This is a genomic window from Enterobacter sp. MGH 38 (assembly GCF_000492855.1).
GTDB classification, from domain to species: domain Bacteria; phylum Pseudomonadota; class Gammaproteobacteria; order Enterobacterales; family Enterobacteriaceae; genus Enterobacter; species Enterobacter hormaechei_C.
In genome coordinates this window covers 225,161-686,533 of record NZ_KI535607.1, presented here as the reverse complement: position 1 = coordinate 686,533, position 461,373 = coordinate 225,161, and the positions used below count along the sequence as shown (strand labels likewise).

Sequence of the window (461,373 nt, the reverse complement as noted above, 5' to 3'; positions counted from 1 at the left end):
GTAAAAAAAACGGAGCGCTAAGCTCCGTTTTTTTATGCCCGTCAGTTAGTGGCCGGGTATTCCTGGATGGTGACCTGGATCGTCAGCTTCTTGTCATTACGCATGACTTCAACAGGGATGATGGAGCCCGGGCGAATCTCAGCCACCTGGTCCATGGTTTCCAGCGCAGAGACCGCTGGCGTACCGTTGACGGAAAGGATAACGTCGTTCACCTGGATACCTGCATTGGCCGCCGGGCCGCCAGGCGCCACTTCGTTGACCACAATCCCCTGGATCTGATCGATACCACCGCCCTGCGTATGCATCGGTGCGATTTCACGCCCACCAATACCGATGTAGCCACGGATCACGCGGCCATCGCGGATCAGCTTGTCCATGATCTTGGTCGCCAGCTGGAATGGAATGGCAAAGCCAATCCCTTCCGGCGTTTCGCCGTCGTTGCTCTTGTCGAAGGAGAGGGTGTTAATGCCCATCAGTTCGCCCAGAGAGTTCACCAGCGCACCGCCGGAGTTACCGTGGTTGATAGAGGCATCGGTTTGCAGGAAGTTCTGCCGCCCTGACGGGTTCAGGCCGATTCGACCGGTCGCGCTGATGATCCCCTGAGTGATGGTCTGGCCCAGGTTGTACGGGTTACCGATCGCCAGTACCACATCGCCGATATGCGGCGTTCGTTTGCGATTAATCGGGATAGTCGGCAGACCGCCGGTGGCGTTGATCTTCAGCACCGCCAGATCGGTCAGGCTGTCCGACCCCACCAGCAGGGCTTCAAACACGCGGCCATCCTGCAAGGCGACGATAATCTGGTCGGCATCGTTAATGACGTGTTTATTGGTGATGATGTAGCCCCGGTCATCCATGATCACACCGGAACCGAGCGTGCGGATCTCCAGCTGGTTATGAGCAGAACTGTTAAGCCCGCGGTTATAGACGTTAACCACGGCGGGGGCGGCACGGCGTACCGCCTGATTGTACGTCGCAGGCGTTTCATCCGTGCTGTCGAACTGAGGAGCCGACAGTTTGTTGAACTGGCGTAAAGATGGCATAGCCACCAGCAGCAGACCGGCAACGATCAAACCAATGACAATTGAACGAAAGAGCTTTAAAAGCATGATGCGTGTGTCGTTAAAAAAGGAACGGTTTGCAGCATAACATGAGTTATCCGGACATCACACGCAGCGGCGATGCCCGGAGTCGCAAATGGTTAACGCAGTAAAATGTAGAGGGTATCGTTGCCACGGATAATTTGCAGGGCAATGACCGCCGGTTTACTCTCCAGCACCTTACGCATTTCGGCAATAGACTGCACGCGAGTACGGTTCACGCCCACGATCACGTCGTCCTGATGCAAACCTGCCTGCGCGGCCGGGCTGCTCTTCTCAACGGTAGTGACAGAAATGCCTTTCGTGCCGTTTTTAAGCTGACCATCGCTCAGCGTAGCGCCCTGTAGAGCCGGGGAGATCTGTTCTGCGCTGGCGGAAGAGGAGGTGCTCTTGTCCAGCGTCACTTCCACGGTCAGCGGTTTGCCCTCGCGGATCAGGCCCAGCTTCACTTTAGCGCCAGGCTCCGTGGTGGCAATACGCGAACGTAATTCAGCGAAGCTGCTCAGCGGTTTATCGTTCAGGCTGACAATAACGTCACCGGATTTCACGCCCGCTTTCGCAGAGCCTGAGTTGGGCAACACTTCGCTGACAAACGCCCCGCGCTGGACGTTGAGCTTAAAGGCTTTGGCGATATCGGCGCTCATCTCCATGCCTTTGATGCCCAGCAGACCGCGCTTAACCTCGCCAAACTGAATCAGCTGTTGAGACAGAGTTTTCGCCATGTTGCTCGGAATGGCAAAACCAATCCCGATGCTGCCGCCGCCTGGCGCGAGGATAGCGGTGTTGATGCCGATCAGCTCACCGTTCAGATTAAGCAGCGCACCGCCGGAGTTGCCCCGGTTGATGGAGGCATCGGTCTGGATGAAATTTTCCAGGCCTTCGAGATTCAGGCCGCTGCGCCCCAGGGCGGAGACAATTCCGGAGGTGGCGGTCTGGCCTAAGCCGAACGGGTTACCGACCGCGACAGCAAAATCACCGACGCGCAGCTTATCGGAATCAGCAATGGCGATCTGGGTCAGGTTGCTGGGGTTTTGTACCTGTAGCAGGGCGATATCACTCTGATCGTCACCGCCGATCAGTTTGGCGTCAAACTCCCGGCCATCGTTCAGCTGAACGCTGATTTTATCGGCCTGGCTGATCACGTGGTTATTGGTCAGGATATAGCCCTTAGCCGCGTCGATAATCACCCCTGAGCCCAGACCTTCAAACGGCTGAGCCTGCTGATCCGGCGCGTCTTCGCCAAAATATTTCTTCAGCTCTTCGGGAATACGCTGGCTTTGGCGTGCCGTCCCTTCCACCTGAACGCTGACTACCGCAGGCAGGACTTTTTCAAGCATCGGCGCAAGGCTGGGAATGGCTTCTTGTCCAGGCACCTGCGAAGGCAGTGCCGCACTGGCGGGGAAGGACGCCGAGAGAGATAACCCGACACTTAACGCTAAGGCGCTCAACAGCTGGTTTTTTTTCTTCATCGATGCTGACTCTCGTATCCTGGAATGAAAAAGAACGGCCCCAAAAACATCTTGATGTTATTGAATTTTCAACCGCTGAACAATGAGGTGTTTGACTAAATAATAGCTGGGGACGGGAAGAAAGGACGGGCGCATAAGGTGCGCCCGTAAAATTTATTCAGGTTGTGCGATTAATCGCGTTTTACGCCACCGCGCAGCAGGCCGGACGCGCCGTCTGAATAGTCGCGTGGCATCTGAACCGGTGCCTGATCGTTACCGGCTTCAGAATCAGCCAGACGATTGCGGAAGGGGTTGGTCTCCGCGGTCATTTCCGGCAGCAGGCTGCTGGAGCTTTTCGCCATGTGCTGGTAGAGCTGGCGATAATCTGTCGCCATGTTGTCCAGCAGCTCAGCGCTACGGGCAAAGTGGCTGACCAGCTCTTCGCGATATTCTTCCAGTTCGGCTTTGTTCTTTTCCAGTTCGTATTGCAGTGACTGCTGCTGACGCAATTTGCGGTTACCGAAACGCATGGCCACAGCACCAATGATGATGCCGACGACTAAACCGATTAGCGCATATTCCCAGGTCATGAACTTCTCCCGTTGTCTTGTTGTTCCGTAGGGTGTTGGCTCGGCTCCTGCCTGTGCCTGATTATGCCACTATAACCGCTATTTCCGCAGAAGTGGAATCCTGACGTATCATCGCGTAGTGTAGAACGGCCTTTTTTTCATCAGCCACGCGCGCTGGTGAGGTTTAACTAAAGGAATAACAACAACATCATGCAAAACCTGTCCCCTTCATCGCGTTACCAACTGGCCCTGAGCGAGGGCACACACCAGCCGGATGATGTCCAGCGTGAAGCGGTTAACCGCCTGGACACGATTTATCAGGAAATTCTGGCGAAACCCGCCGATGCGGTGCAGAGCAGTGGGCTGAAGGCGGCATTCGGCCGTTTACTGGGCAAAAAAGAGCCCACGGTAAACGCACCGGTTCGTGGATTATATATGTGGGGTGGCGTTGGGCGGGGTAAGACCTGGCTGATGGACATGTTCTACCAGAGCCTGCCCGGCACGCGTAAGCAGCGTCTGCACTTTCACCGTTTTATGCTGCGGGTCCATGAAGAGCTGACGGCGCTCCAGGGCGAAACCGACCCGCTGGAGATTGTGGCCGATCGTTTCAAGGCGGAAACGGACGTGCTCTGCTTCGACGAGTTCTTTGTTTCCGATATTACGGATGCCATGCTGCTGGGGGGCCTCATGAAAGCGCTGTTTGCGCGTGGGATCACCCTGGTGGCGACCTCAAATATCCCGCCGGATGAGCTTTATCGCAATGGTCTTCAGCGGGCGCGTTTCCTGCCAGCCATAGATGCCATTAAGCAGCACTGCGACATCATGAATGTCGATGCCGGCGTCGATTATCGTCTGCGCACATTAACGCAGGCGCACCTGTGGCTTTCACCGCTGAACGCCGACACAGCCAGCGAGATGGATAAACTGTGGCTGGCGCTGGCAGGGGCGCCGCGGGATAAGGCGCCAGCGCTGGAGATTAATCATCGCCCGTTGTCGACGCTTGGCGTAGAGAACCAGACGCTGGCCGTCTCGTTTGCAACGCTCTGCGTGGACGCCCGCAGCCAGCATGACTACATTGCGCTTTCACGTCTGTTCCATACCGTTATGTTGTGGGATGTACCCGTTATGACCCCACTCATGGAGAGCGAAGCGCGCCGCTTCATCGCGCTGGTAGATGAGTTTTACGAGCGCCACGTTAAGCTGGTGGTCAGCGCCGAGGTGCCTTTATATGAGATCTATCAGGGCGAGCGCCTGAAGTTTGAGTTCCAGCGCTGCCTGTCGCGCCTGCAAGAGATGCAGAGCGAAGAGTACCTCAAGCGTGAGCATATGCCGTAATAAATGCTCCCCTCTCCCCGTGGGAGAGGGGCTGGGGGTGAGGGCACCAGACCGCACAGTACGCAACCCCGAAAAACCCATTCCAAATCACATTTAAGGGTCGATCTTTGACCTCAACTTCTCTATAATCTTGCGACCCCACGTTACGAGAAGGTTTTTTTCCCGAAACTTTCTATGTGTCGGCATGTGCTATTCGAAGGGGTAGGTTTGCCGGACTTTGTCGTGTGAACCTCAACTGACTAAACGTTTGGGTGTTCACCAACGTGTAACTTATTATTTGGGTAAGCTTTTAATGAAAACTTTTACAGCTAAACCAGAAACCGTACAGCGCGACTGGTATGTTGTTGACGCGACCGGTAAAACTCTGGGCCGTCTGGCTACTGAACTGGCTCGTCGCCTGCGCGGTAAGCATAAAGCGGAATACACTCCGCACGTTGATACCGGTGATTACATCATCGTTCTGAACGCTGACAAAGTTGCTGTTACCGGCAACAAGCGTACTGACAAAATGTACTACCACCACACCGGCCACATCGGTGGTATCAAAGAAGCGACCTTTGAAGAGATGATTGCCCGCCGTCCTGAGCGTGTGATTGAAATCGCGGTTAAAGGCATGCTGCCAAAAGGCCCGCTGGGTCGTGCTATGTTCCGTAAACTGAAAGTTTACGCAGGCAACGAGCACAACCACGCGGCACAGCAACCGCAAGTTCTTGACATCTAATCGGGATTATAGGCAATGGCTGAAAATCAATACTACGGCACTGGTCGCCGCAAAAGTTCCGCAGCTCGCGTTTTCATCAAACCGGGCAGTGGTAAAATCGTAATCAACCAGCGTTCTCTGGAACAGTACTTCGGTCGCGAAACTGCCCGCATGGTAGTTCGCCAGCCGCTGGAACTGGTTGATATGGTAGAAAAACTGGATCTGTACATCACCGTTAAAGGTGGTGGTATCTCCGGTCAGGCAGGTGCGATCCGTCACGGTATCACCCGCGCTCTGATGGAGTACGACGAATCCCTGCGTTCTGAACTGCGTAAAGCTGGCTTCGTTACTCGTGACGCGCGTCAGGTTGAACGTAAGAAAGTGGGTCTGCGTAAAGCACGTCGTCGTCCACAGTTCTCCAAACGTTAATCCATTCTGCTTACGCAGAACGATTGGCGAAAAACCCGCTTCGGCGGGTTTTTTTATGGATAATACGCAGGTTATCCACAGTAACATTTCATATATCTTCTCTTTTTCCACATTTCCGGAATCCCCTCACCACAAAGCCATCAAAATCTGGTAAACTATCATCCAATTTTCTGCCCAAATATCGGTGAATACTCGATTTTTGTTCGATTCTTGAACAATGTGTCTTCTCTGGGATGGGCGATACATCATCTGGCTGGCCCCGTTGGGCTGGTAGCAGTAAAAATTCTGAATATACCTGGAGGTTTTCATGGCTGTCGCTGCCAACAAACGTTCGGTAATGACGCTGTTTTCTGGTCCTACTGACATTTATAGCCATCAGGTTCGTATCGTGCTGGCCGAGAAGGGTGTCAGTTTTGAGATCGAGCATGTGGAAAAGGATAACCCGCCTCAGGATCTGATCGATCTCAACCCGAGCCAAAGCGTACCGACGCTGGTGGATCGCGAGCTGACCCTGTGGGAATCCCGTATCATTATGGAATACCTGGATGAGCGTTTCCCGCATCCGCCGCTGATGCCTGTTTATCCTGTTGCGCGTGGTGAAAGCCGCCTGTACATGCAGCGTATCGAGAAAGACTGGTACTCGCTGATGAACGTTATTGTCAACGGTTCCTCTTCTGAAGCGGATGCTGCACGTAAACAGCTGCGTGAAGAGCTGCTGGCGATTGCGCCGGTATTTGGTCAAAAGCCTTTCTTCCTGAGCGACGAGTTCAGCCTGGTAGATTGCTACCTGGCTCCGCTGCTGTGGCGTCTGCCAACCCTGGGCGTAGAGTTCAGCGGTCCTGGCGCGAAAGAGCTGAAAGGCTACATGACTCGCGTCTTTGAACGCGACTCTTTCCTGGCATCCTTAACTGAACCGGAACGTGAAATGCGTCTCGGCCGAGGCTAATGACTGTGGAAATGTCACAACTTTCACCACGCCGTCCGTATCTGCTGCGCGCCTTCTATGAATGGCTGCTGGATAACCAGCTCACGCCGCACCTGGTTGTGGATGTGACGTTGCCGGGCGTGCTGGTTCCAATGGAATACGCGCGCGACGGACAGATTGTACTGAATATTGCGCCACGCGCAGTGGGTAACCTGGAGCTGGCGAACGACGAAGTGCGCTTTAATGCGCGCTTCGGCGGCGTGCCGCGTCAGGTTTCCGTGCCGCTGGCAGCTGTGCTGGCTATCTACGCCCGTGAAAACGGTGCGGGCACAATGTTTGAGCCGGAAGCAGCTTATGATGAAGAGGTTGCGAGCCTGAACGATGAAGAGGGCGGCGTTGGGACCGAGAGCGAAACGGTGATGTCTGTGATTGATGGTGATAAGCCCGATCGCGAAGATGATAACGATCCTGATGACGATCCGCCGCCGCGCGGAGGACGTCCGGCATTACGCGTTGTAAAATAACGCTAACTCAATTTTAATCTTAACGGTCAGGTTTATGCCTGGCCGTTTTTTTTTGGAGAAAATTATATATTTTTTAAATTGATCGAAAAATAAGAATATGAGACTGCATTTTTCGTTTTTTTTTATCTCGAGAAGAATGGTTACAATAATAAACGCAATGAATAATTTAAGCGGGTAGCCTTGCGTAATACCCGATTTAATAATTCATGATTATTATATCAGAGAAACTAAAAGTATAAATTAAATTTGCTAAATTGCATATATTTATAAAAATAATATTATAAAGTTCCCCAGTGACAGCTCATATTGCAAAAATAGTTTTGTACCTGATGGAAACCTATTTTTAATTATCATATGTTAAGGATTAACGAATGAAAAAAGTTCTTATTGCCACCGCACTGTCTCTTTGCGTCGCTTCCGCATTTGCTGCTGATACCGCAGTATTGCAGGTAAAAGGTAAGCTGACAAATGCTGCCTGTACTCCAGAATTAAGTAAAGGTGGCGTAGTAGATTACGGTACTATTCACCTTGGTTCATTGTCTGCCAGCGCAGTAAACCAGTTAGGTCAGAATAATATCGATCTAACCATCACTTGTTCTGCTGCGACGAAAGTTTCGTGGACTATGGTTGACGATCGTGCAGAGACGAATGCGGGTTTAACCGTTAATAACGCAATGTTTACCGGTGCAAGCCTATCCAATTCTAGTCAGACCTACGGTGTAGGTAAAACAACGGGCGGCGTGAACATCGGCAGCTATGCAATGTTTGTTAAGGTTGATAGCGTAACCGCTGACGGGGCGACAGTTGATCCTATTTACACTCAGAATGGGGATACCTCCAAGTGGACCACGAGCACGAATGGTTCTAGTCAGGCTCAAAACATCCGTGAGTTTACTGTTGCAAAATCTGGCGAAAAAGTTCCATTGGCATTCCTGAGTGCAACATTCCCGCTGGTGACATCACTGGCTATTCAGGATACTACCACGCTGGCCATTACCGACGATACCACACTTGATGGTCAGCTGACTATCAGCCTGAAATATTTATAATATTTTAAAAGTTATAATATTTTAAAATCGGTATATTAATTAAAAAGGGAATAAACATATCTTGTTTATTCCTTTCTAACTACACGTGAACATGGAATGTTGTGTTGTGGATTAAAGGAGTGATAATTATGTCTTGTTTAAAGAAAACCTTACTGAAGTCCGTTATTGCTGCCGCTCTGTTTTCAGCTCAATTCTCGACGTATGCAGCAGGAATGGTTCCTGAAACCAGTTTACTGGTAATTGATGAGGCAACGCACAGCGGTACGATCAACGTTAAAAATACGGACAGCTTTCCGGCTCTGTTATATACCAATGTCCTTGATTTACCGGACGATCAGGGTTTAAAACTGATTTCCACCCAACCGGTGGTACGTCTGGAGCCTGGCCAGACCCAGCAGCTTCGTTTTATTTTACAAAATAAAGAACCGCTGGAGGCTGAGCACTATAAACGTGTGACGTTCGAGGGTATTCCGCCGAAAAGCGATAACAAGAACATTAAGATCGGATTTAATCTTCGTCAGGATTTGCCTGTGCTTATCCGTCCGGCGAAACTGGCGGTTGTTACCGATGCATGGAAGTACCTGGAATGGAACGCAACGGGTACAACGCTTACGGTGAAAAACCCCAGCAAATACGTTGTGCGTCTGGCACAAAACGTTATGACTCAGCCATCTGGCACCGCAGGCACGCTGCCTAAAACGTATATTTTACCAGGCCAAAGTATGACCGCAACGCTGAAGAAAACGGTGAGCGGCGATAATAAAGTGAAATTTTTCCCGGCCAGTCGCTACGGTGTGGAAGTACCGAGCTTTGTTTCAGAATTAAATAAATAACACTCAATAGGGATATGACGGTGTGTAAAAAAAGCCGCCTTGCACTTTGTGTCCGCGCTATTCTTTGCGGCACATTACCTCTGGTAGTCCTCGCGTCACCCTCTTTGTATGCGAGGGAAGTGACGTTTGATACGGGCATTATTCAGTCACGTGGATTAAGCCCCGATTTAAACCATTACTTTGCACAAGCGCCACGATTCTTACCCGGCACACACTCTGTACAGGTTAAAGTGAATGGGAAAGATCGCGGTACGGCCGCTGCACGTTTTAATGAAGACGGCGAGCTCTGTATTGATAAAGATTTTCTGGATTTTGCCGGGATTATGCCTGTCCCGCTCAAGGCTGGCGAAGCGTGCCATGATATCCGCAGCGATTATGCGCAGGCGGTTGTCAACGCATTACCAAACCAGGACGCGGTAGAGCTTTATTTACCCCAGGAGGCAATTAACAGTTTAACCTCCAATATTAAACACTTTCAGCAAGGTGGCACGGCGGGGTTACTGAACTACTCATTATTCAGTACCCGTAACGAATATGGCGACAGCGATAACAGCCGCTATTCGCAGGCTAGCCTGGAGGCTGGCTTTAATACGATGGACTGGTCTGTGCGCAGCCGCTATATCCTGACGGATGATGATGGCGATAAAAATGCGGAAAGCATTTACACCTACGCGGAGCATGTATTTGTTCCCCAGCGCCTGACCATGCAGGTGGGTGAAATTAACGCCATGTCCGGTGTATTAAGCGGCGTGCCGATTACGGGGGTGCAGCTCATGCCCACCAACGGCCTGGAAAGGGACGGGACTGGCGTAAGCGTATCGGGTATCGCCCGTTCCTCGCAGGCGCGCGTTGAGGTGCGCCAGAGTGGTCGTCTCGTCTACAGTACGTTAGTGCCGGCGGGTCCGTTTACCCTGGACGATGTGCCAGTTGTCAGAAATAACGTCGATCTCGACGTGACTGTCGTGGAATCAGATGGCTCTTCAAGCCACTTCATTGTGCCTGCTTCCGCAGTCAGAACCCGCAAGCTGGGGCGTCCGCAGGGATTGACCATGTCTGTGGGCCAGGTACGGAGTATTGACAGCGATTATAGCGATCCGCTGGTCGTGAACGTCTCTGACGGCTGGCGTATCACACCATGGATGAACGTACTGGCATCCGGCGCAGTGGCAGAAAAGTATCAGGCTGCGGGCGGCAGCGCGGAGTTTATGCTCTCTGATATATGGGGCATCACGACTACCGCTGCGGCAAGTAAAGAGCAGTTTGGCGACAGTAATAGCGGGCTCAAAACCGAGCTGCAAAGCGATTTAACGCTGGGTGAACACGTGAGCCTTTCCGCCAGCGCAACGCATTTTAGCAGCGGTTACCGCGAGCTTGCCGATGCGCTGGATGATGAATTTCAGCCTAATGATAATACTTACAGCGGCAACGTAAGTTTTGCGACAGGAATTGCGGGTACGTTTAGCGCAGGGTTTAACTACAACCAGAGCGCTAACTACGAGGACAGCCGCTACCTGCTGCTGTCGTGGGGTAAAACCTTTAAATATGCCAGTATCACCGTGAACTGGCAGAGCGCCGTCGGAAATACTGATGACGAGCAGGATGACGATATGCTCTACGTCAACCTGAGCATTCCACTCGGCGGCTCGCAAAGCCTGAGCAGCTATATGCGCAAGCAGGGTGACAGAACCACCTATGGTGTCGCGAACAGCGGCGCCATTGGCGATAACACCAATTATTATATCTCTGCGGATCGTGATAACGATGACAATGAGAATAGCTTTAACGGCAATATCAACACTAACCTGCACTATACCCAGTTGAGCGTTGGTGGGGGCAGCAGCGGTAGTAACCAGCGCAACTATAGCGCAACGCTGACGGGCGGTATTGCAATGCATAAAGATGGCGTGACCTTCTCGCCGTACGCTATTAAAGATACGTTCGCCATCGCTAAGCTGAACGAGCCGAAGAGTGGCGTAGAGATTTCAACGCCGCAGGGCACCATCTGGACCGACCATTGGGGACAGGCTGTGGTACCGGGGCTGAATGAGTGGCGTAACTCCCGTATTGAAATTGATGCCAATAAACTTCCGCCAAGCATGACGCTGGCGAACGGCATTAAATACGTTGCGGCAGGGCATGCTTCCGTCAGTGAAGTCAGCTTTAAAATTCTGAATAGCCGTCGCGTGATGCTGCGGGTGAAGAGAGCGGATGGTACACCGCTGGCGAAGGGGTTATCCATTGTTGATGAGAAGGGCAATTATATCGTCACCAGCGTGGATGACGGCCATGTGTTTATCAATGATGCCGATCAGCTGAAAGGGCTGTATGCCATGGATGACAATAACAATCGGCTTTGTCAGATTCACTATACCTTAAGTGATAAAAAAGATGACGAAGCGTTCTATGAGGAAGTAAACGGAGTATGCCAATGAAGACTCAGCGCGTAATCAAAGTAGCGACGTTTCTGGCGTTTTGTTTACCCGGTTTGACGCTTGCCGAAGATTGTCAGATCACGCTTTCTCAGCCCATAGTAGATTATAAACAGCTCAAGCGTGACGATATTGTTACGTCTCAGCAAAGCTGGCATAAATTGCCGGAACGGGAAGTTACCGTGAATGTGTTTTGTCCAGACAAACAGAAGCTGGCAGTGCTTTTACAGGGTAATGCTGGAGAGAAAGGTCGCTTCCGTTTTGGTCAGAATGGCGGTGTCGCAGTTAAAATTGATGATATGAATGTTGATGGCAAAAGCTATACCGTGGGTAAAACGGTTGATCAGCTTAACTTTACGCCGGAAAGCGGGTCGCCTTCGCCATTCTATTTAAGAAATAATGAAGCCGTCGTCGCGGTTGAAAATAACCAGGCCGTTACGGGCCAGCAGATGACATTTACAGCTACGATATTCCCTGTGCTTAATGAAAGTGCATTCAGTAATAATGCCGATCAAACAACGCTGGAAAGCGATTTAAGCTGGAAAATATTGCAAAATAATCCATAGGCAATGTGGTGATGATATCGTAATAACGTTATCTTTAAGCGTTGCAGGATTGTTTTATCACGAATGGTACGCCATTCAATTAGTAAGTGCGGAATATACAACCCATTCTTTACATGAATAAAAGATTGGGTTGGGTTTCCGTGAATCAATAATGTTAAGGATTAACAAATGAAAAAAGTTCTTCTCGCTACCGCGTTGTCTCTTTGTGTCGCTTCCGCATTTGCTGCTGATACCGCAGTATTGCAGGTAAAAGGTAAGCTGACAAATGCCGCTTGTACTCCTCAGTTAAGTAACGGCGGTGTCGTAGATTATGGCACTATCCATTTGGGTGAGCTCTCTGCAACAGCTGTTAACCAGTTAGGTGACAAAGATATTAACCTGACGATTACATGCGGTGCGCCTACTCAGGTTGGTTGGGTTGTGAATGACGATCGCGAGTCAAGTAAGGCTGGTATTAATGTCGATTTCAACGGCACAATGCAAAACATTTCTTACTATCAGTATGGCGTAGGTAAAACCACAGGTGGTGTGAATATTGGTAACTATATGCTTTTCATCAAAAATAAGAAAGTCACCATTGATGGGCAAGAGGGCGACGAAATTTTTTCAAACGTCGACTGGAATGGCTCTAAATGGGAATCAGGCGGTGCGGTTCGCAGCGACGGTATCTCCATTATCAGTGCCGCAACCACAGGCACAACGACCCCTGTTGCATTTACCACTGCGGTTTTCCCACTGGTTACCTCTCTGGCTATTCAGGGGACCGATACGCTGGCGATTACTGACGATACATCTTTAGATGGTCAGGCAACAATTACCCTGAAATACCTTTAAGTTATTTGGGTATTAATATCCCGCTCTGTCGTTGTGTAAGGCTATATTAGCATTTACGCTTACATCGGATTATTTAGGTTTGAATATGTAGAGGGAGTAACTTCCCTCTTTGTTTAGAAAATTCTGTTTTTAATAGCGAGAGTAGCCCACTTTATTAAAAGCAGAAAGAACATTTACATTAACGTTAAGAATTAACAAATGAAAAAAGTTGTATTGGCTTCTATGCTTGTCATGTTTGTATCTTCTGCCTTTGCCGCAGACACCGCCGTACTGAAAGTCACAGGCGTTCTGACAAATAGCAGTTGCATCCCTGAAATCAGCGGCGGTGGCGTGGTAGATTACGGTACGATCCACCTGTCAGCCCTGAACACCACTGCTATTAACCAGCTGGGCCAGAAAGATTTCTCTCTTTCTATTACCTGCCCTGCGCTGACCAAAGCGGGCTTTAGCGTTTCTGACGACCGTACTGGTACTGCGCCAAACATTATGGTTAAAGATGGTGCGGGTAACGGTAACGATATTATTCAGCCGCTCAATATGTTTGGTCTGAATAAGACCGCAGGAAACGTTAACATCGGTAACTACACCATTTTCGTGAAAAACGACACGATTACTGCTGATGGTGCCACTGTTGGGGCGATCTACAGCGCAGACAACGGCACCAGCTGGTCTGATAACGGCACACTGATGGTTAATGACGGTAGCCAGATTGTATCCGTTGCTACAGTTGGCAGCACCGCGCCAGTTGCGTTTAAAAACCTGGTCATTCCGATGGCGGTTTCTGCTGCGATTCAGGATACCAATACGCTGGCTATTACTGATGATACCAACATGGATGGTCAGGCAACGTTTACCATCAAGTATCTGTAATATTCAGAAACTGGCAGAATATAAAAATAATGCCCGGCATTGCCGGGCATTATTATTTACACTTCGAGGAAGTTCATGATCCCATCAGCCGCTTTACGGCCTTCGGCAATCGCCGTGACCACCAGGTCAGAGCCACGAACGATGTCGCCACCGGCGAAGATTTTCGGGTTGCTGGTCTGGAACGCGTTGTCGCTGCCTTCTGGCGCAATGATGCGGCCCTGAGAGTCCAGCTCTACGCTGTGCTTCGCCAGCCACTCCATGCTGTGAGGACGGAAACCAAACGCCATCACCACGGCATCAGCCGGGATCACGTGTTCAGAACCGGCCACGATCTCCGCGCGACGACGGCCTTTCGCATCTGGCGCACCCATCTCCGTGCGCGCCATCTTCACGCCGCTCACTTTACCGTTGGCATTCACTTCAATACCCAGAGGCTGGATGTTGAACTGGAACTCGACGCCCTCTTCACGCGCGTTTTTCACTTCGCGTTTAGAACCCGGCATGTTCTCTTCGTCACGACGGTAGGCACAGATGACATGCGCCGCATTCTGACGAATGGAGGTTCGCACGCAGTCCATCGCAGTATCACCGCCGCCCAGCACCACCACGCGTTTGCCTTCCATGCTGACGAACGGCTCATCGGCGGTTTCGCCGTAACCCATAATCTGCTTGGTGTTGGCAATCAGGAACGGCAGCGCGTCATAAACGCCCGGCGCGTCTTCGTTTTCCAGACCACCGCGCATGGACTGATAGGTTCCCACGCCCAGGAACACGGCGTCGTAATCTTTCAGCAGGTCGTCGAGCTGTACGTCGCGGCCCACTTCGGTGTTGAGTTTGAACTCAATGCCCATGCCGGTGAAGATTTCGCGGCGGCGGGTCATGACCTCTTTCTCCAGCTTGAAGGCCGGGATACCGAAGGTCAGCAGGCCGCCAATCTCTGGGTGGCGATCGAAGACCACCGCCTTCACGCCGTTACGGGTCAGCACGTCCGCACAGGCCAGGCCTGCCGGGCCCGCGCCGATAATCGCCACGCGCTTGTCGGTTTGACGCACACCGGTCATATCCGGACGCCAGCCCATCTCGAACGCTTTATCGTTGATATAGCGTTCGATGTTGCCGATGGTCACCGCGCCAAACTCGTCGTTCAGCGTACAGGAGCCTTCACACAGACGATCCTGAGGGCACACGCGGCCGCACACTTCCGGCAGGGTGTTGGTCTGATGAGACAGCTCGGCGGCTTCAAAAATACGCCCTTCGTTGGCCAGCTTCAGCCAGTTCGGGATGTAGTTATGGACCGGACACTTCCATTCGCAGTAAGGGTTACCGCAGGACAGGCAGCGGTCTGCCTGTGCTTTGGCCTGGCCTTCTGAAAACGGCTCATAGATTTCAACAAATTCAATTTTACGGATCTTCAGCGGTTTCTTTGGCGGATCAACACGCTGAAGGTCGATAAACTGGTAAACGTTCTGGCTCATCTGAATTCCTTACTGCGCCTGCACGCGCAGCTCTGCTGCGCTACGACTACGGTGACCCAACAGGGCTTTAACATCGCTGGACTTCGGCTTAACCAGCGCGAATTTCGCAGAGAACGCCGGCCAGTTGGCCAGGATCTCTTCGCCGCGCGAAGAACCGGTATGCTGCACGTGTTCGGTAATTAAGCCGCGCAGGTGTTCTTCGTGGATGGCCAGAGTATCAACGTCCAGCACTTCCACCAGCTCAGGGTTCACGCGTTTGCGGAACTCACCGTCTTCATCCAGGACGTAGGCAAAACCGCCCGTCATGCCCGCGCCAAAGTTCACGCCGGTTTTACCCAGGACGCACACAATTCCGCCCGTCATGTATTCACAGCCGTTATCGCCGATGCCTTCCACCACGGTGATGGCGCCGGAGTTACGCACCGCAAAACGCTCGCCCGCACGGCCCGCGGCAAACAGACGACCGCCGGTTGCACCGTACAGACAGGTATTGCCGATGATGCTTGCTTCATGGCTGCGGAAGGCTGAACCAACCGGAGGACGCACCGCCAGCAGACCGCCCGCCATGCCTTTTCCGACGTAGTCGTTGGCATCACCGGTCAGGTATAACTCAACGCCACCCGCGTTCCACACGCCGAAGCTCTGACCCGCGGTACCGCTGAAATGCGCGGTAATCGGATCCGACGCCAGCCCCTGGTCACCGTGCGTTTGCGCGATGTAACCGGAGAGAGACGCACCCACGGAACGATCGGTGTTGCGGATATCAAACCAGAACGTTTTGCTCTGCTTCTCGTCCACGTACGGCTTCGCCTGTTGCAGCAGCTGCGCGTTCAGCACGCCGTTGTCGAACGGCGGATTGTTCTCGGTGCAGTAAACCGCTTTGCCAGGATGCGGCTGAGCGGTTTCCAGCAGCTTGGACAGCTCCAGCTTCTGCTGCTTGGCCGTGAAGCCCTCAAGCTCTTTCAGCAGGTCGGTACGGCCAATCAGATCCACCAGACGCTTCACGCCCAGCTGCGCCATCAGCTCGCGGGTTTCACGGGCGATGAAGTCAAAGTAATTGGTCACTTTGAACGGCAGGCCGTGATAGTGGTTCTTACGCAGCTTTTCGTCCTGGGTAGCAACGCCCGTTGCACAGTTGTTCAGGTGGCAAATACGCAGGTATTTACAGCCGAGCGCAACCATCGGGCCGGTACCAAAGCCGAAGCTTTCCGCTCCCAGAATCGCCGCTTTGATGATGTCGAGGCCGGTTTTCAGCCCGCCGTCCACCTGTAAACGGATCTTGTGACGCAGGCCGTTAGCCACCAGCGCCTGCTGGGTTTCCACCAGGCCAAGCTCCCACGGACAGCCCGCATATTTCACGGAGGAGAGCGGGCTTGCGCCGGTGCCGCCGTCGTAACCGGCGATGGTGATCAGATCCGCATAGGCTTTCGCCACGCCGGTGGCAATGGTGCCAACGCCCGGTTCGGAAACCAGCTTCACGGAGATCATCGCTTTCGGGTTGACCTGTTTCAGGTCGAAAATCAGCTGCGCCAGATCCTCGATAGAGTAAATATCGTGGTGCGGCGGCGGGGAGATCAGCGTCACGCCTGGTACCGAGTAGCGAAGCTTAGCGATGTACGGGGTGACTTTATCACCCGGCAGTTGACCGCCTTCACCCGGTTTTGCCCCCTGAGCGACCTTAATCTGGATCACGTCGGCGTTAACCAGGTACGCAGGCGTTACGCCAAAGCGACCGGACGCCACCTGCTTGATACGGGACACTTTGTTGGTGCCGTAGCGGGCCGGATCTTCACCGCCTTCGCCGGAGTTGGAGTTGCCGCCGATGCTGTTCATGGCTTCCGCCAGCGCTTCGTGGGCTTCCGGGCTCAGCGCGCCGATGGACATCGCCGCAGTATCGAAGCGTTTGAACAGCTCAGACGCGGGTTCAACCTCGTCAATGCTGACCGCTTCCTCACCCGGATTGAGGGCAATGAGATCGCGCAGCGTCGCCGCGGGACGGTTGTTCACCAGCTCAGCATACTGCTGATAATCGCTGTACTCGCCGCTCTGCACCGCCTGTTGCAGCGTGCGCACTACGTCCGGGTTATAAGCGTGATACTCACCCCCGTGGACATATTTCAGCAGGCCGCCCTGTTCCAGCGGCTTACGTGCCAGCCAGGCGCGTTTCGACAGGTTCACCAGATCCTGCTGGAAGTCAGCAAAACCGGCGCCACCGATACGGCTGACCACGCCCTGGAAGCAGAGGTTGGCGACCTCGTTATGCAGGCCGACCGCTTCAAATAGCTTCGAGCAGCGGTAAGAGGCGATGGTCGAGATGCCCATTTTGGACATGATCTTGTACAGACCTTTGTTGATGCCGTTACGGTAGTTCAGCATCACAGCACGGTAGTCTTTATCGATCGCGCGGGTATCTACCAGGCGTGCCAGCGTTTCGTAGGCCAGGTACGGATAAATCGCCGTGGCGCCAAAGCCTAACAGCACCGCAAAGTGGTGCGGGTCGCGCGCGCTCGCGGTTTCAACGATGATGTTGGCATCACAGCGCAGGCTCTTGTCCACCAGACGCGTCTGGATAGCCCCCACCGCCATGGGGGCAGGCACCGGCAGACGGTTTTTCGCGATGTTGCGGTCAGACAGCACCAGCAGAACGGTGCCGTTACGTACCATCTGCTCGGCTTTGTCGCACAGCGCGTTCACCGTCTCTTCGAGGCTCGTTTCGGTCACGTCGAAGGTGATATCGAGCGTGTCGGCGCGATAGTGCTCCTCGGTCATGGTGGTGAGCTGTTTGAAATCGGAGTACAACAGGATCGGTGATTTAAAGGTCAGACGGTGCGCCTGGCCTTCGGCTTCACAGAATACGTTCATCTCACGGCCGATGCTGGTGGCCAGCGACATGACGTGGGCTTCGCGCAGCGGGTCTATTGGCGGGTTAGTGACCTGCGCAAACTGCTGACGGAAATAGTCGTAAATAATGCGTGGCTGGCTGGAAAGCACGGCAAACGGGGTATCGTCACCCATTGAGCCGACCGCTTCCTGGCCGTTTTCGCCGAGAACGCGAATAACCGAGTCCAGTTCTTCCGCGCTGTAGTTAAACTGCTTCTGGAAGCTCGCGAGGGTGTCATCGTCCAGCTCGCGGCTGCCCACTTCTTCGTCCGACAGATCTTCAAACGGCACCAGACGACGCACGTTTTTCTCCATCCACTCTTTGTACGGATGGCGGCTCTTCAGATCGTTGTCGGTTTCGGCGGAATGCAGAATACGCCCACCGCGGGTGTCGATCACCATCAGCTCGCCCGGACCGACGCGGCCTTTTTCGACCACTTCGTCAGGCTGGTAATCCCAGATGCCGACTTCAGAGGCGCAGGTGATGAGCTTGTCTTTGGTGATAACGTAGCGCGCCGGACGCAGACCGTTACGGTCCAGGTTACAGGCGGCAAAACGACCGTCGGACATCACGATGCCCGCCGGGCCGTCCCACGGCTCCATGTGCATGGAGTTAAAGTCGAAGAACGCGCGCAGCTCAGGGTCCATATCCGGGTTGTTCTGCCAGGCCGGTGGCACGAGCAGACGCATGGCGCGCACGATATCCATCCCGCCCGCCAGCAGCAGCTCCAGCATATTATCCATGGAGCTGGAGTCCGAGCCGGTTTCGTTGACGAACGGTGCGGCATCGTGCAGGTCCGGGATCAGCGGGGTCTGGAACTTATAGGTACGGGCGCGGGCCCACTGGCGGTTGCCGGTAATGGTGTTGATCTCACCGTTGTGCGCCAGGTAGCGGAACGGCTGAGCCAGCGGCCAGCGTGGAACGGTGTTGGTGGAGAAGCGCTGGTGGAACAGGCAAATGGCCGATTCCAGACGCAGATCCGCCAGGTCCAGATAGAAGCGCGGCAGGTCAGCCGGCATACACAGACCTTTATAGATGTTCACCAGGTTAGAGAGGCTACAGACGTAGAACTCTTTATCGTCCTGAAGACGTTTTTCAATGCGGCGGCGTGCGATAAACAGACGGCGTTCCATATCACGCGGACGCCAGCCCGCAGGCGCGTTGACGAAAATCTGTTCAATACGAGGCAGCGAGGAGAGGGCGATTTCACCGAGCACCCCTTCGTTGGTTGGCACATCGCGCCAGCCGACAATCGACAGGGTTTCACGCTGAAGTTCTTCTTCAACGATGCGGCGTGACGCGGCAGCTTTTTCTGGATCCTGATTCAGGAACAGCATACCGACAGCGTAGTTTTTGGCTAAACGCCAGCCGCGCTCTTCCGCCACGATGCGGAAGAAACGATCCGGTTTTTGCAGCAGCAGACCGCAACCGTCGCCGGTTTTACCATCGGCAAGGATGGCGCCACGGTGCTGCATACGGGCCAGTGCGTGAATAGCAGTACGCACTACCTTGTGGCTAGGTTCGCCTTCTATGTGGGCGATCAGGCCGAAACCACAGTTATCCTTCTCAAGGGATTTATCGTACAACATATCAGTGAACCTCCCCAGGCTCGTCGGGCTTCCCACTGAACTTTACCGTGGCGCACAGGCGCAGAAAGAGCATGGCGACGGGGTTAGCGTTTCATACGCGGACCTCGCATTCGCCCTCTTTTTCATCCTTTTGCGCAGGTAAACAAGTTTGAGGACTTGCTTCAGAGGGAATCTCAATTACTGCATAAATATGATGAGCAGGCCGCTCATCCAGAAAGCTTCCAGCGGATTTCCAACTTATCGGGAATTGGTACACAGGTCAAATGGCAATCTTATTTATACAAAAATGTGCTAAAGAGTGCTTATCTAGTTGTTTTTATTGTGTATTTAACTATTTTTACAACCGCTTAAAGCACCGGGCAGGTGCAGGGGAGTGTGATCTGACTCACTATACGAAAGCGGTATTATCGATGCAGCGTGCTGAAATGCAGATTTATAGCAGAATATTAATCTGGTGTTGCATTCAATGCCGCATAAAATCACTGTTTTTCAGTCATGGCGCTATAAATGAAAAAAACCATCAGAACATAAGGAAAAGTAATTACGTTCAGAGTGAATGAAATGTCGGTAATCGTGATTATTTATTCAAATAGATAAAAGCCGTCCAGGGCGATTGATCCAGGTCATCGCCGACAGAGGCTAAAAATGGCAGGCTTGTCCCCTTTCTTCGGGACGGTCTATCAGATTATGCAGTTACAGAAATTAGTCAATATGTTTGGTGGGGATCTTTTGCAGCGCTACGGACAAAAGGTTCATAAACTGACGCTGCACGGCGGCTTTAGCTGCCCGAACCGCGATGGCACCATCGGGCGTGGTGGCTGCACCTTCTGTAACGTGGCCTCGTTTGCTGACGAGGCCCAGCAGCATAAATCTATCGCTGAACAGCTCGCCCATCAGGCGAGTCTGGTGAACCGCGCGAAGCAGTATCTGGCCTATTTCCAGGCCTATACCAGCACGTGGGCGGAGGTGCAGGTGCTGCGCTCGATGTATCAGCAGGCGGTTGCTCAAGCGAACATTGTCGGGCTGTGCGTGGGGACGCGTCCGGACTGCGTGCCGGACGCCGTGCTGGATTTACTTAGCGAGTACAAAGAGAAGGGCTACGAGATCTGGCTGGAGCTGGGCTTGCAGACCGCGCATGACAAAACCCTGCACCGTATCAATCGCGGGCATGATTTCGCCTGCTATCAGCGCACCACGCGTCTCGCCCGCGAGCGTGGATTAAAAGTCTGCTCGCATCTGATTGTCGGCTTGCCGGGAGAAGGGCAGCAGCACGGGCTGGAAACGCTGGAAAAAGTCGTTGAGACCGGCGTGGATGGCATTAAGCTGCATCCGCTGCATATCGTGAAGGGCAGCATAATGGCGAAAGCCTGGGAAGCGGGGCGGTTATGTGGTATCGAACTCGACGACTATACGGTGACTGCGGGGGAAATGATTCGCCATACGCCGCCGGAGATTGTTTACCACCGCATCTCGGCAAGCGCCCGCCGTCCAACGCTTCTGGCACCGCTATGGTGTGAGAACCGCTGGACGGGGATGCTGGAAATCAACCGCTATCTACAGGAGAACGGCGTACAGGGGTCGGCGCTTGGCCGCCCGTGGGTTCCCACGCTACCGGCGACGGCCGCCTAGCAGACTTCCCAGCATGCCGCGTACTATCTGGTTGGTAATCTGACGCGTCGCGCTTTTTGCCATGGTCTGAACCACGCCATCGCGTTTGCCGCCGCGTGGCCCGGTGCTGCCGAACAGAATATCTTTCAGCCCGCCGAGAATGCCGTCGTCCACGGCAACAGATTGCCCTTTTGCGGCAGGCGCATCCTGCGATTCGGCAGTCGCCTGCACCCCTTTTTGCAGCATCTCGAACGCCGATTCGCGATCCACCTCGTCTTCATACTTTCCGTACACCGGGGAGTGGTTAATCAGGCTGTTGCGTTCATCGTCCGTTACCGGACCCATGCGCGAGCAGGGCGCAATCACCATCGCGCGCTCGACAACTGTCGGGCTGCCTTTTGCATCGAGGAACGAAATCAGCGCTTCACCGGTGCCCAGCGCCTGAATGGCGGTTTCGGTATCAAAGGCCGGATTGACACGCATGGTTTGCGCCGCGGCTTTCACCGCTTTCTGATCTTTCGGCGTAAAGGCGCGCAGGGCGTGCTGCACGCGGTTACCCAACTGCCCCAGTACGTTGTCCGGAATATCCGACGGGTTTTGCGACACAAACCAGACCCCGACGCCTTTGGAGCGGATCAGGCGGATAACCTGTTCAATTTTATCCAGCAGCACCTGCGGCGCGTCGTTAAACAACAGATGCGCTTCGTCAAAGAAGAACACCAGTTTGGGTTTTTCCAGATCGCCTGCTTCCGGCAGTTGTTCGTACAGTTCAGAGAGCATCCACAGCAGGCTGGCGGCGTAAAGCTTCGGCATCTGGTAGAGCTTCTCTGCGCTCAGAATGTTGATGATGCCTTTGCCGCTGCTGTCGGTACGCATCCAGTCTTTGATATCCAGCATTGGCTCGCCGAAGAAGTGTTCGGCGCCCTGTTGCTCCAGCGTCAGGAGCCCGCGCTGAATGGCGCCCACTGAGGCGCTGCTAATATTGCCGTACTGGTTCTGGAAGGATTTGGCGTTATCGCCAATGTACTGGGTGATGGCGCGCAGATCTTTGAAGTCGAGCAGCAGTAGCCCCTGATCGTCGGCGATACGGAAGATAATGTTCAGTACCCCGGACTGCACGTCGTTGAGGTTAAGCAGACGAGCCAGCAGCAGCGGGCCGAGGTCGGAGACGGTGGCACGCACCGGATGCCCTTTTTCGCCGAAGATATCCCAGACCACCACCGGATTACCGTGCGGCGTCCAGTCCGTGATACCGATATTTTTCAGGCGCTCAAGCAGTTTTTCTGACGCTGCACCTTCCTGAGCCACCCCAGTTAAATCGCCCTTCACGTCAGCCATAAAAACCGGCACGCCAGTCTCTGACAACGACTCAGCCAGCTTTTGCAGGGTAACGGTTTTTCCCGTCCCGGTCGCGCCGGTGATCAGGCCATGACGGTTCGCCATCGCGGGCAGTAAAAACAGCTCTTTTTCCAGCGTCCTGGCGATTAACAATGGTGTACTCATGATGCACGTCCTCTCGTAGTCCTGGGTGGAGTATAGGCAACCTGACGGCAAAATGTCTGCGTAAATTCCTCACTTTGCGGCGCATTATCCAGTGCGGACTATGCTTTTGCATACGGTAAACAAAATTTTGGGAAACTATGTCCAGATTCTTTTTTAACGACCGCAAACAGCTTGTCAACGATGCCATTGAAGGCATACTTCTCTCCGCGCCGCACGGTAATCTCGTCAAACTGGATATCGATCCGGCCATCCGCGTGGTGGCTCGCGGCGACTGGGATAAAAGCCGCGTGGCGGTGATCTCCGGTGGCGGCTCCGGCCATGAACCGGCACATGCCGGGTTCGTCGGCAAAGGCATGCTTACCGCAGCGGTGTGTGGCGATCTGTTCGCCTCCCCAAGCGTGGATGCGGTCCTCAATGCCATTGTGGCGGTGACGGGCGACCGTGGCTGCCTGCTGATTGTGAAAAACTACACCGGCGACCGGCTTAACTTTGGCCTGGCGGCGGAAAAAGCCAAACGCTACGGCCTGAAGGTCGAGATGGTTATCGTGGCGGATGATATCGCCCTGCCGGATAACAAGCAGCCGCGTGGTATCGCGGGAACGGCGCTGGTGCATAAAATTGCGGGATATGCGGCAGAGCAGGGGAAATCGCTAAACGACGTGCGGGATATTGCGCAACAGGCCTGCGATAACCTCTGGAGCCTGGGCGTGGCGATGCAAACGTGCAACCTGCCGGGCAGCGATGATGAAGGGGGGCGCATTAAACAAGGCCATGTCGAGCTGGGTTTGGGCATTCACGGCGAGCCGGGAGCTTCCGTCGTGGATACGCAAAACAGCAAAGCCATTATCGACACGCTGGTGACGCCGTTACGCGCGCAGGCGGGGGAAGGGCGTTTTGCGGTGCTGATTAACAATCTTGGTGGCGTATCGGCGTTGGAGATGGCGCTGCTGACCAAAGAGCTGGCGCACTCGGCGCTGAAAGAGAACATTGCGTATCTGATTGGCCCGGCGCCGCTGGTGAGTGCGCTGGATATGAAAGGCTTTTCGTTAACGCTGCTAAAGCTCAACGATTTCTTCGAGAAGGCGATTCACGCCGAGGTCGAGACGCTGGGCTGGCAGAAGCCCGTGGCGTTCGCGCCCCTGCGTACCGTCCCACATAGCGCCCTTCATGATCGCGTGGAATATGCCCCGTCGGACAATACGGAGGTGAGCGAGGCCGTCGCCTCGGTAACGAAAACATTGATTCAGCTGGAAAACCGCCTTAACGCGCTGGATGCCAAAGTAGGCGATGGCGACACGGGCTCCACTTTTGCGCAAGGGGCGCGGGATATTGCGCAGCGACTTGAGGAGAACAACCTGCCCCTTAACGACGTGCCGACATTACTCTTGCTGGTAGGCGAGCGGCTGGCAACGGTGATGGGCGGATCGAGTGGGGTGTTGATGTCGATCTTCTTCACGGCGGCAGGACAAAAGCTTCACGATGGACAGCCGCTACCTGAAGCCTTGCTGAGCGGACTTGCGCAGATGAAGCAGTATGGCGGCGCGGATCTCGGCGATCGTACGCTGATCGATGCGCTGCAACCGGCGCTGGAGGCGTTACAGAAAGGCAATATTCAGGCGGCAGCGCAGGCCGCGCAGCAGGGCGCCGAAGCAACGGCAAAAATGGCGAAAGCCGGCGCGGGACGCTCGTCGTATGTGAATAAAGAGAATCTGGACGGGGTGATGGATCCGGGGGCAGTCGCGGTGGCGGAAGTGTTTAAGACCATGGTAGATGCAAAACGGTAACAACCGTTACCGTTTTTAGTGTTTGCGCCCTCTCCCTGTGAGCTGAGGGATCCCCACAAAATAATGCCTGCACAGACGGCCCCCTCTCCCTTGAGGGAGAGGGTTGGGGTGAGGGCATCAGGCCGCACATTCCCCGGCAATGTCACATCAAAAATCCGCTTTCAACACCACGCGGTAGCGGGCTTTGCCGTCGCGCACGTGCTGGATTGCTTCGTTGATTTTTGACATCGGATACAGCTCGGTGGTGGGTGCCACTTTTGTGCGTCCGGCAAACTTCATCAGCTTGCGCAGCTCGTACGGTGTACCGGTCGCGGAGCCTGACACGCTGCGATCCCCGCCGATCAGGGTAAACGCCGGAACCGGCAGCGGCTTCATCACCGCACCCACGGTGTGGAAGTTACCGCCGTAGGCCAGGGCTTCAAAGTACGGCTGCCAGTCGAGATCGACGTTTACCGTGTTGATGATCAGGTCAAACTGGCCTGCCAGGGCGGTGAGTGCCTGAGGATCGCGGCTGTTCACCACTTTATCCGCACCCATCGCCAGCACTTCCTGCTCTTTCGCCGGGTTAGAGCTGAACGCCGTCACTTCACAGCCCATCGCATGCAGCAGTTTGATGGCAATATGCCCCAGACCGCCAATACCGATCACGCCGACGCGGCTGGTGGCGGTGATGTGATGCATCAGCAGCGGTTTAAATACTGTGATACCGCCACACAGCAGCGGACCTGCGGATTCAATATCAATGCTGTCCGGCAGTGGGATAACCCATTGCCAGTCGGCGCGCAGCTTATCGGCGAAACCGCCCTTGTTAAGGATGGTCGGCGTTGCGCCCTCAAGGCAGTTGATCTGGTTGCCGCTGATACAGGCATCGCAGTGACCGCAGCTGCGTGCCGTCCAGCCGATACCCACGCGCTGGCCCACTTTCAGCCCTTTGTCCTGCGCGGCGCTGCCGAGCGCCACGACGCGGCCAATGACTTCGTGCCCGGCAACCAGCGGATAGCTGGAAAAGCCCCATTCATTGTCGATCATCGAGAGATCCGAGTGGCAGATCCCGCAGTAATCAACCTGTACTTCGACGTCTTCCGCTTTTAGTTCGCCCGCATCGTACTCGTACAGCTCAAGTTCTGCACCCGCCTGCGGTGCGGCGTAGCTTTTTATCTTCGACATCGCGTTTCCCCTGTTTTGGTGTGAACTGTGAGTGTAGAGCATTCAGTTTACAGACGCTTAACAGAAGACGGCAGGAAAGAAACTTACAGACTTTTCAGCATCCTGACTTCGCAGTCCACGTGGCCCGTGCAGCCCAGTGGCGCATCGATATGCTCAAAGCCCAGATGCTCATACAGGCCAATGGCCTCTTTAAGGAAAGCGGTGGTTTCGAGGTAGCAACGTTTAAAGCCCTGTGAGCGTGCATGTTCCAGGGCGACCAGCGCCAGCTTTTTCGCCAGGCCTTGTCCGCGTATCGTTGGCAGGAAATACATTTTCTGAAGTTCACAGATATCCGGCTCGCTGCAAAGCAGTGGGGCAATGCCGCCGCCGCCCACGACCTGGCCGTCCTGTTCAATGACCCAGTAGGCATGACCCGGCTGGCTGTACAGCTGAAAAAGTTCGTCCAGATTGGGGTCGGCCACGGTGTAGCCTTTGTCGGCGGTCAGGCCATATTCGGCAGAAACCGTGCGGATAACTGCGGCGATAGCCGGGTTGTCCTGCTCAGTGATCCGACGCATTGTCGTCGCGACGGGGGTAATCACGCTCATAGCTTTACTCATGACAAAAATTGACACACAACTGCTGTTAATAGCACCGCAGAAAGGGGAGTGCAAGCGAGGAGTTTTCAGGAAGGATACCCCTTACGCCCTGAAGCGTAAGGGGTAAAAGCATTACAGGGCTGCGATAACCGCCTGCTGCTCGATCAGTTTGGTCTTCGCATCGGCGAAGGCAACCAGACGCTCACGCTCTTTGGCGATGACCGCTTCCGGCGCGCGGGCCACAAAGCCCTCGTTCGCCAGTTTGCTTTCGATTTTGCCAATTTCCACGTCGACTTTCGCCACTTCTTTCGCCAGACGCGCCAGCTCCGCGTCTTTGTCGATCAGGCCCGCCATCGGGATCAGCAGCTCCGCGCCGTCGATGATTTTGGTCACGGAAACCGGACCTTTGTCATCGGCAGGCAGCACGGTGATGCTTTCCAGACGCGCCATGGTTTTCAGGAATGTGTTGTTCTCGGTGACGCGACGAACGGCAGCTTCGCTGCAACCGCGCAGCAGCAGTTCCAGTGGTTTACCCGGAGCGATATTCATTTCCGCGCGGATGTTACGTATCGCAACGATCGCCTGTTTCAGCCACTCGGTATCCGCAGACGCGGCTTCATCCACTTTCGCGGCGTCGAATGCCGGGAACGGCTGGAGCATGATGGTATCGGCATTAATACCGGCAATCACCTTCACGCGCTGCCAGATGGTTTCGGTGATGAATGGAATGATCGGGTGCGCAAGGCGCAGCAGACCTTCCAGAACGGTAATCAACGTATTACGCGTGCCGCGCAGTTCCGCTTCAGAACCACCGTTCATGACCGGCTTCGCCAGCTCCAGGTACCAGTCGCAGAACTGGTTCCAGGTGAATTCGTACAGGATGCCTGCCGCGATGTCGAAGCGGTAGCTGTCCAGCGCGTCGCGGAACGCTTTCACCGTCTGGTTAAATTCCGCCAGGATCCAGCGGTCTGCCAGGGAGAGGGTCATCTCGCCGCCATTGAAGCCGCAATCCTGATCTTCGGTGTTCATCAGCACGAAGCGGCTGGCGTTCCACAGCTTGTTACAGAAGTTACGGTAACCTTCCAGACGCTTCATATCCCAGTTGATGTCACGGCCGGTGGAGGCCAGCGCCGCCAGGGTGAAGCGCAGGGCGTCGGTACCGTGAGATTCGATCCCGTTCGGGAACTGCTTCTCGGTACGCTTGCGGATTTTCTCCGCCAGCTGCGGCTGCATCATATTGCCGGTACGTTTTTCCAGCAGCTCTTCCAGAGAGATACCGTCCACCATATCCAGCGGGTCGATAACGTTACCCTTGGATTTGGACATCTTCTGGCCTTCGTCGTCGCGGATCAGGCCGGTCATGTAAACGGTATGGAACGGAACCTGCGGCTTGCCGTCTTCGTCTTTGATGAAGTGCATGGTCATCATGATCATGCGGGCGATCCAGAAGAAGATGATGTCGAAGCCGGAGACCATCACGCTGGTTGGGTGGAACTGACGCAGCGCGTCGGTGTTTTCCGGCCAGCCGAGGGTAGAGAAGGTCCACAGCGCGGAGGAGAACCAGGTATCCAGCACGTCTTCATCCTGACGCAGGGCAACGTCAGCGCCCAGGTTGTTTTCCTGACGCACTTCCTCTTCGGTGCGGCCAACGTAGACATTGCCTTCGTTGTCGTACCACGCCGGGATACGGTGACCCCACCACAGCTGACGGGAAATACACCAGTCCTGAATATCGCGCATCCAGGAGAAGTACATGTTTTCGTACTGCTTCGGCACGAACTGAATGCTGCCGTTCTCAACCGCTTCCACAGCCGGTTTCGCCAGCACGTCGGCACGCACGTACCACTGGTCGGTCAGCATTGGCTCGATAACTACGCCGCCACGGTCGCCGTACGGCACGGTCAGATCGTGAGGCTTAATCTCTTCCAGCAGGCCGAGCGCGTCAACGGCGGCTACGATGGCTTTACGCGCGGCAAAGCGCTCCAGCTTCTGGAACTCAGCCGGGATGTCGCTGGAATAAACGTCGGACTCGTTGCCTTTGGTGTCATACACTTCTGCGCTTTCGCGGATATCGCCGTCGAAGGTCAGAATGTTGATCATCGGAAGTTGATGACGACGACCGACTTCATAGTCGTTGAAGTCATGCGCCGGGGTGATTTTCACGCAGCCGGTGCCTTTTTCCATGTCGGCGTGTTCGTCGCCCACAATCGGAATACGGCGGTTCACCAGCGGCAGCACCACGAATTTGCCGATCAAATATTTATAACGCGGATCTTCCGGGTTAACGGCCACGCCGGTATCGCCCAGCAGGGTTTCCGGACGGGTGGTCGCCACCACCAGGTAATCTTTACCGTCGGCGGTTTTCGCACCGTCTGCCAGCGGATAGCGGATGTGCCACATGGAGCCTTTAGACTCGCGGTTTTCCACTTCCAGGTCAGAGATGGCGGTACGCAGTTTCGGGTCCCAGTTGACCAGGCGTTTGCCGCGGTAAATCAGGTCTTCTTTGTACAGACGGACGAAGACTTCTTTCACGGCGTTGGACAGGCCTTCGTCCATGGTGAAGCGCTCGCGCTCCCAGTCCACGGAGTTGCCGAGGCGGCGCATCTGACGGGTAATGGTGCCGCCGGATTCTGCCTTCCACTGCCAGATTTTGTCGATGAACGCGTCGCGACCGTAGTCGTGGCGGGTTTTACCCTCTTCAGCGGCAATTTTACGCTCAACCACCATCTGGGTCGCGATACCCGCGTGGTCAGTCCCCGCCTGCCACAGGGTGTTTTTGCCCTGCATGCGCTGGTAGCGGATCATGGTGTCCATGATGGTCTGCTGGAAAGCATGCCCCATATGCAAACTGCCGGTGACGTTCGGCGGCGGGATCATGATGCAGAAGGACTCTTTGCTTTCGTCGCCGTTAGGCTTGAAATAGCCCTGCTGTTCCCAGTGCTCGTAAAGCGGCTGTTCGATATCGCGTGGGTTATATGTCTTTTCCATTATTTCCAGGTTGCCGTATTCAGGTTAAAACCGGCCAGGCGGTACGCTTTGTAGCGTTCGCGCGCCAGTTGTTTCAAAGATTCTTCGTAAGGGACAAAGTCTACCACTTCTGTGAAAGCGGTGGCAAAATCTGCAAAGTCTGTCCGCAGGCTAATGAGAATGTCGCGCGCGCTGCTGTTGCGTTTTTGCGGCCAGGCAATCTCCACCGGTGCCCCGCCGCGTGGACCTTCGCCCGACAGGTTATGCGGAACAAAACTCTCCGGCGGGCGCGCCCATAGCGCTTCATCCAGGCGAATCGCTTGCTGCTCATCTTCACAGGCAATCAGGACGCGTTTACCTGCGCGCCAACGTTCTGCGGCAATTTCACACACCAGCTGTTCAACGGCGCTGAGGCCATCCTGATGGGTGTCATTGTCCAGAAGGTAGAACGTTGCATTCTTCATATATGGGGTTTCTTGTCGTGGATTTAAATGCAAAGCCGGGTAAGCGTAGCGCCACCCGGCGTTTATCATTACTCGTCGCCGTTAAAACCCGCACGATTGAGCAGGAACTGCGACAGCAGCGCCACCGGACGTCCGGTCGCGCCTTTGGCTTTACCGGAGCGCCATGCGGTCCCCGCGATGTCCAGGTGCGCCCAGTTGTACTTGCGGGTAAAGCGCGCCAGGAAGCAGCCCGCGGTAATCGCCCCGCCAGGACGACCGCCGATGTTTGCCATGTCTGCGAAGTTAGACTCCAGTTGTTCCTGGAACTCGTCCCCCAGCGGCAGACGCCACGCGCGGTCGCCGGCCTGTTCGGACGCGCCGATCAGTTCATGCGCCAGCGGGTTGTGGTTCGACATCAGGCCGGTGATGTGATGCCCCAGCGCAATCACGCAGGCGCCGGTCAGTGTAGCCACGTCAATCACCGCTTCAGGTTCGAAACGCTCAACGTAGGTCAGCACGTCGCACAGTACCAGACGGCCTTCGGCGTCGGTGTTCAGCACCTCAACGGTCTGGCCGGACATGGTGGTCAGCACATCACCAGGACGATAAGCGCGGCCGCCAGGCATGTTTTCGCAGCCCGCCAGCACGCCGATCACGTTGATGGGCAACTGAAGTTCCGCGACCATGCGCATAACGCCGTAAACCGCCGCCGCGCCGCACATGTCGTACTTCATCTCATCCATGCCTTCTGAAGGCTTGATGGAGATACCGCCTGAGTCGAAGGTCAGCCCTTTACCGACGAGCACGATCGGACGCGCATCTTCAGACGGATTGCCCTTGTACTCAATGACTGACATCAGGGATTCGTTCTGGGAGCCGTTACCGACCGCCAGATAAGAGTGCATCCCCAGCTCTTTCATCTGCTGTTCGCCGATAACGCGGGTGATAACGTTCTTGCTGTAGGCGTCAGCCAGCTGGCGCGCCTGAGACGCCAGGTACGCGGCGTTACAGATGTTTGGCGGCATATTGCCAAGATCTTTTGCCGCTTTGATACCGGCGGCAATGGCCAGACCGTGCTGAATGGCGCGCTCGCCGCTGGTCAGCTCGCGACGGGTTGGCACGTTAAAGACCATTTTACGCAGCGGGCGACGCGGCTCGCTTTTGGTGGTCTTCAGCTGATCAAAGCTGTAGAGGCTCTCTTTTGCGGTTTCGACGGCCTGGCGCACCTTCCAGTACGTGTTGCGGCCCTTAACGTGCAGCTCCGTCAGGAAGCAGACGGCTTCCATCGAACCAGTATCATTCAGTGTATTAATGGTTTTCTGAATAACCTGCTTGTACTGGCGCTCATCAAGCTCACGTTCTTTACCACAGCCAATCAGCAGAATACGCTCGGACAGGACGTTCGGAACATGGTGCAGCAACAAGGTCTGCCCTGGTTTGCCTTCCAGTTCGCCACGGCGCAGCAGGGCGCTGATATAGCCGTCGCTGATTTTATCGAGTTGCTCGGCGATCGGGGAGAGTCGGCGTGGTTCAAAGACGCCCACAACGATGCAGGCACTCCGCTGTTTCTCCGGGCTACCGCTTTTTACACTGAACTCCATGCACTACGCTCCTGAATCTTAAAGACAACGGCGGCGGCTACGGATAGAATTGAAACCTTTCGTAACTCATGTCCGCCGTTGTGGTGACTTCGTGTTAATCTTACGTTACTACGGTTTCGACACGTCAATAAATGTCATGAAGCGCGAATCCGCCGGGTTTTTTAATCTTAGCGATGATTTCGACGACTCAAGAGAATAAATGACGTTTAAGCCATGAAACAAGCTAAATTCCTGCATAAGACGAGTTTTAACGGGCGTATTTAAAGTGATAATCATAAGATATCTGGTTCGGGAGACGCTGAAGAGCCAACTGGCGATCCTCTTTATCCTCCTTCTGATCTTTTTCTGTCAGAAGCTGGTCAGGATCCTCGGCGCGGCGGTTGATGGCGAAATCCCAACGAATCTGGTGCTTTCCCTGCTCGGGCTTGGCGTGCCGGAAATGGCGCAGCTTATCCTGCCGTTAAGCCTGTTCCTTGGTCTGCTGATGACCCTGGGTAAGCTCTATACCGAAAGTGAAATCACCGTGATGCATGCCTGCGGCCTCAGTAAAGCCGTACTGGTAAAAGCAGCCATGGTGCTGGCACTGTTTACGGGCATTGTTGCCGCGGTTAACGTCATGTGGGCGGGGCCGACCTCCTCTCGTCATCAGGATGAGGTGCTGGCGGAAGCAAAAGCTAACCCGGGGCTGGCGGCGCTGGCGCAGGGGCAGTTCCAGCAGGCGACCGACGGTAACTCCGTGCTGTTTATCGAAAGCGTCGATGGCAACCGCTTCAATGACGTGTTTCTTGCTCAACTGCGCCCGAAAGGTAACGCTCGGCCTTCTGTGGTGGTGGCGGACTCCGGTCAGCTGTCTCAGCGTAAAGACGGCTCTCAGGTTGTCACGCTGAACAAAGGAACGCGTTTCGAAGGCACGGCTATGCTGCGCGACTTCCGTATTACCGATTTCCAGAACTACCAGGCCATCATTGGTCATCAGGCCGTCGCGCTCGATCCAACGGATACTGAGCAGATGGATATGCGCACCTTAATGAATACCGATACCGATCGTGCGCGTGCTGAACTGCACTGGCGTATCACGCTGGTATTCACCGTATTTATGATGGCGCTGATGGTGGTTCCGCTGAGCGTGGTGAACCCGCGCCAGGGCCGCGTGCTGTCGATGCTGCCAGCGATGCTGCTGTATCTGGTGTTCTTCCTGCTGCAAACCTCAATCAAGTCTAACGGCGGGAAAGGAAAAATTGACCCGATGATCTGGACCTGGGTCGTGAATGGTTTGTATCTGCTGCTGGCAGTCGGACTCAACTTGTGGGACACGGTGCCTGTGCGTCGTCTTCGTGCCCGGTTTACGCGTAAAGGAGCCATCTAATGCAGGCGTTTGGCGTACTTGACCGCTATATCGGTAAAACGATTTTCACCACCATCATGATGACCCTGTTCATGCTGGTGTCGCTCTCGGGCATTATCAAATTTGTCGACCAGCTGAAAAAAGCCGGGCAGGGGAGTTACGACGCGTTGGGTGCCGGGATGTACACCCTGCTCAGCGTACCAAAAGATGTGCAGATCTTCTTCCCGATGGCGGCCCTGCTGGGGGCGTTGCTGGGCCTGGGGATGCTGGCTCAGCGTAGCGAGCTGGTGGTGATGCAGGCATCTGGCTTTACCCGTATGCAGGTTGCGCTGTCGGTAATGAAAACCGCGATCCCGCTGGTGCTGTTGACCATGGCGATTGGCGAATGGGTCGCGCCGCAGGGCGAACAGATGGCGCGTAACTACCGTGCTCAGGCTATGTACGGTGGTTCGCTGCTCTCCACGCAGCAGGGGTTATGGGCGAAAGATGGTCAGAACTTCGTCTATATCGAACGCGTGAAAGGGGACGATGAACTGGGCGGCGTGAGCATCTACGCCTTCAACAACGATCGTCGTTTGCAGTCGGTGCGTTATGCCGCCTCCGCTAAATTTGATGCGAACAACAAGCTGTGGCGGTTATCCCAGGTTGATGAATCTGACCTGACGAACCCGAAACAGATCACCGGTTCGCAGACCGTAAGCGGTACCTGGAAAACCAACCTGACGCCGGACAAGCTTGGCGTGGTAGCGCTCGATCCCGATGCGCTCTCCATCAGCGGTCTGCATAACTACGTGAAGTATCTGAAATCGAGCGGACAGGATGCGGGGCGTTACCAGCTCAACATGTGGAGCAAAATCTTCCAGCCACTGTCCGTGGCGGTGATGATGCTAATGGCGCTGTCGTTCATCTTTGGACCGCTACGTAGCGTGCCGATGGGGGTCCGCGTGGTAACTGGTATCAGCTTTGGTTTCGTGTTCTACGTCCTCGATCAGATTTTCGGTCCGCTGACACTGGTGTATGGCATTCCGCCAATTATCGGCGCGCTGTTGCCGAGCGCCAGTTTCTTCCTGATCAGCCTCTGGATGCTGCTAAAACGCTCCTGATAAAACGTCTTCCTCGCTCCCGCTAGCCCGGGGGCGAGGCTAATCTCCTGTTTCACCCCGCACTTTTTCTCACAACCTTCAACGCCTCGCCGTGAATTTGAGTATTATTGAGCGATAAAGTCGTGAAGGGATCCTCTATGAAGCAAATTCGAATGCTGGCCCAGTACTACGTCGACCTGATGATGAAGCTCGGGCTGGTGCGTTTTTCCATGCTGCTGGCGCTGGCGCTGGTCGTTCTGGCCATTGTCGTGCAAATGGCCGTGACCATGGTTCTGCATGGACAGGTCGAGAGCATCGACGTGATCCGCTCTATTTTCTTTGGCCTGCTGATCACCCCATGGGCGGTCTATTTCCTCTCCGTGGTGGTTGAGCAGCTGGAAGAGTCCCGACAGCGTTTATCGAAACTGGTGGATAAGCTGGAAGAGATGCGCGAGCGCGATCTTAAACTCAACGTTCAGCTCAAGGACAACATTGCCCAGCTGAATCAGGAAATTTCAGACCGTGAGAAGGCGGAAGCCGAGCGTCAGACCACGCTTGAGCAGCTGAAAATTGAGATGAAAGAGCGCGAAGTCACGCAGATCCAGCTTGAACAGCAATCCTCTTTCCTGCGCTCGTTCCTCGATGCGTCGCCGGATCTGGTGTTCTACCGTAATGAAGATAAAGAGTTCTCCGGCTGTAACCGGGCCATGGAACTGTTGACCGGGAAAAGCGAAAAACAGCTGATACACCTGAAACCTCAGGATGTCTATTCCGAAGAGGCGGCAGCAAAAGTGATGGAGACGGATGAAAAGGTCTTCCGCCATAACGTTTCGCTGACCTATGAGCAGTGGCTGGACTACCCCGACGGGCGCAAAGCCTGCTTTGAGATCCGCAAAGTACCTTATTACGACCGGGTGGGTAAACGTCATGGTCTGATGGGCTTTGGCCGTGATATCACTGAGCGTAAGCGCTATCAGGATGCGCTGGAGCGCGCCAGCCGGGATAAAACAACCTTCATCTCCACCATCAGCCATGAACTGCGCACTCCGCTGAATGGCATTGTGGGGCTGAGCCGCATTCTGCTGGATACCGAGCTGACCAGCGAGCAGGAAAAATACCTCAAAACGATCCACGTCTCGGCGGTCACGCTGGGCAATATCTTCAATGATATTATCGACATGGATAAGATGGAGCGCCGTAAAGTTCAGCTCGACAACCAGCCGGTTGATTTTACCGGCTTCCTCGCAGACCTGGAGAACCTGTCAGGTTTGCAGGCCCAGCAAAAAGGGTTGAGCTTTGTGATGGAGCCGACGCTGCCGCTGCCGCATAAAGTGGTGACGGACGGCACGCGGCTGCGTCAGATCCTGTGGAACCTCATCAGCAATGCCGTGAAGTTTACCCAGAAGGGGCAGGTTGCGGTGCGCATTCGCTATGACGAAGGCGACATGCTGCACTTTGAAGTTGAGGACTCGGGTATCGGCATTCCTCAGGAAGAGCAGGATAAGATCTTCGCCATGTATTATCAGGTTAAAGACAGCCACGGCGGTAAACCGGCGACCGGTACGGGCATTGGCCTGGCGGTGTCGAAACGTCTGGCGAAAAGTATGGGCGGGGATATCACCGTTGCCAGCCAGCCGGGTAAAGGCTCCACCTTTACGCTTACCGTCCATGCGCCTGCCGTAGCGGAAGAGGTGGAAGATACGTTTGAGAACGACGATATGCCGCTGCCAGCCCTGCACGTCCTGCTGGTGGAAGATATTGAGCTGAACGTCATTGTCGCCCGGTCGGTACTGGAAAAACTCGGTAACAGCGTGGATGTGGCGATGACCGGCAAAGCCGCGCTGGAGATGTTCACGCCGGGCGAGTACGACCTGGTGCTGCTCGATATTCAGCTACCGGACATGACCGGACTGGATATCTCCCGCGAGCTGACGCGCAAATATGCTCCTGACGAGCTGCCGCCGCTGGTGGCGTTGACCGCAAACGTGCTGAAAGATAAAAAAGAGTACCTCGAGGCCGGAATGGACGATGTGCTCAGCAAGCCGCTGGCGGTACCTGCCCTGACGGCGATGATCAAGAAGTTCTGGGATACCTGTGATGAAGAGGAGAGCACCATGACGTCTGTTGATAGCGCCAAAGCCCAAACGATACTGGATACCGCCATGCTGGAGCAGTATATCGATCTGGTAGGACCAAAACTGATCACCGATGGCCTGGCCGTGTTCGAAAAAATGATGCCGGGCTATCTGAACGTGCTCGAATCCAACCTGACGGCGCGTGACCAGAAGGGCATCGTCGAAGAGGGACATAAAATCAAAGGCGCGGCAGGATCGGTCGGGTTACGTCATCTCCAGCAACTGGGCCAACAGATTCAGTCGCCTGATTTACCTGCCTGGGAAGATAATGTAGGTGATTGGGTCGAAGAGATGAAACAGGAGTGGCAAAACGATGTGGCAGTGCTGAAAGCCTGGGTAGATGCCAGAAAAAAATGACCCCGGCTATACCGGGGTGCGCGAATACTGCGCCAACACCAGGGAAATCGTGGCTGCGCCTGATTTTTGTGGGTTGTTTTCGCATGGACGCCGCCTGAAAATTGAGGCCGTACGCAGATAAGATAGCAAATCTTAAACAGTTTGTTACATGAATCAGTGAAATGTGTGAAGCATAGCGTTTTAATCAGAATTTTTAATGTGCTTCAGCGAGTTGCTTAGAAGGATCGTCAGAATGAAGAAAGTGGGTGTCGTGCTGAGCGGATGTGGCGTTTACGATGGTTCAGAGATACACGAAACCGTATTAACGCTGCTGGCATTATCGCGGCAGGGGGCAGACGTTCTCTGCTTCGCGCCGGATAAAACTCAAGCAGACGTAATGAATCATCTTACCGGCGAGCCAATGGCGGAAAGCCGTAACGTGCTGATTGAAGCAGCACGTATTGTGCGTGGAGATATTCATCCGCTGGCACAGGCCGATGCCGCTGAACTTGATGCGCTCATCGTGCCGGGCGGCTTTGGCGCGGCAAAAAACCTGAGCACGTTTGCAACAGAAGGCGCGGCGTGCCATGTCGATCCCGATTTGAAAGCGCTATCGCTGGCGATGCATGCAGCAGGTAAGCCGCAGGGCTTTATCTGCATTGCGCCAGCCATGCTGCCGAAAATTTTTGATTTCCCGCTGCGGCTCACGATCGGAACCGACATTGATACCGCTGAAATTATTGAGGATATGGGCGGCGAGCACGTGCCATGCCCGGTCGACGACATTGTGGTGGATGAGGACAACAAAATCATCACCACGCCAGCGTATATGCTGGCGCAGAACATCGCTGAGGCTGCCGCAGGCATTGAAAAGCTGGTGGACAGAGTGCTGGTCCTGGCCGAATGAATCGTAAATTCTCCCCCGGCGGGTGGTTAAAAAGGATCCTGCTGCGTATTGTGCTGGTCCTGGCTGTGTTCTGGGGCGGCGGTATTGCGCTGTTCAGCATCCTGCCCGTCCCGTTCTCGGCCGTGATGGCAGAGCGGCAGATTAGCGCCTGGCTCTCTGGGGATTTTGGCTATGTTGCCCACTCAGACTGGGTCGGCATGGATGAAATCTCCCCGTGGATGGGGCTGGCGGTCATTGCGGCAGAAGATCAGAAATTCCCGGAGCACTGGGGTTTTGACGTGGCGGCTATCGAGAAGGCGCTGGATCATAATGAACGTCATGAAAACCGCGTCCGCGGCGCGTCGACGCTTTCTCAGCAGACGGTAAAAAACCTGTTCTTATGGGACGGTCGCAGCTGGGTGAGAAAAGGGCTGGAGGCCGGGCTGACGCTGGGCGTCGAGACGGTGTGGAGCAAAAAACGCATTTTGACCGTCTACCTGAATATCGCGGAGTTTGGTGACGGCGTGTTTGGCGTCGAAGCGGCATCGCAGCGCTATTTTGGCAAGCCCGCCAGCAGGTTGACTATGTCCGAAGCGGCACTCCTTGCCGCCGTGCTGCCGAACCCGCTGCGTTTTAAGGCCAGCACCCCGTCAGGCTACGTGCGAAGCCGCCAGGCGTGGATTATGCGCCAGATGCGTCAGCTGGGTGGGGAAGGGTTTATGGAGCGAAATAATCTTATGTAGGGCGGGTAAGCGCAGCGCTACCCGCCGACATGGCGAACGTTAGTCTTCGTCAAACCCGGCGTTAAACAGGGCAATCACTGCCGCCAGCGCTTCTTCTTCCTGCGGGCCGGTGGCTTCAACTTCAATCTGGCGGCCTTTGGCAGAATCCAGCATCAGCAGGGCGATCACGCTATTGGCTTCTGCCTCGGTTCCCTCGTCGTTGCGCAGCAGCACCTCAGCATCAAAACCCTGCATCAGCTCAAACAGCTTCATCGCCGGGCGCGCATGCATACCCAGCTTATTGGTGATTTCGACGGTCTGTTTTACGGTCATGTTTTGCGTTTTTCCAGCGTGCGATGACGGGACTGAACGTTCTTTCCGCGTGAGCGGAAGTAATCGGCCAGCTGTTCGGCAATGTAGACCGAACGATGTTTACCGCCGGTACAGCCAATCGCCACCGTCAGGTAGCTGCGATTGTTTGTTTCCAGCATAGGTAACCATAGCTCAAGGTAGCTTCGCGTCTGGTAGATAAAATTGTGTACTTCTGTGTGTCGGTCGAGGAACGCCGCCACCGGCTTATCCAGACCGGTCATCGGACGCAGTTTCGGATCCCAGTGCGGGTTCGGCAGGAAACGCACATCAAAAACGTAATCCGCATCGATAGGTATGCCGTGCTTAAAGCCGAAGGATTCAAACACCATCGTCAGTTCACGCTCGCGCTTGCCGAGTAAGCGCGTACGCAGCATTTCCGCCAGCTCGTGGACGGACATTTCAGAGGTGTCGACAATCAGGTCGGCCCGCGAGCGCAGCGGCTCAAGCAGATCGCTCTCTTTATCGATGGCGCTTTCCAGCGAAAGATTTTTACTGGAGAGCGGATGCAAACGACGTGTATCGCTGTAACGGCGGATCAGCGTGTTGCGGTCAGCGTCCAGGAACAAGAGCTGAGGCGAGAAGCATTCCGGCAGGCTGTTCATTGCCTGCTCGAAGATTTCCGGCGATTCCGGCATGTTACGCACGTCAATACTGACGGCGGCAGAGATTTGCCTGTCCGCCAGCGTCCGCGCCAGATCGGGTAACAACACTACCGGCAGGTTATCTACACAGTAAAATCCCATGTCTTCCAGCGCGCGCAGGGCCACGGACTTCCCGGACCCCGAACGACCGCTGACGATCATCAGCACCATGTTCCGTTTCTCCTCAGGGCAGCCGTTCTGAAGGCCCTTTCCCGATTATGCCTCATCCTGATTGCCTTCTGCTTCAGTGATAATTTGATAAAGCTCTTCATCACTTTGGGCTGAGCGCAGTCGACGACAAATGGTTTTATCCGCCAGACGTTTGGCAACCAGCGACAGCGTGTGCAGGTGGGTCTTGGTCTGATCGGCAGGAACCAGCAGCGCGAAGAGCAGATCCACAGGCTGGTTATCAATGGCGTCAAAAGCGATAGGCGTTTCCAGTTGCACAAACACCCCCACGGCACGCAGCGTATCTTCTTCCAGCTTGCCATGCGGGATCGCAATGCCATTGCCGATGCCGGTACTGCCCATTTTTTCACGAGTCAGAATGGCTTCAAACACGATCTGCGGCGGCAGACCCAGCTGTTTTGCGGCCAGCTCACTGATGATTTCCAGCGCACGTTTTTTGCTCTGGCAGTGAACGCCACTGCGGGTACAATCCTGGTTAAGGACATTGCTCAGTTGAAGAGCGGAATCGTTGTTTATCATAATTTCACCTAAGCGCTAACTGTACAAATGGCCTGTTGTGTTTCACAACAGGCCGTCCTGCACCCGTTAACTGCCCGGACAATTAGTGTTGTTTCAGTTTATCTTTATGTTTATTGAGCTGTCTCGCAAGCTTATCAATCAAGCCGTCGATAGCCGCGTACATGTCTTGCCCTTCCGCACTGGCATGGAGTTCCCCTCCGTTGACGTGCAGGGTCGCATCCGAGATATGCGTCACTTTCTCCACTTTCAACACAACATAGACCTGGTTGATCCTCTCGAAATACTGCTCGAGTTTCGCAAACTTAGTGTTTACAAAATCGCGTAAAGCCTCAGTAATCTCGACGTTATGTCCGGTGATATTGAGCTGCATAGTGTCTTCCTTATCGGTTGTGTCAAACCAGTTGTTTACGCTGGTTAGACGGCGGAATGGATAAAGACTCTCGATACTTCGCGACAGTACGACGTGCCACCATAATACCCTGATCGGACAGCATGGTGGTTAACTTACTGTCACTGAGTGGCTTCGCGGGGTTCTCCGCGGCGATCAACTTCTTCACCAGTGCGCGAATGGCCGTCGACGAGGCTTCGCCGCCGCCTTCGGTGTTCACGTGGCTGGAGAAGAAATACTTAAGCTCAAAAATACCGCGTGGGCTGTGCAGATACTTCTGCGTGGTCACGCGGGAAATGGTTGATTCATGCATCTCGACGGCCTGGGCTATGTCCGCCAGCACCATCGGTTTCATAAACTCTTCGCCCTGCTCAAAGAATGCCTGCTGCTGTTCGACAATACAGCGGCTGACGCGCAGCAGCGTGTCATTACGGCTCTCCAGACTCTTAATCAACCAGCGTGCTTCCTGAAGGTTGCTGCGAATGTATTGATTATCAGCGTCGTTACGGGCGCTGGTGCACATGGAGGCGTATTGCTGGTTGATTTGCAGGCGAGGAATGCTGTCGGCGTTCAGTTCAACGACCCAGCGGCCATTGTGTTTTCTCACCAGCACATCGGGAATGACATATTCCGGTTCGCTGGTCTGAATCGACTGCCCCGGACGCGGATCGAGTGACTGGATCAGATTCACCGCTTCCTTCAGCACCTCTTCTTTCAGGCGCGTGACGCGCATCAGGGTGCGGAAGTCGTGGTTCGCCAGCAGATCCAAATGATCGCTGATGATGAGCCGGGCTTCGTCAATCCACGGTGTCTCTTTAGCAAACTGCGAAATCTGGATCAGAAGGCAGTCACGCAGATCTTTCGCGGCGACGCCAATCGGGTCGAAACGCTGAACGCGTTTCAGGACGGCTTCGATCTCTTCCAGTTCAATCTCGTCATCGCCGATGCTTTCAAGAATCTCCTCCAGCGTCACGGTCAAATAGCCCGTGTCGTCAACGGCATCGACAATCGAGGTGGCAATGGCGCGATCGGTATCGGAGAAAGGCGTCAGCTCCACCTGCCACATCAGGTAGTCCTGAAGCGATTGGGTAGTTTCGCCCTGGTAGACCGGGAGTTCATCGTCCTGGTAGTCTGCACGCGTCCCGGAAGGGGTACCCGCGGTGTAGATTTCATCCCAGCTGGCATCCAGCGGCAGTTCGTCCGGCATCTCTTTCTGTTCGAGTGCATCTACGGAGTCGAGCGTTTCTGTGTCCTGCGTCTGCTGGGCGTCTACCTCGTCATGAAGATCGGTCTGCTCCAGCAGCGGATTGCTGTCCAGCGCCTGCTGGAGCTCCTGCTGGAGTTCTAACGTGGACAGCTGCAACAGACGGATTGCCTGCTGGAGCTGCGGCGTCATGGCCAGTTGCTGGCTGAGCCGTAATTGCAAACCTTGCTTCATGTTCAGAGCGTTTTTCTCCGGTTCGGCGTGACTTAACCTCTACCCTATCAGAGTCTGAAGTCTTCCCCAAGGTACACGCGCTTAACATGCTCATCCTCGAGGATTTGCTGCGGCGTACCGTGGGCAATCAGATGGCCCTGGCTCACTATGTAGGCGCGCTCACACACCGCCAGCGTTTCACGAACGTTGTGGTCCGTGATCAGTACGCCAAGCCCGCTGTCGCGCAGGTGTTCAATGATACGTTTGATATCGATAACGGAGATGGGGTCAACGCCCGCAAACGGTTCATCCAGCAGGATAAATTTCGGGTTTGCTGCCAGCGCGCGCGCAATCTCAACGCGGCGGCGTTCACCACCGGACAGCGCCTGACCGAGGCTGTCGCGAAGGTGTTCAATATGAAACTCTTCCATCAGCTCGTTCGCACGGTCAGTGCGCTGCTCGCTGGTCAGATCGTCACGGATCTGGAGCACGGCCATCAGGTTGTCGAACACGCTTAAGCGGCGGAAGATAGACGCTTCCTGCGGCAGATAGCCGATGCCACGACGCGCGCGGGCATGCAGCGGCAGCAGGCTGATATCTTCATCATCGATAATGATGTTGCCGGCGTCACGTGGGACGATGCCCACTACCATGTAGAAGGTCGTAGTTTTACCCGCGCCGTTAGGGCCAAGCAAACCCACGATTTCGCCGGAGTTGACGGTCAGACTGACATCTTCGACGACGCGGCGGCCCTTATACGCTTTCGCGAGGTTTTTTGCAGTTAAAGTTGCCATAACGAATTAGTTACTCTTTTTCTTTGCCGGAGCCTGACCGTTGTTCTTGTCCTGCAACTGCGAAGGCACAAGCACGGTCGTGACGCGTTTGCCTTTTTCGCTGGAGGCCTGCATTTTCTGCTCTTTCACCAGATAAGTGATCTTGTCGCCTTTGATATTGCTGTCCAGCTGTTCCAGGTAAGCATTACCGGTCAGGATGACCAGATCCTTCGCCAGTTCATAGTGCATATGCGAGGCATGGCCTTTCACCGGCTTGCCGTTGTCCTGCATCTGGTAGAAGGTGGCCGGGTTGCCATAACCATCGATAATCTCTTTCCCCTGCTCGCCGCCCGGACGGGTAACGACCACTTTGTCGGCGTTGATTTTGATGGTGCCCTGGGTCACAACGACGTTGCCGGTAAAGGTGACGACGTTACCCTGCATATCCAGAGACTGGGTATCGGATTCAATATGAATCGGCTGTTCGGTGTCGCCAGTCACAGCAAGCGCGGGAAGACTGGCCGCCAGCAGCGCGCTGGCGATAACAACTTTAAGGCTGAGTTTGTTTGTTTTGAATTTCATAGGAGGTTCTAACCTTTTCAATCAGCTCGGCGTTTTTGCTGCGTAAGTTCCCGCGCATTCTTAAACCGCTGGAATTAAATGTTGTGCCATACAGGGTGACTAAATCCTGCGACGTGACATCCTGGGTGACCAGGTTGATCTGGGCGTTATCCGTCGTAATTTTTCGCAGTTGCGCGTCAGCGGTCAGGGCGTTGACTTCAACGTGACCATACAGGTAAAGCATACGGTCATTTGTCAGTTTTGCCCGGTCAGACTTGATTGACCACGTCGGCACTTTGTCCGTATCAAAGGTGGTCAGGACCGGCTGGGTAAACCACGAGGTGCCGTCATCTGAAAAATATTCTACATGCTGAGCAACGAGGCGATAGTTCAGCGCACCTTCCGGGCTATAGACCACGGTGTCGCTGTGATCGCTTTTATAGGTCGGGTCGCTCGTGTTAACCACTTCCGCTTGCGTATCATCGCGGTCAGCGAGATTTACGCCAATCAGTATCAGGGCGACAAGCGCAAGCAGAATGATAACCCAACGTCTGGTTTTACTCATATCGATTGCCCTTTCGCCTCATCAAGCTTGCCCTGCGCCAGCAGAAGCAGATCGCAGACTTCACGGACGGCGCCACGGCCACCGTGAATATGGGTAACGTAATCAGCACGCGGGATCAGCAGCGGGTGCGCGTCAGCCACGGCGATGCTCAGACCCACCTCCGCCATGACTGGCCAGTCGATCAAATCATCCCCGACGTATGCCACATTCTCTGGCGCAATGGCCAGTTTTCCCAGCAAATCCCGGAAGGCTACCATCTTATCAGACTGTCCCTGATAGAGATGCGTAATGCCCAGCGTTTCACACCGATCTTCTACCAGTTTAGCTTTCCGCCCGGTGATGATTGCAACTTCAATACCGGACGTGAGCGCACAGCGGATACCGTAACCGTCGCGAACGTTAAAGGCTTTCAGCTCTTCGCCGTTATTGCCCATATAAATCAGACCGTCGGAGAGCACACCATCCACATCGAGGATCAGCAGGCGGATATTTTCCGCCTTTGACATCATGTGGGCGCTCACCGGGCCATAACAGGTTGCAAGGGATGCACCCGCATTACTCATTGTCTTATCCTTCATTACACTACGCCAGCGCGCAGCAGATCATGCATATGTACCACACCCAGCAGTTGGTCGCCATCGGCAACCATCACTGAGGTAATATGACGGGACTGCATCAGGTTCAGTACATCTACCGCCAGCGTACCCGGACGGACGCGGATCCCTCCTGGTGTCATTACATCAGCGATGCCCAGCGTTCGGACATCCACACCCATATCGAATACCCGGCGCAGGTCGCCGTCGGTGAAAATGCCCTGAATCTTCATCAGATCGTCGCAGATAACCGTCATGCCCAGGTTTTTACGGGTGATCTCCAGTAACGCGTCGCGCAAAGAGGCCTCTTTGCTGACGTGCGGGATCTCATCCCCGGTGTGCATAATATCGTTAACCCGCAGCAGCAGTTTGCGCCCGAGCGCGCCGCCGGGGTGAGACAGGGCGAAATCTTCTGGCGTAAAACCGCGGGCTTCCAGCAGCGCAACGGCAAGGGCATCGCCCATCACCAGCGCGGCGGTTGTGCTGGAGGTCGGCGCCAGCCCCAGCGGGCAGGCTTCTTTAGGCACCTTCACGCACAGGTGAATATCCGCCGCGCGCGCCATGCTGCTTTCCGGGCGGCTGGTCATGCAAATCAGCGGTACGTGCAGACGCTTCAGCACCGGGATCAACGCCAGGATTTCATTCGATTCCCCGGAGTTGGACAGCGCAATAACCACGTCCTGCGGCGTAACCATGCCGAGGTCACCGTGCGCGGCTTCACCGGGATGAACGAAGAATGACGACGTGCCGGTACTGGCAAAGGTCGCCGCCATTTTGCGCCCGATATGGCCGGATTTGCCCATCCCCATCACCACGACTTTACCGGCGCAGTAGAACATCTTCTCACAGGCCAGACTAAAATCCTGATTAATGTACTGATCTAACTGCGCCAGACCTTCACGTTCAATCTCCAGAACGTCTTTGCCTGCTTTCTGAAAGTCAAAACCCGGCTGCAATTCTATTTGCGACATAATGCGTTTCCGTTTACCCAGAGAGAAGTGGCGAGAGCCAGTACAGCATCGCCAGCCATACGATAAATCCACCCGTCAGCAGCGCGCCCGCGCCTTTGCCGATCTGCTCTTTTCGCCGCCAGCAGAGCAGGGCGAAAATCACGCTGACCAGCAGCATCACACCGTAATCGCGCGTGAAAACCATAGGGTTAAACGGTCCCGGCGAAATTAACGCCGGCAGCCCCGTCACGATCGCGATATTGAAAATATTCGAGCCAATGATATTGCCGATGGCGATATCATCTTCCCCTTTACGCGCCCCGGCGATGGCGGTAGCCAGCTCTGGCAGGCTGGTGCCGATAGCGATGACCGTCAGACCGATTGTCAGTTCGCTCATCGCAAACGCGTTCGCCAGCACCGTCGCGTTATCGACCACCATCCGCGTGGCCATTGGCATGATAATCAGCGCGACGCCCAGCCACAGCAGGGCGACGGGTAAGGTCCCTTCCCGGGGCAGCTCGGCGAGGTGCTCACGCGTGAGGCTATCGTTACCCTGTTTTTCCGCCAGACGTGCGATCTTCACGCTGTAAAGCAACCAGATCACGGCCAGGGCGAGCAGGAATATACCGTCACCGACGCTCAGCACCCCGTCATAAAGCACATAGCCCGCCAGCAGACTGACGACTAACATTAGCGGCAATTCACGACGCAAAACATCGGAATGTACGCGAAATGGATGCAGTAATGCGGCTAAGCCTAAAATCAGCAAGATATTGACGATGTTAGAGCCAATCGCGGTGCCGATAGCGAGGTCAACCTGGCCATGCAACGAGGCTGAAACAGAAACGATGATTTCAGGAAGCGATGTGCCTACACTGACCACCGTCATGCCGATAATGATGGGCGGCATGCCAATGAGTCGACAGAGAATGGATGCGGCAAAGACCAAACGGTCAGCACTGTAGACCACCAACAGTAAACCAATTATTAACAGTGCTGTTGCTAAAAGCATCAAAAGTCCTTTCTTCAGGTATACTCGCTGGTCCACTGCGCACGAATTTTAGCGCCAGATGAAGTCTGAGACGTGACGAATTCCTAATTTTGACTTTATGCGCCGGAAAAGTAAAACAAATGCCAGCTTTCGCTAACCCCAATAGTGAATATTCTGTAAAAATGCGGGGTTTAGGGCTGATTTACGCTTCATGCCAGCCGTGAAGCAAGGTAAGTAAGGAACCATAAATGAGCCAAACGATGGCGAATATAGTCGATGTCCGGGGCGTCAGTTTTTCTCGTGGCAACCGGTTAATATTTGATGATATTTCGCTGACCGTGCCGCGCGGTAAAATCACCGCCATCATGGGGCCGTCAGGGATCGGTAAAACCACGTTGCTGCGTCTTATCGGCGGGCAAATCCCCCCTGACAGCGGCGAAATTCTCTTCGACGGCGAAAACGTCCCGGCGATGTCTCGCTCGCGCCTCTACACGGTTCGCAAACGGATGAGCATGCTCTTTCAGTCGGGGGCGCTATTCACCGATATGAACGTTTTTGACAACGTGGCCTATCCGCTGCGTGAGCACACCCATCTTCCTCCTGCGCTGTTGCACAGCACGGTGATGATGAAGCTTGAAGCCGTGGGGCTGCGGGGGGCTGCGAAACTCATGCCGTCCGAACTCTCGGGTGGGATGGCGCGCCGCGCCGCGCTGGCGCGTGCTATTGCCCTGGAACCCGATTTAATCATGTTCGATGAACCGTTCGTCGGGCAGGACCCCATCACCATGGGCGTGCTGGTGAAGTTAATTTCGGAGCTGAACAGCGCCCTTGGCGTCACCTGCGTGGTGGTTTCCCACGACGTGCCGGAAGTGCTGAGTATCGCTGATTACGCCTATATTGTGGCTGACAAAAAGATCGTCGCCCACGGCAGCGCGCAGGCGTTGCAGGAGAATGGCGATCCGCGCGTGCGGCAGTTCCTGGACGGTATCGCAGATGGGCCGGTGCCTTTCCGCTATCCGGCGGGCGACTATCATGACGATTTACTGGGAATAGGGAGTTAAGCCACTCATGCTGTTAAATGCGTTGGCGGGTCTTGGACACCGTGGCCTAAAAACCATCAGTACGTTCGGGCGTGCCGGATTAATGTTGTTCAACGCGCTGGTCGGCAAACCGGAGTTCCGCAAGCATGCGCCGTTACTGGTGCGGCAGCTTTATAACGTCGGCGTGCTGTCGATGCTTATCATCATCGTGTCGGGTCTGTTTATTGGCATGGTGCTGGGGTTGCAGGGGTATCTGGTACTGACAACCTACAGCGCGGAAACCAGCCTTGGCATGCTGGTGGCGCTCTCGCTGCTGCGTGAACTCGGGCCGGTGGTTGCCGCGCTGCTGTTCGCCGGGCGTGCCGGGTCAGCGTTGACGGCGGAAATTGGCCTGATGCGCGCCACCGAGCAGCTCTCCAGTATGGAGATGATGGCAGTCGATCCGCTGCGCCGGGTGATCTCGCCGCGCTTCTGGGCCGGGGTTATCTCCTTGCCGTTACTGACTATCCTCTTTGTGGCGGTAGGTATCTGGGGAGGCGCGCTGGTTGGCGTTAACTGGAAAGGCATTGATGCCGGATTCTTCTGGTCTGCCATGCAGGACGCCATCGATCTGCGGATGGATCTGGTGAACTGTCTGATCAAGAGCGTGGTTTTCGCTGTGACGGTTACCTGGATTGCGTTGTTTAATGGTTACGATGCCATTCCGACGTCGGCGGGCATTAGCCGTGCAACGACGCGTACTGTCGTACATTCGTCGCTGGCCGTTTTAGGTCTGGATTTTGTGCTCACCGCACTGATGTTTGGGAATTGAGTTCATGCAAACGAGAAAAAATGAAATTTGGGTTGGCGTGTTTCTGCTTCTGGCGCTGCTGGCCGCGCTGTTCATCTGCCTGCGAGCGGCGGACATCACCTCTGTTCGCGCCGAGCCGACGTACCGTATCTACGCGACTTTCGATAACATCGGCGGCCTGAAAGCGCGCTCACCGGTGCGTATTGGTGGCGTCGTTATCGGACGTGTCGCCGACATTACGCTTGATGAGAAAACCTATCTGCCGCGCGTCGCGATGGATATCGAAGAGCGCTATAACCACATTCCGGACACCAGCTCGCTTTCTATCCGCACCTCTGGCCTGCTGGGGGAGCAATATCTGGCCCTTAACGTTGGTTTTGAAGATCCTGAGCTGGGAACGACTATCCTTAAAGACGGTAGCGTAATCCAGGATACCAAGTCAGCGATGGTGCTGGAAGATATGATTGGTCAGTTCCTTTACAACAGTAAAGGGGATGATAAAAAGTCTGACGATGCCCCTGCGCAGAGTGAAGACCACACCAACGTCGAACCGACGCCAGGCGCGACGAATTAATTTCAGGAGAAGTTATTCATGTTTAAACGACTGTTAATGGTTGCCATGCTGGTCATTGCCCCTCTTACCGCGGCGCACGCTGCGGATCAGAGTAACCCGTACAAACTGATGAATGAGGCCGCGAAGAAAACCTTCGACCGTCTTAAAAACGAACAGCCAAAAATCCGTTCTAACCCTGATTATCTGCGTGATGTGGTGGATCAGGAGCTGCTGCCGTATGTGCAGATCAAGTACGCGGGTGCACTGGTGCTGGGCCGTTACTACAAAGACGCGACCCCGGCGCAGCGCGAGGCTTACTTTGCGGCGTTCCGTGAATACCTGAAACAGGCTTACGGCCAGGCGCTGGCGATGTATCACGGGCAGACCTATCAGATTGCCCCTGAACAACCGCTGGGCGATGCCACTATCATTCCTATTCGCGTGACGATTATCGATCCAAACGGTCGTCCACCGGTTCGTCTGGACTTCCAGTGGCGTAAAAACAGTCAGACCGGAAACTGGCAGGCGTACGACATGATCGCTGAAGGCGTCAGCATGATCACCACTAAACAGAACGAGTGGAGCGATCTGCTGCGCACTAAAGGCATTGATGGCCTGACGGCTCAGCTTCAGTCCATCTCTCGTCAGAAAATTACCCTGGACGAGAAGAAGTAATGTCACAGCAGCTTAGCTGGGCGCGTGACGGCGAGACGTTGACGCTGACGGGAGAGCTGGATCAGGATCTGCTTAACCCGCTGTGGGACGCTCGCCATAACGCGATGCAGGGCGTGACGCTGATTGATCTCCATGGCGTCACGCGGGTAGATACCGCCGGTATCGCCCTGCTGGCGCACCTGGTGGCCACGGGCAAAAAGCAGGGGAGTAGCGTCACCCTGACGGGGGTAAGCGATAACGTGATTACCCTTGCACAGCTTTACAATTTGCCCGAAGACGTATTACCTCGCTAATTTTTTCAGTACGTTACTTCTGAAAGCCCCGACAGTTTACGCGTCGGGGCTTTTTGCTTGTTTAAGACCGCGCCACTTTGCTCTAAGATGTTGAGCTTGTTTTCACTATCAGATGATGTAGACCCCATGGAAAATAATGAAATCCAGACTGTGCTGATGAATGCACTCTCCCTTCAGGAAGCCCACGTCTCTGGCGATGGCAGTCACTTCCAGGTTATTGCTGTGGGTGAGATGTTCGACGGAATGAGTCGCGTGAAGAAACAGCAGGCTGTGTACGCGCCGCTGATGGAATACATTGCGGATAACCGCATCCACGCCCTGTCGATTAAAGCGTTCACCCCACAGGAGTGGGCACGCGATCGCAAACTAAACGGTTTTTGAGCTGAGGGCGAAACGCCCGCAGCACGGTTGAATTTATAAGAGAGCAAACGATGGATAAATTTCGTGTACAGGGACCTACGCGTCTCCAGGGCGAAGTCACAATTTCTGGCGCTAAAAACGCCGCGCTGCCCATTCTTTTCGCTGCGCTGCTCGCAGAAGAGCCGGTAGAGATCCAGAACGTACCGAAGCTGAAAGATATCGACACGACCATGAAGTTGCTCGGCCAGTTGGGCACCAAAGTGGAGCGTAACGGTTCCGTCTGGATCGATGCCAGCAACGTGAACAACTTCTCAGCGCCGTATGAGCTGGTGAAAACCATGCGTGCGTCCATCTGGGCGCTTGGTCCGCTGGTGGCGCGCTTCGGTCAGGGACAGGTTTCACTGCCGGGCGGATGCGCTATCGGCGCGCGTCCCGTTGACCTGCATATCTTCGGGCTGGAAAAACTCGGCGCGGAGATCAAGCTGGAAGAGGGTTACGTTAAAGCATCCGTCAATGGTCGTCTGAAAGGCGCGCACATTGTCATGGACAAAGTGAGCGTGGGCGCAACGGTCACCATCATGTCGGCTGCTACGCTGGCAGAAGGCACTACCATCATCGAAAACGCCGCCCGTGAGCCGGAGATCGTGGATACCGCGAACTTCCTGGTCGCGCTGGGAGCGAAGATCAGCGGGCAGGGCACAGACCGTATCACCATCGAAGGCGTTGAACGTCTGGGTGGCGGTGTGTATCGCGTACTGCCAGACCGTATCGAAACCGGCACTTTCCTGGTGGCCGCGGCCATTTCTGGCGGTAAGATTGTCTGCCGTAACGCCCAGCCGGATACCCTGGATGCGGTGCTGGCGAAGCTGCGCGATGCGGGTGCGGACATTGAAATCGGTGAAGACTGGATCAGCCTGGATATGCACGGGCAGCGTCCTAAAGCCGTTAACGTGCGTACTGCGCCACATCCGGCATTCCCGACGGATATGCAGGCACAGTTCACGCTGTTGAACCTGGTGGCCGAAGGCACGGGCTTCATCACGGAAACCATCTTCGAAAACCGTTTCATGCACGTACCGGAACTGATCCGTATGGGTGCGCATGCTGAGATTGAAAGCAACACGGTAATTTGCCACGGCGTTGAAAAACTGTCCGGTGCGCAGGTGATGGCGACCGATCTGCGCGCATCTGCGAGCCTCGTACTGGCAGGTTGTATTGCGGAAGGGACTACCGTTGTCGATCGTATCTACCACATCGATCGTGGTTACGAGCGTATTGAGGATAAACTGCGCGCGCTGGGTGCAAATATCGAGCGTGTGAAGGGCGAGTAATCATTCCGGCACCCCCCTGCCAGAACAGGCCGGGGGATTGCTGTTCTTGTCAATTCTGGTGCATCAGTCCTGATGCGCTTTCTTCGTTTTGCTCTGGCGCATCATGCGCGTTCTGTCGATAAATTCATGGGTGATGGGATCGTGGTAGCGTGACGGCCATATCACCCACGGATGCGTATCCAGCGCCGTCGCGATAATCAGTTCCCCCTTCGGCCATGGGCGGGTCAGGGCGTTTGCCAGCGTCGACGAGCTCAGCCCATGACGACGTGATTCGGCAGCCAGCGAAGTTCCTTTTTTACGCAGTGCCGCAATAATGTCAGCAGAATGCCAGTCGATGAATTTTGTATCCATAATGCTGTCCTTGTGTTCGTTATCGTCCACGTCGTTTCGTGTGAAAAGACAGCATTACTATACTCACTTCGAACATCTGTTCTAAAAAGTTCATGTTACGAGAAGCAATATTCAGAATAAGGCACGGCTTTATACATACGGCCTGTAACCCGATGGGCTTACGCGTAAATGTAATTTACTGGAGCGTACTGGAGTCTCCCTGCGTAGGGGCAGGGAGATGATGAGGGATTAACGGTCGCGCTGGACGGCGATGTGCGCGAGGCCGATTAGCGCATCACGCCATGGGCTGTCGGGAATGACCTGAATAGCGGCGATGGCTTTGTCCGCTTCTTCTTCAGCGCGCTGACGCGTCCATTCCAGGGAGCCGCAGATTGCCATTGTTTCCAGTACCGGTTCCAGAAGATGGCGTCCATTTCCCTGCTCGATAGCCTCCCGGATCATTTTCGCCTGCTCTGGTGTACCATTGCGCATCGCGTGGAGCAGCGGCAGCGTTGGCTTGCCTTCGTTCAGGTCATCGCCGACGTTTTTACCGAGCGTTTCGCCATCCGCGCTGTAGTCCAGCAAATCATCAATCAACTGGAACGCGGTGCCGAGGTAACGGCCATAGTCCTGAAGGCCTTTTTCCTCCGCTTCGCTACAGCCAGCCAGAATGCCAGAGCACTGCGCGGCGGCTTCGAACAGACGTGCGGTCTTGCTGTAAATCACCCGCATATAGTTTTCTTCGGTGATGTCCGGGTCGTTGACGTTCATCAGCTGTAGGACTTCACCTTCAGCGATAACGTTCACGGCTTCTGACATCACTTCCAGCACCTTCAGCGAGCCAAGGCTGGTCATCATCTGGAAGGCTCGGGTATAGATAAAATCGCCTACCAGAACGCTTGCCGCATTACCAAACGCGGCGTTGGCGGTGGCTTTGCCACGACGCATGTCTGATTCATCCACAACATCGTCGTGAAGCAGGGTGGCGGTGTGGATAAATTCGATCAGCGCCGCGATCGTGACATGGGCATTTCCCTGATAGCCAACCGCGCGTGCGGCCAGAATGGCAATCATCGGACGAATACGTTTACCACCGCCGCTGACGATGTAATAGCCCAACTGATTGATCAGCTGAACGTCAGAGTTGAGTTGCTCCAGGATTGCTGCATTCACACCCGCCATATCTTGCGCGGTTAACTCATTGATTTTTTCTAAATTCATCGCAAAAGCCGGGCTTTTTATCCTGTTTATCCCACACGAGATGGGTACACAAAGGGTTTCGGTTTATAAATAGTATTGCTGATTGTACTGAAAAAACGGCTCAGATAAACGTTACCGTACGTGTTGTGTTTTTTTTCTTCATGTATTGATGGTAGCACTTGTCAAAGGCTCGCATTTTGCGTAATATTCGCGCCCTATTGTGAATATTTATAGCGCACTCTGAATCATACGAGGATGTGCGCGGAAGCGGAGTTTATATGTACGCGGTTTTCCAAAGTGGTGGTAAACAACACCGAGTAAGCGAAGGTCAGACCGTTCGCCTGGAAAAGCTGGACATCGCAACTGGCGAATCTGTTGAGTTCGCTGAAGTTCTGATGATCGCAAACGGTGAAGAAGTCAAAATCGGCGTTCCTTTCGTTGATGGCGGCGTTATCAAAGCTGAAGTTGTTGCTCACGGTCGTGGCGAGAAAGTTAAAATCGTTAAGTTTCGTCGTCGTAAACACTATCGTAAGCAGCAGGGCCACCGTCAGTGGTTCACTGATGTGAAAATTACTGGCATCAGCGCCTAAGACCTGAGGAGAGATTTAAATGGCACATAAAAAGGCTGGCGGCTCCACACGTAACGGTCGCGATTCAGAAGCTAAACGCCTGGGCGTTAAGCGTTTCGGTGGCGAATCCGTTCTGGCGGGTAGCATCATCGTTCGTCAGCGTGGCACCAAGTTCCACGCGGGTACCAACGTAGGTTGCGGTCGTGACCACACTCTATTTGCTAAAGCAGACGGTAAAGTGAAATTTGAAGTTAAAGGCCCGAACAACCGTAAATACATCAGCATCGTTGCTGAGTAAGGTTTTCTCGGTCCGGTAACGGATTAAAGCCCCGCAACGTGTTGCGGGGCTTTTTACATTGGAAACCCGGAAAATTTTCTGTAGGGAAAACGGGCATGAAGCAGCAGGCCGGCATTGGTATTCTTTTGGCGCTCACTACCGCAATGTGCTGGGGTGCGCTGCCAATTGCAATGAAGCAGGTACTGGAAGTCATGGAGCCACCGACGGTGGTGTTTTATCGCTTCCTGATGGCAAGCATAGGCCTGGGCGCCATTCTGGCCGTCAAAGGTAAGCTGCCACCGCTGCGCATCTTTCGAAAACCGCGTTGGCTGGTGTTACTGGCTATCGCGACGGGCGGTCTGTTCGGTAACTTCATTCTGTTCAGCTCTTCCCTGCAATATCTTAGCCCTACAGCGTCGCAGGTGATTGGTCAGCTTTCACCGGTCGGCATGATGGTCGCCAGCGTATTCATCCTCAAGGAGAAGATGCGCGGCACGCAGATCATCGGGGCAAGTATGCTGCTTTGCGGGCTGGTGATGTTCTTTAACACCAGCCTGATTGAGATTTTTACCCGCCTGACGGATTACACCTGGGGTGTCATTTTTGGGGTGGGCGCAGCAACGGTCTGGGTGAGTTATGGCGTCGCGCAAAAGGTGTTATTGCGCCGTCTTGCCTCACAGCAGATCCTCTTTTTGCTGTACACTTTGTGTACACTGGCATTATTGCCTTTAGCGAAGCCGGGTGTAATTACCCAGCTCAGCGACTGGCAACTGGCGTGCCTCATTTTTTGTGGGCTGAATACGCTGGTCGGTTATGGCGCGCTGGCTGAAGCCATGGCGCGCTGGCAGGCAGCACAGGTGAGCGCCTTAATCACGCTTACCCCGCTGTTTACGCTGTTATTTTCAGATTTGTTATCAATGGCCTGGCCCGATGTCTTCGTCAAGCCGATGCTCAACCTGTTGGGTTATCTCGGTGCGTTTGTCGTGGTTGCGGGCGCGATGTATTCCGCCATTGGTCATCGTCTCTGGGGGCGTTGGCGCAAAAATGAAGCGGTTGTAATAGTCCCCCGCTCAGGCGAATGAGTTACGGAGAGTAAAATGAAGTTTGTTGATGAAGCGACGATCCTGGTCGTGGCAGGTGATGGCGGTAACGGTTGTGTAAGCTTCCGCCGTGAAAAATATATTCCTCGTGGCGGTCCTGACGGCGGTGACGGTGGGGACGGTGGCGACGTGTGGCTGGAGGCGGATGAAAACCTCAACACGCTGATCGACTACCGTTTCGAAAAATCTTTCCGCGCCGAGCGTGGCCAGAACGGCCAGAGCCGCGACTGTACCGGTAAACGCGGTAAAGACGTGACGATCAAAGTGCCGGTGGGTACGCGTGTCATCGATCAGGGTACGGGCGAAACCATGGGTGATATGACCAAACACGGTCAGCGCCTGATGGTGGCGAAAGGCGGCTGGCACGGTCTGGGTAACAGCCGTTTCAAATCTTCCGTTAACCGTACCCCGCGTCAGAAAACCATGGGTACCCCGGGTGATAAGCGCGACCTGCAACTGGAACTGATGCTGCTGGCGGATGTGGGGATGCTGGGCATGCCAAACGCCGGTAAATCGACGTTTATCCGTGCGGTCTCTGCGGCGAAACCAAAAGTGGCAGATTATCCGTTTACGACGCTGGTACCGAGCCTGGGCGTTGTCCGTATGGATAACGAGAAGAGCTTCGTGGTCGCTGACATCCCGGGTCTGATTGAAGGGGCTGCAGAAGGCGCCGGTCTGGGTATTCGCTTCCTGAAGCACCTTGAGCGTTGCCGCGTACTGTTGCACCTCATCGACATCGATCCAATCGATGGTTCCGATCCGGTTGAAAACGCTCGTATCATTATCGGCGAGCTGGAGAAATACAGTGAAAAACTGGCGCAAAAACCGCGCTGGCTGGTATTCAACAAGATCGACCTGATGGACAAAGCGGAAGCTGAAGCGAAAGCTAAAGCGATTGCCGAAGCGATGGGTTGGGAAGATAAGTACTATCTGATCTCTGCCGCCAGCCAGGTTGGCGTGAAAGATCTCTGCTGGGATGTGATGACCTTTATCATCGAGAATCCGGTTGTTCAGGCAGAAGAGGCGAAACAGCCTGAAAAAGTCGAATTCATGTGGGATGACTACCACCGCCAGCAGCTCGAAGAGCTGGAAGCGGAAGAAGATGATGAAGACTGGGACGATGACTGGGATGAAGACGACGAAGAAGGCGTCGAGTTCATCTACAAGCACTAACCCCTGTATAAAGCCCCTTAACGGGGCTTTTTTTTATCCTATTTTCGTCGGTAACCAACAGCTGGCGATGAGGCCGCCCTCAGCGCCGTTCTCCAGCGTTAAATGACCATGATGGAGCTGTACGATACGCTGTACGATGCTCAGCCCAAGGCCGCTGCCGCCGTAGCGCTGGTCGAGACGTCGGAAAGGTTCGGTGATCGACTGGCGGTGCGCCTCATCAATACCCGGCCCCTGATCGGTAACGCTCACCTGGGTACCCCCCTCCGTCGCTGTTAATGCCACTTCAATGATTGTGCCTGCCGGGCTGTAACGGGCGGCATTCTCCAGAAGGTTCCTTAGCATCAGACGTAACAGGACGGCGTCCCCCTGTACCGTCAGCGTGCTGTGGGCCGGCCATATTACCGTATGCTCTTTGGCTTCATGCTCCAGGCTAAGCGGAGCAATGATCGACTCAGTCCAGTTCACGGTATCGTAATGGCCGCTGGCCATCGCCTGTCCGGCACGCGCCAGCATCAGCAGCTGTTCCACCGTGTGCATCAGCTGATCGATCCGGTTTATCAGTGGCGTGGCCTGCGGGGAACCGGACTGAGCCATCAGTTCCAGATGGAGCCTAATCCCCGCCAGCGGCGTACGTAACTCGTGTGCCGCATCGGCGGTAAACAGGCGTTCCTGTTGAATAGTGTGGTCCAGCCGGGCGAGGAGTTGGTTGAGGGACGTGGTTACTGCGCCTATCTCTTCCATATCAGAATACATCGGCAGGGGAGTCAGATTATCCGCCGAACGGTTCGCAAGGCTGGCGCGAAGTTTGTTGAGTGGTCGGGTGATCCATGTGACTGCCCAGAATGAGAAGAGCAGGGTAAAACCGACCATCACCAGTGAAGGGACCAGCAGGGAGGCAATGGCTTCGCGGATCTCTTTTTCGACATGGTTGTTGCGCGCTTTGGCGGACAGCGTTTCGTTCACCAGAAAACCGATTTGCTCGCGGCTCTCATGCCATAGCCAGACTACGCTAATGAGTTGAAAAAAAAGCAGAATAACCGCCAGCAACACCATTAATCGCCGGCGCATACTGTTCATTTCTGACTCTCCAGACGGTAACCCACGCCGCGTACGGTTTTGATGCGATCTTTACCGAGCTTGCGGCGCAGATTATGAATGTGAACTTCAAGCGTGTTTGATCCTGGATCGTCCTGCCAGGAGTAGATGTCCTGTTGCAGCGTTTCGCGGTGCACGGTCTGCCCGCTGCGCATGATCAGGCGCGTCAGCAGAGCGAACTCTTTTGGCGTCACTTCCACAGGCTGAGACTGGCGCAGCACCTGCTGAGTTTGCAGATTGAGGGTGATATCTCCGTCCGTCAGCAGGTTGTCGCTGTGGCCCTGATAGCGGCGGATCAACGCCCGCACGCGAGCCTGTAGCTCGGCAAGGGCGAAGGGTTTTACCAGATAATCGTCAGCGCCAGAATCAAGCCCGTTAATTCTGTCTTCAATGGCATCGCGGGCGGTGAGAATCAATACGGGATTCTCCACTCCGCGACGACGCCACTGGCAGAGCAGCGTCGCGCCGTCTTTATCCGGCAGTCCCAAATCCAGGATCACCAGGCTGTATTCACCGCTCTGGATCAGGGCATCTGCTTCAGCGGCCGTGGCGGCACAATCCAGGGCGTAGCCCTCATTGCCCAGCGCCAGCGCTAACCCTTCCTGCAATAACAGATCGTCTTCAACTATCAGTAGTTTCATCGCTAGTTATTCTGGTAGATGTCCTTATAGAGCCTGCTTTCGAAACGTACCAGTGGAATACGGCGATTGCGCTGGTCAGCCGGTTCGACGGCATAGCCGGAAAGATACTGCACAAATGCCATGCGTTGTCCGCTGGCGGTCGTGATGAAACCGGCAAGGTTGTAAACGCCTTGCAGGGAACCCGTTTTGGCTGAAACTTTGCCATCCACGCCCGCAGCGTGAAGGCCCGCGCGGTACTGAAGAGAGCCGTCGTGTCCGGCAAGCGGCAGCATCGTAATAAAGTTTAGCTCAGCGTCATGCTGAGCAATGTACTGCAACACCTGCATCATGGTGGCCGGCGAGATCAGGTTATGACGCGATAAACCGGAACCATCAACGGCGATCGTATTGCCCAGATCGATACCCGCCTGCTGGCGCAGGATCTGACGTACGGCATCAGAACCGGCCCGCCAGGTGCCCGGCACACCAAAGCGCGCGTGCCCGATCATGCGGAATACCGTGTCGGCAATCATGTTATCCGACTTTTTCAGCATAATCTTAAGCAAATCATGCAGTGGCGCGGACTGTTTGCTGGCAATCACCGTGCCTGGCTCATTCACCTGCGTCTGGCGCAGCAGCGTTCCGGTGTAGGTTATGCCCGCCTGCTTCAGTTCATCTTTAAAAATGGCACCGGCATAACCTGCGCCATCCTGAATGGCAAAGGCCAGCGGGAGTGGATCGGCCCGCTGGGTCAGGCAGCCGGTGAGCGTATAGCGGTTGAGATCGCCCGGTACCACGTCCAGCTCGCAATACTGTGCCTCCGGGGAGCCTTTCGCCAGCGTCCGCACCTGGCTGAACATCGTGACCGGGTAGTAAGACGCCACGCGGATAAACGCTAAGTCATTTGGTTTTGGCGCGCTGTAAAGCGATACGGAGAAGCAGTTACGGTCAACGATGGCGGCGGCTGGCGGGGCGCTAAAACACTGCGTCATGTCGTTCCATGGCCAGCCAGGCGCTTTATCGTGGCTGGCGAAAATGGAGGTGTCGATCAGCACGTTGCCATCAATTTTTGTTACGCCGGATTTTTTCAGTACCGCCACCATGTTGCGGACATCCTGGCGCTTAAAGGTGGGATCGCCACCAAAACGGGCGATAAGATCGCCTTTCAGTTCGCCACCCTCAACGTTACCTCTGGTTTCAAGGGTGGTAGTAAAACGGAAGTCAGGCCCGAGCTGGAGCAGAGCGGCGAGGGCGGTGATCACCTTCTGGGTACTGGCAGGCAGCGCCATCTGTTGACTGTGATAGTCAATCTCGGGAGCCTGCGCGCCAACCTTCTGCACCATCAGGGCAAGGTTCGCGCCGGCGGGCAGTTGATTAATGTACTCATCAACATTCGCGGCCTGAACGGTGAACGTTATACTGGTAGTCAATCCGATGATAAAACTGGAAAATCGCATAATCTCGCGCTAACAACCCGAAAACAAACCGTCATACTACGGTGCATGGCACTGTAAAGTAAACGATGACCCATAGTGAACTTCGCGGTAAAATGCGTATCAAATTGAAAAATTGCTGCTGACCTGGGGCGTTGCTCCCGGGTCGGTTTTCTTTTTGCTTCTGGCCTGTTCAGGTGGGCTGGAGCAGGGAACACTGCTCCCAACAGGAATGTTTAAGAGGTATAACAAATGCAAGCTATTCCGATGACCTTACGTGGTGCCGAAAAACTGCGCGAAGAGCTGGATTTTCTGAAATCCGTGCGTCGCCCTGAAATCATCGCCGCTATCGCGGAAGCGCGTGAGCATGGCGACCTGAAAGAGAATGCTGAATACCACGCGGCGCGTGAGCAGCAGGGTTTCTGTGAGGGGCGCATTAAAGATATCGAGGCGAAACTGTCTAACGCGCAGGTTATTGATATCACCAAAATGCCAAATAATGGCCGTGTTATCTTCGGTTCTACCGTCAGCGTCCTGAATCTGGACAACGACGAAGAGCAGACCTATCGCATCGTGGGTGATGATGAAGCGGACTTCAAACAGAACCTGATTTCGGTGAACTCGCCAATTGCTCGTGGCCTGATTGGCAAAGAGCAGGACGATGTGGTCACCATCCGCACCCCTGGTGGTGAAGTAGAATACGAAATTATTAAGGTTGAATATCTGTAATTCGCTTCTCTACTAAGATGTTGATACATTGTAAAGAAAAGAAAAAGGCCGCATAGCGGCCTTTTATCAACTCAAGGAGCATGGCATTTTGCTCGCCTGCTGAAAGAAATCCCTCGTTTCACACAGAAAATGTGTTCGATTCAGGATATCCTTAACGTGGCAGCGAGATTTTGCGCTCTTTAGATGGGCGATAGAGCACCAGCGTTTTACCGATGACCTGTACATTACAGGCGCCGGTTTCGCGCACGATGGCTTCCACGATCAGGTTTTTAGTGTCTCTGTCTTCAGAGGCGATTTTCACCTTGATCAGCTCGTGGTGTTCCAGCGCTTGTTCAATCTCGGCAAGCACCCCTTCGGTCAAACCATTGTTGCCAAGCATCACTACAGGCTTGAGCGGATGTGCCAGACCTTTAAGGTGCTGTTTTTGTTTAGTACTCAGATTCATCGTATATTTTTGCTTACGTTGGGATTGAAAACGGTTCATTCTACCGCCATCTCCCTAATATCGCCAAATAGCTGCGTAGAAATTTACGTCACAGGCAAGCAACGATGAACCAGGACGGAAATGTTAAATGACAGGTAAAAAGCGTTCTGCCAGCTCCAGCCGCTGGCTTCAGGAACACTTTAGCGATAAATATGTTCAACAGGCGCAGAAAAAGGGGTTGCGTTCCCGCGCCTGGTTTAAACTTGATGAAATACAGCAAAGTGACAAACTTTTTAAACCGGGAATGACGGTGGTCGACCTCGGTGCGGCACCTGGCGGGTGGTCCCAGTATGCGGTTACGCAGATCGGCGGAACGGGCCGAATCATCGCATGCGATCTTTTACCAATGGATCCCATCGTCGGTGTCGACTTCCTTCAGGGCGACTTTCGTGATGAATTAGTGCTTAAAGCATTACTTGATCGTGTAGGTGACAGTAAGGTCCAGGTTGTCATGTCGGATATGGCGCCAAATATGTGTGGAACACCGGCGGTGGATATCCCCCGCGCCATGTATCTGGTGGAACTAGCGTTAGAAATGTGTCGTGATGTACTAGCGCCTGGTGGTAGTTTTGTTGTGAAGGTGTTTCAGGGCGAAGGTTTCGAGGAGTATCTTAAGGAAATTCGCTCCCTGTTTGCGAAGGTCAAAGTTCGTAAGCCGGACTCTTCCCGGGCCCGTTCCCGTGAAGTGTATATTGTAGCGACCGGGCGAAAATGATAACCGGGAGATTTCAGACGAAAGTTTGAATGAAACTGGATATAGAGTATCCTGACGCTGTTTTTAACACAGTTGTAATATGAGGTTAATCCCTTGAGTGACATGGCGAAAAACCTAATACTCTGGCTGGTCATTGCCGTTGTGCTGATGTCAGTATTCCAGAGCTTTGGGCCCAGCGAGTCGAATGGCCGCAAGGTGGATTATTCTACCTTCCTGCAAGAGGTCAATCAGGACCAGGTTCGCGAAGCGCGTATCAACGGACGTGAGATCAACGTTACCAAGAAAGATAGTAACCGTTACACGACTTACATCCCGGTGAACGATCCTAAGCTGCTTGATAACCTACTGACCAAAAACGTCAAAGTGGTAGGCGAGCCGCCGGAAGAACCAAGCCTGCTGGCTTCTATCTTCATTTCCTGGTTCCCGATGCTGCTTCTTATCGGCGTCTGGATCTTCTTTATGCGCCAGATGCAGGGCGGTGGTGGCAAAGGTGCCATGTCGTTCGGTAAGAGCAAGGCGCGTATGCTGACGGAAGACCAGATCAAGACCACGTTTGCTGACGTAGCAGGTTGTGACGAAGCAAAAGAAGAGGTGGGTGAACTGGTTGAATACCTACGCGAGCCGAGCCGTTTCCAGAAACTGGGCGGTAAGATCCCGAAAGGCGTCCTGATGGTCGGCCCTCCGGGTACCGGTAAAACCCTGCTGGCAAAAGCCATCGCGGGTGAAGCGAAGGTGCCGTTCTTTACTATTTCAGGTTCTGACTTCGTTGAAATGTTCGTGGGTGTCGGTGCATCTCGTGTGCGTGACATGTTCGAGCAGGCTAAGAAGGCAGCACCGTGCATCATCTTCATCGATGAAATCGACGCCGTAGGCCGCCAGCGTGGCGCAGGCCTGGGTGGTGGTCACGATGAACGTGAGCAGACGCTGAACCAGATGCTGGTTGAGATGGACGGCTTCGAAGGTAACGAAGGTATCATCGTTATCGCGGCAACTAACCGTCCGGACGTACTTGACCCTGCGCTGCTGCGTCCAGGCCGTTTCGACCGCCAGGTTGTGGTCGGTCTGCCGGATGTTCGCGGTCGTGAACAGATTCTGAAAGTGCATATGCGTCGCGTACCGCTGGCGCCAGATATCGACGCGGCAATCATCGCGCGTGGTACTCCAGGCTTCTCCGGTGCGGATCTGGCTAACCTGGTCAACGAAGCAGCCCTGTTTGCCGCTCGCGGTAACAAGCGCGTGGTGTCCATGGTGGAATTTGAGAAAGCGAAAGACAAAATCATGATGGGTGCGGAACGTCGCTCCATGGTGATGACGGAAGCGCAGAAAGAGTCCACGGCATATCACGAAGCGGGCCACGCGATTATCGGTCGTCTGGTGCCGGAACACGATCCGGTACACAAGGTGACGATCATTCCACGCGGTCGTGCGCTGGGTGTGACCTTCTTCCTGCCTGAAGGCGACGCGATCAGCGCCAGCCGTCAGAAGCTGGAAAGCCAGATTTCAACCCTGTACGGCGGTCGTCTGGCTGAAGAGATTATCTACGGTGCGGAACATGTTTCCACCGGTGCGTCGAACGATATTAAAGTGGCGACAAACCTGGCGCGTAACATGGTGACTCAGTGGGGCTTCTCCGACAAACTCGGTCCGCTGCTGTATGCAGAGGAAGAGGGCGAGGTGTTCCTGGGCCGCTCCGTGGCAAAAGCGAAACATATGTCCGATGAAACGGCACGTATCATCGACCAGGAAGTGAAAGCGCTGATTGAACGTAACTACGCTCGCGCCCGTCAGATCCTGAACGACAATATGGACATCCTGCATTCGATGAAAGATGCGCTCATGAAATATGAGACCATCGATGCACCGCAGATTGACGACCTGATGGCGCGCCGCGAAGTGCGTCCGCCGGCAGGCTGGGAAGACCCAGGCGCGTCTAACAATTCTGACAACAATGGCACCCCGCGTGCGCCGCGTCCGGTCGATGAACCGCGTACGCCAAACCCGGGCAACACCATGTCAGAGCAGTTAGGCGACAAGTAAGTCACTGCTGTTGAAGCGTTTGTCTGTATCTCAAACCCTGGAGCTTGCTCCGGGGTTTTTCTTATCTGTTTAACCACATTAATCCCAGGGACTTCACCATGAAACTATTCGCCCAGGACTCGCATCTCGACCTTTCACATCCCCATGTGATGGGGATCCTGAATGTCACGCCTGATTCCTTCTCTGACGGCGGCACGCATAATTCGCTTATCGACGCGGTTAAACACGCGAATTTAATGATTAACGCGGGTGCCACCATCATTGACGTTGGAGGGGAGTCAACGCGACCTGGCGCGGCGGAGGTTTCGGTGGAAGAAGAGCTGGCGCGCGTGGTGCCGGTGGTGGAGGCTATCGCCCGGCGCTTTGAAGTGTGGATCTCTGTTGATACCTCCAAACCCGAAGTGATCCGTGAAGTGGCGAGAGTGGGCGCTCACATTATCAATGATATCCGCTCGTTGACCGAGCCGGGCGCGATTGAAGCCGCCGCAGAAACCGGGCTACCGGTGTGTCTGATGCATATGCAGGGCCAGCCTAAGACAATGCAGGAGGCGCCAAAATATGAAGACGTGTTTGCCGACGTCACCCGCTTCTTTATTGAGCATATCGAACGCTGTGAACGTGCGGGTGTCGCAAAAGAGAAATTGCTGCTCGACCCGGGCTTCGGTTTCGGTAAAAATCTCTCACACAATTACGCGTTGCTTGCGCGCTTATCAGAGTTTCATCAGTTCGGCCTGCCACTGCTGGTGGGAATGTCGAGAAAATCGATGATTGGTCAGTTGTTGAATGTCGGGCCGAGCGAACGTCTGAGCGGCAGTCTGGCCTGCGCGGTGATTGCCGCGATGCAAGGTGCACACATCATTCGCGTCCATGACGTAAAAGAAACAGTAGAAGCCATGCGTGTGGTGGAAGCCACACTGGCAGCGAAGGAAAACAAACGCTATGAGTAATCGTAAATATTTTGGTACCGATGGCATCCGTGGGCGCGTAGGCGATGCGCCAATTACCCCTGACTTTGTCCTGAAGCTGGGCTGGGCAGCGGGGAAAGTGCTGGCGCGTCATGGCTCCCGTAAGATCATTATTGGTAAAGATACCCGTATTTCGGGTTATATGCTGGAATCCGCGCTGGAAGCCGGGCTGGCGGCGGCGGGGCTTTCAGCTTCCTTTACGGGGCCAATGCCGACTCCTGCTGTTGCCTATCTGACCCGCACCTTCCGTGCGGAAGCGGGCATCGTCATTTCCGCTTCCCATAACCCGTTCTATGACAACGGTATCAAATTCTTCTCCATCGACGGCACTAAACTGCCGGATGACGTGGAAGAGGCGATTGAAGCGGAAATGGAAAAAGAGATCACCTGTGTTGACTCCGCTGAGCTGGGTAAAGCCAACCGTATTGTCGATGCCGCAGGCCGCTACATTGAATTCTGCAAAGGCACTTTCCCGAATGAACTGAGCCTGGCACACCTCAAAATTGTGGTGGACTGTGCAAACGGTGCGACTTACCACATTGCGCCGAATGTGTTCCGCGAGCTGGGTGCGAAAGTGATCACTATCGGCTGCGAGCCGGACGGTCTGAACATCAACGAAGAAGTTGGCGCGACAGACGTGCGTGCCTTGCAAGCGCGTGTCCTGGCTGAAAAGGCCGATCTGGGTATTGCCCTGGATGGCGATGGTGACCGTGTGATCATGGTTGATCACGAAGGTAACAAGGTCGATGGCGATCAGATCCTCTACATCATTGCGCGTGAAGGCCTGCGTCAGGGGCAACTGCGCGGTGGCGCGGTGGGCACTTTGATGAGCAATATGGGTCTGGAACTGGCGCTGAAACAGCTGGGCATCCCGTTTGTTCGTGCGAAGGTGGGTGACCGCTACGTGCTGGAAAAACTCCAGGAGAAAGGCTGGCGTATTGGCGCGGAAAACTCCGGCCACGTGATCCTGCTCGATAAAACCACCACCGGTGACGGCATTGTGGCGGCGCTTCAGGTTGTTGCCGCGATGGCGCGTAACCATATGAGCCTGCACGATCTGTGCAGCGGCATGAAAATGTTCCCGCAGATCCTGGTCAACGTGCGTTTCACCGCGGGTAAAGGTGACCCGCTGGAAAATGATAACGTGAAAGCGGTGATGGCAGAGGTGGAAGCGACGCTTGGCAGCCGTGGGCGCGTCCTGCTGCGTAAGTCGGGTACCGAGCCGCTGATCCGCGTGATGGTGGAAGGCGAAGACGAAGCGCAGGTGACTGAATTTGCGCACCGCATTGCGGATGCAGTCAAAGCTGCATAATCTTTCAGAATAAGTGTTTAAAAAGGCGGCGTTTGCCGCCTTTGTTTTAAACAATTAATGGCTTTTTGCTGTTTTTTTCCGCAGTTGATACAATGCCTCGAAAATGCCCTTGCGAAGGTGATTCGCTTTGGTTAGTATTCACACCCGCTTCAGTGGGAAACAAAATCCTGCTAATTGGTCGAAGCATTGGTATGCGGCAAATCCGCAAGGAACAGGTTGATTATGTACGAAGCTCTTTTAGTTATTTTCCTTATTGTAGCCATCGCTCTCGTAGCGCTGATTATGCTACAGCAAGGTAAAGGCGCTGATATGGGAGCCTCCTTCGGAGCAGGCGCTTCTGGTACGCTGTTCGGTTCAAGTGGTTCTGCGAACTTCATGACCCGCACGACGGCGATTCTGGCTACGCTGTTCTTCATTATCAGTCTGGTGCTGGGCAATATCAACAGCAACAAGACCAGTAAAGGAAGCGAGTGGGAAAATCTGAGCGCGCCAGCAAAAACTGAGCAAACTCAGCCAGCTGCACCGGCTAAGCCAACCAGCGATATCCCGCAGTAAGTATTCCGTACCGAGGTGGTGGAATTGGTAGACACGCTACCTTGAGGTGGTAGTGCCCTAACGGGCTTGTGGGTTCGAGTCCCATCCTCGGTACCAATATTCCAGAAGAAAGACGTCGCAAGACGTCTTTTTTTTCGTCTCTATATTCTGTGTTTCCGATCTATTGTAGGGCGGGTAAGCGCAGCGCCACCCGCCGTTTTGCCCGGTAGCGCTGCGCTTACCTGGCCTACGAAGACTACAAATACCAAATAAAAAAGGCGCCCAATGGGCGCCTTTTGCATGTTTCATTATCGATTATTTCTTATCGCTGTGTTCCAGGTTCTCAACCTGTGGGAGGCCATTACCGGAACTGGCGGAGAGCAGGCCATTCTCAACATAGTTGAACAGCTTCTCACGGGTATCGGTGATGTCCAGGTTACGCATGGTCAGCTGGCCAATACGATCGTCCGGAGAGAATACTGACTCACCTTTCTCCATGGTCAGACGCTCTGCTTTATAGGTCAGGTTGTCAGACACGGTGTTCAGGATGGAGTAGTCGTTACCGCGACGCAGTTCCAGGGTCACTTCGCCGGTGATGGCGCTTGCCACCCAACGTTGCAGGGCGTCACGCAGCATCAGCGCCTGTGGATCAAACCAGCGACCCTGATACAGCAGTTTGCCCAGCTGACGGCCATGAGCGTGATACTGCTCAATGGTGTCTTCGTTGTGAATACCGGTCAGCAGACGCTCATAAGCGATGTGCAGCAGCGCCATCCCTGGAGCTTCGTAAATGCCGCGGCTTTTTGCTTCGATGATACGGTTTTCGATCTGATCGCTCATACCCAGCCCGTGACGACCGCCGATGCGGTTTGCTTCCAGCATCAGTTCAACATCGTCGGAGAACGTTTTACCGTTCAGGGCAACCGGATGACCACGTTCGAAACGCACGGTCACTTCTTCCGCCGGGATCTTAACGTTCTCATCCCAGAACTTCACGCCCATGATCGGGTTAACAATTTTTACGCTGGAATTCAGGAATTCCAGGTCTTTCGCTTCATGCGTCGCACCCAGCATGTTGGAGTCGGTTGAGTAGGCTTTCTCAACCGACATCTTGTAGTCAAAGCCGCAGGCAATCATAAACTCAGACATTTCATGGCGGCCACCCAGCTCGTCGATGAAGTCGGTATCCAGCCACGGTTTGTAGATCTGCAACTCGGCGTTGGTCAGCAGGCCATAACGATAGAAACGTTCAATATCGTTGCCTTTATAGGTGCTACCGTCCCCCCAGATGTTCACGCCATCTTCTTTCATGGCGGCGACCAGCATAGTGCCGGTGACGGCACGACCCAGCGGGGTGGTATTGAAATAGGTCAGGCCGCCGGTAGTGTTATGGAAAGCACCGCACTGGATCGCGGCAATCCCTTCGGCGACCAGCTGCTTACGGCAGTCGATCAGACGTGCGTTCTCTGCGCCATATTCCATGGCACGACGAGGGATCGCGTCATAATCTTCCTCGTCCGGCTGACCCAGGTTCGCAGTATATGCATAAGGAACCGCTCCCTTCTGGCGCATCCACAGCAGTGCAGCGCTGGTATCCAGGCCGCCAGAAAAAGCGATGCCAATACGTTGTCCTACCGGGAGATGCTTGAGAATCGTCGTCATATAATAAAACCCTGCTTGATTGACTGATTAGAGACCGCTTTCGCTCTCGATGCATGTTTATGCAAAATAAGTGAGTATTCATTTAATCATCTTTTATCGACGACCGAAAGAGACGTGTGCGTTTTTTGTAAAAATTTCCCTTTTATTGCCCTGGCCGAAGTTGGGTTGACAGGTGGGGTCAACTATCAATATACTGAATGCCGATTTTACGTCCCGTCTTCGGTACCAAATCCCAGCATTATTTGCAAATTCTGTCCAAAACGCGTAGAATTTGCCACGTTTCAGGCGCGGGGTGGAGCAGCCTGGTAGCTCGTCGGGCTCATAACCCGAAGGTCGTCGGTTCAAATCCGGCCCCCGCAACCACTTTCCCATAAAGTTCTTTTTCAAATATACTGTGAAGACTTAGAGCCTTCGTAGCTGGATTTGAAAAAATGCTTTCGGAGAGTGCTCCAGGCCACAGTTGTGGCTATAGGGTTCAGTTATCTAAAGCCCCGATTTATCGGGGTTTTTTGTTATCTGACTACAGAATAACTGGGCTTTACGCCCTTTTTTTATGTCTTGGGGGTGGGCTTGTCCACATTAGAGCAAAAATTAACAGAGATGATTACTGCGCCGGTCGAAGCACTGGGCTACGAACTGGTCGGCATCGAATTCGTTCGCGGCCGTACATCCACACTGCGCATCTATATTGATAGTGAAGATGGCATCAATGTTGATGATTGTGCTGATGTCAGCCACCAGGTGAGTGCGGTTCTTGATGTTGAAGATCCGATTACCGTTGCGTACAACCTGGAAGTTTCCTCACCTGGCCTCGATCGTCCGATGTTCACGGCCGAGCACTACGTGCGCTTTACCGGTGAAGAAGTGGCTCTCGTTCTGCGTATGGCCGTACAGAATCGCCGTAAATGGCAGGGAATTATCAAAGCCGTTGATGGTGAAATGATCACGGTGACAGTCGAAGGCAAAGATGAAGTGTTCGCGCTGAGTAATATCCAGAAGGCGAACCTGGTTCCCCACTTTTAACAGTCTGGATTGAGGTGAAAAGCCCGCGATGAACAAAGAAATTTTGGCTGTTGTTGAAGCCGTCTCCAACGAGAAATCACTGCCGCGTGAGAAGATTTTCGAAGCGCTGGAAAGTGCACTGGCTACAGCAACCAAGAAAAAATACGAACAAGAGATCGATGTTCGCGTAGAAATCGATCGTAAAAGCGGTGACTTCGATACATTCCGTCGTTGGGTAATCGTTGAAGAAGTGACCCAACCGACCAAAGAGATCACCCTGGAAGCGGCACGTTTTGAAGACGAAAGTCTGAACGTGGGTGACTACGTTGAAGATCAGATTGAATCTGTTACCTTCGACCGTATCACCACCCAGACCGCGAAGCAGGTTATCGTGCAGAAAGTTCGCGAAGCCGAGCGCGCGCTGGTTGTCGATCAGTTCCGCGATCAGGAAGGCGAAATCATCACTGGCGTGGTGAAGAAAGTGAACCGCGACAACATCTCTCTGGAGATCAAATCCGAAGGACTGCCGGGTAACGCTGAAGCCGTCATCCTGCGCGAAGACATGCTGCCGCGTGAAAACTTCCGCCCAGGCGATCGTATTCGTGGTGTGCTGTATGCCGTACGTCCTGAAGCGCGTGGTGCACAGCTGTTCGTGACGCGTTCTAAACCAGAAATGCTGGTTGAACTGTTCCGTATCGAAGTGCCGGAAATCGGCGAAGAAGTTATCGAAATCAAAGCGGCGGCCCGCGATCCGGGCTCCCGTGCGAAAATTGCGGTGAAAACCAACGACAAGCGTATCGACCCGGTCGGTGCTTGCGTCGGTATGCGTGGCGCACGTGTTCAGGCGGTTTCTACCGAACTGGGCGGCGAGCGCATTGATATCGTTCTGTGGGACGACAACCCGGCGCAGTTCGTGATCAACGCAATGGCACCGGCTGATGTGGCGTCTATCGTTGTTGACGAAGACAAACACACCATGGATATCGCTGTAGAAGCGGGCAACCTGGCGCAGGCGATTGGCCGTAACGGTCAGAACGTACGTCTGGCGTCACAGCTGAGCGGCTGGGAACTCAACGTGATGACCGTTGATGACCTTCAGGCCAAGCATCAGGCTGAAGCCCACGCGGCGATCGATACCTTCACCAAATACCTGGACATTGACGAAGACTTCGCCACTGTGCTGGTTGAAGAAGGTTTCTCTACGCTGGAAGAACTGGCCTACGTGCCAATGAAAGAGCTGCTGGAAATTGACGGTCTGGATGAACCAACCGTTGAAGCCCTGCGTGAACGCGCTAAAAACGCACTGACCACCCTGGCGCTGGCTCAGGAAGAAAGCCTTGGCGATAAGAAGCCGGCTGATGACCTGCTGAATCTGGAAGGTCTTGATCGTGCGATTGCGTTCAAGCTGGCTGCCCGTGGTGTTTGTACGCTGGAAGATCTCGCTGAGCAAGGCGTTGATGACCTGGCCGATATCGAAGGTTTAACCGACGAGAAAGCCGGCGAACTCATCATGGCCGCACGTAATATTTGCTGGTTCGGCGACGAAGCGTAATAAACTGTAGCAGGAAGGAACAGCATGACTGATGTAACTGTAAAATCGCTGGCTGCTGAGATTCAGACCTCCGTGGACCGCCTGGTACAGCAATTTGCTGATGCAGGGATCCCGAAGTCCGCTGATGACTCGGTGACCGCGCAAGAAAAACAAACCTTGTTAGCGCACCTGAACCGTGAACACGGCTCTACGCCTGACAAGTTAACGCTACAGCGTAAAACGCGTAGCACGTTGAACATCCCTGGTACCGGTGGCAAAAGCAAGTCGGTACAAATTGAAGTCCGCAAGACGCGCACCTTTGTAAAACGTGATCCGCAAGAGGCAGAACGCCTTGCCGCGGAAGAGCAGGCACAGCGTGAAGCGGAAGAACAAGCTCAGCGTGAGGCAGAAGCCACTGCCAAACGTGAAGCAGAATTAAAAGCTGAACGTGAGGCCGCAGAAAAAGCGAAACGCGACGCCGGTGAAAAAGCGAAGCGTGACGCTGCGGAAAAAGACAAAGTGAGCAATCAACAGACCGACGAAATGACCAAAACTGCCCAGGCTGAAAAAGCCCGCCGTGAAAATGAAGCTGCCGAGCTGAAGCGTAAAGCGGAAGAAGAAGCCCGCCGCAAGCTTGAAGAAGAAGCTCGCCGCGTCGCCGAAGAAGCGCGTCGCATGGCAGAAGAAAACGAGAAGAATGGTGTGAATACCGCTGAACCAACTGAAGATACCAGCGATTATCACGTCACCACGTCTCAGCATGCGCGTCAGGCAGAAGACGACAACGACCGCGAAGTAGAAGGTGGTCGTGGTCGTACTCGCAGTGCAAAAGCTGCGCGTCCTGCGAAAAAAGGTAACAAACACGCTGAATCAAAAGCTGACCGTGAAGAAGCGCGTGCAGCGGTTCGCGGCGGTAAAGGTGGTAAGCGTAAAGGTTCCGCTCTCCAGCAGGGCTTCCAGAAGCCTGCTCAGGCCGTTAACCGTGACGTTGTGATCGGCGAAACCATCACCGTTGGCGAACTGGCTAACAAGATGGCGGTGAAAGGCTCTCAGGTCATCAAAGCGATGATGAAACTGGGCGCAATGGCCACCATCAACCAGGTCATCGACCAGGAAACCGCACAGCTGGTTGCCGAAGAGATGGGCCACAAAGTTATCCTGCGTCGTGAAAACGAGCTGGAAGAAGCAGTCATGAGCGACCGTGATACGGGCGCAGCGGCTGAACCGCGCGCACCGGTTGTGACCATCATGGGCCACGTTGACCACGGTAAAACCTCTCTGCTTGACTACATTCGTTCTACTAAGGTTGCCTCCGGCGAAGCGGGTGGTATTACCCAGCACATCGGTGCTTACCACGTAGAAACCGAAAACGGCATGATCACCTTCCTGGATACCCCAGGCCACGCAGCGTTTACCTCAATGCGTGCTCGTGGTGCTCAGGCAACGGATATCGTTGTTCTGGTTGTTGCTGCCGACGATGGCGTGATGCCACAGACCATTGAAGCTATCCAGCACGCGAAAGCGGCGCAGGTGCCTCTGGTTGTTGCAGTCAACAAAATCGATAAGCCAGAAGCCGATATGGATCGCGTGAAGAACGAACTGTCCCAGTACGGCGTTATGCCGGAAGAGTGGGGCGGTGAAGCACAGTTCATCCCTGTATCTGCAAAAGCGGGTACCGGTATCGACGACCTGCTGAACGCCATCCTGCTTCAGGCTGAAGTTCTGGAGCTGAAAGCGGTTCGTAAAGGTATGGCGAGCGGCGCGGTAATCGAATCCTTCCTGGATAAAGGTCGTGGTCCGGTTGCAACCGTTCTGGTTCGCGAAGGTACTCTGCACAAGGGCGACATCGTTCTGTGTGGTTTCGAATACGGTCGCGTTCGCGCGATGCGTAACGAACTGGGTCAGGAAGTGCTGGAAGCGGGTCCGTCCATTCCAGTGGAAATCCTGGGGCTGTCCGGTGTTCCGGCTGCCGGTGACGAAGTAACCGTCGTACGTGACGAGAAGAAAGCGCGTGAAGTCGCTCTGTATCGTCAGGGTAAATTCCGTGAAGTGAAGCTGGCTCGTCAGCAGAAATCTAAACTCGAGAATATGTTCGCCAACATGACCGAAGGCGAAGTTCACGAAGTGAACGTTGTTCTGAAAGCGGACGTTCAGGGTTCTGTGGAAGCGATCTCCGACTCCTTGCTGAAACTGTCTACCGACGAAGTGAAAGTGAAGATCATCGGTTCTGGCGTAGGTGGTATCACCGAAACCGACGCAACTCTGGCAGCAGCGTCAAACGCGATCCTGGTTGGCTTCAACGTTCGTGCTGACGCATCTGCGCGTAAAGTGATTGATGCTGAAAGCCTGGATCTGCGTTACTACTCCGTCATCTATAACCTGATTGACGAAGTGAAAGCAGCGATGAGCGGCATGCTGTCTCCTGAGCTGAAACAGCAGATCATCGGTCTGGCTGAAGTACGTGACGTGTTCAAATCACCGAAATTCGGTGCGATCGCGGGCTGTATGGTTACCGAAGGGACCATCAAGCGTCACAACCCAATCCGCGTGCTGCGTGACAACGTGGTTATCTACGAAGGTGAGCTGGAATCCCTGCGCCGCTTCAAAGATGACGTTAACGAAGTCCGTAACGGCATGGAATGTGGTATCGGCGTGAAGAACTACAACGACGTTCGCGTTGGCGATATGATCGAAGTGTTCGAGATCATCGAAATTCAGCGTACCATCGCGTAATCTTCGTCAACAGAAGATTAATGAGCGTAGGCCGGGTAAGCGAAGCGCCACCCGGCAGTAATTTTAAAAAGGGGCTTAAGCCCCTTTTTTGTCTGGAGAATTTATTATGGCGAAAGAATTTGGTCGCCCACAGCGCGTCGCGCAGGAGATGCAGAAAGAGATCGCTCTCATTCTGCAACGTGAAATCAAAGATCCACGCGTGGGTATGATGACCACCGTGTCTGGCGTGGAAATGTCCCGCGACCTGGCGTACGCCAAAGTGTTTGTAACTTTCCTGAATGACCAGGATGAAGACGCTGTGAAGAACGGCATTAAAGCGTTGCAGGAAGCCTCTGGTTTCATTCGCTCTCTGCTTGGCAAAGCGATGCGCCTGCGTATCGTGCCAGAGCTGACCTTCTTCTACGACAACTCGCTGGTTGAAGGTATGCGTATGTCCAACCTGGTGACCAGCGTGGTGAAACATGACGATGAGCGTCGTGTTAACCCGGCGGACGACAGCAAGGAGGACTGATGAGTCGTCCTCGTCGTCGCGGTCGTGACGTGCATGGCGTGCTGTTGCTGGATAAACCACAGGGCGCATCCAGCAACGACGTGCTGCAAAAAGTGAAGCGTATTTATAACGCCAACCGAGCAGGGCACACTGGCGCGCTGGATCCGCTGGCAACCGGCATGCTGCCGATCTGCCTGGGGGAAGCGACAAAGTTTTCCCAGTACCTGCTGGATTCCGATAAGCGCTACCGCGTGATTGCCAAACTGGGCCAGCGCACGGATACCTCCGATGCAGATGGCCAGGTGGTGGAAGAGCGCCCGGTGACCTTCAGCGCAGAGCAACTTGATGCGGCGCTGGACAGCTTCCGTGGTGATACGCTACAGGTGCCGTCGATGTATTCGGCGCTGAAATATCAGGGCAAAAAGCTCTACGAATATGCACGTCAGGGCATTGAGGTTCCGCGCGAAGCTCGTCCGATTACCGTGTATGAGCTGCTGTTCATTCGTCACGAAGGTGATGAACTCGAGCTGGAAGTACACTGTTCGAAAGGGACCTATATCCGCACCATCATTGATGACCTCGGTGAAAAGCTGGGCTGCGGCGCGCATGTGATTTATCTGCGTCGTCTGGCGGTCAGCAAATATCCGGTCGAACGCATGGTGACGCTTGAGCATCTGCACGCCCTGATTGAGCAGGCGCAAGCGCAGGGCGTTGCGCCGGCCGATCTGCTGGACCCCCTGCTGATGCCAATGGACAGTCCGGCAGTGGACTTCCCGGTTGTTAATCTTCCTTTAACATCGTCCGTTTACTTTAAGAACGGAAACCCGGTTCGCACAACGGGGGCACCGCTTGAGGGCCTGGTACGCGTGACGGAAGGTGACGAAGGGAAATTCATCGGTATGGGCGAAATGGACGGCGAAGGGCGTGTGGCGCCGCGTCGTCTGGTCGTCGAATATCCGGTCGAAGCGTGACGGTGATAACGCCTTACCTTGCGATAAGCAGGGGAGACGAGTAGAATATCGCCGCTTAACGCCTGGTAAATTGTTTAACAATCTGCGGGGCGTACATGGGATAGCTGAATTAGAGATCGGCATCCTTACATTCTTTATACTTTGGAGTTTGAAAATGTCTCTAAGCGTTGAAGCTAAAGCTAAAATCGTTTCTGAGTTTGGTCGTGGTACTAACGACAGCGGTTCTACCGAAGTTCAGGTTGCACTGCTGACTGCACAGATTAACCACCTGCAAGGTCACTTTGCAGAGCACAAAAAAGATCACCACAGCCGTCGTGGTCTGCTGCGTATGGTTTCTCAGCGTCGTAAACTGCTCGACTACCTGAAGCGTAAAGATGTTGCACGCTACACCGCGCTGATCGAGCGTCTGGGTCTGCGTCGCTAATTCTTGCGAGTTTCAGAAAAGGGGGCCTGATGGCCCCTTTTTTCAACCAGACGGCAGCAATTCAATGGAAACTATTGTATTGTTGCTATAAATGATCTTCATTGCAGAGGTTCGCGCGGCTAATGAGAGGCTTCACCCATGGGGGTGTCGGTTGTCATTAGTCGCGAGGATGCGAAGAAGGTCGGGTTAAATCGTCAGCACACCTGAGGTGTGCTTTCAAACATTTAAGAAAGGACAGAACTTTGCTGAATCCGATCGTTCGTAAATTCCAGTATGGTCAGCATACCGTCACGCTGGAAACCGGCATGATGGCGCGTCAGGCTACTGCTGCCGTTATGGTAAGCATGGATGACACTGCTGTATTCGTTACCGTAGTTGGCCAGAAAAAAGCTAAACCAGGTCAGGACTTCTTCCCACTGACCGTTAACTACCAGGAGCGTACCTACGCTGCCGGTAAAATCCCAGGTGGCTTCTTCCGTCGTGAAGGCCGTCCAAGCGAAGGCGAAACCCTGATCGCGCGTCTGATTGACCGCCCGGTTCGTCCGCTGTTCCCGGAAGGCTTCGTGAACGAAGTGCAGGTTATCGCAACCGTTGTTTCCGTTAACCCGCAGGTTAACCCGGACATCGTTGCGATGATCGGTGCGTCTGCTGCCCTGTCACTGTCTGGTATTCCATTCAATGGTCCAATCGGTGCTGCGCGCGTGGGTTACATCAATGATCAGTACGTGCTGAACCCAACTCAGGAAGAGCTGAAAGAGAGTAAGCTGGACCTGGTTGTCGCCGGTACTGAAGCCGCGGTGCTGATGGTTGAATCCGAAGCTGAACTGCTGAGCGAAGACCAGATGCTGGGCGCTGTGGTCTTCGGCCACGACCAGCAGCAGGTTGTTATCCAGAACATCAACGACCTGGTGAAAGAAGCCGGTAAACCACGTTGGGACTGGCAGCCAGAAGCGGCCAACGACGCGCTGAACGCACGCGTTGCTGCACTGGCAGAATCTCGTCTGAGCGACGCATACCGCATCACCGACAAACAGGAGCGCTATGCTCAGGTTGATGTGATCAAATCTGAAGTAACCGCGACCCTGGTTGCCGAAGACGAAACGCTGGACGCTAACGAAATTGGTGAAATCCTGCATGCCATCGAGAAAAACGTTGTTCGTAGCCGCGTACTGGCAGGCGAGCCGCGTATTGATGGCCGTGAAAAAGACATGATCCGTGGTCTGGACGTGCGTACTGGCGTACTGCCACGTACTCACGGTTCTGCGCTGTTCACCCGTGGTGAAACGCAGGCGCTGGTAACCGCGACCCTGGGTACTGCACGTGACGCACAGATCATCGACGAACTGATGGGCGAGCGCACTGACAGCTTCCTGTTCCACTACAACTTCCCTCCGTACTCTGTGGGCGAAACCGGTATGGTTGGCTCACCGAAGCGTCGTGAAATTGGTCACGGTCGTCTGGCGAAGCGCGGCGTGCTGGCAGTGATGCCAGAAGCAGACAAATTCCCGTACACCGTACGTGTGGTGTCTGAAATCACTGAATCCAACGGTTCTTCTTCCATGGCTTCCGTGTGTGGCGCTTCTCTGGCGCTGATGGATGCAGGCGTGCCAATTAAAGCCGCCGTTGCGGGTATCGCAATGGGTCTGGTGAAAGAAGGCGACAACTACGTTGTTCTGTCTGACATTCTGGGTGATGAAGACCACCTGGGTGATATGGACTTCAAAGTGGCGGGTTCCCGCGACGGTATCTCTGCCTTGCAGATGGATATCAAAATTGAAGGTATCACCAAAGAGATCATGCAGGTTGCTCTGAACCAGGCTAAAGGTGCGCGTCTGCACATCCTGGGCGTGATGGAACAGGCTATCAACGCGCCACGCGGTGATATCTCTGAATTCGCTCCGCGTATTCACACCATCAAGATCAATCCAGACAAGATCAAAGATGTTATCGGTAAGGGCGGTTCCGTTATCCGTGCACTGACCGAAGAAACGGGCACCACCATCGAAATCGAAGATGACGGTACTGTGAAGATCGCAGCAACCGACGGCGAGAAAGCGAAATACGCTATCCGTCGTATCGAAGAGATCACGGCAGAAATCGAAGTGGGCCGTATCTACAATGGTAAAGTGACCCGTATCGTTGACTTTGGCGCATTCGTTGCCATCGGTGGCGGTAAAGAAGGTCTGGTACACATCTCTCAGATCGCTGACAAGCGCGTTGAGAAAGTGACCGATTACCTGCAAATGGGTCAGGAAGTACCGGTGAAAGTTCTGGAAGTTGACCGCCAGGGCCGTATCCGTCTGAGCATTAAAGAAGCAACCGAGCAGTCTCAGCCTGCTGCGGCGCCGGAAGCTCCGGCTGCTGAACAGCAAGGCGAGTAAGGTTGCCATTTGCCCTCCGCGCAGGCGGAGGGCTTATTATCAGGCAGGACGCCTTGTTAAGCCGCCGGGGGACAGGACGTTCATCCAATAGTTGTCTTCGGGAGTGGGAAATGAAGCCTTTTTTGCGCTGGTGTTTCGTTGCGACAGCTTTAACGCTGGCAGGATGCAGCAACTCTGCCTGGCGTAAGAGCGAAGTCCTCGCAGTGCCATTGCAACCGACTTTGCAGCAGGAAGTCATTCTGGCACGCATGGAACAAATACTTGCCAGTCGGGCTTTAACCGATGACGAACGCGCACAGCTTTTATATGAGCGCGGAGTGTTGTATGATAGTCTCGGTCTGAGGGCACTGGCGCGAAATGATTTTTCACAAGCGCTGGCGATTCGACCTGATATGCCTGAAGTATTCAATTACTTAGGCATTTATTTAACGCAGGCAGGCAATTTTGATGCTGCCTATGAAGCGTTTGATTCTGTACTTGAGCTTGATCCAACTTACAACTACGCGCACTTGAATCGCGGTATCGCATTGTATTACGGCGGACGTGATAAGTTAGCGCAAGATGATCTGCTGGCGTTTTATCAAGACGATCCTAATGATCCTTTCCGCAGCCTGTGGCTTTACATCGTTGAGCAGAAGCTTGATGAGAAGCAGGCCAAAGAAGCACTGAAACAGCGCTTCGAGAAATCGGACAAGGAACAGTGGGGATGGAACATTGTCGAGTTCTACCTGGGCAACATTAGCGAAGCAACGCTGATGGAACGCCTCAAGGCGGACGCAACGGATAACACCTCGCTCGCTGAGCATCTCAGTGAAACCAACTTCTATTTAGGTAAGTACTACCTAAGTCTGGGGGATATGGACAGCGCTACGGCACTGTTCAAATTAGCGGTTGCTAACAACGTACATAACTTCGTTGAGCACCGTTATGCATTGTTGGAATTATCGCTCTTGGGCCAGGAGCAAGACGACCTGGCAGAATCGGACCAGCAATAGCTGACGACATAAACATCAGCCCGTAATCTTTTGATTGCCATCACCTTCACTGGTGAGGGCGTTGTTGTTCGTCAATACACCTAATTTGAGCCGGTTCACACTTTTCAATGAAAATTGCTAATCATTTTCACGATGAGCTAAGTAGACTGGCCGCCATTAATATCGAGGCACTTGTACTACATGGCTGAATTCGAAACCACTTTTGCAGATCTGGGCCTGAAGGCTCCTATCCTTGAAGCCCTTAACGATCTGGGTTACGAAAAACCATCTCCGATCCAGGCTGAGTGTATCCCACACCTGCTTTCTGGTCGTGACGTGCTGGGCATGGCCCAGACTGGTAGCGGTAAAACCGCAGCATTCTCGCTGCCGCTGCTGAACAACATTGATCCGGACCTGCGCGCGCCGCAGATCCTCGTCCTGGCTCCAACCCGTGAACTGGCTGTTCAGGTTGCTGAAGCCATGACGGAATTCTCTAAACATATGCGCGGCGTAAACGTGGTAGCCCTGTACGGCGGCCAGCGTTATGACGTGCAGTTACGCGCCCTGCGCCAGGGCCCACAAATTGTTGTCGGTACGCCGGGCCGTCTGCTGGATCACCTGAAGCGCGGTACCCTGGACCTCTCTAAACTGAGCGGCCTGGTACTGGACGAAGCCGATGAAATGCTGCGTATGGGCTTCATCGAAGACGTAGAAACCATCATGGCGCAGATCCCGGAAGGTCATCAGACCGCTCTGTTCTCTGCAACTATGCCAGAAGCGATCCGTCGCATTACCCGCCGCTTCATGAAAGAGCCGCAGGAAGTGCGCATTCAGTCCAGCGTGACCACTCGCCCGGACATCAGCCAGAGCTACTGGTCTGTATACGGCATGCGCAAAAACGAAGCGCTGGTCCGTTTCCTGGAAGCGGAAGATTTTGATGCGGCGATTATCTTCGTACGTACCAAAAACGCGACCCTGGAAGTGGCTGAAGCCCTGGAGCGTAGCGGCTACAACAGCGCAGCGCTGAACGGCGACATGAACCAGGCCCTGCGTGAGCAGACTCTGGAGCGTCTGAAAGACGGTCGTCTGGATATCCTGATTGCAACCGACGTGGCAGCACGTGGCCTGGACGTTGAGCGTATCAGCCTGGTTGTAAACTACGATATCCCAATGGACTCCGAGTCTTACGTTCACCGTATCGGCCGTACCGGTCGTGCGGGTCGTGCAGGCCGTGCGCTGCTGTTCGTTGAGAACCGCGAGCGTCGTCTGCTGCGTAACATTGAACGCACCATGAAGCTGACCATTCCAGAAGCTGAGCTGCCAAACGCAGAACTGCTGGGCAAACGCCGTCTGGAAAAATTCGCCGCGAAAGTACAGCAGCAGCTGGAAAGCAGCGATCTGGATCAGTACCGTGCGCTGCTGTCCCAGATCCAGCCTGTCGCTGAAGGCGAAGAGCTGGACATGGAAACCCTGGCCGCAGCACTGCTGAAAATGGCGCAGGGCGAACGTAGCCTGATCGTGCCACCTGATGCGCCGATGCGTCCTAAGCGTGAGTTCCGTGACCGTGACGATCGTTTCGAACGTCGTGGCGACCGTAACGACCGTGGTCCACGCGGTGACCGTCCAGAGCGTGGTGGTGAAGACCGTCCACGTCGCGAGCGTCGTGACGCTGGCGAAATGGAACTGTATCGCATTGAAGTGGGCCGTGATGATGGTGTTGAAGTTCGTCACATCGTTGGCGCGATCGCTAACGAAGGCGACATCAGCAGCCGTTACATTGGTAACATCAAGCTGTTCGGTTCCCACTCCACCATCGAGCTGCCAAAAGGCATGCCGGGCGAAGTACTGCAACACTTTACTCGCACCCGCATCCTGAACAAGCCGATGAACATGCAGCTGCTGGGCGATGCACAGCCACGTCCTGACCGTGGCGGCGAACGTCGTGGCGGTGGTCGCGGTTTCGGTGGCGAGCGTCGTGAAGGCGGTCGCAGCGAAGGTCGCGGTGGTGAAGGCCGTCGTTTCTCCGGCGAGCGCCGCGAAAACCGTGGTCCACGCCGTGAAGAAGGTGCCAGCCGTCGTCGTTTCGGTGACGCGTAAGCCTTTCGCTTCTGACGTAAAGTAAAATATACAGCCCCGATAGTCGCTATCGGGGCTTTTTTTATTCCTTTTGTACTCTTGTACTGGTACAGTGCAACACACTAAAATGCAGAACCACATTTTTCACTGGAGATAAGGCCGCATGGCAACACTAACCACCACCCAAACGTCACCTTCGCTGCTTGGCGGCGTGGTGATCATCGGCGGAACCATCATTGGTGCCGGGATGTTTTCCCTGCCTGTGGTCATGTCCGGTGCGTGGTTCTTCTGGTCGCTGGCGGCGCTGGTTTTCACCTGGTTCTGCATGCTCCATTCCGGGCTGATGATCCTTGAAGCAAACCTGAACTACCGCATTGGCTCCAGCTTCGACACCCTCACCCGGGATCTGTTGGGCAAAGGCTGGAACCTGGTGAACGGGCTGTCCATCGCGTTTGTACTCTATATCCTGACCTACGCGTACATTTCAGCGAGCGGGTCGATTCTGCATCACACCTTCTCAGAGATGTCGCTGAACGTTCCGGCGCGTCTGGCGGGTCTCTGCTTCGCGCTGGGCGTGGCGTTTATCGTCTGGATGAGCACCAAAGCGGTCAGCCGCATGACGGCAATCGTGCTGGGCGCAAAGGTCATCACCTTCTTTCTTACCTTCGGCAGCCTGCTGGGGCACGTCACGCCGGCCACGCTGTTTAACGTTGCCGAAACGAACACCTCTTATACGCCGTACCTGCTGATGACCCTGCCGTTCTGTCTGGCGTCGTTTGGCTACCACGGTAACGTACCGAGCCTGATGAAGTACTACGGCAAGGATCCGCGCACCATCGTGAAATGCCTGGTTTACGGCACGCTGCTGGCGCTGGCGCTGTATGTGATCTGGCTGCTGGGGACGATGGGTAACATCCCGCGTCCGGAATTTATCGGCATTGCGCAGAAGGGCGGTAACATTGATGTGCTGGTACAGGCGCTGGGCGGCGTGCTGAACAGCCGCAGCCTGGATCTGCTTCTGGTGGTCTTCTCGAACTTTGCGGTGGCGAGTTCATTCCTCGGCGTGACGCTGGGCCTGTTTGACTACCTGGCGGATCTGTTTGGTTTTGATGACTCTGCGACGGGGCGCTTCAAAACGGCGCTGTTGACCTTCCTGCCGCCGATTGTGGGCGGCCTGCTGTGGCCGAACGGTTTCCTGTACGCCATCGGCTATGCGGGACTGGCGGCCACCATCTGGGCGGCGATTGTACCGGCGCTGCTGGCGCGCAAATCACGTAAGCGCTTCGGCAGCCCGAAATTCCGCGTCTGGGGCGGAAAGCCGATGATTGCGCTGATTCTGGTATTTGGTATCGGCAACGCGGTGGTCCACGTGCTGTCGAGTTTTAACCTGTTGCCGGTATATCAGTAAGTTTTTGTGCCGGATGGCGGCTACGCCTTATCCGGCCTACGCGATCCCGTAGGCCCGGTAAGCGAAGCGCCACCGGGTATAGCAAAAAACTACCCCACCAACTCCTCTTTCACCTGCATTGCCAAATCAAACGAATGCAGACGCGCCTGGTGATCGAAAATCTGGCCGTTAACCATAATCTCATCCGCCTGGGTTTCACGCAGCACCGACTCCAGCCCGTGACGCACTTTCGCCTTATCACCTACCAGCGACATACTCAGAGCCTGCTGCACGCCATACTGCTCGGAGGCCGACCACAGCTGATGCATATTCTCTACTGGCGGCGGCAACTGGCCCGTCTCACCGCGACGCAGCTTCACAAACGCCTGCTGCATGGAGGTGAACAGGAATTCCGCGTCGCGGTTGCTGTCGGCGGCAATGATATTGATACAGACCATCGCGTACGGTTTCTCCAGACGCTCGGACGGTTTGAAGTGCGTGCGGTAGAGATGCAGCGCCTGATGCAGCATATCCGGTGCGAAATGCGAGGCAAACGCAAACGGCAGCCCCAACTGGGCGGCGAGCTGCGCGCTGTACAGACTTGAGCCTAACAGCCATACCGGGATCTTTTCCCCGTACCCCGGCACAGGACGCACGTGCGGGTTCGGATCCCGCGCGTCAAACCAGTCCACCAGCTCCGCCACATCGCGCGGGAAGTTATCGATATCGCCGCTCATATGGCGACGCAGGGCGCGCATGGTCGGCTGGTCGCTGCCCGGCGCGCGGCCAAGCCCTAGATCAATACGGCCCGGATAGAGGGTATTCAGCGTCCCGAACTGCTCAGCAATCACCAGCGGGGCGTGGTTTGGCAGCATCACGCCGCCGGAGCCCAGGTGCAGTGTGGTGGTATTCGCCGCCAGATAGCCAATCAGCACCGAGGTGGCGGCGCTGGCGATGCCCACCATATTGTGGTGCTCCGCCAGCCAGTAGCGATGATAGCCGCGCTTTTCGGCAAGCTGAGCAAGATCGAGAGAGTGCGTGAAGGCTTCTCTGGCCGAGGAGCCTTGTGGGATCGGCGCCAGATCCAGCACCGAAAACGGAATGGTTTTGTCAGTCATAACAGCTCACTTTGTCGACGGTCAATCTTTAATACTGCATTAAAAAATGATAACCGTTGTTAACAAAGTGAGCTTTTTTTACGCCTGCAATTCCAGCCCGGCGAGACGTCGCCAGTAACCGTTGCAGTCGCTGTTTGCGGTCAACGGCAGCGGCGAGGCGCCGTTTTCGTTGGCGCGGAAGGCGTCCAGCATCGCGAAAACGCCGGTATCAAGCGGCGAAAGCCGCACCATATCCACCAGCCCGTGCATTGACGCCAGTTCGTTGCCGAGGTTATAGACGTAACCGCTCATGGTCTGAATGCCGTTAAGAACAAACACCTGCTGATTCTCCTGCGACAGCATGCTGCGTCCGTTCGGGTACTTAATGCAGCAGGTTTCGCACTCGTCTTTCGGACGATCTTCGGAACGTGCGGTGAAGCAGCGGGCAGAGTAGGCCAGCGGCAGATGCCCATAGCTCAGAACTTCCACTTCAAACTTGTTGCGAATGCCCAGCTCTTCGCACTGTGTAAGCAGGTTGGCCAGCCAGTCGCGGGAGAGTTCAACCGGCATGCACCAGCGGGTCATCCCCTGTTTGAGCAGCAGGCGCAGGGTCACGGCGTTATAGCAGTTCAGGGCATGTCCGGCGACAAACGGCAGCTTACGTTCGGCGCACATGTTCACCACGCCCAGGTCGCTCGCCTCCAGCAGGAACTCACCGTTTTCGACGTAGCGCTTCAGCTCGCCCAGTTCAGAGGACGCCTGCACCAGCGCCAGCGTCGAGAGCACCACCTGCTTGCCGCTGCCGGCCAGGCTTTTCGCCATATCCAGCCAGTCGCCCACTTTGGTGGCGCGGCGCTTGCTGCACACCGCTTCGCCGAGGTAAATCACATCGGCGCTGCTGTTAGCCGCCTGCTGGTAAAAATCTTCCAGCGTCTCTTTTGGCCAGTAGTAAAGCACCGGCCCTAATGAATATTTCATGATTATCTCACTGCCATTTACGGTGATACGCGCCGAGCGTGGTTTGGGTGCCTTCGGACATCGCGCCGAGCGTCTCCATCCATGCCGCCTGCGGGGCGTAGTTTTGCGGGTCCGCCATGCAGCGGTCGATGGCCTGACGCCACACCTTTGCCACCTGGCTCACGTAGGCCGGGCTGCGCTGGCGGCCTTCGATTTTCACCGAGGCAATATTGGCGGCCAGCAGCTCTGGCAGCAGTTCCAGCGTGTTGAGGCTGGTGGGCTCCTCCAGCGCGTGGTAGCGCTCGCCGTCCACCAGATATCGGCCTTTGCACAGCGTCGGGTAGCCCGCGTTTTCACCGTCCTGATAGCGGTCAATTAACACGTCATTCAGGCGCGACTCCAGCCCCTGCGGCGTTTGCTGCCAGCGAACGAAGCGGGCAGGCGAGCAGGCGCCGACGGTATTTGGCGATTCGCCGGTCAAATACGAGGAAAGATAGCAGCGGCCTTCGGCCATGATGCACAGGCTGCCGAAGGCAAAAACCTCCAGCGGCACTGGCGTGACGCGCGCCAGTTGCTTAACCTGATGAATAGAGAGTACGCGCGGCAGCACCACGCGAGCCACGTCAAAGTGTCGATGATAAAAACGGACGGCCTCTTCATTGGTGGCCGATGCCTGAACAGAGACATGGCGCTCAATATGCGGATAACGTTCTGCCGCATACTCAAGCATGGCGAGGTCGGCCAGGATCAGCGCATCGGCGCCCAGCTGGGCCGCCATATCCACGGCGCGCTGCCAGCGGGCATAGCCATCAGGATGGGCAAAGGTATTGATGGCGATGTGCAGTTTGCGCCGGTGCTGGTGGACGAAGTTAACGGCTTCCTGAAGCTTTTTCTCCGTAAAGTTAAGACCCGCAAAATGGCGGGCGTTGGTATCATCTTTCAGCCCGATATAGACCGCATCGGCCCCATTTTCGATGGCCGCCTTAAGCGCCGGAAGGTTTCCGGCAGGGCAGAGCAGCTCCATAATTTATCCCGATGTTGTCGATCGCAGGGATCGTAAAAAATGTTAACGAGCTGGGATTTTAATTAACCCATACGCGACAATTTTTGATTTAAGGCAGCTAATGGCGTATTGATGGCACCAATAATGAGGTACACCGGACAACGGTTTGTTGATTTACGCCGCTATCTTCTTGTCGGGATATGGCAAAATAGCAGGACTATAGCTATCAGGGAGTAAAGCTCGTGCTGGATAAACTGCGTTCACGTCTCGTACAATTTGGTCCATCAATGCTGAGCGTGCCGGTAAAACTGGCGCCGTTCGCGCTTAAACGCCAGGTGCTGGAGCAGGTACTGAGCTGGCAGTTCCGCCAGGCGCTACAGGACGGTGAGCTGGAGTTTCTGGAAGGCCGCTGGTTAAAGATTGAAGTGCGCGATATCGGGTTGCGCTGGTTTACTTCCGTTGAGAACGATCGGCTAATTGTCCGTGAAACCGCCGAGGCGGATGTCAGCTTTAGCGCGGATGCCAGCGATCTGCTGATGATCGCCGCGCGCAAACAGGATCCGGACACCCTCTTCTTCCAGCGTCGTCTGGTGATTGAAGGCGACACGGAGCTCGGTCTGTACGTCAAAAATTTAATGGATGCCATTGAGCTGGAGCAGATGCCGAAAGCGCTGCGTATGATGTTGATGCAAATGGCAGATTTCGTTGAGGCCGGGCTAAAAACCCCGCCGGACAGTAAACACACTTCAGTAGGTGAACCATGCTGATTCGAGTCGAAATTGGGATTGATGCGCCGGGTATCGATGCGTTGTTACGCCGCTCTTTTGCAGGCGACGCCGAAGCCCAACTGGTTCACGATCTTCGCGAAGATGGCCTGATTACGCTGGGCCTGGTTGCCACTGACGATGAAGGGCAGGTGGTCGGCTACGTGGCCTTCAGCCCGGTGATTGTGCAGGGTGAAGAGTTGCAGTGGGTCGGCATGGCGCCGTTGGCGGTGGATGAAAACTACCGTGGCCAGGGCCTGGCGCGCCAGCTGGTCTATGAAGGACTGGATTCACTGAATGAATTTGGCTATGCCGCTGTCGTCGTTCTGGGCGATCCGGCGTTCTACGAACGTTTAGGTTTTGAGCCAGCGTCCAGATACGATCTGCGCTGCCACTGGCCGGGCACGGAAACATCTTTCCAGGTGCATCATCTGGCAGATGATGCGCTCGACGGCGTTACCGGTCTGGTGGAGTACCACGATCATTTCAATCGTTTTTAAGCAGGCTTTCGCGTAGCGCCTCGAAAGAGCCGTCCCCGTTGACGAGACGCTCTTTCTGGCGCTTTGTCAGCTGCTTGATGCGGTATTCCAGCCTGAGCGCCAGGGATCTGTCGCCCACGGCGGCTGAAAACGCTAACTGAAGTTCACCTTTCCCCCGTAGTGCTTTCGCCCCTTTCCCCGTTTGATGTTGTAAAAAACGCCGTGCCACATCGGTAGTGATCCCGGTGTAGAGTGCGTTATCAGCGGTTCGGACAAGATAGAGAAACCAGCACACAGTAAACAGATTCAGTATGTTAAGGTGAACGCACCATAGCATGAGAGAGAGCGAAAATGGAAACACTGGCCGCCATTAACCGCTGGCTGGCAAAGCAGCATGTCGTGACCTGGTGCGTCTGTAAAGACGAGGAGATGTGGTGCGCAAATGCCTTTTATTACTACGATCCCGAGCGCGTGGCCTTTTACGTAATGAGCGAAGACAAAACGCGGCATGCGCAGATGACGGGCCAGCAGGCAAAAGTGGCAGGTACGGTAAACGGTCAGCCTAAAACTGTTGCGCTGATCCGCGGGGTCCAGTTCAAAGGTGAAATTCGTCGCCTGGAAGGGAAGGAGAGCGACGCGCAACGTAAACGCTATACGCGCCGCTTCCCGGTGGCTGCGGCGCTAAAAGCCCCGGTGTGGGAAATCCGCCTTGATGAGCTGAAATTTACCGACAACACCCTGGGCTTTGGTAAAAAGCTGCACTGGTTACGCGCCGAGCAGGCGTAGCGCTTCACGGTTAAACGCCGGCAGATCGTCCGGTGTACGGCTGGTGATCAGCTGATCGTTATCGTTCACCACTTCCTGATCGTAGAACTCGGCTCCCGCGTTTTTCAGATCGATAACGATCGGCTTCACCGCGGTGAGCTTACGCCCGCGTACCACCTCGGCGCTGATCAGCAGCTGCGGACCGTGGCAAATGGCAAATACCGGTTTACCGGTGCCGACGAAGTCACGGGTAAAGGTGACGAAACGCTCGTCTCCGCGCAGGGAATCCGGTGAATGGCCGCCCGGTAACAGCAGGGCGTCGAAATCCGACGGGCTGACGTTATCAATGGATTCGTCAATGGTCACGCTGGCTTCGCCCTTATGGCCCTTCACGGTTTTACCCGCTTCTTTCTCGATGGTGACCACCTCGTGGCCCGCCTTGCGGAATGCCTCTACTGGCGACGTAAATTCTGAATCTTCAAACTCGTCGGTAATCAAGACTGCGATTTTTTTACCCATGCTTCCTCCGTTGTTTTCGCTTCAGACTGTTTTTTTCCCGTTTGTGGTAAATACTTACCTGTAACAGACTTTTAAGTGTGGTAGAGCAGGCCCAGAACGCAAACGGACAATTCTGTAAAGGGGATAAGATGAGTCAGGTACTGATTACCGGCGCAACCGGGCTGGTGGGTGGACATCTGCTGCGGCTGCTGATCCAGGATCGGCATATCAATTATATCGCCGCCCCGACGCGTCGCCCGCTGTTGGATATCACCGGCGTCTATAACCCGCACGATCCACAGCTCACCGACGCGCTGGCGCAGGTGCAGGATCCCATTGATATCGCCTTTTGCTGCCTTGGCACCACCCGACGGGAAGCGGGCAGTAAAGAAGCTTTTGTCCATGCGGATTACACGCTGGTGGTGGATACCGCCCTGACGGCGAAAAAGCTGGGCGCAAAACATTTCCTGGTGGTCAGCGCGCACGGCGCGAACGCAGGCTCGCCGTTTTTTTACAACCAGGTGAAGGGCAAAATGGAAGAGGCGTTAATCGCGCAGAAATGGGAGCGCCTGACCATCGCGCGGCCTTCCATGCTGATGGGGCACCGTGACGAACGTCGTTTTAACGAGTCTTTTTTCGCTCCGCTGTTTCGCATTCTGCCGGGTAACTGGAAGTCCATCGAGGCGCGGGATGTCGCGCTGGCGATGCTAAAAGAGGCGCTGGCTCCGTCGCAGGAGGGGGTTAATATTATCCCTTCGGCAAAACTGCGTGAAATCGCGCAGGGCGAGGCGTAAACTTCCCCGGCTTATTAAATAACACCTTCCGGGGAATGGTATGACTGGTCAGTCTTCATCTCAGGCGGCAACACCTGTTCAGTGGTGGAAGCCCGCACTCTTCTTTCTCGTGGTCATCATTGGCCTCTGGTATGTGAAATGGCAGCCGTACTACGGTAAAGCCTTCACCGCCGCCGACACCCACAGCATCGGTAAATCGATTCTCGCACAGGCCGATTCCAGCCCGCTACGCGCGGCGTGGGATTACGCAATGGTCTATTTTCTTGCCGTCTGGAAAGCGGCGGTATTGGGCGTATTGCTGGGCTCGCTGATTCAGGTACTTATCCCGCGTAACTGGCTGGTGAAAACCCTGGGACAGCCGCGCTTGCAGGGCACGCTGCTGGGGACGATTTTCTCCCTGCCGGGCATGATGTGTTCCTGCTGCGCCGCACCGGTGGCGGCGGGTATGCGCCGACAGCGCGTGTCGATGGGCGGCGCGCTTGCCTTCTGGATGGGTAACCCACTGCTGAATCCGGCAACGCTGGTGTTTATGGGCTTCGTTCTCGGCTGGCATTTCGCGTTTATCCGTCTGGCGGCTGGCCTGCTGACGGTGGTGCTTGTCGCTACGCTGGTGCAGCACCTGGTGAAAGACAACGAGGCCGGGTCTGCTTCCGTTGAGCTGGACGTCAGCGAGCCGCAGGGCAGTTTCTTTGCTCGCTGGGGCAAAGCGCTGTGGCAGCTTTTCTGGAGCACCATTCCGGTCTATATCCTGGCCGTACTGGTGCTGGGGGCCGCGCGCGTCTGGCTGTTCCCGCATGCGGATGGCGCTATCGACAACACGCTGATGTGGGTGATTGCGATGGCGGTGGCCGGTTGCCTGTTCGTGATCCCAACCGCGGCGGAGATCCCGATTATTCAGACCATGATGATGGCCGGTATGGGGACCGCACCAGCGCTGGCGCTGCTCATCACGCTGCCGGCGGTGAGTCTGCCGTCGCTTATCATGCTGCGTAAATCATTCCCGGCGAAAGCGCTGTGGCTGACTGCGGGGCTGGTGGCGTTGAGTGGAGTGATTGTGGGGAGTATGGCGCTTGTGTGAAAAAAAGCCCGGTGGCGCTAGCGCTTACCGGGCCTGTAGCCAGGTGGGAATTACTTAATGTAAGTAAAGGCGGTGGTGACGTGTTTCACGCCGCTCACCCGGCTGGCGATATCCGCTGCCGCTTTCCCTTCACGTTCCGTCACCAGACCCAGCAGGAACACTTCGCCGTTCTCCGTGGTCACTTTCACGTTTGAGGATTTCACCTGGTCGGTACCCAGCAGCTGGGAACGCACTTTGGTGGTGATCCAGGTATCAGATGACGCGGTGCCGAGACCAATCGGCTGGCCCTGGCGGATCTCGTTATACACTTCCGCCGTGCCTTCCACACCCATCGCGATCTGTTTGGCGCGCGAGGCGAGTTCAGGATTTGGCGCCTGGCCTGCCAGCAGCACTTTGCCCTGATAAGCCGTCACGTTGATGCGTGCTTCCTTCTTGATCTGCTCGTCTTTCGACAGCGCACTGTTTACGCGCAGCTCAAGCGTACCGTCATCCACCTGCGTCCCAACGGTACGCGGATCGGTCGCTGCTTTGGTGCCGACCGCTGCGGTGCCGACTACAGCGGCAGCGATGCATCCCTGAAGCAGTAATGCAGACATCACGACTGCAAGGGCCGATAAAACCTTCATGAGAACTCCTTAATCATCCTGGTGAGGGAAAAGCGTGTTATCGATCAGATCGCATAAGCAGTTCACCGTGAGCATATGCATCTCCTGGATGCGGGCGCTACGGTGCGAAGGAATGCGGATCTCCACATCCTGCGGCCCCAGCAGGCCAGCCAGCTCACCGCCGTCGTAACCGGTCAGGGCGACAATCGTCATATCCCGGGTCACTGCCGCTTCAACCGCTTTAACGATATCCCGGCTGTTACCGCGCGTGGAGATCGCCAGCAGCACGTCTCCGGCATGGCCTAAGGCGCGCACCTGCTTGGCGTAGATTTCGTCATGCAGACGATCGTTGGCAATCGCAGTTAAGACCACGTTATCGGTGTTTAGTGCAATGGCAGGTAAACTCGGGCGCTCGGTTTCAAAGCGATTAATCATGCTGGCAGCAAAATGCTGTGCGTTGGCGGCGGACGTGCCATTGCCACAACAGAGGATTTTGTTGCCGTTGAGCAGCGACTGAACCAGTGTCATCGCTGCACGCGAGATCGCGTCCGGAAGGGCTTCCGCCGCGGCAATCTGCGTTTGAATGCTTTCTGTGAAGCACACTTTAATTCGTTCGAGCACGGTATCCCTTTAAAATCTTATTTATGCGTCTTCGCCAAACGCGTTTTTAAGCCAGTCGATCGCATTTCCGGTGAAGGCTACCACATCGAAACGGCAATCCACAGTATCAAAACTCCCATTATGGCGGGCAAGCCACAAGTGGGCAGTCTGTAATAATTTTTGTTGTTTGGCGAGCGTCACGCTGGCGGCAGCACCGCCAAAACGGGACGACTGTCGGTAGCGAACTTCAACAAACACGATGGTCTGACCGTCTTTCATGATCAGGTCAATCTCGCCGCCGCGCCCGCGAACGTTGGCGGCGACAAAGCGCAGTCCTTTGCCTTCAAGCCAGCGACGCGCCTTTAACTCCCACGCGTCGCCGGTCTGTTTACGGCTTAACTGGCCGGGACAATCTGCCCCTGCTGGTATTTGAGCCATGATAACTTCCTGTTAATCACACAATCCTGATCGGCGGTCAGATCGCCGGTATTCCCGTTAAGCTCGAAGCCCGGTACCTGGCGCATCTGGGTGAAGTGGTTTGCCAGCGCCCAGGCATCGACGCCCATCGCGTACAGACGCGCTAGGGAATAGTCATTGCGCACCGCGCCCAGCGCCTGCTGCATCAACTGCGGGTTGCTGCCTGCCAGCATCGGGATCTCGCTGTATTGCAGTCCTTCCATTTCCAGACGGAAATCCGGGCCTGCGGTACCCTGTGCGCTGCGTGAGCTGGCGTAGAGCGTTGCGCCGCTCTGGCTGCCGTTACGCATGGCGATCATCGGTTTGATAAAGGCGATCTCTTCCGGCGTAGCGACGATGTACGCCGAATCCACTTTACCGCCGCCGCTGATTTGCGCGTCGGTAGGGGGCGCCGGGATCGTCAGACCGCCGATGGTGACGCTCTGCTGCTGCGGCAGGCTGGCGGATACCGGGCTACCGTTGAGGGCAATACCTGCCCCGCCGTTCACGCCCGCTCTCAGTTCGGAAGCTGAGCCAAATTTCTGCTGCAACACCACGCCACCGCCAAGGGTCTGCCACTCTTGCGCAAACGCGTTGGCAACGCGATCGCCCAGCGTGCTGCGTGGGATCAACAGCAGCGGCGCCTGCTTGCCCTGCTCGTGAATATGACGGGCCGCATCGCGGGCTTCATCCTCCGGAGAGAGGGCGAAGTAACAGATATTGGCGCGGTTCTGAACCTGCTCAGGCTGGTTAAGCGCCAGCACGTTCAGCGTGGTGTTGCTCTTCATCAGCGCTTCCACGTTGTTTTTCAACAGCGGACCGACAACGATGCTGGCCCCGTCCTGCTGAACCTGCGCCAGCACCTGGTCAAGCGGCTGGGCGCTGGTGTCGTAGATTTTCAACTCTGCACCAGGGTTAGCGCTGGTGGTGGCCACAGCCTGCGGCTGGGTTGCTGGCTGCTGTTCCGGCTGCTCGGTTTGCGGCTGAGGTTGTTCTGCCGTCGCGGGCGCCGGTGTTTCAGCCGGGGCCTGTGTTGCCGCAGGCGCAGGGGGAGCGGGCTGCGTCGTTGGGGCGGTAACCGGATTCTGCATGGTGCCCTGCGCAGGGGTTTGCGCGGTGGTCAGGTCGCTGGTTTCGGCGGCGGACGGGCTGACTACGTCATTCACATTCGCCGCCTGTGCTGCCTGGGTCGGAACCGCGCTACCGCTGACGGCGGTAGTGCCGTTTTTCGCGGCTTCGAAACCTTGCTGAATGGCGCGACCAAACACCGCTGCCTGACCGTTTAACGGCAGCAGTAGGGCGATTTTGCTGGTGGAGGCGGGCTTAAAGTTTTGCACGTTCACCAGCTGCGTTGGCAGCATTTTCGCTCCCGGGTTTTGCGGGTAACGCTTTTGCCAGTCGGTAATGCCAGCTTTCAGCATGTTCGGATCGCTGCGGTTGTTGAACCACATCTGTTGCAGATCCAGCCAGCCTTGCAGAACATTTTCATCGGCGTTGATTACCAGCGCTTTGGCCTGATCCTGGGTCATGGAGGCGAGCGCCTGCCAGGTTGCATCAATATTTTTCTGCTTGTCCGCACCCGCGAGCAGAGGCTCCTGGGCTATCAGCGCGCGGAGTAGCGTCAGGGAAGGGCGGCCCTGCTCAGCGGTGATACCGGCCTGCCAGAAACGGGCCTGCTGGTTTTTATCCAGCGTGCTGAGATCGATGGTGCCGAGGATCTTCTTCGCGCCGTCGTAATCTTTTTGCGCGACCTTCAGTTCTGCTGACAGCAGCGTCTGCTCATGGCGCTGAGTGTCGTTAAGATCCTGCGGCAGCTGGCTGAACAGCTCGGCGGCCTGCTTGGTTTTCCCTTCTTTCAGCAGTGCACGAATGGCGAGTAATTGCCAGTTGATCCTGGTATCATTTGTACTCTGCGACATTTGTTGCAGATAAAAGCCAGAATCAGCCTGAGCGGATCCCTGCATATGAGCAGTGCTCTGGTCAGGTGCCTGGGTGCCGCAGCCGGTAAAGATCAGGGCTGCCAGCAGGAGGGGCACGCTGTGCGCGGCTTTTTTTCGAAGAAACGTTAACGGTACCATACTGTATCCAGTGATTTTTTTACGCAATGCTCAATATTAAATCGGCAATACGGACGAAACAATGAAACAACACGAAACGGCAGATAATTCTCAAGGCCAGCTTTATATTGTACCTACTCCTATCGGGAATTTGTCTGATATTACCCAACGTGCGCTCACCGTATTGCAAGCTGTTGATTTAATTGCTGCTGAAGACACCCGTCATACCGGTTTACTGCTACAACACTTTGCCATTAACGCCCGTTTGTTTGCCCTGCACGATCACAATGAGCAACAAAAAGCCGAAACGCTGGTGGCGAAGCTTAAAGAAGGGCAGAACATCGCGCTGGTCTCCGATGCGGGAACGCCGCTGATCAACGATCCGGGCTACCATCTGGTACGCACCTGCCGTGAAGCAGGCATCCGCGTTGTGCCGCTGCCCGGGCCGTGCGCGGCGATTGCGGCGTTAAGCGCTGCGGGTCTGCCATCCGATCGTTTCTGCTACGAAGGCTTCCTGCCTGCTAAATCCAAAGGCCGTCGCGATGTGTTAAAGGATCTGGAAGCTGAACCGCGTACGTTGATCTTCTACGAATCAACTCACCGTCTGCTGGAAAGCCTGGAAGATATGGTGACCGTCTGGGGCGAAGGGCGCTACGTGGTGCTGGCGCGCGAGTTGACCAAAACGTGGGAAACCATTCACGGTGCGCCGGTTGGCGAACTGCTGGCGTGGGTGAAAGAGGATGAAAACCGCCGCAAGGGCGAAATGGTGCTGATTGTTGAAGGGCACAAAGCGCAGGAAGACGCTCTGCCTGCCGATGCGCTGCGTACGCTGGCTCTGCTACAGGCTGAACTCCCCCTGAAAAAAGCGGCGGCGCTGGCGGCGGAGATCCACGGCGTGAAGAAAAATGCACTGTATAAATATGCGCTGGAGCAGCAGGGGGAGTAAGCCCCTGCCGCCTGTTTTGCCGGGTGGCGGCTTCGCCTTACCCGGTCTACACCGTGTCAGAGCCTCACTATTTCCCCGGCATCGCCTCAAACACCAGCGTTTCCAGCGGTTGCAGCGTAATTACCACAGCGTTTTTATACTCCTCTGGTACGGTCGAATTACTGCCGTACACGGCTTTCAGGGTAAACTGCGAACGCTCTCCTGCCGGGATCTCAAAATCTTTGGTTAAATCCAGGTAGTAACGTTGCGGCTTATCCGACGGGTTGCGTAAGCCAAAAATCGCTTTGTCTTTACTCCATGAGGCCCAGCCGTAAACCTGAAGCGAAGTTGGGTCACCGCCAATCCAGTGAGTATCCACCAGCACGCTGGCATTCTCACGCGACCATTTCGCCGCCTGCGCCAGGGTATCCCACTTCGCCTTATTCAGCATGGACGGCGTGATGTACAGCTCCTGAAGCTGAGTTCCGGTTGCGAAGTAGCTCCAGACCTGATCGGCAAAATCGCTGTCTGTTTGCACTTTCTCGAGTCCATAGTAAGCGTTCTCTGCGCTGACGATCCCGTGGTACATCAGTGAGTTCAGCGGGAACAGAGGACCTTTGCGCACGATGGATCGCCAGGTTTCGGCATCGCGGTAGGTCATCCACTGCTGCACTGGCGTGCCGGGGCCGTACAGGTTGATATCATCGCCCTGACGCCAGATTGAATCAGCATAGAACAGCCAGGACGGGCTGGCGTCGGTGCCGGTGGTCAGGTTGATAAACAGGTTCGGGTTTGCGCTGCGCATGTTGTGCAGCAGGGCAATGGATGCGTCAAAATCCGATGCAAATGGGCTGCCCTTGATATGCGAATTGGCGTTACCCATTCCGTCGAGCTTGAACGAGGTAATGTGCTCGTTTTTGATCAGCTTAATGATCTGATCGTTAAAGTTTTTAAAATAGTTCGGCCCCGACAGCGCCAGCTTGCCGTCTACGGTTTCAAAACCATACTCTTTTGCATGCGAGACGCGAATATCGCGCGGCTTGTTGTATCCGCCCCACGGAGAAAGCCACAGCCCAACCGAGCTGTGCAGGCTGTCGGCTTTTTCCCTGACTTTGCCAAAACCGTTGCTGAATGCCGGGCCAAAAAGCCAGCGTCCGGTGCGATCGTCCCAGCCATCGTCCAGCAGGAACGCGTCCAGCGCCACCCCGCGTCCGGCAATAAATTCTTTATTCCATTCGTCCATCCGCCCAATGACATCCTGCTCGGAGTAAGGGGTAAAGAAACCGATGTCCATCCAGCTGTTGTAGTGCAGATAAGGCTTATAAGGCCGCGGACGCACGGCATCGATAAACTGGTTTACGCTGCGGCGCAGCTGATTAGTTTCCGGGAAAGTGCCGAACCAGGTGGTAAAACTAACCGGTGTCTCAGGCAGAATTGGCGTTTTCAGCTCCACGTTGAGGTTCGTGGTGGCTTCATAAGCGTAAGTATTCACAATCGGTTTGTCTGGCAGGATGAAGAACGAGTCGGCCACGATTGGCGAGCTGTTAATCGCCCCGTCAACGTAAGGTGCCTGAGACTGCTTCTTCGTCGGGAAGAAGGTAATTTTCGCTACGTCCCGCGGCTGCCCGACGGCGGCGATGGTGTAGCCGATGCTGGCGTATTTTCCCTTCACCAGGTTCAGTTTCACCGTTACGTTAAAATCCGGATGCGTAAAGTCGATGACTATCGCATTGTCCTGCTTTTCGACGTGCTTGATTTTGAAATCAGCGGTGTGGATTTTTGTTTCATCCGGCAGCGTCAGAAAGAACAGCTCCTGGGGCGTGAGCGGATGGTTAGATTTGCTGTCCGTTACTACTACCGTTGCATTTGCATCATCAAACGAAAGGGCAATATTGTCGTTACTGAGCGCGTAGTTTGCTGCCGCCGCGCCATGAGAAACGCAGAGAGCCAGCAGCGAGAGAGTGAGCATTTTTTTCATCGGGGTAAGATCCTTATCAGTAATGCTTCAGCATTCGGTTGATGGACTGTTCCAGCCAGTAGCGCTGGGTGCCGAAGTTAATACGCAGGTAGTTTTCGCCGTTTTGTACGTAGTGGCTGCCATCTTCGATGACCACGCCAGCCTGTTTGGCGAAATGTTGGGTTAGCGCCGTCGCACTGCGATCGTCCGCACTGACGTCTATCCAGGCGAGATATGACGACTCCGGGTTCATCATCTTCCATGCAGGGAAGTGGGTCTGGATGGCATCCGCAAGGTAGCGGGCATTGCCGCGCAGATAACCATTCAGCGCGTCGAGCCATGGCAGACCCTGCTGATAGGCCAGAATAATTCCCCACACGCCGAAGATATTGGGCGAGGTAATGGAGTTCTTCTCCAGCTGCTGGCGGAAACGCTGGCGCAGCGAATCGTCTGGAATTATCGAGTAGGATGTTTTTAGCCCGCCAAGGTTGAACGCTTTATTGGGGGAGGTCAGCACAATCAGGTTGTCCTGGGCGGCACAGCCCGAAGTCAGACAGCTGACGAATGTACCGTCCAGAATGTGCTCGGCGTGAACCTCATCAACCACCAGAATCGTGCCGTAGCGCTTACAGAGATCGGACACCTGGCGTATCTCATCCGCGCGCCAGATTCGGCCTGAAGGGTTATGCGGCGAGCAGAAGAACCACAGTTTTGGACGGTGAGTTTTGAGCTGAACTTCAATCAGATTAAAATCCAGGTGATAGCGGTTTTCCTTCACGCTCAGCGGATTTGCAAGCACCCGCACGCCCTGTCGCTGTGTCGCCATCGCAAACGGGTCATACACCGGGGTGTTCATCATCACGCAGTCGCCGGGTTTGCAGAACGCCTGAACCGTATAGTGCAGCGTGGAAACGGTGCCGTAGGTCAGGGTGATCCATGACTTATGCACCTCAACCTGATGACGGGTGCGCTGGAAGGCGATGACCGCATCGTAGAATTCGTCGAAGCACCAGGTGTAACCGAAGGTGCCATGCTCCACGATGCGCTGGAAGCCTTCAATCACGGCGGGTGGCGAGGTGAAATCCATGTCTGCTATCCACAGCGGGATAAATCCCTCCGGGACATCACCGAAACGCGAGCACACAAACTCATGATCCCATTTACGGCATTTATCGCTTTTACGCTCAATGATTCTGTCGAAATCAAACACAACGTCCCCCTGTTAAATTAAGGCTTCAATGCCGGATTTGACGCTCTGCACCTGCGGGCCGATGATCACCTGAACGCTGTGGGCATCAAGCACCACGACTGACAAGGCGCCCGCGGCCTTCAGCGCCTGCTGGTCGATAAGCCCCATATCTTTCACCACCAGACGTAAGCGGGTGATGCAGTTGTCGAGCGACTCAATATTCTCTTTACCGCCAAGCGCGCGAAGAATAAGCCCATGATCGTATTTTGATTTTCCACGTGCCCGGGTATTGGCTTCCACCGCCTGGAGCGCACCCTGCGCGTCAACCTCACGGCCCGGCGTTTTAATATCGTGCCTGAGGATGTACCAGCGGAAGACGAAGAAGTAGATAGCAAACCAGGCCATACCCACCGGGAACAGCAGATACCATTTGGTCGACATCCCCTGCATGACGCCGAAGATCAGCAGATCCAGAATGCCGCCGTCGGTGTTGCCGATAGTGACGCCGAGAAGCGCCATCACCATCAGCGCCAGGCCAGACATAACGATATGAAACGCGTAAAGCACAGGGGCAATAAACAGGAACAGGAACTCAATCGGCTCTGAAATACCCGTGACAACTGAAACCAGCACGCCAGAAAGCAGCAGCCCTTTAATCACCGGACGGTTTTCCGGACGCGCGGTGCGGTAGATAGCGTAAGCCACGGCAGGCAGGCCGAAGATAAAGGTCGGCATAAACCCTTGCGATAAAAATGCCGTAACGTGCGGGCTAAACGGCAGGCCGGCTTTCAGCTCGGCGTAGAAAATGTTCAGCGCACCGGCCACTTCCTGGCCGTTAACCATCTCAATGCCGCCCGCCGGGGTGAAGCGCACCATCGCCAGCAGGATGTGGTGCAGGCCAAAAGGTTTGAGCAGCAGTACGCCCACGCCATACAGGAACGGCCCAAAGACGCTGGTGCTCTGGATGATATGACCAATCCCGGCAATGCCCATTGCCACATATTCCCACAGCAGGGGGATGAACAAGCCGACCAGCGACAGGGTGAGGGCGGTAACAATCGGTACGAAACGAATGCCGCTAAAGAAGGCAAACGCGTCGTGCAGCACCGTGTCCTGGAAGCGTTCGTGCAGGAAGTAGGTGATCACCCCTACCACAATGCCGCCGAGCACGCCCATCTCCAGCGTTTGAATACCAAGCACGATGGATTGTCCCACCTGTCTCATGGTGGCGGCGTCCGCAAGCTGGTGGGTGGCGGTCAGGTAGTAGTTGATGCTCATGTTCATCAGCATGTAGCCAACGAATCCGGCAAAAGCGCCCACCGCTTTATTACGTCTGGCAAGGCCCATCGGGATCGCCATGGCAAACATCAGCGGCAGATAGGTAAAAGCAAAGCCGCCGACCATGGCGATAAAACCAAAGGTGAGCTGCGTTAACTCGCCGCCCAGAAAGGGAAAACTTTTGATGGTGGAAGGGCTGGTGACAGAACTACCGATACCTAACAACAACCCCATAAAGGCCAACAGCGAGACCGGGAACATAAACGTCTTTCCCAGGCTCTGGAAAAACTCCCACGCTTTCGATTTAAACGACTTTTCCTGTGTCATGTAGGGACTCCTCGGATTTTTAGGATAATGGAAGGCGCTGTCCGGCTTAAGGACGCGCCTTCATATTTGCGAGGCTTATAGTTATTTTTTTAGGTACTAGCGTTATGCGCGATGGGTTCAGGCTTCAGCCGGAAGCAGCAGCCGGTTCGCCGAGCCGCAAACGGTGATTTTGCTTCTGACCACCTCTTTCATGGCATCCATGCCGACGCGCATGTAGAAGCGCGGATCGTTGCCCTGTGGGTTCTCGGCAAACCAGGCTTTGACTGCGTCAGAGAAGGCGATTTTCAGCTCTGTTGCGACGTTAACTTTGCAGACGCCCAGCTCAATGGTGCGGCGCACATCCTCATCCGGCACATCGCTTGCACCATGCAGCACCAGCGGCACTGTCACTACCTCGCGGATCTCGGCCAGCCGCTGGAAGTCGATTTTTGGGCGTTTGGTATAGAGACCGTGCGCGGTACCGATGGCGACGGCGAGGCTGTCCACGCCTGTCAGTTCGACAAAGCGTTTTGCTTCCTGCGGGTCGGTCAGGAACGCGCTTTCGGCGTCGACGCTCATGTCATCTTCCACCCCACCCAGTCGGCCCAGTTCGGCCTCGACGCTACAGTCGTTGAGGTGGCAGAAATTGACGACCGATTTCACCAGCTTGACGTTTTGTTCGAAGGGGTAATGGCTACCGTCGATCATTGCGCTACGTACGCCGGCATGGACTTTGCGGCGAATGTCGTCCAGCGATTCGTGGTGATCGAGGTGTAGCGCCAGCGGCATGTCATAAGTAAGGGAATACGCGCTGCACAAGGCGTAAATCTCTTCCAGCGCAATATGTTTAAACGTCCCCGGCGTACCCGCGAGGATCACCGGCGATCGCATTTCGCTACAGACTTCGAGGATCGCCTGGATCGTCTCGGCGTTATGGATGTTAAAGGCCGGAACGGCATAGCCCTTCGCCTGTGCGTCCTGCAAAAGATATTTGGTAGAAATAATACTCATGAGCCTGTCCTCTTAAGCCTGCCACGGATGAATAACGACGCCCTGGACCACACGGTTAACCGTACCGCTGGCGGATGGCGTATCCGGCGTATTGCCAACGTGCAGAGACTGGGTCAGTGCGAAGACCTGGGCGTACATCAGGAAGCAGAACGCCTGCTCCATATCGTTAAATGAACGGGAAGGCGGCAGCAGGATATGCGGGCCAGCTTCAATGACCGGATCCGTTTCGGCTGCAATGGCTACCACGCGCATAGCCTGACGATCGCGTCGCAGCTCGGCGAGCAGATCCAGATCGTACTGACGCGTGTACGGATGGCTGGAGACAAACACGACGACCAGCGTTTCGTTGTCCACCAGCGACTTAGGCCCGTGACGGAAACCCGTTGGCGAATCGTAGAATGCCGCCAGCTTGCCGGCGGTCAGCTCCAGCACCTTCAACGCTGACTCCCGTGCGGCGCCCTGTAATCCACCGCTGCCCAGATAAACAATGCGTTTCCACGGTTCGTTACCAAAGACGCCGGGGCTGAAATCGCCAAGCGACGTGAGGATCGCCTGACAGCGATCGGACACGTCGCGGAACGTTTTGCTGTTGATCGTTTCCGGTGCGAATACTGCCAGGCAGCTCGCCATCATGGTGGTGATGCTGCTTGTCATCGCGAACCCGCGATCGTGCGTTTCGGCTGGCATGAGCAGAGCGCAGGCGTTATCGCTGTCGACGGCATTCTGATACAGGCTGCCCGCTTCATTACAGGTGATCGACAGGTGGTAGCACTCCGGAACAAACTGATTCGCCAGCTCAACGGCAGCGACGCTCTCCGGGCTATTGCCAGAACGGGCGAAAGAGACCAGCAGCAGCGGGTGCGCAGGGCTGAAGTAATCCATCGGGTTGGTGACCAGATCGGTCGTAGGTATCGCGGTGATATTTTTTCTCGTGTGGCTGGCAAGCCATGGCGCAATGATGTCGCCGATAAAAGCAGACGTACCCGCGCCGGTCAGAACGATCCGCAGATCGGGCTTGCGCAACAGTGGCGTCAGAAAACTGTCGATCGACGCGCGCAGATTATCAATATTGTTGAGCGAGCGAAGCCAGCTGGCTGGCTGCTGGCGGATCTCTTTTTCGGTCCAGGTGCCGGTGGTGGTAGTGGTTTGTGGCATAACTCAGTCCTTAGTCGTGTGAATTCCACATCAGACGCTGGCAAATGTGTCGCTATCTTTCGTTTCGTTTCACTTGTTTACTTTAGCAGTTAAAGAAAATCTATAGAAAAGAAATCGAAAGTTCAATGGCGAAAAAGAAATAAAACGAAAAGTGTGATCGCGAAAGGAAAGGCGAAGATCAAGGAAAGGAAAAGAAAGGCCTTACGATCGTCTTCCGTAAGGCCAACAGAGCACACTGTGAAGGGGCTACAGGGAAAGAGCCTGACCCTGGATCCAGATCTGCCGGAGGTGTAAACCCGCATCGAGCGCAATAATATTGGCGCGTTTGCCTGGTGCTAACGATCCCAGCAGGTGATCCATACCGAGCAGACGGGCGGGATGCAGCGAGGCCATATGGATAGCGTTTTCTGGGGCGACCCCCGTATGCTCCACCATATTTCGCACGGCGGCATCCAGTGCGAGCGTGCTGCCCGCCAGCCCGCCCGAGGCCGTGCGGACAACGCCGCCCTGCATCTCGACATTTTCACCACACAACGTATAGCCCCCATCAGGCATACCCGCCGCCTGCATGGCATCGGTAATCAGCACCGTACGATCCTTCGCGCAGCAACAACATAGCCGCATGGCTCCAGGATGAACGTGATGCCCGTCGGCAATAAGCTCCAGCCACGCGCGTGGGTCCGTAAGCCCGGCGCCAACCATGCCCGGCTCCCGGTGGTGTAATCCCGTCATGCCGTTGTAGCAGTGCACCAGCCCGTCTGCGCCTGCATCAAATGCGGCCAGGGTTTGCGCGTATGTAGCGGCGCTGTGGCCCAGCATGACGCGTATCCCTTTTTGCTTGAGGTGATGGATCGCCTTCAGGGCATCCACTTTTTCCGGAGCAAGCGCCACCACCCGCAGCGTGTTCTGCGAAACCGCAATCAGCTCATCAAGTTCCGCGAGATCCAGCTCGCGAAACAGTTCTGGCGGGTGCGCCCCTTTGTTCTGCGGTGTAAAGTACGGGCCTTCCAGATAGCTGCCCAGGAGCTGCGCGCCGGGGCCACCGGCATGACAGCGCCGGGCAATGCGCCGTAACGCGCCATGGATCGCCTCCAGCGAAGCGGTGACGGTGGTAGGCAGAAACGCCCCTACGCCTTCACGCGCTTTATGTATGGCTAACCGGTCCAGCACGTCGGGGGCATCATCCATCACATCCACACCCGCGCCGCCGTGGACGTGGATATCAATGTATGCCGGGCAAAGCAGGTCTGCCTCGCGGGTGTTAACCCCTGCCGGAATCGGCTCGATGGCGGTGATGACGCCTCTATCCATACGCAGCTGATGGTCATCCAGCCAGCCTTGCCCGGTAAGCAGACGACGCGCGCGCAGCAGCTGGCTCATATCCCTTCCTCGGCGGGCGCTTCCTCGCGACAGCGTGCAAGTTCATCCACCAGGCTGGTCAGGCCGCGATGGCCGCACTCCAGCGCCTGCAAACGAAAGGCTTCACTGCTTAATCCGTCGCGCTCCAGAACCATCTCCAGCAAAAGCTGGAGATTGGTGCCGGTGATCACTTCGCTGCCGGGGCGCTGCATCGCGAGAGTAGAGGCCACACGAAACGGCGTACCGCCGAGAAGATCGGTGAGAAACACGATATCGTGCTCTGCATCCAGTTCATTCACTGCCTGCTCAAGCTGCGCGGTCAGCCGCGCAGTGGTGGAGCTTTCCGGAAAATCGATGGCGATAAACTGCGGCTGTTCGCCGAGGATTTGCTTCATTGCCTGTTGCAGCCCGCTGGCAAAACCGCCGTGACCCGTCAAAATAATGCCTAACATCGCAACCTCTTTGCTTTTTACAGGAAGTGACAGAATTTACCGACAACGCCCAGCACCACGGTGATACCAATCAGGCGCAGTGGGCTCCAGCCACGGCGTACCAGCCAGAACATGGTCAGGGTGTAGACCAGCGGCAGAAAGGCGGGCATCAGTTTGTCGATCACATCGGTTTGCAGTTTGACGACCGCATCCCCGGCTTTAATCTCGAGTGTGGTATTCAGGCGCACATAGGTTGCCACCAGCGCGCCAATCACTGTCATTCCGACAATGGACGCAGCATGACCAACCTTTTTGGTGTTGGCCTTGATCAGCGGGATCGCGGCGACACCCATTCGGTAGGCATAGTGCGCCAGACCAAAACGCAGGCCGAGATGCACCACGTTAAACAGAACGATAAAGACCACGGCGCCAAGAATGGATCCCTGTAGCGCCAGGCTGGCGCCAATCCCCCCGCAAATGGGCAGCAGGGTCAGCCAGAACATGGCGTCACCAATGCCACCGAGCGGTGCGCCAACGGCAATTTTAGTGCTCTGGATGCTGTTCACATCCTGCTTGGAACGCTCCATTGCCAGAATAATGCCGATGACGAAGGTCACCAGAAACGGGTGGGTGTTAAAGAAGCCCATATGGCCTTTCATGGCGCGCGCCAGGTCCCGCTTATTGGTGTGGATCTTTTTCAGCGCGGGCAGTAGCCCATACAGCCAGCCGGAGGCCTGCATACGCTCGTAGTTAAACGAGGCCTGTAGCAGCATGGAACGCCAGGCGACACGGTTAATATCCTTTTTCGTTAGCTCAGCGCCAATACTCTGATCTTCGTAGACGTTTTCATTCACGCCGGTCAGCAGTGTCTCTTCACTTTCAGACACGCCCGGCAGGGTGGTGTGATTAGATGCCATCTTCAAATTCCTCTTTCTGGGCCGCAGGCGCCGTGGGTTCAGGCGATTTGCGCAGCAGGTCGATCAGCGCCATCGCCAGTGCAGCCGCGGCAATCGCCAGCACCGGGAGTTTCAGCCAGGCCGCGGCGACAAAGCCGATAATGAAGTAAGGGATGTAAACGTTTTTCATCATGATCTTCAGTAGCACGGCGAAGCCGATCGCTGGCATGATGCCGCCCGCGACGCCGAGACCGTCGATCAGACGTTCCGGCAGCACGTCAATGGCGGTTTTCGCATGTTCAGCGCCGAAGTAGATGGGCAGAAATGCGCACAGGAAGTAGAAGACGCCGAGCGCCAGCAGTGCAAGATAGTTGACCCGTTCAATACCACGGGTGTCTGCGTTAGCCGCCATGCGATCGCAGCGGGACATCACGCCGGACATCACCGAGAAGAGGAAGGTGATCCCCATCTGAACCGCCACGGCAAACGGCACGGCGACCCCAACGGCGACATCCGGCTTCACGCCTGTAGTAATGGCAAATGTGGTGCCAACGATGGTGCCGATAATCACGTTTGGCGGCTGCGCGCCCGCCAGCGGCGCGAGTCCCATCCAGACCAGTTCTAACGTACCGCCGGTCAGAATTCCGGTGTGCAAATCGCCCAGAATCAGGCCAACCAGTGGCCCGAGCACCACTGGACGGTGCATGTGTGTTAAGCCGTTAAACATATCCAGGCCCGCTATAAAGGCGAGAAGCCCCAGCGCGAAAGCCTGCAACAGACTGATTTCCATTGTGAATCCCTCAGAGCAGTTTAAAGAGATCCAAAGCAGTCTCTGTTGGAACGCCCTGAACGAAGCATTCCACTCCGGCCGCCTTCAGGCCGTTAAACGCGGCGATATCGTTCGCGTCTACAGATACCGTTTTGGCAATTTGCTGTTTGCCACTGGCGTAATGCATATTTCCGACGTTAATACGGGTGATGGGCACGCCGCCCTCGACCAGCGTTAAAAAATCAGCCGGTGTTTTACAGACCAGCAGAATTTTCTGCCGGTCGGCGGCGCGATGAATGTTGTCGATCACTTTTTGCAGAGACCAGAAACGCACGGCGATGCCTTCCGCAAGCACCATCTCCATCAGGTTTTGCTGAACCGGATCGTCTGCAACCTCGTCATTTGCCACCAGCACCAGGTTCGCCCCCGCAAACCCCACCCACTGTACGCCCACCTGACCGTGGATCAGGCGTTCATCAATGCGGCATAAGACAATGTTTGGCATAGCGTTTTCCTCTTTTTAATTATGCGTGTTGAGTCGTTACGCCTTCGCAGGCGGCATGGTACTGATGGAGTATGTCCTGAATGTGGTCGAGGATGAGTTCCCGTGGTGTGGAGCTGAGAGCACCATCGCGAACTTTGCTGTACTGCAACGGCAGATACTGGCTGATCAGCGGCAGCGGGATCGGTTCATCCGCCAGGTTGCGTACCAGCCGCTCAAAGGCGTCGTCAATCTGGCTGTCTGGCCAGTAATAGCGCACGCGGTCGGAATAGCTGTAACCGCGGGCCAGGCGACGGGCATTGCCGTCGCCGTGATAGTGGCTTTGCCAGTATTCCGGGCGATCGAGCATCACGTTTTCCAGGACGTGACGCAGCCCTGAGCAGGCTTTTGCCGGCAGCAGCTCTTCTTCAATTGCTGCCAGTGAGAACAGCGCTTCGCGCAGCGCGAAGGTTAGCGCAGGGCCGACTTTCAGAATGGCGAAGTGATCTTTCACCAACTGGCGCAGCGCCTGCGGCGTCTGGTAATCGGTAGAGTGTGCTTCAAATACCAGCGTGTCGTAGGCTTCAACCATCTTGCTCAGCGCGACGGCTTTATGCGGTTGATAGTCACAAACGTGCGCATGGTCGAATTCAACGCCAGGCTGAACGACCAGGCCAATAATGCGCGGCCAGATGTCGCTTAACCCTTCCTTCTCGAATGCGTGGCGGTGTGCCTCAAGCGTGGCGCGTGCCGCCTCTGGCGTGGTGACCTCAAGCTCGGTCAGCGTCTCGTGTGCCCCACCGGGAACCGGAACTTCCGTGCCGATAACGTAGACCAGATCGGCTACGCCAAATTGCTCGAGACAGGTGGTTTCGGCAATTTTAGCCAGCCGAGCGGCACGCCCGGCAACGATTGCATCGGTTAAAGGAACCGGGTCGTCTTCGCAGGACATGCTGCAATCGAGGTGAATTTTTTTAAATCCGGCCGCCACGTAGCTTCTGATCAGATCGTCGGCGTTCGCCATCGCCTGCAAAGCTGGCAGGTTTTGCCAGCGGTTTGGACCTAAATGATCGCCGCCAAGGATCAGCTGTGAGGTGGGGAAACCGAGGGATCCCGCCAGCTTGCAGACAAACCCATAAAAATCGGCGGGCGTCATACCGGTATAGCCGCCAAACTGATCCACCTGGTTTGAGGTGGCTTCAATCAGCAGAGGCGTCTGTTGTGAATGGACGTAACGTATTGCAGCTTCAAGTACCAGTGGATGTGCGGAACAGACGGCATAAATCCCGTTTGTATTCCCCCGTTTATGTTGTTCCACCATTTCTGTCAGATGTTTCACTTTCCTCTCCATTTCGGATGGTGTTGGCATTCATCTTTCGTTTTGTTTCATTTGATACTGCATTATGGTGATGTAAAAATAAAACGAAAGATAATAGTTTTCCGATCTGTTTCACAAAAGAAACATAATGAAAGGTTTCAGCGGCGATTAAGCTTGCGTCCACCTACCATACAGGGCTTGCATTCCCTCAAAAGAAAGGCGTTAATAAGAAAAACGAAATGAAACGAAAGTTTATTTACTAAGGAGCTCGTATGAGCAGCACCGATTCATCCGCAGAGAAGCGCATCACCGGCACCAGTGAAAGGCGAGAGCAGATCATTCAGCGGTTGCGGGCGCAGGGAAGCGTGCAGGTTAACGATCTTTCTCTTTTATTCGGCGTGTCGACGGTGACGATCCGTAACGATCTGGCCTTTCTGGAAAAGCAGGGGATTGCCGTTCGCGCTTACGGCGGCGCGCTGATTTGCGAAGGCAATGCCCCCGGCGTGGAGCCGTCCGTTGAGGACAAAAGTTCCCTTAATACGGCAGTGAAGCGCAGCATCGCGCAGGCGGCGGTTGAACTGGTGAAGCCGGGTCACCGCATTATTCTGGACTCCGGCACCACAACCTTTGAAATTGCCCGCATGCTGCGCCAGCACACCGATGTCATTGCCATGACCAACGGGATGAACGTGGCAAACGCGCTACTGGAAGCGGAAGGCGTAGAGCTGCTGATGACCGGCGGGCATTTGCGCCGTCAGTCACAGTCCTTCTACGGCGACCAGGCGGAGCAGTCCTTACAGAATTACCATTTTGACCTGCTGTTCCTGGGCGTCGATGCCATCGATCTCGACCGGGGGGTGAGTACGCACAACGAGGATGAAGCCCGTCTGAACCGCAAAATGTGCGAGGTGGCGGAGCGTATTATCGTTGTCACTGACTCCAGCAAGTTTAACCGTTCAAGCCTGCATAAAATCATTGATACTCAGCGAATCGACATGATTATTGTTGATGAAGGCATTCCGGCGGAAAGCCTGGAAGGGTTACGCAAAAGCGGGATCGATGTGGTGCTGGTCTAAAGAGGCTTTTCCCCTCACCCTAACCCTCTCCCCATAGGGGAGAGGGTTCCCCAGTAATTTGAAAGCAAAAACTATAACGTTGCCTCAGAATAACTGAGGGCTTTCAGCGATGCCCCGGTCCGGCTGTAAATCGCTGAGGCGTTTCCTGTAGGCCGGGGCGAGGCGCAGGGATGCGCCGAGAGGGCGGGCTTTACAGGGATGTTACCTCCGCCCGTCCCCGATAAGCCGGAAGGAATAAGCCGAAGGCACCGCGAAGCGGCGATTTTCCGCCGGAAGCCCGGGTCGCCAGGGTGGTGGCGACTGAGCCACCCTGGCACGTTCACCGGTCATGTCGTGACAGAGTAGCAAGGAACATAAAGTGAACGGAATGACCACCAGAGCCGTATGTTTCCCCTCACCCCAGCCCTCTCCCTCAAGGGAGAGGGGGCCGTCTGTGCAGGCATTATTTTGTGGGGAACCCTCAGCCCCATAGGGGAGAGGGGACTGCTCGGTGCGGTTTTTTACCCTCTCCCCGGTGGGGAGAGGGCAGGGTGAGGGACAATCACGTCACCGGCGCCGGGTTAAACACCGCCAGCGAGTTATGCAATCCCCATTGATCGGAGAAGGTTTTCTTCCGCCCGCTTGCCACATCCAGAATGAAGTGGAACAGCTTCCAGCCCACCTCTTCAATACTCTCTTCCCCGGTGGCGATGGTGCCCGCGTTGATATCCATTAAGTCATACCAGCGGTTTGCCAGCTCGGTGCGGGTCGCCATTTTGATCACCGGTACCGCCATCAGGCCGTACGGCGTGCCGCGCCCGGTGGTAAAGACCTGTACCGTAATGCCGGAAGCCACCTGCTGGGTGCCGCAAACGAAATCACTGGCAGGCGTTGCCGCGTAAATCAGGCCGCGTTTGGTTGGTCGCTGGCCAGGGGAGAGCACTTCCACAATCGCGCTCTGGCCGGATTTGGCAATCGACCCGAGGGCCTTTTCCACCACGTTCGCGAGGCCGCCTTTCTTGTTACCCGGAGACGGGTTGGCGCTGCGGTCAGTTTTGCCCATGTCGAGATAGTTATCGTACCAGGCCATTTCCTCCAGCAGGCGTTTGCCCACCTCTTCGTTGACGGCGCGCGGCGTGAGCAGGTGGATAGCATCACGTACTTCGGTGACTTCGGAGAACATCACCGTGGCGCCGCAGCGCACGAACAGATCGGAGGCATAACCTACCGCCGGGTTAGCGGTGACGCCGGAAAACGCATCGCTGCCGCCACACTGTGTCCCAACGACCAGTTCAGAGGCCGGGCAGGTTTCACGCTGGCGTTTGTTCAACTTCTCCAGATGGCGCTCTGCCACCTGTAAAATGTCGTCGACCATCGATCTGAAGCCGACATGGTGTTCATCCTGAAGACGCACAACACTGGCATCGTCAACCGGAATGGCTTTCACATCCTCAGTACCCTGCAACAGGCGTTCTGGCTGCAATTTTTCACAGCCGAGACCAATCACCATGACCTCACCGCCAAAGTTTGGGTTAAGGGCGATATTGTGAATCGTACGGATCGGCACGACCGCTGCCGGCGCGTTGATCGCCACGCCGCAGCCGTACAGGTGGTTAAGACCCACCACGCCGTCAACGTTGGGGTATTTCGGCAACAGATCGCGCTCAATAATTTTCACAACGTAATCCACTACGCCCGCCACGCAATGCACGCTGGTGGTGATGCCAAGCAGGTTTTTGGTTCCCACGCTGCCATCCGCGTTGCGGTAACCTTCGAAGGTATAACCCTCTAGCGGAGGCAACGGCTCAGGGACGCGGGTAGCCAGCGGCAACGTCTCCAGCGGCGGGGCGGTGGGCAGCTCAACCAGCGACTCCTCAATCCAGCTACCCTGCGGGATAGCGCGCACCGCATAGCCGATGACTTCGCCGTAGCGCACGATTTCACCGTGAGCCGGGATATCGACCAGTGCGACTTTATGCCCCTGCGGAATGTGCTCAATCAGCTCCAGGCCATCCGGAAAGCGGGTGCCAGCTTTTAAGCCATTGTCGTTGACAATAATCGCCACGTTATCAGTATCGTGCACTTTTATATAGAACGCCGTCGGCGACGCCTGTCGAATTTCAATATCGGCCATTGTTCACTCTTCTCCAGCAAAATATCTGATACTAAATATAGCCAGATGGTTAATCGTTTCTTATTGAGGAAATAAAGAATGTCAGGAGAGGAAAAGTGAGAATGTGATCGCGATCGCTCCCGAAACACTAATCGTTGATTCTGTGCATCAGCGCCCACTGCATTGGGCAAATGCTCAAAATAGCGTGTTATTCCCGCTGGATAATTGAGCATTGAGACAATGTACTGCCGGGTGGTGACGATTATACTGAATGACGATTTTATAACGCCAAAATTCAGTCAGGAAAATAAATATAACGCTGACGCTGAGTCGGAATAAATAAGAAAAGTTACTGGCTAAAACTGCGGAATTAAAAAAGGTATAAGTAATGAGTAACGACATCTTCCCGAATAAATTTAAAGCGGCTCTCGCGGCGCACCAGATTCAGATTGGCTGCTGGTCTGCGCTGGCCAACCCCATCAGCACCGAAGTGCTGGGCCTGGCCGGGTTCGACTGGCTGGTGCTGGACGGCGAACATGCGCCAAACGATATCAACACGTTTATTCCGCAGCTGATGGCGCTGAAAGGCAGCCACAGCGCGCCGGTGGTGCGTGTGCCCACCAACGAGCCGGTGATCATCAAGCGTCTGCTGGATATCGGCTTCTACAACTTCCTGATCCCGTTTGTTGAAACGGAAGAAGAAGCGGTGCTGGCCGTGGCGGCGACCCGCTATCCACCGGAAGGGATCCGCGGCGTGTCCGTCTCGCACCGCGCCAACATGTTTGGCACCGTGCCGGACTATTTCGCCCAGTCCAACAAGAACATCACCATTCTGGTTCAGATCGAGAGCCAGCAGGGGGTCGATAACGTCGACGCTATTGCCGCGACGGAGGGGGTAGACGGCATTTTCGTCGGCCCGAGCGATCTGGCGGCCGCCTTTGGTCATCTGGGTAACGCCAGCCATCCGGACGTGCAGCGCGCAATTCAGTACATTTTTGCCCGTGCCAAAGCGCACGGTAAACCGTGCGGCATTCTGGCGCCAGTGGAAGCCGATGCCCGCCGTTACCTGGAATGGGGCGCAACGTTTGTTGCTGTCGGCAGCGACCTCGGCGTATTCCGCGCCGCCACGCAGAAATTAGCGGACGCTTTTAAAAAATAACCATCATTGAGGAAACAGATTATGACGCTGAAAGTGGGTTTTATTGGCCTGGGTATCATGGGCAAACCAATGAGCAAAAACCTCATCAAAGCAGGTTACTCACTGGTGGTTTTAGATCGTAATTCAGACGCAGTGGCAGAGGTGATTGCGGCTGGCGCAGAAACGGCGACAACCGCAAAAGCAATTGCTGAGCAGTGCGACGTGATTATCACCATGCTGCCAAACTCACCGCACGTGAAAGAGGTGGCGCTGGGTGAGAACGGCATTATCGATGGCGCGAAGCCGGGTCTGGTGGTGATCGACATGAGTTCTATCGCACCGCTGGCAAGCCGCGAAATCAGCGAGGCGCTGAAAGCGAAGGGCGTGGAGATGCTGGATGCGCCGGTCAGCGGCGGCGAACCGAAAGCCATCGACGGCACCCTGTCGGTGATGGTGGGGGGCGATAAAGCCGTGTTTGACAAATATTACGACCTGATGAAAGCCATGGCCGGCTCCGTGGTGCACACCGGTGAAATTGGCGCAGGCAACGTCACCAAGCTGGCAAACCAGGTGATTGTGGCGTTGAACATCGCGGCTATGTCGGAGGCGCTAACGCTGGCCACCAAAGCGGGCGTTAATCCGGAGCTGGTCTATCAGGCCATTCGCGGTGGTCTGGCGGGCAGCACCGTGCTGGATGCCAAGGCGCCGATGGTGATGGATCGTAACTTCAGGCCGGGCTTCCGCATCGATCTGCACATTAAGGATCTGGCGAATGCGCTGGATACCTCCCACGGCGTGGGGGCGCAGCTGCCGCTGACTGCCGCCGTCATGGAGATGATGCAGGCGCTGCGTGCGGATGGTCTGGGCACCGCCGATCACAGCGCGTTAGCGTGCTATTACGAAAAGCTGGCGAAGGTTGAAATTGCTCGCTAATGACGTCCCGCCCGGTGGCGTTACGCTTACCGGGCCTACGGCTCAGGCATACAACTATGAAAATCGTAATCGCGCCAGACTCTTATAAAGAAAGCCTGTCTGCCACTGAGGTGGCGCAGGCGATAGAAAAAGGATTTCGGGAAATTTTCCCCGACGCTCATTACGTGTCTGTTCCCGTTGCTGACGGCGGAGAAGGTACGGTTGAAGCGATGATCGCCGCTACGCAGGGCACCTGGCAGCAGGCTGTCGTCACCGGCCCGTTAGGGGAAAAGGTGAAGGCCAGCTGGGGGATCTCGGGCGACGGTACCACCGCGTTTATCGAGATGGCCGCCGCCAGCGGCCTGGTGCTTGTTCCTCCCGCGCAGCGTAACCCGCTGGTCACGACGTCGCGCGGGACGGGGGAGCTGATCCTCCGCGCGCTGGATAAAGGCGCGCGCAACATCATTATCGGTATCGGCGGGAGCGCAACCAACGATGGGGGCGCAGGCATGATGCAGGCGCTGGGCGCGAAGTTTACGGATGCGAACGGGACGGAGATCGGCTACGGCGGCGGCAGCCTGATGGCGCTTAACCGGATTGATATTTCGGATCTCGATCCGCGTCTTCAGGGGTGCGCAATCCGTGTCGCCTGTGACGTGACGAATCCGCTGGTCGGTGAAAGCGGCGCGTCGCGTATCTTTGGACCGCAAAAAGGCGCCACGGAGGAGATGATCCTCGAACTCGACGCCAGTCTTAGCCACTATGCCGAAGTGATCAAAAAAACGCTGCGCATTGACGTCAACCGGGTTCCAGGGGCAGGAGCGGCGGGCGGCATGGGCGCGGCGCTGATGGCCTTCCTGGGCGCAGAGCTGAAAAGCGGCATTGAGATTGTCACTCAGGCGCTCAATCTTGAAGAACATATTCACGACTGCACGTGGGTGCTGACGGGGGAAGGGCGCATCGACAGCCAGAGCATAAATGGCAAAGTGCCCGTCGGCGTGGCGAGCGTCGCCAAAAAATACCATAAGCCAGTGATAGGGATTGCCGGAAGTCTGACGCAGGATGTGGGTGTGGTGCATCAGTACGGCATCGATGCGGTGTTCAGCGTACTGACCCGCATCGGCTCACTGGAAGAGGCGTTCCAGGGCGCGTATGACAACATTTACCGCGCCTCGCGGAATATCGCGGCCACATTGCAGGTAGGCATGCGTAGCCAGGGGTGACAGCGACGCGCAAACCCTCTATACTGCGCGCCGAAGCTGACCAGACAGTCGCCGCTTCGTCGTCGTCCCTTTCGGGGGAGACGGGCGGAGGGGAGGAAAGTCCGGGCTCCACAGGGCAGGGTGCCAGGTAACGCCTGGGGGGGAAACCCACGACCAGTGCAACAGAGAGCAAACCGCCGATGGCCCGCGCAAGCGGGATCAGGTAAGGGTGAAAGGGTGCGGTAAGAGCGCACCGCGCGGCTGGTAACAGTCCGTGGCACGGTAAACTCCACCCGGAGCAAGGCCAAATAGGGGTTCACATGGTACGGCCCGTACTGAACCCGGGTAGGCTGCTTGAGCCAGTGAGCGATTGCTGGCCTAGATGAATGACTGTCCACGACAGAACCCGGCTTATCGGTCAGCTTCAACTTCTTACCAAACCCCGCTTCGGCGGGGTTTTTGCTTTCTGAAGGTTGCAGGTCGGGTAAGCGAAGCGCCAAACGACATCAATTCTCAATTTTGCGACGCTAAGCACGTTTCACTATTTGTTCGGCTGCGTGTTCCTCTCATCTGCTGCGCATGATCGTAATCACAAAATTTAACGCTATAAAATTAGAAAAATTTAGTGTTTAGCAGATGTTGTAAATGTTTAGTCAGTGATGCCGAATGTTATTCATTTGATAATTTAATATTGAATCTAAAAACATTCTTCTGGTGAATGTGTGATATATCCCACTCTTTAACCGGAAAGTGAATAAATACTCCTTGTAAAGTTGATAAACCACAAAAATGTTTTAAAGGAATAATGGTGTTTTATTAACCTTTAATTGCCTGAAAGATAGCCTTTATTAATATTTTTAAGGCAAAAAAATTCACGCTGGTTATTGCCATAAAATAAATTTATTACCGCGTTTTTTATTGATCGATGTCAGCGTAAATGCGTATTTTTATTGTGATAAATCTTTGATTTATAAAGATATAAATAGTTTTCTGGTGCGACTGAAAACAGAGCTTCCTGGCAAATTGTGAGTAACAGCACATACCCCCTAAAACAATATTGGGTAGAATCCGCTGCGTCATAGGGAAATAAGCGCAGAATATTATGAATACTATTATTCTACCGAAAACTCAGCACCTCGTGGTATTTCAGGAAGTCATCAAAAGTGGCTCCATAGGTTCTGCTGCAAGACAACTGGGGCTGACGCAACCTGCCGTCAGCAAAATCATCAGCGACATCGAATCTTACTTTGGGGTGGAAGTGATGGTGCGTAAAAACACCGGCGTAAAACTCACTGCTGCCGGTCAGGTGCTGCTGTCCTACGCTGAGTCGATCACCCGCGAAATGAAAAACATGGTAAGCGAGATCAACAGCCTCAGTTTCAGTACCGTCATGGACGTCTCCTTCGGCTATCCGTCGCTGATTGGCTTCACCTTCCTGTCCGGGATGATCAAAAAATTCAAGGAAGTGTTCCCGAAGGCACGCGTCTCAATGTATGAAGCGCAGCTCTCTTCATTCCTGCCCGCCATTCGCGATGGCCGGCTGGATTTCGCCATCGGTACGCTGAGCGACGGGATGCAGCTTCAGGATCTTCACGTTGAGCCACTGTTTGAATCCGAGTTTGTGCTGGTGGCGAGTAAATCACGAACGTGCACCGGCCCGACCAGACTGGCATCGCTTACGCACGAGCAGTGGGTGATGCCGCAAACCGATATGGGCTACTACAACGAACTTCTGACCACCCTGCAAGACAACCACATCAGCATTGAAAACATCGTCCAGACCGATTCCGTCGTCACCATCTATAACCTTGTCCTCAATGCCGATTACCTGACGGTGATCCCCCGTGACATGATTGCGCCATTCGGCTCGGACCAGTTCATTGTCCTGCCGGTGGAAGATGAATTACCCGTGGCGCGTTATGCCGCCGTGTGGTCAAAAAATTACAGTATTAAAAAATCGGCGTCAGTATTAGTTGAACTGGCAAAACAATATTCGTCGATGAATACCGAAAAACGACGATAGAAATAATGATGATTTAAAACACCCGGAGCGACGCTTTTTAACGCTCTGTTACCCTGACTTTGCCTGAAAACAATGAATTATTATAACGAGGATATTATGCACATTACTTACGATCTCCCGGTGACCATTGAAGATATTCAGGACGCCAGAAAAAGACTGGCGGGAAAGATCTATAAAACCGGTATGCCGCGCTCAAATTATCTGAGCGAACGGTGTAAGGGTGAGATATTCCTGAAATTTGAAAATATGCAGCGTACCGGTTCGTTTAAAATACGTGGGGCGTTTAATAAATTAAGCTCGCTGACCGATGCGGAAAAACGCAAGGGCGTGGTGGCCTGTTCCGCAGGGAACCACGCGCAGGGGGTCTCTCTCTCTTGCGCCATGCTCGGCATCGACGGCAAAGTAGTGATGCCGATGGGCGCGCCGAAATCCAAGGTTGCCGCCACGCGCGACTACTCTGCCGAAGTGGTGCTACACGGCGAGAACTTTAACGACACCATCGCCAAAGTGAGCGAAATCGTCGAGATGGAAGGGCGCATTTTTATCCCGCCTTACGACGATCCGAAAGTGATCGCCGGTCAGGGCACCATCGGCCTGGAGATCCTCGAAGATTTATATGACGTGGATAACGTGATTGTCCCCATCGGCGGCGGCGGTTTAATTGCCGGTATTGCGACAGCAATTAAATCCATCAACCCAACTATCAATATTATCGGCGTGCAGTCTGAAAACGTGCACGGAATGGCGGCATCGTATCAGGCCGGTGAAATAACGAACCACCGCATTACCGGCACATTAGCAGACGGTTGCGACGTGTCTCGCCCGGGTAATTTAACCTTCGAAATCGTTCGTGAATTAGTCGATGACATTGTGCTGGTCAGCGAAGACGAGATTCGCAACAGCATGATCGCGCTTATCCAGCGAAATAAAGTGGTCACGGAAGGTGCTGGCGCACTGGCGTGCGCGGCGTTATTAAGCGGCAAGCTGGACCACTATATCCAGGGCCGTAAAACCGTCTGCATTATTTCCGGCGGCAATATTGATCTCTCCCGTGTTTCCCAAATTACCGGCTTCGTTGACGCATAAAGGATGACTTATGAGCAACACAGAAAGCATTATCGTTGGCCAGACAAAAACGTCCTCCTGGCGTAAATCTGATACCACCTGGACGCTCGGCCTGTTTGGTACCGCCATTGGCGCAGGCGTGCTGTTCTTCCCTATCCGTGCAGGCTTTGGCGGCTTGATCCCCATCCTGCTGATGCTGGTACTCGCGTTCCCGATTGCCTTTTACTGCCACCGCGCGCTGGCGCGTCTGTGTTTGTCCGGCAGTAACGTCTCCGGCAACATCACCGAAACGGTGGAGGAGCATTTTGGTAAGACCGGCGGGGTGGTGATCACCTTCCTCTACTTCTTTGCCATTTGCCCGCTGCTGTGGATTTACGGCGTCACCATTACCAACACCTTTATGACCTTCTGGGAAAATCAGCTCCAGATGCCTGCCCTGAACCGCGGCGTGGTGGCGCTGTTCCTGCTGCTGCTGATGGCCTTTGTTATCTGGTTCGGTAAAGACCTGATGGTGAAAGTGATGAGCTACCTTGTGTTCCCGTTCATCGCCAGCCTGGTGTTGATTTCTCTCTCGCTGATCCCGTACTGGAACTCGGCGGTGATCGACCAGGTTAACCTGAGCGATATCGCCTTCACCGGTCATGACGGCATTCTGGTCACGGTGTGGCTGGGGATCTCCATCATGGTCTTCTCCTTCAACTTCTCGCCTATCGTCTCCTCGTTTGTGGTCTCCAAACGCGAAGAGTACGAACCAGAGTTCGGGAAAGAGTTTACCGAGCAGAAATGTTCCAAAATCATTGGTCGCGCCAGCCTGCTGATGGTGGCGGTGGTGATGTTCTTCGCCTTTAGCTGCCTGTTTACGCTCTCTCCGCAGAACATGGCGGACGCCAAAGCGCAGAACATTCCGGTGCTCTCTTACCTGGCGAACCACTTTGCGTCGATGTCAGGCAGTAAATCCACGTTCGCCACCGTGCTGGAGTACGGCGCGTCCATCATCGCGCTGGTCGCTATCTTTAAATCCTTCTTCGGCCACTATCTGGGCACGCTGGAGGGGCTGAACGGCCTGATCATCAAGTTCGGCTACAAGGGCGACAAGAAGAACGTCTCCGTCGGCAAGCTGAACACCATCAGCATGGTCTTCATCATGGGCTCCACCTGGATTGTGGCCTACGCCAACCCGAACATTCTGGACCTCATTGAAGCCATGGGCGCGCCAATTATCGCCTCTCTGCTGTGCCTGCTGCCGATGTACGCCATCCGCAAGGCACCGGCGCTGGCGAAATACAAAGGCCGGACCGAGAACATCTTCGTAACCGTGGTCGGACTGCTGACCATTCTGAACATCGTGTACAAACTGTTTTAAACCAAAGCTCAGGAAGAGCGGAGCCATACCATGATTGAGTTTCCGGTAGTACTGGTCATTAACTGCGGATCGTCCTCTGTTAAGTTCTCGGTGCTGGACGCCGCAAGCTGCGATGCCCTGATGACGGGCATTGCGGACGGCATCAACACAGAAAAAGCCTTTATTTCCGTGAATGGGGGTGAGCCGGTCAGACTGGCTCACCAGGACTACGAAGGGGCGCTGGCCGCCATCGCCCTGGAGCTGGAGAAACGCAACCTGATGGGCAGCGTGGCTTTGATTGGCCATCGCATTGCCCACGGCGGTGACCTCTTCAGCGAGTCGACCCTGATCACGGAAGAGGTGATGGCGCAGATCCGCCAGGTCTCCCCGCTGGCGCCGCTGCATAACTACGCCAACCTGAGCGGCGTGGAAGCCGCCGAGCGCCTGTTCCCCGGCGTGCAGCAGGTGGCGGTATTTGATACCAGCTTCCACCAGACCATGCCGCCGCAGGCGTATCTGTACGGCTTGCCGTACCGCTATTTTGAAGAGCTGGGCGTGCGCCGCTACGGTTTCCATGGCACCTCTCACCGCTATGTGTCGGCGCAGGCGCACGCGCTTTTCGGGCTCTCTCCCGATGACAGCGGCCTGGTGATCGCCCATCTCGGCAACGGGGCGTCCATCTGCGCGGTGCGTAACGGCGTAAGCGTGGACACGTCCATGGGGATGACGCCGCTTGAAGGACTGGTGATGGGCACGCGCTGCGGAGACGTGGATTTTGGCGCGATGGCGTGGATTGCCCGGCAGACCGGCCAGTCGTTCGAGGATCTGGAGCGCGTGGTCAACAAAGAGTCCGGGCTGCTGGGGATCTCCGGTATCTCCTCCGATTTGCGCGCGCTGGAGAAAGCCTGGCATGACGGCAACGAGCGGGCGCGGCTGGCAATAAAAACCTTTGTCCACCGGATTGCGCGGCATATCGCCGGTCATGCCGCGTCCCTGCACCGTCTGGATGGCGTGGTGTTTACCGGCGGGATCGGTGAGAACTCCGTGCTTATCCGCGCGCTGGTGGCGGAGCATCTGAAGGTGTTTGGCATCATCCTCGACGAGTCCAAAAATGCCCTGCCGGGCAGCGCGGGCGAGTGCGTGATCTCCACCGAGTCGTCCCGCGCGGCCTGCGCGGTGATCCCTACCAATGAAGAAAAAATGATCGCGCTGGACGCCCTCCGTCTTGGGAAGGTTACTCCGGCTGCGGCTTACGCCTGATAAAGCGAGAATCTGATGAAAGTAACAATCGATACGGGCGTCGTGCCCTACAGCGACGCATGGGCCGGGTTTCGCGGTGAAGAATGGAAAAACGCCGTCAACGTCCGCGATTTTATTCAGCATAACTACACCCCTTATGAGGGCGATGAAGCTTTCCTCGCGCAGGCGACGCCAGCAACGACGGCGCTGTGGCAGAAGGTGATGGTCGGCATTCGTCAGGAGAATGCCACCCACGCTCCGGTGGATTTCGACACCAACATCGCCACTACCATTACCGCGCACGGGCCGGGCTATATTGATCAGGAGCTGGAGACGATCGTCGGCCTGCAAACCGACAAGCCGCTCAAGCGCGCCCTGCATCCGTACGGCGGGATCAACATGATCCGCAGCTCGTTCGAAGCCTACGGTCGCGAGATGGATCCGCAGTTTGAATATCTCTTTACCGACCTGCGCAAAACCCACAACCAGGGCGTGTTTGACGTTTACTCCCCGGAGATGATGCGCTGCCGCAAATCGGGGGTGCTGACCGGTCTGCCGGACGGCTACGGGCGCGGACGCATCATCGGCGACTACCGCCGCGTGGCGCTGTACGGCATCAGCTATCTGGTGCGCGAGCGTGAACTTCAGTTCGCCGATCTCCAGGGGAAACTGGAGCGCGGCGAAGATCTGGAGGCGACGATCCGCCTGCGCGAAGAGCTGGCGGAGCACAAGCGCGCGCTGCTGCAGATCCAGCAGATGGCGGCGAACTATGGGTTTGATATATCACGTCCGGCGATGAACGCCCAGGAAGCGGTGCAGTGGCTCTATTTTGCCTACCTGGCGGCGGTGAAATCCCAGAACGGCGGAGCCATGTCGCTGGGGCGCACGGCCTCGTTCCTCGATATCTACATCGAACGCGACATGCAGGCTGGGCGGCTGAATGAGGTGCAGGCCCAGGAGCTGATCGACCACTTCATCATGAAGATCCGCATGGTGCGCTTCCTGCGCACGCCGGAGTTCGACACGCTCTTCTCCGGCGATCCGATCTGGGCCACGGAAGTGATTGGCGGCATGGGGCTGGACGGGCGCACGCTGGTGACTAAAAACAGCTTCCGCTACCTGCATACCCTGCACACCATGGGGCCTGCGCCGGAGCCAAACCTGACGATCCTCTGGTCCGAAAAACTGCCGATCGCGTTCAAGAAATACGCCGCACAGGTGTCGATCGTCACCTCCTCGCTGCAATACGAGAACGACGATCTGATGCGCACCGACTTCAACAGCGACGACTACGCCATTGCCTGCTGCGTCAGCCCGATGGTGATCGGCAAGCAGATGCAGTTCTTCGGCGCACGCGCCAACCTTGCGAAAACGCTGCTGTACGCAATCAACGGCGGGGTGGATGAGAAGCTGAAGATCCAGGTCGGTCCGAAAACCGAGCCGCTGCTGGATGAGGTACTGGATTACGACACCGTAATGGCGAGCCTCGATCACTTCATGGACTGGCTGGCGGTACAGTACATCAGCGCGCTGAATCTCATTCACTATATGCATGATAAATACAGCTACGAAGCCTCGCTGATGGCGCTGCACGACCGGGACGTCTACCGCACCATGGCCTGCGGCATTGCCGGGCTGTCGGTGGCGGCGGATTCCCTGTCGGCCATCAAATACGCCACGGTAAAACCGGTACGCGACCACACTGGTCTGGCGGTCGATTTCATCATCGAAGGCGACTATCCGCAGTACGGCAACAACGACGATCGCGTGGACAGTATCGCCTGCGATCTGGTTGAGCGCTTTATGAAGAAAATCCAGGCGCTGCCGACGTACCGCAACGCGGTACCGACGCAGTCGATCCTGACCATCACCTCCAATGTGGTTTACGGCCAGAAGACCGGCAACACGCCGGACGGACGTCGCGGCGGCACGCCGTTTGCGCCTGGCGCCAACCCGATGCACGGGCGCGACAGAAAAGGGGCGGTGGCGTCGTTAACCTCGGTCGCCAAGCTGCCGTTCACCTATGCCAAAGACGGGATTTCCTACACCTTCTCCATCGTGCCGCAGGCACTGGGCAAGGACGAGCCGGTGCGCAAAACCAACCTTGTCGGGCTGCTGGACGGATACTTCCACCACGAAGCGACCATTGAGGGCGGTCAGCACCTGAACGTCAACGTGATGAACAGGGAGATGCTGCTGGATGCCATCGCCCATCCGGAGAACTATCCGAACCTGACGATCCGCGTTTCAGGCTATGCGGTGCGGTTTAATGCTCTGACGCGCGAGCAGCAGCAGGATGTGATTTCGAGGACGTTTACGCAGGCGATGTAATGCATGCTCCATCTTCAGCCTCCTCTAATGAGGAGGCTTTTAATTTTGTGAACTCGGTCGATTTTAGAAAACTTACTCTCTTTTCTGCTGTTCAGAAGTAATATTTTCCTCGCGCCTTATGAAATCCCTATAAAACTTGTGACTTTTTTCTCCCGCTCTCCGGATATGATCTCCCCATATCAATAACTCACACCTGCACCTTCTGACTCGCAATCGCTGGCGATCGGAATCTTATAAAAACAACCAGTTACCCTACAAAATAAGCGAGTGCCCAATGAATATGGCAACAAACAGCAGTGTGATTGTGAGTGATTCCCCTGCGGCAAGGCGGGCGGGAATGAGCGAAAGCGAATGGCGAGAGGCGATCAAATTTGACAGCACCGATACGGGCTGGGTCATCATGAGTATCGGGATGGCTATCGGCGCGGGCATCGTTTTTCTTCCGGTGCAGGTCGGGTTAATGGGGCTGTGGGTGTTTTTACTCTCGTCGATAATTGGTTATCCGGCTATGTACCTGTTCCAGCGCCTGTTTATTAATACGCTGGCGGAATCACCGGAATGCAAAGATTACCCGAGCGTCATTAGCGGTTATTTAGGTAAAAACTGGGGCATCTTATTGGGTGCGCTTTATTTCGTGATGCTGGTGATCTGGATGTTTGTCTATTCCACGGCTATCACCAACGACAGCGCCTCCTATTTGCACACCTTCGGCGTAACCGACGGTTTGCTGTCGGAAAATCCGTTCTACGGCTTATTCCTGATCTGCATTCTGGTCGCCATCTCGTCGCGCGGAGAAAAACTGCTGTTTAAAGTCTCCAGCCTGATGGTGCTGACCAAATTATTTGTAGTGGCGGCGCTGGGTCTTTCGATGATTGGCCTCTGGCATTTAGCCAACGTCGGTATGCTGCCGCCGATGGGGCTGCTGATTAAAAACGCCATTATTACGCTGCCTTTCACCTTAACCTCCATTCTGTTTATTCAGACTTTAAGCCCGATGGTGATTTCCTATCGTTCACGGGAAAAATCCGTAGAGGTGGCGCGTCATAAAGCGCTGCGGGCAATGAATATCGCCTTTGGCGTGCTGTTTGTGACGGTCTTTTTCTACGCGGTCTCCTTCACGCTGGCGATGGGGCACGACGAGGCGGTAAAAGCCTACGAGCAGAATATTTCCGCCCTGGCAATCGCAGCACAGTTCATCAGCGGTGACGGTGCGGGCTGGGTCAAAATCGTCAGCGTGATCCTCAACATTTTCGCCGTGATGACCGCGTTCTTTGGCGTCTATCTCGGCTTTCGTGAGGCGACGCAGGGCATCGTGATGAACATCCTGCGCCGCAAAATGCCGGCGGAAAAAATCAATGAAAATGCCGTCCAGCGCGGAATTATGCTGTTCGCCATCCTGCTGGCCTGGAGCGCGATTGTATTAAACGCGCCGGTGCTGAGCTTCACCTCCATCTGTAGCCCTATTTTCGGGATGGTGGGCTGCTTAATTCCGGCGTGGCTGGTCTACAAAGTGCCCGCACTTCATAAATATAAAGGCGTATCGCTGGTAATTATCGTAATTACCGGGCTGCTGCTTTGTGTTTCTCCTTTCCTCGCCTTCTCATGAGGTTAAATAAGGTCGTAACGATGTCTGAGCAAATTAATCCTTTATGGAACCATTTTATTCGCGCCGTGCAGGAAGAGGTAAAGCCTGCGCTGGGCTGTACCGAACCCGTCTCGCTGGCGCTGGCGTGTGCGATGGCTGCCGGACAGCTTTCCGGTGAGGTAACGCGTATCGAGGCGTGGGTATCGCCGAACCTGATGAAAAACGGGCTTGGCGTAACGGTGCCCGGCACCGGTATGGTCGGTTTACCCATCGCGGCCGCGCTGGGGGCGACAGGCGGTAATGCACACGCCGGGCTGGAGGTGTTGAAAGACGCGTCGGCCGAGGCGCTAACGCGCGCCAAAGCATTGCTGAACGCGGGTCTGGTGCAGGTAAAATTGCAGGAGCCGTGCGATGAGATCCTTTATTCACGCGCCTGCGTTTACGCCGGTGAATCCTCGGCGATGGTGACCATCGCTGGCGGGCACACTCGCGTGGTGGAGGTAGTTTGTCAGGGCGAAACGTGCTTCAGGCTTGACGATCGTCAGAGCCAGAACAACGACGATCCGCTGGCGGTACTCTCGACCACCACGCTGTCACAGATCCTTGAGTTTGTGGAGCAGGTGCCGTTCGACGCGATCCGCTTTATCCTCGATGCGGGGCGGCTGAACGATGCGCTCTCCCGCGAAGGTTTGCGTGGCAACTGGGGGCTGCATATTGGCGCGACGCTCAATAAACAGCGCGCACGCGGCTGGATGGCGCAGGATCTGGGTTCAGACATTATTATCCGCACCAGCGCAGCCTCGGATGCCCGCATGGGAGGCGCGACGCTGCCAGCGATGAGCAACTCGGGTTCCGGTAATCAGGGCATCACCGCCACCATGCCGGTAGTGGTGGTGGCTGAGCACGTTCAGGCTGATGACGAACGGCTGGCGCGGGCGCTGATGCTCTCGCATTTGTCGGCTATCTATATCCATTACCAGCTTCCGCGCTTGTCCGCGTTGTGCGCGGCGACAACCGCCGGAATGGGGGCAGCGGCGGGGATGGCGTGGCTGATGGGCGGATCTTACCAGACCATTGCCATGGCGATCGGCAGTATGATCGGCGACGTGAGCGGGATGATCTGCGATGGGGCTTCTAACAGCTGTGCAATGAAGGTCTCGACCAGCGTCACCAGCGCCTGGAAAGCCGTGATGATGGCGCTGGATGATACTGCCGTGACGGGTAACGAGGGGATTGTGGCGCACGACGTGGAACAGTCGATCTCTAACCTGTGCGCCCTGGCGTGCCGCTCAATGCAGGCGACGGACCGGCAGATCATTGAGATTATGGCGAGTAAGGTGTTGTGATCTAATCCAACCCGTTACCCCTCACCCTAACCCTCTCCCATAGGGAGAGGGAACCGATCGAGCGAGGGGCGTGTTGATCTTAAACCGGCAAATCAATCAACAGCGCGCGCAGCGGCGTATCGGCAACCAGAGTGATATTAGCTTCGTCACGAATAAACGCCCCGTCACCGCAGGTGAGCGCTTCTTTCTCTTCCGTATGCGTGACCGCATGCACCGTTCCGTGAATGGACTGCAAATAGGCTCGCGGGCCATGAAGCTGGAAGCTCGCCTGTTCACCTTTTTTCAGTTCGATATGGTGCAGCCACACCTGCTGGCGTAACTGCAAGCTGCCTTTGCTGCCGTCCGGCGAGGCAATCAGCTGCTGTTGATCGCCCTTCAGATCGATCTTTTGCACCAGCGGATTTTCCCGCTCCGGACAGGCATCCAGCCACAGCTGCATGCGGGTCAACGTTTTGTCTTTGCTGAGGTTATGCTCACTGTAGCTAATACCTGGCTGAGTAGAAATTAACAGCGCCTCGCCAGCCTTCGCCTGGACATGATTGCCCTCGCTATCGCGGTATTCTGCCTCGCCTTCCAGGATCAGGTTCAGGATATCGACTTTCGGGTACGTGCGCGGCTGGAAGGACGCGCCCGGGGCGAGCACTTCCTGATTCAATACACGCAGTGAAGCGTAACCGAGGAGTTTAGGGTCAAAGTAGTGTCCAAAGGAAAAGGTGTAGCGGGCCTGCAACCAACCGAAATCGGCTTGTCCGCACTGTTTCGCTGTTCTTGTCGTAATCATAAACTTGACCTCTCTTTACACTAAATCAATGGTAAAGGTATGGACGCTGCATTGTTAGCCAGATATTCTGCCTGGTATGTTCAAATTTCCTGAATGAGAACGAGATGGCTAAAGAGAGAGCATTGACGCTTGAGGCGCTTCGCGTCATGGACGCGATTGACAGGCGCGGCAGTTTTGCCGCGGCGGCAGATGAACTGGGGCGCGTTCCGTCTGCGCTGAGCTACACCATGCAAAAGCTGGAAGAGGAGCTGGATGTTGTGCTCTTCGATCGCTCCGGTCATCGAACGAAATTCACCAACGTTGGGCGGATGCTGCTGGAGCGCGGCCGCGTATTGCTGGAAGCGGCGGATAAGCTGACGACCGATGCCGAAGCGCTGGCCCGCGGCTGGGAAACCCATCTGACGTTAGTGACCGAAGCGCTGGTGCCCACCGAAGCGCTGTTTCCGCTGGTGGACAGACTGGCCGCGAAAGCCAATACCCAGCTGTCGATCATCACCGAGGTGCTGGCCGGGGCGTGGGAGCGTCTTGAGACGGGCAGGGCGGATATCGTGATTGCGCCAGACATGCATTTCCGCTCATCGTCAGAAATCAATTCGCGCAAGCTCTACAGCGTGATGAACGTCTACGTCGCCGCGCCGGATCACCCTATCCATCAGGAGCCGGAGCCGCTCTCTGAGGTCACGCGCGTGAAATACCGCGGCGTGGCGGTCGCGGATACCGCCCGAGAGCGCCCGGTGTTAACGGTACAGTTGCTGGATAAACAGCCGCGACTGACGGTAACGTCGCTGGAAGATAAGCGACAGGCGCTCCTGGCGGGGCTGGGCGTGGCGACTATGCCTTACCCGTTTGTCGAAAAGGACATTGCAGAAGGGCGGCTGCGCGTCGTCAGCCCGGAATACACCAGCGAAGTGGATATTATTATGGCGTGGCGTCGCGATAGCATGGGCGAAGCCAAATCGTGGTGTTTGCGTGAAATTCCCAAGCTCTTTGCCCACCACAACAAATAAGCTTAGGCCCGGTAAGCGTAAGCGCCACCGGGCAGAATTTACGCGCTTGCCTTAGGATCCGGACCAAAGCGGTTTTCGCCCGGCGTTCCGCTCTGACAGTTGAAAATCAAAATCACGATCCAGCCGATAAGCGGGATCAACAGCAACAGCAGCCACCACGCCGAACGATCGGTGTCGTGGAGACGACGAAACAGTACGGCCCATGAAGGCAGCAGAACTAACACACCATAAATGGTGGTGAGAATGCCTTCACCCCCCTCGCGTTCCCAGCCGAGGATCTTGTCCACAATGCCCAGCACCATAATCAGGACGAAGTTCACCAGAACGAACATCCAGTACTCTTTACGGCGGGCACGGCCACCAAAACCAAAATAGTTGCGCAGTACCTTTAAATACCAGTCCATTTTTCCTTGCCTCTTAATCAGTCAATCACTTGTTTTCTAAGCGATCGAGGTAAGGATAGATGTATGCTGTGAATTAAAAAAGGGAATCAATTGATTCCCTAAATAATTATCCGAAACGCACGTCGCGCCCGTGCGGTTCATCCAGGTCCTGCCACGGGCCAATGGAGATAATGCCCGTTGGGTTGATGGTCTTATGACTGCGGAAATAATGGGTGCGAATATGGTCAAAATTGACCGTCTCCGCAATCCCCGGCATCTGATAGATGTCGCGCAGGAAACCGTGCAGGTTCAGATAATCGCTGATGCGATGCTTGTCGCACTTGAAGTGGGTGACATACACCGGATCGAAGCGGATCAGCGTCGTCCACAGGCGGATGTCTGCTTCAGTGAGGCGATCGCCCGTTAAATAACGATGCTGGCCGAGGATCTGCTCCAGGCGCTCCAGGGATCCAAACACGTTGCCGACCGCTTCGTCGTACGCTTCCTGACTGGTGGCAAAGCCCGCTTTATAGACGCCGTTGTTGACGTTGTCGTAGATCCAGCCGTTCAGCTCGTCAATTTTCTCGCGCAGCTCAACCGGGTAGTAATCCCCGGCGCGGGCGCCGTGCGCGTCAAACGCGGTATTGAACATGCGAATGATTTCAGCGGATTCATTGCTGACGATCGTCTGGTTTTTCTTGTCCCACAGCACCGGCACCGTTACGCGTCCGGTGTAGTGCGGATCGGCGCGCAGATAGAGCTGATACAGGAAATCGTGATGATAAAGCTCATCACCCGTCGCGGCAGGGAAGTCACTGTCGAACGTCCAGCCGTTTTCCAGCATCAGCGGGTTGACCACCGAAACCGGAATTAACGATTCGAGGCCTTTAAGCTTGCGCACAATCAGCGTGCGGTGCGCCCACGGACAGGCGAGAGAAACGTACAGATGATAACGATCTTTCTCCGCCGCAAAGCCCCCTTCGCCGCTCGGGCCGGGTGCGCCGTCGGCGGTCAGCCAGTTACGGAAGGCCGAAACAGAGCGCTTAAAGCGTCCACCGGTGGATTTGGTGTCATACCAGACATCCTGCCAGACGCCGTCTACGAGTTGTCCCATTTTTTTCTCCTCCGTCAGATAGCAAAAGCGAGGAGATGTCTCCTCGCTTTGAATGTAATCAGTATAGCGTGCTTACCACTTCTTATTCAGAAGACGGTCGATGCTGTAGGCGCCCGGGCCCGTGATAGCCAGCAGCAGGAAGCCACCCGCGATGGTCAGGTTTTTCATGAACATCAGGGAGTTCACGCCTTCCGCAAAGTTGCTGTGGAAGATGAACGCGGTCAGCAGGGTAAAGCCTGCGGTGAACAGCGCCGTGGTGCGTGTCAGGAAACCGAACAGCACTGCCAGGCCGCCGCCGAACTCAAGCAGAATGGTCAGTGGCAGCAGGAACCCCGGCACGCCCATCGCTTCCATATACTGCTGAGTGCCCGCATAGCCGGTAATTTTGCCCCAGCCTGCGGTGATGAACAGAATTGGCATCAGAATACGCGCTACCAGTACACCAACATCTTCTAATTTTTTCATTTTACTCTCCAGGAAACCACATCAGCGGCTAAACGTTATTTGCTTGCAAATTCGGGTAGATACCGCGTCTTTGCTGTCGATGGAGAGGAGTGTAAACGGGGCGGATGGCAATTGTTAGCAAGGAAAACTGTTAATCTTCTTCAAAGATATTGAGTAAGGGAGCGTGCGGGCTGGTGCCCTCACCCCATCCCTCTCCCACAGGGAGAGGGGGCAAAAACAAAAAACGGTAACCCTGGTTACCGTTTTGCTTTTTTCACCGCAACTGCTGCTGTCGCAGCGTGGTTTTCACCAGACGCCAGGCGCTCCAGGCGCCAAAGCCGCGACGTGCCCAGCGGATCAGCATGTTAGGATGCCGAACCGACCAGATCGCCATCACGCTGCTGCCGACCAGCGCCCATGAACGCAGGCTCAGGACCGTGTTCCAGCCGCGGTCAAACCGATGCGTGGCTTCAACCCAGTCGCGACGGCTGGCAGACAGATCCAGTCGCTGCTGCTGGATTTGGCTCAACAGATACGCTTTCCGCTTTTGACGTTCGGCTTTGTCGCTCACGACTTATCATCCTCCAGCAGGGCGCGGTCGTTGGCCAGCTCCTGGCGCGTATGACGCAGGAAGGTCGACGTGCGCGCTTTATGCAGGGTCCAGATACCGCCTATCAGCGCCGCCACCAGCAGAACCACGGTAGTCGCAATCATCGCGTTCAGACGATACTGTGGATCGATAGCCCAGATGATTAACACCATCAGGCTCATCAGACCAAACGCGGCAAAGAGCATCGTAAGCCCAAGCATGAGCAGCATCTGGAAGAGGTTGGCTTTCTCCTCTTCCAGCTCCACTACCGCAAGCCGGACGCGCGTTTCGGCAATCCCGACCAGCGTCGTAAGAATACGCTGGCCAATGCCGAGGACGTTTTTAGCAGGCCCTTGTGCGTGACGTGGATCTTCCATAATCAACGACGCGTCAGCAGGACACCCAGCACCACACCCACTGCGGCGCCAATACCCACACCCGTCCATGGATTATCACGTACATATTCGTCTGCGCGCGCAGCCGCTTCGCGGGTCTGTTTCGCCAGCGCATCACCGGTTTCACCCAGACGGTAACGGCTCTCTTTCAGTGCCTGCTCCGCTTTGCTGCGCAGTTTGCTGACTTCTTCTTTCGATTTATCGGCAGAAGAGTTCAGCACCTCTTCCAGGGTGTCCGCCAGGGATTTCAGTTCAGCGCGCAGATTTTCTGAAGTTGTATCTTTTGACATGATTCTCTCCTGTTGAGATTTCCGTTAACTCAATAATCGCGAGCTTCCAGCGCTTTCAGTTCGTCCTGCGCCTCTTGCAACTTCCTCTCGCGCTTGGCAATTTTTTCCGCATCACCTTTCTCTTTCGCTTCTTGCAGGTCTTGACGGCGCTCGGCTATCTCGTCCTTCTGTTCAGCGATTTTTTCCTGATGATCGGCACGCAGCTTGCTGTCCGTACAGTTGTCTTTCACTTCGCTCAACGCTTTTTTCAGTCCGTCGATCCGGTGCTGATTGTTATGCTTTTCGGCATAACTGATTTCGCGTTGGATATCCTGTTCTTTCTCCTGACAAAGAGACATAGCGAAGGAAGCTGTGCTTAAAGAAAAAAGGGCCAGAGCCAGGGTGATGCGGTATTTCATTATAGAAACCTTCCATTGTGTTACGGCGTAAGCCGTGTTCCAGAACTAAGCGGAGAACATCTGAGGGGTGCTCCGCGTACTTAAGCATAGTAAGTAAACGGGAGTTTCACCAAAGTAGGTGAAAATATTCGGAATATTAGTCGTTAACCAAATCGATGCGACGTGTCGCGTAACCGTGACATCCAGGAGGCGACGTGGCTGTCATCATCCTGTTGCGCAATGATGTAACCCTGCGGCAGCGTGCGGTCCAGCACGGCTTTCGCCGCGGCGCTTTGCGCACTGGAGTCAAATTTTATCAGCAGCACATCGTCTTGCGGCGTGATGCTCTTAAAGCGAATCCCGTTTGCGTCGAGATGATGCCAGATGGAAAAACCATCCGGCACGCTGGTTCCCTGGCTCACAGGACGGATAGCCAGCGTCGACTCCTGATGCTGTAGCGCAGACCACAGCAGGATAAGAGCGCTGAACATCATCAGCGCGACGATGGCGTAAGAGAAGCGGCGCAGCGCGAGCGGGGAGATAACCATCGTTAACCCCTGGCCCCGTATTTCTTCTTCCACAGTACGACCAGGGACCCGACCAGGCCAAACACCAGCAGAACGACGGGCAGCAGCATCAGGCAAGACATCAGTTGGTCTTCGTATTTCATAAAGACCGGCGTTTTACCCAGCGCGTAGCCGAGCGTGGTCAGGATCAGCACCCACAGCAAGCCGCTCATCCAGTTAAAGAACTGGAAGCGCGTGCTGCTCAGGCCGGACAGGCCCGCAATGGTGGGCAGTAGGGTGCGTACGAATGCGATAAAGCGGCCAATCAGCAAGGCGGAAAGCCCATGCTTATGGAAAAGGTGGTGCGCTCGCTGGTGGTAATGGGCCGGAAGGTGCGAAAGCCAGTTCTGAACGATTCGCGTGTTACCCAGCCATCGCCCCTGAATGTAACTCACCCAGCAGCCCAGGCTGGCGGCAATGGTTAAAAGCAGGACCGTTTGCGGGAAAGCCATCGCCCCTTTTGCACAAAGCACCCCGACCAGCACCAGCAGGCTGTCGCCCGGTAAAAAGGCAGCAGGCAGCAGACCGTTCTCAAGGAACAGGATCATAAATAATACAAAGTAGAGCATGCCAATCATGGACGGGTTGGCCAGCGTTTCGAAATCCTGAGCCCAGAGGGCGTTCAGTAGTTGGGTCAAAAGTTCCATTCAGTGTTCCTGGAAATCGGTTAACGTCACGCCTGTAATTCGGGAAATACAGCACGGCGACATTGTTATGATTTCATTATGGTCGCTCGCGGACACATTGATGTGTGGCCAACACTGTTCCCTGTTAATTGGCTGGTTAGCAAGCACTAACTTACAAAATAACGAAGTGAATCCAATTGTAACAAAGCCCGACGTTCTGCGTCACAGAATTTGAGGGGAAACACGATTTTGGCGTAAGCCACGGAGGGGAGCGAGAAATTTTACAAAGGCTGACACTATAGAGGTTTTCTTACCCTGTCTGGCCGGAAGGCGCGGCGGTGCGCCTGCCAGCAGTTCGGGGCGTTATTTTGCGAGATTGGTCGCGGTATCGAGGTGAACGACCGGATTATCGGCAAAAAGATAGCGGTCAGCGTTAAATTCAAAGTCATCACTTGTTTCATTAAACAGCATCTGTTTGGTGTTCTCCAGATGCTGCCACATTGCCAGTTTCGCCGCATGCGGATCTTTACGAATCAGGGCCTTAAGAATCTGGTCGTGATCGTCACACCAGTTATCTACCGTGCGGGAATCAATATGATCGTGCAATTTCTTCCAGTACGGGTTGTGAACGCGCTGAGTCCACATTTTTTCAACGATTGCCGCCAGCGCCGTGTTCTGAGTCGCAAGGGCGACCTGGACGTGGAATTGCAGGTCCCATTCAGAATCGCGGAAACATTTTTCTTTACGCGCGTGATCCTGGATTTCCATCAGCTTCATGATGTCCTGCTTGGTCACCTGCGTCGCAGCAAATTCCGCAATGTTGCTTTCAATCAGCTGGCGAGCCTGGAGAAGCTCAAACGGACCGTAGCTGGCAAACTCCAGACTTTCGTCCGGGGTGGGGGAGTGTTTCGCCTGGCTGGAAATCACATGAATGCCGGAACCTTTGCGTACCTCAACATACCCTTCCACTTCCAGCATGATGATGGCTTCGCGGACCACCGTGCGGCTGACGCTTTTTTCATCCGCAATGAAACGCTCAGCGGGAAGTTTATCACCGACAAGATAGACCCCTTGCTCGATGCGATCTTTCAGCTCGGCGGCAAGTTGTTGATATAAACGACGTGATTCGGTGATTTCCATATGCGCTCCAGGCAGGGTACGGCGAATGATTTGTTATACCACTTTTGCGTGCCAGTCTCCAGATTTCGCCATCAAAAAAGCCGCCCGGAGGCGGCTTTTGCGTCGTTCTTGCCGGGTGGCGCTACGCTTACCCGACCTACTATTTTATTGGATTTTGTAGGCCGGGTAAGGCGGAGCCGCCACCCGGCACAACAACGCTAACTTTGCGTCGCCGGTCCCCCGAGGGACTCTTTCGCAAGTTCATCTGCGGATTTGCTTTTCAGCACCGTCCAGATAACCACCGCACCCAACAGGTCGAAGACAGCCAGTACCGCGAACAGTGGGCTGAAACCAATCGTATCCGCCAGCGCGCCGACCACCAGCGCAAACAGGGTACTTGCGGTCCAGGCGGCCATCCCGGTCAGGCCGTTGGCGGTGGCGACTTCGTTACGACCAAACACGTCGGACGAGAGCGTAATCAGCGCACCGGACAGAGACTGGTGAGCAAAGCCCCCGATACACAGCAGGGCGATAGCCACGTAAGGGCTGGTGAACAGGCCGATCATACCCGGGCCGATCATCAGCAGGGCGCCCATAGTGACCACCATCTTACGGGACACAATCAGGTTCACGCCAAACCAGCGCTGGAACAGCGGTGGCAGGTAGCCGCCGACGATACAGCCCAGGTCTGCAAACAGCATTGGCATCCAGGCGAACATCGCGATCTCTTTCAGGTTAAAGCCGTAAACTTTAAACATGAACAGTGGGATCCAGGCGTTAAACGTACCCCAGGCCGGTTCTGCCAGGAAGCGTGGCAGGGCGATACCCCAGAACTGACGGGTGCCCAGGATCTGCCAGACGGACATCTTTTTGCCGTTGTCGGTCTGATGCTGGGATTCCTGACCATTAATAATGTAGTCACGTTCTTCGTCAGACAGCTTTTTCTGGTCGCGCGGGTGTTTATAGAAAATCAGCCACGCCATGGCCCAGGCAAAGCTCAGCACACCGGAGATGATGAACGCCATCTGCCAGCTGTGCATCACAATCGCCCACACCACCAGTGGCGGAGCAATCATCGCCCCGATGGAGGAGCCCACGTTGAAGTAACCGACAGCGATAGAACGCTCTTTTGCCGGGAACCATTCAGAGCTGGCTTTCAGACCCGCGGGGATCATCGCCGCTTCGGCAGCACCTACCGCACCACGCGCCAGCGCCAGTCCGCCCCAGCTGCCGGCCAGCGCGGTCGCCCCACAGAAGACGGCCCAGGCTACAGCGAAGAAGGCATAACCAATTTTTGTACCCAGAATATCAAGAACATAACCTGCAACAGGCTGCATTACGGTGTAAGCGGCAGAGTAAGCCGCAATGATGTAAGAGTATTGCTGCGTGGAGATATGTAACTCTTCCATCAACGTTGGCGCCGCTGCTGCCACGGTGTTACGTGTCAGGTAGCCCAGCACGGTGCCGAGCGTCACCAGTGCGATCATGTACCAACGTAACCCTTTAATTTTACGCATGTAAAACCTCATCGTTATGTTATTTCCGTGTCGGGACACGGCAACAACTCAACCGTTGCCGGGAGCTGTTCTGTAACGGGAGGGGCGTAACCGGGAACCTGTCCCGGAACGGCCCGAACCTTGCCATTAGTAATCGTGCTAAGTCGGCTTCCGTACCGTTAAATCCGATGTATCAAACACCGGTAATGCATTCCGTCGGCTTATAGTTTGCGACGGCGAAAAGATAACTTGTCATACAACTTTAAAAGGTGAGTGACATCACAAAAGTGTGAATCTTTGTAGGGACATTATGCGGCACGCGCAAAGCCAGAACTGGCGCGGCCTGAGAGAGGGTTTACCCCTTTGAGGGTAATTTATTTGTCGACGTTTATTGATCTAACTCACGAAAAAAACGTCGGACTCTGGAAATTGGTGTGATAACTTTGCAGCATCTGAACATAAGCTTTCTGACGCTCCCGTAATGAGGAAGACGATAATGACACCGTTTATGACCGACGATTTTCTGTTAGATACCGAATTTGCTCGCCGCCTGTACCACGACTACGCAAAAGACCAGCCGATTTTCGACTACCACTGCCATTTACCGCCGCAGCAGGTTGCCGAAAATTACCGTTTCAAAAACCTGTATGATATCTGGCTGAAGGGTGACCACTATAAGTGGCGCGCAATGCGCACCAACGGCGTGGCCGAGCGCCTGTGTACCGGCGACGCGACCGATCGCGAGAAGTTTGACGCCTGGGCCGCTACTGTTCCCCACACCATCGGTAACCCGTTATACCACTGGACGCACCTCGAACTGCGTCGTCCGTTTGGTATCACCGGCAAGCTGCTCTCTCCCGCCACGGCGGATGAAATCTGGGATCAGTGCAACGACCTGCTGGCGCAGGATAGCTTCTCGGCGCGCGGCATCATGAAGCAGATGAACGTGAAGATGGTGGGCACCACCGACGATCCTGTCGACTCTCTGGAGCACCACGCGGTTGTCGCGAAGGACAGCACGTTTGACATCAAAGTGCTGCCAAGCTGGCGCCCGGATAAAGCCTTCAACATCGAGCTGCCGACCTTTAACGACTACATGGCGAAGCTGGCGGAAGTGTCTGACACCGATATCCGTCGCTTTGGCGATCTGCAAACCGCGCTGACCAAACGTCTGGATCACTTTGCCGCACACGGCTGTAAAGTGTCTGACCACGCGCTGGACGTAGTGCTGTTCGCGGAATCCAGCGAAGCTGAGCTGGACAGCATTCTGGCGCGTCGTCTCTCCGGCGAAGCCCTGAGTGAGCACGAAGTGGCGCAGTTTAAAACGGCGGTACTGGTATTCCTCGGTGCGGAATATGCCCGCCGCGGCTGGGTTCAGCAGTATCACATCGGCGCGCTGCGTAATAACAACCAGCGTCAGTTCAAACTGCTGGGCGCGGACGTGGGCTTTGACTCCATCAACGACCGTCCGATGGCGGAAGAGCTGTCAAAACTGCTGAGCAAACAGAACGAGCAAAACCTGCTGCCAAAAACCATCCTTTACTGCCTGAACCCACGCGATAACGAAGTGCTGGGCACCATGATCGGCAACTTCCAGGGCGAAGGGATGCCGGGCAAGATGCAGTTCGGTTCCGGCTGGTGGTTTAACGATCAGAAAGACGGCATGGAGCGTCAGATGACGCAGCTGGCGCAGCTCGGCCTGTTGAGCCGCTTCGTTGGCATGCTGACCGACAGCCGCAGTTTCCTCTCCTATACCCGCCATGAATATTTCCGCCGCATTCTGTGCCAGATGATTGGCCGCTGGGTGCACGCGGGCGAAGCGCCAGCGGATATCCAGCTGCTGGGCGAAATGGTGAGAAACATCTGCTTTAACAATGCGCGTGACTACTTCGCCATTGAACTGAACTAAGGCCGTTTGAGGTTGATATGCAATACATCAAAATCCATTCGCTGGATAACGTTGCCGTCGCGCTGGCCGATTTAGCCGAAGGGACGGAAGTGACCTTCGACAACCAGTCGGTGACGTTACGCCAGGCCATTGGACGTGGACATAAGTTTGCCCTGATCCCCATCGCGAAAGGGGAGAACGTGGTGAAGTACGGTTTGCCCATCGGTCATGCGCTGGCGGATATTGCGCCGGGTGAATACATTCATTCCCACAATACCCGCACCAATCTCAGCGATCTGGACGAGTACAGCTATCAACCTGACTTCCAGGCAGAAGAAGGACAGGCGGCCGATCGTGAGGTGCAGATCTACCGCCGCGCCAGCGGCGAGGTGGGGATCCGCAATGAACTGTGGATCCTCCCGACCGTCGGCTGCGTGAACGGGATCGCGCGTCAAATTCAGACGCGTTTCCTGAAAGAGACTAACAATGCTGAAGGCACCGACGGCGTGCATCTGTTCAGCCACACCTATGGTTGTTCCCAGCTGGGCGACGACCACATCAATACCCGCACCATGCTGCAAAATATGGTGCGCCACCCGAACGCGGGGGCGGTGCTGGTGATTGGCCTCGGCTGTGAAAACAATCAGGTTGACGCCTTCCGCGATACGCTGGGCGAGTTCGATCCTGAGCGCGTGCACTTTATGGTGTGTCAGCACCAGGACGACGAAGTGGAAGCGGGCGTTGAACAACTGCACCAGCTGTACGAGGTGATGCGTCACGACAAGCGCGAGCCGGGCAAGCTGAGCGAACTGAAGTTTGGCCTGGAGTGCGGCGGGTCTGACGGGCTTTCCGGCATTACCGCTAACCCGATGCTGGGCCGCTTCTCGGATTACGTGATTGCCAACGGCGGCACCACGGTGCTGACCGAAGTGCCGGAGATGTTCGGCGCAGAGCGCATTCTGATGAGCCACTGTCGCGACGAAGAGACGTTTGAGAAGACCGTCACCATGGTGAACGACTTCAAACAGTACTTCATTGCCCACAATCAGCCGATTTACGAGAACCCGTCGCCGGGGAACAAGGCGGGCGGAATCACCACGCTGGAGGAGAAATCCCTCGGCTGCACCCAGAAAGCGGGCGCGAGCCAGGTGGTTGACGTTCTGCGCTACGGCGAGCGCCTGAAAACGCACGGTCTGAACCTGCTGAGCGCGCCCGGTAACGATGCGGTCGCCACCAGCGCGCTGGCGGGAGCCGGCTGCCATATGGTGCTGTTCAGTACCGGACGCGGTACGCCGTACGGCGGATTTGTGCCAACGGTGAAAATCGCCACTAACAGCGAACTGGCGGCGAAGAAAAAGCACTGGATCGACTTTGACGCGGGCCAGCTGATCCACGGCAAAGCGATGCCGCAGCTGCTGAGCGAATTCGTGGACACGATTGTGGAGTTTGCCAGCGGCAGGCAGACCTGCAACGAGAAGAACGACTTCCGCGAGCTGGCGATCTTTAAGAGTGGTGTGACGCTTTAAGTCGGGTGCGGGCTGGTGCCCTCACCCCGGCCCTCTCCCACAGGGAGAGGGTGCAAACACTAAAAACGGCAACACATGTTGCCGTTTTGCATTTACCTTGTAGGCCCGGTAAGGCGTAGCCGCCACCGGGCTTTTCTTTTTAACTGCGCAGGGCGTTCTTCGCTAAACGCGCATCTTCCGCCTGACAGGCTGCGGCGGTAAACAGCACGTCGGTAGAGGAGTTCAGCGCAGTCTCGCAGGAATCCTGCAATACGCCGATAATGAAGCCGACCGCGACAACCTGCATGGCAATCTCGTTCGGGATACCGAACATGTTACAGGCCAGCGGGATCAGCAGCAGCGATCCGCCCGCCACGCCGGATGCGCCACAGGCACACAGTGATGCAACGACGCTCAGCAGCAGCGCGGTTGGCAGATCCACCGGAATACCCAGCGTATGCACTGCCGCCAGGGTCAGCACGGTGATGGTGATCGCCGCACCCGCCATGTTCACGGTCGCACCCAGCGGGATCGACACGGAATAGGTATCGCGATCCAGGTTCAGCTTCTCCGCCAGCGCCATGTTGACCGGAATGTTTGCCGCCGAGCTGCGGGTAAAGAAGGCATACACGCCGCTCTCGCGCAGGCAAGTCAGCACCAGCGGATACGGGTTGCGGCGGATCTGCCAGAACACCAGCAGCGGGTTGATCACCAGCGCCACCAGCAGCATACAGCCGACCAGGACGACCAGCAGCTGCGCGTAGCCCCACAGTGCGTCGAAACCGGTAGTGGCCAGCGTCGAAGAAACCAGACCAAAGATACCGACTGGTGCAAAGCGAATCACCAGCTTCACCATGAAAGTCACGGCATTGGACAAATCGTTGACCAGGTTTTTCGTGGTCTCGTTGCCATGACGCAGCGCGAAGCCCAGACCAATCGCCCAGACCAGGATGCCAATGTAGTTTCCGCTCATCAGTGCGGTGATGGGGTTAGAGACCATGCTCATCAGCAGGCCGCGAAGGACTTCCACAATCCCGGACGGCGGGGTGATATCACCGGCCGCGCTGGTCAGGTGCAGCGTAGACGGGAACAGGAAGCTAAACACAACGGCCGTTAAGGCAGCAGAGAAGGTTCCCAGCAGATACAGGAACAGAATAGGGCGAATGTTGGTTTTTTGTCCGTGCTGGTGGTTGGCAATCGACGCCATCACCAGCATCAGCACCAGTACCGGGGCGACGGCCTTCAGGGCGCCCACAAACAGCGTCCCGAGCAGTCCCGTGGCCTCCGCGGCAGGTTTCGACACCATGGCCAGCAGAATACCCAGTACCAACCCGACCAGAATTTGTTTTACAAGACTGCCCTGCGCCAGGCGCGCGAACAGACCGCGTGATTGTGTGCTCATACGTTATTCCTGAGTGAAATTGCGTTCCATCCTGGATGTGCTCTAAGTCACATTTATTTCCGGATGTAAGTAAATGTTTGCCTGGTCGAGTATAGGGAATACGTGAAAGGAGGGAAGCGTAAAATGCTGGATTTTACGTGTTGCGTCATGTTTTTTAACTATTGGTTAACGAAAGCGCCGGGTAGCGCTACGCTTACCCGGCCTGCATTGCATTTCCCCCTCTCCCTGTGGGAGAGGGTTGGGGTGAGGGCATCAGCCCGCACCGAACGTTGCACTAAACCTGCTGCTTCTTATCGTGCTGGCGGTTAACCCAGGTATTGATAATCAGCGTCACCAGCAGAATGCCAAACACCACGCCGAGCGAAATGGCGATCGGGATATGGTAGAAATCGACGATCAGCATCTTGATACCGATAAACACCAGAATCACCGACAGGCCGTACTTCAGCATTGAGAAGCGCTCTGCCGCGCCTGCCAGCAGGAAGTACATCGCACGCAGGCCGAGGATGGCGAACAGATTCGAGGTCAGAACGATGAACGGGTCGGTGGTAACTGCGAAGATAGCCGGGATACTGTCCACCGCGAAAATCACGTCGCTCAGCTCGACCAGAATCAGCACCAGCAGCAGCGGGGTGGCGAACAGCAGGCCGTTCTTACGCACGAAGAAATGCTCGCTCTCGATCTTGTCCGTCATGCGCAGATGACCCCGGAACCACTTCACCAGCGGCTTATCACCGATACCGGTATCGTCTTCTTTCGCCAGCGCCATTTTGACCCCGGTGAACAGCAGGAACGCACCAAATACATACAACAGCCATTCGAACTGGGTAATCAGCCAGCTGCCGGCGAAGATCATGATGGTACGCAGGACAATAGCGCCCAGAACGCCGTACACCAGCACGCGGCGTTGCAGAGCCGCAGGCACGGCGAAGTAACTGAACAGCATCAGCCAGACGAAGACGTTATCAACCGCCAGTGCTTTTTCAATCAGATAGCCGGTGAGGAAGGCGAGTGCCTGAGGATCGGCCACCGCGCGGCCTTCGGTTGAGGCCAGATACCACCAGAAGGCGGCGCAGAAAAGAAGTGAGAGGGTAACCCATACCAGCGACCAGACGGCGGCTTGCTTGACGCTCATGCCGTGTTCGCCGCGACGACCCTGCAAAAAGAGGTCGATCGCCAGCATGATGAGCACGACAACCGCGAATCCGCCCCACAGCATTGGAGTGCCGACAGAATGCATACTATTTTCCTTACACATAAAAAACAAAAACGGCTATGGTCAGAAGACGATAGCCGTTAGCTTTTTATGCATAGACCTCGCCTTCCGGCAAGGTCTCACTTACAACCTCGAAGGTTGCCCGGCGACCGGATGCGGTTTTGCACGCATCGTAATGACGATCCACCGGCGAAGAAGTTACTCCCCTTTGCAGGTAACAAATTATGTCAGACCATCGGTTTCGTCAATGGTCTGCACGATTTCATTACACAGCTTTACGCGACGGCTTCCACATTCACGCCGTCTGCGGGGAAAATCACGCCAGTCTGTCGGCGGATCTCCGTTTGCAGCTTCGCCGTGGTGCGGCTGATTGCCAGCCCCGGGTGGTTCACTTCGTTGTCTTCTACCAGACGGGCGAAGACCTCTGCCTCATAGAGCATAGTGTTAATATGCTGAGGCTGCGTCAGCTCCTGCGCTTTGCCGCCGCGGGGAACGATGCTTAGCTTCTGGCATTCGGAGATTTTTTCGATCACCAGCGAGCCGTCTTCGCCCTGAATTTCGCTTGGCAGTACGGAGTCACTGACCTTCGAGTGCTGCAACGTCACGCTGAAATCACCGTAGTCCAGCACCACAACGCCATGTGCATCCACGCCGCTCTCCAGCAGGCTGGCGGTGGCCGTTACGCCGTGCGGTTCACCCCACAGGGCGACCGCAGAGGCCAGGCAGTAAAAACCGATATCCATAATCGAGCCATTCGAGAAGGCCGGGTTAAAGGTGTTCGGGTTTTCGCCGTCCAGGTAGCGCTGGTAGCGCGAGGAATACTGGCAGTAGTTGATAAAGGCTTTACGCACTTTGCCAATTTTCGGCAGGGACTGCTGCAACAGCAGGAAGTTCGGCAGGCTGGCGGTTTTGAACGCTTCAAACAGCACCACCTGGTTTTCCCGGGCAAGCGCAATGGCGGCTTCCACTTCCTCAATATTCGAGGCCAGCGGCTTCTCGCAAATCACGTGTTTTTTGTGGCTGAGGAACAGCTTCGTTTGCGGGAAATGCAGAGAATTCGGGCTGGCAATATAGACCGCGTCAATGGCGTCGCTTTGCGCCATCTCATCGAGCGAGGTGAACAGATGTTCAACCAGGTAGTCATTCGCAAAACTCTGCGCCTGCTCAAGGCTGCGGGAATAGACTGCGGTGAGCTTATATTTGCCGGTTTCGTGGGCGGCGTCGACGAACTGGCGCGTGATCCAGTTCGTACCGATGACTGCGAAACGTATCATAAACGTTTACGTACTCCGTAGCAGGGAACTTAAAACCACTGTAGCACGTCATCATGACATTTCGCGTGCGCTACTGCGCATTACTCTTTAACGATAAATGCGTCAGCCACAAACGGGTATCAAACTCCAGCTGGTGGTACTGTGGCTCCATGTGGCAGCACAGGGAATAGAAGGCTTTGTCGTGCTCTTTCTCTTTCAGGTGCGCCAGCTCGTGCACCACGATCATCCGCAGAAAGGCTTCCGGCGCATTGCGAAAGACGGTCGCGACGCGGATCTCCGCTTTAGCCTTCAGCTTGCCGCCCTGCACGCGGGAGATGGCGGTATGCAGGCCGAGCGCGTTTTTCAGCACATGGATCTTATTGTCGTACATCACCTTGTTGATCGGCGGGGCGCTCTTAAGATACTGGTTTTTCAGATCCTGCGTATACTGCCAGAGGGCTTTGTCAGTCGCGAAATCATGCGTGCCCGGGTAGCGTTTTTCCAGCACCGCACCGAGCTTTCCCGCGGCAATCAGGTCACGAACCTGGGAAAGTAAATGCTCCGGATAGCCCTGGAGATAAGTCAGCTGGTTCATCAAAACCCCAAAATAGTGTGAAAACGGGTATACTCACGCACCCTTTTCAGGGATACGCCAAATTTTACCATTCAGGAGGGCCGATGAGCCACTTAGACAACGGTTTCCGTTCACTCAACCTTAAACGTTTCCCGGAAACGGACGACGTGAACCCGCTTCAGGCGTGGGAAGCGGCGGATGAATATCTGCTGCAACAGTTGGATGAGACTGAAATCAGCGGCCCGGTTCTGATCCTGAATGACGCGTTTGGCGCGCTGGCCTGCGCGCTGGCGGAACATGCGCCTTACAGTATCGGCGATTCTTACTTAAGCGAACTGGCGACGCGTGAAAACCTGCGCCATAACGACATCGAAGAGTCCAGCGTGAAGTTCCTCGACAGCACCGCGGACTACCCGCAGGCGCCGGGCGTGGTGCTGATTAAGGTGCCAAAAACCATGGCGCTGCTGGAGCAGCAACTGCGCGCGCTGCGTAAAGTCGTCACGCCAGAAACCCGCATTATCGCGGGTGCCAAAGCGCGTGATATTCACACCTCGACGCTGGAGCTGTTCGAGAAGGTCCTCGGCCCGACCACCACGACGCTTGCCTGGAAAAAAGCACGCCTGATCAACTGCACCTTCAGCGCACCGGCGCTGGCCGACGCGCCAGAAACGCTGAGCTGGAAACTGGAAGGTACCGACTGGACCATCCACAACCACGCGAACGTCTTTTCCCGTACCGGTCTGGATATCGGGGCGCGTTTCTTTATGGAACATCTGCCGGAAAATCTTGAGGGTGAGATTGTCGACCTGGGCTGCGGCAATGGCGTGATTGGCCTGACGCTGCTGGCGAAGAACCCGGAGGCCAGCGTGGTGTTCAGCGACGAATCGCCAATGGCGGTGGCCTCCAGCCGTCTGAACGTGGAAACTAACCTGCCTGAAGCGCTGGATCGCTGCGAGTTTATGATCAATAACGCGCTGTCGGGCGTAGAGCCTTTCCGCTTCAACGCGGTATTCTGTAACCCGCCGTTCCACCAGAAGCACGCCCTGACGGATAACGTCGCGTGGGAGATGTTCCACCACGCGCGCCGCTGCCTGAAAATCAACGGCGAGCTGTACATCGTGGCGAACCGCCACCTGGACTACTTCCACAAGCTGAAGAAGATTTTCGGCAACTGCGTCACCATTGCCACCAATAACAAATTCGTGGTGCTGAAATCGGTGAAGCTGGGGCGTCGTCGCTAAATAACCAGTGCAAGCTGGGTGCCCTGCGCAATCGCCCGCCGCGCATCCAGCTCCATCGCCACGTCGCACCCGCCGATCAAATGCACCGTTTTACCCGCTTCGCGCAGCGGATCGGCCAGATCGCGCTTTGGCTCCTGTCCGGCGCACAAAATCACATGATCCACGCGCAGCAGCTGCGGTTCACTACCGATCAGCACATGCAGCCCGTCGTCGTCGATCTTCTGGTAGCTCACCGCCGGGATCATCTTCACCCCGCGCGAGAGCAGGGTGGCGCGGTGGATCCAGCCAGTGGTTTTGCCCAGCCCTTCACCCGGCTTGCTGGCCTTACGCTGGAGCATCACGATCTGACGCGGGCTTTTCGGCAGCTGCGGCCCTTCCGGGCGTAAACCGCCGGACTGACTGAGACTGGTATCAATGCCCCATTCCACGCAGAACTCAGCGATGTTCTGGCTGGTGGCTTCGCCCGGCTGGCTTAAATACATCGCGGTATCAAAACCGATCCCGCCGCAGCCGATAATCGCCACCTTCTCGCCAACCGGCGCTTTGTCGCGCAGCACGTCCAGATAGCTCAATACCTTCGGATGATCGATACCCTCGATCGCAGGGGTGCGCGGGGCGATCCCACTCGCGAGGATCACCTCGTCGAAACCGATCAGATCCGCCGCGCTGACAAACTGATTAAGCCGCAGCTCGACGCCCGTCAGCTCGATCATCCGGCGGTAGTAGCGCAGCGTTTCGTAGAACTCCTCTTTGCCGGGGATCTGTTTGGCGATATTAAACTGCCCGCCAATCTCCCCCTGCGCATCAAACAGCGTCACGCCGTGCCCGCGCGAGGCGGCATTGACCGCAAACGCCAGGCCCGCCGGGCCAGCGCCCACCACGGCCAGGCGTTTTTTATTGACCGTCGTAACCACCGGCATTTTGGTTTCATGGCAGGCGCGGGGGTTAACGAGGCAGGAGGTGACTTTGCCGACGAAGATCTGGTCCAGACACGCCTGGTTACAGCCGATGCAGGTGTTGATCTCATCCGCACGACCGCTTTGCGCTTTGGAGAGCAGTTCGGCATCCGCGAGGAACGGACGCGCCATCGAGACCATATCGGCGTCGCCGCGGGAGATCACATCGTCCGCCACCTGCGGGTCGTTAATGCGGTTCGTTGTTACCAGCGGAACGGAGACTTTGCCTTTCAGCTTGCGCGTTACCCAGCTGAACGCCGCACGCGGCACCGGCGTGGCGATGGTGGGGATGCGCGCTTCGTGCCAGCCAATCCCGGTGTTGATAATGGTGGCACCGGCGGCTTCAATTGCCTGCGCCAGCTGCACGGTTTCGTCGAAGGTGCCGCCGCCTTCCACCAGGTCGAGCATCGACAGGCGGAAGATGATAATAAAATCCGCACCCGCACGTTCACGCACCGCGCGCACCACCTCCACGGCAAAACGCATGCGGCGGGCATAGTCGCCACCCCATTCGTCGTCGCGCTGGTTGGTGCGTGCGGCGAGAAATTCGTTAATCAGATAGCCTTCAGAGCCCATCACCTCCACGCCGTCGTAGCCTGCTTCCCTTGCCAGCGCGGCGCAGCGGGCAAAATCGTCGATCAGCGCCAGGATCTCGTCGTGGCTAAGGGCGTGAGGAGTAAAGCGGTTAATCGGCGCCTGAATAGCCGAGGGGGCAACCAGGTTCGGTTGATAGCTGTAGCGCCCGGTATGCAGAATTTGCAGGGCGATTTTGCCGCCCTCGCGGTGGACCGCGTCGGTCACAATGCGGTGGTGCGACAGTTGTGACGCATCATTCAACACCGCGCCGCCCTCCATCGTCACCCCGGAAGGGGCAGGGGCTACGCCGCCGGTGACAATCAGCGCCACTCCGTGGCGCGCGCGTTCGGCATAGAAGGCTGCCAGACGTTCAGCCCCGTCCGGACGCTCCTCCAGCCCGGTGTGCATTGAGCCCATTAGCACGCGGTTTTTGAGGGTGGTGAACCCCAGATCGAGAGGGGCGAATAACGACGGGTAGCGGCTCATAGTCTCTTCCAGTGTAAAATTATTGTTATGTGGTCGGATGAGTTACTAATTTAGCCAGCGGGGAGTAAAAGGGAAAAGGGGAATGCGGTGAATGTGATGGGATTCAAATATTGGTGTGGCCTGATGCCCTCTCCCTAAGGGAGAGGGGACTTAATCTCCCTCTCCCTTAGGGAGAGGGCCGGGGTGAGGGGGATGCCCGCACCAGCCCCGGCGCCTGCCACATCGACGTGGTCAGCCCGCTGTCCACCAGCCCGAGCTGGTCGGCGTACACCGCCTGCCATTTCTGCATCATGCCGTCGTACAGTTCCCGGTGCTGCGGGTTTGGCGTGAACTCGCGGCTCCACTTCACCAGCCGCTCGCCCGTCGAAGCCATATCCGCAAACAGCCCCGCGCCAGCTCCTGCGGCAAGGGCACAGCCGAGCGCCGTTGCCTCTTTAACTTCCGGCACGCGCACCGGCAGGCCGGTAACGTCGCTTAAAATCTGACTCCACAGGGCGCCTTTGGCCCCGCCGCCCGCAAACACCAGACTCTCAAACGTCACGCCGGAGAAGCGCGAAATCTGCGCCAGGTTGCAGGCCGAGACGATCGCCGCGTTCTCTTCCAGGGCGCGGAACAGCGTCGCTTTGTTGCACTTTTCCGGGTCGATGGAGAGGTTAATAAACGACGGCGCGGCGTGATACCACTGCTTAAAATGCATCGCGTCGGAGAAGATTGGCATTACGCCGTGGGAGCCCGCCGGGACGCGGCTCGCCATCTCTTCCAGCAGGGAATAGGTGTCCATCCCCATCCGCTCGGCAATCAGCTTTTCCTCGGCGCAAAAGGCGTCGCGGAACCAGCGCATGGTTAGCCCGGTAAAGAAGCTGATCGACTCCGCCTGTGCCATGCCGGGGATGACGTGCGGGTTTACGCGGATGTTCATCTCAGGATCGGTGCGCACCTGCGGCAGGTTAACCACCTGCTGCCAGAAGGTGCCGCCCAGCACCGCCGTTTGTCCGGCGCGGACCACGCCCAGCCCCAGACAGCCCAGCTGCACGTCGCCGCCGCCCATCACCACCGGCGTGCCTTCACGCAGGCCGCACTGCTGCGCGGCCTGTCTGGTTATCGCGCCCAGCACGGTGCCGGTCTCTTTCACCGGGGAAAGGATATCGGCGCGCAGCCCGGCCATGTCGAGCAGCGCCGGACGCCAGTCGCGGGAGAAGAGATCCAGCATACCGGTGGTGCCCGCATTGGACGGGTCGACCGCCAGCTCGCCGGAGAGCTTCGCCGCCAGCCAGTCGCTGATCATGGTGATAGTCGCAGCCTTGCGGTAAATATCCGGACGGTGGTGCGCCAGCCACAGCAGGCGCGGCATGGCGCTCAGCGCCAGCGTCTGGCCGGAGACCTCATACACTTCGGATTCAAACCGGTAGTCGTGGATCTCTTTGAGTTCAGCCACCTCGCGGCTGGCGCGGGCGTCGACGTTGGCGCAGGCCCAGATAGCCTCGCCGTTGCGGTCGTACAGCACAATCCCTTCGCGCATCGAGCAGCAGGCGACGGACTGAATATCCGCCGCGCTAAGCCGTGCGCGCTCCAGCGCCTGCTGAATACACCGGCAGGCCAGCCGCCAGTTGGTGTCGAGATCGAACTCCATCGACCCCGGCACGTTCTCCACGCTCAGGTGCTTCCACTCGGCCTGGCCAACGGCAATCTGGTTGCCCTGTAAATCGAAAATCACGGCGCGAACGCTGCCTGTCCCTGCATCTAACGCTAAAAGGTAACTCATGAGCTTGCCTCGCTGTTAGCGCAGGGCTGCTCTTATCCGGCCAGAGCCAGCACCGCGCGGGCTGTCGTCTCTTCCGTCACCAGGCCATTAATACGGCGACCTTTCAGTGCGGCATAAATCGCATCGGCTTTCTCTTCCCCTCCGGCCACGCCGACAATGGTGGGCAGCTGCGCCAGTTCATCGAGCGTGACGCCCAGTAATTCTTTGTGGATCTCCAGCTCCTCGACGCATTCCCCTTCGGCATTGAGGAAATAGCCGAGGATATCGCCCACCGCGCCTTTACGGGCGTACATCAGCTGTTCACCTTCGCTGATATAGCCGGAGCGCAGGATCGTCGCGTCGCGGCGCTGGTTTACCGAGCCAATCCCGACCACCGCCACGTCAGCGGCGGTGGCGGCGAGGATCACGTCCCGCACGCTGGTTTCGCGCTTTAAGATCCCGGCGACTTCAGCGGATGACACGCGAAGCGGGGCGGGGATCATGCTGACGCTACAGGCTGCATCCAGCTGGCCGATACCGGTCATATACGGCCCGACGCCGCCGGAGAGCGTCACCAGGCGGATCTGTTGCGAGCTGATAAAGCCGCTTAAGTGTTGCAGACTGCTCATGGTGGTTTCACCGAAGCCCACCGCTAACAGCTGGCCGGGCTCCAGCACGCCCATCAGCGACTGCGCCGCGCCAATGCCCAGCCGCACGTTCATCGGCGGGGTATTCAGGGCAGGCATCACGCGCACCAGCTTCAGGCCAAAGCGCTGCTGTAGCTCGGTTTCCAGCGCCAGGCAGCCCTCGTAGCGGGAGTTGATCTGCACGCGGATCACCCCGGACTGACGGCCTTTCTCCAGCAGGCGGGAGATTTTTAATCGCGGCAGCCCGAGCCGTTCGCCGATGTCGTTCTGGGTCAGCCCGTCGTGGTAGTAGCACCAGGCCACGCGCGCCACCAGCTCCTCTTCCGCCAGTGCCAGCCCGGCAAACCGTCCTTCTTCCGCAGTGCGTTTATCGCTCATAATTGAACTCTTATAAAAATTTAGATCATATGTTCGTGATGGCGCGACGTGAAAATGTGAGCCACGCGACAAAACGGATCATTTCGATCGATTGCGGTTTATCTAAATCTCAATCGATAAAATTGTGATCCCTGCACGGTTGTAAATATAGTTCACCGTCTACGCTTTTGAACATTATTAAATCTAAAAATCATTTGTTCAATAGCGGAGCGATGATGACACCACTTCTCGACGCGCGTGATATCAGCAAGCAGTTTTCAGGCGTACCGGTCTTAAAAGGCATTGATTTCACGCTGCTTGCGGGGCAGGTGCATGCGCTGATGGGCGGTAACGGCGCGGGAAAATCGACTCTGATGAAGATCATCGCCGGGGTAGAAACCCCGGATAGCGGTGAACTTTCGGTGGCGGGTGAGTCTTTTACACGGCTTACCCCGGCTCAGGCGCACAGGTTAGGCATTTATCTGGTGCCGCAGGAGCCGCTGCTGTTTCCCAACCTGACGGTGCGGGAAAACATCCTGTTCCGCCTGCCGCGCGAGCGCGGCCTGGAAAAGCGGCTGGAGGAGAAACTTGAGCAGCTGCAGTGCCGGCTGAACCTCGACGCCGCCGCCAGCACCCTGGAAGTGGCGGATCAGCAGATGGTGGAGATCCTGCGCGGGCTGATGCGCAACGCCAGAATTCTGATCCTCGATGAACCCACGGCCTCGCTGACGCCCGGTGAAACCGAACGGCTGTTTCGCCAGATCCGCGCCTTGCAGGATCTTGGCGTCGGGATTGTTTTTATCTCGCATAAGCTGCCGGAGATTCGGCAGCTGGCGAGTCACGTCTCGGTGATGCGCGACGGCGCCGTGGTGCTCAGCGGCGAAACCGCGCAGTTTGACGATAACGCCCTGATCGCCGCCATGACGCCAGTAAGCCGGGAGACCTCCCTGAGCGATACGCAAAAGCTGTGGCTGGCGCTGCCGGGCAACCGCCGCACCCAGGCGCAGGATTTTCCCGTGCTGCGGGTGGAGGATCTTACCGGGGAAGGGTTTATCGATCTCAGCCTTGAGATCTACGCCGGGGAGATCGTCGGCCTGGCCGGGTTGGTAGGCTCCGGGCGCACCGAGTTTGCCGAAACGCTCTACGGCCTGCGTCCCGTACGCGGCGGGCGGGTGTGGCTGGAGAACCAGGAGATCACCACCGAACCGGTGGGTTCACGTCTGGAAAAAGGGCTGGTTTATCTGCCGGAAGACAGGCAGGTATCCGGCCTGTTTCTCGACGCGCCGATCCGCTGGAACACCGTGGCGCTGAACGAGCCGTCGCTCTGGCAGCAGCGAAAGCGGGAGTCTGCGGTAGTGGAACGCTATCACCGGGCGCTGGGGATCAAGCTCAACCATGCGGATCAAACCGTGCGCACGCTCTCCGGCGGCAACCAGCAGAAGGTGCTGCTGGCACGCTGTCTGGAAGCCAACCCGTTATTGCTGATCGTCGATGAACCGACGCGCGGCGTGGACGTCTCGGCACGCGCCGATATCTACCAGCTTATCAAAAGCGTGGCGGCGCAGAACGTGGCGGTGCTGATGATCTCAAGCGATCTCGATGAGTTTCCCGGCCTCGCGGATCGGGTGCTGGTAATGCATCAGGGCGTGCTCAGCGGCGAGCTGCCGCGCCACGCCGTCAGCCTCGACCGGATGATGGCGCTGGCGTTTGGAGGGCAATCATGAAGATCTTACTGAAAAACCGCGAGCTGAGCGCGTTTCTCGCCATTCTGGCGCTGTTCGCCGTGCTGGTGGCGCTGAACCCGTCGTACCTGAGCTTACAGACGCTGGGGATGATCTTCGCCAGCTCGCAGATCCTGATCCTGCTGGCTATCGGCGCGGCGCTGGTGATGCTGACCCGCAATATTGACGTCTCCGTCGGCTCCACGGTCGGGTTGTCCGCCATTGCCGTCGGCGTGGCGCTTAACAGCGGCTACAGCCTGCCCGTTTCCATTCTCTTCACGCTGTCGATCGGCGCGCTGGCCGGGGCGTTCAACGGTTTTCTGGTGGTGGGCCTGCGCATTCCGGCGATTGTCGCCACCCTCGGCACGCTGGGGCTTTATCGCGGGGCGATGCTGCTCTGGACCGGCGGGAAGTGGATAGAAGGGCTGCCGCCGGGGCTGAAATCCCTCTCTGAGCCTGCCGACGTCGGCATTTCGCCGCTCGGCATGCTGGTGTTGATTATCGCGGCCACCGGCGCGTGGACGCTGTCGCGCACCGCCTTTGGACGTAATTTTTACGCCGTGGGGGATAACCTCACCGCCGCGCGCCAGCTGGGCGTGGCGGTGAACCGCACCCGCATGATCGCCTTTACCCTGAACGGCCTGCTGGCGGCCTGCGCCGGGATCGTCTTTGCCGCGCAGATAGGCTTCGTGCCCAACCAGACCGGCAGCGGGCTGGAGATGAAAGCCATCGCTGCCTGCGTGCTGGGGGGCATCTCGCTGCTGGGCGGCACCGGCACGCTGGTCGGTGCGTTCCTCGGCGCGTTCTTCCTCACCCAAATCGATACCGTGCTGGTGCTGTTCAGGCTCCCGGCGTGGTGGAACGACTTTATCGCCGGGCTGGTGCTGCTGGGCGTGCTGGTGCTCGACGGGCGTCTGCGTCAGGCACTGGCGCGGCATCAGCGGGCGCTGAAATACAGCCGTTTCCAGCCCGGTAACAAAGGGGGAAAGCACGTTACCCCGTTTCCCAAACGCAAAAAAGAGGTGGCGTAAATGAGGCTTAACTGGGAAAGCGCGCTGCTGATTTTACTGGTGCTGGAGATCCTGCTCTTCGGCGCCATCAACCCGCGCATGCTTGATATCAACATGCTGCTGTTCAGCACCAGCGACTTTATCTGCATTGGCATCGTGGCGCTGCCGCTTACGCTTGTAATTATCAGCGGCGGGATCGACATCTCCCTCGGCTCAACCATCGGCCTGTGCGCCATCGCGCTGGGGGTGATGATGCAGGCGGGGTGGCCCATGACGATCGCCGTTCCGCTGACGCTGCTGCTTGGCCTGCTGTGTGGGCTGGTGAATGCGGCGCTGATCCACTACACCGGCATTAGCCCTTTAGTCATTACCCTCGGCACGCTCTACCTCTACGGCGGCGGCGCGCTGCTGCTCTCCGGCATGGCGGGGGCGACGGGCTACGAGGGCATCGGCGGCTTCCCGGACAGCTTTACCGCCTTCGCTAACCTCACGATGCTGGGGCTGCCGATCCCGCTGGTGCTGTTCGCGGTGATTACCGCCTTCTTCTGGCTGATTACCCATCGCGGGCGCTTTGGCCGCCATCTGTTTTTAATCGGCCAGAATCCGCGCGCGGCGCGCTATGCGGCGCTGTCGGTGAACGGCATGCCCTACGCGCTGTACGGTCTGGTCGGCGTGGCGTCGGCGGTGGCCGCGCTGGTGATGGTCTCCTATTTCGGCTCTGCGCGTTCGGATCTGGGGCGCGATTTGCTGATGCCCGCGCTCACCGCCGCCGTACTCGGCGGGGCAAATATCTACGGCGGGTCAGGTTCTGTTGTCGGTACGGCGCTGGCGGCGCTGCTGGTGGGGTATCTCCAGCAGGGATTACAGATGGTCGGCATCCCCAACCAGGTGTCGAGCGCGCTGTCGGGGGCGCTACTGGTTGTGGTGGTAATGGGGCGTTCGCTGAGTCTGCACCGCGAATGGGTGCGATCTCTCTTCAGAAAACTATCCGGAGCGTAAGATGAAAACAAAACTGCTCGTCCTGGCAATGGCCCTCAGCTTCGCTTCGGCGCAGGCGGCGGACCGCATTGCCTTTATCCCGAAACTGGTAGGCGTGGGATTCTTCACCAGCGGCGGCAACGGCGCGAAAGAGGCGGGGAAAGATCTTGGCGTGGACGTGACCTACGACGGCCCGACCGAGCCGAGCGTCTCCGGTCAGGTGCAGCTCATCAATAACTTCGTCAACCAGGGCTATAACGCCATCATCGTCTCTGCCGTGTCACCGGACGGTCTCTGCCCGGCGCTGAAGCGCGCGATGCAGCGCGGCGTCAAGGTCCTGACCTGGGATTCCGACACCAAACCGGAGTGCCGCAGCATCTACATCAATCAGGGGACGCCGGAACAGCTGGGCGGCCTGCTGGTGGAGATGGCGGGCAAGCAGGTCACCAAACCGAACGCGAAAGTGGCGTTCTTCTACTCCAGCCCGACCGTCACCGACCAGAACCAGTGGGTGAAAGAGGCGAAGGCCAAAATCGAGAAAGATCATCCTCAGTGGCAGGTCGTCACCACCCAGTTTGGCTATAACGACGCCACCAAATCGTTGCAAACCGCCGAAGGGATCTTAAAGGCTTATCCGGATCTGGATGCGATCATCGCCCCGGACGCCAACGCCCTGCCAGCCGCGGCACAGGCGGCAGAAAACCTGAAACGGGAAGGGGTGGCGATTGTCGGCTTCAGCACGCCGAATGTGATGCGCCCGTACGTTGAGCGCGGCACGGTGAAAGCCTTCGGCCTGTGGGATGTGGTGCAACAGGGCAAAATTGCGGTCAATGTCGCCGATCGTTTGCTGAAAAAAGGCGATCTTAACGTCGGCGACAGCGTAGACGTGAAAAATATCGGGACGCTGAAGGTCGAGCCGAACAGCGTGCAGGGCTACCAGTATGAGGCGAAGGGCAACGGCATCGTGCTGCTGCCGGAGCGCGTGGTGTTCACCAAAGAGAACATCAGCAAATACGATTTCTGACGGGGGAGCAAATGGCTGATTTAGACGACATCAAAGACGGCAAGGATTTTGGCATCGGTACGCCGCAGCAGAATGTGCCGTACACCCTGAAGGGCTGCGGCTCGCTGGACTGGGGTATGCAGTCGAGGCTTTCGCGCATTTTCAACCCGCAGAGCAACCGCACGGTGATGCTGGCCTTTGACCACGGTTACTTTCAGGGACCGACCACCGGCCTTGAGCGTATCGATCTCACCATCGCGCCGCTGTTTGGCGAAACCGACGTGCTGATGTGCACCCGCGGCATCCTCAGGAGCCAGGTACCTGCCGCGACGAACAAACCGGTGGTGCTGCGCGCCTCCGGCGGTAACACGATTCTGGGCGAGCTGTCTAACGAGTGCGTGGCGGTGGCGATGGAAGACGCGCTGCGCCTGAACGTCTGCGCGGTGGCGGCGCAGGTGTACATCGGAAGCGAGTTTGAGCATCAGTCGATCAACAATATCATCAAGCTGGTCGATGCAGGGGCGCGCTACGGCATGCCGACGCTGGCGGTGACGGGCGTGGGGAAAGAGATGGCGCGTGACGCTCGGTATTTTTCGCTGGCAAGCCGCATCGCCGCCGAAATGGGGGCGCAGTTCGTCAAAACCTATTACGTGGACGAGGGCTTTGAAAAAGTGACCGCCAGCTGCCCGGTGCCGATCGTTATCGCGGGGGGCAAAAAGCTGCCGGAGCACGAGGCGCTGGAGATGTGCTGGCGGGCGATTGACCAGGGCGCGTCCGGCGTGGACATGGGGCGGAATATCTTCCAGTCCAGCGCGCCGCTCGCCATGCTGAAGGCGGTGAAGAAAGTGGTTCACGAGAACTGGAATGCCCGCGATGCGTTCCAGTTCTGGCAGGAAGAGAAACAGGGAGAAGCAAAATGAACGTGACGCTGGTGGAGATCAACATCAAGCCCGAGCGGGTGGACGAGTTTCTGGAGGTATTTCGCGCCAACCACGAGGGGGCGATCAAGGAGCCGGGCAACCTGCGCTTCGACGTATTGCAGGACCCGCGGGTGAAAACCCGGTTCTTTATCTACGAAGCCTATAAAGACGAAGAGGCGGTGCTGGCGCATAAGCAAACCCCGCACTATCTCGCGTGCGTGGATAAGCTGGAGGAGCTGATGTCGGAGCCGCGCAAAAAACGCAGCTTTGTCGGATTGTTGCCGGAGTAGCGGTTTTGCCTGGTGGCGCTGCGCTTACCGGGCCTACGGGTACGGGGGGTGTTGATTTTGTAGGCCGGGTAAGCGCAGCGCCACCCGGCGTTGTTCACGCCAGCTCCAGCAACTGAATACGCGCCGTCGCGCCCGGCATCAGCTTTTGCAGATTGCTCACCAGCTCATCGCCAGCTTCCTGTAATGCCGCCAGCGGCATCGACGGCAGGCTTTCGAGAATAAACCACATGGACTGCGCCTGGCTGTCCAGACGCGTGCGTATCCCCTGTCGCCAGTTCCAGCGGCGGCAGGTGATGCCAAGATCGTCACGCCAGATAACTTCGCCTGGCTCCGGATTTTCGACTACCGGCTCACCCTCTTTGACGGTATCAAACGGCTCGCTGCCGTCGGCCAGCGTCAGGCGCGGCGCTCCCGAGTAAGCCGCCAGATTTTCTCCCCCTACCGGAATAGCGTAGCGGATACTGATGGCATTATAGATATCCACCACCGGGTCGAGCTGCGGCAGCGAACCGTCTCTCATCACGCGCTTGCGCAGGGCCGAGGCCGAGCAGGGCGTACGTTTGGGTTTTGCACCAAAGGCTTTAAACACCTCATCCCAGGCGGCGAGATGATTTTCTGCCCAGGGCACATCATCATTGAGCATCTGCTGGCAGGCCTGCGCCAGCGCAGCGGGCGCAACCTCCGGTTGGGTAATCGGGGCAGCTTCAACCAGAATGCTCAGCGCCCGAAAGCCGGGCGCGATCCCGACAAGTCGCGAATCTATTGACGGTGTTACAAGAGACATAAATAATCCTGTATTGACTGTTTTATACCATGGTAGTGACCAATGACTGATAAAGTCAATATAATGACCGATGCGGGTGCCGATGTTGCCCAGGTAAGCCTGGCCGTCGCGAACCGTATCCGCAGCTGGCGGAAAGAGAAAAAACTGTCGCTGGACGAGCTTTCTCGCCGCGCCAGCGTCAGCAAAGGCATGCTGGTAGAGATCGAAAAAGGGGCTGCCAACCCCAGCATTGCCATTCTGTGTAAACTGGCCGCCGCGCTTGGCGTCTCGGTGGCAGATATCGTTAACGTCTCCAGCGAGCCGCAGATACACATTATTCAGGAAGAGGCGATCCCGGTTCTGTGGCAGGGCGCACAGGGCGGTTACGCCAGATTGCTGGCAGGCACCGCAGGCCCGGATATGATTGAGCTGTGGCAGTGGGAGATGCATCCGGGAGAAACGTTCACCTCTCCGGGACATCCGGCGGGAACGTTTGAGCTGCTGCACGTGAACGAAGGCATGTTAACCCTGACGGTGGACGAGACGGTAACGCAGGTAGCTGCCGGGGCGTCGGCGGTGGCGAAAACGGAAGCGGCGCACGGCTATGCCAATGAAAGCGATACCGTGCTTCGCTTCACCATGACGGTGGCAGAGTTTCACCGATAAAAAGCAGCCCGGTGGCGCTACGCTTACCGGGCTTGCATATGCAGTATGTTGTAGGCCGGGAAAGCGTAGCGCCACCCGGCTTTTTTTACGCCTCTTCCACACTCACCCGCAGCGCCGCCAGCGCCTTACGCGCCGCCTTCAGCACCTGCTCACACTGCTCAATGGTGAGCGTCAACGGTGGTTCAATGCGGATGGTTTTCGAGTTGTTAAGCGTTCCCGCCACCAGTACCCGCTGGCGGAACATCTCGCTTGCGAAGCTATAACCGGTTTCGTTATCAACGAACTCAATCGCCATCAGCATCCCTTTCCCGCGCGCATCCTGTACCAGATCCGGGTATTCCCGGCCCAGCTGGCGGAAGCCGTCCAGCAGCATGTCGCCTTTCTGCTCCGCCTGCGCAGGCAGGTTTTGCTCCAGCAGCACGTTGATGGTCGCCAGCGCGGCCGCGCAGGCCAGCGGGTTACCGCCAAAGGTGGTGGTATGCAGGAATGGATTGTCGAACAGCACCGAGAACACCTCTTCAGTGGCGACCGTTGCGCCAATCGGCATCACGCCGCCGCCGAGCGCTTTTGCCAGGCACAGAATATCCGGCTGAACGTTCTCATGCTCACAGGCGAACATCTTGCCGGTGCGCCCCATCCCGGTCTGCACTTCGTCGAGGATCAGCAGCGCGCCAAACTCATCGCACAGCTGACGCACGGCGGGCAGATAGCCCTGCGGCGGGAGGATCACGCCGCCTTCACCCTGAATCGGCTCCAGGATCACCGCCGCCACGTCGTCGCCGGTTTTACGGCATTCGCCGAGCATGGTGCGCATGGCGTTGATGTCGCCGAACGGTACGTGGCGGAAGCCCGGCAGCAGCGGCATAAACGGTTTACGGAAAGTGGATTTAGCGGTCGCCGACAGCGCGCCCAGGGATTTCCCGTGGAACGCGCCGCTGGTGGCGATAAAGGTAAATTTCCCGCGTGGCGACTGGTACGCTTTGGCGAGTTTAATCGCCGCTTCGACCGATTCGGTGCCGCTGTTGCTGAAGAAGCTGTATTTCAGTTTGCCGGGCGTTAAGGCTGCCAGCGTTTTCGCGAGCATGGCGCGAAGCGGATCGAGCAGTTCCTGGCTATGGAGAGGTTGTTTCGCAAGTTGATTCTGTACGGCGGAAACCACAACTGGATTACGGTGCCCCACGTTGAAAATACCAAAACCACCCAGGCAATCGATAAACTCCTGTCCCTGGGTGTCGACAAGCGTATTCAGACTGCCCGCTTGCCACTCTACGGCTCCGTAATCCCCGCCGGCGGTAACAGATTTGCGATACTCCAGAAAACCAGGATTCACATGCTCTTTAAAGTAATCAATGACCTCACGGTTAAGTTGTTTCATCTCCTCATGATCAAGCGTTCGCTTTTCAATGAGATTCAGTGCGTGCGCGGTACAGGCAAGAGCCGAGGCGCTGGAAGGTAACCTGTTCAAAATATGCTCCCGGGGATCGCGTATCACATGATACTGAGTTAATTATTGCAGGGATTACGCCACCTCAGATGCCTTAACAAAAATCGGGATAAACGCCAGGCGAAATCAAATTTGCACAATATTTAATCATGCCATTGCGCGCCGCACGGGATAAGGGATAACGAGCCGGGGATGGGGTGTCGTCAATTGCACTACCCCAGGGCAGGAAATGCGCCTTAAGTGTGCGCCGGGGGATCATGCTTTGTAGGTAGTTTCGTCTCGAAAGTATTTTAAATCAATTAATTAGAAAAACGTACGAAAAGTGCGGTTTAACCGAGATTTGCGATCTCAATCATATTTAACAACTAAAGATAAATTTTTTATCGCCGAAAAAACATAAGCCACAAAATTAACATTCAAATAACCTGCAAGGGATGCTCACTATGTCCTCTCCTGACTATGTCACCCAGAATGAATATCCGCTGGACGATGACACCACGCTTATGTCGACCACCGACCTCCACAGCTACATGACCCACACTAACGACACCTTTGTGCAAGTGAGCGGCTTTACGCTCCAGGAGCTGCTCGGGCAACCGCACAACATTGTGCGCCATCCGGATATGCCGAAAGCGGCTTTTGCCGACATGTGGTACACGCTGCAAAAGGGCGAACCCTGGAGCGGGATTGTCAAAAACCGACGTAAAAATGGCGATCACTATTGGGTACGCGCCAATGCGGTACCGATGGTGCGTAACGGCCAGATGACGGGCTATATGTCCATTCGTACCCGCGCCACCGAGGACGAGGTCGCCGCAGTGGAGCCGCTTTATAAGGCGCTCAACGAGGGGCGCTGCAAAAAGCGCATTCATAAAGGGCTGGTGGTGCGCAAAGGCTGGCTCGGTAAATTACCGGCGATGCCGCTGCGCTGGCGCGTGCGTGGCGTAATGGCGGTACTTTTTGCGGTGATGGCCGCAACGCAGGTTGCCAGTGCTGCGGGCTGGACGTCGCTTGCAGCGGCGGCTGCGGTGATGCTGCTTGGCACCCTGGTGTTTGAACAGCAAATCGTCCGCCCGGTTGAAAACGTGGCGCGCCAGGCGCTGAAGGTCGCCACCGGAGAGCGTAACAGCGTTCAGCATCTCAACCGCAGCGACGAGCTGGGCCTGACGCTGCGGGCCGTCGGACAGCTGGGGCTGATGTGCCGCTGGCTGATCAACGACGTGTCCAGCCAGGTCGTGAGCGTGCGTGACGGTAGCGACAGGCTGGCGCAGGGCAATGAAGATCTCAACGACCGCACGCGCCAGACCGTGGCGAACGTGCAGCAGACCGTGGCCACAATGAACCAGATGGCGTCATCGGTGCAGAGCAACTCTGAGACCGCAGCCGAAGTAGACAAGCTGTCGATGGCCGCCAGCAGCGCGGCCACGCAGGGAGGCACCGTGATGCAGACCGTGGTGAAAACCATGGATGACATTGCCGACAGTACCCAGCGCATTGGCTCTATTACGTCGCTTATCAACGATATCGCCTTCCAGACCAATATTCTGGCACTGAACGCCGCGGTCGAGGCGGCCCGCGCGGGCGAGCAGGGGAAAGGCTTTGCGGTGGTGGCAGGCGAAGTGCGCCATCTTGCCAGCCGCAGCGCGAATGCGGCGAACGATATTCGCAAGCTGATCGACGCCAGCGCCAGCAAAGTGCAGTCCGGCGCCAGCCAAGTACACGCTGCGGGTCGTACGATGGATGATATTGTCGAGCAGGTGAAAAATGTCACGCAGCTTATCGCGCAGATCAGCCATTCCACCGCCGAGCAGGCCACGGGATTGACCGAGCTGACGCGTGCCGTGGCGGAGCTGGACAGCATTACGCAGAAAAATGCGGACCTGGTCGAAGAGAGCGCACAGATTTCCGCGATGGTTAAGCACCGGGCCGGACGTCTTGAAGATGCGGTTACCGTGCTGCATTAAGAAATGCATGCTTCGATAAAGCCGTTTATTCCTCCGGGGTAAACGGCTTTTTTGTTTTTCAGAATACGTTATGTTGTTAATGAAATATTAATTAACTAAAAAAAGCACCCGATTTTTAATTGCTACGCCCCGGATTTATTGAAAGTGATAAATAAAAAAACGATCAAAGTCATAAAGTTAGAGATTTTTCTGTCGATAACAGCGATCGTCTGAGAAATAATCACATCGATGGGGTAAATATGTTCATACATGACGTAAAGATCGGCACGAAATTATTTCTGGCGTTTGGATTATTTATTGTCCTGATGGTCGTCAGCGCAAGCTTGTCTCTGATGAGCCTGAATCGGGCAAACAATGGAATGCAAACCATCCTTACCAGCGATTATCCAACGACGGTAAAAGCGAACCAGTTAATCGACAACTTCCAGGAATTTATCAGCACGCAGCAGCTCATGCTGCTGGACGAACAGGGGACGTACACGGCGCAATCAGAGCAGCGTCTGAAGGCGATCAGCGAGCGCATCGCCGCAATCCTGAGCGAGCTGGACAACGCTCTCAAGGATAAAAAATCCCAACAGGTGCTGGCCGATATCCACGGCGTGCGCCAGCAATATCTTGACTCGCGCTACCGCATTTTGCAGGCCGTGCAGAATAACGACCGTGCGGGCGCGATAAACGAAATGATGACCAACACCCTGAACCTGCAACAGTCCTATAAAGCGAAAGTGCAGGCGTTGATTGCGATCCAGGACCATGAAATGCAGAGTGCGGGCGAGCAGGTGGAAGGTGATTTCCGCACCAATCGTCTCCTGCTGATCCTGATTACGCTTTTTAGCGTCGCGGCAGCCAGCCTGACTGGCTGGTTCATTGTGCGATCCATTACCCGCCCGCTGAACGACGCGGTGAATTTTGCGGAGGCCATTGCCGATGGCGATCTCACCGGCAGCATTACCTCGCACGGTAAAGATGAAACCGGACTGCTACTCACCGCACTGATGGAGATGAAAACGCGCCTGCTGGAGATTGTGCAGCAGGTGCAAACCGGATCGGAAAACATCTCCAGCGCCGCCGCGCAGATTGTCGCGGGCAACCAGGATCTGGCTGCCCGCACGGAAGAGCAGGCCAGTTCCGTTGAACAGACGGCTGCGTCGATGGAGCAGATTACCGCCACGGTGAAGAATACCGCGTCCCACACCGGAGAAGCGACGAACCTGTCTGCCGATGCGGCTGCCGTGGTCAAAAACAACGGCGAGATGATGAAGCAGGTCACCAGCAAGATGCGCCTGATCAACGAAACATCGAACAGGATGTCCGACATTATCGACCTGATCGACGCCATTGCCTTCCAGACTAATATTCTGGCGCTGAACGCGGCGGTCGAAGCGGCGCGCGCGGGTGAGCATGGTCGCGGCTTTGCGGTGGTGGCGGGTGAGGTACGTCAGCTCGCGCAGAAAAGTGCAACATCCGCAAGTGAGATCCGCCAGCTGATTGAAAGCTCCACAAGCCAGACGCAGGACGGCATGAACCTTGTGGAGAAGGCCAGCGGGCTTATCAACGGCATGGTCGGCAACGTAGAGGAGATGGACGTTATCCTGCGTGAGATTCGCCAGGCCAGCCACGAACAGACGGAAGGCATCTCGCAGATCAACAGCGCGATTGGCCTGATAGACGCCACCACCCAGCAGAACTCCGCGCTGGTGGAGGAGTCCGTTGCGGCGGCGGCATCCCTTAACGAACAGGCGATGCACCTGAAAGAGCTGGTCCGCGTGTTCCGCGTGAGCGACGGCGTGCTGGCTTAATCCAGCTGGGAGATCTCCAGTGCCGCGCGGTCAATCACGCCGATAATCTGTTTTAACTGCGCGTCGCTGAGCTCTCCCTGATTAACCTTCAGATCCAGAACCGCTTTGAAGTTATCCAGCGCCCGCTTCATCTGCGGGTTTTTGCGCAGCTGGAAACCGACGGAGCGCGCCTTGATACGCGTCTGGATCTGCTCCAGCTGTTCCCGGTTATCTTCCAGCCACTGTTCTCCGGCGGCGTTAATCGCAATCCGCTTACGGCCGTTCTCTTCTTCGGTAATGATGATAAGCGACTGATCCTGCAAGTAATCCAGAGTCGGATAGATCACGCCAGGGCTTGGCGTGTAATGTCCCTGCGTCAGGTTCTCGATCTCTTTGATCAGCTCATAACCATGGCTCGCGTTGCGGGTCAGGATATCCAGGATCACCAGCCGCAGATCGCCATGACCAAAAAATCGTGGCCGGCGTCCGCCGCCGTCGTGTTCGTGTCGCATGTTTCTTCCTCAATTTGATATATCTAAACTATATCTAAGATATATTCAGATGCAATCTAAAAAATCTTGATTTCTGAGTTAATAGCAATCATTATCATTAAAAATTCATTCCGATATATCGTATTCACCTGAGAAGGGCATCAACATGGCATCTACCCGTTACCCTCAACGTGTCCGCAATGACCTGCGTTTTCGTGAGCTGAACGTGATGCGCACTGAGCGAGTCAGTGCAGGATTTCAGCGCATTGTGCTAGGCGGCGAGGCGCTGGAGGGCTTTAGCTCTCGCGGCTTTGACGACCATACCAAAGTCTTTTTCCCGGCACCGGGCACCACTTTCGTGCCGCCTGTGGTGACTGATGAAGGCATCGACTGGGGCGACGGCGTGCGTCCGCAGGCGCGTGACTATACCCCGCTGTACGATGACGAAAAACATGAGCTGGCGCTCGATTTCTTCGTTCATGATGGTGGCATTGCCAGCAACTGGGCGGTAGAGGCGAAGGTGGGCGACAAGCTGACCATCGGTGGTCCGCGCGGTTCGCTGGTGGTGCCGGAAGATTACGCCTGGCAGCTGTACGTGTGCGACGAGTCGGGCATGCCCGCGCTGCGTCGCCGTTTAGAAAGCATCGCAAAACTGCCTGTTCGCCCGGCGATCCACGCCATCGTCACCGTGGGCGATGCGACGTACCAGGACTATCTGGCGCACCTAAGCGGGTTCAACATCACCTGGGTTATTGGCCACAACGAGCAGGCGGTAGCCGACCATCTTGCAGCGCTGGCCGTGCCGGAAGAGGATTACTTTATCTGGCTGACCGGGGAGGGGAAGGGGGTGAAACGCCTGAGCCGTCAGTTTGAAACCGACGCAATTGACCCACAGCTGGTGCGTGCCAGCGCGTACTGGCACGCCAAATAATCAGGCAGCGGGATCCAGCTGCGCTTCGCTCACCTGATGTTCGAGCGAGGCGCATACCTCTTTCAGCGCTTTCTCCTGCTGGGCAAAGTAGGCTTCCATATTGCTGAGCGACGAGACGAGCAGCCAGGACTCTTCTTTCTCCAGCTCTGCCAGCTCGTTCACCAGGGTGTCGATTTGCTCACGCACCTGCGCCATCTTTTTACGAATACGTTCCAGGTCGTTCAGCCTGTCGCTCGCCATCATCGGTTCAAACCCTTGTTGCAGACGGGCGACCAGCAAGCGAATGGCCTTCACGTCGCCGCGCTGTTTGGCCTGGTTGAGTTGCACCATCATCCTGTTGGCTTCTTCTTTTAAATCATCGGCAACCAGATCCGGGTGGCATAACTTGCTCGCCTGACGCCAGAGCCGCTTCAGCTCGTTCCGATCCTCTTCAGAGAGATCCTTGCCTTTACGCAGGCGCACTTCGGCATCATGATGCTGTTCGCGATACTTCTTGTACTCTTCGTTGGCCTCATCGCGCGCCTGACGTGCTGGCTCTTCTTCACGCGTTAAACCGGTCTCCAGCTCCATCGCTTCGGCCAGCAGGTTGGCAATCAGATTACTTTGCTGCTGAAGATGCTTACGCGCCTCTGCCGCCTGAACGGAATCCGCAGGCAGATCTCGCCAGCGCCGGGTGAGCGTTGTCAGAACCTCTACGGCCTGCGCCATATAGCTCTGGCAGCGGCGGTAATCCTCTTCCCGGCGACGCGTCTCCGCCTGCTGACGACGCAGGTTAAGCTCCGCCAGCGTTTTACGCAGGGCGAGGATCTGCTGCATCAACGGCCCGAGGCGGGAGAAATAGAGATCGTTGAATTCGTCAAGCTGCTGTACCCGGGCGTTACGACGATCAATCAGATCGCGCAGACGCTCTTCCAGGGCTTTTAGCTCCAGCTTGCTGGCCGCCAGTTGCGGGTCACGCCACGGGGTAACGGCGCGCTGGCTTTGCAGCCAGGTGGTGATAGCGCGAAGGGCTGCGGTGTAGTTTTTCTGCTCAAGCGCCGCGACGATGGACAGGAGTTCATCGTCAAAGGCTTCCTCTTTGAGACGTTTCAACTGGCTCCGGATGATGTCGTCATCTTCCAGCTCAATGGCATTTTTAATGATTTCTAGCCGTTTGATCGGTGTGCTCATGATGCCTTTCGCTCTGGCGCTTAAGTATTTGAGTTAAGGTTAGTTGTTGTAAAAGCTACAGGAAATAATACACACGGATGATGATCGGCGCGATGGGGGATTTCTTTAGTTTTTAGGGTTTGTGAGGGGAAGCGGCAGGCCGGGCTACGTGTGGTGGATTACTTACAAAAAAGCCACTCAATCGAGTGGCTTAACTGGATGATTCTAAAGCTAAAATTTGGTGGCCCCTGCTGGACTTGAACCAGCGACCAAGCGATTATGAGTCGCCTGCTCTAACCACTGAGCTAAGGGGCCGTGGCGGTGAATTATAAAGTAACTCCCCTCAGCAATCCAGCCATTCACACCTGCCTGCTGTTTTTATAAACAACGCATAATCAATCCTTTATACTTATCTTAAGATGCATAGACAGGAGTAGAGATGATCAACGATATTCTGGCCCCTGGCCTGCGGGTGGTGTTCTGCGGTATTAATCCGGGCAAGTCATCGGCGCACACCGGTTTTCACTTTGCTCATCCGGGAAATCGCTTCTGGAAGGTGATCCACCAGGCCGGATTTACCGACAAACAGCTTAAGCCGGAAGAAGAGCAGCAGCTGCTGGATACGCGCTGTGGCATCACCATGCTGGTCGAGCGACCCACGGTGCAGGCGAGCGAAGTGAATCTGCATGAGCTGCGCGCTGGCGGGCGTGAGCTGATCGCGAAAATTGAAGACTATCAGCCCGCGGCGCTGGCGATCCTCGGCAAGCAGGCCTACGAGCAGGCGTTCAGCCAGCGCGGTGTGAAGTGGGGTAAGCAGGACATTACCATTGGCGTAACGCAGGTTTGGGTGTTGCCGAACCCCAGCGGGCTGAACAGGGCGACGCTGGACAAGCTGGTGGAGGCGTATCGGGAACTTGATGAGGCGCTTGTGGTGAGGGGGCTTTAGCTCCTCTGCGGCCTGATGCCCTCACCCTGACCCTCTCCCACAGGGAGAGGGAATAAACAAAAAAAAGCTCCCGATTGGGAGCTTTTTCATTTCAGGACCGATTAATCGTCCAGGAAGCTACGCAGCACTTCAGAGCGGCTCGGATGGCGCAGTTTACGCAGCGCCTTCGCTTCGATCTGACGGATACGTTCGCGGGTCACGTCAAACTGTTTACCCACTTCTTCCAGCGTGTGGTCGGTGTTCATGTCGATACCGAAACGCATACGCAGCACTTTGGCTTCACGGGCGGTCAGGCCAGCCAGCACGTCGTGCGTAGCGGCACGCAGGCTCTCGGTGGTGGCAGAGTCCAGCGGCAGCTCGAGGGTGGTATCCTCGATGAAATCACCCAGATGCGAATCTTCATCATCACCGATTGGCGTTTCCATGGAGATTGGCTCTTTAGCGATTTTCAGCACTTTACGGATCTTGTCTTCCGGCATCAGCATGCGTTCAGCCAGCTCTTCCGGCGTCGGCTCGCGGCCCATCTCCTGCAACATCTGGCGAGAGATACGGTTGAGTTTGTTGATGGTCTCAATCATATGCACCGGAATACGGATGGTGCGCGCCTGGTCTGCGATAGAGCGGGTGATCGCCTGACGGATCCACCAGGTAGCATAGGTGGAGAACTTGTAACCACGACGGTATTCAAACTTATCTACCGCTTTCATCAGACCGATGTTGCCTTCCTGAATCAGATCCAGGAATTGCAGGCCACGGTTGGTGTATTTCTTGGCGATAGAGATAACCAGACGTAAGTTCGCTTCAACCATCTCTTTCTTCGCACGGCGGGCTTTCGCTTCACCGATGGACATACGACGGTTGATGTCTTTCACCTGCTCGATGGTCAGGCCGGTCTCTTCTTCAATCTGATGCAGTTTTTGCAGGCCGCGCTGTACGTCTTCTTTCACATCGTGCAGCTTTTCAGACCACGGCTTGTTCATCGCGATAGCGGCGTTGAACCAGGTTTCGCTGGTTTCGTTGCCGGTGAAGAGGGTGATGAAGTTCTTCTTCGGCATTTTGCACTGTTCAACGCACAGCTTCATGATGATACGTTCCTGGGTACGTACGCGATCCATCATCACGCGCATGCTGTTCACCAGGTAGTCGAACTGTTTTGGCACCAGGCGGAACTGTTTGAACACTTCAGACAGCTTCAGGATCTCTTCCTGAGCGGCGGCATGGCTGCGGCCTTTCGCTTTGATGGTGTCACGCGTCACTTCGTACTGGGTACGCAGCTCGGCAAATTTCTCACGCGCCAGTTCAGGGTCGATGCTGTTGTCGTCATCGCTGCTGTCGTCGTCTTCTTCTTCATCTTCGTCTTCGTCGTCATCCATCTCTTCCTGAGACAGCTCAGAACCGACGTGAGTGGCGGTTGGCGCCATATCTTCTTCAGCGTTCGGGTCGACAAAGCCAGTGATCAGATCGGACAGACGCGCTTCTTCTGCTTCAACGCGATCGTACTGCTCCAGCAGATAGGTGATCGCTTCCGGGTATTCGGCAACAGAGCACTGAACCTGGTTGATCCCGTCTTCGATGCGTTTTGCGATGTCAATTTCGCCTTCGCGGGTCAACAGTTCAACGGTACCCATTTCGCGCATGTACATGCGGACCGGGTCAGTGGTACGCCCGATTTCAGATTCCACGCTGGACAGTACCTGTGCAGCAGCTTCTTCCGCATCTTCGTCAGTGTTGTTGGAGGTTTCAGCCAGCAACAGATCATCGGCATCCGGTGCTTCTTCCATCACCTGAATGCCCATGTCATTGATCATTTGGATGATATCTTCGATCTGATCTGAATCGACGATATCTTCCGGCAGATGGTCATTGACCTCGGCATAGGTCAGATAGCCTTGCTCCTTACCGCGTTGGACAAGAAGTTTCAGCTGTGACTGCGGGTTTTGCTCCATAAGACGGTATCCACACTTAATTCGTTTGATTGGTGTCGGCGATGGGCTGCCAACCTTTAAAGCGAGGGCGTACTTATATTTTTGCCGCTGCCTCTCAGTGCGGCTGCCGGGGGCTTCCCGATCGATATTCGGCACTTAAGCCGTTAAATTTTTTATTTCTTCGCCAGTTCCTGGTTAATCATCCAGAGCTCCCGGCGTTCTTCGCTGCTTAGGCCATGGGTGCGCTCGCGAGCTATCAACTCTTCCTGGCGCAACTCAAGCATCGAATCAAACATATGGTTGAGTGAGTCGGTGAACGTTTTTTCTGCGATATCCTTATCTGCTATATCGTCCCACATCGACAGTTTTTCAAGGGTAGCGGCCTCTTTTGTGCCGCGATAATGCTCTAAAAGTTGTCCGGTGGTCAGACCTGGCTGAGACAAACAAGTGTTGACCAATTCTGAAAATAAGCCAAGCCCGGGCAATTTTTCGTGGTTCAAACCCGCCAGCGACGGCACTTGCGGAGCAAGTTCGGGGTTTTGTACCAGCAACCCTATCAGTATACGCATGGTTGTGCGTTTTAGCTGAGGCGCGGGGCGTACCGTGCCGTTTTCAGCCTGTTTCGGCATTAAACGTTCAAGCTGGCTGTCATCCAGAATGCCGAGCTTGTTGCCTAACTCCTGACGCAGATAGATGCGCAGCGTTTCGCCGGGCACCTGGCTGATTAACGGCAGCGCCAGCGTGCTGAGCTGCGCGCGCCCGTCAGGGGTACTCAAATCAACCTGCGGCATCAGGCTGTTAAACAGAAACGTGGAGAGCGGCTGAGCCTGCTCCATCCGCGCTTCAAACGCCGCTTTGCCCTCTTTACGCACCAGCGTATCCGGGTCTTCACCGTCGGGCAGGAACATAAAGCGTAACTGACGCCCGTCGGTCATATACGGCAACGCGGTTTCCAGCGCTCGCCAGGCGGCGTCGCGTCCTGCGCGGTCACCGTCGTAACAGCAAATCACGTTGTTGGTGACGCGGAACAGCAGCTGGATATGGTCCGCCGTGGTGGACGTTCCCAGCGACGCAACGGCATAGTTAATGTCGTACTGCGCCAGCGCAACAACATCCATATAGCCTTCGACGACCAGAAGACGCGGAGGTTCCGCATTATCCTGCTGTGCCTCATAAAGACCGTAAAGCTGGCGGCCCTTATGGAAAATATCGGTTTCCGGGGAGTTAAGGTATTTCGGCAGGGCATCACCCAGCACGCGACCACCAAAACCTATCACCCGGCCACGCTTGTCGCGGATCGGGAACATCACCCGTTCACGGAAGCGGTCGTAGCTTCGTCCCTGGTCGTTGGTGACCAGCATGCCTGCGTCGATGAGGGATTTACGATCTTCGCTATTGCCGCCAAAACGCTTTAACACGTTGTCCCAGCCGGGCGGGGCGTAACCAATAGCGAAACGCGCAATCACATCGTCGCTCAGTCCGCGCTTGTTCAGATACTGACGCGCAGGCTCAGCCGCAGAGTGCTTAAGAGACTGTTGGTAAAACGAATTCAGGCCATCCATCAGTTGGTACAGCGTTTGCCGCTGATGGCGCTCGATCTGACTTGGCCCACTGCCCGCTTCATACGGCACTTCAAGGTTATGCATCGCCGCCAGCTCTTCGACGGTTTCAACGAACTCGAGCTTGTCGTAGTTCATCAAAAAATCAACGGCATTACCGTGTGCGCCACAGCCGAAGCAATGGTAGAACTGCTTTTCACCGTTTACGGTGAAAGAGGGGGTTTTTTCGTTATGGAACGGACAGCACGCATGGTAGTTCTTGCCCTGCTTTTTTAGCTTCACCCGCGCGTCGATGAGATCGACGATGTCAGTTCTGGCAAGCAGGTCATTGATGAAAACGCGTGGGATTCTTCCGGCCATATGCCCCAAAAATTTAAGCGACTTATAAACGAAAACAAGCCGCGCATTCCTTCCGGAAGCACGGCCTTACGACTACAACTCTGTCTGTCAATTGAGGGCTGTGGCCCTCAACAGATTAGTACAGACGAGTACGGCGTGCGTTTTCGCGAGCCAGTTTCTTCGCGTGACGTTTCACAGCGGAAGCTTTAGCGCGCTTACGTTCGGTCGTTGGTTTTTCATAAAACTCACGACGACGAACTTCAGCCAGAACACCTGCTTTCTCGCATGAACGTTTGAAGCGACGCAGTGCTACGTCGAACGGCTCGTTTTCACGTACTTTAATTACCGGCATGTAACTCTCACCTTTAATAAATTCGGTTTGCCGCTGGCATCAACGCCAGCTTATTTCAAAATGGTGCGGAATTTTACTGCAAATGCTGCTGCTTTGTAAAGCACCGATGCGATTTTGAAAGGGACTTTAATAAGGGTGAGGAGTATACACGAGGCTTCTTCCTGGGGCGAACAAAGTTTTACAACAATCCGCCCAGGCTCTACACTGCGCGGTATTGAAACGAGGTAAAACAAGTCATGCGTGTACTGGGTATTGAAACATCCTGCGATGAAACCGGCATCGCGATTTACGACGACGAAAAAGGGCTTCTGGCCAACCAACTGTATAGTCAGGTGAAATTGCACGCTGACTACGGCGGCGTCGTGCCTGAACTGGCCTCTCGTGACCACGTGCGTAAAACGGTTCCCCTGATCCAGGCGGCGCTGAAAGAGGCCGGGTTGAGTGCAAAAGATATTGATGCCGTGGCCTATACCGCAGGACCGGGCCTGGTCGGCGCGCTGCTAGTCGGCGCAACGGTAGGGCGTTCACTGGCCTTCGCGTGGGATGTTCCGGCCATTCCGGTTCACCATATGGAAGGGCACCTTCTGGCGCCGATGCTGGAAGACAATCCGCCAGCGTTCCCGTTTGTGGCGCTGCTGGTGTCCGGTGGTCATACCCAACTGATCAGCGTAACGGGTATTGGCAAGTATGAGCTGCTGGGCGAGTCAATTGACGATGCAGCCGGTGAAGCCTTCGACAAAACCGCCAAGCTGCTGGGGCTGGATTACCCGGGCGGCCCGATGCTCTCGAAAATGGCCGCACAGGGCACGGGAGGGCGCTTTGTCTTCCCACGGCCGATGACTGATCGTCCGGGGCTGGATTTCAGCTTCTCCGGTCTGAAAACCTTCGCGGCGAACACCATCCGCAATAACGACGACAGCGAGCAGACGCGTGCCGACATCGCTCGTGCGTTCGAAGATGCGGTGGTGGATACGCTGATGATCAAGTGCAAACGCGCGCTGGATCAGACCGGCTTTAAGCGCCTGGTGATGGCAGGCGGCGTGAGCGCCAACCGTACGCTGCGCGCGAAGCTTGCAGAGATGATGCAAAAGCGTCGTGGGGAAGTGTTCTACGCGCGTCCTGAATTTTGTACCGATAACGGGGCGATGATCGCCTACGCCGGGATGGTGCGCCTGAACGCTGGCGCAACGGCTGACCTGAGCGTGTCCGTGCGTCCGCGCTGGCCGCTGGCGGAGCTGCCGGAGGCGTGAGTTTTTTTGCCCGGTGGCGCTGCGCTTACCGGGCCTACAAAACCGTAGGCCGGGTCAGGCGAAGCCGCCACCCGGCAATAACCCGCACTACACCCGCAGCATCCCTTTCTCTTCCAGAAACGCAATGATCGTTCCCAGACCGTCTCCCGCTTTCAGGTTAGTAAAGGTCCACGGACGCTCGCCGCGCATGCGGTTGGTGTCGCGCTCCATCACCTCCAGCGAGGCGCCGACGTACGGCGCGAGATCGGTTTTGTTAATCACCAGAAAATCGGATTTGGTGATCCCCGGCCCGCCCTTGCGCGGGATTTTTTCCCCTTCGGCCACGTCGATGACGTAGATGGTGAGGTCCGCCAGCTCCGGGCTAAAGGTCGCGCTCAGGTTATCCCCGCCGCTTTCGACGAAGATCAGATCCAGATTGCCGAACTTCTCGCTGAGTGCTTCCACCGCCGCCAGGTTCATTGAAGCATCTTCGCGGATGGCGGTGTGCGGACAGCCGCCCGTTTCCACGCCCACGATGCGCTCTGGCTCCAGCGCACCCGCCTCGGTCAGGATGCGCTGATCCTCTTTGGTGTAGATATCGTTAGTCACCACCGCCAGGTGATAGGTATCGCGCATCGCCTTGCAGAGCGCTTCCAGCAGGGCGGTTTTGCCCGACCCTACCGGGCCGCCCACGCCCACGCGCAGGGGATGTTTGTAATCAGCCATATTGACTCCTCAGGAACGGAATAGTCGTGAATATTGGGTTTCGTGGCGCGCGGAGGCGATGGCGGACAGCGGCGTAGCGGCCCCCAGCGCGTCGTCGCCACGTAAAAATGCCTGTTCAAACCCGGCGGCAAAATGGTCGCTCAGGTCGATAATCAGCTGTTGTGCGGCCTGCTGCCCAAACGGCACCAGCTTGACGCCCGCCATCACCGCGCTCTCAATCCAGCTGTAGCCCAGGCTCAGCGCCAGCTCACGCGTGCTAATGCCCCAGCGCACGCCGAGCCACGCCATGCCGCAGAGCTGGCTCTGCGTCAACAGCGGCAACCATTCTGGCGGGCAGGCGGGTTCCCAGCTTTTAACCAGGCGCGTAAAGGCCGCGCCACGGTTGCGTTCTTCATCGCGCAGCTCGCGCGTTTCCCGGCAGGCGAGCAGGTATGTCGTCCAGCGTTTTGCTGTCGCGACGTCCTGCTTCTCGCAGGCACGATAAAGGCGTATAAACAGCGGCAGGTCGACGCAGAAAAAGCTCTGCTCCATCTGCTGGATCTGCCAGCGCCTGAAGGCCTCAGCGTCCGTGACCCACCCGGCCTCAACGGCCCACTCCAGCCCCTGCGACCAGGTAAACGATCCGACCGGCAGGCTACTGCTGGAGAGCTGCATCAGGCGCAGCCGCTGGCGGGCGTGCTCCATCAGCTCATCAGCGCCAGCAGGGCAGAGACGATCAGCCCGCCACCGAAGGTTTTACGCAGGCCGTCGTGACGGCGCAGCAGCAGCCCTGCCGCGAAGCTGGCGCACAGCACCGTGGCGCTGGCTAACATAAACCCGCTGGTGAAGAGCCAGAAGCTGTGGCCGGACATCTCCACGCCGTGCGCCCAGCCGTGGAACATCGCCAGGGCTGGCACCGCCAGCAGCAGGCGATTTTCAGTCTTAAACATCATTACGCCGCAGACCGCCAGCGAGGCGATAATCAGCATCTCCATGCCGCTAAAACCGCCGAGCAGGCTGCCCGCAACGGCGCCAGCAAGCATCATGCCGAGCGTTGCTAACGGCAGCAGCAGCTTGCGGCCGCTCAGGGCGGACAGCACGCCAGCCCCCGTCAGCATCAGCAGGTGATCCAGCCCGGTCAGCGGATGGAGAAATCCGGCCTGGAAGCTGTCGGTCCCGTGGCCCGGATGGGCAAGCGCCGGAACGGAAAAGGCCAGCAGAAACAGCGGTAAATACTTGCGCATGATGAGTCCTTAATGTGAATGAGCGTGGGAGTGGCCATGGCTGTGGGCATCGCTGGTGTAAGCCCCCGCTTCCGGTTCAAACGGCAGGCTGGCGAAGGTCACCTCCAGCCCGAACTGACGCAGCATATCGTCAAGAACGTGGTCGTGGTGGTAGCGCAGCTCGCCGGGCATAATTTGCAGCGGCACGTGACGGTTGCCCAGGTGGTAACAGGCGCGGGCGAGCAGGAACGGATCGGCGCAGCGCACCACGGAAACCGACTCCGGGGCCGCGATCACTTCGATCACCTCGCTGCCGTCGTCGGTGGTCAGCAGATCGCCGCCGCGCAGCAGCAAACCGCGCGGCAGCATCAGCCCGGCTTCGCGACCGTCGTTCAGGGCCACGCGGGCGCGGCTTTTCACCCGCACGTCAATCGGCAGCGTGACGCTGGCGGTAGTCGGGTGTGCGTGGTCCAGGCGTTGGGTCAGATAAATCATCATCACTCCTCAAAACAGGAAATAGCGTTGCGCCATCGGCAGAACGTCAGCCGGTTCGCTGGTAATCAGTTCGCCGTCGACGCGCACCTCGTAGGTTTGCGAGTCGACGGTGATGTTCGGTTGCAGAGCGTTGTGGATCATGTCCGCCTTTTTCACCGTCCGGCAGCCTTTCACCACCGCCGTGGCGCTCTGCAAGTTGAGCTGCTGCGGGATGCCGTTCGCACTGGCGGCCTGCGAGACAAACGTCAGCCGCGTGGCGTGGCGCGCGGCGCCCAGCGATCCAAACATCGGGCGGTAATGCACCGGCTGCGGCGTGGGGATCGAGGCGTTGATATCGCCCATCGGTGCGCAGGCGATCATCCCACCTTTGACGATGGTGGCGGGCTTGACGCCGAAGAACGCCGGGGACCAGACCACCAGGTCCGCCAGCTTGCCCGCCTCAATCGAGCCCACTTCATGGGCGATGCCGTGGGTCAGCGCCGGGTTAATGGTGTATTTGGCGACATAGCGCTTCACCCGGAAGTTGTCGTTATCGCCGGTCTCTTCCGGCAGCGCGCCGCGCTGAACCTTCATGCGGTGCGCGACCTGCCAGGTGCGGATAATCACTTCCCCCACGCGGCCCATTGCCTGTGAATCTGACGAGGTGAGTGAGAACGCGCCGATATCGTGCAGCACGTCTTCGGCGGCGATGGTCTCCCGGCGAATGCGGGATTCGGCAAACGCCACGTCCTCGGCGATATCCGGGTCGAGGTGATGGCAAACCATCAGCATGTCCAGGTGCTCGTCGATGGTGTTGACCGTGTAGGGCAGCGTCGGGTTGGTGGAGGAGGGCAGAATATTCGGGTGCGCACAGGCGGTGATGATATCTGGCGCATGGCCGCCGCCCGCCCCTTCGGTGTGGAAGGTGTGGATGGTGCGCCCGGCGATGGCGGCCAGCGTATCTTCGACAAAACCGGACTCGTTCAGCGTGTCGCTGTGCAGCGCCACCTGGATATCCATCTCTTCAGCGACCTCCAGCGAGCAGTTGATGGCCGCAGGCGTCGCACCCCAGTCTTCGTGGATCTTAAGCCCGATGGCACCTGCCGCGATCTGCTCGCGCAGCGCGTCCGGGTTTGAACTGTTCCCTTTGCCCAGCAGGCCAATATTCACCGGCAGCGTATCGGCAGCCTGCAACATGCGGGCGATATACCATGGCCCCGGCGTGCAGGTGGTGGCGTTTGTACCTGCCGCGGGCCCGGTGCCGCCGCCGATCATGGTGGTGACGCCAGAGACCAGCGCCTCTTCCGCTTGCTGCGGACAGATCCAGTGGATATGGGTGTCGATCCCGCCAGCGGTGACAATCTTGCCTTCGGCGGCGATCACTTCCGTTGCTGCGCCAATCGGGATCGTCACGCCGGGCTGAATGTCCGGGTTTCCGGCTTTGCCGACGGCGAAGATCCGCCCATTTTTTACGCCGATATCCGCTTTCACGATCCCCCAGTGATCGACGATCAGCGCGTTGGTGAGCACCAGATCCACGCAGTCGTCGGCGGTCATCTGCCCCTGTCCCATGCCGTCGCGGATCACTTTTCCGCCGCCGAATTTAACCTCTTCTCCGTAGATCGTGAGATCGTCTTCTACTTCGATCCACAGTTCGCTGTCGGCCAGCCGCACTTTATCCCCGGTCGTGGGGCCGAACATATCGGCATACGCCTGGCGTGAAATCTCAGCCATGTTTCACCTCGCCCATGATCTCGCCGCGAAAACCGAAAATGCGCTGTGCGCCCGTCACCTGCACCAGCGTCACTTCCCGCTTCTGGCCGGGCTCGAAGCGCACAGCGGTGCCCGCCGGGATGTTCAGCCGGTAGCCTCGGGTGGCCTCGCGATCGAACTTCAGCGCCGGGTTGACCTCGTAAAAGTGATAGTGCGATCCCACCTGGATCGGCCTGTCGCCGTGGTTTTCCACTATCACGCTTCGGGTTTCGCGCCCGACGTTGAGAGCAATGTTGCCGGACTGGATCCGGTATTCACCTGGGATCATCACGCGCTCCTTACACGATCGGGTTGTGGACGGTGACGAGCTTGGATCCGTCCGGGAAGGTGGCTTCCACCTGAATATCCGGGATCATCTCCGGTACGCCCTCCATCACCTGATCGCGCGTCAGGACGTGGCGGCCGGCTTCCATCAGCGAGGCGACGGTTTCGCCATCGCGCGCGCCTTCCATAATAAAGGCGCTGATCAGCGCGACCGATTCCGGATAGTTGAGCTTTACCCCGCGCGCGAGGCGGCGTTCGGCAACCAGCGCGGCGGTGAACAGCAACAGCTTGTCTTTTTCTCTGGGAGTCAGTTCCATAGCGTTTCTCTTATGTCTGCCAGATGCGCGGCGAACAGGCGGTTTTGGGGGTTAAAAGCGGGCGAAGCGACTGCCAGATATCGCGCATCACCCGCTGACAAATCAGGTTGTCGTGCGAGAGAAAACGCACCGACAGCAGATCGTCGGTGAGCGTCGCCCCGCCAAAGTTTTCCAGCGGGGCGAGCCGCTCGCGCACCGTGTCGAGATGTGCTTCCCGGGCCGGATAGAACAGCAGCGTGCCGACCCACGGATGGTCCGCGACGGGCGTCAGATCGCCACCGCTGAGATGCAGTCGCTCAATCAGACGCGGCTCGCCATCCACCCACACCTCAAGGCGGCTCTCCAGCGTGCCTTGGCTGAAGGTTTCGTTTATCACCGGACGGCCCAGACAGTACAGCTCCCACGCCAGCAGCGTGCTGGTGGCGTGCAGGTGAAAGACGGAACGCAGCGCGGCGTTAGCGCCGGGGAAAATAATGGTGTCCTGCGGCAGCCACTCCAGCGTGGCCTCTTCGTCGAGGTAAAAATGCTGACTGAGGCAGGCCAGCGGGCCGCTGCTGCGATAGAACTTGCTGGCGCCGGGCATGGTGATGAGGGCATGGCTTTTGGCGTCGAGCCGCACGGAAATATCCAGCGTATCCCCGCCCACAATTCCACCTGGCGGGTGCAGCAGGTAAAGGTGGCAGGTTTCCCCTTCGGGATAAAACGGACGCTGAACGGTAAGTGGCCCGGTGTGACGCGCGGAATGGAGGAGGGTTTTCTCAGGGGTATGACAAAACTGGAGGGCAAGCGAGGCCTGCCAGCCTTTGTATGAATTATCAGTGACCTGAGTTGCTAACATGGTGCTTCCACTTCCGCACTATCGGGATACGTTTCAGTATGCCCTGGCGGAAATGAAGGCTGTCATATGAGTCGCTTATGGATAAAAAAACCGGATCATGTGAGCCGGTTTCAGTAATGTAGGCCGGGTAAGCGCAGCGCCACCCGGCAAGAAAGGCTAGCGATAATCCTCTGCATCCACATCATACCCCGACGGCTCCCAGCGGATCGCCAGCAGCGAGGCCAGGCCGATAAACGGCGCCAGCGCAATCACCCAGAACACGGCGGTATCCAGCGAGGCGACCAGCAGCGGGAACAGAAACAGTGATAGCGTTGAACTGCTGCGCATCAGCGTCTGGTTAAGCCCCACACCCACACCGCGCAGCGAGGTCGGGTAGCTCAGAGAGGCAAACGTCATGGTGTGCGCACCCGGACCAAAACCCTGGCCAAACAGGAACAGCGCCAGCATCGCGACGGCGACCACGCCTTCCGTGGACCCGTCAGGGCGGCCAATCAGCGCCAGGCCGAGCAGCGCCGCCAGCTGGCACGCATAACCCGCCAGTGACATCCGCCATGCGCCGAAGCGCGGAACATAGCGCACCGCCAGCAGCCCGCCGACAAACGCGAACAGCAGATTAAGCGCCAGCGAGATCAGAATGGTCGTCAGCATCGACTGCACAAAGAAGCTGGAGATGATCACCGGCAGGCCAAAGGCTACGGCGTTATAGGCGAACGAGGAGACGACCGACAGCAGCGTGGCGAGCGTGGTACGCCGCAGATAGATACCGCGGAACAGGTTCAGGTAGTTCGACCATTTTGCCTTGTTCACAACAGGCGCGGGCTGGTCGAGCGCATCCTGCGGTACGTGGGCATTAATGTTGTATGACTGCCGCAGGATGGACGCCGCCTCCTTCAGATTGCCCTGATTCGCCGCCCAGACCGGGGATTCGCTCATATAGCGGCTGCGGATGGCGATAATCACCAGCGCGGGCACCGCGCCAAAGCCAAGGATCAGACGCCAGAGCCAGTCGCTGTGGCTTTCCGGCAGCACGGCGTAAAAGAAGAGCACCAGAAGATAAGAGATGCTGATGGCCGCATACCAGGTGGGACACCACATCGCGACGCTGGAGGCTTTATTCCCCGGGCCTTTCAGTCTGGCGAACTCGCTGAGAAACGCCATCGCGACGGGAAGGTCGATCCCAACGCCAAGACCCATCACAAAGCGCGCGCCCGCCAGCACATATTCGTTCGGGGCCAGCGCACAGGCGATAGCGGCAACGACAAAGAATACCATGTCGGCCATAAAGACGCGGTAGCGCCCGATTTTATCCGTAAGATAGCCGCCGAGCAGCGCCCCGACAATCGCGCCAAACGTAATGGCTGAAGCCACCATGCCGGTACCGGCGGGCGTCAGGTTAAATTCGCGGGTGATGTCTTTGATGCCGAATGCCAGCGCGCCGAGATCGTAGGCATCGAGAAAAATTCCCCCGAGCGCGATACCGACCACGATGCGGGCATTGGCCCGGCCCTGAGAGCCGTCATTAACGAGACGTGAAACGTCCGATGCGCTGCGTACCCACCTGATGTCGCCATCCGGGGTGTTTGCTGCCGCTGGAAGGGGAGTTGAATCTGTGATTTCTGCCATTTTCTTTTTGTGTGGTTGTGTTGTGTCTCTAACAGTTACCACAGGCAGAAGGTGACAAAAATCACATTTGGTTATAAGGCATAACGAACGGTTTACTGAGCGTCTTTCTTTTTACGTCTGAGCTTCGTCCAGATCTTCGTTTCCTGACGACGCCACAGGCGTTGAATGTTGTCGTGATGGCGCAACAGGATCAGACACGAGAGCATCGACACCGGGAAGGTAAACTGCGGTTTAAACCACCAGACATAGAACGGGGCGATCAGTGCGCTGACGATGGCGCCCAGCGACGAATAACCGCTCAGCAGGATGGTCAGCAGCCAGGTGCCCGCCATCACGCCGGTGAGATCCCAGCCGATCGGCGCAATCGCGCCAAACGCAGTGGCCACGCCTTTACCGCCTTTAAAACCAAAGAAAACAGGCCAGATGTGGCCGACGCAGGCGGCGATGGCTATCAGCCCCAGCCAGAAGGGTGTGACGCCGAGCGCATACGCGCCCCAGACGGGAAGCATTCCTTTCAGAACGTCAAAAATCAAAACCGCTACGGCTGCTCCCTTGCCGCCAATTCGTAGTACATTGGTCGCCCCCGGATTCCCGGAACCACTTTCACGCGGGTCAGGCAACCCGGCGATGCGGCAGACCAGAATGGCGCTGGAGATTGAGCCGCAAAGGTAGGCGAGGATAATCATTCCAGGCGCGATTGCACTCATAACGCTGTTCCGTTTTGAAAATGTATCTGTATTCTCAGCATCTGTGGATAATACGCATAATTCGCCGGAAGTGGTATCCGGTTTAGCCAAAAAGCAGGCAGGTCGTGATGGATATTGTATTTATAGAGCAACTTTCGGTAATCACCACAATTGGTGTTTACGACTGGGAACAGACCATCGAGCAGAAACTGGTGTTCGATATCGAAATGGGCTGGGATAACCGCAAGTCAGCGAAAAGCGATGATGTGAATGATTGTCTGAGCTACGCCGACATCAGTGAAACGGTCATCGGCCATGTGGAAGGACAACGATTTGCGCTGGTAGAACGCGTGGCGGAAGAGGTGGCAGACCTGCTGCTGAGCAAATTTAACTCCCCGTGGGTGCGCATTAAGCTAAGCAAGCCGGGCGCGGTGGCGCGCGCCGCCAACGTGGGCGTGATTATCGAGCGTGGCACAAATCTGAAAGGAAAGATTTAACGTCATAATAGCTAAACCATTTTAGGTTATATCGGTCTTAGAGCTGTATGTTTCACGGTAGCCGTTGTGGCAACCGTTTTTTTATATCTTTTTAGGGGTTTATAGATGAGCGATATGCACTCGCTGCTGGTGGCGGCAATACTGGGTGTGGTCGAAGGATTGACGGAGTTTTTGCCGGTGTCCAGTACGGGCCATATGATTATCGTTGGCCATCTGTTGGGCTTTGAAGGCGATACCGCAAAGACGTTTGAGGTGGTGATTCAGCTGGGCTCTATCCTGGCGGTGGTTGTGATGTTCTGGCGTCGTCTGTTTGGTCTGATCGGCATCCACTTCGGGCGTTTGCCGCAGCGTGAAGGAGAGGGCAAGGGGCGTCTGACGCTGATTCATATTCTGCTCGGGATGATCCCGGCAGTGGTGCTGGGGCTGGTGTTCCACGACACCATTAAATCGCTCTTCAACCCGATTAACGTGATGTACGCGCTGGTTGTCGGCGGCTTCCTGCTGATTGCCGCCGAAGTGCTGAAGCCAAAAACCCCGCGTGCGGAAGGTCTGGACGATATGACGTATCGTCAGGCGTTTATGATTGGCTGCTTCCAGTGTCTGGCGCTGTGGCCGGGCTTCTCCCGTTCAGGGGCAACCATTTCCGGCGGGATGCTGATGGGCGTGAGCCGTTACGCGGCGTCTGAGTTCTCGTTCCTGCTGGCGGTGCCGATGATGATGGGCGCCACCGCGCTGGATCTCTACAAAAGCATCGGCTTCCTGACCGTGGGTGACATTCCGATGTTCGCCGTGGGCTTTATCACCGCCTTCATTGTGGCGCTGATCGCCATCAAAACCTTCCTGCAACTGATTAAGCGTATTTCGTTTATTCCGTTCGCGATCTACCGCTTTATCGTCGCGGCTGCCGTGTACGTGGTCTTCTTCTGATGACCGACCGCCCTCAGTCTTTCGGCTGAGGGCAACGTTTTTCCTTCCACGCCGCAACCGCATCAATCCGCCGCTTCGTCAGCTCTTCGCGGATCTCCGGGCCTTTAAACCCTGCCTCCACCACCTCTTTCGTTGGCACCGCTTTCGCTACGTCCCACGCCTCACGCAGCAAACGGCCTTGCGGATAATCGGACGCTTCAAACCCGGTGCGGCCGCGCACGTCGGCTTCGCTGGTCAGCGCAATTTGCTCCACGCGCTGCGGCTTGCGCCAGGCGTCAATGTTATCGAACAGCCTGACGATGGTGGCGGGTTTCAGGATCGGGAAGGTGTGGATCAGGTCGTGGAACTCGGCGACCAGCTTTGCCAGATCGCGAATGTCATTCGGCACGCGCAGGCGCTGGCAAAGCCCTTCAACCAGCTTTACGCCAGCCGGACCGTGCCCGTGATGGCGTGGCCACAATTCCTTTGGCGTTAACCCTTTGCCGAGGTCATGGCAGAGAGTGGAAAAGCGCACGTCCACTTCAGGACTGAGCATAGCGGCCATGCTCAGCGTCATCAGGGTGTGAATGCCGGTATCAATTTCCGGGTGCCATTTCGCCGGGGCGGGCACGCCAAACAGCGCATCTATTTCCGGGAACAGCACTTTCAGCGCCCCGCAGTCGCGCAGAACCTGGAAAAAGATCTGCGGATTACGGGTAGTCAGGGCGTTTTCGGTCTCTTTCCAGACGCGTTCTGGCGTCAGGTGTTCCAGCTCGCCCGCGTCGGTCATGGCCGTCATCAGCGCCATCGTCTCGTCGGCGATGCGGAAGCTGAGATGGGCATAACGGGCGGCAAAACGCGCCACGCGCAGTACGCGTAACGGATCTTCAGAAAAGGCGGGGGAAATATGGCGTAAAAGACGGTCGCGCAGATCGTTCTGGCCGCCGTAGACGTCGATAATATGGCCGTTTTCGTCCTGCGCCAGGGCATTAATGGTGAGATCGCGGCGCAGTAAGTCCTGCTCCAGCGTCACATCCGGCGCGGCATAGCAGGTGAAGCCGGTATAACCGGAACCGGATTTCCGTTCGGTTCGCGCCAGGGCGTACTCTTCCCGGCTTTTCGGATGGAGGAACACAGGAAAATCGCGGCCTACCTGCTGGTAGCCCGCGTCAATCATCGCTTCGGGCGTGGCACCGACCACGACCCAGTCTTTATCTTTGACCGGCAGACCTAATAACGCATCACGTACCGCACCACCGACCAGATAACTCTTCACGCCAACACTCCCGTTTTCTCTTTTCGCAAGATGATACGTAAGTGTGGCAGAGAAGACGAGTTAGTTCATCCAGCGGTCTTTACGTTTACGGCTTGGGATAAGGTGAGGAAGCACCAGACCCAGCACCAGACCGACGCCCAGCACTCCGCCGCCATACATAAACCACTGCATGATGATGGTGCGTTGTTTGTCATCCAGCTGTAGATTCGCGGCGTTCACTTTCTTCTGCGCGACGATCAGCTCATTTTTCAGCTTCTGATTTTCATCTTTCAGACCGGCGATCACGCTGTCGCTTTGCGCCACTTTCTGCTGCATCTCTGCGGTGCGCTGGTTCCAGGTGCCGTCGATGTTGTTCAGCTTGTCAGTCAGGGTTTTCACCTGATTTTCCAGATCCGGCACGCGGGTGCGCAGGCTTGGCACCGTGCTCAGCTCTTTCAGCGGGATCCATGAGGTGCGGCCAGAGCTGTCACGAACCTGACCGTAATTGGTGTCTGCGTTAGTTTGCAGCAGGGTCACTTCCTCGCCGGCATTTACCGTACCCACGAGGCGATAATTGTCTCCAGGGCCGCTGCGTACCCAGGTATTCAGTTCATCAGAAACGTAACGTTTCTCTTCAGCGTGGACCGCGGTTGCGGCGCTAAAAGCGAGTAAAGTAAGTCCAATCAGGCGTAATTTAAGCATATCAGTCGTTATTTTCATAAAAAGTGGAACGATAGTAGTGGTATCAGTGTCGCTACGCAAAGGATTCATCATCAATCGGAATCATCTGTGTCATGATTTCCACCGCTTTAAACTTTTACGCCCGTCAAATTGCTCATTGCGTGGCAATTTGGCGCAAAATACTATGTACTGACAAACAAATGGCGAGGAAGTTCGCCTTCATCGACGCGTCTGTGACGCACGCAAAAGTACAAGGCTATGGCACAAGAGATCGAATTAAAGTTTATCGTCGAAAAAGACAGCGCTGACGCGCTCCGCCAGCATCTGAATACGCTGTCCGGCGAGCACCATGAACCCGTACAGCTGCTCAACATCTATTACGAAACGCCGGACAACTGGCTGCGCAACCATGATATGGGCCTGCGCATCCGGGGTGCGAACGGGCGCTACGAGATGACGATGAAAATCGCCGGTCGCGTGGTGGGCGGTTTACACCAGCGTCCGGAATACAATATCGACATCAGTAAGCCAGAACTTGAGCTGGATCGTTTTCCGGCGGAAGTGTGGCCGGAAGGGATGCTGCCCGCAACGCTGTCGGCAGAGGCGCAACCGCTGTTCAGCACCGATTTCTGGCGCGAGAAATGGCTGGTGACGGAAGGCAAGAGCCGCATTGAGATCGCGTTTGATCGGGGTGAAATTAAGGCTGGTGAAGAGCAGGAGCCGATCTGCGAATTGGAACTCGAACTGCTTGAAGGCGACGCGAGCGATGTGCTGAAGCTGGCGCGCAAGCTGGTGAACCAGCCTGGACTGCGTCAGGGCAGCCTGAGTAAAGCGGCACGCGGCTATCACCTGGCCGCCGGGAATGCGCCGCGCGTGCTGCGAGAAACCCCGATTCTGCGCGTTGTGCCGAAAGCCTCCGTTGAGCAGGGGATGGAAGCGGCGCTGGAGCTGGCACTCTCTCAGTGGCAGTTCCACGAGGAGCTGTGGGCGCGTAACGTGAAAAATGCCAAAAAACAGGTGCTGGCCGCTATGGGGCTGGTACGTCATACCCTGACGCTCTTTGGCGGCATTGTACCGCGTAAAGCCAGCACTCACTTACGTGATTTGCTCACTCAAACCGAAACGCTGATGCTTTCCGACGTGTCGGCACAAACGGCGATCTACAGCCCGCAAAACGCCAGCGCGAAACTGGCGCTGACCGAATTTCTGGTGACGCGCGGCTGGCGCACCTTCCTCGATGCGAAAGGGCAGGCCAAAATTGCGGAAAACTTCAAACGTTTTGCGGATATCCACCTCTCCCGTCACGCGGCCGAACTGAGAACCACCTTTGCGCATCCGCTGGGCGACCAGTATGGCGATCAGCTTCCCCGCCTGGCGCGTAACATCGACAGCATGTTGCTGCTGTCGGGTGCGTATGAGGGCGTGAAGGCGCAGGCCTGGCTGGAGAACTGGCAGGGGCTTAAGCATGCCATCGAGACCCGTCAGCAGATTGAGATCGAGCATTTCCGCAACGAGGCCATTTCGCAGGATCCGTACTGGCTGCACAGCGGAAAACGTTAATTCTGGCAAGGAACCCCTGATATGCCGCTTTCTTCGCAGTTACAGCAGCACTGGCAGACCGTTTGCGAACGCCTGCCTGAGTCGTTACCCGCGTCATCGTTAAGCGAGCAGGCGAAAAGCGTGCTCACGTTCAGTGATTTTGTGCAGGAGAGCGTCAGCGCTAACCCGGACTGGCTGGCAGAGCTGGAAAGCGCGCCGCCGCAGGCTGACGAGTGGCGGCATTATGCTGGCTGGCTGCAAACCGCGCTGGCAGAGGTGGCAGACGAAGCCACGCTGATGCGCGTTCTGCGTCAGTTCCGCCGCCGGGTGATGGTACGCATTGCCTGGGCGCAGGCGCTGGAGCTGGTGAGTGAAGAGAGCACCTTGCAGCAGTTGAGCGAGCTGGCGCAGACGCTGATCGTCGCCGCGCGGGACTGGCTCTACGCCGCCTGCTGTAAAGAGTGGGGCACGCCGTGCAGCGAGGAAGGGGTTCCTCAGCCACTGTTGATCCTGGGGATGGGCAAGCTGGGCGGCTGCGAGCTGAACTTCTCCTCAGACATCGATCTGATTTTTGCCTGGCCCGAGAACGGCTCCACGCGCGGCGGCCGTCGCGAGCTGGACAATGCCCAGTTCTTTACTCGTCTGGGGCAGCGGCTGATTAAGGCGCTGGATCAGCCCACGCAGGATGGTTTTGTTTACCGCGTGGACATGCGCCTGCGTCCGTTTGGCGACAGCGGGCCACTGGTGCTGAGCTTTGCCGCGCTGGAAGATTACTACCAGGAGCAGGGTCGCGACTGGGAGCGTTACGCGATGGTCAAAGCGCGGATCATGGGCGACAGCGACGATGCCTACGCCAACGAGCTGCGCGCCATGCTGCGCCCGTTCGTGTTCCGCCGCTACATCGACTTCAGCGTTATCCAGTCCCTGCGAAATATGAAAGGGATGATTGCCCGCGAGGTGCGTCGCCGTGGCCTGAAAGACAACATCAAGCTCGGTGCTGGCGGTATTCGTGAGATCGAATTTATCGTCCAGGTCTTCCAGCTGATACGCGGCGGGCGTGAACCTTCTCTGCAATCCCGCTCGCTGCTGCCGACGCTAAGCGCTATCGATCAGCTGCATCTGCTGCCGGAAGGCGACGCGCAAACGCTGCGTGACTCTTATCTCTTCCTGCGTCGTCTGGAAAATTTGCTGCAAAGTATCAACGACGAACAGACCCAGACGTTGCCGGGCGATGAGCTGAACCGGGCGCGTCTGGCCTGGGGGATGCGGGTGGATGACTGGGCGGCGCTGACGCAACGGCTGGAAGCGCATATGGCGGGCGTGCGCCGCATCTTTAACGATCTGATCGGCGACGACGAAACTGAATCGCAGGACGATGCGCTCTCCGAGCACTGGCGCGAACTGTGGCAGGACGCGCTCCAGGAAGATGACACCACGCCGGTGCTGGCGCACTTAAGCGACGATGCCCGCCATCGCGTGGTGGCGCTGATTGCCGATTTCCGCCTCGAACTGAACAAACGCGCTATTGGCCCACGCGGTCGTCAGGTGCTGGATCATCTGATGCCGCATCTGCTGAGCGATGTCTGCTCCCGCGACGATGCGCCGGTGCCGCTGTCGCGCATGATGCCGCTGCTGAGCGGGATCGTCACGCGTACCACTTACCTTGAGCTGTTAAGCGAGTTTCCCGGCGCGCTGAAGCACCTGATTTCCCTCTGCGCCGCCTCGCCGATGGTGGCGAACAAGCTGGCGCGTTATCCGCTGCTGCTGGACGAACTGCTCGACCCGAATACCCTCTATCAGCCGACGGCGACGGATGCCTACCGCGACGAGCTGCGTCAGTATCTGCTGCGCGTACCTGAAGAGGACGAAGAGCAACAGCTTGAGGCGCTGCGTCAGTTTAAGCAGGCACAGATGCTGCGCGTGGCGGCGGCAGATATCGCCGGTACCCTGCCGGTAATGAAAGTGAGCGATCACTTAACCTGGCTGGCGGAAGCGATCATCGACGCGGTTGTCCATCAGGCGTGGGTGCAGATGGTAGCCCGCTACGGCCAGCCGAAGCACCTTGCTGACCGTGAAGGCCGCGGTTTTGCGGTGGTGGGGTACGGCAAGCTGGGCGGCTGGGAACTGGGCTACAGCTCCGATCTGGATCTGATTTTCCTCCACGACTGTCCGGCAGACGTCATGACCGACGGCGAACGTGAGATTGACGGACGGCAGTTCTACCTGCGTCTGGCCCAGCGCATTATGCACCTGTTCAGCACCCGCACCTCATCCGGCATTCTGTATGAAGTGGATGCGCGTCTGCGCCCGTCCGGCGCGGCAGGCATGCTGGTCACCTCGACGGAGGCTTTCGCCGACTATCAGAAGAACGAAGCCTGGACGTGGGAGCATCAGGCGCTGGTGCGCGCCCGCGTGGTGTATGGCGATCCGCAGCTCAAAACGCAGTTCGATGCGATCCGCAAGGCGGTCATGACGACCCCGCGCGAGGGCAGTACGCTGCAAACCGAAGTGCGGGAAATGCGGGAGAAGATGCGCGCGCACCTTGGCAACAAACATCGCGATCGCTTTGATATCAAAGCCGATGAAGGCGGGATTACCGATATTGAGTTTATCACTCAGTACCTGGTGCTGCTGCACGCGCACGATAAACCGAAGCTGACCCGCTGGTCGGATAACGTGCGCATACTGGAACTGCTGGCGCAGAACGACATTATGGATGAGCAGGAGGCGCAGGCCTTAACCCGCGCCTACACCACACTGCGTGATGAGTTGCACCATCTGGCATTACAGGAACAGCCGGGCCATGTGGCGCTGGACTGTTTCGCCGACGAACGCGCGCAGGTGACTACAAGCTGGCAGAAGTGGCTAGTGGAACCGTGCGTAACAAAACAAGTGTGATATTATCGCGCGCAAATTGTGAATCTTTCTGGAGTCAGGAATGAAAGTAACACTGCCAGAGTTTGAACGTGCTGGAGTTATGGTAGTCGGTGATGTGATGCTGGATCGCTACTGGTATGGACCGACCAGCCGCATCTCTCCGGAAGCACCGGTACCGGTGGTAAAGGTCGACACCATTGAAGAGCGTCCCGGTGGCGCGGCAAACGTGGCGATGAACATAGCCTCTCTGGGCGCACATTCGCGTCTGGTTGGCCTGACCGGCATTGACGATGCGGCGCGTGCGCTGAGCAAGTCGCTGGCGGACGTGAATGTGAAGTGTGACTTCGTTTCTGTTCCGACCCACCCAACCATCACCAAGCTTCGCGTGCTGTCGCGTAACCAGCAGCTAATCCGCCTCGACTTTGAAGAAGGGTTCGAAGGCGTTGATCCCGAGCCGCTGCACGAGCGCATTAACCAGGCGTTGGGCAATATTGGCGCGCTGGTGCTGTCCGACTACGCGAAAGGCGCGCTGGCGAGCGTGCAGACCATGATCCAGCTGGCGCGTAAGGCCAGCGTACCGGTGCTGATCGACCCGAAAGGCACCGATTTTGAGCGCTATCGCGGCGCAACCCTGCTGACGCCAAACCTCTCTGAATTCGAAGCGGTGGCGGGCAAGTGCAAAACTGAAGAAGAGCTGGTTGAGCGCGGCATGAAAATCATCGCTGATTTCGAGCTGTCTGCGCTGCTGGTGACCCGTTCCGAGCAGGGCATGACGCTGCTGCAACCGGGCAAGGCGCCGCTGCATATGCCAACCCAGGCGCAGGAAGTGTACGACGTGACCGGTGCCGGTGATACGGTGATTGGCGTGCTGGCGGCGACGCTGGCGGCGGGTAACTCCCTGGAAGAAGCATGCTACTTCGCGAACGCCGCGGCGGGCGTGGTCGTCGGTAAACTCGGGACCTCCACCGTTTCGCCAATTGAGCTGGAAAACGCGGTGCGTGGGCGTGCGGATACCGGCTTTGGCGTCATGACCGAAGACGAGCTGAAAGTGGCCGTTGCCGCCGCGCGCAAACGCGGTGAAAAAGTGGTGATGACGAACGGCGTGTTCGACATCCTGCATGCGGGCCACGTGTCGTATCTGGCGAATGCGCGCAAGCTGGGCGACCGCCTGATTGTGGCGGTCAACAGCGATGCCTCAACCAAACGTCTGAAGGGTGAAACGCGTCCGGTTAACCCGCTGGAGCAGCGCATGATAGTGCTCGGCGCGCTGGAAGCGGTGGACTGGGTGGTCTCATTTGAAGAAGACACCCCGCAGCGCCTGATTGCCGGAATTTTGCCTGACCTGCTGGTGAAGGGCGGTGATTACAAACCAGAGCAAATCGCAGGTAGCGAAGAGGTCTGGGCGAATGGTGGTGAAGTAATGGTGCTCAACTTTGAGGACGGGTGTTCAACCACCAACATCATTAAGAAGATCCAGAAAGACAGTCAGTAAAAAACGGGCCTGTTGGCCCGTTCGTTTTTCACCCTCTCCCTGTGGGAGAGGGCTGGGGTGAGGGCATCAGGCCGCACTTATGCCTGGTCATCCACCGGTGGAATAGCTGGCGCTGGCTTCACTTCTTCCGGCGCATTGCGGTTTTCCAGCTCGGTCAAACGTTGTTCCAGCAGCGCCAGCTTCTCGCGGGTGCGCAGCAGCACCTGCGTCTGCACGTCAAACTCTTCGCGGCTGACTAAATCAAGGCGAACCAACTGTGCCTGCAACGTCTGGCGGATTTTCTTCTCAACGTCATCACCAAACTCACGAATACCTTTCGGCATGGACTCATGAACCTGACGCGCGATCTGCTCAATTTTCTTTGGGTCAATCATTGTCGTTTCCCTTGATGAAAAGGTGTTAGTGCCTATTGTAGCGTGTCATGCCGCGGGTTAAACAAAATTGTTTGAAGCTTATGCATTGCCCAGGGTAATCAATAGCGTTATAGTTATCTCGCTTATTCTCAGGGCGGGGCGAAATTCCCCACCGGCGGTAAATCAGCTTAACGCTGAAAGCCCGCGAGCGCTTTGGGTGAATTCTCAAAGGTCAGCAGATCCGGTGTAATTCCGGGGCCGACGGTTAGAGTCCGGATGGGAGAGAGTAACGATCCAGTCGGGCAAAGCCCGCTCACGTTATTTTTTTGCCGCTTGTACGGCGCTCCTAAGACTGCCCTGATTCTGGTAACCATAAAGTTAATGAGGTTTTTTTTACCATGAATCAGACGCTACTTTCCTCTTTTGGCACTTCAACTCAACGTGTTGAACATGCACTGGATGCCCTGCGCGAAGGCCGCGGTGTGATGGTGCTTGACGATGAAAACCGTGAAAACGAAGGCGACATGATTTTTGCCGCCGAGAACATGACCGTTGAGCAGATGGCGCTGACCATCCGTCACGGTAGCGGCATCGTATGCCTGTGCATCACCGAAGACCGTCGCCAGCAGCTTGATCTGCCGATGATGGTTGAAAACAACACCAGCGCCTTTGGTACTGGCTTCACTGTGACCATTGAAGCGGCGCATGGCGTAACCACCGGTGTGTCGGCGGCTGACCGTCTGACCACCGTGCGTGCAGCGATTGCTGATGGTGCGAAACCTTCCGATCTGCACCGCCCTGGTCACGTCTTCCCGCTGCGCGCGCAGCCGGGCGGCGTGCTGACCCGTGGTGGTCATACCGAAGCGACCATCGATCTGGTGACGCTGGCTGGCTTCAAACCCGCAGGCGTGCTGTGCGAACTGACCAACGATGATGGCACCATGGCGCGTGCGCCGGAGTGCATCACCTTTGCGCGTCTGCACAATATGCCAGTGGTGACGATTGAAGATCTGGTAGAGTACCGCCGCGCGCACGAGCGCAGAGCCAGCTGAACATGCTGATGTAAAAAAGCCGGGGAAACCCGGTTTTTTTGTTTCTAGTGGTAGTTAATTTTGAACAGTACCACGGTTTCGAACGGCCCGGACTGAATCGCTTTTCCTTCTTCCCGTGAAAGTTCAGCTGTGTAGTTTTGCTCAACATTCATCTTATCGCCCGTAAAATCGGCGTACTCTTTGTACTGGTTGAAGGTGTAAGGGGCCGTTCCGTTAAGAATACGCAGTTTTAACCCATTCCCTATCAGCACCGCAGTGTCGTCTGCGCTGAGCGTTTCGGTTGTGTAAAACGACGAGTCCATCTTAAATCCATCCGAGCACTGGGCATCCTGGACTTTGGTGGTTCGTATTGAAAACGTGCGCAAACGCGTCTGCTGATTCACGATGTCGCGCGCGCTGAAGGTGCCAAAGTCGATCTCCTGATTCTCAGGGTAAATGGTAAACGTCGCCCCGCAATCAAGCACCGTAATGTTTTGCAGTCCGTTGATGTGATACTTAAGGTTCTTCGCATCGGCCATCTGATTAACGCCGCCCTTACCGTCAAACTGCACAACGATGTAATCGCTGAGCGAGCTGACATAGCCATGTGGCGGCATAGCCTTAATTCTCACGAAAAGTCGAAAACGGGCGACGAACGTGCGCGTAATGTGGATATCATCCGGATTGCCAGAGCAGATGCGATTCTCCCAACCCATCTGGCGGATTTGATCCGGGGTGTAAATGGTGATGTTATCGTTGTCCAGGCACTGGCGGGTATCCACGCCGTTGGGCTGGCCTGTGGCATCGTAATCTATGCCTTCATAGGTGACGCCCAGTTCATAATAGGGATCGGTTGCGGCAGGATAAGGGTTTACCCAGGCAAAAACATCTTCCGGCTTGAAACCGCTTGTGACGTTATTGTCACACGTCACCGGAATTTTAATGTCATCAGACTCCCATATTTTTTGGCCAACCTGAGCGTTGCTGGGTATGGCAAAAGGGGAGATCGTTTTTGTCTCCTCGACGGGGCCGCCAGATCCACCCAGATAGCAGTTGAGCGCCAGCGCTTCTTTCAAAGGCAGCGCTGTAAGCAGCAATGTAAGCAGGAAACTAGTGAGCTTTCGCATCTTTATCGATTTTCCGTTCGTTAAGCTTACATTGCGCCGTTCCGGTGCACTGTACGTCGACTTTTTTCAGTGCGCCGTAATCGTCGATGTAGCCGATGCTGTAATAACTACCGTGGTAATCGCCGGTAGAGGCAGTTGCCGTGGCGAAAGGCGCAATCATCAGACTGTCAAAACCCGGCAGCATGGTTTTGGCATTTTTGCTCAGCCACGCCAGCGTGATGTAGTACGGCGTAGGGTTGTGGACCGTGAGCCCTTTCGCGTTGGCGGTAATTTCCATACGCATTTCAGTCAGTTCGCCAGATTTTTTGCGAATCGCTTCCGGACGCCAGAAGAGCTTAATTCGGCTCTGCATGGCAACCTGCATCACGCTGCGCTCCTCGCTGGCGCTGGTGCTTTTAGGCGGTACTTCACGCAGGTTGAAATAAAACAGCGATTCCCTGTCTTTTGGCAACTGGCGGGTAGCGGCTTGTTTAACAATTCTTACCTGCGACGAGGCGCCCGCTTCGATACGTTGAATGGGGGGAAGCGCCATAAAGTGCACATCTTCTTTTTGCCCCTTTTCATCTTCAATCCAGGAGAGCGCCAGATAAGGCAGCGCCTTGCTCTGGTTGTCCACTTTCAGGCTGCTGGCCTTGTCGCTTTCTGGAAAAACAATGCGCGTGCGGTCCAGGTTAATGGCCGCGTGGGCGGTAAATGTTGTGCTGATCAGCATCAGGCACAGGCTTTTAATCGGCGTTAATTTCATGATGATTTCTTACTGGCACGGCAGTATCAACTGCATACTGTTTTCTAAGTGAGAAGGTAACGAGAAGCGACACTGTTGGTTGTCGCCCCATGTCACGCGAAACTGCTGTTCTGGCTCAACGGCGCCGAGCCAGACGCGGCCTTCATCGGCCACCATCCCAACCTGTAAATTGCTTTCATCCAGGCGAACAATCGCCCCGAGTGGTGGTGTTCCTGACGACATCCGCAAAACGCCTGTTACGTCCTGACCTGCGCGCGTGGCAATCTGACGATAACCAATGGCCCCCTCAGTCCAGGTTGAGGTCACGACGCGGTTGTCCACGTCCACGCCATCCGGAAGGTTGTTCATATTGACCTGCACGCTGGAGGGGGAATAGCTGGAGAATGACGGTAAAACGCCGATGCCAAAACGGTTAGTTTCATCGCGCGACATGTTCAGCGGGATATGGCCTACCCCGTCGGTGCTGACCATTACGCGGGGTTCATTACCGTAACTGCGCCGGTGCAGCGCGGCGCCTTTCGCCGTTGAGGTGAAGGAACCGCTCCAGCTCGCGCTGAGGGAGTTATATTCGTTAGCTTTATAGCTGCCGGAGAGATTGAGATCGCCGTACGCAGAATAATGCTGATAATTCCCGCTGACCTGCGCGCCGGAATCTGGCTTCCCGCTCTCCGTACCTGCGGAAACGCCCCAGGTATTATTGCGATCCGACGTGTCATACCACGACACGTTATGGCTCAGCGTGTCGCTGTTACGCAGGTCATAGTTAAGTCGATGATCGGGATCGAGCGGTACGCTGAGCGAGAGATAAAACTGAGTATCGTCATTTTCGTCTTCCTCCTCGTAATGCGTTTTACTCCAGGACAGGGTTACGCCAAGGTTCTTCCAGCGACCTATATCAAAGTTGTAGCCCGCCGTGATGCTGCCGGTCGTGGAGGGTGAATCATTCCACCATGTCTGACGCAGCATATTGACGTACAGGTTCAGGGATAACGCTGAAATGTACTGGCTTGCCGTCACGCTCAGGGTTTGTTTTTCCGACTGGCGGTCACCGTTGTCATAATCCAGGTAGCGGGCGTAGCTCAAAAACTGTGGGTCTGAGTAGCGGTAGCTGGCGAGCGTAAGCTGACTGCTGGTGGTATCGAAACGCTTGCTGTAGTTAATGCGATAGCTGTAACCCGTCTGGCTGCGCTGGTGTGGCAGCTGGCTGGTAGCCTGCGTGACGTCAAAAGAGAGCGCCCCCAGCCAGGCCATATTCTGGCCGATCCCGGCAGCGACGGAACGATAACGGTCGCCATCGGCCAGCGTGCCGCCATACAGAGAGGTGTGCGACAGCATGCCCCAGGAAAATTCGCCGCTCATGAAGGCGTTATCTTCAACATCATGGGAGGCGCCCTGGCGCGCTTTACCCGCCGCGAGCTTATAGCGCACCTGGCCCTTGCGCGTTAAAAACGGCACGGATTCAGCCGAGACCTGGAAGGTGTTGACGCGTCCGTCTTCTTCCGTGACTTTGACGTCCAGCGTGCCCTGAACCGACTGGTTAAGATCCTGAATAACAAAGGGTCCTGGTGGCACTTTACTCTGGTAAATCACGCGATCGGCAAGGCTTACGGCCACGGTGGCGTTGGTTTGTGCTATTCCGGTAATCTGTGGGGCATAGCCGCGAAGCGACCATGGCAGCATACGTTCATCGCTGATTAGCGATGCGCCGGTGTAGGTGAAGGCGTCAAAAATGGAGGACTGGAAATCCGTTTCACCCAGCGTCAGTTTCGCACCGATCGAGGGCAGAGGGCGGAACATATACACGCGTGAAAAACGGCCATCCTGCTCTGAGCCTGCTTCAGTATCGCTTCGCGTGTACTGGTAATCGCTTCGCAGGCGCCACGCGCCCATGTTCGCACCGGCGGTACCATAGGTATTGGCGTTGTCATTGCTGCCGCTGCTATTGGGCTGATAATGGCTGGCAAAAAGATTGTAATCCAGCAGTACGCCTGGCACGCCGTTGTCCCAGGTGGATGGCGGCATCCAGTCAACCGCACGGTATTGCAGCCACGCCTGGGGGATCGTTACTTTCAGGGTCTGGCTGCCTTGCTCAAAAATAAATTTGATGTCTGGTCTGGTGGCGAAATCAACGCATCCCTCTTTTTCCGGCAAAGCGTGACGAACGTCATCCTGCAATGCGAATGTATCGGCCAGCTCGGGGGGAATACAGACCTGAACTGCGTTATTTATTTCTCGCCAGCGAAGCTGCCAGCCATTTGCCAGCGGAATATCATTAACTGAAACCGTAACGAAATAGCTTCCCGGCGTAACCGATATTTGATCTTTAAAACGTGATAAATCGACGCTGCCGCGCTGATCTTTATCGATGGCGTTTATATTAAATTCAGTGGCAGAGGCAACTATCGTCATTAACAGGGACGCAATGATGATTATCCATTGTACTTTGTATGTCATCATCCTGTTACTCGAATAAATAAAGAGTGCCGACCGGCATGGATTGCCAGTCGGCTGATACCGTGACGTAACGGAATTATTTGTACATCAGGACGTAGTTAGCCGTGGCTTCAACCTGGCCTGCCGTCGCAGTTTTACCTGTTGGGACTTCCATAACCGCTTTGAAATGCAGCGTCTGGGTGGTTGAACCCGCCAGCAGATCAAGCACGTTTGGCTGACCAAGCGTGATGTTGCCTTCCGCGTTATCCAGCAGACGGACGCCCACGTTCTGCGCACCGTTTGCAAAGGTGTTGCTCATCAGGCTGGTATCCGTCGCATCTGTCGCTGCGCTGGTAAAGGTCACTTCCACTTTAGTAATTGGCGTGTCGGTTTCGTCTGCCGGATCGTCAAGCTGGCAGTTTTCCAGATTGATATCGACCGGAACCGGCGTGGATTTTTTGTTGGCGTTGATAACGGCCGTAGTCACTTCACCCAGGTCGACTTCTTTATCAACGCTGTCTGGAGCGATGCTGCATGGTGCGTCAATAACCACGCCTTTGAATTTGATTTTGCCTGAGCCTTGATCATCAGCAAACGCAGAACCCGATACAATGGCAGCCATAGCTGCCGCTAACAGCAATTTTTTACCCATATACATGAAAATATCCTTTTTCAGATTGATTCGTAATGTGAATATTAATTTCAGAATACTCGCAAAGTATACGTATTGGGGCGGGGAGACGCGATTAACGTGACTTAAATATATTTTTAGATGGTTTTAATTAATATTTTCAGGCTATCTGAAGAGGCTTCTTTTTTCGGGGTTTTAATAGATTTATATTTTGTGGGTTATTATATGTAAAATATATAGGATTGTTTTTTTGAATAATATAAAGCCTCCGTATAAAAACGGAGGCATTAATTCTTAGCCAATACCTGCCGTTTGCAGCAGAACCAGGCTCATCCCCATCACTGACATTCCACACAGCACGCCGTAGCTTGGGTTATTGTTGGGATCGATCTCTTTTGCCAGCGGCATCAGCTCATCGACAGAGAGCGCGACCATAATCCCGGCCACGGCAGCCATAATTGCAGCCATTACAACCGGGGATACGAGGCTACCGAGGATCAGCCACGCCAGCACGCCGCCGAGAATTTCAGCCATGCCGGAGATACCTGCCCAAAAGACAGCTGTACGTTTTGAACCCGTGGCGGCATAAACGGGCCCGGCAACGGCAAGTCCTTCAGGAATATTGTGCAAAGCCACGGCCAGCGCCACACCAAAACCTATTTCCAGGTTGCTGCTGGCCGTGACATAGGTGGCGATACCTTCCGGAAAGTTATGCAGGCTGATACCCAGCGTCAGCAGAATGGCCGTGCGTTTGATATTTCCCGGAATGGGGGTAACGCTTTTTTGCATTAAATCCTGCGGGTGCGCGTGAGGAAGAATACGGTCGAGTGCAAAATAACCCAGCAGGCCAATGATAAACATGCCATAGCCCAGAACAGGCGACATCCCTTCGGTGTGAAGCGCGGCGGGCAGCATCTCCATCAGCGAGATAAGCAGCATGATCCCGGCGGCGAAACCCAGCGAGAAGGCCAGCAGGCGATTAGAGGGTTTTTGCCCGAGTACCCCGAGGAACGCACCGATAAAGGTTGCGGCGCCCGCAAGTATGGTCAAAATCAACGGTACTGACATGCATTCTCCTTAAGCGATATCTGGCATTCAAATTTCCTGATGATGATCTTCACGGTTATCTGCGTTCATCTTCACCTGAATGCGCGTAATGTAGGCCTATCACATTGACACCTCCTCTAAGGATATCACCATGTCTTCTTCTCGTATGCCAGCACTGTTTTTAGGCCATGGCAGCCCAATGAACGTCCTGGAAGATAACGTCTATACCCGCGCCTGGCGTCAGTTGGGTGAGACGTTACCGCGTCCGAAGGCAATTGTGGTGGTCTCTGCGCACTGGTTTACCCGGGGTACCGGCGTGACGGCCATGGAAACGCCAAAAACGATTCATGATTTTGGCGGCTTTCCGCAGGCGCTGTATGACACGCATTATCCTGCGCCGGGCTCCCCTGAGCTGGCGCAGCGGCTGGTTGATCTGCTTGCCCCTGTTCCGGTTGCGCTGGACAAAGAAGCCTGGGGCTTTGACCATGGCTCATGGGGGGTGTTGATCAAAATGTATCCGAATGCCGATATTCCGATGGTACAACTGAGTATCGACAGCACCAAACCAGCTGCCTGGCACATGGAGATGGGGCGTAAGCTGGCTTCGCTTCGTGATGAGGGCATCATGCTGATAGCCAGTGGCAACGTGGTACACAATCTGCGTACGGTACGCTGGCACGGTGAAAATACGCCGTACCCCTGGGCAACAGCCTTTAATGACTATGTAAAAGACAACCTGGCCTGGCAAGGGCCGGTCGAACGGCACCCTTTGGTGAACTATCTGGAGCACGATGGCGGTTCGCTCTCTAACCCGACGCCGGAACACTTCTTGCCATTGCTGTATGTATTAGGCGCATGGGACGGTCAGGAGGTTATTACAACCCCGGTCGACGGCATTGAGATGGGGAGTTTGAGTATGCTGTCGGTGCAGGTGGGGTAAACACATGCCCGGTGACGCTGCGCTTACCGGGCCTACGCTCGACATGTAGGCCGGGTAAGGTGAAGCCGCCACCCGGCAAGTCTTACTCGACGAAAATATGCGGGTAGAAACGTGACAGATCCTGCGTAATCAGCGCGCGATCTTCGCGAATGCCAATCCCGGCAGGCTGATCGTTAATAAGCCAGCTGCCGATCAGCGTATAGCTGTCGCCAAACTTCGGCAGTTGATAAAACGCCTGGACGATCATCCCTTCTTCACCGTACGGCCCTTCAACTGCTTCCAGCGTTTTACCGTTTTCGATAATCGAGACGTTTGCCCCTTCACGAGAGAAGATTGGCTTAACGACGTATTTCTCCATCGGTGGGAAATCATCTTCGGCAAAATAAGCAGGCAGCAGGTTCGGGTGATTCGGGAACATCTCCCACAGCATCGGCAGCAGGGCTTTATTGGAGATAATGCTCTTCCAGGCTGGTTCCAGCCAGCGCACGCCAGCGTCTTCCAGTTTGGTAGAGAACATTTCCCGCAGCATGTATTCCCACGGATAGAGCTTGAACAGGTTGCTGATCACCTGATCCTGCATGTCCGTAAACTGACCTTTTTCACCTAAACCGATATCTTCGATATAGAGAAATTCCGTCGCCACTTCCGCTTCGGCTGCGCAGTCCTGCAAATACTGAACCGTACCGCGGTCTTCTTCGGTATCGCGGCAGCAGGCGAGGTGCAACAGGTTGAAACCGTGCTGTTCACGCAGTTCGACGAAACGTTCAATCAGCTTTTCCTGAAGGCTGTTGAACTGATCGCTGCCTTCCGGCAAGTTTCCGGCATTCGCCTGATCTTCCAGCCAGATCCACTGGAAGAACGCGGCTTCGTACAGGGAGGTTGGCGTATCTGCGTTATTTTCTAAAAGCTTCGGTTCACCCACGCCATCCCATGCCAGATCGAGGCGAGAGTAGAGCGAAGGCTGGTTCGTTTTCCAGGACTGACGAACAAAGCTCCAGGTGTGCTTCGGAATGCGGAATTTGGTCATCAGCTCATCGCTGTCGATGACTTTCTCAACCACCTTCAGGCACATCTGGTGCAGCTCTGCGGTCACTTCTTCAAGCTTTTCGACCTGAGCAAGCGTGAGCTTATAGTAAGCATCTTCACACCAGTACGGCTCGCCGTACATGGTGTGAAAGTTGAAACCGTATTCGGTGGCTTTTTCGCGCCAGTCCGGGCGCTCGGCAATACTGACTCGTTCCATGATCAGCCGCCCATTGAGCGAGTTGAGGAGCCGGTCGCACTACGCTGCATGGTGGTTTGTTTGGCAACAGACTCACCGAAGCCGCCACGGGTAATGGTGCTGGTGGTGGCTGGTTTCGGCGCCATTGCGGTTTTCGGTACGGTCATCGTACGGCCAGGCGTTGCAGCACCGTAACCCTTGCCGGTGGCATCGGTGTATTTCCCGTAGGCCGGGCTGTTCGGGTTTTTGGAGCTAAACAGCGGCTGCTGCTGGTAGCCCGCACCGCCGCTCATCAAACGGCCCATCATATAACCCGCCATCAGCGGCATCCAGAAGCTGCCGCTGGACTGTGCCTGCGCCTGGTTTTCCGGTGCCATACCCGCCTGAGCAGGTGCCTGCTGGCACTGGCCTTCACCGAATTCGGCTACACAGTCTTCGCGTGAGGCATATTTCGGCGCGGTACGTTCCGCTTCTTTCAGGGCGTTGTTATACGCCGTCGTACACTCAGCGGCTTTACCGGTTGCGCTCGCGCAGTCGTCGGCGTTTTGATACAGCGAAACCGTTTCGTCGTTTTGCTCACAGCCTGCCAGCATAAAGACGGCGGTGACCGCCAGCGCGACAGGTGTCAGGTGGCGTGCGTTCCAGCTTTTGCGGAACGACGCGTGATTCATCGTTTTTGTCCGTTTCATATTTGTCTTCCAGGACCCAGTGGTAATAACGCTCAGGATAGAGGATGAGTGGTTGAAAATGAAGCGACGAGGGGCGAAATCCGGGGGATCTTTACGTTGGCTTACGTTCGGGGGGGGATTAATGTGCTCCCTCTCCCTGTGGGAGAGGGCTGAGGTGAGGGCATCAGGCCGCAGTGGGCCTGATGACACGCTTAATTGCGGAACGGATTCATGCCGCTGCTGGCAGGTGAGGTGCTACGCGCTGCCGCTGGCTGTGCAACCGGGGTGCTGCTGTTAGCGGTGAAATTATCCACGGCGGCATCCTGCTGTGGATTTTCCGGCGCGACGCTGTCAGGCGACGTGGAAACCGGTTTGCCCAGCGTGCTGTTCAGCATTTGCAGATCCTGCTCGTTCAGCGTACCCAGCGCCTGCTTGATGTTCAGCTGGTTGATCAGGTACTGGTAACGCGCACTGGAGAGCTGCTGTTTCGCGTTGTACAGCGTGGTCGTTGCGTCTAACACATCAACGATAGTACGCGTACCGACGGAGTAACCCGCTTCCATCGCGTCCAGAGAGCTTTGCGCAGAGACAACGGCCTGTTTATAGGCGTTGATGCTGCTGATGGACGCGTTCACGTTGTTGAAGGAAGAACGCACGGTCTGGACCACGTTGCGGTGCGCGCTTTCAAGCTGCTCGCTCGCGCCTACGAAGTTGTACTGCGCCTGCTTAACCTGAGAGTTAACCATCCCGCCCTGGTACAGCGGCAGAGAGAAGCTGAGGCCCACTTTGTTCTGGCCCATATTGTTGTCGTCATACTGGGCAGTGTTGGTTTTAGAACCGCTGTAGCTGGTATCCGATACGCCGGTAGAGGCGCTCAGGCTCAGGGTTGGCAGGTGACCATCCTGTGCAAGACGGATCTGCTCGCGCGCCAGGTCCTGGCTCAGGCGTGCCTGCAGCAAGGTCAGGTTGCGGTTTTCCGCCTCTTTCAGCAGGGCGTTAACCGCCTGCGGCTTGTCTGTTTTGAAGCTGTCCACGTTCAGAGAGGCCAGCTCAGGATAGTAGTTACCGGTGACCTGACGCAGTGCTTCCAGCGCGTTGTCGAGGTTGTTACGTGCGGTCACTTCGTTAGCCAGTACGGTATCGTACTGTGAACGGGCGTTCTGCACGTCAGTGATCGCAACCAGACCCACATTAAAACGCTGGGTGGTCTGATCTAACTGACGATAAATCGCCTGTTTCTGCGCTTCGGTGTAGGAGAGGGCGTCAATCGCGCTCAGTACGTTGAAGTAGGCGGTCGCGGTATTCAGGATAAGCGTCTGCTGATCTGTCTGATAGGTGACATCCTGAATGCCGGCGCTCTTTTCCTGCAAGCTCAGCTCACGCCATTTGGACATGTCGAACAGGGTTTGCGTTAACTGTAAAGAGGCGCTGGTGGCATTTGAGTTGATGCCGTTATTATCGCGAAAACCGTTAGTGTAGGTATAATCTGCACCTAAGCCTAACTGCGGCAGCAGTGGACTACGTGCTTCGTTAATCTTTTCAAACGCAGCATCACGATCGGCCGCTGATTTACGTAAATCAGGGTTGCCCAGACGTGCCTGCTGGTAGACCTGTAACAGGTTCTCTGCCTGGCTCATTGCACTGAAGCCCGTCAGGCTCAGGCCGATAAGGATGGGGAGCAATTTCTTCATTTGCATTCCTTGTTGTGAAGCAGTATTAGCGCTGATCTAATTAAAAATAATTGCCGATTCTAACAGAATCATCCACACCAAAAGGTTGGCGTAACGTGCCATCTGGCGGTAATTTGCTCCAATCTACCATATAGCCATACAAACGGCAGCCAAACAGCCTTGAAATTCACAATTTCATCACCATTGCTACCAGGACTCGACCGATGCAAAAACCAGAAAACGTGCCTGTCACCTTCGCCAAAAACGATGTAGAAATTATTGCACGAGAAACGCTTTATAGCGGTTTTTTTTCAATGGAACTTTACCGTTTCAGGCATCGTCTGTTTAACGGTGAGATGAGCGGTGAAATCAAACGCGAAATTTTTGAGCGCGGGCATGCGGCTGTGTTGCTACCCTATGACCCAGTGCGTGACGAAGTTGTGCTGGTCGAGCAGGTGCGTATTGCGGCTTATGATACCAGCGAAACGCCGTGGTTGCTGGAGATGGTGGCCGGGATGATCGAAGAAGGTGAGTCGGTCGAAGACGTCGCTCGCCGCGAGGCGCTGGAAGAGGCGGGCCTGGTGGTTGGCCGGACGAAGCCGGTGTTGAGCTACCTGGCAAGCCCGGGTGGGACAACGGAACGTTCATCTATTATGGTGGGCGAAGTGGACGCCACGACAGCGGAAGGGATCCATGGTCTGGCAGATGAAAACGAAGATATTCGGGTTCATGTGGTGAGTCGGGAGCTGGCTTACCAGTGGGTAGAAGAGGGGAAAATCGACAACGCAGCGTCTGTCATCGCTCTGCAATGGCTACAGCTGCATTATCAGACATTACGACACGAGTGGAAAAAATGAAGCGTTATACACCTGACTTCCCAGAAATGATGCGCCTGTGCGAAACAAATTTCGCCCAGCTGCGCCGCCTGCTGCCGCGAAACGACGCGCCCGGCGAAACGGTGAGCTATCAGGTGAGCAACGCGCAGTATCGGTTAACGATAACAGAATCAACGCGCTACACTACGCTGGTGGAGATTGAGCAAACGGCGCCGAGCATCAGCTACTGGAGCCTGCCGTCGATGACGGTACGTCTTTATCATGACGCGATGGTCGCTGAAGTGTGTTCAAGCCAGCAGATCTTTCGCTTTAAAGCGCGGTATGATTATCCGAATAAAAAGTTGCATCAACGCGACGAAAAGCATCAAATTAACCAGTTTTTAGCCGACTGGCTAAGATATTGTTTAGCACATGGAGCAATGGCGATTCCGGTTTGTTAGCGTCATAAACCTACCTAAGGACACCATTTGGAAAGCCTGTTGAACCTGACTGTTGCTGGTGGGGCGCCAGTCAGGATATTACAAATCACCGACACCCACCTTTTTGCCGAAAAGCATGAGACGCTTCTGGGCGTGAACACCTGGGAGAGTTATCAGGCGGTTCTTGACGCGATCCATGCTGAAAAGCGGCCATGCGATCTGATCGTCGCGACGGGCGATCTGGCGCAGGATCAATCCTCCGCAGCCTATCAGCATTTTGCTGAAGGGATTGCGAGCTTTAGCGTGCCTTGCGTCTGGCTGCCGGGCAATCACGATTTTCAGCCCGCGATGTACAGTTCGCTTCAGGATGCGGGGATTTCACCGGCAAAATGTGTCTTTGCGGGGGACCAGTGGCAAATTCTGCTCCTCGACAGTCAGGTGTTTGGCGTTCCGCACGGTGAGTTGAGCGACTATCAGCTTGACTGGCTGGAGACAAAACTGGCCGCCGAACCGAATCGCAATACGCTGCTGTTACTGCATCATCACCCGCTGCCGGCGGGCTGTAGCTGGCTCGATCAGCACAGCTTACGCAACTCTGCGGCGCTGGACGGCGTGCTGGCGAAATTCCCGCGCGTAAAAAATTTGCTGTGCGGTCATATTCACCAGGAACAGGATCTCGACTGGAACGGTCGCCGTCTGCTCGCGACGCCCTCTACCTGCGTGCAGTTTAAGCCGCACTGCGCCAACTTTACGCTGGATACCATCGCACCGGGCTGGCGCTGGCTGGAGCTGCATGCCGATGGCTCGCTGACCACCGAAGTTTGCCGTCTGGCCGGGGCACAATTCCGCCCGGATACCGCTTCGGAAGGCTATTGATGTCGACGCTTCTCTATTTGCATGGGTTTAACAGCTCACCGCGTTCGGCGAAAGCGACGCAGCTTCGCCAGTGGCTGAGCGCGCATCATCCCCACGTGGAGATGATTATTCCGCAGTTGCCCCCTTATCCGGCGGATGCGGCAGAGATGCTGGAATCGCTAGTGCTGGAACACGGCGGCGAATCGTTTGGCGTTGTCGGGTCGTCGCTCGGCGGCTACTACGCCACCTGGCTGTCGCAGTGCTTTATGTTGCCCGCTGTCGTCGTCAATCCGGCGGTCCGGCCATTTGAGCTGTTAAGGGACTTTCTTGGCGAAAACGAGAACCCCTACACCGGCCAACAATATGTGCTAGAGTCACGCCATATTTACGATCTCAAAGTTATGCAGGTCGACCCGCTTGAAGCGCCCGATCTTATCTGGCTGCTGCAACAGACGGGAGATGAAGTGCTGGATTACCGCCAGGCAGTGGCGTATTACGCATCCTGCCGCCAGACTGTAGAAGAGGGCGGTAACCATGCTTTCACGGGCTTTGAAGATCATTTCACCCAGATTGTCGATTTTCTTGGACTGCACAGCCACTGACAATCAATGCGAATTGCTAGCTTAAATCATGACGCAAACCTATAACGCTGATGCCATTGAGGTACTCACCGGGCTTGAGCCGGTTCGCCGCCGCCCGGGGATGTACACCGATACGACGCGCCCAAACCACCTGGGCCAGGAAGTAATTGATAACAGTGTGGACGAAGCGCTGGCAGGCCATGCCAAACGCGTGGACGTTATCCTGCACGCCGATCAGTCGCTGGAAGTCATCGACGACGGCCGCGGCATGCCGGTAGATATCCACCCGGAAGAGGGTGTTCCCGCCGTTGAGCTGATCCTCTGTCGTCTGCACGCGGGCGGTAAGTTCTCCAACAAAAATTACCAGTTCTCCGGCGGCTTGCACGGCGTGGGGATCTCCGTGGTTAACGCCCTGTCAAAGCGCGTGGAAGTGAACGTCCGTCGCGACGGCCAGGTGTATAACATCGCGTTTGAAAACGGCGAAAAAGTGCAGGATTTGCAGGTTGTCGGGACGTGCGGTAAACGCAACACCGGCACCAGCGTCCACTTCTGGCCTGACGAAAGCTTCTTCGACAGCCCACGCTTTTCTGTTTCCCGCCTGACGCACCTGCTGAAAGCCAAAGCGGTGCTGTGCCCGGGCGTGGAAATCACCTTTAAAGACCACGTTAATAATACCGAACAAACCTGGTGCTACGCCGATGGTCTGAACGACTACCTGTGCGAAGCGGTTAACGGCCTGCCAACCCTGCCGGAAAAACCGTTCGTCGGGAATTTCGAAGGCGATACTGAAGCGGTGGACTGGGCGCTGCTATGGCTGCCGGAAGGCGGCGAGCTGCTGACCGAAAGCTACGTTAACCTGATCCCCACTATGCTCGGCGGGACCCACGTCAACGGCCTGCGTCAGGGGCTGCTGGATGCGATGCGCGAGTTCTGCGAATACCGCAACATTCTGCCGCGCGGCGTGAAGCTGTCGGCGGAAGATATCTGGGATCGCTGCGCCTACGTGCTTTCCGTGAAAATGCAGGATCCGCAGTTTGCCGGTCAGACTAAAGAGCGCCTGTCGTCACGCCAGTGTGCGGCGTTCGTCTCCGGCGTGGTGAAAGATGCCTTTACCCTGTGGCTGAACCAGAACGTTCAGGCCGCGGAAATGCTGGCTGAAATGGCGATCTCCAGTGCCCAGCGTCGTCTGCGCGCGGCGAAGAAAGTGGTGCGTAAAAAGCTGGCCAGCGGCCCCGCGCTGCCGGGCAAGCTGGCGGACTGTACCGCGCAGGATCTCAACCGCACCGAGCTGTTCCTGGTGGAAGGAGACTCGGCAGGCGGATCGGCCAAGCAGGCGCGGGATCGTGAATATCAGGCGATCATGCCGCTCAAGGGTAAGATCCTCAACACCTGGGAGGTCTCGTCTGATGAAGTGCTGGCCTCGCAGGAAGTACACGATATCTCGGTTGCTATCGGTATCGATCCGGACAGCGACGATCTGAGCCAGCTGCGCTACGGCAAGATCTGCATTCTCGCGGATGCGGACTCCGATGGCCTGCACATCGCCACGCTGCTCTGTGCGCTGTTTGTGAAGCATTTCCGCGCGCTGGTGAAAAACGGTCACGTCCACGTGGCGCTGCCGCCGCTGTACCGAATCGACCTCGGCAAAGAAGTTTACTATGCACTGACGGAAGAAGAGAAAGCGGGCGTGCTGGAACAGCTTAAGCGCAAGAAGGGCAAACCGAACGTTCAGCGCTTTAAGGGGCTGGGTGAGATGAACCCGATGCAGCTGCGTGAAACCACGCTGGATCCGAATACCCGCCGTCTGGTGCAGCTGACCATCAGCGATGAAGATGAACAGCAAACTAACGCCGTGATGGACATGCTGCTGGCCAAGAAACGTTCTGAAGATCGACGTAACTGGCTACAGGAGAAAGGCGACATGGCGGATATAGAGGCCTGATACACGCTGTCTTTTTGCCGGGTGGCGGCTGCGCCTTACCCGGCCTACTTAACCCGTAGGCCCGTGCAAGCGTAGCGCCGCCGGACAAGAAATGCAGCTCATCACGATGAATGGTTTTTCCGGTACTGCAACGGCGTCTCGCCAATCCCCTTTTTAAACGCGCTGATAAACCACGTCACGTCGGAAAATCCCGCCTGTGCGGCAATGTCACGCACGCTCGAATCAGTGTGGAGTAAACACTCGCACGCCTTACGCAACCTTAGCGTGTTCAGGTAGTCGTGAATTTTTTCGCCTGTTTCCGCATGGAATCTTCGGGATACGTAACTGCGCGATTTACCCAGCTCTGCGGCCAGCGCATCCAGACGAAATTTCTCCTGATAATGCTCGTCGAGCCAGAACATGACCTGGCTGGCGATCCCCTGGCTGTTGCCCGGCTCGCCGTCGCGATCGTCGGGCAGCATCGCGAACAGGCCGATCAGCAGGCTGGCGATGCTCTCGCCGTTCATCGGCGGTTTATAGCAGCTAAACAGATGGTCGATATGGTGGTGACAGTGGGCTAAATCGGCGACCCACGCTTCGCCGCCACGGCGTGACAGCCGCTCCAGGCGCTGCCGGGTCTGGGGAAAATCCCGCAGGATCTTCAGCACCGCGTGCTGGTCGAGATGAATAATGGTGCGGCGGTAAATTGCCTCCGCCTGTTCGTCCACCATGACCTTGTGCAGCGTAAAAGGCGGGAAGAAAAACAGTCGTCCGGGGCGCATGGTGTAGTGACGATTATCGACAATCGCCACGCCAAAGCCCTCTTCCACATAGAGGATCTCCAGACACTGATGCCAGTGATGGTAGCGCACCGTATTGGCAAACAGGCGGCTGAACGAGGCCACGGTATCGTTCAGGGCGATCAGTTCCAGAAGGTCGGTTGTCGGCGTGTCGTGCATAGTGCAATAAAACTCAACTTTTTCCCGTCTGATCGTCTTTATAAACCACCTTTTTAAATTTTCTCAACTGGAGGTTTATTCATCGTTCATGCCTGTGACACGGCTAACATTTCTGCACCTTGCGGATTCACTATGCTTTGCCGCAGTTGATTACGAGGGCGAACCGATGTGGGCGGCAAACAAAGAAAAATCAAATCCGTTGTCTTCACGCCAGGAGGTAGTGGCGTCGTTGAATGCACTTTTACAGGCGCTGGACACGCAATTTCCGGCGAACCGTTCACGATTCCCGCTGGGCGACACCTGCGCCCATTACACAGCAGATATTGCGCAGATGGAGGGACTTTCCCGCGCGCTGTGGGGGCTGTTTCCGCTGATGGCATCTGGCGAAAGCACGCCGTTCAGCGAGAAGTACCTTACTGCCATTAAGCTTGGTACCGACCCGCAAAGCAGCGGTTACTGGGGTGAAACCGGCCCGTACGATCAGCGTCTGGTGGAGATGGCGGCCTACGGTCTGGGGCTCGCTCTGATGGGGGAGACGCTCACCGCGCGCTTTACCGGTCGCGAGGTGATGAACCTGCACGCGTGGCTCAACCAAATCACCGAAGCGCAGATGCCTGACAGCAACTGGAACTATTTTGCCATTATGGTTCAGCTAGGCTTTAAGCGCGCCGGCCTGCCGTACGATCAGGACGCCATTGACCACCGCTTTGCGCTGATGGACGCCTACTACCTCGGCGACGGCTGGTATTCCGACGGTCCCGGCCGCCCGAAAGATTACTACATCTCCATGGCTTTCCATTTCTACGGCCTGATTTACGCCACCCTGAGTAACGACGAGGCGAGGGCGAATGTGCTGCGCGAGCGCTCGCGCCTCTTCGCGGAAGACTTTATCTACTGGTCCGCCGCCGATGGCGCCTCGGTGCCGTTTGGCCGCAGCCTGACCTACCGCTTTGCCATGGTTGCCTTCTGGAGCGCGGTGGCCTTTTCTCAGCTGGACGTCTTCACCCCGGGCATCGTGAAAGGCATTGTGCTGCGGCATCTGCGCTGGTGGCAGCAGCAGTCGATTGTCGATCGCGACGGCATTCTCACCCTGGGGTTTGCGTATCCGAACCTGGCGATGTGCGAGGATTACAACTCCCCCGGTTCACCGTACTGGGCGCTGAAAACCTATCTGATCCTGGCGCTGCCGGAAGCACACCCGTTCTGGCAGGCGGAAGAACAACCGCTGCCCGCGCTTGCTGAAAAACATGTGATTCCGCATGCGCAGCAGATCCTGATGCATTCGAAAGATTCGCAGCACGTCGTCATGCTCACCGCCGGTCAGCTGGAACTGAACAACTACGTCAACACCGAAGCGAAATACACCAAATTTGCCTACTCCAGCCGCTTCGGATTCACCCTTGAGCGCGGGCGTTTTGGCCTGAAGCATGCCGCCTGCGATTCCATGCTGCTGCTGGCGGACGGAGATGACTATTTCCGCGGTCGTCGCGAGTGCGAAGAGGTTCGGGTGGATGAAAATTACATTTTCTCGCGCTGGTCGCCGTGGCGCGACGTGCAGATTGCGACCTGGCAGATCCCGTTCGGGGAGTGGCGCCTGCGCCTGCACCGTATCAACAGCACGCGCACTCTGCAAACCGTCGAGGGCGGCTTTGCGGTGATGAAAACCGCCCACCAGGTGCGCGAACGCGGTTGTTATCTGTTGGCTGAAAACGGCAGCAGCGTCATTGTCGATCTTTCGCCGATCATTCAGCGCCAGCCAGACAGCATCGTCACGCCGCCGAACAGCAGCATTATGTTTGCGGAGTGCGCCTCCATTCCGCTGATAAAAGCTGACCTCCCGCAAGGGGAAAGCTGGCTCTGTTGCGCCGTCCTGGCTGGCGGAAGACAGCCTGCTGCGGCGACGCCACAGCTGAATATAACCCATAACCAGGTCGTTATTAGCGAACCCGGAAGCGAACGTAAGCTGTCGTTCACATTATAAAAATCTGGCCCTACACCCCGGCGAGGATGATATGAAAAGCACATCGACAACCAACAGAACTGAATATTACAAAATCAGCGGCTTTATCTTTCTCTATTTCTTTACCTGGTCTGCCAGTATTGGTCTGCTGGCGATCTGGCTCGGTCAGAAAGCCAACCTGAGCGGATCGGTGATTGGAACCGTCTTTGCGGTGAACGGGATATTCTCCGTTATTCTCAAGCCGATCTACGGCTATATTCTCGATAAGATCGGCATGAGCAAATATCTGCTCTATTTTGTGGTGATCATGTCGGCCCTGATGGCGCCATTCTTTATTTATGTTTACCAGCCGCTGTTAATGTCTAATACCCTGCTGGGGATTATTATCGGCGCGCTCTATTTAAGCTTTGCCTGGTACGCGGGTGTGGCGGCGTGCGAATCGTATTCTGACCGCTTTAGCCGCTTAAACGGCATGGAGTTCGGGCAAATTCGCATGTGGGGTTCGCTCGGCTGGGCGGTGGCGTCATCTTTCTCCGGCCTGCTGTTCAACCTCTCACCGGCGTATAACTTTATTCTCGGCAGCGTGGCGTCAGTGGTGATGCTGATTGTCCTGCTGAGCCTGAAAGTGAACACTAACTCCGCTCACGCAGGCGAGGTGCTGACGAAAGAGAAAATCGCCCCGTCAGACGTTTACGCCCTGCTGCGAAACCGCAAATTCTGGGCCTTCTGCCTGTACGTGGCGGGCGTGGCGTGGATGATGTTTATCGCCGAGCAGCAGTTCTCGCGCTATTTCGTCACCTTCTTCGACGATATTCACCAGGGCAACGCGGTATTCGGTTATCTCGGGACCGTGCAGTCGGGCATGGAGTTCGTCATGTATATGGTGATCCCGCTGTTTGTGAACTTTATTGGCGCCAAACGCGGGCTATTAATTGTCGGGCTGGTGGTTGGGGCGCGTCTGATTATTTCCGGCATGTGTGATTCACACCTGTTAATTTCAGTGCTTAAGCCGCTGTACGGTCTGGAAATTTGTCTCCTGCTGGTGTCGGTATTTAAATATATCGCCGAGCATTTCGACAAGCGCGTCAATGCCACCATGTATTTACTCGGCTATCAGGCGATGCTCTACGTTGGCAACGTGGTGGTCTCTTCCCCTGCCGGCTATATGTATGACCGTATTGGCTTTGAGCACACCTATATCATCATGGGCGCAACGGCGCTGACCTTTACCCTTATTTCTGCTTTTACGTTATCCGCCTGTCAGAGCAAATGGCGCGGGGCTCGTGCGCTGAACGTAGCAGAAACGTCAACACGATAAATTACGCCGTCAAAGAAGGAACCGAAATATGTTAAGTCGTATCAAAGAAGAACGCCTGCCTGTTATCGCTGCGCCCGTTGACTCCCGCGCATTCAGCGATGAACTGAATTCGGCGCGCAGCCACGTTCTGGACCTGATTAGCCGTCATTTAACGGAGTTCGGCGACAAATTCCCGGCGGAAACCTGCCAGAACGGTTTTTATCCGCTGACTGACAACGTGGAGTGGACCACCAGCTTCTGGACCGGGCAGCTGTGGCTGGCGTGGGAGATGAGCGGCGAGGAAAAATTCCGTGCGATGGCGGAAAAACACGTGCGCTCGTTTGGCCTGCGCATCGCCGGGCGCAACGACACCAATACCCACGATTTAGGCTTCCTTTACACGCTCTCCTGCGTAGCCGCGTGGCGGCTGACCGGAAACCGCGAGGCGCGCGGCTTCTCGCTGCTGGCGGCGGAAGCCCTGCTGGAACGCTTCCACGAGAAGGCGAAGATCATCCAGGCGTGGGGCGATCTCTCCGATCCGGAGCAGGCCGGGCGAATGATCATCGACTGCAACATGAACCTGCCGCTGCTCTACTGGGCAACAGAGCAGACGGGCGATCCGCGCTTTGCCGACGCCGCAAAAGCGCACGTCATGCAGGCGGCGACGTATCTCATTCGTGACGATGCCTCCACCTTCCACACCTACTATATGGATGTAGCAACCGGCGCACCGCGCTACGGCAACACCCAGCAGGGCTACGCCGACGACTCCTGCTGGTCGCGCGGGCAGGCTTGGGGCATTTACGGCTTCCTGCTGAGCTATATCTATACCGGCGATGAAACGATGATCGCTCTGTCAAAACGGCTGGCGAACTACTTCCTCAATCGCCTGCCGGAAGACTACGTCTGCCACTGGGATCTGGCGCTGGTGGGCACCGACGCACTGCGTGACTCTTCCTCGGCGGCGATTGCGGTATGTGGGCTGCTGGAGCTGGTGAAACAACTGCCGGTCACAGATCCGGATCGCGAACGTTACCTCGAATGGGCGAAAGGGATTATGTCCACGCTGACAAAGCACTATCTGATGGGCAAAGAAGAGAAGGGCAACGGGCTGCTTAAGCACTCGGTGTATCACCTGGCGAGCAATAAAGGCGTGGATGAGTGCGCGAGCTGGGGCGATTACTTCTACGTCGAGGCGCTGGTGCGCTTCACCCAGAGCTGGAAGCTGTACTGGTAACGGGCAGCGGTATCACCACCCAAGCACCTCTTTAATGGCGCGCCGGTAGGGCGTATCAAGCTGCGCAGGCACGCGGCAAATATAGTCCCGCGCATGGCTGCGGGTCTGTCCGCTGAGGCTGTCGAGATAAGCGATGGCCTCGTCCACGGCAGGAACCCTGCCTTCCTGCGACGCGCTTCTCGGCGGAAGCCCGGTCCAGATGAGCGCCTCAATTCCTCTCTCCCTCGCCCATGTCGAGATCGCTCCCGCGTTGCGTCCGGCTATCAGCAGCGAGCCGATACCATCGCAACGATCGTCAGGAATGGCCTCCCGCTCGCGCAGGGCCTGAGTGGCCACGCTCAGCGAAGTCGCATTCAGCCATACCCAAAGCACAGGCAGGGCGGGCGCGTTCATACAGATGGCGGTCGCCAGTTCACCGCCATCACTGACCCGACAGAACTCGACGGGCAAAGAAGGCCCGTCGGTTTGCCACTCACCGGCTACCGGTAGCGCGCCGCTTTTCCAGATTAACGAGCCCCAGCCAAGACAAGCGATTTTCATGCTGTTCCTCTGCGCGACGTGAACCAATAGCCTCAGACGTTATGCCTTAGGAATACGCAGCGTCTGGCCGGGATAAATTTTATCCGGGCTGGAGAGCATCGGGCGGTTCGCCTCAAAGATCTTGTTGTACTGATTGGCATCGCCGTACACGGTTTTAGAGATGGCGCTCAGGGTATCGCCGGATTTCACCGTATAGTAGGTTGCTTCATCTTTGGCGTCTGTCGCGGTGATATTGTTCTCCACCTCGCTGACGCCCGCGATGTTGCCGACGGCGACCTGGATTTTTTCTTTCTGCTCCTGCGTTAGCCCGTCGCCCGTTACGCTGGCTTTGCCGTCGGTGACGTTAACCTGAACTTTATCGGAACCGGGAATGTTGAGTTTCTTGAGGTGCTCGGTGATTTTGTCGCTCTGACCCTTATGATCGGTCAGGTTGTCCCAAAGCTTTTCGCCTGCTTCTTTCACGAAGTTAAAAAGACCCATTCCATCCTCCTGTTAAACATTAAGTCAGAATAAGCATAGCAGTTGAGCGGTAAGGTGATAAAAAAAGCCCGGTGGCGTTACCGCTTACCGGGCCTGCGGGGGAAAGTTGTAGGCCGGGTAAACGTAGTGCCACCCGGCAAATTTCACAGAACTTAAACCCCTTGCTCCAGAATACGGATGTGGGTTTCCAGAACGTCCCCTTTCACCGCGTCGCTCCACGCTTTCATATGCGCGGTCTGCAAATGGGCTTCAAGGTGCGCGACGGTTTCCCACTGCTCCACCATGATGATAGAGTCTGGCGCGGTCGCCTGGAAGCTTGCGCTTGTGGCGGCGTCTACCATCGGCGCGTAGCCGTGGCAGCCTTCTTCTTTCAGTACGGTCGGGATGATCTTCGCGAACTCATCCAGTACTGCCTGGCGGTGATGTTGGCCAGGACGCGTACGGATTTCAGCAATAACGGTAAGCATAATTAACTCCTTCTAATTCCAGGCTACCAGTTAAGCAAAAATTTCCGCGAGATGCTTGCGATATTCTGCGATATAGCGCGGGACGTCCGGCATTTTAATTACGTCGTTGACGATAAAGGTCGGCAGCGGCTCCATTCCCAGGAACTGATTCGCCTTGTGGAACGGCAGATACGCGCCGTCTACGCCCACGCCTTCAAAGAACTGATCGTTCTCGGTGAACGCTTCGAGAGGCGCGTTCCAGGTCAGGGAGAGCATATATTTTTTGCCCTGAATCAGACCGCCGGAACCGTATTTTTTAGACGCATCTGAACGGGTACGACCGTCGCTGGCATACAGCGAACCGTGACCTTCGGTAAACACATCGTCCATGTATTTTTTCACGGTCCACGGTGCGCCCATCCACCAGCCCGGCATCTGCCAGATCACCACGTCGGCCCACAGGAAGTTCTGCACTTCGGCCTTCACGTCGTAATCGCTGTCCGCGCGCACGACCTTAACATCATGTCCGGCGTCGCGCAGGAAACCATCCGCGACCTCGGTCAGGGTGTCATTCAGCTGGCCTTTAGAGTGCGCAAATTCTTTCGCGCCGTTGATAATCAGAATGTTGCTCATTATTTGTCCTCGATGATGAGAGTATGCCGGGTATTCTACGCGCGAGGACGGAGCGGAAAAATAAGCAAAATGTGCAAAGTCTTTTGCGCTCAGCGCAATAATCTTACCAGCTGACGGTCACCGCAAAACCCCCTTCCGGCGCATTGCCCAGCGAGACGCGCATCCCGTGCAACGCCGCGATACGCATGACGATAGACAACCCCAGACCGCTGCCAGTGGCGTCCTGGCCCGGTGGACGATAAAAGCGCTCGCCGAGACGCGTCAGCGCATCGGTTGAAATGCCCGGGCCGTTGTCGCGCACGGTAAAGCTTTGGGTGTTCAGCGTCACGTCCACCACGCTGCCGCGCGGGCTGTAACGAACGGCGTTGTCCAGCAGGTTTCGCGCCAGCAGACTCAGCAGTAGCGGCTGTCCGTGACGCATCACCTCGGGCGCATTAACGTTGAGCCGAACATCAATGCCCGCCTGCTGCGCCGGATGCCAGATATCCAGCACCGCGGATTGCAGCAAATCAGCCATCATCACGGGTTCGACGTCATCAAGATTATCCAGTGAATCCAGGCGCGACAGGGTGAGAAGCTGATCCACCAGCCGGGAGGCGCGGTCGATGCCTGCATGCAATTGCCCCAGCGCTTTAGACTGCGCCCCGGGATCGTCAAGGGAAAGCTGCGCCACGTCGGTTTGCACCTTCAGCGCGGCCAGCGGGCTGCGCAACTCATGGGCGGCATCCGAGGTGAAGCGACGCTCGCGGGCCATCATCTCCTGCGTACGGGCGAAAAGATGGTTAAGCGCATCAAGCAGGGGGCGAACCTCCGTCGGCACGCCGTGGGTGGGCAGCGTATCGGTCGCATCCGGGGAGCGCGAGCGCAGGGTCTGCGCCAGGTTTTTCAGCGGTTTCAGTTCCCGGCTCAGCAGGACAATCAGCAACAGCAGCATTACGGGCAGCGCCACCAGCCACGGCGTCAGCTGCGAGCTGACCACGTCCAGCGCCATATCCTGTCGGTACTCCCACTCCTGGCCAACCACCACGCGGTATTTCCCGTCCGGAGAAGTCAGCCACAGGAAACGCCATTCGTCGTTGTCATCCTGCAACCGACCGTCATCAAACCCGTCCCGGCGGTAGAGGTAAGGTATGTCGCGCCCGTTTTCGCCGTCGTTAAGCACCATGCTGCCGTCGGCGGTGAAGATTGCGAAGGCCAGCGCATCGTCGTCAAGATGGCCGTGTTTGGCTTTTTTCGGCACCTCGCGCATGCGTTCCGGGGCGCGAAGTTCGTCCACGTCCATCGTCAGCAGCCGTTTGGCAAACAGCATCTGCTGGGTATCGAACAGCTTATCGAGCTTGTCGGTCGTCTGGTGCCAGGCCACCACGCTTGCGGCAAACCAGGCCGCCAGGGACAGCAGCAAAAAGAGGAGCGTCAGGCGCAGCTTCAGGCTCAGGCGTTGGGTCAGTTTCATGCGTCACCCAGGGTATAACCGATGCCGTGCACGGTGCGGATAAAGTCGCTGCCGAGCTTGCGGCGTAAATGATGAACGTGGACTTCGACAGCGTTGCTGGAGACGTCATCATCCCAGTTGTAGAGCTTCTCCTCGATGGCCTTGCGCGGCAGCACGCGGCCCGCGTTGCGCATCAGCAGTTCCAGCAGGGCGAACTCTTTGGGTTTGAGCACCAGCGTTTCGCCCTCCAGCGTGGCGACAAGGCTTGCCGGATCGAGCGTGACCTTGCCGTGACGCAACTCGCTGCGCGCCTGACCGTGGCTGCGGCGTACCAGCGCTTCGAGGCGGGCCGCCACTTCAATCAGCGCGAACGGCTTACACAGGTAATCATCCGCCCCCAGGCGTAACCCTTCGACGCGCTGATTCAGCGCATCCCGCGCGGTCAGGATCAGCACCGGTTCGCTCTTTCCGCTTTCGCGCCAGGCGCGCAGGATCTCAAGCCCGTCGATTTCCGGCAGCGTCAGATCAAGCACCACGGCATCATACGGCGCGGTGTACAGGGCCGCCTGCCCGGTTTTCCCGTCGGTAAACCAGTCCACGTTAAAGCCCATTTTGCTTAAGCCCGCTTTGATGCCGTCGCCAATGAGCTTGTCGTCTTCTACCAGTAAAATGCGCATATTTCCTCCTTGATGCCGTCAGTAAACCTTCTGCAAGCGCCTGCTGTACAGTAAAAATAAATAAATTTTCCCCTTAAGAAGTTGTTAAGGTTTACCCTGTTTAATGGATTGTGAAACGACATTAAAGGGAGAGATAAAGATGAAAAAATTCGCTGCAATTGCTGCCATCATGATGATGACCACGGCCCCTGTCTTTGCTGCACAGGGTGGCTTCTCTGGCCCATCTGCGACACAGAATCAGACGCAAACCCAGCAGGGTGGCTTTGTCGATAACAACGCCAACCTCACCACCGCGGCTAAAGTGAAAGACCTGAAGGACGATGCCTGGGTGAAGCTGCGCGGGAACATTACCGAGCGCCTGTCCGATGACCGTTACACCTTCCGCGATGAAAGCGGCACGGTGGTGGTGGAGATCGACCACAAGCGCTGGAACGGCGTGACGGTGACGCCCCAGGATAAAGTCGAACTCCAGGGTAAAATCGATAAAGACTGGAACGAGTTTGAAATCGACGTGAAGCAGGTTATCAAGCTGAACAAATAACCCGGAAAGGGCCGCATGAGCGGCCCTTTTTCTTTGTGACTCAACTCGCCAGATGAGGTAGTATCTGCGGCAATATTGCCTGAAACCCATCGGTTTCTGAGTTGAGGAATCACACGTAATGAGCGATATGGCAGAGCGCCTCGCGCTACATGAATTCACGGAAAATGCCTACCTGAACTACTCCATGTACGTCATCATGGACAGGGCGTTGCCGTTTATCGGGGATGGCCTGAAGCCCGTTCAGCGCCGCATCGTCTATGCGATGTCCGAACTGGGGCTGAACGCTACCGCCAAGTTTAAGAAATCCGCCCGTACCGTCGGCGACGTGCTGGGTAAATACCATCCGCACGGCGACAGCGCCTGCTATGAAGCGATGGTGCTGATGGCCCAGCCGTTTTCTTATCGCTATCCGCTGGTGGATGGCCAGGGGAACTGGGGGGCGCCGGACGATCCGAAATCCTTCGCGGCAATGCGTTATACCGAATCTCGCCTGTCTAAATATGCCGAAGTGCTGTTGGGCGAGCTGGGGCAGGGCACGGTCGACTGGGTGCCAAACTTCGACGGTACGATGCAGGAGCCGAAAATGCTGCCTGCGCGTCTGCCGAACATCCTGCTGAACGGCACGACCGGTATCGCCGTGGGCATGGCGACGGACATTCCGCCGCACAACCTGCGTGAAGTGGCAAAAGCGGCCATCACCCTGATTGAGCAGCCAAAAACCTCGCTGGACGATCTGCTGGATATCGTGCAGGGGCCGGACTATCCGACCGAAGCCGAGATCATCACCTCGCGTGCGGAAATCCGCAAAATCTACCAGAACGGTCGCGGCTCCGTGCGCATGCGCGCGGTGTGGAATAAAGAGGATGGTGCCGTGGTGATCACCGCGCTGCCGCACCAGGTGTCCGGTGCGAAGGTGCTGGAGCAGATCGCCTCCCAGATGCGCAATAAAAAGCTGCCGATGGTGGACGACCTGCGCGACGAATCGGACCACGAAAACCCGACCCGTCTGGTGATTGTGCCGCGTTCTAACCGCGTGGACATGGAGCAGGTGATGAACCACCTGTTCGCCACTACCGATCTGGAAAAAAGCTACCGCATCAACCTGAACATGATTGGTCTGGACGGTCGTCCGGCGGTGAAAAACCTGCTGGAGATCCTTACCGAATGGCTGGCCTTCCGCCGCGATACGGTGCGCCGTCGTCTGAACCATCGCCTGGAAAAAGTGCTTAAGCGCCTGCATATCCTCGAAGGTTTGCTGGTGGCGTTCCTCAACATTGACGAAGTGATCGAGATCATTCGTACCGAGGACGAACCTAAGCCTGCCCTGATGTCGCGCTTTGGCATCAGCGAAACCCAGGCCGAAGCGATCCTCGAACTGAAATTGCGCCATCTCGCCAGACTGGAAGAGATGAAGATCCGAGGCGAGCAGAACGAGCTGGAAAAAGAGCGCGATCAGCTTCAGGCGATTCTGGCGTCCGAGCGCAAGATGAACACCCTGCTGAAGAAAGAGTTGCAGGCCGATGCCGACGCCTTTGGCGACGACCGACGTTCTCCGCTGCACGAGCGCGAAGAGGCGAAGGCGATGAACGAGCACGACATGCTGCCGTCCGAGCCGGTGACCATCGTGCTTTCCCAGAGCGGTTGGGTGCGTAGCGCCAAAGGCCACGATATCGACGCGCCGGGTCTGAGCTACAAATCCGGTGACAGCTTCAAGGCGGCGGTGAAGGGCAAGAGTAACCAGCCGGTGGCGTTCATCGACTCCACGGGCCGCAGCTACGCCATCGACCCGATCACGCTGCCGTCTGCGCGCGGCCAGGGCGAACCGCTCACCGGTAAGCTGACGCTGCCGCCGGGTGCCACGGTTGAGCATATGCTGATGGAAGCCGACGATCAAAAACTGCTGATGGCGTCTGATGCGGGCTACGGCTTTATCTGTACCTTCAACGATCTGGTGTCGCGTAACCGTGCCGGTAAAGCGCTGATTAGCCTGCCGGATAACGCACACGTCATGCCGCCGCTGATCATCGAGAACGAAAGCGACATGCTGCTGGCGATCACCGCTGCCGGACGTATGCTGATGTTCCCGGTCAGCGATTTGCCGGAGCTGTCGAAAGGCAAGGGCAACAAGATCATCAGTATCCCGTCAGCGGAAGCGGCAAAAGGCGAAGATAGCCTCGCGCATCTCTTCCTGCTGCCGCCGCAGAGCACGCTGACCATTCATGTCGGCAAGCGTAAAATCAAACTGCGTCCGGAAGAGTTGCAGAAGGTGGTGGGTGAGCGCGGACGTCGCGGCTCACTGATGCGCGGCCTCCAGCGAATCGACCGCGTGGAGATTGACTCGCCGGCGCGCAGCAAAGCGGACGACAGCGAAGAGTAACCTGTTTCATCCCCCTCTTTCCGGAGGGGGTATTACCATAAAATTTCCCGTAAAAACGTTGTTAATTCGTGCGTTGCGATTAACAATACGCGCTCGTAATAAAGTCCTTACCTGGCCACAGGTGAAGTATAATTGTCAGCTGTCAGGGCTTCAGAGGTCGCTATGCTATACATTGTTCGTCTCATTCTTACCGTTATTTATTGCATTCTGGTCTGTATTTTCGGATCGATTTATTGCCTGTTCAGCCCGCGTAACCCAAAGCATGTCGCGACGTTTGGCCACATGTTTGGTCGTCTTGCGCCGCTGTTTGGCCTGAAGGTTGAAAAGCGTCTGCCTGAAGGGGCGGAGAATTTCGGTAACGCCATCTATATCGCTAACCATCAGAACAACTACGATATGGTGACGGCCTCAAATATTGTTCTTCCGCCGACCGTAACCGTGGGCAAAAAAAGCCTGCTGTGGATCCCCTTTTTCGGCCAGCTGTACTGGCTCACCGGTAACTTGCTGATTGACCGCAACAACCGCGCCAAAGCGCATGGCACCATTGCGGAAGTGGTGGATCAGTTTAAAAAGCGCCGGATTTCCATCTGGATGTTCCCGGAAGGGACGCGCAGCCGTGGTCGCGGCCTGCTGCCGTTCAAGACCGGCGCGTTTCATGCTGCAATTGCGGCTGGCGTTCCAATTATTCCCGTGTGTGTTTCCAATACATCGAATAAGATTAATCTTAACCGTCTGAATAACGGACTGGTCATTGTCGAAATGCTGCCGCCGGTAGATACCTCTAAATACGGTAAAGACCAGGTGCGCGAGCTGGCCACGCACTGCCGCGAGCTGATGGCTCAGCATATTGCGCAGCTCGATAAAGAAGTTGCAGAGCGAGAAGCCGCCGGTAAGATTTAACCCGGTGTCGTGTAAGGGAAAACGAATTCCCGCGTTGTTAGTCGTTTCAGATGGAGCTTATATGTCACTCAGTCGGCGTCAGTTTATTCAGGCTTCGGGTATCGCCCTTTGTGCGGGTGCGATGCCGCGGACAGCCAGCGCCGCCGGGCAGCAACAGCCGCTGCCTATTCCGCCGTTGATTGAATCCCGTCGCGGGCAGCCGCTATTCCTCACGCTTCAGCGTAGCCACTGGTCCTTTACCCAGGGAACGCGCGCGCAGGTATGGGGCATTAACGGACGCTACCTCGGGCCGACCATTCGCGTGTGGAATGGCGATGACGTTAAGCTCATCTACAGCAACCGTACGACGGAAAATGTCGCGATGACCGTCAGTGGTTTGCAGGTGCCGGGGCCGCTGATTGGCGGCGCGGCACGCATGATGTCGCCGAATGCCGACTGGGCGCCCGTCCTCCCGATTCGTCAGAGCGCGGCGACATTGTGGTATCACGCCAATACCCCGAACCGCACCGCCCAGCAGGTCTACAACGGCCTGGCCGGAATGTGGCTGATTGAAGATGAGGTCAGTAAAACGCTGCCGATCCCGAATCACTACGGCGTCGATGATTTCCCGATCATTATTCAGGATAAGCGACTGGATAACTTTGGTACCCCGGAGTACAGCGAGCCGGGCAGCGGTGGCTTTGTGGGCGATACGCTGCTGGTTAACGGCGCGCAAAGCCCGTATGTCGAAGTGTCTCGTGGCTGGGTGCGCCTGCGTCTGCTGAATGCCTCTAACTCGCGCCGCTACCAGTTGCAGATGAGCGACGGCCGCGCGCTGCACGTGATTTCAGGCGATCAGGGGTTATTACCTGCGCCGGTGTCGGTGAAGCAGCTGGCGCTGGCGCCAGGCGAACGTCGTGAAATCCTCGTGGATATGACCAACGGGGATGAAGTGTCCGTGACCTGCGGCGAAGCGGCAAGCATTGTTGACCGTATTCGCGGCTTCTTTGAACCGTCGAGCGTGCTGGTCTCCACGCTGGTGCTGACGCTGCGCCCGACCGGCCTGTTGCCGCTGGTGACCGACAGCCTGCCGATGCGCCTGCTACCGCAGGAAATTGTGACCGGCCCGGCAGTACGCAGTCGCGATATCAGCCTTGGCGACGATCCGGGCATCAACGGCGCGCTGTGGGACGTAAACCGCATTGATATCACCGCCCAGCAGGGAACCTGGGAGCGCTGGACCGTCCGCTCGGAGATGCCGCAGTCGTTCCATATTGAAGGGGTGTCATTCCTGATCCGCAACGTCAACGGGGCGATGCCGTTCCCGGAAGACAGGGGCTGGAAAGATACCGTCTGGGTGGATGGCCAGGTCGAACTGCTCGTCTACTACGGCCAGCCTTCCTGGCCGCACTTCCCGTTCCTGTTCCACAGCCAGACCCTGGAGATGATGGACAGGGGATCGGTAGGGCAGATGCTGGTGAATCCGGCACCGTAAAACACTTTCTCCCTCTCCCTGTGGGAGAGGGTTGGGGTGAGGGCAACAGCCCGCACAATACCCCTTCATTTCCCCCGGTAAACCAGCGTATAATCCCGCTCCTTTTGTCTATTTTTTCTTCGGAAGCATTATGAGCGCTATTTCCCTGATCCAGCCGGATCGCGACCTCTTCTCCTGGCCCCAGTACTGGGCAGCCTGCTTTGGACCGGCGCCGTTCCTGCCGATGTCCCGGGAAGAGATGGATCAACTGGGCTGGGACAGCTGCGATATCATTCTGGTGACGGGCGATGCGTATGTCGATCACCCGAGCTTTGGCATGGCGATCTGCGGCCGTATGCTTGAAGCCCAGGGCTTCCGCGTGGGGATCATCTCCCAGCCTGACTGGAACAGCAAAGACGACTTTATGCGTCTGGGCAAGCCGAACCTGTTCTTCGGCGTGACCGCAGGCAACATGGACTCCATGATCAACCGCTACACCGCCGACCGTAAGCTGCGCCATGACGACGCTTATACGGCTGACAACGTGGCGGGTAAACGTCCCGACCGCGCGACCCTCGTCTACACCCAGCGATGCAAAGAAGCATGGAAAGACGTGCCGGTGATCCTGGGCGGCATCGAAGCGAGCCTGCGCCGTACCGCACACTATGACTACTGGTCCGACACCGTGCGCCGTTCGGTGCTGGTGGATTCGAAAGCCGACATGCTGATCTTCGGTAACGGTGAGCGTCCGCTGGTAGAGGTGGCACACCGTCTGGCGCAGGGCGAAGCGGTCAGCGAGATCCGCGACGTGCGCAACACCGCGATCATGGTGAAAGAGGCGCTGCCGGGCTGGAGCGGGGTGGATTCCCGCATTATCGATATGCCGGGCAAAATCGATCCTATCCCGCATCCGTACGGTGACGATCTGCCGTGCGCGGATAACAAACCGGTTGAGCCGAAGAAAGCGGAAGCAAAAGCCGTGGTGGTGCAGCCGCCGCGTCCGAAGCCGTGGGAAAAAACCTATGTGCTGCTGCCGTCCTACGAAAAAGTAAAAAGCGATAAAGTACTCTACGCCCACGCGTCGCGCATCTTACACCATGAAACCAACCCCGGCTGCGCGCGAGCGCTGATGCAAAAGCACGGCGAGCGCTATATCTGGGTTAACCCGCCGGCGATCCCGCTCTCTACCGAAGAGATGGACAGCGTGTTTGCTCTGCCGTACAAGCGTGTACCGCATCCGTCATATGGCAGCAGCCGCATTCCGGCGTACGAGATGATTCGTTTCTCGATCAACATCATGCGCGGCTGCTTCGGCGGGTGCTCCTTCTGTTCGATCACCGAACACGAAGGCCGTATTATTCAGAGCCGTTCCGAAGAGTCGATTGTTAACGAGATCGAAGCCATTCGCGACACGGTGCCGGGCTTTACCGGTGTGATCTCCGATCTGGGTGGACCAACGGCCAACATGTACATGCTGCGCTGTAAATCGCCGCGCGCCGAGCAGACCTGCCGTCGTCTCTCCTGCGTCTATCCGAGCATTTGCGAGCATATGGACACCAACCACGAGCCGACGATCAACCTTTACCGTCGCGCCCGTGACCTGAAAGGCATCAAGAAGATCCTGATCGCCTCCGGCGTGCGTTACGACATCGCTGTGGAAGATCCGCGCTACATTAAAGAGCTGGCGACGCACCACGTGGGCGGGTATCTGAAGATCGCCCCGGAGCACACCGAAGAAGGCCCGCTGTCCAAAATGATGAAGCCGGGCATGGGCAGCTACGACCGCTTTAAACAGCTCTTCGACACCTACTCAAAACAGGCGGGGAAAGAGCAGTATCTGATCCCATACTTCATCTCCGCACACCCCGGCACCCGTGATGAAGACATGGTGAATCTGGCGCTGTGGCTGAAGCAGCGTCGATTCCGTCTGGATCAGGTGCAGAACTTCTACCCGTCGCCGCTCGCCAACTCGACGACCATGTATTACACCGGCAAAAACCCGCTGAGTAAGATTGGTTATAAGAGCGAAGACGTGGTGGTGCCGAAAGGGGATAAACAGCGCCGTCTGCATAAAGCGCTGCTGCGCTATCACGATCCGAAAAACTGGCCGCTGATCCGTCAGGCGCTGGAAGAGATGGGGAAAAAGCACCTGATCGGCTCGCGTCGTGATTGCCTGGTGCCTGCGCCAACGCTGGAAGAGATGCGCGAAGCGCGCCGCCAGAACCGCAACACGCGCCCGGCGCTGACCAAACATACCCCGATTGCGCATCAGCGTTCGAATGGTGTTGCGGGAACGAAGAAGAACGTAAAACGTAAGACCGGTTAAACCTGTAACAATACCCGGTGGCGCTGCGCTTACCGGGTCTACAGGTCTAACCCTCTCCCCTCCGGGGAGAGGGCAGGGTGAGGGGATTACCCGCCAAACTGATCCGGGTCCGGCCCAAGCCGCTTGCCCTGATCCAGCTTCGCAATTTCACCCAGCTCGTCTTTATCCAGGCGGAAATCCCAGACGTCGAAGTTCTCGGCGATACGCGATGGCGTGACCGATTTCGGGATCACCACCAGACCGCTATCCAGATGCCAGCGAATGACGATCTGCGCCGGGGTTTTACCGTACTTATCCGCCAGTTCACGGATGATTTTCTGGTCAAACACCCCTTCGCCGCCCTGGGCCAGCGGGCTCCAGGATTCAGTCTGGATCTTGTGCGTGGCGTTCCATGAATGAAGCTGGCGCTGCTGCATCAGCGGGTGCAGCTCAATCTGGTTAATCACCGGCGCGACGCCCGTTTCATCAATCAGGCGTTGCAGATGATGAACCTGGAAATTACAGACGCCGATGCTTTTTATCAGCCCCTCTTTTTGCAGTTCAATCATCCCTTTCCAGGCATCAACGTAATGGTCGATAGCCGGTACCGGCCAGTGCATGAGATAAAGATCGACGAAATCGAGCTGGAGTTTCTCCAGACTCTCCTGCAACGCTTCGCGGGGACGCTTTTGATCGTCGTTCCACAGCTTGGTGGTGATGAAAAGCTCATCCCGGGGAACGCCGGCGCTGGCAAGCGCTTTTCCCACGCCGTCCTCGTTTTTATAGGCGGCGGCGGTATCGATGGACCGATAGCCGACTTCCAGGGCTTTATGAATGGCGGAGACGACCTCGTCGTTACCGGCTTTCCATACACCTAGCCCCAGCTGGGGCATCACGTTGCCGTCCTGTAGCTTGATTACGGTTTGGTTTGCCATTTTTCCTCCTTCAGGTGCTCATCGCCGGAGGGAACCTCCGGCGATGTGATGTGCATTAAGTCTGGACGAAATGTCAAAAAACGAAAGTCAGGATCCTAAAAACGCTTAGCGTGCCGCTTCGTAAATACGACGGCTGACGTCAAGGGTGATGTCGCCATGCTCGCCGATCTGCGTCATACCGTGTGCTTCCAGTTTCGCCAGCAGGGCAGGGATGGAGCTGCCGTCCAGGCCGTAGCCAGAGAGACGCGTTGGCACGCCCAGGCTTTCAAAGAAGTGACGGGTGGCTTCAATCGCGGCATCGATACGCGCATCGTCGGAACCGTCGGTGATGTTCCACACGCGTTCGGCGTACTGGAGCAGTTTGGCGCGTTTAGCGTCACGTTTTTCGTTCCACAGCGCAGGCAGAACCACCGCCAGCGTCTGGGCGTGATCCAGGCCGTGCATCGCCGTCAGCTCGTGGCCGAGCATGTGGGTAGCCCAGTCCTGCGGCACGCCTGCGCCGATCAGGCCGTTCAGCGCCTGGGTGGCTGCCCACATCACGTTGGCACGCACGTCGTAGTTTTCAGGCTCTTTCAGCGCTTTCGGACCTTCTTCAATCAGCGTCAGCAGAATGCCTTCCGCGAAACGATCCTGAATTTTGGCGTTTACCGGGTAAGTAACGTACTGCTCAACGGTGTGAACAAAGGCGTCGACCACGCCGTTCGCCACCTGACGCGCAGGCAGGGTATAGGTGTAAACCGGATCGAGGATCGCGAACACGGGCTGAACGTGTTCGTTCATAAAGGCCTGCTTGTCACCGGTGGTTTTACGGGAGATGACCGCGCCTTTGTTGGACTCTGATCCGGTGGCCGGCAGCGTCAGCACGGAGCCCATCGGGATCGCACTGCTGATGTCGCTGCCGCCCGTTTCCAGAATATGCCACGGGTCGATGCCGTCAGCGTAATGGGCCGCCGCCGCGATGAATTTGGTGCCGTCCAGCACGGAACCGCCGCCCACCGCCAGCAGGAAGGTGATCTGCTCGTCGCGGGCGATTTTTACCGCGTTCATCAGCGTTTCATAAGACGGGTTAGGCTCGATACCGCCGAACTCGCGCACGTCCAGACCTTCCAGAGCGCTGTACACCTGATCCAGTACGCCGGTTTTTTTCACGCTGCCGCCGCCGTAGGTAATCAGGACGCGGGCGTCCGTCGGGATTTGCGCGCGCAGGTCAGCGATAGCGTTTTTACCAAACAGAATGCGGGTTGGGGTATGAAGATTAAAGTTGTTCATGGCTTGTTCCCTGTAGTGGGTAAAAAATCGTGGTGGCGCAGAAGGCAACCTGATGCTGCTCATTGTGGCGGGCAGGCGCTATCCTCTCAATGCACATTCCTGCCGATGTCTTGCCCATTTCTACAGCGCGCTGGAGAAACGGTAAGAAAATGCGCACACTGTCAGCGTCGGAAACCGTACCCGGAGTAACTGAAAATGAACCGTGATGCCATCTGCCGCCAGCTAACGTCGCAGATTAACACACTGATTGATAACGGAAATGATTCGGCTGAGCTGTTGCCGGATATTCGATTGCTGTACGGTACCCAGCCCGGGACGCGCACCCCGGTGATGTATCAGCCCGGCATCGTGTTTCTCTTTTCTGGCCATAAGATTGGCTATATCAATGAGCGCGTGTTCCGTTACGACACCAATGAATATCTGCTTCTGACAGTACCTTTACCCTTCGAATGTGAAACTTTCGCGACAGAGGAGGTGCCGCTGGCCGGGATCCGCGTCAACGTCGACATCCTCCAGTTGCAGGAGCTGCTGATGGATATTGGGGAGGACGAACTTTTCCGGCCGTCGATGGCGGCAAGCGGTATCAACTCCGCGACCCTATCGGAGGAAATTCTCTGCGCGATTGAACGCCTGTTAGACGTGATGGAAAGGCCTCTGGATGCGCGTATTCTCGGAAAGCAGATTATCCGCGAAATTCTTTACCATGTGCTGCTCGGGCCGGGCGGCGGGGCGCTGCTGGCACTGGTAAGCCGCCAGACGCACTTTAGCCTGATTAGCCGCGTGCTCAAGCGCATTGAGAGCCAGTACACGGAAAACCTCAGTGTTGACCAGCTGGCGGCGGAAGCCAACATGAGCGTCTCGGCGTTTCACCATAACTTTAAATCCGTCACCAGCACGTCGCCGTTGCAGTACCTCAAAACCTACCGTCTACATAAGGCGCGGATGCTGATGATCCACGATGGCATGAAGGCCAGCGCCGCGGCGATGCGGGTTGGGTATGAAAGCGCGTCGCAGTTTAGTCGGGAGTTTAAGCGCTACTTCGGCGTCACGCCGGGGGAAGATGCGTCGCGCATCAGAACGATGCAGGGCGCTTAGGCTTTTGATTCTCTCCCCGCGGGAAGAGAATCAGGATGGGGTATCAGGCGCTGCAATACTTCTTCTTAATCACCACCGCGATTGTGCCGACCAGGCCCGCAACCAGCAGGAATATCGGCAGCACCATCAGGAACGTCATCACCTGGTCTTCATGGCGCTTAACAAACGGGATCATGTTCAGCGCGTAGCCGAGCGTGGTGACCACGCCCACCCAGAGCAGGGCGCTCAGCCAGTTGAAGAACTGGAAGCGGCGGTTGGACAGGCCCGATATGCCCGCCATGGTAGGCAACAGGGTGCGAACAAACGCCAGAAAACGCCCGGCGAGCAGCGCCAGCAGGCCGTGGCGGTCAAACATGCAGGTGGCGCGCTGGTGATATTTATGCGGCAGCTGCGCCAGCCAGCCTTTCACCACGCGGGTGTTTCCAAGCCAGCGCCCTTGCAGGTAGCTCAGCCAACAGCCGAGACTGGCCGCAGAGGTGAGGATCACCATTGTCGGTGCGAAGTCCATCACGCCCTTGCCGATCAACGCCCCTGCGAGCAGGAGCAGGCTGTCACCGGGTAAAAATGAGGCTGGCAGTAGTCCATTTTCCAGAAACAGCGTCGCGAACATCACGAAATAGACAATCCCGACGACATGCGGGTCCGCCAGCGCGGCAAAATCGTGTTGCCAGAGCGCCGTGATGATATTTTGAATAACAGCCATGGACTTTCCTGTGGAACAGCAGATATAACGCTATTGTACTCCCAATTTTGCCTGTCGGGGTTGATCGCAGGCGCATCTCATACAGACTTTTCTGCTTGCGGTGTTCAGAATTGCGTCCGGGGAGTACATTTCAGTCAGCACTTTACACGATGCGCTCAAATCCTGCCGATAAATCCGCAATTAAATCGTCCACATTTTCCAGCCCGATATGCAGGCGGATTAAGGTCCCTTCGAAGTCCACCTCGCCGCCCGGGCGCAGGGCCGCAATCTGCTCCGGCTGGTTGGGCAGGATCAGCGATTCAAACCCACCCCATGAATAGGCCATGCTGAAGAGTGTAAAGTTATCCAGATAGCTTGCCAGTTCGGCGTCATTCAGGCGCTTTTTAAGTACAAATGAGAACAACCCGCTGCTGCCCGTAAAGTCACGTTGCCAGTATTCATGCCCTTTGCTGCCCGGCAGCGCCGGATGGTTAACGCGCTCCACCTGCGGATGCAGCGCCAGCCACTGTGCAATTTGCAGGCTGCTTTCGTGATGCTGACGCAGACGCACGCCGAGCGTACGGATGCCCCGGCTGGTCATGTAGGCGGTATCGGCATCCACCATCTGGCCCATCAGGTAGGCGTTTTCACGCAATTGATCCCAGCAGCGGGCGTTAGATACCGCCGTACCGATCATGCCGTCGGAATGGCCAATCAGGTATTTGGTCGCCGCCTGAATGGAGATATCGATGTCAAATTCCAGGGCTTTAAACAGCACACCTGCCGCCCAGGTGTTGTCGATCATGATGATCGCTTCCGGCGCTATGCTGCGCACCGCCTTCACGATGGCCGGGACGTCATGCACTTCCATGGTGATGGAGCCGGGAGATTCCAGGAACACAACGCGCGTGTTGGGCTGAATAAGCCCGGCAATACCGGCCCCAATCAGCGGATCGAACCAGCTGGTGGTGACGCCGAGCTTGCTGAGTATTTTGGTGCAGAAGTCCTGGCTTGGCTCGTAAGCGGTATTGGTCATCAGGACGTGGTCACCCTGTTCCACAAACGCCAGAATGGTATTGGCGACCGCCGCCGCGCCGCACGGGAACAGCGCGCAGCCCGCGCCGCCCTCCAGTTCGCACATGGCTTCCTGCAACGAGAAATGGGTTAACGTGCCACGACGACCGTAAAACAGCCCGCCCTTCGCGCGATTACGCGTAGCGATTTTTTTATCTTCAACGGTATCAAACACCAGCGAGGAGGCGCGCTGGATCACGCTGTTGACCGAGCCCTGAGTGTATTTCTTACTGCGTCCTGCCTGCACCAGCGTGGTCTCAAGCTGCTTTTTAGTCATGTTCGCTAACCCTATTTTTATACGTCTGGACGTCCAGACTACCACGATTGTCAGAATGTGCATCCGGATGCTTATCGAATAAGCAGAAAATATTATCAAAAATTCGCATAAGAAATTTTTACTGCGTAAGCGCAAGGAAAGTGAGCGAAAATTACGGCACTATGTAAATACTAATGAGAACTACTATCAATTCGACGACGTTTTGATATTATTACGTTCAGATTTTGTGATTTGCGTCCTGGAGATACAGAGTGGGTAATAATTTGATGCAGACGGATCTCTCCGTTTGGGGCATGTATCAACATGCTGACATCGTAGTTAAGATTGTGATGATCGGCCTGATTCTGGCGTCCGTGATCACCTGGGCTATCTTCTTCAGCAAGAGCGCCGAACTTCTTTCACAAAAACGCCGCCTCAAGCGTGAGCAGAAGCAGCTGGCGGAAGCCCGTTCTCTGGATCAGGCTTCTGATATCACCTCATCCTTCCATGCGAAAAGCCTGACTACCCTGTTAGTGAACGAAGCGCAGAACGAGCTGGAACTCTCCGCAGGCAGTGAAGATAACGAAGGCATTAAAGAGCGTACCGGCTTCCGTCTGGAGCGTCGCGTTGCGGCCGTGGGTCGTCATATGGGCCGCGGTAACGGCTACCTGGCGACTATCGGCGCTATCTCCCCGTTCGTCGGCCTGTTCGGTACCGTCTGGGGCATCATGAACAGCTTTATCGGTATCGCCCAGACGCAGACCACTAACCTTGCGGTCGTCGCGCCGGGTATCGCAGAAGCGCTGCTGGCAACGGCTATCGGTCTGGTTGCCGCTATCCCGGCGGTTGTTATCTATAACATCTTCGCGCGCATGATTGGCAGTTACAAAGCCACACTGGGTGACGTTGCCGCGCAGGTTCTGCTGCTGCAAAGCCGCGATCTGGACCTGAACGCCAGCGCCGTTAAACCGGTTCATGCGGCGTCCAAACTGCGCGTAGGTTGATTGTATGGCAATGCGTCTTAATGAAAATCTGGACGATAACGGTGAAATGCATGAGATCAACGTGACGCCGTTTATCGACGTCATGCTGGTTCTGCTGATTATCTTTATGGTTGCCGCACCGCTGGCGACGGTGGACGTGAAGGTGAATCTGCCTGCGTCCTCCAGCCAGCCGCAGCCGCGTCCGGAAAAGCCTATCTACCTGTCCGTGAAGGCCGATAAGTCCATGTTCCTGGGCAACGATCCGGTAACGGATGCCTCGGTTATTCCGGCGCTGGACCAGCTCACCGGCGGCAAGAAAGACACCACCGTCTTCTTCCGCGCGGATAAAACCGTCGATTATGAAACCATGATGAAGGTAATGGACACGCTGCATCAGGCGGGCTACCTGAAGATTGGTCTGGTCGGCGAAGAGAAAGCGGCCGCGAAGTAAAACGAAGGCTCTTGCAGCCTTGCCTGCCGGGTGGCGGCGTCGCCTTACCCGGCCTGCATTCCGCAACAATCATTGTTGTCTCACTCTGAAGGCGCCGTCGGCGCCTCTTCATCAAGCGCCACACAGGTCACGTTTGATGTACGGTAATTGCCTTCCGAGAGTTTACGGGTCAGGCGCAGGGTGGCTGTCTCGCGTGCCAGCAGGTACTGATAGTTCGCCTCCAGTCGCCCGAGGATCTTCTCTTTAAGCTCAGGACGCTGTTCAATAATGGCGTTCATCACCGCGCCGTAAATCTCCTCCTTGGCCTGCAAGGCGTAAATCTCCCGACGGTTCTGCCATTTCAGGCGTACCAGCGTGGCCGGAATCGAAACCAAATCCTGCGTAATTCGCGTCATCTCGTCATTTTTTATCTTTTTCAGGGCGTCGAGATTCTGCTTTAAGATAAATTCATCGCTTTTTTTATCATCTAAAGTCAAATAAACGTTATTACCGCTATCATCATTCACGTTAATCTTCCCCCAGGTTATAAAAGATGGGATTGTTTTTTTCACGCGTAATTAAATTAAGCCAAATTTCATTGCCGGCTTCATTTATTTGCTGCGTTTTCTCGACCATTATTTGACTTAGCGTCTGGGCGTCTATTTCCCCTTCGGCCTGTAAATCATTCAGCAGATGAACTAAGGCTTCAATCTTGATCGCGCGAAATAAACGCTCTTTTAAATGGCGATCGTGCTCTTCCAGCACCATATTACGGGATTTGCCGGTGCGTGAAACACCAATTAATATGTCGGCTTCATAGTCGGAGAGTTTTCTTTTTCCTTGAGTGAAATTCGCCTCTTTATCTGCTTCCGTCGAAGGCTGTTCCACAAGCGTAATGTGGTACTTTGCCGGGACAAGATTGTCGGGCAGCATTTTAATTTCCTTTAATTTCAAAAGGGTGGGATTGGAAAAAGGGTGAGATTCGTTGACAATATCATGAGGCAATTTTAAAATCAAAAAAAATGGAGCCTACCCATGAACAGCATTTTCTTCACGGTCATAACGTTACTATTACTGACCGCTGGCGTGCTTTTATTGATGCAAGAGTTCAATAAAACGAAAGTGTCAAAAGACGTCAGTGAACCGCCGCAGCCTGAATTGATGTCGAAAGAGGAGGGGGAAGATCATTTCTCCGTATTGATGAACGCCGTGACGCCGGTCTGGTACTGGCGAGTAAATCACGAATATATCGATTTCCTCCATGCGACAATTAAGCGAATGAAAATGGCCGAAATTAATGATACGCCCGGCCTGTTCGACGCGCAGCGCCGCTGTAGCGACCTTAATTCGGCGGTCTATAAATATTACGACAATATCAAAAAGCGCTGTCTGAATGGCGAGAAGGTGTCGTACTCCGATTTAGATGTATTAAATCTGCGCCAGTGTTTTCGTGAGTTTAGCCTGGAAGCCTACCCGGAACTGGTCGCGCTGGTCTGGCCGGAGTATGCGCGTCCGGATGTAGATCCCAACGAGGTATAGTTGAGATATACTCAGCGCTGGTTTCGTTTGCAGACAGGATTTTATGGAACGCTTCTTTGAAAACGCAATGTATGCCTCTCGCTGGCTGCTCGCACCCGTCTATTTTGGTCTCTCCCTGGCGCTGGTCGCCCTGACGATTAAGTTCTTTCAGGAGATATTCCACGTCCTGCCAAACATTTTCTCCGTGGCAGAAGCCGATTTGATTCTGGTTCTACTGTCGCTGGTAGATATGACGTTGGTGGGAGGATTACTGGTGATGGTGATGTTCTCCGGTTATGAGAATTTCGTCTCTCAGCTTGATATCGCCGAGCACAAAGAAAAGCTCAGCTGGCTGGGGAAAATGGACGCCTCATCGCTGAAGAATAAAGTCGCGGCGTCGATTGTTGCAATTTCGTCTATTCACCTGTTACGCGTCTTTATGGACGCGAAAAACGTCCCGGATAATAAGCTGATGTGGTATGTGATTATCCACCTGACGTTTGTGCTGTCGGCGTTTGTGATGGGGTATCTGGATAAGATCAGTAAGAAATAAATTCACCACGCCCCCTCTCCCTGTGGGAGAGGGGGCGTGGTAAGGGCAGCAGGCCGCACTATTTATCCGACGACGCCTGCCACAAATTCAGCTCACCATCCGCAACGTGCTGGTCAATCCGCATCAGTTCATCTTCGCTAAAGCGGAGGTTATTCAGCGCCTGAACGTTCTCTTCCAGCTGCTCCGGGCGGCTCGCGCCAATCAGTACCGACGTTACACGCTCATCTTTCAACAACCAGCTTAGCGCCATCTGCGCCATCGTCTGCCCGCGCGCGTGCGCCATCTCGTTCAGCAGACGAAGGCTGCTCAGGTTGGCTTCCGTCAGCATTTTCTCCGTCAGGCCGCGCACTTTTTTCCCTTCGCGCTGCATACGTGAACCGTCCGGAATGCCGTTCAGGTATTTTCCGGTGAGCAGGCCCTGTGCCAGCGGGGTAAAGGCGATACAGCCCGTTCCGTTTTTCTCCAGCGCGTCCAGCAGGCCGGTCTTGTCGACCCAGCGGTTAAGCAGGTTGTAAGACGGCTGGTGGATCAAAAGCGGGATCTTCCACTCGCGCAGCAATTCGGTCATCGCCGCCGTGCGTTCCGTGGAGTAAGACGAAATGCCGACATACAGCGCTTTTCCGCTCTGCACCGCGTGTGCCAGCGCGGCGGCGGTCTCTTCCATCGGCGTGTTTTCGTCTACGCGGTGAGAATAGAAAATATCCACATACTCCACACCCATGCGGTTCAGGCTCTGGTCGAGGCTGGCGAGCAGGTACTTACGTGAACCGCCCGAACCATACGGTCCTGGCCACATGTCGTAGCCCGCTTTGGTGGAGATGATCAGCTCGTCACGATACCCGGCAAAATCCTCCCGCAGCAGGCGGCCAAAATTCTCTTCAGCGCTGCCCGGAGGGGGGCCGTAGTTGTTGGCAAGATCAAAGTGGGTAATGCCGAGATCGAAGGCCTTACGCAGCAGCGCGCGCTGGGAATCGAGCGGCTGAACGTGACCGAAGCTGTGCCACAGGCCCAGCGACAGTGCCGGTAAGCGCAGGCCGCTTTTGCCGCAGTATCGGTACTGCATGTTTTCGTATCGGCCGGTGTAAGGGTGCCAGGACATGATGTCTCCTTTCTTGTCGGTGAATTTTCGAAACAACGTTTTCATTCTATGCCGACTCGATAACGAAAAAAGTATATTTTCTACAGTATCTGCCGATAACGAGGGGAGTACTCGCCTCTGGGCGAATTCACCCTCACGGCAAGGAATACTCAATGAAGATGCTTCGTAATTTCACCATCCGTTTCGTCATGCTGACGATACTGGGGATCTTTTGTGTCATGTGGGCAGGCGTGGGGCTTTACAGCACCTGGTCTCTGTCTCGTGTTTCTGATGGTAATGACGTTGACCGCCAGCTGGTCCGGCAAATGACGGTGCTGAGCCAGGGCAACGATCAGTATTTCCGTTTCGTCACCCGCCTGAGCCGGGCAATGGAAGTTAAAGCGGCGGGCGGCACGCCGGACCTGGCTCCTGCTCAGCAGGCGCTGGATAACATGAGTAAAAAGCTGGCAGAGATGAAAGCTATCTCCCCGGGCCCGATGGATGAAAAGGTGTCTGCGCAGGTGATTTCCACCTGGCAGGCGCTGCTCGATCAGGGCGTTACACCGCAGATGGCGCAGGCGAAGCAGGCGACGCTCGAAGGCTATCGTCAGCATGCCAACAACGTCACGCCGCCGCTAAGCCGTGCATTCGGGTCAGCGGCTGAGAACTTTAACAATACCGCGGCGAAGGCGCTCGACAGCACGCGCGTGGTGGTCGACGGCCTCACCAGCATGACCCGGACGGTAATTATCACCGCCACGATCGTGGGTCTGCTGATCCTGCTTTTCACCGACCGCTACCTGGTGGCGATACTGGTAAAACCGCTGGATCGTATCCGTCAGCAGTTCCGCCAGATTGCGCAGGGCGACCTCAGCCAGCCGATTGAATCTTTGGGCCGCAACTGCGTGGGGCAACTGGTACCGCTGCTGAGTGCAATGCAGGACAGCCTGCGGGAGGCGGTCAGCACGATTCGTTCCGGCAGCGAGAATATCTGGCGCGGGGCAACGGAGATCTCCAGCGGGAATAACGATCTTTCTTCGCGTACCGAAGAGCAGGCCGCCGCGCTGGAAGAGACCGCGGCCAGCATGGAGCAGCTTACCGCAACGGTGAAGCTGAACGCCGAAAGCGCGCGCCAGGCCAGCCAGCTTGCGGATGTCGCCTCCAGCACGGCCAGCCGCGGCGGGTCGCTGGTGGAAGATGTGGTTACGACCATGAGCGGCATTTCGGACAGCTCGAAAAAAATCGCTGAAATCACCACCGTTATCAACAGCATCGCTTTCCAGACTAATATTCTGGCGCTGAACGCCGCGGTGGAAGCCGCCCGGGCCGGGGAGCAGGGGCGAGGCTTTGCGGTCGTGGCGGGTGAGGTACGTAATCTGGCCAGCCGCAGCGCGAATGCGGCCAAAGAGATCGAAGGGCTGATTGCGGATTCCGTTGCCCGCGTGGAGCAGGGGGCGCAACTGGTGAACGATACCGGCACCACGATGGAAGCAATCCTGCGCGACGTGACGGAAGTGACCGTCATTATGAAGCAGATCGCCACCGCGTCAGAGGAGCAGAGCAAAGGAATTTCTCAGGTCGGCGTTGCCATCACGCAGATGGACGGCGTGACCCAGCAGAACGCCTCGCTGGTGGAGCAGGTTTCCGCCGCCGCCGCCGCACTGGAACGGCAGACCGAAGAACTCCAGCGCTCAGTGCAGAAATTCCGTCTCACCGCGTAACCTCATCGTGTCAGGCCGTCTCTGGCGGCCTGACGTTTATCGCTCTGAATAATCTGTGTTACCTGCGACAGCTGACCAATTTTCACTTCGCTTGCCCGCATAAATTTACTTTTGTCGATCAGCAGCAGCGACTGGCTGGCGCGGTTTAACAGCAGCGCCTTAAAGCCCGCGTTGTGCTCGGACGGATCCCAGAGAACGCCATGCTCATCGACCCCTTCACACGAGAAGATAAACAGATCGATCTCCAGCCCTTTTAGCTGCGTCACCAGCGCCGGATTAACATAGCAGCGATACTTACGCTCAAGCGTTCCGCCGGAGCAGATAAGCGTGATCCGCTCGCGCTTTGCCATCTCGTGGCAGACAGGCAGGCTGTTGGTAAATACGGTGAGGTCGATGTCCGGCAACTGGCGCGCCAGATGAAAGCAGGTTGAGCTGGCGTCGAGGGCGATGGTCATCCCTTCGCTGATCCAGCCCAGCGCGTGGCGGGCAATATCGGCTTTGTCGGCATAATGGCTTTTCAGGCGTGCGCCAAAGGGTTCACCGCTGTCGCGGCTGTCCGGGTGAATCAGACGCGCGCGCCCGTGCTGGCGCAGAAGCTTCCCCTGCTGCTGCAACGACTTCAGATCCCGGCGGATCGTCTCTTTGCTGACGGAGAGCTTTTCAGCCAGCACCTCGGTAGTCAGCCAGTCGCTTTGACTCAGCAGGGTGATAAGGCTCTGCTGTCGGGTCGCTTTTAGCGTCTGGTCTGACATACGAGGCTCCTTGCGCACGCGTGCTGACGCATTTTTCTCATCGCGGAAGAAGGGCGGCGAACCGCCCGGTCAAGGATCAACCCTGACGTTTATCTTCCGTCTGGGTATCGAAGTCGCTTGCTGAATGACGCTCATGCAACTGCTCGTTCAGCTCGCCGTTGGTACGGTTAACAATGCGCCCGCGTTTCACGGCCGGACGATTCGCCACATCTTTTGCCCAGCGCTGCACGTTGGTGTACTTCCCGGCATCCAGGAACTCGGCGGCGTTATAGACGCTGCCCAGCGCCACGCAGCCAAACCATGGCCAGACCGCCATATCCGCAATGGTATATTCCTCACCCGCTACGTAACGACCGCGCGCCAGCTGTTTGTCCAGCACGTCGAACAGGCGTTTAGCTTCCATGGTGAAGCGATCGATAGCGTACTCAATCTTCACTGGCGCGTAGTTATAGAAGTGGCCAAAACCGCCGCCGAGGAACGGGGCCGCGCCCTGTAACCAGAACAGCCAGTTCAGGGTTTCCGTTCGTCCTGCCGGATCTTTTGGCAGGAAGTGACCAAATTTCTCGGCCAGATAGAGCAGGATATTGCCGGATTCAAAGACGCGCGTCGGCGGGGTGGTGGAGTGGTCACGCAGGGCCGGGATCTTCGAGTTCGGGTTCACGTCGACAAAACCGCTGGAGAACTGATCGCCCTCGCCAATGCGGATCAACCATGCGTCGTATTCCGCGCCCGTCACGCCCAGCGCCAGCAGCTCTTCCAGCATGATGGTAACTTTCTGTCCATTCGGCGTACCGAGTGAGTACAGCTGGAGCGGGTGCGCGCCCACAGGTAGCTCTTTCTCGTGCGTCGCGCCCGAGACGGGACGGTTGATATTGGCGAACGCGCCGCCGTTATTCTGTTTCCATTCCCACACTTTCGGTGGCTGATAGGTGTTATCTGACATGTTGGCCTGCCTCTTTGGTGTTGTGTTGAGGCAGTGTAGCAGGAGATGCAGGAACCGTTTAACGATGCGAGCGTAATGGGCAGGGCGGGTGTATGATAACGCCACCTCTGTCAGTTAATTACAACGTGCAGACGACGACAACCCCACAAAAAAATTGCCGCCTGCCTGTTTTAGGTTGGACACATGCGTAAAGGAACGTTAAGCAGTGACGCCCCCTTCGGGACGTTATTAGGTTATGCGCCGGGTGGCGTGGCGATTTACTCTTCAAATTACGGCAGTCTCGATCCGCGTCGCTATCCGGAAGATGCGGAATTCCGCAGCTATATCGGCAACGAGTACATGGGCCATAAATGGCAGTGCGTTGAGTTTGCGCGCCGTTTCCTGTTTCTCAATCACGGGTTTGTCTTTACCGACGTCGGGATGGCGTGGGAGATCTTCTCCCTGCGTTTTTTGCGCCAGGTGGTAAACGACAATATTCTGCCGCTACAGGCCTTTGCCAATGGCTCAAAACGCGCGCCGCAGGCCGGTGCGCTGCTCATCTGGCAAAAGGGCGGTGAGTTTCATGAGACCGGCCACGTCGCCGTCATTACCCAACTGCTGGATGACAGAGTACGCATTGCCGAGCAGAACGTTATTCACTCCCCGCTGCCGATGGGGCAGCAGTGGACGCGCGAGCTGCGTCTGAGCGTGGAGGACGGTTGCTATACGCTTCATGACACGTTCAACGATACCGAGATCCTCGGCTGGATGATCCAGACGGAGGAGACGGAACACAGTATTCCTCAGCCGGAGATCGACGGTGAACTGCTGAAAATCAGCGGCGCGCGGTTGAAGAACAACCGCCAGTTCGACGGGAAATGGCTCAATGAAAACGACGCCCTGCAACAGGCGTACGTTCGCGCCAACGGCCACGTTATCAACAACGATCCCTGCCAGTATTTCACCATTACCGAAAGCGCCGAGCAGGAGCTGATCAAAGCCACCAACGAACTGCACCTGATGTACCTTCATGCCACCGACAAGGTGCTGAAAGACGACAGCTTACTCGCGCTTTTCGACATCCCGAAAATTCTCTGGCCGCGTCTGCGCCTCTCCTGGCAGTGGCGTCGTCACCATATGATCACCGGTCGTATGGATTTCTGCATGGATGAGCGCGGCATTAAGGTTTACGAGTACAACGCGGATTCCGCCTCCTGCCATACCGAGGGCGGGCTGATTCTTGAAGAGTGGGTGAAAAACGGCTATCGCGGCACCGGCCACAATCCGGCGGAAGGCTTGCTGGAGGAGCTGACCGGCGCATGGAAGCACAGCCACGCGCGGCCGTTCGTCCATATCATGCAGGACAACGATATTGAAGAGGATTACCACGCGCTCTTTATTCAGCGCTCGCTGATCCAGGCCGGGTTTGAAACCAAAATCCTGCATGGACTGGGCGCGCTGAGCTGGGATGCCGCCGGGCAACTGATTGATGATGAAGGCCGTCACGTTAACTGCGTATGGAAAACCTGGGCATGGGAAACGGCGATTGAGCAGATCCGCGAGGTGAGCGAAACCGAGTACGCCGCCGTGCCTATCCGCACCGGTCACCCGCAAGGTGAAGTGCGCCTGATTGACGTCCTGCTGCGCCCGGAAGTGCTGGTCTTTGAACCGCTGTGGACGGTGATCCCAGGTAACAAGGCGATCCTGCCGGTGCTGTGGCAGCTCTTCCCGAACCACCGTTACCTGCTGGATACCGATTTTGAGGTCAACGATCTGCTCAAACGGACCGGTTATGCCGTTAAACCGATCGCCGGACGCTGCGGGAGCAATATCGATCTGATCGGCGCCCAGGACGAACTGCTGGACCAGTCCAGCGGCAAGTTTGTTGACCGCAAGAATATCTACCAGCAGCTATGGTGCCTGCCGAAGGTTGACGGCAGATACATTCAGGTCTGCACCTTTACCGTGGGCGGGAACTATGGCGGAACCTGCCTGCGTGGGGATAACTCGCTGGTGGTGAAGAAAGAGAGCGATATTGAACCGCTGATTGTGGTGAAGGATAACTAATTCATACCCGCGACAAAAAAGCCCCCGCCGGATAACCTGCGGGGGCTTTTTCTTACTCTTCTTTCTCGTCCTGCTGCTCGCTGATCTTCAAATCAATGATCCGGCCAATCTGGTCATGGTAAACCGTCAGCAGGTTGTACTGGCTCATCTCGGACATAATTTGCGGCGTGACGTTAAAACTTTGGGCAAGCTCGTCATGGCGCAACATTTCCGGATGACGCCGCCTCACATGCGCGCGGCGGCGATTGTACTGATACCACAGGATCAGCAGCCAGCCGTTGAACGCGGCAATCAGCAGATAAACCAGCACTGTATTAAACGAGGCGATAATTACGTTCCAGCGGTGATCGCCCTCCTCGGTTAACTGCATCCACAGCCTGGCGTACAGGAAAAACAGGAATCCTCCCCAGGCTATCAGCGTTAATGCAGCATCGAAAAGACGCGGTGCCAGCCGATGTTCAGTCAAAATTAACGTACTCTCGTTCATTGAATGCTCCCTTTACCCCGGTCCGGACTGATCCAGCGCGCGCGGGCGCGTTTACGTTTAAGCATGACTTTCGGAAATGCCACGAGGGTGGTAAACAGGCCAATCATCCAGTACACCATCGGGAACCAGATTACCCAGAACAGCGAGCCTGCCACATTCCGCTCGTAGCGCCGCTCGATATACAAACTGACGAGCAATTGCAGCAGGCACATTACGCCCAGCAGCAGCCCGGTAAACGCCGGGGGAAACAGGCTCGCAACGGCCAGGTTCGCGGGAAGAGGGATAATATGGCTGAGAATGAACAACACCACGGTCGCCCCATAGGCAAATGCCCACAGCGTTGATAGGGCGTACTCGAGAAACAGGGGCCACATGCGATGATGCTCCCAGCGGGCCATCTTGCGCAGGTTAACCAGAAACACCTCTGCCCCCCCCTGCGCCCAGCGCAGACGCTGCTTCCACAGTCCCTTTAGCGTCTCCGGCATCAGGATCCAGCACAGTGCCCGCGGCTCGAAAAAGATATCCCAGTGGCGAAGCTGAAGCTTCCAGCTTATGTCGATATCCTCTGTGATCATATCCGGGCTCCAGTACCCGACATCCGCCAGCGCCTGTCGGCGAAAGGCGGCGATGACGCCGGAGACGGTAAAGACCCGGCCATAGATCCGCTGCGTTCGCTTGATGAGGCCAATAATGGAAGAAAACTCGCCCACCTGAATACGACCAATCAGCGTTGAGCGCGTGCGAATACGCGGATTTCCGGTGACGGCCCCAACGTGGGGATACTGAATCAGCGGTGCCACCAGATACGCCGCGGTGTCGCGGTCGAGCAGGGCGTCGCCGTCAATGCAGACCAACAGATCGCCCCGGGCCGCCGCAGCGCCGGCCTTGAGCGCCACGGCTTTCCCCTGGTTCTCCGCGAGATTAATCACCCGCAGGCGCGGCTGCTCCCGCGCCAGCTGTTGCAGTACCTCCGCCGTGTTATCAGAAGAACCGTCGTTGATGGCGATAACTTCTACATTCCAGTACCGCTGATCCAGCGCGGCACTAATGGTCTCCCGTGCGTTGCGTTCCTCATTGAAGCAGGGAATAAGAATCGAGATTAACGGCTCACCGGCTAAGGCGGGGGCGGGTGTTGCGTTATCCCACGACCAGTGCCGTTCAAGCTGAAACCAGAAATAGAGGCCGCCGGTTACCCAGAGCACGGACATAAACAGCGGCCAGAAAAAGACAAAGTCCAGAATCAGTTCGCCAGTAAACAGCGCGGCTACGCCTAACGGCAACCCGAATACCAGACACAAAATAGAGAAGGCGATAATGCGATCAGTCATTGTCAGGATACCAGTACGAAGAAAATTCAGGTCTGATACGTGAAATATCAGGTTGGTTGTTGAGGAAGTCGTCGGGGTAATAACCGTAATTTTTGATGCCGTTCAGCTGGAGCACCCGCATCCACTCCACCAGACGTTCATCGGCTACGGCACGCTGCGGTTTCTGCGCCCAGTCCCTGGCCTGTAGCTCAAAAATCGTTTTATTTAGCGCGCCGGGGCGTGCGGCGACGGCTTTGACTAAACGCGTCAGCCAGGCATTGCTCTCTTCTGCCGGGACGGACTCCATCAGCGGCATTGCCATCGGCACCGTCCAGTCGTAGGCCGCCAGAAAATCATCCAGATTTTGCGCAAACCATGCCTCGCTTTCCGGCTCGAGAATGGGTAACGCGAACATGTTCCGCGCGGTTTTGATCTGCGGGCCACGGATGTTTTTCACCGCCTGGCTCAGGGTGCGGGTAAAGCCGATAAGCCGCTGGCTCTTCTGCCGGGTCGTATCCTGTCCGGCATCGTCAACGTCCGTCAGCACTGCGTCGTCATGGAACAAGATCCCGTTGAAGCTGGCATAGCGGGCCAGATCTTCATAGATCTCCGTCACCTGCTGGCGAACCTGCGGACTCCAGGGGGAGAGCCGGATATAGGGCTCGGCGGCCACGGTCAACTCTCCCGTTTGACGCTCACGGCGCTGCACGCGCGGCAAGGCTGGACTGAGATCGAAAGAGAGAACCGGCATCCACGCGAAGACTTTCACTCCCGCGCGGGTTTGTAGCTGCCAGGCGACAAAATTAAAGAGATCGGCCCGGACCGGAAGACGACGGTTGGGGAAATAGAGCGCGCTGATCCTGCCGTCGCCCCGCGGATCCGAAAACGCCTGGAGAAACACATGGCTGATTTTCATGTCGTAGACCCGCTGGACGAGTTTGTTGATGTTTTTCGTCTGCTGGGCCGGATCGGGATCGTAGACGTAATCAAGGTCAACATGCATGACGCGCACCGGTTCAAACTCCTGAACGCGGCTAACCGTGTTGGCAAAGGTTTTTATCGACGGATTTCCGGCAATCAGCAGGCGCGGGATGTTGCCAAGGTCGCGCACGTTTGCCAGCCCGTCCTCCAGGGTAAAGGCCAGCTGATAGCCCTGTTTCTGGGCGATAGCGAGCGATGTACCGTTAGCAGCCCCATAGGGCCACACCCAGGCACGCGGCGCTTTTCCCGTCACCTGGGTGATTTTATCGGTGACTTTCCGTACGTCTGCGGCGATCCGCTGATTGAAGTGTTCATCGGTTTCGTAATGCCCCGTCGCGTTATCAAAAAAACGGTTAGCGATGGCGGGTTCACGGCTTCCCTGCGGGTTGGCCGGAATGCCGTAATGCGAGGCCCAGGTATGCGAGCCAATCTCAATCAGCGGTGACTGGCTGAGCTCGCGAACCATATCCCAGGTGGCAAAGCGATCGCGGGGCGTCATCAGACCGCCGAAGTTAACTTTTTGATTTGCCGGCGTATCCACCCAGCTGCCCACCGGTGCCCACAGCGCAGGAACGTTCCAGGCCTGAAGCAGGGGCCATACCCGGGTGTAAAAACTGCTATAACCGTCGTCGAAGCTGAGCAAAACGGCTTTCGGCGGCAGCGCTTTTTTTCCTTCATGCGCATCCAGAATGTCCTGCACGCTAATGGCGTGATAGCCGTTGTGCAAAAGCCAGCTTATCTGCTCGTTTAACGCGCTGGTGCGAACGGAGAGGTAGCGCTGATCGGCGGCATCATCTTCGACGTCGTGGTAGGCCAGGACCAAAAACTGATTCTCCGGCCAGGGTTTGCTGGCCTCCAGCTGCGGCCTCTCTTCAGGGGCCATAAAGGAGAGCGGCTGCGCGCAGAGGCTCGCGCTGAGGCAGAGCCAGCCGATGACGATCAGGCTTACAGAAAAACGTGTGTTCAGCATATTCATCCTTAAAAGCGTAAAGTCGCATCTAACGTGACGGAGAGATTGCTCTCGCGTTTGCCGTCGTAAGGGCGCTTATCCCAGTTCAGCATCACGCCAGTATCGACAACGTTGTTCCACTGGATGCGTTGCCCGTAACCCAGCAGGGTAACGGCGCCAGGTGACTGATTTTTCTGCCAGTAGCTGCCCCCGCCTGCCACGAACTGCTGGCTCCAGAGGGTGTCGTAGTGGCGGTACATCTCATGGTCAACGGACAGGGCAGCCGTCACGGACAGCTCCCGTGCCGGGTTGTAATAGAGCGTATTACGCAGGCTGTTTTTACTGGCGGCGATTCGCGGTTCGAGATCCAGCGTCAGGGTCGGGGTCTGCCAGAGACGCTCTTTCCCAGAGAGGGTGTATTCCTGACGGCGGTTGTGGTCTGAGAAGCGGCTGATTGCGGCGTTGAACTGGTATTCACGTCGTTCGTTTTGATACCAGCGCACCCCACCTTCACCCCGGTTGGCGCTAATCCCATTGCGTAATGCCCGTAAGGGTGTGGCGCGTGACAAGCGCTCGAGGTTACTACTGACCTGCCAGTTATCACTCAGGCTGTAAGTTGTTGAGAGCCGTGCGCCCGGCCTGTTTTTGCCGTGATAGTGGTTGCCGGAGAGCTCGGCTTCGAGCGTGAGGTCACGGGGGCGCCACTCAACGCCGCCCAACAGGTGGCGGCTGATGCCTTTACCTTCGTCGAAATTCCCCTGGGCATAGCGGGTGCCGGCAAACAGCCGCCAGTTATCCGCCACGGGCGGGCCATAGAGCGTGGCGTCCCAGTTCATGTCGTGGCTACCGCTGACGGGGTTATCTGAGTGCAATCCTTTAGCCGCGTTCAGACGCAGCTCAGACATATGGTGGACCATTCTGAGTCTGTCCAGGCGACGGGCGCTGCGATCGGCGGGGGCGCGAGCAATTACGTTATTAGCCAGTAAATCCATCTGGCGCCACTCCTGAAGGTCCATTGCGACGTAAGCCTGCTGTTTTTCAAGCTCCAGATTCGTGGGTTCGAGCGCCTCTGCTCGTTTAAGCTTTTGCTCGGCCGCACGCGGCAGGCCTCTGGCCTGAAGCAGGGCGGCATAATCAATCTGTAATCCCTGATTTCCCGGCGCCGTTGACGCCAGACGATACGACAGCTTTTCGGCCTCCGGCAGGGCGTTGGTTGCCAGCAAATAGTTAAATTTGAGTGACTGCCCGGTAAGCCACCGATCGTTTGGCTGGGCGGTGGGGGACCCGAAATCGTAGCGGGTCCAGGGAACGCTGCGGGTCTCGCGCTCAACGTAGCGGCGGGCGGCCTGATATTGCCCCGTATCCAGCCAGGCGTAGAAAAGCGCATGCTCCTCATCCTGCGGATCGGAGGCGTAGTGTGGATAGCGTTGCACAAGCGAGAAGGCGGCAACGGTGTTTTTCTCCTGCAAATATGCAGAGATCACCCAGCCGATGGCCCAGTCCGGCACCGGATGCTGTGCGGCCGTCAGCGACTCATATTCGCTAATGACCTGCCGGTAATTACCCTGCGCATACAGGGCGCCAAGCCGATCGATACGGGCAAGGATGACGTCATCAGCCGCCTGCGGGTCGTTTTGCCAGCGGGAAAGCAGGGCGTGATAGCGATCTAATGCGTTTTGTGCCAGCCGCAGGCGCTCTTTCTCCGTTCTGCCAGGCACATCCGCCAGGCGTACCCGTTCAGCCGCGGCGTTACGCTCAAGGCGGCGGCGCTCCGCAGGAGAGAGCGCCGCGTTTTGTGACAGCCAGAGTGCGGGCGTGCTTACCCGGTTATCCGTTAGCGCATCGATCGTCTCGCGAAGAAGGGCCTCATTCCCTGGCGCGGCGCTCAGCGCGCGCATGTCAGCCAGCAGCCGATCCCTGTTTTTTCCCTGGCGCATCCAGACATAGGAGAGCGTCTCAAGGTGCGCGGGAGAAGGATTGTCTTTAACCAGCTGCCGGGCTTCCGAAAGCGCGAGGCGATCTTTGCGGGCATCGGCCAGAGTCTTCACATAGCCGATGCGGTAATCGTCGTTATCCGGCGCAAGGCTGAGCGCCTCTTTCCACAGCGATAAGGCGGATGGCCAGGCTTTTTGGTTTCTTCTGGACTGGGCGACGGCAGCGATGGCGCGAGCGGGCAGCGGCATATAAATACCATAACGCTGCCAGACCCGGATAACTTCGTCATCGCGTCCTGCCCAGGAGGCTACCTGTAACCAGTCCGCAACCTGTCCGGGTGTTAAAGCATGTTGTTGCTCATAGCGCTGTAGGTAATCAAGAAACAGAGCGTAATTACCGTTACGTGCCTGTTGTATCTGATGCTCATAAACGGATTCATCAGCCTGAACCAGAACAGGAAAGAGTAAAAGCAGGAACAATAATATTGTGGTGCGATAAAAGAATAACGTAGTGAAGCTAAGCGATCTTTCCATATCTATTTGCCATTTGTTTATTGTGAATCCATTGCATAACACGGCCGCCTTTTAACTCTGCGTTAAAGGGCATAAAGGAGAACATTAAATCTGAATGATGCTACGTTATGGGGTACTTACTTAAAGGTAATTATGAGCCCTCATCTCAGTGGTCTGATTGGGCTTAATGTACACCCGATGTGTTGGGGGATAAATAAGTTGAAAAGCGGCTGGGAGGTTTTGAGATAATTCTGGGAGAAGTAAGTTTTTTAGATAATTTAGTGCAGGGTTGATGTTTTTAATTAATTGATATTAAATGATTTTTCTTTCTCTGCTTCCTGTTTTGTTATATTCAAAATGAAGTTCTTCTGAGTTAATTAAAGTACTTTCTGGTGCATGTTTGGGAAGTTTCATGACAAAAATTCTTAATGTTCAGAGAAGTGACTTTTCTGAAATTCTTTTTTATTTATAATTAACGCCAGGCATTGAGTGATAGTCTGCAAAAAGTCTAGCTCACCAATGTCATATTGAGGGATGATCAAAGCCAGAAAACATTTGCCGTTAATGTAAAACGCTATAAACGAAAGCGTTCTTGTTTCTTAAGAGGCGGGCTTGCTTTAATCTAAAAGGGATGGTTAGTGGCGACTTCAATAGTGTTAGTGACTCAGGATTGTTTCCTTGTCAGGGGGATGCGGCTATTTTTCCCGGATATAATTTGCCTCAGTTCGATAGACAGAAACATATTTGATACCGACGCAAATGAATATACTGTACTGATTGATAGCCGTACGCCGCTCCGTTTATATGATTACCTGATACGCCATCCGGCCAGAACGAGAAAAACGATCTGCTGCGTTATGCTGGATATGCGTCCTCGAGAGGAGGATCTTCTCAGTATGAAGCTGTTTATGAACACGTCGCTTACGGCTCCGGATATGGCGTCGTTATTCAATCTGGTGCTTGATATGAAAGGCAGGCGTCTGACAACCAAATGGCTGCTTAACTTACGGCTGAGTCGACACGAAGCGATAATGATCCGGTTGCTGAAGGCAGGGAGGTCAATGGAAGAGATTGCAGATAAGCTGAATATGTCGGTTAAAAGCCTCTATCGCAAGCGAACGGTGCTGTCGGAGCGGTTAGGGGCAGGGAATTTCAACGAGGCGTGTTTGTTTATCTTTAAAAACAAACTGCTGGACGCGGTTGGGAACGATCCCTAGCTTCGTCAGAAGCCAAAAGCAGAAACCCGCCACGAGGGCGGGTTCTTTTAATGGAAATAATTCAGAACGACCAGCGCAGATTGGCGTTAACCGAGTTGACGCGGGTATCCGCACCATATTGTCCCTGGTAACCTACATCCAGCGTCGCAGCACGCGACAGCTGTACGCTCACGCCGATATCACCGACCATCACATCCTCATCCACGGCCTGTCCCTGAGTAATGAACGCGTCGCTGCCCGCAAACGCCATGCGCGAAGAGGTATTCTTATCGCCATAGGCGTGCTGCCAGCCCAATGAACCGTAGAGGTTAACGTGCTTCGGCAGCTCGGTCACACCGCGCAACCCGAGTGTCGTGTAGAAGGTGTTCATCGTTTCGTTACCGACGCTCAGCGCAGCGGCACCGCCGTCTTCCCTGAAGCTGTCGGTATGCAGCCGGATGTACGATAAATTGACGAACGGCTCAATATTCCTGTCTGGCTGGCCGAAACGGTAGCCCGCTTCGGTGAACGCCAGCAGGGAGTTGGCGTCGTAATCTGACTTCAGCCGATCCGAGAAACCGCTGAAATCAACATTGCGCTCGCCTTCAATCTTGTGCCAGGTGTACCCCAGCGCGCCGCGAAGGGAGAACGCATCCTGTTGACCCGCCGCATACAGGCCAAGGTGATAGTTGTCGGTATCCGTTGAGGAGCGACGGCTGTCGACGTCGTAATCACCCCGGCTGTAGCCGAAGTAGCCGCCGACACGCACGTTATGGTCCGCCAGTTTGCGATCTGCCCCCAGCAGGAAGCCGGTGGTGTTGCCGTCCAGCTTGCCCACGTTACCGTCGCCGCTGTTTCGGCTCCAGGAGCTGAAGGTCTGGCCCCAGACGCCATTGTTTTGCGGCTCCGGCTGCTGCACCAGCGACATGGCTAACGGTGGTATCGGCAGGCTGTCGTTATCAAACGCGCGCTGCATCCGCTGGTTTAACACGTTAAACACCTGCGTGCTGCCAGCGATCAGGTTGGACTGCATTGACGGATAAACTTCACCAGAAAGCTGGTTGAACGCCTCACGCGCTTCCGGCGCGCTCAGCAGAAGCAGCGAGTTATACAGCGCCAGAGACGGGCCGCTTTGCGTCAGCGTGGAGAGCGCGCCAGCGGTATTCCACTGGTTGCTGCTTTGGGCCACGGTCTGGAAAATGCCCGGCTTGCCGCTGCCCGGGTTTTCACCCCCAGGATTCTCACCGCCAGGATTTTCGCCTCCGGGGTTTTCTCCACCAGGATTCTCACCGCCAGGGTTTTCGCCTCCGGGGTTTTCACCACCAGGATTCTCACCGCCAGGGTTTTCGCCTCCGGGATTTTCTCCTCCAGGATTCTCGCCACCGGTCTCTTTCTGCGCGATGGTCAGATCGACGGCGTTGGTGCTTTGCTTAAGCGCCACGTCGAGGAAGGCGGATTTGGAGATCGCGCCGGCGAACTCACCGTCAATTCCCCCGTCGGAGGTCAAAATGCGGTAGCTTTGACCCGTTTTATAGCTGGTTTGCGGATCCAGCGCGGTGACCTGTACCTTAGCCTGATTGCTGATGGTGGTTTTGCCCGATACCAGTAGCTGGTCGCTGCGGCCATCTCCTGCGATATCGACGTCATAGAAGGATTCGCCGATAAAGTTCAGATAGCGTTTCAGCGTCAACGTACCGATAGTGCCGTCGCCGGGCGAGATATGTCCGCCGGACAGGATCTCGGTCTGGCCCAGCGTCCCGTTGCCGCCCAGCGTGCCGCCGGACTTGATTGACGCGGCGCTGCTGTAACCCACCCCGTTGCTGACGTCTGAACCCGCCGTCGCATTGAGGATCAGCGTGCCGCCGTTCTCCGCGCTAAGCGTCTGGACGTCAAAAATATCGTCTTCTGGTTGGGTATTAATATTGCTGGCAATAATGACTTTACCGCCCCGCGCGGTGACGTTCGCCTTGAGTGCGGAAAGATCGCCGTTCAGCGTCGTCTGCCCGGAGGTGTTGATCACATCACCTTCACCGCTCATCGTGTTGCTGAAGATGTAATTTCCGTCGGTATGGTTGAAGTAGACATAGCTGCCGAACAGTCCGCCACGCAGGCTTATTGCCGTCTTCGCATCGAGGGTACCTGCGCCGCCCGCCGTGCCAAGCGTTGGCTCAGTTAAACCCGTGCCGGTGTCCATATTGCCGCGGCTGCCGATGATGAGCGCACCCCGGTTCGAGCCGGAACCCGATGTCCCCACGATCAGCGCATTGCTGCCAGCGGAAAATGAACCGCCGTCAATCACAGACAGCACGCCATTGCCGTAATCGCCCACGCTCACGCTGCTGCCGCTGGTAAAGCGTGAGTCCTCGCCCGCAATAACCAGCTCGGCGGTTTTCCCTGCCCCGGAGACGCCTGCCACCTGCACGCCGCCAACGTTAACCGTTCCGCCGTTCAGCACGTCCAGGTCGCCATAAAGCGTCAACGTACGGCCAACGTTCCACTGTGAGCCGCTCCCAGTGACGGTGGCTTTCGGGCTCAGCGTGTCGGTTTCATCCGGTCCGGTACCGTTGCCGATGCGTGCATCGTAAGCGGTATTGAGCGCAGCGCCGTCTTCAATCGCAAGCGTGGAGCGTGCGCCCAGATCGGTGCCTACGCTGAGAAAATTACTGGTCACACGAGAGCCAGCACCCGTGGCGATAAGGTGGCTGTCGTAGCCGCGGGTGGTGCCGACAACAATCTCCTTTGCACTCGCCAGCGCGCCCTCTTCGACTCGCAGGGTGCCGAGGCCAAGATTCAGGTCGCCGCGCAGGACGTACCGATCGTTCACCGCGTTAAGCTCAGCGTCTGGCCCACGGACCGTGACCACGCTTTCATAAATTTTGCCGTCGAACAGCCGACCGATATTGATGTTATAGGCGGTGATTTTGCCATTATCGATCAACAGATTTCCGCGTTGATTACGTCCAACATACACATCACCGGTGTAACCCAGCGTTTCGGTAATACGCGAGTCGCCATCAAAAAAGGCATCGGCTGCACGCGCGATATCGGCAGGTAAAAACAGTAACAGCGGCGCGGAAAATAGAGCGAGGTAAAGTCTGGAAAGCGGTGTCTTAACCGCTAAAGAATGCGATGTAGAGTTATTCACGGGCTATCTCCGTACTCATTAGCATGATGTCAGGAACATCGTTTTTTATGAAAACTCAGATACGCCAGATAATGTAAAAGGCGTTATTTATGTACGCCTTTTGATGCGGCGTTAATTATTTATGTGTGACAACAGGTGTACAGGTTGGCGCGCTGAGTGTCGGTGCGGATCCTAAAATCCCCGGCATCATCATTGATGAGCAATCGAAAATACGCCCTTTTTCCGTCGTGGCGCGATAAGACAGCTTTTGTCCACCCAGTGCGTCCGGCTGGGCGCCATTAACATTGGTCACAGTTATTTCATCCGATGATCCCAGTCCCAGCATTTTAGCGGTCTCCGCTTGCAGGAGTGGAATAGCCTGATCGGTTTTCAACGTGGAACAACCGGCTAACATCAACGTAACGGTTAAAACGATTAGTGGTTTTTTCATAAATTATCCTTGATATCCAACCAGTTAATTTCACTGATTGTATTTATGTTTTCTTTTACCCAAATCAGCGAATAATATATTTCTCTTTCCTAATCGAAAAAACCCTCCTAAAGTAGGGTGGGTAGATAATAATTCATCTGTACTCTAAGATATGCGAAGGTAAAAGGAGGCTCCTTTGGGACAGAATTATGCGTTAGTCGTTGATGACCATCCATTGGTAGCAAGCGGCATCGCCAATTTTCTGATTACACATTGCCAGTTTAAACAGGCGTGTGTGGTGACGAATGAGGATGATTGCTACCGACAAATTAGAGATCATGGCCCGCCACGTTTGCTGGTAATCGATTTTTGGCTCTCTTCCGGAACGGCCCTGAAATTACTCAAAGAAGTAAAACAACTTTACCCACAGGTACGACTCCTGGTGGTCAGCGGGGATGACAATAATGATATCTGGCGCAAAGTTAATGCCGCCGGGGGACACGGTTTTGTATTGAAAAGCGAGCCACCTGAGATGTTCTCGCGGGCCGTTTTCGCACTCACTGATAATCAGACCTGGTTTCCTGAGGGAAACGAAATTTCCGTTAAGGCCAATAATGAGAAGTTAAGTAAATTTAACTTAACGCCGCGACAAATAGACGTGTTAAATATGATTATGCGCGGCCTGCCAAATAAACGAATCGCCGCTCAGCTTTCAATTTCTGAGCCCACGGTCAAAGAACACATCAGCAATATATTGAAAAAGATAGGCGTTAACAGCCGGGTTGAAGCCATCACGCTTCTGCATGGCAAGCAGGAACCGTCGGAATGAGGTTTTTCCAGAGCTTACAAAATGATGGTATCTCTGCTCCGGCGCAGATCCGTTTGCTTAACAACACCTTTCTTCGGCTGGTATTTAGCTTTAGTGCTGTGCCCTTTGTGGGTATTCCTTTCGCCATCTGGATTTATATGCTTGGGGACGACCTCGGCCCAACGATTATCTGGATAATTATTTATCTGCTATGTGCCGTGGCGATACGACTATTGCACCGATGCTATCAGCGTGAAGCGAAAGAAAACGGTGAGAGGGACGTCCTGCGACGCTGGCTTCCGCGTATTAATAATATTGCCTTTATTCACGGGCTGGGAATTTCTTCACTCTATTTAATTACGCCACAGACGCAGAATTTTGACTTTTTCCTGTTACTTAATATCAGCATCGCCGCCATCGTCGCCGCCAATGCGACACATCTGACGCCTGTCATTAGTACCTTCACGCGTTTTTTCTTCGCCTCCTGGGGGGTGCTGAACCTCGGTATTATCTGGCGGCTGGATGAGTTGATGTTCATCGTGCTCATGCTGAATCTGCTTTACGGCTTCGCAATTTACCGCCATGCGTTAACTTCCCATGCGTTCTTTATTCAGCAAGCGCTGCTGGAGGAAAAAAGCTCACGGCTGGCGGAACAGTTTCGTCAGGCCAAAGAGGACGCGGAGCAGGCACTGCTGGATAAAAATCAGTTTCTGACCACCGCCAGCCACGATCTGCGCCAGCCTGTGCATGCTATGGGCTTTCTGATCGAAGCCATCCTCCATCGAAACCGGGACGGCAGCCTGACGCCACAGCTTCTTGACCTTCAGCAGAGCGTTCGCTCGGTACATTTAATGCTCAACTCTCTGCTCGATCTCAGCAAAATAGAATCCGGGAATGTCCTCTCTGCCCCGACCAAAGTGGATATCGGTGCTCTGCTCGACTCGGTCATCACGCTGTTTCGTGAAGAGGCCAACAGCCGCGCGCTTAGGCTGTGCATCCGGCGGCCTAAACGCCATATCTACGTGATGGGCGATCCGCTACTGGTGCGACAGTCCCTGATCAACCTGATTCAAAACGCCCTTCGCTACACGCTCCAGGGCGGGGTGCTGGTCGCCATCCGACCGCGCGGTGACGAGTGTATGGTGGAGGTGTGGGACACGGGAGTCGGTATCGCCGATGAAGAGAAGGGCAAAATCTTCTCACCTTACTACCGCCCCGAGCTGGCATGGAAGATCGACAGCGCCGGACACGGGCTGGGACTGGCCGTCGTTGCCCGTTGTGCCAAGCTGATGAAGGTGAAATACGGGATGCAATCCATTGAAGGGAAAGGCTCACGCTTCTGGATGCGCTTTACCCAATATGCTGGCGAAGATAGCGTGCTGGATACCCCGCCCGCCGCTGATAACACCGCCACGCCGGTACGCTATGCGCCGCTGCACGGTTCCTGCCTGGTTGTCGATGACGACCCGCTGGTGACGTCTGCCTGGGAGAGCCTGATGAGCGTCTGGGGAATCGACGTACGCTGTGCGGCCTCCGCTGAAGAAGCGTTTGCCATAATCGACGACGGCTTTACGCCGTTCGCCGTGCTGTGCGACCAGCGCCTGCGATCCGGCGAAAGCGGCTTCGATATCCTGAAAGCGCTTTTTGAACGTCTGCCGGATATGAGCGGCGCAATAGTTAGCGGCGAATTTAATTCACCGGTTCTGCTGGAGGCGGAGCAGGAGGGGTACCTGGTACTCCGCAAGCCTCTGGAGCCAGCTAAACTGCATGCGCTGCTGACGCAGTGGTTGGGATGTCGTTAAAGGAATGCAGAAGTAATGATTCTGGCGGGCTCAGAATGCAAAAACGGACCTCCGTGGAGGTCCGTTAATATGAAATTTGGTGCCCGGACTCGGAATCGAACCAAGGACACGGGGATTTTCAATCCCCTGCTCTACCGACTGAGCTATCCGGGCAACGGGGCGCATTAAACCCGATCCTCCCTCCGGCGTCAACGAAATTTGTTGCTTTCGGTGCAGACTGCACACTCTCTCACCATTTCGTCGCAAACTTAAGCGAAAAAGTGCGTCCAGAGCGCGGATAGCGGCATCGCGAGCAGCAGGGCAGGGAGCATGTTCACCACTGCAAACATCTTAATGCCACAGATTCGCAGCCCTGTCGCCAGCAGCAACAGGCCGCCGACGGCGGTAAAGTCTGCCATCATCGCTGGCGTTGTCAGCGGCAGGATCAGCGTGGCGCAGGTGGCCAGCGCCAGTTGAATAAGCAACATCGGCACGCAAATCGCGGCGACGGCGATGCCGAGGGTGGTGGCAAAGATGGTGGCAGTAAAGAAATCCAGAAACGCTTTCGCAATCAATATGCTGGGATCGCCGGTCATCCCTTCCTGCATCGAACCGAATATCCCCGTGCCGCTGGCGCAGAACAGAATAATGATCGCAACGTAGTTCTGAATAAACGACTCGTGCGTGCCGTGCTTCGCCTTGCCCGGTCGGGCAATCAGGTTTTTGGCTTTGCCTACCGCGTGATTGATGCCCTTTTCCAGATAGCAAAATTCGCCGATCAGCGCGCCGAGCAGCGTCGCCAGTACCATCACCGGCAGGTTGGCGCATTTCACCACTAAAAGGATACCAATCCCTAACGACGCCAGGCCAAAAATGGAGGGCATGGAGACGCGAATACGCTCCGGCAACCGCTGGCTTAATACTGCCCCAAGTACACCGCCCAGCAATACGGCTCCCGCATTGATAAAGGGTCCAATTACCACGTTTAACTCCTGTTATTTAAGCACTGGCATTGCATCATTATGGCACGTTCGTCCCTGATTACGCTTAGCTTTGGGAGGCGTAACGCATACTGATTCCTTCTTGCACCTGAAAATAAAAGGTGACATGATTGCGCGAATTTTCTCCTTCCTGTCTCACCGTTCGGTGAGGGTATTTGCGCCTATGAAAACCATGAAAATTGCCGTCAGCCGCGAGCTGGTATCCAAAGTTTCTACGCATCGCGAAAAGGTTATGCTGGATAACACTGATTTCACCGATGTGGCGGCAGTCGTCATTACGGTTGTTGAAAGCTACAGCGGCATTCTCGCGTTGCTGAAGCGTACGGGCTTTCAGCTACCGGTATTTATGTTCTCAACAGAGCCAGGAGAGGTGCCAGAGGGTGTCACGGCGATCATCTCGGGTAAAGCACAGGAATTGCTGGAACTGGAATCTGCCGCCTGCCGGTATGAAGAGAACCTGCTGCCACCCTTTTTTGACACCCTGAGCCAGTATGTGGCGATGGGAAACAGCACCTTTGCCTGTCCGGGTCACCAGCACGGCGCCTTTTTCAAAAAACACCCGGCGGGGCGGCAGTTTTACGACTTCTTCGGTGAAAACGTGTTTCGTGCCGATATGTGCAATGCCGACGTGAAGCTCGGTGATTTGCTGATCCACGAAGGTTCTGCCAAGCACGCGCAAAAGTTCGCGGCGAAAGTGTTCAACGCGGATAAAACCTACTTCGTGCTGAACGGCACGTCGGCGGCCAATAAAGTGGTGACCAATGCGCTGCTGACTCGTGGCGATCTGGTGCTGTTCGATCGTAACAACCACAAGTCCAACCATCATGGGGCGCTGATCCAGGCCGGGGCAACGCCTGTCTATCTTGAGGCAGCCCGTAATCCGTTTGGTTTTATCGGCGGGATTGATGAGCACTGCTTTGATGAGGCCTGGCTGCGGGAACTGATCCGTGACGTCGCGCCGCAGAAAGCCGCCGAGGCGCGCCCGTTCCGTCTGGCGATCATTCAGCTCGGCACCTACGATGGCACGATCTACAACGCCCGTCAGGTGATCGACAAGATCGGGCACCTTTGCGACTACATCCTCTTTGACTCCGCCTGGGTCGGCTACGAGCAATTTATCCCGATGATGGCGGAAACGTCTCCGCTTCTGCTGGAACTGAACGAAAACGATCCGGGAATTTTCGTGACCCAGTCGGTCCACAAGCAGCAGGCCGGGTTCTCACAAACGTCGCAGATCCATAAAAAGGATAACCATATTCGCGGTCAGTCGCGCTTCTGCCCGCACAAGCGGCTGAACAACGCGTTCATGCTGCATGCCTCCACCAGCCCGTTTTACCCGCTGTTTGCGGCGCTGGACGTGAACGCCAAGATCCACGAGGGCGAAAGCGGACGCAGGCTGTGGGCGGAGTGTGTCGAGTTGAGCATTGAAGCGCGCAAGGCCATCATCGCTAACTGCCATATGATCAAACCGTTTATCCCACCGGTGGTGGCGGGGCGGCCATGGCAGGATCACCCCACGCAGGCCATCGCCAGCGAACGTCGCTTCTTTAGTTTTGAACCGGGTGCAAAATGGCACGGTTTTGAAGGCTATGCCCGCGAGCAGTATTTCGTCGATCCGTGCAAGCTGCTGCTGACCACGCCGGGCATTGATGCTGAAACAGGGCACTATACCGATTTCGGCATTCCGGCGACCATTCTCGCCCACTACCTGCGCGAGAACGGCATTGTGCCGGAGAAGTGCGATCTCAACTCCATCCTGTTCCTGCTGACGCCAGCCGAGAGCGCGGAGAAGCTGATGCAGCTGGTGGCGATGCTGGGGCAGTTTGAACAGCATATTGAAGACGACACACCGCTCGCGGATGTGCTTCCGACCATCTATCAGAAATACCCGGTGCGTTACCGCGACTATACGATCCGTCAGCTATGCCAGGAGATGCACGATCTCTACGTCAGCTTTAACGTGAAGGATTTACAGAAGGCGATGTTCCGTCAGGAGAGCCTGCCTGCCGTGGTGATGAACCCCCAGGATGCCAACCAGGAGTACATTCGCGGGAACGTCGAACTGGTGCGTATTCGTGACGCCGAAGGACGCATTGCCGCCGAAGGTGCGCTGCCATACCCGCCGGGCGTGCTGTGCGTGGTGCCGGGGGAAGTCTGGGGTGGAGCAGTACAGCGCTACTTCCTGGCACTGGAAGAGGGCATTAATATGCTGCCGGGTTTCTCCCCAGAGTTGCAGGGCGTTTACAGCGAGAAGGATGCGGACGGGATTAAGCGGCTGTATGGGTACGTATTAAAGTAGGGACCCTCACCCTAACCCTCTCCCCAAAGGGGAGAGGGGATTGCACGGAGCCGTCTTTTCACCCTCGCCCCTTTGGGGAGAGGGCCGGGGTGAGGGGAGTTAAGTCGCACTACGCCTGTACATCCTTCTCGGATGTCCAATCTTACCGTACAGCATCTCCACCGTCAGAAAACCCACCTCCACGCAGTGTTCCAGATAGCGCCGGGTGGTGGTTTTACTCAGGCCCGTCTCGCTCACCACCTCATCCACCGTAAAACAGTGCGCCGCCTTGTTGTTAAACAGCATTTGCACCCGCGCCAGCGTGTTCTCCTCTATCCCTTTGCTGCCGTTGTCCAGACGATAGTTTTTCGCCTGTAACTGATAGAGTGAATCCACGTTCTGCTGGTCGACAATCTTCCAGACGCGCTGCTGTTCGGCAAACTGCACAAAACGCTCCAGCGACTGGCTGAGCCGCTTCCAGGAGACCGGCTTAAGGATATAGTCAAACGCGCCGTTACGAATGGCCTGGCTACAGGTGTCCATATCGCTGGCGGCGGTGATGAAAATCACCGAACAGTTGGCGCGGGCCAGCATCGGGTTGCTGATAAGGGTGATGCCTTTGCCGTCCGGCAGGTAGTTATCCAGCAGCATCAGCTTCGGCTGTTTGCTCTCCAGTTGTACCTGCGCGTCGGCCAGCGACGCGGCAATCCCCACCAGCCTCAGACGCGGATGTTTACCGATAAGCTCCGCGTGCAGTTGCGCCAGTTCGTTCTCGTCTTCAACAATCAGTACGTCGATAAGTTCATGTTGCATAGTCGGTATCTTCCAGTTCCTGTACGGGGTGCCGGGCCGTTCCCGTGGCGGGAATAAACAGTGAGAAAATGGCACCGCGTGGGGTGTTATCGGCAACTTCAATTGCACCGCCAGCCTGTGTGACATAGCTTTCAATCAGATACAGGCCAATACCATGATCGCCGCGCGTTTTGGTGGTGATGCCGCGCTCAAAGATCCGGTCGCGGATCTCCGGTGTGATGCCGACGCCCTGGTCGGCGACTTCAATAATCAGCTCCTGCTCGTTCAGCTTTATCAGCACGTCCACCGGGGCATGCGGGAGCGGTGCACGCTGGGTCGCTTCAATGGCGTTATCCAGCAAGTTCCCGATGATCGAGATAAGTTCCGATTCGAGCAGCGGCAGGAACGGTTTATCCACCCGGCAGGCCGGATCGAAACTCAGCTCAACGCCTTTTTCACGCGCGCGGGCGGCCTTTCCAAGCAGCAAACCACACAGCGTCGGAGAGCTAAAGCGGGACGAGATAAAGTCCAGCAGCTCCTGAGCGTGTTCCGACTGCGCCTGTATGTAGCGAATTGCCTCGTCATAACGGCCCATATGCAGCAGGCCGGACAGCGTAGTCATGCGGTTCAGCTGTTCATGGCGCATGATGCGCAGGTTATCAACGTAGCGCTTCACCTGGCTGAGCTGGGCGCTGAGCGAGTCGATCTCGTTGCGATCGCGAAAGGTGATCACCCAGCCCTGCAATGCATCTTCCAGCATTATCCGCACCCGGCTGGCAATGACCGTGAGATCGTTAAAGCGACAGATCTCATCGTGGGTGTCTTTCGCAAGCATGGTTTGCGCATTGAAGAACGGGACGGGCGCGATCACCTGGCTGATGAGTTGACCCCGCAGTTCGCGGGCGGGCTGGCGTAAGCCTAATAATTTACGCGCCGCCTGGTTGATCACCTCAATGCGGAGATCGTCATCGATGGCAATCACCCCTTCATAAATGGATTCCATCATCGCCTTTTGCTGGCGCACCAGCAGGCCGATTTCGCGCGGCTCCAGAGAGAATATCTGCTTCTTGATGCTGCGGGTGAAGAACCAGGAGAAAATAAACAGGGCGATAAGCAGCAGCACGGCGGCAATCAGGATATTAACCACCTTACTGACGGTGATGGTGTCCAGATAGCTTGTGAGATAGCCTACCGAAACAATCCCCACCACCTGCCCGGCATCATTAAAAATGGGCGCTTTGCTGCGCAGTGAAATGCCTAACCCGCCCTTGCGGATGGTGATGGTACTTTTGCCGTGTAATACCTCGTCGTTATCTCCGCCAACCAGCGTTTTGCCTACCCGGTCGGCAAACACGGAGTGGAAAAGATGCAGCCCCTTATTGTCACCAATCACAATAAAACTGGCGTCGCTGCGGGCGGCTATTTTCTGCATAAAGTCATGGATGCCCTGGATATCCTTTTGTTCGACTTCTTTTCGCAGGGTTGGAATAAGCGCAATTTCTTCAGCCTGTATTTTTGCGCGTGCGCTCATTTCCTGATAAAGCTGCCTGCCGACATCGACATAATAATATCCGCCCAGTAATGCGAACAGCACTGAGAAAAAGGCGACCAGCGAAATAAACAGCTTGATCTGAAACGATACTTTCATAACTATCACGCGAGATATCAACAGGTCGGCTGAATATATCATCTTTTAAGGCCAGGATGCCCGCTTTGCCGAAAACTTGTGATCCCTTGCACAGCGCAGCCTGTAAAAGATTTTTCCGAAAGTCTCATCCTCTTAAGGTTAAATGAATAAATGTTATTTCTTTGTTCAGTTAAGAAAAGAAACCATAAAAACCACGGCAATAAATAAGGCATAAATCACATTAAATAAAAGAAACCATTAAAACCATAGCGTCCATTAAAACTTCGCTTTTAATATGCCATCCCTCACATAAAGTAAGCCTTTGTGACTCTAAGCTGAACGCACAAAATAACTAAGGGGCTTATTATGAGCACAACTGACGATTCATTCTCTGTTACCCACGACCCGATTGATATTCAGCGGCCATCGCTCAAAGAGCGCTGGTGGCATATTATGGATACCTGGAAAATCGGCATTATACCTCTGCCGCTGTTCGTTCTGGCGGGCGCGCTGATTGCGATTGATTGCCTGGGCGGAAAACTACCGAGCGACATTGTGGTCATGGTGGCCACGCTGGCCTTCTTCGGCTTTGCCTGCGGTGAATTCGGTAAACGCCTGCCGATTGTCGGCAAGCTCGGCGCGGCGGCAATTTGCGCCACCTTTATCCCTTCCGCGCTGGTCTATTACGGCCTGCTGCCGGATGTAGTAGTGGAATCCACCACTAAGTTCTATAAATCCACCAACATTCTTTATCTCTATATCTGCTGCATTATCGTCGGCAGCATCATGAGTATGAACCGCACCGTGCTGATCCAGGGCTTCCTGCGCATCTTCTTCCCGATGCTGTGCGGTGAAATCGTCGGCATGATTGTCGGCATGGGTGTTGGGCTGGCGCTGGGCCTCGAGCCGTTCCAGATCTTCTTCTTTATCATTCTGCCGATCATGGCGGGCGGCGTCGGGGAAGGGGCAATCCCGCTTTCCATCGGCTATGCCACCCTGTTGCATATGGATCAGGGCGTGGCGCTCGGCCGCGTACTGCCGATGGTGATGCTCGGCGGCCTGACGGCGATCATTATCTCCGGTTGCCTCAACCAGCTCGGGAAACGCTACCCGCACCTGACCGGTGAAGGCCAGCTGATGCCGAATCGCGCCAATGCCGATGCCACTGTCTCTCAGCCTGCGTTCTCCGGCAAAGCGGACGTGACGACCATCGCCTCCGGCGCGCTGCTGGCGGTGCTGCTGTACATGCTGGGTATGCTCGGTCACAAGCTGATTGGTCTGCCAGCGCCGGTGGGCATGTTGTTTATGGCGGTGCTGGTGAAGCTCTGCAACGGTGCCTCTCCGCGTCTGCTGGAGGGCTCTCAGGTGGTGTACAAATTCTTCCAGACCTCTGTGACCTACCCGATTCTCTTTGCCGTTGGCGTAGCCATCACCCCATGGCATGAACTGGTGGCCGCCTTCACGCTGACCAACCTGCTGGTGATTATCAGCACCGTCTCCGCGCTGGTGGCAACCGGGTTCTTCGTCGGCAAAAAGATTGGTATGCACCCGATTGATGTCGCCATCGTCTCCTGCTGCCAGAGCGGCCAGGGCGGTACTGGTGACGTGGCGATCCTGACCGCAGGCAACCGCATGAGCCTGATGCCGTTCGCCCAGATTGCTACCCGTATCGGCGGGGCGATTAACGTCTCCATCTCTCTGCTGATTCTGGGCAACTTCCTCGTTTAAGTTTTCAGGAAAGAACAATGAAACTCGCAAGCTTTTTATACCAGGGAAAACGCAGCTACGGCATCGTTCAGGCCGACGGCGTGATTGATTTAGGCCGCCGCCTCGGCGACCGCTATGGCGACCTTAAAGCGCTGTTGCAGGGGAACGGGCTGGCGCAGGCCACCCGATTCCTGAACGACGCGGTGGACGTGCCGCTGAACGCCATCACCTTCTTACCGGTGATTGTCCAGCCGGAAAAAATCCTCTGCGTGGGCATGAACTATGCCGACAAGCGCAAGGAGTTTGACCAGCACAACCCGGCCCCGACGCTGTTTGTCCGCTTCCCGGACTCACAGACCGGCCACAACGAGCCGGTGCTGAAGCCGCGCCACTCCAGCGAATTCGACTACGAAGGCGAGCTGGCGGTGATCATCGGCAAAGGCGGGGAGAACATCAGCCGCGACGACGCGCTTCGCCACGTGGCGGGCTACAGCTGCTACATGGACGGCTCCGCCCGCGACTGGCAGCACACCTGGTTCACCGCCGGGAAAAACTGGCGGCAGACCGGGGCGTTCGGCCCGTGGATGGCGACGGCGGATGAGATCCCCGATCCGCACCGACTGGCAATCCGCACCTGGCTGAACGGCCGCATGGTGCAGGAAGACAACACCAGCAGCATGATCCACAAGGTGGCGGAGCTGATCGAGTACATCAGCACCTTCACCCGCTTAAGTCCTGGCGATGTGATCATCACCGGATCCCCAGGTGGGGTGGGTAAAAAGCGTAACCCGCCGCTGTTTATGAAAGAGGGGGATCGCATTGAGGTGGAGATCGAGCATATCGGTCATCTGAGCAACGTGATCGTGGAAGCGCCAGCCGTCGGGCTCGCGGCAGCGCACTGAGTAAGGCGGCAGCATGCAATCGCAACCCATTGATTTTCGGCACACCGTTGTGGCGGAACACCCGGAACGCTTAAGCCAGATCCGCTACCTGCTGGCAGACAGCGGCCTTGGCCTGGACAACGACATCACGCTGTTTGTCGAAGCCTGGTCCGGCGCGCAGCTGGTGGGTTGCGCCGGGCTGGCTGCCAACGTCATCAAATGCGTGGCGGTCAACGAGCAGCTTCGTGGGGAAAACCTCAGCGCGCGTCTGCTGGCAGAGGTGGAAAATGCGGCGCTGGAGCGCGGCCATTTTCACCTCTTCCTCTGCACCCGTCCGTGCAATAAGGAGCGCTTTGGCCGCAGCGGTTTCTGGCCGATTGCCCAGAGCGGGAACAACGCGGTGCTAATGGAGAACACCCCGCAGGGGATCGCGCGCTACTGCCGTACCTTAAGCCGGATGCGAAGGGGCGGGGAAAAAATTGGTGCCATTGTGATGAACGCCAACCCATTCACCCTCGGCCACCGTCATCTGGTGGAGCAGGCGGCGGCGCAGTGCGATGCCCTGCATCTGTTTGTGGTGCGTGAAGACGCCTCGTTCTTCCCGTTCAGCGCGCGCCTTGAGATGGTGCGCGCGGGCGTGGCGCATCTGCCGAACGTGGTGGTGCATGAAGGCTCGCAGTACATCATCTCCCGCGCCACGTTTCCGGCCTACTTCCTGAAGGAGACCGGCAAAGTGCAGCAGGCGTGGAGCGAGATCGACGTGCTGATCTTCCGGGACTTTATCGCCCCGGCGCTGGGCATCACGCACCGCTTCATCGGCTCGGAGCCGTTCTGCGATATCACCCGCCAGTACAACCAGACGCTGCACGACCTGCTGGCCTCGCATATTGACGTGGTGGAGATGCCGCGCATCAAGGCCACCGGCAACGCCATTTCGGCCTCGGAAGTGCGCCGTTTACTCAAGACACAGCAGTTTTCCCGGATCCGGGAGATTGTCCCGGACTCCACCTTCGCGCACCTCGAAGCACATTATCGTGCGAGTGCGGAAGTCGCATAACTATCAGGAATTTATCATGAATATTGTAAGGGAGGCGCTGGCCGGAACGCAGGAGTCCAGCGACCTGATGGTGAAAATCGCCCCCGCTCACGGTGAGCTGGAGATCGTCATCCACAGCGAAGTGATTAAGCAGTTTGGCGAGCAGATTCGCCAGGTGGTCAACGACACATTGCGCGCCATGAACGTGCACCAGGGATTAATCATTATTGAAGACAAAGGGGCGCTGGACTGTGTGATCCGCGCTCGCCTGCAAAGCGCGCTTCTGCGTGCCGCCAATGAACAGGCCATCAACTGGGGGGCGCTGAAATGAGCAAACTCCGCCGCAGTATGCTGTTCCTGCCGGGCGCCAATGCCGCCATGCTCTCTACCGCCTTTATCTACCGTCCCGACTCCATCATGTTTGACCTTGAGGACGCCGTGGCCCTGCGCGAGAAAGACACCGCACGCATGCTGGTGTTCCACGCGTTGCAGCACCCGATGTATCAGGATATCGAAACCGTGGTGCGTATTAACCCGCTGAGCACGCCGTTTGGCCTGCTGGATCTGGAGGCCGCCGTGCGCGCGGGCGTGGACGTGATACGCCTGCCGAAAACCGACACCCCGGACGATATTTACGAGCTGGAAGGCCACCTCGAGCGTATCGAGCAGGCGTGCGGCCGCGAGGTGGGTTCCACCCGCGTGATGGCGGCGATTGAATCGGCCATTGGCGTCATCAACGCCGTGGCGATTGCCCGCAGCTCCCCGCGCCTGATCGGCATTGCGCTGGCCGCCTTTGACTACGTGATGGACATGCAGACCGAGCGCGGCGACGGCACCGAGCTGTTCTACGCCCGCTGCGCCGTGCTGCACGCCGCCCGCGCGGCAGGCATCGACGCCTTCGACGTGGTGTGGTCAGACGTTAACGATGAGGCCGGGTTCCTGCGCGAAGTCGATCTGATCCGCAAGATGGGCTTTAACGGCAAATCGCTGATTAACCCGCGCCAGATAGACCTGCTGCACAACGCCTACGCCCCGACACGGGAAGAAGTGGAACACGCGAAACGGGTGATTGAGGCGGCAGAAGAGGGCGAGCGTAACGGCCTGGGCGTGGTGTCGCTCAACGGCAAAATGGTGGATGCACCGATTATTAACCACGCGCAGGTGGTGCTGGAGCGCGCGGCGGCCTCCGGCGTGCGTCGGTAAGGATGACATAATGAATCAGACAGAACTTCTCCATATGAATTTCCCCCATCTGCGGGATCTGAAACCCTTTGATACCGCCCACAGCGCGACGCCGTGGCTGGCGGACAGCGAGGCGAAGCACAGCCGCAAGCTCTGCGCCTCTATTGAAGAGGCGGTTAAGCGCTGCGGCTTGCAGGACGGGATGACCATCTCCTTCCACCACGCCTTTCGCGAAGGCGACCGGGTGATCAACACCGTCGTGGCGCTGCTGGCGCGGATGGGCTTCAAAAATCTGACCCTGGCTTCCAGCTCGCTGATGACCTGCAACGACGCGCTGATCGAGCATATCGAAAGCGGCGTCATCACCCGGATTTACACCTCCGGCATGCGCGGCAGGCTGGCGGATGCCATCTCTCACGGGCTGATGGAGGAGCCGGTACAAATTCACTCCCACGGCGGGCGCGTGAAGCTACTCCAGGACGGCGAACTGAACATCGACGTGGCGTTTCTCGGCGTGCCGTGCAGCGATGAGTTTGGCAACGCCAACGGCACGCACGGCAAATCGTGCTGCGGCTCGCTGGGCTACGCGATGGTGGACGCGCAGTTTGCCCGTAAGGTGGTGTTGTTGACGGAAGCGCTGGTGCCGTTCCCCAATATGCCCGCCAGCCTGGTGCAGGATCAGGTGGACTACATCGTGCAGGTGGAGAGCGTGGGCGATCCGGCAAAAATCAGCGTCGGCGCGGCGCGCGTCACCAGTAACCCGCGCGAGCTGATGATTGCCCGCTATGCGGCGGATGTGATTGAGCACTCCGGCTATTTTAAACCGGGCTTCTCGATGCAGACCGGCTCCGGCGCGGCGGCCACGGCCTGCACTCGCTTTATGGAAGAGAAGATGGAGCGCAGCGGCGTGAAGGCGCGCTTTGCGCTCGGCGGCATCACCGGCAGCCTGGTGGATCTGCACGAGAAGGGGCTCATCGAAAAGCTGCTCGACACCCAGTGCTTTGACGGCCAGGCGGCGGCCTCGCTGGCGCGCAACCCGAACCACGTGGAGATCTCCACCAACGTCTACGCCAACCCCGGCAGCAAGGCGGCAAGCTGCGACCAGCTCGACGTGGTGATTCTCAGCGCCCTGGAGATCGACGTCGACTTTAACGTCAATGTCATCACCGGCTCCGATGGCGTGATGCGTGGCGCATCCGGCGGACACTGCGACGTGGCGGCGGCAGCCAACCTGACCATTGTGGTCGCGCCGCTGCTGCGAAGCCGCATCCCGACCGTCGTGAAGCGCGTTACCACTCGCCTCACGCCGGGGGAGAGCATTGACGTGCTGGTCACCGACCACGGTATTGCGGTCAACCCGGCGCGCCCGGAGATCCGCGAACGACTCATGGAAGCAGGGATGAAGGTTGTAGATATCAACGCGCTGTATGAGCGAGCGATTTCGTTGACAGGCGTACCGAAACCGATTGAGTTCACCGACAAAATCGTCGGGGTGATCCGCTACCGCGACGGCAGCGTGATCGACACTGTGCGACAGGTGAAGGAGGAAGTATGACTTTTGCGACACCCGTGCGGGCGGGTGTCAGCCTGGAGGAACTGCTGGCGGCGAAAGAGCGCCGCGCAGCCCGCCAGGCTGACTGGCTTACGCACTATCAACAACCGGTGATCTCCCTCACGCTGGTCACGCCCGGGGAAATCAAAGACAGCCTGCGCTATCGCAACACCATGGGCGTGGCGTTACAGATGTGCGACCAGCTGCTGTGGGAAAACCGCTGGCAGGTGCTGGACCGCCAGGTGCTCTGGCTACCCACCGGACCTGAAGCATTGTGGTGCGTCGCGCATCCGGCGGCGGAAATCAAAGCGCACTGTGCGGATCTGGAGCAGACGCACCCGCTCGGCAGACTGTGGGATCTGGACGTGATCTGCCCTGAAAACGGCCTCGTGGGCCGTCAGTCGCTGGGTTCACACCTCAGACGCTGTCTGATTTGCGACGAGCCCGCCCACGCCTGTTCCCGTTCGCGCCACCATCCCGTTGAGCAGGTGGTTTCCCGCGTGGAGAAGATGATCGATGACTGGTTTGCTCGCGACTAAACCGCGCCCGGTTGACGTGCCTGCGCTTGCCGAAGCGGCGCTGTGGCAGGAGCTGGAGCTGACGCCCAAGCCGGGGCTGGTGGACAGGCTCAATAACGGCTCGCATCGGGATATGGACCATGCCTTGTTTGTCCGCAGCATTATGGCGATTACGCCGTGGTTTGCCCGGTTTGCGGAACTGGGTGAAGCACATGCGGCCAAACCTGCCGATCGGCAGTTGCGGATTCTCCGCCCAATGGGAATGGCCTGCGAGCAGGCAATGTACGCCGCCACGGGCGGGGTAAATACCCACAAGGGCGGTATTTTTGCTCTTGGTTTGCTCTGCTTCGCCGCCGGTCGTGTGAAAAATATCTCTGCGGATAGCCTCTGTTGTGAGGTAAGTAACATCTGTCGCGGGCTGGTGGCGCGGGAGCTGGCCGGGCGCAGCGGGCAGGCAACGGCGGGGGAGCGGCAGTTTCAGCATTACGGCTTAACCGGGGCGCGAGGCGAGGCGGAGAGCGGCTTTGCGACGGTGCGTAAGGCGCTGGGGCAGTGGAACGGACAGTTGCTTCACGACCTGCTGTTGCGCCTGATGGCGGTCAATCAGGACAGTAATCTCGTGTCACGCGGCGGCATTCAGGGGCTGCGCTATGTTCAGGGCTACGCGCGTGAATTACTGGCAAGTGGCTGGGATCGCGAGGCGTTGCTTAAGATGGATAAGGCACTGATTGAACGAAACCTGAGTCCGGGCGGCAGCGCGGATTTGCTGTCGGTGGGGTGGGTGCTGTCTGCTATAAAATAGCCGGGTGGCGGCTACGCCTTACCCGGCCTACGGTCTGGTTTTGTAGGCCCGGTAAGCGCAGCGCCACCGGGCACAACAATCAATGCGCGATCGGCTGCGCACCATTCGGCACGCGAACATGCTTGTACTTGAACAGCGCGATGAACGCGAAGAACAGCACCAGCGAGTACCCGGCGAAGATCAGCCACACCGGCTGCCAGTCTGTAATGCCGTTGGTGGTGTACATCTCAACCACTTTACCGCTTACCACGCCGCCCAGAATACAACCGAAGCCGTTGGTCATCATCAGGAACATGCCCTGCGCACTGGCGCGGATTTCAGGCTTCACCTCTTTTTCCACAAACACCGAGCCGGAGATGTTGAAGAAGTCGAAGGCACAGCCGTAAACAATCATCGACAGAACCAGCAGCACGGTGCCGAACGCGCTTGGGTCGCCATAGGCGAACAGACCGAAGCGCAACATCCAGGCGGCGATACTGATCAGCATGACGTTCTTGATGCCGTAGCGGCTCAGGAAGAACGGGATGGTCAGGATGAACAGCGTCTCGGAGATCTGCGAGATGGACATCATCACCGACGCGTGTTCGACGATAAAGCTCCCGGCAAACAGCGGATCGTTATCGAAGCTGTGCAGGAAGGTATTACCGAACATGTTGGTGATTTGCAGTTCCGCGCCCAGCAGCATGGAGAAGATAAAGAAGATCGCCATGCGCTTGTTTTTGAACAGTGCGAAAGCGTCCAGGCCAAGCATGGTGCTCCAGCTCTGGTTTTTCTGCTGGTTAGACACCGGAATGGTGGGCAGCGTCAGGGTGAACAGCGCCAGCAGCACGGAGAGCGCGGCACCAATATACAGCTGCATATGGCTCAGCTCGAAGCCCGCGAAGCTCACGCCCCACATCGCCATGATAAAGCCGATGGTGCCCCAGATACGGATAGGCGGGAAGTCGGTGACGATATCCAGTCCGGCAGATTTCAGGCGGTAGTAGGAGATGGTGTTGATCAGGCCAAGCGTTGGCATATACGCCAGCGAGTTAAGCAGGATCACCATAAACATCGCCCCCGGCGTGGTCACTTCGGCCGCCATAAACAGCGTCCCCGCACCCACCAGATGGCAAAGCATGTATAGCCATTTCGCACTTAACCATTTATCCGCCACGATACCGAGCAGCGTTGGCATGAAAACAGCCGCAATGCCCAGCGAGCTGTAAACGGCACCGATCGACGCACCATCGAACTTGAGCGTCACAAACATATAGGAGCCGAGTGTAGTCAGCCAGCTACCCCACAGGCAGAACTGCAGAAACGACAAGATTTTAAGCTGCAGCTTAAGGTTCATGTTACTTTCCTCACAAGTGAGCGGGAGATATGTTGTTATAGGAACATTCAGGGTTGTTATTTGATGCAATTCTATCAGTTGGCAACGTTATGTTTTGTTACCTCCCGCAAAAAAATGCAATCCACATTAATTTGCAGTCTGGATTGTGATGCAAATAGCATTTTCGTATGGGTGGGGTGGAGTGAGTGCGGCCTGATGCCCCCTCACCCTAACCCTCTCCCCAAAGGGGAGAGGGAATTTGAACACCCTCTCCCCTTTGGGGAGAGGGCAGGGTGAGGGGTGGTGTTGGTTTTTAGCGGCGACGATAGTTCTTCTGCGCCGTATTCACCTTATACAGATAGCGGCGGGATTCCGCAGACGGGTGGCGGGTGGTGAGGGTAGCGTACACATCCCCCGGCGCCATGCTGTTGATGATGTTCGCGGCCTGCACTTTGTCATTCGAGAAGACGCGCAGCACGCTGCCCGCCCCGCCGTTGTAGGCGGTGATCACCGCATAGCGACGTGAGGTTGGGTTATCAATCCCGCCGAGATAGACATTGTTCAGCATCGCCAGATAGGCCGTGCCGGTATCAATGTTGCTCTGCGGGTCAAACAGGTAGCTGCGGCTCGGCGTGCCGGATTTCCCCTGCGCGCGGAACACGTCTTTACCGGCGCTGTGCTGCACAACCTGCATCAGCCCCAGCGCGTCGGAACGGCTTACCGCGTAGGGGTTGAACGAGGACTCGGTCTGCATAATCGCCAGGATCAGCGACTCATCCACGCCATACTTACGCGACGCCTGACGCACCATGCCCAGATACTTATGCGCACGCTTGTCGAGGTGGTTCGGCACCAGGTTGATGGTGACGCTGTAGATCACTTTCAGGCCGTTGGTACGGCTTTTCAGGCGCGTTTGCAGCAGATAGTCGGCAAATTTCGTGGCGCGGCCTTCCCAGCGGATCGGCTGACCGGTCTGGTCAACGACCTGGCCATACAGGAACGGCTCTTTGGAGATGGTGATGTCATCGGCATCAGAGTAGAGGTCGATAGACCCCGGATCGTCGCCCATCAGCAGGGTTTTAATGATGGCCTGACGTAAATGCGCCGCAGGTTCAGTCCCCGCGATGGTTTCAACCGTAATCGTACCGTCATCAAAGTTGATGTGGCTACGGGTCTGATAGGCGTCGGTGTACTTAACGTAGTCCTTCGGTCCGGCAATAAGAACTTCGTTAAATCCCCATATGTTCTCGATGTTGTGGGCAAACTGCCCCATCAAAATGTCAAAACCGTTGGTGTCCTTGACCCAGGCTTCGTTGTATTCATCGCCTTTTTTGGAAGAACAAGACACAAGCAACGGCGCAACAAGGGCTAGCGCTAAAAGTTTTTTCATCATTCCGGGAGTGCGTGTTGTGTTTGCTTTGGGGTTGCTGTTGCCGGGTAGCGCTGCGCTTACCCGACCTACAAAACCGTAGGCCCGTGCAAGCGCAGCGCAGCCGGGCAGCAGCTGCGCGATATTATTTTTCCGGTGGCGTATAGCCTTCGATGTGGACGTCTTTACCCTCGAACAGGAAGTTCACCATCTCCTGCTCCAGCAGTTTGCGGTGTTCCGGGTTCATCATGCTGAGCTTTTTCTCGTTGATCAGCATGGTCTGTTTTTTCTGCCACTGTCCCCAGGCTTCTTTGGAGATCTCGTTGTAAATGCGCTTACCCAGGTCGCCCGGGTAGAGCTGGAAATCCTGGCCTTCAGCGTCGCGCTGTAGGAAAGTACAAAAAATGGTTCTGGCCATACTCATTCCTCTTTGTCTTGCCGATGCTAAACCATTGCACCGACACGTAATTGCTGTAACAGGCGCTCCACGGGAGCCGCCAGCCCGACTGATGGCGGTTGCGCTAAGTTATACCAGAGAGCGGTGCCTTCATCCATGCACGACGTGAATGAGGACACGGGAAGCCACATCGGCACAATGTCCAGATGGAAATGGCTGAAGGTATGACGGAACGCGTTGAGTTGCGTCAGGGTTTCGGCCGCAATGCCGCGCTGTTCAAGCCATGCCCGAAGCGAGGCTTCATCCTCAAACTGTGGGAAGCAGTATAGACCACCCCACAGGCCACTCGGCGGGCGCTGAGCGAGAAACACCTCGTCGCCATGCTGCATCAGCAGCATGTACCCGGTGCGTTCAGGCAGCGTCTGCTTCGGTTTTTTCCCCGGATACTGCGCCCAGGTGTGGTTCGCATAGGCCACGCAGAGGTTGTTTACCGGGCAGAGTTCGCACTTCGGTTTTGAACGGGTACAGACCATCGCGCCCAGATCCATCATCGCCTGGTTAAAACGCTCCACCCCTTTCGCCGGAGTGACCGCTTCACTTATCTCCCACAGGCGTTTCTCAACCTCTTTCTTACCCGGCCAGCCATCTACGGCGTAGCAGCGTGCGAGCACGCGCTTGACGTTGCCGTCGAGAATAGGGAAATGTTTGCCTAAAGAGAGGGAGAGGATTGCGCCTGCGGTCGAACGCCCGACGCCGGGCAAATCCGCCACCTCGTCGAAGGTTTCCGGGAATTTACCGTTGTGGCGCGTCGCGACCTGCTGTGCGGCCTTGTGCAGGTTGCGCGCGCGGGCGTAATAGCCAAGCCCGGTCCACAGGTGCAGCACCTCGTCCAACGGGGCGTTCGCCAGATCGGTGACTGTCGGGAAGCGCGCCATAAAACGCTCGAAGTAAGGAATGACCGTCGCGACCTGCGTTTGTTGCAACATCACCTCGGAGAGCCATACTTTGTACGGCGTTTTTTCAATTTGCCAGGGCAGGGTTTTACGCCCGTATTTGTCGTACCAGTCCAGCACCTGGGCTGAAAATTGAGAGGCTTGCATGGTCATCGATTCGCTTAATCAGGGACGCAGATTGCAGCACAGCGTCAATCTGCTGTAAACCGGATCTTTCCCATGCTTGCATAGAAGCCTTAACTTTGGATAATGCCCGTTTCCCGAACATTCTCACAAGCAGACAACTCTTTTATGAAAAACGACGTCATTTCACCGGAATTTGATGAAAACGGTCGCCCGCTGCGCCGTATTCGCAGCTTTGTCCGCCGTCAGGGGCGCCTGACAAAAGGGCAGCAACACGCGCTGGACAACTACTGGCCGGTGATGGGCGTTGAGTTCAGCGAGCAACCGCTCGACTTCACCGACCTGTTTGGCCGCGACGCGCCAGTGACCCTGGAGATCGGCTTTGGTATGGGCACCTCGCTGGTCACTATGGCGAAAGCGCGCCCGGAGCAGAACTTCCTCGGTATTGAAGTACATTCGCCGGGCGTCGGCGCATGCCTGGCAACGGCCCATGAAGAGGGCGTTGAGAATCTGCGCGTGATGTGTCACGACGCGGTGGAAGTGCTGCACAAAATGATTCCTGACAATTCTTTGAACATGGTTCAGCTCTTTTTCCCTGACCCATGGCACAAAGCGCGTCATAATAAACGCCGTATCGTTCAGGCACCGTTTGCCGAGCTGGTGAAAAGTAAGCTCAAGCTGGGCGGCGTTTTCCACATGGCAACCGACTGGGAACCTTATGCGGAACATATGCTGGAAGTGATGTCGTCCCTGGAGGGGTATAAAAACCAGTCCGAGAGCAACGACTACGTACCGCGTCCGGATTCACGTCCGGTGACAAAATTTGAACAGCGTGGCCATCGTCTTGGTCACGGCGTATGGGACTTAATGTTCGAGAGGGTGAAATAATGGCAAAGAATCGTAGCCGTCGTCTGCGTAAAAAGATGCACATCGAAGAATTCCAGGAAGTGGGTTTCTCCGTTGCCTGGCGTTTCCCGGAAGGCACCAGCGTTGAGCAGATCGATCAGGACGTTGATGCATTCATCAACGAGGTGATCGAGCCAAACAAGCTGGCCTTCGACGGTAGCGGCTATCTGGCGTGGGAAGGTCTGATTTGCACCCAGGAAGTGGGGAAATGCACCGAAGAGCATCAGGCGCTGGTACGCAAATGGCTTGAAGACCACAAACTGGAAGATGTCCGCGTTAGCGAACTTTTCGACGTTTGGTGGGACTAATAAAGCAAGAACGGGGCCAGCATTAGCTGGCCCATTTTGTCTGAGGGAGTGTTTAAGATGCGCAAAACGTTGCTGGCTGTTGCTTTACTGGCAATCGGATCCACCGCCCATGCGGAGTATAAATGTAGCGTCACCCCGCGTGATGACGTGGTGCTGAGTCCGCAAACCGTGCAGGTTAAGGGCGAGAATGGCAATCTGGTGATTACGCCGGATGGCAACGTGACCTTTAACGGCAAACCGCAAAACCTGACGGCCGCCCAGCGCGAGCAGGCGATGGACTACCAGGCCGAGTTGCGTACCGCGCTGCCCTGGATCAACGATGGCGCGCTGACCCGCGTTGAAAAGAGCCGCGTGGCGCTGGATAAAATCATCACCAAAGAGGTGGGGGAGAGCAGCAATATGCGCACCCGCCTGACGAAGCTGGATAAGCAGCTGAAAGAGCAGATGAACCGTATTATCGAGACGCGCTCTGATGGCCTGACGTTCCATTATAAGGCGATCGATCAGGTGCGTGCCGACGGTCAGCAGCTGGTGAACCAGGCGATGGGCGGCATTCTCCAGGACAGCATCAACGAGATGGGCGCCAAAGCGGTGCTGAAGGGTGGCGGTAATCCTTTGCAGGGTGTACTGGGTAGTCTGGGCGGACTGCAAACCTCGATTCAGAACGAGTGGAAGAATCAGGAAGCCGATTTCCAGCAGTTCGGCAAAGACGTGTGTAAGCGCGTGGTGTCGCTGGAAGACAGCCGGAAGGCGCTGGTGGGGACGTTGAAGTAATTCACTTAGCCCCTCACCCTAACCCTCTCCCCAAAGGGGCGAGGGGATGTTTGCCCCCTCTCCCTTTCAGGGAGAGGGCCGGGGTGAGGGTTGCAGCGCTTGCAGCGTTTCAAGGATCCTTTCTAACACCGCCTCTTCGTTATTCCAGAGTTCGTTGTTCCAGAATCGAATAACGTGCCAGCCCTTATGGTTTAACCACAATGTCCTTTGTCGATCGTATTCCAGCTTTTCATCATGTTGTCCGCCATCCAGCTCAACGGCCAGCCGAGCCGCGCAACAGGCGAAATCCAGAATGTAGTGACCTACCGGGTGCTGTCGGCGAAATTTATAATTTTCGAAACGGCGGCTGCGCAGTAAATACCAAAGCCGCCTTTCTTCCTGTGTCAGCTCGCGTCTGAGCTGCTTTGCGTATGAACGTATTGTTTCCATCCCCACACTCTGCCAGCCTTTCCCTCAGCCAGCAGAACGGGATGTAAAATCCTGAATCAGCCTTCAGGATTTTCAGCGAGGAACAACTCAAGAAGGGAGTTCAGGAACAGCTTGCCGTACTCGGTGATCTGCCAGGACTCATCACACTCGGTCAGATACCCCTGCGCCAGCGCCTCGTCAATCTGCGGGCGAATCACTGACTCCGGCAGCCCGGTATAACGCGTAAATTCCGCGCGCGGAGCGGCTTCCAGCAGACGGAAGCGGTTCATAAAGAACTCAAACGGCTTATCCACCGCCTCGACGTCGTGCTGACGCTCCAGGTAGCGGCCTTCCATATACCCGCGCGGATGACGCGTTTTGGCGGTACGCAGAATGCGTCCGTCCGGGAAGGTCACCTTGCCGTGCGCACCGCAGCCAATTCCGAGATAGTCGCCAAAACGCCAGTAGTTCAGATTGTGCTGACACTGATAGCCCGGCTTCGCATACGCCGACGTTTCGTATTGCTGATATCCCGCCGCGGTCAAAAGCTGGTGGCCCTGCTCGAAGATATCCCACAGCGCGTCGTCGTCCGGCAGCACCGGCGGGCGCGAACCAAACAGGGTGTTCGGTTCAATGGTCAACTGATACCACGACAGATGCGGCGGGTTCAGTTCAATCGCCTGACGCAAATCGTCAAGCGCTTCTTCGAGCGACTGATCCGGCAGGCCGTGCATCAGGTCGAGGTTAAAGCTGCGCAGCCCAAGCCCCGTTGCCAGGTTTGCCGCGCGCTTTGCCTCTTCCGGGCCGTGAATGCGCCCCAGACGCTTCAGCTTTGGCTCGCTAAAGCTCTGCACGCCGATAGAGATACGGTTCACGCCCGCACGCTGGTACTCGACAAAACGGTCGGCCTCAACGGTGCCGGGGTTGGCTTCCATCGTAATTTCAGCATCCGCTGCCAGGTTCAGGCGTGCGCGCACACCGTCCAGCAGCGTCTGCATCGCCGGGCCTGAAAGCAGGCTCGGCGTACCGCCACCAATAAAAATGGTCTTCACTTCACGTCCCTGTGCGTACGGTACATCGGCATCCAGATCGGCCAGCAGATGCGCGACGTAATCATCGTGCGGCACTTCACCCTTCAGCGCGTGCGAGTTGAAATCACAGTACGGACATTTCTGCACGCACCATGGGATGTGAATATAAAGACTCAGAGGCGGCAAATTAGCCATTACGCAGTGCTTCCAGTAACAGTTTCAGGGCGCGTCCACGGTGGGAGATCGCGCTTTTCTCTTCGCGGGTGAGTTCCGCAGCGGTTTTGCCCTCGGTCGGGACAAAGAAAATCGGGTCGTAACCAAAGCCGCCGTTGCCCGCCGCTTCACGGGTGATCACGCCCGGCCAGCTGCCGTGACAGACAATCGGCGTGGGATCTTCCGCGTGACGCATGTAGACCAACACGCAGTGGAACTGCGCGGTACGCTGTTCGTCAGGAACGTCTTTCAGGGCCACAAGCAGCTTTTCCAGGTTCTGCTGGTCGGTGGCGTCCGGCCCGGAATAGCGGGCGGAGTAAATCCCCGGCGCACCGCCCAGAAAATCCACGGCCAGACCGGAATCATCGGCAATCGCGGGCAGTCCGGTTACCTGCGCCGCATGGCGCGCTTTCAGAATGGCGTTTTCGATAAACGTCAGGCCGGTCTCTTCGGCGGAGTCCACGCCCAGCTCGGTCTGAGCCACCACGTCCAGCCCAAAATCATTTAATAGCGAGGCCAGCTCGCGCACTTTACCGGCGTTACCGGTGGCGAGAACAACTTTCTGCATGGTTTAGTCCTGTTCTGTCAGAGCCGCGACTTCCGTCGGGATAGATTGCGGGTTAAGGATTTTTACCTGTTTATGCCGGCCAAGTTCACCTTTCTCAATGATGACCTGGCTTTTAGCGACGCGAAACTGTTTAGCCAGATATTTGGTCAGATGCGCATTCGCCTGGCCGTCAACCGGCGGGGCCGTGATGGCGACTTTTAGCTCGTCGCCATGCAGCCCAACAATACTGTCGCGGCTGGCTTTCGGCTGAATGTACAGCCGTAAAACCAGCCCGTCGGCGCAGGGGCTAACTGCACTCATAACGCCATCCACAGCCCCGGCAGCAGCATATTACCCGTCGCCTGTAACAGTTCCGCGATACCCATATTCAGCACGTACAGCAGCAGAACGAGAAGCATCGGTGAGAAGTCGATTCCGCCCATCGCAGGCAGCAGGCTACGAATTGGACGCAGCAACGGTTCCGTCAGCTGAATCAACGCGTACTCCACCGGGCTACGGCCCCGGCTTACCCAGCTCATGATCGCCATCACCAGCAGGACCCAGAAGATCAGCGAGCCGACGGTTTTAACCAGGATCAGAACGGCTGAAATCCAGATAATCGGCTGGAAAGTGATGACCATAAACAGCACGATCGCTTTGATAACGCTCAGAATAAACGCCATCAGCAGAGATGAACTGTCAATCGGCCCCATTGCCGGAATGATGCGGCGAAGCGGCCCCACAATGGGCTGCGTGATTTTCACGATAAATTGTGAGAATGGATTGTAAAAATCACAACGGGCCCACTGCATCCAGACGCGCAACAGCAGCGCCATCGTATACAGTTCAATGACCGTTGAAAGCAGGAAAGTCAACGTCTTCATGGCGTTCCTCAGGTTTCCTTATTATTGGGGGTAATCGCGCGCACCGAAAATTGCCGTGCCGATGCGCACCATGGTGCTGCCTGCCGCGATGGCGGCTTCCATATCATCCGACATGCCCAGAGAAAGCGTGTCTACCGTGTCATAGCGCGCTTTAAGCGCCTCAAATGCTACAGCCATTTGCTGTGCTACGGCAAACTGCCTTTCATAACTTGACTCTGGCGCCGGGATAGCCATCAGCCCGCGCAGGGTTAAGCGCGGCAGCGCCGCCACGTCCGCCGCCAGCGCATCCAGTTCGCTCAGCGTAATGCCGGACTTGCTGTTTTCATCGCTGATGTTGATTTGAATTAGTACGTTAAGCGCTGGCATCTCAATAGGGCGCTGGTCGCTCAAACGGGTAGCGATACGCAGACGATCGATGGTGTGACACCAGTCGAAGTGCTCTGCTACCAGACGGCTTTTGTTCGACTGTAGCGGACCGATAAAGTGCCATTGCAGGTCTGCATTTCCCCGTTCCCGGAAAGCGAGAATCTTATCTACGCCTTCCTGCACATAGTTTTCACCAAAGGCACGATGACCGGCGGCTATCGCTTCTGCGATGGCGCTCGCAGGCTTGGTTTTGCTGACTGCAAGCAACGTAATTTCTTCTGAAGCACGGCCGCAACGCGTTGCCGCGGCTGAGATTTTGTCCCGGACCTGTGCCAGGTTATGCGCAATGTCGTTCATTTTCCGAGGAGTTGTCTATGGATGTGGAAGAAATTGTGGCCCTTAGTGTAAAGCATAACGTCTCCGATCTACACCTGTGCAGTGATTCACCACCGCGCTGGCGCAGGTCAGGCCGTCTTGAACCTGCGCCGTTTCCGCCCCCGGATGTGGAGGCGTTATTAAAAGCGTGGCTCAACGATGAACAGCAGGGCGCATGGTGGGCAAATGGGCAGGTGGATTTTGCCGTTACCCTCACAGGCGGTCAGCGCCTGCGCGGCAGTGCGTTTAAGCATATGCACGGCGTTTCGATCGCGCTGCGCCTGATGCCGCTGACGTGCCCGCAGCTCTCTGCGTTAGGTGTGCCGCGAGCGATCCCGGAGCTTTTGTCCAATGACAATGGCCTGATTCTGGTCACCGGCGCCACCGGCAGTGGGAAATCGACCACCCTGGCCGCGATGGTCGATTTCCTCAATCACCAGACGGACGGGCACATTCTGACCCTGGAAGATCCGGTGGAGTTTATGTACCAGAGTGAACGTTGCCTGATCCAGCAGCGGGAGATAGGCCTGCACAGCCCGTCCTTTGCCGAGGCCCTGCGCAGCGCGCTGCGTGAAGATCCGGATGTGATTCTGCTTGGTGAGCTGCGCGACAGCGAGACGATACGCCTGGCGCTGACGGCGGCGGAAACCGGCCATCTGGTGTTGGCCACGCTGCACACGCGCGGTGCGGCGCAGGCGATCGAGCGCCTGGTCGACACCTTTCCGGCGCAGGAGAAAGATCCGGTGCGTAATCAGTTGGCGGGAAGCCTGCGTGCGGTTCTGGCGCAGAAGCTGCGTCAGGATGTCCAGGGCGGGCGCGTGGCGCTGTATGAGCTGCTGGTGAATACCTCGGCGGCGGCAAACTTGATCCGCGAAGGCAAAACCTGGCAACTGCCGGGCATTATTCAAACGGGGCAGCAGGCGGGAATGCAGAACTTTGAGCAGAGTCTGGCGGAGCGACGGGCGCAGGGGCGGCTGTAGACCCCGGCGCTCAGTAACCCTGTTCGAAATAGCTTTCGAGGATAATGACGGCTGAAGCTGAATCCACGCTGCCTTTGTTCAACGCCCGGAATCCACCGTGCTCGAACAGGCCAGCGCGTGCCTCGACGGTGCTCAAACGTTCATCGTGCAGCTTAACGGAGACACCAAAGCGGCCATGGATTTTGTTCGCGAACTTGCGTGCGCGGGCGGTAAGCGGCTGCTCGGTGCCGTCCATATTCAGCGGCAGACCGACAATCACGTCGTCCGGCTGCCACTCTTTGAGCAAGCGCTCAATAAGGTTCCAGTCCGGCGTGCCGTCGTTAGCTTTCAGCGCCGTGAGCGGGCGGGCGGTGCCGGTGATCCGTTGACCCACAGCGACGCCGATGCTTTTGGTGCCGAAGTCGAAGGCGAGAAGGGTGCCGCTCATTACGCGTGCCCCGCAACGCCAGGCATGGTCAGAATATCAATGCCAATCAGTTTTGCCGCGTCACGCCAGCGATCGGCGATAGGGGTTTTAAACAGGATATTCATATCCGCAGGGGCCGTCAGCCAGGCGTTGTCCAGAATTTCTTGTTCCAGCTGCCCTTTTTCCCAGGAGGCGTAACCGAGCGCAACCAGCACCTCAGAAGGCTGACTGGCAGTGCCCAGCGTTTCAAGCACATCGCGAGAGGTGGTGACGACGGTGTTATCGGAGATACGAATGCTGGACGAGAAAACCGGCGGGGTATGCAGGATAAAACCACGATCTTCTGCAAGCGGGCCGCCGAGCATCACCGGTTTATCAAGACGGATTTCCGGCAGCCGCGCTTCAGCAGGGATTTTCAGCTTGTCCAGAATCCCTTCAACCTGAAGGTTTTCCAGCGGCTTATTGATGATAACCCCCATCGCGCCGTCTTCGTTGTATTCACAAATATAGACCACGGCGCGGCGGAAAATCGGATCCTGGAGAGCAGGCATGGCAATAAGAAAGTGATGCTGTAAATTCATTGTCAGAGGTACTGTTTCCTGGTTTAAAAAGCGACAGCGCCCAGTATGGGGATAAACACAGGCGCTGTCACAGGTTATTTCTGTAAACGTTTTTCGATAGCGTCCATCAGCATTCCGGTGATCGAGATCGGGAATTCCGCTTCGATTTCACGAATGCAGGTTGGGCTGGTGACGTTCACTTCGGTCAGACGATCGCCGATGATATCGAGGCCAACGAAGATCAGGCCTTTGGCTTTAAGCGTAGGGCCGACGCGGCGGGCAATTTCCCAGTCGCTTTCGCTTAACGGACGCGGTTCGCCACGGCCGCCAGCCGCCAGGTTGCCACGGGTTTCCCCTCCCTGCGGGATACGCGCCAGGCAGTAAGGCACCGGCTCGCCGTCTACGACCAGCACACGCTTGTCGCCGTCTTTAATGGCTGGCAGATAGTTCTGTGCCATACAGTAGCGGGTTCCCAGCTCGGTCAGCGTTTCGGCAATCACGCCAATGTTCGGATCGCCTTCTTTCACCCGGAAGATCGACGCGCCGCCCATGCCGTCCAGCGGTTTCATGATGATGTCGCCGTGCTTCTGCCAGAATTCTTTCAGCTGCGTTTTGCTGCGGGTGACGAGCGTTTCCGGCGTCAGGTCAGAGAACCATGCGGTATAGAGCTTCTCGTTGCAGTCGCGCAGGCTCTGCGGCTTGTTGACGATCAGCGTGCCTTTCTCTTCGGCACGCTCAAGGATATAGGTGGAATAAATGTATTCGGTGTCGAACGGCGGATCTTTACGCATCAGGATGACGTTGAGGTCGGCCAGGGCAATATCCTGCTCGGTATCGAATTCGTACCATTTTTCGTAGTTCTGCTCGACGTTAACGATGCGGGTGCGTGCGCGGGCTTCACCGTTGATCAGGTAAAGATCGTTCATCTCCATGTAGTGGAGTTCATAGCCGCGACGCTGCGCTTCCAGCAGCATAGCGAAGCTGGAGTCTTTCTTGATGTTAATGTTTGCGATGGGGTCCATCACGATGCCGAGCTTAATCATCTTCTTCTCCGGTTATGGGTCTTTGCTTCAACCCAGATCGCCAAATCGCACCTGTAGCGCGGTAATGGCGGTGAGTGCCGTTGTCTCAGTGCGCAGAACGCGAGGTCCCAACAGAATATCAGTAAACTGGTAACGCGCCGTCATGGCAATTTCGTCAGCCGACAGGCCGCCTTCCGGGCCAATCAGCAGGCGTACACGCTCAACGGGCAGCGGCAGCGTATTGATGCTGGCGCTGGCGCGCGGATGAAGATTAAGCTTAAGCCCGCTTTCCTCTTCTGCACACCAGTCCTCCAGAACCATCGCCGGGCGGATCTCCGGGATACGGTTGCGGCCGCTCTGTTCGCAGGCCGCAATGGCAATTTTTTGCCACTGCTGGATCTTTTTGTTCAGACGTTCCGCTTCCAGTTTAACGCCGCAGCGCTCAGAAAAAAGTGGCGTAATGAGGCTTACACCCAGTTCAATGGATTTCTGAATGGTGAACTCCATTTTTTCCCCACGCGACATCACCTGGCCCAGGTGAATGTGCAGCGGGGATTCCCGGTCGTCCACGTCGCCACGCAGCACCTTCACGTGCACGCTTTTTTTATCGGCGCGCGTAATTTCAGCGTCGAAAACCTGATTAGAGCCGTCAAAGAGCTGAATCGCCTGGCCTGCACCCATGCGCAGCACGCGGCCTACATGGTTTGCGGCATCATCAGACAGGGCGATTGCGCCGCCTGGGGTAATCAGTTCAGGGTGATAGATGCGAGGGATGCGCATAGTCAGAAATTCCATGTGTCATGCGATATAAGCGAATTGCCGTAGTGTAGGTTAGCTCTTTTGCGCCTGGCAAGCCCGCTGGACGTAAGGGTTGTGATTCCCCTGGACTTTGGCGATACGTTCGTCGCGCTGGCATTCCCAGTCCGTCACCGGGTAGAGCTTGTCCCAGGCATTGAAGAGCTGCGTCTGCTGGCGGGAAAGATTGAGATCGTAGCGGTCGCGCATATAGAAATAAGTGCGGGCGATGCTACCGCGCGCGCGGGCAGGCGGTTCGGCGACTTTCTCTTTGAAATCGACCTTCATGGCGCACTGACCGTACTGGCCTTCGCCACCGTTCCACTGGCTGTACATGAAGTTTCCGCGGTCGCCATTGACCTCACCCACGGCGGGTTGCAGGTTGTGCATATCGCTTTCCATCTGGCGGTAGACCGGATCTTTTGCGCAATTTTTACGTCCACCGTCCTGCCAGCACTGGCGCTGGTGGCCAAACTGCCAGGCCGGAACGACATGTTCCCATTCGATTCGGCTGGCGCGGTTCTCGTTCTTGCGCACCTTATAGCCGCAGGATCCCAGATCCACGACCCCTTTCTTACCCTGCCAGTTAATTTTACAGCCGCAGTAGAAATCACCCGGTACGTCGGCGTTAATCTTTACGCCTGCGGTTTTTGCCTGAGAGAAACTGTGAATACCGTCGGCCAGAGCATGGCCGGAGAGCGCTGTCGCCAGAAAAGCGACCGCGAGAGAAACATTACGGGACATCTTACACTCCGTGTCAAAACGAGCCCGCAACGTAACGAATGTTGTTCCCGTATGCAATCAGTCAGATCAGGAAAGTTCCTGAAAGTTCGCGTGATTATTCCGCAACCAGCGGTTCGCCGCATTTAACGCAGCGGTAGGTCGCCTCGCCCCGCACTACGCGGTTATGGCGGCGGACGGTAAGCTGGTGCTGCTGGCACTGGCAGCGGTAGGGGAAGGTATTGCGGCGTACCGATTCCAGCTCGAACTGATGGGTGCGACGGGCCGGAACGCCGAGCACCGCCTCCATCATCCACTTCCACTCTTTGCCGTGCGGCGCGACGCGGCCAAAGTGCTTCCACACCAGCAGATGCGCCAGCTCGTGCGGCACCACTTCTTCGATAAACGCCTGCTGATTTTCCATCATCAACACCGGGTTGAGGCGGATCTCATACGATTCCAGCCAGGCGGTACCTGCCGCGGTGCCACGCTGCTGATAGACCAGCTTCGGTTCAGGATAATTGCGGCCGAGCTTCAGGTTGGCCTGGGCGAGTTTTTCCCGCAGGCTGCGCATAACGGCTTGCTGAATGGCGATGGGGAGACGGGGTGCTTTCATAGGGGCAGAGCATAAAGCGGGAAGCGGGGAGGCGCAAGAGGCGCCTCCCGCAGGAGGATCAGTCGTGTGCGCCTATTTCGCGCAGAGGACGACCTTTCATCAGGTTACGTTCAATGTGTTCCAGTGAAACATGTTTGGTTTCAGGAACCAGCCAGATAGTGAGAACAATAAAGAACAGGTTCAGACCGGCGTAGACCCAGAAGGTGTTGGCATTACCCAGAGTATTAAGCATGGTCAGGAACGTTGCGCCGACGATCATGTTGGCAATCCAGTTGGTCGCGGTAGAGCAGGTGATGCCAAAATCACGTCCTTTCAGCGGCTGGATCTCAGAGCACAGCACCCAAATCAGCGGACCGGCGCTCATCGCAAACCCAATGATAAACATCAGCAGCATCGCCACGGCGAAGTACTGTGCCGTTGGGGAGTGAATGCCCATGTGCATCATGGTACCCAGCACGCCCATCCCGACGGCCATCACCAGGAAGCCCAGCGTCAGGGTTGGCTTACGTCCCCAGCGGTCCACCAGGCCGATAGCGATAAAGGTCGCCAGCACGTTGGTCAGGCCGACGATCACGGTGCCCCACATCTGCTCGGTGGTGTTGGTGTAGCCCGCCAGTTCGAAGATTTTCGGCGCGTAATACATGATGACGTTCATCCCGGTGAACTGTTGCATGATCTGTAACAGCACGCCGAGGAACACCGCGCGGCGGAAGTTGCTGTTCTCTTTGAACAGCGCCCAGCCGGACTGTTTGACCTTCAGGCTTTCGCGGATCTCTTCCAGCTCGTTTTTGGCTTCGGCGCTGGTATCACGCAGGCGTAAGAGCACGCGTTCGGCATCATGGAAGCGGCGTTTGGCGGCAAACCAGCGCGGACTGTCCGGCAGGAAGAAGACGCCAATCAGCAGCAGGATGGCAGGAATGATGATGACGCCCAGCATCCAGCGCCATGCGCCGCTGTAGCTGAAGGCGGTATCGGAGAGATAAGCCCCCAGAATACCGATGGTGATCATCAGCTGATACATGGAAATCATGCTGCCGCGGATTTTTTCCGGAGCGATTTCAGACAGGTACAGCGGGGCAGTATAAGACGCCACGCCCACTGCCAGACCGAGCAGCACGCGGGAGATGATCAGCACTTCAACATTAGGCGCAGCGGCAGAGAACAGTGAGCCGGCAACGAACAGGATCGCGCCAATCATCAGGCTCTTTTTACGCCCGAGCTTAAAGGAGAGCCAGCCGCTGCCGACCGCGCCGACGGCGGCACCGAACATCATGGAGCTAACCACCCATTCCTGAGTATGTGCGCTAATCTGGAACTCATCGGTGATGAAAGGTAATGCACCGGCAATTACGCCAATATCCAGGCCAAAGAGTAATCCTGCCAGAGCGGCGAGGAAGCAGACGAAGAACGTCATTGCCTTATTGGACGTACGCCCCTGTTTATTATTGTCAGGCATTATGCCCTCCAGTTGGGTTATCAGTTTTTACGATATTAAGAGTAGGTGAGCGGCTCATAAAAATATGTGAGTCAAATCACAACGGTGTAATCGGTTACACTGGCTTGTAACCGTAAAAATAATTAAAGCTTTGAAAATATAGAGGTAAATTAATTGATGTGCATCGCGTTTGCACAAATTTCAGACTTAACTGAAAGGGAATGTAACAGCAGAAGAAATGCGATCATGCAAAGAGAATATTCTGAAAGCGGGGTATAGAGAGTGAGGTGTAAACGGTTCCAAACATTGTCGGATGGCTGCTGCGCCTTACCCGGCCTACAAAAACTCACTACCCGTAGGTCGGGTAAGGCATAGCCGCCACCCGACATAAAAAAGGCCAGCACAAAGGCTGGCCTGTTTAAGCTGCTGGCAGTCGATTATTTCAGACCGGCAGCATCACGCAGCAGGGCGGCTTTGTCGGTTTTTTCCCATGGGAAATGTTCGCGACCAAAGTGACCGTACGCTGCAGTTTCCTGGTAGATTGGGTGCAGCAGATCCAGCATCTGAATCAGACCGTATGGACGCAGGTCGAAGAACTCACGCACCAGCAGGGTCAGCTGTTCAGAAGGCACTTTTTCAGTACCGAAGGTTTCCACCATGATGGAGGTTGGCTCAGCCACGCCGATGGCGTAGGAAACCTGAATTTCACAGCGGTCAGCCAGACCGGCAGCAACGATGTTTTTCGCCACATAACGTGCAGCGTACGCGGCAGAACGGTCAACTTTAGACGGATCTTTACCGGAGAATGCGCCGCCGCCGTGACGTGCCATGCCGCCGTAGGTATCTACGATGATTTTACGACCGGTCAGACCGCAGTCACCCATTGGGCCGCCGATAACAAAGCGTCCGGTTGGGTTGATGAAGAATTTGGTCGCAGAGCTCAGCCATTCAGTTGGCAGAACCGGCTTGATGATCTCTTCCATCACCGCTTCTTGCAGGGATTTCTGGTCAATCTCTTCAGCATGCTGCGTGGAAAGAACCACGGCATCAATACCGACGATTTTCCCGTCGTCATACTGGAAGGTCACCTGGCTTTTTGCATCCGGACGCAGCCACGGCAGAGTGCCGTTTTTACGCACTTCAGCCTGACGCTGCACCAGACGGTGTGCGTAGGTCACCGGCGCTGGCATCAGTACGTCGGTTTCGTTGGTTGCGTAGCCGAACATCAGGCCCTGGTCGCCCGCGCCCTGTTCCAGCGGATCGGCACGGTCAACGCCCTGGTTGATGTCCGGAGACTGTTTGCCAATCGCGCTCAGTACGGCGCAGGAGTTGGCATCAAAGCCCATATCAGAATGTACATAACCGATCTCACGCACCGTGTTACGGGTGATCTCTTCGATATCAACCCATGCGCTGGTGGTGATCTCACCGCCAACCAGAACCATGCCGGTTTTGACATAGGTTTCACACGCTACGCGCGCCTTTGGATCCTGCGCGAGGATCGCATCCAGCACCGCATCGGAGATTTGGTCAGCAATTTTATCAGGATGTCCTTCTGATACGGACTCGGACGTAAACAGGTGTTTTGCCATGTTTTATTTCACCTAAGAGGAATTTGGTTAGCTCAAGCTGCTGTGTGGAATAGCCATAGGAGATAATTCTACCAAGGCCTACAGGATTTTGACACTGGCAGTCTGAGTGTTAATCGGTATGGATGGATTAACATCTGGACGTCTATTTTAGGTCACTTCTTCACCCGATTTCCAGTTTTTTTTGACTCACCTCTCATTGCGTTGAAAACACGGCTGGAAATTTTTCCTGACGACGCTGGCAACCTGCGCATTTTTGTTTTGCTTTTTAGCGACCTTCTCGGTATAAAACGCGGCGCGCGGCTCATATAAAATAAGCGCTCGATGAACACATCGTGTCGCCACTTCCAGCCGGGTTAAGCAGTGAACTTTTAGCTTTGGCTTGTGGTCCGTTTCAGCAGAGGCGGCCGTGGAGGTGATACCAGATAATGAACCATCGTTTTCCGCTCATTCAGCGCAGCCGTTCTGGCGCGCATTTGATTCCCACCCGCACTTCTGGTCTAAACACCTGCCGATGTTATACCCATCTCGGTGCTTCTCAGGATTCCAGAGCCGGTCACGCTTTGTGAAAACTGAACAAGGGCGCTCTTGTTAATACAGGAGTTTTCTCGTGGTTTCGCCGAACCTTGTCATACAGAGTTCGGATACGTGTTTTACAATGATATGAATAAGAAACCGGTCGCACGGTCTGGATTTCAGCATACTCTGCTGGGAAATGGAGCCGTTAATGGGTTGTTATCGCCGTATAACGCTGCGATAGTAGTCAACTGTTTTACACTTAATACAAAGAGTTGAGGTTCGCTATGTCTGACGACATGTCTTCGCTTTCGCCTTCGTCAGCAGGCGAACAGGGTGTACTACGTTCTATGCAGGAGGTTGCGATGAGCTCCCAGGAAGCCAGCAAGATGCTGCGCACTTACAATATTGCCTGGTGGGGCAATAACTACTACGACGTTAACGAGCTGGGCCACATCAGTGTCTGCCCGGATCCGGACGTCCCGGAAGCGCGCGTGGATCTCGCTAAACTGGTGAAAACCCGTGAAGCGCAGGGTCAGCGCTTGCCTGCACTGTTCTGCTTCCCGCAGATCCTGCAACATCGCCTGCGTTCTATTAACGCCGCGTTCAAACGCGCGCGGGAATCGTATGGTTATAACGGCGACTATTTCCTCGTTTACCCGATCAAGGTCAACCAGCACCGTCGCGTGATTGAGTCCCTGATCCACTCCGGCGAGCCGCTGGGCCTGGAAGCAGGCTCTAAAGCGGAGCTGATGGCGGTTCTGGCGCACGCGGGCATGACCCGGTCGGTGATCGTCTGTAACGGCTATAAAGATCGCGAATACATTCGTCTGGCGCTGATTGGCGAGAAGATGGGCCACAAGGTCTATCTGGTGATCGAGAAGATGACCGAAATCGCGATCGTGCTGGAAGAGGCCGAGCGTCTGAACGTGATCCCGCGCCTTGGCGTGCGTGCGCGACTGGCGTCGCAGGGTTCCGGTAAATGGCAGTCTTCCGGCGGTGAAAAATCCAAGTTCGGCCTCGCGGCGAACCAGGTGCTTCAGCTGGTGGAAATTCTGCGCGAGCGCGGTCGTCTGGACAGCATTCAGCTGCTGCACTTCCACCTCGGCTCGCAGATGGCCAACATTCGCGACATCGCCACCGGCGTGCGTGAATCGGCACGTTTCTACGTTGAGCTGCATAAGCTCGGCGTGAATATTCAGTGCTTTGACGTGGGCGGCGGCCTGGGCGTGGACTACGAAGGGACCCGCTCGCAGTCTGACTGTTCGGTAAACTATGGCCTGAACGAATATGCCAACAACATCATCTGGGCGATTGGCGATGCCTGCGAAGAGCACGGCCTGCCGCACCCGACGGTGATCACCGAATCCGGCCGCGCGGTCACGGCGCACCATACGGTACTGGTCTCTAACATCATTGGCGTTGAGCGTAGCGAAATCACCGAAGCTACGCCTCCGGCAGACGATGCCCCACGTTCCCTGCAAAGCATGTGGGAAACCTGGCAGGAGATGCACGAGCCGGGCACGCGTCGTTCCCTGCGCGAATGGCTGCACGACAGCCAGATGGACCTGCACGATATTCACGTCGGCTACTCGTCAGGCACATTCAGCCTGCAAGAGCGCGCGTGGGCCGAGCAGCTCTACCTGAATATGTGCCACGAAGTGCAGAAACAGCTCGACCCGAGCAACCGCGCGCACCGTCCAATTATCGACGAGTTGCAGGAGCGTATGGCGGACAAAATGTACGTCAACTTCTCCCTGTTCCAGTCGATGCCGGATGCCTGGGGTATCGACCAGCTGTTCCCGGTTCTGCCGCTGGAAGGGCTGAACCACGCCCCGGAACGCCGCGCCGTGCTGCTGGACATCACCTGTGACTCTGACGGCGCGATTGACCATTACGTCGACGGCGACGGTATTGCGACCACTATGCCAATGCCGGAGTACGATCCGGAGAACCCACCAATGCTGGGCTTCTTTATGGTGGGGGCGTATCAGGAGATCCTCGGCAACATGCACAACCTGTTCGGTGATACCGAAGCGGTTGACGTGTTTGTCTTCCCTGACGGCAGCGTGGAGGTTGAGCTGTCCGACGAAGGGGACACCGTGGCGGACATGCTCGAATACGTTCAGCTGGATCCGAAAAAACTGCTCACCCAGTTCCGCGATCAGGTAAAAAACACCGGTCTGGACGATGCCTTGCAGCAGCAGTTCCTGGAAGAGTTTGAAGCGGGTCTGTACGGGTACACCTACCTGGAAGATGAGTAGGTAAACTCCCTCTCCCCGTGGGAGAGGGGCGGGGTGAGGGCAACAGACCGCACAATGCCCTATACTCACTTGAACCCGTATGAATTAACGGCGATAATTCGCCCCAATTAGCGATTTACGAATCAATCCCTTCCTCGTCGGGTTTAACGACGCGGAGGGGATTTTTTTTCATCTGTTTTTAATGTATCGACTTTATAAGAGGTCAGGACATGAGCACTTTAGGTCATCAGTACGATAACTCTCTGGTATCTAACGCGTTTGGTTTTTTACGCCTTCCGATGAACTTCCAGCCGTACGACAGCGATGCGGACTGGGTGATCACCGGCGTACCGTTCGACATGGCAACGTCCGGTCGCGCGGGTGGTCGTCATGGCCCGGCGGCGATCCGTCAGGTTTCCACTAACCTGGCCTGGGAGCACAACCGCTTCCCGTGGAACTTCGACATGCGCGAGCGCCTGAACGTGGTGGACTGCGGCGATCTGGTGTACGCCTTCGGCGACGCGCGTGAGATGAGCGAAAAATTGCAGGCGCACGCCGAGAAGCTGCTGGCGGCCGGTAAACGCATGCTCTCCTTCGGCGGTGACCACTTCGTGACCCTGCCGCTGCTGCGCGCCCACGCGAAGCACTTCGGTAAAATGGCGCTGGTGCACTTCGATGCGCACACCGACACCTACGCGAACGGCTGCGAGTTCGACCACGGCACCATGTTCTACACCGCGCCGAAGGAAGGCCTGATCGATCCGAACCACTCGGTGCAGATCGGCATCCGCACCGAGTTTGACAAAGACAACGGCTTCACCGTACTCGACGCGGGCCAGGTGAACGATCGCGGCGTGGACGATATTCTGGCTCAGGTTAAGCAGATCGTCGGCGACATGCCTGTCTATCTGACCTTCGACATCGACTGCCTGGATCCGGCATTCGCACCGGGTACCGGTACGCCGGTGATCGGCGGCCTGACATCAGACCGCGCCATCAAGCTGGTGCGCGGCCTGAAGGATCTGAACATCGTCGGGATGGACGTGGTGGAAGTGGCTCCGGCCTATGACCAGTCCGAGATCACCGCGCTGGCCGCGGCGACCCTGGCGCTGGAAATGCTCTATATCCAGGCGGCGAAAAAAGGCGAATAAGCCTTACGCGCTGATTGCTGCTGCGCGCCGCATGCGCAGCAGCAACATTCCCCCGGCAAGCAGGGTGATAACCTGCGAAACGACCAGCACCGAAAAGCCTGAACTGACCGGCCCCACCGATCTCATCACCATCCCCATCAGCAGCGGAATAAACGCCGCGCAGATATTGCCGATCCCATTGATTATGCCGTAAGCGCTGCCCACCGCTTCCCGCGCGGCGTGATGCTGGATCACCGCCGGAATAGCCGCCCCCTGTAGCCCCCAGAAGACATTAGCCGAAAGCATAAACAGCGCCAGCCAGGCAGGCTGATGGCTGAGCATCAGCGCGACCACGGACAGCGCCGTCATCGCCCCGCCCACCACAAACAGCATCGGTGCCTGTTCCGGACGCATTTTGTCGAGCAGCACGCCGCCCAGAAACTTTGACCCCAGGCTGAGCAGGAAGGGGATCGCCGCAAGCCAGCCCGTGGCATGCAGCGAGAAATGATGCTCGTCGCGCAGCCACGCGGGCAGCCAGGCGCTGCTTCCCCAGAGATAGCTCAGGGTGGCGATTTCAACCACCATAATCCAGCCCAGCAGCGGCGTCTGCCAGGCCAGCGTGAAGGTGTGGACAAACCCCGGTTTTTTCGCGGTCGGGAGCTTGCGCGGCGCGGGCAGAAAACGCCAGATTAAGCTGCCCCCGAGGAGAAGGTTGATTGCCGCCAGTGCATAAAACGATCCGGCCCAGCCCAGATGCGACATCAGCCAGGTCACCAGCGGAAAGCCCACGGCCAGCCCGAGCGAGACGCCCAGCGCGGTCACGGCGTTGGGTTTACCGATCTCTTGCGCGCTAAAGTTATCGCTGATAAAGCGCGTTTTCAGCGAAAATAGCGGACCCTCCGCGATCCCCAGAATCACGCGGGCGATGAGCATTCCCGTCAGCGAGCCGAGCAAAGGTGAAGCCGCGCAGACCGCGGCCCAAATCGCAATGCTGCTTAATAATCCCTGCCGATAATGAAGTTTGCTTTCAATAACCGGCGTTAATAATAGAGCGGAAAAACCATAACCCAGAAGAAAGCAGGTCATGAGCAGGCCCTGTAACATTCTGTTTTCATTTAACTGAAAATGTTCGGCAAATTCCGGGTTTAAAATCATTACCGAGATATTTACCCGATCGACGTACGAAATAATAATGAGTAATAAAAGCGCAATCGTGCCTTGCCATCTTGCCGTCATCATGTCCGCCTTACGTTTTTTGTAACTTATATTTTTCATCAATGTGATTGTCACGGAGCTAAAATGGCTCACCTGTGAAACTCTTTGTTTAGTAAAGATAAATTAAAAATGAGTTTCACAGGTGAAACGCGAAAGAGGTGACGTTCATTTATTTTTAAAGAGTAAAAAGAAAGGAAGTCAATATCTTTTATTCAAAATAAGAGGCCATTAAAAAAACGTATTTCTCACGCTGCAATAATGAAAATTTCATATCGCTGCATTTTTTCGTGATCCCTTGCACACTTAGTTAATTAATTGCTGATCGATTAACAAATTCGTCACATTGTCGCTTGACGAAACATTCATCGCTTTTATATTGACCGTATTAAATAAGAAACAGAGTTTCATATATGAAACAAAAGCCTGGAGGATCGTGATGAGCTGGATAGGCGTATGTGACGCAGAGCAAGTACAGGAAGATTTCCCTTTTAGCGGCAACGTCGACGGTAAAGAGATCGGCGTTTACCTGATCGACGGTGAATATTACGCGCTGGAGGACGTATGCCCGCACGCCTATGCCCTGCTGAGTCAGGGGTTCGTGGAAGACGGCAAGGTGGAATGCCCGCTGCACGAGGCGGTGTTCGACGTCAAAACCGGCCAGTGTCTGCACGGCCCCGGAGGACGCAACCTCAACCGATACCCGGTTCGGGTCTTTGAAAACCAGATTCAGATTACCTTCGTTGAGGAGACCGTGGCATGAGCGACACGCTGAACTACAACCCGGCGCTGCCGGAAAGCCGCCAGTTTACCCCACCGGCAGAGGGCGGTAATGGCGCCATTCATAAGCCGGGTGATTACACCAACCTGATCTGGCAAACCCGCAGCCGCGAGCCGGAAAGCTGGGAAGTGAAGCTGATTGCGACGCTGGAAGATCTCTTCGAGCAGGGCGTTGAAACCTTGCCGGAGCTGGTAAGCGGGCTGAACGCGGTGCGCATGCACGACCAGCAGGGCGAGCCGTGGAGCGACGCCAGCTTCCGGGCATTCTTACAGGTTAACGGCTACTGAGGGCAACGCGATGACGACGACCGTACAACATTATCTGGATAAAGGCCTGCGTGGCCTCTGGTATCCGGTGCTGGCGAGCTGGGAAGTGCAGTCTGCGCCGGTGGGCATCACCCGCCTGGGCGAGCAGATTGTGGTCTGGCGCAATAAAGATGGCCAGGTGCAGGCGCTGGAGGACCGCTGCCCGCACCGCGGCGCGCGCCTGTCGATGGGCTGGAACCTCGGGGACCGCATTGCCTGCTGGTATCACGGCGTAGAGGTGGCGGGCAACGGCGAGGTGAAAGACGTACCCGCCGTGGATAAATGTCCGCTGGTCGGCCAGCAGTGCGTGCGCAGCTATAGCGTGCAGGAAGCGCACGGCGCCATCTTCCTCTGGTTTGGCGTCACCGCGGACCAGCAGCCGGACGAGCTGACCTTCCCGGACGAGCTCGCCGATACGGACAGCTTCAGCAACTTCCTCTGCACCGCCGCGTGGAAATGCAATTACCAGTACGCGCTGGAAAACGTGATGGACCCGATGCACGGCACCTATCTGCACTCCTCGTCGCACTCGATGGCGGAAGGGGATCGCAAGGCCGACATGGTGCTCCAGCCGACCAAAACCGGTTTTATTTTCGAGAAGAAAGGGCAGAGCGGCGTCAATTTTGACTGGGTGGAGCTGGGCAACAGCGGCACCTGCTGGATGCGCCTCTCCATTCCGTACAAGAAGCGCTTCGGGCCGGGCGGCCACTTCTTTATCGTCGGCATGGTGGTGCCGGAAGATAACGACAACTGCCGCGTCTTCTTCTGGCGCATTCGCCGGGTGCAGGGCTGGCAGCGCGATATGTGGCGTTTCATGTACCGCAACCGTCTGGAAAAACTGCACTGGGAAGTGCTGGAGCAGGACCGCGTGGTGCTGGAAAGCCTGGCGCCAAACGCGCGCGATCATGAGTACCTGTATCAGCACGACGTCGGTCTTTCGCGCCTGCGCCGCATGATGCAAAAGGCCGCCAAAGAGCAGCTGGCGATGCGTGAAGCACAGCAGGGAGCCGCCTGATGAACGGGCTGCTGAGCGGCAAGCGCATCGTCATAACCGGCGCCGCGCGCGGGCTGGGCTTTCACTTTGCCAAAGCCTGCGCGGAGCAGGGCGCGGCGGTGGTGATGTGCGACATCCTGAAGGGCGAGCTGGCCGAAAGCGCCCACGCCCTGAGCGAGCGGGGCTATGCGATCGAACCGCACGTTATCGATCTGGCCGATCCACAGTCCATTGAGCAGGTGTTCAGCGCCATTGGCGAGCAGGGTCAGATCGATGGCCTGGTGAACAACGCGGCGATGGCGACGGGCGTCGGCGGCAAAAACATGCTCGATTACGATCCGGATCTCTGGGATCGGGTGATGAGCGTCAATGTCAAAGGCACCTGGCTGGTGACGCGCGCCGCCGTGCCGCTGCTGCGTGAAGGGGCGGGCATTGTGAACGTGGCGTCCGACACCGCGCTGTGGGGCGCGCCGCGCCTGATGGCCTACGTCGCCAGCAAGGGGGCCGTCATTGCCATGACCCGATCAATGGCGCGCGAACTGGGTGAAAAGCGTATACGCATTAATGCCATCGCGCCGGGGTTAACCCGCGTCGAGGCGACGGAATATGTCCCCGCCGAACGGCATCAGCTCTACGAAAACGGACGCGCGTTAACCGGCGCGCAGCAGCCGGAAGATGTCACCGGCAGCGTGGTCTGGCTGCTAAGCGATCTGTCTCGGTTCATCACCGGACAGCTGATCCCGGTCAACGGCGGTTTTGTCTTTAACTAAGGTAGGGCGATGATGGCAAACGATCAGGAAGTGAAGTATCTGGTGCCGGGGCTGGAGCGCGGTTTACAGCTGCTGTTGGCCTTTGGCGAGCAGCATCGCGATCTGACTTTTGCCGAGCTGCACCGGCTGGTGGATATGCCGAAGGCGACCGCCTATCGCGTGGTGCAGACGCTGGAGTACATGGGCTTTCTGGAGCGCAACACGCGCACCAATACCTTTTCGCTGGGCATGAACGTGCTGCGTCTTGGCTTTGAGTACATCGCCTCGCTGGACGTGGCGCAGGTCGGCCAGCCGGTGATCGAGCAACTGCGCGACGTGAGCCAGTGCAGCAGCCATCTGGCGATCCGCGACGGGCGCGACATTATATACATCGCCCGCGTCAGCGCCGCCGGGTCGCGTATCAACCAGGTCAGCATTGGTACCCGTCTGCCGGTGCACTGTACCTCGCTGGGCCGCATGCTGTTGACCGATATTTCCCGCGCTGATTTCGAACAGCTGTTCCCGCATGAGCGTCTGCCGGGCAACACGCCGGGGCAGCTTCACGACCGTGAAGCCCTGTGGCAGATGGTGCAGCAGGACAAAGCCCGCGGGTATGTCATCGGCGAATCCTTCTTCCGCCACGGCATCTCTTCCATCGTCTACCCGGTGTATGACCGAAGCGGCTGCGTGGCGGCGGTAGTCAGCATTCTGGTGCCGTCGGAGGAGATCCCGCAGAGCGACCGCGAGCGCCTGCAAAACGAGGTTCGCCTTGCGGCGGATAAAATTTCTGGCTTCTTAGGGTATCTATCACAGGCCAGTTAAATCAGTGAGTTAACGCCAGGCGCTTGACTGCGTCGGGCATGTTTTACGCCCAATCTGGGCCAGATGAGGCAACGAACGATGAGTGTAACCGGAATTGAAAAGCTGGAATTTGGTGTGGAAGACCTGACGCACTGCGCCAAATTTATGCGTGATTTTGGCCTGACGGGCGATGCCAGCGGCCAGCGTTTCACCACCCTGAGCGGCGCGCGCGTGGAGCTTAACCCGATCGACAGCCCCGACCTGCCGCCCGCGTTTGAAGCGGGCAACACCCTGCGCCGCATGACCTGGGCGGTTGCCGCACAGTCCGATCTCGACGCGCTGCGCCCGAAGCTGGCGCAGCAGCCCGGCTTTCGCGAAGTGGGCGACGCGCTGGAATGCCTCGATCCGAACGGCATGACGCTGCGCGTGCAGGTGACCCAGCAGACCGACGTGGAGCTTAACGTCGAGCCAATAAACCAGTGGGGCGACGCCCGCCGTATCGACACGCCCAGCCCGGTTTACGATCGCGCCCAGCCGATCAACGTGGGGCATGTGGTGTTCTTCGTGGAGGAGCTGGCGGCGGTGGAAAAATTCTACCGCGAGGTGCTCGGCTTCCAGGTCTCGGATCGCTATATCAACCGCGCCGTGTTCCTGCGCTGCGGCGTGCGTGGCGGCCATCACAACCTGTTCCTGCTGCAACTGCCGAACCGCAAGCGCGGCCTTAACCACGTGGCCTTCACCGTGCGCGATATCCACGAGGTGATCGGCGGCGGTATCGCGATGAATAAACATGACTGGAGCACCTTTATCGGACCGGGACGTCATCCGGTGTCGTCGGCGTACTTCTGGTACGTCAACAGCCCGACCGGCGGCGCGTTTGAGTATTACACCAACGATGATTACCTGACGGAAAATTGGCAGCCGCGCGAGCTGGAGCATTCCCTGGTCTCCTTCACCGAGTGGGCGGTGGAAGGCGGGATTGACCACGACACGCGCCGTCAGCAGAAAAAGCCGGAGGCGGTATGACATCGCGCATTGTCATTATCGGCGGCGGCCAGTCAGGCGGCTGGGCGGCGAAAACCCTGCGTGACGAGGGCTTCGACGGCGAGATTTGCGTGGTAGCGGAAGAGGAATGGGATTTCTACGAGCGGCCGCCGCTGTCAAAAGCGTCTCTGCTGGAACCGGACGCGGCGCTTCCAAGGCTGTTTACCGACGAGGTGCAGCAGGCGCTGAACCTGACCTGGTACCGACCGCTGCGCGCAAAATCTGTCGATCGCGTTGAAAAAAAAGTCCTTCTTAGCAACGGCGGGCAGCTTAGTTACAACATCCTTTTAATCGCTACCGGCGGTCGGGCGCGCCTGCCTTCGCAGGCGTGGGCCAGCCATCCGCAGGTCTATACCCTGCGCCACTGGCAGGACGCGCAGCGCCTGAAAAGTCGCCTGATGGAAAGTCACAAACTCGCGATTATCGGCGGCGGCTGGATTGGCCTTGAGATTGCCGCTTCCGCGCGGAAAAGCGGCGTGGCGGTCACGCTGTTCGAGCAGCAGCCTGCGCTGTGCATGCGCTCGGTGAGCGGCGAGGTGTCGCAGCGCCTGGAGGCCATCCACCGCGAGCAGGGGGTGGAGATCCGTACCGGCTGCGGCGCGCTGGAGCTGGAGGACGACGGCGGCCTGCCGGTCGTCCACTGCGACGGCAACCGTGAAACCTTTGATGCAGTGGTGGTGGGGATCGGCGTCGATCTCAATCTGGAGCTGGCGCGTGACGCGGGGCTGAAAACCGGGCGCGGGATCGTGGTGGATGCCCAGGGACGCACCTCGGATCCGTTCATCTTTGCCGCAGGAGATGTCGCCCAGCACCATCACTACGGCTTGTGCATCCAGTCCTGGGCCTTCGCCCAGAATCAGGCGGTGGCGACGGCGAAAGCGATGCTCAATCCCGATGCGCCAGGTTATGACGACGCGCCGTGGCTGTGGTCGGATCAATACCAGCACAACATTCAGATCCTCGGCATTCCGCAGGCAGGCTGCCGAACGATATTGCGTGAAGAGGCGCTGTACTTCTCGCTGGACGACAACGGGCGGCTAACGCAGCTTGTGGCGTTCAACGATGCGCGCACCGTCAAGCTGGCGAAGCGCTGGATGGCGGCGGGGCGGGATCTGTCGGACGTACCGCTTGCCGACCCGACATTTTCACTGATGTCACTGCGATAGCTAACCCGCACCCGTAGGGGGAGAAATGACCACACTAGAGACTAACACCGCGCCGGTTGAGGCGAGCGGTGAGGGGACCCGCACGCCCGAAAAAGCGGTGCGCTGGGCCATCCCGCTGTCGCTGCTGGCCTGCGTGCTGCTGGCGTTTTTCGACAAAATCAGCATCGCGGCGCTCTTTTCGGATACCCATTTCCAGCAGGCGATGGGCATTGATTTCGACACCACGCGCCTCGGCATTCTGATGAGCGCTTTCCTGCTGAGCTACGGCTTCTCATCGGTGTTTTTAAGCGGCTTAGGCGACAAAATCGCGCCGCTGCGCCTGCTCACCGGGATGATGGCAGTGTGGTGCGTGCTGATGGTGGCGATGGGCTTTACCCATAACTACACGCTGATGATCGTCCTGCGTATTCTGCTGGGCGTGGCGGAAGGACCGCTGTTCCCGCTGGCCTTCGCCATTGTGCGCCACAACTTCCCGCAGCATTTGCAGGCGCGCGCCACCATGCTGTGGCTGCTGGGCACCCCGGTGGGCGCGGCGATTGGTTTCCCGCTCTCCCTCTGGCTGCTAAACACCTTTGGCTGGCAGAGCACTTTCTTTGTGATGGCCATGCTTACCGTGCCGGTGCTTATCTTTGTGCGCATTGGTCTGCGCGGGATCCGCCTGGAGGCAAAACCCGGCACCTCGCAGGCGTCCCGGGACGAGCGGCGCGCGGCGCGGCGCGAGCTGTTTGTCAGCCCGCACTTCTGGATCATCTGCATCTTTAACATCGCTTTCCTGACCTACCTGTGGGGCATCAACGGCTGGTTGCCTGGCTACTTAATTAAGGGCAAAGGCATCCACCTGGAGCATGCGGGCTGGCTGTCGTCGATGCCGTTCATCGCCATGCTGGCAGGGGAAGTGATTGGCGCGTGGCTCTCTGACCGGGTCGATAAGCGCGCGGCGGCCTGCTTTATCTCGATGGCGGGGGCGGCCGTCGGGCTGGCGGCGGTGATGCACCTGGATACCCCGCTCGCCATCATTGCGGCGATGAGCTTCAGCACCTTTATGTGGGGCACCGGCGCGCCCAACATTTTCGCCCTGCTGGCGAAGGCCACCCATCCCCGGGTGAGCGCCACGGCGGGCGGTATCTTCAACGGGCTGGGAAACTTTGCGGGCGCGCTGTCGCCGGCGGTGATGGGCGCGCTGATCGCCTTTACCCACAGCATGGATTCCGGGCTGATTTTTCTGGCGGTGATGGCGGCGGTGGGCTGCGTCCTGTTACTGCCGCTGCTGAGACGTTACTGAGGAGAGTGTCATGACTGATTCAACCGTAACCAACAAAACAGGCATCAAACCTGACCATCTGACGATGGAAGAGTGGGTCGAGTCGCGCATCGCGCGCTTCGAAGGCCGTAAATACGACTGGAACGCGCTGAAGTTCCAGGCCGATTTTGATCCGAAATATCGCCGGGCGCAGATGCGCTACATCGGCACCGGCGCAACCGGCGTGGCGAACGACACCAACACCGTGCAGGCGGACCATTTTACCTTCTCCACCATGGTGCTGCCGTCGAAGTGCGAAGGACCGCTGCACCTGCACGACGACGTGGAAGAGGTGTTCTTCATGCTCAAGGGGCAGATCACGCTGATGATCCAGGACGGCGACAACTACACCGAAACCGTGCTGCGCGAGCGTGACCTGATCTCCGTTCCGCCGGGCATCTATCGCGGCCTGTTTAACCACGGTGAAGAAGAGGCGCTGATGTGCGTCATGCTGGGGACCAATAAGCCGGAAATCCCCACCTATCCGTCCGACCATCCGCTTTCCAAAGTGAAGCGGAACTAAGGGGGCATGATGACGGGTTTTCGTGAACAGGGAAGCGGCATTCCGCTGATGCTGCTGCACGGGATCAGCTCCGGCGCCGCCTCCTGGCACAAGCAGATGGCGCTGAACGGTTTTCGCGTGCTGGCGTGGGACATGCCCGGTTACGGCGAAAGCCCAATGCTGGCCGTAGCGCGGGCAAACGCGGGGGATTACGCCGACGCGCTGGCGGCCATGCTGGATCGCGCCGGTGTCTGGCAGACAGTGCTGGTCGGCCATTCCCTGGGGGCGCTGGTGGCCAGCGCCTTTGCGGCAAAGTTCCCGGAGCGCGTCATTCATCTGGTGCTGGCCGACGCGGCGCAGGGGTACGGCAATGCCGCGCCGGAGCAGCGGGAGCAGGTCTGGCGCAACCGAGAGCAGCAGATGGCGCTGGGGGGCGAAATCCTCGCCCAGACCCGCGCCCCGAAGCTGCTGCGCCCCGGCGCGCGCGCGGAAGATATCGCCACCGTCGCGGCGGGCATGCGGGTGCTGCGCCCGGAAGGCTACCTTGCCGCCTCGTGGATGCTGGCGCATGACGACATCCACGGCTGGCTGAAGCGTTATTCCGGCAGTTTTGAAGTCTGGTGCGGCGAGCAGGATGCCATCACCCAGCCGGAGCTGGTTCAGGGTCTGGCGCTGCGCTACGGCATGCCGTTTATCGCCATTCCGCAGGCCGGGCACGCCAGCTATCTCGATAACGACGCGTTTTTCAACCAACAGCTTTTACGCATTAACGAAGAGGTGCGCGATGAATGCACAAATTGACGGGCGCGTAGCGGTAGTCACCGGCGGTTCTTCCGGCATTGGCTTTGAAACGCTGCGCCTGCTGCTGGGGGAAGGGGCGAAAGTCGCCTTCTGCGGCCGTGACGAGGACCGGCTCGCCAGCGCCCATGCGACGCTGCAAAACGAATTTCCTCACGGGGAGATTTTCGCTTACCGCTGCGACGTGCTGAATGCCGACGAAGTTCAGGCCTTCGCGGATGCGGTGCAGGCGCGTTTTGGCGCGGCGGATATGCTGATCAACAACGCCGGGCAGGGCTACGTGGCGCACTTCCATGACACGCCGCGCGAGGCGTGGCTGCACGAAGCCGAACTCAAACTGTTCGGGGTGATTAACCCGGTGCAGGCGTTTCAGCCGCTGCTGGAACGGTCCGACATCGCCTCCATCACCTGCGTGAACTCCCTGCTGGCGCTTCAGCCGGAAGAGCACATGATCGCCACGTCGGCAGCCCGCGCCGCGCTGTTGAACATGACGCTGACGCTCTCGAAAGAGCTGGTGGGCAAAGGGATTCGCGTCAATTCCATACTGCTCGGTATGGTCGAGTCCGGCCAGTGGCAGCGCCGCTTTGAAAGCCGGGCGGATAAAAGCCAGAGCTGGCCGGAGTGGACGGCGGAGATCGCGCGCAAGCGCGGCATTCCGATGGCGCGCCTCGGCAAGCCGCAGGAGCCCGCGCAGGCGCTGCTGTTCCTCGCCTCGCCGCTGGCCTCGTTTACCACCGGCGCGGCGCTGGACGTTTCCGGCGGCTTTTGCCGCCATCTGTAAGGACGCATCATGAAAAAGGTAATGTTAATTGGTTATGGCGCCATGGCGCAGGCGGTGATTGAGCGCCTGCCCGCCGGCGTGGCTATCGGCTGGATCGTGGCGCGCGCGTCTCACCATCCCGCCATTCACGACCAGTTTGGCAATGCGGTCGAGGCGCTGACGTCGCCGATGGCGTGCGCACAAACGCCGGATCTGGTGCTGGAATGCGCCAGCCAGCAGGCGGTGGCCCAGTACGGGGAAGAGATCCTGCGTCGCGGCTGGCATCTGGCCATCATTTCCACCGGCGCGCTGGCGGACAGCGCGCTGGAGCAGCGTCTGCTCGCCGCGGGCGGAAAACTGACCCTGCTTTCCGGTGCGGTGGCCGGTATCGACGGGCTGGCGGCGGCGAAAGAGGGCGGGCTTGAGCGCGTTACCTATCAGTCGCGCAAAAGCCCGGCCAGCTGGCGCGGCAGCTATGCCGAGCAGCTTATCGATCTGAATGCGGTGTCAGAGGCAAAGGTTTTCTTCGAGGGCAGCGCCCGCGAGGCGGCGCGCCTGTTCCCGGCGAACGCCAACGTGGCGGCGACCGTGGCGCTCGGCGGCGTCGGGATGGACGACACCCGCGTGCAACTGATGGTTGACCCGGCAACGAAACGTAACACCCACACGCTGCATGTCGAAGGATTATTCGGCGAGTTCCATCTGGAACTGAGCGGACTGCCGCTGGCTTCTAATCCTAAAACCTCCACCCTGGCGGCACTGAGCGCGGTGCGCGCCTGCCGCGAGCTGGCCCTGTGCTGAGGAGTGACGATGGACGATCTGAAGATTTTTATCGGCGGCCAGTGGCGACGCGGCGGCGGCAACCCGATGCAGAGCCACTTTCCGGCAGACGGGTCGATCAACGCGACGCTGAATGCCGCCAGTCTGGATGACCTGGAGGAGGCGGTAGCCGCCGGAGAGCGCGCCTGGCGCGATCCCGCATGGCGTAACAGTCTGCCGCACATGCGCGCGAAGATCCTGCATAAAGTTGCCGATCTTATTGAATCCCGCGTCGATGCGCTGGCGCAGATGCAGAGCCGTGATAACGGCAAGCCGCTGGCGGAAGCGCGCGGGCTGGTGATGAGCGCGGCGGGAACGGCGCGCTACTTTGCCGCCGCCTGCGAGCTGCTGGAAGGGGAACTTCCGACGCCGCGCCAGCCGGATCTGCTGACGCTGAGCTGCTACGAGCCCCTTGGCGTGGTGGCGGCCATTACGCCGTGGAACTCGCCGATTGCCAGCGAAATGCAGAAGGTCGCACCGGCGATTGCCGCCGGGAACGCGGTGATCCTCAAGCCCGCCGAAGCCACGCCGCTGATGGCGCTGGAGCTGGCGCGGATTTTTGAACAGGCCGGGCTGCCCGCCGGGCTGCTGAGCGTCCTGCCGGGCAAAGGCTCGGTGATTGGCGATGCGCTGGCGCGTCATCCTCGCGTGCGGAAAATTTCCTTTACCGGCGGCACCACCACGGGCCGTCATCTGGCGCACGTGGCGGCGGAAAAACTGATCCTGGCCTCGCTGGAACTGGGCGGCAAATCGCCGACCATCGTGCTGGAGGATGCCGATATCGAACAGGCCGCGCGCGGGATCTGCTACGGCATTTTCAGCTCGGCGGGGCAGGCGTGTATCGCCGGGTCGCGGCTGTTTATCCACGAGAGTATTTACGCCCCGCTGATGGCGAGGCTGCTGGAATTAACACGCGGGCTGCGCGTCGGACATCCGTTTACCGACGGCGTCCATGTAGGACCGCTGATCAACGAAAAACATTGCCAGAGCGTGATCCAGTACGTCGAACTGGCGAAGCGTGAAGGGGGCCGCGTGCTGTGCGGCGGCGAGATCCCCGCCGATCCCGCTCTGGTAAACGGCAGCTTCTTTCTGCCAACCATTATCGAAGGGCTGAGCAACAGCGCCCGCGCCTGTCAGGAAGAGATCTTCGGCCCGGTGCTGGTGGCGATGCCGTTTGGCGATGAAGCCACGCTTATCCACGAGGCGAACGACTCGGTGTACGGCCTGGCGGCGGGGATCTGGACGCGCGATACCGGTCGCGCCCTGCGTCTCAGCGAGCAGCTGGAGGCAGGCACGGTGTGGATCAACACCTACAAGGTTTTTGCGATTTCGACCCCGTTCGGGGGCTTTAAAGAGAGCGGTCTGGGCCGCGAGAAGGGTATCCAGGGGCTGAAAGCCTGGATGCAACAAAAGAGCATTTATCTGGCGACGGGTAACAGCGTCAACCACTGGTGCGACTGAGAAAGGGTGAGCAATGAGCGAAATGATAACCGTCGGCGACGCCATCGCCAGAACGCTGGAGCAGTATCAGGTTGAGGCCATCTACGGCGTCATCTCCATTCACAACCTGCCGATCGCGGATGCGGTTGGGCAGCGGGGCAATATCCGCTTTGTGCCCGCGCGCGGTGAAGCCGGTTCCGTCACCATGGCCGATGCTCACGGGCGCTTTTCCGGCCTCGGCGTGGCGCTGACCAGCACCGGCGCGGGGGCCGGGAACGCGGTAGGCGCGCTGGTGGAAGCCATGAATGCCTGCACGCCGCTGCTGCATTTAACCGGGCAGGTTGAGAAAGCCTGGCTGGACGCCGACACCGGGTTTATCCATGAAACCCGTGACCAGCTGACCTTCCTGAAGGCCAGCTCAAAACGGGCGTACCGCATCAGCAATGCGAATCAGGCGATAGCGATTCTGCATAAAGCCATCCAGGACGCGCAGACCCCGCCGTGCGGACCGGTCTCGGTGGAAATCCCGATTGATATTCAGAGCGCCAAAATTCCGCTGTCGCTGGTAACCGCTCCGATCAAACCGGTATCGGCTCCGGCCGTGGATACCGGAATGGTTGACGCGCTGTGGGCGCAGCTCAAACAGGCGAAACAGCCGCTGCTGTGGCTGGGCGGCGGGGCGCTGGGTAGCGCTGAGGCAGTGAAAAAACTGGCGGATGCGGGCATCACCGTGATTTCCAGCACCCACGCGCGCGGCGTGCTGCCGGACAACCACCGCGCCAGCCTTCGCGCGTTCCATAATTCGCCGTCGGTTGAGGCGCTGATTGCGCAGTGTGATTTTACGTTGGTGGCCGGTTCTCGCCTGCGCAGCAACGAAACCCGATCCTGGACGCTTGAGCTGCCTTCCCCGCGGGTGCAGCTCGATATCGACCCGGCGGCAGCAAGCCGTAACTATCTGATGGATAGCACGTTGATAGCCGATTGTTCCGCGCTGCTTGGCGCGCTGGCTGAAAAAGTGCAGGGCCGCGAGTGGGGCAACGCCCAGTGGGATACGCAGGTACAGCAGGCTGTCGGGCAAGCTGAGCAGGGGCTGCGCGAGCAGTGCGGCGCCTATGCGAAGCTTAACGACGCCATTGAGAAAGCCCTGCCGAAAGACGGCCTGCTGGTGCGCGATATCACCGTGTCCGGCAGCCTGTGGGGTAGCCGCCTGTTCAGGGCTAACGGTCCGCTGATGAATATTCACTCCCTCGCCGGGGCGATTGGCATGGGCCTGCCGATGGCTATCGGCACCGCGATTGCCAACCCACAGCGCAAGGTGGTGGGGCTGGTGGGCGACGGCGGCCTGAGCCTCAATTTAGGCGAACTGGCGACGCTGGCGCAGGAGAAAGCCAACGTGACGCTGCTGATCATGAACGACGGGGGCTACGGCGTAATGCGTGGTATTCAGGATAAATATTTTGGCGGGCGTCAGTATTATAACGCGCTGCATACGCCGGATTTTACCCTGCTGGCGCAGGCGATTGGTCTACAGGCCTGGAGCGTTGAGCAGGCCGAGGATTTTGACGCGGTGATGATGGAAGCGTTAGCGATGCCGGGGCCGTCGGTGGTAGAGGTGCGGATGGGGCAGATTGGCGCCCTTAAGTTTGCCGGGCCGCCACAGAAAACGCTGTACTGATTGAGTCTTGTTGCCCGGTAGCGCGGCGCGCACCGGGCCGGAGTATTATTTAATACCGTCTGCCGCCATGCGGTCACGGATATGCTGCGCGCGTTCAACGGAGGCCGGGTGATCGTCAAACATGGAGCTTTGACGGCCTTCCTCCAGTTTCGCCAGTTTTTCGAAGCTGGTGGCTAAACCTGATGGATTGATGCCGCGTTTGCGCAACAGATCGTAAGAGTAGTCATCCGCTTCCGACTCCTGACGCTGGGAGAACTGGGAGTTAACCAGTTTCTCACCCACGTCGCCCAGCTGCGACTGGGACAGGCTGCCGACAATGCCGCCCGCAGAGGCCGCCGCTGCACGCACGGCATTGGTGCCCAGCGCAACCTGCATCCCTTTCTTCACGTGACCCAGAGCAACGTGACCCATTTCATGGCCGATCACCGCTTCCACTTCGTTGTCGGTCATCATGTCCATCAGGCCGCTGTATACGCGGATACAGCCGTTAGCCATCGCGAAGGCGTTCACGTCTTTCGCCATATACACCTTGTAGTTCACCGGCTGACCGTTAATGTTGTCGCCCAGCGCGGAAGCAATCTTGTTCAGACGCTGCGTGTAGGTGCTGTTTGCCGGGGCAAGCGTAGCTTTTCCATCCATATCCTTACAGGCCTCGTCGCTCAGCGCTTTCACCTGCGCATCGCTCAGTGAGTAGGCCTGAAAAGCTTCTGCGCCTGAGGTCATCAGGCCGTTAGAATCCATATTCTGACAGCCGCTTAGCAGGAGCGTTGTTCCCACAGCCAGCCCGATTGCACGCATTTTCATGATGTTGCTTCCGTACTCGTTAATCTGAATTAATTCCGAAAAATGCACCGTCAACGAAGCCGGTGTCGGGCTAAGTATAAGGAATATCTACAGGGGCGGGCGAGCAGATTGCGCAACATGCGAGCATGATCCAGAGATTTCTTAAGCTGCCAAAGAATGGTCCATGTACATGCCCTGCGGCTTGGGTTACATTGTTGGCACTTTTTTCCGGCGTAGCCCAAAACGCGCTGTCGTCAAGGGCATGGCCTTTAACAGTCCGATCTGGAGTTAAAATGTCCTCACGTAAAGAGCTTGCTAATGCTATTCGTGCGCTGAGCATGGACGCAGTACAGAAAGCCAAATCCGGCCACCCGGGTGCCCCTATGGGCATGGCTGACATCGCCGAAGTCCTGTGGCGTGATTTCCTTAACCACAACCCGCAGAACCCGGCATGGGCAGACCGCGACCGTTTCGTGCTGTCTAACGGCCACGGCTCTATGCTGATCTACAGCCTGCTGCACCTCACTGGCTACGATCTGCCAATCGAAGAGCTGAAAAACTTCCGTCAGCTGCACTCCAAAACTCCAGGTCATCCGGAAGTAGGCTACACCGCTGGCGTTGAAACCACTACCGGTCCGCTGGGTCAGGGCATCGCTAACGCCGTAGGTATGGCGATTGCAGAGAAGACCCTGGCGGCGCAGTTTAACCGTCCTGGCCACGACATCGTTGACCACTTCACCTACGCCTTCCTGGGCGACGGCTGCATGATGGAAGGCATTTCTCACGAAGTGTGCTCCCTGGCAGGCACCCTGAAGCTGGGTAAACTGGTTGCGTTCTACGACGACAACGGCATTTCTATCGACGGCCACGTTGAAGGCTGGTTCACTGACGACACCGCTGCACGTTTCGAAGCCTACGGCTGGCATGTTGTGCGCGGCGTTGATGGCCACGATGCTGACTCGATTAAACGTGCCGTAGAAGAAGCGCGCGCCGTGACCGACAAACCGTCCCTGCTGATGTGCAAAACCATCATCGGCTTCGGTTCTCCGAACAAAGCGGGCACTCACGACTCCCACGGCGCACCGCTGGGCGACGCGGAAATTGCACTGACCCGTGAAGCGCTTGGCTGGAAACACCCTGCCTTCGAAATCCCGTCTGAAATCTACGCTCAGTGGGATGCGAAAGAAGTGGGTCAGGCGAAAGAAGCGGCCTGGAACGAGAAGTTCGCGGCTTACGCGAAAGCCTTCCCACAGGAAGCGGCTGAGTTCACCCGTCGTATGAAAGGTGACATGCCGTCTGACTTCGACGCCAAAGCGAACGAGTTCATCGCGAAGTTGCAGGCGAACCCAGCCAAGATCGCCAGCCGTAAAGCATCTCAGAATGCGATCGAAGCGTTTGGCCCTCTGCTGCCTGAATTCCTCGGCGGCTCCGCTGACCTGGCGCCATCAAACCTGACCCTGTGGTCCGGATCTAAGCCAATCAACGAAGATACTGCCGGTAACTACATCCATTACGGTGTACGTGAGTTCGGTATGACTGCGATTGCCAACGGTATCGCTCTGCACGGTGGTTTCCTGCCGTACACTTCTACCTTCCTGATGTTTGTGGAATATGCACGTAACGCCGTGCGTATGGCTGCGCTGATGAAACAGCGTCAGGTGATGGTCTACACCCACGACTCCATCGGTCTGGGCGAAGATGGTCCAACTCACCAGCCAGTAGAGCAGGTGGCTTCCCTGCGCGTGACCCCGAACATGAGCACATGGCGTCCATGTGACCAGGTTGAATCTGCGGTGGCGTGGAAATACGGCGTTGAGCGTCAGGATGGCCCGACCGCGCTGATCCTCTCCCGTCAGAACCTGGCGCAGCAGGAGCGTACCCCAGAGCAACTGGCAAACATCGCGCGCGGTGGTTACGTGCTGAAAGATTGCGCAGGCCAGCCTGAGCTGATCTTCATCGCGACCGGTTCTGAAGTTGAACTGGCCGTTGCCGCATGGGAAAAACTGACTGCCGAAGGCGTGAAAGCGCGTGTGGTTTCTATGCCTTCTACCGATGCGTTCGACAAGCAGGATGCCGCGTACCGCGAATCCGTACTGCCTAAAGCGGTCTCCGCTCGCGTGGCAGTGGAAGCGGGTATCGCAGACTACTGGTTCAAATACGTGGGTCTGAACGGCGCTATCGTCGGGATGACCACGTTTGGTGAGTCTGCGCCAGCTGAACAGCTGTTTGAAGAGTTCGGCTTCACCGTTGAAAACGTTGTCGCTAAGGCGAAAGAACTGCTGTAATTGTTTGTCCGGTGCGGGCTGATGCCCTCACCCTGGCTCTCTCCCACGGGGAGAGGGAGAATAAAGTAGGCCGGGTAAGCGCTAACGCGCCACCCGGCTTTTTTGTAAGCATTATTCCACCCAAAATGTGACGCAAGTCATATAGCTCGCTTATTCATCTGGACAGACATTCCTTTTATTCCCCGATTCGCTTATTCTTGCTGAAGCGTTTCAGTCGATTAAATGTTCGACAATTGACCAATCAATCGCAGTTTGTGACAGCAAGGATTCCCCTTCGGGCGTCGCTGGATTACTCTTTCAGCCACCTCAAACTCAGGGATAGCTTTGCAGGAGATCTATGACCGTACGCGTAGCGATTAATGGCTTCGGTCGCATCGGGCGCAACGTGGTTCGTGCTTTATATGAATCCGGGCGTCGTGCGGAAATCACCGTGGTGGCAATCAATGAACTGGCGGATGCTGCGGGCATGGCACATTTGTTGAAATATGACACCAGCCACGGTCGCTTTGCCTGGGATGTTCGCCAGGAAAGGGAACAGCTGTTCGTCGGTGACGATGCCATCCGCGTGCTGCATGAGAACAGTATTGAAGGGCTGCCCTGGCGCGAACTGGGTGTGGATGTGGTGCTGGACTGTACCGGCGTGTACGGTAACCGTGAACATGGCGAAGCGCATCTGAATGCTGGCGCGAAAAAAGTGCTGTTCTCCCATCCCGGCAGTAACGACCTCGACGCCACCGTCGTGTTTGGTGTTAACCAGCACGAGCTGCACGCTGAACACCGCATTGTCTCCAACGCCTCCTGCACCACCAACTGCATTATTCCGGTCATTAAACTGTTAGACGATGCTTATGGCATTGAATCCGGCACCGTGACCACGATTCACTCCGCCATGCACGATCAGCAGGTAATCGACGCCTACCATCCGGATTTACGACGCACTCGCGCGGCGAGCCAGTCAATCATTCCGGTGGATACGAAACTGGCTGCCGGGATCACCCGTATTTTCCCGCAGTTTAACGACCGTTTTGAAGCGATTGCCGTGCGCGTTCCGACGATAAACGTCACCGCAATCGATCTTAGCGTGACGGTGAAAAAACCGGTAAAAGCCTGTGAAGTCAACCTGTTGCTGCAAAAAGCGGCACAGGGAGCATTTCATGGTATAGTTGACTATACGGAATTACCGTTGGTCTCAGTAGATTTTAACCACGACCCGCATAGCGCCATCGTGGATGGCACGCAGACGCGAGTCAGTGGTGCGCACCTCATCAAGACGCTGGTCTGGTGTGATAACGAATGGGGCTTTGCTAACCGAATGCTCGACACCACGTTAGCCATGGCCGCGAAAGGTTTCAGGTAGAGCGCACCTTGCGCTTGCAAAACTTTAAGAATCAACGAGAGGATTCACCATGTCTGTAATTAAGATGACCGATCTGGATCTGGCAGGTAAACGCGTTTTCATCCGTGCCGATCTGAACGTACCGGTTAAAGATGGCAAAGTGACCAGCGACGCGCGTATCCGTGCATCTCTGCCAACCATTGAACTGGCTCTGAAGCAGGGCGCTAAAGTGATGGTCACCTCCCACCTGGGCCGTCCAACTGAAGGCGAGTACAACGAAGAGTTCTCTCTGCTGCCGGTTGTTAATTACCTGAAAGACAAACTGTCCAGCCCGGTTCGCCTGGTGAAAGATTACCTGGACGGCGTAGAAGTTGCCGAAGGTGAGCTGGTTGTTCTGGAAAACGTTCGCTTCAACAAAGGCGAAAAGAAAGACGACGAAACCCTGTCCAAAAAATACGCTGCGCTGTGCGACGTATTCGTGATGGATGCATTCGGTACGGCTCACCGTGCGCAGGCATCTACCCACGGTATCGGTAAATTCGCAGACGTCGCCTGTGCAGGTCCGCTGCTGGCTGACGAACTGGAAGCGCTGGGTAAAGCACTGAAAGAACCTGCTCGTCCAATGGTCGCTATCGTTGGTGGTTCTAAAGTTTCTACTAAACTGACCGTACTGGATTCTCTGTCCAAAATCGCTGACCAGCTGATCGTTGGCGGTGGTATCGCGAACACCTTCGTTGCTGCGCAAGGCCACAACGTGGGTAAATCCCTGTACGAAGCGGATCTGGTTGACGAAGCCAAACGTCTGCTGGGTACCTGTGATATCCCGGTTCCAACTGACGTTCGCGTGGCAACCGAGTTCTCCGAAACTGCTACCGCAACCCTGAAATCTGTTAACGACATCAAAGATGAAGAGCAGATTCTGGACCTGGGCGACGTTTCTGCACAGAAACTGGCTGAAATCCTGAAAAACGCAAAAACTATCCTGTGGAACGGTCCTGTCGGCGTGTTCGAATTCCCGAACTTCCGCAAAGGGACTGAGATCGTGGCTAACGCTATCGCAGACAGCGAAGCGTTCTCTATCGCAGGCGGTGGTGACACCCTGGCAGCTATCGACCTGTTCGGTATCGCTGACAAGATCTCCTACATCTCCACTGGTGGCGGCGCATTCCTCGAATTCGTGGAAGGCAAAGTTCTGCCAGCAGTAGCAATGCTCGAAGAGCGCGCTAAGAAGTAAGCCATTCAGGGGCAGGGAAACCTGCCCAATTTTCAGCGCGCTTATCAGAGCTCGCACCATTTCTAACGGCCGAAGATACAGGACTAAGCAACATGTCTAAAATTTTTGATTTCGTAAAACCTGGCGTTATCACTGGTGATGACGTACAGAAAGTGTTCCAGGTAGCTAAAGAAAACAACTTCGCTCTGCCAGCAGTTAACTGCGTGGGTACCGACTCCATCAACGCCGTACTGGAAACCGCTGCAAAAGTTAAAGCACCGGTTATCGTTCAGTTCTCTAACGGCGGCGCTGCGTTCATCGCAGGTAAAGGCGTGAAAACTGACATTCCTCAGGGTGCTGCAATCCTGGGCGCTATCTCTGGTGCGCACCACGTACACCAGATGGCTGAACACTACGGTGTTCCGGTTATCCTGCACACTGACCACTGCGCGAAGAAACTGCTGCCGTGGATCGACGGTCTGCTGGACGCGGGTGAAAAACACTTCGCGGCAACCGGTAAGCCACTGTTCTCTTCTCACATGATCGACCTGTCCGAAGAGTCTCTGGAAGAAAACATCGAGATCTGCTCTAAGTACCTGGCGCGTATGTCCAAAATGGGCATGACCCTGGAAATCGAACTGGGTTGCACCGGCGGTGAAGAAGACGGTGTGGACAACAGCCACATGGACGCTTCTGCACTGTACACTCAGCCAGAAGACGTTGATTACGCTTACACCGAGCTGAGCAAAATCAGCCCACGCTTCACTATCGCAGCGTCCTTCGGTAACGTACACGGCGTATACAAACCAGGTAACGTGGTTCTGACCCCGACCATCCTGCGTGATTCTCAGGAATACGTGTCCAAAAAACACAACCTGCCGCACAACAGCCTGAACTTCGTCTTCCACGGCGGTTCCGGTTCTTCTGCTCAGGAAATCAAAGATTCCGTAAGCTACGGCGTAGTGAAAATGAATATCGATACCGACACCCAATGGGCAACCTGGGACGGTATCCTGCAATACTACAAAACCAACGAAGCTTACCTGCAAGGTCAGCTGGGCAACCCGAAAGGCGAAGACCAGCCGAACAAGAAATACTACGATCCACGCGTATGGCTGCGCGCTGCCCAGACTTCTATGATTACTCGTCTGGAGCAGGCATTCAAAGAACTGAACGCGGTTGACGTTCTGTAATTTGAGCTATTCATAGCGTCAAGAGGTCCGCATATGCGGGCCTTTTTTTATGCTTTTTCAATATCCTGCAATACCTGATTTTGTGATCTGTTTGGCAAAGCCGGTGCTTTTTGTTTACCCTTTACTGACCTGCCTGTCTCCATGGGGGATGGATTTTGTGTTTTGGTTTAACAAAAGGAAGAATAAATGGAACAACTTGATGTTGTAGACAGCATCAATAACGCGGGTAACTGGCTGGTGCGCAACCAGGCGCTACTGCTGAGCTACGCCGTGAATATTGTTGCCGCTATTGCCATCATCATTGTCGGGATGATCGTGGCGCGTATCGTTTCGAACGCTGTCAACCGGGTGATGGTCGCACGACACATTGATGCCACAGTCGCCGATTTCCTCTCCGCGCTGGTCCGTTACGGCATTATCGCCTTTACGCTGATTGCGGCGCTGGGGCGTGTCGGCGTGCAGACGGCATCCGTCATCGCTGTGCTCGGTGCTGCCGGTCTGGCCATTGGTCTGGCATTGCAGGGTTCGCTGTCTAACCTGGCGGCGGGCGTATTGCTGGTGACCTTCCGTCCGTTCCGTTCCGGTGAGTATGTGGATCTGGGCGGTATTGCCGGTACCGTGTTGCAGGTTCAGATTTTCTCCACGACCCTGCGTACCGTGGATGGTCGCATTGTGGTAGTCCCGAACGGGAAAATCATTGCGGGCAATATCATTAACTTCTCCCGCGAGCCGGTGCGTCGTAACGAGCTGATCATCAGCGTGGCGTACGACTCCGATATCGATCAGGTGAAGTCTCTGATTACCAACATCATTGCTTCAGATGACCGTATTCTGAAGGACCGCGAGCAGACCGTTCGTCTGAACGAGCTGGGCGCGTCATCTATTAATTTTGTGGTGCGCATCTGGAGCAAAAGCAGCGATCTTCAAAACGTTTACTGGGATGTGCTGGAGCGCATCAAGCGTGATTTCGATGCCAACGGCATCAGCTTCCCGTACCCGCAGATGGACGTAAACGTCAAAAAAGTCAAAGAAGCAGAGTAACGTCTCCCGTAGGCCCGGTAAGCGTCAGCGACACCGGGCTTTTCTTTTATTAGCCCGGCTAATCCCCAATTAATATTATCCATTTCCTCTAATGACGTTCCCGCAGTATAGTCTGCCTCCAGGACAACTCTGCGAGAATTACGTCATGTTATCTTATTATTTTCAGGGGCTTGCGTTAGGTGCGGCCATGATCCTTCCCCTTGGTCCACAAAATGCGTTCGTGATGAACCAGGGCATTCGCCGTCAGTACCATCTGATGATTGCCCTGCTGTGTGCGGTGAGCGATCTGCTGCTGATTTGCGCCGGGATTTTTGGCGGCAGCGCCCTGTTGATGCAGTCGCCGTGGCTGCTGGCGCTGGTTACCTGGGGCGGCGTAGCGTTTCTGCTGTGGTACGGGTTTGGTGCCCTGAAAACGGCCATGAGCAGCAATCTTGAGCTGGCTAGCGCCGAAGTGATGAAGCAGGGGCGCTGGAAGATTATCGTCACCATGCTCGCCGTGACGTGGCTTAACCCGCACGTCTACCTTGATACCTTTGTGGTACTGGGCAGCCTGGGCGGACAGCTGGACGTTGAGCCGAAACGCTGGTTTGCGCTCGGTACGGTCAGCGCCTCCTTCCTCTGGTTCTTCGGTCTTGCGATCCTGGCGGCGTGGCTGGCGCCACGACTGCGTACCGCCAAAGCACAGCGCATTATCAATACCCTGGTGGGGCTGGTGATGTGGTTTATTGCCTTCCAGCTGGCGAAAGAGGGCATTCATCACGTACAGGGATTGTTCAACTAAGCGTTGTCTTATGGACATCTGGACAAGACCCGCTAAGCTTGCTGGCATGAGCCCTGTTAACAGGGCACTCTTCGCAACATGGAGGAATGACAGTGAAGTTTAAGGTGATGGCCCTGGCGGCATTAGTAAGTTTAGGTGCGGTGTCGGTGCAGGCGAATGAACTGCCGAACGGCCCGCACATTGTCACTTCAGGCACGGCAAGTGTGGATGCGGTACCGGATGTTGCAACCCTGGCAATTGAAGTGAACGTGGCGGCGAAAGATGCTGCTTCCGCCAAGAAACAGGCAGACGATCGTGTTGCGCAATACCTCTCTTTCCTGGAACAGAACGGTGTCGCGAAAAAAGACATCAGCTCTGCGAACCTGCGTACCCAACCGGATTACGACTACCAGAACGGCAAAAGCATCCTGAAAGGCTATCGCGCCGTGCGTACTGTAGAAGTGACCGTGCGCCAGCTTGATAAGCTCAACGGATTGCTGGATGGTGCGCTGAAGGCAGGGCTGAACGAAATTCGTTCCGTCTCGCTGGGCGTTGCGCAACCGGAGAAATATAAAGACGAAGCGCGTAAAGCGGCGATAGATGATGCCATTCATCAGGCGCAGCAGCTGGCATCCGGCTTCAAGAGCAAGCTCGGTCCGGTTTACAGCGTCCGTTACCACGTTTCAAACTACCAGCCAAGCCCGATGGTGCGGATGATGAAGGCGGACGCCGCGCCGGTTTCTGCTCAGGAAACCTACGAGCAGCCAACCATTCAGTTCGACGATCAGGTTGATGTGGTGTTCCAGCTGGAGCCGACTGAAACTCAGCAAACTGAGGCGGCTAAGGCGCAGTAGTTTGCCCTCACCCTAACCCTCTCCCACAGGGAGAGGGAATTCAAGCGATTAATCCTGTCTCAACACCTTATGCCCAAACGCCAGCAGCGCGTCGGTGACGTTGCGCATCATGCGGCTTTCCGGGGCAAAACGGTGCCAGTACAGCATCCGGCGCTGATACAGCCCCGGGGTTAAATCAATCAGCTCACCGCTTTTCAACTCTTTCTCAATCTGCAAATGCGGGATCATGCAGCAGGTGGTGCCCTGACGCGCGAGCTGTACGAAGGCTTCGGACGAGTTAACGATATGACACGGCACGCTGCCCGGCGGCAAATCGAAGTTTTGTTGCAGGAAGGCCTGATGCATATCGTCCAGATGGTCGAACGCGACGGCAGGGGCTTTCAGCAGCGCGGCGCGAGTCACGCCGTTCGGGAAGTAGCGCTCGGCAAAGGCTTTTGAACCGACAAACAGGTAATCCAGCGCGCCCAGCTGATCCACCAGACAGCTTGGCAGCGCCTGCGGCTGAATACTGACCGCCCCAACCACTTCGCCACGGCGCAGGCGTTCCTGAGTGCGGGTCTCGTCTTCAACCTGAAGGTTCAGGCGGATTGGGGAGTCGGCCAGCACCGGCGCAAGGGCCGGCAGCAGCCAGGTTGCCAGACTGTCGGCGTTCACCGCCAGCGACAGCAGCAGCGGCGTGGAGCCGGTTTGTTCATCGCCCAGCCATTCATCTTCCAGCAGTTCAACCTGACGCAGCAGGGCGAGGAGCTTTTGTCCTTGCTCTGTCGGACGCGGCGGTACGGTACGCACCAGCAGCGGCTGCCCGAACATGTTTTCAAGCTGTTTGATACGCTGTGATACGGCGGACTGGGTGATGCACAGCTTTTGCGCCGCGCGCTCAAAACCGCGTTCACGAATAACTGCATCAAGTGCCTGTAGTGTTCTGTAGTCCGGACGTTTCATTGCTCTGGCTGACTCCTTAATTTTGCTTAATCTGCACTATGACACAATTTTCCCTTCGTGGCAGACGAAATCCATTCGACGTGTTCTATAATGCGCCCTGAGTTTTCACACCACAGGCAAAACGATCATGACGCAGGATGAACTGAAAAAAGCAGTAGGATGGGCCGCTCTCCAGTACGTACAGCCGGGTACCATTGTCGGTGTTGGTACGGGGTCCACGGCGGCACACTTTATCGATGCGCTGGGCACGATGAAGGGGCAGATCGAGGGTGCGGTTTCCAGCTCCGATGCTTCCACGGAAAAGCTGAAAAGCCTCGGCATCACCGTTTTCGACCTCAACGAAGTGGACCGTCTGGGCATTTACGTTGATGGCGCGGATGAAATCAACGGCCACATGCAGATGATCAAAGGCGGTGGCGCGGCGCTGACCCGCGAAAAAATCATCGCTTCCGTGGCGGATAAGTTCATCTGCATCGCGGACGCCTCCAAGCAGGTCGACATTCTGGGGAATTTCCCGCTGCCGGTCGAAGTGATCCCGATGGCGCGCAGCGCGGTTGCCCGTCAACTTGTGAAGCTGGGCGGTCGTCCGGAATACCGTCAGGGTGTGGTGACCGACAACGGCAACGTGATCCTCGACGTTCACGGCCTTGAGATCCTCGATGCCATTGCGCTGGAAAATGCGATCAACGGCATTCCAGGCGTTGTTACCGTAGGGTTATTTGCCAACCGTGGCGCGGATGTGGCGCTGATCGGCACGGCTGACGGTGTAAAAACCATCGTAAAATGATCTGACGGGGGGAACGCTCCCCCCCGCTAAAAAAATTTTGAAAAGCTAAATTCGGTGACTTGTGTCACGTTTTTCCGCCTCTTTTGCCGATCCTGCCACGTTCGTAATTTTCCGCAGCATTTTCCTCTGCCATTTTGCCCTGTATGACTTTTCTTCAGAGTGCCGACGCAAACGTTCATATTGCTGCAATAGTTTTTTTTGATATGTTGGCTGCACGGGATTTATATCCAGCACAACATCAGTTCAGATAAAAACAGGGTCGGGTAAATGGCAAAGGTATCATTGGAGAAAGACAAGATTAAATTCCTGCTGGTTGAAGGCGTGCACCAGAAAGCGCTCGATAGCCTTCGCGCAGCAGGCTACACCAACATCGAATTTCACAAAGGCGCGCTGGACACTGAAGAGCTGAAAGCGTCCATCCGTGATGCCCATTTCATTGGCCTGCGATCCCGTACCCAACTGACTGAAGACGTTATTGCTGCGGCGGAAAAGCTGGTGGCGATTGGCTGTTTCTGCATCGGCACCAACCAGGTTGATCTGAATGCCGCCGCAAAACGCGGTATCCCGGTCTTTAACGCGCCGTTCTCTAACACCCGTTCCGTGGCGGAGCTGGTAATTGGCGAGCTGCTGCTGCTCCTGCGCGGCATTCCGGAGGCTAACGCCAAAGCGCACCGCGGCGTGTGGAATAAGCTGGCTGCGGGCTCCTACGAAGCCCGTGGGAAAAAGCTCGGGATTATCGGTTACGGCCATATCGGTACGCAGCTCGGTATTCTGGCGGAATCTCTCGGCATGCACGTGTTTTTCTACGATATCGAAAGCAAGCTGCCGCTGGGTAACGCGACGCAGGTGCAGCATCTTTCTGACCTGCTGAACATGAGCGACGTGGTAAGCCTGCACGTGCCGGAAAATGCGTCCACCAAAAACATGATGGGCGCAGAAGAGCTGGCGCTGATGAAGCCGGGCTCTCTGCTGATCAACGCCGCGCGTGGCACCGTGGTTGACATTCCTGCACTGTGCGACGCGCTGAAGCGTAAACATCTGGCGGGTGCGGCGATTGACGTGTTCCCGACGGAACCGGCCACCAACAGCGATCCGTTCACCTCTCCGCTGTGCGAGTTCGACAACGTGATCCTGACGCCGCACATCGGCGGTTCTACTCAGGAAGCGCAGGAGAATATCGGCCTGGAAGTGGCGGGTAAACTGAGCAAATATTCCGATAACGGTTCAACGCTCTCTGCGGTGAACTTCCCGGAGGTGTCTCTGCCGCTGCACGGTGGGCGTCGTCTGCTGCACATCCACGAAAACCGTCCTGGCGTGCTGACCGCCATCAACCAGATCTTTGCCGAGCAGGGCGTTAACATTGCTGCGCAGTATCTGCAAACTAACTCGCAGATGGGTTATGTGGTTATTGATATTGAAGCGGATGAAGACATCGCCGAGAAAGCATTGCAGAGCATGAAGGCCATTCCGGGGACGATTCGCGCGCGTCTGCTGTACTGATGGTGCGGTCTGTGATGTCGGGTGGCGCTTACGCTTACCCGACCTACAATGTTCGATGATTTATGTAGGCCGGGTAAGGCGTAGCCGCCACCCGGCTTTATTCTACCAGGTCCAGGTTTTACTGGGCGTCACCACCGCCGGCAACGGCACATCCCATTTCTCTACGGGTAATACCTCCACGCCCTGGCAATCATGCGCATACCCCACCGGCTGCAATCCGTACTGCTGCCAGTTTTGCAGCGTCCTGTCATAGAACCCCCCGCCCATGCCTAATCGCTGGCCCTGCTCGTCAAACGCCACCAGCGGCGTAATCAGCACATCCAGTTCAGATAGCGGCAGCACGTCGCGCACGTCGAGTTTGGGTTCGGTGATTTTCAGACGATTTACCACCAGCTCGCTGTGCGGATGGTAGTGCAGAAACAGCAGATTGCCTCGGCTAAAGGGATGTAGCACCGGCAGATAAACTTTTTTCCCGGCGCGCCAGAGCTGGTCGATAAGCGGTTGGGTATCCAGCTCACCATCAAACGAGAGAAACAGGGCGACGGTGTTTGCCATCACCACAGGCGGATAGGCCATCATGCGGGCGGCGGCCTGCTGGGCAAAATGTGCCTGTTGCTCGGCGCTTAAGGCGCGACGACGCTGGCGAATAAGCTGACGGATGTCCTGGCGTGAAGCAGAAACTTCAGGGAATTGAGTCATGGTAGTCGGTAGAAGAAAAGAGAGGGAATCTCCGAGATGCCGCCGCAGGCTGTAACCCTTGAACCCTTGGTTCAAGGTGAATGTGTCGTCATAGTTTTAAGGCTTCTCGGACGGACCGAGCATGCTCACCAACCATGGAGCGCCACATTCTTGTGGTATGAAATATCGGCTCAGGGGACTGGCCCGCTTGCGAACATCTCAGAGAAATTTTGTCTTCACAGTTACTCTACCATAGTCAACTGAGAAGTGTTATTCAAACTTTGGTCCCGGTCTTTCGGGACTGCGACCTTGATCAAGCAATGCCTGTTCTATGGTCTGCTGGAGCATTTTAATGCGCTGCTCCATGCTTGCCGCGTAATCGCGGGTCTTCGCTTTTTCCTGAGTCAGTTCATAGCTGATGTTCAACGCGGCGATGAAAACCAGCTGCTCAGTATTTGTGACTCTAGTGCGTTCTTTTAGATCTTGCAACCGCTGATTCAAATCGTCCGCAGCCTGATTCAAGGCATCCCTTTGTTCAGGCGGACAATTCACTCGCAGTGAACGGCCAAAAATCTGGAGATCGACGGGTTGTGCAGACATGCCACCTTCCTGCTGATTGACTGCGCTGCCTTCGCTTACTGCCCCGGGGGCTGCGAAGGGGCGACACTATAGCTACCCTGATGTGAAGATACAAGCCCTTTTCTGGTATCACCAGGGTCCAAAGTGGTAGCATATCATGAATATCCTCCCTTTGATGACGAATGCGTATGTCTATACAGAACGAAATGCCTGGTTACAAGGATTTAAACCAGTTACTGAACCAGCAGGGAGTCGGTCTGACCCCTGCCGAAATGCACGGTCTGATCAGCGGCATACTGTGCGGCGGAAACAGCGACAGCTCATGGCAGCCGCTGATCCACGACCTCACCAACGAAGGGCTGGCGTTTGGCCACGAACTGGCGGAAGCGCTGCGTAAAATGCACGCCGCAACCAGCGATTCCCTGGAAGACGATGGCTTTCTTTTTCAGCTTTATCTGCCTGAAGGCGACGATGTCAGCGTCTTCGATCGCGCCGATGCGCTCGCGGGTTGGGTAAACCACTATCTTCTTGGCCTGGGCGTAACCCAGCCTAAACTGGATAAAGTGACCGGCGAAGCGGGTGAAGCGATCGACGATCTGCGTAATATCGCCCAGCTCGGCTACGATGAAGACGAAGACCAGGAAGAGCTGGAAATGTCTCTCGAAGAGATTATCGAGTACGTGCGCGTGGCGTCTCTGCTGTGCCACGACAACTTTACGCGCTCGCAGCCGACCGCGCCGGAAGTTCGCAAGCCAACATTACACTAAGAAAAATAACGCACAGGAGGGTGTCATGGTTATCTCCAGTCAAGAGTATTCTCGCCGTCGTCAGGCGCTGCTGGCAAAAATGCAGCCGGGAAGCGCTGCCCTGATTTTCGCCGCGCCGGAAGTGACGCGCAGCGCCGACAGCGAATACCCCTATCGCCAGAGCAGTGATTTCTGGTACTTCACCGGGTTTAACGAGCCGGAAGCGGTACTGGTGCTGATTAAAAGCAATGACACCCACAACCACAGCGTGATTTTTAACCGCGTGCGCGATCTGACCGCGGAAATCTGGTTTGGCCGCCGCTTAGGGCAGGAGGCGGCGCCGGAAAAACTGGGCGTGGACCGTGCGCTGGCCTACAGCGAAATCAACCAGCAGCTTTACCAACTGCTGAACGGCCTGGACGTGCTCTATCACGCGCAGGGCGAATACGCGTATGCGGATGACATTGTCTTCACCGCGCTGGATAAGCTGCGTAAAGGCTCACGTCAGAATTTGTCTGCACCCGCCACCCTGACGGACTGGCGTCCGATGGTGCATGAGATGCGTCTGTTTAAGTCTGAAGAAGAGCTGAACGTGATGCGCCGCGCGGGCGAAATCAGCGCCCTGGCGCATACCCGCGCCATGGAAAAGTGCCGTCCCGGTATGTTCGAGTACCAGCTTGAAGGCGAAATTCACCATGAATTTAACCGTCACGGCGCGCGCTTCCCGTCCTATAACACCATCGTAGGCGGCGGTGAAAACGGCTGCATTCTGCACTACACCGAAAACGAAAGTGAACTGCGCGACGGCGATCTGGTGCTGATTGACGCGGGCTGTGAATATCAGGGTTACGCGGGCGACATCACCCGTACCTTCCCGGTGAACGGTAAATTCACCACCGCGCAGCGTGAAATCTATGACATCGTGCTTGAGTCTCTGGAGACCGCGCTGACGCTGTTCCGCCCTGGCACCTCCATCCAGGAGGTTACGGGCGAGGTGGTGCGCATCATGATTACCGGGCTGGTGAAGCTCGGCATTTTGAAAGGCGATGTGGACACCCTTATAACCGAAAACGCCCATCGTCCGTACTTTATGCACGGCCTGAGCCACTGGCTGGGGCTGGATGTGCATGACGTCGGGGCATACGGTCCGGAACGTTCGCGCGTGCTGGAGCCAGGCATGGTGCTGACCGTTGAGCCTGGGCTGTACATCGCGCCGGATGCCGACGTGCCAGAACAGTACCGCGGGATCGGCATTCGCATTGAAGATGACATCGTCATCACCGAAACCGGTAACGAAAACCTGACCGCGACCGTGGTGAAAAAAGCCGACGACATCGAGGCGCTGATGGCGGCGGCACGCGTATGAGCGTGATCATCGTTGGCGGAGGCATGACCGGCGCTACTCTGGCGCTGGCCATTTCGCAGTTAACCAAAGGCCAGCTTCCGGTGCATCTTGTTGAGGCGGTTGCGCCGCAGGCGGCCGATCATCCCGGCTTCGATGCCCGCGCCATCGCGCTGGCCCAGGGAACCTGCCAGCAGCTTGCGCGCATTGGCATCTGGCAGGCGATAGCGGACTGCGCGACGGCCATCGGCACCGTTCACGTCAGCGATCGCGGCCACGCCGGGTTTGTGACGCTGGATGCCCACGATTACCGAATTGAGGCACTGGGGCAGGTCGTCGAGCTGCATGACGTGGGGCTGCGGCTGTTCCGTCTGTTACAGGATGCCCCTGGCGTCACGCTGCACTGTCCGGCGCGCGTCGCCAGCTTCAGCCGCCGTGACGAGGCCGTCAGCGTGACGCTGGACAACGGCACCACGCTGGAGGGGCAACTGCTGGTGGCGGCAGATGGTTCACGCTCCGCGATCGCCACGCAGTGCGGCGTCGAATGGCGCTCTGAACCCTATGGACAGGCGGCGGTCATCGCTAATGTCTCTACGGCTGGCGCGCATAACGGCAGGGCATTTGAGCGCTTCACGGAGCACGGCCCGCTGGCCATGCTGCCGATGTCGAACGGGCGCTGCTCGCTGGTATGGTGCCATGCGCAGGATCGGGCCGATGAGGTTCTCTCCTGGTCCGACGAACGTTTTTGTTCCGAGCTGCAAAAGGCCTTCGGCTGGCGGCTTGGGCGCATCACCCACGCCGGAAAACGCGTGGCCTATCCGCTTGCGCTGACGACCGCATCGCAGACTGTCTCCCATCGCGTCGCCCTGGTCGGCAACGCCGCGCAGACGCTACACCCCATCGCCGGGCAAGGCTTCAACCTTGGCCTCCGTGACGTGATGAGCCTGGCCGAGCTCCTGGCCCGAACGTGGAGCGAACAACAGGATTGTGGCGCTTACTCAGTGCTGAGCCATTACCAGAAACGACGCCAGGCGGACAAAGCGGCGACCATTGGCGTCACCGACGGTTTAGTCCACCTGTTTGCCAATCGCTGGGCACCGCTGGTTGCGGGTCGCAACCTTGGGCTTATGGCGATGGAACTGTTCATTCCGGCACGTGACGTGCTGGCGCAGCGGACCCTGGGTTGGGTCGCGCGTTAAGGAGTATTGACCGTGCAAAATGTTGATGTCGCCATTGTGGGCGGCGGAATGGTAGGACTGGCGCTGGCTTGTGGTTTACAGGGCAGCGGCCTGCGCGTGGCCGTGCTTGAGCAAAAAGCGCCGCAGCCTGTGGCGCAGGATGCACCGCCAGAGCTGCGCGTCTCGGCGATCAATGCCGCCAGCGAAAAGCTACTGACGCACCTTGGCGTCTGGTCTGAAATCGTGGCGCTCCGTGCCAGTTGCTATCACGGGATGGAAGTGTGGGACAAAGACAGCTTTGGCCGTATCGCGTTTGACGATGAAAGCATGGGTTACAGCCACCTTGGACATATCATTGAAAACGCGGTGATCCACCACGCGCTGTGGCAGAAAGCGCAGCAGTGCAGCGACGTCACGCTGATCGCACCGGCGAAACTTCAGCAGGTGGCGTGGGGCGAAAACGACGCGTTTATCACTCTTGAAAGTGGCGATATGCTGACTGCGCGTCTGGTAGTGGGTGCCGACGGCGCCAATTCCTGGCTCCGTAACAAAGCGGATATTCCGCTGACCTTCTGGGATTACCGTCATCACGCGTTGGTGGCCACAATCCGCACCGAAGAGCCGCACGGCGGCGTGGCGCGCCAGATTTTCCATAATGACGGCATTCTGGCCTTCCTGCCGCTTGCCGATCCGCATCTCTGCTCCATCGTCTGGTCCTTAGAGCCGGAGAAAGCGCAGCAGATGCAGGAGACGACGCCGGATGCCTTCAGTCAGGCGCTATGCGTGGCGTTTGATAACCGTCTGGGCCTGTGCGGGCTTGAAAGCGAACGCCAGACGTTTCCGTTAACCGGTCGCTACGCGCGTCAGTTTGCCGCGCACCGTCTGGCGCTGGTGGGGGATGCGGCGCATACCATTCATCCGCTGGCCGGGCAGGGAGTGAACCTCGGCTTTATGGACGCGGCTGAGCTGGTTGAAGAGCTGCGTCGCCTGCATCGGGAAGGCAAAGATATTGGTCAGCATCTGTATCTGCGTCGCTACGAGCGCAGCCGCAAACACAGTGCGGCTATGATGCTGGCGGGTATGCAGGGCTTCCGCGAGCTGTTTGCCGGAGCGAACCCGGCGAAAAAACTGCTGCGCGATATTGGCCTCAAACTGGCCGACACCCTTCCCGGCGTAAAACCGCAGCTTCTTCGTCAGGCAATGGGCCTCAACGATCTTCCCGACTGGTTACGTTAATCTCGATCCCCGTCACACTTTATTTTCCCGGCCTGCGCGCCGGGGAAATTTCCTCGTTTGAAATAATCTAATTTCACGTCATTTTTCGCATTAGAAAATCTAATCTTACTATTTTTATGTTACGGAAATTCGGCCCATTTTTCCGCATGAAATATCAGCATCTGCTAAATCCTGTTAGATCAATGTTAATTTTATGCGGGTTTAATCGCATTTTCCCAGTGAATAACTCTGTAGGCTTTTCAGCGATTTTTGGTCATAAGCTAATGTGATGACCCGTTTTACCTTATGGTTAACCGCCGGTTTCGGTGGTAAGTTCAGGTAAAAGAGAACGTTTGCGTCGGCCCCCGATCGCGAGGCCGACACCGGGTTTCACGGTGAATTTTTCAACGAGGAAAAGATGGCTCAACAGACTCCTTTGTACGAACAGCACGTGTTATGCGGTGCCCGCATGGTGGACTTCCACGGCTGGATGATGCCGCTGCATTACGGCTCGCAGATTGATGAGCACCACGCGGTGCGCACCGATGCCGGTATGTTCGACGTGTCTCATATGACGATTGTCGACCTGCGCGGTAGCCGCACCCGGGAGTTTTTGCGTTATCTGCTGGCAAACGACGTCGCCAAACTGAAGACGCCGGGCAAAGCGCTCTATACCGGTATGCTCAATGCCTCTGGCGGCGTGATTGACGACCTCATCGTCTACTACTTCACCGAAGATTTCTTCCGCCTCGTTGTAAACTCCGCCACCCGCGAAAAAGACCTCTCCTGGATTTCCCAACACGCTGAACCTTACGCCATTGACATCACTGTCCGTGACGATCTGTCGCTGATTGCCGTACAGGGGCCAAACGCCCAGGCGAAAGCCGCGTCTCTGTTCAGCGACGAGCAGCGCAAAGCCACCGAAGGCATGAAGCCATTCTTCGGCGTGCAGGCGGGGGATCTGTTTATCGCCACCACCGGCTACACCGGTGAAGCGGGCTATGAAATTGCCATGCCAAACGAGAAGGCCGCTGATTTCTGGCGTGCGCTGGTGGAGGCAGGTGTGAAGCCTGCGGGCCTGGGCGCGCGCGATACTCTGCGTCTGGAAGCGGGGATGAACCTCTACGGTCAGGAGATGGACGAAGGCGTCTCTCCGCTGGCCGCCAACATGGGCTGGACCATCGCATGGGAACCGGCTGACCGTGATTTTATTGGTCGTGAAGCGCTGGAGATGCAGCGCGAGAAGGGCACTGAACAGCTGGTAGGCCTGGTGATGAAAGAAAAAGGCGTGCTGCGCGGCGAGCTGCCGGTGCGCTTCACCGATGCCGATGGCAATCATCGCGAAGGCGTGATCACCAGCGGAACGTTCTCCCCGACGCTCGGCTACAGTATTGCCCTGGCACGCGTGCCGGCGGGGATTGGCGAAACGGCGGTGGTGCAGATCCGCAACCGCGAAATGCCGGTCAACGTGACCAAACCGATTTTTGTTCGCGCCGGTAAGCCGGTCGCCTAACTATTTTTATCAGGAGAACTTCAATGAGCAATGTGCCAGCAGAACTGAAATACAGCAAAGAACACGAGTGGCTGCGCAAAGAGGCGGACGGCACTTACACCGTTGGGATCACCGAGCACGCGCAGGAGCTGCTGGGCGACATGGTGTTTGTTGACCTGCCGGAAGTGGGCGCAACCGTGAGCGCAGGCGATGACTGTGCGGTGGCGGAATCCGTTAAAGCGGCCTCTGACATCTACGCCCCGGTAAGCGGTGAAATTGTTGCCGTGAACGACGCGCTCAGCGACTCCCCGGAGCTGGTGAACAGCGAACCGTATGAAGGCGGCTGGATCTTCAAGATCAAAGCCAGCGACGAAGCGCAGGTTGCCGCGCTGCTGGATGCGACCGCGTACGAAGCACTACTGGAAGACGAATAAGCCATTTCCCTCTCCCCTTGGGGAGAGGGAGAAAACACATTCACTGCACGTTTCAGGAACCATCGCTCATGACACAGACTTTAAGCCAGCTTGAAAACCGTGGCGCCTTCATTGAACGTCACATTGGGCCGGATGCTCAGCAACAGCAGGAGATGCTGAAGACAGTTGGCGCGGATTCATTAAACGCACTGATCGGCCAGATCGTGCCAAAAGACATCCAGCTTGCCACGCCGCCGCAGGTAGGCGAGTCCACGACGGAGTTCGCCGCGCTGGCGGAGCTTAAGGCCATCGCCAGCCTTAACAAGCGCTATAAGTCTTACATTGGCATGGGCTACACCAACGTGCAGTTACCGCCGGTGATCCTGCGTAACATGCTGGAAAACCCGGGCTGGTACACCGCTTATACCCCATATCAGCCAGAAGTCTCCCAGGGCCGTCTGGAAGCGCTGCTGAACTTCCAGCAGGTGACGCTGGATCTGACCGGTATGGATATCGCCTCTGCCTCGCTGCTGGATGAAGCCACCGCCGCCGCCGAAGCGATGGCGATGGCGAAGCGCGTGAGCAAACTGAAAAACGCCAACCGTTTCTTCGTCGCGGCGGACGTGCATCCCCAGACGCTGGACGTGGTGCGCACCCGTGCGGAAACCTTCGGCTTTGAGGTGATTGTCGACGACGCTGAAAAAGTGCTGGATCACCAGGACGTCTTCGGCGTGCTGTTGCAGCAGGTGGGCACCACCGGGGAAGTACACGACTACGGCGCACTGATCGCCGAGCTGAAATCCCGTAAGGTTATTGTTAGCGTCGCCGCTGATTTTATGGCGCTGGTGCTGCTGACGGCGCCAGGTAAACAGGGCGCGGATATTGTCTTCGGCTCAGCCCAGCGTTTCGGCGTGCCGATGGGCTACGGCGGCCCGCACGCGGCGTTCTTTGGCGCGAAAGATGAATTTAAACGCTCCATGCCAGGCCGTATTATCGGCGTATCGAAAGATGCCGCCGGTAACACCGCGCTGCGCATGGCGATGCAGACCCGCGAGCAGCATATCCGCCGCGAGAAAGCGAACTCCAACATCTGTACCTCGCAGGTACTGCTGGCTAACATTGCCAGCCTGTACGCGGTGTTCCACGGTCCGGCTGGCCTGAAGCGCATTGCCAGCCGCATCCACCGTCTGGCCGATATCCTGGCCTGCGGTCTGCAACAGAAAGGTCTCAGACTGCGTCATGAACACTATTTCGACACCCTGTGCGTCGAGGTGGCAGACAAAGCGGCCGTGCTGGCGCGCGCCGAGGCAGCTCAAATCAACCTGCGCAGCGACATTCACAATGCAGTCGGCATTACGCTGGACGAAAGCACCACCCGTGACGATATCCTGACCCTGTTCAACGTATTGCTGGGTGACGCACACGGTCTGGATGTTGATACGCTCGACAAAGAGGTTGCGCTCGACAGCCGCTCCATTCAGGAAAGCATGCTGCGCGACGACGCGATCCTGACTCACCCGGTGTTCAACCGCTATCACAGCGAAACCGAGATGATGCGTTACATGCACTCTCTGGAACGTAAAGATCTGGCGCTGAACCAGGCGATGATCCCGCTGGGCTCCTGCACCATGAAGCTGAACGCCGCGGCTGAGATGATCCCAATTACTTGGCCTGAATTCTCTGAGCTGCACCCGTTCTGCCCGGCTGAGCAGGCGGAAGGGTATCACATGATGATCAACCAGCTCTCCGACTGGCTGGTGAAGCTGACCGGTTATGACGCGCTCTGCATGCAGCCGAACTCCGGCGCGCAGGGTGAATACGCCGGTCTGCTGGCAATCCGTCACTATCACGAAAGCCGCAACGAAGGCCACCGTGATATCTGCCTGATCCCAAGCTCTGCCCACGGTACCAACCCGGCTTCTGCCCAGATGGCAGGAATGGAAGTGGTGGTTGTGGCGTGCGACAAAAACGGCAACATCGATCTGGCCGACCTGCGCGCCAAAGCCGAGCAGGCGGGCGACAAACTCTCCTGCATCATGGTGACCTACCCATCCACCCATGGCGTGTACGAAGAAACTATCCGTGAAGTGTGTGAAGTGGTGCATCAGTTCGGCGGCCAGGTTTACCTCGACGGCGCAAACATGAACGCCCAGGTGGGCATCACCTCTCCGGGCTTTATTGGCGCGGATGTGTCGCACCTGAACCTGCACAAAACCTTCTGCATTCCGCACGGCGGTGGCGGCCCGGGGATGGGCCCAATCGGCGTGAAAGCGCACCTGGCACCGTTTGTGCCGGGCCACAGCGTGGTGCAGATTGAAGGCATGCTGACCCGTCAGGGCGCGGTCTCCGCGGCACCGTTCGGCAGCGCCTCTATCCTGCCAATCAGCTGGATGTATATCCGCATGATGGGCGCGGAAGGGCTGAAGCAGGCCAGCCAGGTAGCGATCCTTAACGCCAACTACATCGCAACGCGTCTGAAGGACGCCTATCCGGTGCTCTATACCGGCCGCGACGGTCGCGTGGCGCACGAATGCATCCTCGATATTCGTCCTCTGAAAGAAGAGACGGGCATCAGCGAGCTGGATATTGCCAAGCGCCTGATCGACTACGGATTCCACGCGCCAACCATGTCCTTCCCGGTTGCGGGAACGCTGATGGTTGAGCCGACCGAGTCTGAAAGCAAGGTGGAACTGGATCGCTTTATCAACGCCATGCTGGCGATCCGCAGCGAAATCGACCGCGTGAAAGGCGGGGAGTGGACGCTGGAAGATAACCCGCTGGTTAACGCGCCGCATACCCAGAACGAACTGGTGGCAGAGTGGAACCACGGTTATACCCGCGAACTGGCTGTCTTCCCGGCAGGTGTGGTAAACAAATACTGGCCAACCGTGAAACGTCTTGATGATGTTTACGGCGACCGTAACCTGTTCTGCTCCTGCGTACCGATGAGCGAATACCAGTAACGTTGTTCCTGTAGTAACGTAGGCCGGGTAAAGCGAAGCCGCTACCCGGCTTTTTTATTGGGAGAAAAGAATGGCAATTGCACTGGTCACCGGCGCCAGCCGGGGTATTGGTAAAGCCACCGCGCTACAGCTGGCAAGCGAAGGCTACACCGTTGCGGTGAATTTTCATCACAACATCAAAGCCGCGACAGAAGTCATTAATCAGATCGTGGACGCGGGCGGTAAAGCCTTTGCCGTGCGCGCGGACATCAGCGATGAGGCGCAGGTGATGGCGATGTTCGACAGCCTCGATCGCGAAGGTGAGCCGCTCGCCGCACTGGTGAACAACGCCGGAATTTTGTTTGAACAATCCACCATTGAAAACCTCTCCGCTGAACGTATTAACCGCGTGCTGGCTACCAACGTCACCGGCTATTTTCTCTGCTGCCGTGAAGCGGTGAAACGCATGTCGCATAAACACGGCGGCAAGGGCGGCGCGATTGTGAATGTCTCCTCGGCGGCATCACGGCTGGGCGCGCCGGGGGAATATGTGGACTATGCCGCCTCCAAAGGGGCGGTGGATTCCCTGACTACCGGCCTCGCGCTGGAGGTAGCGGCGCAGGGCATTCGCGTTAACGGCGTGCGGCCAGGCCTGATTTATACCGATATTCACGCCTCCGGCGGCGAGCCGGGGCGTGTGGATCGGGTGAAGTCGATGTTACCGATGCAGCGTGGCGGTCAGCCGGAGGAGGTCGCCCAGGCCATTGCCTGGCTGCTGAGCGACAAAGCCTCCTATGTTACCGGTAGCTTCCTGGAGCTGGCTGGCGGGAAGTAACGCTAAGACGCCAGCCACAGCCGCAGGCGCATTCCCCAGCCGCTGGTCCAGCCGGTGGTGATCGACTTCACCTCACCGTGAGAGATCACCACCAGCGTTGGCGTCACCTTAACGTCCCACTCACGCGCCAGTTCTCCGATGGCGTCGTTGACCGTGGGCATCATCGCCTTCTTCTTCCTCATCCATGTTTCGAGCGTCGCGTTATCGCCCGAGCGCAGCGCAACCGACATCACGTTCCCCCCGTCCGCGGCAAGCGCCGCCACCGACGGCGTGGTGTAGCGGCAAACGCCGCACCATGTCGCCCAGACGTAGACCAGCAGCGGTCGCTCCTTACTCATGGCGATAAGATCGACGGGCTGACCGTCGAGGGTGTGCAGTGCCGTCGCGGAGAAATTCTGCGGCAGCGCGGGCTGGCGGAAATAGTCCACCGCCAGGCTCACGGCTACGCCAATCAGCAGCCACACGCCCAGCTCGCGCAGCAGGCGCGGAAGCTTACTTGCCACGGGCGTTTGCCAGCTGTTCTTTGACCAGCCCCTCCAGGTCGTCATACGGAATTGCGCCCGCCACCATCTGGTCGCCGATAATGGTCGCCGGGGTACCCTGAATATTCAGCACCTGCGCCAGGATGAGGTTCATCTTTAGGCTGTCCAAGGTTTTATCATCCGTTTTAATGCCGTCCGTTCCGGTCTTGACCTTCGCGGCGGCGATGCTGGCGTCATCGTGATAGCCCTTTTTCATCATCAGCCGCTGATGCAGCGCCCAGAATTTATCCGGCGCCTGCTGCCACGTCGAGAGCGCCGCTTTCGCGGCATTTACCGAGCTTTGTCCCTTAAACGGCAGCAGTTTGACGATGAGCTGCACGTCGGGATTTTCCTGCACGATTTTCTCCAGCATTGGGTCGAACTGCTTGCAATACGGGCAGTTGTAGTCCGTGAAGGAGACGATGGTCAGCTTCGGCGATGCCGCGCCGGTTCGCGGGCTGTTGGGGTCGTTAAACAACAGTTTTGCCAGCTGGTCGCTGGAAGCGTCATCTGACGGTGCGGCGAAACCGAACGTTGATAACGACAGCAGAAGTAAGGCTATTAAGGCTCTCATGTTATTTTCCTTTTGCATCGGACAGGGTGCTCAGCACCGCTTCGCGGCTTAACAACGCAGGCAGCACGTGGCCCTGCGGTAATCCCGGTCCGTAGATCTGGTTAAACGGCACGGCGGCGCTGCCGCGCGTGGTTAAGAACTGGCTGATGGTATCTGAGGGGCGGCTCCAGTCGCCGCGCAGGGCGACAACGTCCGGGGCGGAGAGCGCATCCTGCACGTCGTCGCGCAGCAGCACGTTGTATTTATTGGCTTTACAGGTCACGCACCAGTCGGCGGTCACGTCGACGAACACCCGTTTGTTCTCCGCCAGCGCGCGGGCAATGGCCTGCTCGCTGAGCGGTTGCCAGTGGATACGATCGCGGCGGGAACCCTCGCCGCCGGAGCCGGATACAAACGCGACTGCTCCGGCCACCACTACAGCTAATACCCCGGCGCGCAGTGCCGTTTGCCAGCGGTAGCGCCAGGCGGTGACCAGCAGCAGCGTAAGGATCAGGAGCACGCCCAGCGTGATGACGGGCAGGCTGCCAATGTGCACCGTCAGCAGGCTCAGCAGCCACAGCGATGAGCCGAGCATCATTATCCCCAGCACTACGCGTACGACGTTCATCCAGCGTCCCGGACGCGGCAACCGCTGGGCCAGCCCCGGCCAGGCCGCCACCTGCAGCCACGGCAGGCTCATGCCGATACCCATCGCCAGGAAGATCCCCCACAGCAGGGGAAGCGGCGCCGCCAGCGCGACCGAAACCGCCGTACCCAGGAACGGCGCGGTGCAGGGTGTCGCCAGCAGCGTGGCTAACGCGCCTTGCCAGAAATGACCCGCAAGCCCGTTACCGCCGCGCGTGGCGAGGAAGGTGCTGGCGCCGGAAGGGAGACGGATTTCAAGCAACCCCAGCAGGCTGGCGCTGAAAAGCACCATCACCATCGCCATCGCACCAATAAACCACGGGTTCTGGAACTGGATCCCCCAGCCGAGCGCCTGATTGCCTAAGCGTAAAACCGTCATCATCAGCGCCAGCGCGAGGAACGAGATCACGATCCCGGCTACCGACGCAAGAAACTGTCGGCGTACCTGACCCCGCGCCTGCCGTTCGGTTTGCATCAGCGTGCCCAGCTTCATGGCCAGCACGGGCAGTACGCAGGGCATGACGTTAAGGATCAGACCGCCCGCCAGCGCCATCAGCAGCACCCAGCCTAACGAGAGCGTCGGCGCGGCGTTCCCCGGCTGAATGCTCAGGCTGGACTCCTGCGCCTGCCCGCTATCGGCCAGAACCAGCGACAGGGTTTTGCCGCTGAGGTTGGGCGCGGCCTCGCCCCAGCTGTCCGTCACGGGCACGGTGGCGACCAGCGAATCACCGCGCACGGTGAAGGCCGGTTTGCCGAAATCAACATCATCCATACCGTCGATAAACAGGGACGGCGCCTGCCAGCCTGCGTCACGCTGCGCCGTTACGGTCAGCTTGCCGGGGGCATAGGTGGCGTTAAGCGTTGAGGTCAACCCGCCGCTGAGCGGAAGGGTGCCCATGGCCCGACTGAAATCGTAATCAAAACCGGCGCCTGCGGATGCGGTCATGTTCAGTGAAAACGGGTAGTCGGTAAGAATACAGACGTTGCTACAGGTGGAGAGCGTAAGCACGCCGCTCAGGATCTTCGGGACGTCGCCCCGCAGGGTGATGGGAAAGCTGACATCGCCGTGATAGCCCTGCGTGGTGATACCCGCGACGTCGAAACGCTGCGGCACAGGCCAGCGCCAGTTCGCCTCGACGGGCTGATGCCATTTAATCGCGGGTGCGACGCCCCCTTCGCCCGGCGAGCGCCAGTAGGTTTTCCAGCCTTTTTGCAGGGCGACGTCCAGCAGCAGGCGGGTTTCGCCAGTGCTTTCGGGTTGCGCACGCAGCCTGACGCTGGCGTGCTGATTATCGGCGGCGCGCAGCCAGCCGCTGTCGGCAGCCTGGCTGAGGGGCAGCCATAGCCAAAGCAGGCAGACCAGCAGTCGCCTGAATACAGTAAACATAAATTATCTCCGTAAATGATGAATTAACCTGAAGTAACAGGCGAAGGCTCATTCACGGAAGACGCATAATCGCAGATGCACCCTTAACCGGGGCGGGGAGATAACGCGGGGAGGCCACTGCCGTTCGCGGCGCGGCGGGCTGGCTGCCAGCAACGCCAGCAGCAGGGTGACGGCAATCAGGGCGCCTTCAAACAAAACAGGCGGGACCGACATCAGCGACTTGGCGCTAAGCTCACACGGGGTTACCGGTGCGTCGGTACTCTCCTGCCCCTGCTGGACAGACTGGCTCGTGGCGGTGACGTTCATGACAAGCGCGTGCATCCCGGCCATCCGCTGGGCGGTGCATATCAGCACCACCAGGCAGGCCAGGGCTACAAGCAGGATAGCGTTGCGTTGTCGCTTGATCATGTTCGCCTCAAATATTCAGGACGCCTATATTATCGGGCGAACATATTTTGGCAACGCAAAAGCTGTAAAGAAGTGTCTGGAAGATAAGCGGTTTGCCCTCTCCGCTTGCAGAGAGGGCGAGCCATTACAGCGTTTCGCCGTTGCTGGCAATCACGGTTTTATACCACTCAAAGCTCTTCTTACGGGAGCGGGACATGTCACCGGTACCGTCGTCGTGCTTGTTGACGTAGATAAAGCCGTAGCGCTTACTGTACTGGCCGGTGGTGAAGGAGACGCAGTCGATGCAGCCCCACGGCGTGTAGCCCATCAGATCCACCCCATCCCAGGTCACCGCCTTCATCATCTCTTCCACGTGGGCGCGCAGGTAGTCGATGCGATAGTCATCGTTGATGCTGCCGTCCTCTTCCACCTTGTCGTAGGCGCCGAAACCATTTTCGACGATAAACAGCGGCTTCTGATAACGTTCGTACAGTTCGCACAGCGAATAGCGCAGGCCTACCGGATCAATCTGCCAGCCCCAGTCGGACGCCTTGACGTGTGGGTTCGGCACGCTGCCCTCGAAGCCGGAAATGGCGTCACCGGTGCCGCCTTCCGCTTTGACCGCGTTGGTCATGTAGTAGCTGAAGCCTAAGTAGTCGCAGGTGCCCTCACGCAGGATCTGCTCGTCGCCCGCTTCCATCCTGATGGAGAACCCACGGCGCTCCCACTCGTTCAGCACGTAAGACGGGTAGTAGCCGCGCAGCTGCACGTCGGTAAAGACGTAGCGCTCGCGCATGGATTCCTGAGCAAACATGACGTCCTCTGGCTTGCAGGAGTAAGGATAGAGCGCCACCATCGCCAGCATGCAGCCGACTTTCATCTCCGGGTTAATGCGGCGTGCGGCTTTCACCGCCAGCGCGCTGGCCACGAACTGGTGGTGCAGCACCTGGTACATGGTCTCTTCCGGGTTGTCGTGCTCGGTATAGACCACGCCAGAGCAGCAGTAGCCGAACAGCGGCGCACGCCAGTTGCGCTGGTTGTTGATTTCGTTGAAGGTCATCCAGTATTTGACCTTATTTTTGTAGCGCTCAAATACCACTTCCGAGAAGCGCACAAAGAAATCGACCACTTTACGGTTGGTCCATCCGCCATATTCCTGAACGAGATGCAGCGGCATTTCAAAGTGGGAGAGGGTGATCACCGGCTCGATGTTGTACTTCAGCAGTTCATCGAACATGTCGTCGTAAAACTTCAGCCCCTCTTCGTTTGGCTGAGTTTCGTCGCCTTTCGGGAAGATGCGCGTCCAGGCGATGGAGGTACGGAAACATTTGAAGCCCATCTCGGCAAACAGCTTAATGTCTTCTTTGTAATGGCCATAGAAGTCGACGGCTTCGTGGTTCGGGTAATATTTGCCTTCAATCACTTCCTGCGTGATTTCACGCGGAACGCCGTGTGCGCCGCCGGTTAGCACGTCGCAGATGCTTGGCCCTTTGCCGCCTTTGTTCCAGCCGCCTTCAACCTGGTGCGCCGCCACCGCGCCGCCCCATAAAAAATCTTTCGGTAAGGTGAGTTTTTTCATCTTTGCTATTCTCAATTCAGGACTTATTGATTTCGAGTCTAGCAAAGCGGAATTAAATGTCACGATATAACAATTTGTGGAAATTGTAATTTGTCACATCAAAAAAACAAGATGTTTTATTCTGTTAATTTCTTCGCCAGTTTTCGGCCTAATGATTCCAGAATATAGATGACGGGAATTTGCGTGGTGATATCGTAAACGCCGCCAATACGCGTTTGCGGGACATGCCAGGAGAGGTTAAAGTCCGCCAGCTTTGCGAGACGAGAATGTTCATGGCTGGTGACGGAGAGCACCTTGCAGTGGTGCAGGCTGAACTGGCTGGCGAAGCGCAGGATCTCCTCGGTTTCGCCGGAGACGGAGAGTACAATGGCCAGCGCATTTTTAGCCATGTCGTTAGTGACCGGGAAATAAGGATCGTCGATATGGTTACTGAATTTGCCGATATTTGAAAAGAAACGTGCGCCATATTTTGCCAGCGATCCGGAGGTGCCCGCACCGACAAAAATAATTCGTTCAGATGATAAAATAATATCGACGGCTTTATCTAATAGCGCATCAAACTCTTCGTTATTTACGCTTTTAAAGAAGCTGATAATTTCACTGGCACCAAAATTCGCCTGCTGCGGCTCGTTCTGCTCCAGATAGAGTTTAAAGCGCACCCGAAATTCCGAGTAACCATCGCAGTTGAGCTTGCGGCAGAAGCGCAGGATAGTGGTAGTGGAGACCCCAGCAGCATCCGCCAGCTCGCGGATGGTCATGTACATCACTTTATCGCGGTTCTTAATGACATAGTTGTAGACCATCATTTCCAGATTGTTGAGGCTGGCAATGGCGGAATGGCTGAACATACTCACAATGGCTAAACTCGCTGTCGGACACTATTCCTGAAGCATACCATGATGACGAAGGGCGGGAGACGGATTTATCTCCTTGATTACTCAGGTGTTAATGAAATCATTTACACCTGTGCGGTGGATTTATTTTTCATTACACTGATTTATAAGGATAAATCTTGATTATAGATTTATTTTAGCTAACAGGTGTTCACTGGAATCATTCTCAGTTAGCATAGACTGGCGATGAATAATCATCTTTTGTTTTCCCGGAGTTAAGTATGGTGAGCAGACCATTAATCGCACAGGGATATTCGCTGGCTGAGGAAGTAGCCAACAGTATAAGCCATGGCATTGGCCTGGTTTTTGGGATTGTCGGCTTAGTGTTATTGCTGGTACAGGCAGTGGATACCAACGCCAGCGCGATGGCCATTACCAGCTACAGCCTGTATGGCGGGAGTATGATCCTGCTTTTCCTTGCCTCAACGCTGTATCACGCGATTCCGCATCAACGGGCGAAGATATGGCTCAAGAAATTTGACCACTGCGCTATCTATCTTCTTATTGCGGGTACCTATACGCCGTTTTTGCTGGTGGGGCTCAACTCACCGCTGTCGCGTGGCCTGATGATTGTGATCTGGAGCCTGGCGCTGCTGGGGATCCTGTTTAAGCTGACCATTGCGCACCGGTTTAAAGTGTTGTCGCTGGTTACCTATCTGACAATGGGCTGGCTGTCGCTGATTGTGGTGTATCAGTTAGCCATTAAGCTGGCGGTGGGGGGCGTGACGCTTCTGGCGGTGGGCGGTGTGGTCTACTCGCTGGGCGTGATTTTCTACGTCTGCAAGCGTATTCCGTACAACCATGCCATCTGGCACGGCTTTGTGCTGGGCGGCAGCGTGTGTCACTTCCTGGCAATTTATCTGTATGTTGGGCAGGTGTAGTTTTTTTGTAAGGTGCGGTCTGATGCCCTCACCCCGACCCTCTCCCACAGGGAGAGGGTGAATATCAACACCGGGCGATACAGCATCAATCTTCCAGTGAATACGGCAGCGGCTCAATGCTGAGCGTGTTTGCATCATCACGCACGCGGAACACGCTGTCGGGCTCCATATCATTATTCATGACAACCTGCACCAGCAGGCGGCCATCATCGAGCTGGACGGCGGCTAACACGGTGCCGGTACGGCGCCAGTTTTCGCCCATCTTCATTTCAAGATCTTCACCCGCTTCCGGCACACGGCTGGCGTGACCAGCCAGCGTCCACAGGGCGCGTTTGTTCGCGCCGCGGAATTTCGCACGCGCCACCATTTCCTGACCGGTGTAGCAGCCCTTCTTAAAGCTGATACCACCCAGCGCCTGGATGTTTGTCGCCTGCGGGATAAACTGCGCGCTGTTTGCCGCGTCAATGACCGGCAGGCCCGCTTCGATGTTCAGCGCCAGCCACTGCTGGCTGTTGTTGAGCTGTGCTTCACCGCGCAGGGCGTCAGTGACGCGTTCCGCCGTTGCTTCGTCGGTTACCAGCAGGAAGCGCTCCGCCGGGTGTTCGAACCACAGAATGGAGGTCGCTCCCTCGCTGACCAGCTGTTTTTCAGCATCCGGTAGCTCGGCAAACAGGTTTTTCAGCGCTGCACGCGCCTGGAAACCCGCGACCCCCAGCAGAACGTGTTCATCGTCCGGGGCGATGGTGACTTTAGAAAAGACCGCGTATTTTTTTAGCTCTTTAAGCTGGGCGTCACGCAGGCTGCGGCGCTCAATAAAGGCGAATCCGTCCTGACGGCGGAACAGACGCAGGTTGCTCCACATTTTGCCTTTTGGATCGCAATGCGCGGCCAGCAGATGCTGGTGCTCAGTCAACTGCGCCACGTCCGCCGTGACCTGGCCTTGCAGGTATTTTTCGCTGTCCGCACCGGTCAGTGTCGCCAGTGCCCAGTCATCAAGAGTAATCAGCGTCAGCGGCAGACGCGCAGAGGCGGCGGGCTGGCGAGGAGAAAATGGTGTAAATGCCATAGTGATGTCCTGAATTGCTTAACGCTTTGATAATACCTAATGGTAAAAGAGACTGTATTCAATGCAAGCGCTTTCAGCAGGCCATTCGTGCCATTACGCGGTTATGCGTGGCGCTACGCAAAATAGTGTAATCCGCTGTCTTTATAAGGGTTATTCAGGAAGCCTGCTCGAGGTTCGCAATATTCCAGTAAAGAAACGGTCAAAAACACGTTACACTAGCAGGTGTTCCCGGAGAGCAATAATGAATACCAAACGGGATACCGACTGTGCCAAACGTAATGCAGGAAACAGAACATGGATATTAACAACAAGGCCCGTATTCACTGGGCGTGCCGTCGCGGCATGCGTGAACTTGATATCTCCATCATGCCTTTCTTCGAGTATGAGTACGACAGCTTAAGCGATGACGATAAGCGCCTGTTTGTCCGTCTGCTTGAGTCTGACGATCCGGATTTATTCAACTGGCTGATGAATCACGGCAAGCCCGCCGACACCGAGTTGCAACGGATGGTGCAATTAATTCAAACACGGAATCAGGAACGTGGTCCTGTGGCAATCTGATCTTCGCGTCTCGTGGCGCTCACAGTGGATGTCCTTACTGCTCCACGGTCTGGTCGCGGCAATGGTGTTATTGGTGCCGTGGCCGCTAAGCTATACCCCTCTGTGGCTGCTTTTGCTGTCGTTTGTGGTGTTTGATAGCGTGCGCAGCCAGCGTCGAATCAACGCCCGTCAGGGTGAAATTAAGCTGCTGATGGATTCTCGCCTGCGCTGGCAGGGAAAAGAGTGGGAAATGATAGGGACGCCGTGGATGCTCAACACCGGGATGATGCTACGGCTGCGTCGGGTCGAGGATAACCGTCGCCAGCACCTGTGGCTGGCCGCAGACAGTATGGATCCCGCGGAGTGGCGGGATCTGCGCCGGCTAATCGTGCAACAGCCAACGCAGGAATAAATCAGCTAAACTGCTCGGCCATCTCACCCAGAATTTGTTCGCACCAGGTCTGGAGGCGCTCGTCGCTGAGATCGTACTGGTTGGTTTCATCCAGCGCGAGCCCGACAAACAGCTGGCCGTCGGCAATGACGGGTTTTGGGCTGGTGAACTCATAGCCTTCCGTAGGCCAGTAGCCGATAAACGTCGCGCCCTTTGGCGCCAGTTTGTCATGCAGCATGCCGAGCGCGTCGAGGAACCACTCCCCGTAGCCCAGCTGGTCGCCCATGCCGTACATCGCAATGATTTTGCCTTCAAAATTGACCGAATCGAGCTGATCCCAGATGGCTTCCCAGTCTTCCTGAATCTCACCAAAGTCCCAGGTAGGGATACCCAGAATCAGCACATCGTACTGCTCCATCAAGGCAACCGCGTCATCTTTCAGGTTATGCAACGTCACCAGTTCCGGGCCAATGATGTCACGAATTTTCTCCGCCGCCATTTCGGTGTAGCAGGTGCTGGAACCATAGAACAGACCAATATTCATCGCGTAACTATCTCAATTCTTGCTATGACTTTGCGCGTAGTGTACCAGAAACCGATGGCAATCAGGCATAATGGCCAGATTGCAGAACCAAAGGGGCTGATGTGGAAAAGGATCTCGCACTCATCGAACAGTTTCTCGACGCGCTGTGGCTGGAGAAAAACCTCGCTGAAAATACGCTCAGCGCCTATCGTCGGGATCTCACGCTGCTGGTCGAGTGGCTGGCGCATCGGGGGCTGACGCTTGAAAGCGCGCAAAGCGATGACCTGCAAGGGTTGCTGGCTGAGCGGATGGAAGGGGGGTACAAAGCCACCAGCTCCGCGCGTCTGCTGAGCGCCATGCGCCGCCTGTTCCAGCACCTGTACCGCGAGAAGATCCGCGCGGATGACCCCAGCGCACTGCTGGCATCGCCTAAACTGCCTCAGCGGCTGCCAAAAGATCTCAGCGAAGCACAAGTTGAGAGATTATTACAGTCGCCCGCAGTTGACCTTCCGCTGGAGTTACGCGATAAAGCCATGCTTGAACTATTGTATGCCACGGGCTTGCGCGTTTCCGAGCTGGTGGGCCTGACGATGAGCGATATCAGCCTGCGTCAGGGCGTGGTGCGCGTTATCGGTAAAGGGAACAAAGAACGGCTGGTGCCGCTGGGTGAAGAGGCGGTCTACTGGCTGGAGACGTATCTGGAACACGGGCGTCCGTGGCTGCTGAACGGCGTCTCCATAGATGTATTGTTCCCGAGCCAGCGCGCGCAGCAGATGACGCGACAAACGTTCTGGCATCGCATTAAACATTACGCCACACTGGCGGGTATTGACAGTGAGAAGCTGTCGCCGCACGTTTTGCGTCACGCCTTCGCGACGCATCTGTTAAACCACGGCGCTGATTTACGCGTGGTGCAGATGTTGCTTGGACACAGCGATCTTTCAACGACGCAAATATACACCCATGTCGCGACGGAACGCCTGCGGCAGCTACACCAACAGCACCACCCTCGCGCGTGAGTGCCGACGAATTGTTACAGGAACATATATGAAAAAGTCTTTAGCGCTGTTCACCCTGCTGGCAGCTTCGGTTTCCGGTTTTGCCCATGCGGATGATGCCGCCATTAAACAGTCTCTGACGAAACTCGGCGTCGCCAGCAGCGAGATCCAGCCAGCGCCGGTGGCTGGCATGAAAACGGTGCTGACCAACAGCGGCGTGCTGTACGTGACCGAAGACGGTAAGCACATCATTCAGGGACCCATGTACGACGTGAGCGGCGCGCAGCCGGTGAACGTCACCAACCAGCTGCTGATGAAAAACCTGAACGCGCTCGAAAAAGAGATGATTGTCTACAAAGCGGCGCAGGAAAAGCACGTTATTACCGTCTTCACCGACATCACCTGCGGCTACTGCCACAAGCTGCATGAAGAGATGAAAGACTACAACGCGCTGGGCATTACCGTGCGTTACCTGGCTTTCCCACGTGCTGGCGTGCAGAGCCAGCCTGAGCAGGATATGAAAGCGATCTGGTGTGCGAAAGACCGCAACAAGGCCTTTGATGACGCGATGAACGGCAAAGGCGTGAAGCCCGCGTCCTGCGATATCGACATCGCTAACCATTACGCGCTGGGCGTACAGTTTGGCGTGAGCGGTACGCCAGCCATTGTGCTGAGTAACGGCTATGTGGTGCCGGGCTACCAGGGGCCAAAAGAGATGAAAGCGTTCCTCGACGAGCACCAGAAACAGATGGGTGGTAAATAATTCGCGTGAAAGCCCCGATAAAACTGCGCCGCCGCGATGCGGGTGAAACCGCGGATTTACCAGACACGCTTCCGCTGCTGCTAAAGCGGCTGTACGCCAGCCGTGGCGTGCGTACGGCAAGCGATCTTGAGCGCAGCGTCAAAGGCATGCTGCCCTGGCAAGCGCTGAGTGGCATCGAACAAGCGACTGAAATGCTCTACAACGCGTTCCGGGAAGGCACGCGGATTGTCGTGGTGGGCGATTTCGATGCCGACGGCGCAACCAGTACCGCGCTGAGCGTACTCAGCCTGCGTGCGCTGGGCTGCGATAACGTGGCTTACCTGGTGCCGAACCGGTTTGAAGACGGCTACGGCCTCAGCCCGGAAGTGGTCGATCAGGCCCATGCCCGTGGCGCACAGATGATCATGACCGTGGATAACGGGATCTCTTCTCATGCGGGGGTCGATCATGCCCATGCGCTGGGGATCCCGGTACTGGTCACCGATCACCACCTGCCAGGCGAAACTCTGCCTGCCGCCGAAGCCATCATTAACCCGAACCTGCGCGACTGCGATTTCCCGTCGAAATCGCTGGCCGGAGTAGGGGTGGCGTTTTATCTGATGCTGGCGTTACGCACGTTGCTGCGTGATAAGGGCTGGTTCGAATCGCGCGGGATTGCCGTGCCGAACCTCGCGGAGTATCTCGATCTGGTGGCGCTGGGAACCGTTGCGGACGTGGTGCCGCTCGATACCAATAACCGTATTCTCACCTGGCAGGGCTTAAGCCGCATTCGGGCAGGTAAATGCCGTCCGGGGATTAAGGCGCTGCTGGAAATTGCCAACCGCGATCCGCTGAAGCTCGCGGCAAGCGATTTAGGCTTTGCCCTCGGCCCGCGCCTGAACGCGGCGGGGCGGCTGGACGATATGTCGGTTGGCGTCGCGCTGCTGCTGTGTGACAACATCGGCGAAGCGCGCGTGCTGGCCAGTGAGCTGGACGCACTCAACCAGACCCGTAAAGAGATTGAGCAGGGGATGCAGGCCGAAGCACTGACCCTTTGCGAAAAGCTGGAGCGCAGCGGTGACACCCTGCCGGGCGGGCTGGCGATGTATCACCCCGAATGGCACCAGGGCGTGGTGGGCATTCTGGCGTCGCGTATTAAAGAGCGTTTCCACCGCCCGGTGATCGCGTTCGCCCCCGCCGGGGACGGCACGCTGAAAGGCTCCGGTCGTTCCATTCAGGGGCTGCATATGCGCGATGCGCTGGAGCGTCTGGATACGCTGCATCCGAACCTGATGATTAAGTTCGGCGGTCACGCGATGGCGGCAGGCCTGTCGCTGGAAGAGGCGAAGTTCGACGAGTTCCAGCGTCTGTTTGGCGAACTGGTCACCGAGTGGATCGATCCGGCTCTGTTGCAGGGTGAAGTGGTTTCTGACGGTGAGCTTTCACCGGCTGAAATGACCATGGAGGTGGCGCAGATGCTGCGCGATGCCGGCCCGTGGGGGCAGATGTTTCCGGAGCCGCTTTTCGACGGACGTTTTCGTTTGTTGCAACAGCGCATCGTGGGCGAACGCCATCTCAAAGTGATGGTGGAACCGGTCGGCGGCGGACCGCTGCTCGACGGCATCGCCTTTAACGTTGATACCTCCATCTGGCCGGACAACGGCGTGCGCGAGGTTGAGCTGGCCTATAAGCTGGATATTAACGAGTTCCGTGGTAACCGCTCCCTTCAGCTCATCATCGACAATATCTGGCCAATTTAGCGTCAGTAATCTCTATAAAAAAGGGCGTGGATTCGGTACAATCCCGCTCTTATCACCGCATTTTGACAAGCTCATAAAAGAAAACAGACCATGTTTGAAATTAATCCGGTAAAAAACCGCATTCAGGACCTCACGGAGCGCTCTGACGTTCTTAGGGGGTATCTTTGACTATGATGCCAAGAAAGAGCGTCTCGAAGAAGTAAACGCCGAGCTGGAACAGCCGGACGTCTGGAACGAACCTGAACGCGCGCAGGCGCTGGGTAAAGAGCGTTCTTCCCTCGAAGCCATCGTAGATACGCTGGATCAAATGGCGCAGGGTCTGGAAGATGTTTCTGGGCTGCTGGAGCTGGCTGTCGAAGCCGACGACGAAGAAACCTTTAACGAAGCCGTGGCAGAGCTCGACGTGCTGGAAGAGAAGCTGGCGCAGCTGGAATTCCGTCGCATGTTCTCCGGCGAATACGATAGCGCTGACTGCTATCTCGATATTCAGGCAGGTTCTGGCGGTACCGAAGCACAGGACTGGGCGAGCATGCTGATGCGCATGTACCTGCGCTGGGCGGAAGCGCGCGGTTTCAAAACCGAGATTATCGAAGAATCCGAAGGTGAAGTGGCGGGTATCAAATCCGTCACCATCAAGATTATTGGCGATTACGCCTACGGCTGGCTACGTACTGAAACCGGCGTTCACCGCCTGGTGCGTAAGAGCCCGTTCGATTCCGGCGGCCGTCGTCACACCTCCTTCAGCTCCGCGTTTGTCTACCCGGAAGTGGATGAAGATATCGATATCGACATCAACCCGGCGGACCTGCGTATCGACGTTTACCGCGCATCCGGCGCGGGTGGTCAGCACGTTAACCGTACGGAATCTGCGGTGCGTATTACCCACATTCCAACCGGGCTGGTAACACAGTGCCAGAACGACCGTTCCCAGCATAAGAACAAAGACCAGGCCATGAAGCAGATGAAAGCGAAGCTTTATGAGCTGGAGATGCAGAAGAAAAATGCTGAGAAGCAGGCGATGGAAGACAACAAGTCCGATATCGGCTGGGGCAGCCAGATCCGTTCTTACGTCCTTGATGACTCCCGCATCAAAGACCTGCGCACCGGGGTTGAAACCCGTAACACGCAGGCGGTGCTGGACGGCAGCCTGGACCAATTTATCGAAGCAAGTTTGAAAGCAGGGTTATGAGGAACCAACATGTCTGAACAACAAGCACAGGGCGCTGACGCGGTAGTCGATCTTAACAACGAACTGAAAACCCGCCGCGAGAAGCTGGCAGCGCTGCGCGAGCAGGGCGTGCCGTTCCCGAACGATTTTCGTCGTGACCACACCTCAGACCAACTGCACGCAGACTTCGACGGTAAAGAGAACGAAGAGCTGGAAGCGCTGAACGTTGAAGTGTCCGTGGCGGGCCGCATGATGACCCGTCGTATCATGGGTAAAGCGTCCTTCGTGACCTTACAGGACGTTGGCGGCCGCATTCAGCTGTACGTCTCTCGTGACGACCTGCCGGAAGGCATCTACAACGAGCAGTTCAAGAAGTGGGACCTGGGCGACATCCTGGGCGCTAAAGGTAAACTGTTCAAAACCAAGACCGGTGAACTGTCTATCCACTGCACCGAGCTGCGTCTGCTGACAAAAGCCCTGCGCCCGCTGCCGGACAAGTTCCACGGTTTGCAGGATCAGGAAGCGCGCTATCGTCAGCGTTACCTGGATCTCATCTCTAACGATGAATCCCGTAAGACCTTCAAAATTCGCTCCCAGATCATGGCCGGCATTCGCCAGTTCATGGTTAACCGCGACTTTATGGAAGTAGAAACCCCGATGATGCAGGTGATCCCAGGTGGAGCCTCCGCTCGTCCGTTCATCACCCATCACAACGCCCTGGACCTGGACATGTACCTGCGTATCGCGCCGGAACTGTACCTGAAGCGTCTGGTGGTCGGCGGTTTTGACCGCGTGTTTGAGATCAACCGTAACTTCCGTAACGAAGGTATCTCCGTACGTCATAACCCAGAGTTCACCATGATGGAACTCTATATGGCCTATGCGGATTACAAAGATCTGATCGAGCTGACCGAATCCCTGTTCCGCACCCTGGCGCAGGACATTCTGGGCACCACCCAGGTACCTTACGGTGAAGAGGTGTTCGACTTCGGCAAGCCGTTCGAAAAACTGACCATGCGCGAAGCGATCAAGAAATACCGTCCTGAAACCAATATGGCGGATCTGGATAACTTCGACTCTGCGAAAGCGATCGCTGAAAGCATCGGTATTAAGGTTGAGAAGAGCTGGGGTCTGGGCCGTATCGTGACCGAGATCTTCGAAGAAGTGGCCGAAGCGCACCTGATTCAGCCTACCTTCATCACCGAATACCCGGCGGAAGTGTCTCCGCTGGCGCGTCGTAATGACGAGAACCCGGAAATCACTGACCGCTTCGAATTCTTCATCGGGGGCCGCGAAATCGGTAACGGCTTTAGCGAGCTGAACGATGCAGAAGATCAGGCGCAGCGCTTCCAGGATCAGGTTAACGCGAAAGCGGCAGGCGATGACGAAGCGATGTTCTTCGACGAAGACTACGTGACCGCGCTGGAGCACGGCCTGCCGCCGACGGCTGGCCTGGGTATTGGTATCGACCGTATGGTGATGCTGTTCACCAACAGCCACACCATTCGCGACGTGATCCTGTTCCCGGCGATGCGTCCGGTGAAATAAGCCGTTAAGACGTAAAAAAAGCCCCGTGCGTTTATCGCCGGGGCTTTTTTATTGCGCCGCGAAGGCGCTGAGTTTTTCACGCGCAGTGTTCGCTTCTTGCACCATCCACGGGCTAAATGCCCACGGTGTGGCGTCCAGCGCGCGGAATAGCGCGTCCAGCTCCACCCACTGATACTCCATCACTTCATCGTCATTGATTGCGAGGGTATTCGTTACGCGGGCGGCATAGACCGGGCAGATTTCGTTTTCAACGATCCCTGACGGGTCGGATTCACGGTAGCGGAACTCCGGGGCAATGGGGGTGATGTCTGTGATTTCGGCGCCGACTTCAAAGCGGCAGCGGCGGATAATCGCCTGCTCTGTCGCTTCGTCGGCCTGTGGATGACCGCAAACGGAGTTGGTCCATACGCCGGGCCAGGCTTTTTTACTTAAGGCGCGACGGGTGATCAGACATTCTCCGTTAGCGTTAAACAGCCATGAAGAGAAGGCCAGGTGTAGCGGGGTGTGTGACGTGTGCGCGGCGTACTTCTCCTGAGTGCCAATCACTTTTCCCTGGTCATTTACCAAAATAACGTGTTCTTGAATACTCATTGATGCTCCAGTGCCAAAATGCTTAATGGTTCAGCACCATCAGCGGAATTATTATACTGCATTCTTATGCGAACGGTTTGGCCCACAGAGCGGAAAAGGGCATGACCCGCATCAGTTTGGGCTGCTATCATAGTGCGCCATTCACGCTGACCGAGGAGCTGTTTTGTTTGCAGGAAGCCTGACGAGAAACCCGATCATTGCCGTTTTCTGCCTGACGCTGACGCTACTTGTAGCAGGATGCTCGGGGAGTAAATCTTCGGATATGGGCAGTTATTCCGGTGCAGTCTATACCGTTAAGCGCGGGGACACGCTCTACCGCATCTCACGCGCCACGGGAACCAGCGTGAAGGAACTGGCGCGCCTGAATAATATTTCTCCACCGTATACTATTGAGGTAGGGCAGAAGCTCAAGGTTAACGGCGGTTCTTCCTCAGGGAAAAAGTCCTCAACGCGTAAAACAGCCAAAGTCACGCCATCCTATCAGGTGCCTAAATCATCCTGGCCGCCGGTCGGTCAGCGCTGCTGGATCTGGCCTGCAAGCGGAAAAGTGGTTGCGCCGTACTCGCTCTCGGAAGGTGGCAATAAAGGTATTGATATCGCTGCCGCACGCGGTACACCGGTTTACGCTTCAGGGGCCGGGAAGGTGGTCTATGTCGGTAACCAGCTTCGTGGATACGGTAACCTGATCATGATTAAGCATGGTGAGGACTACATTACTGCTTATGCGCATAACGACACGATGCTGGTCAATAACGGGCAGAACGTGAAGGCGGGGCAGAAGATTGCGACTATGGGCAGTACCGGGACGGATACGGTGAAGCTGCACTTCCAGATCCGCTATAAGGCCACAGCCATCGATCCGCAGCGTTATCTTCCGGCGCAGGGCAGTAAGCCGAAGTGCTAAGTGATTATTTAATCGCCACTTAGTGGGGTAAAGGCTTGTATGAAGAGGCGTAAGGTCTATAATGCCTTACGCACCTCAAAGCGGGCGTAGTTCAATGGTAGAACGAGAGCTTCCCAAGCTCTATACGAGGGTTCGATTCCCTTCGCCCGCTCCAGTCTCCTCATAAATTAACAAGTTATAATTTATCAGTTAGTTACTTTGCTCCGCTTTAGCAGGTACAACTAAAACTACCCAATGTTCTATGCCCGTATCTGGCGTCGCGTGACAGGGTCTGTAGTTCAAGGAAACATATCATCCACGCTGGCGGTGGTTCCAGTTTCTTACCGCGACAGCACAACAACGAACTAAAAGCCGCATATCTGGCATAACTCCCGAAAACAGGTTTATGGTGATAACGTACCTACAAACGACATGTAGGATCTATCAGCGTTTCAGCCACGCTCCCGCAAGGGTACACGGTTATCCTGATAAGGTGTGATCCCTCTGACAGTCTGATGTTGTCGCCTAACGGCTCCACTTGTTGCTGTATCACCAACGGGGCTTTATGGCTTCTATTGTCTGAAATCTGATTCATTGGACAAACATCATGTGGATTGCTGTAAAGTTCATCAGTATGATTGCTTGCACAATCAGCGATTGGGAAAACACTTCTGGGAGATAAGGGACGAGACGATATGAAAGTGACTGATGAGGCTTTGTTACGTTCAGGGTTTACGCAGCCCGAATTGCAGAAGATAAAAAGCAACATTGAAAAATATGGAGGAACGCTTGGAGAGGCCATAAATGACCTCGCTAGGCGATTTGTTACCTTGGCGGGAGTGGTGGCTGTGTGTGCCTTAATCCTACTGCTACTTATCGTCTTCAGCTCACCTGATAGAGCAGTTGCATGGGGGCTGGCGATGATCTTTGGGGTTGCCATTATGTCCTTCGCGCAGCCGCCGGTAATTTCCTATAAATCCTGGCGTTACCGAAAAACTATCAAGGATTAACTGGTTCCATTTTCGGTTGTCAATAGATCGAAAATCACTTTTGCTTTAACACCATAACCGACAATCTTCATTGTTAGCTTAGGAGTGCTCATTGTGCTGACTTTGCGATAGTAATCGTGTGGAAGCCAGCGAAATAATCTCCAGGCTCCAGTTTTTCGAGCGAGTCCTACAATGCTGTACACACTGGCACCGAGAGTAACACCATTATAGAGAGCCAAGCCCGTGTTAGGATTAAATCCCATGAACTGGGCCGTATGCATCGCGGAGTCAGCAATGATACCTTGCGAGGGTTTATGTCCTTCTGGCTGATCAAAGTTGAGCACTTCTTTCGTTAATCCGTTCATTCCATCGGCAATCAGGACTGCCCCAGCCAGCATACCAATCGGCCCCATAGTGGATAACATCATAAAGCCACCAAAGAGAACCACGCCTGATAGCACCAAGTTTACGGCGGATATAACATAACCGACGATTTTATTATTTTCCTTAACAAACTCGACCGTCGCGTAAAGCTGTGCGGCTCTGGTTCTTTACAGGCGTTCTTGTTCGTGTAGATTATCTGTTTCAGCACGCAGATTTTTGATGCATGCAATGCATTCTTCATCGGTTTTAGCTCGTCGTGCTGTTTCAAATTCTTTATCTACAACCTGTTTTATCTCTTCGACAAACTTGATACGTGTAAGACCATCTTGCAAATAGAATGCTGACAGCCGGTTTGCTGTTTCGACGAGTTTCCGGGCCTCTAGATTCACCATGGTATCTGACCATGTTCTGTTCCAGCCCCTGTTAAGCAACGCAATATCCATTAAAGACTCCTTCCCAAAATGTGTCTGGTCATTTTAGGTGCAATAAGGTCGAAGACCATAGGAAATACTTTCACAACCCACCCCCGTGGGTGTCCCGTCTCTTTATCCTCCCAGTTTACTTCCTCCTGCTTAAAATATCCCCGGCTCTATTATAGATCCGCTGAGTGGAACGATTAACCGCCTAATAATTTCACTGGATCTGCATGAAATATTCTGGTGTTGCCACTGCGTCACACCGCTTTGCTTACGCTGCAATTTGCCTCGCTTTATTGCAACAGGCACAAAGCTCTCTTTTCGTAGTAAAAGCCTTCTTTTGCTAAACAAGGAATCACCCATGGCATAACACGCTAAGTTGCACATTTCCTGTACCCTGGATACCCTGAGATTAATCCTAATAACTCAAGGGTGAGTATGGCTACCGGGAAGAGAAAGAACCAAAAGGAATCACCTGAAGAAGAGTTAGATCGCTTGCTGGATGAGCTTGAACTCACAGAGGAGCAACGGGAGTTTATCGAATCCATGCGGGAGGATAAGGGCGATCCCAGTAGTGAGTAACGCTTGCCTTCAGCCGAACGAATACGAATGGCCGCATAACGGCATTGTAAAGATTTTTTCTCCTCACGAGGGCTTTCCGTCAGCGTCGATGGCTCAGCGTACCGTGCCAGAAATTGTCCTGAAATGATGCGGTATTCAGACCGGATCGAACTACTATTCATTATGATTTATCAATGCATTATACCCTGACCATGTGCATGTAAAATCGCGGAGCCGGGAGAGTTGACGGCAATGTAAAAGAAATCATGAGGAAAGAAATATGGCTGCTACAAACGGTATGATTGATACTGATGACGCTGTAATTTTACTCATCGACCATCAGAGTGGCTTATTCAACACGGTACGTGATGTGCCTGTACCAGACCTTCGTAATTATGTGACAGCGATAGCCAAAGTTGCCACGCTTTTAAATATCCCGGTGATCACCACGGCCTCTGTTCCTGACGGTCCCAATGGCCCGCTCATCCCGGAAATTCACAAATATGCACCCCATGCCGTGTATGTTCCACGCACCGGGCAGATTAATACCTGGGATAATCCGGCGTTTGTGAAGGAAGTGGAAAAGACGGGCAGAAAGACCCTGATTATTGCCGGCACGCTCACCAGCGTCTGCATGGCGTTCCCTGCGGTTAGCGCTGTCCAGGAGGGGTATAAGGTTTACTGTGTTGTGGATGCCTCGGGGAACTGGTCCAAAATCGCGACCGATACCACCATCGCGCGCGTGGCTCAGGCGGGGGCGATCCCTACCGATACGTTTGCCATTGTCGCTGAATTAATGAGAACCTGGAACCGCGAGGAAGGTTCTCGCTTTGCTGAGATCCTGGCAGAGCATGTCTGTCCGGAATATAAGTGCCTGATTGAAAGTTTCGGCAAAGCTCAGGAAATTGCCAGAACGGGCCCGGAAACCAATCTGGAGCATTATAAGTAAGTCCTAATAAACCTGTATAAAAGTTGCTGGATTTTATCGTCCTGTACCTGAGCGTATTACAGGTGCAGGACGTAGCGGCGTCGTATTCCGGACGTCGCTGAATTGTCAGAGATATTAAGAGGGGCTGAACCGCGCATAATTTAAAATTAAACCCTCTTTCTTTTTACGTAATCAATCGCCCCTGTTATATCTGTCGGCAAATTTTTTATTTCCCGGACCACAGATGAAAACACGACTCCTCCTGTGCGCTGGCGTATTAGCTGCCTCCAGTGCCCATGCCAGCGCCCTCTATTTTTATGAAGCCGGCACCGAAGATACCGCGCTTGCCGGAGCAGGGCAGGCGGCTCGTGCGCAGGATGCCTCTACAATTATGACCAACCCGGCTGGCATGACGCGCTTACCGGATCATATGGTCACCGGTGGGTTACAGGTTATGGATGGCTCCATCGACAACCAGCTGGATAACGATGCCCATCAAAGCCCCGGCGATGTGATGAAAACCATCCCGAATGCCAGCGCCTTTTATAGCCAGAAGGTGACCGATAATCTTTATGCCGGGGTCGGGCTTTACGGTAATTACGGCCTGGGGATCGACTACGGTAGCTGGGCGGGCGACAGGTTGATTAAAAAGAGTACCATGGTAGCCATGACGCTCAGCCCCTCGCTGGCCTATAAGCTTAACGACCGTCTTTCGATTGGCGCGTCCGCCAACGTTAACTACGGTTACTTCTCGCTGACTCGCAGCGTTAACGATGATGACTACCAGCGACGCGATGAAGACCTGGCCATGAGCTATCGGCTTGGGCTGCTGATGCAGCTAACTGACCAGACCCGAGCCGGTATTACCTGGAACAGCGAAACGGACTTCAGCTTCAATATTGACGGCAACGCGCGTCTACAGAACGGCACCTACGACCTGCCGTTGTCGGCACAGATCAGCGCGCCGCAGCAAATCATGCTCAGTCTGGTGCATGATATTAACCCGCGGTGGTCGGTTATGGGCGATCTCGGCTGGCAGGACTGGAGCCAGTTCGGCGCGCCGCAAATCGTCGTCGGGGACCAGCAGCTGAACAACGTCAGCCGCCTGAAGGACACGTGGCACGGTGCGGTGGGCGTGCAGTATCGTCCAACGCCTCAGTGGCGACTGAATGCCGGTGTGGCGTTCGACAGCTCGCCGTATGAAAGCCAGAGCGATGTGGCCTTAACCTTACCTACCGGCGATGAGTGGCGATTTGGCACGGGGGCCCAGTATCAGATCACCCCGGCCAGCAATATTGGTATTGCCGTGTCGTATCTTCATATGCAGTCGTCGCATGTGAAATCGCCGGTGGCGTTTGCCGGAAGTTACGACCATCCTTATCTTTGGTTTGCCAGCGTCAACTACAGCTATCAGTTTTGATCGGCTAACCGCTTAAAATATATGGTCTATAATGGCAGATATTGAATGTCAGAAGGTTGTACCATGCATATTTTACCGCCTGTTCGACCCGAAAAATCCATCGAACGACTGACCGCTATCCTTGAGCCGATAGCGGAGAAAGTGCACGTTGTTCCGCGTAAGCGACTCACCTGGTTACGGAAGGGGAAACAGCAGATGTACCTCTTTCTGGAAGGGGAGTTATCCCTGCTGCGGGCTTCGGATGGACTGGTGGTAGTGACCGTTTACGAGCCGCATTTGTTTGGTATTGCAGAGATGATCCAGCCTACGCAGGGGCATCTTCTCCGTGCGGAAAGGGAGTCGACTATTTTACGTCTCGATGCGGACAAGGCGGCTGAGTTGTTTCGCGCCGAGGGCGTCTGGGAGGATGTCGCCGCGCTGCTTTCATACCATACGGCCTATTTAATATTTCGTGATGCACAGGTACTCCAGCAGCGTACCTATTCCGTTATTCGTAACCACCTTCAGGAAATGATTTTGCTCCCGGAAGAGACGCGTCTGCGTACCACGATTCTGGAATATATTCAGGATCGTACACTGCTCTCTCGCAGCAGTATACTCAATGTATTATCCGCCCTTAAGCAGGGAGAATATATCTCCTTTAAGCGCGGCGGATACCTGCTTGAAGTCAGACATTTACCCGAATCATTCTAGCGGAAGTTTAAAATTAAACAGAAATGGAATTAACGCTGCCGTTAATTTTCTATATCGTTTGCTTTCTCAGATTTAACTTTATCAAGTAAACGGTATTTTTATGAAAAAGACAGTTATCGCATTAATTGTGGCTAATGTATTTACCGCCACTTCCGCCTTCGCCGCCGCGGATGCGGGCACCTGGTATAGCGGGGCGAAATTCGGCTGGTCTCACTATTTTGATACCAATATGGGTTCAAAAGCGTTTGAGAACACGCATTCCGATCACTTCGATTTTGACCATGATAATGTCGGCGGGGGTGTTTATACGGGTTATCAGATTACCCCATGGCTTGCGGTAGAAGGTGGTTATGATTATTTAGGCAACATGCAGATTAAAGGCCAGCATGGCGCAGGGGCGCAAATGAAGACGCAGGGCCTGCAACTGTCTCTGAAGGCCAGTTATGCCCTGACCAATGACTGGGATATTTACGGCCGTGCCGGCGCAATGGGCTATCGCGCTGAATCCGATGTAAGTGGTCACAATCGTTTTGAAACAGGTGTGCGCCCGCTTGCTGCCGTGGGTACTGAATACGCCTTCAATAAAAACTGGGCGGGCCGCCTGGAGTATCAGTGGGTAAGCAACGTGGGCAATGTTAACCAGATCGGCGTGAGCAGCGACCTGAGTTCCGTCACCGCAGGGCTTAGCTATCGCTTTGGTCAGTACGACTGATGTCCGTGATATGCCCATTAATAAAAACCCGGCTGCTTAAGTTGCCGGGTTTTTTGTTTTCAGCTGGTGAATAATGGTTCAAGAACGATATGAATATTTTGCAGGCCCGTGACATTATTATCTTTCAGGTATTGCTGGTTAACCATATCTAGCTGTTCCAGCTTGGTCAGCGAGGCATAGACGCGTTGAACGGCACTGTCCGCAACAAAAATTTCTTTTGCGGTGGTGTCCTGTAGATACTGTGATTTTACGCTGCGCGTTAGGGTCTCGATCTGCTGTTTATTTTCCTGATAAAGAGACGCGATATGCGATATCTGTACCTGCGGCGATTTTTCCCCCGGCAACACCAGTGGAATTTGCAGATGATTAATTTTTTCAACATTGTCTGGTTGGGGAGAACTACAGGCTGTTAATGTGCTGAGGGTTAATACAGCGAAAAAGAACGGCAGGCTCTTCATCGAATCACTCCGGGGAAATAACTGGACTCAGCATTATCCCTGAAGGCCGCAGCGACGAAAGAATTAACTTATTTATTTATAAACATTAATTTCATAGGTTAAAGATAAGCCTGGTGATAGCCTCCTTTCCCCCCATGTACCGCCAGCGTGAATATAACTCCTCGAGGAAGTATGAAATTTAAAACTCTCGTTAGTGCGATGGCCGTTGCTGGTCTGCTATTAGTCTCGTTGACCTCATTGCCTGTCCTGGCACAAAAGGAAGGGAAGGGAGCCACTGCCCATACGAAAGAGATGAATGATGCACTTTATGGTCAACTGCCCTTCTTTGATAAGACCGATTTCCGAAATGCGCACAAAGGCTTTATTGCCTCGCTGCCACCCGCGGTGATTAAAGACGAAAAAGGCGCCGTTATCTGGAACCCCCAGAAATACGCTTTTATCAAAGAAGGGCAAAAAGCGCCGGATACCGTCAACCCGAGCCTGTGGCGTCAGGCGCAGCTGAATAATATTGGCGGTCTGTTTGAGGTCACGGAAGGCGTCTACCAGATCCGCAACCTCGATCTGTCGAATATGACGATTATAGAGGGCAAAGAGGGGATCACGGTTATCGATCCGCTGCTGTCTGCGGAAACGGCCAAAGCGGGCATGGATCTTTACGTTCAACATCGTGGCAAACGCCCGGTTGTTGCCGTTATTTATACCCATAGTCATGTCGATCATTATGGCGGCGTGCGTGGCGTGGTCGATGAAGCGGGAGTGATGACCGGCAAAGTGAAAGTCTATGCTCCAGCAGGTTTTATGGAAGAGGCGGTATCGGAAAATATCATGGCCGGAAATGCCATCAGCCGCCGTGCCAGTTATATCTACGGAAACCTGTTAAAGGCCAATGTAAAAGGTCAGATAGGAGCGGGTCTGGGGACGACCACCTCAGCGGGGACGGTCACGCTTATCGCGCCCACTCACGCCATTACCAAAGACGGGCAGAAAGAGATCATCGACGGTCTCACCTATGATTTTATGCTGGCGCCGGGGTCGGAAGCGCCGTCTGAAATGCTCTGGTATGTGGAAGAGAAAAAGCTGATTCAAGCAGCAGAGAACGTCACTCACACCCTGCACAATACCTACTCGCTGCGCGGGGCGAAGATACACGATCCGCTGGCATGGTCAAAGTACATCAATAACGCTCTCGATCGTTGGGGGGATAAAGCGGAAATTATTATCGCGCAGCACCACTGGCCCACATGGGGTAATAAGAAAGTGGTGAAGCTGATGAAAAGCCAGCGTGATATCTACCGCTATATCAACGACCAGACGCTCAGACTGGCGAATAAGGGGCTGACGAGGGATGAAATAGCCGCAAATTTCGCCCTGCCTTACGGACTGGCTAAATCCTGGGCAGGCCGTGGCTATTACGGCTCGGTAAGCAACAACGTCAAAGCCACCTATGTCTACTATCTTGGCTGGTTCGACGGCAATCCGGCGACGCTCGATGAACTGCCTCCGGTCGAGGCGGCGAAAAAGTATGTCGATTACATGGGCGGAGCCCGCGCGATCCTTGAAAAAGCCCGTGTCGATTATGCCCGGGGGAATTATCGCTGGGTGGCTCAGGTGGTCAGTAAAGTCGTTTTTGCCGATCCGAATAATAAGGCGGCGCGCGAACTGGAAGCGGACGCGTTTGAACAGCTGGGATACCATGCGGAGTCAGGGCCGTGGCGTAACGCCTACCTCACCGGTGCGCAAGAGTTGCGTAACGGCGTGAAGATAAAGCCGACGCCCAAAACCGCCAGCCCGGATGCGGTCCGTGCCATGTCGACTGAGATGATTTTTGACTACTTCGGCGTTCACCTTAACGGCGTCAGAGCGGCGAATGCCAGAGGTATTTTTAACGTTGATTTAGGCCGCGAGGGCGGCAGGTATAAGCTGGAGCTGGAGAATGGCGTGCTGAACCATAGTGCCAATATCCAGGCAGAAGATCCGGATGCAACCATTACGCTCAGCCGCGAAACGCTGAACAAAATCATCCTTAAGGAAACCACGCTGAAAAAGGCGCAACAGGCAGGAGAGGTGACGATCGTCGGCAACGCCGCGAAGGTGAACGAAATGCTGCGCTGCATGGAGAGCTTCGGCTTCTGGTTTCCTGTCGTCACCCCTTAAAAGTAAAAAAGGCTGCTTTCGCAGCCTTTTTCGTCAAATGACGCCGTCGCCGCCGTCTGAACACCAGACCTGCCCGGAGGTGTATGAACACTCATCCGAGGCCAGAGTGACATACAGCGGTGCGATCTCCACGGGCTGTCCCGGGCGTCCCAGAGGGGTACTCTCGCCAAAATGTTTCACTTTTTCCTGTGGCTGCCCACCGCTGGGCTGGAGCACGGTCCAGTAAGGTCCGGGCGCTACCGCGTTCACGCGGATCCCTTTCGGACCCAGCTGTTTCGCCAGCGCTTTGGTAAACACCGCGAGACAGGCTTTGGTCTGCGCATAGTCAAGCAGTACGGCGCTCGGTTTAACCGCCTGAACGGAGGAGGTGTTAATGATGGAAGCGGGAGCTTTCATGTGGCGCAATGCCGCCTTTGTGATCCAGAAAGGCGCATAGACGTTGGTCTTAAAGGTCGCGTCAAAATCTTCCGTAGTCAGTTCTTCCAGCGACTCACGATACTGCTGGCGGCCTGCGTTATTCACCAGGATATCCAGCCCGCCCAGTTTTGAGACGGCCTGCTCCACCAGGTTCTGACAAAAAGTTTCGTCGCGCACATCGCCCGGAAGCGCGACGGCGTTCCGTCCTTCCGCTTTAATCAGGGCGATGACTTCCGCTGCGTCTTCTTCCTCTTCCGGCAAATAGTTAATGGCGACATCTGCCCCTTCGCGGGCATAGGCAATGGCTACCGCGCGTCCGATGCCGGAATCGCCCCCGGTAATTAGCGCCTTCTTACCGGCAAGACGTCCATGCCCTTTGTAGCTCTTCTCGCCGTGGTCGGGTACGGGTTCCATTTCTGAGGACAGGCCCGGCGGCGTCTGGGGTTGCTCCGGGAAAGGTGGCGTTGGGTAAGCGTTCGTACGTTGTTCATTATCACTCATAGCTAACTCCTTGTTAGGGGTGAGATTTGATGGATAGTTACAGCGTTAACGCTTCGCTGAATTATTTTTGCAAGTGGCTGACCCGGACTACGGGTGGGGATGATTTTTTATCGAGCGAGCCGCTAATACTGATCATGTTGTCAGGTTCCACGGTTCTGTCGTCAAATACGGCTTTCGGGATAATAACGTCGATTTTCCCGGTTTTATCCTGGAATACGTATTTATCGCCATTGCCATCAATAAGATTGCCGCGCAGTGAAATAGAGGCGCCATCATGCATCTCTTTCGCCTGAGTAATGGTCATAATGCGCGCATCATCGGTACCACGATAACCGCTGTCCAGCGCATGCGGCGGTGGCGGCGCGTCACCCTTTTGTAACCCGCCGTTATTATCTGCCCAGGCAGTAGGGATAATTAATATTAACAAAGCTGAAATCACTGATAATTTCATCTGATATCCTTCATTTTGGATGTCTTGACTTATTAAGTATTGTTGCTATTTCTTTATGTGGCAAATGTGATAAGTCTTAAAAGCATTTTCACAGAGAAATCAAAAATTTCGGCAATTAAGCGAAACGGTGACGACTGCCATGGAACCAAAAAATGAAAAAGTGCCTGGGATAAAAGAGAGTTATCGTTTACTGACGTTTGAGTACGCATTTCGTCAGGTGGGTTTTATTGTGCTGTTAGCTATTATCGTGGCGGCAATTGCCGGGCTGTTTTCAAGCGGTGTGGTCAGTGACGTGGAGAAAACAAACGATGCAAAATCCCTGACCCTGAGCTATGAGCGCTTCGGTCGCCGCCAGACCGAATCGCGGATGGCGCTGACGTTTCCGGTGACGTCTGAGAGCAAATATACCCTCAGCCTGACCAGCGAAAGCAGCGACGCGTATGAGCCCGGCAGCGTCTGGCCACAACCGGACAGCATGTACAGCCGGGGGAATACCCTGTTTCTCGTCTACGATCGTTTACAACAGACCGATAAATTTACCGTTCTATTATTCATCACGCCGTCAAAAGCAGGGAAGTGGGCAAACAGCATCCGCGTAAACAACGAGCCAGATATCCGTTTCTGGCAGTTTATTTACCCCTAGGAGTCGAATATGGACATGGTTTTTCGTGCCCTGGCAATTTACCTGTTTCTGGTCATTGTGTTTAAAGTTGCCGGGCGGCGCGCCCTGTTACAAATGACCAGTTTTGACCTTATTTTGCTCTTAATTATCAGTGAGGCGACACAGCAGGCGCTGCTTGGCGAAGATTTTTCCATCACCGGTGCGATGATTACAATAACAACGCTGGTGGTGGTGGATATTATTTTTGGCCTCCTGAAAAAATATTTTTCCACTGTTGAGAATATTCTTGATGGCACGCCGGTGATATTGGTGGAGAACGGTGTCCCCCTTGCCGATAAACTGAAAAAGGTCGATGTATCCTGTGATGATATATTGGTATCAGCCCGCCAGAATCACGGTATTACAGAATTGAAGGAGATAAAATACGCTATTCTTGAGCGTAATGGTCATATTTCTATTATTCCTGACGAAAATTAAGGGCAACGCGATGAGCAATCTTATTCACGACAGTAACAACACCATCAGCGAGCTGACGAAAAAGCTCGCCACTCAGCTTACGGACAGAGGTTTGCGGTTAACTACCGCAGAGTCCTGTACCGGCGGCAATCTCGCGGTTGCGCTTTGTGCCGAAGAGAACACGGCGGAATTTTATGACGTTGGCATGGTGGTGTTCAGCGATGCGGCGAAGGAGAGGATCCTCGGCGTGCGGCACGAAACCATTGAGCGCTTCACCGCCGTCAGTGAACAAACGGTGACCGAGATGGCCGCTAAAATTCGCGAAATTGCCGAGGCGGATATTGGCCTTGCCATCAGCGGCTATGCGGGACCGGAAGGCGGAGACGATGGCACCGCAGCCGGTACGGTCTGCTTCGGCTGGAATATTCGCGGACAGACGGAAACCCGCACCGTGCTGTTTTCCGGTGAATGTCAGGATGTGGTGGATAAAGCGGTGCGTTATTCCTTGTCTGAACTGATCGAAATACTCTCCGGCTGGGATAACGTCTGAAACAAGGGGAAAGGCTATGGCTGTCATCGTGATTACCGGCGGTACGGCGGGCGTGGGGAAGGCCACGGCGCTGCACTTTGCCAAAGCGGGCTACGATGTGGGCATCATTGCCCGCGATGAGCAGAGCCTGCGCTCCACAGAAGAGGAGTTGCGCCGTTTCGGGATCAACGCCTGTGCCGTTCAGGCCGACGTGGCGGACAGCAAGGCGGTGACCGATGCTGCTAACGAGATTGAATACCGGCTTGGAGCCATCGATGTGTGGGTGAATAACGCCATGGGCGGGATGCTGGCGCCGTTTCGCACCATGTCGCCTGAGGAGTTTCGCCGCGTCACCGAGGTGACCTATCTGGGCTATGTTAACGGTACCCGCGCCGCGCTGGAGTTAATGACCCCACGCGATCGCGGAACGATTATTCAGGTTGGCTCCGCGCTGGCCTACCGCTCCATTCCCTTGCAGTCAGCCTACTGCGGGGCGAAGGCCGCGATCCGCGGGTTTACCGACGCCGTGCGCACCGAGCTGATGCATGAAAACAGCCGGGTGCAGATCGCAATGGTACAGATGCCGGGCCTCAATACGCCGCAGTTCGAGTGGGCGAGGAATACATTTGCCTGGGCGATGCGACCGGTTCCCCCCGTGTTTCAGCCGGAAGTGGCTGCCAGCGCGATTTTCAAGGTAGCGCAAAAACCGGTGCGGGAGCTGTGGGTGGGCAGCAGCACCGTCCAGTCGATTGTCGGGCAATTTCTTTTTCCCGGCTTTCTGGATCGGCTGATGGTTAAAAAGGCCTGGGAAGGGCAGATGACCGATACGCTAAATGCGGATGACCGTCAGGACTATCTGGATCAGCCGGTTAACGATCTGCATAAAATCCACGGGCACTTCACCGACGAAGCAAAAGAGCGCGCCACCAGCGTTACCTCCGGCATGCCGGGGAAAGTGCTGCTCGGCTCCCTCGCCGTCACGGGTGCGATCGTGGCGCGTCTTCTGCTCTCGCGGAGACGATAATCAGCGCAGTGCGGTACGATCGGTCCAGAACCAGCGGTACCCATAGCCGCTGAGGTTAAGCGCGACGGTTTTGCCGCACACCAGCGCGTCGTTGTAGCGTTTGTCCGCCAGGCAGGCGGTCCAGGTCGCATGCCGGATCCCTCTGGCGGTAAAATTAACGGGCTTATCGCTAAAGTTAACGAAGGTCAGAATGCTGCGCGTGTCGGTTTCGTAATAGATCCCCAGCACCGCATCGCTGTCGATATTAATAAGACGAAACGGCGCGACGCCGATCTCAGGGAACTCCGAGCGCGTATTGGCGATATCGATAATGCAGTGCAGGAGTGAGTTGCGGTGCAACAGCGAATCCGCCACGTTGATTTTTTGATAGCGGTACGGGCCGCGGTCAATCATCGGGGCGATAAAAGTTTCCGGGTCGGCGTCTGAGAAACCGCCGCCTTGCGATCCGGCCCACTGCATCGGGGTGCGTACGGCGTAACGCTCCTCCAGTTCCAAATCATCTCCCATGCCAATCTCATCCCCGTAGCGCATGACCGGTACGCCCGGCAGCGAAAACAAGACCGCATGGCAAAAGGCCAGCCGCTTACGATCGCCATTAAGCATCGGCGCCAGACGGCGGCGGATACCTCGCTGATACACACTCATTTCTTCGTCAGGGGCAAAGGCATCAATGACGGTCTGCTTCGCTTTTTTTCCTATCCCTTCCAGATCCAGCTCATCATGATTGCGCAGCCAGTTGGCGAAGCAGCAGGAGTCAGGCGGCACAATCATCTTCTTCACCGCGTTGCGCAGCGGTCGTGCGCTTTTCTCCGCAAGGCTGACGTAGAAGTACTTATTGAGCCAGAAATTCAGCACCAGGTTGAGCCGGTCGTTCTGACCAAAATAATCTTTGTAGGCCTCGACCTCCACGTCGACTTCGCCGAGCAGGATCGCATCCGGGTTACGCTGCTCGATAAGACGGCGCAGATGCTCCAGGATCCACAGGCCGCGTTTTTCATCCCCACGTCCGGCCTGTTTTGTCAGGTGCGACGCCGCATCCAGGCGAAAGCCCGACACCCCGAGCTTTAGCCAGAAGATGATGATGTTCTCAACCTCCTTCAGCACCGCAGGGGAGGCCAGATTGAGATCCGGCTCGTGGTGATAAAACATATGCCGATAGTATTGCCCCGCCTCGTCGTCCCATGTCCAGATACTCTTCTCCACGCCGGGGAACATCGGCGGCGTATCGTCGTCGTCCGTGTCGGACCACAGGTAATAGTCACGATAGGGTGATTGAGGGTTGCGGCGGGCCTGTTGAAACCAGGGATGCGCATCCGAGGTATGCTGGATCAGCAGCTCAATAATGACCTGCATCCCCAGCTCCCGCGCCTGTTCAATAAAGGCGATGATATCGTTGAGCTTGCCGAAGCGGGGATCGACCTGCAAATGGTCGCTCACGTCATAGCCTTCATCGAGAAAAGGCGTGAGGTAAAACGGAGTGATCCAGATAACCGTCGCGCCCATCCGGCGGATGTAGCGTAGCTTCGCGGCGATTCCGGCGATGTCGCCACAGCCATCGCCGTTCAGATCGTAAAACAGGGCAGTATCTATCTGGTAAATAATGGCGCGTGTATGCCAGCCTGCCATAGTAATCCTTAGTGATAACCTTCGGTATCAGACACTTTGCCCCGGAAGACGTAATAGCTCCAGGCGGTATAAACCAGGATCACCGGGATGATTAACAGCGTGCCGATCAGCATAAACAGCTGGCTGGCAGGCGGCGCGGCGGCTTCCCACAGGGTGATGTGCGGCGGAATTATGTGTGGCCACAGGCTGATGCCCAGGCCGCTAAAGCCGAGGAAGATCAGGCCCAGCGTTAACAGGAACGGACGGGCATGGCTGTCGGGATTACGCGTCAGCCGCCAGATCCACAGGCTGAATACCGCCACAAGAACCGGAACCGGCAGGAACCAGAAGAAGTTAGGCAGAGTAAACCAGCGTTCGGCGACAAACTGCCAGCCGAGCGGGGTCCAGATACTTACCACCGCAATGACGGCAATCAGCGCCAGCAGAACGTGGCGGGTCAGCTCGCGCATCCGGTTTTGCAGCGCGCCTTCGCTTTTCATGATCAGCCACGTGGTGGCCAGCAGGGTATAGGCGACAATTAAGCCCAGCCCGCAGAACAGGTTAAACGGGGTGAACCAGTCCAGCGAGGAGCCCACAAAGCGACGCCCTTCCACGTCAAAGCCGTTGATCATCGCGCCAACCACGATCCCCTGGCTGAAGGTTGCGAGCAGGGAACCGCCAGCAAAAGAATAGTCCCAGAATTTGCGGTGGGAAGGGGTCGCCTTAAAGCGAAACTCAAATGCCACGCCGCGGAAAATAAGCCCGATCAGCATGGCCGTCAGCGGGATGGTCAGGGCATCGATTATTACCGCGTAGGCCAGCGGAAACGCGCCGAACAACCCTGCGCCGCCGAGAACCAGCCAGGTTTCATTTCCGTCCCAGACCGGGGCGACGCTGTTCACCATCACGTCGCGCTCTTTGGCATCACCCACAAAGCTGAACAGCATGCCGATACCGAGATCGAAACCGTCCATGATGATGTACATCAGCGTGGCGAAGACAATAATGGCAAACCAGATGACCGGGATATCGACGCCCATCAGATCTTCTCCTCTTCCGGAACAGACTCGGCGGCGGACAGCGGACGGGCAGGGGTACCCGATGTATTAGACGTTAGCGTGCCCACAGGCTGCGGACCTTTTTTAATCAACCGGGCGAGATACACATATCCCACGCCAAATACCGAACAGTAGACCACGATAAAGGCCAGCAGGCTGATGCTCATCTGCAACGTGCTGTGCAGAGACACCGCATCTATCGTGCGCAGATAGCCGTAAACGACCCACGGCTGGCGGCCCACTTCGGTGGTGACCCACCCGGCGAGCAGCGCGAGTAATCCGGCAGGCCCCATACAGAGGGCAAACCAGTGGAATGGCCGTGAGTGATAGAGTCGACGGCGATAGCGCAGCCAGACGCTCAGTACGCCAAGGGTAATCATCAGCAGCCCCATGCCGACCATAATGCGGAAGGACCAGAAGACGATGAGCGAGTTAGGGCGGTCCTCTTTCGGGAAATCCTTCAGCGCCGGGACCTGTTTATCCAGGCTGTGCGTCAGGATCAGGCTGCCGAGCGCGGGAATTTCAAGCCCGTATTTGGTGCGTTCCTCTTCCATATCCGGTACGCCAAACAACAGCAGCGGGGTGGCCTCGCCGGGCGGGTTTTCCCAGTGGCCTTCAATCGCGGCGATTTTGGCAGGCTGGTGCTCAAGCGTATTCAGCCCGTGCATATCCCCAACCACGGCCTGAATGGGCGCGACCAGCAGCGCCATCCACATGGCCATGGAGAACATCTTGCGGATCGCGGGCGTATCGTTACCGCGCAGCAGATGCCATGCCCCGGACGCGCCCACAAACAAGGCGCTGCACAGGAAGGCGGCGATGGACATATGGATCAGTCGGTAAGGGAATGAGGGGTTAAAGATAATGGCCAGCCAGTCTTCGGGAATGACCTGACCGTTCTGAATACTGAAGCCCTGCGGGGTGTGCATCCAGCTGTTAGAGGCGAGGATCCAGAAGGTGGACATCAGCGTGCCCAGCGCCACCATGCAGGTGGCAAAGAAGTGCAGGCCGGGGCCAACCTTGTTCCAGCCGAACAGCATCACGCCTAAGAAACCGGCTTCCAGGAAGAAGGCGGTTAAGACTTCATAGGTGAGCAAAGGGCCGGTTATGCTGCCCGCGAACTGGGAAAAGCCGCTCCAGTTAGTCCCAAACTGGTAAGCCATCACCAGCCCGGAAACCACGCCCATACCAAAGTTGACGGCGAAAATTTTTAGCCAGAAATGGTATAGCGAGCGCCAGACATCATTTTTTGTGCGAAGCCACATGCCTTCGAGAACCACCAGATAGCTCGCAAGCCCGATGGTGATCGCCGGGAAGAGAATATGAAAAGAGACGGTAAAGGCGAACTGTATCCTGGCCAGATGAAACGCATCAAGCTCGAACATGCTCCGTACCTCTGGAACTGATAGCGCACAAGGCATTGCCAGACAGCCTCAGGCTGCCTGGCAAAACCGGTTACGGTTTTTTCTTACCTGCGCCAAGCTCGGCACCGGTAAGCGGATCGGCGTTAGGGTCGGATTTCGTACGTGCGCACATCGCTTTGACCAGCGTGGCCTGCTCTGTCGTGAGCGTTACGCTTGCGCCGCCGTCACCGCCATCGACCGCGGGCTGAGGAGATTCCACGTAGTCGAAGTGCTTATCGCTGTTCCAGCTACCGCGAACTTCTCCCCCCTCAGACATATTGTAGTACTTATTAGTGTACTCTTCGATTGGCGGCAATTTACCCGGTGGGAAATTGTTACGGATCGACTGGAGCGCCTTCTCAAATGAGAGCTGGTGTGCTGCCTCACGCGTCATTAAAAACGCCAGCGCATCTTTAACACCCGGATCGTCCGTTACGTTAATAAGCCGTTCGTAGATAATTTTGGCGCGCGCCTCGGCCGCAATGTTAGAGCGCAGATCGGCGGTGGGCTCGCCAATAGTATCCACATACGCCGCCGTCCATGGTACGCCCCCGGAGTTGGTCAGTGGAGTACCGCCGCCGTAGAGCAGGGAGGTGATATGACTGTCGTTGCCGTTCTCGGTCATGGAGCGGTACAATTCCGCTTCATTTTCAACGCCTTCCGCCAGTTCACCTTTCGCACCCTTATTCAGCATACCCACCAGGGTGCCGATAATTTCCAGGTGACTTAATTCCTCGGTCGCGATATCCATCAGCATATCTTTACGACCGGGATCGTCGTCGCTCAATCCTTGCGTAAAGTAACGACATGCCGCGGCAAGTTCGCCCTGTGGCCCGCCAAACTGCTCAAGCAGAAGATTGGCCAGGCCCGGATTCGGTTCGGCTACGCGTACCGTGTATTGCAGCTGTTTTACGTGTCGAAACATAGTTTCTCCCTCTTTCGTTATTTTTTCGCTTCAACACCGTCCGCATCGGAGCGCAGCAGGAACTGTTCCGTCGTCTGTGGAATATGCTGGAGCAGCCAGTCAGCCATCTGGCGCTCTTCTTCCAGAATGGACTCAATGGCAGGAATGGAGGCGGTATCGCCCGCTTGTTTGGCCGCAGCCAGCAGAGAGGTGTAGCAGGCAATTTCAAACTGCTCAAAAACGTAGCCGCTGATGGAGCCTTTAACAATTTCGTCGGAAGGGAACATGCCGCCAATGGACTGGCCGAGCGCCGCCATTTTGCTCATGGAATCTTTTATGACCGAACGGGAAATATCATTGCGGTCGAGAATTTCTTCCAGCACGGTAATTTGGTGTTTAGTCTCATTAACGTGTTGTTCAATTCTTGCACGTAAGTCGGGATAATTATCAATACGGCTGGCCATAGATTCCAGCATGGATTCGGCTTGCTTTTCCATCGCATGGGCATCGCGTAGCCAATCATGGTAGTGTTCTACATGATTCATAATTAACTCCTGTGATTTATTATCTGGTTAATTTTTGTTGCTGATGCTCATCAAATTAATATTTATCCTTTCTGGGCTTTTTGATTAATATTGCCGACAGCCAGATCGGTTAATTTGAGATCGGTTTCTTTTTCTTCTTCCAGCGTTTCGGCAAGAAGTTTAACGGCTTTTTTATAGCCTAATTGTTCAGCCAGGGTGGCCAGGGTGCCGTAGCTGGCAATCTCGTAATGCTCGACTTTTTGTGCTGCGGCAATTAATGCAGCGTCACGCACTTCATTTTTCTCAGTGCTCTCAATAACTTCGTTGGCTTCTTCAATTAAGCCTTCCATCGCAACGCATTTCATGCGCTTCAGTTTGAGGCCGGATTCCTGCTCAATAATCTGATCGATACGCTCGATTTGTCCCTGAGTCTCTTCGAGGTGGGCCGTGAACGCGGCACTCAGCTTCTCGCTGGATGCGGCGCGAGCTAACTTGCTTAGAGCGCGGGTCAGCTGCTTCTCAGCGCTGTAGGTGTCGGATAACAGGTGAATAAATACATCTTCAACAGTTTTCATATTCATATTTTCGCTCCAGTGAAATAAAGGGAAGGTACTGCGAGCCGACGGGCCCGCAGCATGCTCTCGGTATATTTATAAGAGCTTTAAATAAGATCAGGAGTTATCAGATTTACGGCCTCCGCCGTGACTGTTCTGGCCCCCTTTCTTACCCGCTTCAGATGCGCGTTGCGGATCGTTTTTGAAATTACCGCCGCTGTGCTGGCCGCCTTTACGTCCAGCTTCTGATGCCTTTTCACGGTCTTCAGCGAAATTACCGGAACCACCACGATGTTGCTCTGCCATATATCAACCCTCATGTTGCGTTTATGTCAGGAGATACGATAAGTAATTCGTATCAGTTGTCGTTCAGGAATTAACATTAGTCGTTATGTGAGAAGAGTCAAATTTCATGTCTGGGTTGTTTTGCGGTGATTTTGCAGGTGTTCAGGAAATACCGCTTCGTTACGAACTTTAAAAACGGACGGTAAATCCACTGGTTAGGGCGAAATAAATCTGGATGTTGGGCGTTCGCATAGCTAATAATCCTAATGTGAACGTGGCGTGAATTATTACAAGAGTTGACACAACGCAAAAATATATCGTCGCAACGGGTGCCTCTGTATTGGGAATAATCTTAAGTGCCTGGCGAAATAACGTGTTGAAAAGAGGGTGGCCAAACCTCGTTTTTAACGTGGTCAGGCGGATCGGCTGAGGGTATGCTTCTTTTGTCACCACAATAATTACAGAGGCAATATCATGGATCAGGAGCTACTGGATGCGGGGTACCGGGCCTACACCGGTGAGAAAATTGATGTTTACTTCAACACCGGGATCTGCAAACACTCGGGCAACTGCGTGCGCGGCAGCGCGGCGCTGTTCGACCTGAAGCGTAAACCATGGATCGCGCCGGATGAAGTAGATGCAGAAACGGTTGTGCGCGTAATTGATACCTGCCCGAGCGGTGCGCTGAAGTACCGCCAAAAATAAGTGAGGAACCATGGAAATTCTTGAAGGCCATAACAAGTTTTACGTCAACGACGCCGAAGGCAATCAGGTAGCGGAGATTGTCTTTGTCCCGACCGGCGAGCATCTGAGCATCATTGAGCACACCGATGTAGATCCAAGCCTGAAAGGGCAGGGTGTGGGTAAGCAGCTGGTGGCGAAGGTGGTAGAGAAGATGCGCGGGGAGAACCGTAAAATTATCCCGCTGTGTCCGTTTGCGAAGCATGAGTTTGATAATACGCGGGAGTATGACGATATTCGGGCGTAAAACAGATGCCCGGCATTGCGCCGGGCAGCATACTTAACCGACAAACATCACCGACACACACAGCACACCTACAATCAGCGTCAGCAGGTTACCGATGGAGCGGTACGGTTTTAACGACGGGATCAGGTACGTCGACAGCGTCGGCATGATGAACAGGATCATGGCGATAAGCGGACCGCTGATGGCGTAAATCATCGAGATCGCATTCGGGTTGATGCAGCAGACCGCAAAGGTAATCAGCGACACGCCGAGAATCGAAACCGCGCGGTTAAAGGCGCGACTTTTTTTCACACCCACCTGATTCAGAGACGATTTCACAATTTCCGTTGCACCTTCAATCACGCCAAAATAGGTGCCGAGGAACGATTTCGACATCGCTATAATTGCCACGATAATGCCGGAAATGCCCAGCCATGACGGGGACGAAGGCATCATCGACAGCGCGGACAGGATCGTCACCCCTTCCTCTTTTGCCGCCACGATATACGACGGTGGAATCGAAAGCAGGCAGCTGAACACAAAGAACAGCACGCTGAGGCAGATGATCAGATACGCCACTTTCATGATTTTTTTGCATTTACCCATCGCCTCTTCACCGTATTTCTCGCGACGGTCCACGGCGAAAGTCGAGATGATCGGAGTATGGCTAAAAGCGAAAACCATCACCGGGATCGAAATCCACACCTGGTGCAACGTATGCTGGTCGAAGGCCATCTGGCTCGTCAGAAGCGACGGCTGCCAGCTGCCCGTCAGATACAGCGAGACAAACAGGAAATAGGCGATCAGCGGAAAGACAAGGAAACCCATCACCTTAATGGTGATGTGCCGCCCCATCAGGAAGATCAGATTCAGAATCAGCACCACGCCAAAACTCACCAGCATCCGCATGCCGGTATCCACCGTCATCCGTTTCGCCAGCTGTTCAGTGAGTGAGTTAGTTATCGCCACCGCGTAAATCAGAACCACCACAAAGAAAGCCACAAAATAGAGCGTGGTAATGAGGTTGCCGATCTTTTTGCCGTAGTAATGGGAAACGGCACCAGTGATCCCTTCGTTGCCTTTCGTCTTCGACGACAGAATAAATTGCGCCAGCGCTTTATGCGGCCAGTAGGTTAAGGGATACGCCACAAGGGCGGTGATCAGCAGGACAATCGCGCCAGCAGAGCCGAGCTGAATGGGCAAGAACAGGGTTCCTGCGCCCACGGCAGTGCCGTAGAGGGCGAAACTCCAGAGAGTCTCTTCTTTTGACCAAATTTTCGACATTAGAGCAACGTATCAACTATAAAACGAACAAAAAGGAGTGCAATTTACCATAATTATGCGTTGAGGTCGCCGTTGCTTCGCAGGGGGGGCCGGAGCAGGTCTCCGGCCGGAAGGTTATTCGCTTGCCAGGGCGCGTCGTTGCTGGCGGCGCTTGATGATTTTCTCCCGCAGGGTGTCGTACGCCCAGTTGTAGAGCATGGTGTACGGCAGGAAGAACAGGAAGAAACCAATTTCCAGCGTAAAGGCCTGGAGCAGCGTCACGCCCAGCACGGCGGCAACGATGGTTACGCCAATCACAATAAAACCGCATTCAAAACCCAGCGCATGCAGGGCGCGCACTTTCGCCGTGCGCTTCACCCGCTGGACGGGCCAGAAACGGTCGAAGCCAAAGTTATAGATAATGTTCCAGAGCATTGCCGTGGTCGCCAGAATTATGGTGAGACCCCCCATTTCAACCACCGAGCGCTGCATTAGCCACGCGGCCGTCGGGGCGAGGATCGCCGTAGCAATGCCTTCAAAACAGACGGCATGGAAGATCCGCTCCGGCAATTTACGTTGGAGTGCATCCTGATGTTGCATATTTACCTCATATTGACGCCAGTATGGGCGTTGATGCGGTCTATTCTTATCGTTTAAGGTGATATATAAAAGATGGTATCCATCGATAAAGTAGATACATCATGCGTTATTCTCCCGAAGCACTGACCGCGTTTGTTGAAACTGTCGCCGCAGGTTCGTTTTCTGCTGCGGCACGGCGGCTGCGTAAAAGCCAGTCCACCATCAGCACCTCCATCGCCAACCTTGAAGCTGACCTTGGCTTTGAGCTGTTCGATCGCTCGGCGCGTCACCCGGTGTTGACCGCCCAGGGTGAACAGGTGCTGGGCTATGTCCAGTCGATACTCGCCGCCAGCGCGCGCCTGGATGAGCTGGCCGTATCCTTAACGGCGCAAACGGAGGCGCGTTTTACCTTTGTTCTCTCCGATACGCTTAACCCGGCCGTGCTGGAACAGATGATGAGCCAGTTCGACCAGCGTTTTCCGCACACGGAATTTGAGTGCCTGATTGGGGAAGAGGAGGACGTGATCGATCTGCTGCAAAAGGAGCGGGCGCAAATTGGCCTGACGGAAGCGCGCGACAGCTACCCGACCGATATTGGCGCGACCCGTCTGCCTATGCAGACAAGGATGGCTATTTACGTTTCTGCCGGACATCCTCTGGCAGGGCAACATGAGACGCAGGCGGACGAGCTGCATGGCTGGCGCGAGCTGCGGCTGAGTACCTATCTTGAACGGGAAGCGCCCCTTGCGCGCGGGCCGGTCTGGTCTGCGCCGAATTACCTGTTACTGCTGAGTATGGCGGTACAGGGCTTTGGCTGGTGCGCGTTACCCTGCGCGCTGGTCGACGAATTTGCCGCGTCGAAATCGCTGGTGCAGCTGAACGTGCCGGGCTGGCCGAGGTCGATTGCCATCGATCTGGTATGGAACAAACGAACCCCGCCCGGCGTCGCCGGAAGCTGGCTGCGCCAGTACTTGCAGGACGCACGATAATCCTGTGACTAAACTCACTAATTTTAAACATTTGCGTCAATTGTTGATAACAATCCTCTACTATCGTCATGTCATTTTGCACAGAGGTCGTGATGAAAGATGTCGTTATAGTGGGTGCGTTACGTACGGCTATCGGCTGTTTTCAGGGAGCGCTTGCGCGTCACTCTGCGGTTGATCTCGGCAGCGTGGTGGTAAGAGCGCTGGTGGAACGCAGCGGGATTGCCGCACATGAAATTGATGAGGTGATCCTTGGCCAGGTGCTGACCGCTGGCGCGGGACAAAACCCTGCACGCCAGGCAGCGCTGAAGGGGGGCCTGCCCAATACCGTTTCGGCAATTACCATCAACGACGTCTGTGGTTCAGGTTTGAAAGCGCTCCATCTTGCGACGCAGGCCATCCAGTGCGGTGAAGCGGACGTGGTTATTGCCGGCGGGCAGGAGAATATGAGCCGCGCCCCGCACGTCCTGACCGACAGCCGGACCGGCGCGCAGCTCGGGAACAGTCAGCTGCTTGACAGTCTGGTTCACGACGGGCTGTGGGACGCCTTCAACGACTACCATATGGGCGTAACGGCGGAAAACCTGGCGCGGGAATACGGTATCAGCCGCGAGCTTCAGGATGCATATGCCCTCAGCTCACAGCAAAAAGCGCGTGCAGCGATCGACTCCGGGCGTTTTCGCGATGAAATTGTCCCGGTCAGTACCCAGCGCCAGAACGGCGAAGCGCTCATCGTCGATACCGACGAGCAGCCGCGCACCGATGCCAGCGCAGAAGGGCTGGCAAAACTCGATCCGGCCTTTGAAACGCTCGGTTCTGTAACGGCAGGCAACGCCTCATCCATTAACGACGGTGCGGCGGCGGTGATGATGATGAGTGAAAGCAAAGCCCAGGAGCTGGCGCTGCCGGTGCTGGCGCGCATCAAAGCGTTTGCCAGCGTGGGTGTTGATCCTGCGTTAATGGGGATCGCCCCGGTCTATGCCACGCGCCGCTGCCTGGAGCGGGCGGGCTGGGAGCTGAGCGATGTGGATCTGATTGAGGTCAACGAAGCCTTTGCTGCACAGGCGATCTCGGTCGGGAAAATGCTGGAATGGGATCCGCTGCGGGTCAACGTCAACGGCGGTGCAATTGCGCTGGGTCATCCCATTGGCGCCTCCGGCTGCCGCATTCTGGTGTCGCTGGTCCACGAAATGAAAAAGCGTAACGCCCGAAAAGGGATCGCAACGCTCTGTATTGGCGGAGGGCAGGGGGTGGCCCTGGCTATCGAACGGTAGTTTCCCCTCTCTGTGCACAGAAAACCTCCCACGGGAGGTTTTTTTGTGTCCGCAGAATCCTTTTTTAACACTTCTGCGTTCTTTCTGAAGCCCGCAATAATTATTGCGCGGTTAATTATTTGCTTTGTGAAGTGCTTAATGTGATCTTCCCCCTGAAATTTACGGTTAATGCCCTTTTTTTGTTGATGGGGTTCACGTCGATCTTTGCCAAAAAAAATGAAACAAATAATTTCGATCCTTGTCACTAAAATAACGGTGCATAAAAAATAAACTCAAGTTTCATAAAAACGAAACGTTATTTTAATTGAGGGTTTTTTCATGTTTAAGAAATCTCTGCTCCTTGCTTCCCTTATTAGTGCCTCTTTTGCGGCTAGCGCCGTTACCGTCGATCTGCGTCACGAATATATTGACAGCGGCTCGAATGCCGACCGTGTTGCCGTCTCGCACCGCTTTGATAATGGCTTCGGTTTTTCAGTCGAGGCGAAGTGGAAATCAGGCGGGGACAAGGCAGATCAGCCATTCGCGGATGTAGTGGGGAACGGTCACGAAGATCAGATTAGCTGGCGCTGGAAAGCGACAGACAATATCGCCCTGACCCCTGCGTTTACGATTGAAAGCACAGACAGTCGCACCATTTATAAACCGAATCTGCATGTGCAATATAGCTTCGATAATGGCTTCTACGTGGCTGCGCGTTACCGTTACGAATATACTCGCTACCCGTCAAGCTCAAATAAGGACGATGATAAAGTTAACCGAGGCGATGCGTGGGTCGGTTGGGTATTAGGTGACTGGCGTACCGAGCTGAACTATGTTTACGCGAAAAGTTCTGAAGGCGTGGCCCGAAATAATAATAAAGATTATTCCAACGAATATAACGCCAAACTGGCCTACAAATGGGATAAAAACTGGGCACCGTATGTGGAGGTGGGGAACGTGGGGGTTAAAGACACGGACGAACGCCAGACCCGTTTCCGTTTAGGTGTGGCGTACTCCTTCTGATAATTCAGTTCCTTCGCTAAAAACCGCCGGGTGGCGCTAACGCTTACCCGGCCTACACATTCTTTCCAATCCATTTTTTCGTAGGCCGGGTAAGCGAAGCGCCACCCGGCAAAAAGCGCCGCGCAATCACCCAAAAAAAAGCCCTCCGAATCGGAGGGCAAGGCCAGTTACAGAAACACTAACTCATTCAGGCATGCAACATTTCAGGTTGCTCGGGGAGTTTCGCGATATAGAGAGCCGGTTTGCCGTCTTTATCGGAACTGTACAGCACCGCTTTTTCGTCGGGCGTGAAGGACGGATGCGGGTGGGTTACCTGGCGGCTGTTCGCCACCGTAGCCCATGAGGTGTCATGACGGGCGATGCGGTAATAAGCTTTCTTCGCCACGTCAAAGGCATACAGATAAGGATCGTTATCAATGGTGTAGCCGCCGGTGTCTTTCACGTCAACAGGCGTACCGGAACCGTCGCCAACCAGCATGCTGCCGTCAACGTTGCTCATCAGATGCGAACAGGCGGGCATGTTCATTACCGCTTCATTCACGCCGGTGTCCGGGTTGAAGCGGGAGATGGTACGCCCTTGCTGACCTTTCAGATAAGAGACGTAGATCAGCGCGGACCCGTCCGGCACCCAAAATTCATGTGTACAGCTTTCACCTTCCGCGTGCGTTTTCACTTTCCGCACGTTGCTGCCATCTTCGTTGATCAGCCACATGCGGGCGTCGACCAGGTCGTGCGGCCCTTCATGACAGAAGGCCACGGTATTGTCATCGAACGGGCGATAAATCGGATGTCCCAGCCAGATCTTCTCGTCATGAATGGTGGTGCTTTCACCCGTTTTCAGATCAACGCGCAGCAGGCGGCAGTGCGGCCCTTTGTGGAAGAAGTCGTGGAAAATTTTCCAGTCGTTGAGTGGCGTCCAGTCACGTCTGGCAATCTCAATACCCACCAGTTTGGTGCAGTCGCTGTTCGCGACCCAGGTGCCGTAGCCGACCCACTCTTCCGGAACGCGGTACACTTCGCGCTCTGCCAGCGTCTGTAAATCCACCTCCAGCAGGGTGCGATCGTTCTTCACATAGTAGAGGGATTTATCGTCCGGAGAGAGGAACCCGCCAAAGGTATTATCGCCCGCGCCTTCGGTCAACTGTACCGCTTCGGCGTTTTTCAGATCCAACAGGTAATAGTTCCAGTGACCGTCGAACTCCCCGGCGAACAGCAGGTGGCTGCCATCGTTAAAGAAGCACTTCTGGTAAAAGTAGTTGCGATGACAGGTTACTTCCGGTGGGGTCAGGCGGGTGACTTCCACGCCTGTATCCGGATCGCGGCTGACCTCATAGTTCAGCTTGACCCGCATACCTTTAGCCATAATGCACTCCTTTGAACGCGTAATGTAGGTTGAAAACTAGGTGATAAATTATCAAAACGTTGTTTCATTATGTGTGACTGACAGCGCACTTTCTCATTTTCATTAACCAGATTGAGGGTCTTAAAGATTTATCGTGATCGAAACTCCATTTCTGGCATAAACAGGCAGAAAAAATGAAGCGTTGTTTTAAATGCAATTGAAAACCCCGTTGTCAGGGGATAATATGTGTTCATCACGAAAACGGAACATTGTTTCGTTATTTATCTTTGCCTTCGGGCACGATCAATTCTGGAGGTTTACGTGGACGTCAGACAAAGCATCCACAGTGCGCACGCTAAAATGCTGGATACTCAGGGGCTGCGCAGTGAGTTTTTAGTTGAGCAAGTGTTCGAAGCCGACAAGTACACCATGGTCTACAGCCATATTGACCGCATTATTGTGGGCGGGATTATGCCGGTGGCGAAAACCGTCTCCGTGGGCGGTGAAGTGGGCAAACAGCTGGGCGTGAGCTACTTCCTCGAACGCCGTGAACTGGGCGTGATTAACATCGGCGGGCCGGGCACCATTACCGTCGATGGCCAGTGCTACGAAATTGGTCACCGCGACGCGCTGTACGTCGGCAAAGGCGCGAAAGAGGTGGTGTTCGCCAGCATTGATGCCAGCAAACCGGCGAAGTTTTACTACAACTGCGCCCCGGCTCATACGACTTACCCAACCAAAAAAGTCACGCCAGCGGACGTTGCCCCGGTGACCCTTGGCGATAACCTCACCAGCAACCGTCGCACCATCAACAAATACTTTGTTCCGGATGTGCTGGAAACCTGCCAGCTCAGCATGGGGCTGACCGAGCTTGCGCCGGGCAACCTGTGGAACACCATGCCGTGCCATACCCACGAGCGCCGCATGGAAGTCTACTTCTATTTCAACATGGATGAAGACGCCTGCGTGTTCCACATGATGGGACAGCCGCAGGAGACGCGCCATATCGTTATGCACAACGAGCAGGCAGTCATTTCGCCGAGCTGGTCCATCCACTCTGGCGTGGGAACGAAAGCCTATACCTTTATCTGGGGGATGGTCGGTGAAAACCAGGTCTTTGATGACATGGACCACGTCGCTGTTAAGGATCTGCGCTAGTCGCAGGCAGTTAAGCATACATCTGCCTGTTGCTGACAGGCGCTGAACGATTAAGGAACAAACATGATTCTGGATGCATTTTCTCTGCAAGGTAAAGTGGCTGTGGTTTCCGGTTGTGACACCGGGCTGGGGCAGGGTATGGCGTTAGGTCTGGCGGAAGCGGGCTGCGATATCGTCGGGATTAACATCGTTGAGCCAACGGAAACCATCGAGCGCGTCACCGCGCTGGGCCGCCGTTTCCTGAGCCTGACCGCGGACCTGCGCAAAATCGATGCGATCCCTGAGCTGCTGGATCGCGCGGTGGCGGAGTTTGGGCATATCGATATTCTGGTCAACAACGCCGGCCTGATCCGTCGTGAAGACGCGATTAACTTCAGCGAAACGGACTGGGACGACGTGATGAATCTGAACATCAAGAGCGTGTTCTTTATGTCCCAGGCGGCTGCGAAGCACTTCATTGCTCAGGGGAAAGGTGGCAAGATCATTAATATTGCCTCCATGCTCTCTTTCCAGGGCGGCATCCGCGTGCCGTCTTACACCGCATCGAAGAGTGCCGTGATGGGCGTGACCCGTCTGCTGGCGAACGAGTGGGCGCAGCACAACATCAACGTCAACGCGATTGCGCCGGGCTACATGGCCACCAACAATACCCAGCAGCTGCGTGCGGATGAAGAGCGCAGCGCGGCAATCCTGGAGCGTATTCCAGCGGGTCGCTGGGGTCTGCCGAGCGATCTGATGGGCCCGGTTGTATTCCTGGCGTCCCCGGCTTCGGACTACATTAACGGCTACACCGTTGCCGTAGACGGCGGCTGGCTGGCACGTTAAGTCAGCCCGAATAAAGAACCTCTGCCCTCGGGTAGAGGTTTTTTTTGCGCCAAAATTGGCTTTATCCATATCCTTAAAGATGAAAAATCCATACTGAAAAGGAATGAATGACGAGTGTCACACATTTATTGCTTAAATATTAACTAATTAATCAAAAATAAGGTTAAACCATCCTGATTTGAAATTGTAATGTCCATCACAGATCGGTGTGTCGTAGCGAAATAATCCATATCTTCACCATTTCCGGCCTGACACTTTCTCCCGGTATCTCGTAATTTCACTTAACGAATTTCGCTGTTGAGGCAGGAAACAATGACATCTGTAAATGACTCTACCCTTATGCCCGCTGCGCTGCGCGATACCCGACGCATGAACCAGTTTGTTTCTGTTGCGGCCGCCGTAGCCGGTTTACTGTTTGGTCTGGATATCGGCGTTATCGCGGGCGCACTGCCCTTTATTACCGACCACTTTACGTTAAGCAACCGCCTGCAAGAGTGGGTGGTGAGCAGCATGATGCTGGGTGCGGCCATCGGCGCACTGTTTAACGGCTGGCTGTCGTTCCGTCTCGGGCGCAAATACAGCCTGATGGTCGGGGCGATCCTGTTTGTTGCTGGCTCTCTTGGTTCGGCGTTTGCCACCAACGTTGAAGTGCTGCTGCTTTCTCGCGTGCTGCTGGGCGTGGCGGTAGGTATCGCGTCCTACACCGCGCCGCTTTACCTCTCCGAAATGGCGAGCGAGAACGTGCGCGGTAAAATGATCAGCATGTACCAGCTGATGGTGACGCTCGGGATCGTGCTGGCATTCCTGTCGGATACGTACTTCAGCTACAGCGGCAACTGGCGGGCAATGCTTGGCGTGCTGGCGCTGCCTGCGGTGCTGCTGATTGTGTTAGTCATTTTCCTGCCGAACAGCCCGCGCTGGCTGGCGCAAAAAGGGCGTCACGTGGAGGCGGAAGAGGTGCTGCGCATGCTGCGCGACACGTCTGAAAAAGCGCGTGAAGAGCTGAACGAAATCCGCGAAAGCCTGAAGCTGAAGCAGGGCGGCTGGTCCCTGTTTAAGGCGAACCGCAACGTGCGCCGCGCGGTGTTCCTCGGCATGCTGTTACAGGCGATGCAGCAGTTCACGGGGATGAACATCATCATGTATTACGCCCCACGCATCTTTAAAATGGCTGGTTTTACCACCACCGAACAGCAGATGATCGCCACGCTGGTGGTGGGGCTGACCTTTATGTTCGCCACCTTTATCGCGGTGTTCACCGTCGATAAGGCCGGACGTAAACCGGCCCTGAAAATTGGCTTTAGCGTAATGGCGCTCGGCACCTTGATCCTTGGTTACTGCCTGATGCAGTTCGATAACGGCACGGCGTCAAGCGGCCTCTCCTGGCTCTCCGTTGGCATGACCATGATGTGCATCGCCGGTTACGCGATGAGCGCCGCACCGGTGGTGTGGATCCTGTGCTCTGAAATTCAGCCGCTGAAATGCCGCGACTTTGGTATCACCTGTTCCACCACCACCAACTGGGTGTCGAATATGATCATTGGCGCGACCTTCCTGACGCTGCTGGATGCGATTGGCGCGGCAGGCACCTTCTGGCTGTATACGGTGCTGAACGTGGCGTTTATCGGCGTGACGTTCTGGCTGATCCCGGAAACCAAAGGCGTGACCCTGGAGCATATTGAACGCAAGCTGATGAAAGGGGAGAAACTACGTAATATCGGCGTGTAATGTCATTGCCCGGTGGCGCTTCGCTTACCGGGCCTACGATACCGTGTAGGCCGGGTAAGCGAAGCGCCACCCGGCTTTGTTTTTACCGCATCGCACGTCTCAAAATACGCTCCGCCTGACGCTGGAAGTCAGCGGCCGTCTCTTCCACGGTTTTCTGCCCGTAGTCGATATACTGCAAAGAGGTACCGAACTGCGCCACAATCTGTGGGTCGTCAAAGTATGGCGAGACGGTGAGTTTCGCCGGCAGCGACTGCGCCAGGCGCAGGCCCGCCACGGAAGGATCGTCCTCTTTAATGGTGCCGTCTTCGGTCAGATACTGCACCGCCACTTTGCTCAGCGGCACGCCGCGCTCAAGACCCAGCGTATCGACCCCTTCTTTGCTGTTGAGCAGGAAGTTAATCAGCTTCGCTGCCGCCTCTGGGTTTTTGGTCGTCTTACCAATCGACAGCATCTGCGCCGGTTTGAAGAACAGACCTGCGTCGGTGGCGCCCGGCAGCATTGGGTAGTTGCCCAGCTCCAGTTTCGCCGGTGGCTTCAGGTTGTCGGAATATTTGTTGATGGTGGAGTTCCACATGTAGGTGCCGCCCCATTCACCCTGGATCCACGGCTTCATTTCATACATGTTGCTCTTACCGAACGAGGCATAGTATTTGGTGTCTGGCATGACGTGGCTGTCGATCAGCTTTTTGTAGGTCTGGAAAAACTCTACCCACTGTTCCTTTGTGTAGCTGAACTTTTTGGTTTTCTCATCCACCGCAGGAATGTTGTACTTCTGGATCATGTACGAATTCAGCAGCGCCAGCGTATCCTGATGCTCCAGGATCACCGGATAGTATTGCTTGCCGAGCTTGCTCTCGAAGGTTTTACCGGCCGCCATCAGCTCGTCCCAGGTTTTCGGGTACGCAATACCCGCTTTTTTCCAGGTTTCGTCATTGAAGTAGAACACGCGCGCCGTCACCGAGATCGGAATGCCGTTCAGCTTGCCGTCCACGGTGGTGGTTTGCAGCTCTTTGGGATCGAACTGCGACAGGTCAATCACGTCCTTCATCTTGTTCAGATCGTAGAAGCCGTCACCGGTTTTCGAGAAGATCGGCAGCCAGTTCCAGTTCGTCTGCATTACGTCCGGCTCGGTGCCGCCCGCAATCTGGGTGGTCAGACGGGAGAGGTGACCATCCCAGCCGGTGTATTCCGCTTTCACGTTGATGTCCGGGTTCTGCTTATGGAACTCTTCCAGCGCTTTCAGGGTGACCTGGTGACGGCCGTTGCCGCCCCACCAGGACATCCGTAAATCCACATTCTGCGCCATCGATGGCAAAGCGGTAAGACCCAGGGTCGCGGAGATTGCTGCGCTTAAAAGCACTTTTTTCATTTTTATCACTCCATCAGAGAGAGAGGTTCTGTTCAGTTTTTGCGTCAAAAATATGACACTTGTTCATCTCAAACGTGAAATACACCTTACGATGAAGCCCCTTATCAATCATTGGTTTAGCTTCATCGGACGGGATTCGGGCGGTCAGTTCGTAGTCCGCGACCTTCAGGTACACAAAGAATTCGTGGCCCATGTTCTCAACGCGCACCATCTCCCCGCTACAGCCGCCGTTCGGGAAGGGCTCATCAGAGAGCGACACAAATTCCGGACGCACGCCGTAGTAAATCTCCTGACCCGCGTAGGCCGCGACTTTCTCCTGCTTCTCCGCGTTCAGCGGCATGGTTTCATCGCCAATGGCGATGTGCAGCTGGCCCGCTTTTTCGACCAGCACGCTTTTGCGTATATTCATCTCCGGCGCGCCGATAAAGCCCGCCACGAACATGTTCCTCGGCCTGTGGTAGAGGTTGTCCGGCGTATCCACCTGCATGATATGGCCGAGCTTCATCACGCAGATGCGGTCGCCCATGGTCATCGCTTCGGTCTGGTCGTGTGTCACGTAAACGGTGGTCGCCGGTTTTCCGGATTTCTTCAGCTGCTTGTGCAGGTCGGAAATACGAATACGCATCGAAGCGCGCAGTTTGGCGTCGAGGTTTGAAAGCGGCTCATCGAACAGGAATACATCCGGTTTTTTCACAATCGCACGGCCTACCGCCACGCGCTGCGCCTGGCCGCCGGAAAGCTGGCGCGGCAGGCGGTCGAGCAGCTCTTCCAGTTCAAGAATTTTGGCAGCTTCATTCACCTGAGACTCAATCTGATCTTTCGGCAGTTTGCTCAGCTTGAGACCAAAGGCCAGATTCTCGCGCACCGTCATGTGCGGATAGAGAGCATAGTTCTGGAACACCATTGCAATACCGCGCTCTTTCGGCGCGAGGTTGTTCACGATCTTGTCGCCAATGCGCACCTCGCCGCCGCTGATGGTTTCGAGCCCCGCCAGCATGCGCAGTGTCGTGGATTTGGCGCAGCCGGATGGGCCGACGATCACCATGAATTCCCCTTCAGCAATTTTAAGATCGATAGCGTGTACCGCTTTAAAGCCGTTGGAGTAGACCTTTTCCAGCTTGTTGAAAATAACTTCAGCCATGGTATTTCCCTCTTAACCTTTAATTCCGCTGCTGGTGACGCCCTGTACGAAGTAGCGCTGTGCCAGGAAGAAGACAATGATGGATGGCAGAATGGAGATGCTCGCCATTGCCAGAATTTCGTTCCACGGCGCGCCTTCGGTGACATCGATGGACATTTTCAGCGCCAGTGCGATGGGGTATTTATCCACGCTGTAGACGTAAATCAGCGGCCCGATAAAGTCGTTCATGGACCACATGAACTGGAACAGGGCGACGGAGATAATGGCCGGTTTCAGGATCGGCACTACCACGTACCACAGCACCTGAATGGAGTTACAGCCGTCAATCTGCGCCGCCTCTTCCATGTCACGCGGGACGCCGCGCAGGAACTGGATCAGCATGAAGACGAAGAACCCCTGAGTGGCGAAGGCCAGCGGCAGGTACAGCGGCATATAGCTGTTGAGCATGCCCATTTCACGGAACATCAGGTACTGCGGGATCAGCAGCACGGTGCTGGGCAGCAGCATGGTGGTGATGAGCGTGGCGAACCAGAACTTCTTCCACGGGATCTCGAAGCGGGCAAAGCCGTACGCCACGATGGTGGAGGAGATAATGGTCAGGATCACTTTCGGGATCACATACTTAAAGGTGTTCAGCATGTAATGGCCGAAGTTGTACTCGGTGCCGGTTTTCCAGCCGTTTACGAAACCATCCCAGGTGGCGTGGGCAGGCCACAGGCTCAGTGTGGTGAAGATCTCGTGGTTCGGTTTGAACGACGCGGAGAACATCCACACCAGCGGGTAAAGCATCAGCAGGCCGACAACCAGCAGAATCACATAGCGAACGGAGGCGTTGATTTTCTCTCTGCGCAGCGTGCGGGCCACTTCGCGTTCGGCGACGCTTCTTGCCGTGGAGAGTTGTTGAATATCAGCCATTTTTGCCTCCTTTATCGGCGGAGTAGAACACCCAGTATTTCGACGACTTAAAGGCGATACCGGCGAAGACGGCCACCACCAGGAACAGGATCCACGCCAGCGCCGCGCCATAGCCCATATCGAAATACTTAAAGGCGGTGTCGTAGATGTAGAGCGAGAACAGATAGGTCGAATAGGTTGGCCCGCCGCCGGTAATCACGTACGGCCCGGTAAATTCCTGGAACGCCTGCGTGGTCTGCATGATGAAGTTGAAGAAGATCACCGGCGTAATCAGTGGCACGGTCACCTTCATGAACATCTGCCATTTCGATGCGCCATCGATCATTGCCGCTTCATACTGGGACTGCGGTACGTTTTGCAGCGCGGCCAGGAAGATGACCATCGCGGAACCGAACTGCCAGACGCGCAGCAGGGTAACGGACATCAGCGCCAGCGACGGCTCGCCCAGCCAGTTCACCGGATCAAAGCCAAAAACGCCGATAAAGCTGTTCAGCAGGCCATCGATGGCAAATAAGGCGCGCCACAATACGGCAATGGCGACGGAGCTGCCGAGGATCGACGGAATATAGTAGGCCGTTCGGAAAAAGCCGATGCCGCGTAATTTAAAGTTCAGGACAAAGGCAATTCCTAATGCAAAGGCGAGCTTTAGCGGGATGGTTAAAAATACATAGGCAAAGGTCACGCCCATGGATTTCCAGAAGAGCGTGTCTTCGGTAAACATGTAGCGATAGTTTTCGATGCCGTTAAACACCGGCGGACTCATCAAATCGTAATCCGTAAAGCTGAGGAAAAACGATGAGACGAAGGGGAATGCCGTAAAGAGTATCAGCCCGATGATATAGGGTGATATCCATGCGAGCCCCAGCAGCTTGTTTTCATTCATACATACCTACCTGGCAATCAATGGTTTAATACGAAATCTGCTTTGTTACATTTTCCCAGGCCTGCGATGCGCGGCATGGGAGCTGAAATTCAGGGTGCAACGTCTGGCAACGGCAAAACCTACGTTTGTTTTTTAACGCTTTTTTGTCTTTCGTCGTGGTGTAAGCGCTTCGGGTTTCAAAAGAGCTGAACCGGTGTTCTTGTATACTAAAACATCGTTTTATTTTATATTATTGCGATTTATTTCTGCGTCATTCGCTTAATGGTGGAAATGTGATCAGCGTCGAAACGCTGTTTCAATATAGTGAGGGAGGTGGCATTTTTGACTTTCCACGGACGTTCGCCGCGGCCCATGAGGAAGAGATAATGAAGCAAAAGGGGAGCAGGAATAACAATAGTCACGCAGCGTGGCTAACTACCAGATCTGATAGCAGGTCTACAGATGTACCAATTCGTCATTCAGATAATTCTTACATTCTTGTATGATTTGTTACACCGGAACCAGTCAGGCAGAATTTCACTGCATCCTTAAAAGAAGAACAGTTATGTCAGCGATGGATTTCAAAAAACATACGGATCTCAATTTTCCTCACTATGCTCCCCCGGCGGTCAGCGCTAAAGAAATAGATCTTCTGGGTCTGCTGGACGTCCTGCTGGCAGCAAAAAAACGCATCATCACCATTGTCTTTGCATTTGCACTGGTCGGCCTGGCAATCGCCTTTCTGATACCGCAAAAATGGACCAGTAAAGCGGTCATTACGCCCGCGGAACAGACGCAGTGGAGTTCGCTGCGCCAGATGATGGTGGCGCTCCAGGTGCTTGATGTCGACGTGAAAATTACCCGTGCGGATGTGTTTAATCTGTTTATCAAAAAGTTTCAGTCCCAGTCTCTGCTTGAAGAGTACATGAAGAGCTCACCTTACGTGATGGCTCAGCTCGATGGCGCTGAGGTTGACCCGCTGGAGCTGCACCGCGCGGTGGTCAATATTGCCGAAAAGATGAAGGCTGTTGATAACACGCAGGAAAAAAATGCCGATAAAGCACCATACCTCTCCTGGACGTTAAGCTTCACAGCCCCAACGGCAGAGGATGCGCAGAAAGTGTTGAATGGTTACATTCAGTACATCTCCCGCATCGTCGAGCAGGAGACCATGCAAAACATTCGCGATCAGCTGATCCTGAGAACCAAAACGGTACAGCAGCAGCTGGAGTTGGATCGGGTCCGTCTGACCAATATCCACAATACCAACCTGCAACGCCTGAACTACTCGCTGGAAGTGGCGAACGCGGCTGGGATCAAAAAGCCGGTTTACAGCAATGGACAGGCGGTGAAAGACGATCCGGATTATTCCGTCGCCCTCGGTGCGGACGGGATTGCGCAGAAATTGCAGATTGAAAAAAATCTCAAGGACGTTTCTGAGCTGAACGCCGATTTCCAGAACCGCGAATACTATCTGGCACAGCTGCAAAAACTCTCCTTCGAAGATGTGAGCCTGGAGCCGTTCAAATACCAGCTTTCACCTTCTATGCCGGTGAAAAAAGATGGCCCGGGCAAAGCCCTCATCGTGCTGCTGGCGTGTATTCTGGGTGGACTGTTCGCCTGTGGCAGCGTGCTGCTGCGCGAGGCTATGAGCACCCGCAACCCGCTGCCGGAACAACTTCCTGAGCCGGTAACGGAATAACATCAAAAAAGGCGCTCAACTGAGCGCCTTTTTTTATTTCAGGAAATCTTCGCGTACCGGCGTAAAGGTATCCAGCAGGGTGCCGGGTTTCAGGCAAACGCAGCCGTGCATCACGTGCGGCGCTTTATAGAGGGTGTCGCCCGCGGTCACCACATGCTTCTCCTCGCCAATGGTGAACTCAAATTCCCCCGAGAGAACGTAGGTGAGTTGCTCATGCGGGTGGTTATGCATCGGGCCAATCGCGCCTTCCTCGAAATTCACTTCCACCGCCATCATCCTGCCGTCGTGCGCCAGAATACGACGCGTCACGCCGTTGCCCAGATCCTCAAGCGTGGTCTCTTTATGGAAAATAAACATATTTTCGCCCTGTTATGTAATGAAACATTGTTTCAATTAACTTATCTCACCCGCCGAGAAAAGGAAACGTTTAGCCAAATAACTGGAAAGGCGATCACAAGTTTGCTTCACTGGGTGAAACGCACAGGAGGAAAGATGAAAACGATCGGTCTGTTAGGGGGCATGAGCTGGGAATCAACGATCCCGTACTACCGCCTGATTAATGAAGGCGTTAAACAGCGTATGGGCGGTCTGCATTCGGCCAGCCTGCTGCTGCACAGCGTGGATTTCCATGAAATAGAAGCCTGCCAGTCGAGCGGGGAGTGGGACAAAGCGGGGCAGATACTGGCGGACGCCGCGCTCGGGCTGGAGCGTGCGGGCGCGCAGGGTATTCTGCTGTGTACCAACACCATGCATAAGGTGGCGTCGCACATTGAAGACCGCTGTTCGCTGCCGTTCTTACATATCGCGGATGCCACCGGGCGTGCCATACGTACCGCCGGCATGACGCGCGTGGCGCTGCTGGGGACGCGCTACACCATGGAACAGGATTTTTACCGCGGGCGGCTGAGCAGCCAGTTCGGGATTGAAAGCCTGATCCCGGAGGAGGCTGACCGGGCGCGCATTAACCAGATTATTTTTGATGAGCTGTGTCTGGGCACCTTCAGCGAAGCTTCGCGCGCCTGGTACGTCAGCGTGATAGAGAAACTGGCGCAGCAGGGAGCGGAAGGGGTCATCTTCGGCTGTACCGAAATCGGTCTGCTGGTGCCGGCAGACCGAAGCCCGATACCGGTCTTCGATACCGCCGCCATCCATGCCGCGGATGCGGTGGAGTTTATGCTGTCATAAAGGTTTTTGCAGGTCAGGTAAGCGAAGCGCCACCTGACGCGCGTGCGCAATCAGATGTTCACTAAAGGCATCAACCAGCGCTGAGGCGGGCCGGTGCAGCGGGCGGATCAGGCTCACGGTAAAGGGAACGGAAACGCTAAAACGGCGCAGAACCACGCCGCTGCTGGCGTAGTCCATGGCCGTGAGCGGGTTCACCACCGAAATACCCACGCCCGCGCGCACCATCGCGCAAATTGACGCCGCACTGTGCGTTTCCATCACCATCCGCCGCTTCACCTGATGTTCGGCAAACAGGCCATCCAGAAGCTGCCGGTAGCTGTCGGTCTGCGACAGGCTGATATAGTTCTCACCGTGAAAATCCGCCGGTGTCAGCACCGTTTTGTGGGCAAGCGGGTGGCTGGCAGGCAGCACGCAGACCTCATCCAGCGACAGCAGCTCCGTGCGTTCCGTTCCCGCTGGCGTGACGAGGGTTTCGGTCAGACCCATATCGTGGCGCTGGGCCGAAAGCCACTCCTCCAGCAGCGGCGACTCCTGCGGCACGATGGTCAGGCTGACCTCCGGATAGCGGGCCAGAAACGGCTGTAACAGTACCGGCAGGAATGACTGGGAAAAGACCGGCAGGCAGACGATGGACAGTTCGCCCTGGCGGAACTCCCTCAGGCTCTCTGCCGCGCTCACGATCCTGTCCAGCCCGTACCAGGAGCGCTGAACCTCCTCAAACAGACGTAAACCCTGCACCGTTGGATGCAGCCTGCCGCGGGTGCGTTCAAACAGCTTCAGCCCCAGCACTTTCTCAAAACGCGCCAGCTCGCGGCTGACCGTCGGCTGCGAGGTGTGCAGCATGTGCGCGGCTTCAGTGAGATTGCCGGTGGTCATCACCGCATGAAAAATCTCGATATGGCGTAGGTTAACGGCGGGCATAGGGCACCTGATGGCTGAGCGTGTTCCATATCATTTTTGCATAGACTCACGATAAAACGATATTTTTTATTCTCTTCAGGCTATGGCGTAATGATAAAAAACAGATTTCCGGAGACGACCATGCCACGCCCGCTCAACCAGACCGAAACCGATTTAAACGCCGATAACCTGCTGCGCCTGCCTGCCGAATTCGGCTGTCCGGTGTGGGTTTACGATGCGCAGATTGTCCGCGAGAAGATCGCCGCGCTGCATCAGTTTGACGTGGTGCGTTTTGCGCAGAAGGCCTGCTCCAATATTCATATTCTGCGCCTGATGCGCGAGCAGGGCGTGAAGGTTGACTCCGTATCGCTGGGTGAGATCGAACGTGCGCTGGCGGCCGGGTTTGATCCGAAAGCCGACAGCGACGCGATCGTCTTCACCGCTGACCTGATAGACGACGCCACGCTGGCGCGCGTGCACGAGCTGCAAATCCCGGTCAATGCTGGTTCGGTGGATATGCTGGAACAGCTTGGGCAGGTCTCTCCTGGCCATCGCGTCTGGCTGCGCGTCAACCCGGGCTTTGGTCACGGCCACAGTCAGAAAACCAACACCGGGGGCGAAAACAGTAAACACGGGATCTGGTATGCCGATATGCCTGCGGCGCTGGAGGTTTTACAACGCTACAACCTCAAGCTGGTGGGCATTCACATGCATATCGGGTCCGGCGTGGATTATGGCCATCTTGAGCAGGTCTGTGGCGCAATGGTGCGTCAGGTTATCGATTTTGGTCAGGATCTGGAGGCGATCTCCGCCGGGGGAGGGCTTTCGATCCCTTACCGCGAAGGAGAAGAGGCGATCGACACGGATCACTATTACGGCCTGTGGAGCGCCGCGCGTGACAGGATCGCTGCCCATCTGGGCCATGCGGTGAAGCTGGAGATTGAGCCGGGTCGTTTCCTGGTCGCCGAAGCTGGCGTGCTGGTGGCGCAGGTGCGGAGCGTGAAGGAGATGGGAAGCCGTCACTTTGTGCTGATTGATGCTGGCTTCAACGACCTGATGCGCCCGTCCATGTACGGCAGCTATCATCACATTACCGCGCTTGCCGCCGATGGCCGCGATCTGGTCAACGCGCCGCGCATCGAGACCGTTGTTGCCGGCCCGCTGTGTGAATCCGGTGACGTCTTTACTCAGCAGGAAGGCGGGAAAGTCGAAACCCGTTCGCTGCCAGAGGTAAAACCGGGAGATTATCTGGTGCTGCATGATACCGGTGCGTACGGGGCGTCTATGTCTTCCAACTACAATAGCCGCCCGCTGCTGCCGGAAGTGCTGTTTGATAACGGCGTGGCGCGGCTGATTCGCCGTCGCCAGACCATTCAGGAGCTGCTGGCGTTAGAGCTGGTCTGATTAAACCACGGCCCTGTTGTCACCGAATCGCGTAACACCAGCGTGCCGGTGAACGGCGGGATCGCTTCAACCGGCTGGTTTTTTGCCAGCCGGATCGCCTGGTCGATTGCCGTGACGATCATGTTGTCGATCGGCAAATATACCGACGACAGGGCAGGCTCCAGCCACTTTGCGCTGGGGGCATCGTCAAAACCAAACAGCGAAATATCCTGCGGGATCTTCAGCCCGGCCTGGTGTAATGCTTTGGAGGCGCCCAGGGCCATATCATCATTACAGGCAAACAGGGCGCTGAACGATGTCTTTTCCGCAATCAGCTCCTTGCACAGCTCGTAACCCCGCGTCATGCCTGCATCGCCGTATTTAATCCGCCGCTCGTCGAGACGAATACCGTGCTTCTCCAGCGCCTTACGGTAGCCCATCAGCCGCGCTTTACCCGTTGGGGTGTGGATCGGGACGGTGATACAGGCGATCTCCCGATGACCCTGGCTTATCAGGTAATCCACCGCTTTGAAGGCCGCGTCCTGCTGTTCAAAGAAGACGCAGCGATCCGCCGCCTGGCTCACTTCACGGTTAATGATCACCAGCGGCGTCTGCACGCTGTTGATCAGCTTCAGGATCGTCTTTTCGCTCATGTATCGCGTGTACAGCACGATGGCGTCGCACTTGCGGTCGGCGAGCATCTGCACCGCCTGTTCTTCCTGTTCAGGGGCGTCGTGACCGTCGGTAACAATCAGCTGTTTTCCGTGCTTTTCGGTCTGCCGTGACGCCTGCTGTAGCAAACGACCAAAGTAAAAACCGTCGAACGTCGAGACGACAAGACCAATGCTGTTGCTGGTCTGGTTAGCCAGCGAACGCGCGAGAAAGTTCGGACGATAGCCCAGCTCCTCCATCGCGCGAAATACCTGCTGACGCGTGCTCTCTTTAACCTGACCTGTGCCGTTCAGCACGCGCGAAACGGTGGCCTTCGACACGCCCGCACGCAGTGAGACATCCAGCATTGTTGCCATTCGAAATTCCTGTTTCCACGTAATGGTTTGCAGTTTAACACAGACCATCCGGCGCATAAGCGACGTGGGAAGGGCAAAACCCCATAACGATCACGCTTTTCGGTAACGATCCTCGCCAGCGGGATAAATGCCTGTCATTGGCATGCCAAAATGGTGATAAATCGCAATCTGGAATACCTCTTACCTCATTGAGAGCTTAATCACAGAACAAAGCGCCTGTGGGCGCTATTTTTGGCATACCAATAGTATCCGGCTGTCCATCTTATTCAATAAAAGCCCTTTTACTGAGGTATTACCCTATGGCATTTCAGGAAAAACTGATCGACGCTCTGGGCAGTTTTGCCACCACGTTCAACAGCTATCGCTATATCCAGGCGATCAAGTCTGCGTTTATTACCTTAATGCCGGTCATCATTGTGGGGGCGTTCTCGGTACTGATCTCCAATATGGTGCTGGATCCGAAAAACGGCCTGGCGAGCTTTCAGTCGCTGTCGTTTCTGGCGGCGTTAAAGCCGATCACCAGCGCGCTCAACTATGCCACGCTTAACTTTCTCAACATCGGTGCGGTGTTTTTAATCGGCATTGAGCTGGGGCGTATTAACGGCATTAAGTCCCTGTTCCCCGGCCTGCTGGCGGTGATCTGCTTTATCTGCGTGACGCCAACCACGGTGGAAATGCTGGTGGACGGCGAGATGCACGTGGTGAAAGACGTGCTGCTGCGCCAGTTCTCCGATACCCGCAGCCTGTTCCTCGGCATGTTTATCGCCATCCTGTCAGTGGAGATTTACTGCTGGCTGGAAAACCGCAAGGGGCTGAAAATCAGGATGCCGGACACGGTGCCGCCGAACGTCGCCGCGTCGTTCTCTGCGCTGATCCCGGCCATTATCACCACCACTGCCATCGCCACCTTTGGCTTCGTGTTTCATCAGATTACCGGCATGTATCTCTACGACGCGGTTTACCAGGTGGTGCAACAGCCGCTGGAGCGCGTGGTGCAAAGCCTGCCGGGGATCCTGCTGCTGATGTTTGTCGCCCAGCTGTTCTGGGTGATTGGTATTCACGGCAACCAGATGATCAAGCCGATCCGCGAGCCGCTGTTGCTGGGGGCAATCACCGTTAACATGAGCGCGTTCGAGCAGGGCAAAGAGGTGCCAAACATCATCACCATGCCGTTCTGGGACGTCTATATGAGCATCGGCGGCTCCGGCCTGACCATCGGCCTGCTGATCGCCGTCATGATTGCCACCAAACGTAAAGAGATGAAGGAGATCGCTAAGCTCTCCATCGGCCCGGGTATTTTTAATATCAACGAGCCGGTGATCTTCGGGATGCCAATCATGCTCAACCCGATCCTGGCTATCCCGTTCATCATCACGCCGCTGGTGACGGGCTCGATTGGCTACTTTGCCACCGTGACCGGATTTGCCGGGAAAGCCGTGGTGATGGTGCCCTGGACCACGCCGCCGCTGATCAACGCCTGGCTGTCAACCGCGGGCTCCATGGGGGCGGTGATCACCCAGTTTATCTGCATCGTGACCGCGGTGATTATCTATCTGCCGTTTGTGAAAATTGCCTCACGCCGCGCAGAGCAGGCCGCGCTGCAACAAGCCACCGATAACGCATGAGGACCGGATGAGCATAAAACAGATAACTATACCGCAGGATTTTATGCTGGGCGCGGCGGCATCGGCCTGGCAGACCGAGGGCTGGAGCGGCAAAAAGCCGGGGCAGGATTCGTGGATCGATCTCTGGTACAAGAACGATCGTCACGTCTGGCACAACGGCTATGGCCCGGCGGTGGCAACCGACTTTATTAATCGCTTCCGTGAAGACGTGGCGCTGATGAAGCAGGCGGGCCTGACGCACTATCGCACCTCGATCAACTGGTCGCGCTTTTTGACCGACTATGAAAACGCCACCGTAGATGAAGAGTACGCCGCCTATTACGACGCGCTGTTCGATGAAATGCACCGTCAGGGCATTGAGCCGATGATCTGCCTGGAACACTACGAATTGCCGGGCGTGCTGCTGGAAACCTACGGCGGCTGGGCGTCGAAGCACGTCGTCGAGCTGTTCGTTCGCTATGCGGAAAAAGTGTTTGAGCGCTTTCACGGCAAAGTCACCCGCTGGTTTACCTTCAACGAGCCGATTGTGGTCCAGACGCGCGTCTACCTTGACGCACTGCGCTGGCCCTATGAGCAGAACACCAGCACCTGGATGCAGTGGAACCACCATAAAGTGCTGGCGACGGCGAAAGTGGTGAAGCTGTTTCGCGAGAAAGGGTATGACGGCTCAGTGGGTTGTATTCTTAACCCGGAAGTGACCTATCCACGCTCGCGCGCACCGCATGACGTGCGAGCGGCAGAGATGTACGATCTGTTCTACAACCGCGTCTTTCTCGACCCACTGGTGCACGGGCGCTATCCGCAGGCGCTCTTTACCCTGCTGGCGCAGCATCAGGTGCAGTGGGACTACACGGCTGACGAGCTGGCGCTGATTGCCGACAACACCGTCGACGAGCTGGGCATTAACCTCTATTACCCGCATCGCGTCAAAGCCCCGTCCCGCGCCTGGCACCCGGAGACGCCGTTCCACCCGGCGTATTACTACGAGCCGTTCGAGCTGCCGGGGCGGAGGATGAACACCTCCCGCGGCTGGGAGATCTTCCCGCGCATTATTTACGACATGGCGATGCGGATTAAAAACGACTATCGCAACATTGACTGGTTTGTAGCGGAAAGCGGGATGGGTGTGGAGAACGAAGCGCAGTTTCGCAATCGCGACGGCATTATCGATGACACGTACCGCATCGCGTTTATCAGCGAACATCTCTACTACACGCTGCTGGCGCGGGAGGCGGGGGCAAACTGTCACGGTTATATGCTGTGGGCCTTCACCGACAATGTCTCGCCGATGAACGCGTTCAAAAACCGCTACGGGCTTATTGAGATCGACCTTGAAAACCATCGCGCACGGCGGGCAAAGAAATCGGCGTCCTGGTTCCGCCAGCTGCGCGATGAGCGTGTGCTGACGCTCAGGGTAGACGATGAATGGAAGTAAGCCTTCTGGTAAAATAGCGCACAAACTGGCCGGGAGGACGTCCGGCCCGCGCATTAACTGAAAAACACAGGTGAAAACGTGGATAAGGCTGTCATCCTGCCGGAAAAAAAACAGTACCAGGAGATTGGCGAGGATTTACGGGCGCAGATTATCCAGGGGCATTATCCCGTGGGATCGCGTCTGCCGCCGGAGCGCAACATCGCCGAGACGTATGGCGTGAGCCGCACTATTGTGCGCGAGGCGCTGCTGATGCTTGAGCTTCAGGGGACGGTGGATATTCGCCAGGGGTCTGGCGTGTACGTGATGCGCATTCCGGAGGAGCATGAAAACGAGGAAGAGCGTTTTCTGAACAGTGACGTGGGGCCGTTTGAAATTCTCCAGGCGCGTCAGTTGCTTGAAAGCAACATTGCCGCCTTTGCCGCAAAAATGGCGACGCGGGCGGATATCGACAACCTGCGCCGCATCATCGAGCAGGAGCAACGGGCGATTGCCGCCGACGATCGCAGCCAGGACAACAACAAAATGTTCCACCTGGTACTGGCGGGGGCCACACAAAACCAGATGCTGCTGGCGACCGTTGAAAGCGTCTGGCATCACATGGACAGCAGCCCACTGTGGCAGCAATTCAACGGCCACATCGCCAGCCGCGCATGGCGGCTGAAATGGCTCGGCGACAGGCAAACCATTCTCGCTGCGCTCCGCCGCCGCGACGTGATGGGGGCGTGGCAGGCGATGTTCCAGCATCTTGAAAACGTCAAAAAGAGCCTGCTTGAGCTGTCAGACGAAGACGCACCCGATTTCGACGGCTATCTCTTCGAATCGGTCCCTCTTTTCCAGGGGAAGCTGGTGTGAATATACTGCCGCTTCACGCTGCGCCGCAGTTTACACAGCAGGTGATCGACTGGATCTGGTACGCGTTTGGTGAAGGTATGCCGCGTGCCTTTTTCCAGAGCATTGTCGAGCATAGCCTGACGCCGGGCGAGTTACCGCTCACCTTTATTGCCGTTGAGGATGACCAGCTGCTGGGCACCGTTGGGCTGTGGCGTTGCGATTTAATTTCCCGACAGGATCTCCACCCCTGGCTGGCTGCGCTGTATGTCGATGAAGCCGCCCGGGGAAACGGGCTGGCGGGAAAACTTCAGCAGCATGTTATCGGCTACGCGCGACGCGCCGGGTATCACGAGCTTCATCTCTGGTCTGCCTGCCGCGACTTCTACGAACGTTACGGCTGGCACTACATCGGCGATGCGCTGGAATACCCGGATAAAACCGTCCATCTCTATCGCTGTTCGCTCACGGCTTCCGCGGGCGATACCACCGAGTGACGGCGCACTAAGGTTGGGCTGAACAGGTGGGTAATTTCCGGCGGCGGGCGATGCTCGGCCAGCGCTAACGCCAGTTCTGCCGCCTGCGTTGCCATGGTTACAATCGGGTAACGCACGGTGGTCAGGCGAGGGCGCACGTAGCGCGACACCAGCACATCATCAAAGCCAATCAGCGAAATTTCTGCCGGGACGTCGATCCCGTTATCATTCAGCACGCCCATTGCGCCGGCGGCCATGGAGTCGTTATAGCTGGCCACGGCGGTGAAATTCCGCCCGCGTCCCAGCAGCTCGGTCATCGCCTGCTCGCCGCCACTCTCATCCGGTTCTCCGTACGCCACAAGACGATCGTTGCAGGGCAGACCGGCTTCGCGCAGCGCGTCGTAATAGCCCTGAAGGCGATCTTCCGCATCGGAAATTGGGTGGTTGGAGCACAGATAACCAATTCGGGTATGGCCCTGCTGGATCAGGTGACGGGTTGCGAGCCATGCGCCGTAACGGTCGTCGAGCGCCACGCAGCGGGTTTCAAAACCGGGAATAATACGGTTGATAATCACCATCCCCGGCATCTGTTTCATCAGATGGATCAGCTCGGCGTCGGGGATCATTTTGGCATGGACCACCAGTGCCGCACAGCGATGACGGATCAGCTGCTCAATGGCCTGGCGCTCTTTCTGTTCATTGTGGTAGCCATTACCAATCAGCAGGAAATTTCCGGTGTGATAAGAGACTTGTTCTACGGCTTTGACCATCGCACCGAAAAACGGATCGGATACATCCCCGACCACCAGCCCGATGGTTTCTGTCGACTGCTGGGCAAGGGCGCGCGCGTTGGCGTTAGGGTGATAATTCAGGTTTTCCATGGCGTCCTGCACGGCCTGGCGCGATGCATCACTCGCTTTAGGGGAGTTGTTGATTACGCGGGAGACGGTCGCGACGGAAACACCGGCCAGACGAGCCACATCCTTAATTGTCGCCATTCAATACCTTCTTATAGGGGTAAGCGTTTACACACTAACTAGTGTTGCGGAAAAGCGGCGCGCATTCAAGGGGAGCGGGTGAGCGTCCTCTGCAAACGTGAAGCAGAACATCCCTCGCGGTGTAATCGTTACACGGCCAGTCATGTCTGAATAATGGTAATCTGAACCTTTAGTTACACTTTGCCTCAGGCTGTTGCGATTGTCCGTTAGCAACGATGCGTTATGAATTGCTAGAGTCGAGATCCCAGAGGTATTGATAGGTGGAATCAACTTCGGTTGATTAACACGATTTACACCAACCTGCGTTTTACGCAGGTTTTTTTTTGCCTGTAAGTTCAACCTGTAACAGCAAAAGAGAATATTCACACCTGGTTGCACTTCGGCTCATTCCCTTGCGTTTTCCCGCTGGCGAAGCCTGTCGCCGGAGGCCACAATCAAGATCCCAGAGGTATTGATTGGTGAGAATTCCTGGTACGTTTTCGTACTCTTCTCTTGCACCAACCTGCGCGGATGCGCAGGTTTTTTTTCGCCTCTGTTTTTGCTATCGCTCCCTCACTACTTCTCGTGTAATCTGCCACCATTTATACCTTTCACACTGGCTGGCAAAGGGAGTTGAAATGCTTTTTGGGTTCTTCCGCACACTGTTTCGTGTCCTGTTTCGCATCCGCGTGACTGGCGATACGCAGGCACTCTATGGCGAGCGTGTTCTTATCACACCGAATCACGTCTCTTTTCTTGATGGCGTATTGCTGGCGCTGTTTTTGCCCGTGCGGCCCGTCTTCGCGGTGTACAGCTCCATCAGTGAAAAATGGTACATGCGCTGGCTCAAACCGCTGATTGATTTTGTCCCGCTCGATCCAACCAAACCGATGATGATTAAACATCTGGTGCGTCTGATTGGGCAGGGGCGTCCGGTGGTTATCTTCCCGGAAGGGCGGATTTCAGTGACGGGCTCCCTGATGAAAATTTACGATGGGGCCGGTTTTGTCGCGGCGAAGTCTCAGGCCACCGTCGTGCCGCTACGCATCGACGGGGCTGAGCTGACCTTTTTCAGTCGTCTGAAAGGGCTGGTGAAGCAGCGTCTGTTCCCGAAAATTACGCTGCATATATTACCGCCGACGTCACTGCCGATGCCCGAGGCGCCGCGTGCGCGCGACCGCCGTAAAATCGCCGGGGAAATGCTGCACCAGATTATGATGGAAGCGCGCATGGCCGTTCGCCCGCGCGAGACGCTGTATGAATCGTTGCTGTCGGCCCAGTATCGCTACGGTGCGAAGAAAAACTGCATTGAAGACATCAACTTTACGCCGGATACCTACCGTAAGCTGTTGACCAAAACGCTGTTTGTCGGGCGTATCCTGGAAAAATACAGCAAACAGGGTGAAAAGATCGGCCTGATGCTGCCAAACGCGGGTATCAGCGCGGCGGTGATCTTTGGTGCCGTCTCCCGGGGCCGCATTCCGGCGATGATGAACTACACGGCGGGCGTGAAAGGGCTCTCCAGCGCGATTACCGCGGCGCAAATCAACACCGTCTTTACCTCCCGCCAGTTCCTGGATAAAGGCAAGCTGTGGCACCTGCCGGAACAGCTGACGCAGGTGCGCTGGGTGTTCCTGGAAGATCTGAAAGCAGACGTCACGACCGCCGACAAGCTGTGGATTTTCGCGCACCTGCTGATGCCGCGTCTGGCGCAGGTTAAGCAGCAGCCGGAGGATGATGCCATTATCCTCTTTACCTCCGGCTCTGAAGGCAACCCGAAAGGTGTGGTTCACAGTCACAAAAGCATTCTGGCGAACGTCGAACAGATTAAAACCATTGCTGACTTTACCGCCAACGATCGCTTTATGTCGGCGCTGCCGCTGTTCCACTCATTTGGTCTGACCGTGGGGCTCTTTACGCCGCTGCTGACCGGTGCCGAGGTGTTCCTCTACCCAAGCCCGCTGCACTACCGCATTGTGCCGGAACTGGTTTATGACCGTAACTGCACGGTGCTGTTCGGGACGTCCACCTTCCTCGGAAACTACGCGCGCTTCGCCAACCCGTATGATTTCTTCCGCGTGCGCTACGTGGTGGCGGGGGCAGAAAAACTCCAGGACAGCACGCGCCAAATCTGGCAGGACAAGTTTGGCCTGCGCATTCTGGAAGGCTATGGCGTGACGGAGTGCGCGCCGGTGGTCTCCATCAACGTTCCGATGGCGGCAAAACCCGGAACGGTTGGCCGCATTCTGCCGGGGCTGGACGCGCGTCTGCTGGCGGTGCCGGGTATTGAAGACGGCGGACGTCTTCAGCTGAAAGGGCCGAACGTCATGAACGGCTATTTGCGTGTGGAAAACCCGGGGGTGCTTGAGGCGCCGACGGCTGAGAACGTCAATGGCGAGGTTGAAACGGGCTGGTACGACACGGGCGATATCGTGCGCTTCGACGATCAGGGCTTCGTGCAGATCCAGGGACGCGCAAAACGCTTCGCCAAAATCGCCGGGGAAATGGTCTCTCTTGAAATGGTCGAGACGCTGGCGACCGCAGTCTCAGCAGAGAAAATGCATGCGACCGTGGTGAAAAGTGATGCCAGTAAAGGCGAGGCGCTGGTGCTCTTCACGACAGACGGTGAACTGAAGCGTGACGCGCTGCTCAGGTATGCACGCGAACACGGTATCCCCGAGCTGGCGGTCCCCCGCGATATTCGTTACCTCAAACAGTTACCGGTGCTGGGCAGCGGTAAACCCGATTTCGTGACCCTGAAGGGCATGGTTGAAGAGGCAGAACAGCAAAATGCGTGAGTCAGTGCACACTAACACTTCAATCTGGTCGAAAGGCATGATGGCGGTTATCGCCGCCCAGTTTCTTTCCGCGTTCGGCGATAACGCGTTGCTGTTTGCCACGCTGGCATTGCTGAAAGCTGAGTTTTATCCCGACTGGAGCCAGCCGATCCTACAGATGGTGTTTGTGGGTGCTTACATCGTATTTGCGCCGTTTGTCGGCCAGGTGGCGGACAGCTTCCCGAAAGGTCGTGTCATGATGTTTGCCAACAGCCTTAAGCTTCTGGGCGCGGCAAGTATCTGCTTTGGTATCAACCCGTTTGTCGGCTACACACTGGTGGGCATTGGTGCGGCAGCCTACTCCCCGGCGAAGTACGGTATTCTGGGTGAGCTCACCACCGGTGATAAGCTGGTGAAGGCCAACGGCCTGATGGAGTCCTCCACCATTGCGGCTATTCTGCTGGGTTCGGTGGCGGGTGGCGTACTGGCAGACTGGCATGTGCTCGCCGCGCTTGGCATCTGCGCCCTGATGTACGGTGGCGCGGTGATCGCCAACCTGTTTATCCCCAAACTGGCCGTGGCGCGTCCGGGGCAATCCTGGCGCTTCGGGCCCATGACCGGCAGCTTCTTCAACGCCTGCCGCGTACTGTGGCGTAACGGTGAAACACGCTTCTCGCTGATGGGCACCAGCATGTTCTGGGGGGCCGGCGTTACGCTGCGTTTCCTGCTGGTGCTGTGGGTGCCGGTGGCGCTGGGCATTACTGACAACGCCACGCCGACTTATCTGAATGCCATGGTCGCCGTCGGGATTGTTGTCGGGGCCGGGGCTGCGGCAAAACTGGTGACGCTGGAAACCGTCGCGCGCTGCATGCCTGCGGGGATCCTGATTGGCGTCGGCGTTCTGTTCTTCTCCCTGCAACATGCCCTATTGCCTGCCTATGCCCTGCTGTTGCTGATCGGCATGTTAGGCGGTTTCTTTGTGGTGCCGCTAAACGCGCTGTTGCAGGAGCGCGGCAAGCAGACCGTTGGGGCGGGTAACGCCATTGCGGTGCAAAACCTTGGTGAAAACATGGCGATGTTGCTGATGCTGGGGATTTACTCGCTGGCGGTAAAAGCAGGTGCGCCGGTCGTGGCAATCGGGGTAGGATTCGGCGCGCTGTTCGCGCTGGCGATTAGCGGGCTGTGGGTCTGGCAGCGTCGTCGTTGAATTGTGCTACCTGATGCCCTCACCCCGGCCCTCTCCCACAGAGAGAGGGTGAAAACCCTAAAAACGGCAACGTGCGTTGCCGTTTTGCTTTTATTACGGTGCCGGGTAGGTATAAACCTGATGCACCGCTTCTATCTCCGCTAATACCTCTTCACTCAGGTTCAGATTGAAACTCTCAATATTGGTTTTCAACTGATCCATCGTCGTTGCGCCGAGCAGGGTACTCCCCACAAATGGCTGACGACGCACGAAGGCCAGCGCCATCTGCGCCGGATCGAGTCCGTGGCGTTTCGCGATATCCACGTAGGCCGCAACGGCTTTTTGCGTCTGCTCGCCGCTATAGCGGGTGAAGCGGCTGAAAAGCGTGTTACGCGCGCCAGCCGGTTTCGCGCCGTTCAGGTATTTGCCCGTCAGGGTACCGAAGCCCAGACAGGAGTAGGCGAGCAACTCCACCTCTTCGTACTGCGTCACCTCCGCCAGACCCACTTCATAACTGCGGTTCAGCAGGCTGTACGGGTTCTGAATGGTCACGATGCGCGGCAGATCGTGTTTATCGGCCAGATGCAGATAGCGCATCACGCCAAACGCCGTCTCGTTGGAAACGCCGATGTAGCGGATCTTACCCGCCCGCTGGCACTCCGTGAGCGCTTCCAGCGTTTCCAGCAGGGTAACGGCCGGAGCACTTTCGTTCCAGGTGTAGCCAAGCTTACCGAAGCAGTTCGTCGGACGCTGCGGCCAGTGCACCTGATAAAGATCGAGATAGTCGGTTTGCAGGCGCTTGAGGCTTGCATCCAGCGCCGCACGGATATTCTTGCGATCGAGGATCTGATTAGGGCGGATCCCGGCATCGTTATTACGGGAAGGTCCGCTGACTTTGGAGGCGATGACCAGCTTTTCGCGATTGCCGCGTTTCGCCAGCCAGTTGCCGACATACGTTTCAGTAAGACCTTGTGTTTCCGGGCGGGGAGGAACGGGGTACATCTCCGCCACGTCAATCAGGTTAATGCCCTGGCTGACGGCGTAATCGAGTTGTGCATGGGCATCGGCTTCGCTGTTTTGTTCACCAAATGTCATGGTGCCCAACCCCAGTTGGCTGATCTCCAGAGCGCTGTGGGGGATACGATGATAATGCATAGCCGGTTTCCTTTTTTAGACATACAGACTGCGTCAGGAGCCTCCCGACAAAGGAATATAAACATGGCAGAGGGAAGGCAAAAGGGGAAGGAAAAAATCAAAAAGGCCAGCAAGCTACTGACCTTTATCTGTTTAACGCTCGATGATCTGGGAGACTTCGTCGCGATTAATCTGCATTTGATTGCCTTCGCGATCGCGGTAACTCACCAGACCGGTATCGTCGTCGACTTCGGGTTTGCCATCGGTCAGGATCATACGACCATCTTTCGTTGACATGACATAGTCGCTGCTACAACCCGATACCGCAAACGCTAAACCGACTGCTGAGATAATTACTGCCCATTTTTTCATCGTTCTCATCCTCACCTGGCTCGTATCAAATCATAGTGTAGTAATAACCTGATATTACGACAGGTGAAAGGGGGGAAATCTTAAAAAGGAGGAGATTATGTTAGCCGGAGCGCAAAATTAGTAAAAAACTATGTTTTCAACAGGAAGTGGCGTGCCAGCAGTGCCCCGGTGAAATTCTTTTTAAGATAGAAACCGCGCGGCAGCGTCAGGATCGGTTCGCCCTGTGCGCCTACCGCTTCAGTGAGCGCTTTGCTATTGGCGGCTTTAGGACGAAGTTGCAGCACTTCGCCATGCCGGGCGGTGATCCGCTCAACCTGTCCCAGCACAATCATGTCCATCAGCTCTTCCCAGTCCTGGGAAAGCAGTCTCTCCTCTTCATCATTCGGACTCCAGAGCAGCGGGGCGCCAACGCGACGCTCTGCCAGCGGGATCTGCCTGTCGCCCTCAACGGGTACCCACAACACCCGCTTCAGCTTATGCCTGACGTGGCTGGTTTCCCAGGTCACTCCGCTGTTACCCGTGAGCGGCGCAACGCAGACAAAGGTGGTTTCCAGCGGCCGCCCCTGGCTATCGATGGGGATCGTCTTCAGTTCCACCCCCAGCGCCGCAAAATCTTGCTCGGGTTTACTGCCCGCGCTTGCGCCCAGCCAGCGTTCCAGCAACACGCCGATCCAGCCCTTATCACGCTTTAGATCGTTGGGTATCGTCAACCCCGCCATCACGGCCAGCTCGCCCAGTGAATAGCCTGCCAGACGTTGCGCCTGCTGGAGCAACTGGGCTTCACTGACGGGAGGGGAGAGCAGTGGGGCGAGAGAATGCATACTAACAACCTTTTGATTAAAAAATGAGCTGATATTTTATCCCTTGTGGACAGAGTTTACCTTTTTCTGAGTGAATATCCCATGCGTATGATTTATTTCATCTTTTTTAGACTATAGCCCGTCGCGCCGCGGCTAAAAAACAGGTTGTGCAATTCTGGTCACTGACAATAAACAGGATCTTACACCATGTTATCCACAGAAAAATGGGATAACTGGGAATAACTGCCACTACTGTTTCAATTTACAGCCTTGACGTGCGATGAAAATCGAATTTTCACACAAATTGTGCCTAACTTATTGGCACAATCTGTGGATAAAACCGACGCTGTTCGATCTTTCATCAGCAGGAGGATCTTTGATGTGACGATCGTCACGTTAATCGCCTCTGGCACCCTTAATTCCAATATAATATTATGAATTTAAATGATTTATTATTGGCAGGGTAAATTGGCGTTTCGTCGGGTTAAAAGGTTGTTCATCGGTAATTCCGCACTTCTTCACAACTATATCCACAGAAAAGGTGAATAAAAATGGTCTCTGTCGCCCGCATCTGTTTATAACTCCTCACTAAATTGTGAGTTATTCAAATGTTATTAGGTTGCAGGCCTGTAAGAGAGTGGTTTACCGCCTCCCTGTAGTGTGAAACAATCATTCATATATCAGATTTAGTTTGGGGTAGTCCGGTGATTGATGACGATGGCTACCGCCCAAACGTAGGAATAGTAATTTGTAATCGTCAGGGCCAGGTGATGTGGGCCCGGCGATATGGTCAGCACTCCTGGCAGTTCCCGCAAGGCGGGATCAATCCTGGAGAGTCCCCAGAACAAGCGATGTACCGGGAGCTGTTTGAAGAGGTTGGTTTAAGCCGAAAAGATGTTCGTATTCTGGCTTCGACCCGCAACTGGTTGCGTTACAAGTTACCGAAACGTTTGGTGCGTTGGGACACAAAGCCGGTTTGTATCGGCCAGAAACAGAAGTGGTTTCTTTTGCAGTTGGTGGGCAACGATTCAGATATCAATATGCAAACCAGCAGCACGCCAGAGTTTGATGGCTGGCGCTGGGTAAGCTACTGGTATCCGGTTCGTCAGGTCGTGTCATTTAAGCGCGATGTATATCGTAGGGTGATGAAAGAGTTCGCAAGTGTCGTGATGCAGCTTCAGGAGACGCCTCCGAAGCCACAGAGCGCACCTGCCTGGCGACGTAAAAGAGGTTAAGCTACGCAAATCATGCTCACCCGCTTGCGAGAAATAGTTGAAAAGGTTGCCAGTGCGCCTCGCCTCAACGAGGCGCTGAATATTCTGGTGACGGACATCTGTCTTGCGATGGAAACCGAGGTCTGTTCGGTCTACCTGGCCGATCATGACCGACGTTGCTACTACCTGATGGCAACCCGCGGTTTAAAAAAACCACGGGGACGCACCGTCACGCTCGCGTTTGATGAAGGTATTGTTGGCCTGGTCGGGCGACTGGCGGAGCCAATCAACCTTGCCGATGCGCAAAAACACCCCAGCTTCAAATATATCCCTTCCGTCAAAGAGGAGCGGTTCCGCGCTTTCCTTGGCGTGCCTATTATTCAGCGCCGCCAACTGCTTGGCGTGCTTGTTGTCCAGCAACGAGAGTTGCGGCAGTACGACGAAAGCGAGGAGTCTTTCCTCGTCACGCTGGCAACGCAGATGGCTGCTATCCTCTCCCAGTCTCAGCTGGCAGCCCTTTTTGGGCAGTATCGTCATACCCGCATCCGCGCGCTTCCGGCCTCGCCGGGCGTCGCGATTGCCGAAGGCTGGATGGATGCCACGCTCCCGCTGATGGAGCAGGTCTACGAAGCCTCGACGCTGGATGAAGCGCTTGAGCGCGAACGGCTTACCGCTGCGCTGGAAGAGGCGGCGAATGAGTTTCGTCGCTACAGCAAACGCTTTGCCGCTGGCGCGCAAAAAGAGACGGCGGCTATTTTCGATCTCTACTCACACCTGCTTTCCGATGCGCGTTTGCGTCGTGAGTTATTTGCCGAGGTCGATAAAGGTTCGGTGGCAGAATGGGCGGTTAAAAAGGTCATTGAAAAATTTGCTGAGCAGTTTGCGGTGCTGACTGACGGTTATCTGAAAGAGCGCGCCGGCGATTTACGCGCGCTTGGGCAACGTCTGCTGTTCCACCTCGATGATACTATTCAGGGGGCGAACGCCTGGCCGAACCGGTTTGTGCTGGTGGCCGATGAACTCTCAGCGACGACGCTGGCTGAATTACCGCAGGACAGGCTGGCGGGCGTGGTGGTGCGCGATGGCGCTGCTAACTCCCATGCCGCCATTATGGTGCGCGCGCTCGGTATTCCGACCGTGATGGGGGCGGATATTCAGCCCTCCGTACTGCATCGCCGTACGCTGGTGGTGGACGGATATCGTGGTGAGTTGCTGGTGGATCCTGAACCGGTTCTCCTTCAGGAGTACCAGCGTCTTATCAGCGAAGAGAATGAATTAAGCAAGCTGGCGGAAGATGACGTCAACCTGCCCGCGCAGCTCAAGAGCGGTGAGCGGGTGAAGGTGATGCTCAACGCTGGCTTAAGCCCCGAGCATGAAGAGAAGCTCGGCAGCCGCATCGATGGCATCGGCCTCTACCGCACTGAAATACCGTTTATGCTGCAAAGCGGCTTCCCGTCAGAAGAGGAGCAGGTGGCGCAGTATCAGGGCATGTTGCAGATGTTTAATGACAAACCCGTCACGTTGCGCACCCTGGACGTCGGCGCGGATAAGCAACTGCCCTATATGCCCATCAGTGAAGAGAATCCCTGCCTCGGCTGGCGTGGGATCCGCATAACCCTCGATCAGCCGGAAATCTTCCTTATCCAGGTTCGTGCCATGCTGCGTGCCAACGCGGCCACGGGGAATCTCAGCATTTTGCTGCCGATGGTCACCAGTATTGACGAGATCGACGAAGCGCGGCGGTTGATAGAACGTGCAGGGCGCGAAGTGGAAGAGATGATCGGCTATGCGATCCCTAAACCCCGTATCGGCGTGATGCTTGAAGTGCCTTCGATGGTCTTTATGTTGCCGCAGCTGGCGACCCGCGTTGATTTTATCTCCGTTGGTACCAACGACTTAACGCAATACATTCTGGCAGTCGATCGCAACAATACGCGTGTTGCCAGCATCTACGATAGCCTGCACCCGGCGATGCTTCGTGCCCTGGCGATGATCGCCCGCGAAGCCGAGCAGCATAATATCGACCTGCGCCTGTGCGGTGAAATGGCCGGCGATCCGATGTGCGTGGCGATCCTGATTGGTCTCGGTTTCCGTCACCTGTCAATGAACGGACGTTCCGTTGCGCGTGTGAAATACCTGTTACGTCACATCGAACAAGATGAGGCGCGCGAACTGGCCGCGCGTAGCCTGGAAGCACAGCTGGCAGCCGAAGTGCGCCATCAGGTGGCTGCGTTTATGGAGCGACGCGGCATGGGCGGTTTGATCCGCGGCGGCCGCTGATCCCCACAAAATAATGACTGCTCGGACGACCCCTCTCCCTTGAGGGAGAGGGATGGGGTGAGGGAGAACAGCGCGCGTAAAACCCTATACACATCTTTTACATCTCAGGCGCATCCTCCGCGCCTGCCTTATGCTATGATTCGCAACTTTGGAGCACCTGCCAACGGCGGGAATGCAATTCACCCGCTGTCCACTTTCAGCGGAATAACAACATCTTGTGGTGACAGATGAACAGTGGTTATCTGCATTTTCCGGAATTCGATCCGGTTATTTTCTCAATAGGACCTGTAGCGCTGCACTGGTACGGTCTGATGTACCTGGTGGGCTTCGTTTTTGCCATGTGGCTTGCTGGCCGTCGCGCCAGTCGTCCGGGCAGTGGATGGACGAAGAACGAAGTGGAAAACCTGCTTTATGCCGGCTTCCTCGGCGTATTCCTGGGAGGTCGCATCGGTTATGTCCTGTTCTATAATTTCCCGGTATTCCTGAACGACCCGCTCTATCTGTTCCGCGTCTGGGACGGCGGTATGTCCTTCCACGGCGGACTGATTGGTGTGATCCTCGTGATGGTGATCTTCGCCAGACGCACCAAACGCAACTTCTTCCAGGTGGCTGATTTTATTGCGCCGTTAATCCCGTTTGGGCTGGGCGCAGGGCGTCTGGGCAATTTCATCAACGGTGAGCTGTGGGGGCGTGTCGATCCGAGCGTGCCGTTTACCATGCTGTTCCCGGGCTCCCGCGCAGAGGATATCGCGCTGCTGCCTTCGCATCCTGAGTGGCAGTCCATTTTCGATACCTACGGCGTCCTGCCGCGCCATATGTCACAGCTCTATGAGCTGGCGCTGGAAGGCGTGGTGCTGTTCATCATCCTGAATCTTTATATCCGCAAACCGCGTCCAATGGGGGCTGTCTCCGGTCTGTTCCTGATTGGCTACGGCGCGTTTCGTATCATCGTCGAGTTCTTCCGCCAGCCGGATGCGCAGTTTACCGGTGAATGGGTACAGTACATCAGCATGGGGCAGATCCTCTCCATCCCGATGATTGTCGCGGGTGCCATTATGATGATTTGGGCGTATCGTCGTCGTCCACAGCAACAACTTTCCTGAGGAATCATGAAACAGTATCTTGAATTGATGAAAAAAGTGCTCGACGAGGGCACGCCGAAAAACGACCGCACCGGCACCGGTACGCTCTCCATTTTTGGCCACCAGATGCGCTTCAATCTGCAAGAAGGCTTTCCTCTGGTGACAACGAAGCGCTGCCATCTGCGCTCGATCATTCATGAACTGCTCTGGTTCCTGCAAGGCGATACCAACGTTGCTTATCTACATGAAAACAATGTCTCCATCTGGGACGAGTGGGCAGATGAGAACGGCGACCTGGGTCCGGTCTACGGCAAGCAATGGCGCGCGTGGCCTACCCCGGACGGCCGCCATATTGACCAGATCACGACCGTCATAAACCAGCTGAAAAATGATCCGGACTCGCGCCGTATCATTGTCTCTGCCTGGAACGTGGGTGAACTGGATAAAATGGCGCTGGCGCCTTGCCACGCGTTTTTCCAGTTTTACGTGGCGGACGGCAAGCTCTCCTGCCAGCTCTATCAACGCTCCTGCGACGTGTTCCTCGGCCTGCCGTTTAACATCGCCAGCTACGCGCTGTTGGTGCATATGATGGCGCAGCAGTGCGATCTTGAAGTAGGCGATTTTGTCTGGACGGGCGGTGATACCCACCTCTACAGCAATCATATGGAACAGACGCATCTCCAGCTGACGCGCGAACCGCGTGCATTGCCGAAGCTGGTGATCAAACGTAAACCGGACTCGATCTTCGATTACCGTTTTGATGATTTCGAGATTGAGGGTTACGACCCGCATCCCGGCATTAAAGCTCCTGTCGCCATCTGATACGGCAAATCCTGACACAACCGGTGCTCTTTAGCGCCGGTTTTTTTTCACGCCCGTTTTGTTTTTCGAGCCTGTTTCCAGAGATGATGCAACGCGTTGCAACGGGTGAAAATCTCCTGAAAGCGGCTCGTAAAGTTCTGGTTTGACGCTCGCACCGTTTCTGCTATTCCTCCACACTCCCGCCATGAAAAACGAACAAGGCTTTACGCTTATCGAAACCCTTATCGCCGTTTCGCTGGCAGTGATCCTCAGCGCCACAGGACTCTATGGCTGGGACAGCTGGCAGCAGCGGCAGCGGCTTTGGCAAACCGCCTGCCAGGTGCGGGATTACCTGGTGTTTTTGCGCAATGACGCCAACCGTCACAACAGCGAGCACAGGATCGCGCTGTATAACGACGGTGAAAAGAACTGTCTGGCCAGTTCAGCGGTGACCGGTTGTGACAGCGGCGGACCGTTCGTGATGAAGCCGATGTGGCCAGGGGTCACGATAAGCGACATAACACCTGCGCTGGGATTTTACGGTTTAAGAGATACCGCGTGGGCCGGACATATCCGGGTGCAGAGCCGCGCTGGTGGGTGGTGGGTTATTGTCTCAAATGGCGGACGTATCAGGCTGTGTAATGCCGCAGGAGAAGGTGCATGCCAGTAAATCGAAAAGGGTTTTCCCTGCTGGAAGTGCTGATTGCGATGACGATAAGCAGCATTCTGTTACTCAGCACGTCACGTTTTTTACCGGGGCTACAGCGGGGGGTTTTACTGCAATCCGGGCAGCAGGAGCTGGAGGATGAGGTCTGGCAACGTCTGTTCGCGGTCGGTAAACAGTTTCAGAGAGCAGGATACTGTGCAGGGCATTGCCAGGGACAGGGGATGATCATCGGCAGGCAAGGACGATGTGCGATTGTGCAATGGGATGCGAACAGCAACGGCCAGTGGGATAGCACCGCGTCAGAAAACGACAGTACGGGATTTCGGCTTGAGTCCGGATCGCTTGAAACGCTGCGGGGCGCCACATCCTGTGACGGTAAGGGATGGGATAAGCTCACCGACCCGGATCGGGTCCTGATAGAGCAATTTATGGTCACTAAAACCGATCGTGCTGGCTTTGCGCCGGTCATCAGTATCGAGCTGCGTGCCCGCCGTAAAGGTGAACTGACCGCACCCTTTTCAGCTCGCCATACCGTAACGGGGTTTAATCTGTGAATCGTCAGCGGGGCATGTCATCGCTGGCGCTGGTCCTGCTATTGCTGGTGCTCGGCACGCTGATCCTCACCGGATTAAATCAGCAGTTGCAAACCTTTAGCACGCTGGTAAGTGGCGAGAGTTTGTCTGTTCGCCAGCAGGCTGCCGTGCAATCTGCACTGGAGTGGGGGCGCGTTCAGGAATGGGCTTTACAGCCAGAGGTTCAGTGCAAACAGACACAGCGTTTGCGGGTCTGTGTAAGGCTGTTTGGGGAGCGTGTTTTGCTTATTGCCGGCAATGACGATCTGTTGCTATGGCAAGGCGGGGACATCGCGGAAGGGCAGATACGCTTTTCCGCCCACGGCTGGAGTGATTTCTGCCCCCTTAAGGAAAGTACGCTATGTCAGTTACCCTGAGCAGACAAAAAGGATTTAGCATGGTGGAGGTTTTGCTGGCAATGATGTTGCTGGTTGTGGTTGTGACGGCGTTATCCGGATATCATCGCGCGCTGGCAGCCCGGTATGCGGCGCTTAGCCAGTATCGTCAGCTATGGCATCATGCGTGGAATCAATCGCAGATCTCAACATTAACGCTCCCGCCGGGCTGGCAGGTCAGTCGGGGGCAGACAACACAGTCCGGATGTGTCAGCATCACGGTCACACTTATTTCTCCTATGGGGCGGCAGGGCGCGTTAACGCGTCTGCACTGCCCGGTTAGCCGCTAGTCGGGAGCGTTTATGCTAAGGGTTTACCACTCAAATCGTCTGGATGTGCTGGAAGCACTGATGGAGTATATCGTTGAGCAAGAGCGTCTTGACGATCCGTTTGAGCCAGAAATGGTGCTGGTGCAGAGCACCGGTATGGCGCAGTGGCTGCAAATGTCCCTTTCGCAGAAATTTGGCATTGCGGCGAACATCGATTTTCCGCTGCCCGCGAGCTTTATCTGGGAGATGTTTGTTCGCGTCCTGCCGGACATCCCTGAGCAGAGCGCCTTCAACAAACAAAGCATGGCCTGGAAACTGATGACGCTGCTGCCGGACATGCTGGCGCGTGATGAGTTTGCCATGCTGCGGCACTACCTGAATGACGACACCGACAAGCGTAAACTTTTCCAGCTGGCCTCACGTACTGCCGACCTCTATGACCAGTATCTGGTTTACCGTGCAGACTGGCTGATTCGCTGGGAAGCGGGAGAATTAGTCGATGGGTTACCGGAAGCGCAAATCTGGCAGGCGCCGCTCTGGAAAGCGCTGGTCGAGCATACCGGGAAACTCGGTCAGCCTAAGTGGCACCGTGCTAACTTGTACGATCGCTTTATCTCGATACTTGAGAACAGCGCAGAACGGCCAGCCCGTTTGCCGTCACGCGTGTTCATTTGCGGTATCTCCGCGTTGCCGCCTGTCTACCTGAACGCGCTAAAAGCGCTCGGTAAGCACACTGATATCCATATCCTCTTTACCAACCCGTGTCGGCACTATTGGGGGGATATTCAGGATCCGCGCTGGCTTTCACGGCTGGTCACCCGTCAGAGAAAACGTCTCTTTGAAGAACGCGCGGTGCCGCTGTTTAAAGACAGTGAAAACGCGGCGCAGCTTTTTGATGAAGAGGGGATTCAGAACCTGCCGAACCCGCTGCTTGCCTCGTGGGGCAAGCTCGGACGTGACTATATTTATCTGCTTTCAGATATCACCTCCTCGGGAGAAGGGGATGTGGATGCGTTTGCCGATATTACGCCGGATAGCCTGCTGCACAATATTCAGCTTGATATTCTGGATTTAGAGAACCGTGCCGTTGCCGGGATCACTGCCGAGGAGTTTGCGCGAAGCGATAAGAAGCGAAAACTGGATCCTGACGATCGTAGTATCGCGATCCACGTTTGTCACAGCCCACAGCGTGAAGTTGAAATTCTTCATGACCGCCTGCTGGCCATGTTGCAGGACGACCCAACCCTGACACCGCGCGATATCGTGGTGATGGTGGCCGATATCGACAGCTACAGCCCGTTTATTCAGGCGGTATTTGGCAGCGCAACGGGCGACCGCTATCTGCCCTACGCAATCTCTGACCGTCGCGCTCGTCAGTCACACCCGGCGCTACAGGCCTTTATCAGCCTGCTTTCGCTGCCTGATAGCCGGTTTATCTCTGAGGATGTGCTGGCACTGCTGGATGTGCCAGTTCTGGCCGCACGTTTCAACATTAACGAAGAGGGGTTGCGCTATCTGCGCCAGTGGGTCAACGAATCCGGTGTCCGCTGGGGTATCGACGATGATAACGTCCAGGAGTTCGAACTGCCAGCAACCGGCCAGCATACCTGGCAGTTTGGGCTGACGCGCATGCTGCTGGGGTATGCAATGGAGAGCATCCACGGCGAATGGAATGACGTGCTGCCGTACGATGAATCCAGTGGGTTGATCGCGGAACTGGTTGGTCACTTAGCCTCGCTGCTTATGCAGCTCAACCGCTGGCGCCGTGCATTGATGCAGCCCCGCCCGCTCGAAGAGTGGCTGCCAGTTTGCCGCGAAATGCTGAATGATTTCTTCCTGCCGGACAGCGAAACTGAAGCCGCCATGGCGCTTATCGAGAAGCAGTGGCAGGCCATCGTTGATGAAGGGGTTAATTCGCACTATCACGAGGCGGTTCCCCTTTCGCTTCTGCGTGATGAGCTGACGCAACGTCTCGATCAGGAGCGCATCAGCCAGCGCTTCCTTGCGGGGCCGGTGAATATTTGTACCCTGATGCCAATGCGTTCAATCCCGTTCAAAGTGGTCTGTCTGCTTGGCATGAACGACGGTATTTATCCGCGTGCGCTGCCGCCTCTGGGCTTTGATCTTATGAGCGCACAACCGAAGCGGGGTGACCGCAGCCGCCGCGATGATGACCGTTATCTCTTCCTTGAGGCGCTGATGTCTGCGCAAAGCAGGCTTTATATCAGCTATATCGGACGTTCAATTCAGGATAACAGCGAGCGTTTCCCGTCTGTGCTGGTGCAGGAGCTAGTGGACTACATTGGACAGAGCCACTATCTGCCGGGCGATGAAGCCTGCAACTGCGACGAAAGCGAACGTCGGGTGATAGCGCATATCACTTGCCACCATAGCCGTATGCCGTTCGATCCTGTCAACTACGTTCCTGATGAACTGCAAAGCTATGCCCGCGAGTGGCTTCCCGCCGCGAAGAAAGCGGGGACGCCGCAAACCGATTTTATTCAGGCGCTCGAACCGCGCGCTATAGACACCCTCACGTTTGAGCAGCTACAGCGCTTTTGGGCACACCCGGTTCGGGCGTTTTTCCAGCAACGCTTGCAGGTGAATTTCCGCTCTGAAGAGAGCGAAATCCCCGATGCGGAACCGTTTATTCTTGATGGGCTGGAGCGTTTTAAGCTTAATTCCCAGCTTCTGAATGCGCTGGTTGACGAAGAAGACGCCAGTAAACTGTTTCGACGTTACAGGGCGTCGGGATTACTTCCGTATGGTGCATTCGGCGAAATCGTCTGGGATGCCCAGTGCGAGGAGATGCGAGCGCTAGCTGACCGCGTTATCGCGTGTCGGCAGCCGGCGAGCAGCATTGAAATCGATCTCGATTGTAACGGTATGCACCTTAGCGGCTGGCTCACGCACGTGCAGTCTGACGGGCTGCTGCGTTGGCGCCCATCCATGCTCAGCGTTTCACATGGCCTGCAACTCTGGCTCGAACATCTTGTCTACAGTGCGAGTGGTCACGAAGGTGAAAGCCGGTTGTTTGTACGTAAGGACGGCGAATGGCGCTTCCCGCGGATGGAGCCTGAGCAGGCGTTGACGTACCTGTCGCTTTATATTGAAGGTTACCGTCAGGGCATGAACAAACCCCTGCTTTTGCTGCCTGAAAGTGGGGGGGCATGGATAAAAGCCTGTTATGACGCGCAGAATGATGCCATGTTAACGGATGAGGCTTCGCTCCAGAAAGCGCGCAGCAAGTTTTTGCAGGCCTACGAAGGGAACATGATGGTACGTGGCGAAGGTGACGATGTCTGGTATCAACGTTTATGGCGAACGCTGGAGCCAGAATATTTCGACATTATCACCCAGGAGGCGCAACGCTACCTGTTACCGTTATACAAATTTAATCAGTCCTGAGTGCTGTATAAAAATTGCGCAGTATGATGTGTTCATTTATGATGCACCTCTTATCACGGACTGATGTACCCAAAGAAAGAGATGCTGGCGTGTCCAGCACGCACGTTGTTAATGATGTAGCCGTGATAAAGAGGTCGTAATGCCAGGCAGCACCTTGTTCAAAGCGTTTGTTTTGTTTATCGCCCTTTGGGCTCCCGTCACACAGGCCGATTCCGGTTGGCTACCTGTCAAGGAAACAATCCGTAAGAGCGATAAGGACACCCGTCAGTATCAGGCGATTCGTCTTGATAACGGGATGACCGTACTGCTGGTTTCCGATCCTCAGGCGGTGAAATCGCTCTCCGCGCTGGTTGTGCCGGTGGGTTCGCTGGAAGATCCTGACGCCCATCCGGGACTGGCGCACTACCTTGAGCACATGACGCTGATGGGATCTAAAAAATACCCACAGCCTGACAGCCTGTCCGAATTTCTGAAAATGCATGGCGGCAGCCACAACGCTAGTACCGCGCCGTATCGCACCGCGTTTTACCTGGAAGTGGAAAATGATGCGCTTGATGGGGCGGTGGATCGTCTGGCGGATGCCATCGCCGCACCGCTGCTGGATAAAAAATACGCTGACCGTGAACGTAATGCCGTGAACGCCGAACTGACGATGGCGCGCACGCGAGACGGTATGCGCATGGCGCAGGTTAGTGCTGAAACCATCAATCCGGCGCACCCGGGTTCGCGCTTCTCAGGCGGCAACCTTGAAACGCTGAGCGACAAGCCAGGTAGCCCGGTGCTCGATGCGCTGCATGCGTTTCGTGAAAAATACTATTCCGCCAATCTGATGAAAGCGGTTATCTACAGCAATAAACCGTTGCCGACGCTGGCAAACATGGCCGCGCAGACCTACGGCAGGGTGCCAAATAAAAATATCGATCTGCCGCAGATTAACGTGCCAGTTGTCACGGACGCGCAAAAAGGCATTGTTATTCACTATGTGCCGGCCTTGCCGCGCAAGGTGTTACGCGTTGAATTCCGTATTGATAACAACACGGCGCAGTTCCGCAGCAAAACCGACGAGCTGGTGACGTATCTTATCGGCAACCGCAGCCCGGGTACGCTCTCCGACTGGCTGCAAAAGCAGGGGCTGGTGGAAGGTATTCGCGCTGACTCCGATCCCGTTGTAAATGGGAATAGCGGCGTGCTGGCCATCTCCGCGACGCTGACCGATAAAGGGCTGGCTCACCGGAACGACGTCGTTGCGGCCATTTTCAGTTATCTCTCTCTGCTGCGCGACAAAGGCGTCGATAAACGCTACTTTGACGAGCTGGCGCATGTGCTGGATCTCGATTTCCGCTATCCCTCTATCACGCGTGATATGGACTACGTTGAGTGGCTGGCAGATACCATGATCCGCGTGCCGGTGGAACATACGCTGGATGCGGTAAATATTGCCGACCAGTTTGACGCCGGAGCGCTCAAAGCGCGTCTGGCGATGATGACTCCGCAGAATGCCCGCGTCTGGTATATCAGCCCGAACGAACCGCATAACAAAATGGCCTACTTCGTTGATGCCCCGTATCAGGTTGAAAAAATCAGCGAACAGACCTTCGCGGGCTGGCAGAAAAAGGCGGGGGAAATTGCGCTGAAGTTACCGGAGCTTAACCCCTACATCCCGGACGATTTCTCGCTGATCAAACCCGCAAAGGCGTATCCGCACCCGGAGCTGATTGTTGATGAGCCGACGCTGCGCGTGGTCTACACCCCAAGCCGCTATTTCGCCGACGAGCCAAAAGCGGATGTCAGCGTGGTGCTGCGTAACCCCAAAGCAATGGACAGCGCCAGAAACCAGGTGCTGTTTGCGCTTAATGATTATCTGGCCGGTATTGCCCTCGATCAGCTCAGCAACCAGGCTGCCGTTGGTGGTATCAGTTTCTCCACCAACGCCAATAACGGCCTGATGGTGAATGCCAACGGCTATACCCAGCGTTTGCCGCAGCTGTTCCAGGCGCTGCTGGACGGTTATTTCAGCTATACGCCTACGGAAGAACAGCTCGAGCAGGCTAAGTCCTGGTATGCCCAGATGATGGATTCTGCCGAGAAGGGTAAAGCCTACGATCAGGCGATTATGCCAGCACAGATGCTGTCGCAAATTCCGTACTTCCAGCGCGAAGATCGCCGCGCGATATTGCCCTCAGTCACCTTAAAAGAGGTGCTGGCTTACCGTGATGCGCTGAAAACCAATACCCGTCCGGAGTTCCTGGTTGTAGGGAATATGAGCGAAGATCAGGCTAAAACGCTGGCGCAAAACGTCCGTGCGCAACTGGGTTCAAAAGGCGATGAGTGGTGCCGTAACCAGGATGTGCTGGTAGAGAAAAAGCAGAACGTGATCTTCGAAAAAGCGGGAAGCAGCACGGATTCCGCGCTGGCCGCGGTGTTTGTCCCTGTCGGTTATGACGAATTTACCAGCTCTGCCCAGAGTGCTGTGCTTGGTCAAATTATTCAGCCGTGGTTTTACAACCAGCTGCGCACCGAAGAGCAGCTGGGCTATGCGGTGTTCGCTTTCTCCATGAATGTGGGCCGTCAGTGGGGGCTGGGCTTCCTTCTGCAAAGCAGTGACAAGCAACCCGCTTACCTGTGGCAGCGTTATCAGGCGTTCTTCCCGCAGGCGGAAGCAAAACTGCGCGCCATGAAGCCGGAAGAGTTTGCCCAAATCCAGCAGGCGGTTATCGCCCAGGTGATGCAACCGCCGCAGACGCTGGGTGAAGAGGCCTCGCAGCTGAGCAAAGATTTTGATCGCGGTAATATGAAATTTGATTCGCGTGATAAAATAGTGGCCGAAATAAAACAGCTGACGCCACAAAAGGTTGCCGATTTCTTCCATCAGGCGGTAGTAAAACCGCAGGGTATGGCCATCCTGTCTCAGGTTTCTGGCAGCCAGAACGGGAAAACGGACTACGTAAAATCAAAAGAGTGGACCGTCTGGAAGAGCGTCAGCGCGCTGCAACAAACAATGCCCTGGAGTAAGAAAGAATGACCCATACCGCTGAGCCGCTTGATCCCCTAAGTTTACCTCTACAGGGTGAGCGACTGATTGAAGCCTCAGCGGGAACGGGAAAAACCTATACCATCGCCGCGCTATATCTGCGTCTGCTGTTGGGGCTCGGCGGCAACGCCGCTTTTTCGCGCCCGTTAAGCGTGGAAGAGCTGCTGGTGGTAACCTTCACCGAAGCGGCCACTGCCGAGCTGCGTGGCCGTATTCGCAGCAACATTCATGAGCTGCGCATCGCCTGTCTGCGTCAGACGACGGATAACCCCCTCTACGCGAGCCTGCTGGACGAGATTGCGGATAAGCAACAGGCTGCGCAATGGCTGCTGCTGGCCGAACGGCAAATGGATGAAGCGTCCGTCTTCACCATTCACGGTTTTTGTCAGCGCATGCTGAGCCTGAATGCGTTTGAATCCGGCATGCTCTTTGAGCAGCAGCTTATTGAAGATGAATCCGAGCTTCGCTATCAGGCCTGTGCGGATTTCTGGCGTCGACACTGTTATCCGTTGCAGCGCGACATTGCCGAAGCGGTTCACGCCCTGTGGAAAGGTCCGGAAGAGCTTCTTCGCGCCATCGACCGTTACCTGCAAGGCGAGGCGCCGGTCATTAAATCTCCTCCGCCTGCCGATGAAACGCTGGCCTCGCGCCATGAAAAGATCGTCGCCAAAATTGCCGCGCTTAAGCAGAAGTGGAATGAGTCGGTCGGTGAAATTGATGCAATCATCGAAAACTCAGGCATCGACAGACGCAAGTTCAACCGTGGGAACCAGGGGAAGTGGATCGAAAAGATCAGCGCCTGGGCCCAGGAGGAGACGCGGGGTTACCAGCTTCCGGACGCACTGGAAAAATTTTCGCAACGCTTTTTGACCGAGCGAACCAAAGCCGACGGTATTGTGCCTGAGCATCCCCTGTTTGTGGCGATTGAAGCGCTGCTTGCGGAGCCATTAACGCTCAATGACCTGATGATCACCCGCGCCATGACGGAGATCCGCCAGGCCGTCGCGCGCGAAAAACGTCGCCGGGGCGAGCTGGGGTTTGATGACATGCTGAGCCGCCTGGACGAAGCCCTGTCCAGCGAGAATGGTGAAGCGCTCGCCAGCGCGATCCGTACCCGTTTTCCGGTGGCGATGATTGACGAATTTCAGGACACCGACCCCCAGCAGTACCGCATTTTTCGCCGCATCTGGCGACAGCAGCCCGACACTGCCCTGTTGTTGATTGGCGACCCTAAACAGGCGATTTACGCCTTCCGTGGGGCAGATATCTTCACCTATATGAAAGCCCGTAGTGAAGTTGTCGCGCATTACACGTTAGACACCAACTGGCGTTCCGCTCCGGGGATGGTTGAGAGCGTCAATGCGCTGTTCAGCCGTATGGAGACGGCGTTCATGTTCAAGGAAATCCCTTTTCTGCCGGTGAAATCCGCCCCAAAAAACGCATCCCTGCGCTTCGAAGTCAGTGGCGCGGAGCAGCCCGCCATGACCTTCTGGCTGCTTGAAGGGGAAGGCTATGGCGTTGCTGATTATCAGGCGGCGATGGCCCAGCACTGCGCCGCGCAAATCCGTGACTGGCTGAGCGCAGGCAACCGCGGCGAGGCGCTGCTGTGGAAGGGGGAACAGGCAAATCCTGTTAAAGCCTCTGATATTACCGTGCTGGTGCGCAGTCGTCAGGAAGCGGCGTTAATCCGCGATGCGCTAACATTGCTGGATATTCCGTCAGTGTATCTCTCTAACCGTGACAGCGTGTTCGACACGCTGGAAGCCCAGGAAATGCTCTGGCTGCTTCAGGCGGTACTGGCGCCGGAGCGCGAAAATACGCTTCGAAGCGCGCTGGCCAGCTCTATGCTGGGGTTGAACGCGCGCGATATTGATGAGCTCAACCATGACGAAAACGCATGGGATGCGGTGGTTGAAGAGTTTGTCCATTACCGTGAACGCTGGCAAAAACGCGGCGTCATGGCGATGCTGCGCGAATTGATGACGCGGCGTCAGATTGCCGAAAATATGCTGGCGTCATCCGGCGGTGAAAGGCGTCTTACCGATATTTTACACATCAGCGAACTGTTGCAGGAAGCCGGCACCCAGCTTGAAAGTGAACATGCCCTCGTGCGCTGGCTGGCGCAGCAAATCGCGGATCCAAACAGTAACGCCTCAAGCCAGCAGATGCGTCTTGAGAGCGATAAGCATCTGGTGCAAATCGTCACCATTCACAAATCGAAAGGTCTCGAGTATCCGCTGGTCTGGCTGCCCTTTATCGCCAACTACCGCGTTCAGGATCAGGCCTATTATCATGACCGCGAGACTTTCGATGCGGTGCTCGATCTCAGCAAGGCGGAAACCAGCGTTGAGCTGGCGGAAGCGGAGCGTCTGGCGGAGGATTTGCGCCTGCTTTACGTGGCGCTGACCCGTTCTGTCTGGCATTGCAGCCTGGGCGTCGCGCCGGTTTTCCGCCGTCGCGGGGAAAAAACAGGGGAGAGCGATTTCCATTTAAGCGCCTTAGGGCGGCTTATTCAGCGTGGTGAGCCAAAAGATGCGGCGGGGTTGCGCCTCTGTATTGAGTCGCTTTGCGGAGACGATATCGCCCTGCATATCCCTTCTCTGCCAGACAACAGCCGCTGGGAAATGGCGCAAGAGCCCGTGACCGATCTTAACGCGCGCCAGATCACACGGGTGCTTGCCGACGACTGGCGCGTCACCAGCTATTCTGGCCTGCAACAGCAAGGGCAAAGTATTGCGCAGGATCTCATGCCGAAGCTGGACGTGGATGCCGCAGGGGTAGGCGATGTTCCGGTTGAACCGACGTTAACTCCGCATCAGTTCCCACGCGGCGCGTCGCCGGGCACCTTTTTGCACAGCCTTTTTGAAGAGCTTGATTTCACCCAGCCTGTCAGTGAGGAGTGGGTGCTGAAGATGTTGCAGAGCGGAGGCTATGACGCGCACTGGCAGCCCGTTCTCACTGACTGGATCAACGCCATTTTGCAAGCGCCGCTGACGGCGCAGGGCTTCTCTCTTCGCCAGTTAACGGCCAAAAATAAGCAGGTTGAGATGGAGTTTTATCTGCCCGTCGCAGGCCTGCTTAAGGCCGACGCGCTCGATGCGCTTATCCGTCAGTACGATCCGCTGTCAGCCGGTTGCCCGCCGCTGAACTTCCGTCAGGTGCAGGGCATGCTGAAAGGGTTTATCGACCTGGTCTTCCGTCACGAAGGACGGTACTACCTGCTGGATTACAAATCAAACTGGCTGGGCGAGAACAGCGCAGCCTATACCCAGCAGGCGATGGCGGCCGCCATGCAAATGCATCGCTACGATCTGCAATATCAGCTCTATACCCTGGCGCTGCACCGCTATTTGCGCCACCGTATTGCGGATTACCGCTACGACGATCATTTTGGCGGCGTCATCTACCTGTTTCTGCGCGGGGTTGACGCTGCCGATCCGCGCTCCGGGATCTTCAGCACTCGTCCGGATGCGGAATTGATTAATAAAATGGATAACCTGTTTGCAGCAAACACGGAGGAGATGGCATGACGATGCAGGACTTATTGCTGGATGCGGTAGAGCAACGCGTGCTGCGTCAGCTGGACGTGCAGTTTGCCATGATGATTGCCGCTGACCAGCCCGCCGTGATGCTTGCCGCTGCCCTGTTGAGTAAAGATGCCGGAGAGGGGCATGTGTGTCTGCCGCTCTCGCGTCTGGTGGTTGACGAGAAAATGCCGCCTGTCCTCCAGTCCTGCTTTGCGCTGCTGGGAGATAAGGTGGACTGGCAGAAAATCTTGCGGGAATCGTCAGCCGTTGGGCCGGGAGACAACCAGGCACCGCTGATCCTGACGGGGGAGCGCTTATACCTGAACCGCCTGTGGCGAAATGAACTGACGGTAGCGCGTTTCTTTAGTGAGACCAATGCGCCGCTTCCCTGCGACGAAGCACAGCTTCGCCAGACGCTGGACAGGCTGTTTGACTCCGGTGAGGACACAGACTGGCAGAAAGTGGCGGCGGCCGTCGCCCTGACGCGGCGGATCTCGGTGATATCCGGCGGCCCGGGAACGGGGAAAACAACGACCGTCGCAAAGCTGCTGGCAGCCCTGATACAGCTTTCAGGAGAGCAGCGATGCCGTATTCGTCTGGCGGCGCCCACCGGGAAGGCTGCGGCGCGTCTGACCGAATCACTGGGCGGCGCGATGCAACAGCTGCCGCTCACTCAGGAGCAGCTTGCGCTTTTCCCGGGTGAAGCAAGTACTCTGCACCGTCTGCTCGGCGCGCAGCCGGGTAGCCAGCGGCTGCGCTACCATGCGGGTAATCCGCTGCATCTGGACGTGCTGGTGGTGGATGAAGCCTCCATGATCGACCTGACCATGATGTCGCGCCTGATTGATGCTCTGCCACCCCATGCGCGGGTGGTTTTCCTGGGCGATCGCGACCAGCTCGCCTCTGTAGAAGCCGGGGCGGTGCTGGGAGATATCTGTACCTACGCCAGTTACGGTTATACCGCCGCGCGGGCGCAGGAGCTCGCCCGTCTGACCGGCTGCTCGCTTGAACCCGATCACACGCCGATCGCGGGCGCACTGCGTGACAGCCTGTGCCTGCTGCAAAAAAGCTACCGTTTCGGTAGCGACTCCGGCATCGGCCAGCTGGCTGCGGCGGTCAACCGTGGCGACAGGCACGCCACGCGCACGGTGTTTGACGGTACCTTCACTGACATTGAAAAGAAATCGCTGCAAAGCGGGGAAGAGTATCAGGCTATGCTTGAGGAGGCTCTCCAGGGATACCAGCATTTTCTGAGCTGCGTGCAGCAGCGCAGTCAGCCCGGACAGGTCATCGCCGCATTTGGCGAATACCAGCTTCTGTGCGCATTGCGGGAAGGGCCGTTTGGCGTCACGGGCCTGAACGACAGGCTGGAGCAGTTGCTGGTGCAGAAACGCAAAATTAACCGTCAGCTGCATTCGCGATGGTATGAAGGCCGGCCAGTGATGATCTCCCGCAACGATAGTGCGCTGGGGCTGTTCAACGGGGATATCGGCATTGCGCTCGATCGCGGTAACGGTCTGCGCGTCTGGTTCCAGCTACCGGACGGTAGCGTGAAGTCCGTCCAGCCCAGCCGCCTGCCAGAGCATGAAACGGCATGGGCGATGACGGTACATAAATCTCAGGGCTCCGAGTTCAACCATGCGGCGCTGATCCTGCCGACACAGCTGTCGCCGGTAGTGACCCGCGAACTGGTCTACACCGCCATTACCCGTGCGCGCCAGCGCCTGTCGCTATATGCGGATGAGCGCGTGTTGAGCCAGGCTATTGCCACCCGTACCGAGCGCAGAAGCGGATTAAGCGCGATATTTGAATCTGTCTGAGTGAACGCCCTCTCCAACAGGAGAGGGTGACTGTTATCCCAGGTCCGCCATTAACACCTTCGAGCGGCGCTGGTAGTTGTACATCTCTTTCTTACTTTCCGGCAGGGAATCAATATCCACCGGCGTGAAGCCGCGCTCCTGGAACCAGTGAATGCTGCGCGTGGTGAGCACGAACAGCTTGCTCAGACCCATCTGGCGCGCCTGTGCCGCCACGCGTTCAAGCAGCAGTTCCCCCCGCGAGGAGCTACGGTAATCCGGGTGCACGGCAACGCACGCCATTTCGCCAATCTGCTCTTCCGGGAACGGATAAAGCGCCGCACAGGCAATGGTCAGGTTATCGCGCTGAATGATGGTGAACTTGTCGATCTCCATCTCCAGCTGCTCCCGGGAGCGGCGAACCAGAATGCCCTGTTGTTCCAGCGGACGGATCAGCTCCAGGATGCCGCCGATATCGTTGATGGTGGCACGGCGGATCTGCTCGGCGCTCTCCATGACGATCTGCGTACCGATCCCGTCCCGGGAGAACAGTTCCTGCAACAGCGCACCGTCTTCCTGATAGCTGATCAGGTGGCTGCGGCGCACCCCGCTGCGGCACGCTTTAACGGCGCCGCGTAGAAAACGCACGGTACCGGAATAGTAATCGCCTTCTGCTTCCAGCGCTTCCACGCGCGCCTGGGCTTCATTCGGAAAAAGTTCTGGCACAATCACGCCCTCATCGTTCACGACACCCTGCGAGGAGCAAAAGCCGATCATTTTTTCCGCTTTCAGCTTGATGGCCAGCTGGGTGGCAATCTCTTCTGAGGTCAGATTAAAACTTTCACCCGTTACGGAGACGGCAACGGGCCCCATCAGGACGATCGCGCCATTGTCTAACTGGCGGTGAATGGCGTCTTCATCAATACGGCGGATGCGGCCGCTGTGGCAGTAATCCACGCCATCGTCCACGCCGAGCGGCTGAGCGATGATAAAGTTGCCGCTCACCACGTTAATGTGCGCGCCCTGCAACGGCGTATTATTCAGGCTCATCGACAGGCGGGCGGTGATATCGAGCTGCAACAGACCCGCCGCCTGTTTGACCAGTTCGAGGGTTTTCGCATCCGTCACGCGCGTGTGTTTGTGGTAGATCGGCTCATGGTGATGGGCGGCCAGGTTGGCTTCGATTTGCGGACGTGCGCCATACACCACCACCAGACGGATGCCGAGGCTGTGCAGCAGGCCGATATCATTGACGATGCTGGAAAAGTTTTCATGCTCAATGGCTTCGCCGCCAAGCATGATGACAAACGTTTTTCCCCGATGGGTGTTGATATAGGGAACAGAATGGCGGAATCCCTGGACCAGTTCGGTTCTGCGTTCCTTAACCATGACACAACCCTTAGTGAATGTTTATTCGTAATTTATGTATTTTTATTCGATCGTGGCCGCGTGTGCAAGCCTAAATTTTCTGCGACCCACAGAAAATAATAAGTAATCCGTGCGTTAACCTATGATTGTTTACCCTTTTATAGATGACAGTTTATGCGTCATTCGTTAAAGTTTTCGGTCAATTTGGGCGTTTTGTTCATCAATCAGATTTCTTGCTCGGGAGAAGCATGTCGGGATCCAATTCAGCAATAAGCCGCCGCCGCCTGTTAAAAGGGGCCGGGGCGATGTGGTTGCTTAGCGTCAGCCAGGTGGGTCTTGCCGCCACAAGCCAGGTAGTCGCGGTGCGCGTCTGGCCGTCGTCGACCTATACGCGCGTGACGGTCGAGTCCAATCGCGTGCTGAAATACAAGCAATTTGCCCTCAGCAATCCTGAACGTGTGGTGGTTGATCTCGAAGGTGTGAACCTCAACTCCGTGCTTAAAGGCATGGCAGCACAAATCCGTGGCGACGATCCGTTTATCAAATCGGCGCGCGTCGGGCAGTTCGATCCGCAAACCGTGCGCATGGTGTTTGAGCTGAAGCAGAACGTGAAACCGCAGCTCTTTGCCCTTGCGCCTGTTGCCGCTTTTAAGGAGCGTCTGGTGATGGATCTCTATCCGGCGAATGCGACGGATATTCAGGATCCGCTCCTGGCATTACTTGAGGATTACAACAAAGGCGATCTCGACAGCCAGGTTCCGCCAGCGCAAAGTGGTCCAAAGCCTGGCAAGGCGGGGCGCGATCGCCCGATTGTGATCATGCTCGATCCTGGCCACGGCGGAGAAGATTCCGGCGCCGTCGGGAAATATCGCACCCGCGAAAAAGATGTGGTGCTGCAAATTGCCCGTCGTCTGAAGGCGTTGATCGACAAAGAGGGCAATATGCGCGCCTATATGACGCGCAACGAAGATGTCTTTATTCCGCTGAAGGTCCGCGTGGCAAAAGCGCAAAAGCAGCGCGCGGATCTGTTTGTCTCTATTCATGCGGATGCCTTCACCAGCCGCCAGCCGAGCGGATCCTCAGTGTTTGCCCTGTCAACAAAAGGGGCGACCAGCACCGCGGCGAGATACCTGGCGGACACGCAGAACGCCTCGGATTTAATCGGTGGTGTGAGCAAAAGTGGCGACCGTTACGTCGACCATACGATGTTTGATATGGTGCAGTCGCTGACTATTACCGACAGCCTGAAGTTTGGTAAAGCGGTGCTGGGCAAACTGGGCCGGGTCAACAAGCTGCACAAAAACAGCGTCGAGCAGGCCGGATTTGCGGTACTGAAAGCGCCGGATATTCCTTCCATTCTGGTCGAAACCGCGTTTATCAGTAACGTGGAAGAGGAACGTAAGCTCAAGACGGCTAAATTCCAGCAGGAAGTGGCGGAGTCGATTCTGGCGGGGATTCGGGCCTACTTCTCAGACGGGGAAACGCTGGCGCGGCGGGGGTAGGGCATTAAGCCGGGTATCATGCCCGGCATTTTCACAAACGCCAGATACAAAAAAACACCCTTCAGGGTGTTTATTGTTTTAAGAAGTGTTGGTTGCGGGGGCCGGATTTGAACCGACGACCTTCGGGTTATGAGCCCGACGAGCTACCAGGCTGCTCCACCCCGCGTCCGTCTTTTTGCTTCGTATTTCAAACCACATCTGCGTTGACTTTCCTCGTTCACCTCAGTCACTTACTGGAGTAAGCTCCTAAGGATTCACTGCGTCGTCGCCTTGCTGTGATTCGAACTACTTCGCAAAAACTTCTACAGTCGTAGAAGATACTTCATCAAATTTTAATTGGTTGCGGGGGCCGGATTTGAACCGACGACCTTCGGGTTATGAGCCCGACGAGCTACCAGGCTGCTCCACCCCGCGTCCGTGGAAGCGCACTATACTCGGATAGGTTTGTGATGCAACCCCTTTTTCACATAATTCATTATTTTGTATGCAAAATGAACGGCAAAAGCCACTTTGGACTATTTTTTGTGCAGAATTTGCCAAAGGGAAGGCGATTGCATTTCATTAACACGGTGGGTTTGTTATCTTCATCTCGCGGAATTGGGCAACTAAAAGACGAGATATAATGAAAGGACGTTGGGCGAAGTATCTGATGACAGGCGCAATGGTGGCGATTCTTGCGGCCTGCTCTTCCAAACCGACCGATCGCGGTCAACAGTATAAAGACGGGAAATTATCCCAGCCTTTCTCTTTAGTTAACCAGCCCGATGCCGTGGGTGCTCCAATCAATGCCGGGGATTTCTCCGAGCAGGTGTACCAGATCCGCAAAGCGTCGCCGCGCCTGTATGGCGCACAGAACAACGTTTATAGTGCCGTGCAGGACTGGCTGCGTGCAGGCGGTGATACCCGCAATATGCGCCAGTTTGGTATCGATGCCTGGCAGATGGAGGGGGCGGATAACTACGGTAACGTCCAGTTTACCGGTTACTACACCCCGGTTGTCCAGGCGCGACACACGCGCCAGGGCGAGTTCCAGTATCCCATTTACCGTATGCCGCCGAAACGCGGTCGTCTGCCGTCCCGCGCCGAGATCTACGCCGGCGCGCTGAGCGAAAATTATGTTCTGGCCTACAGCAACTCGCTGATGGACAACTTCATTATGGACGTGCAGGGCAGCGGCTATATTGATTTTGGCGACGGCTCGCCGCTGAACTTCTTTAGCTATGCCGGTAAAAATGGCCATGCCTATCGCAGCATCGGTAAGGTGCTGATCGACCGTGGCGAAGTGAAACGAGAAGATATGTCGATGCAGGCTATCCGCGAATGGGGCGAAAAGCACAGCGAAGCGGAAGTGCGTGAGCTGCTTGAGCAGAACCCATCGTTTGTTTTCTTCAAACCGCAGAACTTTGCGCCGGTGAAAGGGGCGAGCGCCGTCCCGCTGATTGGCCGCGCTTCTGTGGCATCGGATCGTTCGATTATTCCGGCGGGTACCACTCTGCTGGCGGAAGTTCCACTCCTCGACAACAACGGCAAATTCAACGGCAAGTATGAATTACGCCTGATGGTGGCGCTGGACGTGGGTGGGGCGATTAAAGGCCAGCACTTCGACATTTATCAGGGCATCGGCCCGGATGCCGGCCATCGTGCAGGCTGGTATAACCACTACGGACGCGTGTGGGTGCTGAAGACAGCGCCGGGTACCGGAAACGTATTCAGCGGCTGATTGTGGTATTCTGAGCGCAAGACGGATTACGGTTCAGGGTGAGGAATACCTCACCCTTTTTACATCTGAGGTTTTATGTCTGTGGTAATCAGCGATGCCTGGCGCCAGCGTTTCGGCGGCACGGCACGGTTATATGGTGAAAAAGCCCTGCAACTGTTCGCGGATGCGCATGTCTGCGTGGTGGGCATTGGTGGCGTGGGTTCGTGGGCGGCAGAAGCGCTGGCAAGAACCGGCATTGGCGCAATTACGTTGATTGATATGGATGATGTCTGCGTGACTAACACTAACCGTCAGATCCACGCCCTGCGTGATAACGTCGGTCTGGCGAAGTCCGAGGTGATGGCGGAGCGTATTCGTCTCATCAACCCGGAGTGCCGGGTGACGGTGATCGACGACTTTGTGACGGCAGATAACGTCGCGGGGTACATGAGCAGAGGCTACAGCTATGTGATTGACGCCATCGACAGCGTGCGGCCAAAAGCGGCGCTGATCGCTTACTGTCGTCGTTACAAGGTGCCGCTGGTCACGACCGGCGGCGCGGGCGGGCAAATCGATCCGACGCAGATCCAGGTGGCGGATCTGGCGAAAACCATTCAGGATCCGCTGGCTGCCAAGCTGCGTGAACGCCTGAAGAGCGACTTCAATGTGGTGAAGAACAGCAAGGGCAAGCTGGGCGTCGACTGCGTGTTCTCCACCGAAGCGCTGGTCTACCCGCAGGCGGATGGTTCAGTTTGTGCGATGAAAAGCACGGCGGAAGGGCCAAAGCGGATGGATTGTGCCTCTGGGTTTGGAGCGGCCACCATGGTGACCGCCTCCTTCGGCTTTGTGGCGGTCTCTCACGCCCTGAAGAAGATGATGGCGAAGGCGGAACGTCAGGCCTGAGCCTGACGGGCGGCATCCAGCACCGCGTCGTTTAGCGCAATCAGTCCCTGACCGCGCGAGGCGCTAAGCTGCGCGCGAAGTCCCAGCTCATCAAACAGCGCCAGCGGAGAATGCGCCAGCAGCTCTGCGGCGCTTTTCCCTTCGATTGCGGTCAACAGCACCGCCAGCAGACCGCGAACAATGCGTCCCTCGCTGTCGCCGAAGAAATGCAGTTTCTCACCGGATACGCTAAACCCAAGCCAGACGCGGTTCTCGCAGCCTGCGATCTCCTTCGCCTGTAATTTCAGCTCGTCTGACAGTGCAGGCAACTGTTTGCCCAGCAGGATCAGCTGACGATATTTATCTTCCCACTGCGTGAGCGGGACAAAGGTCTGTTTTAACGTCTCTTCAGTAATAACGGTGCCGAACGGGTGTCCGGCTAAAGCTGAACTTGTCATTAATCCACCAGTAATTCCAGGGCGCGGTCGACGGCGGAAACCAGCGCATCGACGTCACTTTTTGTATTGTACGGTGCAAACGAGGCGCGCAGAGTACCGCTCACGCCAATAGCCGCCAGCAGCGGCTGGGCGCAGTGCTGTCCGGCACGCAGGGCAATGCCGTATCCGGCAAGTAGCGTTACCATGTCGCTATGGTGCACGCCCGCGAAATCAAAGGCGAGCAGGCTGGAGTCCTGCACGCGGAACGAGCGAAAACCCGGACGTTTTTTCAGTTCTTCTTCCGCCAGCGTCGCCAGACCCCGGCTCCAGCTTTCAGCCTGAACCACGTCCGTTTCTGTGAGCCATTCGAGCGCCGCGCTCAGGCCAATAACCCCGGCCACGTTCGGTGTACCGGCTTCCAGGCGGTAGGGCACATCCTGCGTTTTAAAACCGTCGAAGGTGACTTCGGTAATCATCTTGCCGCCGCCGAGCCACGGCGTCATCCGGGCCAGCAGTTCAGGTTTGCCGTACAGCGCGCCGATACCGGTTGGCCCGTACAATTTGTGCCCTGAGAAGGCATAGAAGTCGATATCCAGCGCCTGCACATCAGCCGGAAAATGCACCACACCCTGCGCACCGTCGACCATCACCACCACGCCGCTGGCATGGGCAATCTCAATGGCACGCGCCAGATCCGGACAGCCGCCGGTGACGTTGGACATCTGCCCCAGCGCCAGAATACGGCTGCGCGGCGTAATCAGCTCAGACAGACGCGCCACGTCAGGCAGGAAGTCCGCACCCAACGGGAGCTTTACAACCTGTGCCCCGGTTTGTTCGGCCACCATTAGCCAGGGCACCAGGTTGGCGTGGTGTTCCGCCTCGCTGACGATAATCTCATCCCCGGGCTGCAACAGCGGACGCGCGTAACATTGCGCCACCATGTTAATGGCCTCGGTGGTGCCCCGCGTCCAGACGATGTTCTTACCGCTGTCAGCATTGATCAGGCGCGCGACCTGATCCCGTGCGGCTTCGTATTGCGCCGTTAAGCGCTGCGCGTCGGCATACTGGCTGCGGTGCACGTTCCCGGCGCTCAGGCTGTAAAACTGGCGGGTTGCCTCAATCACCGCCTGCGGTTTAAGGGCCGTGGCAGCGCTATCAAGATAAATGCCGGCATCGGCCAGCGCGGGAAACTGTGCGCGAAACTGCGCAGGACTGAAAGCGTTCATGGAATTCCTCATATCGATTCTACGATCGTCGCGCAAATTCATCGGCAGGGCAAGGAAGTTGATATCTATCAGATTTGTCTGCTTATCCTGGCGAGTCTGAAAAAGCAGGTTATGCTAAATAGTGTTAGGCGGATGTTTTAGCCTGTTATAAATCGAGGTTTGAATAGCATTAATTGCTAAAGGAGATAATCATGAAAAAGACAGCTGCAATCATTTCTGCCTGTGCGTTGACCTTTGCCCTGAGCGCCTGTTCTGGAAATAACTACGTAATGCATACCAACGATGGTCGATCTATCGTCTCTGAAGGGAAACCGACAACCGATAATGATACCGGGATGATTTCATACAAAGATGCTAACGGGAACAAACAGCAGATCAATCGCACTGACGTGAAAGAGATGAAGGAAATCGAGCATTAACAGTTAGATAAGCGAAAAAAAAGCACCGCAAGTTGGCGGTGCTACATTAATCACTATGGACAGACAGGGTAAATGTACAGGAAGTGAAAAATTGGTAGCGTTGCTACCGTGGTCTGAATCGCAGACCAATTGCAAACACAACAACACAACATCACAACCGTAAGCCAAAAGCCCTTCAGAACACGCATTCCAAAAAAAGCTTTTCGTTCCGGCTCAGGAAGTGCCGCCACTATAGGTATTTGCTGGTAGTTCCTCAACGGACAAATTATAATGGCTCAGATAAAAAAAACTAATAGGTTAAGCGTTGTTTCCTATATGTTAAATCTCGTTAACATCTAAGCCAGATAACCATGTCCAAGCGATTGCCACCCCTTAATGCATTACGTGTTTTTGATGCAGCAGCACGCCACCTCAGCTTCACCCGCGCAGCCGATGAGCTTTTTGTGACACAGGCCGCAGTAAGTCATCAAATCAAGTCTCTGGAGGATTTTCTGGGGCTTAAGCTGTTCCGTCGACGCAACCGTTCGTTGCTGTTGACCGAAGAGGGGCAGAGCTATTTTCAGGATATTAAAGAGATTTTTTCCCAGCTGACGGAAGCCACTCGCAAGCTTCAGGCCCGGAGCGCAAAAGGCGCCCTGACTGTGAGTTTATTGCCCAGTTTTGCCATTCAGTGGCTGGTGCCGCGACTCTCAAGCTTTAACTCAACTTATCCGGGAATTGATGTCCGAATCCAGGCAGTGGACCGTCAGGAAGACAAGCTTGCAGATGATGTGGACGTGGCGATTTTTTACGGTCGCGGTAACTGGCCGGGCTTGCGTGTGGAAAAATTATACGCAGAATATCTGTTGCCGGTCTGTTCACCGCTGCTGCTGACGGGGGATAAAGCGCTCAAAACGCCCGCCGATCTGGCGCAACATACGCTTTTGCACGATGCGTCGCGTCGCGACTGGCAAACTTATACCCGCCAGTTAGGTCTTAATCATATAAACGTGCAGCAGGGGCCCATTTTTAGCCACAGCGCGATGGTGCTACAGGCTGCCATTCACGGGCAGGGCGTGGCGTTGGCAAACAACGTTATGGCGCAGTCCGAAATTGAGGCAGGCCGTCTGGTTTGCCCATTTAACGATGTACTGGTCAGCAAGAATGCATTTTATCTGGTTTGTCATGACAGTCAGGCAGAACTGGGTAAAATAGCCGCTTTCCGGCAGTGGATACTGGCGAAAGCGGCAAGCGAGCAAGAAAAATTCCGCTTCAGGTATGAACAATAACGTTTGTGTGCCGGGCACGCATCAATTCAGGACTTAAACATGACCAGCCGATTCATGCTGATTTTCGCCGCGGTGAGTGGCTTTATTTTTGTAGCTCTGGGCGCGTTTGGCGCGCATGTCTTAAGCAAATCTCTGGGCGTTGTGGAGATGGGGTGGATCCAGACCGGCCTTGAATATCAGGCGTTCCACACGCTGGCAATTTTTGGGCTGGCGGTGGCGATGCAGCGCCGCATCAGCATCTGGTTTTACTGGAGCAGCGTCTTTCTGGCGCTGGGTACCGTACTGTTCAGCGGCAGTCTTTACTGTCTGGCGCTGTCGCATTTACGCCTGTGGGCGTTTGTTACACCTGTCGGCGGCGTCAGCTTCCTGGCGGGTTGGGTGTTAATGTTTATCGGAGCTATCCGTCTGAAACGCAAGGGCGTTGTTCATGAATAAGGTTGTTTTATATTGTCGCCCGGGGTTTGAGAAAGAGTGCGCCGCGGAAATCACCGATAAAGCGGCGAAGCGTGAAGTCTTTGGATTCGCTCGCGTCAAAGAGAACGCGGGCTATGTGGTATTTGAATGCTATCAGCCTGATGATGCCGACAAGCTGGCGCGCGAACTGCCGTTCAGCTCATTGATTTTCGCCCGTCAGATGTTTGTCGCGGGCGAACTGCTGAAAGATCTTCCGCCGGAAGATCGCATCACGCCGATTGTTGGCCTGTTGCAAGGCGTGGTGGAGAAGGGCGGCGATTTGCGCGTGGAAGTGGCCGACACCAACGAAAGCAAAGAGCTGATGAAGTTCTGCCGTAAGTTCACCGTGCCGCTGCGCGCGGCGCTGCGTGATGCGGGTGTGCTGACAAACTACGAAACGCCAAAGCGCCCAGTCGTGCATATCTTCTTTATTGCGCCAGGATGTTGTTACGCAGGCTACTCGTATACCACCAATAACTCGCCGTTCTTTATGGGGATCCCGCGTCTGCGCTTCCCGGCAGATGCGCCGAGCCGTTCAACCCTCAAGCTGGAGGAGGCGTTTCACGTCTTTATCCCGGCGGACGAGTGGGACGAACGGCTGGCAAACGGCATGTATGCCGTCGACCTTGGCGCGTGCCCGGGCGGCTGGACCTATCAGCTGGTGAAACGCAACATGTGGGTATCGTCCGTTGATAACGGCCCAATGGCGCAAAGCCTGATGGACACCGGACAGGTCACCTGGCTGCGTGAAGACGGTTTCCGCTATCGCCCGAACCGCAACAACATCTCCTGGATGGTGTGCGACATGGTTGAGAAACCGGCGAAAGTGGCCGCGCTGATGGCCTCCTGGCTGGTGAACGGCTGGTGTCGCGAGACCATTTTCAACCTCAAGCTGCCGATGAAAAAGCGCTATGAGGAGGTGTCGCAGAACCTGGCCTACATTCAGCAGCAGCTGGATGAACACGGGATTAACGCGGAAATCCAGGCGCGTCAGCTTTATCACGACCGCGAAGAAGTGACGGTGCATATCCGTCGCTGGTGGGCGGCCGTGGGGGGGCGTCGCGACGAGCGATAACGTTTGTAACGCCCGGTGGCGCTGCGCTTACCGGGCCTACAAAATCGTGTAGTTGTTTTAACGCTCTAACCTTAACTGCTGTAAATTCCCGTCCAGTTGTAAATCCGTCTGTAGCGTCGCCACCTCCCGGCAGATAAACGCCATTTCTTTATGCGCCTCCAGCTTTTTGCGCCATTTATCCGGCACCTCGTTCAGCCGGGCGTACATCCCTTCCAGACTCTGAAACTCCGTCAGCAGCTGTGCGGCGCTTTTGGGTCCAATACCGGCGACACCCGGCACTTTAGAGCTGCTGATCCCCGCCAGCCCCCAGTAATCCGGCAGTTGCTCAGGCGATACGCCAAACTCGCTGGCAATGAACGGCGCGTCCAGCCAGCGTTTTTGAAAATAGTCGCGAATACGGATAGTGGGGGAGAGCAGCTGGCAGTAGCCTTTGTCGGTTGAAACGATAGTCGCCTGATGTCCGGCGCTCGCGACTTTAACCGCCAGCGTTGCGGCTAAATCGTCAGCCTCATTACCGTGGGCGCCCCAGCACGGAACGCCGCGCTGCTCAAAGGCCGCGCGGATAGCGGGCATTTCTGCGTGCAGATCGTCCGGCATCGGCGCACGCCCGGCTTTGTAGTCCGGCAGGCGCTGGTGCCGCCAGCCCGTGTTGCGGGCTTCGTCATCAAAAACCGCGACCGCATGGGTGGGTTCACTGTGGCGGATAAGCTGCTCCAGCGCGTGTAAACAGGTGTCCTTGCAGGGTGTGCCCTGTACCGCATGAATACGGCGAATCAGGTTAAGAGCATCGACGATAAGCAAATGAACGGCCACAGATAATCTCCCTTCTGTCTAATGGGTGAAGGGTAACACTGAGCGCAGCATGAAACTATGAATGGTGGGGAAAACAGGAAGAAGCCTCGCAAAACGAGGCTTCCTGAGAGGCTTAATCGCAGGTGACGATCTTCATCGCCAGGCCACCGCGGGAGGTTTCGCGGTATTTGGCGTTCATATCTTTGCCGGTTTCGTACATGGTTTCGATAACCTTGTCGAGGCAGACGCGCGGTTCGCTGGTACGACGCAGCGCCATACGGGCCGCGTTCACTGCTTTCACCGAGGCGATGGCGTTACGTTCGATGCATGGCACCTGGACCTGTCCGCCGACCGGATCGCAGGTCAGCCCCAGGTTATGTTCCATGCCGATTTCCGCCGCGATACAAACCTGCGCAGGGCTTGCGCCCAGCAATTCGGCCAGACCCGCCGCCGCCATAGAGCAGGCTACGCCCACTTCACCCTGACAGCCTACTTCCGCGCCAGAAATTGAGGCGTTCATCTTGTACAGTGAGCCAATCGCACTGGCGACCAGCAGGTAGCGTGCAAGTGAGTTTGCGTTCACTTCGCGGATAAACTTGTCGTAATACGCCAGGACCGCCGGAACAATGCCGCACGCCCCGTTGGTTGGTGCGGTGACGACGCGGCCGCCCGCGGCGTTCTCTTCGTTCACCGCCAGCGCGAACATGTTGATCCAGTCGACGACGGCCATCGGATCGGTGGTGGTTTTGTCGGCGCTGACCAGCATGCGGCGCAGCGCAGCCGCACGACGCGGAACACGCAGTTTACCCGGCAGCACGCCTTCGGTGGTGATCCCGCGCTCAATGCCTCTGCGCATCACTTCCCAGACGTTAGCGAAGTGCTGTTCCAGTTCCTCTTTGCTGTGCAGGGCCAGCTCGTTTTTCATCATCAGGCCGGAGAGAGAAAGCCCTGTCTCCTGGCAGTGACGCTGTAAGTCGGCCGCGTTTTTGTAAGGGTACGGCACATCAACAGCAGAATTGGTGCTTTGACCAAAATGGTCCTCGTCGACGATAAACCCGCCGCCGATGGAGTAATACGTCTGGCTGTAAACCGCTTTGTCGCCGGCCAGCGCGGTAATGCGCATGCCATTCTCGTGCAACGACAGGTTATCCGCATGGAAATTCATGCAGTGATCAACCGGGAATTCAACCTCATGCTCGCCGTTCGCCAGCAGCAAACGACCGTGGGTGTTCACGTCCTGGATAAAGCCAGGTATTGCATCAATATCAACGGTATCCGGCAGATTACCCGCCAGCCCCATGATAATGGCAATATCGGTATGGTGGCCTTTACCGGTCAGGGAAAGGGAACCATATACATCGACAACCACGCGGGTGATGTCGTGCAAAATGCCGCGTGCAATCAAGTCATCCGTGAATTGTTTACCGGCTTTCATTGGTCCGACGGTGTGAGAGCTGGAAGGACCAATACCGATTTTGAAGATATCGAATACGCTAATCATGATGCGTCCATTGCTTCAGTCAGAGGGGAGAAGTGCGCCGTCCGCAGACGGCGCAGGAGGTATTAGCTGAACAGCGAGTAGAAAATAGCGGAGATGGCAATCAGGCCCATCACAACAACGAACACGTTGCTGATATGGCCGCTGTATTTGCGCATCGCAGGCACTTTCTGAATCGCGTACATCGGCATCAGGAACAGGATCATCGCGATAATCGGGCCGCCTAGGGTTTCAATCATGCCCAGAATGCTTGGGTTCAGGGTGGCTACCGCCCAGGTGGTCACCAGCATGAACAGTGCAGTGATTTTGTTCAGACGGTAGATTTCAATGGTCTTGCCTTTACCACGCAGAGATTTAATCACCATGCCGTTGAAGCCTTCACGTGCGCCCAGGTAGTGGCCCAGGAAGGATTTGGTGATGGCGATAATCGCGATGATCGGCGCCATCCACGCAATCAGCGGTGCGTTAAAGTGGTTTGCCAGGTAAGACAGAATAGAGATGTTCTGCTCTTTCGCTGCCGCCAGATCCGCCGGGGAGAGGCTCAGCACGCAGCTGAACACGAAGAACATTACGGTCAGTACCATCATGATGTGCGCGCGAGCCAGGATGCTGGAGCACTTCTTCTCTGCGCCATTGCCGTACTCTTCACGCTTCGCTACTGCGAAGGAAGAGATGATTGGCGAGTGGTTGAAGGAGAACACCATCACCGGGATCGCCAGCCACAGGGTCAGCAGCAGACCGTTGCCGGTCGTGGATGCGCTGCTCAGAGACAGGGTTTCCAGCGCAGCTCCGTTCCACTGTGGGATCAGGTACAGAGCCAGCACCATCAGAGCCGCAACAAACGGGAACACCAGCACGCTCATCGCTTTCACAATCATCTGCTCGCCGAAGCGCACGATGGTCATCATACCGACGATCAGGATCAGGGACAGAATCGCACGCGGCGGCGGGGTCATCTGAAGCTGGTGCATCATAAAGCTTTCAACGGTGTTGGTAATAGCAACGCTGTACACCAGCAGAATCGGGTAAATCGCGAAGAAGTAGAGCAGGGTAATCAGCTTACCTGCGCCGACGCCGAAGTGTTCTTCAACGACTTCAGTGATGTCTTCGCCCGGATTTTTACCGGACAGCACGAAGCGGGTCAGGCCGCGGTGTGCAAAGAAGGTCATCGGGAAAGCGATGAGGGCCATGATGATCAGCGGGATCATACCGCCGACACCTGCGTTGATAGGAAGGAACAGTACACCAGCGCCGATTGCTGTGCCGTACAGGCCAAGCATCCACATGGTATCCGTTTTGCGCCAACCGCTTCGGGATTCAATCGAAGCAACGGTGCTGGTTTGAGTGGTTTCCATCTGTATCTCCTGGAGGAAGCAAATTGTCAGGTTTTTAGTCAAATCCGATGAAAAAGTGCCTGACGGTAATATGAAATTCGTTCAGTGACGGTTTTTTAATAATTTTTGCCCGTAACTATTGGCGGGCGGAAAGATACATTCTAGTTATGAATCTATCAGTGATCGCGATCCCAAATGCAATAATCCACTTGTGATGTGGGTATCTTTAGACCATTTATCTGTTAAAAAAACATCAAAGAGAATTTACGGGCGCGAAGGCTACCATTAACGACATGTTTTCGAAAAGGTCGACCCGCGAGATAGGTGTCTTTCGCTGTAAAGAAATGGGATTTTAGGATTTTCTGGCGGGTAATTTCGATTAAGGCTGATTATTTACGGTTTCAAAATCGAGGTAATCGTTTGCGCAGGCGTCAGATTTGTTAATAACATTGAAGATCGCTATGAATTGCATCACTAATAAAAAAGCCGGATGACGATCCGGCTTGAGAGGAAAGAAATGTCGCTTTACTTGATGATTTCGTAACACGGAATATAGGCAGAGCCTGGAAGCTTCATGCGGTGCTGAGCGACAAAGCCCTGCAACATGTCATCCATGCGGCGCATCATCTCCGGGTCACCGTGGATCTTATACGGCCCGAACTCTTCAATTGCGCGGATCCCTACCTCTTTCACGTTCCCCGCCACGATGCCAGAGAAGGCGCGACGCAGGTCGGCAGCCAGCACTTCCACCGGCTGATCCGGATAGAGTTTGAGGTTCGCCATGTTCTCATGCGACGGCTCGAAGGGTATCTGAAGATCCGGTGCGATACGGATGGACCAGTTAAAACTGTAGGCATCCCCGGTATCACGACGATTCTCTTTCACCAGCGGCATCGCTTTTTTCATCTGACGGGCCACTTCTGCGGCATCGTCAATAATAATGCGGTAGTGACGGCGCGCATCTTCGCCCAACGTATGCACGATAAACTCGTCCAGCACGCGGAAGTAGTCGGCGCTCTCTTTCGGGCCGGTCAGGATCAGCGGCAGAACCTGATCTTTGTTAGCCGGGTTCATCAGGATCCCCAGCAGATAAAGCAGCTCTTCCGCCGTGCCTACGCCGCCCGGGAAGATGATGATGCCGTGCGCGATACGGACAAACGCCTCAAGACGTTTTTCGATATCCGGCATAATAATCAGTTCGTTAACCAGCGGGTTAGGCGGCTCAGCGGCGATGATCGATGGCTCGGTCATGCCGATAAAACGGCCTTCTTTATAGCGTTGCTGTGCGTGTCCTACTGCCGCGCCTTTCATCGGCGCTTCCATCGCGCCAGGACCGCAACCGGTACAGATATTCAGTTCGCGCAGGCCGAGCTGCGTCCCTACGCGGCGGGCATACAGGTATTCGGTTTCGTTAATGGAGTGACCGCCCCAGCAGACGACCATGTTCGGCGCTTCGCCCACGTGCAGGGCACGGGCGTTACGCAGAATGGAGAAGACCAGGTTGGTGATATGAACGGAACTTTCCAGGTCAAGATGCTGGAAACGTCCGGCATTGCTGATCTGTCCGTTAACAAACAGAATGTCGCGCAGCACGGCAAACAGGTTGGCCTGAAGTGAGCGAATAATACGCCCGTCGACAAAAGCGTCTTCCGGCGGGTTGATCACTTCGAGCTTCACCCCGCGCTCGCGGCGCAGCACGTTGATATCAAAACTTTCGAAGCGGGACAGCAGCTCTTTACTGTTGTCGGTCAGGCTTCCGGAGTTCAGTACGGCAAGTGAACAGTTACGAAACAGTTGATAAAGGTCGCTACTGGCGGTGCGTTTAAGCATGTCCACTTCCAGTTGCGACAACATATCCATAGAGCCAAGCGGGCTAATATGTGTAATCAAGTGAGCTCCTTATGGGACGATTATCGTCTTTCCCTGTTGATTACAATAGCCCTGGCTTATGACGTTTCACAACACTTCGGGCGGAATACCGCCCGCATATTGTGAAAATATTTATCTTACTGGCGCACAAGTCGTCCGGTGGCAGGCACAAAATCGGTATTGGTGCGCCACGGGTTGATATCCAGACCGCCGCGACGGGTGTAGCGGGCGTAAACGCTCAGCTTTTCGGGCTGGCAGAAACGCTGGATGTCGTTGAAGATGCGCTCCACGCACTGCTCGTGGAATTCGTTGTGATGACGGAATGACACCAGGTAACGCAGCAGCTTTTCACGGTCAATCTGCGGGCCGCGGTACTGGATCTGTACCGAGCCCCAGTCCGGCTGATGGGTGATAAGGCAGTTGGATTTCAGCAGATGGCTAACCAGCGTCTCGTTGACCACTTTTCCGCCCGCCGCGTTTTCCAGGTAGTCGCTGCTAAATTCATAGCTTTCCACCTCAATGTCCTGATCGTCGATGCAGGTGCCGTGGAAATGGGCGATGGGCTGACCTTCCAGCTCATGCAGACGGTATAACGAGACGGTTACGTTCCCCTGCGCGCACGCGCTTAAATCACGTTCAAGCGTCTGTTGCACCTCGTCCCAGCTGTTAAATTTGGTCTGGTTAAAGCTGTTGAGATAGAGCTTAAAGCTCTTGGATTCGACCAGGTTTACGCTGGCGTAATCCAGCTCAACGTGGCCCACGGCCACCTGCGGCAGACCGCGCGCATTCAGCCAGGAGAGTTCGTACAGCGTCCAGATGTCGCCGCCGACAAACGGCAGCGCGTCAGCGTGCAGCCCGAGCGGATCGCGGTTCAGACTGCGCGGCACGCCCTGCAACAGGCTTGCATCGTAGGTGTCGCGGTAATCGGTCGATTTTCCCAGCGTTAAGCCCGTTAACGCCTGATGATTTTCGTAAGACATGTTTCATAGCCACTTTACAGGTACACTTATGGGCTGAGTTTATCCTGTCTTACAAGAAGAGAGAAATCGGTGGATATCGAAACTGCAAATGCCCTGACGTCCTTCACGACCCGCTATTGCGATGCCTGGCATGAAAAGCGGGGGACGTGGCCGCAAAGTACTGACTTATATGGCGTGCCGTCACCGTGCATTATCGCTTCGCAGGATGATTACGTTATCTGGCAACCGAAACCGTTCATGGGCGAGCAGAATGTAAATGCTGTTGAACGCGCGATGGACCTTGTGATACAACCTGCGCTTCATGCATTTTATACCACGCAGTTTGCCGGGGATATGACTGCATGTTTTGCAGGACAGCCGCTGACGCTGCTGCAAACCTGGAGCGAAGACGATCTGCAACGCGTTCAGGAAAACCTCATTGGTCACCTGGTCACGCAAAAACGGCTTAAGCTCTCTCCGACTCTCTTTATTGCGACGCTCGACAGTGAACTGGACGTCATTTCTGTCTGCAACCTGTCTGGCGAGGTCATTAAAGAGACGCTCGGCACCCGCAATCGCGACGTTCTCGCGCCTTCACTTGCGGATTTCCTTACCCGAATTGAGCCGCTTCTGTAATCCATGATGCTAGTGGGCGTGTGAGAGATCTCTTACACGCGCTGTGAGACATCGCCGAAACAATTAGCATTGTCTTAGGAATTTCAGATTAATATTAACTTCTCTTTCAATAAGTTAGTGGTTTTCTGAAAGGAAATCCCCCGTTTCGCCTGGCTTACATTGCTCACAAGGTGGGTTGTAAGACGAAGCAGAATAGCGGATTCTATCTGTGTCGACAGGATGCCGACACGAGAAACGAACATCAGGATGATGGCGTTTCTTACCAGGGACACGTCAGGATGACGCCGCAGGAAGGCTTCAGGATGAAGCAAAGTGGATCACGCAGGATGCGTAAGGGACACCTCCAGGAAGGAGAACGAGAGCCGGTCAGGATGGTCGGTGGGTCAGGATGGCCAGGACGTTTCAGGATGAAACCTACACATCAGGACGATGTGAGCAGGAAGCAAAAGGTAAAGGGATGACCAGGCCTTCGGGCATCAGGAAAAGTTGTCACGGATGAGCAGGGAGCACGTATTGTAGCTGGAATGCTGCGAAACGAACCGGGAGCACTGTTTTTACAGTGCTCCCTTTTTTATTTCTGTCTTCCGCAATGCTATGCTTCGCGCCATTCCGTTTTTCAGTTGAGGTATATATGTCGCATCATGACAGCGTTCGTGCGCAGTTGCACGCCATCGAAGCCCTTATGCGCCAGCATCAGCTGTGGCAGGATAACGCGCCGCAGCCAGACGCGTTCGCCAGCACCCAACCGTTTTGTCTGGATACGCTGGACCCGTTCGAGTGGCTCCAGTGGGTCTTAATTCCGCGTATGCATGCGCTGCTGGAAGGTGGCCACGCGTTGCCCGCGTCTTTTGCCGTCTCTCCCTATTACGAAATGGCGCTGGAAGCGACCCACCCGGCGCGTACTATGATGCTGGTGGAGCTGGAGAAGCTGGATGCGCTTTTCGCCGGTGACGATGCATGACGCTTGAGATCCTTTATCAGGATGAGTGGTTAGTGGCGGTGAATAAACCGTCCGGCTGGCTGGTGCACCGTAGCTGGCTCGATCGCGATGAGAAAGTGGTGATCATGCAAACCGTGCGCGATCAAATCGGTCAGCACGTTTTTACTGCCCATCGTCTCGATCGGCCAACCTCTGGTGTTCTGCTGATGGGGCTTTCCAGTGAGGCCGGGCGCCTGCTGGCGCAGCAGTTTGAACAGCACCAGATCCAGAAACGCTACCACGCCATCGTGCGTGGCTGGCTGATGGATTCCGCCACGCTTGATTATCCCCTGGTGGAGGAACTGGATAAAATCGCCGATAAATTTGCCCGCGACGATAAAGGCCCGCAGCCAGCGGTGACCGACTATCGTGGTATGGCGACCACAGAACTGCCGGTGGCGACCAGCAAATTTCCGACCACGCGATACAGTCTGGTGGAGCTTTTGCCCAAAACCGGGCGCAAGCACCAGCTTCGCCGTCACCTTGCACATCTGCGCCACCCCATTATCGGCGACAGCAAGCACGGCGATCTGCGCCAGAACCGCAGCGCGGCCGAGCACTTTGGCTGTAACCGGCTGATGCTGCACGCCAGCGAGCTACGCCTGACGCACCCGTTTACCGGCGAACCGCTGACTATTCGCGCGGGGCTGGACAAGGTCTGGATGCAGGCGCTGTCACAGTTTGGCTGGCTGGGACAACTCCCCGAAAATGAAAGGGTTGAGTTTGCCGCAGGCAACGTTCAGGATGAACAGCAAGCGCAATAATTACGGGAGCAAAGCATGGCTGAAGTAGGCATTTTTGTCGGCACAATGTACGGCAACTCGCTGCTGGTGGCGGAGGAAGCGGAAGCAATCCTCGTAAACCAGGGCCATAAAGCAACGGTCTATGAAGATCCGGAGCTGGCGGACTGGGAAAAGTATAAAGATAAATACATCCTGGTGGTGACCTCCACCACCGGGCAGGGCGATCTACCGGACAGCATCGTCCCGCTTTTCCAGGGCATTAAAGACCAGCTTGGTTATCAGCCAGATGTTCACTATGGCATCATTGCCCTCGGCGATAGCTCTTACGCCAATTTCTGCGGCGGCGGTAAGCAGTTCGACGCGCTGTTGCAGGAACAGAGCGCTCAGCGCGTCGGAGAGATGTTGCTGATTGATGCAGGTGAACACCCTGAGCCAGAAAGCGAGTCAAATCCCTGGGTTGAACACTGGGCCACGCTCCTGAACTAACCCTGTACTAAACGAACGCCAGGCCGGGTAAGGCGAAGCCGCCACCCGGCAACGAAGCCGCATCCTATCCTCAATTCCGTGAAGTATCTTCCACCACTTTGGGCTTATGCCCCAAACCACGTTCCCCACGCCCGTCAATGTTGTGTTCCTGCACGGTGAGAGAACCGGTCACTCCTTCATATACTTTTCACGTCACTATAAAACGGCTTCTGGCCGTACCAAAACCAAACACAAATCTCTCATTCTGATTACCCTACAGGTGCTGTACAGAATGAACCAGGCGAAAGCTATGTTTCAGGAGTGCAACAATGAGTACATTAAGCCACGCGGCGAGCAGCGCTGAGAAGCGCACCAACGCCCGCTACTGGATAGTGGTGATGCTGTTTATCGTCACCTCTTTCAACTACGGCGACCGTGCCACGTTATCCATTGCCGGCTCTGAGATGGCAAAGGACATCGGACTTGATCCGGTGGGTATGGGGTATGTTTTCTCCGCATTTTCATGGGCCTACGTAATCGGCCAAATCCCTGGCGGCTGGCTGCTGGACCGCTTTGGCTCAAAACGGGTCTATTTCTGGTCCATTTTCATCTGGTCGATGTTTACCCTGTTACAGGGCTTCGTGGATATCTTTAGCGGCTTCGGCATTATCATTGCGCTCTTTACCCTCCGCTTCCTGGTGGGCTTAGCGGAAGCGCCATCGTTCCCTGGCAACAGCCGTATTGTGGCCGCCTGGTTCCCGGCGCAGGAGAGGGGAACGGCGGTAGCGATCTTTAACTCGGCGCAATACTTTGCGACGGTTATTTTCGCGCCAATCATGGGCTGGCTGACGCATGAGGTGGGCTGGTCACACGTCTTCTTCTTCATGGGCGGGCTGGGGATCGTCATCAGCTTCATCTGGCTGAAAGTGATCCACGAACCAAACCAGCATCCGGGCGTGAACAAGAAAGAGCTGGACTACATTGCTGAAGGCGGGGCGCTGATCAACATGGATCAGAAAACCCAGAAAGCTAAGGTCCCGTTCAGCCAGAAATGGGGGCAGATCAAACAACTCGTCGGCTCACGAATGATGATCGGTATCTATCTCGGCCAGTATTGCATTAACGCCTTAACCTACTTCTTCATCACCTGGTTCCCGGTTTACCTGGTGCAGGCGCGCGGCATGTCGATTCTGAAGGCGGGGTTTGTCGCCTCCGTGCCGGCCATCTGCGGCTTCGTGGGTGGGGTGCTTGGCGGGGTCATCTCCGACTGGTTGATGCGTCGTACCGGTTCGCTGAATATTGCGCGTAAAACGCCAATCGTGCTCGGCATGCTGCTCTCCATGACCATGGTGTTCTGTAACTACGTCAGCGCGGAGTGGATGATTATCGGCTTTATGGCGATGGCCTTCTTCGGTAAAGGCATTGGCGCACTGGGCTGGGCGGTGATGGCAGATACCGCGCCGAAAGAGATCAGCGGCCTGAGCGGCGGTCTGTTCAACATGTTTGGCAACATTTCCGGCATTGTCACCCCAATCGCTATCGGTTACATCGTCGGCACCACCGGCTCCTTCAATGGTGCGCTGATTTATGTAGGCGTCCATGCGCTGGTGGCGGTACTCAGTTACCTGGTGCTGGTGGGTGACATCAAACGAATCGAACTGAAACCTGTTGGGGAGCGCGGATGATGACAACGCAATCAAGCCCGATCGTGACGGAGATGAAGGTCATCCCGGTGGCGGGGCAGGACAGCATGCTGCTCAACATTGGTGGCGCGCATAACGCCTGGTTCACCCGCAACATTGTGGTGCTGACCGACAGCGCAGGCAACACCGGCGTCGGGGAAGCGCCTGGCGGAGAGGTGATTTACCAGACGCTGGTCGACGCCATCCCGCAGGTGGTTGGGCAGGAGGTCGCCCGTCTCAACAAGGTGGTTCAGCGGGTGCATAAGGGCAACCAGTCGGCGGATTTTGATACCTTCGGCAAAGGTGCCTGGACGTTTGAACTGCGCGTTAACGCGGTGGCGGCGCTGGAGGCGGCTCTCCTCGATTTACTGGGCAAGGCGCTGAACGTGCCGGTCTGCGAACTGCTGGGGCCAGGCAAACAGCGTGATGCGGTAACGGTGCTGGGCTATCTGTTCTACGTTGGCGACCGGACTAAAACCGATCTGCCGTATCTGGAACGCTCGCCGGGTAGCCACGAGTGGTATCACCTGCGTCATCAGGAGGCGCTCTCTGGCGAGGCGGTGGTACGCCTGGCAGAGGCGGCGCAGGATCGCTACGGCTTTAAAGACTTCAAGCTGAAAGGCGGCGTTCTGCCGGGCGAGCAGGAGATTGACAGCGTGCGCGCGTTGAAAAAACGCTTCCCGGAGGCACGCATCACCGTCGATCCGAACGGCGCCTGGCTGCTGGATGAAGCTATCGCGCTGTGCAAAGGGCTGGGCGACGTGCTGACCTACGCGGAAGATCCGTGCGGTGCCGAGCAGGGCTTTTCTGGCCGCGAGGTGATGGCCGAATTCCGCCGCGCTACCGGGCTGCCGGTTGCGACCAACATGATCGCCACCAACTGGCGCGAAATGGGCCATGCGGTGATGCTGAATGCGGTGGACATACCGCTGGCGGACCCGCACTTCTGGACCCTTTCCGGCGCGGTGCGCGTGGCGCAGCTGTGCGATGACTGGGGCCTCACCTGGGGCTGCCACTCCAATAATCATTTCGACATTTCGCTGGCGATGTTTACCCACGTTGGCGCGGCGGCGCCGGGCAACCCGACCGCCATCGATACGCACTGGATCTGGCAGGAAGGCGAAGCGCGCCTGACCAAAAATCCACTTGAAATCAAAAACGGCACAATTGCCGTACCGGATGCGCCGGGGCTGGGCGTGGAGCTTGACTGGGATCAGATCCACAAGGCGCATGAAGCGTATAAAAAACTGCCGGGCGGCGCGCGCAACGACGCAGGCCCGATGCAGTACCTTATCCCCGGCTGGACATTTGACCGTAAGCGCCCTGTATTTGGACGTCACTGATAAAAGGATCGAACGATGAGCACATTTTCTACCCCTGTAGTTACCTCCATGCAGATCATTCCTGTCGCGGGACATGACAGCATGCTGATGAACCTGAGCGGCGCCCATGCGCCGTTCTTCACCCGTAATATTGTGGTGATCAAGGACAACTCAGGGCATACCGGTGTCGGTGAAATCCCGGGCGGGGAGAAGATCCGTAAAACGCTGGAGGACGCCATTCCGCTGGTGGTGGGTAAAACGCTGGGCGAGTACAAAAATGTGCTGACTCGCGTGCGCACGACCTTTGCCGATCGTGATGCGGGTGGCCGTGGTCTGCAAACGTTTGATCTGCGCACCACTATCCATGTGGTCACGGGCATTGAAGCCGCGATGCTGGATCTGCTGGGCCAGCATCTGGGCGTCAATGTCGCCTCCCTGCTGGGCGACGGCCAACAGCGCAGCGAAGTGGAAATGCTCGGCTACCTGTTCTTTATCGGCAACCGCAAACTCACCCCGCTGCCGTACCAGAGCCAGCCGGACGAAAAATGCGACTGGTATCGTGTGCGTCACGATGAAGCGATGACCCCGGACGCGGTGGTGCGCCTGGCGGAAGCCGCGTATGAAAAATATGGCTTTAATGACTTCAAGCTGAAAGGCGGCGTACTGGCGGGTGAAGAAGAAGCTGAGGCGATCGCCGCGCTGGCGAAGCGCTTCCCGCAGGCGCGCGTCACGCTGGATCCGAACGGTGCCTGGTCGCTTGATGAGGCGATAAAAATCGGTAAGCAGCTTAAAGGCGTGCTGGCCTATGCGGAAGATCCGTGCGGTGCAGAGCAGGGGTTCTCCGGACGTGAAGTGATGGCGGAGTTCCGTCGCGCCACCGGGCTGCCAACCGCCACCAACATGATCGCGACCGACTGGCGTCAGATGGGGCACACGCTCTCGCTGCAATCGGTGGACATTCCGCTGGCAGACCCGCACTTCTGGACGATGCAGGGCTCGGTTCGCGTGGCGCAGATGTGCCATGAGTTCGGCCTGACCTGGGGCTCCCACTCCAACAACCACTTCGACATCTCGCTGGCGATGTTCACCCACGTGGCGGCCGCTGCGCCGGGCAACATTACCGCCATCGACACCCACTGGATCTGGCAGGAGGGCAACCAGCGCCTGACCAAACAGCCGTTTGAAATCAAAGGCGGCATGGTGCAAGTTCCTGCTACGCCGGGGCTGGGCGTTGAGCTGGATATGGACCAGGTCATGAAAGCGCATGAGCTTTACCAGAAACACGGCCTGGGCGCGCGTGATGACGCGCTGGCGATGCAATACCTGATCCCAGAGTGGAGATTCGACAATAAACGTCCGTGCATGGTACGATAAGTTCATTGGGACCGCTCCCATGAGTGGTCCCTTACGTGGTGTATGCTTAACGTAACTAACATGCGTAAGGATGGCTTATGAAAATTGTTATCGCTCCGGACTCGTATAAGGAAAGCTTGAGCGCGCTGGAGGTGGCGACAGCGATAGAGGTCGGTTTTCGCGAAATTTTCCCGTCAGCGGACTATGTCAAATTACCGGTTGCCGATGGTGGCGAAGGGACGGTGGAAGCGATGGTGGCAGCCACGCATGGGCGTCTTGTCCATGTTCCTGTTACCGGGCCTTTGGGTGAACGCGTGGAAGGGTTTTTCGGGTTATCCGGAGACGGGAAAAGCGCCTTTATCGAGATGGCGGCAGCGAGCGGTCTGGAGCTTGTTGCTCCTGCAAAGCGTAACCCGTTAATCACCACCTCCTGGGGAACCGGGGAACTGATCCGTCATGCGCTGGATGCGGGCGTTAAGCATATCATTATTGGCATTGGAGGCAGCGCGACCAATGACGGTGGCGCAGGCATGGTGCAGGCGCTGGGCGTAAAACTGCTGGATGCGAAAGCGCAGCCCGTTGGGCCGGGCGGCGGCGAACTGGCAAGCCTTGCGCATATCGATCTTAGCGGGCTGGACAAGCGGCTGGCAGCCTGTCGAATTGAAGTGGCCTGCGATGTGACCAACCCCCTGATCGGCGAGACAGGTGCTTCTGCGGTATTTGGTCCGCAGAAAGGGGCGACGCCGGAGATGGTCAGGACGCTGGACAACGCGCTTGCGCATTACGCAAAAATTATCGCCCGGGATATGGATATTGACGTCTTAAACCTGGCGGGCGGTGGTGCGGCCGGCGGAATGGGGGCGGCGCTGTATGCATTTTGCGGCGCACAGCTCCGTCAGGGGATTGAGATTGTCACCGATGCCCTGCATCTCGATGAACAGGTCGCGGACGCCGATCTGGTGATCACGGGCGAAGGGCGTATCGACAGCCAGACGATCCACGGAAAAGTGCCCGTTGGCGTGGCGAGAGTCGCGAAACGCTATAACAAGCCGGTTATTGGCATTGCCGGCAGCCTGACGGCGGATGTTGGCGTGGTGCATGAGCACGGACTGGATGCCGTATTCAGCGTGATTTACACCATCTGCTCGCTGGAGGATGCGCTGGAAAATGCGCAACAGAATGTACAGATGGCCGCAAGGAATATTGCGGCGGTGATAAAGATGGGGCAGGGGATGTCGCGTTAACGTTCGTGCTCCTGTAGGCCCGGTAAGCGAAGCGCCACCGGGCTTTGGTCTTAGCTCCCCAACACCTTCATTGCTTCCCGCGTCACGTTGTCCATCTCGTCCAGCAGCTCCAGGAACTCCGGTTCGAGATCGGATTCTGGCGTACCCGCGCGAAGCTGCTGTTCAAGCAGCTGGCAGAGATTTTTCAACCGCGGTACGCCGCTGTAGCCGCAGCTGCCGTGCAGTTTATGGATAGCCTCCAGCAGCCCTTCAGGGTTTTCACCCACCAGCTGTTCTTCAACCTTGTTACGGATCTCAGGCAGGAAGTCCACCAGCATTTGCAGCATATCGCGGGCCAGATCGGGTTTGCCTGCCGCCTGGCGCAGCGCCAGTTGCCAGTCAAACGTGGCATTCTGGTTAACGCTGATCTCCGGCGATTCAGCTGTAATGGTGTATGTCCCGCCAATGTGCCCCGGCTTGTAGCGCAGCAGCAGGCTGTGCAGCTTCTCTTCGTCGATCGGTTTCGCCAGATAATCGTTCATGCCCGCACCCAGCAGTTTCTCCTTTTGCCCCGCCATCGCGTGCGCCGTCACGGCAATCACCGGCGTCTGCTGCTGGTGCGGAAGCTGGCGAATCAACTCGCAGGCGCGGATGCCATCCATGCCCGGCATCTGAATATCCATCAGGATCAGGTCGAACTGCATCTGTTTGGCTTGTTCCACGGCTTCGGCGCCGCTGGTACACAGCTCAACATGCTGAACCTGATCCTCAAGCAGCACGCCAATCAGCTTCAGGTTCGCCGGGTTATCGTCCACGGCCATCACCGTCATCGGCAGCTTATGTTCGTCGTTTTCCAGCGGCAGGGACTGATGCGTCAGACGGCAATATTCGGTCAACGCAGGTAACAGCCGTGTGGCGGTGAGGGGTTTCAGCAGACACGCCGCCGCTCCGTCGTTTTTCAGCTCTTCGGCGTTGATTTGGGCGTGGCACGGCAGCGCCAGCAGCAGGTAGTCCGTCATTGAGGCCGCCTTCGCCAGGCGTTCCTGCTGCATGGTCAGTTCTCCGGTAAACGTCACCGGAATCCCCAACAACAGGATATCGTAATGATCGTTCGCCAGCGCGGAGAAGGTCGGGCTGTAGATGACCTCCAGCGGCGTGCTGCTTAATACATCAAGCGTACACTGCGCTGCCGCGGCGTTCGGTTCCACATAGGCCAGACGCATCCCCTTCAGGCACCCGGTGACCGGGCCGTCGGTCTGCACGTTCGGGTTAAGATCAAGGTTGATATGGAACCAGAAGGTTGAGCCCCGGTTAGGCTGGCTGTGGAAGGAGATATCGCCTCCCATCTCTTTCACCAGCTTTTGGGTGATCACCAGCCCCAGGCCCGTTCCGCCGTGACGACGGGAAATGCTCGCATCGGCCTGGCGGAAAGCCTGGAACAGACGCGTCTGATCGCGCTCCGGAATACCGATGCCGGTATCCCGGATCTGCACTTCAATCTGGACTTTGTTATTACTGAGCGCCCTTTTTTCGACCAGAATGTCGATGTTGCCGCTCTCGGTGAACTTAATCGCGTTGCCCACCAGATTGGTAATGACCTGTTGCAGGCGCAGCGGGTCGCCAATGACGTTATCCGGCACATCATTTTTAATATTGAGCGTCAGTTCCAGCCCCTTATCATGCGATGAGTGGGCAAGAAGCGTGACCACGTCATCCAGCGTGCTGCGCAGCGGGAAGGGGATACTCTCCAGAATCAGCTTGCCCGCTTCCAGCTTCGAGAAGTCCAGTACGTCGTTAATAATGGTCAGCAGGTTGTTGGCTGAGCGTTCAATGGTATGCAGATGGTCACGCTGGGTTGGGTTAAGCTCGCTTTTGAGCGTCAGACGGGTAAAGCCAATCACCCCGTTCAGCGGCGTGCGCAGCTCGTGCGACATGTTCGCCAGGAATTCAGACTTAATACGCGCCGCCTCCTGAGCACGTTTTTTCGCCAGATCCAGCTCCACGTTCTGGATCTCCATCTGCTCCAGCGTTTCGCGCAGGTCAGAGGTGGCCTGGTCAACGTTGTGCTGCATCTCTTCGTGATAAGCCGCCAGCGACATCGCCATTGAGTTGATGCCGTTTTTCAGCATATCCAGCTCGCCGAGCATAAAGCCTTCCACGCGGCTGTCGAGCTGACCCCGGCGGATCCGGTCAACGGTATTCACCATGTTGCGGATAGGCCCCGTGACGTCGCGCATCAGTCGCCAGCCGAAGATCAGCGCGATGCCAATACAGAACAGCATCATCACGCCGGAGATGAATATTTCTTTGTACTGCTGGAGCCGTACCGACTTAAGATCCAGCTCCAGCGCCACATATCCAAGCATATTATTGCTGGACTTCGCATCGGACTGGGCAGATTCGTCGGGTGAATAGCTTTCGGAGATAATCGGCGTGCGCAGGATCATGATATCGCCTCGCCGCAACACCGTAAGATGACGCGGGAAGGGGGTACCATTCGGGATTTTCAGCGACGTGGGATCCAGATGGAAATTCGAGGTGACGAACAGACGGTTATGCTCATCATAAACGGAAATGGCGCGTACGATCTCTGAATGACGGCGGTGCAATACGCTGATTAACTGACCAATGGATTCACGGTTTTGCAGGTTCATGCCGTACTCGCTGGAGACGGCCAGCGGTTCGATAATACTGGCCCCGGCATCTTCAAGCTGTCTCTGCAAATCGTTATAGCGATGCACCACAAAGAAAATGCTCAGCAGCAAACCGATGAGAACGGTAGGAGCGAGGATCAAAATCATCATGCGCGCGCGCAGGCTGTAGTTGGTCATGGAGTTCCGTTATGGGACAATCAGGCTAATTATGTTTATTTGAGAACAATCTCGGCGATGGCGCAATTCTACTCTGCAAAACGACGCGTGACGACGCGTCAGATCATAACTGTTGAAGCCTCTGACCTCGATCCTTTTGGACAGGGGGTGGCGCGTCACAAGGGTAAAACACTGTTTATCACAGGTTTGCTGCCAGGAGAACGTGCAGATATTACGCTGACGGAAGACAAACGTCAGTATGCGCGCGGTCAGGTCAAGCGCCGTCTTAATGATAGCCCGGAGCGCGTGACGCCTCGCTGCCCCCATTTTGGCGTCTGCGGTGGCTGCCAGCAACAGCATGCCAGCACGGAATTACAGCAAAAAAGTAAAAGCAGCGCGCTGGCCCGCCTGGTCGGGCACGACGTGAATGACATCATTGCCGATCGGCCCTGGGGCTACCGTCGCCGCGCTCGCCTGAGCCTCAGCTACCAGCCCAAAACCGAGCGGCTGGAGATGGGGTTTCGCAAAGCCGGCTCCAGCGATATCGTCTCTGTCACGCAGTGCCCTGTTTTGGTGCCCCATCTTGAGGCATTGCTCCCGGACGTGCACCACTGTCTTGCATCGCTGGATGGCGTGCGTTCGCTCGGCCATGTCGAACTGGTGCTGGCCAACAGTGGCCCGCTGATGGTGCTGCGCCACACCGCGCCGCTGTCAAAGACGGATCGCGAAAAACTGGAACGCTTTTCGCATTCTCATGAGCTTGCGCTTTTCCTCGCGCCGCAAAGCGAGATACTTGAGCAGGTCAGCGGAGAAGCGCCCTGGTATGCGTCAGACGGGCTACGCTTAACGTTCAGCCCGCGGGATTTTATCCAGGTCAACGACGGCGTGAACCAACAGATGGTGGCGAATGCGCTGGAATGGCTCGACGTACAGCCCACTGACCGGGTGCTCGATCTGTTCTGCGGCATGGGGAACTTTACCCTGCCGCTGGCCCGCAGAGCAGCAAGCGTGGTCGGAGTGGAAGGCGTTGAGGCGCTGGTGGCGAAAGGCCAGGAGAACGCCCAACAGAACGGTTTGCAAAATGTGACATTCTTTCATCAAAATCTTGAGGATGATGTCACTCAGCAACCGTGGGCTAAGCAGGGCTTTGATAAGATCCTGCTCGATCCGGCGCGCGCAGGTGCGCCGGGCGTGATGCAGCATATAATTAAACTCGCGCCTGAACGCGTGGTCTATGTTTCCTGTAACCCGGCGACGCTTGCCCGTGACAGCGAAGCATTATTGAGCGGGGGTTACCAGATTCGGCGTCTGGCAATGCTGGACATGTTCCCGCACACTGGTCATCTGGAATCGATGGTGTTGTTCGAGCACATCTAATGAGTTTGGCTTGTCGACTTCGACAGGCCCTTGTCCCTAAAGGAGAGGACGATGGTTGCGGTAAGAAGTGCACATTTAAATAAAGCTGGTGAGTTTGACCCTCAAAAATGGATCGCAAGTCTGGGGATTTCCAGCCAGCAGTCGTGTGAACGCTTAACCGAAACCTGGGCCTATTGTTTACGCACAACGCAGGGGCATCCGGACGCTGAACTGCTGTTGTGGCGCGGCGTGGAGATGGTTGAAATTCTCTCCATGCTGAACATGGACATCGAAACGCTACAGGCCGCACTGCTGTTCCCCCTGGCGGACGCCGACGTGGTGACGGAAGACGTCCTGCGTGAAAGCGTCGGCCAGTCCGTCGTGGCGCTCATCCACGGCGTGCGTGATATGGCAGCCATTCGTCAGCTTAAAGCCGCGCAAACTGACTCTGTCTCTTCCGAGCAGGTGGATAACGTTCGTCGTATGCTGTTGGCGATGGTAGATGATTTCCGCTGCGTGGTGATCAAGCTGGCCGAACGGGTTGCCCATCTGCGTGAAGTGAAGGATGCGCCGGAAGACGAGCGCGTCCTGGCCGCTAAAGAGTGTACGAATATCTATGCGCCGCTGGCGAACCGTCTGGGTATCGGGCAACTGAAGTGGGAGCTGGAAGATTACTGCTTCCGCTACCTGCATCCGGCGGAATACAAACGCATTGCAAAATTGCTGCACGAACGCCGCATTGACCGCGAGCACTATATCGAGGAATTTGTCAGCGGGCTGCGCCAGTCGATGAAAGAGGAGAATGTGCGCGCCGAGGTCTACGGGCGTCCAAAGCACATCTACAGCATCTGGCGCAAAATGCAGAAGAAACATCTCGCCTTTGACGAGCTGTTTGACGTGCGCGCCGTACGTATCGTGGCAGAGCGTCTCCAGGACTGCTATGCCGCGCTGGGGATAGTGCATACTCACTTCCGCCATCTGCCGGATGAGTTCGATGACTACGTCGCCAACCCGAAACCAAACGGCTACCAGTCTATTCATACCGTGGTGCTCGGCCCTGGCGGCAAAACGGTGGAAATTCAGATCCGTACCAAACAGATGCACGAAGACGCCGAGCTGGGCGTGGCGGCGCACTGGAAATACAAAGAGGGTACCTCCGGCGGCGGTCGCTCCGGTCACGAGGACCGTATCGCCTGGCTGCGTAAGCTGATTGCGTGGCAGGAAGAGATGGCCGACTCCGGCGAAATGCTCGACGAAGTGCGCAGTCAGGTCTTCGACGATCGCGTCTACGTCTTTACCCCGAAAGGGGACGTGGTTGATTTGCCGGCAGGCTCCACGCCGCTCGATTTCGCCTACCACATCCACAGCGATGTGGGGCACCGTTGCATCGGGGCGAAGATCGGCGGACGTATCGTACCGTTTACCTACCAGCTACAGATGGGCGATCAGATTGAAATCATCACCCAGAAGCAGCCAAACCCAAGCCGCGACTGGCTGAACCCAAACCTCGGTTACGTTACCACCAGCCGTGGGCGCTCAAAAATTCACGCATGGTTCCGCAAGCAGGATCGTGACAAGAACATCCTTGCCGGTCGCCAGATCCTGGACGACGAGCTGGAACATATTGGCATTAGCCTGAAAGAAGCGGAGAAGTTCCTGCTGCCGCGCTACAACTTCAACGAGCTCGACGAACTGTTAGCGGCGATTGGCGGCGGTGATATCCGCCTGAACCAGATGGTGAACTTCCTGCAAGCGCAGTTCAACAAGCCAAGCGCGGCAGAGCAGGATGCGGCAGCCCTGAAACAGCTCCAGCAGAAAACCTACGCTCCGCAGCAGCGCAGCAAGGACAATGGCCGCGTGGTGGTTGAAGGGGTGGGTAACCTCATGCACCATATTGCCCGCTGCTGCCAGCCGATCCCGGGAGACGATATTGTCGGCTTTATCACCCAGGGGCGTGGGATCTCGATTCACCGCTCCGACTGCGATCAGCTTGCAGAGCTGCAATCGCATGCGCCGGAACGTATCGTGGAAGCCGTCTGGGGGGAGAGCTACTCGGCGGGTTACTCGCTGGTGGTGCGCGTCACTGCCAACGACCGCAGCGGCCTGCTGCGCGACATCACCACCATTCTCGCCAACGAGAAGGTCAACGTGCTGGGCGTTGCCAGCCGCAGCGATACCCGCGAGCAGCTTGCCACCATCGATATGACTATCGAAATCTATAACCTTCAGGTGCTGGGCCGCGTACTCGGCAAACTGAACCAGGTGCCGGATGTGATTGACGCGCGTCGTCTGCACGGCGGCTAAACATCCTCTTCTGTAGGCCGGGTAAGGCAACGCCGCCACCCGGCTCAGGCATTTAATGGAATCTGTTATGACTCAAATCGACCGCCTGCTCGGCATCATGAAACGCCTGCGCGACCCGGAAAACGGCTGCCCGTGGGATAAAGAGCAGACTTTCGCCACCATTGCGCCTTACACGCTGGAAGAGACCTACGAAGTGCTGGACGCCATTTCGCGAGAGGATTTCGACGATCTGCGCGGTGAGCTGGGCGACCTGCTGTTCCAGGTGGTGTTCTACGCGCAGATGGCGCAGGAAGAGGGGCGCTTTAACTTTGACGATATCTGCGCCGCTATCAGCGACAAGCTGGAGCGTCGTCATCCGCATATCTTTGGTGATGCCTCCGCAGGTAACAGTGTGGAAGTGCTGGCGCGCTGGGAGCAGATAAAAAGCGCTGAACGCGCTGAAAAATCCCAGCACTCGGCGCTGGACGACATTCCCCTGAACCTTCCCGCGCTGATGCGCGCGCACAAAATTCAAAAGCGCTGCTCGGCGGTAGGGTTTGACTGGACCTCTCTCGGCCCGGTGCTGGAAAAAGTACACGAAGAGATCGACGAAGTGATGCATGAAGCGCAGCAGGCCGTTGTGGATGAAGCAAAGCTGGAAGAGGAGATGGGCGATCTGCTGTTTGCAACCGTCAACCTTTCACGCCACCTCGGTGTAAAAGCGGAAACCGCCCTGCAAAAAGCGAACATTAAATTCGAACGACGCTTTCGCGAAGTTGAGCGGATTGTGGCCTCGCGCGGCCTGGAAATGAGCGGGATTGACCTCGACGCGATGGAAGAAGTCTGGCAGGAAGTAAAACGCCAGGAACATGATCTCTAACGAGATTTTGCGATCAAGCGCAATTTGTGTGATTTTTTAAATGACAAGCGCTTGATTTGCGTCAAAAACATTTACCCAAAAGGGGCTATTTTCTCACTCCTTATGTTTGTCATGGCCTGGAATGGAGACGGAGAATGAAAGTTTGTGGCGCTCGTCGTGTTCGGGTATACTACTTTCCCGTCCTGGTTATTCCATCGTTTCACCCTAACTTCTCAGGTTCAGCATGACAACGAACTATATTTTTGTGACCGGCGGGGTCGTATCCTCTCTGGGTAAAGGCATTGCCGCAGCCTCCCTCGCAGCCATTCTTGAAGCCCGTGGCCTCAATGTGACCATGATGAAACTGGATCCGTACATCAACGTCGATCCTGGCACCATGAGCCCAACCCAACACGGGGAAGTGTTCGTTACTGAAGACGGCGCTGAAACCGATCTGGATCTTGGCCACTACGAGCGTTTCATCCGTACCAAAATGACTCGTCGTAACAACTTTACGACTGGCCGTATCTACTCTGACGTTCTGCGTAAAGAGCGCCGTGGTGACTACCTGGGCGCGACCGTGCAGGTCATCCCGCACATCACTAACGCCATCAAAGAGCGTGTCCTTGCCGGTGGCGAAGGGCATGACGTTGTGCTGGTTGAAATCGGCGGTACCGTGGGGGATATCGAATCCCTGCCGTTCCTCGAAGCGATTCGTCAGCTGGCGGTAGATATTGGTCGTGAGCACGCGCTGTTCATGCACCTGACGCTGGTGCCTTACATGGCGGCAGCTGGTGAAGTGAAAACCAAACCGACTCAGCACTCTGTTAAAGAGCTGCTCTCCATCGGTATTCAGCCTGACATCCTGGTTTGCCGTTCCGATCGCGCGATTCCGGCGAACGAACGTGCGAAAATTGCATTGTTCTGTAACGTGCCTGAAAAAGCCGTTATTTCAATGAAAGATGTCGATTCCATTTATAAAATCCCGGGCCTGTTGAAATCACAGGGTCTGGACGATTATATTTGTAAACGATTCAGCTTGAACTGTCCGGAAGCTAACCTGTCTGAATGGGAGCAGGTGATTTACGAAGAAGCCAATCCGGGCGGCGAAGTGACTATCGGTATGGTCGGCAAGTACATCGAACTGCCAGATGCCTATAAGTCAGTTATCGAAGCGCTGAAACACGGTGGTCTGAAGAATCGCGTCTCTGTGAACATCAAGCTGATTGATTCGCAGGATGTGGAGACGCGCGGCGTCGAAATTCTCAAAGATCTGGATGCGATTCTCATCCCTGGCGGCTTCGGCTACCGTGGTGTTGAAGGCAAGATCGCCACTGCACGCTATGCGCGTGAAAACAATATTCCATACCTCGGTATCTGCCTGGGTATGCAGGTTGCGCTGATTGAATTTGCGCGCAACGTAGCGGGAATGGAAAACGCGAACTCTACGGAATTTGTGCCAGACTGTAAGTACCCTGTTGTGGCGCTGATTACGGAATGGCGCGACGAAGACGGTAACGTCGAAGTCCGTACCGAGAAGAGCGATCTGGGTGGCACCATGCGTCTTGGCGCACAGGCCTGCCAGCTGTCCGACGATAGCGTGGTACGCAAGCTGTACGGCGAGCCGGTCATCACCGAGCGCCATCGTCACCGCTATGAAGTCAACAACATGTTGTTGAAACAAATTGAAGCTGCGGGTCTGCGTGTTGCGGGCCGTTCCGGGGATGATCAGTTAGTCGAGATCATCGAAGTGCCTAACCATCCGTGGTTCGTGGCCTGCCAATTCCACCCGGAATTTACTTCAACGCCGCGTGACGGGCATCCGCTGTTTGCAGGCTTCGTGAAAGCCGCCAGCGAGTACCAGAAGCGTCAGGCGAAGTAAAAAAAGTTAGAACGGCAACGCGTACCTTTGGTACGCGTTGTTTGTCTGGAGTTTTAGTTTAACTTGTACTGAGGAAAATCTAATGTCCAAAATCGTTAAAGTCATCGGTCGTGAAATCATCGACTCCCGTGGTAACCCGACCGTTGAAGCTGAAGTTCATCTGGAAGGTGGTTTCGTCGGTATGGCAGCGGCTCCATCAGGTGCTTCTACAGGTTCCCGCGAAGCGCTGGAACTGCGTGATGGCGACAAATCCCGTTTCATGGGCAAAGGCGTACTGAAAGCGGTTGGCGCTGTTAACGGTCCTATTGCTCAGGCTATCGTTGGCAAAGATGCTAAAGATCAGGCTGGCATCGACAAGATCATGATCGATCTGGACGGTACTGAAAACAAATCTAACTTCGGTGCGAACGCAATCCTGGCGGTTTCCCTGGCGAACGCCAAAGCGGCGGCAGCAGCTAAAGGCATGCCACTGTTCGAGCACATCGCTGAACTGAACGGCACCCCAGGCAAATACTCTATGCCTGTACCAATGATGAACATCATCAACGGTGGTGAGCACGCAGACAACAACGTTGATATTCAGGAATTCATGATTCAGCCAGTTGGCGCGAAAACCCTGAAAGAAGCGGTACGTATGGGTTCTGAAGTGTTCCACAACCTGGCTAAAGTTCTGAAAGCTAAAGGTATGAACACGGCTGTTGGTGACGAAGGCGGCTACGCGCCAAACCTGGGTTCTAACGCAGAAGCACTGGCTGTTATCGCTGAAGCGGTTAAAGCAGCAGGCTACGAGCTGGGCAAAGACATCACCCTGGCGATGGACTGCGCAGCATCTGAATTCTACAAAGACGGTAAATACGTTCTGGCTGGCGAAGGCAACAAAGCGTTCACCTCTGAAGAGTTCACCCACTTCCTGGAAGACCTGACCAAACAGTACCCAATCGTTTCTATCGAAGACGGTCTGGACGAGTCTGACTGGGATGGTTTCGCATACCAGACCAAAGTACTGGGCGACAAAATCCAGCTGGTTGGTGACGATCTGTTCGTAACCAACACCAAGATCCTGAAAGAAGGCATCGAGAAAGGTATCGTTAACTCCATCCTGATCAAATTCAACCAGATCGGTTCTCTGACCGAAACGCTGGCTGCGATCAAAATGGCGAAAGACGCTGGCTACACCGCGGTTATCTCTCACCGTTCTGGCGAAACTGAAGATGCTACCATCGCTGACCTGGCTGTTGGTACCGCTGCTGGCCAGATCAAAACCGGTTCTATGAGCCGTTCTGACCGTGTTGCTAAATACAACCAGCTGATTCGTATCGAAGAAGCGCTGGGCGAAAAAGCACCTTACAACGGTCGTAAAGAGATCAAAGGCCAGGCATAAGCCTGAACCTTCGTTCTTATGAAAAAACCCGCTTCGGCGGGTTTTTTGTTTTCTATAGCAGAAGCGGCAACGTGGCGCTTGCCGTTTGCTGGCTAACGTCACCGTAATGGCTGTCTACTGCAATAAGGGAAGTGGTTAGCAGTTCAACCAGCAGCATCACGCCAACCTTGGCATTGAGCGCACCCGCGCTCAGCGGTCCCTCGGGTTTGGCTGCAACCAGCTGTAAATCGCTCAGGGAGGCCAGCGGGCTGCGAGGCGTATTGCTGAGCGCCAGTACCTTAACGCCCCTCTTGCGGGCGAGTTTCACCACGTGAAGCAGATCCCGTGTAGAGCCGGAACTTGAGATGGCCACCACCAGCGTCTCTTTCGAGAGCGTCGTCGCATTCATGGCGGCGCGATGCATATCGCTAAACAGCTGCGCGGGTTTGCCGAGTCGCAGCAGCTTGTAATGCAAATATTCCCCCAGAATCGCGCTGGCCGCCACTCCGTAAATTTGCACTGACTGCGCCTGATGCAGGGCCAGTGTCGCCTGTTCAAGCTGGGCCCGGTCGAGGAGTTTTGCGGTATCTTGCAGCGCCTGGACAGACTCATCCACCACGTTATCTATTGCATCTCCTGCCTGACGCTCAGGCAAACCCTGCTGAATATCCAGCGCAAGCGCCATTTTAAATTCGTTATACCCCTTACAGCCCAGCGTGCGGCAAAGGCGTGTGACGCTGGCCTCGCTGGTGCCGCTTTCACGCGCCAGCTCGGTGATCGTCAGGTAGAGCACCCTGGCAGGATCGTTGAGGACAAACTCCCCCAGTTTTTGTTGCGTTGGGCTGTACCCGGAAGCCTCCTGGCGTAGCTTCAGCAGCAGGTTTTCATGGTCCGACATGCTAGATCCTTAATGCGTTTCTCTGCCAACTAGTGTGGCGGAAAGCGGGGGAGAGATGCCAGTCATTTCGAAAAAGTATGATCGGTGTCCTGGTTTTTGGTGGTAATTTTCACAATTAAAAATATATATGGTAAAAATTTTCATCAATAACCAAGGGGATAAAAAAATGATGCAAATGTTCAGCGGAGCGTCTTCCGGCGGATGGTTTGAAAAAGCGCAGCGCTTCGGCAAATCCTTTATGTTACCCATCGCCATACTGCCCGCAGCAGGTCTGTTGCTGGGGATCGGCGGGGCGCTATCGAATCCGAATACGCTTACCGCGTATCCATTTTTAGACGTTGGCTGGCTACAGGCCATCTTTACCATCATGAGCAGCGCAGGCTCGATTGTGTTTGCAAACCTGTCGGTACTGTTTGCTGTTGGGGTCGCCGTTGGGCTGGCGAAAAATGATAAAGGCACGGCAGGGCTGGCGGCGTTGCTCGCTTATCTGGTGATGAATGCCACTATCAATGCGCTGCTGATCCTGACCGGAAAACTGGCGCATGAGAACCCGGGCGCCGTAGGGCAGGGCATGACGCTGGGTATTCAGACGCTTGAAACGGGCGTGTTTGGTGGGGTAGTTATTGGGCTGGTGACCTGCGCACTGCATCATCGATTTAATAAAATCGCGCTTCCGCAATTCCTGGGCTTTTTTGGCGGCTCGCGCTTTGTTCCGATTATCAGCTCGCTGGCGGCGATACTCGTCGGGGCGCTCATGACCGTTGTTTGGCCGCACTTCCAGAAGCTGATCTTTGGCCTCGGCGGTCTGGTGGACGCCACCGGCTATCTGGGCACCCTGCTGTACGGTTTTATCCTGCGCATGCTTGGCCCGTTTGGTTTGCACCACATCTTCTATCTTCCGTTCTGGACCACCGCGCTTGGCGGCAGTGAAATTGTTAACGGTCACCTGGTTGAGGGCACACAGCGGATCTTCTTCGCCCAGCTCGCCGACCCGAACACGCAGCATTTCTATGAGGGCACGTCGCGCTTCATGTCCGGGCGCTTTATTACCATGATGTTTGGTCTGCTGGGCGCCTGCCTTGCGATGTACCACACGGCCAGGCCGGAGAACAAAAAGCGGGTTGCCGGGCTGCTGCTCTCTGCGGCGTTAACCTCATTCCTGACGGGAATTACCGAGCCCATAGAGTTCTCATTCCTGTTTATTGCCCCGGTGCTGTACGTCATTCATGCGCTGTTTGACGGGCTGGCGTTCATGCTCGCGCACATGCTGCACATCACCATCGGACAAACATTCTCCGGCGGGTTTATTGATTTCGTGCTGTTCGGCATTTTGCAGGGGGAAGCGAAAACTAACTGGATGTTCGTCCCGCTGGTGGGCGTACCGTGGTTCTTCCTTTACTACTGTACCTTCCGCTATCTGATCAAACGTTTTGATTTTGCCACGCCGGGCCGTGAAAAGGAGGCGTTGGCTGACGAGGCTACCCTGCCGCAAAGCGAGCGCGCCGCGGCGGTGATCGCCGGGCTGGGAGGAAAAGACAATCTGGATGACGTTGACTGCTGCGCCACGCGCCTTCGCGTCACGGTGAAAGACGGTAGCAAAGTCAATGAATCTGCACTGAATGCGACCGGCGCGCGCGGCGTCATCGTGCGCGGTAACGGGGTTCAGGTTATCTATGGCCCGCACGTCACCATTATCAAAAACGAAGTGGAAGAGATCTTATCGTAATGAAAACTGTACTGGATAACCTGAAAGGAAAACTGGTCGTCTCCTGCCAGGCGCTGGAAAACGAACCGCTGCACAGCTCGTTTATTATGTCGCGAATGGCGCTGGCGGCGGCCCAGGGCGGTGCCGCTGCGATCCGCGCCAATAGCGTGGTGGATATCGAGGCTATCAAAGGGCTGGTCTCACTGCCGGTCATCGGCATCATCAAACGAGACTATCCGGACAGCGAGGTGTTCATCACCGCGACGCTCAAAGAAGTGGATGAGCTGATGGCGGTCGCCCCGGAGATCGTTGCGCTGGATGCGACCGCCCGGAAACGGCCCGGTGGCGTATCGCTGGACATGCTGATCGCGCAGATCCGCACCCGTTACCCTTCGCTGCTGCTGATGGCGGATATTGCCACCGTGCAGGAGGCCGTGACCGCGCAGGCGCTGGGGTTTGATTGTGTCGGAACCACCCTTTACGGTTATACGGCGGAGACCGCGGGCCATTCGCTACCGGAAAATGACTGCGCGTTTTTGAAAGAGGTGCTGTCTGCCGTCACGATCCCCGTGATTGCCGAAGGTAACGTGAATACCCCCGATCGCGCGGCCAGGTGTCTGGCGCTGGGGGCGCACACGGTTGTCGTCGGCGGGGCGATCACCCGACCGCAGCAAATTACGGAACGGTTTATGGCGGCAATTGGCGCGCAAAGCACCGATGGAGCATGATCATCTGACGGGGATCTGCGATACTTATCGTTTATCCCCTTAACAGAGTTGACTATGCAGTACCCGATTAACGAGATGTTCCAGACCCTTCAAGGCGAGGGTTACTTTACCGGCGTTCCCGCTATCTTTATTCGTTTACAGGGATGCCCGGTTGGCTGCGCCTGGTGTGATACCAAACATACGTGGGATAAGCTCGCAGATCGGGAAGTGTCGCTGTTCAGCATTCTGGCGAAAACCAAAGAGAGCGATAAATGGGGCGCGGGCAGCGCGGAAGATCTGCTTGCCATTATTGGTCGTCAGGGCTGGACGGCGCGGCACGTGGTGATCACCGGCGGGGAACCCTGCATTCACGATCTGATGCCGCTCACCGAACTGCTCGAGAAGAACGGCTATAGCTGTCAGATTGAAACCAGCGGTACCCATGAAGTGCGCTGCTCCCATTCAACGTGGGTAACGGTTTCACCGAAAGTGAATATGCGCGGCGGGTATGACGTACTATCGCAGGCGCTTGAGCGTGCTGATGAGATCAAACATCCGGTGGGGCGCGTGCGTGACATCGAAGCGCTGGACGAACTGCTGGCGACGCTGACGGACGAAAAGCAGCGCGTGATCGCGCTACAGCCTATCAGCCAGAAAGACGATGCAACCCGTCTGTGCATTGAAACCTGTATCGCCCGCAACTGGCGCCTGTCGATGCAGACGCACAAATATCTGAACATTGCCTGATACTTTTGTGGCCCCGCTTAACGCGGGGCTTTTGTTGTTGGCAGTAAAGCCCAGGTCACGACTGCCGACCCAAGGCAAATCGCACTGTTGAAAAGCAAGGCATACTGCGCGGCACTGGCCGTTCCCATCGGCAGCCATAGCGCGTACAGCGATGCGGTGACCGCGATCCCCATTGCGCCGCCCAGGGAACTGCCCATCTTATAGATCCCTGAAGCCACCCCCACTTTGTTTTCAGGGGCATTCATTACCGCCGTGTCCGTTGAGGGCGTGGCGTAACATCCGAGCCCCAGCCCGAATAAAATATTGCTCAGAAAGACGGTGACAATGTAGACCTCTTTGCTTAAGAAGGTGCATGAAATCAGCGTAATACCTGTTGCGGTCAGCAGCGGGCCGGTCATCATCGGCAGCCTGGCGCCATAGCGCTGAAGCAGTTTTTCTCCCACCCGGATCATCGCCAGTACGGTAACCAGATACCCCAGCGTCATCATGCCGGTCTGTAGCGGTGACAGATGATGGCCTTGCTGCAACCAGATGCTGGCGATCATCATGGTGCCAATGCAGCCGTTGAGCAGGAAATTTGAGAATACCGAGGCGCTATAGGCCCGGTTTTTAAACAGGGCGAAATCGATCAGTGCCGCATCGCCTTTCCGTCGTCCGGTAACGACAAAACACATCAGTGCAATCACGGCTCCACACAGTACAAGAAGCGATAAACTGCTGCTCCAGCCCCAGCTGTGTCCTTTGCTGATAAACAGATTGAACAGCACCAGCATAAGGACAAAACTCACCAGGCCGCTGATATCCAGTTTGTGTCGACACGCATCAGGGCTGCGGCTTTCCGGGGTGGCGCGGATAAGCAATAGCGCGGCCAGAGCCACCACCATGGAGAAAATAAATATCCAGCGCCAGCCCAGCGTGGTGGCGATGGCGCCTCCCACAAACGAGCTCAGGCCACTGCCGCCCCAGGAGCCGATAACCCAAAAGCTGATGGCGCGCTGGCGTGCTTTACCGTCATACCAGGTCTTAATCAGCGCCAGCGTGGCGGGCATGATGCAGGCCGCTGATAGCCCCTGTATCGCTCTTCCCAACAGAAACAGGACGGGCTCCCATGAAATGAACAGCAGACCACTCCCGATCATGCTCAGGATCAGGCCAATCATGGTCAGTCGCATGCGCCCAAACTTATCGGCAAACCCACCGCAGGCAACGACAAAACAGCCGCTGAACAATGCGCTCAGGCTGACGGCCAGCGTAAGGGTTTCGAGGGCAATATCGAGGCTATTCTGCATGGCCGGAACCACGTTGATAACCGACTGGGCAAACAGCCAGAATGTCAGAACGCTCATGACGATACCCGCCAGCAGCCGATCGTTACCGGCGTAGGCGGATGCGCCTGTCAGGGAAACGGTACTCATAGTGCAGCCCTCCCGGGAAGGTGCGAATCAGCGCAGATAGTGTTCGGTCAGTGCGGCCCACAGCGCCGCGCCGGTGAGGAGAATGTTGTCGTTAAAGTCGTAACCCGGGTTATGTACCATGCAGCGGTCCGGCTCATCGCCGGCGCCAAGGGTGAAATAGCATCCATTGGGATTTTTCTCGAGCATGAAAGCAAAGTCTTCGCTGCCCATAAACGCATTCACCTCCGCGACGGAATCCTGACCGAACAGATCGGTGGCGACGTTGCGCACCATCTCATTGGCTTGCGGATTGTTTTTCAGTACCGGGCTGCCGTTAATGTGTCGAATGGTGGCCGTCGCATTGAAACTTTCCGCCTGTGCAACGGCGATATCATGGATACGCTGTAGCACGGTTTGCCGCACGCGTTCATCCAGCGTGCGCACGGTAAGTTTCATCAATACTTTGTCGTTGATAATGTTGGGGGCGTGCCCGGCCTGAATGCTGCCTACGGTAACGACGGCTGGCTGGAAGGGGGTAATGTTGCGCGAAACAATCGACTGCAACGCGATAGTGATATGACAGGCAACCAGGGTGGCGTCAACGGTATGTTCTGGCACCGCGCCGTGACCCCCCACGCCGTTAACCTCAATATGAAGAGTGTCGGAAGAGGCCATCATGGCGCCATCGCGCAGACCAATTTTTCCGAGGGGCTGTGACGGCATATTGTGCAGACCAAAGATGTGGTCGCAGGGGAACAGGTCAAACAAACCGTCCTCTACCATAACGCGTCCGCCATACAGAAGTTCTTCCGCGGGCTGAAAAATAAGGTGCAGCGTGCCGTTAAAATTGCGGGTGCGTGCCAGGTACTCCGCTGCATACAGGAGCGTTGTGGTGTGGCCGTCATGACCGCAGCCGTGAAATTTACCCTCAACGGTACTACTCCACGCCTTGCCGTTGTTTTCCTGCATTGGCAGCGCATCCATATCGGCGCGCAGGCCCAGGCGTTTATGCCCGTTACCCACCTTCAGTGTGCCGACCACACCGGTTTTCGCCAGCCCGCGATGAACCTCATATCCCCATTCCTGAAGCAGCGCTGCAACGCGATCGCTCGTATTGTGCTCCTCAAAACCAATTTCAGGATGCTGATGAAAATAGCGCCGTAATTCAGTGAACCGAGCTTCGTTGCCACGCAGAGCTTCGATAATTGGATGTGTCATTTTTGTTATCCTTTTTCTGCCAAACGATGATAATTTCGAGTCTATGACGATCGTACTGCCTGAAAATGCAATTTTTTGTTGTAAAGCGACGGCTTTGTTTTGATTGTTTTTCATACAATTCAGTTATGACAAAAAAGAGCAGGTCATTATTTGTCTTTGGTGAGGGGTAAGATGGCGCAACGGGGAGATGAGTTTTGGATAGAGATTCAGGACATTCGCCACTGCGTGGAGGATGAAGGCGATACGCTAACGTTGCTCTGGGTGCTGGAAGGGCGGGCAGAGCTGAACACCGATGCGAGACGTGACATCCTGGAGGCCAATACCCTTGCCATCATCAACCGTCATCGGCGCTGGCAGTTCACGAGCGAAACGGCAAATGTCACCCTGCGCGTAACCCTTTCCGGGCGCTGGGTCGTCCAGCTCTGCAATGATTTTTTTGCCCATGATTATGCTGTACCGACAGAAGCCGGAGGCGTCTGGCCCCAGTGCGATGCGCTTCGCGATCTGCTGCGCCAGCTTCTTGTGGTCACCCTCATCAACGACCCGCACCGCTACCGGCTGGAGGCGTACCGCTGGCTGAGCGAGATTTTGCTGTTGCTGACCAGCCGCTTTCAACAGCCCGCCCGTATGCTGTCCCGGGAACTTTCCTCAGCGCACAGCAAACGCATCGCCCGGGTGATAGAGCGGATCAATGCCAGTTATTCCCGCCGTATTACGCTTGCGGAAATCGCCGCGAGTGAATATGTTTCTGAAGCCTGGCTCTCTCGTCTCTTTCGCAAGGAGGTGGGGATCAGTTTCATGCAGTACATCACCCACCTGCGGCTGGAAAAGGCGGCCGACGCTCTCCGGCTGACGAACCGACCGCTGCACCAGATTGCGCTTGAGCAGGGTTTCGCCAGCACGCGTATGATGAGCGATCGGTTCAGGCGTGTTCACAATATGTCTCCGGGTGAGTTTCGTAAGGCCCGACGCCAGCACCCGGAGGCGGCACGTATTCGGACGGACAGGCGTGAGCAGCGCTATCCGGTCGCCGTGGACAAGCTGTTTAGCCTGCTCAATGAACCGGTGGCGCGCGGTTGGGGAGCCTCGCCGCTCATCGTTCACCCGCAGCAGGAGCAGAGACTGGATCTTGAGCAGCTCAATCCTCTTTCTGCCTCGCTGCGCCGTATGCGGGTGGTCATTACCCTGCGTGAGCTCGACGATTTGCTCCGTGAGGACGTTCGACAAAATCTGGAGGCGATAAATGAGGCCATTCCCATTGAGGGAATTGATATCGCCGAACCTTTTCTCAGCAGTCGTCTGTTTGCTACCGGGTGGGATGACCCCCAGATGGCGGGCTACGCCTGCTGGTACAATCTGCATCAGCTCTTCACCTGGCTGGCAAAAAAGCAGTGGACGGTGCTACTGCACACCGGCGTAACGACCCGCCGCGATCTTCTCACCCGCTTTTTACAACAGTCGGTTAATCATTTTGCGCCAGAGATCACCGCGGGCTGGCACTTCGTCATGCACTGGTCAACACAGGCGAGTGAGGAGACCCGGGAGCAGGTTTGGCTGGCCCAGCAAAAGGCAATACGAACTTATCTTCCGCAGGCAAAGTTTGGTTTATGGCACCGATTTGCCCCCGTCAGCGCGGGCGTAAGCGACGATACCCTGTTCAGTTCAGCCATCCTGATGCAGGCCGATTTTCTTGCCTGCTCTGCCGATGCCAATGAACTTCTCGATCCCGCGCAGCTGGAGGTAACCCCTCTCTCCTCAACGGAAAATTATCCGATACTGAAGGTCCGCCAGATCCTCGCTGCCCTTCGCCTGCGAAAATGTTCGCTTCCCGTCTGGCTTCTCTCCTGGAATACCCTCACCGGCAACACGCGGGCGACAAACGGCTGGTTTTTTCGTGGGGCGCTGCTGATGCAGAACCTGCTCGGGCTTTCGGAGCAGGTCTGGCTGGCGGGATTCTGGCTCAATTCGGGCCTTCAGGGAGAAGCCCGTGCGAACAACACCATCGATACCTCAAGCCTTGCGCTACAGTATAACCATGGTCTGCCGCGTCCGGTTTATTGGGTACTCTGGCTCTGGCAACGTCTGCGGGGCGAGGTGCTGGTCAATGATAAGCGTGTCCTGCTTACGCGCCATCGCAATGGTTATCAGCTGTTGCTGCGTAATGTGGTGGTTTTTAATCCGCTCCTATCCAGTGAAGAAGCCTTCATCCAGCGTTTTCGCCAGCAGTATCATTTACACCTGAAGGGAATGCGCGGTAAATGGCGAATTAAATGCCATCTGTTTGATCAGCACAACGGCGCGCTCTATCCGTTGCTTGAAGGGGTTGGCAGCGAAAGCGGCCCTGATGAAGAGATGTGGCGCTGGATAGCGCATAAAGCGCGTCCAACGCTTTCCGTACGCGATGAACGCCTTTATGACGGCTGGCAATTGAGTGAATCACTGGAGAGTAATGCGCTGGTGCTCTACGAGTTTACGCCGCTCGTGCCTCGTGAGGCCGCAACGGAGGAGATTCACTCCCCGCGGTAGACGCAGCCTGCCGTGCAGGTCTCTTTGATCATCACCGCGCTCAGCAGCGGGACCAGCGGTTTCATCTGATCCCAAATCCATTTCGCCAGCACCTCGCTGGTCGGGTTTTCAAGGCCCGGAATATCATTCAGATAGTAGTGATCGAGACGATCGTAGGTCGGCTTAAACGCGGCCTTCAGTTCGGCAAAGTCCATGATCCAGCCCGTATGGGGATCGACTTCACCGGTGATTTCAAGACGCACCATAAACGAGTGTCCATGCAGGCGGCCACATTTGTGCCCGGCAGGAACGTGTGGAAGGTGGTGTGCGGCTTCGAAGGTGAAATCTTTAAACAGTGTGGTGGACATCATAGCTCTCAGGAATGCGGAAAAAACCGCCGCATAGTACCGGAAAGCACAATTTTTATCATTAACTAAAACGGCTCTGAACTGTCGCCGCCTCGTATTCATGGTGTTTATCGACTTTTGTTGTTTTATTTCAGACAGTTGTTTAATCGCTTTTATCGTTAAGAACGATAACTAAAACAGGTTAGTCCATTTGGTTATTTATTATTTCCATCCCTTCTTTAATTGTTATTATCCCCGCCGTTAACCTTATCTTCAGTTTGGATTTATTCGCTTAAAGTCCGCTTTGCTACTGGAACATAACGACGCATGACAACACAGGCCCCACCTTCAAATTTGCTTCCCCTTAACCCGGAGCAACTGGCGCGCCTCCAGGCCGCGACTTCCGATTTTTCACCCACCCAGCTCGCCTGGGTCTCCGGCTATTTCTGGGGAATGCTGAACCAGCAGCCGGGTGCTGTGGCTGGCGTCCCGCCAACGGCCGTTGAAATTCCTGCCATCACGCTTATCTCCGCTTCGCAAACGGGTAATGCCCGTCGTGTGGCCGAAGCGCTGCGTGATGACCTGCTCGCCGCGAAGCTGAACGTTAACCTGGTCAACGCCGGGGATTATAAATTCAAACAGATCGCGTCAGAAAAACTGCTGGTGGTGGTGGCGTCAACGCAGGGCGAAGGCGAGCCTGCGGAAGAAGCCGTCGCGCTGCATAAGTTCCTGTTCTCGAAAAAAGCGCCAAAGCTCGAGGGCACCGCCTTTGCCGTCTTCGGCCTCGGTGACACGTCCTATGAATTTTTCTGCCAGTCCGGTAAAGATTTCGACAGCAAGCTGGCGGAGCTGGGTGCAGAGCGCCTGCTGGATCGCGTAGACGCTGATGTCGAATACCAGGCCGCCGCCGCCGAATGGCGGGCGCGCATCGTTGAGGTGCTGAAGGCCCGCGTCCCGAAAGAGACGCCAGCGCAGGCCGCCGTTACCGCAGCGGGCACCGTCAACGAAATCCACACCAGCCCTTACACGAAAGAGGCGCCGCTGACGGCGACCCTGTCGGTAAACCAGAAAATCACGGGCCGTGATTCGGAAAAAGACGTGCGCCATATCGAAATCGATCTCGGTGACTCCGGCCTGCGTTATCAGCCTGGCGATGCGCTGGGCGTCTGGTATCAGAACGATCCGGCGCTGGTGAAAGAGCTGGTCGAACTGCTGTGGCTGAAAGGCACGGAGCCGGTCCAGGTGGAGGGTAAAACCTTACCGCTCTCTGAGGCGCTTCAGTGGCATTTCGAGCTGACGGTGAACACCGCCAACATCGTTGAAAACTACGCCACCTTAACCCGCAGCGAATCGCTCCTTCCGCTGGTCGGGGATAAGGCGAAGTTACAGCAATACGCGGCGACAACGCCGATTGTCGATATGGTGCGTTTCTCACCGGCACAGCTGGATGCCGACGCGCTGATCGGCCTGCTGCGTCCACTGACGCCGCGTCTTTACTCCATCGCCTCCTCACAGGCGGAAGTGGAAAACGAAGTCCACATCACCGTTGGCGTGGTGCGTTACGACATCGAAGGCCGCGCGCGGGCGGGCGGGGCCTCGGGCTTCCTGGCCGACCGCGTGGAAGAAGAGGGCGAGGTGCGCGTCTTTATCGAGCACAACGACAACTTCCGTCTGCCGGCGAACCCGGAAACGCCGGTGATCATGATTGGCCCGGGCACCGGCATCGCACCGTTCCGCGCCTTTATGCAGCAGCGTGCAGCGGACGAGGCACCGGGTAAAAACTGGCTGTTCTTCGGCAACCCGCATTTTACCGAGGATTTCCTCTACCAGGTTGAATGGCAGCGCTACGTCAAAGAGGGCGTGCTGACCCGCATCGATCTGGCCTGGTCTCGTGACCAGAAAGAAAAAGTATACGTACAAGACAAACTGCGCGAACAGGGCGCAGAGCTGTGGCGCTGGATCAATGACGGTGCCCACATTTATGTCTGCGGCGACGCCAATCGCATGGCGAAAGACGTTGAGCAGGCACTGCTGGAAGTGATTGCCGAATTCGGCGGTATGGATGCCGAAACGGCGGATGAATTTTTAAGTGAGCTGCGCGTAGAGCGCCGTTATCAGCGAGATGTCTACTAATGAGCGAAAAACATCCTGGCCCACTGGTGGTCGAAGGCAAACTGTCTGATGCCGAGCGCATGAAGGTAGAGAGCAACTACCTGCGCGGTACCATTGCCGAAGATTTAAATGACGGCCTGACCGGCGGTTTCAAAGGCGACAACTTCCTGCTGATCCGTTTCCACGGTATGTACCAGCAGGACGACCGCGATATCCGCGCCGAACGTGCCGAGCAGAAGCTGGAGCCGCGTCACGCGATGCTGCTGCGCTGTCGTCTGCCGGGTGGCATCATCACCACCAAACAGTGGCAGGCGATCGACAAGTTTGCCCATGACAACACGATTTACGGCAGCATTCGTCTGACCAACCGTCAGACCTTCCAGTTCCACGGCATTCTGAAGAAGAACGTCAAGCCGGTTCACCAGATGCTGCACTCCGTGGGTCTGGACGCGCTGGCGACCGCCAACGACATGAACCGTAACGTGCTCTGCACCTCGAATCCGTACGAGTCCGAACTGCACGCCGAAGCGTACGAGTGGGCGAAAAAAATCTCCGAACATCTGCTGCCACGCACGCGTGCCTATGCGGAGATCTGGCTCGATCAGGAGAAAGTCGCCACCACCGATGAAGAGCCGATCCTCGGTCAGACCTACTTGCCGCGTAAGTTCAAAACCACGGTGGTGATCCCGCCGCAGAACGATATCGACCTGCACGCCAACGACATGAACTTCGTGGCGATTGCCGAAAACGGCAAGTTGGTCGGCTTTAACCTGCTGGTGGGCGGCGGTTTGTCCATTGAGCATGGGAACAAGAAAACCTACGCCCGCACCGCGAGCGAGTTCGGCTTCCTGCCGCTGGAGCACACGCTGGCTGTGGCTGAGGCGGTGGTTACTACCCAGCGCGACTGGGGTAACCGTACCGACCGTAAAAATGCGAAAACCAAATACACTCTGGAGCGCGTAGGCGTCGAGACGTTCAAAGAAGAAGTGGAGCGTCGCGCGGGCATCAAGTTTGAGCCGATCCGCCCTTACGAATTTACCGGTCGCGGCGATCGCATCGGCTGGGTTAAAGGTATCGATAATAAATGGCACCTGACGCTGTTTATCGAAAACGGCCGTATTCTTGATTATCCGGGCCGTCCGCTGAAAACCGGCCTGCTGGAAATCGCGAAGATCCACAAAGGCGAGTTCCGTATCACCGCTAACCAGAACCTGATCGTCGCCAGCGTGCCGGAAAGCGAAAAGGCGAGAATTGAAGAGCTGGCCCGCGAGCACGGGTTGATGAATGCGGTGAGCGCGCAGCGTGAAAACTCGATGGCCTGCGTGTCGTTCCCGACCTGTCCGCTGGCGATGGCCGAAGCCGAGCGTTTCCTGCCGTCCTTCACTGATAAAGTGGAAGCGATTCTGGAAAAACATGGTATTCCGGACGAGCATATTGTTATGCGCGTGACGGGCTGCCCGAACGGCTGCGGTCGCGCGATGCTGGCCGAACTCGGTCTGGTAGGGAAAGCGCCGGGTCGCTATAACCTGCACCTGGGCGGTAACCGTATCGGGACGCGTATTCCGCGTATGTTCCGCGAGAACATCACCGAGCCGGAAATTCTCGATTCCCTCGACGTGCTTATCGGACGCTGGGCGAAAGAGCGCGAAGCGGGTGAAGGCTTCGGCGACTTTACGGTACGTGCGGGCATCATTCGCCCGGTGCTCGATCCCGCAAGGGATTTCTGGGAGTAACCACGAGAGGTATTTATGTCCGTACTCGATCTAAACGCGCTTAACGCATTGCCAAAAGTCGAACGCATTCTGGCACTCGCAGAAACTAACGCCCAACTGGAAAAGCTGGACGCCGAAGGGCGCGTGGCGTGGGCGCTGGAAAACCTGCCGGGAGACTATGTGCTTTCGTCGAGCTTTGGCATTCAGGCGGCGGTCAGTCTGCATCTGGTGAATCAGATCCGTCCGGACATTCCGGTGATCCTCACCGATACCGGCTATCTGTTCCCGGAGACCTATCAGTTTATCGACGAGCTGACGGATAAGCTCAGGCTGAACCTGAAAGTCTACCGTGCGACGGAAAGCGCGGCCTGGCAGGAGGCGCGTTACGGCAAGCTGTGGGAGCAGGGCGTTGAGGGCATTGAGAAATACAATGAGATCAACAAGGTCGAGCCGATGAACCGGGCGCTAAAAGAACTGAACGCTCAGACCTGGTTTGCGGGCCTGCGCCGCGAGCAGTCCGGGAGCCGGGCCACGCTGCCGGTGCTGGCGGTGCAGCGCGGCGTGTTCAAAGTGCTGCCGATCATCGACTGGGATAACCGCACGGTGTATCAGTATCTGCAAAAGCACGGGCTGAAGTACCATCCGCTGTGGGATCAAGGCTACCTGTCGGTAGGCGACACCCACACCACGCGTAAATGGGAACCGGGAATGGCGGAAGAAGAGACGCGATTCTTCGGGCTGAAGCGCGAGTGCGGATTGCACGAAGGGTGATAACCTTTTTGCCCGGTGGCGCTGCGCTTACCGGGCCTACAAAGGCTTAATTCTCCCTCTCCCCGTGGGTGGTTCCCCAGTAATTCGAAAGCAAAAGCGATAACGTTGCCTCAGAATAACTGAGGGCTTTCAGCGATGCTTCGGTCCGGCTGTAAATCGCTGAGGCGTTTCCTGTAGGCCGGGGCGAGGCGCAGGGATGCGCCGAGAGGGCGGGCTTTACAGGGATGTTACCTCCGCCCGTCCCCGATAAGCCGGAAGGAATAAGCCGAAGGCACCGCGAAGCGGCGATTTACCGCCGGAAGCCCGGGTCGCCAGGGTGGTGGCGACTGAGCCACCCTGGCACGTTCACCGGTCATGTCGTGACAGAGTAGCAAGGAACATAAAGTGAACGGAATGACCACCAGAGCCGTATGTTCCCCCTCACCCCAGCCCTCTCCCTCAAGGGAGAGGGGGCCGTCTGTGCAGGCATTATTTTGTGGGGAACCCTCAGCCCCGTGGGAGAGGGTTGGGGTGAGGGCATAAGGCCGCACTATGCTTAACGGCCTCAGGCTTTCCCCGCTTTCGCCAGCTCCTTCACCAGCGGCAGCATCACTTTCACGACATCCCGGCTGCGGTGCTCAATCCGCTGCGGCAGCGCTTTATCAATGTGCTGCTGATTATCCAGCCGCACATCATGCCAGCTGGTCCCGTCCGGGAAGGCTTTCGATTTGCTGCGCTGCTGATAGCCATCTTTTTTGCCCAGCGCCCAGTTCGTCGCCTCGACGTACAGCACCGGAATGCCCGCCTTATCAAACACTTCACCGTCATTACAGCAGCCTGTGCCTTTAGGATACTCCGGGTTACCGCCCGGATTTGTCGCGGCATAGACGCCATGCGTGCGGGCAAGCGCCAGCGCGCGGTCGCGGGTGAGTTTACGTACGCTGCTCGGCGTGCTCTGTCCGCTATTAAAATAGAGCTTATCCCCCACGATCAGATTATCGAGGTTAATCACCAGCAACGTATTTTTCTTCTCCTCAGCGCTCATGCGCTTAAGGAGATTCTCAGCGCCGAGTTTACCTTCTTCTTCGCCGCTGGTCGCAACAAAGCGAATGCTGTATTTCGTCGGAATATTCTTCAGGCGTTCGGCCAGCTCAAGCATCACGCCCAGACCCGCCGCATTATCATCCAGTCCCTGAAGCGTCAGCCCGCCGAGATTATTATCGACATCGGCATCGCTCAACGGCGTGTAGGTATCAAGGTGCGCCATAATAATAATCTGCTCAGCCGCCTTTCCTTCGTGCGCCGCAATAACCGTGCTGCCAGTTACGTTATGCCAGTTTTGCGTTTTATTGCGAGTGGTATAGATGTAGCGGCTGTGGAAAGCGCGAATGTCGCTTTCATAGCCCATATCCGCAAACTGCTGACGAATATAGTCTGCCGAGAGCATCTCGGCTGGGGTTCCGGTCATACGGCCCGGAAAGACCGTCGCAATATGCCGCGCCTGCATACTGGCTATTTCACCGTAAGATGGATTTTTTGCCTGAGCCGGAAGGATAAAGCAAACGCCGAGCGCCAGGGCAACGAATCGGTGGCGCATTGCGGAAAACATAGTGAGTCCTTAAAAACAGAGCAAAATTTTAACCCGCATAGTATGAAACTGTGATCGGGTAGACACAATTTGAATTGCTCTTAAATGCCCGAAATTTCGCGTGTTAAGCACTTTTTGATATTTGCTTTTCCACGGCGTTATTCCATTGAGTAACTACTCATTCCAATTCGTAATTTCATTCGTTCTAAGCCGCCCCCTATAGTCCCTTTATTCGTGGTTGTTAGTGAGTTGTTGCCTGTGGACTATCTCCCCCTTTTTGCTGCCTTAAAAGACCGACCGGTATTGGTTGTCGGGACGGGTGAAATTGCCGATCGCAAAATCGCCTTCCTGCAACGCGCCGGGGCGCAGGTGCAGATCGTTGCAGAGGCGGATTTTGCAGAGTCTCAGATCGACAGCGTGGTACTGGTGATTGCGGCAACCGAAGATCGGGCGCTCAACAGCCGAATCTCCGACGCAGCCCAGGCCCGTCACCGCCTGGTGAACGTGGTAGACGACCAGCCGTTATGTTCATTTATCTTCCCGTCGATTGTCGACCGCTCGCCGCTGCTGGTGGCGATCTCCTCCGGCGGCACCGCCCCGGTGCTGGCGCGCGTGCTGAGAGAAAAAATCGAAGCGCTGCTGCCGACCAGCCTCGGACGCATGGCGGAGAAGGCCAGCTACTGGCGCAACCATCTGAAAACGCGTCTGACCAGCGTGACGGAACGCCGTCGCTTCTGGGAGCGTGTGTTTCGCGGCCGCTTTGCCAGCCTGATGCAGGCCGGTAACGAGACGGCGGCGCAACAAATCCTCGAAGACGAACTGGATAACCCCGGCAGTACGGGCGGGGAGATCATTCTGGTGGGCGCCGGGCCGGGCGATGCCGGGCTGCTCACGCTGCGTGGCCTCCAGGTTCTTCAGGATGCGGATGTCGTGTTCTACGACCACCTGGTCACCGACGGTATTCGCGAGCTGATCCGCCGTGACGCGGAGCAAATCTGCGTCGGCAAACGTGCCGGCGAGCACTCCGTGCCACAGCACGACACCAATCAAATGCTGATTGCCGCTGCGAAAGCGGGCAA

At 56.1% G+C, this 461,373-nt stretch carries 425 protein-coding genes, 7 tRNA genes, 2 other RNA genes, 1 pseudogene and 1 riboswitch (1 of these 436 running past the window's edge); of the genes and pseudogenes, 237 read left to right on the top strand and 198 right to left on the bottom strand.

Annotation, left to right across the window (positions count from 1 at the left end):
* Positions 1-41: 41 nt before the first annotated feature.
* From degS to zapG, 3 genes are all read right to left on the bottom strand, one after another.
* Positions 42-1,109, bottom strand: a complete 1,068-nt coding sequence (gene degS, locus L384_RS17640) for an outer membrane-stress sensor serine endopeptidase DegS (protein WP_003860430.1) — start codon at positions 1,107-1,109, stop codon at positions 42-44.
* Between the two features lie 92 nt (positions 1,110-1,201).
* Positions 1,202-2,569, bottom strand: a complete 1,368-nt coding sequence (degQ, locus tag L384_RS17645) for a serine endoprotease DegQ (protein WP_006812158.1) — start codon at positions 2,567-2,569, stop codon at positions 1,202-1,204.
* A gap of 170 nt (positions 2,570-2,739) precedes the next feature.
* Positions 2,740-3,138: a Z-ring associated protein ZapG gene (gene zapG, locus L384_RS17650; protein WP_003860432.1), complete on the bottom strand. Its 399-nt coding sequence runs from the start codon at positions 3,136-3,138 to the stop codon at positions 2,740-2,742.
* Positions 3,139-3,327: 189 nt separating this feature from the next.
* Between zapG and zapE the strand changes: the two genes are divergently transcribed.
* The 11 genes from zapE (at position 3,328) to L384_RS17705 (ending at position 13,611) form a co-directional block, all read left to right on the top strand.
* Entirely contained in the window at positions 3,328-4,452 is a 1,125-nt protein-coding gene (gene zapE / locus L384_RS17655; RefSeq protein ID WP_022651925.1) for a cell division protein ZapE, read from the top strand.
* Between the two features lie 292 nt (positions 4,453-4,744).
* Positions 4,745-5,173, top strand: a complete 429-nt coding sequence (gene rplM, locus L384_RS17660) for a 50S ribosomal protein L13 (RefSeq protein WP_003860434.1) — start codon at positions 4,745-4,747, stop codon at positions 5,171-5,173.
* Positions 5,174-5,188: 15 nt separating this feature from the next.
* Positions 5,189-5,581 carry a 30S ribosomal protein S9 gene (gene rpsI, locus L384_RS17665; RefSeq protein ID WP_003860436.1) on the top strand — a complete coding sequence of 131 codons (393 nt, stop codon included), beginning with the start codon at positions 5,189-5,191 and terminating at the stop codon, positions 5,579-5,581.
* Between the two features lie 307 nt (positions 5,582-5,888).
* Positions 5,889-6,527, top strand: coding sequence for a stringent starvation protein SspA (gene sspA, locus L384_RS17670; RefSeq protein ID WP_003860438.1), 639 nt, complete (start codon positions 5,889-5,891; stop codon positions 6,525-6,527).
* Positions 6,528-6,532: 5 nt separating this feature from the next.
* A complete protein-coding gene (gene sspB / locus L384_RS17675; RefSeq protein WP_003860440.1) occupies positions 6,533-7,030 on the top strand; it encodes a ClpXP protease specificity-enhancing factor in 498 nt (165 codons plus the stop codon).
* A 371-nt stretch (positions 7,031-7,401) separates the two neighbouring features.
* Positions 7,402-8,079, top strand: a complete 678-nt coding sequence (locus L384_RS17680; protein WP_023323800.1) for a DUF1120 domain-containing protein — start codon at positions 7,402-7,404, stop codon at positions 8,077-8,079.
* A gap of 128 nt (positions 8,080-8,207) precedes the next feature.
* Positions 8,208-8,912 (top strand): fimbria/pilus chaperone family protein, encoded by a 705-nt coding sequence (locus L384_RS17685; protein WP_023323799.1) that lies wholly within the window; start codon positions 8,208-8,210, stop codon positions 8,910-8,912.
* A 14-nt stretch (positions 8,913-8,926) separates the two neighbouring features.
* On the top strand, positions 8,927-11,344 hold the full coding sequence (locus L384_RS17690) for a fimbrial biogenesis outer membrane usher protein (RefSeq protein ID WP_023323798.1): 2,418 nt from the start codon (positions 8,927-8,929) through the stop codon (positions 11,342-11,344).
* Complete coding sequence (locus L384_RS17695; protein ID WP_023323797.1) at positions 11,341-11,907, top strand: DUF1120 domain-containing protein; 567 nt, start codon at positions 11,341-11,343, stop codon at positions 11,905-11,907. The genes L384_RS17690 and L384_RS17695 overlap by 4 nt, the downstream gene beginning before the upstream one ends.
* A gap of 168 nt (positions 11,908-12,075) precedes the next feature.
* Positions 12,076-12,741 carry a DUF1120 domain-containing protein gene (locus tag L384_RS17700; RefSeq protein ID WP_023323796.1) on the top strand — a complete coding sequence of 222 codons (666 nt, stop codon included), beginning with the start codon at positions 12,076-12,078 and terminating at the stop codon, positions 12,739-12,741.
* Between the two features lie 198 nt (positions 12,742-12,939).
* Positions 12,940-13,611, top strand: coding sequence for a DUF1120 domain-containing protein (locus tag L384_RS17705; protein WP_032627961.1), 672 nt, complete (start codon positions 12,940-12,942; stop codon positions 13,609-13,611).
* 56 nt (positions 13,612-13,667) lie between these two features.
* Here L384_RS17705 and gltD read toward each other — a convergent pair whose 3' ends face one another.
* Positions 13,668-15,086: a glutamate synthase subunit GltD gene (gene gltD / locus L384_RS17710; protein WP_023323794.1), complete on the bottom strand. Its 1,419-nt coding sequence runs from the start codon at positions 15,084-15,086 to the stop codon at positions 13,668-13,670.
* 9 nt (positions 15,087-15,095) lie between these two features.
* Positions 15,096-19,556, bottom strand: a complete 4,461-nt coding sequence (gltB, locus tag L384_RS17715; protein ID WP_003860454.1) for a glutamate synthase large subunit — start codon at positions 19,554-19,556, stop codon at positions 15,096-15,098.
* A 687-nt stretch (positions 19,557-20,243) separates the two neighbouring features.
* Between gltB and L384_RS17720 the strand changes: the two genes are divergently transcribed.
* On the top strand, positions 20,244-21,185 hold the full coding sequence (locus L384_RS17720) for a tRNA modification radical SAM protein MnmL/YtqA (protein ID WP_114078569.1): 942 nt from the start codon (positions 20,244-20,246) through the stop codon (positions 21,183-21,185).
* On the opposite strand, the gene L384_RS17725 is transcribed toward L384_RS17720, so the two are convergent.
* Positions 21,165-22,667, bottom strand: coding sequence for a helicase HerA-like C-terminal domain-containing protein (locus L384_RS17725; RefSeq protein WP_023323792.1), 1,503 nt, complete (start codon positions 22,665-22,667; stop codon positions 21,165-21,167). The genes L384_RS17720 and L384_RS17725 overlap by 21 nt on opposite strands.
* A 137-nt stretch (positions 22,668-22,804) precedes the next feature.
* On the opposite strand from L384_RS17725, the gene L384_RS17730 reads away from it, so the two are divergent.
* Positions 22,805-24,451, top strand: coding sequence for a dihydroxyacetone kinase subunit DhaK (locus tag L384_RS17730; RefSeq protein WP_022651917.1), 1,647 nt, complete (start codon positions 22,805-22,807; stop codon positions 24,449-24,451).
* A gap of 147 nt (positions 24,452-24,598) precedes the next feature.
* Here L384_RS17730 and L384_RS17735 read toward each other — a convergent pair whose 3' ends face one another.
* The 5 genes from L384_RS17735 to pepA form a co-directional block, all read right to left on the bottom strand.
* Positions 24,599-25,618 carry an NADPH-dependent aldehyde reductase Ahr gene (locus L384_RS17735; protein ID WP_003861889.1) on the bottom strand — a complete coding sequence of 340 codons (1,020 nt, stop codon included), beginning with the start codon at positions 25,616-25,618 and terminating at the stop codon, positions 24,599-24,601.
* A gap of 83 nt (positions 25,619-25,701) precedes the next feature.
* Entirely contained in the window at positions 25,702-26,205 is a 504-nt protein-coding gene (locus L384_RS17740) for a GNAT family N-acetyltransferase (protein ID WP_003861887.1), read from the bottom strand.
* A gap of 123 nt (positions 26,206-26,328) precedes the next feature.
* Positions 26,329-29,184 (bottom strand): valine--tRNA ligase, encoded by a 2,856-nt coding sequence (locus L384_RS17745; RefSeq protein ID WP_023323791.1) that lies wholly within the window; start codon positions 29,182-29,184, stop codon positions 26,329-26,331.
* Positions 29,184-29,627, bottom strand: coding sequence for a DNA polymerase III subunit chi (gene holC, locus L384_RS17750; RefSeq protein WP_003861884.1), 444 nt, complete (start codon positions 29,625-29,627; stop codon positions 29,184-29,186). Before holC ends, L384_RS17745 begins: the two co-directional genes overlap by 1 nt.
* Before the next feature lie 68 nt (positions 29,628-29,695).
* Positions 29,696-31,207, bottom strand: coding sequence for a leucyl aminopeptidase (pepA, locus tag L384_RS17755; protein WP_003861882.1), 1,512 nt, complete (start codon positions 31,205-31,207; stop codon positions 29,696-29,698).
* A gap of 265 nt (positions 31,208-31,472) precedes the next feature.
* Here pepA and lptF point away from each other — a divergent pair, with 265 nt between their 5' ends.
* From lptF to mtgA, 5 genes are all read left to right on the top strand, one after another.
* Positions 31,473-32,573, top strand: coding sequence for an LPS export ABC transporter permease LptF (lptF, locus tag L384_RS17760; protein ID WP_003861881.1), 1,101 nt, complete (start codon positions 31,473-31,475; stop codon positions 32,571-32,573).
* Positions 32,573-33,655 (top strand): LPS export ABC transporter permease LptG, encoded by a 1,083-nt coding sequence (lptG, locus tag L384_RS17765; RefSeq protein WP_001147540.1) that lies wholly within the window; start codon positions 32,573-32,575, stop codon positions 33,653-33,655. The genes lptF and lptG overlap by 1 nt, the downstream gene beginning before the upstream one ends.
* Positions 33,656-33,792: 137 nt before the next feature.
* Positions 33,793-36,126: an aerobic respiration two-component sensor histidine kinase ArcB gene (arcB, locus tag L384_RS17770; protein ID WP_000809803.1), complete on the top strand. Its 2,334-nt coding sequence runs from the start codon at positions 33,793-33,795 to the stop codon at positions 36,124-36,126.
* Positions 36,127-36,358: 232 nt separating this feature from the next.
* The gene (gene elbB, locus L384_RS17775; protein ID WP_023323790.1) at positions 36,359-37,012 is read left to right on the top strand and encodes an isoprenoid biosynthesis glyoxalase ElbB; all 654 of its coding nucleotides are present in this window, start codon (positions 36,359-36,361) and stop codon (positions 37,010-37,012) included.
* Positions 37,009-37,734, top strand: coding sequence for a monofunctional biosynthetic peptidoglycan transglycosylase (gene mtgA, locus L384_RS17780; RefSeq protein ID WP_023323789.1), 726 nt, complete (start codon positions 37,009-37,011; stop codon positions 37,732-37,734). The genes elbB and mtgA overlap by 4 nt, the downstream gene beginning before the upstream one ends.
* A gap of 39 nt (positions 37,735-37,773) precedes the next feature.
* Here the strand turns inward: mtgA and npr are convergent, their stop codons facing one another.
* The 11 genes from npr to L384_RS17835 all read right to left on the bottom strand — a co-directional run bounded on the left by npr (position 37,774) and on the right by L384_RS17835 (position 45,693).
* Entirely contained in the window at positions 37,774-38,046 is a 273-nt protein-coding gene (gene npr, locus L384_RS17785; RefSeq protein WP_003861872.1) for a PTS phosphocarrier protein NPr, read from the bottom strand.
* A complete protein-coding gene (gene rapZ / locus L384_RS17790) occupies positions 38,043-38,897 on the bottom strand; it encodes an RNase adapter RapZ (RefSeq protein ID WP_003861870.1) in 855 nt (284 codons plus the stop codon). The genes npr and rapZ overlap by 4 nt, the downstream gene beginning before the upstream one ends.
* 45 nt (positions 38,898-38,942) lie before the next feature.
* Positions 38,943-39,434 (bottom strand): PTS IIA-like nitrogen regulatory protein PtsN, encoded by a 492-nt coding sequence (gene ptsN, locus L384_RS17795; RefSeq protein ID WP_003861869.1) that lies wholly within the window; start codon positions 39,432-39,434, stop codon positions 38,943-38,945.
* A gap of 82 nt (positions 39,435-39,516) precedes the next feature.
* Positions 39,517-39,804, bottom strand: coding sequence for a ribosome hibernation promoting factor (gene hpf, locus L384_RS17800; RefSeq protein ID WP_003861866.1), 288 nt, complete (start codon positions 39,802-39,804; stop codon positions 39,517-39,519).
* A 22-nt stretch (positions 39,805-39,826) separates the two neighbouring features.
* A complete protein-coding gene (gene rpoN, locus L384_RS17805) occupies positions 39,827-41,260 on the bottom strand; it encodes an RNA polymerase factor sigma-54 (RefSeq protein WP_023323788.1) in 1,434 nt (477 codons plus the stop codon).
* 47 nt (positions 41,261-41,307) lie between these two features.
* A complete protein-coding gene (gene lptB, locus L384_RS17810) occupies positions 41,308-42,033 on the bottom strand; it encodes an LPS export ABC transporter ATP-binding protein (RefSeq protein ID WP_003861862.1) in 726 nt (241 codons plus the stop codon).
* A 6-nt stretch (positions 42,034-42,039) separates the two neighbouring features.
* Entirely contained in the window at positions 42,040-42,594 is a 555-nt protein-coding gene (lptA, locus tag L384_RS17815; RefSeq protein ID WP_003861860.1) for a lipopolysaccharide ABC transporter substrate-binding protein LptA, read from the bottom strand.
* Entirely contained in the window at positions 42,563-43,138 is a 576-nt protein-coding gene (gene lptC, locus L384_RS17820) for an LPS export ABC transporter periplasmic protein LptC (protein ID WP_003861858.1), read from the bottom strand. The genes lptA and lptC overlap by 32 nt, the downstream gene beginning before the upstream one ends.
* Positions 43,135-43,701, bottom strand: coding sequence for a 3-deoxy-manno-octulosonate-8-phosphatase KdsC (kdsC, locus tag L384_RS17825; protein ID WP_003861856.1), 567 nt, complete (start codon positions 43,699-43,701; stop codon positions 43,135-43,137). The genes lptC and kdsC overlap by 4 nt, the downstream gene beginning before the upstream one ends.
* A gap of 14 nt (positions 43,702-43,715) precedes the next feature.
* Positions 43,716-44,702: an arabinose-5-phosphate isomerase KdsD gene (gene kdsD, locus L384_RS17830; protein WP_003861853.1), complete on the bottom strand. Its 987-nt coding sequence runs from the start codon at positions 44,700-44,702 to the stop codon at positions 43,716-43,718.
* A gap of 13 nt (positions 44,703-44,715) precedes the next feature.
* The gene (locus tag L384_RS17835) at positions 44,716-45,693 is read right to left on the bottom strand and encodes a calcium/sodium antiporter (protein WP_003861852.1); all 978 of its coding nucleotides are present in this window, start codon (positions 45,691-45,693) and stop codon (positions 44,716-44,718) included.
* Positions 45,694-45,920: 227 nt separating this feature from the next.
* Here L384_RS17835 and mlaF point away from each other — a divergent pair, with 227 nt between their 5' ends.
* The 7 genes from mlaF (at position 45,921) to murA (ending at position 50,714) form a co-directional block, all read left to right on the top strand.
* Entirely contained in the window at positions 45,921-46,733 is an 813-nt protein-coding gene (gene mlaF / locus L384_RS17840) for a phospholipid ABC transporter ATP-binding protein MlaF (RefSeq protein ID WP_003861850.1), read from the top strand.
* A gap of 7 nt (positions 46,734-46,740) precedes the next feature.
* Positions 46,741-47,523: a lipid asymmetry maintenance ABC transporter permease subunit MlaE gene (gene mlaE / locus L384_RS17845; protein WP_003861848.1), complete on the top strand. Its 783-nt coding sequence runs from the start codon at positions 46,741-46,743 to the stop codon at positions 47,521-47,523.
* Positions 47,524-47,527: 4 nt separating this feature from the next.
* Positions 47,528-48,076: an outer membrane lipid asymmetry maintenance protein MlaD gene (mlaD, locus tag L384_RS17850; protein ID WP_003861847.1), complete on the top strand. Its 549-nt coding sequence runs from the start codon at positions 47,528-47,530 to the stop codon at positions 48,074-48,076.
* Positions 48,077-48,094: 18 nt separating this feature from the next.
* Positions 48,095-48,730, top strand: a complete 636-nt coding sequence (gene mlaC, locus L384_RS17855) for a phospholipid-binding protein MlaC (RefSeq protein WP_003861845.1) — start codon at positions 48,095-48,097, stop codon at positions 48,728-48,730.
* Positions 48,730-49,023 (top strand): lipid asymmetry maintenance protein MlaB, encoded by a 294-nt coding sequence (gene mlaB / locus L384_RS17860; protein WP_003861843.1) that lies wholly within the window; start codon positions 48,730-48,732, stop codon positions 49,021-49,023. Before mlaC ends, mlaB begins: the two co-directional genes overlap by 1 nt.
* A gap of 126 nt (positions 49,024-49,149) precedes the next feature.
* Positions 49,150-49,404: a BolA family iron metabolism protein IbaG gene (gene ibaG / locus L384_RS17865; protein ID WP_003861840.1), complete on the top strand. Its 255-nt coding sequence runs from the start codon at positions 49,150-49,152 to the stop codon at positions 49,402-49,404.
* 50 nt (positions 49,405-49,454) lie between these two features.
* A complete protein-coding gene (gene murA, locus L384_RS17870) occupies positions 49,455-50,714 on the top strand; it encodes a UDP-N-acetylglucosamine 1-carboxyvinyltransferase (RefSeq protein WP_006812128.1) in 1,260 nt (419 codons plus the stop codon).
* 63 nt (positions 50,715-50,777) lie between these two features.
* Here the strand turns inward: murA and sfsB are convergent, their stop codons facing one another.
* Both sfsB and ispB read right to left on the bottom strand, forming a co-directional pair.
* Positions 50,778-51,065, bottom strand: a complete 288-nt coding sequence (sfsB, locus tag L384_RS17875) for a DNA-binding transcriptional regulator SfsB (RefSeq protein WP_017382732.1) — start codon at positions 51,063-51,065, stop codon at positions 50,778-50,780.
* Positions 51,066-51,293: 228 nt separating this feature from the next.
* Positions 51,294-52,265, bottom strand: a complete 972-nt coding sequence (ispB, locus tag L384_RS17880; RefSeq protein WP_003861833.1) for an octaprenyl diphosphate synthase — start codon at positions 52,263-52,265, stop codon at positions 51,294-51,296.
* Between the two features lie 257 nt (positions 52,266-52,522).
* Between ispB and rplU the strand changes: the two genes are divergently transcribed.
* The 4 genes from rplU to cgtA all read left to right on the top strand — a co-directional run bounded on the left by rplU (position 52,523) and on the right by cgtA (position 55,363).
* Entirely contained in the window at positions 52,523-52,834 is a 312-nt protein-coding gene (rplU, locus tag L384_RS17885) for a 50S ribosomal protein L21 (RefSeq protein ID WP_003025032.1), read from the top strand.
* Positions 52,835-52,853: 19 nt separating this feature from the next.
* Positions 52,854-53,111 (top strand): 50S ribosomal protein L27, encoded by a 258-nt coding sequence (gene rpmA, locus L384_RS17890; protein ID WP_003861831.1) that lies wholly within the window; start codon positions 52,854-52,856, stop codon positions 53,109-53,111.
* Between the two features lie 95 nt (positions 53,112-53,206).
* Positions 53,207-54,172: a DMT family transporter gene (locus tag L384_RS17895; RefSeq protein WP_003861826.1), complete on the top strand. Its 966-nt coding sequence runs from the start codon at positions 53,207-53,209 to the stop codon at positions 54,170-54,172.
* 15 nt (positions 54,173-54,187) lie between these two features.
* Positions 54,188-55,363, top strand: a complete 1,176-nt coding sequence (cgtA, locus tag L384_RS17900) for an Obg family GTPase CgtA (RefSeq protein ID WP_003861823.1) — start codon at positions 54,188-54,190, stop codon at positions 55,361-55,363.
* Positions 55,364-55,396: 33 nt separating this feature from the next.
* Here the strand turns inward: cgtA and pmrB are convergent, their stop codons facing one another.
* Genes pmrB through dacB form a run of 3 tightly spaced genes read right to left on the bottom strand, consistent with a single transcriptional unit; the run spans position 55,397 to position 58,535 of the window.
* Positions 55,397-56,440: a two-component system sensor histidine kinase PmrB gene (gene pmrB / locus L384_RS17905; RefSeq protein ID WP_023323787.1), complete on the bottom strand. Its 1,044-nt coding sequence runs from the start codon at positions 56,438-56,440 to the stop codon at positions 55,397-55,399.
* Complete coding sequence (gene pmrA / locus L384_RS17910) at positions 56,437-57,099, bottom strand: two-component system response regulator PmrA (protein WP_003861819.1); 663 nt, start codon at positions 57,097-57,099, stop codon at positions 56,437-56,439. Before pmrA ends, pmrB begins: the two co-directional genes overlap by 4 nt.
* A gap of 2 nt (positions 57,100-57,101) precedes the next feature.
* Positions 57,102-58,535 (bottom strand): serine-type D-Ala-D-Ala carboxypeptidase, encoded by a 1,434-nt coding sequence (dacB, locus tag L384_RS17915; protein ID WP_003861817.1) that lies wholly within the window; start codon positions 58,533-58,535, stop codon positions 57,102-57,104.
* 228 nt (positions 58,536-58,763) lie between these two features.
* On the opposite strand from dacB, the gene greA reads away from it, so the two are divergent.
* Positions 58,764-59,240, top strand: coding sequence for a transcription elongation factor GreA (gene greA / locus L384_RS17920; RefSeq protein ID WP_006812122.1), 477 nt, complete (start codon positions 58,764-58,766; stop codon positions 59,238-59,240).
* A 151-nt stretch (positions 59,241-59,391) separates the two neighbouring features.
* On the opposite strand, the gene yhbY is transcribed toward greA, so the two are convergent.
* Complete coding sequence (gene yhbY / locus L384_RS17925) at positions 59,392-59,685, bottom strand: ribosome assembly RNA-binding protein YhbY (RefSeq protein ID WP_003861814.1); 294 nt, start codon at positions 59,683-59,685, stop codon at positions 59,392-59,394.
* Positions 59,686-59,812: 127 nt separating this feature from the next.
* On the opposite strand from yhbY, the gene rlmE reads away from it, so the two are divergent.
* The 6 genes from rlmE (at position 59,813) to L384_RS17955 (ending at position 65,404) form a co-directional block, all read left to right on the top strand.
* A complete protein-coding gene (gene rlmE / locus L384_RS17930; protein ID WP_003861812.1) occupies positions 59,813-60,439 on the top strand; it encodes a 23S rRNA (uridine(2552)-2'-O)-methyltransferase RlmE in 627 nt (208 codons plus the stop codon).
* Positions 60,440-60,541: 102 nt separating this feature from the next.
* The gene (ftsH, locus tag L384_RS17935; protein WP_003861810.1) at positions 60,542-62,476 is read left to right on the top strand and encodes an ATP-dependent zinc metalloprotease FtsH; all 1,935 of its coding nucleotides are present in this window, start codon (positions 60,542-60,544) and stop codon (positions 62,474-62,476) included.
* A 98-nt stretch (positions 62,477-62,574) separates the two neighbouring features.
* Entirely contained in the window at positions 62,575-63,423 is an 849-nt protein-coding gene (folP, locus tag L384_RS17940; RefSeq protein ID WP_023323786.1) for a dihydropteroate synthase, read from the top strand.
* A complete protein-coding gene (gene glmM / locus L384_RS17945; protein ID WP_003861804.1) occupies positions 63,416-64,753 on the top strand; it encodes a phosphoglucosamine mutase in 1,338 nt (445 codons plus the stop codon). The genes folP and glmM overlap by 8 nt, the downstream gene beginning before the upstream one ends.
* A gap of 222 nt (positions 64,754-64,975) precedes the next feature.
* Complete coding sequence (secG, locus tag L384_RS17950) at positions 64,976-65,308, top strand: preprotein translocase subunit SecG (RefSeq protein ID WP_003861803.1); 333 nt, start codon at positions 64,976-64,978, stop codon at positions 65,306-65,308.
* A 9-nt stretch (positions 65,309-65,317) separates the two neighbouring features.
* Positions 65,318-65,404, top strand: a tRNA-Leu gene (locus L384_RS17955).
* 198 nt (positions 65,405-65,602) lie between these two features.
* On the opposite strand, the gene argG is transcribed toward L384_RS17955, so the two are convergent.
* Positions 65,603-66,949: an argininosuccinate synthase gene (gene argG / locus L384_RS17960; protein ID WP_023323785.1), complete on the bottom strand. Its 1,347-nt coding sequence runs from the start codon at positions 66,947-66,949 to the stop codon at positions 65,603-65,605.
* Positions 66,950-67,235: 286 nt separating this feature from the next.
* Here argG and L384_RS17965 point away from each other — a divergent pair.
* From L384_RS17965 to mtr, 12 genes are all read left to right on the top strand, one after another.
* A tRNA-Met gene (locus L384_RS17965) sits at positions 67,236-67,312 on the top strand.
* Between the two features lie 207 nt (positions 67,313-67,519).
* Positions 67,520-67,972, top strand: coding sequence for a ribosome maturation factor RimP (gene rimP, locus L384_RS17970; protein WP_014833432.1), 453 nt, complete (start codon positions 67,520-67,522; stop codon positions 67,970-67,972).
* Between the two features lie 28 nt (positions 67,973-68,000).
* Positions 68,001-69,503: a transcription termination factor NusA gene (nusA, locus tag L384_RS17975; RefSeq protein ID WP_003861798.1), complete on the top strand. Its 1,503-nt coding sequence runs from the start codon at positions 68,001-68,003 to the stop codon at positions 69,501-69,503.
* A gap of 24 nt (positions 69,504-69,527) precedes the next feature.
* Positions 69,528-72,215: a translation initiation factor IF-2 gene (gene infB, locus L384_RS17980; RefSeq protein ID WP_003861796.1), complete on the top strand. Its 2,688-nt coding sequence runs from the start codon at positions 69,528-69,530 to the stop codon at positions 72,213-72,215.
* A 106-nt stretch (positions 72,216-72,321) separates the two neighbouring features.
* Positions 72,322-72,726 carry a 30S ribosome-binding factor RbfA gene (gene rbfA, locus L384_RS17985; protein ID WP_003861793.1) on the top strand — a complete coding sequence of 135 codons (405 nt, stop codon included), beginning with the start codon at positions 72,322-72,324 and terminating at the stop codon, positions 72,724-72,726.
* Positions 72,726-73,676, top strand: a complete 951-nt coding sequence (gene truB / locus L384_RS17990) for a tRNA pseudouridine(55) synthase TruB (RefSeq protein WP_003861791.1) — start codon at positions 72,726-72,728, stop codon at positions 73,674-73,676. Before rbfA ends, truB begins: the two co-directional genes overlap by 1 nt.
* A 154-nt stretch (positions 73,677-73,830) precedes the next feature.
* Positions 73,831-74,100: a 30S ribosomal protein S15 gene (gene rpsO, locus L384_RS17995; RefSeq protein WP_003861789.1), complete on the top strand. Its 270-nt coding sequence runs from the start codon at positions 73,831-73,833 to the stop codon at positions 74,098-74,100.
* A 242-nt stretch (positions 74,101-74,342) separates the two neighbouring features.
* Positions 74,343-76,481 carry a polyribonucleotide nucleotidyltransferase gene (gene pnp / locus L384_RS18000; RefSeq protein ID WP_003861786.1) on the top strand — a complete coding sequence of 713 codons (2,139 nt, stop codon included), beginning with the start codon at positions 74,343-74,345 and terminating at the stop codon, positions 76,479-76,481.
* Between the two features lie 110 nt (positions 76,482-76,591).
* Complete coding sequence (nlpI, locus tag L384_RS18005) at positions 76,592-77,476, top strand: lipoprotein NlpI (protein WP_003861782.1); 885 nt, start codon at positions 76,592-76,594, stop codon at positions 77,474-77,476.
* A 107-nt stretch (positions 77,477-77,583) separates the two neighbouring features.
* Positions 77,584-77,664: a protein YrbN gene (gene yrbN, locus L384_RS22400; RefSeq protein ID WP_097397692.1), complete on the top strand. Its 81-nt coding sequence runs from the start codon at positions 77,584-77,586 to the stop codon at positions 77,662-77,664.
* Positions 77,657-79,552, top strand: coding sequence for a DEAD/DEAH family ATP-dependent RNA helicase (locus tag L384_RS18010; RefSeq protein ID WP_003861780.1), 1,896 nt, complete (start codon positions 77,657-77,659; stop codon positions 79,550-79,552). Before yrbN ends, L384_RS18010 begins: the two co-directional genes overlap by 8 nt.
* A gap of 142 nt (positions 79,553-79,694) precedes the next feature.
* Positions 79,695-80,939 (top strand): tryptophan permease, encoded by a 1,245-nt coding sequence (gene mtr / locus L384_RS18015; RefSeq protein WP_003861779.1) that lies wholly within the window; start codon positions 79,695-79,697, stop codon positions 80,937-80,939.
* Positions 80,940-81,028: 89 nt separating this feature from the next.
* Here the strand turns inward: mtr and L384_RS18020 are convergent, their stop codons facing one another.
* From L384_RS18020 to L384_RS18030, 3 genes are all read right to left on the bottom strand, one after another.
* The gene (locus L384_RS18020) at positions 81,029-82,036 is read right to left on the bottom strand and encodes a luciferase-like monooxygenase (RefSeq protein ID WP_003861777.1); all 1,008 of its coding nucleotides are present in this window, start codon (positions 82,034-82,036) and stop codon (positions 81,029-81,031) included.
* Between the two features lie 78 nt (positions 82,037-82,114).
* The gene (locus L384_RS18025; protein ID WP_023323784.1) at positions 82,115-82,993 is read right to left on the bottom strand and encodes a U32 family peptidase; all 879 of its coding nucleotides are present in this window, start codon (positions 82,991-82,993) and stop codon (positions 82,115-82,117) included.
* Positions 82,994-83,000: 7 nt separating this feature from the next.
* Complete coding sequence (locus L384_RS18030; protein WP_003861773.1) at positions 83,001-83,996, bottom strand: ubiquinone anaerobic biosynthesis protein UbiU; 996 nt, start codon at positions 83,994-83,996, stop codon at positions 83,001-83,003.
* 221 nt (positions 83,997-84,217) lie between these two features.
* On the opposite strand from L384_RS18030, the gene L384_RS18035 reads away from it, so the two are divergent.
* Both L384_RS18035 and L384_RS18040 read left to right on the top strand, forming a co-directional pair.
* Positions 84,218-84,742, top strand: a complete 525-nt coding sequence (locus L384_RS18035; RefSeq protein WP_003861771.1) for a ubiquinone anaerobic biosynthesis accessory factor UbiT — start codon at positions 84,218-84,220, stop codon at positions 84,740-84,742.
* On the top strand, positions 84,736-85,239 hold the full coding sequence (locus L384_RS18040) for a GNAT family N-acetyltransferase (RefSeq protein WP_023323783.1): 504 nt from the start codon (positions 84,736-84,738) through the stop codon (positions 85,237-85,239). The genes L384_RS18035 and L384_RS18040 overlap by 7 nt, the downstream gene beginning before the upstream one ends.
* On the opposite strand, the gene L384_RS18045 is transcribed toward L384_RS18040, so the two are convergent.
* Positions 85,226-85,555, bottom strand: coding sequence for a GIY-YIG nuclease family protein (locus tag L384_RS18045; RefSeq protein WP_003861768.1), 330 nt, complete (start codon positions 85,553-85,555; stop codon positions 85,226-85,228). The two genes, L384_RS18040 and L384_RS18045, sit on opposite strands and share 14 nt — an antisense overlap.
* Positions 85,556-85,569: 14 nt before the next feature.
* Between L384_RS18045 and L384_RS18050 the strand changes: the two genes are divergently transcribed.
* The gene (locus L384_RS18050) at positions 85,570-86,004 is read left to right on the top strand and encodes a YhbP family protein (RefSeq protein WP_023314902.1); all 435 of its coding nucleotides are present in this window, start codon (positions 85,570-85,572) and stop codon (positions 86,002-86,004) included.
* On the opposite strand, the gene L384_RS18055 is transcribed toward L384_RS18050, so the two are convergent.
* On the bottom strand, positions 85,984-86,502 hold the full coding sequence (locus L384_RS18055; protein WP_023323782.1) for a type 1 glutamine amidotransferase domain-containing protein: 519 nt from the start codon (positions 86,500-86,502) through the stop codon (positions 85,984-85,986). The genes L384_RS18050 and L384_RS18055 overlap by 21 nt on opposite strands.
* Positions 86,503-86,630: 128 nt before the next feature.
* On the opposite strand from L384_RS18055, the gene L384_RS18060 reads away from it, so the two are divergent.
* Both L384_RS18060 and L384_RS18065 read left to right on the top strand, forming a co-directional pair.
* A complete protein-coding gene (locus tag L384_RS18060) occupies positions 86,631-87,275 on the top strand; it encodes an NAD(P)H-binding protein (RefSeq protein WP_023304489.1) in 645 nt (214 codons plus the stop codon).
* Positions 87,276-87,315: 40 nt separating this feature from the next.
* The gene (locus L384_RS18065; RefSeq protein ID WP_003861758.1) at positions 87,316-88,353 is read left to right on the top strand and encodes a permease; all 1,038 of its coding nucleotides are present in this window, start codon (positions 87,316-87,318) and stop codon (positions 88,351-88,353) included.
* 50 nt (positions 88,354-88,403) lie between these two features.
* On the opposite strand, the gene dolP is transcribed toward L384_RS18065, so the two are convergent.
* The 4 genes from dolP to L384_RS18085 are packed head-to-tail and all read right to left on the bottom strand — an operon-like array spanning position 88,404 to position 92,092.
* Positions 88,404-88,979, bottom strand: coding sequence for a division/outer membrane stress-associated lipid-binding lipoprotein (gene dolP / locus L384_RS18070; protein WP_003861756.1), 576 nt, complete (start codon positions 88,977-88,979; stop codon positions 88,404-88,406).
* Between the two features lie 9 nt (positions 88,980-88,988).
* A complete protein-coding gene (gene diaA / locus L384_RS18075; RefSeq protein WP_003861754.1) occupies positions 88,989-89,579 on the bottom strand; it encodes a DnaA initiator-associating protein DiaA in 591 nt (196 codons plus the stop codon).
* A 21-nt stretch (positions 89,580-89,600) separates the two neighbouring features.
* Positions 89,601-89,996, bottom strand: coding sequence for a YraN family protein (locus tag L384_RS18080; RefSeq protein ID WP_003861751.1), 396 nt, complete (start codon positions 89,994-89,996; stop codon positions 89,601-89,603).
* Entirely contained in the window at positions 89,954-92,092 is a 2,139-nt protein-coding gene (locus L384_RS18085) for a penicillin-binding protein activator (RefSeq protein WP_023323781.1), read from the bottom strand. The genes L384_RS18080 and L384_RS18085 overlap by 43 nt, the downstream gene beginning before the upstream one ends.
* A gap of 61 nt (positions 92,093-92,153) precedes the next feature.
* Here L384_RS18085 and rsmI point away from each other — a divergent pair, with 61 nt between their 5' ends.
* Positions 92,154-93,017, top strand: coding sequence for a 16S rRNA (cytidine(1402)-2'-O)-methyltransferase (rsmI, locus tag L384_RS18090; RefSeq protein ID WP_000809144.1), 864 nt, complete (start codon positions 92,154-92,156; stop codon positions 93,015-93,017).
* Between the two features lie 67 nt (positions 93,018-93,084).
* On the opposite strand, the gene L384_RS18095 is transcribed toward rsmI, so the two are convergent.
* The 11 genes from L384_RS18095 to kbaZ form a co-directional block, all read right to left on the bottom strand.
* Entirely contained in the window at positions 93,085-94,974 is a 1,890-nt protein-coding gene (locus L384_RS18095; protein WP_023323780.1) for an alpha-galactosidase, read from the bottom strand.
* 16 nt (positions 94,975-94,990) lie between these two features.
* Positions 94,991-96,163 (bottom strand): MalY/PatB family protein, encoded by a 1,173-nt coding sequence (locus tag L384_RS18100; RefSeq protein ID WP_023323779.1) that lies wholly within the window; start codon positions 96,161-96,163, stop codon positions 94,991-94,993.
* A gap of 12 nt (positions 96,164-96,175) precedes the next feature.
* Entirely contained in the window at positions 96,176-97,747 is a 1,572-nt protein-coding gene (gene malX / locus L384_RS18105; RefSeq protein WP_003861742.1) for a maltose/glucose-specific PTS transporter subunit IIBC, read from the bottom strand.
* 117 nt (positions 97,748-97,864) lie between these two features.
* A complete protein-coding gene (gene kbaY, locus L384_RS18110; RefSeq protein WP_023323778.1) occupies positions 97,865-98,737 on the bottom strand; it encodes a tagatose-bisphosphate aldolase subunit KbaY in 873 nt (290 codons plus the stop codon).
* A 12-nt stretch (positions 98,738-98,749) separates the two neighbouring features.
* Positions 98,750-99,892, bottom strand: coding sequence for an SIS domain-containing protein (locus L384_RS18115; RefSeq protein ID WP_003861737.1), 1,143 nt, complete (start codon positions 99,890-99,892; stop codon positions 98,750-98,752).
* A gap of 246 nt (positions 99,893-100,138) precedes the next feature.
* Complete coding sequence (nagA, locus tag L384_RS18120) at positions 100,139-101,272, bottom strand: N-acetylglucosamine-6-phosphate deacetylase (RefSeq protein ID WP_023323777.1); 1,134 nt, start codon at positions 101,270-101,272, stop codon at positions 100,139-100,141.
* A complete protein-coding gene (gene agaF / locus L384_RS18125; RefSeq protein ID WP_003861734.1) occupies positions 101,269-101,703 on the bottom strand; it encodes a PTS galactosamine/N-acetylgalactosamine transporter subunit IIA in 435 nt (144 codons plus the stop codon). Before agaF ends, nagA begins: the two co-directional genes overlap by 4 nt.
* Before the next feature lie 17 nt (positions 101,704-101,720).
* Positions 101,721-102,599, bottom strand: coding sequence for a PTS N-acetylgalactosamine transporter subunit IID (gene agaE, locus L384_RS18130; protein ID WP_017693933.1), 879 nt, complete (start codon positions 102,597-102,599; stop codon positions 101,721-101,723).
* Positions 102,589-103,368, bottom strand: coding sequence for a PTS N-acetylgalactosamine transporter subunit IIC (gene agaW / locus L384_RS18135; protein ID WP_003861730.1), 780 nt, complete (start codon positions 103,366-103,368; stop codon positions 102,589-102,591). Before agaW ends, agaE begins: the two co-directional genes overlap by 11 nt.
* A 10-nt stretch (positions 103,369-103,378) precedes the next feature.
* Positions 103,379-103,852, bottom strand: a complete 474-nt coding sequence (gene agaV / locus L384_RS18140) for a PTS N-acetylgalactosamine transporter subunit IIB (protein WP_003861728.1) — start codon at positions 103,850-103,852, stop codon at positions 103,379-103,381.
* 19 nt (positions 103,853-103,871) lie between these two features.
* Positions 103,872-105,179 carry a tagatose-bisphosphate aldolase subunit KbaZ gene (gene kbaZ / locus L384_RS18145; RefSeq protein ID WP_032627957.1) on the bottom strand — a complete coding sequence of 436 codons (1,308 nt, stop codon included), beginning with the start codon at positions 105,177-105,179 and terminating at the stop codon, positions 103,872-103,874.
* A gap of 239 nt (positions 105,180-105,418) precedes the next feature.
* On the opposite strand from kbaZ, the gene L384_RS18150 reads away from it, so the two are divergent.
* Positions 105,419-106,222: a DeoR family transcriptional regulator gene (locus tag L384_RS18150; protein ID WP_003861724.1), complete on the top strand. Its 804-nt coding sequence runs from the start codon at positions 105,419-105,421 to the stop codon at positions 106,220-106,222.
* Between the two features lie 541 nt (positions 106,223-106,763).
* On the opposite strand, the gene garD is transcribed toward L384_RS18150, so the two are convergent.
* A complete protein-coding gene (gene garD / locus L384_RS18155; RefSeq protein ID WP_003862678.1) occupies positions 106,764-108,335 on the bottom strand; it encodes a galactarate dehydratase in 1,572 nt (523 codons plus the stop codon).
* 367 nt (positions 108,336-108,702) lie between these two features.
* Between garD and garL the strand changes: the two genes are divergently transcribed.
* The 11 genes from garL (at position 108,703) to L384_RS18205 (ending at position 122,497) form a co-directional block, all read left to right on the top strand.
* Positions 108,703-109,473: a 2-dehydro-3-deoxyglucarate aldolase gene (garL, locus tag L384_RS18160; protein ID WP_023323775.1), complete on the top strand. Its 771-nt coding sequence runs from the start codon at positions 108,703-108,705 to the stop codon at positions 109,471-109,473.
* A 21-nt stretch (positions 109,474-109,494) separates the two neighbouring features.
* A complete protein-coding gene (gene garR, locus L384_RS18165) occupies positions 109,495-110,385 on the top strand; it encodes a 2-hydroxy-3-oxopropionate reductase (protein ID WP_022651903.1) in 891 nt (296 codons plus the stop codon).
* A 56-nt stretch (positions 110,386-110,441) separates the two neighbouring features.
* Positions 110,442-111,587, top strand: coding sequence for a glycerate 2-kinase (gene garK, locus L384_RS18170; RefSeq protein ID WP_003862672.1), 1,146 nt, complete (start codon positions 110,442-110,444; stop codon positions 111,585-111,587).
* 32 nt (positions 111,588-111,619) lie between these two features.
* Positions 111,620-111,996: RNase P RNA component class A (gene rnpB, locus L384_RS21545), an RNA gene on the top strand.
* Between the two features lie 672 nt (positions 111,997-112,668).
* A complete protein-coding gene (tdcA, locus tag L384_RS18175) occupies positions 112,669-113,589 on the top strand; it encodes a transcriptional regulator TdcA (RefSeq protein WP_003862670.1) in 921 nt (306 codons plus the stop codon).
* Positions 113,590-113,685: 96 nt separating this feature from the next.
* The gene (gene tdcB, locus L384_RS18180) at positions 113,686-114,675 is read left to right on the top strand and encodes a bifunctional threonine ammonia-lyase/L-serine ammonia-lyase TdcB (RefSeq protein WP_022651901.1); all 990 of its coding nucleotides are present in this window, start codon (positions 113,686-113,688) and stop codon (positions 114,673-114,675) included.
* A gap of 10 nt (positions 114,676-114,685) precedes the next feature.
* Complete coding sequence (gene tdcC / locus L384_RS18185) at positions 114,686-116,017, top strand: threonine/serine transporter TdcC (RefSeq protein WP_003862666.1); 1,332 nt, start codon at positions 114,686-114,688, stop codon at positions 116,015-116,017.
* 30 nt (positions 116,018-116,047) lie between these two features.
* Positions 116,048-117,256, top strand: a complete 1,209-nt coding sequence (gene tdcD, locus L384_RS18190; RefSeq protein WP_023323774.1) for a propionate kinase — start codon at positions 116,048-116,050, stop codon at positions 117,254-117,256.
* Positions 117,257-117,271: 15 nt separating this feature from the next.
* Positions 117,272-119,566 carry a formate C-acetyltransferase gene (gene pflB, locus L384_RS18195; protein WP_023323773.1) on the top strand — a complete coding sequence of 765 codons (2,295 nt, stop codon included), beginning with the start codon at positions 117,272-117,274 and terminating at the stop codon, positions 119,564-119,566.
* A gap of 274 nt (positions 119,567-119,840) precedes the next feature.
* Positions 119,841-121,172 carry an SLC5/6 family protein gene (locus tag L384_RS18200; protein ID WP_022649483.1) on the top strand — a complete coding sequence of 444 codons (1,332 nt, stop codon included), beginning with the start codon at positions 119,841-119,843 and terminating at the stop codon, positions 121,170-121,172.
* Positions 121,173-121,192: 20 nt separating this feature from the next.
* Positions 121,193-122,497, top strand: a complete 1,305-nt coding sequence (locus tag L384_RS18205; protein ID WP_022651889.1) for an L-cysteine desulfidase family protein — start codon at positions 121,193-121,195, stop codon at positions 122,495-122,497.
* 79 nt (positions 122,498-122,576) lie between these two features.
* Here the strand turns inward: L384_RS18205 and L384_RS18210 are convergent, their stop codons facing one another.
* On the bottom strand, positions 122,577-123,278 hold the full coding sequence (locus L384_RS18210; RefSeq protein ID WP_003862658.1) for a pirin family protein: 702 nt from the start codon (positions 123,276-123,278) through the stop codon (positions 122,577-122,579).
* 104 nt (positions 123,279-123,382) lie between these two features.
* Here L384_RS18210 and yhaJ point away from each other — a divergent pair, with 104 nt between their 5' ends.
* Positions 123,383-124,285, top strand: a complete 903-nt coding sequence (gene yhaJ, locus L384_RS18215) for a DNA-binding transcriptional regulator YhaJ (RefSeq protein WP_003862655.1) — start codon at positions 123,383-123,385, stop codon at positions 124,283-124,285.
* A 38-nt stretch (positions 124,286-124,323) separates the two neighbouring features.
* Here the strand turns inward: yhaJ and L384_RS18220 are convergent, their stop codons facing one another.
* From L384_RS18220 to L384_RS18270, 11 genes are all read right to left on the bottom strand, one after another.
* Complete coding sequence (locus tag L384_RS18220; RefSeq protein WP_000384149.1) at positions 124,324-124,689, bottom strand: DUF805 domain-containing protein; 366 nt, start codon at positions 124,687-124,689, stop codon at positions 124,324-124,326.
* A gap of 106 nt (positions 124,690-124,795) precedes the next feature.
* Positions 124,796-125,782 (bottom strand): glutathione S-transferase family protein, encoded by a 987-nt coding sequence (locus tag L384_RS18225; protein ID WP_003862653.1) that lies wholly within the window; start codon positions 125,780-125,782, stop codon positions 124,796-124,798.
* A gap of 72 nt (positions 125,783-125,854) precedes the next feature.
* Positions 125,855-126,247 carry a DoxX family protein gene (locus L384_RS18230; protein ID WP_003862651.1) on the bottom strand — a complete coding sequence of 131 codons (393 nt, stop codon included), beginning with the start codon at positions 126,245-126,247 and terminating at the stop codon, positions 125,855-125,857.
* A 253-nt stretch (positions 126,248-126,500) separates the two neighbouring features.
* Entirely contained in the window at positions 126,501-126,797 is a 297-nt protein-coding gene (locus L384_RS18235; protein ID WP_003862649.1) for a YqjK-like family protein, read from the bottom strand.
* Positions 126,794-127,192, bottom strand: coding sequence for a phage holin family protein (locus L384_RS18240; protein ID WP_003862647.1), 399 nt, complete (start codon positions 127,190-127,192; stop codon positions 126,794-126,796). The genes L384_RS18235 and L384_RS18240 overlap by 4 nt, the downstream gene beginning before the upstream one ends.
* Positions 127,193-127,194: 2 nt before the next feature.
* Entirely contained in the window at positions 127,195-127,500 is a 306-nt protein-coding gene (locus tag L384_RS18245) for an ElaB/YgaM/YqjD family protein (protein WP_003862645.1), read from the bottom strand.
* Between the two features lie 29 nt (positions 127,501-127,529).
* Positions 127,530-127,898, bottom strand: a complete 369-nt coding sequence (locus tag L384_RS18250; RefSeq protein WP_017382428.1) for a DUF1090 domain-containing protein — start codon at positions 127,896-127,898, stop codon at positions 127,530-127,532.
* A gap of 143 nt (positions 127,899-128,041) precedes the next feature.
* The gene (mzrA, locus tag L384_RS18255; protein ID WP_003862640.1) at positions 128,042-128,425 is read right to left on the bottom strand and encodes an EnvZ/OmpR regulon moderator MzrA; all 384 of its coding nucleotides are present in this window, start codon (positions 128,423-128,425) and stop codon (positions 128,042-128,044) included.
* Between the two features lie 2 nt (positions 128,426-128,427).
* On the bottom strand, positions 128,428-129,090 hold the full coding sequence (yqjA, locus tag L384_RS18260; protein WP_003862638.1) for a DedA family general envelope maintenance protein YqjA: 663 nt from the start codon (positions 129,088-129,090) through the stop codon (positions 128,428-128,430).
* Positions 129,091-129,432: 342 nt separating this feature from the next.
* Positions 129,433-130,209 carry a transcriptional regulator ExuR gene (exuR, locus tag L384_RS18265; protein ID WP_003862635.1) on the bottom strand — a complete coding sequence of 259 codons (777 nt, stop codon included), beginning with the start codon at positions 130,207-130,209 and terminating at the stop codon, positions 129,433-129,435.
* Between the two features lie 197 nt (positions 130,210-130,406).
* Positions 130,407-131,705 carry an MFS transporter gene (locus tag L384_RS18270; RefSeq protein ID WP_003862634.1) on the bottom strand — a complete coding sequence of 433 codons (1,299 nt, stop codon included), beginning with the start codon at positions 131,703-131,705 and terminating at the stop codon, positions 130,407-130,409.
* Positions 131,706-132,180: 475 nt separating this feature from the next.
* On the opposite strand from L384_RS18270, the gene uxaC reads away from it, so the two are divergent.
* Together uxaC and L384_RS18280 are read left to right on the top strand one after the other, a co-directional pair.
* Positions 132,181-133,593, top strand: a complete 1,413-nt coding sequence (uxaC, locus tag L384_RS18275) for a glucuronate isomerase (protein ID WP_023323772.1) — start codon at positions 132,181-132,183, stop codon at positions 133,591-133,593.
* Positions 133,594-133,610: 17 nt separating this feature from the next.
* The gene (locus L384_RS18280; protein WP_015571940.1) at positions 133,611-135,098 is read left to right on the top strand and encodes a UxaA family hydrolase; all 1,488 of its coding nucleotides are present in this window, start codon (positions 133,611-133,613) and stop codon (positions 135,096-135,098) included.
* Between the two features lie 139 nt (positions 135,099-135,237).
* Here the strand turns inward: L384_RS18280 and sstT are convergent, their stop codons facing one another.
* The 4 genes from sstT to L384_RS18300 all read right to left on the bottom strand — a co-directional run bounded on the left by sstT (position 135,238) and on the right by L384_RS18300 (position 139,543).
* Complete coding sequence (gene sstT / locus L384_RS18285) at positions 135,238-136,479, bottom strand: serine/threonine transporter SstT (RefSeq protein ID WP_003862628.1); 1,242 nt, start codon at positions 136,477-136,479, stop codon at positions 135,238-135,240.
* 274 nt (positions 136,480-136,753) lie between these two features.
* Positions 136,754-137,719 (bottom strand): TerC family protein, encoded by a 966-nt coding sequence (locus L384_RS18290; protein ID WP_003862625.1) that lies wholly within the window; start codon positions 137,717-137,719, stop codon positions 136,754-136,756.
* 251 nt (positions 137,720-137,970) lie between these two features.
* Positions 137,971-138,969 (bottom strand): Gfo/Idh/MocA family protein, encoded by a 999-nt coding sequence (locus L384_RS18295; RefSeq protein WP_003862623.1) that lies wholly within the window; start codon positions 138,967-138,969, stop codon positions 137,971-137,973.
* A gap of 70 nt (positions 138,970-139,039) precedes the next feature.
* Positions 139,040-139,543, bottom strand: a complete 504-nt coding sequence (locus L384_RS18300) for a YgjP-like metallopeptidase domain-containing protein (protein WP_003862622.1) — start codon at positions 139,541-139,543, stop codon at positions 139,040-139,042.
* 83 nt (positions 139,544-139,626) lie between these two features.
* Here L384_RS18300 and rlmG point away from each other — a divergent pair, with 83 nt between their 5' ends.
* Positions 139,627-140,763: a 23S rRNA (guanine(1835)-N(2))-methyltransferase RlmG gene (rlmG, locus tag L384_RS18305; protein WP_003862620.1), complete on the top strand. Its 1,137-nt coding sequence runs from the start codon at positions 139,627-139,629 to the stop codon at positions 140,761-140,763.
* On the opposite strand, the gene L384_RS18310 is transcribed toward rlmG, so the two are convergent.
* The 3 genes from L384_RS18310 to lsrR form a co-directional block, all read right to left on the bottom strand.
* Positions 140,760-142,781, bottom strand: coding sequence for an NADPH-dependent 2,4-dienoyl-CoA reductase (locus tag L384_RS18310; protein ID WP_023323771.1), 2,022 nt, complete (start codon positions 142,779-142,781; stop codon positions 140,760-140,762). The two genes, rlmG and L384_RS18310, sit on opposite strands and share 4 nt — an antisense overlap.
* Positions 142,782-142,947: 166 nt before the next feature.
* Complete coding sequence (gene lsrK / locus L384_RS18315) at positions 142,948-144,543, bottom strand: autoinducer-2 kinase (RefSeq protein WP_023323770.1); 1,596 nt, start codon at positions 144,541-144,543, stop codon at positions 142,948-142,950.
* A gap of 32 nt (positions 144,544-144,575) precedes the next feature.
* The gene (lsrR, locus tag L384_RS18320) at positions 144,576-145,547 is read right to left on the bottom strand and encodes a transcriptional regulator LsrR (protein ID WP_023295481.1); all 972 of its coding nucleotides are present in this window, start codon (positions 145,545-145,547) and stop codon (positions 144,576-144,578) included.
* Between the two features lie 215 nt (positions 145,548-145,762).
* Here lsrR and lsrA point away from each other — a divergent pair, with 215 nt between their 5' ends.
* Genes lsrA through lsrG form a run of 6 tightly spaced genes read left to right on the top strand, consistent with a single transcriptional unit; the run spans position 145,763 to position 151,448 of the window.
* A complete protein-coding gene (gene lsrA / locus L384_RS18325) occupies positions 145,763-147,250 on the top strand; it encodes an autoinducer 2 ABC transporter ATP-binding protein LsrA (RefSeq protein ID WP_023323769.1) in 1,488 nt (495 codons plus the stop codon).
* Entirely contained in the window at positions 147,247-148,278 is a 1,032-nt protein-coding gene (gene lsrC, locus L384_RS18330; RefSeq protein WP_023323768.1) for an autoinducer 2 ABC transporter permease LsrC, read from the top strand. Before lsrA ends, lsrC begins: the two co-directional genes overlap by 4 nt.
* On the top strand, positions 148,279-149,256 hold the full coding sequence (lsrD, locus tag L384_RS18335; RefSeq protein WP_023323767.1) for an autoinducer 2 ABC transporter permease LsrD: 978 nt from the start codon (positions 148,279-148,281) through the stop codon (positions 149,254-149,256).
* A 1-nt stretch (position 149,257) separates the two neighbouring features.
* Entirely contained in the window at positions 149,258-150,259 is a 1,002-nt protein-coding gene (gene lsrB / locus L384_RS18340) for an autoinducer 2 ABC transporter substrate-binding protein LsrB (protein ID WP_003862610.1), read from the top strand.
* An 11-nt stretch (positions 150,260-150,270) separates the two neighbouring features.
* Positions 150,271-151,158: a 3-hydroxy-5-phosphonooxypentane-2,4-dione thiolase gene (gene lsrF, locus L384_RS18345; protein ID WP_023323766.1), complete on the top strand. Its 888-nt coding sequence runs from the start codon at positions 150,271-150,273 to the stop codon at positions 151,156-151,158.
* A complete protein-coding gene (gene lsrG / locus L384_RS18350; RefSeq protein WP_003862606.1) occupies positions 151,155-151,448 on the top strand; it encodes a (4S)-4-hydroxy-5-phosphonooxypentane-2,3-dione isomerase in 294 nt (97 codons plus the stop codon). The genes lsrF and lsrG overlap by 4 nt, the downstream gene beginning before the upstream one ends.
* A 94-nt stretch (positions 151,449-151,542) precedes the next feature.
* On the opposite strand, the gene L384_RS18355 is transcribed toward lsrG, so the two are convergent.
* Positions 151,543-152,232, bottom strand: a complete 690-nt coding sequence (locus L384_RS18355) for a B3/B4 domain-containing protein (protein WP_023323765.1) — start codon at positions 152,230-152,232, stop codon at positions 151,543-151,545.
* Between the two features lie 42 nt (positions 152,233-152,274).
* Between L384_RS18355 and L384_RS18360 the strand changes: the two genes are divergently transcribed.
* Positions 152,275-152,877, top strand: coding sequence for a helix-turn-helix domain-containing protein (locus L384_RS18360; protein WP_023314879.1), 603 nt, complete (start codon positions 152,275-152,277; stop codon positions 152,875-152,877).
* A gap of 85 nt (positions 152,878-152,962) precedes the next feature.
* Here L384_RS18360 and ygjG read toward each other — a convergent pair whose 3' ends face one another.
* On the bottom strand, positions 152,963-154,342 hold the full coding sequence (gene ygjG / locus L384_RS18365) for a putrescine aminotransferase (RefSeq protein ID WP_022651884.1): 1,380 nt from the start codon (positions 154,340-154,342) through the stop codon (positions 152,963-152,965).
* A 422-nt stretch (positions 154,343-154,764) separates the two neighbouring features.
* Between ygjG and L384_RS18370 the strand changes: the two genes are divergently transcribed.
* Positions 154,765-156,285 carry a methyl-accepting chemotaxis protein gene (locus L384_RS18370; RefSeq protein ID WP_023323764.1) on the top strand — a complete coding sequence of 507 codons (1,521 nt, stop codon included), beginning with the start codon at positions 154,765-154,767 and terminating at the stop codon, positions 156,283-156,285.
* 239 nt (positions 156,286-156,524) lie between these two features.
* Positions 156,525-158,084 (top strand): methyl-accepting chemotaxis protein, encoded by a 1,560-nt coding sequence (locus L384_RS18375; protein ID WP_022651882.1) that lies wholly within the window; start codon positions 156,525-156,527, stop codon positions 158,082-158,084.
* Here the strand turns inward: L384_RS18375 and L384_RS18380 are convergent.
* A complete protein-coding gene (locus L384_RS18380) occupies positions 158,081-158,575 on the bottom strand; it encodes a PadR family transcriptional regulator (protein ID WP_022651881.1) in 495 nt (164 codons plus the stop codon). The two genes, L384_RS18375 and L384_RS18380, sit on opposite strands and share 4 nt — an antisense overlap.
* Positions 158,576-158,720: 145 nt before the next feature.
* On the opposite strand from L384_RS18380, the gene L384_RS18385 reads away from it, so the two are divergent.
* Entirely contained in the window at positions 158,721-159,485 is a 765-nt protein-coding gene (locus L384_RS18385) for a siderophore-interacting protein (protein WP_023323763.1), read from the top strand.
* On the opposite strand, the gene L384_RS18390 is transcribed toward L384_RS18385, so the two are convergent.
* Both L384_RS18390 and L384_RS18395 read right to left on the bottom strand, forming a co-directional pair.
* A complete protein-coding gene (locus L384_RS18390) occupies positions 159,486-160,655 on the bottom strand; it encodes a coiled-coil domain-containing protein (RefSeq protein WP_003862593.1) in 1,170 nt (389 codons plus the stop codon).
* Positions 160,656-160,873: 218 nt separating this feature from the next.
* A tRNA-Ile gene (locus L384_RS18395) sits at positions 160,874-160,949 on the bottom strand.
* Positions 160,950-161,073: 124 nt separating this feature from the next.
* Here L384_RS18395 and mug point away from each other — a divergent pair.
* Positions 161,074-161,580 carry a G/U mismatch-specific DNA glycosylase gene (gene mug, locus L384_RS18400; protein WP_003862577.1) on the top strand — a complete coding sequence of 169 codons (507 nt, stop codon included), beginning with the start codon at positions 161,074-161,076 and terminating at the stop codon, positions 161,578-161,580.
* A 101-nt stretch (positions 161,581-161,681) separates the two neighbouring features.
* On the opposite strand, the gene rpoD is transcribed toward mug, so the two are convergent.
* From rpoD to rpsU, 3 genes are all read right to left on the bottom strand, one after another.
* Entirely contained in the window at positions 161,682-163,526 is a 1,845-nt protein-coding gene (gene rpoD / locus L384_RS18405) for an RNA polymerase sigma factor RpoD (RefSeq protein WP_006812010.1), read from the bottom strand.
* A 152-nt stretch (positions 163,527-163,678) separates the two neighbouring features.
* Positions 163,679-165,424: a DNA primase gene (gene dnaG / locus L384_RS18410; protein ID WP_003862574.1), complete on the bottom strand. Its 1,746-nt coding sequence runs from the start codon at positions 165,422-165,424 to the stop codon at positions 163,679-163,681.
* Between the two features lie 115 nt (positions 165,425-165,539).
* Positions 165,540-165,755: a 30S ribosomal protein S21 gene (gene rpsU / locus L384_RS18415; protein ID WP_001144069.1), complete on the bottom strand. Its 216-nt coding sequence runs from the start codon at positions 165,753-165,755 to the stop codon at positions 165,540-165,542.
* A gap of 236 nt (positions 165,756-165,991) precedes the next feature.
* Between rpsU and tsaD the strand changes: the two genes are divergently transcribed.
* A complete protein-coding gene (tsaD, locus tag L384_RS18420) occupies positions 165,992-167,005 on the top strand; it encodes a tRNA (adenosine(37)-N6)-threonylcarbamoyltransferase complex transferase subunit TsaD (protein WP_023323762.1) in 1,014 nt (337 codons plus the stop codon).
* Positions 167,006-167,092: 87 nt separating this feature from the next.
* On the opposite strand, the gene ureG is transcribed toward tsaD, so the two are convergent.
* The 10 genes from ureG to plsY all read right to left on the bottom strand — a co-directional run bounded on the left by ureG (position 167,093) and on the right by plsY (position 174,908).
* Positions 167,093-167,710: an urease accessory protein UreG gene (gene ureG, locus L384_RS18425; protein ID WP_022651876.1), complete on the bottom strand. Its 618-nt coding sequence runs from the start codon at positions 167,708-167,710 to the stop codon at positions 167,093-167,095.
* 9 nt (positions 167,711-167,719) lie between these two features.
* Complete coding sequence (locus L384_RS18430) at positions 167,720-168,394, bottom strand: urease accessory protein UreF (protein ID WP_023323761.1); 675 nt, start codon at positions 168,392-168,394, stop codon at positions 167,720-167,722.
* Positions 168,394-168,933 carry a HupE/UreJ family protein gene (locus tag L384_RS18435; RefSeq protein WP_003862561.1) on the bottom strand — a complete coding sequence of 180 codons (540 nt, stop codon included), beginning with the start codon at positions 168,931-168,933 and terminating at the stop codon, positions 168,394-168,396. The genes L384_RS18430 and L384_RS18435 overlap by 1 nt, the downstream gene beginning before the upstream one ends.
* A gap of 9 nt (positions 168,934-168,942) precedes the next feature.
* Positions 168,943-169,407 carry an urease accessory protein UreE gene (gene ureE, locus L384_RS18440; RefSeq protein WP_003862559.1) on the bottom strand — a complete coding sequence of 155 codons (465 nt, stop codon included), beginning with the start codon at positions 169,405-169,407 and terminating at the stop codon, positions 168,943-168,945.
* A 9-nt stretch (positions 169,408-169,416) separates the two neighbouring features.
* The gene (ureC, locus tag L384_RS18445) at positions 169,417-171,120 is read right to left on the bottom strand and encodes an urease subunit alpha (protein WP_023323760.1); all 1,704 of its coding nucleotides are present in this window, start codon (positions 171,118-171,120) and stop codon (positions 169,417-169,419) included.
* Positions 171,113-171,427, bottom strand: coding sequence for an urease subunit beta (locus L384_RS18450; RefSeq protein WP_003862557.1), 315 nt, complete (start codon positions 171,425-171,427; stop codon positions 171,113-171,115). Before L384_RS18450 ends, ureC begins: the two co-directional genes overlap by 8 nt.
* A gap of 10 nt (positions 171,428-171,437) precedes the next feature.
* The gene (locus tag L384_RS18455) at positions 171,438-171,740 is read right to left on the bottom strand and encodes an urease subunit gamma (RefSeq protein ID WP_003862556.1); all 303 of its coding nucleotides are present in this window, start codon (positions 171,738-171,740) and stop codon (positions 171,438-171,440) included.
* 10 nt (positions 171,741-171,750) lie between these two features.
* Positions 171,751-172,578 carry an urease accessory protein UreD gene (locus L384_RS18460; RefSeq protein ID WP_003862554.1) on the bottom strand — a complete coding sequence of 276 codons (828 nt, stop codon included), beginning with the start codon at positions 172,576-172,578 and terminating at the stop codon, positions 171,751-171,753.
* A gap of 156 nt (positions 172,579-172,734) precedes the next feature.
* Positions 172,735-174,201, bottom strand: a complete 1,467-nt coding sequence (locus L384_RS18465; protein ID WP_023323759.1) for an MFS transporter — start codon at positions 174,199-174,201, stop codon at positions 172,735-172,737.
* Between the two features lie 92 nt (positions 174,202-174,293).
* Positions 174,294-174,908 carry a glycerol-3-phosphate 1-O-acyltransferase PlsY gene (plsY, locus tag L384_RS18470; RefSeq protein ID WP_003862548.1) on the bottom strand — a complete coding sequence of 205 codons (615 nt, stop codon included), beginning with the start codon at positions 174,906-174,908 and terminating at the stop codon, positions 174,294-174,296.
* A gap of 107 nt (positions 174,909-175,015) precedes the next feature.
* Between plsY and folB the strand changes: the two genes are divergently transcribed.
* Together folB and bacA are read left to right on the top strand one after the other, a co-directional pair.
* Positions 175,016-175,384 carry a bifunctional dihydroneopterin aldolase/7,8-dihydroneopterin epimerase gene (folB, locus tag L384_RS18475; protein ID WP_003862547.1) on the top strand — a complete coding sequence of 123 codons (369 nt, stop codon included), beginning with the start codon at positions 175,016-175,018 and terminating at the stop codon, positions 175,382-175,384.
* 105 nt (positions 175,385-175,489) lie between these two features.
* Positions 175,490-176,311, top strand: a complete 822-nt coding sequence (gene bacA, locus L384_RS18480) for an undecaprenyl-diphosphate phosphatase (RefSeq protein ID WP_003862545.1) — start codon at positions 175,490-175,492, stop codon at positions 176,309-176,311.
* Positions 176,312-176,324: 13 nt separating this feature from the next.
* On the opposite strand, the gene L384_RS18485 is transcribed toward bacA, so the two are convergent.
* Together L384_RS18485 and L384_RS18490 are read right to left on the bottom strand one after the other, a co-directional pair.
* Complete coding sequence (locus L384_RS18485) at positions 176,325-177,566, bottom strand: multifunctional CCA addition/repair protein (protein ID WP_003862543.1); 1,242 nt, start codon at positions 177,564-177,566, stop codon at positions 176,325-176,327.
* Between the two features lie 60 nt (positions 177,567-177,626).
* Entirely contained in the window at positions 177,627-178,247 is a 621-nt protein-coding gene (locus L384_RS18490; protein WP_001303390.1) for a TIGR04211 family SH3 domain-containing protein, read from the bottom strand.
* Between the two features lie 237 nt (positions 178,248-178,484).
* Between L384_RS18490 and L384_RS18495 the strand changes: the two genes are divergently transcribed.
* Genes L384_RS18495 through hldE form a run of 3 tightly spaced genes read left to right on the top strand, consistent with a single transcriptional unit; the run spans position 178,485 to position 184,134 of the window.
* A complete protein-coding gene (locus L384_RS18495) occupies positions 178,485-179,786 on the top strand; it encodes a CYTH domain-containing protein (protein WP_023323758.1) in 1,302 nt (433 codons plus the stop codon).
* Positions 179,787-179,807: 21 nt separating this feature from the next.
* Positions 179,808-182,663, top strand: coding sequence for a bifunctional [glutamate--ammonia ligase]-adenylyl-L-tyrosine phosphorylase/[glutamate--ammonia-ligase] adenylyltransferase (gene glnE, locus L384_RS18500; RefSeq protein WP_003862541.1), 2,856 nt, complete (start codon positions 179,808-179,810; stop codon positions 182,661-182,663).
* Positions 182,664-182,703: 40 nt separating this feature from the next.
* Positions 182,704-184,134, top strand: a complete 1,431-nt coding sequence (hldE, locus tag L384_RS18505) for a bifunctional D-glycero-beta-D-manno-heptose-7-phosphate kinase/D-glycero-beta-D-manno-heptose 1-phosphate adenylyltransferase HldE (RefSeq protein WP_003862540.1) — start codon at positions 182,704-182,706, stop codon at positions 184,132-184,134.
* Between the two features lie 77 nt (positions 184,135-184,211).
* Here the strand turns inward: hldE and ubiK are convergent, their stop codons facing one another.
* Complete coding sequence (gene ubiK, locus L384_RS18510) at positions 184,212-184,508, bottom strand: ubiquinone biosynthesis accessory factor UbiK (protein WP_003862539.1); 297 nt, start codon at positions 184,506-184,508, stop codon at positions 184,212-184,214.
* 120 nt (positions 184,509-184,628) lie between these two features.
* A riboswitch (FMN riboswitch) is annotated at positions 184,629-184,779 on the top strand.
* A 106-nt stretch (positions 184,780-184,885) separates the two neighbouring features.
* On the opposite strand from ubiK, the gene ribB reads away from it, so the two are divergent.
* Positions 184,886-185,539, top strand: a complete 654-nt coding sequence (ribB, locus tag L384_RS18515) for a 3,4-dihydroxy-2-butanone-4-phosphate synthase (protein ID WP_023323757.1) — start codon at positions 184,886-184,888, stop codon at positions 185,537-185,539.
* Between the two features lie 44 nt (positions 185,540-185,583).
* Here the strand turns inward: ribB and L384_RS18520 are convergent, their stop codons facing one another.
* The 5 genes from L384_RS18520 to zupT all read right to left on the bottom strand — a co-directional run bounded on the left by L384_RS18520 (position 185,584) and on the right by zupT (position 191,522).
* Positions 185,584-186,645, bottom strand: a complete 1,062-nt coding sequence (locus L384_RS18520) for a fimbrial protein (RefSeq protein ID WP_023323756.1) — start codon at positions 186,643-186,645, stop codon at positions 185,584-185,586.
* The gene (locus L384_RS18525) at positions 186,629-187,390 is read right to left on the bottom strand and encodes a fimbrial biogenesis chaperone (RefSeq protein ID WP_023323755.1); all 762 of its coding nucleotides are present in this window, start codon (positions 187,388-187,390) and stop codon (positions 186,629-186,631) included. Before L384_RS18525 ends, L384_RS18520 begins: the two co-directional genes overlap by 17 nt.
* A gap of 9 nt (positions 187,391-187,399) precedes the next feature.
* A complete protein-coding gene (locus L384_RS18530; protein ID WP_023323754.1) occupies positions 187,400-189,844 on the bottom strand; it encodes a fimbria/pilus outer membrane usher protein in 2,445 nt (814 codons plus the stop codon).
* 76 nt (positions 189,845-189,920) lie between these two features.
* The gene (locus L384_RS18535) at positions 189,921-190,481 is read right to left on the bottom strand and encodes a fimbrial protein (RefSeq protein ID WP_003862529.1); all 561 of its coding nucleotides are present in this window, start codon (positions 190,479-190,481) and stop codon (positions 189,921-189,923) included.
* A gap of 267 nt (positions 190,482-190,748) precedes the next feature.
* Complete coding sequence (gene zupT, locus L384_RS18540) at positions 190,749-191,522, bottom strand: zinc transporter ZupT (protein WP_023314868.1); 774 nt, start codon at positions 191,520-191,522, stop codon at positions 190,749-190,751.
* Positions 191,523-191,652: 130 nt separating this feature from the next.
* Between zupT and ygiD the strand changes: the two genes are divergently transcribed.
* A complete protein-coding gene (gene ygiD / locus L384_RS18545; protein WP_003862526.1) occupies positions 191,653-192,441 on the top strand; it encodes a 4,5-DOPA-extradiol-dioxygenase in 789 nt (262 codons plus the stop codon).
* An 82-nt stretch (positions 192,442-192,523) separates the two neighbouring features.
* Here ygiD and L384_RS18550 read toward each other — a convergent pair whose 3' ends face one another.
* The 3 genes from L384_RS18550 to tolC all read right to left on the bottom strand — a co-directional run bounded on the left by L384_RS18550 (position 192,524) and on the right by tolC (position 196,022).
* A complete protein-coding gene (locus L384_RS18550; RefSeq protein WP_023314866.1) occupies positions 192,524-193,684 on the bottom strand; it encodes a glutathionylspermidine synthase family protein in 1,161 nt (386 codons plus the stop codon).
* 2 nt (positions 193,685-193,686) lie between these two features.
* Entirely contained in the window at positions 193,687-194,352 is a 666-nt protein-coding gene (locus L384_RS18555; protein WP_003862522.1) for a DUF1190 family protein, read from the bottom strand.
* Between the two features lie 191 nt (positions 194,353-194,543).
* A complete protein-coding gene (gene tolC / locus L384_RS18560; protein WP_023323753.1) occupies positions 194,544-196,022 on the bottom strand; it encodes an outer membrane channel protein TolC in 1,479 nt (492 codons plus the stop codon).
* Positions 196,023-196,225: 203 nt separating this feature from the next.
* On the opposite strand from tolC, the gene nudF reads away from it, so the two are divergent.
* Genes nudF through parE form a run of 5 tightly spaced genes read left to right on the top strand, consistent with a single transcriptional unit; the run spans position 196,226 to position 200,634 of the window.
* Positions 196,226-196,858, top strand: a complete 633-nt coding sequence (gene nudF / locus L384_RS18565; RefSeq protein ID WP_003862517.1) for an ADP-ribose diphosphatase — start codon at positions 196,226-196,228, stop codon at positions 196,856-196,858.
* A complete protein-coding gene (locus L384_RS18570; RefSeq protein WP_003862516.1) occupies positions 196,855-197,277 on the top strand; it encodes a DUF1249 family protein in 423 nt (140 codons plus the stop codon). The genes nudF and L384_RS18570 overlap by 4 nt, the downstream gene beginning before the upstream one ends.
* A 27-nt stretch (positions 197,278-197,304) precedes the next feature.
* Complete coding sequence (gene cpdA, locus L384_RS18575; protein WP_023314864.1) at positions 197,305-198,132, top strand: 3',5'-cyclic-AMP phosphodiesterase; 828 nt, start codon at positions 197,305-197,307, stop codon at positions 198,130-198,132.
* On the top strand, positions 198,132-198,713 hold the full coding sequence (gene yqiA, locus L384_RS18580; protein ID WP_023314863.1) for an esterase YqiA: 582 nt from the start codon (positions 198,132-198,134) through the stop codon (positions 198,711-198,713). Before cpdA ends, yqiA begins: the two co-directional genes overlap by 1 nt.
* A gap of 28 nt (positions 198,714-198,741) precedes the next feature.
* Positions 198,742-200,634: a DNA topoisomerase IV subunit B gene (gene parE / locus L384_RS18585; RefSeq protein WP_023323752.1), complete on the top strand. Its 1,893-nt coding sequence runs from the start codon at positions 198,742-198,744 to the stop codon at positions 200,632-200,634.
* A 101-nt stretch (positions 200,635-200,735) separates the two neighbouring features.
* Here the strand turns inward: parE and L384_RS18590 are convergent, their stop codons facing one another.
* A complete protein-coding gene (locus L384_RS18590; RefSeq protein ID WP_023323751.1) occupies positions 200,736-201,572 on the bottom strand; it encodes an AraC family transcriptional regulator in 837 nt (278 codons plus the stop codon).
* Positions 201,573-201,738: 166 nt separating this feature from the next.
* Between L384_RS18590 and L384_RS18595 the strand changes: the two genes are divergently transcribed.
* Genes L384_RS18595 through L384_RS18605 form a run of 3 tightly spaced genes read left to right on the top strand, consistent with a single transcriptional unit; the run spans position 201,739 to position 206,066 of the window.
* A complete protein-coding gene (locus L384_RS18595; RefSeq protein WP_023323750.1) occupies positions 201,739-203,553 on the top strand; it encodes a DUF2264 domain-containing protein in 1,815 nt (604 codons plus the stop codon).
* Positions 203,554-203,584: 31 nt separating this feature from the next.
* Entirely contained in the window at positions 203,585-204,850 is a 1,266-nt protein-coding gene (locus L384_RS18600; RefSeq protein ID WP_023323749.1) for an oligosaccharide MFS transporter, read from the top strand.
* A gap of 28 nt (positions 204,851-204,878) precedes the next feature.
* On the top strand, positions 204,879-206,066 hold the full coding sequence (locus L384_RS18605; protein ID WP_003862509.1) for a glycoside hydrolase family 88 protein: 1,188 nt from the start codon (positions 204,879-204,881) through the stop codon (positions 206,064-206,066).
* 12 nt (positions 206,067-206,078) lie between these two features.
* On the opposite strand, the gene L384_RS18610 is transcribed toward L384_RS18605, so the two are convergent.
* From L384_RS18610 to qseB, 6 genes are all read right to left on the bottom strand, one after another.
* Positions 206,079-206,606: a hypothetical protein gene (locus L384_RS18610; protein WP_003862508.1), complete on the bottom strand. Its 528-nt coding sequence runs from the start codon at positions 206,604-206,606 to the stop codon at positions 206,079-206,081.
* Positions 206,607-206,645: 39 nt separating this feature from the next.
* The gene (lysM, locus tag L384_RS18615; protein ID WP_003862507.1) at positions 206,646-207,086 is read right to left on the bottom strand and encodes a peptidoglycan-binding protein LysM; all 441 of its coding nucleotides are present in this window, start codon (positions 207,084-207,086) and stop codon (positions 206,646-206,648) included.
* A gap of 152 nt (positions 207,087-207,238) precedes the next feature.
* Positions 207,239-207,553, bottom strand: coding sequence for a putative quinol monooxygenase (locus L384_RS18620; RefSeq protein ID WP_003862506.1), 315 nt, complete (start codon positions 207,551-207,553; stop codon positions 207,239-207,241).
* 30 nt (positions 207,554-207,583) lie between these two features.
* Complete coding sequence (locus L384_RS18625) at positions 207,584-208,165, bottom strand: NAD(P)H-dependent oxidoreductase (protein WP_003862505.1); 582 nt, start codon at positions 208,163-208,165, stop codon at positions 207,584-207,586.
* Between the two features lie 103 nt (positions 208,166-208,268).
* Positions 208,269-209,618: a quorum sensing histidine kinase QseC gene (qseC, locus tag L384_RS18630; RefSeq protein WP_023323748.1), complete on the bottom strand. Its 1,350-nt coding sequence runs from the start codon at positions 209,616-209,618 to the stop codon at positions 208,269-208,271.
* Positions 209,615-210,274 (bottom strand): quorum sensing response regulator transcription factor QseB, encoded by a 660-nt coding sequence (gene qseB, locus L384_RS18635; protein ID WP_023323747.1) that lies wholly within the window; start codon positions 210,272-210,274, stop codon positions 209,615-209,617. The genes qseC and qseB overlap by 4 nt, the downstream gene beginning before the upstream one ends.
* A gap of 139 nt (positions 210,275-210,413) precedes the next feature.
* Here qseB and L384_RS18640 point away from each other — a divergent pair, with 139 nt between their 5' ends.
* The 5 genes from L384_RS18640 to L384_RS18660 all read left to right on the top strand — a co-directional run bounded on the left by L384_RS18640 (position 210,414) and on the right by L384_RS18660 (position 217,871).
* Positions 210,414-210,815 (top strand): YgiW/YdeI family stress tolerance OB fold protein, encoded by a 402-nt coding sequence (locus L384_RS18640; RefSeq protein WP_003862501.1) that lies wholly within the window; start codon positions 210,414-210,416, stop codon positions 210,813-210,815.
* 118 nt (positions 210,816-210,933) lie between these two features.
* Positions 210,934-213,192 (top strand): DNA topoisomerase IV subunit A, encoded by a 2,259-nt coding sequence (gene parC, locus L384_RS18645; RefSeq protein ID WP_003862499.1) that lies wholly within the window; start codon positions 210,934-210,936, stop codon positions 213,190-213,192.
* Between the two features lie 162 nt (positions 213,193-213,354).
* The gene (gene plsC / locus L384_RS18650) at positions 213,355-214,092 is read left to right on the top strand and encodes a 1-acylglycerol-3-phosphate O-acyltransferase (RefSeq protein ID WP_003862497.1); all 738 of its coding nucleotides are present in this window, start codon (positions 213,355-213,357) and stop codon (positions 214,090-214,092) included.
* 61 nt (positions 214,093-214,153) lie between these two features.
* A complete protein-coding gene (gene ftsP / locus L384_RS18655; RefSeq protein WP_017384056.1) occupies positions 214,154-215,566 on the top strand; it encodes a cell division protein FtsP in 1,413 nt (470 codons plus the stop codon).
* A gap of 130 nt (positions 215,567-215,696) precedes the next feature.
* Positions 215,697-217,871: a YgiQ family radical SAM protein gene (locus L384_RS18660; RefSeq protein WP_023323746.1), complete on the top strand. Its 2,175-nt coding sequence runs from the start codon at positions 215,697-215,699 to the stop codon at positions 217,869-217,871.
* Between the two features lie 86 nt (positions 217,872-217,957).
* On the opposite strand, the gene dkgA is transcribed toward L384_RS18660, so the two are convergent.
* The gene (gene dkgA / locus L384_RS18665) at positions 217,958-218,785 is read right to left on the bottom strand and encodes a 2,5-didehydrogluconate reductase DkgA (RefSeq protein WP_003862493.1); all 828 of its coding nucleotides are present in this window, start codon (positions 218,783-218,785) and stop codon (positions 217,958-217,960) included.
* Positions 218,786-218,890: 105 nt separating this feature from the next.
* The gene (gene yqhD / locus L384_RS18670) at positions 218,891-220,054 is read right to left on the bottom strand and encodes an alcohol dehydrogenase (protein WP_023323745.1); all 1,164 of its coding nucleotides are present in this window, start codon (positions 220,052-220,054) and stop codon (positions 218,891-218,893) included.
* A 195-nt stretch (positions 220,055-220,249) separates the two neighbouring features.
* Here yqhD and L384_RS18675 point away from each other — a divergent pair, with 195 nt between their 5' ends.
* Positions 220,250-221,149: an AraC family transcriptional regulator gene (locus tag L384_RS18675; RefSeq protein ID WP_023323744.1), complete on the top strand. Its 900-nt coding sequence runs from the start codon at positions 220,250-220,252 to the stop codon at positions 221,147-221,149.
* Positions 221,150-221,192: 43 nt separating this feature from the next.
* Here the strand turns inward: L384_RS18675 and yghB are convergent, their stop codons facing one another.
* The gene (gene yghB / locus L384_RS18680; protein ID WP_023323743.1) at positions 221,193-221,852 is read right to left on the bottom strand and encodes a DedA family general envelope maintenance protein YghB; all 660 of its coding nucleotides are present in this window, start codon (positions 221,850-221,852) and stop codon (positions 221,193-221,195) included.
* Positions 221,853-221,994: 142 nt separating this feature from the next.
* On the bottom strand, positions 221,995-223,182 hold the full coding sequence (gene metC, locus L384_RS18685; protein ID WP_003862484.1) for a cystathionine beta-lyase: 1,188 nt from the start codon (positions 223,180-223,182) through the stop codon (positions 221,995-221,997).
* A 251-nt stretch (positions 223,183-223,433) separates the two neighbouring features.
* Between metC and exbB the strand changes: the two genes are divergently transcribed.
* Positions 223,434-224,165 carry a tol-pal system-associated acyl-CoA thioesterase gene (exbB, locus tag L384_RS18690; protein ID WP_003862482.1) on the top strand — a complete coding sequence of 244 codons (732 nt, stop codon included), beginning with the start codon at positions 223,434-223,436 and terminating at the stop codon, positions 224,163-224,165.
* A 4-nt stretch (positions 224,166-224,169) separates the two neighbouring features.
* On the top strand, positions 224,170-224,595 hold the full coding sequence (gene exbD / locus L384_RS18695; RefSeq protein ID WP_001251472.1) for a TonB system transport protein ExbD: 426 nt from the start codon (positions 224,170-224,172) through the stop codon (positions 224,593-224,595).
* Positions 224,596-224,675: 80 nt separating this feature from the next.
* On the opposite strand, the gene L384_RS18700 is transcribed toward exbD, so the two are convergent.
* Both L384_RS18700 and L384_RS18705 read right to left on the bottom strand, forming a co-directional pair.
* Entirely contained in the window at positions 224,676-225,101 is a 426-nt protein-coding gene (locus L384_RS18700) for a hypothetical protein (RefSeq protein ID WP_003862479.1), read from the bottom strand.
* A gap of 1 nt (position 225,102) precedes the next feature.
* Positions 225,103-225,507, bottom strand: a complete 405-nt coding sequence (locus L384_RS18705) for a hypothetical protein (protein ID WP_003862477.1) — start codon at positions 225,505-225,507, stop codon at positions 225,103-225,105.
* Positions 225,508-225,609: 102 nt separating this feature from the next.
* On the opposite strand from L384_RS18705, the gene L384_RS18710 reads away from it, so the two are divergent.
* Both L384_RS18710 and L384_RS18715 read left to right on the top strand, forming a co-directional pair.
* The gene (locus L384_RS18710; RefSeq protein ID WP_003862475.1) at positions 225,610-226,113 is read left to right on the top strand and encodes an ESA_00282 family adhesion-associated protein; all 504 of its coding nucleotides are present in this window, start codon (positions 225,610-225,612) and stop codon (positions 226,111-226,113) included.
* A gap of 43 nt (positions 226,114-226,156) precedes the next feature.
* Positions 226,157-226,645: a TIGR00645 family protein gene (locus L384_RS18715; RefSeq protein WP_003862473.1), complete on the top strand. Its 489-nt coding sequence runs from the start codon at positions 226,157-226,159 to the stop codon at positions 226,643-226,645.
* A gap of 58 nt (positions 226,646-226,703) precedes the next feature.
* On the opposite strand, the gene L384_RS18720 is transcribed toward L384_RS18715, so the two are convergent.
* A complete protein-coding gene (locus L384_RS18720; protein ID WP_003862471.1) occupies positions 226,704-227,744 on the bottom strand; it encodes an aldo/keto reductase in 1,041 nt (346 codons plus the stop codon).
* Between the two features lie 152 nt (positions 227,745-227,896).
* Here L384_RS18720 and L384_RS18725 point away from each other — a divergent pair, with 152 nt between their 5' ends.
* Positions 227,897-229,444 (top strand): methyl-accepting chemotaxis protein, encoded by a 1,548-nt coding sequence (locus tag L384_RS18725; RefSeq protein WP_003862469.1) that lies wholly within the window; start codon positions 227,897-227,899, stop codon positions 229,442-229,444.
* A gap of 2 nt (positions 229,445-229,446) precedes the next feature.
* Here L384_RS18725 and fucR read toward each other — a convergent pair whose 3' ends face one another.
* Both fucR and yghU read right to left on the bottom strand, forming a co-directional pair.
* The gene (gene fucR / locus L384_RS18730; protein ID WP_023314843.1) at positions 229,447-230,196 is read right to left on the bottom strand and encodes an L-fucose operon activator; all 750 of its coding nucleotides are present in this window, start codon (positions 230,194-230,196) and stop codon (positions 229,447-229,449) included.
* 76 nt (positions 230,197-230,272) lie between these two features.
* Entirely contained in the window at positions 230,273-231,139 is an 867-nt protein-coding gene (yghU, locus tag L384_RS18735) for a glutathione-dependent disulfide-bond oxidoreductase (RefSeq protein WP_003862465.1), read from the bottom strand.
* 183 nt (positions 231,140-231,322) lie between these two features.
* Here yghU and gss point away from each other — a divergent pair, with 183 nt between their 5' ends.
* Positions 231,323-233,185 (top strand): bifunctional glutathionylspermidine amidase/synthase, encoded by a 1,863-nt coding sequence (gene gss, locus L384_RS18740; protein ID WP_023323742.1) that lies wholly within the window; start codon positions 231,323-231,325, stop codon positions 233,183-233,185.
* Between the two features lie 52 nt (positions 233,186-233,237).
* Here gss and pgaD read toward each other — a convergent pair whose 3' ends face one another.
* Genes pgaD through pgaA form a run of 4 tightly spaced genes read right to left on the bottom strand, consistent with a single transcriptional unit; the run spans position 233,238 to position 239,377 of the window.
* Positions 233,238-233,672, bottom strand: a complete 435-nt coding sequence (gene pgaD, locus L384_RS18745) for a poly-beta-1,6-N-acetyl-D-glucosamine biosynthesis protein PgaD (protein WP_023323741.1) — start codon at positions 233,670-233,672, stop codon at positions 233,238-233,240.
* Positions 233,669-235,000 carry a poly-beta-1,6-N-acetyl-D-glucosamine synthase gene (pgaC, locus tag L384_RS18750; RefSeq protein ID WP_023323740.1) on the bottom strand — a complete coding sequence of 444 codons (1,332 nt, stop codon included), beginning with the start codon at positions 234,998-235,000 and terminating at the stop codon, positions 233,669-233,671. The genes pgaD and pgaC overlap by 4 nt, the downstream gene beginning before the upstream one ends.
* On the bottom strand, positions 234,993-236,930 hold the full coding sequence (gene pgaB / locus L384_RS18755; RefSeq protein WP_003862461.1) for a poly-beta-1,6-N-acetyl-D-glucosamine N-deacetylase PgaB: 1,938 nt from the start codon (positions 236,928-236,930) through the stop codon (positions 234,993-234,995). The genes pgaC and pgaB overlap by 8 nt, the downstream gene beginning before the upstream one ends.
* Positions 236,931-236,938: 8 nt before the next feature.
* Positions 236,939-239,377, bottom strand: coding sequence for a poly-beta-1,6 N-acetyl-D-glucosamine export porin PgaA (pgaA, locus tag L384_RS18760; RefSeq protein WP_023323739.1), 2,439 nt, complete (start codon positions 239,375-239,377; stop codon positions 236,939-236,941).
* Positions 239,378-240,045: 668 nt separating this feature from the next.
* Here pgaA and L384_RS0120920 point away from each other — a divergent pair.
* Complete coding sequence (locus L384_RS0120920) at positions 240,046-240,573, top strand: helix-turn-helix transcriptional regulator (RefSeq protein ID WP_003862459.1); 528 nt, start codon at positions 240,046-240,048, stop codon at positions 240,571-240,573.
* 61 nt (positions 240,574-240,634) lie between these two features.
* On the opposite strand, the gene L384_RS18765 is transcribed toward L384_RS0120920, so the two are convergent.
* Together L384_RS18765 and L384_RS18770 are read right to left on the bottom strand one after the other, a co-directional pair.
* The gene (locus L384_RS18765) at positions 240,635-243,697 is read right to left on the bottom strand and encodes an autotransporter outer membrane beta-barrel domain-containing protein (RefSeq protein WP_023323738.1); all 3,063 of its coding nucleotides are present in this window, start codon (positions 243,695-243,697) and stop codon (positions 240,635-240,637) included.
* Positions 243,698-243,812: 115 nt separating this feature from the next.
* Positions 243,813-244,127, bottom strand: coding sequence for a lipoprotein (locus L384_RS18770; RefSeq protein WP_003862457.1), 315 nt, complete (start codon positions 244,125-244,127; stop codon positions 243,813-243,815).
* A gap of 175 nt (positions 244,128-244,302) precedes the next feature.
* Between L384_RS18770 and L384_RS18775 the strand changes: the two genes are divergently transcribed.
* Complete coding sequence (locus L384_RS18775) at positions 244,303-244,935, top strand: response regulator transcription factor (RefSeq protein WP_003862456.1); 633 nt, start codon at positions 244,303-244,305, stop codon at positions 244,933-244,935.
* On the top strand, positions 244,932-246,716 hold the full coding sequence (locus L384_RS18780; protein WP_003862454.1) for a hybrid sensor histidine kinase/response regulator: 1,785 nt from the start codon (positions 244,932-244,934) through the stop codon (positions 246,714-246,716). The genes L384_RS18775 and L384_RS18780 overlap by 4 nt, the downstream gene beginning before the upstream one ends.
* Positions 246,717-246,793: 77 nt before the next feature.
* On the opposite strand, the gene L384_RS18785 is transcribed toward L384_RS18780, so the two are convergent.
* Positions 246,794-246,869 (bottom strand) — tRNA-Phe (locus L384_RS18785).
* A gap of 95 nt (positions 246,870-246,964) precedes the next feature.
* Positions 246,965-247,678 (bottom strand): DUF554 domain-containing protein, encoded by a 714-nt coding sequence (locus L384_RS18790; RefSeq protein ID WP_003862452.1) that lies wholly within the window; start codon positions 247,676-247,678, stop codon positions 246,965-246,967.
* A gap of 181 nt (positions 247,679-247,859) precedes the next feature.
* On the opposite strand from L384_RS18790, the gene L384_RS18795 reads away from it, so the two are divergent.
* Positions 247,860-249,995 (top strand): ornithine decarboxylase, encoded by a 2,136-nt coding sequence (locus L384_RS18795; protein WP_023323737.1) that lies wholly within the window; start codon positions 247,860-247,862, stop codon positions 249,993-249,995.
* A gap of 99 nt (positions 249,996-250,094) precedes the next feature.
* On the opposite strand, the gene L384_RS18800 is transcribed toward L384_RS18795, so the two are convergent.
* Entirely contained in the window at positions 250,095-250,787 is a 693-nt protein-coding gene (locus tag L384_RS18800) for a response regulator (RefSeq protein ID WP_023323736.1), read from the bottom strand.
* Positions 250,777-252,414 (bottom strand): ATP-binding protein, encoded by a 1,638-nt coding sequence (locus tag L384_RS18805; RefSeq protein ID WP_003862446.1) that lies wholly within the window; start codon positions 252,412-252,414, stop codon positions 250,777-250,779. The genes L384_RS18800 and L384_RS18805 overlap by 11 nt, the downstream gene beginning before the upstream one ends.
* 345 nt (positions 252,415-252,759) lie before the next feature.
* On the opposite strand from L384_RS18805, the gene L384_RS18810 reads away from it, so the two are divergent.
* Genes L384_RS18810 through citG form a run of 8 tightly spaced genes read left to right on the top strand, consistent with a single transcriptional unit; the run spans position 252,760 to position 260,071 of the window.
* Entirely contained in the window at positions 252,760-254,121 is a 1,362-nt protein-coding gene (locus L384_RS18810) for a 2-hydroxycarboxylate transporter family protein (RefSeq protein WP_022651841.1), read from the top strand.
* A gap of 17 nt (positions 254,122-254,138) precedes the next feature.
* The gene (locus L384_RS18815; RefSeq protein ID WP_003862442.1) at positions 254,139-255,002 is read left to right on the top strand and encodes a fumarylacetoacetate hydrolase family protein; all 864 of its coding nucleotides are present in this window, start codon (positions 254,139-254,141) and stop codon (positions 255,000-255,002) included.
* Positions 255,003-255,015: 13 nt separating this feature from the next.
* A complete protein-coding gene (citC, locus tag L384_RS18820) occupies positions 255,016-256,038 on the top strand; it encodes a [citrate (pro-3S)-lyase] ligase (protein ID WP_023323735.1) in 1,023 nt (340 codons plus the stop codon).
* A gap of 16 nt (positions 256,039-256,054) precedes the next feature.
* Positions 256,055-256,348: a citrate lyase acyl carrier protein gene (gene citD, locus L384_RS18825; RefSeq protein ID WP_023323734.1), complete on the top strand. Its 294-nt coding sequence runs from the start codon at positions 256,055-256,057 to the stop codon at positions 256,346-256,348.
* Entirely contained in the window at positions 256,345-257,220 is an 876-nt protein-coding gene (citE, locus tag L384_RS18830; protein WP_003862436.1) for a citrate (pro-3S)-lyase subunit beta, read from the top strand. The genes citD and citE overlap by 4 nt, the downstream gene beginning before the upstream one ends.
* A 10-nt stretch (positions 257,221-257,230) precedes the next feature.
* On the top strand, positions 257,231-258,754 hold the full coding sequence (gene citF, locus L384_RS18835) for a citrate lyase subunit alpha (RefSeq protein ID WP_023314829.1): 1,524 nt from the start codon (positions 257,231-257,233) through the stop codon (positions 258,752-258,754).
* Positions 258,751-259,290 (top strand): citrate lyase holo-[acyl-carrier protein] synthase, encoded by a 540-nt coding sequence (gene citX / locus L384_RS18840; protein WP_023323733.1) that lies wholly within the window; start codon positions 258,751-258,753, stop codon positions 259,288-259,290. Before citF ends, citX begins: the two co-directional genes overlap by 4 nt.
* Positions 259,268-260,071 (top strand): triphosphoribosyl-dephospho-CoA synthase CitG, encoded by an 804-nt coding sequence (gene citG / locus L384_RS18845; protein ID WP_003862431.1) that lies wholly within the window; start codon positions 259,268-259,270, stop codon positions 260,069-260,071. The genes citX and citG overlap by 23 nt, the downstream gene beginning before the upstream one ends.
* A gap of 79 nt (positions 260,072-260,150) precedes the next feature.
* Here the strand turns inward: citG and L384_RS18850 are convergent, their stop codons facing one another.
* The 4 genes from L384_RS18850 to mutY all read right to left on the bottom strand — a co-directional run bounded on the left by L384_RS18850 (position 260,151) and on the right by mutY (position 264,252).
* A complete protein-coding gene (locus L384_RS18850) occupies positions 260,151-261,407 on the bottom strand; it encodes a nucleoside permease (RefSeq protein WP_003862429.1) in 1,257 nt (418 codons plus the stop codon).
* A 292-nt stretch (positions 261,408-261,699) separates the two neighbouring features.
* Positions 261,700-262,776: a membrane-bound lytic murein transglycosylase MltC gene (mltC, locus tag L384_RS18855; protein ID WP_003862427.1), complete on the bottom strand. Its 1,077-nt coding sequence runs from the start codon at positions 262,774-262,776 to the stop codon at positions 261,700-261,702.
* 124 nt (positions 262,777-262,900) lie between these two features.
* On the bottom strand, positions 262,901-263,173 hold the full coding sequence (locus L384_RS18860; protein ID WP_003862425.1) for an oxidative damage protection protein: 273 nt from the start codon (positions 263,171-263,173) through the stop codon (positions 262,901-262,903).
* 26 nt (positions 263,174-263,199) lie between these two features.
* Complete coding sequence (gene mutY, locus L384_RS18865) at positions 263,200-264,252, bottom strand: A/G-specific adenine glycosylase (RefSeq protein ID WP_023314826.1); 1,053 nt, start codon at positions 264,250-264,252, stop codon at positions 263,200-263,202.
* A gap of 144 nt (positions 264,253-264,396) precedes the next feature.
* Here mutY and trmB point away from each other — a divergent pair, with 144 nt between their 5' ends.
* From trmB to L384_RS18880, 3 genes are read left to right on the top strand one after another with little or no spacing between them, the layout of a single operon-like run.
* Entirely contained in the window at positions 264,397-265,116 is a 720-nt protein-coding gene (trmB, locus tag L384_RS18870) for a tRNA (guanosine(46)-N7)-methyltransferase TrmB (RefSeq protein WP_003862423.1), read from the top strand.
* Positions 265,116-265,442, top strand: a complete 327-nt coding sequence (locus L384_RS18875; protein ID WP_003862421.1) for a YggL family protein — start codon at positions 265,116-265,118, stop codon at positions 265,440-265,442. Before trmB ends, L384_RS18875 begins: the two co-directional genes overlap by 1 nt.
* Positions 265,443-265,499: 57 nt before the next feature.
* Entirely contained in the window at positions 265,500-266,216 is a 717-nt protein-coding gene (locus tag L384_RS18880) for a YggN family protein (protein WP_003862419.1), read from the top strand.
* A 66-nt stretch (positions 266,217-266,282) separates the two neighbouring features.
* Here the strand turns inward: L384_RS18880 and L384_RS0120915 are convergent, their stop codons facing one another.
* Genes L384_RS0120915 through L384_RS18905 form a run of 6 tightly spaced genes read right to left on the bottom strand, consistent with a single transcriptional unit; the run spans position 266,283 to position 270,022 of the window.
* Positions 266,283-266,645 carry an endonuclease domain-containing protein gene (locus L384_RS0120915; RefSeq protein ID WP_032627949.1) on the bottom strand — a complete coding sequence of 121 codons (363 nt, stop codon included), beginning with the start codon at positions 266,643-266,645 and terminating at the stop codon, positions 266,283-266,285.
* 56 nt (positions 266,646-266,701) lie between these two features.
* The gene (gene hemW / locus L384_RS18885) at positions 266,702-267,850 is read right to left on the bottom strand and encodes a radical SAM family heme chaperone HemW (RefSeq protein WP_023323732.1); all 1,149 of its coding nucleotides are present in this window, start codon (positions 267,848-267,850) and stop codon (positions 266,702-266,704) included.
* On the bottom strand, positions 267,843-268,436 hold the full coding sequence (locus tag L384_RS18890) for an XTP/dITP diphosphatase (RefSeq protein WP_022651831.1): 594 nt from the start codon (positions 268,434-268,436) through the stop codon (positions 267,843-267,845). The genes hemW and L384_RS18890 overlap by 8 nt, the downstream gene beginning before the upstream one ends.
* Positions 268,437-268,439: 3 nt before the next feature.
* Complete coding sequence (gene yggU, locus L384_RS18895) at positions 268,440-268,736, bottom strand: DUF167 family protein YggU (protein WP_003860023.1); 297 nt, start codon at positions 268,734-268,736, stop codon at positions 268,440-268,442.
* The gene (locus L384_RS18900) at positions 268,733-269,299 is read right to left on the bottom strand and encodes a YggT family protein (RefSeq protein WP_003860024.1); all 567 of its coding nucleotides are present in this window, start codon (positions 269,297-269,299) and stop codon (positions 268,733-268,735) included. Before L384_RS18900 ends, yggU begins: the two co-directional genes overlap by 4 nt.
* Before the next feature lie 21 nt (positions 269,300-269,320).
* The gene (locus tag L384_RS18905; protein ID WP_003860026.1) at positions 269,321-270,022 is read right to left on the bottom strand and encodes a YggS family pyridoxal phosphate-dependent enzyme; all 702 of its coding nucleotides are present in this window, start codon (positions 270,020-270,022) and stop codon (positions 269,321-269,323) included.
* A gap of 17 nt (positions 270,023-270,039) precedes the next feature.
* On the opposite strand from L384_RS18905, the gene L384_RS18910 reads away from it, so the two are divergent.
* Positions 270,040-271,020, top strand: coding sequence for a type IV pilus twitching motility protein PilT (locus L384_RS18910; RefSeq protein WP_023323731.1), 981 nt, complete (start codon positions 270,040-270,042; stop codon positions 271,018-271,020).
* A 10-nt stretch (positions 271,021-271,030) separates the two neighbouring features.
* On the opposite strand, the gene ruvX is transcribed toward L384_RS18910, so the two are convergent.
* The 8 genes from ruvX to metK form a co-directional block, all read right to left on the bottom strand.
* Positions 271,031-271,447: a Holliday junction resolvase RuvX gene (gene ruvX / locus L384_RS18915; protein WP_006811925.1), complete on the bottom strand. Its 417-nt coding sequence runs from the start codon at positions 271,445-271,447 to the stop codon at positions 271,031-271,033.
* The gene (locus L384_RS18920; protein WP_023323730.1) at positions 271,447-272,007 is read right to left on the bottom strand and encodes a YqgE/AlgH family protein; all 561 of its coding nucleotides are present in this window, start codon (positions 272,005-272,007) and stop codon (positions 271,447-271,449) included. The genes ruvX and L384_RS18920 overlap by 1 nt, the downstream gene beginning before the upstream one ends.
* Positions 272,008-272,081: 74 nt before the next feature.
* On the bottom strand, positions 272,082-273,029 hold the full coding sequence (gene gshB, locus L384_RS18925) for a glutathione synthase (protein WP_023323729.1): 948 nt from the start codon (positions 273,027-273,029) through the stop codon (positions 272,082-272,084).
* A 27-nt stretch (positions 273,030-273,056) separates the two neighbouring features.
* Positions 273,057-273,788, bottom strand: coding sequence for a 16S rRNA (uracil(1498)-N(3))-methyltransferase (gene rsmE / locus L384_RS18930; RefSeq protein ID WP_023323728.1), 732 nt, complete (start codon positions 273,786-273,788; stop codon positions 273,057-273,059).
* A 51-nt stretch (positions 273,789-273,839) separates the two neighbouring features.
* Positions 273,840-274,547, bottom strand: coding sequence for a deoxyribonuclease I (gene endA / locus L384_RS18935; protein ID WP_003860034.1), 708 nt, complete (start codon positions 274,545-274,547; stop codon positions 273,840-273,842).
* Between the two features lie 94 nt (positions 274,548-274,641).
* Positions 274,642-275,139 carry a SprT family zinc-dependent metalloprotease gene (locus L384_RS18940; protein WP_003860035.1) on the bottom strand — a complete coding sequence of 166 codons (498 nt, stop codon included), beginning with the start codon at positions 275,137-275,139 and terminating at the stop codon, positions 274,642-274,644.
* 58 nt (positions 275,140-275,197) lie between these two features.
* Positions 275,198-276,595, bottom strand: coding sequence for a galactose/proton symporter (gene galP / locus L384_RS18945; protein WP_015571832.1), 1,398 nt, complete (start codon positions 276,593-276,595; stop codon positions 275,198-275,200).
* 416 nt (positions 276,596-277,011) lie between these two features.
* The gene (gene metK, locus L384_RS18950; protein ID WP_003860037.1) at positions 277,012-278,166 is read right to left on the bottom strand and encodes a methionine adenosyltransferase; all 1,155 of its coding nucleotides are present in this window, start codon (positions 278,164-278,166) and stop codon (positions 277,012-277,014) included.
* A 660-nt stretch (positions 278,167-278,826) separates the two neighbouring features.
* Between metK and yqgB the strand changes: the two genes are divergently transcribed.
* The 3 genes from yqgB to speB all read left to right on the top strand — a co-directional run bounded on the left by yqgB (position 278,827) and on the right by speB (position 282,073).
* Positions 278,827-278,958 (top strand): acid stress response protein YqgB, encoded by a 132-nt coding sequence (yqgB, locus tag L384_RS21645; RefSeq protein WP_057979949.1) that lies wholly within the window; start codon positions 278,827-278,829, stop codon positions 278,956-278,958.
* An 8-nt stretch (positions 278,959-278,966) separates the two neighbouring features.
* Positions 278,967-280,943: a biosynthetic arginine decarboxylase gene (speA, locus tag L384_RS18955; RefSeq protein WP_017382922.1), complete on the top strand. Its 1,977-nt coding sequence runs from the start codon at positions 278,967-278,969 to the stop codon at positions 280,941-280,943.
* A 209-nt stretch (positions 280,944-281,152) separates the two neighbouring features.
* Positions 281,153-282,073, top strand: coding sequence for an agmatinase (speB, locus tag L384_RS18960; protein ID WP_017382921.1), 921 nt, complete (start codon positions 281,153-281,155; stop codon positions 282,071-282,073).
* Between the two features lie 3 nt (positions 282,074-282,076).
* Here speB and L384_RS18965 read toward each other — a convergent pair whose 3' ends face one another.
* Positions 282,077-283,288 (bottom strand): MFS transporter, encoded by a 1,212-nt coding sequence (locus L384_RS18965; RefSeq protein ID WP_032628061.1) that lies wholly within the window; start codon positions 283,286-283,288, stop codon positions 282,077-282,079.
* Between the two features lie 415 nt (positions 283,289-283,703).
* Between L384_RS18965 and L384_RS18970 the strand changes: the two genes are divergently transcribed.
* The 14 genes from L384_RS18970 (at position 283,704) to L384_RS19035 (ending at position 296,398) form a co-directional block, all read left to right on the top strand.
* Positions 283,704-284,027 carry a Rieske (2Fe-2S) protein gene (locus L384_RS18970; RefSeq protein ID WP_003860044.1) on the top strand — a complete coding sequence of 108 codons (324 nt, stop codon included), beginning with the start codon at positions 283,704-283,706 and terminating at the stop codon, positions 284,025-284,027.
* On the top strand, positions 284,024-284,332 hold the full coding sequence (locus L384_RS18975) for a recombinase-like helix-turn-helix domain-containing protein (protein ID WP_023323725.1): 309 nt from the start codon (positions 284,024-284,026) through the stop codon (positions 284,330-284,332). Before L384_RS18970 ends, L384_RS18975 begins: the two co-directional genes overlap by 4 nt.
* A gap of 10 nt (positions 284,333-284,342) precedes the next feature.
* Entirely contained in the window at positions 284,343-285,365 is a 1,023-nt protein-coding gene (locus L384_RS18980) for an aromatic ring-hydroxylating oxygenase subunit alpha (protein ID WP_022651825.1), read from the top strand.
* Positions 285,365-286,114 (top strand): SDR family oxidoreductase, encoded by a 750-nt coding sequence (locus L384_RS18985; protein WP_003860050.1) that lies wholly within the window; start codon positions 285,365-285,367, stop codon positions 286,112-286,114. Before L384_RS18980 ends, L384_RS18985 begins: the two co-directional genes overlap by 1 nt.
* A 12-nt stretch (positions 286,115-286,126) precedes the next feature.
* Positions 286,127-286,915: an IclR family transcriptional regulator gene (locus L384_RS18990; RefSeq protein ID WP_032628059.1), complete on the top strand. Its 789-nt coding sequence runs from the start codon at positions 286,127-286,129 to the stop codon at positions 286,913-286,915.
* Positions 286,916-286,993: 78 nt separating this feature from the next.
* Positions 286,994-287,920, top strand: coding sequence for a VOC family protein (locus L384_RS18995; RefSeq protein WP_003860055.1), 927 nt, complete (start codon positions 286,994-286,996; stop codon positions 287,918-287,920).
* Positions 287,917-289,104 (top strand): NAD(P)/FAD-dependent oxidoreductase, encoded by a 1,188-nt coding sequence (locus L384_RS19000; RefSeq protein WP_023323723.1) that lies wholly within the window; start codon positions 287,917-287,919, stop codon positions 289,102-289,104. Before L384_RS18995 ends, L384_RS19000 begins: the two co-directional genes overlap by 4 nt.
* 25 nt (positions 289,105-289,129) lie before the next feature.
* Positions 289,130-290,386, top strand: coding sequence for an MFS transporter (locus tag L384_RS19005; RefSeq protein ID WP_023314815.1), 1,257 nt, complete (start codon positions 289,130-289,132; stop codon positions 290,384-290,386).
* A gap of 10 nt (positions 290,387-290,396) precedes the next feature.
* The gene (locus tag L384_RS19010) at positions 290,397-290,927 is read left to right on the top strand and encodes a cupin domain-containing protein (RefSeq protein WP_017382915.1); all 531 of its coding nucleotides are present in this window, start codon (positions 290,397-290,399) and stop codon (positions 290,925-290,927) included.
* 9 nt (positions 290,928-290,936) lie between these two features.
* Positions 290,937-291,707 carry an alpha/beta fold hydrolase gene (locus L384_RS19015; protein ID WP_023323722.1) on the top strand — a complete coding sequence of 257 codons (771 nt, stop codon included), beginning with the start codon at positions 290,937-290,939 and terminating at the stop codon, positions 291,705-291,707.
* Complete coding sequence (locus tag L384_RS19020) at positions 291,691-292,485, top strand: SDR family oxidoreductase (RefSeq protein ID WP_023323721.1); 795 nt, start codon at positions 291,691-291,693, stop codon at positions 292,483-292,485. Before L384_RS19015 ends, L384_RS19020 begins: the two co-directional genes overlap by 17 nt.
* 9 nt (positions 292,486-292,494) lie before the next feature.
* On the top strand, positions 292,495-293,265 hold the full coding sequence (locus L384_RS19025; protein ID WP_023323720.1) for an aspartate dehydrogenase: 771 nt from the start codon (positions 292,495-292,497) through the stop codon (positions 293,263-293,265).
* 9 nt (positions 293,266-293,274) lie between these two features.
* Positions 293,275-294,744 (top strand): aldehyde dehydrogenase, encoded by a 1,470-nt coding sequence (locus L384_RS19030; protein ID WP_023323719.1) that lies wholly within the window; start codon positions 293,275-293,277, stop codon positions 294,742-294,744.
* A 13-nt stretch (positions 294,745-294,757) separates the two neighbouring features.
* Positions 294,758-296,398, top strand: a complete 1,641-nt coding sequence (locus L384_RS19035) for a thiamine pyrophosphate-binding protein (RefSeq protein WP_022651819.1) — start codon at positions 294,758-294,760, stop codon at positions 296,396-296,398.
* A gap of 45 nt (positions 296,399-296,443) precedes the next feature.
* Here the strand turns inward: L384_RS19035 and L384_RS19040 are convergent, their stop codons facing one another.
* On the bottom strand, positions 296,444-297,202 hold the full coding sequence (locus L384_RS19040; protein WP_003860073.1) for a metalloprotease LoiP: 759 nt from the start codon (positions 297,200-297,202) through the stop codon (positions 296,444-296,446).
* Between the two features lie 272 nt (positions 297,203-297,474).
* Here L384_RS19040 and tkt point away from each other — a divergent pair, with 272 nt between their 5' ends.
* The 7 genes from tkt to L384_RS19075 all read left to right on the top strand — a co-directional run bounded on the left by tkt (position 297,475) and on the right by L384_RS19075 (position 305,863).
* Positions 297,475-299,466, top strand: a complete 1,992-nt coding sequence (tkt, locus tag L384_RS19045) for a transketolase (RefSeq protein ID WP_003860074.1) — start codon at positions 297,475-297,477, stop codon at positions 299,464-299,466.
* 337 nt (positions 299,467-299,803) lie between these two features.
* On the top strand, positions 299,804-300,823 hold the full coding sequence (epd, locus tag L384_RS19050) for an erythrose-4-phosphate dehydrogenase (protein WP_003860076.1): 1,020 nt from the start codon (positions 299,804-299,806) through the stop codon (positions 300,821-300,823).
* Positions 300,824-300,872: 49 nt separating this feature from the next.
* Complete coding sequence (pgk, locus tag L384_RS19055) at positions 300,873-302,036, top strand: phosphoglycerate kinase (protein WP_003860077.1); 1,164 nt, start codon at positions 300,873-300,875, stop codon at positions 302,034-302,036.
* A 92-nt stretch (positions 302,037-302,128) separates the two neighbouring features.
* Positions 302,129-303,208 (top strand): class II fructose-bisphosphate aldolase, encoded by a 1,080-nt coding sequence (gene fbaA, locus L384_RS19060; protein ID WP_003860079.1) that lies wholly within the window; start codon positions 302,129-302,131, stop codon positions 303,206-303,208.
* 186 nt (positions 303,209-303,394) lie between these two features.
* On the top strand, positions 303,395-304,249 hold the full coding sequence (locus L384_RS19065) for a small-conductance mechanosensitive channel MscS (protein ID WP_022651818.1): 855 nt from the start codon (positions 303,395-303,397) through the stop codon (positions 304,247-304,249).
* Positions 304,250-304,394: 145 nt separating this feature from the next.
* On the top strand, positions 304,395-305,030 hold the full coding sequence (gene argO / locus L384_RS19070) for an arginine exporter ArgO (RefSeq protein WP_003860085.1): 636 nt from the start codon (positions 304,395-304,397) through the stop codon (positions 305,028-305,030).
* 92 nt (positions 305,031-305,122) lie between these two features.
* The gene (locus tag L384_RS19075; RefSeq protein ID WP_023323718.1) at positions 305,123-305,863 is read left to right on the top strand and encodes an oxidative stress defense protein; all 741 of its coding nucleotides are present in this window, start codon (positions 305,123-305,125) and stop codon (positions 305,861-305,863) included.
* 48 nt (positions 305,864-305,911) lie between these two features.
* Here L384_RS19075 and argP read toward each other — a convergent pair whose 3' ends face one another.
* A complete protein-coding gene (argP, locus tag L384_RS19080) occupies positions 305,912-306,805 on the bottom strand; it encodes a DNA-binding transcriptional regulator ArgP (RefSeq protein ID WP_003860089.1) in 894 nt (297 codons plus the stop codon).
* A 127-nt stretch (positions 306,806-306,932) separates the two neighbouring features.
* Here argP and rpiA point away from each other — a divergent pair, with 127 nt between their 5' ends.
* Complete coding sequence (rpiA, locus tag L384_RS19085; protein WP_003860091.1) at positions 306,933-307,592, top strand: ribose-5-phosphate isomerase RpiA; 660 nt, start codon at positions 306,933-306,935, stop codon at positions 307,590-307,592.
* A gap of 267 nt (positions 307,593-307,859) precedes the next feature.
* Entirely contained in the window at positions 307,860-309,092 is a 1,233-nt protein-coding gene (gene serA, locus L384_RS19090) for a phosphoglycerate dehydrogenase (protein WP_017692705.1), read from the top strand.
* Positions 309,093-309,194: 102 nt separating this feature from the next.
* Here serA and L384_RS19095 read toward each other — a convergent pair whose 3' ends face one another.
* The 3 genes from L384_RS19095 to zapA form a co-directional block, all read right to left on the bottom strand.
* Entirely contained in the window at positions 309,195-309,791 is a 597-nt protein-coding gene (locus L384_RS19095) for a 5-formyltetrahydrofolate cyclo-ligase (RefSeq protein WP_003860095.1), read from the bottom strand.
* 24 nt (positions 309,792-309,815) lie between these two features.
* A non-coding RNA gene (gene ssrS / locus L384_RS21635) (6S RNA) lies at positions 309,816-309,999 on the bottom strand.
* Positions 310,000-310,040: 41 nt separating this feature from the next.
* Entirely contained in the window at positions 310,041-310,370 is a 330-nt protein-coding gene (zapA, locus tag L384_RS19100) for a cell division protein ZapA (RefSeq protein ID WP_003860096.1), read from the bottom strand.
* 167 nt (positions 310,371-310,537) lie between these two features.
* Here zapA and L384_RS19105 point away from each other — a divergent pair, with 167 nt between their 5' ends.
* The 8 genes from L384_RS19105 to L384_RS19140 all read left to right on the top strand — a co-directional run bounded on the left by L384_RS19105 (position 310,538) and on the right by L384_RS19140 (position 320,512).
* Positions 310,538-311,116: a YecA/YgfB family protein gene (locus L384_RS19105; protein ID WP_003860099.1), complete on the top strand. Its 579-nt coding sequence runs from the start codon at positions 310,538-310,540 to the stop codon at positions 311,114-311,116.
* Positions 311,117-311,147: 31 nt separating this feature from the next.
* Positions 311,148-312,461 carry a Xaa-Pro aminopeptidase gene (gene pepP / locus L384_RS19110; protein WP_086527952.1) on the top strand — a complete coding sequence of 438 codons (1,314 nt, stop codon included), beginning with the start codon at positions 311,148-311,150 and terminating at the stop codon, positions 312,459-312,461.
* The gene (gene ubiH, locus L384_RS19115) at positions 312,458-313,636 is read left to right on the top strand and encodes a 2-octaprenyl-6-methoxyphenyl hydroxylase (protein ID WP_003860103.1); all 1,179 of its coding nucleotides are present in this window, start codon (positions 312,458-312,460) and stop codon (positions 313,634-313,636) included. The genes pepP and ubiH overlap by 4 nt, the downstream gene beginning before the upstream one ends.
* 12 nt (positions 313,637-313,648) lie before the next feature.
* Complete coding sequence (gene ubiI, locus L384_RS19120; RefSeq protein ID WP_023323717.1) at positions 313,649-314,851, top strand: FAD-dependent 2-octaprenylphenol hydroxylase; 1,203 nt, start codon at positions 313,649-313,651, stop codon at positions 314,849-314,851.
* A 397-nt stretch (positions 314,852-315,248) separates the two neighbouring features.
* Complete coding sequence (gene gcvT, locus L384_RS19125) at positions 315,249-316,343, top strand: glycine cleavage system aminomethyltransferase GcvT (RefSeq protein WP_003860107.1); 1,095 nt, start codon at positions 315,249-315,251, stop codon at positions 316,341-316,343.
* Between the two features lie 23 nt (positions 316,344-316,366).
* Entirely contained in the window at positions 316,367-316,756 is a 390-nt protein-coding gene (gene gcvH / locus L384_RS19130) for a glycine cleavage system protein GcvH (protein WP_006811885.1), read from the top strand.
* A 68-nt stretch (positions 316,757-316,824) separates the two neighbouring features.
* Positions 316,825-319,698, top strand: coding sequence for an aminomethyl-transferring glycine dehydrogenase (gcvP, locus tag L384_RS19135; protein WP_023323716.1), 2,874 nt, complete (start codon positions 316,825-316,827; stop codon positions 319,696-319,698).
* Between the two features lie 70 nt (positions 319,699-319,768).
* Entirely contained in the window at positions 319,769-320,512 is a 744-nt protein-coding gene (locus tag L384_RS19140) for an SDR family oxidoreductase (RefSeq protein ID WP_023323715.1), read from the top strand.
* Positions 320,513-320,514: 2 nt separating this feature from the next.
* Here L384_RS19140 and L384_RS19145 read toward each other — a convergent pair whose 3' ends face one another.
* From L384_RS19145 to L384_RS19170, 6 genes are all read right to left on the bottom strand, one after another.
* Complete coding sequence (locus L384_RS19145; protein ID WP_032627945.1) at positions 320,515-321,015, bottom strand: protein disulfide oxidoreductase; 501 nt, start codon at positions 321,013-321,015, stop codon at positions 320,515-320,517.
* Positions 321,005-321,607, bottom strand: a complete 603-nt coding sequence (locus L384_RS19150; protein WP_023323713.1) for a DsbA family protein — start codon at positions 321,605-321,607, stop codon at positions 321,005-321,007. Before L384_RS19150 ends, L384_RS19145 begins: the two co-directional genes overlap by 11 nt.
* A 1-nt stretch (position 321,608) precedes the next feature.
* A complete protein-coding gene (locus L384_RS19155) occupies positions 321,609-323,618 on the bottom strand; it encodes a protein-disulfide reductase DsbD family protein (protein ID WP_023323712.1) in 2,010 nt (669 codons plus the stop codon).
* Positions 323,619-323,666: 48 nt separating this feature from the next.
* A complete protein-coding gene (locus L384_RS19160; protein ID WP_003863427.1) occupies positions 323,667-324,026 on the bottom strand; it encodes a hypothetical protein in 360 nt (119 codons plus the stop codon).
* Between the two features lie 124 nt (positions 324,027-324,150).
* Complete coding sequence (bglA, locus tag L384_RS19165; protein ID WP_003863430.1) at positions 324,151-325,584, bottom strand: 6-phospho-beta-glucosidase BglA; 1,434 nt, start codon at positions 325,582-325,584, stop codon at positions 324,151-324,153.
* 116 nt (positions 325,585-325,700) lie between these two features.
* Positions 325,701-326,432, bottom strand: coding sequence for a MurR/RpiR family transcriptional regulator (locus tag L384_RS19170; protein ID WP_023314798.1), 732 nt, complete (start codon positions 326,430-326,432; stop codon positions 325,701-325,703).
* Positions 326,433-326,698: 266 nt separating this feature from the next.
* Here L384_RS19170 and L384_RS19175 point away from each other — a divergent pair, with 266 nt between their 5' ends.
* A complete protein-coding gene (locus L384_RS19175; RefSeq protein WP_003863433.1) occupies positions 326,699-327,358 on the top strand; it encodes a PAQR family membrane homeostasis protein TrhA in 660 nt (219 codons plus the stop codon).
* A gap of 85 nt (positions 327,359-327,443) precedes the next feature.
* Here L384_RS19175 and ygfZ read toward each other — a convergent pair whose 3' ends face one another.
* Complete coding sequence (ygfZ, locus tag L384_RS19180) at positions 327,444-328,424, bottom strand: tRNA-modifying protein YgfZ (RefSeq protein WP_022649306.1); 981 nt, start codon at positions 328,422-328,424, stop codon at positions 327,444-327,446.
* 294 nt (positions 328,425-328,718) lie between these two features.
* Here ygfZ and sdhE point away from each other — a divergent pair, with 294 nt between their 5' ends.
* Both sdhE and L384_RS19190 read left to right on the top strand, forming a co-directional pair.
* Positions 328,719-328,985 carry an FAD assembly factor SdhE gene (gene sdhE / locus L384_RS19185; RefSeq protein ID WP_003863437.1) on the top strand — a complete coding sequence of 89 codons (267 nt, stop codon included), beginning with the start codon at positions 328,719-328,721 and terminating at the stop codon, positions 328,983-328,985.
* Positions 328,966-329,376, top strand: a complete 411-nt coding sequence (locus L384_RS19190; RefSeq protein ID WP_022649305.1) for a protein YgfX — start codon at positions 328,966-328,968, stop codon at positions 329,374-329,376. Before sdhE ends, L384_RS19190 begins: the two co-directional genes overlap by 20 nt.
* Before the next feature lies 1 nt (position 329,377).
* Here the strand turns inward: L384_RS19190 and fldB are convergent, their stop codons facing one another.
* Positions 329,378-329,899, bottom strand: a complete 522-nt coding sequence (fldB, locus tag L384_RS19195) for a flavodoxin FldB (RefSeq protein WP_003863440.1) — start codon at positions 329,897-329,899, stop codon at positions 329,378-329,380.
* Between the two features lie 101 nt (positions 329,900-330,000).
* On the opposite strand from fldB, the gene xerD reads away from it, so the two are divergent.
* The 5 genes from xerD (at position 330,001) to lysS (ending at position 336,094) form a co-directional block, all read left to right on the top strand.
* Positions 330,001-330,897, top strand: coding sequence for a site-specific tyrosine recombinase XerD (gene xerD / locus L384_RS19200; protein WP_003863442.1), 897 nt, complete (start codon positions 330,001-330,003; stop codon positions 330,895-330,897).
* A 28-nt stretch (positions 330,898-330,925) separates the two neighbouring features.
* Positions 330,926-331,639 (top strand): bifunctional protein-disulfide isomerase/oxidoreductase DsbC, encoded by a 714-nt coding sequence (gene dsbC / locus L384_RS19205; protein ID WP_003863443.1) that lies wholly within the window; start codon positions 330,926-330,928, stop codon positions 331,637-331,639.
* Positions 331,640-331,644: 5 nt separating this feature from the next.
* Positions 331,645-333,378 carry a single-stranded-DNA-specific exonuclease RecJ gene (gene recJ / locus L384_RS19210; protein ID WP_023314793.1) on the top strand — a complete coding sequence of 578 codons (1,734 nt, stop codon included), beginning with the start codon at positions 331,645-331,647 and terminating at the stop codon, positions 333,376-333,378.
* Between the two features lie 90 nt (positions 333,379-333,468).
* Positions 333,469-334,567 (top strand): peptide chain release factor 2 gene (gene prfB / locus L384_RS19215; protein WP_096147815.1). Its coding sequence is split into 2 segments (ribosomal slippage): positions 333,469-333,543 and positions 333,545-334,567, totalling 1,098 coding nucleotides; the frame shifts between segments, so codons are not numbered across the junction.
* Positions 334,568-334,576: 9 nt separating this feature from the next.
* Positions 334,577-336,094, top strand: a complete 1,518-nt coding sequence (lysS, locus tag L384_RS19220; protein ID WP_003863452.1) for a lysine--tRNA ligase — start codon at positions 334,577-334,579, stop codon at positions 336,092-336,094.
* A 48-nt stretch (positions 336,095-336,142) separates the two neighbouring features.
* Here the strand turns inward: lysS and idi are convergent, their stop codons facing one another.
* The gene (gene idi, locus L384_RS19225; RefSeq protein WP_023323711.1) at positions 336,143-336,685 is read right to left on the bottom strand and encodes an isopentenyl-diphosphate Delta-isomerase; all 543 of its coding nucleotides are present in this window, start codon (positions 336,683-336,685) and stop codon (positions 336,143-336,145) included.
* Between the two features lie 163 nt (positions 336,686-336,848).
* Between idi and actS the strand changes: the two genes are divergently transcribed.
* The 3 genes from actS to L384_RS0120900 all read left to right on the top strand — a co-directional run bounded on the left by actS (position 336,849) and on the right by L384_RS0120900 (position 338,578).
* Positions 336,849-337,589 (top strand): amidase activator ActS, encoded by a 741-nt coding sequence (gene actS, locus L384_RS19230; protein ID WP_022651807.1) that lies wholly within the window; start codon positions 336,849-336,851, stop codon positions 337,587-337,589.
* A gap of 80 nt (positions 337,590-337,669) precedes the next feature.
* Positions 337,670-337,743, top strand: a tRNA-Gly gene (locus tag L384_RS19235).
* 520 nt (positions 337,744-338,263) lie between these two features.
* Positions 338,264-338,578, top strand: a complete 315-nt coding sequence (locus L384_RS0120900; RefSeq protein WP_003862882.1) for a hypothetical protein — start codon at positions 338,264-338,266, stop codon at positions 338,576-338,578.
* Here L384_RS0120900 and L384_RS0120895 read toward each other — a convergent pair.
* Positions 338,575-339,384: pseudogene (locus tag L384_RS0120895) on the bottom strand (DUF4225 domain-containing protein). The gene L384_RS0120900 and the pseudogene L384_RS0120895 sit on opposite strands and share 4 nt — an antisense overlap.
* Before the next feature lie 411 nt (positions 339,385-339,795).
* Between L384_RS0120895 and L384_RS22605 the strand changes: the two are divergent.
* The 5 genes from L384_RS22605 to L384_RS19260 all read left to right on the top strand — a co-directional run bounded on the left by L384_RS22605 (position 339,796) and on the right by L384_RS19260 (position 343,671).
* Positions 339,796-339,939, top strand: a complete 144-nt coding sequence (locus L384_RS22605; RefSeq protein WP_015571788.1) for a hypothetical protein — start codon at positions 339,796-339,798, stop codon at positions 339,937-339,939.
* Positions 339,940-340,198: 259 nt separating this feature from the next.
* The gene (locus L384_RS19245; protein WP_017382881.1) at positions 340,199-340,867 is read left to right on the top strand and encodes an isochorismatase family protein; all 669 of its coding nucleotides are present in this window, start codon (positions 340,199-340,201) and stop codon (positions 340,865-340,867) included.
* Positions 340,868-341,090: 223 nt separating this feature from the next.
* A complete protein-coding gene (locus tag L384_RS19250; protein WP_023323708.1) occupies positions 341,091-342,266 on the top strand; it encodes an OmpP1/FadL family transporter in 1,176 nt (391 codons plus the stop codon).
* Positions 342,267-342,329: 63 nt separating this feature from the next.
* On the top strand, positions 342,330-342,959 hold the full coding sequence (locus L384_RS19255; RefSeq protein WP_003862875.1) for a winged helix-turn-helix transcriptional regulator: 630 nt from the start codon (positions 342,330-342,332) through the stop codon (positions 342,957-342,959).
* 100 nt (positions 342,960-343,059) lie between these two features.
* A complete protein-coding gene (locus L384_RS19260) occupies positions 343,060-343,671 on the top strand; it encodes an outer membrane beta-barrel protein (protein ID WP_003862873.1) in 612 nt (203 codons plus the stop codon).
* Positions 343,672-343,730: 59 nt separating this feature from the next.
* On the opposite strand, the gene L384_RS19265 is transcribed toward L384_RS19260, so the two are convergent.
* Positions 343,731-344,129 (bottom strand): hypothetical protein, encoded by a 399-nt coding sequence (locus L384_RS19265; protein WP_023323707.1) that lies wholly within the window; start codon positions 344,127-344,129, stop codon positions 343,731-343,733.
* 171 nt (positions 344,130-344,300) lie between these two features.
* On the opposite strand from L384_RS19265, the gene L384_RS19270 reads away from it, so the two are divergent.
* The gene (locus L384_RS19270) at positions 344,301-346,283 is read left to right on the top strand and encodes an alkyl/aryl-sulfatase (protein ID WP_023323706.1); all 1,983 of its coding nucleotides are present in this window, start codon (positions 344,301-344,303) and stop codon (positions 346,281-346,283) included.
* Positions 346,284-346,316: 33 nt separating this feature from the next.
* Here the strand turns inward: L384_RS19270 and L384_RS19275 are convergent, their stop codons facing one another.
* Both L384_RS19275 and L384_RS19280 read right to left on the bottom strand, forming a co-directional pair.
* Positions 346,317-347,201, bottom strand: a complete 885-nt coding sequence (locus tag L384_RS19275) for an SDR family oxidoreductase (protein ID WP_022651800.1) — start codon at positions 347,199-347,201, stop codon at positions 346,317-346,319.
* A gap of 61 nt (positions 347,202-347,262) precedes the next feature.
* A complete protein-coding gene (locus L384_RS19280) occupies positions 347,263-347,652 on the bottom strand; it encodes a YdeI family stress tolerance OB fold protein (protein WP_003862868.1) in 390 nt (129 codons plus the stop codon).
* A gap of 139 nt (positions 347,653-347,791) precedes the next feature.
* Here L384_RS19280 and L384_RS19285 point away from each other — a divergent pair, with 139 nt between their 5' ends.
* Genes L384_RS19285 through L384_RS19300 form a run of 4 tightly spaced genes read left to right on the top strand, consistent with a single transcriptional unit; the run spans position 347,792 to position 350,283 of the window.
* On the top strand, positions 347,792-348,295 hold the full coding sequence (locus L384_RS19285; RefSeq protein WP_023323705.1) for a hypothetical protein: 504 nt from the start codon (positions 347,792-347,794) through the stop codon (positions 348,293-348,295).
* Positions 348,296-348,304: 9 nt separating this feature from the next.
* Positions 348,305-348,751 (top strand): DUF421 domain-containing protein, encoded by a 447-nt coding sequence (locus tag L384_RS19290; RefSeq protein WP_023323704.1) that lies wholly within the window; start codon positions 348,305-348,307, stop codon positions 348,749-348,751.
* Between the two features lie 10 nt (positions 348,752-348,761).
* Positions 348,762-349,280 (top strand): 2-oxo-tetronate isomerase, encoded by a 519-nt coding sequence (locus L384_RS19295; protein ID WP_023323703.1) that lies wholly within the window; start codon positions 348,762-348,764, stop codon positions 349,278-349,280.
* 16 nt (positions 349,281-349,296) lie between these two features.
* Positions 349,297-350,283, top strand: coding sequence for an SDR family oxidoreductase (locus L384_RS19300; RefSeq protein ID WP_023323702.1), 987 nt, complete (start codon positions 349,297-349,299; stop codon positions 350,281-350,283).
* Here the strand turns inward: L384_RS19300 and L384_RS19305 are convergent, their stop codons facing one another.
* The 7 genes from L384_RS19305 to L384_RS19335 all read right to left on the bottom strand — a co-directional run bounded on the left by L384_RS19305 (position 350,284) and on the right by L384_RS19335 (position 356,637).
* A complete protein-coding gene (locus tag L384_RS19305) occupies positions 350,284-351,909 on the bottom strand; it encodes an alpha-amylase family protein (protein ID WP_023323701.1) in 1,626 nt (541 codons plus the stop codon). It lies immediately after the preceding gene.
* A gap of 8 nt (positions 351,910-351,917) precedes the next feature.
* The gene (gene cydB, locus L384_RS19310) at positions 351,918-352,928 is read right to left on the bottom strand and encodes a cytochrome d ubiquinol oxidase subunit II (RefSeq protein ID WP_015571779.1); all 1,011 of its coding nucleotides are present in this window, start codon (positions 352,926-352,928) and stop codon (positions 351,918-351,920) included.
* Entirely contained in the window at positions 352,928-354,331 is a 1,404-nt protein-coding gene (locus tag L384_RS19315; protein WP_003862857.1) for a cytochrome ubiquinol oxidase subunit I, read from the bottom strand. Before L384_RS19315 ends, cydB begins: the two co-directional genes overlap by 1 nt.
* A gap of 70 nt (positions 354,332-354,401) precedes the next feature.
* Positions 354,402-355,274: a manganese catalase family protein gene (locus L384_RS19320; protein WP_023314785.1), complete on the bottom strand. Its 873-nt coding sequence runs from the start codon at positions 355,272-355,274 to the stop codon at positions 354,402-354,404.
* A gap of 17 nt (positions 355,275-355,291) precedes the next feature.
* A complete protein-coding gene (locus tag L384_RS19325) occupies positions 355,292-355,798 on the bottom strand; it encodes a ferritin-like domain-containing protein (RefSeq protein ID WP_003862853.1) in 507 nt (168 codons plus the stop codon).
* A gap of 62 nt (positions 355,799-355,860) precedes the next feature.
* Complete coding sequence (locus L384_RS19330) at positions 355,861-356,358, bottom strand: YciE/YciF ferroxidase family protein (RefSeq protein ID WP_003862851.1); 498 nt, start codon at positions 356,356-356,358, stop codon at positions 355,861-355,863.
* A gap of 90 nt (positions 356,359-356,448) precedes the next feature.
* Positions 356,449-356,637: a con-10 family general stress protein gene (locus L384_RS19335; protein WP_022651794.1), complete on the bottom strand. Its 189-nt coding sequence runs from the start codon at positions 356,635-356,637 to the stop codon at positions 356,449-356,451.
* A 453-nt stretch (positions 356,638-357,090) separates the two neighbouring features.
* On the opposite strand from L384_RS19335, the gene yjdI reads away from it, so the two are divergent.
* On the top strand, positions 357,091-357,321 hold the full coding sequence (gene yjdI / locus L384_RS19340; RefSeq protein WP_003862849.1) for a 4Fe-4S mono-cluster protein YjdI: 231 nt from the start codon (positions 357,091-357,093) through the stop codon (positions 357,319-357,321).
* A gap of 10 nt (positions 357,322-357,331) precedes the next feature.
* Positions 357,332-357,604, top strand: coding sequence for a GNAT family N-acetyltransferase (locus tag L384_RS19345; protein ID WP_003862848.1), 273 nt, complete (start codon positions 357,332-357,334; stop codon positions 357,602-357,604).
* A 33-nt stretch (positions 357,605-357,637) separates the two neighbouring features.
* On the opposite strand, the gene L384_RS19350 is transcribed toward L384_RS19345, so the two are convergent.
* Together L384_RS19350 and L384_RS19355 are read right to left on the bottom strand one after the other, a co-directional pair.
* Positions 357,638-358,867, bottom strand: coding sequence for an amino acid permease (locus tag L384_RS19350; protein ID WP_023323700.1), 1,230 nt, complete (start codon positions 358,865-358,867; stop codon positions 357,638-357,640).
* 114 nt (positions 358,868-358,981) lie between these two features.
* Positions 358,982-359,446, bottom strand: a complete 465-nt coding sequence (locus L384_RS19355) for a multidrug/biocide efflux PACE transporter (RefSeq protein WP_022651793.1) — start codon at positions 359,444-359,446, stop codon at positions 358,982-358,984.
* A gap of 101 nt (positions 359,447-359,547) precedes the next feature.
* Between L384_RS19355 and L384_RS19360 the strand changes: the two genes are divergently transcribed.
* The 3 genes from L384_RS19360 to L384_RS19370 all read left to right on the top strand — a co-directional run bounded on the left by L384_RS19360 (position 359,548) and on the right by L384_RS19370 (position 362,687).
* Positions 359,548-360,414, top strand: coding sequence for a LysR family transcriptional regulator (locus L384_RS19360; RefSeq protein ID WP_003862845.1), 867 nt, complete (start codon positions 359,548-359,550; stop codon positions 360,412-360,414).
* 92 nt (positions 360,415-360,506) lie between these two features.
* Positions 360,507-361,685, top strand: a complete 1,179-nt coding sequence (locus tag L384_RS19365) for an acetyl-CoA C-acetyltransferase (RefSeq protein ID WP_003862843.1) — start codon at positions 360,507-360,509, stop codon at positions 361,683-361,685.
* 318 nt (positions 361,686-362,003) lie between these two features.
* A complete protein-coding gene (locus L384_RS19370; RefSeq protein WP_003862842.1) occupies positions 362,004-362,687 on the top strand; it encodes an oligogalacturonate-specific porin KdgM family protein in 684 nt (227 codons plus the stop codon).
* A 187-nt stretch (positions 362,688-362,874) separates the two neighbouring features.
* Here the strand turns inward: L384_RS19370 and L384_RS19375 are convergent, their stop codons facing one another.
* The gene (locus L384_RS19375; protein WP_023323699.1) at positions 362,875-364,050 is read right to left on the bottom strand and encodes an oligogalacturonate lyase family protein; all 1,176 of its coding nucleotides are present in this window, start codon (positions 364,048-364,050) and stop codon (positions 362,875-362,877) included.
* A 300-nt stretch (positions 364,051-364,350) separates the two neighbouring features.
* On the opposite strand from L384_RS19375, the gene kduI reads away from it, so the two are divergent.
* From kduI to L384_RS19390, 3 genes are all read left to right on the top strand, one after another.
* A complete protein-coding gene (gene kduI / locus L384_RS19380; RefSeq protein ID WP_003862837.1) occupies positions 364,351-365,187 on the top strand; it encodes a 5-dehydro-4-deoxy-D-glucuronate isomerase in 837 nt (278 codons plus the stop codon).
* Between the two features lie 63 nt (positions 365,188-365,250).
* Positions 365,251-366,012, top strand: a complete 762-nt coding sequence (gene kduD / locus L384_RS19385; RefSeq protein ID WP_003862835.1) for a 2-dehydro-3-deoxy-D-gluconate 5-dehydrogenase KduD — start codon at positions 365,251-365,253, stop codon at positions 366,010-366,012.
* 312 nt (positions 366,013-366,324) lie between these two features.
* Positions 366,325-367,740, top strand: a complete 1,416-nt coding sequence (locus L384_RS19390) for an arabinose-proton symporter AraE (protein WP_003862834.1) — start codon at positions 366,325-366,327, stop codon at positions 367,738-367,740.
* An 82-nt stretch (positions 367,741-367,822) separates the two neighbouring features.
* On the opposite strand, the gene L384_RS19395 is transcribed toward L384_RS19390, so the two are convergent.
* The 4 genes from L384_RS19395 to L384_RS19410 are packed head-to-tail and all read right to left on the bottom strand — an operon-like array spanning position 367,823 to position 372,048.
* A complete protein-coding gene (locus L384_RS19395) occupies positions 367,823-369,109 on the bottom strand; it encodes an ABC transporter substrate-binding protein (RefSeq protein ID WP_003862832.1) in 1,287 nt (428 codons plus the stop codon).
* Positions 369,110-369,122: 13 nt separating this feature from the next.
* On the bottom strand, positions 369,123-370,250 hold the full coding sequence (locus tag L384_RS19400; protein WP_003862829.1) for an ABC transporter ATP-binding protein: 1,128 nt from the start codon (positions 370,248-370,250) through the stop codon (positions 369,123-369,125).
* A 12-nt stretch (positions 370,251-370,262) separates the two neighbouring features.
* A complete protein-coding gene (locus L384_RS19405) occupies positions 370,263-371,165 on the bottom strand; it encodes a carbohydrate ABC transporter permease (RefSeq protein WP_003862827.1) in 903 nt (300 codons plus the stop codon).
* Positions 371,158-372,048, bottom strand: a complete 891-nt coding sequence (locus L384_RS19410; RefSeq protein WP_003862825.1) for a carbohydrate ABC transporter permease — start codon at positions 372,046-372,048, stop codon at positions 371,158-371,160. The genes L384_RS19405 and L384_RS19410 overlap by 8 nt, the downstream gene beginning before the upstream one ends.
* A 544-nt stretch (positions 372,049-372,592) precedes the next feature.
* On the opposite strand from L384_RS19410, the gene wzz(fepE) reads away from it, so the two are divergent.
* The gene (gene wzz(fepE) / locus L384_RS19415; RefSeq protein ID WP_023314779.1) at positions 372,593-373,729 is read left to right on the top strand and encodes an LPS O-antigen length regulator Wzz(fepE); all 1,137 of its coding nucleotides are present in this window, start codon (positions 372,593-372,595) and stop codon (positions 373,727-373,729) included.
* Positions 373,730-373,762: 33 nt separating this feature from the next.
* On the opposite strand, the gene L384_RS19420 is transcribed toward wzz(fepE), so the two are convergent.
* Positions 373,763-374,086 (bottom strand): cupin domain-containing protein, encoded by a 324-nt coding sequence (locus L384_RS19420; RefSeq protein WP_003862821.1) that lies wholly within the window; start codon positions 374,084-374,086, stop codon positions 373,763-373,765.
* Positions 374,087-374,221: 135 nt separating this feature from the next.
* On the opposite strand from L384_RS19420, the gene L384_RS19425 reads away from it, so the two are divergent.
* Complete coding sequence (locus L384_RS19425) at positions 374,222-374,914, top strand: aspartate/glutamate racemase (RefSeq protein ID WP_023323698.1); 693 nt, start codon at positions 374,222-374,224, stop codon at positions 374,912-374,914.
* On the opposite strand, the gene L384_RS19430 is transcribed toward L384_RS19425, so the two are convergent.
* On the bottom strand, positions 374,909-375,835 hold the full coding sequence (locus L384_RS19430; protein ID WP_023323697.1) for a LysR family transcriptional regulator: 927 nt from the start codon (positions 375,833-375,835) through the stop codon (positions 374,909-374,911). The genes L384_RS19425 and L384_RS19430 overlap by 6 nt on opposite strands.
* Before the next feature lie 120 nt (positions 375,836-375,955).
* Between L384_RS19430 and lysA the strand changes: the two genes are divergently transcribed.
* A complete protein-coding gene (gene lysA, locus L384_RS19435) occupies positions 375,956-377,218 on the top strand; it encodes a diaminopimelate decarboxylase (protein ID WP_003862815.1) in 1,263 nt (420 codons plus the stop codon).
* On the opposite strand, the gene L384_RS19440 is transcribed toward lysA, so the two are convergent.
* A complete protein-coding gene (locus L384_RS19440; RefSeq protein WP_003862814.1) occupies positions 377,188-378,225 on the bottom strand; it encodes a LacI family DNA-binding transcriptional regulator in 1,038 nt (345 codons plus the stop codon). The two genes, lysA and L384_RS19440, sit on opposite strands and share 31 nt — an antisense overlap.
* Positions 378,226-378,524: 299 nt before the next feature.
* Between L384_RS19440 and L384_RS19445 the strand changes: the two genes are divergently transcribed.
* The 4 genes from L384_RS19445 (at position 378,525) to L384_RS19460 (ending at position 382,610) form a co-directional block, all read left to right on the top strand.
* A complete protein-coding gene (locus L384_RS19445; RefSeq protein WP_003862812.1) occupies positions 378,525-379,850 on the top strand; it encodes a PTS sugar transporter subunit IIC in 1,326 nt (441 codons plus the stop codon).
* 7 nt (positions 379,851-379,857) lie between these two features.
* A complete protein-coding gene (locus tag L384_RS19450; RefSeq protein WP_023323696.1) occupies positions 379,858-381,285 on the top strand; it encodes a glycoside hydrolase family 1 protein in 1,428 nt (475 codons plus the stop codon).
* A gap of 78 nt (positions 381,286-381,363) precedes the next feature.
* Positions 381,364-382,137, top strand: coding sequence for a GntR family transcriptional regulator (locus L384_RS19455; protein ID WP_003862809.1), 774 nt, complete (start codon positions 381,364-381,366; stop codon positions 382,135-382,137).
* On the top strand, positions 382,134-382,610 hold the full coding sequence (locus L384_RS19460) for a GNAT family N-acetyltransferase (RefSeq protein ID WP_003862808.1): 477 nt from the start codon (positions 382,134-382,136) through the stop codon (positions 382,608-382,610). Before L384_RS19455 ends, L384_RS19460 begins: the two co-directional genes overlap by 4 nt.
* On the opposite strand, the gene galR is transcribed toward L384_RS19460, so the two are convergent.
* Positions 382,565-383,587, bottom strand: a complete 1,023-nt coding sequence (galR, locus tag L384_RS19465; RefSeq protein ID WP_003862806.1) for an HTH-type transcriptional regulator GalR — start codon at positions 383,585-383,587, stop codon at positions 382,565-382,567. The two genes, L384_RS19460 and galR, sit on opposite strands and share 46 nt — an antisense overlap.
* A gap of 617 nt (positions 383,588-384,204) precedes the next feature.
* On the opposite strand from galR, the gene aas reads away from it, so the two are divergent.
* Together aas and lplT are read left to right on the top strand one after the other, a co-directional pair.
* Entirely contained in the window at positions 384,205-386,364 is a 2,160-nt protein-coding gene (gene aas / locus L384_RS19470; RefSeq protein WP_023314771.1) for a bifunctional acyl-ACP--phospholipid O-acyltransferase/long-chain-fatty-acid--ACP ligase, read from the top strand.
* Positions 386,357-387,550 (top strand): lysophospholipid transporter LplT, encoded by a 1,194-nt coding sequence (gene lplT, locus L384_RS19475; RefSeq protein ID WP_003862801.1) that lies wholly within the window; start codon positions 386,357-386,359, stop codon positions 387,548-387,550. Before aas ends, lplT begins: the two co-directional genes overlap by 8 nt.
* Before the next feature lie 93 nt (positions 387,551-387,643).
* Here lplT and L384_RS19480 read toward each other — a convergent pair whose 3' ends face one another.
* The 3 genes from L384_RS19480 to mutH all read right to left on the bottom strand — a co-directional run bounded on the left by L384_RS19480 (position 387,644) and on the right by mutH (position 389,856).
* Positions 387,644-388,684 (bottom strand): NADP(H)-dependent aldo-keto reductase, encoded by a 1,041-nt coding sequence (locus tag L384_RS19480; protein ID WP_023323695.1) that lies wholly within the window; start codon positions 388,682-388,684, stop codon positions 387,644-387,646.
* A 132-nt stretch (positions 388,685-388,816) separates the two neighbouring features.
* Entirely contained in the window at positions 388,817-389,035 is a 219-nt protein-coding gene (locus tag L384_RS19485; RefSeq protein WP_003862794.1) for a YgdI/YgdR family lipoprotein, read from the bottom strand.
* A gap of 128 nt (positions 389,036-389,163) precedes the next feature.
* Positions 389,164-389,856: a DNA mismatch repair endonuclease MutH gene (gene mutH, locus L384_RS19490; protein ID WP_003862792.1), complete on the bottom strand. Its 693-nt coding sequence runs from the start codon at positions 389,854-389,856 to the stop codon at positions 389,164-389,166.
* Positions 389,857-390,539: 683 nt separating this feature from the next.
* Here mutH and rppH point away from each other — a divergent pair.
* The 12 genes from rppH to recD all read left to right on the top strand — a co-directional run bounded on the left by rppH (position 390,540) and on the right by recD (position 408,901).
* Complete coding sequence (gene rppH, locus L384_RS19495) at positions 390,540-391,070, top strand: RNA pyrophosphohydrolase (RefSeq protein ID WP_003862791.1); 531 nt, start codon at positions 390,540-390,542, stop codon at positions 391,068-391,070.
* A gap of 12 nt (positions 391,071-391,082) precedes the next feature.
* Positions 391,083-393,329: a phosphoenolpyruvate--protein phosphotransferase gene (ptsP, locus tag L384_RS19500; RefSeq protein ID WP_003862789.1), complete on the top strand. Its 2,247-nt coding sequence runs from the start codon at positions 391,083-391,085 to the stop codon at positions 393,327-393,329.
* Positions 393,330-393,556: 227 nt separating this feature from the next.
* Positions 393,557-394,432: a prolipoprotein diacylglyceryl transferase gene (lgt, locus tag L384_RS19505; RefSeq protein WP_003862787.1), complete on the top strand. Its 876-nt coding sequence runs from the start codon at positions 393,557-393,559 to the stop codon at positions 394,430-394,432.
* 6 nt (positions 394,433-394,438) lie between these two features.
* Complete coding sequence (gene thyA / locus L384_RS19510) at positions 394,439-395,233, top strand: thymidylate synthase (protein ID WP_003862785.1); 795 nt, start codon at positions 394,439-394,441, stop codon at positions 395,231-395,233.
* A gap of 184 nt (positions 395,234-395,417) precedes the next feature.
* Positions 395,418-395,882, top strand: a complete 465-nt coding sequence (locus L384_RS19515; RefSeq protein WP_003862783.1) for a prepilin peptidase-dependent protein — start codon at positions 395,418-395,420, stop codon at positions 395,880-395,882.
* Positions 395,873-396,433, top strand: a complete 561-nt coding sequence (locus tag L384_RS19520; protein ID WP_003862779.1) for a prepilin peptidase-dependent protein — start codon at positions 395,873-395,875, stop codon at positions 396,431-396,433. The genes L384_RS19515 and L384_RS19520 overlap by 10 nt, the downstream gene beginning before the upstream one ends.
* Complete coding sequence (locus L384_RS19525; protein ID WP_003862778.1) at positions 396,430-396,828, top strand: DUF2509 family protein; 399 nt, start codon at positions 396,430-396,432, stop codon at positions 396,826-396,828. Before L384_RS19520 ends, L384_RS19525 begins: the two co-directional genes overlap by 4 nt.
* On the top strand, positions 396,813-397,136 hold the full coding sequence (locus tag L384_RS19530; protein WP_003862776.1) for a prepilin-type N-terminal cleavage/methylation domain-containing protein: 324 nt from the start codon (positions 396,813-396,815) through the stop codon (positions 397,134-397,136). The genes L384_RS19525 and L384_RS19530 overlap by 16 nt, the downstream gene beginning before the upstream one ends.
* Before the next feature lie 12 nt (positions 397,137-397,148).
* Complete coding sequence (gene recC, locus L384_RS19535) at positions 397,149-400,523, top strand: exodeoxyribonuclease V subunit gamma (RefSeq protein ID WP_003862774.1); 3,375 nt, start codon at positions 397,149-397,151, stop codon at positions 400,521-400,523.
* 139 nt (positions 400,524-400,662) lie between these two features.
* Positions 400,663-403,545, top strand: a complete 2,883-nt coding sequence (gene ptrA / locus L384_RS19540; protein ID WP_023323694.1) for a pitrilysin — start codon at positions 400,663-400,665, stop codon at positions 403,543-403,545.
* A complete protein-coding gene (gene recB / locus L384_RS19545) occupies positions 403,542-407,084 on the top strand; it encodes an exodeoxyribonuclease V subunit beta (protein ID WP_023323693.1) in 3,543 nt (1,180 codons plus the stop codon). The genes ptrA and recB overlap by 4 nt, the downstream gene beginning before the upstream one ends.
* On the top strand, positions 407,081-408,901 hold the full coding sequence (recD, locus tag L384_RS19550) for an exodeoxyribonuclease V subunit alpha (protein WP_023323692.1): 1,821 nt from the start codon (positions 407,081-407,083) through the stop codon (positions 408,899-408,901). Before recB ends, recD begins: the two co-directional genes overlap by 4 nt.
* A gap of 33 nt (positions 408,902-408,934) precedes the next feature.
* Here recD and argA read toward each other — a convergent pair whose 3' ends face one another.
* Positions 408,935-410,266, bottom strand: a complete 1,332-nt coding sequence (gene argA / locus L384_RS19555) for an amino-acid N-acetyltransferase (RefSeq protein ID WP_003862767.1) — start codon at positions 410,264-410,266, stop codon at positions 408,935-408,937.
* 227 nt (positions 410,267-410,493) lie between these two features.
* Here argA and amiC point away from each other — a divergent pair, with 227 nt between their 5' ends.
* The gene (gene amiC / locus L384_RS19560) at positions 410,494-411,747 is read left to right on the top strand and encodes an N-acetylmuramoyl-L-alanine amidase AmiC (RefSeq protein ID WP_003862766.1); all 1,254 of its coding nucleotides are present in this window, start codon (positions 410,494-410,496) and stop codon (positions 411,745-411,747) included.
* 89 nt (positions 411,748-411,836) lie between these two features.
* On the opposite strand, the gene L384_RS19565 is transcribed toward amiC, so the two are convergent.
* Positions 411,837-411,913: transfer RNA gene (locus tag L384_RS19565), tRNA-Met, on the bottom strand.
* A 171-nt stretch (positions 411,914-412,084) separates the two neighbouring features.
* A tRNA-Met gene (locus L384_RS19570) sits at positions 412,085-412,161 on the bottom strand.
* Between the two features lie 208 nt (positions 412,162-412,369).
* On the opposite strand from L384_RS19570, the gene mltA reads away from it, so the two are divergent.
* Together mltA and tcdA are read left to right on the top strand one after the other, a co-directional pair.
* Positions 412,370-413,467: a murein transglycosylase A gene (gene mltA / locus L384_RS19575; protein WP_003862765.1), complete on the top strand. Its 1,098-nt coding sequence runs from the start codon at positions 412,370-412,372 to the stop codon at positions 413,465-413,467.
* 75 nt (positions 413,468-413,542) lie between these two features.
* On the top strand, positions 413,543-414,349 hold the full coding sequence (gene tcdA, locus L384_RS19580) for a tRNA cyclic N6-threonylcarbamoyladenosine(37) synthase TcdA (protein WP_023323691.1): 807 nt from the start codon (positions 413,543-413,545) through the stop codon (positions 414,347-414,349).
* Here tcdA and csdE read toward each other — a convergent pair.
* The gene (gene csdE / locus L384_RS19585; RefSeq protein WP_003862762.1) at positions 414,340-414,786 is read right to left on the bottom strand and encodes a cysteine desulfurase sulfur acceptor subunit CsdE; all 447 of its coding nucleotides are present in this window, start codon (positions 414,784-414,786) and stop codon (positions 414,340-414,342) included. The two genes, tcdA and csdE, sit on opposite strands and share 10 nt — an antisense overlap.
* Positions 414,786-415,991 carry a cysteine desulfurase CsdA gene (csdA, locus tag L384_RS19590; RefSeq protein ID WP_023323690.1) on the bottom strand — a complete coding sequence of 402 codons (1,206 nt, stop codon included), beginning with the start codon at positions 415,989-415,991 and terminating at the stop codon, positions 414,786-414,788. Before csdA ends, csdE begins: the two co-directional genes overlap by 1 nt.
* A gap of 191 nt (positions 415,992-416,182) precedes the next feature.
* Between csdA and L384_RS19595 the strand changes: the two genes are divergently transcribed.
* The 4 genes from L384_RS19595 (at position 416,183) to rlmM (ending at position 419,206) form a co-directional block, all read left to right on the top strand.
* Entirely contained in the window at positions 416,183-416,410 is a 228-nt protein-coding gene (locus tag L384_RS19595) for a YgdI/YgdR family lipoprotein (protein WP_003862759.1), read from the top strand.
* Between the two features lie 350 nt (positions 416,411-416,760).
* Positions 416,761-417,678 carry a glycine cleavage system transcriptional regulator GcvA gene (gene gcvA / locus L384_RS19600; protein ID WP_003862758.1) on the top strand — a complete coding sequence of 306 codons (918 nt, stop codon included), beginning with the start codon at positions 416,761-416,763 and terminating at the stop codon, positions 417,676-417,678.
* A gap of 39 nt (positions 417,679-417,717) precedes the next feature.
* Positions 417,718-418,113 carry a DUF423 domain-containing protein gene (locus L384_RS19605; protein ID WP_003862756.1) on the top strand — a complete coding sequence of 132 codons (396 nt, stop codon included), beginning with the start codon at positions 417,718-417,720 and terminating at the stop codon, positions 418,111-418,113.
* Positions 418,106-419,206 carry a 23S rRNA (cytidine(2498)-2'-O)-methyltransferase RlmM gene (gene rlmM, locus L384_RS19610; RefSeq protein ID WP_003862754.1) on the top strand — a complete coding sequence of 367 codons (1,101 nt, stop codon included), beginning with the start codon at positions 418,106-418,108 and terminating at the stop codon, positions 419,204-419,206. Before L384_RS19605 ends, rlmM begins: the two co-directional genes overlap by 8 nt.
* Positions 419,207-419,263: 57 nt before the next feature.
* Here the strand turns inward: rlmM and xni are convergent, their stop codons facing one another.
* The 5 genes from xni to queF all read right to left on the bottom strand — a co-directional run bounded on the left by xni (position 419,264) and on the right by queF (position 425,679).
* The gene (gene xni, locus L384_RS19615; RefSeq protein ID WP_003862753.1) at positions 419,264-420,019 is read right to left on the bottom strand and encodes a flap endonuclease Xni; all 756 of its coding nucleotides are present in this window, start codon (positions 420,017-420,019) and stop codon (positions 419,264-419,266) included.
* A gap of 112 nt (positions 420,020-420,131) precedes the next feature.
* Positions 420,132-421,499 (bottom strand): L-serine ammonia-lyase, encoded by a 1,368-nt coding sequence (locus tag L384_RS19620; protein ID WP_023323689.1) that lies wholly within the window; start codon positions 421,497-421,499, stop codon positions 420,132-420,134.
* Positions 421,500-421,561: 62 nt separating this feature from the next.
* A complete protein-coding gene (locus L384_RS19625) occupies positions 421,562-422,851 on the bottom strand; it encodes an HAAAP family serine/threonine permease (RefSeq protein ID WP_023323688.1) in 1,290 nt (429 codons plus the stop codon).
* Between the two features lie 504 nt (positions 422,852-423,355).
* On the bottom strand, positions 423,356-424,720 hold the full coding sequence (gene ppnN, locus L384_RS19630) for a nucleotide 5'-monophosphate nucleosidase PpnN (protein WP_003862748.1): 1,365 nt from the start codon (positions 424,718-424,720) through the stop codon (positions 423,356-423,358).
* A gap of 116 nt (positions 424,721-424,836) precedes the next feature.
* Positions 424,837-425,679 carry an NADPH-dependent 7-cyano-7-deazaguanine reductase QueF gene (queF, locus tag L384_RS19635; RefSeq protein WP_023323687.1) on the bottom strand — a complete coding sequence of 281 codons (843 nt, stop codon included), beginning with the start codon at positions 425,677-425,679 and terminating at the stop codon, positions 424,837-424,839.
* 69 nt (positions 425,680-425,748) lie between these two features.
* Here queF and syd point away from each other — a divergent pair, with 69 nt between their 5' ends.
* The 8 genes from syd to L384_RS19675 all read left to right on the top strand — a co-directional run bounded on the left by syd (position 425,749) and on the right by L384_RS19675 (position 434,082).
* Complete coding sequence (gene syd / locus L384_RS19640) at positions 425,749-426,294, top strand: SecY-interacting protein (RefSeq protein WP_003862744.1); 546 nt, start codon at positions 425,749-425,751, stop codon at positions 426,292-426,294.
* A 631-nt stretch (positions 426,295-426,925) separates the two neighbouring features.
* Complete coding sequence (locus tag L384_RS19645; RefSeq protein ID WP_023323686.1) at positions 426,926-427,255, top strand: YqcC family protein; 330 nt, start codon at positions 426,926-426,928, stop codon at positions 427,253-427,255.
* Positions 427,252-428,037, top strand: a complete 786-nt coding sequence (gene truC, locus L384_RS19650; RefSeq protein ID WP_023323685.1) for a tRNA pseudouridine(65) synthase TruC — start codon at positions 427,252-427,254, stop codon at positions 428,035-428,037. The genes L384_RS19645 and truC overlap by 4 nt, the downstream gene beginning before the upstream one ends.
* A 15-nt stretch (positions 428,038-428,052) precedes the next feature.
* Positions 428,053-428,502 carry a flavodoxin gene (locus L384_RS19655; protein WP_023295346.1) on the top strand — a complete coding sequence of 150 codons (450 nt, stop codon included), beginning with the start codon at positions 428,053-428,055 and terminating at the stop codon, positions 428,500-428,502.
* A gap of 308 nt (positions 428,503-428,810) precedes the next feature.
* Complete coding sequence (gudP, locus tag L384_RS19660) at positions 428,811-430,166, top strand: galactarate/glucarate/glycerate transporter GudP (protein ID WP_003862734.1); 1,356 nt, start codon at positions 428,811-428,813, stop codon at positions 430,164-430,166.
* Positions 430,166-431,506 (top strand): enolase C-terminal domain-like protein, encoded by a 1,341-nt coding sequence (locus tag L384_RS19665; RefSeq protein WP_003862733.1) that lies wholly within the window; start codon positions 430,166-430,168, stop codon positions 431,504-431,506. The genes gudP and L384_RS19665 overlap by 1 nt, the downstream gene beginning before the upstream one ends.
* 15 nt (positions 431,507-431,521) lie before the next feature.
* Complete coding sequence (gene gudD / locus L384_RS19670) at positions 431,522-432,859, top strand: glucarate dehydratase (RefSeq protein WP_003862731.1); 1,338 nt, start codon at positions 431,522-431,524, stop codon at positions 432,857-432,859.
* A gap of 77 nt (positions 432,860-432,936) precedes the next feature.
* Complete coding sequence (locus tag L384_RS19675; protein ID WP_023314755.1) at positions 432,937-434,082, top strand: glycerate kinase; 1,146 nt, start codon at positions 432,937-432,939, stop codon at positions 434,080-434,082.
* A gap of 50 nt (positions 434,083-434,132) precedes the next feature.
* On the opposite strand, the gene barA is transcribed toward L384_RS19675, so the two are convergent.
* A complete protein-coding gene (gene barA, locus L384_RS19680; RefSeq protein ID WP_023323684.1) occupies positions 434,133-436,892 on the bottom strand; it encodes a two-component sensor histidine kinase BarA in 2,760 nt (919 codons plus the stop codon).
* 57 nt (positions 436,893-436,949) lie between these two features.
* On the opposite strand from barA, the gene rlmD reads away from it, so the two are divergent.
* The 5 genes from rlmD to eno all read left to right on the top strand — a co-directional run bounded on the left by rlmD (position 436,950) and on the right by eno (position 444,632).
* Complete coding sequence (gene rlmD, locus L384_RS19685) at positions 436,950-438,248, top strand: 23S rRNA (uracil(1939)-C(5))-methyltransferase RlmD (RefSeq protein WP_023323683.1); 1,299 nt, start codon at positions 436,950-436,952, stop codon at positions 438,246-438,248.
* Between the two features lie 51 nt (positions 438,249-438,299).
* Positions 438,300-440,531, top strand: coding sequence for a GTP diphosphokinase (relA, locus tag L384_RS19690; protein ID WP_003862722.1), 2,232 nt, complete (start codon positions 438,300-438,302; stop codon positions 440,529-440,531).
* A gap of 67 nt (positions 440,532-440,598) precedes the next feature.
* A complete protein-coding gene (gene mazG / locus L384_RS19695) occupies positions 440,599-441,390 on the top strand; it encodes a nucleoside triphosphate pyrophosphohydrolase (protein ID WP_032610052.1) in 792 nt (263 codons plus the stop codon).
* A gap of 223 nt (positions 441,391-441,613) precedes the next feature.
* Positions 441,614-443,251 (top strand): glutamine hydrolyzing CTP synthase, encoded by a 1,638-nt coding sequence (gene pyrG / locus L384_RS19700; protein ID WP_003862718.1) that lies wholly within the window; start codon positions 441,614-441,616, stop codon positions 443,249-443,251.
* 82 nt (positions 443,252-443,333) lie between these two features.
* A complete protein-coding gene (gene eno / locus L384_RS19705) occupies positions 443,334-444,632 on the top strand; it encodes a phosphopyruvate hydratase (RefSeq protein ID WP_006811784.1) in 1,299 nt (432 codons plus the stop codon).
* Positions 444,633-444,684: 52 nt separating this feature from the next.
* Here eno and L384_RS19710 read toward each other — a convergent pair whose 3' ends face one another.
* Positions 444,685-445,509, bottom strand: a complete 825-nt coding sequence (locus tag L384_RS19710) for a MurR/RpiR family transcriptional regulator (protein WP_015571725.1) — start codon at positions 445,507-445,509, stop codon at positions 444,685-444,687.
* Positions 445,510-445,675: 166 nt separating this feature from the next.
* On the opposite strand from L384_RS19710, the gene L384_RS19715 reads away from it, so the two are divergent.
* From L384_RS19715 to queE, 3 genes are read left to right on the top strand one after another with little or no spacing between them, the layout of a single operon-like run.
* Entirely contained in the window at positions 445,676-447,235 is a 1,560-nt protein-coding gene (locus L384_RS19715; RefSeq protein WP_023323681.1) for a maltose/glucose-specific PTS transporter subunit IIC, read from the top strand.
* Positions 447,235-447,942: an N-acetylmannosamine-6-phosphate 2-epimerase gene (locus L384_RS19720; RefSeq protein ID WP_023323680.1), complete on the top strand. Its 708-nt coding sequence runs from the start codon at positions 447,235-447,237 to the stop codon at positions 447,940-447,942. Before L384_RS19715 ends, L384_RS19720 begins: the two co-directional genes overlap by 1 nt.
* Positions 447,943-447,996: 54 nt before the next feature.
* A complete protein-coding gene (queE, locus tag L384_RS19725; RefSeq protein ID WP_006811780.1) occupies positions 447,997-448,668 on the top strand; it encodes a 7-carboxy-7-deazaguanine synthase QueE in 672 nt (223 codons plus the stop codon).
* A 17-nt stretch (positions 448,669-448,685) separates the two neighbouring features.
* Here the strand turns inward: queE and L384_RS19730 are convergent, their stop codons facing one another.
* Both L384_RS19730 and L384_RS19735 read right to left on the bottom strand, forming a co-directional pair.
* The gene (locus tag L384_RS19730) at positions 448,686-450,083 is read right to left on the bottom strand and encodes an MFS transporter (RefSeq protein WP_023323679.1); all 1,398 of its coding nucleotides are present in this window, start codon (positions 450,081-450,083) and stop codon (positions 448,686-448,688) included.
* A 27-nt stretch (positions 450,084-450,110) separates the two neighbouring features.
* Entirely contained in the window at positions 450,111-451,280 is a 1,170-nt protein-coding gene (locus L384_RS19735) for a M20 aminoacylase family protein (protein ID WP_023314746.1), read from the bottom strand.
* 171 nt (positions 451,281-451,451) lie between these two features.
* Between L384_RS19735 and L384_RS19740 the strand changes: the two genes are divergently transcribed.
* Positions 451,452-453,806: a helix-turn-helix domain-containing protein gene (locus L384_RS19740; protein ID WP_023323678.1), complete on the top strand. Its 2,355-nt coding sequence runs from the start codon at positions 451,452-451,454 to the stop codon at positions 453,804-453,806.
* Here L384_RS19740 and queD read toward each other — a convergent pair.
* Positions 453,791-454,156 carry a 6-carboxytetrahydropterin synthase QueD gene (gene queD / locus L384_RS19745; protein ID WP_006811776.1) on the bottom strand — a complete coding sequence of 122 codons (366 nt, stop codon included), beginning with the start codon at positions 454,154-454,156 and terminating at the stop codon, positions 453,791-453,793. The two genes, L384_RS19740 and queD, sit on opposite strands and share 16 nt — an antisense overlap.
* A 303-nt stretch (positions 454,157-454,459) precedes the next feature.
* Here queD and cysJ point away from each other — a divergent pair, with 303 nt between their 5' ends.
* Genes cysJ through cysH form a run of 3 tightly spaced genes read left to right on the top strand, consistent with a single transcriptional unit; the run spans position 454,460 to position 458,727 of the window.
* Positions 454,460-456,265, top strand: coding sequence for an NADPH-dependent assimilatory sulfite reductase flavoprotein subunit (cysJ, locus tag L384_RS19750; protein ID WP_003862698.1), 1,806 nt, complete (start codon positions 454,460-454,462; stop codon positions 456,263-456,265).
* A complete protein-coding gene (cysI, locus tag L384_RS19755; RefSeq protein WP_003862696.1) occupies positions 456,265-457,977 on the top strand; it encodes an assimilatory sulfite reductase (NADPH) hemoprotein subunit in 1,713 nt (570 codons plus the stop codon). The genes cysJ and cysI overlap by 1 nt, the downstream gene beginning before the upstream one ends.
* Positions 457,978-457,992: 15 nt before the next feature.
* On the top strand, positions 457,993-458,727 hold the full coding sequence (cysH, locus tag L384_RS19760) for a phosphoadenosine phosphosulfate reductase (RefSeq protein ID WP_003862694.1): 735 nt from the start codon (positions 457,993-457,995) through the stop codon (positions 458,725-458,727).
* Positions 458,728-459,271: 544 nt separating this feature from the next.
* Here cysH and L384_RS19765 read toward each other — a convergent pair.
* Complete coding sequence (locus tag L384_RS19765; protein WP_023314743.1) at positions 459,272-460,315, bottom strand: aminopeptidase; 1,044 nt, start codon at positions 460,313-460,315, stop codon at positions 459,272-459,274.
* Between the two features lie 237 nt (positions 460,316-460,552).
* Between L384_RS19765 and cysG the strand changes: the two genes are divergently transcribed.
* A protein-coding gene (cysG, locus tag L384_RS19770; RefSeq protein WP_022651777.1) for a siroheme synthase CysG crosses the window boundary here: on the top strand, positions 460,553-461,373 show its 5' portion. The gene runs 538 nt beyond the window's last position; 821 of the gene's 1,359 nt are visible here — the first part of the coding sequence; it begins with the start codon at positions 460,553-460,555; its stop codon lies beyond the right edge, outside the window.

What these genes read in the sequence shown, in the direction of transcription:
- degS (WP_003860430.1), bottom strand. Translation starts at nt 1,109, where the DNA reads ATGCTTTTAAAGCTCTTTCGTTCAATTGTCATTGGTTTGATCGTTGCC.
- degQ (WP_006812158.1), bottom strand. Translation starts at nt 2,569, where the DNA reads ATGAAGAAAAAAAACCAGCTGTTGAGCGCCTTAGCGTTAAGTGTCGGG.
- zapG (WP_003860432.1), bottom strand. Translation starts at nt 3,138, where the DNA reads ATGACCTGGGAATATGCGCTAATCGGTTTAGTCGTCGGCATCATCATT.
- zapE (WP_022651925.1), top strand. Translation starts at nt 3,328, where the DNA reads ATGCAAAACCTGTCCCCTTCATCGCGTTACCAACTGGCCCTGAGCGAG.
- rplM (WP_003860434.1), top strand. Translation starts at nt 4,745, where the DNA reads ATGAAAACTTTTACAGCTAAACCAGAAACCGTACAGCGCGACTGGTAT.
- rpsI (WP_003860436.1), top strand. Translation starts at nt 5,189, where the DNA reads ATGGCTGAAAATCAATACTACGGCACTGGTCGCCGCAAAAGTTCCGCA.
- sspA (WP_003860438.1), top strand. Translation starts at nt 5,889, where the DNA reads ATGGCTGTCGCTGCCAACAAACGTTCGGTAATGACGCTGTTTTCTGGT.
- L384_RS17680 (WP_023323800.1), top strand. Translation starts at nt 7,402, where the DNA reads ATGAAAAAAGTTCTTATTGCCACCGCACTGTCTCTTTGCGTCGCTTCC.
- L384_RS17685 (WP_023323799.1), top strand. Translation starts at nt 8,208, where the DNA reads ATGTCTTGTTTAAAGAAAACCTTACTGAAGTCCGTTATTGCTGCCGCT.
- L384_RS17690 (WP_023323798.1), top strand. Translation starts at nt 8,927, where the DNA reads ATGACGGTGTGTAAAAAAAGCCGCCTTGCACTTTGTGTCCGCGCTATT.
- L384_RS17695 (WP_023323797.1), top strand. Translation starts at nt 11,341, where the DNA reads ATGAAGACTCAGCGCGTAATCAAAGTAGCGACGTTTCTGGCGTTTTGT.
- L384_RS17700 (WP_023323796.1), top strand. Translation starts at nt 12,076, where the DNA reads ATGAAAAAAGTTCTTCTCGCTACCGCGTTGTCTCTTTGTGTCGCTTCC.
- L384_RS17705 (WP_032627961.1), top strand. Translation starts at nt 12,940, where the DNA reads ATGAAAAAAGTTGTATTGGCTTCTATGCTTGTCATGTTTGTATCTTCT.
- gltD (WP_023323794.1), bottom strand. Translation starts at nt 15,086, where the DNA reads ATGAGCCAGAACGTTTACCAGTTTATCGACCTTCAGCGTGTTGATCCG.
- gltB (WP_003860454.1), bottom strand. Translation starts at nt 19,556, where the DNA reads ATGTTGTACGATAAATCCCTTGAGAAGGATAACTGTGGTTTCGGCCTG.
- L384_RS17720 (WP_114078569.1), top strand. Translation starts at nt 20,244, where the DNA reads ATGCAGTTACAGAAATTAGTCAATATGTTTGGTGGGGATCTTTTGCAG.
- L384_RS17725 (WP_023323792.1), bottom strand. Translation starts at nt 22,667, where the DNA reads ATGAGTACACCATTGTTAATCGCCAGGACGCTGGAAAAAGAGCTGTTT.
- L384_RS17730 (WP_022651917.1), top strand. Translation starts at nt 22,805, where the DNA reads ATGTCCAGATTCTTTTTTAACGACCGCAAACAGCTTGTCAACGATGCC.
- L384_RS17735 (WP_003861889.1), bottom strand. Translation starts at nt 25,618, where the DNA reads ATGTCGAAGATAAAAAGCTACGCCGCACCGCAGGCGGGTGCAGAACTT.
- L384_RS17740 (WP_003861887.1), bottom strand. Translation starts at nt 26,205, where the DNA reads ATGAGCGTGATTACCCCCGTCGCGACGACAATGCGTCGGATCACTGAG.
- L384_RS17745 (WP_023323791.1), bottom strand. Translation starts at nt 29,184, where the DNA reads ATGGAAAAGACATATAACCCACGCGATATCGAACAGCCGCTTTACGAG.
- holC (WP_003861884.1), bottom strand. Translation starts at nt 29,627, where the DNA reads ATGAAGAATGCAACGTTCTACCTTCTGGACAATGACACCCATCAGGAT.
- pepA (WP_003861882.1), bottom strand. Translation starts at nt 31,207, where the DNA reads ATGGAGTTCAGTGTAAAAAGCGGTAGCCCGGAGAAACAGCGGAGTGCC.
- lptG (WP_001147540.1), top strand. Translation starts at nt 32,573, where the DNA reads ATGCAGGCGTTTGGCGTACTTGACCGCTATATCGGTAAAACGATTTTC.
- arcB (WP_000809803.1), top strand. Translation starts at nt 33,793, where the DNA reads ATGAAGCAAATTCGAATGCTGGCCCAGTACTACGTCGACCTGATGATG.
- elbB (WP_023323790.1), top strand. Translation starts at nt 36,359, where the DNA reads ATGAAGAAAGTGGGTGTCGTGCTGAGCGGATGTGGCGTTTACGATGGT.
- mtgA (WP_023323789.1), top strand. Translation starts at nt 37,009, where the DNA reads ATGAATCGTAAATTCTCCCCCGGCGGGTGGTTAAAAAGGATCCTGCTG.
- npr (WP_003861872.1), bottom strand. Translation starts at nt 38,046, where the DNA reads ATGACCGTAAAACAGACCGTCGAAATCACCAATAAGCTGGGTATGCAT.
- rapZ (WP_003861870.1), bottom strand. Translation starts at nt 38,897, where the DNA reads ATGGTGCTGATGATCGTCAGCGGTCGTTCGGGGTCCGGGAAGTCCGTG.
- ptsN (WP_003861869.1), bottom strand. Translation starts at nt 39,434, where the DNA reads ATGATAAACAACGATTCCGCTCTTCAACTGAGCAATGTCCTTAACCAG.
- hpf (WP_003861866.1), bottom strand. Translation starts at nt 39,804, where the DNA reads ATGCAGCTCAATATCACCGGACATAACGTCGAGATTACTGAGGCTTTA.
- rpoN (WP_023323788.1), bottom strand. Translation starts at nt 41,260, where the DNA reads ATGAAGCAAGGTTTGCAATTACGGCTCAGCCAGCAACTGGCCATGACG.
- lptB (WP_003861862.1), bottom strand. Translation starts at nt 42,033, where the DNA reads ATGGCAACTTTAACTGCAAAAAACCTCGCGAAAGCGTATAAGGGCCGC.
- lptA (WP_003861860.1), bottom strand. Translation starts at nt 42,594, where the DNA reads ATGAAATTCAAAACAAACAAACTCAGCCTTAAAGTTGTTATCGCCAGC.
- lptC (WP_003861858.1), bottom strand. Translation starts at nt 43,138, where the DNA reads ATGAGTAAAACCAGACGTTGGGTTATCATTCTGCTTGCGCTTGTCGCC.
- kdsC (WP_003861856.1), bottom strand. Translation starts at nt 43,701, where the DNA reads ATGAGTAATGCGGGTGCATCCCTTGCAACCTGTTATGGCCCGGTGAGC.
- kdsD (WP_003861853.1), bottom strand. Translation starts at nt 44,702, where the DNA reads ATGTCGCAAATAGAATTGCAGCCGGGTTTTGACTTTCAGAAAGCAGGC.
- L384_RS17835 (WP_003861852.1), bottom strand. Translation starts at nt 45,693, where the DNA reads ATGCTTTTAGCAACAGCACTGTTAATAATTGGTTTACTGTTGGTGGTC.
- mlaF (WP_003861850.1), top strand. Translation starts at nt 45,921, where the DNA reads ATGAGCCAAACGATGGCGAATATAGTCGATGTCCGGGGCGTCAGTTTT.
- mlaE (WP_003861848.1), top strand. Translation starts at nt 46,741, where the DNA reads ATGCTGTTAAATGCGTTGGCGGGTCTTGGACACCGTGGCCTAAAAACC.
- mlaD (WP_003861847.1), top strand. Translation starts at nt 47,528, where the DNA reads ATGCAAACGAGAAAAAATGAAATTTGGGTTGGCGTGTTTCTGCTTCTG.
- mlaC (WP_003861845.1), top strand. Translation starts at nt 48,095, where the DNA reads ATGTTTAAACGACTGTTAATGGTTGCCATGCTGGTCATTGCCCCTCTT.
- mlaB (WP_003861843.1), top strand. Translation starts at nt 48,730, where the DNA reads ATGTCACAGCAGCTTAGCTGGGCGCGTGACGGCGAGACGTTGACGCTG.
- ibaG (WP_003861840.1), top strand. Translation starts at nt 49,150, where the DNA reads ATGGAAAATAATGAAATCCAGACTGTGCTGATGAATGCACTCTCCCTT.
- murA (WP_006812128.1), top strand. Translation starts at nt 49,455, where the DNA reads ATGGATAAATTTCGTGTACAGGGACCTACGCGTCTCCAGGGCGAAGTC.
- sfsB (WP_017382732.1), bottom strand. Translation starts at nt 51,065, where the DNA reads ATGGATACAAAATTCATCGACTGGCATTCTGCTGACATTATTGCGGCA.
- ispB (WP_003861833.1), bottom strand. Translation starts at nt 52,265, where the DNA reads ATGAATTTAGAAAAAATCAATGAGTTAACCGCGCAAGATATGGCGGGT.
- rplU (WP_003025032.1), top strand. Translation starts at nt 52,523, where the DNA reads ATGTACGCGGTTTTCCAAAGTGGTGGTAAACAACACCGAGTAAGCGAA.
- rpmA (WP_003861831.1), top strand. Translation starts at nt 52,854, where the DNA reads ATGGCACATAAAAAGGCTGGCGGCTCCACACGTAACGGTCGCGATTCA.
- L384_RS17895 (WP_003861826.1), top strand. Translation starts at nt 53,207, where the DNA reads ATGAAGCAGCAGGCCGGCATTGGTATTCTTTTGGCGCTCACTACCGCA.
- cgtA (WP_003861823.1), top strand. Translation starts at nt 54,188, where the DNA reads ATGAAGTTTGTTGATGAAGCGACGATCCTGGTCGTGGCAGGTGATGGC.
- pmrB (WP_023323787.1), bottom strand. Translation starts at nt 56,440, where the DNA reads ATGAACAGTATGCGCCGGCGATTAATGGTGTTGCTGGCGGTTATTCTG.
- pmrA (WP_003861819.1), bottom strand. Translation starts at nt 57,099, where the DNA reads ATGAAACTACTGATAGTTGAAGACGATCTGTTATTGCAGGAAGGGTTA.
- dacB (WP_003861817.1), bottom strand. Translation starts at nt 58,535, where the DNA reads ATGCGATTTTCCAGTTTTATCATCGGATTGACTACCAGTATAACGTTC.
- greA (WP_006812122.1), top strand. Translation starts at nt 58,764, where the DNA reads ATGCAAGCTATTCCGATGACCTTACGTGGTGCCGAAAAACTGCGCGAA.
- yhbY (WP_003861814.1), bottom strand. Translation starts at nt 59,685, where the DNA reads ATGAATCTGAGTACTAAACAAAAACAGCACCTTAAAGGTCTGGCACAT.
- rlmE (WP_003861812.1), top strand. Translation starts at nt 59,813, where the DNA reads ATGACAGGTAAAAAGCGTTCTGCCAGCTCCAGCCGCTGGCTTCAGGAA.
- ftsH (WP_003861810.1), top strand. Translation starts at nt 60,542, where the DNA reads ATGGCGAAAAACCTAATACTCTGGCTGGTCATTGCCGTTGTGCTGATG.
- folP (WP_023323786.1), top strand. Translation starts at nt 62,575, where the DNA reads ATGAAACTATTCGCCCAGGACTCGCATCTCGACCTTTCACATCCCCAT.
- glmM (WP_003861804.1), top strand. Translation starts at nt 63,416, where the DNA reads ATGAGTAATCGTAAATATTTTGGTACCGATGGCATCCGTGGGCGCGTA.
- secG (WP_003861803.1), top strand. Translation starts at nt 64,976, where the DNA reads ATGTACGAAGCTCTTTTAGTTATTTTCCTTATTGTAGCCATCGCTCTC.
- argG (WP_023323785.1), bottom strand. Translation starts at nt 66,949, where the DNA reads ATGACGACGATTCTCAAGCATCTCCCGGTAGGACAACGTATTGGCATC.
- nusA (WP_003861798.1), top strand. Translation starts at nt 68,001, where the DNA reads ATGAACAAAGAAATTTTGGCTGTTGTTGAAGCCGTCTCCAACGAGAAA.
- infB (WP_003861796.1), top strand. Translation starts at nt 69,528, where the DNA reads ATGACTGATGTAACTGTAAAATCGCTGGCTGCTGAGATTCAGACCTCC.
- rbfA (WP_003861793.1), top strand. Translation starts at nt 72,322, where the DNA reads ATGGCGAAAGAATTTGGTCGCCCACAGCGCGTCGCGCAGGAGATGCAG.
- truB (WP_003861791.1), top strand. Translation starts at nt 72,726, where the DNA reads ATGAGTCGTCCTCGTCGTCGCGGTCGTGACGTGCATGGCGTGCTGTTG.
- rpsO (WP_003861789.1), top strand. Translation starts at nt 73,831, where the DNA reads ATGTCTCTAAGCGTTGAAGCTAAAGCTAAAATCGTTTCTGAGTTTGGT.
- nlpI (WP_003861782.1), top strand. Translation starts at nt 76,592, where the DNA reads ATGAAGCCTTTTTTGCGCTGGTGTTTCGTTGCGACAGCTTTAACGCTG.
- yrbN (WP_097397692.1), top strand. Translation starts at nt 77,584, where the DNA reads ATGAAAATTGCTAATCATTTTCACGATGAGCTAAGTAGACTGGCCGCC.
- L384_RS18010 (WP_003861780.1), top strand. Translation starts at nt 77,657, where the DNA reads ATGGCTGAATTCGAAACCACTTTTGCAGATCTGGGCCTGAAGGCTCCT.
- mtr (WP_003861779.1), top strand. Translation starts at nt 79,695, where the DNA reads ATGGCAACACTAACCACCACCCAAACGTCACCTTCGCTGCTTGGCGGC.
- L384_RS18020 (WP_003861777.1), bottom strand. Translation starts at nt 82,036, where the DNA reads ATGACTGACAAAACCATTCCGTTTTCGGTGCTGGATCTGGCGCCGATC.
- L384_RS18025 (WP_023323784.1), bottom strand. Translation starts at nt 82,993, where the DNA reads ATGAAATATTCATTAGGGCCGGTGCTTTACTACTGGCCAAAAGAGACG.
- L384_RS18030 (WP_003861773.1), bottom strand. Translation starts at nt 83,996, where the DNA reads ATGGAGCTGCTCTGCCCTGCCGGAAACCTTCCGGCGCTTAAGGCGGCC.
- L384_RS18040 (WP_023323783.1), top strand. Translation starts at nt 84,736, where the DNA reads ATGCTGATTCGAGTCGAAATTGGGATTGATGCGCCGGGTATCGATGCG.
- L384_RS18045 (WP_003861768.1), bottom strand. Translation starts at nt 85,555, where the DNA reads ATGCTATGGTGCGTTCACCTTAACATACTGAATCTGTTTACTGTGTGC.
- L384_RS18050 (WP_023314902.1), top strand. Translation starts at nt 85,570, where the DNA reads ATGGAAACACTGGCCGCCATTAACCGCTGGCTGGCAAAGCAGCATGTC.
- L384_RS18055 (WP_023323782.1), bottom strand. Translation starts at nt 86,502, where the DNA reads ATGGGTAAAAAAATCGCAGTCTTGATTACCGACGAGTTTGAAGATTCA.
- L384_RS18060 (WP_023304489.1), top strand. Translation starts at nt 86,631, where the DNA reads ATGAGTCAGGTACTGATTACCGGCGCAACCGGGCTGGTGGGTGGACAT.
- L384_RS18065 (WP_003861758.1), top strand. Translation starts at nt 87,316, where the DNA reads ATGACTGGTCAGTCTTCATCTCAGGCGGCAACACCTGTTCAGTGGTGG.
- dolP (WP_003861756.1), bottom strand. Translation starts at nt 88,979, where the DNA reads ATGAAGGTTTTATCGGCCCTTGCAGTCGTGATGTCTGCATTACTGCTT.
- L384_RS18080 (WP_003861751.1), bottom strand. Translation starts at nt 89,996, where the DNA reads ATGGCTCAAATACCAGCAGGGGCAGATTGTCCCGGCCAGTTAAGCCGT.
- L384_RS18085 (WP_023323781.1), bottom strand. Translation starts at nt 92,092, where the DNA reads ATGGTACCGTTAACGTTTCTTCGAAAAAAAGCCGCGCACAGCGTGCCC.
- rsmI (WP_000809144.1), top strand. Translation starts at nt 92,154, where the DNA reads ATGAAACAACACGAAACGGCAGATAATTCTCAAGGCCAGCTTTATATT.
- L384_RS18095 (WP_023323780.1), bottom strand. Translation starts at nt 94,974, where the DNA reads ATGAAAAAAATGCTCACTCTCTCGCTGCTGGCTCTCTGCGTTTCTCAT.
- malX (WP_003861742.1), bottom strand. Translation starts at nt 97,747, where the DNA reads ATGACACAGGAAAAGTCGTTTAAATCGAAAGCGTGGGAGTTTTTCCAG.
- kbaY (WP_023323778.1), bottom strand. Translation starts at nt 98,737, where the DNA reads ATGAGTATTATTTCTACCAAATATCTTTTGCAGGACGCACAGGCGAAG.
- L384_RS18115 (WP_003861737.1), bottom strand. Translation starts at nt 99,892, where the DNA reads ATGCCACAAACCACTACCACCACCGGCACCTGGACCGAAAAAGAGATC.
- nagA (WP_023323777.1), bottom strand. Translation starts at nt 101,272, where the DNA reads ATGAGCCAGCTGCTGCGCGCGCGTCGTCTGCTTACCGGGCAAGGCTGG.
- agaF (WP_003861734.1), bottom strand. Translation starts at nt 101,703, where the DNA reads ATGTTAGGCATTATTTTGACGGGTCACGGCGGTTTTGCCAGCGGGCTG.
- agaE (WP_017693933.1), bottom strand. Translation starts at nt 102,599, where the DNA reads ATGGCATCTAATCACACCACCCTGCCGGGCGTGTCTGAAAGTGAAGAG.
- agaW (WP_003861730.1), bottom strand. Translation starts at nt 103,368, where the DNA reads ATGGAAATCAGTCTGTTGCAGGCTTTCGCGCTGGGGCTTCTCGCCTTT.
- agaV (WP_003861728.1), bottom strand. Translation starts at nt 103,852, where the DNA reads ATGCCAAACATTGTCTTATGCCGCATTGATGAACGCCTGATCCACGGT.
- kbaZ (WP_032627957.1), bottom strand. Translation starts at nt 105,179, where the DNA reads ATGGAGAGGAAAGTGAAACATCTGACAGAAATGGTGGAACAACATAAA.
- L384_RS18150 (WP_003861724.1), top strand. Translation starts at nt 105,419, where the DNA reads ATGAGCAGCACCGATTCATCCGCAGAGAAGCGCATCACCGGCACCAGT.
- garD (WP_003862678.1), bottom strand. Translation starts at nt 108,335, where the DNA reads ATGGCCGATATTGAAATTCGACAGGCGTCGCCGACGGCGTTCTATATA.
- garL (WP_023323775.1), top strand. Translation starts at nt 108,703, where the DNA reads ATGAGTAACGACATCTTCCCGAATAAATTTAAAGCGGCTCTCGCGGCG.
- garR (WP_022651903.1), top strand. Translation starts at nt 109,495, where the DNA reads ATGACGCTGAAAGTGGGTTTTATTGGCCTGGGTATCATGGGCAAACCA.
- garK (WP_003862672.1), top strand. Translation starts at nt 110,442, where the DNA reads ATGAAAATCGTAATCGCGCCAGACTCTTATAAAGAAAGCCTGTCTGCC.
- tdcA (WP_003862670.1), top strand. Translation starts at nt 112,669, where the DNA reads ATGAATACTATTATTCTACCGAAAACTCAGCACCTCGTGGTATTTCAG.
- tdcB (WP_022651901.1), top strand. Translation starts at nt 113,686, where the DNA reads ATGCACATTACTTACGATCTCCCGGTGACCATTGAAGATATTCAGGAC.
- tdcC (WP_003862666.1), top strand. Translation starts at nt 114,686, where the DNA reads ATGAGCAACACAGAAAGCATTATCGTTGGCCAGACAAAAACGTCCTCC.
- tdcD (WP_023323774.1), top strand. Translation starts at nt 116,048, where the DNA reads ATGATTGAGTTTCCGGTAGTACTGGTCATTAACTGCGGATCGTCCTCT.
- pflB (WP_023323773.1), top strand. Translation starts at nt 117,272, where the DNA reads ATGAAAGTAACAATCGATACGGGCGTCGTGCCCTACAGCGACGCATGG.
- L384_RS18200 (WP_022649483.1), top strand. Translation starts at nt 119,841, where the DNA reads ATGAATATGGCAACAAACAGCAGTGTGATTGTGAGTGATTCCCCTGCG.
- L384_RS18205 (WP_022651889.1), top strand. Translation starts at nt 121,193, where the DNA reads ATGTCTGAGCAAATTAATCCTTTATGGAACCATTTTATTCGCGCCGTG.
- L384_RS18210 (WP_003862658.1), bottom strand. Translation starts at nt 123,278, where the DNA reads ATGATTACGACAAGAACAGCGAAACAGTGCGGACAAGCCGATTTCGGT.
- yhaJ (WP_003862655.1), top strand. Translation starts at nt 123,383, where the DNA reads ATGGCTAAAGAGAGAGCATTGACGCTTGAGGCGCTTCGCGTCATGGAC.
- L384_RS18220 (WP_000384149.1), bottom strand. Translation starts at nt 124,689, where the DNA reads ATGGACTGGTATTTAAAGGTACTGCGCAACTATTTTGGTTTTGGTGGC.
- L384_RS18225 (WP_003862653.1), bottom strand. Translation starts at nt 125,782, where the DNA reads ATGGGACAACTCGTAGACGGCGTCTGGCAGGATGTCTGGTATGACACC.
- L384_RS18230 (WP_003862651.1), bottom strand. Translation starts at nt 126,247, where the DNA reads ATGAAAAAATTAGAAGATGTTGGTGTACTGGTAGCGCGTATTCTGATG.
- L384_RS18240 (WP_003862647.1), bottom strand. Translation starts at nt 127,192, where the DNA reads ATGGAAGATCCACGTCACGCACAAGGGCCTGCTAAAAACGTCCTCGGC.
- L384_RS18245 (WP_003862645.1), bottom strand. Translation starts at nt 127,500, where the DNA reads ATGTCAAAAGATACAACTTCAGAAAATCTGCGCGCTGAACTGAAATCC.
- L384_RS18250 (WP_017382428.1), bottom strand. Translation starts at nt 127,898, where the DNA reads ATGAAATACCGCATCACCCTGGCTCTGGCCCTTTTTTCTTTAAGCACA.
- mzrA (WP_003862640.1), bottom strand. Translation starts at nt 128,425, where the DNA reads ATGGTTATCTCCCCGCTCGCGCTGCGCCGCTTCTCTTACGCCATCGTC.
- yqjA (WP_003862638.1), bottom strand. Translation starts at nt 129,090, where the DNA reads ATGGAACTTTTGACCCAACTACTGAACGCCCTCTGGGCTCAGGATTTC.
- exuR (WP_003862635.1), bottom strand. Translation starts at nt 130,209, where the DNA reads ATGGAAATCACCGAATCACGTCGTTTATATCAACAACTTGCCGCCGAG.
- L384_RS18270 (WP_003862634.1), bottom strand. Translation starts at nt 131,705, where the DNA reads ATGCGTAAAATTAAAGGGTTACGTTGGTACATGATCGCACTGGTGACG.
- uxaC (WP_023323772.1), top strand. Translation starts at nt 132,181, where the DNA reads ATGACACCGTTTATGACCGACGATTTTCTGTTAGATACCGAATTTGCT.
- L384_RS18280 (WP_015571940.1), top strand. Translation starts at nt 133,611, where the DNA reads ATGCAATACATCAAAATCCATTCGCTGGATAACGTTGCCGTCGCGCTG.
- sstT (WP_003862628.1), bottom strand. Translation starts at nt 136,479, where the DNA reads ATGAGCACACAATCACGCGGTCTGTTCGCGCGCCTGGCGCAGGGCAGT.
- L384_RS18290 (WP_003862625.1), bottom strand. Translation starts at nt 137,719, where the DNA reads ATGCATTCTGTCGGCACTCCAATGCTGTGGGGCGGATTCGCGGTTGTC.
- L384_RS18295 (WP_003862623.1), bottom strand. Translation starts at nt 138,969, where the DNA reads ATGATACGTTTCGCAGTCATCGGTACGAACTGGATCACGCGCCAGTTC.
- L384_RS18300 (WP_003862622.1), bottom strand. Translation starts at nt 139,543, where the DNA reads ATGAACCAGCTGACTTATCTCCAGGGCTATCCGGAGCATTTACTTTCC.
- rlmG (WP_003862620.1), top strand. Translation starts at nt 139,627, where the DNA reads ATGAGCCACTTAGACAACGGTTTCCGTTCACTCAACCTTAAACGTTTC.
- L384_RS18310 (WP_023323771.1), bottom strand. Translation starts at nt 142,781, where the DNA reads ATGAGCCGCTACCCGTCGTTATTCGCCCCTCTCGATCTGGGGTTCACC.
- lsrK (WP_023323770.1), bottom strand. Translation starts at nt 144,543, where the DNA reads ATGAGTTACCTTTTAGCGTTAGATGCAGGGACAGGCAGCGTTCGCGCC.
- lsrR (WP_023295481.1), bottom strand. Translation starts at nt 145,547, where the DNA reads ATGAGCGATAAACGCACTGCGGAAGAAGGACGGTTTGCCGGGCTGGCA.
- lsrA (WP_023323769.1), top strand. Translation starts at nt 145,763, where the DNA reads ATGACACCACTTCTCGACGCGCGTGATATCAGCAAGCAGTTTTCAGGC.
- lsrC (WP_023323768.1), top strand. Translation starts at nt 147,247, where the DNA reads ATGAAGATCTTACTGAAAAACCGCGAGCTGAGCGCGTTTCTCGCCATT.
- lsrD (WP_023323767.1), top strand. Translation starts at nt 148,279, where the DNA reads ATGAGGCTTAACTGGGAAAGCGCGCTGCTGATTTTACTGGTGCTGGAG.
- lsrB (WP_003862610.1), top strand. Translation starts at nt 149,258, where the DNA reads ATGAAAACAAAACTGCTCGTCCTGGCAATGGCCCTCAGCTTCGCTTCG.
- lsrF (WP_023323766.1), top strand. Translation starts at nt 150,271, where the DNA reads ATGGCTGATTTAGACGACATCAAAGACGGCAAGGATTTTGGCATCGGT.
- lsrG (WP_003862606.1), top strand. Translation starts at nt 151,155, where the DNA reads ATGAACGTGACGCTGGTGGAGATCAACATCAAGCCCGAGCGGGTGGAC.
- L384_RS18355 (WP_023323765.1), bottom strand. Translation starts at nt 152,232, where the DNA reads ATGTCTCTTGTAACACCGTCAATAGATTCGCGACTTGTCGGGATCGCG.
- L384_RS18360 (WP_023314879.1), top strand. Translation starts at nt 152,275, where the DNA reads ATGACTGATAAAGTCAATATAATGACCGATGCGGGTGCCGATGTTGCC.
- L384_RS18370 (WP_023323764.1), top strand. Translation starts at nt 154,765, where the DNA reads ATGTCCTCTCCTGACTATGTCACCCAGAATGAATATCCGCTGGACGAT.
- L384_RS18375 (WP_022651882.1), top strand. Translation starts at nt 156,525, where the DNA reads ATGTTCATACATGACGTAAAGATCGGCACGAAATTATTTCTGGCGTTT.
- L384_RS18380 (WP_022651881.1), bottom strand. Translation starts at nt 158,575, where the DNA reads ATGCGACACGAACACGACGGCGGCGGACGCCGGCCACGATTTTTTGGT.
- L384_RS18385 (WP_023323763.1), top strand. Translation starts at nt 158,721, where the DNA reads ATGGCATCTACCCGTTACCCTCAACGTGTCCGCAATGACCTGCGTTTT.
- L384_RS18390 (WP_003862593.1), bottom strand. Translation starts at nt 160,655, where the DNA reads ATGAGCACACCGATCAAACGGCTAGAAATCATTAAAAATGCCATTGAG.
- mug (WP_003862577.1), top strand. Translation starts at nt 161,074, where the DNA reads ATGATCAACGATATTCTGGCCCCTGGCCTGCGGGTGGTGTTCTGCGGT.
- rpoD (WP_006812010.1), bottom strand. Translation starts at nt 163,526, where the DNA reads ATGGAGCAAAACCCGCAGTCACAGCTGAAACTTCTTGTCCAACGCGGT.
- dnaG (WP_003862574.1), bottom strand. Translation starts at nt 165,424, where the DNA reads ATGGCCGGAAGAATCCCACGCGTTTTCATCAATGACCTGCTTGCCAGA.
- rpsU (WP_001144069.1), bottom strand. Translation starts at nt 165,755, where the DNA reads ATGCCGGTAATTAAAGTACGTGAAAACGAGCCGTTCGACGTAGCACTG.
- tsaD (WP_023323762.1), top strand. Translation starts at nt 165,992, where the DNA reads ATGCGTGTACTGGGTATTGAAACATCCTGCGATGAAACCGGCATCGCG.
- ureG (WP_022651876.1), bottom strand. Translation starts at nt 167,710, where the DNA reads ATGGCTGATTACAAACATCCCCTGCGCGTGGGCGTGGGCGGCCCGGTA.
- L384_RS18430 (WP_023323761.1), bottom strand. Translation starts at nt 168,394, where the DNA reads ATGGAGCACGCCCGCCAGCGGCTGCGCCTGATGCAGCTCTCCAGCAGT.
- L384_RS18435 (WP_003862561.1), bottom strand. Translation starts at nt 168,933, where the DNA reads ATGCGCAAGTATTTACCGCTGTTTCTGCTGGCCTTTTCCGTTCCGGCG.
- ureE (WP_003862559.1), bottom strand. Translation starts at nt 169,407, where the DNA reads ATGATTTATCTGACCCAACGCCTGGACCACGCACACCCGACTACCGCC.
- ureC (WP_023323760.1), bottom strand. Translation starts at nt 171,120, where the DNA reads ATGGCTGAGATTTCACGCCAGGCGTATGCCGATATGTTCGGCCCCACG.
- L384_RS18450 (WP_003862557.1), bottom strand. Translation starts at nt 171,427, where the DNA reads ATGATCCCAGGTGAATACCGGATCCAGTCCGGCAACATTGCTCTCAAC.
- L384_RS18455 (WP_003862556.1), bottom strand. Translation starts at nt 171,740, where the DNA reads ATGGAACTGACTCCCAGAGAAAAAGACAAGCTGTTGCTGTTCACCGCC.
- L384_RS18460 (WP_003862554.1), bottom strand. Translation starts at nt 172,578, where the DNA reads ATGTTAGCAACTCAGGTCACTGATAATTCATACAAAGGCTGGCAGGCC.
- L384_RS18465 (WP_023323759.1), bottom strand. Translation starts at nt 174,201, where the DNA reads ATGGCAGAAATCACAGATTCAACTCCCCTTCCAGCGGCAGCAAACACC.
- plsY (WP_003862548.1), bottom strand. Translation starts at nt 174,908, where the DNA reads ATGAGTGCAATCGCGCCTGGAATGATTATCCTCGCCTACCTTTGCGGC.
- folB (WP_003862547.1), top strand. Translation starts at nt 175,016, where the DNA reads ATGGATATTGTATTTATAGAGCAACTTTCGGTAATCACCACAATTGGT.
- bacA (WP_003862545.1), top strand. Translation starts at nt 175,490, where the DNA reads ATGAGCGATATGCACTCGCTGCTGGTGGCGGCAATACTGGGTGTGGTC.
- L384_RS18490 (WP_001303390.1), bottom strand. Translation starts at nt 178,247, where the DNA reads ATGCTTAAATTACGCCTGATTGGACTTACTTTACTCGCTTTTAGCGCC.
- L384_RS18495 (WP_023323758.1), top strand. Translation starts at nt 178,485, where the DNA reads ATGGCACAAGAGATCGAATTAAAGTTTATCGTCGAAAAAGACAGCGCT.
- glnE (WP_003862541.1), top strand. Translation starts at nt 179,808, where the DNA reads ATGCCGCTTTCTTCGCAGTTACAGCAGCACTGGCAGACCGTTTGCGAA.
- hldE (WP_003862540.1), top strand. Translation starts at nt 182,704, where the DNA reads ATGAAAGTAACACTGCCAGAGTTTGAACGTGCTGGAGTTATGGTAGTC.
- ubiK (WP_003862539.1), bottom strand. Translation starts at nt 184,508, where the DNA reads ATGATTGACCCAAAGAAAATTGAGCAGATCGCGCGTCAGGTTCATGAG.
- ribB (WP_023323757.1), top strand. Translation starts at nt 184,886, where the DNA reads ATGAATCAGACGCTACTTTCCTCTTTTGGCACTTCAACTCAACGTGTT.
- L384_RS18520 (WP_023323756.1), bottom strand. Translation starts at nt 186,645, where the DNA reads ATGCGAAAGCTCACTAGTTTCCTGCTTACATTGCTGCTTACAGCGCTG.
- L384_RS18525 (WP_023323755.1), bottom strand. Translation starts at nt 187,390, where the DNA reads ATGAAATTAACGCCGATTAAAAGCCTGTGCCTGATGCTGATCAGCACA.
- L384_RS18530 (WP_023323754.1), bottom strand. Translation starts at nt 189,844, where the DNA reads ATGACATACAAAGTACAATGGATAATCATCATTGCGTCCCTGTTAATG.
- L384_RS18535 (WP_003862529.1), bottom strand. Translation starts at nt 190,481, where the DNA reads ATGTATATGGGTAAAAAATTGCTGTTAGCGGCAGCTATGGCTGCCATT.
- zupT (WP_023314868.1), bottom strand. Translation starts at nt 191,522, where the DNA reads ATGTCAGTACCGTTGATTTTGACCATACTTGCGGGCGCCGCAACCTTT.
- ygiD (WP_003862526.1), top strand. Translation starts at nt 191,653, where the DNA reads ATGTCTTCTTCTCGTATGCCAGCACTGTTTTTAGGCCATGGCAGCCCA.
- L384_RS18550 (WP_023314866.1), bottom strand. Translation starts at nt 193,684, where the DNA reads ATGGAACGAGTCAGTATTGCCGAGCGCCCGGACTGGCGCGAAAAAGCC.
- L384_RS18555 (WP_003862522.1), bottom strand. Translation starts at nt 194,352, where the DNA reads ATGAAACGGACAAAAACGATGAATCACGCGTCGTTCCGCAAAAGCTGG.
- tolC (WP_023323753.1), bottom strand. Translation starts at nt 196,022, where the DNA reads ATGAAGAAATTGCTCCCCATCCTTATCGGCCTGAGCCTGACGGGCTTC.
- nudF (WP_003862517.1), top strand. Translation starts at nt 196,226, where the DNA reads ATGCAAAAACCAGAAAACGTGCCTGTCACCTTCGCCAAAAACGATGTA.
- L384_RS18570 (WP_003862516.1), top strand. Translation starts at nt 196,855, where the DNA reads ATGAAGCGTTATACACCTGACTTCCCAGAAATGATGCGCCTGTGCGAA.
- yqiA (WP_023314863.1), top strand. Translation starts at nt 198,132, where the DNA reads ATGTCGACGCTTCTCTATTTGCATGGGTTTAACAGCTCACCGCGTTCG.
- parE (WP_023323752.1), top strand. Translation starts at nt 198,742, where the DNA reads ATGACGCAAACCTATAACGCTGATGCCATTGAGGTACTCACCGGGCTT.
- L384_RS18590 (WP_023323751.1), bottom strand. Translation starts at nt 201,572, where the DNA reads ATGCACGACACGCCGACAACCGACCTTCTGGAACTGATCGCCCTGAAC.
- L384_RS18595 (WP_023323750.1), top strand. Translation starts at nt 201,739, where the DNA reads ATGTGGGCGGCAAACAAAGAAAAATCAAATCCGTTGTCTTCACGCCAG.
- L384_RS18600 (WP_023323749.1), top strand. Translation starts at nt 203,585, where the DNA reads ATGAAAAGCACATCGACAACCAACAGAACTGAATATTACAAAATCAGC.
- L384_RS18605 (WP_003862509.1), top strand. Translation starts at nt 204,879, where the DNA reads ATGTTAAGTCGTATCAAAGAAGAACGCCTGCCTGTTATCGCTGCGCCC.
- L384_RS18610 (WP_003862508.1), bottom strand. Translation starts at nt 206,606, where the DNA reads ATGAAAATCGCTTGTCTTGGCTGGGGCTCGTTAATCTGGAAAAGCGGC.
- lysM (WP_003862507.1), bottom strand. Translation starts at nt 207,086, where the DNA reads ATGGGTCTTTTTAACTTCGTGAAAGAAGCAGGCGAAAAGCTTTGGGAC.
- L384_RS18620 (WP_003862506.1), bottom strand. Translation starts at nt 207,553, where the DNA reads ATGCTTACCGTTATTGCTGAAATCCGTACGCGTCCTGGCCAACATCAC.
- L384_RS18625 (WP_003862505.1), bottom strand. Translation starts at nt 208,165, where the DNA reads ATGAGCAACATTCTGATTATCAACGGCGCGAAAGAATTTGCGCACTCT.
- qseC (WP_023323748.1), bottom strand. Translation starts at nt 209,618, where the DNA reads ATGAAACTGACCCAACGCCTGAGCCTGAAGCTGCGCCTGACGCTCCTC.
- qseB (WP_023323747.1), bottom strand. Translation starts at nt 210,274, where the DNA reads ATGCGCATTTTACTGGTAGAAGACGACAAGCTCATTGGCGACGGCATC.
- L384_RS18640 (WP_003862501.1), top strand. Translation starts at nt 210,414, where the DNA reads ATGAAAAAATTCGCTGCAATTGCTGCCATCATGATGATGACCACGGCC.
- parC (WP_003862499.1), top strand. Translation starts at nt 210,934, where the DNA reads ATGAGCGATATGGCAGAGCGCCTCGCGCTACATGAATTCACGGAAAAT.
- plsC (WP_003862497.1), top strand. Translation starts at nt 213,355, where the DNA reads ATGCTATACATTGTTCGTCTCATTCTTACCGTTATTTATTGCATTCTG.
- ftsP (WP_017384056.1), top strand. Translation starts at nt 214,154, where the DNA reads ATGTCACTCAGTCGGCGTCAGTTTATTCAGGCTTCGGGTATCGCCCTT.
- L384_RS18660 (WP_023323746.1), top strand. Translation starts at nt 215,697, where the DNA reads ATGAGCGCTATTTCCCTGATCCAGCCGGATCGCGACCTCTTCTCCTGG.
- dkgA (WP_003862493.1), bottom strand. Translation starts at nt 218,785, where the DNA reads ATGGCAAACCAAACCGTAATCAAGCTACAGGACGGCAACGTGATGCCC.
- yqhD (WP_023323745.1), bottom strand. Translation starts at nt 220,054, where the DNA reads ATGAACAACTTTAATCTTCATACCCCAACCCGCATTCTGTTTGGTAAA.
- L384_RS18675 (WP_023323744.1), top strand. Translation starts at nt 220,250, where the DNA reads ATGAACCGTGATGCCATCTGCCGCCAGCTAACGTCGCAGATTAACACA.
- yghB (WP_023323743.1), bottom strand. Translation starts at nt 221,852, where the DNA reads ATGGCTGTTATTCAAAATATCATCACGGCGCTCTGGCAACACGATTTT.
- metC (WP_003862484.1), bottom strand. Translation starts at nt 223,182, where the DNA reads ATGACTAAAAAGCAGCTTGAGACCACGCTGGTGCAGGCAGGACGCAGT.
- exbD (WP_001251472.1), top strand. Translation starts at nt 224,170, where the DNA reads ATGGCAATGCGTCTTAATGAAAATCTGGACGATAACGGTGAAATGCAT.
- L384_RS18705 (WP_003862477.1), bottom strand. Translation starts at nt 225,507, where the DNA reads ATGCTGCCCGACAATCTTGTCCCGGCAAAGTACCACATTACGCTTGTG.
- L384_RS18710 (WP_003862475.1), top strand. Translation starts at nt 225,610, where the DNA reads ATGAACAGCATTTTCTTCACGGTCATAACGTTACTATTACTGACCGCT.
- L384_RS18715 (WP_003862473.1), top strand. Translation starts at nt 226,157, where the DNA reads ATGGAACGCTTCTTTGAAAACGCAATGTATGCCTCTCGCTGGCTGCTC.
- L384_RS18720 (WP_003862471.1), bottom strand. Translation starts at nt 227,744, where the DNA reads ATGTCCTGGCACCCTTACACCGGCCGATACGAAAACATGCAGTACCGA.
- L384_RS18725 (WP_003862469.1), top strand. Translation starts at nt 227,897, where the DNA reads ATGAAGATGCTTCGTAATTTCACCATCCGTTTCGTCATGCTGACGATA.
- fucR (WP_023314843.1), bottom strand. Translation starts at nt 230,196, where the DNA reads ATGTCAGACCAGACGCTAAAAGCGACCCGACAGCAGAGCCTTATCACC.
- yghU (WP_003862465.1), bottom strand. Translation starts at nt 231,139, where the DNA reads ATGTCAGATAACACCTATCAGCCACCGAAAGTGTGGGAATGGAAACAG.
- gss (WP_023323742.1), top strand. Translation starts at nt 231,323, where the DNA reads ATGCGTAAAGGAACGTTAAGCAGTGACGCCCCCTTCGGGACGTTATTA.
- pgaD (WP_023323741.1), bottom strand. Translation starts at nt 233,672, where the DNA reads ATGAACGAGAGTACGTTAATTTTGACTGAACATCGGCTGGCACCGCGT.
- pgaC (WP_023323740.1), bottom strand. Translation starts at nt 235,000, where the DNA reads ATGACTGATCGCATTATCGCCTTCTCTATTTTGTGTCTGGTATTCGGG.
- pgaB (WP_003862461.1), bottom strand. Translation starts at nt 236,930, where the DNA reads ATGCTGAACACACGTTTTTCTGTAAGCCTGATCGTCATCGGCTGGCTC.
- pgaA (WP_023323739.1), bottom strand. Translation starts at nt 239,377, where the DNA reads ATGGAAAGATCGCTTAGCTTCACTACGTTATTCTTTTATCGCACCACA.
- L384_RS0120920 (WP_003862459.1), top strand. Translation starts at nt 240,046, where the DNA reads ATGCGGCTATTTTTCCCGGATATAATTTGCCTCAGTTCGATAGACAGA.
- L384_RS18770 (WP_003862457.1), bottom strand. Translation starts at nt 244,127, where the DNA reads ATGAAAAAACCACTAATCGTTTTAACCGTTACGTTGATGTTAGCCGGT.
- L384_RS18780 (WP_003862454.1), top strand. Translation starts at nt 244,932, where the DNA reads ATGAGGTTTTTCCAGAGCTTACAAAATGATGGTATCTCTGCTCCGGCG.
- L384_RS18795 (WP_023323737.1), top strand. Translation starts at nt 247,860, where the DNA reads ATGAAAACCATGAAAATTGCCGTCAGCCGCGAGCTGGTATCCAAAGTT.
- L384_RS18800 (WP_023323736.1), bottom strand. Translation starts at nt 250,787, where the DNA reads ATGCAACATGAACTTATCGACGTACTGATTGTTGAAGACGAGAACGAA.
- L384_RS18805 (WP_003862446.1), bottom strand. Translation starts at nt 252,414, where the DNA reads ATGAAAGTATCGTTTCAGATCAAGCTGTTTATTTCGCTGGTCGCCTTT.
- L384_RS18810 (WP_022651841.1), top strand. Translation starts at nt 252,760, where the DNA reads ATGAGCACAACTGACGATTCATTCTCTGTTACCCACGACCCGATTGAT.
- L384_RS18815 (WP_003862442.1), top strand. Translation starts at nt 254,139, where the DNA reads ATGAAACTCGCAAGCTTTTTATACCAGGGAAAACGCAGCTACGGCATC.
- citC (WP_023323735.1), top strand. Translation starts at nt 255,016, where the DNA reads ATGCAATCGCAACCCATTGATTTTCGGCACACCGTTGTGGCGGAACAC.
- citD (WP_023323734.1), top strand. Translation starts at nt 256,055, where the DNA reads ATGAATATTGTAAGGGAGGCGCTGGCCGGAACGCAGGAGTCCAGCGAC.
- citE (WP_003862436.1), top strand. Translation starts at nt 256,345, where the DNA reads ATGAGCAAACTCCGCCGCAGTATGCTGTTCCTGCCGGGCGCCAATGCC.
- citF (WP_023314829.1), top strand. Translation starts at nt 257,231, where the DNA reads ATGAATCAGACAGAACTTCTCCATATGAATTTCCCCCATCTGCGGGAT.
- citX (WP_023323733.1), top strand. Translation starts at nt 258,751, where the DNA reads ATGACTTTTGCGACACCCGTGCGGGCGGGTGTCAGCCTGGAGGAACTG.
- citG (WP_003862431.1), top strand. Translation starts at nt 259,268, where the DNA reads ATGACTGGTTTGCTCGCGACTAAACCGCGCCCGGTTGACGTGCCTGCG.
- L384_RS18850 (WP_003862429.1), bottom strand. Translation starts at nt 261,407, where the DNA reads ATGAACCTTAAGCTGCAGCTTAAAATCTTGTCGTTTCTGCAGTTCTGC.
- mltC (WP_003862427.1), bottom strand. Translation starts at nt 262,776, where the DNA reads ATGAAAAAACTTTTAGCGCTAGCCCTTGTTGCGCCGTTGCTTGTGTCT.
- L384_RS18860 (WP_003862425.1), bottom strand. Translation starts at nt 263,173, where the DNA reads ATGGCCAGAACCATTTTTTGTACTTTCCTACAGCGCGACGCTGAAGGC.
- mutY (WP_023314826.1), bottom strand. Translation starts at nt 264,252, where the DNA reads ATGCAAGCCTCTCAATTTTCAGCCCAGGTGCTGGACTGGTACGACAAA.
- trmB (WP_003862423.1), top strand. Translation starts at nt 264,397, where the DNA reads ATGAAAAACGACGTCATTTCACCGGAATTTGATGAAAACGGTCGCCCG.
- L384_RS18875 (WP_003862421.1), top strand. Translation starts at nt 265,116, where the DNA reads ATGGCAAAGAATCGTAGCCGTCGTCTGCGTAAAAAGATGCACATCGAA.
- L384_RS18880 (WP_003862419.1), top strand. Translation starts at nt 265,500, where the DNA reads ATGCGCAAAACGTTGCTGGCTGTTGCTTTACTGGCAATCGGATCCACC.
- L384_RS0120915 (WP_032627949.1), bottom strand. Translation starts at nt 266,645, where the DNA reads ATGGAAACAATACGTTCATACGCAAAGCAGCTCAGACGCGAGCTGACA.
- hemW (WP_023323732.1), bottom strand. Translation starts at nt 267,850, where the DNA reads ATGGCTAATTTGCCGCCTCTGAGTCTTTATATTCACATCCCATGGTGC.
- L384_RS18890 (WP_022651831.1), bottom strand. Translation starts at nt 268,436, where the DNA reads ATGCAGAAAGTTGTTCTCGCCACCGGTAACGCCGGTAAAGTGCGCGAG.
- yggU (WP_003860023.1), bottom strand. Translation starts at nt 268,736, where the DNA reads ATGAGTGCAGTTAGCCCCTGCGCCGACGGGCTGGTTTTACGGCTGTAC.
- L384_RS18900 (WP_003860024.1), bottom strand. Translation starts at nt 269,299, where the DNA reads ATGAAGACGTTGACTTTCCTGCTTTCAACGGTCATTGAACTGTATACG.
- L384_RS18905 (WP_003860026.1), bottom strand. Translation starts at nt 270,022, where the DNA reads ATGAACGACATTGCGCATAACCTGGCACAGGTCCGGGACAAAATCTCA.
- L384_RS18910 (WP_023323731.1), top strand. Translation starts at nt 270,040, where the DNA reads ATGGATGTGGAAGAAATTGTGGCCCTTAGTGTAAAGCATAACGTCTCC.
- ruvX (WP_006811925.1), bottom strand. Translation starts at nt 271,447, where the DNA reads ATGAGCGGCACCCTTCTCGCCTTCGACTTCGGCACCAAAAGCATCGGC.
- L384_RS18920 (WP_023323730.1), bottom strand. Translation starts at nt 272,007, where the DNA reads ATGAATTTACAGCATCACTTTCTTATTGCCATGCCTGCTCTCCAGGAT.
- gshB (WP_023323729.1), bottom strand. Translation starts at nt 273,029, where the DNA reads ATGATTAAGCTCGGCATCGTGATGGACCCCATCGCAAACATTAACATC.
- rsmE (WP_023323728.1), bottom strand. Translation starts at nt 273,788, where the DNA reads ATGCGCATCCCTCGCATCTATCACCCTGAACTGATTACCCCAGGCGGC.
- endA (WP_003860034.1), bottom strand. Translation starts at nt 274,547, where the DNA reads ATGTCCCGTAATGTTTCTCTCGCGGTCGCTTTTCTGGCGACAGCGCTC.
- L384_RS18940 (WP_003860035.1), bottom strand. Translation starts at nt 275,139, where the DNA reads ATGAAAGCACCCCGTCTCCCCATCGCCATTCAGCAAGCCGTTATGCGC.
- galP (WP_015571832.1), bottom strand. Translation starts at nt 276,595, where the DNA reads ATGCCTGACAATAATAAACAGGGGCGTACGTCCAATAAGGCAATGACG.
- metK (WP_003860037.1), bottom strand. Translation starts at nt 278,166, where the DNA reads ATGGCAAAACACCTGTTTACGTCCGAGTCCGTATCAGAAGGACATCCT.
- yqgB (WP_057979949.1), top strand. Translation starts at nt 278,827, where the DNA reads ATGAATAAGAAACCGGTCGCACGGTCTGGATTTCAGCATACTCTGCTG.
- speA (WP_017382922.1), top strand. Translation starts at nt 278,967, where the DNA reads ATGTCTGACGACATGTCTTCGCTTTCGCCTTCGTCAGCAGGCGAACAG.
- speB (WP_017382921.1), top strand. Translation starts at nt 281,153, where the DNA reads ATGAGCACTTTAGGTCATCAGTACGATAACTCTCTGGTATCTAACGCG.
- L384_RS18965 (WP_032628061.1), bottom strand. Translation starts at nt 283,288, where the DNA reads ATGACGGCAAGATGGCAAGGCACGATTGCGCTTTTATTACTCATTATT.
- L384_RS18970 (WP_003860044.1), top strand. Translation starts at nt 283,704, where the DNA reads ATGAGCTGGATAGGCGTATGTGACGCAGAGCAAGTACAGGAAGATTTC.
- L384_RS18975 (WP_023323725.1), top strand. Translation starts at nt 284,024, where the DNA reads ATGAGCGACACGCTGAACTACAACCCGGCGCTGCCGGAAAGCCGCCAG.
- L384_RS18980 (WP_022651825.1), top strand. Translation starts at nt 284,343, where the DNA reads ATGACGACGACCGTACAACATTATCTGGATAAAGGCCTGCGTGGCCTC.
- L384_RS18985 (WP_003860050.1), top strand. Translation starts at nt 285,365, where the DNA reads ATGAACGGGCTGCTGAGCGGCAAGCGCATCGTCATAACCGGCGCCGCG.
- L384_RS18990 (WP_032628059.1), top strand. Translation starts at nt 286,127, where the DNA reads ATGGCAAACGATCAGGAAGTGAAGTATCTGGTGCCGGGGCTGGAGCGC.
- L384_RS18995 (WP_003860055.1), top strand. Translation starts at nt 286,994, where the DNA reads ATGAGTGTAACCGGAATTGAAAAGCTGGAATTTGGTGTGGAAGACCTG.
- L384_RS19000 (WP_023323723.1), top strand. Translation starts at nt 287,917, where the DNA reads ATGACATCGCGCATTGTCATTATCGGCGGCGGCCAGTCAGGCGGCTGG.
- L384_RS19005 (WP_023314815.1), top strand. Translation starts at nt 289,130, where the DNA reads ATGACCACACTAGAGACTAACACCGCGCCGGTTGAGGCGAGCGGTGAG.
- L384_RS19010 (WP_017382915.1), top strand. Translation starts at nt 290,397, where the DNA reads ATGACTGATTCAACCGTAACCAACAAAACAGGCATCAAACCTGACCAT.
- L384_RS19015 (WP_023323722.1), top strand. Translation starts at nt 290,937, where the DNA reads ATGACGGGTTTTCGTGAACAGGGAAGCGGCATTCCGCTGATGCTGCTG.
- L384_RS19020 (WP_023323721.1), top strand. Translation starts at nt 291,691, where the DNA reads ATGAATGCACAAATTGACGGGCGCGTAGCGGTAGTCACCGGCGGTTCT.
- L384_RS19025 (WP_023323720.1), top strand. Translation starts at nt 292,495, where the DNA reads ATGAAAAAGGTAATGTTAATTGGTTATGGCGCCATGGCGCAGGCGGTG.
- L384_RS19030 (WP_023323719.1), top strand. Translation starts at nt 293,275, where the DNA reads ATGGACGATCTGAAGATTTTTATCGGCGGCCAGTGGCGACGCGGCGGC.
- L384_RS19035 (WP_022651819.1), top strand. Translation starts at nt 294,758, where the DNA reads ATGAGCGAAATGATAACCGTCGGCGACGCCATCGCCAGAACGCTGGAG.
- L384_RS19040 (WP_003860073.1), bottom strand. Translation starts at nt 297,202, where the DNA reads ATGAAAATGCGTGCAATCGGGCTGGCTGTGGGAACAACGCTCCTGCTA.
- tkt (WP_003860074.1), top strand. Translation starts at nt 297,475, where the DNA reads ATGTCCTCACGTAAAGAGCTTGCTAATGCTATTCGTGCGCTGAGCATG.
- epd (WP_003860076.1), top strand. Translation starts at nt 299,804, where the DNA reads ATGACCGTACGCGTAGCGATTAATGGCTTCGGTCGCATCGGGCGCAAC.
- pgk (WP_003860077.1), top strand. Translation starts at nt 300,873, where the DNA reads ATGTCTGTAATTAAGATGACCGATCTGGATCTGGCAGGTAAACGCGTT.
- fbaA (WP_003860079.1), top strand. Translation starts at nt 302,129, where the DNA reads ATGTCTAAAATTTTTGATTTCGTAAAACCTGGCGTTATCACTGGTGAT.
- L384_RS19065 (WP_022651818.1), top strand. Translation starts at nt 303,395, where the DNA reads ATGGAACAACTTGATGTTGTAGACAGCATCAATAACGCGGGTAACTGG.
- argO (WP_003860085.1), top strand. Translation starts at nt 304,395, where the DNA reads ATGTTATCTTATTATTTTCAGGGGCTTGCGTTAGGTGCGGCCATGATC.
- argP (WP_003860089.1), bottom strand. Translation starts at nt 306,805, where the DNA reads ATGAAACGTCCGGACTACAGAACACTACAGGCACTTGATGCAGTTATT.
- rpiA (WP_003860091.1), top strand. Translation starts at nt 306,933, where the DNA reads ATGACGCAGGATGAACTGAAAAAAGCAGTAGGATGGGCCGCTCTCCAG.
- serA (WP_017692705.1), top strand. Translation starts at nt 307,860, where the DNA reads ATGGCAAAGGTATCATTGGAGAAAGACAAGATTAAATTCCTGCTGGTT.
- L384_RS19095 (WP_003860095.1), bottom strand. Translation starts at nt 309,791, where the DNA reads ATGACTCAATTCCCTGAAGTTTCTGCTTCACGCCAGGACATCCGTCAG.
- zapA (WP_003860096.1), bottom strand. Translation starts at nt 310,370, where the DNA reads ATGTCTGCACAACCCGTCGATCTCCAGATTTTTGGCCGTTCACTGCGA.
- L384_RS19105 (WP_003860099.1), top strand. Translation starts at nt 310,538, where the DNA reads ATGTCTATACAGAACGAAATGCCTGGTTACAAGGATTTAAACCAGTTA.
- ubiH (WP_003860103.1), top strand. Translation starts at nt 312,458, where the DNA reads ATGAGCGTGATCATCGTTGGCGGAGGCATGACCGGCGCTACTCTGGCG.
- gcvT (WP_003860107.1), top strand. Translation starts at nt 315,249, where the DNA reads ATGGCTCAACAGACTCCTTTGTACGAACAGCACGTGTTATGCGGTGCC.
- gcvH (WP_006811885.1), top strand. Translation starts at nt 316,367, where the DNA reads ATGAGCAATGTGCCAGCAGAACTGAAATACAGCAAAGAACACGAGTGG.
- gcvP (WP_023323716.1), top strand. Translation starts at nt 316,825, where the DNA reads ATGACACAGACTTTAAGCCAGCTTGAAAACCGTGGCGCCTTCATTGAA.
- L384_RS19140 (WP_023323715.1), top strand. Translation starts at nt 319,769, where the DNA reads ATGGCAATTGCACTGGTCACCGGCGCCAGCCGGGGTATTGGTAAAGCC.
- L384_RS19150 (WP_023323713.1), bottom strand. Translation starts at nt 321,607, where the DNA reads ATGAGAGCCTTAATAGCCTTACTTCTGCTGTCGTTATCAACGTTCGGT.
- L384_RS19155 (WP_023323712.1), bottom strand. Translation starts at nt 323,618, where the DNA reads ATGTTTACTGTATTCAGGCGACTGCTGGTCTGCCTGCTTTGGCTATGG.
- L384_RS19160 (WP_003863427.1), bottom strand. Translation starts at nt 324,026, where the DNA reads ATGATCAAGCGACAACGCAACGCTATCCTGCTTGTAGCCCTGGCCTGC.
- bglA (WP_003863430.1), bottom strand. Translation starts at nt 325,584, where the DNA reads ATGAAAAAACTCACCTTACCGAAAGATTTTTTATGGGGCGGCGCGGTG.
- L384_RS19170 (WP_023314798.1), bottom strand. Translation starts at nt 326,432, where the DNA reads ATGTTCAGCCATTCCGCCATTGCCAGCCTCAACAATCTGGAAATGATG.
- L384_RS19175 (WP_003863433.1), top strand. Translation starts at nt 326,699, where the DNA reads ATGGTGAGCAGACCATTAATCGCACAGGGATATTCGCTGGCTGAGGAA.
- ygfZ (WP_022649306.1), bottom strand. Translation starts at nt 328,424, where the DNA reads ATGGCATTTACACCATTTTCTCCTCGCCAGCCCGCCGCCTCTGCGCGT.
- sdhE (WP_003863437.1), top strand. Translation starts at nt 328,719, where the DNA reads ATGGATATTAACAACAAGGCCCGTATTCACTGGGCGTGCCGTCGCGGC.
- fldB (WP_003863440.1), bottom strand. Translation starts at nt 329,899, where the DNA reads ATGAATATTGGTCTGTTCTATGGTTCCAGCACCTGCTACACCGAAATG.
- dsbC (WP_003863443.1), top strand. Translation starts at nt 330,926, where the DNA reads ATGAAAAAGTCTTTAGCGCTGTTCACCCTGCTGGCAGCTTCGGTTTCC.
- lysS (WP_003863452.1), top strand. Translation starts at nt 334,577, where the DNA reads ATGTCTGAACAACAAGCACAGGGCGCTGACGCGGTAGTCGATCTTAAC.
- idi (WP_023323711.1), bottom strand. Translation starts at nt 336,685, where the DNA reads ATGAGTATTCAAGAACACGTTATTTTGGTAAATGACCAGGGAAAAGTG.
- L384_RS0120900 (WP_003862882.1), top strand. Translation starts at nt 338,264, where the DNA reads ATGAAAGTGACTGATGAGGCTTTGTTACGTTCAGGGTTTACGCAGCCC.
- L384_RS22605 (WP_015571788.1), top strand. Translation starts at nt 339,796, where the DNA reads ATGGCTACCGGGAAGAGAAAGAACCAAAAGGAATCACCTGAAGAAGAG.
- L384_RS19245 (WP_017382881.1), top strand. Translation starts at nt 340,199, where the DNA reads ATGGCTGCTACAAACGGTATGATTGATACTGATGACGCTGTAATTTTA.
- L384_RS19250 (WP_023323708.1), top strand. Translation starts at nt 341,091, where the DNA reads ATGAAAACACGACTCCTCCTGTGCGCTGGCGTATTAGCTGCCTCCAGT.
- L384_RS19255 (WP_003862875.1), top strand. Translation starts at nt 342,330, where the DNA reads ATGCATATTTTACCGCCTGTTCGACCCGAAAAATCCATCGAACGACTG.
- L384_RS19260 (WP_003862873.1), top strand. Translation starts at nt 343,060, where the DNA reads ATGAAAAAGACAGTTATCGCATTAATTGTGGCTAATGTATTTACCGCC.
- L384_RS19265 (WP_023323707.1), bottom strand. Translation starts at nt 344,129, where the DNA reads ATGAAGAGCCTGCCGTTCTTTTTCGCTGTATTAACCCTCAGCACATTA.
- L384_RS19270 (WP_023323706.1), top strand. Translation starts at nt 344,301, where the DNA reads ATGAAATTTAAAACTCTCGTTAGTGCGATGGCCGTTGCTGGTCTGCTA.
- L384_RS19275 (WP_022651800.1), bottom strand. Translation starts at nt 347,201, where the DNA reads ATGAGTGATAATGAACAACGTACGAACGCTTACCCAACGCCACCTTTC.
- L384_RS19280 (WP_003862868.1), bottom strand. Translation starts at nt 347,652, where the DNA reads ATGAAATTATCAGTGATTTCAGCTTTGTTAATATTAATTATCCCTACT.
- L384_RS19285 (WP_023323705.1), top strand. Translation starts at nt 347,792, where the DNA reads ATGGAACCAAAAAATGAAAAAGTGCCTGGGATAAAAGAGAGTTATCGT.
- L384_RS19290 (WP_023323704.1), top strand. Translation starts at nt 348,305, where the DNA reads ATGGACATGGTTTTTCGTGCCCTGGCAATTTACCTGTTTCTGGTCATT.
- L384_RS19295 (WP_023323703.1), top strand. Translation starts at nt 348,762, where the DNA reads ATGAGCAATCTTATTCACGACAGTAACAACACCATCAGCGAGCTGACG.
- L384_RS19300 (WP_023323702.1), top strand. Translation starts at nt 349,297, where the DNA reads ATGGCTGTCATCGTGATTACCGGCGGTACGGCGGGCGTGGGGAAGGCC.
- L384_RS19305 (WP_023323701.1), bottom strand. Translation starts at nt 351,909, where the DNA reads ATGGCAGGCTGGCATACACGCGCCATTATTTACCAGATAGATACTGCC.
- cydB (WP_015571779.1), bottom strand. Translation starts at nt 352,928, where the DNA reads ATGGGCGTCGATATCCCGGTCATCTGGTTTGCCATTATTGTCTTCGCC.
- L384_RS19315 (WP_003862857.1), bottom strand. Translation starts at nt 354,331, where the DNA reads ATGTTCGAGCTTGATGCGTTTCATCTGGCCAGGATACAGTTCGCCTTT.
- L384_RS19320 (WP_023314785.1), bottom strand. Translation starts at nt 355,274, where the DNA reads ATGTTTCGACACGTAAAACAGCTGCAATACACGGTACGCGTAGCCGAA.
- L384_RS19325 (WP_003862853.1), bottom strand. Translation starts at nt 355,798, where the DNA reads ATGAATCATGTAGAACACTACCATGATTGGCTACGCGATGCCCATGCG.
- L384_RS19330 (WP_003862851.1), bottom strand. Translation starts at nt 356,358, where the DNA reads ATGAATATGAAAACTGTTGAAGATGTATTTATTCACCTGTTATCCGAC.
- L384_RS19335 (WP_022651794.1), bottom strand. Translation starts at nt 356,637, where the DNA reads ATGGCAGAGCAACATCGTGGTGGTTCCGGTAATTTCGCTGAAGACCGT.
- yjdI (WP_003862849.1), top strand. Translation starts at nt 357,091, where the DNA reads ATGGATCAGGAGCTACTGGATGCGGGGTACCGGGCCTACACCGGTGAG.
- L384_RS19345 (WP_003862848.1), top strand. Translation starts at nt 357,332, where the DNA reads ATGGAAATTCTTGAAGGCCATAACAAGTTTTACGTCAACGACGCCGAA.
- L384_RS19350 (WP_023323700.1), bottom strand. Translation starts at nt 358,867, where the DNA reads ATGTCGAAAATTTGGTCAAAAGAAGAGACTCTCTGGAGTTTCGCCCTC.
- L384_RS19355 (WP_022651793.1), bottom strand. Translation starts at nt 359,446, where the DNA reads ATGCAACATCAGGATGCACTCCAACGTAAATTGCCGGAGCGGATCTTC.
- L384_RS19360 (WP_003862845.1), top strand. Translation starts at nt 359,548, where the DNA reads ATGCGTTATTCTCCCGAAGCACTGACCGCGTTTGTTGAAACTGTCGCC.
- L384_RS19365 (WP_003862843.1), top strand. Translation starts at nt 360,507, where the DNA reads ATGAAAGATGTCGTTATAGTGGGTGCGTTACGTACGGCTATCGGCTGT.
- L384_RS19370 (WP_003862842.1), top strand. Translation starts at nt 362,004, where the DNA reads ATGTTTAAGAAATCTCTGCTCCTTGCTTCCCTTATTAGTGCCTCTTTT.
- L384_RS19375 (WP_023323699.1), bottom strand. Translation starts at nt 364,050, where the DNA reads ATGGCTAAAGGTATGCGGGTCAAGCTGAACTATGAGGTCAGCCGCGAT.
- kduD (WP_003862835.1), top strand. Translation starts at nt 365,251, where the DNA reads ATGATTCTGGATGCATTTTCTCTGCAAGGTAAAGTGGCTGTGGTTTCC.
- L384_RS19390 (WP_003862834.1), top strand. Translation starts at nt 366,325, where the DNA reads ATGACATCTGTAAATGACTCTACCCTTATGCCCGCTGCGCTGCGCGAT.
- L384_RS19395 (WP_003862832.1), bottom strand. Translation starts at nt 369,109, where the DNA reads ATGAAAAAAGTGCTTTTAAGCGCAGCAATCTCCGCGACCCTGGGTCTT.
- L384_RS19400 (WP_003862829.1), bottom strand. Translation starts at nt 370,250, where the DNA reads ATGGCTGAAGTTATTTTCAACAAGCTGGAAAAGGTCTACTCCAACGGC.
- L384_RS19405 (WP_003862827.1), bottom strand. Translation starts at nt 371,165, where the DNA reads ATGGCTGATATTCAACAACTCTCCACGGCAAGAAGCGTCGCCGAACGC.
- L384_RS19410 (WP_003862825.1), bottom strand. Translation starts at nt 372,048, where the DNA reads ATGAATGAAAACAAGCTGCTGGGGCTCGCATGGATATCACCCTATATC.
- L384_RS19420 (WP_003862821.1), bottom strand. Translation starts at nt 374,086, where the DNA reads ATGTTTATTTTCCATAAAGAGACCACGCTTGAGGATCTGGGCAACGGC.
- L384_RS19425 (WP_023323698.1), top strand. Translation starts at nt 374,222, where the DNA reads ATGAAAACGATCGGTCTGTTAGGGGGCATGAGCTGGGAATCAACGATC.
- L384_RS19430 (WP_023323697.1), bottom strand. Translation starts at nt 375,835, where the DNA reads ATGCCCGCCGTTAACCTACGCCATATCGAGATTTTTCATGCGGTGATG.
- lysA (WP_003862815.1), top strand. Translation starts at nt 375,956, where the DNA reads ATGCCACGCCCGCTCAACCAGACCGAAACCGATTTAAACGCCGATAAC.
- L384_RS19440 (WP_003862814.1), bottom strand. Translation starts at nt 378,225, where the DNA reads ATGGCAACAATGCTGGATGTCTCACTGCGTGCGGGCGTGTCGAAGGCC.
- L384_RS19445 (WP_003862812.1), top strand. Translation starts at nt 378,525, where the DNA reads ATGGCATTTCAGGAAAAACTGATCGACGCTCTGGGCAGTTTTGCCACC.
- L384_RS19450 (WP_023323696.1), top strand. Translation starts at nt 379,858, where the DNA reads ATGAGCATAAAACAGATAACTATACCGCAGGATTTTATGCTGGGCGCG.
- galR (WP_003862806.1), bottom strand. Translation starts at nt 383,587, where the DNA reads ATGGCGACAATTAAGGATGTGGCTCGTCTGGCCGGTGTTTCCGTCGCG.
- aas (WP_023314771.1), top strand. Translation starts at nt 384,205, where the DNA reads ATGCTTTTTGGGTTCTTCCGCACACTGTTTCGTGTCCTGTTTCGCATC.
- lplT (WP_003862801.1), top strand. Translation starts at nt 386,357, where the DNA reads ATGCGTGAGTCAGTGCACACTAACACTTCAATCTGGTCGAAAGGCATG.
- L384_RS19480 (WP_023323695.1), bottom strand. Translation starts at nt 388,684, where the DNA reads ATGCATTATCATCGTATCCCCCACAGCGCTCTGGAGATCAGCCAACTG.
- L384_RS19485 (WP_003862794.1), bottom strand. Translation starts at nt 389,035, where the DNA reads ATGAAAAAATGGGCAGTAATTATCTCAGCAGTCGGTTTAGCGTTTGCG.
- mutH (WP_003862792.1), bottom strand. Translation starts at nt 389,856, where the DNA reads ATGCATTCTCTCGCCCCACTGCTCTCCCCTCCCGTCAGTGAAGCCCAG.
- ptsP (WP_003862789.1), top strand. Translation starts at nt 391,083, where the DNA reads ATGCTCACCCGCTTGCGAGAAATAGTTGAAAAGGTTGCCAGTGCGCCT.
- lgt (WP_003862787.1), top strand. Translation starts at nt 393,557, where the DNA reads ATGAACAGTGGTTATCTGCATTTTCCGGAATTCGATCCGGTTATTTTC.
- thyA (WP_003862785.1), top strand. Translation starts at nt 394,439, where the DNA reads ATGAAACAGTATCTTGAATTGATGAAAAAAGTGCTCGACGAGGGCACG.
- L384_RS19515 (WP_003862783.1), top strand. Translation starts at nt 395,418, where the DNA reads ATGAAAAACGAACAAGGCTTTACGCTTATCGAAACCCTTATCGCCGTT.
- L384_RS19520 (WP_003862779.1), top strand. Translation starts at nt 395,873, where the DNA reads ATGCCAGTAAATCGAAAAGGGTTTTCCCTGCTGGAAGTGCTGATTGCG.
- L384_RS19530 (WP_003862776.1), top strand. Translation starts at nt 396,813, where the DNA reads ATGTCAGTTACCCTGAGCAGACAAAAAGGATTTAGCATGGTGGAGGTT.
- recC (WP_003862774.1), top strand. Translation starts at nt 397,149, where the DNA reads ATGCTAAGGGTTTACCACTCAAATCGTCTGGATGTGCTGGAAGCACTG.
- ptrA (WP_023323694.1), top strand. Translation starts at nt 400,663, where the DNA reads ATGCCAGGCAGCACCTTGTTCAAAGCGTTTGTTTTGTTTATCGCCCTT.
- recB (WP_023323693.1), top strand. Translation starts at nt 403,542, where the DNA reads ATGACCCATACCGCTGAGCCGCTTGATCCCCTAAGTTTACCTCTACAG.
- recD (WP_023323692.1), top strand. Translation starts at nt 407,081, where the DNA reads ATGACGATGCAGGACTTATTGCTGGATGCGGTAGAGCAACGCGTGCTG.
- argA (WP_003862767.1), bottom strand. Translation starts at nt 410,266, where the DNA reads ATGGTTAAGGAACGCAGAACCGAACTGGTCCAGGGATTCCGCCATTCT.
- amiC (WP_003862766.1), top strand. Translation starts at nt 410,494, where the DNA reads ATGTCGGGATCCAATTCAGCAATAAGCCGCCGCCGCCTGTTAAAAGGG.
- mltA (WP_003862765.1), top strand. Translation starts at nt 412,370, where the DNA reads ATGAAAGGACGTTGGGCGAAGTATCTGATGACAGGCGCAATGGTGGCG.
- tcdA (WP_023323691.1), top strand. Translation starts at nt 413,543, where the DNA reads ATGTCTGTGGTAATCAGCGATGCCTGGCGCCAGCGTTTCGGCGGCACG.
- csdE (WP_003862762.1), bottom strand. Translation starts at nt 414,786, where the DNA reads ATGACAAGTTCAGCTTTAGCCGGACACCCGTTCGGCACCGTTATTACT.
- csdA (WP_023323690.1), bottom strand. Translation starts at nt 415,991, where the DNA reads ATGAACGCTTTCAGTCCTGCGCAGTTTCGCGCACAGTTTCCCGCGCTG.
- L384_RS19595 (WP_003862759.1), top strand. Translation starts at nt 416,183, where the DNA reads ATGAAAAAGACAGCTGCAATCATTTCTGCCTGTGCGTTGACCTTTGCC.
- gcvA (WP_003862758.1), top strand. Translation starts at nt 416,761, where the DNA reads ATGTCCAAGCGATTGCCACCCCTTAATGCATTACGTGTTTTTGATGCA.
- L384_RS19605 (WP_003862756.1), top strand. Translation starts at nt 417,718, where the DNA reads ATGACCAGCCGATTCATGCTGATTTTCGCCGCGGTGAGTGGCTTTATT.
- rlmM (WP_003862754.1), top strand. Translation starts at nt 418,106, where the DNA reads ATGAATAAGGTTGTTTTATATTGTCGCCCGGGGTTTGAGAAAGAGTGC.
- L384_RS19620 (WP_023323689.1), bottom strand. Translation starts at nt 421,499, where the DNA reads ATGATTAGCGTATTCGATATCTTCAAAATCGGTATTGGTCCTTCCAGC.
- L384_RS19625 (WP_023323688.1), bottom strand. Translation starts at nt 422,851, where the DNA reads ATGGAAACCACTCAAACCAGCACCGTTGCTTCGATTGAATCCCGAAGC.
- queF (WP_023323687.1), bottom strand. Translation starts at nt 425,679, where the DNA reads ATGTCTTACGAAAATCATCAGGCGTTAACGGGCTTAACGCTGGGAAAA.
- L384_RS19645 (WP_023323686.1), top strand. Translation starts at nt 426,926, where the DNA reads ATGTCGCATCATGACAGCGTTCGTGCGCAGTTGCACGCCATCGAAGCC.
- truC (WP_023323685.1), top strand. Translation starts at nt 427,252, where the DNA reads ATGACGCTTGAGATCCTTTATCAGGATGAGTGGTTAGTGGCGGTGAAT.
- L384_RS19655 (WP_023295346.1), top strand. Translation starts at nt 428,053, where the DNA reads ATGGCTGAAGTAGGCATTTTTGTCGGCACAATGTACGGCAACTCGCTG.
- gudP (WP_003862734.1), top strand. Translation starts at nt 428,811, where the DNA reads ATGAGTACATTAAGCCACGCGGCGAGCAGCGCTGAGAAGCGCACCAAC.
- L384_RS19665 (WP_003862733.1), top strand. Translation starts at nt 430,166, where the DNA reads ATGACAACGCAATCAAGCCCGATCGTGACGGAGATGAAGGTCATCCCG.
- gudD (WP_003862731.1), top strand. Translation starts at nt 431,522, where the DNA reads ATGAGCACATTTTCTACCCCTGTAGTTACCTCCATGCAGATCATTCCT.
- L384_RS19675 (WP_023314755.1), top strand. Translation starts at nt 432,937, where the DNA reads ATGAAAATTGTTATCGCTCCGGACTCGTATAAGGAAAGCTTGAGCGCG.
- barA (WP_023323684.1), bottom strand. Translation starts at nt 436,892, where the DNA reads ATGACCAACTACAGCCTGCGCGCGCGCATGATGATTTTGATCCTCGCT.
- rlmD (WP_023323683.1), top strand. Translation starts at nt 436,950, where the DNA reads ATGGCGCAATTCTACTCTGCAAAACGACGCGTGACGACGCGTCAGATC.
- relA (WP_003862722.1), top strand. Translation starts at nt 438,300, where the DNA reads ATGGTTGCGGTAAGAAGTGCACATTTAAATAAAGCTGGTGAGTTTGAC.
- mazG (WP_032610052.1), top strand. Translation starts at nt 440,599, where the DNA reads ATGACTCAAATCGACCGCCTGCTCGGCATCATGAAACGCCTGCGCGAC.
- pyrG (WP_003862718.1), top strand. Translation starts at nt 441,614, where the DNA reads ATGACAACGAACTATATTTTTGTGACCGGCGGGGTCGTATCCTCTCTG.
- eno (WP_006811784.1), top strand. Translation starts at nt 443,334, where the DNA reads ATGTCCAAAATCGTTAAAGTCATCGGTCGTGAAATCATCGACTCCCGT.
- L384_RS19710 (WP_015571725.1), bottom strand. Translation starts at nt 445,509, where the DNA reads ATGTCGGACCATGAAAACCTGCTGCTGAAGCTACGCCAGGAGGCTTCC.
- L384_RS19715 (WP_023323681.1), top strand. Translation starts at nt 445,676, where the DNA reads ATGATGCAAATGTTCAGCGGAGCGTCTTCCGGCGGATGGTTTGAAAAA.
- L384_RS19720 (WP_023323680.1), top strand. Translation starts at nt 447,235, where the DNA reads ATGAAAACTGTACTGGATAACCTGAAAGGAAAACTGGTCGTCTCCTGC.
- queE (WP_006811780.1), top strand. Translation starts at nt 447,997, where the DNA reads ATGCAGTACCCGATTAACGAGATGTTCCAGACCCTTCAAGGCGAGGGT.
- L384_RS19730 (WP_023323679.1), bottom strand. Translation starts at nt 450,083, where the DNA reads ATGAGTACCGTTTCCCTGACAGGCGCATCCGCCTACGCCGGTAACGAT.
- L384_RS19735 (WP_023314746.1), bottom strand. Translation starts at nt 451,280, where the DNA reads ATGACACATCCAATTATCGAAGCTCTGCGTGGCAACGAAGCTCGGTTC.
- L384_RS19740 (WP_023323678.1), top strand. Translation starts at nt 451,452, where the DNA reads ATGGCGCAACGGGGAGATGAGTTTTGGATAGAGATTCAGGACATTCGC.
- queD (WP_006811776.1), bottom strand. Translation starts at nt 454,156, where the DNA reads ATGATGTCCACCACACTGTTTAAAGATTTCACCTTCGAAGCCGCACAC.
- cysJ (WP_003862698.1), top strand. Translation starts at nt 454,460, where the DNA reads ATGACAACACAGGCCCCACCTTCAAATTTGCTTCCCCTTAACCCGGAG.
- cysI (WP_003862696.1), top strand. Translation starts at nt 456,265, where the DNA reads ATGAGCGAAAAACATCCTGGCCCACTGGTGGTCGAAGGCAAACTGTCT.
- cysH (WP_003862694.1), top strand. Translation starts at nt 457,993, where the DNA reads ATGTCCGTACTCGATCTAAACGCGCTTAACGCATTGCCAAAAGTCGAA.
- L384_RS19765 (WP_023314743.1), bottom strand. Translation starts at nt 460,315, where the DNA reads ATGTTTTCCGCAATGCGCCACCGATTCGTTGCCCTGGCGCTCGGCGTT.